We start from the raw sequence: 451,457 nt of genomic DNA, 5'->3' as shown, positions 1-451,457 counted from the left end.
ATGCGCTCAAGTATTGGCTCTGCCCGCCGAAGTAGGTGTGTTGGAACCATCGTGCACCAACGTTACCCACTAGATAATTTGCCGAGCAGCGCTATGAGATCAGGATGATCCTGGCCTCGGCCAGGAGCCATCATGTCTCAACCTCGCGCCCGGATTGCCTCCCAGCTTGGCATCGCGTTAGCTGTGATCCTTGCTGTTGCCATTGGTGGCAGCACTGTTTTTGCCCTGCGTTCGCTCGACACCGCCAACCTCGCGACCCGTGAGGAACACTTGGCCAGCGAGGCGCGCCTGCTCGCCGACCAGCTCAATACGTTTCACAGCACCTTGCGTGAGAGTACCCAGCGCCTGACGGGGCTTTTCGAGAAGCGCTTCAGTGCCGGCTTGCGCGTGCAGGCGGACCAACCTGTTGCCGTCGCGGGTGTACAGACCCCGAGCTTGTACCTGGGCAGCGATCTGCTGAACAACAACTTCGATAAAGTCGACGAGTTCAAGCAGATGTCCGGCGGTGTGGCGACGGTGTTCGTGCGCAGCGGCGACGACTTCATCCGCGTCAGCACCTCCCTGACCAAACAGGACGGCAATCGCGCCATCGGCACTGTGCTTGACCGTAATGGGCCGGCCTATTCGCGTGTGTTCAGTGGGCAGACTTACATCGGCCGCGCAGTGTTGTTCGATCGCTCCTACATGACTCAATACAGCCCGGTGCGCGACGCAAGCGGCAAAGTCATTGCGGTGCTGTTCATCGGTTTTGACTACACCGACGCGCAGAATGCCCAGTTCGAAAACCTCAAGCGCTTCCGTATCGGCCAAACGGGTTCCCTGGCGTTGTTGGACGAGCAAAAGCGCTGGCTGGTACCACCGGCCGGCGTGCAGGCGCCGGACCAAGCGGTGCCGGTGATGTCGGACTTGGCCAAGACCCCCGGTACGGGGCGCTTCTGGGCGGATAAAACCGAGGACTTCTACAGCGTGTCGGTGCCCTTCGAAGGCGGGCCGTGGGCTGTGGTCGCAAGCATGCCCAAAGCGGAGATTCGCTCGGTGACGTGGGATGTCGGCATTCGCCTCGTGATCGGCAGCGTGCTGGCCATGCTGCTGGCCGTCGGCGCAACGGTCTGGCTGCTGCGCAGCAAACTCGCGCCGTTGAGTGACCTTTTACGCCAGGCCGAAGCCTTGGGCGCGGGTGATTTGAGCGCGCGTCTGAACGTGTCCAGCCATGACGAAATCGGCCAGTTGGCACGCAGCTTCAACCAGATGGGGGAAGCGCTGTCGACCATGGTCTCGCATATCCGCAAGGCGGCTGAAGAGGTCAACAGCCGCGCCCAGGCATTGTCCGGTCTGTCCGGCGGTGCCTACGAAGGCATGGAGCAGCAGTCCGGCGAGATCACCAGCATGGCCGGCGCGGTAGAAGAGTTCAGCGCCACGTCGCTGAACATCGCCGACAACATGGGCGCCACGGAACGCCTGGCCCAGGAAAACGCCCAGCAAACCCGTATCGGCCGTAACTCGATGCAAGAAGCCTCGTCGTCCCTCGAACATATCGCGGCCTCGTTAAACAGCACGGCCACGGTGATCAACACCCTGGGCCAACGCTCCCAGGAAATCGGTGGGATCGTCGGTGTGATTACCTCGATCGCCGAACAGACCAACCTGCTGGCGCTCAACGCTGCCATCGAAGCCGCCCGGGCCGGTGAGCAAGGCCGGGGTTTCGCCGTGGTCGCCGACGAAGTCCGCAACCTGGCTTCGCGCACCCGTCAGGCCACCGACGAGATCTCTGGGATGATCCAGAGCATCCAGCACGAAACCGGCAACGCCATCAGCACCATGGAACACGGCAACGCGCTGATGCAGGAAGGCCTGTCACGCAACGCCGACGTGGCGTCGGCGTTGGCACGTATCGACGAGCAAAGCCGCTCGGCCGGTCAACAGTTCGCGGCGATCACCACCGCCACCCAGGAACAGAGCAGCACCGCGACCTTGCTCAGCAGCAATTTGCAGAGCATTGCGCTGGCCAACAGCGAGCAGCGCGAAGTGGTGTCGAACCTGGCGATCACCGCCAAGGAACTGGAAACCCTGGCGGCGGGCTTGCGGCATGAGGTGGATCGGTTCCGCTGAAACCGGCCCTTCAGGCGCAGTTGATCAAGTGTGGGAGCAAGCCCTCTCCCGCATCAGGTTCTGCGCCAGGCTCAAGTGATCGCCGCCGGGCGGTATTGCAAGGCCTCCTTCAGATGGTCGCGCGTGATGGCATCAACCTGCTCCAGATCCGCCAGGGTCCGCGCCACCTTGAGCAGCCGATGCGCCGCACGCAGTGACAGGGTCAATCGCTCGCAGGCGGTCTCCAGCCAGCCTTCATCGACCTTTGCCAGCGTGCAGTGACGGCGTAGCCCAGGCAGGTCAAGGAAGGCATTCGCGCAGCCCTGACGCTGCAACTGGCGCTCCCGTGCCTCGGCTACCTCTGCCGAGGCCTTCGCTGTGTTATCGCCGACCTGCTGGATTGGATTCAGCGCAGTGGTTTCCCGAGCAACGGTCAGGTGCAGGTCGATGCGATCCATCAACGGCCCGGACAGCTTGTTGCGATAGCGCTGAATTTGTTCCGGCGTACAGCGACAGCGCCCACTGGGTTCACCCAGGTAGCCGCAGGGGCAGGGGTTCATGGCCGCCACCAGTTGAAAGCGCGCCGGGAAACTCACTCGGTCACGGGCGCGGGAGATCACGATATGCCCCGACTCCAAGGGTTCACGCAGTACCTCCAGCACTTTGCGATCAAATTCCGGCAGCTCATCCAGGAACAGCACCCCGTGATGGGCCAGGGTGATCTCCCCCGGCTGCGGTTTCGAGCCGCCTCCCACCAGCGCTGGTCCTGAGGCGGAATGGTGTGGCTGGCGAAACGGCCGGTGCGGCCAATGGCTCAGCGGCGCCAGGCTGACGACCGACTGAATTGCAGCCACTTCCAACGCCTCCTGTTCACTCAGGGGTGGCAACAACCCCGGCAGTCGGCTGGCGAGCAACGTCTTTCCCGTGCCCGGCGGCCCGCTGAACAGCAGGTTATGCGCGCCCGCCGCTGCGATCAGCAGCGCGCGCTTGGCCGCCAGTTGGCCCTGGACTTCACTCAGGTCTGGATACGGCTTATTCAAGTACAGCAAGCCGTCGGACTTATACGGTTCAATCGGCACATGCCCATTCAAGTGCGCCACCACCTGCAGCAAGTGATCCACCGCGATCACCTTCAACCCTGAAGCCAGGCACGCCTCCTCGGCATTCGCCCGCGGCACTATCAGGGTACGCCCGGCCTTGCGTGCCGCCAATGCGGCCGGCAACACACCTTTCACCGCCCGGACTTCACCGGACAGCGCCAGCTCCCCAAGGCACTCCACGTCATCGAGCATCAGCGCCGGCACCTGCACACTGGCGGCCAGGATCCCCAAGGCAATCGCCAAGTCAAAACGCCCGCCGTCCTTGGGCAAGTCGGCGGGCGCGAGGTTGAGGGTGATGCGGCGGGACGGGTATTGAAGCGCGGAGTTAAGGATCGCGCTGCGCACGCGGTCCTTGCTTTCCTTGACCGCCGTTTCCGGCAAGCCCACCAGCGTCAGCGACGGCAGACCATTGGCCATGTGCACTTCGACGGTGACGGCAGGGGCTTCGACGCCGATCTGGGCGCGGCTGTGGACAATGGCGAGGGACATGCTCGTTCCTTGAAAGGGAGGGCCGCTTGCTGCGGTTTTTCAAAGGTAGTCGAGGGAGTGCAGGTGCAAGGGAGCAGACTTTTACAGGACGTATCAACGTGCAAAGGCGCTGGGGTAGTTGGCCAGGTAGGCATCGTTGAGTTGTGTGTCGGGGGCGCGCATGAACGTGCGCAAATCAGGGATCAGGAACACCCGCAACGACAAGCCCGTCATCATTGCACCCAACGACGTGATGCTCAGCGCGATGCCTAACTGAGCGATCAGGCCGTTCATGGCGAAACTGCTCCCCAACAGTGCAAAGCCCGCCGCGACGCAGAGGTTGCGGGGCAGGCGGTTGGCGAGCCGGCCCAGGATCGGCCCGAGCAGAATGGGAATGGACGACAGCATGCTTTTGGTGCGCAGTGCCAGGGAGAAGTGATCGTCGTCTGCAAACAGCGGAATGATCGACGATTGCAACGGGTCGCATACGCCGGCGACGGCGCTGCTGAGCAGCATCACGCCCCGACGCTAGCGGGTAGAGCAACCATCAACAGCGCGGTCAGCAGGCTGGCCATGGAGGCCGGTTATTCGCCTGCTGGCGTCAACCGTGCTTCAAGCTCCGCTACCTTCGCCTCCAGGTTCTCCAGGCGTGCGCGCGTACGGGCGAGCACCACCATCTGGCTGTCGAATTCTTCCCGGCTGACCAGGTCGAGCTTGCTGAAGCCGCTCTGCAGCAACGCCTTGAACTGGCTTTCGATTTCATTGCGGGGCAGGGGGGTGTCACCGCTGAACAGGCGAGAGGCGTGGCCGCTCAGGGCGTCGAGGAGGTCTTTGGGCGCGAGCATGGGAAATATTCCGGAAAACTGTTGGCCGGCAGTGTATCACGCAGCGTCTATAGTCTTTTCGTGACCCGGGCGCACGCTTTTCGCGCAGGGGGCTGGGCGGTGGCGCACTGTTTTTGTGCGCATTGTGGTCGCCAGCACCGGCGCTGGGTCGGCATAAGTGGGCAAAGGACTGATTTCAGTGATTTTTACGGAGCTGGCAAGGTTTCTGCTTAGACGATCATGACCCATGCACTGATGCAGTCGCTGTGACGAATGCAGTGCGCCGACGGATCAGGGGTACAGGTTTCGTCACCAGTGGTTCGCTGGCGTCGCAAAGGCAAATGCCGAGGCGACGATGCGTTACAAAGCCAGGCACTGCGCTTAGACTTGAGACGGGTTTGTTTTCCTGGGGCAAGTCCACCAATTCGGGAGAGAGTTTTCATGAAGCTAGTCACTGCCATCATCAAGCCGTTCAAGTTGGACGATGTACGCGAGTCGTTGTCCGAGATCGGCGTGCAGGGCATTACCGTTACTGAGGTCAAAGGCTTCGGTCGGCAGAAGGGTCACACCGAGCTGTACCGCGGCGCGGAATACGTGGTCGATTTCCTGCCGAAGGTGAAGATTGATGTCGCCATTGACGACAAGGATCTTGACCGGGTTATCGAGGCGATAACCAAGGCCGCCAACACCGGCAAGATTGGTGACGGCAAGATCTTCGTGGTCAATCTGGAACAGGCTATTCGCATCCGTACCGGCGAAACCGATACCGACGCAATCTAAGCCGCCAAACCCCAACGCCCCAGGAGAAAACAATATGACTCTGCGTAAATTCGCAGGGCTCGGAGCCCTGTTGTCCATCGTAATGCCAAGCCTGGCCATGGCGGCAGACGAAGTGGCTGCTCCAGTCCTCAATTCCGGCGACACCGCCTGGATGCTGACCGCCACCGCCTTGGTGCTGTTCATGACCATCCCGGGCCTGGCGCTGTTCTACGGCGGCATGGTTCGTTCCAAAAATATTCTGTCGGTGATGATGCAGTGCTTCGCCATCACTGGCCTGATCAGCATCCTGTGGGTCGTCTACGGTTACAGCATCGCGTTCGATACGACCGGGATGGAGCAGGGCGTCGTCAACTTCAATTCCTTCTTCGGCGGCATGGGCAAGGCGTTCCTGGCGGGCGTTACCCCGGCCAGCATCACCGGGCCTGCGGCGCTGTTCCCGGAAGCCGTGTTCATCACCTTCCAGATGACCTTCGCCATCATCACCCCGGCGCTGATCGTCGGTGCTTTCGCCGAACGCATGAAGTTCTCGGCGATGCTGATCTTCATGGCTATCTGGTTCACCCTGGTCTATGCGCCGATCGCGCACATGGTCTGGAGCGGTAACGGTGGCCTGATGTGGGACTGGGGCGTGCTGGACTTCGCCGGCGGCACCGTGGTTCACATCAACGCCGGTGTGGCTGGCCTGGTGGCGTGCCTCGTGCTCGGCAAGCGCAAAGGCTTCCCGACCACGCCCATGGCCCCGCACAACCTTGGTTACACCCTGATCGGTGCCGCCATGCTGTGGATCGGCTGGTTCGGCTTCAACGCCGGTTCTGCCGCTGCCGCTAACGGCACCGCCGGCATGGCGATGCTGGTCACCCAGATCGCTACCGCTGCGGCGGCGTTGGGTTGGATGTTTGCCGAATGGATCACCCACGGTAAGCCAAGCGCACTGGGCATCGCCTCGGGTGTGGTGGCGGGTCTGGTTGCGATCACTCCGGCTGCGGGCACCGTAGGCCCGATGGGCGCGCTGATCATCGGCCTGGCGGCGGGTGTCGTGTGCTTCTTCTGCGCAACGACGCTGAAACGTAAACTGGGCTACGACGATTCCCTGGACGCCTTTGGTGTACACGGTATCGGCGGTATCCTCGGTGCGATCCTGACCGGTGTCTTTGCTGCACCATCGATGGGTGGCTTCAACGCGGCGACCACTGATATCGCGGCCCAGGTCTGGATTCAGTGCAAAGGCGTCGGCTTCACCGTGATCTACACCGCCATCGTGACCTACATCATCCTCAAGGTGCTGGACATGGTTATGGGCCTGCGGGTCACCGAAGAAGAAGAGGCTGTCGGCCTCGACCTGGCACAACACAACGAGCGCGGCTACAACTTGTAAGTACGCGAAAAAAAGATGCCCGGCTCGCCGGGCATTTTTTTGCCTGGCGTTTGTCAGTCATAACAAGCTGTACCGGTTTTCGCCTCAAGTTTGTGATGGGGCGCACACGGCACTTTTCTGCGTGCGAATGTCTTACAGCCATGTAGGCGTATTCGGCACTTTGTTTTTTCCCAGAGCGCGCTAGAATGCGCGCCGATGGGCGGAGAACTGTATGTGGCAACAGACCCTGATTACTCTGCGGGCCAAGCCCCGGGGCTTTCACTTGGTGACCGATGAGTTGCTGGCCGGCTTGCCTGAATTAAGGGCCTGCCGCGTGGGCTTGTTGCATCTGTGGCTGCAGCACACCTCGGCCTCGTTGACCGTCAACGAGAATGCCGATCCGGCGGTTCGCCGTGACTTCGAACGTTTTTTCAACTCGCTGGTGCCGCAAGGCCTTGCAGGGTTTGAACACAACGACGAAGGTCCGGATGACCTGCCGGCGCACTTCAAGGCCAGTCTCCTGGGCTGCCAGCTGAGTTTGCCGGTGAAGGCCGGCCGCTTGGCGATGGGGACCTGGCAAGGTGTTTATCTGGGCGAGCACCGTGATCATGGCGGTGCTCGTAAAGTCCTCGCCACCTTGCACGGTGATGGGGCATAAGCCACTGGTTATCCGGTGGATGTTGATTTTTTTCCAGCCGCCGTCGACAGAGGGTGAAGCTGGGCTATAACTAATCTGCTTTTCGCAAGTCATGAGGTAGAACATGAGCGACGATGATCTGGAAAACGACGAACTCGAAGTAGGTGACGAAGACGACACCGAAGAAGGTCTTGAAGCGGCGGCGGAAGACGTTGCTGACGACGACGGTGGCGATGATGCACCTGTCCCGGCTGCCAAAGGCAAAGCCAAGGCAGCGGTGTCGGTAGATGAATTGCCGAGCGTTGAAGCCAAGAACAAAGAGCGTGATGCCCTGGCCCGTGCGATGGAAGAATTCCTCGCTAAAGGCGGCAAAGTGCAGGAAGTCGAGGCTAACGTGGTGGCAGACCCACCGAAGAAGCCGGATAACAAGTACGGCAGCCGACCTATCTGAGGTCAGTCACCTGCTTGTAAGAAAAAGCCCGCCGTCGCTGCGGGTTTTTTCATGCCTGGAGGTCACTGGCGATAAAAAATGTGGGAGGGGGCTTGCCCCCGATAGCGGTGTATCAGCCAAAGAATATATTGGCTGACCCACTGTAATCGGGGGCAAGCCCCCTCCCACATTTTGACCTGCGGTATTACTTCCAGCTGCGCAGCAGTTCCGGCAGTTCCGTCAGGCTACGAATTTCTGCATCCGGGTGCTTTTCCCCTTCCCAGGCTTTACCCGTCGGGTTAAACCACACCGCCCGCAGCCCGGCCTGCTGCGCCCCGGCAATGTCATCGCCTGGGTGATCGCCCACATGCACCGCCGCCCCGGCCTCCACGCCACCGCGCTGCAACGCCTCCTGAAACAAGCGGGCATCCGGCTTGGCGATGCCGATATCTTCGGCGCGCAGGGCAAAGTGAAAGTAATCCGCCAGGCCCACGCGCTGCACATCGGCATTGCCGTTGGTGATCACCCCGAGCAAAAAGTGCTGGCGCAGGGCTTGCAGCATCGGCTCGGCTTCCGGGAACACCGTGAGCTGGTGCCGCGCGTGAATGAACGCCTCAAAGCACACATCCGCCATTTGCGTGGCTTCAGGCTGTGGATAACCGGCTTCTTCAAACGCATGCATCAACACCCGGTGGCGCAGGATGCTGATGCGGTGTTTGAGTTCTGGATGACGTTGCAGCACCTGCTGGCGCAGGCTGGCGAAATGCTCCAGGGGCAGGTCGCCGACCTTGGACGCGTTTGCCGCCAGCCATTCGCGCATCGACGCCTCGGCGCTGATGATGACAGGTACGTTGTCCCAGAGCGTGTCGTCCAGGTCGAAGGTGATCAGCTTGATACTCATGAGTCGCCGCCCTTGATGCGTTTGGCCCGTGGATGGGCGCTGTCATACACCGTTGCCAGGTGTTGGAAGTCCAGATGGGTGTAGATCTGCGTGGTCTTGATGTCGGAGTGGCCGAGCAGCTCTTGAACCGCGCGCAGGTCTTGGGAAGATTCCAGCATATGGCTGGCAAAAGAGTGTCGCAGCATGTGTGGGTGCAGGTTCTGCCCCAACTCGCGCTCGCCGGCGGCCTTGACCCGCACCTGAATCGCCCGTGGCCCCAGGCGGCGGCCTTGTTGGCTGACAAACACCGCGTCATCCGCCGGGTTGGTCAGCAGGCGCAGCTGCAGCCACAGCTGCAAGGCTTCCCGCGCTTTGCGGCCCACCGGCAGGACGCGGGTCTTGCTGCCCTTGCCGAGCACCTGCACCAGGCCGTCGGCGAGGTCCAATTGATCCAGGTTCAGGCCGGTCAGCTCTGACAAACGCAAACCCGAGGAATAGAACAGCTCCAGGATCGCCTGGTCGCGATGAGCGAGGAAGTCGTCCTCGACGGCGCCATCCAGCAATTGCAGGGCGCGGTCAGTGTCCAGGGTCTTGGGCAGGCGTCGCTCACCCTTGGGCGGCGACAGGCCGTTGGCCGGGTCGTGGTCGCAGAGGCCTTCACGGTTAAGGTAGTGATAGAGCCCGCGCACCGCCGAGAGCAGGCGCGACAGGCTGCGCGAGGACTGGCCGGCCTGGTGCAGGCGCGCGATCAGGCTGCGCAGGCTCTGGATGTCCAGGGCCTTCCAGCTGCTGATCTGTTGTTTCTGGCAGTACGCCAGGACCTTGTTCAAGTCCCGTCGGTAGGCTTCCAGGGTATGGGGCGACACCTGGCGCTCGTTGCGCAGGTGAGCGCAGTAAGCGTCCAGTTGCCGTTCCATCGCTAGCGCACCGCGCGCAGGGCGGTGGTGAAGCGCGGCAGGACGCGGCCCAGCACTTCGGCGATGTAGGTCAGGAACAGCGTGCCGACTGAGCTTTTATAGTGCTGAGGATCGCGGCTGGCGATGGCCAACACGCCGTGCAGGCCCTGATGGCTGAGGGCGACCACGGCGGAGGAGCCGATCTGCTTGCGCTGTTCAGCGCCAAACAGGAAGTCCAGCTCATGCTCACGCAAGGTGCCGCTGATGGTCTTGCCTTCGGACAGCAGCCCGCCGATGGCGGTTTGTGCATCGCTGCCGCTGACCCAGCGGCCCACCGGCATCGGGTTGTCGCTGAACAGGATCAGGCTCACGAATGGCACCTGGAAGTCCTGACGCAGGCTGTCTTCCACGGCGATCACCGTTTCTTCCAGGCTGGTGGCGTCCATCAGGGTCAGAATCAGGCGACGGGTTTTCTCGAACAGGCGGTCGTTGTCGCGGGCAACGTCCATCAAGTGCGAGAGCTTGTGGCGCATTTCGATATTGCGCTCACGCAGGATCTTCATCTGCCGCTCCACCAGCGACACCGTATCGCCGCGTTGATGGGGGATGCGCAGTGCCGGCAGCAACTCTTCGTGCTCGACGAAGAAGTCCGGATTAGCCTCAAGATACGCCGCGACGGTAGCGGCCTCCAGGCTGTCGCTCGGGATTGCTTGTGCGGGTACTTGAGGCTTATCGGTCATTGGCTTGACTCACTCATAGACGGACCTGTCCTTCGTATACGCGCGAGGCCGGCCCGGTCATCATCACCGGGTGGCCAGGGCCTGCCCACTCGATGGACAAGCGTCCACCGGGCAGGTCGATCAGCAGCGGCGAATCCATCCACCCCTGGCTGATCGCGGCCACGGCAGCGGCGCAAGCACCGGTACCGCAGGCCTGGGTTTCGCCGGCGCCGCGTTCCCACACACGCAATTGCGCGCGGGTACGGTCGATCACCTGCAGGAAGCCCACGTTGACCCGTGCCGGAAAGCGCGGGTGGTGTTCGATCTTCGGCCCCCATTCATGCACGGGCGCGTTGTTGATGTCGTTGACACGCAGCACAGCGTGGGGATTGCCCATGGACACGGCGGCGATGTCGACGGTCTTGCCGTCGACGTCCAGCGCATAGCTGACAGCCTGCTCGGTGGCCTCGAACGGAATGTCCGCCGGCACCAGGCGTGGCGCGCCCATGTTGACGCTGATCTGGCCGTCGCTGCGGATATCCAGCTCGATCACGCCGCTCTTGGTCTCGACGCGGATCTGCCGTTTGGCGGTCAGGCGCTTGTCCAGCACAAAGCGCGCGAAGCAGCGCGCGCCGTTGCCGCACTGCTCCACTTCGGAACCGTCGGAGTTGAAGATCCGGTAACGGAAATCCACCTCCGGGTTGCTTGGCGCTTCGACGATCAGCAATTGATCGAAACCGATGCCGGTGTGACGGTCGCCCCACTGTTTAGCGTGTTTGGGCAGGATATGCGCGTGCTGGCTGACCAGGTCGAGGACCATGAAATCATTGCCCAGCCCGTGCATCTTGGTAAAACGCAGCAGCATGGCTTACTCCGGCAGCAGGCTTTCGCCAGCATACAACTCGGCTACCGTCTCGCGGCGACGCACTTCGAACGCTTGATCACCGTCCACCAGCACCTCGGCGGTACGCCCGCGGGTGTTGTAGTTGGAGCTCATGACAAACCCATAGGCACCGGCCGAATGCACGGCCAGCAGATCGCCTTCTTCCAGGGCCAGCTGACGATCCTTGGCCAGGAAGTCGCCGGTCTCGCAGATCGGACCGACGATGTCATAGGCGCGGGCTTCGCTGTTGCGAGGCGTCACGGCGGTGACATTCATCCAGGCCTGGTACAGCGCCGGGCGGATCAGGTCGTTCATCGCCGCATCGACGATGGCGAAATCCTTGTGTTCGGTGTGCTTGAGGTACTCGACCTGGGTCAGCAGCACGCCCGCGTTGGCGACGATATAACGGCCCGGCTCGAACATCAGCGTCAGGTCGCGACCTTCGATGCGCTCGCGCACGGCTTGGATATAGTCGGCAATCAGCGGCGGCTCTTCATCGCGGTAACGCACGCCCACACCGCCACCCAGGTCGATGTGGTGCAGGTAGATGCCGCATTCGCCCAGGCGGTCGATCAGCGCCAACAGGCGGTCGAGCGCATCCAGGAACGGAGGCAGGCTGGTCAGTTGCGAGCCGATATGGCAGTCGACGCCCAACACTTCCAGGTTCGGCAGTTGCGCGGCGCGGATGTACACGTCTTCGGCGTCGGCAATGGCGATGCCGAACTTGTTCTCTTTGAGACCGGTGGAAATGTACGGGTGGGTGCCGGCGTCGACATCCGGGTTGACGCGCAGGGAGATCGGCGCACGAACGCCCATCTCGGCGGCCACCACTTGCAGGCGCTCCAGCTCGTCGGTGGATTCGATGTTGAAGCAGTGCACGCCGACTTCCAGGGCGCGACGCATGTCTTCGCGGGTCTTGCCGACACCGGAGAAGACGATCTTGTCAGCCTTGCCGCCGGCAGCCAGTACACGTTCCAGCTCGCCACGGGAGACGATGTCGAAACCAGCGCCCAGGCGCGCCAGGACATTCAGTACGCCCAGGTTGGAGTTGGCCTTGACCGCATAGCACACCAGGTGCGGCACGCCATCGAGCGCGTCGGTGAAGGAGCGGTACTGGGCTTCGATATGCGCACGCGAGTACACATAGGTCGGGGTACCAAAGCGCTCGGCAATCGCGGACAACGCCACGCCTTCCGCGAACAGCTCGCCGTCCCGGTAGTTAAAAGCGTCCATGGAGTACCCTTATTCGTAGGTGTCGTGCTTATGCGCTTTGGAAGGTTTTTGCGACGATTGCGCCTGTTCATTCGGGTCTTTGCTGTCATCGGGCAGGTACAGCGGGCCTTTTTGACCACAGGCACTAACGAGGCAAGCGACCGCGACGAGCGCAGCAAGGGAAGAGATCAGGCGCTTCATGGCGAAATCCTTGAATATGCATTAATTGCGCCCGAGTATACCGACCACCCGCCAGCTTGCCTATGCGCCGGAATACCCGTCCGGCGGGGCTTTGCCGAGACAGTCGGGAAGCGGACTACGCTGGTTGAGGATATTTCACGCCGTCAATCGTGTTGAAATCGGTATCCTTTGCAATCGGCGGGGCTCGCCCGTATCGTGCGGCGCTTGAGCAAAACCAGACACTTTTGAGGTTGCCACAATGAGTTTGACCGAAGCCCGTTTTCACGACCTGGTGGATTCGACCCAGCAGGCGCTGGAAGATATTTTCGACGACAGCGGCCTGGACGTGGACCTGGAAAACTCGGCCGGCGTGCTGACCGTCAAGTTCGAGAGCGGCCAGCAGTTGATCTTCAGCCGCCAGGAGCCGTTGCGTCAGCTGTGGCTGGCTGCGCGTTCCGGCGGCGTTCACTTCGACTACGACGAAGAAAGCGGCAAATGGCAGTGCGACAAGAGTGAAGAGCTGCTGAGTGAAATGCTCGCGCGCCTGGTCAGCGAGTACACCGGCGCCGACCTGGATTTCGACGAGATCTGAACGTGACCCAGCCTGCACCTGTCCGCCCGCCCAAGCCGCTGTTCAGCAATGTCAGCCCGGCGGTGCCGTCACCTTGTATCAGTTTGTGTCGCCTGGACGAGCAGAAAGTCTGCCTCGGCTGCTTCCGCCACGTGGAAGATATCCGTGAATGGCGCTCTGCCGACGATGCCCGGCGCCGGGTGATCTGTGCCGAGGCCGAGCAGCGCCGGGCCCACGCCTGAGGCTGTCTTGTTTATTTGTGACGCTGTGGTAGTGTCCGGGTACGCCTCAACTCATCGAGGCCCGTGAGAACCCCGCCTTTTCCTGGCGGGGTTTTGCTTTTTTGTGCAGAAAAAAGGAGTCTGCCTCAATCATGACCGCACCTTCCATCATTCTTACCCGTCTCGACGTGCAGCGTCTTGAGCAACTGATCGACCGTGTAGGCGAGGAGTCGCCGGGTGTCGAAGCCCTTCAGCACGAACTCGACCGCGCCGAAGAAGTGGTTGGCCACGATGAAGTGCCTGCAACGGTCGTGACCATGAATTCCAGTGTGCATTGCCGCGAGCAAGGCAGTGGCAAGGACTACCACCTGACGTTGGTTTACCCCAAGGACGCCAACGCCGACGAAGGCAAGATCTCGATCCTGGCCCCGGTGGGCAGTGCGTTGCTCGGCCTAAAGGTCGGCCAGCATATCGATTGGCCTGCACCGGGCGGCAAGACCCTCAAGCTCGAACTGCTGAGTGTCGAAGGCCAGCCAAAAGACGGCGGTGCCTTCTCGCTTTAGGTGCCTTCTCGCTTTAAAAGGCAGCGTGCTAAATCTGGCTCAGCGCCTCGTTGAGCGACAGCTCCAGCTCGGCCTTGTAACGCAGGTACAGGTTGCTCGGGCTTTGCACATCGCCGAGCAGGCCGGACAGGTCCAGGTCAGTGATGTAGCAGCGGTAACGCTCGGTCTCCCGGCGTTGCCCGACGATTTCCTGGGCGACCACTGCAAACAGCTGGTCGCCAAATTCCAGCTCGGAAAACTCCCGCTGATTGCAGTACAGGGTAATCCCCACCTGACCCGGCGCTGCTTTGCCGATAATCGCCTGTACGTCATAAAACGGTTTGTTTGCCGGGTTCAGCGGCGCCGGTCGAGGCTCGATGCCGCGCGCGCGACCGCTGCCCGCAGGCAATAGTTGGTAATACAAGATGTGCACCGCGCCCAGCGGCTCTTGCGGGTCCAGCGGCGACAGCGCGTCGCGGCGATAAATGATCGACTGTAAAAAACGCTGCAAAGGCGCCAACAGGCTCTGTTCATCATGGAACGGCAAGCGCTGCTGCCAGAGCGCGTTGAATTCATCCAACACATACAGCTCGGCGAAGCCTTCGTTGACCCGGTAGAACACCTGCACGCTATCGGCCTGGCCCATGGGCAACAGCAGCGCCAGGTCGTGGTCTTCCAGGGCCATGGCGTCCAGGTGCAGCGGGCTGTAGCTGGCCAGTTCTTCGCTGAGGTAGGCGATCAGCGCATCCTGGGTCGGCAACGACACATGGGTGGCTTGGCCCGGCATCAGTTCCATCACGTGATAGTGCTGCTGCACCTGGAGCAGATAGCGGTGGTTGCCCTGGCCCAGCAGCAGGTTCTGCGCGGTGTCGAAGATCTCTTCCACCCGCTGCGCAATGAATTGCGCACGGTTGTGGCAGAAGCAGCGCACTCGCAGGCGTGGCAGGTGGTCCGGCGGTAACTGGTTGAGGTAATCGCGCAGGCAGTCGAGCAAGGCGTGGGGGCCGTCATAGCGGCTGACCATCACCTCGTTCCAGCTATTGAGCGTGACCTGGTCCAGGGTCAGCACCAAGTTATCGCGCACACCGGCATAGCTCAGGGAATCGGTGCGCTCGGTGGTCATCAGGATATTCAGGTCACGGTGATGCTTGAGCGGGTCGACGCCGACGTTGATCAGCAGCAACACTTCCTCGGGCACTGCCGAGCGCAGCAAACGGTCTTCATCCACGCTGGCCAGGGGCAGGGCGATGGTCTGTTGCAGGCTGCCCAGCAGGTTGAACAGCTCGAATTCAGTCATGTCGCTGGTGCCGGGGTGCAAGGCCAGGCGCGTGCTGCTGTCGATCACGCCGTTGCGATGGCACCAAGTGAGCATTTCCAGCAGATCGCGGCTGCGTTTGATCGGCGCGAAATGCTCCCATTCCAGGGCTGTCAGGTTACCGTTGTACAGGCCCCAGTGGTGCTGGCCCGGCTCCTTGCGGTTGGGCGATTGCACCAGGGTCAGCGTGTCTTCGGCCAGGTCCGGGGCGATGCCGGGGTTGATGAACTCGACTTTGCCGGCCTTGCGCTCGAACGCGGCGTACAGGCGCCGCCCCAGCACATTGAGGTCGCGTTTGTTGATCAGGCTGACGGTCTGTTCGGTCCGGGCGAACTGGGTCAGGAAGCGATAGCTGTAATTGAGCTCGCTGACCAGCGCCCGGCGCTCCGAGGCCACCTGGCGCACTTTCCATTGGCTGCGGCTGTCGAGCAGCGTCAATTGGCGCTGGTCCCAGCCCCATTCGTGGGCCAGACGCTCCAGCAGCAGCCGTTGCCAACCGGTGGTGCGCTGGCCGGCGCTGAGCTTGCGGTTGACCTTCAGGTACAGCGCGCGTCGCACCAGCTCCAGGCGCTCGGGTTCATGGCGGGCCTTGAGGTATTCCTCGATACGGCGGTACACCACGATGTACGGGTCCAGCTCATCCAGGTCCATCTGGTTGGCGAATACCGCACGCTTGAAGCGCAGGCTCAGGCAGTGCACGTTCGGGTGTTCGCTGGCGTAGACCTCAGTCAGCAGCAGCTTGAGCACGGATTTGTAGGGCGACTCGATGCCCTTGAACAATTGCCACAGCCCGGCGCCGATGAATTCGCCCGGGGGAATGCGTGCCAGATGGCCGAGGTCCAGGGTTTCATCGGCACGGATAAAACGCTTGGAAATCAGCGTGTGGGTGAACTCGGCATAGTGGGTCTCTTCGTACACCGGCACCAGCCACCAGATCGGCGTACGCCCGGCGAGCCAGATGGCGGTGCGGTAGAACTCGTCCAGCAGCAGGTAATGCTGGGTGGTGCCGCAGTCATCGGAGCTCAGTTGAGTGTCGCGCTCGCCGAGCACAAAGCGTGTCGGCTCGATCAGGAAGAAATGCGCCTCGGCGCCCATGGTCAGGGCCCAGGCTTCCAGCAACTGGCATTTTTTGCGCAGTTCGGCCAGTTCACTCTCACTCAGGTCGGCGGCGTGGCAGACCCACACATCCATGTCGCTCTGGTCGGCTTGGGCCAGGGTGCCAAGGCTGCCCATCAGGAACAGGCCGTGGATCGGTCGCGGCGGGTTGCCGTGGCGTGGCTTGTAGGAGAACGAGCGGGTCAGGCGCTGGGCTTCTGCCAGTGCTTGGGTGTCGGGTTCGAAGTTCGACAGGCCTGCCGGCGTGCTGCCCGACACATAACCGGGCAGCAGCGGGTGGTTGACGTGGAAGAACAACGGCAACAGGGTCAGCACGCTTTGCTGGCGGGGTGTCAGCCCCTCGACGGCCCGGGCCATGCGCCCTTCGTTGAGGGCCATGAAACGCGCGCGCAATTGAGCCAGCACCTTACGGTCGATGCCTTCGTCCAGGTCGGGGCGGATTTCATGGGTGCGGGTCATGTCGAACTCGGTGGCTCGCAGGGCCCGACGTGGGCGGCCGTGTAGGAGTTTACAGCCAGTAGCGTAGGAGGTTTAGAGGGAAATAGATTTTGACGTCAGAATTTTCGCACTTCCACAGCAACGCCCCCGGAATCCGCAAGAGGCGGACTCCATGGGCGGTATAGGTATCAGGCGGCTTCTTTGGTAGTGGCAGTGGTCAAGATAGTCAGCAGGGTCTGGGCCTGCTCTGCGGCGTCCCGGCCAAGGCTGGTCAGGTAGCCCCCGTCCGGCTGGTCGATAAGTCCTTTCGCGTGGAGGCGTTTGGCAGCGGCGATGGCAGTAGGCGCGGCGGTCTGGTGGACTTTCAGACCTTCTTTGGTGCTGTCCAATGGGAAGAGTACAAGGATTTCCAGTTCGGCAACCAACTCAGGGGTATACGACATAAGGACTCCAGACTTTCTAAGAATTTATTAGAGGCTAGCAGGCCATAAGGTGAACGCACTTTGCCGAACTGTCCAGTAGGAGCAATTATTGCTTTTCAGGCGGCAATTCCGGCAAGGCGCGCAGTGCAGTTTCATACCATTCGGTATTGAAGGCACGGTCTTCTTCCAGCAATGCGTCGATCTCGACAGCCAGCACGTGAGCCATCAGTTGCAGGATCTCTTCACGCTCGTAGCCCACCAGGGTCAGCTTGTTGAACGTGGCCTTGGCCGCTGGTGGGTTTTCGCTTTCGATCTGGTTCTCGATCGCTTCGATCAGGGTGGTTTCGGCGAATTCTTCTTCGTCGTTGTCGATATCGGTCGGCTCGCTCATGGCAGGCTCCTCAAGGAAAGGGCGCCAGTCTACCCCCATTCAGGCGGGTGATGCTGCTGGCACGGCCAGGCGGGGGGCGCTATAACGCTTGCAGCCAACCCCGCACACGGCCTGGAGGCTTTGCGATGCTCAAGCTTTACGGATTTTCGGTCAGCAACTACTACAACATGGTCAAGCTGGCGCTGCTGGAGAAAGGGTTGCCGTTCGAAGAGGTGCCCTTTTATGCCGGGCAAACCCCAGAGGCCTTGGCTGTCAGCCCGCGCGGCAAGGTGCCGGTGCTGGGCGTGAAGCAGGGGTTTATCAACGAGACCAGCGTGATCCTCGAATACATCGAGCACACCCAGGAGGGCCGTGCGCTGCTTCCGGCCGAGCCGTTTCAGCGTGCTCAGGTGCTGGCGTTATGTCGCGAGATTGAGCTGTATATCGAACTGCCTGCCCGTGCATGTTTCGCCGAGGCGTTTTTTGGAATGCCGGTGGCGGAGGCGATCAAGGAGAAGTCCAAGGCCGAGTTGTTGTTGGGTTTTGGTTCGTTGGGTCGGCACGGCAAGTTCGCGCCGTATGTGGCGGGGGAGAGCTTCACGATTGCGGATTTGTATTTCATGTACAGCGTGAACCTCGCCTGTGCGGTGGGCGAGAAGCTGTTTGGACTGGATGTGCTGGATGGAATGCCGGCGGCCAAGGCGTTGCTGGAAAGGTTGCATGCCATGCCCAACGCCCAGAAAGTGGCGGCAGACAGGGAGGCGGCGATGCCGGCGTTTATGGCGATGATCGCGGCCAAAAAGTGATCAAGTGTGGGAGGGGGCTTGCCCCCTCCCACATTTTTCAGCGGCTAGCCAGTAAGGCCTGGCCGCGCAACACAGCTGCTTTCACCTGCGCCGGCGCAGTACCGCCGATGTGATTGCGGGCATTTACCGAGCCTTCCAGGGTCAGCACGGCAAACACGTCCTGCTCGATCTGGTCGCTGAACTGACGCAGTTCTTCCAGGCTCATTTCCGCCAAGTCCTTACCGGTGTCCACGCCGTACTTCACCGCGTGACCAACGATTTCGTGGCAGTCGCGGAACGGCAGGCCACGGCGTACCAGGTAGTCCGCCAGGTCGGTCGCGGTGGAGAACCCGCGCAGCGCCGCTTCACGCATGATCGCGTGCTTGGGCTTGATCGCCGGGATCATGTCGGCAAATGCGCGCAGCGAGTCGCGCAGGGTGTCGGCGGCGTCGAACAACGGCTCCTTGTCTTCCTGGTTGTCCTTGTTGTAGGCCAGCGGTTGGCCTTTCATCAGGGTCAGCAGGCCCATCAAGGCGCCGAATACGCGGCCACTCTTGCCACGCACCAGCTCGGGCACGTCGGGGTTTTTCTTTTGCGGCATGATCGAGCTGCCGGTGCAGAAGCGGTCCGGCAGGTCGATGAACTGGAATTGCGCGCTGGTCCACAGCACCAGCTCTTCGGAGAAGCGCGACAGGTGCATCATCGCGATGCTGGCGGCGGCGCAGAATTCGATGGCGAAGTCACGGTCCGACACACCATCCAGCGAGTTACCGCCGACGGCGTCGAAGCCCAGCAATTGCGCGGTGTACTCGCGGTCGATCGGGTACGTGGTGCCGGCCAGCGCGGCACTGCCCAACGGCATGCGGTTGGCGCGCTTGCGGCAGTCCACCAGGCGTTCATAGTCGCGACTGAGCATTTCGAACCAGGCCAGCAAGTGGTGGCCGAAGGTCACGGGTTGCGCGGTCTGCAGGTGAGTGAAGCCGGGCATGATGGTGTCCGACTCACGCTCGGCCTGTTCCAGCAGGCCTTTCTGCAGGCGGGTGATTTCGCCCAGGATCAGGTCGATTTCATCACGCAGCCACAGACGGATATCGGTGGCGACCTGGTCGTTACGGCTACGGCCGGTGTGCAGTTTTTTGCCGGTCACACCGATGCGGTCGGTGAGGCGGGCTTCGATGTTCATGTGCACGTCTTCCAGGTCGACGCGCCAGTCAAACGTGCCGGCTTCGATCTCGCCACGGATGGTGTTGAGGCCGTCGATGATGCTGTCGCGCTCGGCGTCGGTCAGCACGCCGACCTTGGCCAGCATCGTCGCGTGGGCGATGGAGCCCATGATGTCATGGCGGTACAGGCGCTGGTCGAAGGTGACGGAGGCGGTGAAGCGGGCGACGAAGGCGTCGACGGGTTCACTGAAGCGGCCGCCCCAGGACTGGTTGGTCTTGTCGGTGCTCATGAGTTCGCTCGTGATCTGCTTATAAGGAGACTGGGAAGTGTGCCGCCGATAATAACAGGGTTGTCCGCAGAGGCGGTGCTGCGGGTGGTCGGCATTTTTATTTGCGCAATGGATGGCTAAGTGCCTTGCCGCCGACCGCGTCGAGGACGAGACTGGTGCAGAGGCTTATTGAAACGATATTTGACGATTGAGCAATGTCGTCGCAGCGAGCGTCTACAGTTGGACTGATAGTGTGTGAATGCACCAAAGTCCGGTGATGCGGTCAGAACCCGGACTATCCATTTGAAAGGGGGGATTCGGATTGTGTATCAGCAAACCCTACGACAATGCCCGAAGGCAGCAGGTCTTGGGCGCTATTGAACAGGTCCGGGTAAATATGGGTGCCACTCTCAGGGCACTTTTTGCCGCTCGCGCTAGTCTTAGCGTGGATCGCTGTGACGCAAGTCACCGCACCTGTCTACGCTATCCTTGTGCGAGACTCACGCAGGAATCCAGCGCAATATGAATGTCCTGATCGTTGATGACGAACCCCAAGCCCGCGAGCGACTGAGCCGTTTGGTCAGTGAACTCGAGGGTTATGCAGTACTAGAGCCGAGCGCCACCACGGGCGAAGAGGCGTTGACGCTGATCGACAGCCTCAAGCCGGATGTGGTGTTGCTCGATATCCGTATGCCAGGCCTTGATGGCCTGCAAGTTGCCGCCCGATTGAGCGAGCGAGAGTCACCACCCGCTGTGGTGTTCTGCGCAGCCGGTGAAGAGTTCTCTGCGGAGACGCTTGAAGCCAGTGGTGTCAGCTTCCTCACCAAACCGGTGGCGGGCGAAACCTTGCTCAAAGCCCTTAAAAAGGCCGAGCGCCCAACCCGCGTCCAGCTTGCTGCCCTGACTCAGCCTGCCGCCCAAAGTGGTAACGGGCCGCGCAGCCATATCAGCGCACGCACACGCAAAGGTATCGAGCTGATCCCCTTGGGCGAGGTGGTTTATTTTATTGCGGATCACAAGTACGTGACCTTGCGCCACCAAGGCGGTGAAGTCTTGCTCGATGAACCGCTCAAGGCCCTTGAGGATGAATTCGGCGACCGCTTCGTGCGTATCCACCGCAATGCGTTGGTGGCCCGCGAGCGAATCGAGCGCCTGCAACGTACGCCCCTGGGGCATTTTCAGTTGTTCCTCAAAGGGCTTAACGGCGATGCGTTGATCGTCAGCCGACGCCATGTCGCCGGCGTGCGCAAAATGATGCAGCAGCTTTAGGCCGAGGCGTGGCGAGGTCTGCATTCGTTATCCCGGTGCGACGTGGCCAGGGAGGCCGCGCACTTGCTGATACAAATCAAGGCATATTTGCCTGAGCTGTTATTATCTGCCGTATCTATTCAGTACGGATTGATCCATGTCCTCTCGCGAAATCCGCATCGCCACCCGTAAAAGCGCCCTGGCCTTGTGGCAGGCCGAATACGTCAAAGCACGCCTGGAGCAGGCCCACCCCGGCCTCAAGGTGTCCCTGGTGCCCATGGTCAGTCGCGGTGACAAACTGCTCGACTCGCCACTGTCGAAAATCGGCGGCAAGGGCCTGTTTGTCAAAGAGCTGGAAAGCGCGCTGCTGGAAAACGAAGCGGACATTGCCGTGCACTCGATGAAAGACGTGCCCATGGACTTCCCTGAAGGCTTGGGCCTGTTTTGCATCTGCGAGCGTGAAGACCCGCGTGATGCCTTCGTTTCCAATACTTACGCGTCCCTGGATGCGCTGCCTTTGGGCAGCATCGTCGGTACGTCGAGCCTGCGTCGCCAGGCACAGTTGCTGACCCGCCGCCCGGACCTGCAGATCCGCTTCCTGCGCGGCAACGTCAACACCCGCCTGGCGAAGCTGGATGCGGGTGAATATGACGCGATCATCCTCGCAGCGGCTGGCCTGATCCGTCTGGGTTTCGAAGACCGTATCACTTCGGCCATCAGCGTCGAGGACAGCCTGCCTGCCGGTGGGCAGGGCGCCGTCGGCATTGAATGCCGTACCGCCGACAGTGATATCCACGCCCTGCTCAAACCCCTGGATCACCACGACACTGAAGTGCGCGTCACGGCTGAGCGTGCCCTGAACAAGCACCTCAACGGTGGCTGCCAAGTGCCGATCGCCTGCTACGCCGTGCTCGAAGGTGAAAACCTGTGGTTGCGTGGCTTGGTCGGAGACCCGGAAGGCGGCAACCTGCTGACCGCCGAGGTCCGTGGTCCGCAGTGTGATGCTACGGCGTTGGGTATCCAGGTGGCGCAAGCGCTGCTGGATAAGGGCGCTGGTGCGATTCTGCAGAAAGTCTACGGCGAGGCCGGCCCGCAGTGACCGAATGGCGTGTGCTGCTGACGCGGCCTGCCGAGGAATCGATGGCCCTGGCGGCCTCGTTGTCCGAAGCCGGTATTTTCAGCAGCAGCTTGCCGTTGCTGGACATCGAGCCGCTCCCCGTCACACCTGAACAACAAGCCGTCTTCCGTGACCTGGGTCGCTACTGTGCCGTAATCGTTGTCAGCAAGCCGGCCGCGCGCCTTGCCGTGCAGCAGTTGGGTCAAGCCTGGCCGCATCTGCGATGGTTCAGTGTCGGTGCCGCCACCGCGCAGGTACTGGCCGAGCATGGCCTTAACGTTCAGTATCCCCCTACAGGCGATGACAGTGAGGCCCTGCTTCAATTGCCTGCTTTGCGCGAGGCTATCGCACCCCCACACGCCCGAGTCTTGATTCTGCGGGGTGAGGGTGGTCGGGAGCTGCTGGCGGAGCGTTTGCGCGAGCAAGGTGCTAGTGTCGACTATCTGGAGTTGTATCGCCGTTTGCTTCCGGCCTACGACGCCGGTGTACTGATGCAACGCATCCAGTTGGAACGCTTGAACGGCCTGGTGGTCAGCAGTGGACAGGGTTTTTTACACCTGCAAGCCCTGGCTGGCCCCGATTGGCCACAGGTGGCGCAGCTGCCGTTGTTCGTGCCTAGCCCGCGGGTCCAGGAGATGGCGCGGGCCGCTGGCGCAGAAAAAGTTGTGGATTGTCGCGGTGCGAGTGCCGCGGCTTTGTTAGTGGCGATACGGAGCTATACCGTTCCCACTCTCTGAAACGCAAAGGACGGATACGTGAGCGAAACAGCCTTGCCTAAAGATGAAACCCAACCCGCACTTGATGCGCCGGTTGCGTCACCGGTCACCGCGCCGCGCCGTGGTAATGGCCTGGCAATCGTCGCCCTGTTGCTCGGCGCCGCGGGTGTTGCCGCCGGTGGTTGGGGGATCTGGCAGGTCCGCGCCCTGCAGGCCAGCAGCCAGCAGCAGTTGGGCCAGGTGCAGACCCTCGATGACCAATCCCAGTCCCTCAAGCAAAGCCAGCAACAACTGGCTGCGCGGCTGGCGCAGTTGCCGGGTGCGGATGAGCTGGAAGAGCGCCGTCGCCTGGTCGCCCAGTTGCAGGGTGATCAGCAGCGTCTGAGCCAGCGCCTGGAGACGTTGCTCGGGTCCAGCCGCAAAGACTGGCGCTTGGCCGAGGCCGAGCACTTGATTCGTCTGGCGAGTCTGCGCCTGTCTGCCCTGCAGGACATCAACAGTGCCCAGGCGCTGGTCCAGGGGGCCGACGAGATTCTTCGCGAGCAAAGCGATCCGGGTTCCTATGCCGCCCGTGAGCAATTGGCCAAGAGCCTTGCCGCGCTGCGCAGCACCGAGCAGCCGGACCGCACCGGGCTGTACCTGCAATTGGCAGCCTTGCGTGACCAAGTCGTGCAACTGGCGGCCATTGCCCCCGAGTATCAACTGACCGATCCTGCTTCCGAGGGGCGACCGACTACCGATACGCAAAGCCGTTGGAGCCAATGGTGGGAGCAGATTTCCCGTTACTTCCGTATCGACTTCAACCCCGACGATAACATTCGCCCACTGCTGGCCGGCCAAGGCCTGAACCAAGTGCGCCTGGCCCTGAGCTTGGCCCTGGAGCAAGCCCAATGGGCGGCGCTCAATGGCGAGTCGGCCGTCTACAGCCGCTCGCTGGGCGAGGCGCGCAGTGTGTTGCAGGACAACTTCAACCAGGACAACCCGCAGAGCAAGGCGATGCTGGCGCGTATCGCCGAACTTGAGCCGAAGGCGGTATCGGTGGTGACGCCGGACCTGGCCGCGAGCCTGGCTGCCGTGCAGGCTTACCTTGAGCGTCGTCATCTGTCTGCCGACGAAGCCAAGGCGGCGGCGACGTCGGCGAAGCAGGAGTAGAGCCGATGAAGCGTTTCTATGTGATCCTCGTGCTGGCGATTGCAATCGCGCTGGCACTGGCTGTAGGCATTTCGAAACACACCGGCTACGTGCTGATTACCTACCCGCATGTGCTGCATTACGAGTCGAGCCTGTGGGCGACGCTGGTGGCGGTATTTGCCGTCGGTTTGGCGATCTACCTGATCCGGGTGCTGTTGAGCCTGATTACCACCTCCGGCGGCGTGGTCAACCCGTGGTCGCGGCGTAACCGCAGCCGTCGTGTACAGGTCGCCATCGAGCAAGGCCAGATGGACCTTGCCGAAGGCCGTTGGGCCAGTGCCGAGCGCCACCTGCACCGTGCCGCCGAGGCCGAGCGCCAGCCGCTGCTGTACTATCTCGGCGCGGCGCGTGCCGCAAATGAACAGGGGCGCTACGAAGAGTCCGACGGCTTGCTGGAGAGAGCGTTGGAACGTCAGCCTCAGGCCGAGTTGGCGGTTGCCTTGAGCCATGCGCAATTGCAACTGGACCGCGGTGATACGGACGGCGCACTGATCACCTTGCAGGCGATGCACGAGCGCCATCCTCATAACGCCCAGGTCCTGCGTCAATTGCAGCGCCTGCATCAGCAGCGCGGTGATTGGTCGTCGGTGATCCGCTTGCTGCCCGAACTGCGCAAGGACAAGGTGCTGCCCGCCAGCGAGCTGGCCGAGCTTGAGCGTCGCGCTTGGGGGGAGAACCTGAGTCTCGCAGCCCAGCGTGAAGAGCAGGGCGAAGCAGGCTTGCAGTCGCTTGAGCGGGCCTGGCAACAACTGACGTCCGCTCAGCGCCAAGAACCGCAACTGGTCTTGGCCTACGCCGAGCAACTGCGCCAGTTGGGCGCTGACACCCAGGCCGAAGAAGCGTTGCGTGGCGCGATCAAGCGCGGCTACGACAGCCACCTGATCCGACTGTACGGCCTGTTGCGCGGCAGTGATCCGGCCCGGCAGTTGAAGTTTGCCGAAGGTTGGCTCAAGGACCACCCCGGTGATGCCAGCCTGCTGCTGACGCTGGGTCGCCTGTGCCTGCAAAACAGTCTATGGGGCAAGGCGCGGGATTATCTGGAAAGCAGCCTCCAAGTGCAGCGCAATCCTGAGGCCTGTGCCGAGTTGGCGCGCTTGTTGGCTCAACTGGGTGACACCGAGCGCAGTAACCAGCTGTTCCAAGAGGGGCTGGGGCTGCTGGATAACCGATTGCTGGCGTCACCGCTGCCGGTTCCGGCGCGGGTCTGACGTAGGAAAGCGACGAGGGTTGGCTCAGCTATATCCAGCGGGTCACCCTTCGTTGCTTCGAAAACACTGCAAAAGACGGGTTTAGAGGGTTTGTGGGCAAGGTCCGACGCTCGATTGCGCAAGGTCTTTCATCTTCTGGCGGCAAGTCCTTAACCGCTCGCGGAATCGTCTGCTCTAGTACGTATTGAAAGGGGTAAGGCCTTTCCTCTACCGTAGCGACCTATCTTTCGCGATGCGGATAAAGCATGTCTTTGGCCCCTTCACGCTCCTTGTTTTTCTTTGCGTTCCTGGCGGGTACGCTGACATTGGGCGCGTCCTTTTACCTCGAGTTCGGTGCTTCGTTGCGTCCTTGCTTCCTATGCCAGATGCAGCGGGGGTTCCTGGCGGCTTTCACATTGAACAATCTGGCCGCCACCCTCCATAACCCCCAACGTAGCGTAATCTGCCGGTACGGGCTGGCGAGCATGAGCTTCGCGCTGCTCGGTGCCATTACCGCCGTGCGCCAGGTACTGCTACAAAATGCCGCGCCGGACCAGACGGCTGACTGCTGGCCCAGCCTGCACTACATGATCGAAAACCTGTCGTTTTGGCAGGCGCTGCAATTGACCGTCAAAGGCAGCGTTGACTGCATGGACATCAATTGGACGCTGTTTGACTTGAGCCTGCCGGAGTGGAGTCTGTTGTTCTTCCTGGGGATGTTGATCTTGGGCTTTATGCAGTTTTCACGGCTGTTTTTGAGCCAGCATTTGCGCCCGTTGGGGCGCTGAAAGGCAGTCGCAGTTTGTAGGGCGGGATTAAACACTTGTATGAACTTTCTCTCCTGCGTACCTTGAAGCCATAGTCATGCGGGCATAATCTGGCCCGCACGTGTTATTGAAACCGTTTGTCAGATGTGGCCTTGTCCGGCTGCCGCTTTATCCTTGAAGTGTTGCGCGGGCACCAGGCGGCAGCGCCCCTATAGGGAAGAGAGATCATCATGCTGGAAAGTTGTCAGAATGCTCAGGAACGCTGGGGTGGGGTGCACAAGCTGATCGACAGCTGGCTGAAGGCACGTCACGAACTGGTTCGGGCCTTTGATGCTCTCGGTGCCAAGCCCGAGGCACTGGCGCAGAACCGTGAACCGTTGCAGGATTTTTGCGGTGTGTTGGTGGACTACGTGTCAGCCGGCCATTTCGGCGTCTACGAACAGCTGACCAAGGAAGCGGAAGCCTTCGACGATCAGCGTGGCCTGGAATTAGCTGAGACCCTTTACCCGCGCATCGATGCCATTACCGAGAAGCTGCTGGCGTTCACCGACCTGTGTGATGCCGGGCAATGTGTTGCAGAGAAATTCAAAGAATTGGGCGCACTGCTTCACGAGCGTTTCGAATTGGAAGACTGCCTGATCGAAGTGCTGCACAACGCCCATAAGGAAGAGCCTGCCACTCAGGCCTGACCCTCGATAGCCATACAAAAAACGGTGCGCATGGCGCACCGTTTTTTATTGGCTCAGTGTCGGGTACCGAGCAATTCGATCTCGAACACCAGGGGTGTATAAGGCGGGATCAATTCACCTGCACCGTCGGCGCCATACGCCTGGGCTGATGGGATCACCAGGCGCCATTTTGCCCCCACTGGCATCTGCTGCAACGCAGTGCTCCAGCCGCTGATCACACTATCAAGACGAAACCACTGAGGTTGGGTGCTCTGGTCGAACACCGTTCCATCGGGTAACCGCCCCACGTATTTCACTTGAACTTGATCGCTGGCCGTTGGCTTGTCGCCAGTGCCGGGAGTGAGTTCGGTGAGCAGGATTCCATTCGCCAATTCGCGCACGCCTTTTGCGGCTTTCTCTTTGCTCAGGAATTGTTGTTCGGCAGCCAGGGCTTTTTCGCTTTGAGGTGCCTGCGTATCTGCTTCATTCTGTGCTTCGTGCTGGGCCAGAATCTGTTCGATGCGCGCGTTATCCAGCGCCAGCGGCTTGCCTTGATAGGCTTGCTTTAGGCCGTCGATCAACGCCTGGATCTGCAGGTCAGGGACCTCCTGGCGCAGGCGTTCACCGAGGCTTGCGCCCAGGCTGTAGGCGAGGTCATGCTGATTTTGTTCAGTGGTTTTGGACGGTGATTGCTCGCTCGCATTGGCCACCGAAATCGCCAGGCCAAGCACAAGAAAAAGGTAACGCGACATGGGTGGTCTCCCGCCGAAAGTGCGACGGATTATGCCAGTGTAAAAGGGTAAAAAGTGCCGTGTGCTTTCGTTATAACGATAAGAATTTTCGTACGGTGCAACGCAAGGCAAACGATACTGTCAACATGCCCTAGCGGCGGTAAGAGCAGAGGGCTAGTATGAGCCGCACCCACGTCAGCCAGGAGGTAAACCATGTCGGCCAAACAGAAGCCTGTTAATACCCCGTTGCATTTACTCCAACAACTTTCGGGCAGCTTGCTCGAACATCTGGAAAGCGCCTGTTCCCAAGCGTTGGCCGATGCAGAAAAACTGCTCGCCAAGCTGGAAAAACAGCGCGGTAAAGCGCAAGAAAAGCTGCACAAATCCCGCACCAAATTGCAAGACGCCGCTACTGCCGGCAAGGCCAAGGCCCAAGCCAAAGCCAAGGACGCAGTCAAAGAACTTGAGGACCTGCTGGACGCCCTCAAGGATCGCCAAGCTGAAACCCGCGCCTACATTTCCCAACTCAAAAAAGATGCTCAGGAAAGCCTGAAACTGGCCCAGGGCGTTGGTCGTGTGAAGGAAGCTGTGGCTAAGGTGCTGGGCGCTCGTACCCCTGCAAAAGCTGTTGCAGCAAGCACGGCGAAAAAGCCAGCGAGCAAAGCTGTTGCTGCTAAGGCACCTGCTAAAGCCGCAGCAAAACCCGCTGCCAAAACCGCTGCTGCGAAACCAGCTGCCAAGCCAGCTGCTAAAACCGCTGCTGCAAAACCAGCCGCCAAGCCAGTTGCCAAAACCGCTGCCGCAAAACCAGCCGCCAAGCCAGTTGCTAAAACCGCCGCTGCGAAACCAGCTGCCAAGCCAGCCGCTAAAACCGCTGCTGCGAAACCAGCTGCCAAGCCAGCTGCTAAAACGGCTGTTGCAAAACCAGCCGCCAAGCCAGTTGCTAAAACGGCTGCTGCAAAACCAGCCGCCAAGCCAGCCGCTAAAACCGCTGCTGCGAAACCAGCTGCCAAGCCAGCCGCTAAAACCGCTGCTGCGAAACCAGCTGCCAAGCCAGCCGCTAAAACCGCTGCTGCGAAACCAGCTGCCAAGCCAGCTGCTAAAACGGCTGTTGCAAAACCAGCCGCCAAGCCAGCCGCTAAAACGGCTGCTGCGAAACCAGCTGCCAAGCCAGTGGCTAAACCGGCTGCTGCAAAACCAGCCGCTAAGCCAGCTGCCAAACCTGCTGCTGCAAAGCCAGCCGCCAAGCCAGCCGTTGCCAAACCCGCTGCCGCAAAACCCGCACCGGCCAAGCCAGCAACACCTGCTGCCGCCCCGACAGCGTCCACCGCTCCAACTGCACCGGCCAGCAACACGTCTGCACCGGTAGCGCCAAGCACCACCCCAACCAGCGCTTCCTAAGCGCTGGTGGCCACGACGCGCAGCCGCTGCAGCGCGTCGTGGTCAAGGTTGGCGGCATCCTCAGCCGCCAGTCCTTCCAGCCACAGTTGCTGATTCATCGTTTCGCCAGTCGGCCACGTTTGTGCCAACGCTTCCAGTCGCATCAACAGCTGCCGTTCGGCGTCCAGCTCCAGAGCCTTGACTCGCTCGCGTAACCCCGCTAAATCCTCATCCTGCTGCGCCATGGCGCGCCATTGCATGCGTACGCGTCGTAGCGGCTCGATCACCTGTGCCTGCCAGGGCCTGGCGATTTGTTTCAGCGCCTGCATGCGCTCGGCGGTCACTGTCACAGCGCGCTGCTCCAGCCACGCGCCACACAGCAACAGGCACACATCCGCCCCTTGCTCCTGCAAGCGCAGGCAAGCGACTTCGACGTCCGGGCGGGCGTAAGTCGAGAGGGCAAAGCTCCACAGGTCAGCGTACATATTCACACCCAAGCCAGCGGCCAACGAAGCTGGTAGACTCCGCCGCCATTATGATCCGACTTCAAAGCCTAACATTACAGCGTGGCCCGCAACGTCTTCTCGAAGACGCCGAGCTGACCCTGCACGCCGGTCACAAAGCCGGCCTGATCGGTGCCAACGGTGCCGGCAAATCCACGTTGTTCGCCCTGTTGCTGGGTGAGCTGACCCCGGACTCCGGGGACTGCTTGCTGCCGGCCGACTGGCGTATCGCCCATATGCGCCAGGAGATCGACACCCTGGACCGCATCGCGATCGACTACGTGCTCGATGGCGACCTGCGCCTGCGCCAGGTGCAACACGACCTGGCCGAGGCCGAGAAAGCCCAGGATGGCGCCGCTCAGGCCCGCCTGCACTCGGAACTCGACAGCGCCGACGGCTACACCGCCGACGCCCGCGCCCGCAAGATGCTCGCCGGCCTTGGCTTTACCAACGAACAGATGGACCGCCCGGTCGCCGACTTCTCCGGCGGCTGGCGCATGCGCCTGAACCTGGCGCAGGCGCTGATGTGCCCCTCGGACCTGTTGCTGCTCGACGAACCGACCAACCACTTGGACCTCGATGCGATCCTGTGGCTGGAAGACTTCCTCAAGAACTATCAGGGCACCTTGCTGCTGATTTCCCACGACCGGGACTTCCTCGACGCCGTGGTCGACAACATCGCCCACGTCGAACAGAAGAAAATCACGCTCTACCGGGGCGGCTACACCGCATTCGAACGCGCTCGCGCCGAACGCCTGGCCCAGCAGCAACAGGCCTTTGAAAAGCAGCAGGCGCAGCGTGCGCACATGGAAAGCTATATCGCCCGCTTCAAGGCCCAGGCCACCAAGGCCCGCCAGGCCCAGAGCCGGATCAAGGCCCTGGAACGCATGGAAGAGCTGTCGGCGGCCCACGTCGATTCGCCGTTCGACTTTGTGTTCCGCGAGTCGGCGAAGATCTCCAGCCCTCTGCTGGACTTGTCAGATGCCCGCTTGGGGTACGGCGACAAAACCATCCTGGAAAAAGTGAAGCTGCAGCTCACGCCAGGTGCGCGCATCGGTTTGCTCGGCCCTAACGGTGCGGGCAAGTCGACGCTGATCAAGAACCTGTCGGGCGAGCTTTCGCCCCTGGCCGGGCGCTTGACCCGTGGCGAGAACACGGTGGTGGGCTACTTCGCCCAGCACCAGTTGGACTCCCTCGACGCCAAGGCCAGCCCGTTGCTGCACTTGCAGCGCCTGGCGCCGACCGAGCGCGAGCAAACCCTGCGCGACTTCCTCGGTGGTTTCGACTTCCGTGGCGCGCGCATCGATGAGCCGGTGCTGAATTTCTCCGGCGGCGAAAAAGCCCGCCTGGCCCTGGCGTTGATCGCCTGGGACCGCCCGAACCTGCTGCTGCTCGACGAACCGACCAACCACCTGGACCTGGAAATGCGCCTGGCGCTGACCATGGCCCTGCAAGAGTTCAGTGGTGCGGTACTGGTGGTGTCTCACGATCGCCACTTGCTCAAGAGCACCACGGATAACTTCCTGCTGGTGGCGGACGGTAAGGTCGAAGAATTCGACGGCGACCTGGATGACTACGCACGCTGGCTGACGGATTACCGCCTGCGCAATGCGCCGGTCAGCAATACCCCGGTCAACCCCGACAAGACTGACAAGAAAGCCCAGCGTCAGGCTGCCGCTGCGTTGCGCCAACAATTGGCGCCGCACAAGCGTGAAGCCGACAAGCTGGAGGCCGAGTTGGGCAAGGTGCACGAGCGCCTGGCCAAAATCGAAACCAGCCTGGGCGACAGCGCCGTCTACGAAGCCGCCCGTAAGGACGAGTTGCGCGACCTGCTGGCTGAACAGGCCAAGCTCAAGGTCCGCGAAGGGCAATTGGAAGAGACTTGGATGGAAGCCCTCGAAGTGCTGGAAACCCTGCAAGCGGAGCTGGAGGCGCTGTCCTGATGGAAGCGTTGCAACTGCCACTGCCGGCGCAATGGATCGAACCCGTGTGGATCGGCGTGCAAATCCTGCTGATTCTGCTGGCCGGCTACCTCGCCCAGCGTTTTGTTGCCAAAGGCCTGACGCGCCTCGGTGAGCGTTACCCGTTCCCACCGCAATTGTTGATGCCGCTGCGCGGTGGTTTGCGCTGGCTGATCATGGGCAGTGCGCTGATCTTTGTGCTGGGTCGCCTGGGTGTGTCTGCAACGGTGTTGTGGACGGCGCTGTCGGGGTTTGTCGCGGTGGCGGCGGTGGCGTTCTTCGCCATGTGGTCGGTGCTCTCCAACCTGCTGTGCGCCATTCTGATCTTCACCGTCGGGCCGTTTCGCCTGGGTGACATCGTCGAGTTGGTGGACACCGTCGACAAACCGGGTGTGAAAGGCCGCGTCGTGGCGATCAACCTGCTCTACACCACGCTGGTCGAAGTAGCGGAAGCCGGTACCGACAGCGCGATGGTGCAAGTACCCAACAGCCTGTTCTTCCAACGCTCGGTGCGACGTTGGCCAGGTACCCATGTGTTTCCGGGCGACCGCTAGCAGTCATCCTGTAAAAATCTATAGCCATTCTTTGGTCGGCGGAGTTAGCTTAAGGCACAACAGCAAACTCCCTCCTGAGGTGTGTAATGGCACTCGATACGTGGCTGGCCTTTTTCCTGGCCAGTTGGATCATCTCCCTTTCCCCTGGCGCCGGCGCCATCGCCTCGATGTCCAGCGGCCTGCAATACGGTTTCCTGCGCGGTTACTGGAACGCCATTGGCCTCCAACTGGGGCTGGCGATGCAGATTGCCGTCGTTGCTTGCGGCCTGGGTGCCATTCTGGCGACGTCGTCCACGGCCTTCTATGTGATCAAATGGTTTGGCGTGGCGTACTTGGTGTACCTGGCCATCAAGCAGTGGCGCGCCTTGCCCATGGACATGACCGATGACGCGGCCGTGCGCCCGATCGGCAAGCCGATGGCGATGATGTTCCGGGGCTTTCTGGTCAATGCCAGCAACCCCAAAGCCTTGGTATTCATGTTGGCGGTGCTGCCGCAGTTCGTGAACCCGCAGGCGCCGCTGCTGATCCAGTACCTGATCCTGGGCGCGACGATGATCTGCGTCGACATGGTCGTGATGGCAGGCTATACGGGGCTGGCGTCGAAGGTGTTGCGCTTGTTGCGTACGCCTAAGCAGCAGAAGCGTATGAACCGCACGTTTGCCGGGTTGTTTGTGGGCGCTGCGGGTTTCCTGGCCAGCTTGCATCGCGCAACGGCGTAAACCGCACGCCAACTGAAGACACCGAATCAAAAATGTGGGCGCGGGCAAGTCGAATCGTCGCACCGCCGCTCCCACATTGGTTTTGTGTTGGCAGTGAGTTCTAGGCTCAGCGCAAAATCTTCGGTGCTTCATCCCTTGGCAGGTTGTTGCGTAGCGGTGGCTGGCCGGGGTCTTGATACCCACCACCCAACTGTTCCGCCAACTGCCGGGCCACATCTTCACCCAAGGCTTTCGACACTTCCTTCACCACGCGCGGCCGGTTCAGGCTCACGCGTACGTCACGGCTGTTCACCAGCTTGGTGTCCTGGCCTTCACCCATGGCGGTAAACGCCGAGGTGATCTCGTAGGTGCGCGTATTGATCAGGCTGAAATCCGCCACCAGCGTCAGGCCCAGCACCGCCGAGTAGCTGTTGGTGTGGTCCAGGGCGTTGATGTCCTGGGTGAAGTCGATGTCTGACAGTGTGCCGAACAGCACATAGTCGGCGCCCTTGAAATTACCGGCCTTGATGCGTTTGATCACGTCGTAGACGTCACCCTTGGCATCGGCGGTGTAGGGCGTGCCCTGCACCAGTTGGAACTGCCGGGACTTGAGGATCTCGCCCTTGATATCACCGCTGAATTTACGCAGCTCGGTCTGTTCGATGTAGCTGGTACGGCTTTCGTACTCGCTGTAGTTCGACGCCCCACTGGCGTGGTAAGCGCTGGCCTGGAAGTTGTTGCTCGCCGAAACCTGGTGGATGTATTCCTCGACCCGCGCCTCGTAGGCCAGGTCGGTCACCGCGATCTTCGGGGCGGCCGAGGCGCCTAAGGCACACAGCAGGCTGATCATGCCGATCCATGCACGCATTGCTTAGCGCTCCGTGGTTTTGCGGATTTCTTTTTCGTCCATCCATTCGGCCAGGCCGCTCTCGACGTCGATCAGCTGCAGGCTGAATTTGTAGAACACGTCCTTGTAGTCCGAGCTGCGCTTGACGATGGAGCTGATGGAGCCTTCCAGGCGGTACTTTGCGGCGACCATATTGCCGGTCTTGCTGACGGTGGACTTCTTGTACAGGCCGCTCTGGTTCTGCAGCTTGAGCTGGTCGACCTGGCTCTGCATGTCGGTGTTGTCGCTGGCAAAGCGTGCGGTGCCGGTCTTCATCAGTTGGGTCTTGATCGACGTGGTGATTTCACGGGTGTCGATGTACTCACTGGTCTTGTTCTTCACGTCGTATACCTGCACCACCGGACGGCCTTGCAGGATGCCGGACTGAGCCAGGGAGCGGGTCATGCTTTCGGCGATCATCTGCAGGTCGGTGGAACCGAACTCATTGGTCACCAGTTCCACTGCCTTGGTATCGCCGTAGCTGATGTTTTTACCGCCCAGTACCGGGGAGGTGTTGGCGCAGCCGCTGGCCAGGACGGCGACGACGGCAAGGATCGAGAAGCGTGCAAACATTGGGAAATCTCTCAGCAGCAAAAAGGATGGACGGCTCAAGGGGTTTTCACTTCAAGACGGAAGTCCGCCGCCTGCGGCACATTGGCAATCGCAGGCAGGAAGGTCGCCTGGTTGGCGTACAGGTTCAGCACTTTCCAGGTTTCTTCATCGCCCACCGGGAAGCCGTCGGCACCCAGCCAGGCAAAGCGGTAATACATCATCTGGTTGCTGCTGGTGATGTTGCTCAACTGCACCTTGGCGGTGAGGAAGCCGTTCTCGCGGGCCACACGAATGGCACCGACCGCGATGCCCTTGAACTTGCCCATCACCACGATTTTGCTCGCGGCGCTGCCAGGCTCCGGCGGCGGCGGGGTGGCACAGCCGGCCAGCAGGACCAGCGCCAGGGCGCCGAGGATGAAGTGACGCATAACGTGCTCCTTAAGGTTGTTTGAGGGCGATGGCCTGGTTGGCGGTGTTCGGCTCCACGTGGGCGGCCAGGCCGCCGGCGAATACCTGGTTGCCGACCACGCGCAGGGTGATGACCTGATAACGCTGATCGGCCTTGACCGTCACCCGCGTGCCGCCCAGGGCGTTGGGCAGGCTGACCTGATGCTCGCCATGCTTGAGGCGCAGGCGGGTCACCTGGGTGAGGTCCGGCAGGGTACGCCACGTGCGGGTGTCGGCGCCTTCAGTGACGGCCGAAGCGATACCCAGCACCAGGCCCGCCATGGGGTTGGTCTTGTTCAGGTTGTTTTGCGCCACGCCACGGGTGACCGCACGCACGGTGGTGCGCAGGATGATCCCCGGCATGTCATCGCGCAGGGCGCGGCGGGACATGGCCGTGGTGCTGTTGAGTGCAGTGAGGTTCTGTTGCTGGCCGTCGACGCCAATCTGCGCGAAGGTTGCGGTGGACGTATCAGCCTTGATCACCGGGAACGACAGCGGGGTGATCACCAGGTTGCCATTGATCGGGATCGGCAGCGGCAGGCGAATAGAGTCGCGGGCTGGTGCCAGGCCGCTCTGTACCACGATCAGCACGTCGGTTTCATCGGCGCCGACCTTGGATTTGTCCAGGTCCAGCAGGGCCTTTTCCAATAATGGCGTGTTGGGGCGCAGTTCAACGGCCTTGCGATAGCCGGGTGCCGCCAGGTCTTTTTCGCCGAGGGCTTCGTAGACAAAGCCAGCCAGGTAATGGCTGAACGCACTCTGGTAGCTGTTTTTCAGGCCGACCACTTCCGGCGCGTCCAGGGTTTCCACCGGGTAGCCGCGCAGGTCTTTCATCTGGGTGGTCACGCCTTCGCGCTGGGCTTCGTCCTCGCGCTTGAGGTATTCCTTGTCCCGCAGGTCGGCGATCACGGCTTCACGTTCATGGGTTTTCTTGATTTCGGTGCGTGCGCCGTCGAAGTCGTTCAGGGCCAACAGGTTCAGGGCCATCTGCGTGGTCAGCATGACCTTTTCGTAGTCATAGCCTTCGTAGCGACGCACCTTGTCATTGGCCAGGAAGCTGCCAAATTGGGCGAGGTACCTGGCGCTGTCGAACTTGACCGACTCTTCCCACTTGTAGACTTGCAGGTCGGCGCTGCGCCAGGCGGTCTGGCTGCCGGTCAAGTCACCCTTGGCACGGAGCAGCTCGCCCTTTTCGAAGAAATAGAGCAGGTCCTTGTCGTCGCCGGTGTTGTTCTTTTCCAGCAGGGTCAGGGCGGCGTCGACATTGCCGGTGGCCAATTGCTGATTGGTGGCTTGCAGCTCGGTATCGTAGCTGCGGAACATCGAGCAGCCGGACAACAAGGTCACCGCCGCGAGCGCGAGCGAGGGTAAGGCGCGAAATGCCATGCAGACTTCTTCCCTGAAAGTATCAACCGATGTGGTCATTCCTCATAAAAACGAGGAATGAAATTCCCTTTCGCACTAACAGGGCGCGGCATTATAAGCACCATTACTGGCAAAACAATGGCTTTTTGCCCCGGCGAAGTCGCCAAACGCCACTAGTCCGCTTCTAAAAATGCCCCGCCCCCACCAACACCCAATCACTTACGCCTTGAGTCAAACCCATTAAGGCTCAACAATGTGTTACTTCGTATTTCCCTTTGAGATTCGTTCATGACTGCCCCCTTCCGTTTTCTCGCCTGGCTGATGTTGCCGGCGTTGATGTCGTGCAGCTTCAACCTGATGGCCGCGACTGCCGAGGGCGCCCCACAAGCCCTGCATTTGCTGGACTACATAGGCGCTGACTATCCTCCGACGGTGGAGGCGGGCAAGGTTATCGATGAATCCGAATACCGCGAACAACTGGAGTTTCTCGGCGTGTTGCAGGGCCTGGTGGCCGAACTGCCACAACGCCCGGAGCGCGCGGCGTTGGTCAAGGGCGTCGACGAACTGTTAGCGGCTGTAACTGCCCATCAAGACGGCGCGACAGTCGCTCGCCAAGCCCGTCAATTGGGCGCCCAGTTGGCCGTGGCCTATGAAGTCAGCCAGGCCCCGGCGATCACCCCTGATCCCACGCGCGGTGCGCCGCTCTACGCCCAGCATTGTTCGGTATGCCACGGCACTTCTGGCGCCGGTGACGGCCCAGCCAGCGTGGGCATGACGCCGCCGCCCGCCAACCTGCGGGACGCCGTACGCCTGGACCGCTTGAGCCTTTACGCGATCTACAACACCCTTGGCCTGGGCGTCGAAGGCACTGACATGCCGTCCTTCGCCGACCAACTGGACGACCGCCAGCGCTGGGACCTGGCCACCTACATCGCCGGCTTCACCGCCGACCTGGCCGCTGCGAAAAGCGAGCAACCGTTCAACCTCGCCGACCTGGCCCGCCAGACCCCCAATGAAGTGCTGGCCGCCAGCGGTCCCGCGGCTGCCGCGACGTTCCGCGCCCAGCGTGCGCAACCGCCGCAGGTCAAGCGTGGCCCGGCGCAGTTGCTGGACTACACCGCCAGCACGCTGGACAAGAGCCTGGCGGCGTTCCAAAAGGGTGACCACGAACAGGCTTACGACCTGTCGGTGGCCGCGTATCTGGAAGGTTTCGAGCTGGTAGAAAGCTCGCTGGATAACGTTGACGCCAACGTGCGCAAGGACACCGAGAAGGCGCTGATGGCCTACCGGCAGTCGTTGCAGGACGGTTTGCCGGTCGAGCAGGTGCAACAACGCTTGGACGTGGCCAAGGGCAAGCTCACCGAGTCTGCCGGCTTGCTGGGCAGTGATGGCCTGAGTTGGTCGTTGAGCTACATCTCCGGCTTGCTGATCCTGTTGCGCGAAGGCCTGGAAGCGATCCTGGTGCTGGCCGCGATCCTTGCGTTCCTGCGCAACACCGGCCAGCAGTCGGCGGTGCGCAGCGTCAACGTCGGTTGGGGCCTGGCGCTGTTGGCGGGTCTGGCGACCTGGGCGTTGGCGGCGTATGTGATTGACGTGAGCGGCGCCCAGCGCGAATTGCTTGAAGGCTGCACGGCCCTGTTCGCCAGTGTGATGGTGCTGTGGCTCGGCGTGTGGATGCACGATCGCCGCCACGCCGCCGCTTGGCAGGACTACATCAAGAGCAGCCTGGTGGGCGGCGGCGGGCGGTTCGGCTTTGCGATGCTGGCGTTCTTCTCGGTGTACCGCGAGTTGTTCGAAGTGATCCTGTTCTACGAAACCCTGTGGCTGCAAGCTGGCCCGGCCGGGCACAACGCGGTGTTGGCCGGTGGCGCCACGGCGCTGGTGCTGCTGGTGGGCCTGGCGTGGGTGATCCTGCGCGGTTCGGCGAAGCTGCCGCTGGCGTTGTTCTTCGGGATCAACGCGGCATTGTTGTGTGCACTGTCGGTGGTGTTTGCCGGGCATGGCGTGAAGGCGTTGCAGGAGGCCGGCATTTTTGGCACGCGGCCGGTCGCCTTCTTTGACTTCGACTGGCTGGGCATCCACGCCGATGCGTACTCGCTGAGTGCGCAGGCCGTGGCGATCCTGGCGATTGTGGTGCTGTATGGTCGCAGCCGTTTGGCCGAGAAGCGCCGGGTGGTGGCTTAAGTATGCGGGTGTGGATCGATGCCGACGCCTGTCCTCGGGCGGCCAAGGACCAAGTGGTGAAGTTTGCCCTCAAGCGCCAGTTCGAAGTCGTACTGGTGGCCGGTCAGAGTCAGGTCAAGCCGAGCTTTTCTTGCGTGAAGTTGATCGTGGTGCCCAGTGGCCCGGATGCGGCGGATGACTACCTGGTGGAACACGCGGTGTCCGGCGAATTGGTGATCTGCAGCGATGTGCCCCTGGCCGACCGCTTGGTGAAAAACGGCGTCACGGCCCTCGACCCACGCGGCAAGGAGTTCAGCCCGGCGAACATGAGCGAACGCTTGGCGGTGCGCAACCTGTTCACTGATCTGCGTGAGCAAGGCCAGATGGGCGGAGGGCCACCGCCGCACGGGGAGAAGGAGAAGCAGGCGTTTGCCAATGCGTTGGACCGGATCCTGACGCGGTTAATGCGCCAGGCCTGACCCTGTGGCGGGGTAGGTGTGCCGAGCAGGCTTGTTGTGGTGAGGGTGCTTGTTGTGGTGGTCAGGCTTGTTGTGGTGAGCGAGCTTGTTGTGGTGAGCGGGCTTGCCCCGCGCTGGGCTGCGCAGCAGCCCCAATTCAGCCGACGCGGTGAGTCCGTTAGAACATGACTGCAGGGTTTAGGGCGGCTTCGCCACCCAGCGCGGGGCAAGCCCGCTCACCACAACAAGCTCGCTCACCACACAAGCCCACCCACAAGCCTACTCACAACAACAGGCCTGCTCACAAAACAGGCCCGGTCACCAGAACAAGCCCGCTCACCACAGTAGGGGGCTATCAGTCGTTCTCGTGGGTCAGTTCCAGCACCCGGTCAACCAGCTTGTTGATCCCCGATGCGACCTCGCTGATGTTCTTGCCGAGCATATAGGCCGGCGTGCTCACCAGTTTGCGTGCCGTGTCTTCGACGATATCTTCCACCGCACATTCCTGGTGTGTGGCGCCCATCTTGTCCAGCGCGGCAGCGGTGTCGGCACAGTTGCCGATGGTGCAGGTCACGCCTGGGCCGTAGATTTTGGCCGCCAGGGCCGGTGAAATGCAGATCAGCCCCACAGGCTTGCCTGCTTCGGCAAACGCCTCGGCCAGTTCCAGCACTTGCGGGTTGACGCTGCAGCCGGCGCCTTCAACGGCAAAGTTCGAGAGGTTTTTCGCCGCGCCGAACCCGCCGGGCACGATCAGCGCGTCGAAGTCTTCGGCGTTGGCGTCGCGAAGGTTCTTCACGTTACCCCGTGCGATCCGGGCCGACTCCACCAGTACATTGCGCGACTCGGGCATCTCTTCGCCGGTGAGGTGGTTGATCACGTGCAATTGCGCGATATCCGGGGCAAAACATTGGACCTGAGCGCCACGCTGGTCCAGGCGCAGCAAGGTGATCACGCTTTCGTGAATCTCTGCGCCGTCGTACACGCCGCAGCCGGAAAGGATCACTGCAATCTTTTTGCTCATGGGCATTTCTCCTGGGTTCTTGGCGTTAAATGTCTACTAATTTGTCATCTGTTGCCAATGGGATCTCGCGCCGCTGCACCTAATCTTGATGTAACAAAAATAGACCGGACCAGACCATGGACTTTGTGCCTTACGCGGTACCGTTTTTCGTCGCCTTGATCATCGTGGAGCTGCTTGCCGACCGTTGGCGCGGCGAGCGCAACTACCGGGTGGCGGATGCTATCAACAGCCTCAGCACCGGGGTGTTGTCGACGACCACGGGGTTGTTGACCAAGGGTGTGGGGCTGTTGACCTACGCGTTCGCCCTCAAGCATCTCGCTGTCATCGAACTGCCTGCCCAAAGTGTCTGGACCTGGGTGTTCGCGTTTGTGTTCTACGACTTCTGCTATTACTGGCTGCACCGCATGGGCCACGAGCGCAACATCCTGTGGGCCGCGCACTCGGTGCATCACCAGAGCGAGGACTACAACCTCAGCACCGCACTGCGCCAGACCAGCACCGGCTTCCTGCTCAGCTGGATCTTCTACCTGCCCCTGGCTGTACTGGGCGTGCCATTGGTGGTGTTTATCAGCGTGGCATCGCTCAATTTGCTGTATCAATTCTGGGTGCACACCCGGCATGTGCCGAAGCTCGGCTGGTATGAGTGGTTTTTTGTCACGCCGTCCAATCATCGGGCCCACCATGCACAGAACGCTCCCTACATGGATCGTAACTACGGCGGGGTGTTCATTATTTGGGACCGACTGTTCGGCACCTTCCAAGAGGAAGACGACAACGAGCCGGTGATTTTCGGCGTGACCACGCCGCTGGCCAGCTGGGATCCGCTGTGGGCCAACCTGCAGTTTTATGCACAGTTATGGCGTGACGCACGGCGCACCGAGAGCCGGTGGGACAAGCTGCGCATCTGGTTCATGCGCACCGGCTGGCGCCCGGCGGACGTGAAGGCCAAGTACCCGTTGGCCAAACATGACTTGAGCCAGTTCCGCAAATTCGAAGTCCCGCTGGATGTGCGCCAGCAGGTCTATATCGCCCTGCAGTTTGCGGCGTATGTAGGTTTTGGCAGCTATTTGATGAATGTTGGCGAAGGCTTGCCCACGGCGGCGTTGATCCTGGGCTGGAGTGCGATGGCGCTGGGGCTGTTTACGTTGGGCGTGGCCCTGGAGAACCGCCCGTGGGCGTGGAAGGCCGAGCTTTTGAGGCTGGCACTGAATGTGCCGCTGGTATGGCTGGCGCCGTTGACCGGGCTATGGCCCGCCAGCAACCTGGGCTGGCTGGGCCTGCTGAGCTACAGCCTGCTCAGCGTGATCGGCCTCTATTGCTGCAGAGGCCGGTTTACTCGACTGGCGTCTTAGGGGCTTCGACAGGGGCGGGTTCGGCGGCCAGTCGGGCCTTGGCTTCGGCGCAGGCCTCACGGGCAATACGCGCATTCTTGAAGCGGCGGCGCAGCCACAGGCCGAAGCCCAGTACCAGCAACGCACCCAATACCCACAGCTCATATTTCTTGACGCTACCGAGCATGCCTTCCAGTACGGCACCGAAGTGATACGCCGCAGCACCCAGGGCGGCAGCCCAGATCGCGGCTCCAATACCGTTGAGGATCAGGTAGCGCAGGGGTGGGTAGCCGGAAAGGCCGATCGCCACCGGCATGACCGTGCGCAATCCGTAGACAAAGCGAAAGCTCAGCACCCAGATATCCGGATGTTTGCGGATATGCTCCAGGGCCTTGTCGCCCATCAACTGCCAGCGTGGCTTGCGCGCTAACAGCTTGCGCCCGTGTTTGCGGCCCATGTAATACCAGAGCTGATCGCCGGCGTAGCTGCCGAAAAAGGCAACCACGACCACCAGGTTGATATCCATGTACCCACGGAACGCCAGGAAGCCTGCGAGCACCAAGATGGTCTCGCCTTCGAAGAAGGTGCCTAGGAAGAGGGCAAAGTAGCCGAAGTCATGCAGAAATTGTTGAAGCATGGTCTGGGTGCTGGCGAAATGAACGCGCAGCCTACGCCTTCACGAAGATTCATGAAAGTATCGAGATGTGTCACGAAGTGAACAATTCCTACGGAAATGACGAATGCGACTACAGGTCGCATCGTTAAGCACAACTGTCATACCTTCGTCATAATGGCCGCTTATAACTGCAACGCTCGCCCGTGAACCCGGGCTCAGGAGTCTGTCGTGAGCTTTACCCCTGCCAATCGCCTGTTTCCCGCCACCCGTCTGCGTCGCAATCGTCGAGATGATTTCTCTCGTCGTCTGGTACGTGAAAACGTGCTGACGACCAACGATCTGATCCTGCCGGTGTTTGTGCTGGACGGTGAAAATCGTCGCGAAGCAGTGGCTTCGATGCCCGGTGTGGAGCGCTTGACCATTGACCTGCTGCTTGAAGAAGCCGCCGGTTGGGTCGAGCTGGGGATTCCGGCATTGGCGCTGTTCCCGGTCACGCCGCCTGAACTCAAGTCTTTGGATGCTGCCGAAGCCTGGAACCCGGACGGGATCGCCCAGCGCGCCACCCGTGCCTTGCGCGAGCGGTTCCCGGAGCTTGGGGTGATCACCGACGTGGCGTTGGACCCGTTCACCACCCACGGGCAGGATGGCATTCTTGACGAAGACGGCTATGTTCAGAACGACATCACTGTCGACGCGCTGGTAAAGCAGGCGTTGTCCCACGCAGCGGCAGGCGCCCAGGTGGTTGCACCGTCGGACATGATGGACGGCCGCATCCAGGCGATCCGCGAAGCCCTGGAGCTGGCCGGTCACGTCAACGTGCGGATCATGGCTTACTCGGCCAAGTACGCCAGCGCCTATTACGGCCCGTTCCGCGATGCGGTGGGCTCGGCGCTGAACCTGGGCAAGGCCAACAAGGCTTCGTACCAGATGGACCCGGCCAACAGCCATGAAGCCCTGCACGAAGTGGCGGCCGACCTGGCCGAAGGCGCTGACATGGTGATGGTCAAGCCGGGGATGCCTTACCTGGACATCCTTTACCGGGTCAAAGAAGAATTCAAAGTGCCGACTTTCGTCTATCAGGTCAGCGGCGAATACGCGATGCACATGGCTGCAATACAGAATGGATGGCTGAGTGAAGGGGTGATCCTTGAATCCCTGACAGCCTTTAAACGCGCCGGGGCTGATGGCATCCTGACTTACTTCGCCGCCCGCGCCGCCCAATTGCTTAGAGAGCAACAATAGCCCTCACAGGAACACTCGATGAATACCGAAGGACTCACAGAAGTTGCCGTAAAAGACGCTCACCCGGTGGTTGAACAGGTCAGCGAGACCCCGCCGGAGCACGAGCCTGCCGCGCCGGTCGTGGTCGCCGAGCCGCCCGTACCGGCCCCGGTGGTCGCCGTGACCAACCTGGATGACAGCAGCCTGTACATCCACCGCGAGCTGTCACAACTGCAATTCAACATCCGCGTGCTGGAGCAGGCGCTGGATGAGTCCTATCCGTTGCTGGAACGGCTGAAGTTCCTGCTGATCTTCTCCAGCAACCTGGACGAGTTCTTCGAGATCCGCGTCGCCGGCCTCAAGAAGCAGATCACCTTTGCCCGCGAGCAAGCCGGCGCCGATGGCCTGCAGCCGCACCAGGCCCTGGCACGCATCAGCGAGCTGGTGCACGGCCATGTGGACCGCCAGTACGCGATCCTCAATGACATCCTGTTGCCGGAACTGGAAAAACATCAGGTCCGCTTCATCCGCCGCCGTCACTGGACCACCAAGATCAAGACCTGGGTGCGCCGTTACTTCCGTGACGAGATTTCCCCGATCATCACCCCGATCGGCCTCGACCCGACTCACCCGTTCCCGTTGCTGGTGAACAAGAGCCTCAACTTCATCGTGGAGTTGGAAGGTATCGACGCCTTCGGTCGTGACTCCGGCCTGGCGATCATCCCGGCGCCGCGCCTGTTGCCACGGATCATCAAGGTACCCGAAGAGGTGGGGGGCGCTGGCGATAACTATGTATTCCTGTCGTCGATGATCCATGCGCACGCCGATGACCTGTTCCAGGGCATGAAGGTGAAGGGTTGCTACCAATTCCGCCTGACCCGTAACGCCGACCTGGCGCTGGACTCCGAAGACGTCGAAGACTTGGCCCGTGCCCTGCGCGGTGAGCTGTTCTCGCGGCGCTACGGCGACGCGGTGCGCCTGGAAGTGGCCGACACCTGCCCCAAACACCTGTCGGACTACCTGCTCAAGCAGTTCAACCTGTCCGAGTCCGAGCTTTACCAGGTCAATGGCCCGGTGAACCTGACGCGCCTGTTCAGCATCACCGGCCTGGACAGCCACCCGGAGCTGCAATACACGCCGTTCACCCCGCAGATCCCGAAGCTGCTGCAAAACAGCGAGAACATTTTCAGTGTGGTGAGCAAGCAGGACATCCTGTTGCTGCACCCGTTCGAGTCCTTCACCCCGGTGGTCGACCTGCTGCGCCAGGCTGCCAAGGACCCGCACGTCTTGGCCGTACGCCAAACCCTGTACCGTTCCGGCGCCAACTCGGAAATTGTCGACGCCTTGGTCGACGCCGCGCGTAACGGCAAGGAAGTCACTGCGGTGATCGAGTTGCGTGCGCGGTTCGACGAAGAATCCAACCTGCAGCTGGCCAGCCGTCTGCAGGCGGCGGGTGCGGTGGTGATCTACGGCGTCGTGGGCTTCAAGACTCACGCCAAGATGATGCTGATCCTGCGCCGTGAAGCCGGTGAGATCGTGCGTTACGCCCACTTGGGCACCGGCAACTATCACGCCGGCAACGCCAAGCTCTACACCGACTACAGCCTGCTGACGTCCGACGATGCCTTGTGTGAAGACGTCGGCAAGTTGTTCAGCCAGTTGATCGGCATGGGCAAGACCTTGCGCATGAAGAAGCTGCTGCACGCGCCGTTCACCCTCAAGAAGGGCATGCTCGACATGATTGCCCGCGAAACCCAGTTCGCCCTGGAGGGCAAACCTGCGCACATTATTGCCAAGTTCAACTCGCTGACCGATCCGAAGATCATCCGCGCGCTGTACAAGGCCAGCCAGTCCGGCGTGCGTATCGACCTAGTGGTGCGTGGGATGTGCTGCCTGCGTCCGGGCATTGTCGGGGTGTCGCACAACATTCATGTGCGCTCGATCATCGGCCGCTTCCTGGAACACACACGGGTGTTCTACTTCCTCAACGGCGGCGAGGAGCAGATGTTCCTCTCCAGCGCCGACTGGATGGAGCGCAACCTCGATAAGCGTGTGGAGACCTGCTTCCCGGTGGAAGGCAAGAAGCTGATCATGCGGGTCAAGAAGGAGCTGGAAAGCTACCTGACCGACAACACCCACAGCTGGAGCCTGCAGTCGGACGGGCGCTACGTGCGCAACACACCGACCGGCAACCAGAACCCGCGCAGTGCGCAGGCGACGCTGTTAGAGAAGTTGGGTAGCCCGATCCTGTCGGTGAATTAATCCAGGCTAACGCGACCCCATGTGGGAGCAGGCTTGTGTGGTGAGCGGGCTTGCCCCGCGCTGGGCTGCGAAGCGGCCCTAAAACCAAACGCCGCATTCTGTCTGACAGAATGCGGCGTTTTTATTGGGGCTGCTTCGCAGCCCAGCGCGGGGCAAGCCCGCTCACCACATAAGCCCGCTCACCACGCAAGCCCGCTCACACAGTTGTTTGCGGTGTTCATCAGCGCAAATTAAGGCTGAACCCCACCCGCGTCAGCCACTCCGCTTCCTGGCCAAAATCTGCCTGGGTCAGCTGGTTCTCATCCAGCCAGCCTTTCGGGAACACCACGTCCAGGCTGTCGCCGTCGGCGCGCAGGGTTACCTGAGGCATTTCCTGGGTGCCACGAATGTGGTGGAACAGGATCGCAAAGCGCAGCAGCACGCACAGGCGAATCAGCTTGATGCCTTCGTCACCGAATTCAGCGAACTTGTCCCTGGGGATGTTGCGGCGATGGCCGCGCACCAACAGGGCGAGCATCTGCTGGTCTTCCCGGGAGAAACCCGCCAGGTCCGAATGCTCGATCAGGTAGGCGCCGTGCTTGTGGTAATGGTAGTGGGCGATATCCAGGCCCACTTCATGCACCTTGGCGGCCCAGCCCAGCAACTCGCGCCATACACCGTCTTCCAAGTCCCAATCCTCGGCCACCTGGTCGAAGGCGTGCAGCGCTTTGCGTTCCACGCGGGCGGCTTGTTCCAGATCGACATGGTAGCGCTCCATCAACGAGGTGAGCGTGCGCTCACGCACGTCTTCGTGATGGTGACGCCCCAGCAGGTCGTAGAGCACGCCTTCGCGCAGGGCGCCGTCGCAGTGGTCCATGCGCTGAAGTTCGAGGGCGTCGAAGATCGCTTCGAGAATCGCCAGGCCGGCCGGGAAGATAGTACGACGGTCGGGCTTGATGCCGTCGAAGTCGATTTTTTCTGCATCCCCCAGCTTGAACAGTTTGCGCTTGAGCCACGCCAAGCCTTCGGCGTTGACCTCGCCGGTGCCATGGCCGCCGGCTTTCAGGGCCAGGCCGATGGCGCGGATGGTGCCGGACGAACCGATGGCTTCATCCCAAGTCAGGCGGTGCAGGGCGTGCTCGATGCTCATGATCTCCAGTCGCGCCGCCGTGTAGGCCTGGGCATAGCGCGCCGGGGTGATCTTGCCATCCTTGAAATAGCGTTGGGTGTAGCTGACGCAGCCCATCTGCAGGCTTTCGCGCAGCAGCGGCTCGAAGCGCTGGCCAATGATGAATTCGGTGCTGCCGCCCCCAATGTCGGCGACCAGGCGTTTGCCAGGGGTGTCAGCCAGGGTGTGGGACACGCCGAGGTAGATCAGGCGCGCTTCTTCACGGCCGGAGATGACTTCTACGGGATGCCCGAGGATTTCCTCGGCGCGCCGGATGAATTCGCCGCGGTTACGGGCTTCACGCAGGGCGTTGGTGCCGACGATTCGCACGGCGCCCAGGGGCATGCCGTTGATCAGTTGGGCAAAGCGCTTGAGACAATCAAGCCCGCGTTGCATGGATTCTTCATTGAGTTGGCGCTCATCGTCGATTCCGGCAGCCAGTTGCACTTTTTCGCCGAGCCGCTCAAGGATGCGGATTTCGCCGTTCTGGGCCTTGGCCACGACCATGTGAAAGCTGTTCGAGCCCAGGTCGATGGCGGCGATCAGGGACAGATTCTTGGCTTGGGATTGCGGCATGGTTAGGGGGTCTCGGTCGATAACCCAGCCATCGTGCCACGATCGACCTTTGGTGCCAACGCGTACGGCTTCGGTAATTTTCATGTAGGTGTCTGTGAGGAATTCTTGTAGGTAATGTAGGGAGGTTTCTGAACCACCCTTGAATAGAGCTTCACTTTTGTAGGAGTTATTAACCTCTTGTTGTCATTTTGCTGTTTATGATTTTGCCTACAAGGGAGCGATTAATAACTTATTGGTTTTGTATTTACGCCTACTTGGTGTTTTGGCTTGGCTCACTATTTGTTTTTACGGTTCCCACAATGACTGGCGTCTAATCTGATTCTTTAATCAGGTGCCAAAACGACAGACTGTCATCCGGCAATTACGCCGTGGTGTTATTTATTTAGGGTCGGAATGTTCGGCCTTCGTGAATGCACCGACTCATTACAGATGACAGGTTGACTATGAAAAAAATGCTTGGTGTGACAGTGGGGACTCTTTGCCTGGTCGCGAGTATCGGGGCTCATGCAACGAATGTTGCTGAACTGATTGTACGCGGGACTATCAAGCCGGTGGCTTGCAACCTTAGCCTCGCCGGTGGCGGCATCGTTGATTACCAGACAATTCCCGCCGCAAGCTTGTCGCCGACGCAGTTCACTTCTCTTGCAGCGAAAACGGTCGGCTTGAGCATCAGTTGCGGCCAAACCCCAGCGCAGTTCCGAGTGGCGCTGAGTGACCTGCAATCCGCCAGCAAGGTGACAGGCATCCTCGGTACCGGGTTCACCGAGGCGCAGAACTACGGTCTGGGTCTCGCCAATAGCAAGCGTACCGGTGGGTACTCCGTCACCCTCAAAAATCTGCAATCGTCCAGCGGGACCCTGAGCCCTATCATGCGCAGCAGCTCGGGCGCTGCCTGGCAGAACAGTGACGGTAAAGTCGCCCAATCACCCGCCCAGTATTCGTGGCGCAGCGGTACCAGTGTGGTACCTGCATCCGTCACCAGTCTTACGGGCACACTTGAAGTGAAAGCCGTTATCAACCGCACACAGGATTTGGACCTGACCCGCGATGTAACGTTGGATGGTCGCACCAGCCTGTCAGTGGATTACATCTAAGTACGTCATTAACGGCCGACATTAACGCAAAGGTACTTATCTATCTCTGTTAAATGTCGGCTGTTTTAACGTGTGCGTTTGTTGGTGTTTGATTTTATGGCTGTGGGGAAAATCGGTGAATGTTCTATCAATAATGGTTGTGTCGTTGCTGCGCTATATAAGCTTGTGCCTCTTTTGGTGTGGTTTGGCAGTCGCAGACGGAATGCAACCCGAAACAACCGTTGTCATTCTTAATGAAGAAGAGGGTGAGGCAACGCTTAATGTTAAAAATACCGACCCTGGCCCTGCGTTGCTCCATTCGGTCATACAAAACATACCCGAAGACCTGGAACCCTTGTTGATCGTAACGCCCCCGATTACTCGGGTCGAAGCGGGCGACACCCAACTTGTTCGCTTCATCAGTACCACGAAGAAACCGCTCAAGACCCAGCGCCTGAAACGGGTTTCCTTTGAAGGTATCCCCGAGGCACGAGCACCCGGCGGTGCGACCATTGGTATCACCCTGCGCCAGAGCCTGCCCTTGATCCTGCACCCTAAAGGCTTGCCCAGGCATGACGCGCCCTGGCAGTTGCTGACATGGAAGCGTGAAGGGGATCAGTTGAGGGTCCACAACAACAGCGCTTACGTCGTACGCCTGGGGATGGAAGTACAACTGCATCCGCAGGCAAGCGTTGCAACGTTGCCGCGAACCTACATCCTCCCGGGCGAAGTGCTGACGCTTGCGTCGGCAGGCCCGGTGGCGGGCGTGGTGGCCGTGGGGATTCAACCGGCCACGGTCTACGGGTTTACGGTGGATACCTACCGCGCACCCGTTACGGCTGATGCGGATTGACGCGCCTATGAAGAAGAGCAGGCATACCCGTCGCTCTGCCAATAGCGTGCCGAGCAATGTTTCCCAAGCGCGTTCCAGGATTCTGCTGGGGCTTGCGACGCTGTGGAGTCTGCCCGGTACCAGCGTAGCGGTCGGGCTGGGGGAAGGTTTTGATCTGGCTGCGTTGACCTCCCTTGGCATTGATCCACAGGTGTCGGAATACTTTCGTAGCGCCGCGCGCTTTCGCGAAGGTGTCCATGTGGTCGGGCTGCGAGTCAATGGCACCCCGCTGGGGTTGGTTGATGCACGTTTCGATTACCAGGGCCAGTTGTGCTTCACCCCTGCGTTACTGGCAAAGGCCGGTCTGGTCACCCCGTCCAGGGTTCTGCGTGAGGGCATTACCCCTGACCAGGCCTGCCATGACTTCGTCGGGGAATACCCGGCGACCATGGTGCGGCTACGCCCCAGCAGCGATGAGATCACCCTGGTGGTGCCCACGCAGTCCCTGCGCGAGCCCGAGTGGGAGACCGGGAATTTTTCCCAGGGGGGCGCGGCAGCCCTCTTTAACTACGACATATTGGGTTTCGATACCCACTCGCGCGGTGGGCCAAGTCGCTTCGTATCGGCCTATACCGAGGCGGGTTTCAACCTGGGTAATTGGATTGTCCGCAGCCGCCAGTTTTATGTGTCCGACAATGGCAAGACGCGCACCGAGCAGGTGAATGCTTATGCCCAGCGTGATATCGCGGCGTTGCAGTCGACCTTCCAGGTGGGGCAGATTTCCAGCAACAACCCGATATTTGGCGGTGTGCAGCTGACGGGCTTGCAGTTCTCCCCGGATGGCCAGCAGCGCACCGGCGCGGGCGACAGCAACGTCGTGGTGGAAGGGCTGGCTCAAAGCCAGTCTCGGGTCGAAGTCCGTCAATCGGGCGCATTGATCCACTCCACCCTGGTGCCGGAAGGTCCGTTCAGGCTCACCGGTTTGCCATTGCTGAACAGCACCAGCGACCTTGACGTGAGCGTGATTGACGTGCGTGGGGCCAAGCGCAGTTTCGTGGTGCCCGCTGCTTCCTTTCGTGGTGGGGCGCCGGTGGAGCCGGGGTACTATTTTTCCCTCGGCAAGGTGCGTGAGACGTCCCTCGACAACCGGGAGTCCCCTGTGGTCGCCATGGGCAGCGGCACCTGGGGATTGGGCCAGCGATCATCGTTGGGCTTCGGTCTGCTGAGTACCGATGAGTACCAGTCGGCAGGCGGCTCCCTGAGCAGTGTATTTTTCCACCAGGTGAGCGTGGGTGTGCGGCATAACCTGTCCCGTGATGCTCAAGATGAGGTGGGAGGCGCACGTAGCACGCTGTCTTTGGGGACTCCGTTATTTGCCAACCTTGATATCAACCTGAGTGCCTCGGCACAGAGCCGCGGCTACCGGGAAGTACTGGACGCCGGCCAGGCGTCGCGAGGGTACGATCTGGATGCGCGTTTCAAGCGCCAGTACACGGCAGGTTTGAGCTGGGCGGACCCGTCCCTGGGCGGTTTCTCCCTCGGCTTCACACGTAACTCGCAATTTGACGGGCACTCCAACGATCACCTCTTTGCCTCGTGGAACAACACCTTCAACGGCGTGGGGGTAGCCCTGATCGCCGACGCTCAGGTAGGTGCGACCGAGCCTCGGCGCCTGGACCCGGTTCGGGGCGGTCGCCGTGACGAGCGGCTGGACGAGGGCACGTCCGTCCGGCTGCAGGTCACGGTGCCGCTCGGCGATGATCGGCGTGTGAGCGCTTACGTCAGTCGTCGAGGTGACCGGCTGGATGCCGGCACCGCCCTCAGCGAGCGGGTCAACGACTATGTGAACTACGAGGTCGGTGTTGATCGGGACCTGAAAGAACGAGAGCAAAGCGTGCGTGGCCGTGTGGACATCTTGCCGCTCTATACCCGCGTGAGCCTGGGCGTCGACCGTGACCCGTCGAACACCAACTATTCCGGCCAACTGCAAGGCGGCATCGTGGCCCATGAGCACGGCGTGACCTTCTCGCCGTATGCGGTGCAGGACACCTTTGGCATTGTCTCGGTGGGTGATATCGGTGCGGCAAAGGTCTCGACGCCCCAAGGACCGGTATGGACCGATTTCAGTGGCCAGGCCGTGATCCCCGGGCTGCAGGCTTACAGCAACAACCATCTGCAGGTGCAGACCCAGTCGCTGCCCAAGCGCGTCGACTTGAAGAACGGGACCAAGGTGCTCGCCGCTGGTCGGGGTTCAGTCAATATTCTCAACTTTGATGTGGTGAAAGTCCGTCGCCTGTTGCTTGAAGCTCAGGATGAACAAGGTCGGCCCTTGCCTCAAGGGGCTGCTGTGTTTGGCCAGGACAACAACTTTGTAACCAGCGTGGTGGGTGAGGGCATGATTTTCCTCAGCAACATCGATGGGCCGCAAACCCTGAAGGTTTCATTGCCGGATTCGCAATCCTGCCTGCTGCAAGTCAACCCGGAGCAAGAGCCTGACGATGACCAACTCTACGAAACCGCACCCGTGGTATGCCATGTTCGCTGAACGGATGAACGGCCCGCGTGCCGCTGGCGTGTGTCTGGTGGTCGTCGCCCTGCTGGTGAACCAGGCGCGGGCCGAAGACTGCCGGATGACCTTGAGCGAGCCCCGGGTCGATTACGGGGTGATTCGTCCCTCGCAAACGTCGTCCGGTCGCTCGACACTGAGGCTGGATACGCAGCGTACGCTGCACCTGAGCGTGCTCTGCGCCAACCCGGCGGCAATGGCATTGCGCTTCAGTGGTGCGCCTGCCGATGCCCAGGGTTTTCAGTTTGGCCGGCAAGGACGCTTCATGTTGAGCCTGAGGCGGGCTCAGGTCGACGGCAGGCCGGTGGCGTGGCAACCCGATGAAACGGCTGACGGGCGGCTGTTACCTGGCCGCACATTGGTGGCGAGCGCAGCCGGTGTGCCAGTGACGGGCCGCCGGTTGACGGCCCAGGTAGAGATTGAGGTTCACTTGCCCGCCGATGCCCTCTCGGTGCGCCGGGAGGTGCTGCTGGAGGGGCATGGCCAATTCGAACTGGTCAGTCCTACTGTTCCGTAGAGCCGATGAAGTTGGCCAGTTCGACCGTTTGCGGGTTGGCGAACAGCTGCTTGGGGTCACCCACTTCATGCACCTTTCCTTGGTGCATGAACACCAGCTTATCGCCGACTTCCCGCGCGAAGCGCATTTCGTGGGTCACCATGATCAGGGTCATGCCGTCCTTGGCCAGTTGGCGCACCACGCTGAGCACTTCGTTGACCAGTTCCGGGTCGAGGGCCGAGGTGATCTCGTCGCACAGCAACACCTTGGGTGACATCGCCAGCGCGCGGGCAATCGCCACGCGTTGTTGCTGGCCGCCGGACAGGCGATCGGGGAAGGCGTCGAATTTCTCGCCCAGCCCCACGCGTTCGAGCATTTGCCTGGCCAATTGGGCGGCCTTGGCCTTGGGCACCTTCTGCACCACTTGTGGCGCAAGCATGACGTTTTCGCCGACAGTCAGGTGCGGGAACAGGTTGAACTGCTGGAACACCATGCCGACTTTCTGCCGCAGGCTGCGCAGGTCGGCGCGGGCAGCGTCCAGGTATTCGCCATCGACTTCGATCACGCCGTCGTTGATGGATTCCAGGCCGTTGAGGGTTCGCAGCAAAGTGGACTTGCCCGAGCCGCTGCGGCCGATGATCGCCACCACCTGGCCTTCTTCAACGGTCAGGTCGATGCCCTTGAGTACGTGGTGATCGCCGTAATACTTATGCAGGGCGGAAATTCTAAGCAGAGGCATGCAGTCTCCTTTCCAGGTAGCGCGCACTGAGGGACAAGGGGTAGCAGAGCAAAAAGTAACCAAGGGCCACCAGGCCGTAGACCATGAAGGGCTCGAAGGTGGCGTTGGCGAGCATGCCGCCGGTCTTGGTCAGTTCGGTAAAGCCTATGATCGAAGTCACGGCGGTGCCTTTGACGACTTGCACCGAGAAGCCCACCGTTGGCGCCACGGCAATTCGCAGCGCCTGGGGCAGGATCACGTAGCGCAGTTGCTCCAGTGGGTTAAGCGCCAGGCTGGCCGACGCTTCCCATTGCCCATGGGCAATGGAGTCGACGCAGCCGCGCCAGATTTCGGCCAGGTAGGCGCTGGTAAACAGGGTCAGGGCAATGGCCGCCGCCAGCCAGGGCGAGATATCCACGCCGAGCAGGGCAATGCCGAAAAACACCAGGAACAGCTGCATCAGCAGCGGTGTGCCCTGGAACAGTTCGATATAGGTGCGCGCCACGTTGCGCGGGAAGGCTTTGCGGCTGATGCGCATCGTCATCACCAGCAAACCGATCACGCCGCCACCAACAAACGCCACCAGCGACAGCAGGAGTGTCCATTGCAGGCCGGTGGCCAGGTTACGCACGATGTCCCAAAAGGAAAAATCACTCATCGGCTGTTCCTCATCACGAAGCGTCGACCGATCCAATTGAGCAACTGGCGAATCATCAGCGCCATGCACAGGTACACCAGGGTGGTCAGGGCATAGGTTTCGAACGCACGGAAGTTACGCGACTGGATAAAGTTGGCGGCAAAGCTCAGCTCCTCGGTGGCGATCTGGGAACACACCGCCGAACCGAGCATCACGATGATGATCTGGCTGCTCAGCGCCGGCCATACCTTGCCCAGCGCCGGCAGCAGCACCACATGACGGAAGGCTTCGAAACGCGTCATGGCCAGCGCGGCGGCGGCTTCCAGTTGCCCGCGGGGAATGGCTTGGATGCCGGCGCGGATGATCTCGGTGGAGTAGGCCCCCAAGTTGATCACCATCGCCAGCACTGCGGCTTGCCACTCGGTAATTTTCAGCCCCAATGACGGCAGGCCGAAGAAGATGAAGAACAGCTGCACCAGGAACGGTGTGTTGCGAATCAACTCGACATACACACCGAAGCACCAGGCGAAGGGCTGGATCTTCCACGCCCTCACCACCGCTCCGACGGTGCCCAGGGCTACCCCCAGGATCGCACCGATCGCTGTCAGCTCAAGGGTGAACAGTGCGCCGCGCAGCAGCAGGTCGGTATTGGCCAGCACCGGCACAAAGTCGAATTGATAGGCCATGGGTCAGCTCCGCCTTAGAGATCAGCAGGCAATGGTTCTTTGAGCCACTGCATCGCGTTCTTTTCCAGGCTGCCGTCGGCCTTGGCCGCAACCAGGATCTGATTGACCTTCTCCAGCAGTGCGGGCTCGTTCTTGTTCACGCCCACGTACACGGGGGAATCCTTGAGCTTCACCTTCAACGCCGGCACGCGTTTCGGGTTGCGCTCGCTGATCGCCACCATCACCACGTTACCGCTGGCAATCAGGTCGACCTGGCCGGCCAGGTAGGCGGCGATGGTCGAGTTGTTGTCTTCGAAGCGTTTGATCGTGGCTTCCTTGGGCGCGACGGCGGTCAGCTCGATGTCTTCAATGGCGCCACGGGTCACGCTGATGGTCTTGCCCTTGAGGTCGTCGACGCTGCTGATGGCGGCATCAGGCGGACCGAACACGGCCAGGTAGAACGGCGCGTAGGCCTTGGAGAAATCGATGACCTTTTCGCGCTCGGGGTTCTTGCCCAGGCTGGAAATCACCAGGTCGACCTTGCCGGTGGTGAGGAACGGAATACGGTTGGTGCTGTTCACCGGGGTCAGCTCCAGCTTGACCTTGAGCTGGTCGGCCAACAGCTTGGCGGTGTCGATGTCGAGGCCGCGAGGCTTCATGTCAGGGCCGACCGAGCCGAACGGCGGGAAGTCCTGGGGCACGGCGACCTTTAGGGTGCCACGGGCAACGATGTCGTCCAGACCATTGGCCTGGGCGGGTGCCTGGCTCAGCATCAGGCTGGCGAACAGGGCAGTAAGCAGGGCGCTGTAGCGCTTGGTCATGGCAACTCTCCGAGAAGGGCGAAGGGATTTTCTGGATTTGCCCAGTGCACAGCCCATGCCAGTACCGCTCAGATCGTCTGTAAGGCTGGTGTTTATTGAGCCGAGGTGGTCTTACTGGTCTGAACAGTTGTCGGGCTTTTCGCACCCTTTTCGAGCGCTGGCAGAATCGGGCGAGCGCCTTTGGGGCGTGGCTTGCCGCCTGCCGCGAATAGCTTTACAACTAGCCGCTCAGTTGACTGGAACCTTGAGTTTTTTATGAATTCCATCGCCCAAGCCGTACCGGAAGCGGCCCTGCAGGCCATCCGCAAACTGATCAAGGAGCAAGGCTTCGGGCCGGGCGATGCGTTGCCGTCCCAGCGTGACCTGGCCGTGCAGTTGGGCGTGAGCCGGGCGTCGTTGCGCGAGGCGTTGTCGTCACTGAGTGCCTTGGGAGTGGTGAGTGTGCAGCCTGGCAAGGGGGTGTTCGTGCAAGCGCCCGAGGAATCGCCAGGGTTTGCCTGGCCATTCGCGGCGCAGGCCACGCCGCTGGATATCTTCCAGTTGCGATACGCCCTTGAGGGGTTTGCGGCGGGGCTGGCGGCGGTCACGTTGACGACGGATGAACTGGACCGCCTGGAAGACAACGTCGAAGCGATGCGCAAGGTGCTCAAGGTCGGCGACTTTGAAGCCGCCGCGCGGCTGGACTTTGAATTTCACCAACGCATCCTGCTGGCCAGCGGTAACCAAGCCATGGTGAGTATCCTGAGCGCCAGCGCCGAGGTGTTCCTGGAGAGCCAGAAACTACCGTTCATCCGGCCGGAGCGGGCCATGGAAACCTGGCAGGAGCACCGCAAGATCCTGCGTGCCCTGGCCCGGCGCGCCAGTGCGGCGGCGCAGAAAACCATGCAGGAACACGTGCGCAATGCGGCGTTGCGCACGGGCATCGCCTTCGTGACTCCCGTAACGCCGTGAGTTGGGCTATACGCAAACTCATGCGCCACCATAGCAAGACTCAATCAGAGGCGGCTTCCTGAACGGGGGAAGGGCGGCTATGATGGGCCACGTTTTTTTTGCTTACAATCCGGAGACATCCATGAGCAACGATCTTATCAAGCACGTCACCGACGCGACCTTTGAGGCCGAAGTACTCAAGGCTGCTGGCCCGGTGCTGGTTGACTACTGGGCTGAATGGTGCGGCCCTTGCAAAATGATCGCTCCAGTCCTGGACGACATTGCGACCACCTACGAAGGCAAGCTGACCATTGCCAAGCTGAACATCGACGACAACCAGGAAACCCCGGCCAAGCATGGCGTGCGTGGTATTCCTACGCTGATGCTGTTCAAGAACGGCAACGTCGAAGCCACTAAAGTAGGCGCGCTGTCGAAGTCTCAGCTGCAAGCTTTCCTCGACGCGAACATCTAAGCGTCGTCAAAAAAGCCCCGCAAATAGCGGGGCTTTTTCGTGAAACAGGGCTAGACGCTCCCAAACTCAGGTGGTACATTCGGCCCCGCACTGGTTTCTCCACTGCCCCCTGCAAGCCGTCGCCGACGCATTCCTTTTCGATTAGTACGCGATCCTGTCGCCTTCTCTGCGGCGCGGCCTCATTAAGCCAAAAGCTTAATTTCCCCCCTCCATAAATGATTACGTCATTCCTATATGAATCTGACTGAACTCAAGCAAAAGCCGATTACCGACCTGCTCCAACTGGCCGAAGAAATGGGCATAGAAAATATGGCCCGTTCGCGCAAGCAGGACGTGATTTTCTCCCTGCTGAAAAAGCACGCGAAAAGCGGCGAGGAAATCTCCGGTGATGGCGTGCTGGAGATTCTCCAGGACGGCTTCGGCTTCCTCCGCTCTGCAGACGCCTCCTATCTCGCCGGCCCAGACGATATCTACGTCTCGCCGAGCCAGATCCGTCGCTTCAACTTGCGCACCGGCGACACCATTGTTGGCAAGATCCGCCCTCCGAAGGAAGGCGAGCGTTATTTCGCCCTGCTCAAGGTCGACACGATCAACTTCGATCGTCCCGAGAACGCGAAAAACAAGATTCTCTTCGAGAACCTGACGCCGCTGTTCCCGACCGTGCGCATGAAGATGGAAGCCGGTAACGGTTCCACCGAAGACTTGACCGGCCGTGTCATCGACCTGTGTGCCCCGATCGGCAAAGGCCAACGTGGCCTGATCGTCGCACCGCCAAAGGCCGGTAAGACCATCATGCTGCAGAACATTGCAGCGAACATCGCACGTAACAATCCTGAAGTTCACCTGATCGTGCTGTTGATCGATGAGCGTCCGGAAGAAGTGACCGAAATGCAGCGCACTGTGCGCGGCGAAGTGGTTGCCTCCACGTTCGATGAACCGCCAACCCGCCACGTGCAGGTTGCCGAAATGGTGATCGAGAAGGCCAAGCGCCTAGTCGAACACAAGAAGGACGTGGTGATCCTGCTCGACTCCATCACCCGTCTGGCCCGCGCCTATAACACCGTGATCCCGAGCTCCGGCAAGGTATTGACCGGTGGTGTCGATGCCCACGCCCTGGAGAAACCGAAGCGTTTCTTCGGCGCCGCGCGGAACATCGAGGAAGGCGGCTCGTTGACCATTATCGCCACCGCACTGGTTGAAACCGGTTCGAAGATGGACGAAGTGATCTACGAAGAGTTCAAGGGTACCGGCAACATGGAACTGCCCCTGGACCGTCGCATCGCGGAAAAACGCGTGTTCCCGGCGATCAACATCAACCGTTCCGGTACCCGCCGCGAAGAGTTGCTGACTGCCGATGACGAACTGCAGCGTATGTGGATCCTGCGCAAGCTGCTGCACCCGATGGACGAAGTCGCTGCCATCGAGTTCTTGATCGACAAGCTGAAAACCACCAAGACCAACGATGAGTTCTTCTTGTCGATGAAGCGTAAGTAAAACCACGTTTCAGGTCCGAAAAAATGGCGCCCTCAGGGGCGCCATTTTTTTTGTGTCGAAAAGGGGAGGTTTGAGTGCCTCAAGTGTCAGTTAAGAAACAAAAATAGGTGAGTGCGGCTACGCTCATCCCCATTCGTATCTGGCTGACCATTGTTTATGACCGTTCTTGCTTATCGAAGAGACATCGACGGCCTGCGTGCTATTGCTGTCCTGGCAGTCGTGCTGTTCCATTTTGGCGTTCCAGGCGTCACTGGCGGTTTTGTCGGCGTCGATGTGTTTTTCGTGATTTCCGGTTTTCTGATCACCTCGATCATCTGGCGCGAACGTCAGGCCGGGCGTTTCAGTTTCGTGGAGTTCTGGGCGCGCCGTGCCCGGCGTATTCTGCCGGCGCTGTTTGTGATGATGGCGGCGACGCTGGTGGTGGGTTGGTTCCTGCTGGCGCCCAAGGACTACGAAGCGTTGGGGCGCTCGGCGCACTATCAGGCGACCTTCAGCTCCAACCTGCTGTTTGCACGCCAGCACGGTTATTTTGATGCGGCCTCCGACATCAAGCCGTTACTGCATACCTGGTCGTTGGCAGTGGAAGAGCAGTTCTACATTGTCTTTCCGCTGTTGCTGACCCTGCTTTCAAGCCGTTTGAAACACTGGCGGCTGGCGTTGCTGGGTGTGTTGCTGGTGTCATTCGGCATGAGCGTCTGGGCGGTCACGCATCAGCCGCAAAAAGCGTTCTATCTGCTGCACCTGCGTGCCTGGGAGTTACTCGCCGGGGCGATGCTGGCGGTGATGCCCCTGCGTGACTGGCGCGCCCCGCCCGCCCTGGCCCAAGGGATCAGCCTGGTCTCCCTGGCGTTGATCCTGATTGCCGTGTTCGGTTTCGATCGACACACGCCGTTTCCTGGTGCTGCCGCGTTGCTGCCGGTGCTGGGCGTGGTCGGGTTGATCTGGGCCAACGGGCAGCAACACACCTGGGTCGGGCGCTTGTTGAGCTCTCGGGTGATGGTGGGCGTGGGGCTCATTTCATATTCCTGGTACCTGTGGCACTGGCCGGTGTTCGTGTACGCCAACTATGCGGCGGTGGACGGTTTGAGCCCGTTTGAGTTGGCGGGCCTGATGCTGGTGAGCCTGGTGCTGGGCTATCTGTCCTGGCGATTCGTGGAGGCACCGTTTCGCGAAAAGCGCTTGCTGGCGGGCCGCAAGGCGATCCTGGCGGCGGGTCTCGCCGGGATCCTGTGCCTTGGTTTTACCGGTTTGGCGTTGCGTGAAGCCAAAGGGGTGCCCTGGCGCCTGTCCGAACAGGCGCTGCGTTATGCCCAGGCGAAAACATGGAGCCCGGCGTTGATGGCGTGCATGGCCGACAAAAACACGCCGGATGAACGCCTGTTTTGCCACTTCGGTCCCAAAAACAGCTCAGTGTCCGCGCTGGTCTGGGGTGACAGCCATGCCACCGCATTGATTCCGGCACTCGAGGACGGCGCCAAACGTCACGATATCAGCCTGGTGCAGGCGAGCTTCGCTGGCTGCATGCCGTTGGATGGCCTGGAGAATATTGCCCGTTGCGCGCATTTCAACCAGCGGGTCGAGAAAGCCATGGCCGAACAGCCGTTCAGCGATGTAGTGCTGGTGGCGCGCTGGAGCCTGTACCTCTATGGGCAAATGTCAGGGGACAAAGAGCATGCGCTCAAAGACCCTGCCACCGGCAACTACGTACGCGCCGTGGCTGAAGAGCGCTTCGCCCAGGGCCTGCGCGAGCGCATTAAAGGGCTGCGCGCCGCCGGGCATCGGGTGTGGCTGGTCAAGGAGGTGCCGTTGCAGGAAATCATTGTGCCGTACCGCCTCAGTCGCCTGGCCATGATGCACCGTCCGGTGGACAAGGAAGGGCTGCCCGTGGAGGAACATATGAAGCGCCAGGCCTTTATCACTCAGTTGTTTGACGAACTGGCGGCGGCCGACAGCGGCGTGACCGTGTTGGACCCCGCGCCCCTGCTGTGTGGCGCCGATGGCCTGTGCCGGGTCGAGCTCAATGGTCGCGCGTTGTACACCGACGACAACCACCTCTCTGACGTGGGCGCGCGGCACATCGAGGCCTTCCTGGAACCGCTGTTCAGTTCCTTGCAATCACGGCGGCTGACGGCCAATTAAGCTGCCAGCTGCCTTCAGAGCAGGTAGGATGTACGCCTATTTTACGGGTGGCATGGTTAATGAAATTCAAGGATCTTCGGGATTTCGTGCAGCAACTTGAGCAGCGCGGAGAGTTGAAACGTATCCAGATGCCGATTTCCCCGGTGCTGGAAATGACTGAGATTTGCGACCGTACCCTGCGCAACAAGGGCCCGGCGCTGCTGTTCGAGAACCCGACCGGCTTTGATATTCCGGTGCTGGGCAACCTCTTCGGTACCCCCGAGCGCGTGGCTTTTGGCATGGGCGCCGAGTCGGTCAGCGAGCTTCGCGAGATCGGCAAGTTGCTGGCCTTCCTCAAGGAGCCCGAGCCACCCAAGGGGCTGAAGGATGCCTGGTCGAAGCTGCCGATCTTCCGCAAGATCATTGCCATGGCCCCCAAGGTGGTCAAGGACGCGGTGTGCCAGGAAGTGGTCATCGAAGGCGATGATGTCGACCTCGCCATGCTGCCGGTACAGACCTGCTGGCCCGGCGACGTCGGCCCGCTGATCACCTGGGGCCTGACCGTCACCAAAGGCCCGAACAAGGATCGCCAGAACCTCGGTATCTACCGCCAGCAAGTGATCGGCCGCAATAAGGTGATCATGCGCTGGCTGAGCCACCGTGGCGGTGCCTTGGACTTCCGCGAGTGGTGCGAAAAACACCCTGGTAAACCGTTCCCGGTCTCCGTGGCCCTGGGTGCCGACCCGGCCACCATCCTCGGGGCCGTGACCCCGGTGCCTGACAGCCTGTCCGAATACGCTTTCGCTGGCCTGTTGCGCGGCAACCGTACCGAGCTGGTGAAGTGCCGCGGCAACGACCTGCAAGTGCCGGCGACTGCTGAAATCATCCTCGAAGGCGTGATTCATCCCGGCGAAATGGCGGATGAAGGCCCTTACGGCGACCACACCGGCTACTACAACGAAGTCGACAGCTTCCCGGTGTTCACCGTCGAGCGCATCACCCATCGGATCAAACCGATCTACCACAGCACCTACACCGGCCGTCCGCCGGATGAGCCGGCCATTCTCGGCGTGGCGCTCAACGAAGTGTTCGTGCCGATCCTGCAGAAGCAATTCCCGGAGATCACCGACTTCTACCTGCCGCCGGAAGGCTGCTCGTACCGTATGGCCATCGTGACCATGAAGAAGTCGTACCCCGGTCATGCCAAGCGGGTAATGCTCGGTGTGTGGTCGTTTTTGCGACAGTTCATGTACACCAAGTTCGTTATTGTCACCGACGACGACATCAATGCCCGCGACTGGAACGACGTGATCTGGGCCATCACCACGCGCATGGACCCCAAGCGCGACACGGTGATGATCGACAACACGCCGATCGACTACCTCGACTTCGCGTCGCCCGTGTCTGGCCTGGGGTCGAAGATGGGCCTGGACGCTACCCACAAATGGCCGGGTGAAACCACCCGCGAGTGGGGCAGAGTGATCGTCAAGGATGAAGCCGTCACCGCGCGTGTTGATGCGATCTGGAAAGAATTGGGAATAGATTGATGCGTGTAACCCTGCAACCTTCCGGCGCTGTGCTGGAGCTGGTCCCTGGCGAGCGAATCCTCGAAGGTGCGCGCCGCCTGGGCTACGAATGCCCCCAGGCCTGCCGCAACGGCGTGTGCCATGTGTGCGCGGCGCTGTTGGTGGAAGGCCGCGTGCAGCAAGCCGGTGAGGTGCGTGACCACGGCGAGTTCTACACCTGCATCGCTGAGCCGCTGGAAGACTGCATTGTGTTGTGGGATGGCGTGCTGGCGCCGGGAGAGTTGCCGTTGCGCAAGTTGTCGTGCCAATTGAGTGAATGTGTAGAGGTCGGTGGCGACGTGTGGCGTGTGCGCCTGCGGGCGCCAGCCGGCAAGGCGGTGCGTTACCACGCCGGGCAATACTTGATGATCGAGCGGGAGAATGGCGAGAAGTCGGCGTTTTCCCTGGCGTCGGCGCCCCATGCCGGGCGCGAGCTGGAGCTGCATGTGCTGGCCCGCGAGGACAGCGCGCGTAGCTTGCTGGAGCAACTGCAGCGCAATCAGATGGCCCGTGTGGAGCTGCCGTTCGGCGACACCCATTTGGCCGAGTTGCCGGATGGGCCGCTGGTGTTGATCGCCGCCGGCACCGGCATGGCGCAGATGCATAGCCTGATCGAACATTGTCGCGCGTCCGGCTTCAAGCACCCGGTGCACCTGTACTGGGGCGTGCGTCGCCCGGAAGATTTCTACCAGATAGAACACTGGGACCAGTGGCTGCAACTGCCCAACCTGTTCCTGCACAAAGTCGTCAGTGACTTGTGCGGCTGGGAAGGGCGCTGCGGGTTGCTGCACGAAGCGGTGTGCGAAGACATCACCGACCTCAAGTCGGTGCACGTCTACGCCAGCGGTTCACCGGCGATGATCTACGGCACCCTGGATGCCCTGGTCGAGGCCGGTATGGATGCGCACCAGATGCGTGCCGATGTGTTTGCCTACGCGCCACGGCCCTGAGCCGGGCAAAACATCACGGTTGCATGCCGATCAAATTGTGCGGGCTTGCTGTGGCGAGCACGCTGGCTTGCGCTGGGGGGCGAAGCGCCGCCCAAAGAGCCGGCTCCAGCTGCGCTGTCGAACGGGAGCAAGCTCCCTCGCCACAGCAAGCTCCCTCGCCCCAGTAAGCCCGCTCCCACGCTGGACGGTGCCTGCTTAGAATCGCAATCCCGTCGTCACCATCGCCGCATTGAACCCCAGCAACACTAACTCCGCCGCCACCGGCCCGTAATGCGTGCCCACGGACGGAATGATCACCGGCGCCACGCCGAAACGATTCAACGGGATCTTGTCGCGGTACTTGCCGCGATAACCTTGGATCGCCCCGCCTGTCAGCTTCAAATACACCGGATAGTCGGCCATGTCATAGCGCTTGCCCGCATAGGCGTAGTACGAGCGTTGGCGGAACGAGTTGCGGAACGTCGCCCCGCCGTACACAAAACCGGATGCTTCGTTGCGCTCCAGGCCGATCAGATCCTGGTTGTTGTTGTGGTCCGGGTCGGGCGCGAAGTGCCGCGTGTAGACGCTGGTCTGTGCATACCAGAAGCCTTTGTCGTCCTCGGTAGCGGATGTTTCGCCCGCCAGTGCGGTGGTGGCCTGGGCCAGCAGCAATAGGCCAGGCATTCGGAATTTCTTCATGGGTGCGACCTCGGTAGTCGATTATTGGGCGGCTAGGTGGGTCGTGATGTGTGCGTTATTTTGAGGGTTTGGCACGTTCCCAGGCTGAACCGGGGCTGAAAGTAGCGAGATTGGCGCGCTCAATCCTGATGAATGGGCGGATTCGCTTATGCATTCGCTTATTCTTTAAAGGTATTTAATTTGTTTCATAAATATCATTAGGCTATATATCAACGGACTACCGAACACTCACAACAACCAATCACTGACCGCCACCGCCCGCCAGCCGGACCGATCGTACGAACTCAGAGCACGACGTTCTGGTTTTTGATTCAAGGGGAGCGGTATGGGGAGCTACAAGCAACACGCGCTGTACACGGCGATTTTGTCGGCCAATTTGCTGACCGCTGTGGGTTTCAATCCCGTCTTTGCGGCCGAAACGTCCGCCACCGATACACCCAAGCTCGACACTGTGATCGTCACCGGTACCCGCGCCCAGGAGCGTACGGCCAGTGCTTCGCTGTCACCGATCGATGTGATTTCCGGAGATACCTTGCGCAGCACAGGTTCCGATGAGTTGGGCGCGGTGTTGGCGCGGCTGATTCCGTCGATCAATTTCCCACGCCCAAGCCTGGTGGACGGCGCCGAACTGGTGCGTCCTGCGCAATTGCGCGGCCTGTCGCCGGATCAGGTGCTGGTGCTGGTCAATGGCAAACGTCGCCACACCAGCGCCTTCGTCAACCTGGGTGGGGCGGTGGGCCGTGGCTCTGCACCGGCGGACTTGAACGCGATCCCGCTGTCGGCGGTGGACCATATCGAAGTGCTGCGCGACGGCGCGTCCGCCCGCTATGGCTCCGATGCGATTGCCGGGGTGATCAACGTGATCCTCAAGCACGCCGACCAGGGCGGCTCGATCTCCACCAAGTTCGGCGAGTACAAGAAGGGCGACGGTATCCAGCGTAATGTCAGCGGCAATACCGGCCTGGCGCTGGGCGACAACGGCTTTATCAACCTGTCGGCCGAAGGCGCCGATAACGATTACACCAACCGCGCCGGCAATGATTACCGCCCAGCCAGCATCGGTTCCACCACCTACGGCCAGCGCGTGTTCCGCCAGGGCGAGCCGGCCACCGATGAAGGCAAATTCCAGTTCAACTCGGAATATGCCTTCAACGATGCCGCCGAGTTCTACAGCTTCGGTGGCTACAGCAAACGGCGCGGGGAGACGGCAGCGTTTTACCGGGCGAGCAACGCCTCCAACAACATCGCGGCACTCAACCCCAACGGCTACCTGCCGCTGATCAAGGGCAACCTGGAAGACACCTCGCTGGTGGTGGGCCTGCGCGGGCTGTTGGCCTACGACTGGCATTACGACCTGTCGGCCAACTACGGCAAGAACCAGTACGAGCTGGGCACCGAAACCATCAACACGTCCCTGGGCCTGGCCACGCCGCGCAAGTTCAACAACGGCACCCTGAGCAACGATCAGAAGCAGATCAGCCTGGACCTGTCGCGTGAGTTCGACGTGGGCTTCCTGCCTTACCCGGTCTCCGTGGCCTTTGGTGGCGAATACCTGCACCAGGGTTACGAGATCGAAGCGGGTGAGCCGGCGTCCTACTTCCAGACCGGCAGCTCCGGCCTGGGCGGTTTCCGCGACGCCGACGCCGGTACGAGCACACGGCATAACTGGGCGCAGTACCTGGACCTGGAAACCAATTTCACCGAAAAACTCAGCGCCTCCGCCGCCGTGCGCCATGAGGACTACAGCGACTTCGGTTCCAACGTCAGTGGCTCGCTGTCGGCCCGCTACGACTTCACCCCGCAGGTGGCCTTGCGCGGCAGTATTTCCAATGGTTTCCGCGCGCCGTCCCTGGCCCAGCAGAACTTTGCCTACACCTCATCGCAACTGATCGGCAGTACCGTCCAGGAAGCGGGCACCTTCCCGGCCAACAGCCAGGTGGCTCGCTTGCTCGGCGCCGAAGACCTCAAGGCTGAAAAGTCGCGCAACTACAGCCTCGGCCTGGTGCTGGAGCCTGCCGATGACCTGACCGTGACGCTCGATGTGTACCGTATCGACATCCGCGACCGCATCAGCCTGTCGTCAAACCTGAACCTCAACCCGGCGGCGATTGCCTACCTGCAAGCCAATGGCGTGGGCAACATCAACTACACCAGCGCCCGCTACTTCACTAACGCGACTGACACCAGCACCGACGGTGTCGACCTCGTGGCCAACTATCGCTACCAATTCGATAACGGTATCCGCTGGAACAGCACCGTGGGCTATAACTACAACCACACCAAAGTCACTGACGTAAAAGCCAACCCGGCGATTCTCGACAGCCTGGGTGTGAACCTGTTGCGCGTGGACCGTCGCGAGCGTATCGGTTTGCTCGGCGATACCACGCCACAACACAAGCTGAGCCTGGGTAACGACTTCACGTTCGGCCGTTGGGCGCTGCACAGCAACCTGGTGCGCTATGGTGAATTCACCAGCTACCAGGCAGACAAGGTCAATGACCAGACCTTCAAGGCGGCCTGGGTGCTGGACCTGTCGGCAGACTACAAGCTGAAGAACTGGACCTTCACCCTGGGCGGCGACAACGTCACTGATAAGTACCCGGAGAAGGTCAACGCCTTTGCCAGCAGTGGTGGCAATTTGGCCTATAGCACTTTTTCGCCGTACGGTTACAGCGGCGCGTTCTATTACGGTAAAGTTGCCTATAACTGGTAAGAGCACAGGAGACCTAAGCGATTTGCCATGACCGCCATTGAAACCGATCTTTTGCAATTGGCTTACCCTCCGCGACTCGATCTTGGGCCGCAACTCACTCACGAACAATTGATGAGCTCGATGCAAGCCACCATGGCTCGGCATAAGGGTGGGCCGGTCTGGCTGTTTGCGTATGGTTCGCTGATCTGGCGGCCTGAATGCTCGTCGACCGAGCGCGTGCGGGCGCGGGTTCACGGTTATCACCGGGGCCTGTACCTGTGGTCTCACGAGCATCGGGGCACGCCGGAGTTGCCGGGGCTGGTGTTTGGTCTGGACCGTGGAGGCTCTTGCAGTGGGTTCGCTTACCGCTTGCCGGAAGATCAGTTGGAGGCCTCGCTGTATGCCCTGTGGCAGCGCGAGATGCCTTACCCCTCCTATCGGCCGCACTGGCTCAGTTGCCGTCTTGAGGATGGCAGTACCGTGCAGGCGCTCGGGTTTGTATTGGAGCGACACCTGCCCAGCTACGCCGGCAACCTGCCCGACATCGTGCTGAACCATGTGTTGCAAAGCGCTTGCGGGCGTTACGGCACCACTCGCGATTATGTCGAGCAGACCGTCAACGCCCTGCGTAGCCACGCCATGCCAGATAAAAACCTGGAGGCGCGGCTCAAGCGTTGTGCAAAGGATTGCTCAGGCGATTAACGCGCCGAGCTGACGCTGTTGGTGTGCCACAGCGTGGGGATCAGGAAGGCGATCGCCAATACGCACGCGCCGATCAGCAGCACAAAACCACCGTCCCAGCCGAAATGGTCCACGGTATAGCCCATGGCCGCGCTCGCCGCCACCGAACCGCCCAGGTAACCGAACAGACCGGTGAAACCTGCCGCGGTGCCGGCGGCTTTCTTCGGTGCCAGTTCCAGCGCTTGCAGGCCGATCAGCATCACCGGGCCGTAGATCAGGAAGCCGATGGACACCAGCGCGATCATGTCGACCATCGGGTTGCCCGGCGGGTTGAGCCAGTACACCAGGGTCGCCACGGTCACCAGCGCCATGAACACGATACCGGTCAGGCCACGGTTGCCACGGAAGATCTTGTCCGACATCCAGCCGCACAGCAGCGTGCCTGGGATACCCGCCCATTCGTAGAAGAAGTACGCCCAGGATGATTTATCGACCGTGAAGTGCTTGGCTTCCTTGAGGTAGGTCGGTGCCCAATCCAGTACGCCGTAGCGCAGCAGGTAGACGAAGACGTTGGCGAAGGCGATGTACCACAGCATTTTATTGCGCAGCACGTACTTGACGAAAATTTCCTTGGCGCTGAATTCGTCTTCGTGGCTGGCGTCGTAGCCTTCCGGGTAATCGTTCTTGTATTTCTCAATCGGCGGCAGGCCGACCGACTGCGGCGTGTCGCGCATGGTGATGAAGGCAAACGCCGCCACTGCCAAGGCCACTGTCGCCGGTACATAGAACGCCGCATGCCAGTCGTTGAACCAGGCCATGCCCAGCAGGAACAGCGGGCCGATCAGGCCGCCGCCGACGTTATGCGCCACGTTCCACACCGACACCACGCCACCGCGTTCTTTCTGCGACCACCAGTGCACCATGGTGCGTCCGCTCGGTGGCCAGCCCATGCCCTGGGCCCAGCCATTGATGAACAACAAAATGAACATCATGGTCACGCTGGACGTCGCCCAAGGTGCGAAACCGAAAATGAACATCACCCCTGCTGAAACCAGCAGGCCGAAGGGCAGGAAATAGCGCGGGTTGGAGCGGTCGGACACCAGGCCCATGAGGAATTTGGACAGGCCGTAGGCAATCGCGATGGCGGACATCGCCAGGCCCAGTTCGCCACGGGTGTAACCCTCGTCGATCAGGTACGGCATGGCGAGGGAGAAGTTTTTGCGCAGCAGGTAGTACCCGGCGTAACCGAAGAAAATACCGGCGAAGATCTGCCAGCGCAGGCGTCGGTAGGTACTGTCTATTTTTTCTTCAGGCAGGGGCGCCTGATGTGCGGCAGGACGAAAGAAAGCAAACATTCAAGGGCTCCAGATTTCTTGTTTTGACTGCGGATGCGAATGTTACAGTTTCGTTACCGAAAATAGCATCGCCTCTTAGTGGCAAACACAGGAAATGAGCGCAATTGCATGTTCTCTTATGAACATGTCGCTAATAGATAAGTGCGGGTCGTGGTTGAGTTCTTCAGGATGATGGAGACCCAAATGTGGGAGGGGGTTTGCGCCCGATAGCGGTGGCTCAGTCGACAGATTCAGTGACTGACACCCTGCAATCGGGAGCAAGCCCCCTTCCACCTGTGAGCGCATTTCACATCGCTCAGCGCGTTTGGACGACGACCTTGCCCACCGCCCTGCGCTGCCCCAGGTCATTGATCGCCTGGGCGGCTTGTTCCAGCGGATACACCTGCGACACCAACGGCTTCAACTTGCCCTCGGCGTACCAGCCGAACAATTGCTGGAAATTCGCCGCATTGTCCTGCGGCTGCCGCTGGGCAAATGAACCCCAGAACACCCCCACCACCGCCGCACCCTTGAGCAGCGCCAGGTTCACCGGCAGCTCCGGGATGCGCCCGCTGGCAAACCCCACCACCAGCAAGCGGCCGTTCCAGGCGATGGCACGGACGGCTTGGTCAAACAGGTCGCCCCCCACCGGGTCGTAGATCACATCGGCACCGTTGCCGTCGGTCAGGCGCTTGATCTCGTCTTTCAGGCTGGTTTCGCTGTAGTTGATCAGCTCATCGGCGCCGGCGGCCTTCGCCACCGCCAGTTTGTCGGCGCTGCTGGCGGCAGCGATCACCCGTGCGCCCATGGCCTTGCCGATTTCCACGGCGGCCAGGCCCACGCCTCCGGAGGCGCCCAGGACCAACAGGGTTTCGCCGGGTTGCAGGTTGGCCCGTTGTTTCAGCGCGTGCATGGACGTGCCGTAGGTCATGCTGAACGCGGCGGCCGTGTTGAAGTCCATGCTCGGCGGGATCGGCAGCACGTTATAGCCCGGCACCGCGACCTGTTCGGCAAAGCTGCCCCAGCCGGTCAGCGCCATGACCCGGTCACCGACTTTGAGGTGGCTGACTTTTTCGCCCACTTCACTGACCACGCCCGCCGCTTCGCCACCCGGCGAGAACGGGAAGGGCGGCTTGAACTGGTACTTGCCCTCGATAATCAGGGTGTCCGGGAAGTTGACCCCGGCGGCATGCACGTCCAGCAGGATTTCGTTCTTCTTGATCGCCGGGCTGGCGATCTCTTCCAGCACCAGGGTTTCGGCGGGGCCGAAGGCTTTGCACAGCACAGCTTTCATCGGACTATTCCTTTTGGCGTCGTGGCCGATAAGTGTAGGAGGGTATGCCCCTGGGTCAACGAGCATGCCCGGGCCTGATAAGTCGCCATAAGCTTGTGCTCTGCCTTGCTAGCGTTATGCTACCCGGCAACCGAATGTGAGGAATGAACTGTGAAAGCGTGGATCCTATTGATGCTGGCCCTGACCTTGCCGATGGCAGCCCAGGCCGAAGAGGCCAAAGAAGGCGAGGCGCCGAAAGTCAGCTATATCAGCCTGAGCCCGCCGTTCGTGGGTAACTATGGCCTGGATGGCACGGCGAAGCTCAAGGTGTTCAAGGCCGACATCGCCCTGCGCGTGACCGGCACCGAGGCGGCAGCACTGGTCAAAGCCAACGATCCATTGATCCGCAACCAGCTGGTGGCACTGTTCACCCAGCAGACCAACGAGGCCATGAGCACCGTTGAAGGCAAGGAAAAGCTGCGCCAGGAAGCGTTGAAGCAAACCCAGCAAGTGATGAACGACGAGACGGGCAAGCCGGTGGTGGAAGACCTGTTGTTCAACAACTTGATCATCCAGTAACCCCACTTATGTGACGGGCAGAACGGTGCTCTTGTGGCGAGGGCATCATTCTCAGGAGGCGAGGCTTTTACGAAACCGCGCCAACGCCACCGCAAAAAACACCAACCCAATCCCCGCCAGCGCCAGCAAGTCCGGCCACACTACGCTTACTCCCGCATCCCGAAACAGAATCGCCGCGCTCAGACTCACAAAATGCGTCGACGGCGAGCCCTGCATTATCCACTGCAGCCACTCGGGCATGCTGTCCAGCGGCGTGCTGCCGCCTGAGAGCAGCAGCATCGGGATGATCACCGGGATTGCCAGCAAGCCGAACTGCGGCGTCGAGCGGGCGAGGGTGGCGAGGAAGATGCCCAGCGCGGTGCTGGCAAACAGGTACAGCGCCGTCACGAACAGAAACAAGCTCAGCGACCCGGCCAGCGGTACGCCGAGCAGGCCTTTGACCACCACTTCCAGCGACAGCCAGGTGCATAGCACCACCACGAGCATGTTGCTCCAGATTTTCGCCAGCATGATTTCCAGCGCCGTCAGTGGCAGTACCAGCAGATGGTCGAGGGTGCCGTGCTCGCGTTCGCGCAGCAGCGCCGTGCCGGTCAGCACGATAGCCAGGATGGTGATGTTGTTGACGATCTGGATCACCGCCAGGAACCAGCCACCTTCCAAGTTGGTGTTGAACAGGGCGCGGGTGGTCAGCAACGCGGGCGCCTGGCCGGCGGCATCGGCTTGTCCGCTGCTGGTCAGCAGTTCGCGTTGAAATATCCGCCCAATGTAGCCCGCGCCCATGAACGCCTGGCTCATCGCCGTGGCATCCACATTCACCTGCACGCCCGGCTGGCGCCCTGCCAACAGGTCGGCCTGGAAGTTCGCTGGCACATTGATCACGAAGGTGTATTCGCCGCTGTCCATGACCTTGTCCAACTGGTCATAGGGTAACGGCACAGGCGCTTGGAACTCGGGCGGCTGCAACGCCTCGGCCATTTGGCGTGAGAGTGAGCTGTGGTCTTCGTCCACAAACGCCACGCTGGCGTTGTGCACGCCGATCACCGAGCCGGCGGCGGGCATATAGATGGCGACGGTGAAGGCGTAGAACAAAAACAGCAGCAACACGCTGTCGTGTCGCAGGCTGGTCAGCTCCTTGACCCCCAGCCGCAGGATGTGCGCGAACGTGTGCATCAGGCCTCCTGCTTCTTGAGCATGATCAGGCTCAGCCCAGTAAACCCGACGAAAAACCCGAACAGCGCCAGGCATTGCGGCCACAACTGGCGCAGGTCCAGGGCCTTGGTGAACGTGCCCACGGCGATATCCAGAAAGTGCCCGGCCGGAAACAGCATGCCCATCAATGCCGCCGCTCCTTCCAGTGACGAGCGTGGCACGATCAGCCCGGAGAACTGGATCGTCGGCAGGCTGGTGATGATCATCGTGCCGAGGATCGCCGCGATCTGCGTACGGGTGAACGCCGAAATCAGCAGGCCCATGCTGGTGGTCGCCAGCACGTACAGCAACCCGCCGAACGCCAGTGTCAGGCCGCTGCCCTTGAACGGTACGCCGAACAACCAGCGGTTCATCGCCACCAATACCGCCAGGTTGACCAGGCTGACGGCGAGGTAGGGCGCCTGTTTGCCAAGCAGGAACTCCAGGCGGGTCAGCGGCGTGGCGTAGAAGTTGGTGATCGAGCCCAGCTCCTTCTCGCGCACGATGCCGAGGGCGGTGAGCATCGCCGGGATAAACGCCAGGATCAGCGCCATCACTCCGGGGCCGATGGCGTTCACGCTGACCACGTCCTGGTTATAGCGAAAGCGCGTCTCCAGCCTGGCGGCGGTCAGGTCGTTGCGGGGCAGGCTGCTCAGTTCGGCCAGTTGCGCAAGGTTGCCCTGGTGTACGGCCTCGACGTAGTTGCGGCTGGTTTCCGCGCGAAACGGCATGCCGCCATCGAGCCACGCGGCCACTGTGGGCTGGCGACCGGCGTAGAGGTCGCGGCCAAAACCGGGCGGAATCTCCAGGGCCAGTTTGATTTCCGAACGTTGCAGGCGTCGGTGCAACTCAGTCGAATCCTGAATGGGCGACTGCTCGGCGAAATAGCGTGAGCTACGAAAGGCTTCCAAGTAGGCGCGGCTTTGCGGCGTCTGGTCCTGGTCGTAGACGGCGAACGCGAGGTTTTCCACGTCCAGGGAAATGCCATAGCCGAAGATCACCATCATGAACATCGCTCCCAGCAGCGCGAAGGCCATGCGCACTTTGTCGCGCAGCAGTTCCTTGCCTTCGCGGCTGGCCACGGCCAACAGGCGAGCCAGGCTGAATCCACGCTTGCTCACGGGCGGTGCGCTGGTCGCGCTGACGGTTGCGGTGGCTGCAGCGGGCTCGGCTTCGCCCTGGGCCTGTTCCAGGCAGGTGACGAACGCGGCTTCCAGCGTATCACCGTGAAATTGCCGTCGCAGCGCATCCGGTGTATCGCAGGCCAGCACCTTGCCCGCATGCATCAGGGAGATGCGATCGCAGCGCTGGGCTTCGTTCATGAAGTGGGTGGACAGGAAGATGGTCACGCCTTGTTCGCGGGATAGCTCGATCAGCAGTCGCCAGAAATCATCCCGCGCAGCCGGGTCGACGCCCGAGGTGGGCTCATCGAGGATCAGCACTTCCGGGCGATGCAATACGGCCACCGCCAATGACAGTCGCTGACGCAGGCCGAGAGGCAGTTCACCGGACGGTTGCTCGGCGACGTCAATGAGATCGAAGCGTTGGATCAGCTCGTCAATGCGCGGACCGCTATCAGCTGTGGGCAAGTCGAACAATTGCGCATGCAGCACCAAGTTCTGGCGCACGCTGAGCTCGCCATACAGCGAGAAGCTTTGCGACATGAACCCCACGCGCTTGCGGGTGGCCAGGTCCTTGGCATTGACCGGGTTGCCCAGCAGCGTCGCACTGCCCTCAGTGGCTGGCATCAGCCCGGTGAGGACTTTCATGGTGGTGGTCTTGCCGCAGCCGTTGGAGCCGAGGAACCCGAATATTTCACCTCGGCCGATGGCGAAGCTGACGTTGTTGACCGCGGTGAAATCGCCGAAGCGCAGGGTCAGGTCGTGGGCTTCGATGGCGATGTCGGTGTTGTCGCTTTCGCGCGGCGGAATCACCAGCGGTTGGTTGTCGTGGGCGCTGTCACCCTGGAAGTGGGTGAACGCCTCGTCCAATTTGCCGCTGGATGTTGCGCCAGCCAATTCACTGCTCAGGCCGTCGGCGATCAACTTGCCGCGATCAAGCATCAGGCAATGCTCGAACTGCTCGGCTTCTTCCATGTATGCCGTGGCCACCAGCAGCGTCAGTTGTGGCCGCTCGCTGCGTACACTGTCGACCAATTCCCAGAAGCGTCGACGTGACAACGGATCGACGCCAGTGGTGGGCTCGTCGAGGATCAACAGGTCGGGGTCGTGGATCAGCGCGCAACACAGGCCAAGCTTCTGCTTCATACCGCCAGACAGCTTGCCGGCCGGACGGTCGGCGAAGCGTGCGAGGTCGGTGGCCAGCAGCAGGTTGTGCATGCGCTGGTCGCAATCGGCTTTCGACAGGCCGAACAACGTGGCGAAGAATCGGATGTTTTCGCGGATAGACAGCTCGGGGTACAGGTTGCCGCCCAAACCCTGGGGCATAAAGGCAATGCGTGGGTACAGGCTGTTGCGGTGACGGCGGTCTTCGATGGCGCCGCCGAGCACGTGCAACTGGCCATCCTGAAGTTTTTTAACCCCGGCGATCAAACCCAGCAGGCTCGACTTGCCCGCGCCATCCGGACCGATCAACCCGCAGCGCGTACCGGCCGGCAAGCTGAACGTGATGTCGACCAGTGCCTGCTGCTTGCCGTAGCGATGATTGATCCCCGTGGCCTGCAGCGCCAGGGCGGTCATTGCAGGTTGGCCGGCCAGTCAGTGTCAGCCGTGCGCACATAACCTGCGCCGGGCATGCCCGGTTTGGCTTGGGGCACGGCGCTGGGCTGGGTGAGGCGCAGTTTGACGCGGAAGACCAGTTTTTGGCGCTCGTCGCGGGTTTCCACTTCCTTGGGGGTGAACTGGGATTTGGCGGCGACAAAACTGATCTTGGCCGGCAGTGGCTGGCCGGGCAGGGCGTCGAGCAGGATACGCGCGTCGCTGCCGACGGTCAGGCGACCGGTGACGGACGCGGGCAGGTAGAGGTTCATGTATTGATCATTGGGATCAATCAACAGCAGCACCCGCCCACCCGCGCCCAGCACCTCACCTGGCTCGGCCAGGCGCAATTGGATAATGCCGTCGATGGGCGCGCGCAGGCTGCTGTCGTCGATTTCGCTGGTAAGTTGGGCCACCTGGGCCTGGGCGGCTCCGATGGCGGCCTTTCCCGAGTTGACCTGCGCTTGGGCGGCAATCACTGCCGCATTGCCGGTGTTTTGCCGCGCTTGCTGCTGGTCGATCAGTTGGCTGCTGGCGAATCCGCGTTTGTACAGCTCCTGGGTGCGCTTGAGTTCCTGGTTGGCCAGCAGTTGCTCGCTCTGGCGCAGTTGCACATTGGCTTCGGCGGCGGCGAAGTTTTCCTTGGCGCGCAGTACTTCGGCTTCGGCTTGGGCGCGCTGGGCTTCAAGGGTGCGGGTGTCCATGCGTGCAAGCAATTGGCCCTTGAGCACCTTGTCGCCTTCGTCAACCCGCACTTCGGCCAGGCGTCCGGGGATCTTGGCGGCGATCTGCACTTCGGTGGACTCCAAGCGGCCATTGCCCATGCCAATGCCTTCCGGCAGGCGGTCCTGGGTGGAGCGCCAGTAACCAAAGCCACCGGCACCCAACAACAAAGCGATGAGTGCGACGGCGAAAAGACGGGAGGTGTGGTGATTCGTCGACATGGCGGCTTCCTGCGGCATTAGCGTCCTAGTTTGAGCGGTTTGCCCCGGCGGGGCGTTGATACCGGTCAGTTAAAGCAAGTTGATTACTGCAGCCCATTGCTCGGGCGTGACGGCCATCACCGACAGCCGGCTGCCTTTTTGCACCAGGGGCAGTTCGGCAAGGGCGGTTTGCTGCTTCAGGTAACCGAGGCCGAGCACTTTGGGAAAGGTCTGGACGTGGGCCACGTTGATCGCACTCCACGGGTTTTTCTCCGGGGTGGCCTTCGCGTCGAAGTAGTGGCTTTGTGGCTCCAATGCAGTAGGGTCCGGATAGGCCGCCTCGACGATCTTGCCGATACCGGCAATACCCGGCTCCGGGCAACTGGAGTGATAAAAGAAAAATTCGTCACCCACCGCCATGGCGCGCAGGAAGTTGCGGGCCTGGTAGTTACGCACCCCGTCCCAGCGTGCTTCACCGAGCTTTTCCAGACCGTTGATGGAGAGTTCGTCGGGCTCGGATTTCATCAGCCAATAGGCCATTTTGGGGCTCCTGAAAAAGGCATTGGGCAAGTTGTCAGGCAATTTGATGACAAACCGACAGTCGGTTGGCGCCAAGGTTTGCGTGTTGGTTCACGTTACCGCAAAATGCCGGCCTTTAAGCTTGACGCAGCTGCAACGGACTACTTTGGAACGTTGTTGTCATCGTGTACGAGGTGCCTGAAGGGGGGCAATCGATGCAACGTAAACCGGATTTACTATGGATTTTGGTGATTTTGTTTGGTCTGGGCGTCGTGACCACCGGGTATGCGCAAAGCTTGTGGTCGAACAAGACCGATGCGCCGGTTGAACTGTCACCCGTGCAGCAGCAATTCAAGCGTTAACACGGCTTCAAGGCGCCGCTGATTCCAGTGGCGTCCCTGCGATATACCACTGCTTATCGGTGACGGTGCCAGCCAGCGGCACATCCCAACTCGCCTGCACCAAACGCTCGACCTTCTGACATTCATGGGCCAGGCCCAGCAGCGTCGGTTTGCGCCAGCTTTGGCGGCGCGCCAGATATGCCAGGCTGCGATCGTAAAACCCGCCGCCCATGCCCAGGCGTCCCCCCGCATCATCGAACCCCACCAACGGCAGCAGCACCAGGTCCAGCGCCCAGACCTTGCGTTGGCGGCTGATATTCACGCGTGGCTCCAGGATGCGAAAGCGATTGGGCAGCAGCTTTTCCCCAGGTCTTACCCGTTGGAACACCATCTTGGTCCGTGGCCAGGCGCTGAGCACCGGCAGGTAGGTGGCCTTGCCACGGCGCTGGGCGGCGCGCAGCAGCAGGCGCGGATCGATTTCACCGTCCGTCGGTAAATACAAAGAGATATGTTTGGCGCGGCGAAACAGCGGGTGCTGTGCCAGTTGCCGATACAGGCCGTGGGCGGCCTTGCACTGCTCGCTCGGCGTGAGGGTGCGGCGGGCATTGCGCAACATGCGTCGAAGTTGCGGACGGGAAAGCGGCGCAGGTTCGGTCATGGTTTCGGCTCATAAAACAATGCCAGTCCGAGGACTGGCATTGAGTTTGGGAATTCAGGCTCCCCGACAGAGCCGCTGTCGACTTAGCCCTTGAACCCGAAAGTTCAAGGTGGAAGATGCAGTAGGCTTTAAGGCTTTCCGTCTAGCGGACATGCACACCAGCCCAACGTGCAACTTCCAGGGTAGTGCGAATCGGCTCAGGGACATCGCCGACTGGCAAACACGCCAGGGAGTGGGGCGAGTATACCCCAAACAGTCGCGGCAATCAGCCCTTGGGTGCGTCTGAGTCGCTGGAAAGCACCAGATCCACGCGTTCCAGCAGGTCACGCACCTGCTCACGGGTGGAGCCGCTGGCCTGCACGTCAGGGCGTTCCTGCTTATGCAGCAAATCGTGGGTGATGTTCAGTGCGGCCATCACGGCGATGCGGTCGGCGCCGATGACTTTGCCGCTGCTGCGGATTTCACGCATCTTGCCATCCAGGTAGCGGGCGGCGCTCACCAGGTTGCTGCGCTCTTCCTGGGGGCAGATGATCGAGTATTCTTTATCGAGGATCTGCACGGTGACACTATTGCTTGAACTCATGAGTCTTGCTCCAGGGCCTTCAGGCGCGAAATCATCGATTCGACCTTACGCCGGGCGATTTCGTTTTTTTCAATGAGGTGAGCGCGTTCCTCGCGCCAGGTCTTTTCCTGAGCTAATAGGAGTCCGTTTTGACTCTTAAGTTGCTCGACCCGAGTAATTAGCAATTCGAGTCTGGCCATCAGCGCTTGCAGGTCGGTGTCTTCCATTGGGTTCCACTGGATTTGTCTGATGAATGGCAACTGCAGGATAAACGATCTGACGCCCTTGATAGTCTTGGTACGTCTGCCGGTGCTAGGATACAGCGCTCCATTCTAGACATTGCGCCGTCTGGCGCCTAGCTCACCATGCCTATTCAGAACTCCCCGTACGACGCTTTTTCCAAACTGCTGAGCACCAGCGGCCACCCATGCTCGCCTGCCGAACTGCACGGCGTGTTGCTGGGCCGCAGCTGCACCGGTGTTGGCTTTGATGCCGACAACTGGCTGGCTGACGTGGCCGAGCTGCTGGAAACCGAACCGACCGACAACGTGCGCAACGCGCTGATCGGCCTGCAAGAGATGGTCAAGGGCGAGCTGACCGGTGACGACGTCACCGTGGTCCTGCTGCTGCCGACCGACGACGCGCCGCTCACCGAGCGCGCCGCTGCACTGGGCCAATGGTGCCAGGGCTTCCTCCACGGTTTCGGTGTGAACGCCGGTGGCCTGGAACTGAGCACCGACGCCAAGGAAGTGCTGCAGGACCTGGCAGCCATCTCCCAGGTGCAGGACGCCCTGGAAGAGTCCGAAGACGGCGAAGGCGACTACATGGAGGTGATGGAGTACCTGCGCGTTGCGCCGCTGCTGCTGTTCACCGAGACCAAGAAGTCCGCTGAGCCTGCTGCACCCAAGCCGTCGCTGCACTAAGAAAGGAAGCCCATCTGCCCATGATCCATATCCCCAAAGCGGAATACACCCGACGCCGCAAGGCGCTCATGGCGCAGATGGAACCCAACAGCATCGCGATCCTGCCGGCCGCCGCCGTGGCGATCCGCAATCGCGATGTCGAGCACGTGTACCGCCAGGACAGTGACTTCCAGTACCTGAGCGGTTTCCCCGAGCCGGAAGCCGTGATCGTGTTGATGCCCGGTCGCCAGCACGGCGAGTACGTGCTGTTCTGCCGCGAGCGCAATGTCGAACGCGAGCTGTGGGATGGCCTGCGCGCCGGCACCGAAGGCGCGATCCGTGACTTCGGTGCCGACGATGCCTTCCCTATCACCGATATCGACGACATCCTGCCCGGCCTGATCGAAGGCCGCGACCGGGTGTACTCGGCGATGGGCAGCAACGCCGAATTCGACCGGCACCTGATGGAGTGGATCAACGTGATCCGCTCTAAAGCGCACCTGGGCGCCCAGCCGCCGAACGAATTCGTTGCCCTGGATCATCTGCTCCACGACATGCGCCTGTATAAATCGGCGGCAGAGTTGAAGGTGATGCGCGAGGCGGCCCGAATCTCCTGCGCCGCCCACGTGAAGGCGATGCAGGCCAGCCGCGCCGGTTTGCATGAGTTCAGCCTGGAAGCAGAATTGGATTATGAGTTCCGCAAGGGCGGCGCAAAGATGCCGGCCTACGGTTCCATCGTCGCCGCCGGGCGCAACAGCTGCATCCTGCATTACCAGCAAAACGACGCGCTGCTCAAGGACGGCGACCTGGTGCTGATCGACGCCGGTTGTGAGATCGACTGCTACGCCAGCGATATCACCCGTACCTGGCCGGTCAACGGCAAGTTCTCGCCGGAACAGAAGGCGATCTACGAGATTGTGCTGGCCTCCCAGGAAGCCGCCTTCGCCGAAATCGCCCCGGACAAACATTGGAACCAGGCCCATGAGGCCACGGTGCAGGTCATCACCGCCGGGCTGGTAAAGCTGGGCTTGTTGCAGGGCGACGTCGACGAGTTGATCGCCAGCGAAGCCTATAAGGCCTTCTATATGCACCGCGCCGGCCATTGGCTGGGCATGGATGTACATGACGTGGGCGAGTACAAAGTGGGCGGTGAATGGCGTGTGCTGGAAGTCGGCATGGCGTTGACCGTGGAGCCGGGGATCTACATTTCGCCGGACAACCAGAACGTGGCAAAGAAATGGCGTGGCATTGGCGTACGCATCGAGGACGACGTGGTAGTGACCAAGCAAGGCTGTGAAATCCTGACCGGCGGCGTGCCCAAGACCGTCGCCGACATCGAAGCGCTGATGGCGGCTGCCCGATGAGCCGGGTCAACCTGGCCATTATCGGCGGCGGCTTGGTAGGCGCCAGCCTGGCGCTGGCGTTGCAGGCCGGGGCCAAGGCCCGTGGCTGGAAGATCGTGCTGATCGAACCCTTTGCGCCGGGCGACAGCTACCAGCCGAGCTACGATGCGCGGTCTTCGGCGCTGTCCTATGGCGCCCGGCAGATCTATCAGCGCCTGGGCCTGTGGCAGGACATTTCCCGCCGTGCCGAGCCGATCAAGCAAATCCACGTGTCGGATCGTGGGCGTTTCTCCACCGCACGTTTGTCTGCCATGGAGGAGGGCGTGCCGGCCCTCGGTTACGTGGTGGAAAACGCCTGGCTGGGCCAATGCCTGTGGCAAGGCCTGGACAAAGACGTGGTCAGCTGGCGTTGCCCGGCGGAAGTCACACGCATGGAGCCGCTGGCCGATGGCTACCGCCTGACCCTCAACGATGAAACCGTACTGGAATGCGATCTCGCCGTACTGGCCGATGGTGGCCGCTCCGGACTGCGCGAACAGCTGGGCATCGGCGTGAAAACCCGCCCGTACAACCAGAGCGCGCTGATCGCCAACATTACCCCGAGCGAGTCCCATAACGGCGAAGCCTTCGAACGCTTTACCGATGAGGGCCCGATGGCCCTGTTGCCGCTGCCGGACAACCGCTGCGCCCTGGTCTGGACCCGCATCGGCATGGACGCACAGCGCCTGGCCAATCTCGACGAACGCAGCTTCTTGAGTGAATTGCAGGGCGTGTTCGGCTACCGCCTGGGCACCCTCAAGCAAGTCGGCGCCCGCCATCTGTACCCTCTGACCTTGGTCGAAGCCGAGGAGCAGGTGCGTTCCCACCTGGCGATCCTCGGCAACGCCGCCCACAGCCTGCACCCGATTGCCGGGCAAGGCTTCAACCTGTCCCTGCGCGATGCGAATGCCTTGGCCGAGGCCTTGCTGGCCGGGCCGCAAGTGCCGGGTGACCTGGCGACCTTGCAGGGCTATCGCGAACGCCAGCGCTTGGACCAGAAACTAACCGTGGGCTTCTCCGACCAGGTCACGCGCCTGTTCGGCAGCGCCCAGCCGCTGGTGGCGCTGGGCCGCAACATGGGCCTGCTGGGCCTGGACCTGTTGCCACCGGCCAAACGCTGGTTCGCCCGTCAGGCCATGGGCCTGGGCACGCGTCCCGATGCGTAAGTGGTTGATCGAGCGCCTGGGCAAGGCGCGGTTGTTGCGCTGGATCATGACCCTGTATCCGCCGTACCTGGGGGCGGGGGTCAGCGTCCGGCACATGAGCGCCGATTTCCGTCACGTCAAAGTGCGCATGGGGCTGGGCTGGTACAACCGCAACTATGTCGGCACGCAATTCGGCGGCAGCCTGTATTCGATGGTTGACCCGTTCTACATGCTGATGCTGATGGAGAACCTGGGCCGCGACTACATTGTGTGGGACAAGGCCGCGAGCATTGACTTCGTGTCGCCGGGCCAAGGCCCGGTGTATGCCGAATTTTCCATCGACGAGGCCTTGCTGGACGAGGTCCGTCGACACACCGAAGGGGGCGAGAAGTACCTGCCCCACCTCAAGGTGCAGATTCATGACGGCTCCGGCACCCTGGTGGCGCGGGTCGACAAAACCCTTTACGTGCGGCGCAAGCCGCCAGTGAGACAGGCTTAAAGCATGGACATGCGCGCAGATGTGCTGATTGTCGGGGCCGGAATGGTCGGAAGCGCCTTGGCGCTTGCGTTGCAGGGCAATGGCCTGCAGGTGCTGTTGCTCGACGGCAGCCCGTTGAGCGTCAAGCCGTTCGACCGTGATGCGGCCTTCGAGCCCCGGGTGAGCGCCTTGTCGGCCGCCAGCCAGCGCATCCTCGAGCGCCTGGGCGTGTGGGACGGTATCGTCTCGCGGCGCGCCAGCCCCTACGGCGAGATGCAGGTGTGGGACGGCAGCGGCACCGGGCAGATCCACTTTTCGGCGGCCAGCGTGCATGCCGAGGTGCTCGGGCACATCGTCGAGAACCGCGTGGTTCAGGACGCCTTGCTCGACCGCCTGCATGACTGCGACCTGGGCCTGCTGGCCAATGCCCGCCTGGAACAGATGCGCCGCTCCGGCGATGACTGGCTGCTGACGTTGGCCGATGGCCGTAAGTTGCGTGCGCCGCTGGTGGTAGCCGCCGACGGCGCCCACTCCGCCGTGCGCCGCCTGACCGGCACTGCGACCCGCGAATGGGATTACCTGCATAACGCCATTGTCACCAGCGTGCGCAGCAGCCAGCCGCACCAGCGCACGGCGTGGCAACGGTTTACCGACACCGGGCCGCTGGCGTTTTTGCCGCTGGTGCGGGATGGGCAGGAGGATTGGTGCTCGATCGTCTGGTCGACCACGCCGGCCGAGTCCGAGCGCCTGATGGCGTTGGACGATGAAAGCTTCTGCGGTGAATTGGAGCGCGCCTTTGAAGGGCGGTTGGGGACCGTGGTGAGCGCCGACCCGCGTGTGTGCGTGCCTTTGCGCCAGCGTCACGCCAAGCGTTACGTGGCTGAGGGCCTGGCGTTGATCGGAGACGCGGCACACGTGATACACCCGTTGGCGGGGCAGGGTGTGAACCTGGGTTTCCTCGATGCGGCGGTGTTGGCCGAGGTGTTGTTGGCGGCAACCGAGCGTGGTGAGCGGCTGGCGGATGTGAAGGTGCTGAGTCGTTATGAGCGTCGGCGCATGCCGCATAACCTGGCGTTGATGGCGGCGATGGAAGGTTTCGAGCGGCTGTTCCAGGCCGATCAACTGCCGCTGCGCTGGTTGCGCAATGCTGGCTTGAAGATGGTCGACCAGATGCCTGAAGCCAAGGCCGTGTTTGTACGCCAGGCGCTGGGCCTGACCGGCGATCTACCTGGCCTGGCAAAACCCTGACATCGAAATGCGGTTACTGCTGTGCTCGTAAAAGATAGGCCGCGATGAGGCTATCCGCTTCATCGCACACTCCCTCATGCAACATCTGGTAACGCCTCAACCAAGCGCCACTAAATGCCAGTCCTTATCATTTGCCCTCTTTTTGCAAATGAGAGACCGCCCCCATGTTGGCATCCAAGCGCCTCCTGACTGCCCTGGCACTCACCTTGATCGGCAGCACGACCGTGCAGGCCGCCGACGAAGTGGTGGTCTACTCCTCGCGCATCGACGAGCTGATCAAGCCGGTGTTCGATGCCTACACTCAGAAGACTGGCGTGCAGGTGAAGTTCATCACTGACAAGGAAGCCCCGCTGATGCAGCGCATCAAGGCCGAGGGCGAGAACGCCACTGCCGACCTGCTGCTCACCGTGGATGCCGGCAACCTCTGGCAGGCCGAGCAAATGGGCATTCTGCAACCCTTCACCTCCGCAGTCATCGACAAGAACATCCCCCTGCAATACCGCTCTTCAAAGCACGCCTGGACGGGCTTGAGCCTGCGCGCGCGGACCATTGCCTACTCCACCGACCGGGTAAAGCCGGGTGACCTCACCACCTACGAAGCCCTGGCCGACAAACAGTGGGAAGGCCGCCTGTGCCTGCGTACGGCGAAAAAAGTCTACAACCAGTCGCTGACCGCCACCCTGATCGAAACCCACGGCGCGGCCAAGACCGAGGAAATCGTCAAGGGTTGGGTCAACAACCTGTCCACCGACGTATTCTCCGACGACATCGCCGTGCTCGAAGCCATCAATGCCGGCCAGTGCGATGTGGGCATCGTCAACACCTACTACTACGGCCGCCTGCACAAGCAGAAGCCGGACCTGGCGGTGAAGCTGTTCTGGCCGAACCAGGGCGACCGTGGTGTGCACGTGAATTTGTCGGGCATCGGCCTGACCAAATACGCGCCGCACCCGGAAGCCGCCAAGGCGCTGGTGGAATGGATGACCACGGCTGAGGCGCAGAAGATCTTTGCCGACGTGAACCAAGAGTTCCCGGCCAACCCGGCGGTACCGCCGTCGGCCGAAGTGGCGACCTGGGGCAAGTTCGTGGCTGATACCTTGCCGGTGGAAGTGGCGGGCAAGCGCCAGGCTGAAGCCATTCGCCTGATGGATCGCGCTGGCTGGAACTAAGTACACTCTGCCGGGCACCGTAGATCCAAATGTGGGAGGGGCTTGCTGTGGTGACCGGGCTTGCTGTGATGAGCGAGCTTCCTGTGGTGAGCGGGCTTGCCCCGCGCTGGGCTGCGGAGCAGCCCCAATGGTTCTACGGTGAACCCGTCGGGGGGCAAGCCCCCTCACCACAGCAAGCCCCCTCCCACATTGGATTGCGGCGATTTCAAGCTATTCATTCACTGAGAACTGACTTTGGCCCACCCCGCCCAACGCCGCTGGTACCTGCCGGTCTTTACCGTCGCCGCCCTGGTGCTGCTGCCGCTGAGCGTGCTGTTGCTGTCCTGGCAGAGTATCGACGCGCAAATCTGGTCGCACCTCTGGGAAACCCAGATGCCCCGCCTGCTGGGCAACACGCTGACGCTGGTGCTGGGTGTCGGTGTTGGCGTAACCCTGTTAGGCGTGAGCCTGGCCTGGCTCACTAGCCTTTGCGAATTCCCCGGCCGACGCTGGCTCGACTGGGCGCTGATGCTGCCCTTCGCCATACCGGCTTATGTGCTGGCGTTTGTATTCGTCGGCCTGCTGGACTTCTCAGGGCCTGTGCAAACCCTGCTGCGCGAATGGTTCGGCACCGGCCTGCGTCTGCCACGGGTGCGCTCCACCAGCGGTGTGATCATCGTCCTCGTGCTGGTGTTCTACCCCTACGTCTACTTGCTGGCGCGCTCCGCGTTCCTGGCCCAGGGCAAAGGCCTGATGGAAGCGGCGCGGGTGCTCGGGCAATCGCCGTGGCGAGCGTTCTGGCACGTGGCACTGCCCATGGCGCGGCCGGCGATTGGTGCCGGGGTGGCGTTGGCATTGATGGAAACCCTGGCGGATTTCGGTGCGGTCTCGGTGTTCAACTTCGACACCTTCACCACGGCCATCTACAAGACCTGGTACGGCTTTTTCAGCCTTTCCAGCGCTGCCCAATTGGCCAGCCTGTTGCTGCTGGTGGTGATGCTGGTGCTGTACGGCGAACGACGTGCCCGGGGCGCGAGCCGACCGAGCAATGAGCGGCCACGGGGCAAGGCGCTGTATCAGCTGCGCGGGTTCAAGGCGGCGGCGGCCAGTAGCGGGTGCGGGCTGGTATTCGCCTGTGCGTTTGTCATCCCGATGCTGCAATTGTTCGCCTGGTTCTGGCAGCGCGGCCGCTTCGATCTGGATGAGCGTTATTCCGGACTGATCCTCCACACCCTGTACCTGGGTGGTATCGCTGCCCTGATCACCGTCAGCGTGGCGCTGGTGCTGGCCTTCGCCAACCGCCTGGCGCCGACACGGGCGATCCGCTCCGGCATCAGCCTGGCCAATGTCGGCTATGCCTTGCCGGGCTCGGTGCTGGCAGTGTCGATCATGTTGGCGTTCAGCTACCTGGACCGTGAACTGGTGGTGCCGCTGTCCGGCTGGCTCGGTGGTGCGGGCAAACCGTTGCTGTTGGGCAGCCTGTCGGCGTTGGTGCTGGCGTATCTGGTGCGATTCCTGGCGGTGGCCTACGGGCCGTTGGAAAACAGCCTGGCGCGTATCCGGCCCTCGTTGCCGGAAGCGGCACGCAGTCTTGGCGTCAGCGGCCCACGACTGTTTTGCAAAGTGTATCTGCCGTTGTTGTTGCCCGGCACCTTGAGCGCAGCGTTGCTGGTGTTCGTCGACGTGCTCAAGGAAATGCCCGCTACCCTGCTGATGCGCCCGTTCGGCTGGGACACGCTGGCGGTGCGGATCTTTGAAATGACCAGTGAAGGCGAGTGGGCCCGGGCGTCTTTACCTGCGCTGACCCTGGTGCTGGTGGGCCTGTTGCCGGTGATCGGGCTGATCCGACGCTCCGCCCGGCAAATCGGTTAGGTGCCAGTCCTACGGCTTGCGGCTACAATGCGCGGCATTCGGTGCGGTCCGTCTTTCGGATCGAGTCGCTGGACGTGGCTGCAGGCCTTGTAATTCAAGGTGTCCGGCACGAACAGCAATGCTGCGCACCTTCGCCAAGCCCGGAAGGAGAAACCCATGGGACAGCGTACGCCTCTGTATGACCTGCATCTCGCCCTCGGCGCGAAAATGGTCGATTTTGGCGGTTGGGATATGCCTCTGCACTACGGCTCGCAAGTTGAAGAACACCACCAGGTGCGACGCGACTGCGGGGTGTTCGATGTATCTCATATGACCGTGATCGATGTCACCGGCCCCCAGGCCAAGGAATGGCTCCAGCGCCTGCTGGCCAATGATGTCGAACGTCTGCATGGCTGTGGCCGTGCGTTGTACAGCGCCATGCTCAACGAAAAGGGCGGCGTGGTGGACGACATGATTGTCTACCGTACCGAGGCCGCCTATCGGCTGGTGGTCAATGCCGCCACCCGCGACCAGGACATGGCCTGGATGCATGCGCAACTGGGCACTTACCAAGTGCAACTGCATGAGCGGCCTGAGTTGGCGATGCTGGCCATTCAAGGTCCCCACGCCCGGCAGAAGATCGCCGAGTTGGTCACCCAGTCTCGTGGCACGCTGATTCACCAGCTCAAGCCCTTCGAGGGCCAGGCTGATGGCGATTGGTTTATCGCGCGCACGGGTTATACCGGGGAAGATGGCCTGGAGATTGTCTTGCCGGCTGATCAGGCGCCGGGTTTTTTCAACGACCTGGTGGGCGCTGGTATTTCACCCATTGGTCTCGGCGCCCGCGATACGCTGCGTCTCGAAGCCGGTATGAACCTGTACGGCCAGGACATCCACCAGAGCGTTTCGCCCTTGGCTTCGAACATGGCCTGGAGTATCGCCTGGGAGCCTGCCGAGCGTCATTTCATTGGCCGCGCTGCGCTGGAAGCGGAAAAAGCAGCCGGCGTGCAGTTCAAACTGGTCGGGCTGGTACTGGAAGAACGCGGGGTTTTACGCGCTCACCAGGTGGTTCGTATCGCCAATATTGGCGAAGGGGAGATCACCAGTGGTAGTTTCTCTCCTACGCTGAGCAAATCCATTGCCCTGGCGCGTGTACCGACGGCAACCGCTGATCGGGCCGAAGTGGAAATCCGCGGCAAGTGGTACCCGGTTCGAGTGGTCAAACCGACCTTCGTGCGCCATGGCAAAACCTTGATCTAACCTATTTCCGGCAGGCCGAAGGCCGCTGACATTACTTCTTGAGGACACAGACTATGAGCGATATCCCTGCCGACCTGCGTTTCGCCGAAAGCCACGAATGGGCGCGCCTGGAAGCTGACGGCACTGTGACCGTCGGTATTTCCGACCATGCTCAGGAAGCGTTGGGTGATGTGGTGTTTGTTGAATTGGCCGAAGTTGGCGCTCAGTTTGACGCTGCGGGCCAAGCGGGCGTGGTTGAGTCGGTGAAGGCCGCCTCGGATATCTACGCTCCGATTGCGGGCGAAGTGATTGCCGTCAACGAAGAACTGAGCGGTAGCCCCGAGCTGCTCAACTCCGACCCGTACGGCGCGTGGATCTTCAAGCTCAAGCCTGGCAACCCGGCTGACCTGGAAAAACTGCTGGATGCTGCTGGCTACAAAGCCGCCATCGGCGAGTGATCCTGTTGCGGGAGCCGGTTATCCGGCTCCCGCAATGTGTTTCAGCGCTGTAGAACCGCCTTCACCGCTGCCACCGAGCGCTCCACATCCGCCTCAGTCATCGCCGTAAACATCGGCAGTGACACGATCAAACGCCCCACCTTCTCCGCCACCGGAAACATACCTTCCTTGAACCCCTGCGCCCGATAAAGGCTCAGCAGGTGGATCGGCGGATAGTGATAGCCAATGCCGACCCCGTGGGCCTGCATCTGCTCCATGAAGGTGGCGCGGGCCGGTAGGCCGTCGTGGCGCTCCGGCAGTACCAACTGGAACAGGTGCCAGTTGCTGTTTTCGAAATCAGCCGGCGGCAGCTGTGCGCCGTATTGTTCTTCGAAATCACTGCCAAAGCATTTGAAATAGTGGCGCGCCAGGTGCTGGCGGTGCGCGGTGATCTTCTCGATATGGGCAAATTGCCCCAGGCCAATGGCAGCGGCGATGTCGGTCATATTGAACTTGCCGCCCAGCACGTCCACGTCCAGACCATCGAAGCCGCTGCGGGTAACGCCTTGCAGGCGGTACTTCTCTGCCAGCCGCGCTTCCTCTGCGTTGTTCAACACCAGGCAACCGCCTTCGGAAGAGGTGATGTTCTTGTTGGCCTGGAAGCTGAACGACACGAAATCCCCAGTGGCGCCGATACGTTCGCCATCCCAGCTGGAACCCAGCGCCTGCGCTGCGTCCTCGACGATGCGCAGGTTGTACTTGTTGGCCAGTGCATACAGCATCGGCATGTCCAAGGGCAGGCCGGCCAGGTACACCGGGATGATCGCCTTGGTGCGCTGGGTGATGGCAGCCTCCACCTGGACCAGGTCGAGATTGCGGGTCACCGGGTCAATATCGGCAAACACCGGTGTGGCACCCACTTCCAGGATCACGTTGGCCGTGGCCACCCAGGAGATCGGCGTGGTGATGACTTCATCGCCTGGCCCAATACCGGCGATGCGCAAGGCAATCTCCATGGTGCAGGTGCCCGAGTTGAACGTGCGCACCGGCCGTCCGCCAAAGTATTCCGACAACTGCGCTTCGAAGGCCTGCACTTTCGGCCCGCTGGTAATCCAGCCCGAACGCAGTACATCGCCGACCGCCGAGATGGTGGCTTCATCAATGGTGGGTTTGGAAAACGGCAGGAAGGGCTGTTGGCTCATGACGACGAAGGCATCCGTTTCAGATTGGCGATGAGTAAGCGAGGTATCAGTACCGGCATGGTTGCACGGCTTGACTGAATATAGCCTGTCGCCTGTGAATGAATCGTCACCGTCCGGTTAAAAAATGCCGCTTCGAAAACGGCATTTCCTACTAGGTTTCAGAAGGAATAGCGCGCCTCCAGAAACACATTCTGTTCCTTGAGCTTACCTTTGAGTTGCTCATCCCGAGCGTTCACACGGTTTGCGAAGGTGTTGTAGCCGGTTTCAACATCGCCCATTGCGATGTAACGATAGCCGGCACCCAGCGTGATTTGCTCACTGACCTTGGCTTCCAGCCCCATGCCTACGCTGTAGGCGAAATGATGCTGGCGATTGCTGGCGAAACGACGGGTCTCATTCGTTTGATAGCCCTCGGCTTCAATGCGTGCGACGCCCACCCCGGCCATGCCGTAGAACGACAACCATGGGTTGATCGGGATGTCTTTATAGCCATTGAGCATCAAGCGTTGGCTCTGGACATGCAGGCTGTTGACGTTGGCATTGAAAGGGGCCCAGTAGGATTTGAATGTCGAGTTGTTCGGCATGGTGTATTCCCCTTCGAGGCGCCAGCCATTGTCAAAGGCATAGCCCGCGGCGAAAGAAGCCACAAATGACTTGCTGCTATCCGGGGCGTCCACCCTGTCAGTGACGCGTGGGCTGGTCAGCAGCGAGCTGGAGAGATTCTGACGAGCGCTGTTGAATTTGGCTGATCCGTACCAGCTTTCCGCTTGTGCGTAAGGGGTGGCAAATGCAGAGAGCAGCAGTGCGTAGGCAAGCGTGTGCATGGGCAGTGGTTCGCTTTATTTAAAAAGGAAGCCTTAGCTTGTTGCCCCGCAGGGTGAGGCTCGACAGGACTTCTCCGTGTTCACTTGGGAAAGCAGGGATGCTTATGTAGTAATCAGCGGCGATGACCGTAGGAATTGAAGACAAAAAAATGCCGCTGTCAAAAGCGGCATTTTTTATCGAGCCCGAGTTATTCGGTGACGGCGTTTTTCGCGAGGATGGCGTTGGCCAGCTCCATGTCCGTGGCCTGCAGGCCAGGGTTATCGGCGCGGACTTTCTGCATCGCGGCTTCCAGGTACGGGCCACGGATGCCGCCGTCGCTGGCAACAAAGCTGCCTGCGTCATCTTGTGCGGCAACCACCAGCTTGTGGTCTTTGAAGGTCAGGTACGTCGAGCCGGTAGTGGCGCCCGACGAGATGACATTGCGCCAGAAACTGTCGGCCATGGCTGAACCGACAGGGAGGGAAAGCACAGCGAGGGTTGCGACAGCATATTTGAGACGCATGATGGGTGACTCCGGGTGGGTTATCTGTAGTTTATGATTGTAGTTAGGCCAATCGAGTTCCATCACTGACTAAACAGTTTCAACCTTTAACACCACGCCTTCCTGGCCAACCACCCGTACTTGAGCGCCTACGGGGCTGTCCGGGCCGGTCACCATCCACACGCCATCGCCGACCTTTACCTTGCCCCGGCCATCTACAATCGCCTGATGCACCACGAAGGTGCGGCCGATCAGCTCCGAGCCACGCTCGTTCAAGCCTGGCTGGTCACTGGCCTTGGCGCTGCTGCGTTGGCGCTTCCACCAATACACCGCCGTCAAAATCGACAACACGGCAAACAGCAGGAGCTGCCATTCCAGCCCAAGAGGCGGCACCAGGAACTTGATCACGCCCACGGCAGCCGCTGCGATACCCATCCACAACAGGTAACCACCGGCGCCAAATACTTCAAGAATCAACAGCACGGTACCCAGTGCCAGCCAATCCCAGAACGACAGATGCTGCAGGAAATCCCACATGGCGATGGCCTCAGCCTTTCTTGTTGTCGAACGTCGCCTTGACGATCTCGCCGATACCGCCGACCGCGCCGATGACTTGGCTGGCTTCCAGCGGCATCAGGATGACCTTGCTGTTGTTGGCCGAAGCCAGCTTGCCCAGGGCATCGATGTATTTCTGCGCGACGAAGTAATTGACCGCCTGCACGTTGCCCGATGCGATCGCCTCGGATACGACCTGGGTGGCACGGGCTTCCGCTTCGGCCTGACGTTCGCGGGCCTCGGACTCAAGGAACGCCGCTTGGCGGCTACCTTCAGCCTCAAGGATCTGCGCCTGCTTCTTGCCTTCGGCAGTCAGGATCGCCGAGGCGCGCAGGCCTTCGGCTTCGAGGATTTGCGCACGCTTGATCCGCTCGGCTTTCATCTGGCCCGACATGGCGGCCATCAGGTCGGCCGGCGGGCTGATGTCCTTGATCTCGATACGGGTGATCTTGATGCCCCAAGGTGCCGTGGCTTCGTCCACGGTTTTCAGCAGTTTTTCGTTGATGCCGTCACGCTGGCTGAGCATGGCATCCAGCTCCATGGAGCCGAGCACGGTACGGATGTTGGTTTGCAGCAGGTTGCGGATGGCATGTTCGAGGTTGTTGACCTCGTAGGCGGCCTGGGCCGTGTTGACCACCTGGAAGAAGCACACGGCGTCGATCTGCACGGTGGCGTTGTCGGCGGTGATGACTTCCTGGGGCGGGATGTCCAGCACGCTTTCCATCACGTTGATCTTGCGGCCGATGCGGTCCATGACCGGGATAATGATGTTCAGGCCAGGCTTGAGGGTGTTGGTGTAGCGCCCGAAACGCTCGACCGTCCATTGGTAACCCTGGGGGACGACCTTGAAGCCCATGAACAGGATGGCGATGGCCAAGCCCACGAAAAGAAGCAGTACGGTTCCGATCTGCATAGCGATTCCCTATCTGATGGTGTCAGTGAAACGACGTTCGGCCGATTGTAACGGTGTTGTCACCGATAAGAACGGTTTCACCGTGTAACAAACAAAGGATTTGTTACCGAATCCCCAGGGGTCACCCGCAATACCTCCGCCAGGGTGGTCAGCCCTGCCTGGACCTTTTGCACGCCAGCCATGCGCAGGCTGCACATACCTTGTGCCACCGCCGCCTGACGCAGCGCCTGCACGTCGGCGCCGGGCGTGATCAGCGTCTTCAGTGCTTCGTTCAACACCATGATTTCGTATACGCCGGCGCGTCCCCGATAACCACTGTTTCGACATTCAACGCACCCCACGGCCTCATGCACGTCACCCCGTGCACGCTTGCAGTGGGGGCACAAAACCCGCACCAAGCGCTGCGCCATCACGCCCAGTAGCGTTGCTTTGATCAAATAATGAGCAACTCCCAGTTCCTGCAAGCGGCTGATGGCACTGGGTGCATCGTTGGTATGCAGGGTCGACAGCACCAAGTGTCCGGTCAACGCGGCTTGGATCGCCATTTCAGCGGTTTCCTGGTCGCGAATCTCGCCGATCATGATGATGTCCGGGTCCTGGCGCAGCAGGGCGCGGATGCCGCTGGCGAAGGTCAGGTCGATGTTGTGCTGCACCTGCATTTGGTTGAACGCCGGCTCGACCATCTCGACCGGGTCTTCCACGGTGCACAGGTTGACCTCCCGGGTCGCCAGTTGCCTGAGCGTCGTGTAGAGGGTGCTGGTCTTGCCCGAACCGGTAGGGCCGGTGACCAGGATGATGCCATTGGTCTGGCTGGTCATGGCGTGCCAGCGCTGTTGGTCATCAGCAGACAAGCCCAACTGGTCAAAGCTTTTGAGCAGCACCTGCGGGTCGAAGATCCGCATCACCAGCTTCTCGCCAAACGCCGTGGGCAAGGTGGAAAGGCGCAGCTCCACTTCCGCGCCTGTCGGGCTTTTGGTCTTGACCCGGCCGTCCTGGGGCCGGCGTTTTTCCGCCACGTTCATACGGCCCAGGCTTTTCAGGCGGCTGACCACCGCCATCGTGACCTGGGGCGGAAACTGATAGACGTCATGCAGCAGCCCGTCGATACGAAAGCGTACCCGGCCCTGTTCGCGGCACGGCTCGATGTGGATATCACTGGCACGCTGTGCGAAGGCGTACTGCAACAACCAGTCGACGATGTTGACGATATGCGCGTCATTGGCATCCGGCTCTTGCTCGCTGGCGCCGAGGTTGAGCAATTCGACATGGCCAGGCGCCGCGACCTTTTGGTCGGCACCGCTGACGGATTTGGCCAGCCGGTAAAACTCGCCGATGCAGCGCGCGATGTCCTGCGGGTTGGCCACCACGCGTTTGATCGAACGCTTGAGCACCTGCGCCAGCCCGGCTTCCCAGCTGGTGATGTGGGGTTGGGCGCTGGCGACAGTGACGGTCTGCGCGTCCACCGCCACCGCGAGAATGGCATGACGTTGGGCGAACGCGTGAGACATCAGCGGCACCACGGCTGCCACGTCGATCTTCAATGGGTCGATACGCAGATAGGGTTGCCCGGCATGCTGGGCAAGCCATTCGGTCAGGGTTTCCAGGTTGGGGCCTTGGGCTGCGATGCTCTCCAGGGGATGCTGGCTGTTGCTGGCCGGCAGCGCCGACAAGCGCTGCGCCACTTCGGGTGTGATCAGGCGCCCGTCTACCAAAGCCGGCAACAGCTGATGCAGTTCCAATCGTTGATCAACAAGCATGAAGGTTTTCCTGGGGCAATGGGTGTAAACCCCAGGCTAGTCAGCCTCTGAATATCCACCTCCCAGCGTGTATTGCAGGTTTTTACTGCGCGACGGCCATCACCGCCTGAGGCCCCGCCGAATCAGCCGACCACACGTCGAGCGAGCACACGCTGATCAGGTTTCGAATCTTTTCACCGATCACCTGGGCGCGGTGCCAGCTCAAGCCATCCATCAGGATGTTGATGTTAAGCAGGTCATCTTCCCTGTTCACCGTGACCTGTCGCGGCGTGAGGCATTGCAGGGCGAAATAGTTGAGCACCCGGCACAACACATCCGGTTCCGCCTCGGCGACGATGCGGTAGTGCGCCTGGCAGTGGGCACTGTTGAAGGCCCACGCATCGACGCGGGTTACAGGGTGGGTGGTTTCGATGGCGTGCATGCTGGCTCTCCAGATTCGACTGGAGAAATTTTTACATTCGCTAACGGAGATTTCTTATCTAAGATGAGCCTTTTGTGCGATTAATCGAATCGTATAATTCAAGATAAGCACAATAAAAGGTATTTATATGCACAGCCAGTTGGACGCCTACGACCGCCGTATCCTGGCCCTGTTGCAAGAAGACGCCTCGCTCTCCAGCGCGCAGATCGCCGAACAGGTCGGCCTGTCTCAATCGCCGTGCTGGCGACGGATCCAACGGCTCAAGGAAGAGGGCGTGATTCGCGGTCAGGTGACCTTGCTGGACCGCAAGAAGATCGGCCTCAACACGCAGATTTTCGCCGAGGTGAAACTCAACGCCCACGGTCGCTCCAACTTCACCGAGTTCACCGACGCGATTCGCGGGTTTCCGGAAGTGCTGGAGTGTTATGTGCTGATGGGGGCGGTGGATTTTCTGCTGCGTATCGTCACCTCGGACATCGAGGCCTATGAGCGGTTTTTCTTTGAAAAGCTGTCGATGGTGCCGGGGATTCAGGAAGTTAATTCGATTGTGGCGTTGTCGGAGATCAAATCCACTACCAGCCTGCCGGTCTTGCGCTGACCGGACCGGCCTCATCGGGAGCAAGCTCCCTCCCACATTTGGAGTGCATTTCAATGTGGGACAGGGCTTGCTCCTGATGGCGATCTTACAGACGCAGCAACATCTTCCACGCACGGTTCTGGTACACCGCAATCGCCTGATGCATCCGCGCATCCAGCGACTCGTCGGTGATCGGCTGGTTGGCCAGTTGCACCAACTTGTTCAACTCGCCGTACAGGCGGTCCAGTTCCGGAATATCCACCACCTGGCGCGCATGGTGCAGCCAGGCCTGGATGCGTTCGATGCGCGGCAGCTGCTCAGCCAGGTCTTCCGGCTGTTGCTGGTAGCGCGGCAGTTGCAGGGCGACGGCATCGTCGGCCAGCAGGCGTGGCAGCCAGTTGGTGATTTGCGCAGCGCCCTGGCGGTTGCCGCGTACGTTGCGGTCGGCGGTCCAGGTGCGCGCCAGCAGCCAGCGCGAAGCGTTCAGTGAGAACAGGCCCCAACGCACGTCGTCCAATTCTTCGATGAACTGTTCCGGTGCGGCTTTGCGAATGTCTTCGTCGTCATCACCGGCTTGCACCAGCGGGCGCCAGTCTTCCAGCAGGGCGTCGAGTGCGCTGCGCAGTTCGCTGGTAGATTGGCGCGGTGCCGCCTGACCGAGGCTACCGATCAGGGCGCGCAGTTCGCCGAGGTTGTCGACCCAGTCCTGCAGCAGGCGCCAGTGGCCATTAAAACGGTATTGCTCGGCCAGGCGCTGGCTGCTGCCAAGCAAGTGCCACATGATCGCGGCGAAGGCGTCGTCCAGCGGCATTTCGGCCTGCAGTTGCGGCGCCGGCAGGCTCAAGGAGTAGCTGCTGGCGTCGTACAGGCGATAGCCACGCTCGGCTTTGCTGATGTCGCATGGCATCAAGGCAAGGGTGGCGGCCAGTTCGGCGGCGAGTTCCAGCAGGGCAGCCGGTTCGCCTTCGCGCAGTTCCAGTTCCAGCTCACAGATTTCTTCTTTCTGCTTGCCGACCACCACATGGCCCAGGTCCAGGGCGGCTTCGATGACCACCTTGGCCTTGCCACGGCCCCAGGCGATTTCGGCGCGTTCGCGCACGAAGTCGGTGGTGAAGATCGGCTTGAGGGTCTTTTTGTCCAGCTCGGCCAACTGCTCTGGCCAGCATTCGCCGTCGAGCTTCTTCACGTCGAGCTTGGCTTTGGGCAGTTCCCAGTTGTATTCGTTACGTTCCGACAGGCCGGCGACGCTCTGGCCACGGGTCTTGAGGGTCTGGATGATGTCGTCACCGTCCTTGCGCAGGCGCAGGGCGACTTTGGCCTGGGCCAGGTCGCGCTCGGGGGTGTCGAAGTATTGGTTCATCAACTCACGGCGTTCCCAGCCACTTTTGTTGCGTTTTTTCAGTAGCGGGTGCTCACGCAGCGCGGCGAGTGTTTCGCGGCTGACGCGGAGCTTGATTTCGGTTTCTTTCTGCATGGCCGGAAAATCCAGGATCGGGAGCGCAGCCGGGGAAAAGTGTGGCTGCCAAGGTCGTGCAGTGTACAGGACTGAGCCCGGCAACGTGCCGCAACGGTTTATTGTGTTGTGCAGATGCCTCTATAGTGAGGTTCATCCGGGAAGTTGAGAGACCGCGCATGCCGTTACCGTCCATGAAAGAGCAGTTCGCCGCACTGGTTGCCGCGCCTTCGGTCAGTTGCACCCAAGCGTCTCTCGACCAGACCAACCGCCCGGTGATCGATTTGCTTGCCAGCTGGCTGGGAGACCTGGGCTTCGCCATCGACATCCAACACGTCAGCCCCGGCAAGTTCAACCTGCTCGCCAGTTTTGGCAGCGGCCCCGGCGGCCTGGTGCTGGCGGGGCATAGCGACACCGTCCCTTATGACGCCGCGTTGTGGAAAACTGATCCGCTCAAACTGACGGAAGTCGACGGTCGCTGGGTAGGATTGGGCAGTTGCGACATGAAGGGCTTTTTCGCGCTGGCCATCGAAGCGGTATTGCCGCTGCTGGACCAACCGTTCAAGCAGCCACTGCTGATCCTCGCGACCTGCGATGAAGAAAGCTCGATGTCCGGCGCGCGCGCACTGGCCGAGGCGGGTCGCCCCCTGGGCCGTGCGGCCGTGATCGGCGAGCCCACCGGCCTCAAGCCGATCCGCCTGCACAAAGGCGTGATGATGGAGCGCATCGACATTCTTGGGCAAAGCGGCCACTCGTCGGACCCGCGCCTGGGTCACAGTGCCCTGGAAGCCATGCACGACGCCATTGGCGAACTGCGTGGTTTGCGCCTGGCCTGGCAGCGTGAGTACCGCAACCCGCAATTCAGTGTGCCCCAGCCGACCATGAACTTCGGTTGCATCCACGGCGGTGACAACCCCAACCGCATCTGCGGCCAATGCTCCCTGGAATTCGACCTGCGACCTTTGCCGGGCATGGATCCCGAAGTGCTGCGCGCGGCCATCCGGCAGAAGCTTGAACCCTTGGCCGAGCGCCATCAGGTCAAGATCGACTATGCGCCGCTGTTCCCCGAAGTGCCGCCGTTTGAGCAAGTCGAAGACGCCGAGCTGGTGCGGGTCGCGGAACGATTGACCGGTCATCGTGCCGAAGCAGTAGCGTTCGGCACCGAAGCGCCTTATCTTCAGCGCCTTGGTTGTGAAACCCTGGTGCTCGGCCCCGGCGACATCGCATGCGCCCACCAGCCGGGCGAGTACCTCGAAATGTCACGCTTGACGCCTACAGTGCGTCTATTGCGGGAACTGATCGAACATTACTGCCTGAAACCTGCATAAATTAACCCCTGCCTATTCGTACATAGAAGGAGAGTGAGCGTGTCGCCAAGCCTGTTCCGACGATAACCATCAGCCCGCTGTGCGTTTTCACGACTCATCCTTTTTCGGCTGCTTTTTATTACAGGCCCAGGTTCCATGCCCGAATACGTCAATTGGCTTCGTCACGCTTCGCCCTACATCAACGCTCACCGAGACTGCACCTTTGTGGTCATGCTGCCCGGCGATGGTGTGGAACATCCCAACTTCGGCAATATCGTTCACGACCTGGTGCTGCTCCACAGCCTCGGCGTGCGACTGGTGCTGGTGCACGGTTCGCGCCCACAGATTGAGGTGCGCCTTGAAGCGCGTGGCCTGACTCCGACTTACCACGAAGGCATGCGCATCACCGATGCCGCGACACTGGAGTGTGTGATCGACGCCGTCGGCCACTTGCGTATCGCCATCGAAGCACGCCTGTCGATGGACATGGCCTCGTCGCCGATGCAGGGCTCGCGCCTGCGCGTGACCAGCGGCAATTTCGTAACCGCACGTCCTATCGGCGTACTGGAAGGCGTGGACTACCACCACACCGGCGAAGTGCGTCGTGTCGACCGCAAGGGCATCAACCGCCTGCTGGACGAACGCTCCATCGTGCTGCTGTCGCCGCTGGGGTATTCACCGACCGGTGAGATCTTCAACCTGGCCTGCGAAGACGTCGCTACCCGCGCCGCCATCGACCTGGGCGCCGACAAGCTGCTGCTGTTTGGTGCCGACCTGGGCTTGATCGATGAAAACGGTCGCCTGGTGCGCGAGTTGCGCCCGCAACAAGTGCCGGCTCACCTGCAACGCCTGGGCAGCAGCAACTACCAGGCCGAGTTGCTGGATGCGGCCGCCGAGGCCTGTCGGGGCGGCGTAGGACGCAGCCATATCGTCAGCTACGCCGAAGACGGGGCCTTGCTCACCGAACTGTTCACCCGGGACGGCGGCGGTACGCTGGTGGCCCAGGAGCAGTTCGAACTGGTGCGTGAAGCGGCGATTGAAGATGTCGGCGGCTTGCTCGACCTGATCAGCCCGCTGGAAGAGCAGGGCATCCTGGTGCGCCGTTCGCGCGAAGTGCTTGAGCGTGAGATCGAGCAGTTCAGCGTGGTGGAGCGCGAAGGCATGATCATCGCCTGTGCGGCGTTGTATCAGATCGCCGATTCGGATGCGGGTGAGCTGGCCTGCCTGGCGGTGAACCCGGAATACCGCCACGGCGCCCGGGGTGATGTGTTGCTGGAGCGTATCCAGACCCGTGCGCGGGCGCAGGGGTTGAAGACCTTGTTCGTGCTTACCACGCGTACCGCCCACTGGTTCCGTGAGCGCGGCTTTGTGCCGAGCAGTGTGGACCGTCTGCCGTCGGCGCGGGCGTCGCTGTACAACTATCAGCGTAACTCGAAGATTTTCGAGAAGGCGCTCTAAACCCGATTTCGGGAACGGCACAGGTGTAAAAATGTGGGAACGGCCTTGCTCGCTCCCACATTGGATCTGAGGTGTCTGGGCGTCCGGCAATCGGACGCTGGCCAGCAGTTCGGAAATGTCCGTAGTTTTTAGGCTGTCAGTTTCGAGATTTATTGCGCTGTCACCCGAACACCGCGTCGATTTCGCTACGTTTCCACTCAGCGGCAATTTCTGTCGCGTTCAGGTTCAATACATTCACTTTCCGAGCATGCAGGCCCCAAGGCTTCAGCGTGCCGAACTGGCTTTTATGAGAGGTTGAGAGAATCGGTGTGGCGATGGTTCTTCCGATCAGGTCCTGGGCGGCGACATTGTGGCTGCCGTTATGCACCGCTCATGCTTCAGAAGCATTGATCTGGGCCGATACTAACGATGCAACGAGGGGTAGATTTCGTGAAGCCGCTGAGGCAGGCGATCGCAAATCGGCGGCTTTGACATCAAAAGAAAGAATTAGTGACACAAAAACTGTAACAAATTGACGGGAGGATATGCGTTTGGCCATGATGGCGTCGCGTTTTTGATCGTAGGTGACGTATGCAACCGTATGGCCACGCTATTCGATCTAAAAAGGCGTTAACAAATACCTTTTAGGCATTAGCTAAGGGAGCGGTTGGTCTACCCTGACCTGTCCGCATCACGAAATGGCTTATTCCCAAATCGTATGAAAAAGAATGAAACAATTCTTTTTGGGTGTATGAAAAACTCATTACCCTGCAGGGACCAAATCAACTGCGGTTAGACGAAGGTAGTAGACACACAAGGTTACGATTGACTTGTCAGTCACTATGCGGTGCTAATCGCGCATCTGTGGATCGAGGGCGTTAGACCCGAGACCTAAGAAATACAAAAATTAGAAATGAGAGGAGCGGTACATGAAGAAGTCCACCTTGGCTTTGGCTGTAGCTTTGGGCGCAATCGCCCAGCAAGCAGGCGCTGCCGGTTTTATCGAAGACAGTAAGGCAACACTGGGGCTGCGTAACTTTTACATCAACACGGACAACCGTGATGGGCACCCGAACGCGACGTCCAACACCCGCAGCAAAAACGCTGAGTGGGGCCAAGGCTTCGACCTGCGTTTTATCTCGGGTTACACCCAAGGTACCGTTCAGTTCGGTGTTGATGCGATCGGCCTGTACGGTGTGCGTCTGGATTCGAGCAAGTCTGATCACGGTAACTTCACCGGCACCGCTTCCGGCGGCACCGTGTTCCCAAGCGACGGCAACAAGGCTGTTAATGATTACGCCAGCCTGGGCGTGACCGGTAAGGTCAAGATCTCCCAAACCGAACTGAAGCTGGGCACTCTGCAGCCTAAACTGCCAGTTATCGTGACTAACGATGGTCGTCTGCTGCCTCAAACCTTCCAAGGTGGCCAGATCACCACCAACGACATCAAGGATTTGACCCTGGTTGCCGGCCAGGTGGAGAAGGCCAAGGGCCGTAACTCCAGCAACAACGAAAACTTGTCGATTGCTGGCGCCAACGGTGGCTCCAACTACAACGCAGGCAAGTTCACCAACAAGTTCTACTACGCCGGTGGCGATTACAAGCTCACCAAAGACCTGACTGCCCAGTACTACTACGGCAATCTGGAAGACTTCTACAAGCAGCACTTCCTGGGTCTGACCCATAACTGGGCAATCGGTCCGGGCGTATTGAAGTCTGACCTGCGTTATTTCAACAGCTCTGACGATGGGAAGAACGGCGACACTGCTGCCTACTTCACCAGCGGTAACTACAACAACTTCAACGCAGGTAAAGGCAAGGTCGACAACAACCTGTACAGCGGCCTGTTCCTGTACACCGTTGCGGGGCACACCTTCGGTGGTGGTTATCAAGTCAGCAATGGCAGCAGCGATTTCCCTTGGTTGAACCAGGGTGACGGTTCGTCGGCTTACATCACCACCGACATGCAGATCCAGAAGTTCGCCCGCGCTGGCGAGCGCACCTGGCAAGCACGTTATGCTTACGATTTCGCCAAGGTTGGCGTGCCTGGCCTGACGGCCGGTGTTGTCTACCTCAAGGGTAGCGACATTGACACAATCGCCAACAATGCGGGTCGTGCTGAAACCACCGGTCAATCCGAGTGGGAACGCGACATCACCGTTGCTTACGTAATCCCAGAAGGCCCACTGAAAAACCTCGGTGTTGCCTGGAAAAACGCAATGTGGCGCACCGACCTGGCGAACACCCGTTCCCAGGACGAAAACCGCCTGATCGTCAGCTACTCGCTGCCACTGTTCTAGTAGCGTGAAGCTGTTGTAAGTCTGTAAAACCTTGCCCGGCGCAACGCCGGGCAAGGTGTCTTACTTTTCAAGTCGGGCTCAACCCCCGCAAGCCCTTCCTGAATCCCTCTGTGTACAGCGTCTCAAGGCCTTCTCAAACCTTGAAATGGATGTTGCTCCTCGCGCGTACGCCCGTCCAATGAACAGATTTTTAATATTCCTTTATCGTCTAGATAAATCGATATTTATTCTTTTTAAATAATCCACAATCCATGCACAGTGGGCTCCATAAGCACTCACCAGGAGCCACACCATGAGCCTAAGACTGGGCGATATCGCCCCCGACTTCGAACAGGATTCCAGCGCCGGCAAGATTCGTTTCCACGAATGGCTGGGCGATAGCTGGGGTGTGTTGTTTTCCCACCCAGCGGACTTCACGCCGGTGTGCACCACCGAGCTGGGTTTCACCGCCAAACTCAAGGATGAATTCGCCCAGCGTGGCGTCAAGGCCATCGCCCTGTCGGTGGACCCGGTGGACTCGCACCACAAGTGGATCGAAGACATCAACGAAACCCAGAACACTGTCGTCAACTTCCCGATCCTGGCCGACGCCGATCGCAAAGTGTCCGACCTGTATGACCTGATCCACCCCAACGCCAGTGACACGCTCACCGTGCGTTCCTTGTTCGTGATCGACCCGAACAAGAAGATCCGCCTGACCATCACCTACCCGGCCAGCACCGGGCGCAACTTCCACGAAATCCTGCGGGTGATTGACTCGTTGCAACTCACCGACAACCACAAGGTCGCCACGCCTGCCAACTGGCAGGACGGTGATGAAGTGGTGATCGTGCCGTCGCTCAAGGATGAGGAAGAGATCAAGAAGCGCTTTCCGAAGGGGTATCGCGCAGTGAAGCCGTACCTGCGACTCACCCCGCAACCCAATCGTTAACGCGGATATAGGCATCGGGGGAAAGCCCCCCCTCCCACCGTTGACCGCATTCCCCTGTGGGAGGGGGCTTGCCCCCGATGGCGTCGTTCAATACACCGTCGTTGAAGCTGAATCACAACAAGGGTTTTCAGGCCGTTTCGACGGCCTTTTTTTTCGCCTGACGTTTAACCGTCCTTATATGCATTTAAAGAATAAACAAATGAAAAAATAAGATTTAAAGATATATGAATCTGCTGATAAGGTCTGTTCCATCTTGGCGCCATCGCCACACAGCGAACCGCCGGCACTTGCTCAAGGAATTCCTGCATGTTGGTCGTAACACTTGGAGGCAGTCCCAGCCAGCGTTCCCGCTCCGGGGTGTTGCTGGATAAAACCCGTCAGTGGTTGCAAGACAAAGGCGTAGAAGTCGTGAGTTACCAGATACGGGACTTCCCGGCTGAGGACTTGCTGCATGCGCGCTTCGACAGCCCAAAGGTCATCGACCTGCTGCAACAAGTGGCTAACGCGGACGGTCTGGTGATCGCCACGCCGGTGTACAAGGCCTCATTCTCCGGCGCGCTGAAGACGGTGCTGGACCTGTTGCCCGAGCGCGCCCTGGCCCACAAGATCGTGTTGCCGATGGCGACCGGCGGCAGCATCGCGCACATGTTGGCGGTGGATTACGCGCTGAAGCCGGTGTTGTCGGCGCTGAAAGCCCAGGAATTGCTCCACGGTATTTTTGCCGAAGACAGCCAGATCGCCTATGGCGAAGGCAGCGCCCAGGCGCAACTGGTGCCGGTGCTTGAACACCGTTTGCACGAGGCCCTGGAAACGCTCTACGGCGCCATGGCCCGTCGCCCGAAACCGCTGGACCCCCATGTGTTGAATGAACGTTTGTTGAGTGCTCGCTGGAGCATCTGAGCCTTACCGGATTTTATAGTACTCACCTTACTCAGCCGCTAACGGCCAAGCAGGTGCAGCCAACCCCCTCATCGCATTATTTGGAGAGAGCGCCATGCGCACTGTCATCTTGCGTCGTGGTCTGGTCGCACTGTTTGCTGCGGCTGTGTCCTTCGGCGCCATTGTTCAAGCTCAAGCCGCCGAGACCCTGCGTATCGGTTATCAGAAGTACGGCACGCTGGTGCTGCTCAAAGCCAAGGGTTCCCTGGAAAAACGCCTCGCGGCCCAGGGCGTCAATGTCCAATGGACCGAGTTTCCGGGCGGCCCGCAACTGCTTGAAGGCCTGAACGTCGGCTCCATCGACTTCGGCGTGACCGGCGAAACCCCACCGGTATTCGCCCAGGCCGCCGGTGCCGACTTGCTCTACGTGGCCTACGAGCCGCCAGCGCCGACCAGCGAAGCAATCCTGGTGCCGAAAGATTCGCCGATCAAATCCGTGGCCGAACTTAAGGGCAAGAAAGTCGTGCTCAACAAAGGCTCCAACGTGCACTACCTGTTGGTACGTGCCCTTGAAGATGCCGGCCTGAAATACACCGACGTGCAGACCGTGTTCCTGCCGCCCGCCGATGCCCGTGCCGCCTTCGAGCGTGGCAGCGTGGACGCCTGGGTAATCTGGGACCCGTACCAGGCCGCCGCCGAGAAACAACTGCAGGCCCGCACCCTGCGTGACGGTACCGGCATCGCCGACAACCATCAGTTCTATCTGGCTACCAAGCCGTACGCTGAAAAACACCCTGAGGTGCTCAAGGCTCTGATCGAAGAAGTGCGCGCCGTGGGCGAGTGGTCCAAGGCCAACCCACAGGAAGTGATTGAACAAGTGGCGCCGCTGCTCGGCCTGCCGGCAGACATCACCCTGACCTCGGTGAAGCGCCAAGGCTACGGCGCACTGTTCCTGACCCCGGAAGTGGTGGCGGCCCAGCAGAAAATTGCCGACAGCTTCTACCAACTCAAATTGATCCCCAAGCCCTTGAGCATCAAGGACGTGATCTGGACGCCACCCGCCGCCGTGGCTAAAGCGCCGTAATCCGACTTCTTCAGGAGACAACTCCATGAGCCTCAATATTTTCTGGTTCCTGCCTACCCACGGCGACGGCCATTACCTTGGCACCGCCGAAGGCGCTCGCGCCGTTGACCACGGTTACCTGCAGCAAGTGGCCCAGGCCGCTGATCGCCTGGGTTTCGGCGGGGTGCTGATCCCGACCGGGCGTTCGTGCGAAGACTCGTGGCTGGTGGCTGCTTCGCTGATCCCGGTGACCCAGCGTTTGAAATTCCTCGTCGCGCTGCGCCCTGGGATCATTTCCCCGACGGTGGCGGCACGTCAGGCCGCGACCCTCGACCGCCTGTCCGGAGGTCGCGCATTGTTCAACCTGGTCACCGGTGGTGATCCGGAAGAATTGGCCGGCGACGGTCTGTTCCTCAGCCACGAAGAGCGTTACCAGGCCTCGGTGGAATTCACCCGTATCTGGCGTCGTGTGCTGGAAGGTGAAACCGTGGATTACGACGGCGAACACATCAGCGTTAAAGGCGCTAAGTTGCTTTACCCGCCGATCCAGCAACCACGTCCGCCGTTGTACTTCGGCGGTTCCTCCGAAGCGGCCCAGGACCTGGCGGCCGAACAGGTGGAAATGGTCCTGACCTGGGGTGAGCCACCGGCCGCTGTCGCGGAAAAAATCGCACAGGTGCGGGCCAAGGCCGCGAAGCTGGGGCGCACGGTGCGCTTTGGTATTCGCCTGCATGTGATCGTGCGCGAAACCAACGATGAAGCGTGGAAAGCCGCCGACAAACTGATCTCCCATCTGGACGACGACACCATCGCCCGTGCCCAGGCCTCCCTGGCGCGCTTCGATTCCGTTGGCCAGCAGCGCATGGCGGCCTTGCATGGCGGCAATCGCGACAACCTCGAGGTCAGCCCTAACCTGTGGGCCGGCGTCGGCCTGGTGCGCGGCGGTGCGGGCACCGCGCTGGTAGGCGATGGCCCAACCGTCGCGGCACGCGTGAAGGAATACGCAGCACTGGGCATCGACACCTTTATCTTCTCCGGTTATCCACACCTGGAAGAGTCGTATCGGGTGGCTGAGCTGTTGTTCCCCCACTTGGATATCGAACGTCCCGAGCTGCCGAAAAGCGCCGGGTACGTGAGCCCGTTCGGCGAAATGGTCGCCAACGACATCCTTCCTAAAGCTGCGTCACAGAGCTGAGGTGGCGCCATGAGTTTTGAAAAATTAAGCCACCGCGTCGCGCCCTGGGTGCTGCCGGTGTTGTTGCTGGCGGTGTGGCAGTTGTCGGTGTCGGCGGGTTGGTTGTCGACGCGTATTCTGCCGGCGCCCAGCGCCGTGATTGCAGCCGGCGTCCACCTGGTGGCCAGCGGCGAAATCTGGACCCACCTGGCCATCAGTGGCTGGCGCGCGGGCCTGGGTTTTGTGATCGGCGGCAGCATCGGCCTGGCCCTGGGTTTTATCACCGGCCTGTCGACGTGGGGCGAACGCCTGCTGGACAGCTCGGTGCAGATGATCCGCAACGTGCCACACCTGGCGTTGATTCCGCTGGTGATCCTGTGGTTTGGCATCGACGAGACGGCGAAGATTTTCCTCGTCGCGCTCGGCACGCTGTTCCCGATCTACCTCAACACGTACCACGGCATTCGCAACGTCGACCCGGCACTGGTGGAAATGTCGCGCAGCTACGGCTTGTCCGGGTTCAGCCTGTTCCGCCAGGTGATCCTGCCGGGCGCGCTGCCGTCGATCCTGGTGGGCGTGCGGTTTGCCCTGGGCTTTATGTGGTTGACGCTGATTGTGGCGGAAACCATTTCCGCCAGCTCCGGCATCGGTTACCTGGCGATGAATGCGCGTGAATTCCTGCAAACCGACGTGGTGGTGTTGGCCATCGTCATGTACGCCATCCTCGGCAAGCTCGCCGATCTGGCCGCTCGCGGCCTGGAGCGGGTGTGGCTGCGCTGGCACCCGGCGTATCAAGTGAATAAAGGAGGTGCGGCATGACAGCTCAACAACCCCCGCGCCTGCTCAAGGGCATCCCCCTGGCGGTGCGCAAGTTGCGCAAGGCCTTTGGCGCGCGCGAAGTGCTCAAGGACATCGACCTGCACATTCCTGCCGGCCAATTCGTGGCGGTGGTCGGTCGCAGTGGTTGCGGCAAAAGTACCTTGCTGCGCCTGCTGGCCGGCCTGGACAAAGCCAGCGGCGGCGAGCTGCTGGCCGGTTCCGCACCGCTAAGCGAAGCCATTGAAGACACGCGGCTGATGTTCCAGGAAGCGCGCCTGCTGCCGTGGAAAAAGATCATCGATAACGTCGGCCTGGGCCTTAAAGGCAACTGGCGCCCCAAAGCGTTGGAAGCCCTTGAAGCGGTCGGCCTGGCCGAACGTGCCAATGAATGGCCGGCGGCGCTGTCTGGCGGGCAGAAGCAACGCGTGGCCCTGGCCCGTGCGCTGATTCACCAACCGCGCTTGCTGCTGCTCGATGAACCGCTGGGCGCGCTGGATGCCCTGACCCGCATCGAGATGCAGCAACTGATCGAAAACCTCTGGCAGAAGCACGGTTTCACCGTGTTGCTGGTGACCCACGACGTCAGCGAAGCCGTGGCCATTGCCGACCGGGTGATCCTGATCGAAGACGGCGAAATCGGCCTCGACCTCATCGTCGACCTGCCGCGCCCACGTGCCCGTGGCTCACATCGCCTGGCCGCGCTGGAAGCCGAAGTGCTCAACCGTGTGTTGTCGTTACCCGGCACGCCGCCGGAACCCGAACCTGTTTCACCGCTGCCTACGCAATTGCGTTGGGCTCAATAACTCACTTGTCCCATGAAGGAAGAACAACATGACTATTAAAGCCATCAACGTGCGTAACCAGTTCAAAGGCACCATCAAGGAAATCGTCGAAGGCGACGTGCTGTCGGAAATTGACGTGCAGACCGCGTCCGGCATCGTCACTTCCGTGATCACCACCCGCTCGGTCAAAGAGCTGGAGTTGGTGATTGGCAGCGAAGTGATCGCCTTCGTGAAGTCCACCGAGGTGTCGATTGCCAAGTTGTGATCGCGCCTGAGGCCGCCATCGGGGGCAAGCCCCCCCCCACCTTTTGAATGTATTCACAGATCAAAATGTGGGAGGGGGCTTGCCCCCGATGAGGCCGGCCCAGCCACCACACTACTCAACGCTTGGGCAAATACGCCGGTAAATAGAGCCCGACGTAAGCATCAAACACCCGCATCCCTTCCTCCGCCATGCGTGGCGTGATCAGCCCATGCTGATGCACCGAGCGCGCATACACGCGATCGCTCAGTTCCAGCGCCAGGGCAAACACGTCGACATCGCTGGGCAGTGTCGGCACTTCGAAGTGGCGATTGAACACGTCCAGCATCAAGTTCCCCAATTCCAGATCATGCTGGCGATCCGCCTGGGTCACCTCGGTCAGCCCGTGCTGGGCCAGGATCAACTGGCGTGCGGCGGCGTCCTCGTCGTAGATGGCGAGCATGCGTTGCTCGACGATGTAGGACAGATCACGCCAGTGCTTGAGTGAGTCGTGCTCGATGGGCGCCTGAATGGCCGCCCGGAATGCTGCGTGCACATCTGCTGTCAGCGCTTCCAGCAACGCGGGCACGCTGGCGAAAAAGTGATACACCGACGACGGCGGGATCTGCGCCCGTTCGGCCACGCTGTAGATCGACAAACCGGCCACGCCTTCGGCGGCCAGCAAGGTGCGGGCGGCGTCGAGAATCGCGTCGATCCGGGCCTGGCTACGGGCGCGGGGTTTGCGAGGGGTGGCGGGGCGGGTGGTCATGGAAGTCTCCTACAAGGCAGAGCGCATTGTACGCAGAGCTTAAGGATGATCCATACCTGGGAGTAGGCGCTTTCGTGGCGAGTGAGTGTGTTGTAGTGAGCGGGCTTGCCCCGCGCTGGGCTGCGAAGCAGTCCCAATAAAAACACCGAGTTCATTCAGAAGGAACTCGGCGTCGGGTTGTGGGGCTGCTTCGCAACCCAGCGCGGGGCAAGCCCGCTCACCACAGCAAGCCCGCCCACCGCATTGAATACCGCAACCGCTTACACGGTATGCAGGTACCAGTTGTACTCAAGGTCGGAGATAGAATGTTCGAACTCTTCCAGCTCACTTTCCTTACAGGCAACGAAGATATCGATGTATTTAGGATCGATGTACTTGGCCATCACCTCGCTGTCGTCCAACTCACGCAATGCATCGCGCAGGTTGTTCGGCAGGCTTTGTTCGTTCTGCTCGTAGCTGTTGCCTTCCACCGGTGCGCCAGGCTCGATCTTGTTGGTCAGGCCGTGGTGCACGCCTGCCAAAACCGAAGCCATCAGCAGGTAAGGGTTGGCGTCGGCGCCCGCCACGCGGTGTTCGATACGCACGGCATCGGACGAGCCGGTCGGTACGCGAATCGCCACGGTGCGGTTATCCAGGCCCCAGCACGGCGAGTTCGGCACGTAGAACTGTGCGCCGAAACGGCGATAGGAGTTGACGTTGGGGCACAGGAACGCCATTTGAGCGGGTAGGGTCTCGAGCACACCGCCGATCGCGTGACGCAATGCGGCGTTCTGCTCGGGATCCTCGCTGGCAAAGATGTTCTTGCCGTCTTTGTCCAGGATCGAAATGTGTACGTGCAAACCGTTGCCTGCCTGGCCTGGGTAAGGCTTGGCCATGAAGGTGGTGTCCATCTCATGGTCGTAGGCGATGTTCTTGATCAGACGCTTGAGCAGGACCGCGTAGTCGCACGCCTTGATCGGGTCGGCCACGTGGTGCAGGTTCACTTCGAACTGCGCCGGGGCACTTTCCTTGACGATGGCGTCGGCCGGGATGCCTTGCTCTTTGGCACCTTCCAGGATGTCCTGGAGGCAGTCGACGTATTCGTCGAGGTCGTCGATCAGGTAGACCTGTGTCGAGTGCGGGCGTTTGCCGGAGATCGGCGAGCGGGGCGGTTGTGGGCGGCCGTTCACGTTCTCCTGGTCGATCAGGTAGAACTCGAGTTCGAAAGCGGCGCAGATGGTCAGGCCAAGGTCGTCAAATTTGCTTACAACTTGGCGGAGCACTTCGCGCGGATCGGCGAAGAAAGGTTCACCTTCAAGTTCGTGCATGGTCATCAGCAGTTGCGCGGTAGGGCGCTTTTGCCAGGGTTCATTGCACAGGGTGTCGGGGATTGGATAACAGATTCGGTCAGCATCACCGATGTCCAGGCCCAGGCCGGTGCTTTCCACCGTAGAGCCGTTGATATCCAGGGCAAATAAAGAGGCAGGCAGGTTAATGCCCTTCTCGTAAACCTTGTGGAGGCTGGTGCGTTCGATGCGCTTGCCGCGCACCACACCATTCATATCCGCAATTAGAAGGTCTACGTACAGAACCTCAGGATGATCCTTAAGGAACGCGTTCGCTTCGTTAAGCTGAACGGCACGCGGGGGTACCGACATGATGCAACACCTTTGTTGTTAAAAATATCAATCATTGATCTTTTCTGGTTTCAGTCAACCCGAACGGCATGCCGAAGTCAAGCGAGGCCTTTTTTGCCCTAAAAAAGCGCTGCGAAGGCTTTTTTGGGGCTTTTTGGGGCGGTTTTTTGGGTTTGACGGGCTTGGGACTCGCAGGCTTGAGCGGGCCGTGTTGTATTTTTTACGGGGGTGTTGTGTAAAAAAATGAACAAGGCTAAGCTCGATTCAAACCCATAACAGCAATAATACCGGGGTGCTTCATGTCTCGCCTGCCGCCACTCGGCGTCTTGGCCTGCTTCAGCCAGGCTGTGTCATCCGTCCATTCCTCCCGCGTGATTGCTCGCGCCCCGGCCAATATTCTTGACGCCCGGTCCGACCTCTTTTTTGCCTCCTCGTTTGCCACCGAACGGCGCGCCTCCGCTGTGCTGCTCAAAATTGCACACAACTTTGGCGTGAGGAATGCAACGCTGCAGCAAATGGCAGGTAAGCTCCTACCCTGAATGAAAAAACGACGCGGATGCTGCGTCAACCAACGCCTGGCCTTTAATGGGTGCCAGGAAACCCAGCCCAGAGGCATTTATGAGTAACAACCTCGACCAGCTCACCGATTGGTTGAAAGACCACAAGATCACAGAAGTCGAATGCATGATTGGCGACCTCACCGGCATCACCCGGGGCAAGATCTCGCCGACCAACAAGTTCATCGCCGAAAAAGGCATGCGCCTGCCCGAGAGCGTTCTGTTGCAGACCGTGACCGGCGACTATGTCGAAGACGACATTTATTACGAATTGCTCGACCCGGCCGACATCGACATGATCTGCCGCCCCGACCAGAACGCGGTGTTCCTGGTGCCTTGGGCCATCGAGCCGACCGCCCAGGTGATTCACGACACCTACGACAAGCAAGGCAACCCGATCGAGCTGTCGCCGCGCAACGTACTCAAGAAAGTCCTCAAGCTCTATGCCGACAAAGGCTGGCAGCCCATCGTGGCGCCGGAGATGGAGTTCTACCTGACCAAACGCTGCGAAGACCCGGACTTCCCGCTGCAACCGCCGATTGGCCGTTCCGGGCGCCCCGAGACCGGTCGCCAATCCTTCTCTATAGAAGCCGCCAACGAATTCGATCCGCTGTTCGAAGACGTCTACGACTGGTGCGAACTGCAGGAACTGGACCTCGACACGCTGATCCACGAAGACGGCACGGCGCAGATGGAAATCAACTTCCGTCATGGCGATGCCCTGTCGCTGGCCGACCAGATCCTGGTGTTCAAGCGCACCATGCGTGAAGCCGCGCTCAAGCACAATGTGGCCGCGACCTTTATGGCCAAGCCGATGACCGGCGAGCCCGGCAGCGCGATGCACCTGCACCAGAGCATCATCGACATCGCTACCGGCAAGAACGTCTTCTCCAATGAAGACGGGACCATGAGCGAGCTGTTCCTCAACCACATTGGCGGCCTGCAGAAATTCATCCCTGAATTGCTGCCGCTGTTTGCGCCTAACGTGAACTCGTTCCGCCGCTTCTTGCCGGATACCTCGGCGCCGGTGAACGTGGAGTGGGGCGAAGAAAACCGCACCGTGGGCCTGCGCGTACCGGATGCCGGCCCGCAGAACCGGCGTGTGGAAAACCGCCTGCCGGGCGCCGACGCCAACCCGTACCTGGCGATTGCCGCCAGCCTGCTGTGTGGCTACATCGGCATGGTCGAAGGCCATAACCCCAGCGCGCCAGTGGTAGGCCGTGGTTACGAGCGTCGCAACCTGCGCCTGCCGTTGACCATCGAAGACGCCCTGGAACGCATGGAAAACAGCAAGACCATCGAGAAATACCTGGGTCAGAAATTCATCACAGGCTACGTCGCGGTCAAGCGGGCCGAGCATGAAAACTTCAAGCGCGTCATCAGTTCGTGGGAGCGGGAATTCCTGCTCTTCGCCGTCTGATGCGCCGGGCGCGCCCTTGAAAGCGGCGCGCCCTTTACTGAAAAGTCTAGGAGATCGGTATGTCCAGCAACAACCCGCAAACCCGTGAATGGCAAGCCTTGAGCAGTGATCACCACCTGGCGCCGTTCAGCGACTTCAAGCAATTGAAAGAGAAAGGCCCACGGATCATCACCAAAGCCCACGGCGTTTACCTGTGGGACAGCGAAGGCAACAAGATCCTCGACGGCATGGCCGGCCTGTGGTGCGTGGCGATCGGTTACGGTCGCGATGAACTGGCTGACGCCGCCGCCAAGCAGATGAAAGAACTGCCGTACTACAACCTGTTCTTCCAGACCGCTCACCCACCGGTACTGGAGTTGGCCAAGGCCATTTCCGATATCGCACCGGCCGGCATGAACCACGTGTTCTTCACCGGTTCCGGCTCCGAAGGCAACGACACCATGTTGCGCATGGTCCGCCACTATTGGGCGATCAAGGGCCAGCCGAACAAGAAAACCATCATCAGCCGCAAGAATGGCTACCACGGCTCCACCGTGGCCGGCGCCAGCCTGGGCGGCATGACCTATATGCATGAGCAGGGCGACTTGCCGATCCCGGGCATTACCCACATCGCCCAGCCGTACTGGTTTGGCGAAGGCGGCGACATGAGCCCCGAAGAATTCGGCGTGTGGGCTGCCAACCAGTTGGAAGAGAAGATCCTGGAACTGGGCGTGGACAACGTCGGTGCCTTTATTGCCGAGCCGATCCAGGGCGCCGGTGGTGTGATCGTGCCGCCCGCCACCTACTGGCCGCGCATCAAGGAAATCCTCGCCAAGTACGACATCCTGTTTGTCGCCGATGAGGTGATCTGCGGTTTCGGCCGGACCGGTGAGTGGTTCGGTAGCGATTTCTACGACCTCAAGCCCCACATGATGACCATCGCCAAGGGCCTGACCTCGGGTTACATCCCCATGGGCGGCTTGATCGTGCGCGACGATGTGGTGGCCGTGCTCAACGAAGGTGGCGATTTCAACCACGGCTTCACCTACTCCGGCCACCCGGTGGCGGCGGCAGTGGCCCTGGAAAACATCCGCATCATGCGCGATGAAGAAATCGTTAACCGCGTTCACGACGAAACGGCACCGTATTTGCAGAAACGTCTACGGGAGCTGGCGGATCACCCGTTGGTGGGTGAAGTGCGCGGTGTGGGCATGCTCGGTGCGATTGAGCTGGTGCAGGACAAGGCAACGCGCAAGCGTTACGAAGGCAAGGGCGCAGGCATGATCTGCCGAACCTTCTGCTTCGAGAATGGCCTGATCATGCGCGCCGTGGGCGACACCATGATCATTTCGCCGCCGCTGGTGATCAGCCAGGCCGAAATTGACGAGCTGGTGACCAAGGCTCGGCATTGCCTGGACCTGACTTTGGCGGCATTGCAGGGCTAAGTGCTAGGCTCAGTGCGCAGCGGCTTTCGGGCGCTGTGTGCTGAGCAGTTATAGATGAGGCTTTGGTTGAAAGCCGGCCTCAGAACTTGCCAGACTGTCGCCCTGTTTTGTTGCCCTTTAGACGGGCCGCAAAACCTTGTAAGAACGTGGCCCAAAAAAGAAAAATTGGAGCATCACCAAATGAAGGCATTAGGTTTGAAGAACGCTGGCAAGACCCTCCTCGCCTTGTCCCTGATGGGCGCAATGGCGGGCGCGGCCCAGGCAGACGATAAAGTGCTGCACGTCTACAACTGGTCCGACTACATCGCGCCGGATACCATCGCCAACTTTGAAAAAGAGTCCGGCATCAAAGTGGTGTACGACGTGTTCGACAGCAACGAGACCCTGGAAGCCAAGTTGCTGGCAGGCAAGTCCGGTTACGACATCGTCGTACCGTCGAACAACTTCCTCGCCAAGCAGATCAAGGCGGGTGTCTACCAGGAGCTGGACAAGTCCAAACTGTCCAACTATGACAACCTGAACAAATCCCTGCTGAAAGCCGTGTCGGTCAGCGACCCGGATAACAAGCACGCTTTCCCGTACATGTGGGGCTCGATCGGCATCGGCTACAACCCGGAGAAGGTCAAGGCTGCGCTGGGCGTGGACAAGATCGATTCCTGGGACGTGCTGCTCAAGCCTGAGAACATCGCCAAGCTGAAAAGCTGCGGCGTGAGCTTCCTCGACTCGCCAACCGAAATGCTGCCGATCGCGCTGCATTACCTGGGCCTGCCGACCGACAGCCAGAAGAAAGACGACCTCAAGCAAGCCGAAGCGCTGTTCCTGAAGATCCGTCCTTCGATCGGCTACTTCCACTCGTCCAAGTACATTTCCGACCTGGCCAACGGCAACATCTGCGTCGCCGTGGGTTATTCGGGTGACATCCAGCAGGCCAAGTCCCGCGCGGCTGAAGCCGGTGGCAAAGTGAAAGTGGCCTACGACATTCCGAAAGAAGGCGCCGGTAGCTTCTTCGACATGGTCGCCATCCCTAAAGATGCCGAAAACGTCGACGCCGCCTACAAATTCATGAACTACCTGTTGAAGCCGGAAGTAATGGCTTCGATCACCAACAGCGTACGTTTCCCGAACGGTAACGCGAAAGCCACCGCACTGGTCGACAAAGACATCACCAGCGACCCGGGCATCTACCCGCCAGCAGACGTGCAAGCCAAGCTCTATGCCATTGCTGACCTGCCAGCCGCAACCCAGCGTGAAATGACGCGCAGCTGGACCAAGATCAAGTCCGGTAAATAAGCCCTGAACCTTGTGGGAGGGGGAAATGTGGTGAGCGGGCTTGCCCCGCGCTGGGCTGCGAAGCAGCCCCACCAATCTGCGGTGAACCCGGCGGTGGACAAGCCGCCTCACCATAGCAAGCTCCCTCCCACACATTAAATGCCAGAAAGTTTTGCCGGATCGGTTTATCGAGGGTAAGTTGCGCGCCGGTTTTGTTGCCGGGCAACAACTTTAAGGCCCAACTATTTAAGAGGACCTCCACGTGCCAATTTCTTTATTTCGCAAAGCCTTGCTGGTGGGTGCAGGTATCACGCTGGCTGTCAGCGTGCAGGCCGCACCGACTGTGCATATTTATAACTGGTCGGACTACATCGGCACCGACACCCTGGCCAACTTCGAAAAAGCCAGCGGCATCAAGCCCGTGTATGACGTGTTTGACTCCAACGAAACCCTGGAAGGCAAGCTGCTGGCCGGGCGTACCGGCTACGACGTGGTGGTGCCGTCCAACCACTTCCTCGGCAAGCAGATCAAGGCCGGAGCGTTCCAGAAGCTTGACAAGTCGCTGCTGACACATTACGCCAACCTCGATCCGGCGTTGCTCAAGCGCCTGGAAAAGAACGACCCGGGCAACCAGTACGCCGTGCCGTACCTGTGGGGCACCAATGGCATCGGCTACAACGTCGACAAGGTGAAAGAAGTGCTGGGCGTCGACCATATCGACTCCTGGGCCGTGCTGTTCGAGCCGGAAAACATGAAGAAGCTGGCGACGTGCGGCGTGTCGTTCATGGACTCTGCGGATGAAATGCTGCCGGCGGTGCTCAACTACATGGGCCTTGATCCCAACAGCACCAACCCTGAAGACTACAAGAAGGCTGAAGCCAAGCTGCTGAAAGTGCGTCCTTACGTGACCTACTTCCATTCATCCAAATACATCTCCGACCTGGCCAACGGCAACATCTGCGTGGCGGCCGGTTTCTCCGGCGATGTGTTCCAGGCCAAGGCCCGCGCGGCCGAGGCGGGCAAAGGCGTGAACATCGCCTACGCCATTCCGAAAGAAGGCGGCAACCTGTGGTTCGACGTGCTGGCCATCCCCAAGGATGCGACCAACGTCAAAGAGGCCCACGCCTTCATCAACTATTTGCTGCAACCTGAGGTGATCGCCCAGGTCAGTGATTACGTCGGTTACGCCAACCCTAACCCTGGGTCGGACAAACTGATGGAGCAATCGATACGCACCGACGAAGCGGTTTACCCACCGCAGGCGGTACTCGACCGGACATTCGTGAACTTCGAGCTACCCCCGAAAGTGCAACGTTTGATGACCCGTAGCTGGACCAAGGTCAAGACGGGCAAGTAAGGCTCAAACTATCCTGGGTTCGCCCGCCTCGGGCGAACTGCACTGTTTTTTTTGGGAGTTTCGTAAATGGCAGTTGCCTCCGGCGCCTATAAGAAAGCCCTCGAGGGCGACCAGACACCGAAGAAGGTGTTGGTCAAAATCGACCGGGTCACGAAGAAGTTCGACGAGACGATTGCCGTGGACGATGTGTCCCTGGAAATCAAGAAAGGTGAGATCTTCGCCTTGCTCGGCGGTTCGGGTTCGGGCAAGTCCACCTTGCTGCGCATGCTCGCAGGTTTCGAGCGCCCGACTGAGGGGCGCATCTACCTCGACGGTGTGGACATCACTGACATGCCGCCCTATGAGCGGCCGATCAACATGATGTTCCAGTCCTATGCGCTGTTCCCGCACATGACCGTGGCGCAGAACATCGCGTTCGGCCTGCAGCAGGACAAGATTCCCAAGGCCGAGGTCGACGCCCGTGTGGCTGAGATGCTCAAGCTGGTGCAGATGAGCCAGTACGCCAAGCGCAAGCCGCACCAGTTGTCCGGTGGCCAGCGTCAGCGTGTGGCGTTGGCGCGCTCCCTGGCCAAGCGCCCGAAACTGCTGCTGCTCGATGAGCCGATGGGCGCCCTCGACAAGAAACTGCGCTCGCAGATGCAGCTGGAGTTGGTGGAAATCATCGAGCGCGTGGGTGTGACCTGCGTGATGGTGACCCACGACCAGGAAGAGGCCATGACCATGGCCGAGCGCATCGCGATCATGCACCTGGGCTGGATCGCCCAGATCGGCAGCCCGATCGACATCTACGAAACGCCTACCAGTCGCCTGGTGTGCGAGTTTATCGGCAACGTCAACATCTTCGACACCCAAGTGGTGGACGACGCCGAAGGCCACGCGGTGCTCAAGTGCCCGGACCTGGACCGCGATATCTACGTGGGCTACGGCATCGCCACCTCGGTGGAAGACAAGTCGGTGACCTACGCCATCCGCCCGGAAAAGCTGCTGGTTACCACCGAAATGCCGACCTGCGAGCACAACTGGTCGAGCGGCAAGGTGCATGACATCGCCTACCTGGGTGGCCACTCGGTGTTCTACGTGGAGCTGCCGAGTGGCAAGCTGGTGCAGTCCTTCGTGGCCAACGCCGAGCGCCGTGGCCAGCGGCCGACCTGGGGTGACCAGGTCTACGTGTGGTGGGAAGACGACAGCGGCGTGGTACTTCGCTCATGAACACCAAGAAGCTCAAGCGCCGCTTGAACCGCATAATCCCCACCGGGAAGCAGGTCGTCATCGGGATTCCGTTCCTGTGGCTGTTCCTGTTCTTCGCGTTGCCGTTTTTCATCGTCCTCAAAATCAGCTTCGCCGAAGCCGACGTGGCGATCCCGCCCTACACCGAGATCTACACCTACGTTGAGCAGAAGCTGCAGGTGGTGCTGAACCTGGCGAACTACAGCCTGCTGGCGGGCGACGAGTTGTACATCGCCGCGTACCTGGGCTCGCTGAAAATGGCGTTCTTCAGCACGCTGCTGTGCCTGCTGATCGGCTACCCGATGGCCTACGCCATTGCCACTGCGCGCAAAGAGATGCAGACCGTGCTGGTGCTGCTGATCATGATGCCGACCTGGACCGCGATCCTGATCCGCGTGTATGCGTGGATGGGCATCCTCAGCAACAACGGCTTGCTCAATGGCTTCCTGATGTCCATGGGGTTGATCAACGAGCCGCTGCAGATCCTCAACACCAACATCGCGGTGTATATCGGCGTGGTCTATTCGTACCTGCCGTTCATGATCCTGCCGCTGTACGCCAACCTGGTGAAGCATGACCAGAGCCTGCTGGAAGCCGCATCCGACCTGGGTTCGAGCACCTTCAACAGCTTCTGGAAAATCACCGTGCCGCTGTCCAAGAACGGCATCATCGCCGGCTGCATGCTGGTGTTTATCCCGGTGGTGGGCGAGTTCGTGATTCCGGAACTGCTGGGCGGCCCGGAAACCCTGATGATCGGTAAAGTGTTGTGGCAAGAATTCTTCAACAACCGTGACTGGCCGGTGGCGTCTGCCCTGGCGGTGGTGATGCTGGCGATCCTGATCGTGCCGATCATCCTGTTCAACCGCAGCCAAGCCAAAGAGATGGAGGGCAAGATATGAAGCGCGTCAGTTTCTCAAGCTTCATGCTGGTGGCGGGGTTGTTGTTCATCTACCTGCCGATGCTGATCCTGGTGATCTACTCGTTCAACGAATCCAAGCTGGTCACAGTGTGGGGCGGTTGGTCGATCAAGTGGTACGTGGGCCTGCTGGACAACACCCAGTTGATGGGCTCGGTGGCCCGCTCCCTGGAAATCGCCTGCTACACGGCGGTGGCGGCAGTAGCGCTGGGTACGCTGGCGGCGTTCGTGCTGACGCGCATCAGCCAGTTCAAGGGCCGCACGCTGTTCGGCGGCCTGGTGACCGCGCCATTGGTGATGCCGGAAGTGATCACTGGCCTGTCGCTGTTGCTGCTGTTCGTGGCCATGGCGCAGATGATTGGCTGGCCCCAGGAACGTGGCATCGTCACCATCTGGATCGCCCACACCACGTTCTGCGCGGCGTATGTGGCCGTGGTGGTGTCGGCGCGCCTGCGTGAGCTGGACCTGTCGATCGAAGAAGCGGCGATGGACCTGGGCGCGCGGCCGTGGAAGGTGTTCTTCCTGATCACCATCCCGATGATCGCGCCGTCGTTGGCGGCGGGCGGCATGATGTCGTTCGCGCTGTCCCTGGATGACCTGGTGCTGGCGAGCTTCGTGTCGGGGCCGGGGTCGACGACCTTGCCGATGGAAGTGTTCTCGGCGGTGCGTCTTGGGGTTAAACCCGAGATCAACGCCGTGGCCAGCCTGATCCTGTTGGCGGTGTCGCTGGTGACCTTCCTGGTGTGGTTCTTCAGCCGCCGTGCGGAAGAGATGCGCAAGAAGGCGATCCAGCAAGCCATCGAAGAAGCAGCGGCAGATGGCTGGCAGCAGCCGGACAAGCGTCGGGCGCCTGCACCGGTTTAAAACCCGGAACGGGGACCCAATGTGGGAGGGGCCTGCTGAGGTGAGCGGGCTCGCTGTGGTGAGTAGGCCTGCTGTGGTGAGCAAGCTCGCTGTGGTGGGCGGGCTTGTTGTGGTGAGCGGGCTTGCCCCGCGCTGGGCTGCGGAGCGGCCCCAAAACCAGGCACCGCGTTCTTTCTGAAGGAATGTGGTGCCTGCAAAAGGGGCCGCTCCGCAGCCCAGCGCGGGGCAAGCCCGCTCACTACATGGATCGGGTTTGGCTTGTTGGTTAAGCAGTCCAGGGGGATTTGCGGATGACTTCGACAAAATTCATCGGCCGGAACCCCGGCTCCTGATCCACCAGCACATCCGTCTTCACGTTGCCAAACGTGGTCTGCGGGCGATGTCGCAAACCGTCGGCGAACGCGCAGATGATGCACTCCTTGAACCCTTCACCGCGTGGATGCGCATGCACCACGGCGTCGCGCTGCACGTTGCTGAACGCGGCGTAGTCCATGCCCAGCACGTCCATTTCGACACCCGCAGTCACCAGTGCAACGGTTGGACGCAAATGCTGCGGCACCCCCGGCGTGGTGTGCAGGGCGATGGACAACCACACCTGTTCGATGTCGTCATCGCTCAGCCCGTAAGGCTTGAGGAAGGCCGCGGCGGCGTTGGCGCCGTCCACTTCGAAGCGTTCGTCGTTACTGCGATGGCCTTCCACCAGGCCGAGGTCATGGAACATCGCGCCGACGTAGAGCAGCTCCGGGTTGTAGGCGAGTTGCTTGCGTTCGCCACTCAACGCGCCGAACAGGAATACCCGGCGGGAATGGTGGTAAAGCAGGTCGGATTCGACGTCACGGATGTATTCGGTGGTGGCCTTGGCCAGGGCGCTGTCAGGGATCTGGATGCCGGCGATAGTGGTGGTCATGGGCGTTCTCCTCTGGAAAGCATCCAGTCTGGTCGCGTGCCCGTGGAGGGGCTAGCGCGGCGAGGAAGCGATGTCGGCCAATGTGCAGCCACATCGTGCCAAGGCAAAATCAGCTAGGGTGTAGCAGGCGATTGGTCCCTCGAACCTTGCAAAAATCAAAATGTGGGAGGGCAATTGCGTTTATTCAGTTAGAGAAGGTGTGTTGTTCATGGGCAAAACCGTTGCCATCCTGATTTTTCCCGGCGTCCAGTCACTGGACGTGACCGGCCCCATGGATGTGTTTTGCGAGGCCAACCGGTTTCTAGCGCCTGAGGACCATTACCAGCTTGAAGTGATTGGCCTTGGCCGTGGCACCATGGCCGCCTCCAACGGCCTGTCATTGCAGGCCCACCGGCACTACAGCGAAGCCCTGCACGCTTATGACCTGCTGCTGGTCGCTGGCGGCCCGCAGTTACCCTTCGAAGACTTCGGCACGCAGTTCGATGATTGGTTGCGGGGCGCCACGGCGCGTGCGCAACGCTTCGGTTCGATCTGCAACGGCGCGTTCATGCTGGCCCGAGCTGGGCTGCTGGATGGGAAAACCGTCACCACCCATTGGAACGACGCGGCTGATCTGGCGCGCCTGTGCCCCACCGCCCAGGTTGAGGCCGACCGCCTCTACGTGCAGGACGGCAACCTCTACACCTCGGCCGGGGTCACGGCGGGCATCGATCTGTCGCTGTATCTGCTGGCCCAGGATCATGGCCCGGAAGTCGCGTTGAGTGTGGCCAAGCGCCTGGTGGTGTTTACCCAGCGCTCGGGTGGGCAGTCGCAGTTCAGCCCGTTTCTCACGCCCCACGCCGAAACCACGTCAGCGGTGGCGCAGGTGCAGCTGCACGTGCTGGCGAACCTGACGGGGGACCTGACCATTGCCGACTTGGCCAAGGCAGCCAATATGAGCGCGCGCAACTTCTCGCGGGTGTTTGCCCGTGAAGCACGCATCACCCCGGCGGAGTTTGTCGAGCGGGCGCGGGTGGACGCGGCGCGGGTGATGCTGGAAAGCAGCCCGGCGCCGCTCAAGACTGTGGCCTATCAATGCGGCTTTCGCGATGCCCAGCACATGCGCAGTGTGTTCAACCGCCGGCTGGGCGTGACGCCGCAACAGTTCCGGCTTAACTTTGCGGCGCCGATCTAATGTGGGAGCGAGCAAGCCCGCTCCCACCGTTTGACCGCGTTGCAAGCGGTTATCTGGCGGGCAGCAGTTTCAGTGTTCCGCGCGTATTGGCCGTCACTTCTTCATCGGTGAAATGCGCCTGTTCGTAACCGCCTTCGATGTAGGTTTCCGCCTGGTCGCCGTAATGCCGGTCAAACGGCACACCGCTTTGCCCGACCGGGTTGATGGTCAGGGCGTGCGCCACGTCGGCGAAGTCGATCAGGCGGCGCGTAGAAGGCCCGTAGGTGACGGGCCACGGCGCCGGGCCGATATTGGCGGACTGGTTGTTCGGCACTTCGTGGGTGCCCGGCGCCGGGAACGGGCCGACATTGACGATCAGGTCCAACGGCTTCTGCGAGCCCAGCGGGTGGCCGTGGGTCAGGGTGTGCGCCTTGCCCCACTGCCACTGGGTCGGATCATCCCCTAAGGTGGCCTTGAGGTGCGCCAGGCTGTTGTCCCAGGCGAGCTTGACGGTCTCCGCGCGCTTGCCATCCCACCACGGCGAATCCGGCGCGGCGGCCAGGCGTGGCAGGGCAGCGTCGATCACGCGGGTGCTGAGCAGGGTCTTGAACATGGCGTCGCCGAGCTTCGGGTGGAAGGCGGCGTCGGCCAGGTTGAACAGGAACTGGTTGAACAGCGTGGCGCTGGTGGAGTCCAGCGGGTAGTCACCCTTCCAGCGTGCAAGCTGCTCCACCAGTTTCAACTGCACCGGGTCCTTGACCGCCTCGCGCAGCACCGGCAACAGCGGCGCCAGCAGGCGCGGGCCGAAGGCGGTGGTGGTGCCCAGTTGCAGGGCCTGGCTGTTGTTCACGTCCCACTTCACGCTCTTGTCGCTCAACTGCGTGTTCAACTGCTGGCCACGGTCGGCCAGGTTGTAATAGCCGGGGATCTCCATGCCGGTGGGCGAAACCGGCTGGGCGTTGGCCGACACCACATAACCACGTGCCGGATTCTCTTCCTGGGGGTTGGCGCTGAAGGGGTAGAAGCCCAGTTTGTCGGCTTGGGGGCTGCTGCCGTCGAGTATAAACCCGGCGTTGACCCCGGCCGGACGAATCGGCAACTGCGCCGCCGCCCACCAGCCGATATCGCCCTTGGCATTCGCCCACACAATGTTCAGCCCCGGCGCGGACACCTTGGCTGCCGCCGCACGCGCCTTGACCAGGGTGTCGGCGCGGTTGAGCTGGTAGAACCCTTCGAGGATCGGGTTCTGGGTGTCGAGGAACGCCCACCACATGGCAATCGGTGTGTTGCCGGCGTTTTCGCCCAGCACGTCATTGATGATCGGGCCGTGGGGCGATTGGCGCAGGGTCAAGGTCACCGGCGCCTGGCCCTTCACCGCAATCTGTTGCTCGGTGCTTGTCATGTCGACCCACTGGCCGTGGTACCAGACCTGGTTGGGGTTGTCCGGGTTGGTCTTTTCGGCGATGAGGTCGAGGTCATCGTTCTGGAACATGGTCAGGCTCCAGCCGAAGTCCAGGTTGTGCCCCAGGAACGCCACCGGCACGAGGGCGTTGTGATAGCCATACAACTCGAACCCTGGCGCTGACAGCTGCGCTTCATACCACACCGACGGCACCGAGAAACGGATATGCGGGTCGCCGGCCAGCAACGGTTTGCCGCTCTGGGTGCGGTTGCCGCTGATGGCCCAGGCGTTACTGCCTTCGAACTGCGGCAGGCCGTTGTCGGCCAGGGCCTGCTCACTCAGGGCAGCGATGGCGCCGAGGGTCTGCCAATCGCCGGCAGCCAGGTTGAGGGCGCCCTTGGGTTGCCAGTCGAGGTCGAAGACTTTCAGGTAGTCGCTGCCCAATTGGTCACGTACGTAAGTCAGCAAAGGCTCGGTACGAAAGGCAGCGGCAAAGCTGTAGGCCATATACCCGGCGACGCTGATGGTGTCCTCGGCGGTAAACGGCCGCTTGGGGATGCCCAGCACGTCGAACTCCATCGGGCGGGCGTGGCTGTCCTGATATTGGTTAATCCCGTCCAGATAGGCTTGCAGCGCCTTCCAGTGCGCCGACTCATGGTCCAGCTGCGCCACATAGGTGGCCGCGCGGTCGCGAATGCGCAGGCTGCGGAACAACTTGTCGGTCTCCAGCACCTTGGGCCCGAGCACCTCGGCCAGCTCGCCACGGGCCAGGCGCCGCATGATCTCCATCTGGAACAGGCGGTCCTGGGCATGCACATAGCCCAAGGCGCGATAGAGGTCGGTTTCATTCTCGGCCCGAATGTGCGGCACGCCACGGTCGTCGTAGCGCACCGTGACCGAGCCTTGCAGGTTGGCCAGTGTCACCGTGCCCTGGCGGGTGGGTTGTTTGCTGTAGACGTACGCACCTGCGCCGAGGGCGATCATCACTACAAGAACCGCGAGAACCCGCAAGACGCGCTTCATGAACATTCCTTACCAAGAGTGGGTGGCGAGTTACGAGCCTGTTGGCCACGAACAATAGCAGCCCACCGCCAGAGTGTGCGTGGCATTCACCTCGCGTCCCGCTTCAAGGGCCTTCAAGATCGGCTCAATAAAACTGTTGCTGGAATTGCACGTGAGGCCTTCGCTGTAGGGGCCGAAATACGCGAGCTTGCCGCTGCGGTCCCAGATGCCCACGGCCGGGCTGGCCGGTACTTGGTCGGCACCGGGCAGGGCGGTGAGGGTTTTCATGCGGCGCAGGTTGTCGGGCAGTTGGCCGTGGCTGCCGGGCTTTTGCAGGGCGTAGAACTCGACGCCTTGGGGCGCGTAGTGCTCGATCAGCTCGCCCAGGTGCTGCTGGTTGCCGACGTTGCAGGGGCAGGCGGGGTCCCAGAAGTGCACCAGGCGGATCGGGCCGGGGCCGGCGAGGTCGGCAGGCAGTTTCAGCGGGTCACCGGAAAAAACCGCCGTGTGTTCGCTGAAGGCGCGCAGGTAGCGGCCCTGGAACCAGTCATACGCGGCCCACAGCACGCCGGCGCAGATAACCAGGATCAGGCTGGCGAACAGGGCGGTACGGTAGGGCTGTCGCATTCAGATGTATCCTCGAAGGTCGCGTAGCTTGCCATGCTTGTCCTGACAGATGAATATCGCAGCTCGATATTCATCTTCGCCGTCAGTCTGGAACCCTTTATGCCCGTCACCTTTGACCCCGATCATCTGCGCGAAAGCTTGCGACCCCTGGTGGATGCGCAGCCGCTTTCAGCCGAGGCACGGGTCTATCAACGTTTCTACGGGCTGGACCTGGCGGCGCGCAACGTTCCGGTGGTCAGCCGTCTGGGACGCTTCGAGGTGGACGGGTTCGAGGTGGTCGCGCAAGTGTGGTGGCCGCCCGTGCCGGTGGCGACGATGTTCATGTTCCACGGCTTCTACGACCATATGGGCTTGTATCGCCATGTGGTGGACTGGGCGTTGGACCAGGGCTTCGTGGTGATCGCCTGCGATTTGCCGGGGCACGGCCTGTCCAGCGGCGTGCGCGCCAGCATCGATGATTTTGCGGTGTATCAACAGGTGGTGCAGGCGCTGTTTGGCCAAGCCGAAGCACTGCAACTGCCGCAACCTTGGCACCTGTTCGGGCAAAGCACCGGCGGCGCGGTGGTGGTGGATCACGTGCTCAACCATGGCGTTGACAGCCCGGCCCAAGGCAAGACGTTCCTGCTCTCGCCACTGGTGCGGCCGCGTGCCTGGGGCTGGTCGCAGGTCAGCTATTACCTGTTGCGGCCATTCGTCAAAGGCATCGCGCGGCGGTTCAGCGAGAACACCCACGATCCCGCGTTCAAGCCCTTCCTTGAGGCCGACCCGCTGCAGCCGCGTCAACTGCCTACCGCCTGGGTGGGCGCCTTGGCGCGCTGGATCAAACGTATCGAAGCCGCACCGCGCAGCCCTAGGCGGCCGGTGATTGTGCAGGGGGAGGAAGATATGACGGTGGACTGGCAGCACAACTTGCAGGTGCTAAGGAGCAAGTTCGACCAGCCCGAGGTGTTGATGCTGCCGCGTGGCAGGCACCACTTGGCGAATGAGATACCGGAGATTCGCGAAGCGTATTTCACGTACCTCACCGATCACCTGAAGTAACTCAATCTAAAAAATGTGGGAGAGGGCAAGCCCCCTCCCACATTTGTTACTGCGTCAGGCTAGAGGTGCTTTGGCCGACCGCAAGGCCCGCGCGAATGGCTGCCAGCGCCGCCTGGTAATACGCCTTACCCTCCGGCGACTCCGCAAACGTAGCGAATTCTTCCAGCTCCGGGTCAGACAAATCCCGATAGACGTACAACAGCGTGTTGTTCAGATCTTTGTCGATCTGCTGCATCAGCCGCTCGCGTTGGCCATTCAACATGCCCTGGGCCTGACCACCGCCCAACAAACCGGGGATCATCTGGCTCAGGCTGTCGGCCGCCACACCGGCAATCGCCAGGCTGACTTCCGCGCCGGCTTCACGGGCGGGCAGGGCCTGGGCCAGGTGGCCGATGATCAGGCTGCGGGTCGCGTCGGCTTGGATTTTCGGCAGGCCCTGGGCGTTTTTTGCCAACTGGTCGCGGCGCGTGGCGAGCAACTCAGCGGCGACAATCTTGCGGCCCAGGGGCGATTGGAAAAAGGCCAGGGCGGGCTTCGGGTCCGCCAGGTTCTTGCGCAATTGCGCCTCGGCGCGCTGGTCCATGGACTGCGCGGCAAAGCGTTTATTACTGTTGTCCACCAGCGCCTGGTACACCGCTGGCGGCAGGCTATTGCGGTAGCGTTGCTGGGCGGCACTGAGGGCGTCATTGAAATGTGCACGTTGTTCGGCCCAGCCGGCGACCTTGTACAACTGGTCATGGCCGTCTGCCCAGGCGGGCAAAACGCAGAACATCAGCAATGAAAAAAACAAACGACGCATATGGACTCCTGTCAGTCGGCCACTATTGTCCGTGTCGGGCGTAGGATTTGTCGAGAAGTCCTATCAGTCACCTGACTAAAGTGTATTCAGACGCTCGGCGGCTCTGTCGGATTCACAGGCGTATGGATACTATGCGCGCCATGCAAATACCCCTCGATCACCCTTTGCTGCAACGTATTGTCGACGACCTGGCCGAAAAGGGCTGGTCCCGGCAGGACGGCTTCCTACCCCAGGCTCTGACCCTGGAACTGGCGGCTGAGTGCCATAAACGTGCAGCCGAGGGTGAGTTGGCTCCGGCAGCGGTGGGACGCGGTCCGACCCAGGAGATTCGCGAAGGTATTCGCGGCGACCACATCCAGTGGCTGGAAGAGGGCGATGCGGCGGTCTGCGACACCTATATGGCGTTGATGGACAGCCTGCGCCTGGCCATGAACCGCAGTTTGTTCCTCGGCCTTGAGGATTTCGAAAGCCACTTCGCGCTGTACCCGCCGGGGGCGTTTTACCTCAAGCACCTGGACCGCTTCCGCGACGATGACCGGCGCATGGTCTCGGCGGTGATCTACTTGAACGACGCTTGGCTGCCCGAGCATGGCGGCCAGTTGCGCATGTACCTCAAGGACGGCGTCGAATACGATGTGGTGCCCACGGGCGGTTGCCTGGTGGTGTTCCTGTCGGGCGAAGTGCCCCACGAAGTCATGCCCGCTACGCGCGAACGCCTGTCCCTCACCGGCTGGTTTCGCCGGCGGGGCAACGAGCCGTTTTAAGCATGCAAAAGATTCTGATCAGCCGCTGTCTGCTTGGCCACAAGGTGCGCTACGACGGCGGGGCCAGCGGGCCATTCGACCTGTTGGCGGTGTGGCAGGCCGAGGGGCGTGTGGTTGCGATCTGCCCGGAAGTGTCGGGCGGGTTGCCGACGCCGCGCCCGGCGGCGGAGATTCCGGGCGGGCAGGGCGTGGATGTGTGGGAGGGCCGTGCCCAGGTGCTGACCGCCGAGGGCGAAGATTTCAGCGCCGCGTTCCTCGATGGCGCCCGCCAGGCATTGGCGCTGGTGCAGCGCCACAACATCCGCATCGCTGTGCTCAAGGCCAATAGCCCGTCGTGCGGTAACCTGCAGACCTACGACGGCACCTTCAGGGGCGTGAAGGTGGCAGGCGAAGGCGTCACCACGGCGCTGCTCAGGCAGCATGGGGTACAGGTGTTCAGCGAGCTGGAACTCCCCGAGGCCGCCGCCGCCCTCACCCAACTCTCAAGCCCTGCCTAGATCAGAAATTGTGGGAGGGGGCTTGCTCCCGATAGCGGTGAATCAGTCAACCATGCAGTCGCTGACACTCCGCAATCGGGAGCAAGCCCCCTCCCACCGTTGATCTACTGTGCCTTGGCTACCGGTGTGTCGCCTTCAAGCCACTTCTGCGCCAATGCCTTTAATCGGCCATCCGCCTTCAAGCGTTGCAACGCCTTGTCCAGGCTCGCCTTGAACGCCGGATTACCCTTCTGGAACGGGATCGCCAGCTCAGGCTTCTCGTTGTAAGGCTCACTGAAATCGAACCGATCCTGCAGCTCGACAGTCATAGCGATATGGTTGATGGCCACGTCGTACTTGCCGGTTTCCACCCCCGGCAGCAGGTCGGTGTCATCGGTGGTGATAAACGAGGGGCGCACGTCCATCTCCTGGGCCAGTTGCTCACCCAGTTCCACTTCGAAGCCGGTCAGTTTGTCGCCTTGCTTGAAGTTGAACGGCGGGGTGTTGGCTTCAACGGCGATGCGCAGTTCGCCACGGTCGAACACATCATCGACCAGTTCGGCATGCGCCAAAGGGCTCAGAAGGGGAAGCAGCAGTAACAGGCCAGGCGAAAAGCGCATGGTCACTCCTAAAGAATTCGAATGTGCGAGGCGCCGTTCAGCCTCGCTTTGCTATGGTGTTGAGTGCCTTGGACCGCAATTTGTCGCGAAGTTGTCATAACCCTACAGATTTCATAGAAACTGGAGAAGCGAATGAAAGCCCTTTTGTCCCGTGCAACGATTGCCAGCCTGCTGCTGGGTGCTTCGATGTTGGCTACCGCCGCCGACGGCATCCCGCGCAGTGCTCCACCTGAAGGCGCCAAAGTATTCATCGTGTCGCCAAAAGACGGCGCCACCGTCGACAAGACCTTCACCGTCAAATTCGGCATGGAAGGCCTGAAGCTGGCCCCGGCCACCAGCCAGGATCCAGGCACCGGTCACCACCATCTGCTGGTCGACCAGAAAGAACTGCCTGACGCCGGCGTGCCGATCCCCGCCACCGACACCGTGATCCACTACGGCAAGGCCCAGACCGAAACCGAGCTGACCCTCACTCCAGGCAAACACACGCTGCAACTGGTTGCCGGCGACAAACTGCACATGCAGTTCAACCCGACTGTAGCCTCGAAAGTGATCACGGTTAACGTCAAGTAAGATTTGTTCAGATGAAAAAAAGGGAGCCCCGAGGGGCTCCCTTTTTCGTGCTGCGTTGAAACCTTAGAACAACACGCGGCTACGAATCGTGCCGTTGATGTGCTGCAGCTTCTCTTGCGCCAGGTCCGAGTATTCGGCGTCGACGTCGATCACCACGTAGCCGACCTTCTCGTTGGTCTGCAGGAACTGACCGGAGATGTTGATGCCGTTTTCCGCGAAGACCTTGTTGATCTCCATCATCACGCCAGGGATGTTCTGGTGGATGTGCAGCAGACGGTGCTTGCCAGGGTGAGCCGGCAGCGCCACTTCCGGGAAGTTGACCGAGGAAACGGACGTACCGTTGTCGCTGTACTTGACCAGCTTTTCCGACACTTCCAGGCCGATGTTGGCTTGGGCTTCAGCGGTGGAACCACCGATGTGCGGGGTCAGGATCACGTTGTCCAGGCCACGCAGCGGGCTTTCGAAGATGTCGTCGTTGGAGCGTGGCTCTACCGGGAACACGTCGATGGCGGCGCCGATCAGGTGCTTGTCCTTGATCGCGTCGGCCAGGGCGTCCAGCTCGACCACAGTGCCGCGTGCCGCGTTGATCAGGATGCCGCCTTTCTTGATGGCGCGGATTTCCTTCTCGCCGATCATCCACTGGGTCTCAGCGGTTTCCGGAACGTGCAGGGTCACGATGTCGGACATCCCCAGCAGCTCGGTCAGGCTCGACACTTGCGTGGCGTTGCCCAGCGGCAGCTTGGTCAGGGTGTCGTAGAAGAACACCTGCATGCCCAGGCCTTCCGCCAGGACCGACAGTTGCGTACCGATCGAACCGTAACCGACGATACCCAGCTTCTTGCCGCGGATTTCGAAGGAGTTGGCCGCGCTTTTGATCCAGCCGCCACGGTGGCAGGAAGCGTTCTTCTCAGGAATGCCGCGCAGCAGCAGGATAGCCTCGGCCAGCACCAGTTCCGCAACGGAGCGGGTGTTGGAGTACGGTGCGTTGAACACCGCGATGCCGCGCTCGCGCGCTGCGTTGAGGTCGACCTGGTTGGTGCCGATGCAGAAACAGCCGACCGCCACGAGTTTCTTGGCGTGATCGAAGATCTCTTCGGTCAGCTGAGTGCGGGAGCGAATGCCGATAAAGTGCGCGTCGGCGATCTTTTCCTTGAGCTGGGCTTCCGGCAGAGAACTGGTGATGTACTCAATGCTGGTGTACCCGGCGGCTTTCAGAACGTCGACAGCCGATGGGTGGACGCCTTCCAGAAGAAGGAACTTGATCTTGCTCTTATCGAGAGAAGTCTTGCTCATCTGCGTAAACCTGTATCCCGGAGAAAAATGGCAGGGAATCGAGCAGCGCAAGCTGACCCGGACGGCAGGAAAGCCGTCACCGCAGAAACGCCCTTGGGCTCTGTCCTGCGGGGGCGGTATGCTAGCATACGCGCCCCGCTAACACTCATTCCTGCGACGTGAAGCGTTCTCAGGATGACCATGAATTGTTCGAGAGTTCTGTCGATGACCCATCCTGCCCTGATTGATGAGCTAAAGACCCTGGTTGAGCCCGGCAAAGTGCTGACCGATGCCGACTCCCTGGAGGCTTACGGCAAGGATTGGACCAAGCATTTCGCACCCGCGCCGACCGCCATCGTCTTCCCCAAGACGACCGAGCAGGTGCAAGCCATTGTTCGTTGGGCCAATGCACACAAGGTGGCGCTGGTGCCGTCGGGTGGTCGTACCGGCCTGTCGGCGGCGGCAGTGGCGGCCAATGGTGAAGTGGTCGTCTCGTTCGACTATATGAACCAGATCCTCGACGTGAACCTCACCGACCGCACCGCTGTGTGCCAGCCGGGCGTGGTTACCAAGCAATTGCAGAACGTCGCTGAAGAAAAAGGCCTGTACTACCCGGTGGACTTCGCGTCGTCGGGCTCCAGCCAGATTGGCGGCAATATCGGCACCAATGCCGGCGGGATCAAGGTCATTCGCTACGGCATGACTCGCAACTGGGTGGCCGGCATGAAGGTCGTGACCGGCAAGGGCGACGTACTGGAGCTGAACCGCGACCTGATCAAGAACGCCACCGGCTATGACATGCGCCAGCTGTTCATCGGTGCCGAAGGCACCCTGGGCTTTGTGGTCGAAGCCACCATGCGCCTGGACCGTGCGCCGAAAAACCTTACTGCGATGGTGCTCGGCACCACCGATTTCGACTCGATCATGCCGGTGCTGCACGCGTTCCAGAGCAAACTGGACCTGACCGCCTTTGAATTCTTCTCTGACAAGGCCCTGGCCAAGGTCATGGGCCGTGGCGACGTGCCAGCGCCGTTCGACACCGAGTGCCCGTTCTACGCGCTGCTGGAGTTCGAAGCCACCACCGAAGAAGTCGCCAACCACGCGCTGGAAACCTTCGAGCACTGTGTGGAGCAGGGCTGGGTGCTGGACGGCGTGATGAGCCAGAGCGAAACCCAGCTGCACAACCTGTGGAAACTGCGCGAGTACATCTCCGAGACCATTTCCCACTGGACCCCCTACAAGAACGACATCTCGGTGACTGTCTCCAAAGTCCCAGGGTTTTTGAAAGAAATCGACGCGATCGTCGGCGAACACTACCCGGATTTCGAAATCGTGTGGTTCGGCCACATCGGCGACGGCAACCTGCACCTGAACATCCTCAAGCCGGAAAACCTGAGCAAGGATGAGTTCTTCGCCAAGTGCGCCACCGTGAACAAGTGGGTATTTGAAACCGTCCAGAAGTACAACGGTTCCATCTCGGCCGAGCACGGTGTGGGCATGACCAAGCGTGATTACCTGACCTACAGCCGCTCGCCGGTTGAAATCGAATACATGAAGGCCGTCAAAGCGGTGTTCGACCCTAACGGGATCATGAACCCAGGCAAGATCTTCGCTGTTTAACCGCCCTTAAGGAGTCGTTCCATGAGCTACCAGCACAAGTATGTCGACGGCACCAACATCCACTTTCCAGTTGGTAAAGTGGTGTGTATCGGGCGTAACTACGCCGAGCACGCCAAGGAACTGGACAACCCGGTGCCGACCGAACCGTTGCTGTTCATTAAGCCGGGCAGCTGTGTGGTGCCGCTGGAAGGTGGTTTCAGCATCCCTACCGAGCGCGGTTCGGTGCACTACGAAGCGGAAATCGCGGTATTGATCGGCAAGCCGTTGTCGAACAAGCCCAGCCGTGAAGAAGTACTGGACGCCATCTCCGGCTTCGCCCCGGCCCTGGACCTGACCCTGCGCGACAAGCAGGCCGAGCTGAAAGCCAAGGGCCTGCCGTGGGAAATCGCCAAGTCGTTCGACGGTGCGGCGGTGATTGCGCCGTTCGTAGTGGGCAGCACTTTCCAGGACGTGACCGATATCGGTATCCGCTTGAGCATCAATGGCGAAGTGCGCCAGGACGGTAACAGCGCGCAGATGCTCAACCCGATCATCCCGATGATCCAGCACATGGCCGGCTGCTTCTCGCTGCAGGCGGGCGATGTGATCCTTACCGGCACCCCGGCCGGCGTGGGCCCGCTGAATGTGGGTGATGAGCTGGTGCTGGAACTGTCGGGTGTGAACCGCTTCGAAAGCAGCGTGCGCTGACGAAACGCGGTTAAAACTGTGGGAGGGGGCAAGCCCCTCCCACCTTTATTCGTGTGCAACCGCAAAATCCAAGTTTTTGCATTTTTTTCACACCCCATCCGGATAATCCTCTGCCTCAAGCGCGCGGGTCCGTTGTTCCTGTGCTATCACCTAACGCTGACTTTCCGGAAAAGTGCCCAATGGCCGTGCCCCTGCCTACCGTCACCCCTAAGCTGCGTTCCCGTTTTGCCCTGCGCTGGTATTCCTGGGTGTTTCTCGCCGGGGCGATTGTGTACGGCATTGCCTGGGCCATGCACTGGGATGATCGCGGTGTGCTGTGGGTGCTGGAACGTTTCGAAACCACCGCTGAGCGCCAGGAAAGCGTGTGGTTGCCGGACTACCACGCAGTCATCGACGCCAAGTTGCTACCGGGTATGGAGAAGGACGAGGCCTCGGACCTGGCCTATAACCCCCAGACCAAGACGCTGTTCTCGGTCATGGGCAAAAACCCGTTTCTCGTCGAGCTGACCTTGCAAGGTGATGTGCTGCGCAAGATGCCGCTCAACGGATGGAACAACCCCGAAGGGCTGACAATGATGGAAAACGGCCTGATGGCCGTGGTCGACGAGCGCCAGCATAGCCTGACCATCGTCAAGGTCGACGCTGCCACCACGGCGCTGAACAAGGCCGACTTCCCAAGTTATGACCTGGGCCCGTCCAAGGACCAGAACAAGGCCTTTGAAGCGATCACCTGGGATAAGCGTAACCAGCAATTGGTCCTGGGCGAAGAGCGCCCGCCTGCCCTGTTTACCTGGAAAAGCGATGGCAGCCAGACCCTGGCGGGTAACAAGGTGAAGCTGACCAACACCGAACTGGACATGCGCAACCTCTCGGCACTGGCGGTCGACCCGCGCACCGGGCATCTACTGGTGTTGTCGGCCGACTCCCATCTGCTGCTGGAGCTGGACGAGAGGGGTGAGCAAGTCAGCTTCATGACCTTGCTGGGCGGTTTCAATGGCCTGAAAGACACCATTCCGCGTGCCGAGGGCGTGACCATGGACGACGACGGCACGCTCTACATGGTCAGTGAACCCAACCTGTTCTATCGCTTCGAAAAGCAGAAATAACAACTGATTACGTCAGATATGTCGCTGTGTGCGGCATTCGCCAGACATCAGGGCGCGTTTAAGTTTAAATTCAGACAGGCGTGATATTCATTCGCCACTTTTGACTTTGAGCCCGCCCCGATGCGTCGACTAGCCCGCCCCAAACCCCTGTTCTCTATTCTTGTGTTGATCGCGCTGATCTGCGCCGGGGCCGTTGCGCAGCACTTTCGCCTGTTCGAGCGTGCCTGGTTCAACTGGCAGGCGTGGCGTCAGCCGACGAATGAGCGCTCCATCGGCTTGGCGGATTACCGTGTGGCGCTGGAGGCCCAAGTGATCGAAGGGCTCGATGACGATGTGTCGGCCCTGACCTACGACCCGGTGCGCAAAAGCCTGTTTACCGTTACCAATAAAAACGCCGAGCTGATCGAGTTGTCCCTTGAGGGCAAGATCCTGCGGCGTATTCCCTTGGTGGGCTTCGGCGATGCCGAGGCAGTGGAATTTATCAGCGACAACATTTATGTCATCAGCGATGAGCGCCAGCAGCGGCTGATCAAGGTGCATGTGGACGACGACACCCAATTCCTCGATGCCGCCGATGCGGAACAGATGACGCTGGGCCTGCACGTGGGGGGCAACAAGGGCTTTGAAGGCCTGGCCTATGACTCGGTGGGCAAGCGCCTGTTCGTGGCCAAGGAGCGCGACCCGATGCTGATCTACGAGGTCCACGGCTTCCCGCATTTCAAACCGGAAAAAACCTACTCGGTGCACGTGATCAACAACCCCAAGCGCGATGCCGGGCTGTTTGTACGTGACCTGTCGAGCCTGCAATACGATGAGCGCAGCGGCCATTTGCTGGCGCTGTCGGATGAGTCGTTCCTAGTGCTGGAACTGGATATCGACGGTCGCCCGCTAAGCAGTCTGTCACTGCTGAACGGGCGCCATGGCCTGACGAAGCGGGTGCCGCAGGCCGAAGGGATCGCCATGGATGACGAGGGCACGTTGTACCTCGTCAGCGAGCCGAACCTGTTCTACGTCTTCAAGAAACCCAGTCCCTGAAAACACTGCATGACTAATGGGGTGTTCTCAGGCCTTGAGGGTTTTCACGCCTTCAGAGGTGCCGAGCAACAGCACATCCGCCGGGCGCGCCGCGAACAAGCCGTTGGTGACCACGCCGACGATCGCGTTGATCTGCGTCTCCAGCTCTACCGGGTTGGTGATCTGCAGGTTGAACACGTCGATGATGATGTTGCCGTTGTCGGTCAACACGCCTTCGCGGTACACCGGGTCGCCGCCCAGTTTCACCAGCTCGCGGGCCACGTGGCTGCGGGCCATCGGGATCACTTCCACCGGCAGCGGGAACGCGCCGAGGACCGGCACCAGCTTGCTGGCGTCGGCGATGCAGATAAAGGTCTTGGCCACGGCCGCGACGATCTTCTCGCGGGTCAGGGCTGCGCCGCCGCCTTTGATCAGGTTCAGGTGTTCGTCGCTTTCATCGGCGCCGTCGACGTAGAACTCCAGGTCGCTCACGGTGTTGAGCTCATACACCGGAATGCCGTGGCCCTTGAGGCGAGCGGCGGTGGCTTCGGAGCTGGCCACGGCGCCGTCGAACGCGCCCTTGTGCTGGGCCAGCGCATCGATAAAGCAGTTGGCGGTGGAGCCGGTGCCGACACCGACGATGCTTTTGTCGTCGAGTTTAGGAAGGATTAAATCGACGGCGGCCTGGGCCACTGCCTGTTTGAGTTGATCCTGGGTCATGCGGGCTCCGGAACGGGCGGGGAGTAAAGAGGGGCGCGAGTATAACCCAACAAAACCTCTGGATTCGTGTGGTCGCCCGCCCAAACGCTGGGTTAGACTCCTTGGCCCTGCCCAACTCGCCCAGTGATTTCCGCCGATGCTTGAACAGTACGTCAAAAAGATCCTCACCTCGCGCGTTTACGACGTTGCCGTAGAAACCCCGTTGCAGACCGCTCGCCAGCTCTCCGAGCGGCTGGGCAACAAGGTCTGGCTCAAGCGCGAAGACTTGCAGCCGGTGTTCTCGTTCAAGATTCGCGGCGCCTATAACAAGCTGACGCAGCTGACCGCTGAAGAGCGTGCGCGTGGCGTGGTCACCGCATCGGCGGGCAACCATGCGCAGGGCCTGGCCCTGGCGGCCAAGGTGCTGGGGGTGAAAGCCACCATCGTGATGCCCAAGACCACCCCCGAGATCAAGGTCGAAGGCGTGCGCTCCCGTGGCGGCAAAGTGGTGCTGCATGGCGATTCCTTTCCGGAAGCCCTGGCCTACTCGCTGAAACTGGTCGACGAAAAAGGCTACGTCTACATCCACCCCTACGACGATCCGCACACCATTGCCGGGCAGGGCACCGTGGCGATGGAAATCCTGCGCCAGCACCCAGGGCCGCTGGACGCGATTTTCGTACCGGTGGGCGGCGGCGGGCTGATTGCCGGTATCGCGGCCTACGTGAAGTACCTGCGCCCGGAGATCAAGGTCATCGGCGTCGAGCCGGACGACTCCAACTGCCTGCAAGCCGCCATGGCGGCGGGCGAGCGCGTGGTATTGCCGACCGTGGGCATCTTTGCCGATGGCGTGGCGGTGGCGCAGATCGGCCAGCACACCTTCGACATCTGCAAGGACTATGTGGATGAAGTGATCACCGTGAGCACCGATGAGATCTGTGCGGCGATCAAGGACATCTACGACGACACCCGTTCCATCACCGAGCCGGCAGGGGCATTGGGTGTGGCCGGGATCAAGAAATACGTGGAAACCCGTGGTGTGACCGGCCAGACCCTGGTGGCCATCGACTCCGGCGCCAACGTTAACTTCGACCGCCTGCGCCATGTGGCCGAGCGTGCCGAGTTGGGTGAAGGCCGCGAAGCCATCATCGCCGTGACCATTCCCGAGAAGCCCGGCAGCTTCAAGGCGTTCTGCGAAGCCGTGGGCAAGCGCCAGATTACCGAATTCAACTACCGCTACCACTCCGGCAGCGAGGCGCACATTTTCGTCGGCGTGCAGACTCATCCGGAAACCGACCCGCGCAGTGCACTGATCGCCAGCCTCACGAGCCAGGGTTTCCCGGTGCTGGACCTGACCGAGAACGAACTGGCCAAGTTGCACATCCGTCATATGGTCGGCGGGCACGCGGCCAAAGTCAGTGACGAAGTGGTGTTGCGTTTCGAATTCCCGGAGCGTCCGGGCGCCTTGTTCAACTTTCTTAACAAATTGGGCGGGCGCTGGAACATCTCGATGTTCCACTATCGCAACCACGGCGCAGCCGATGGCCGTGTGGTCGCCGGCCTGCAAGTGCCGGCGGACGAGCGTCACCTAGTACCGGCAGCCCTGGAAGCCATTGGCTACCCATACTGGGATGAAAGCGATAACCCGGCCTACACACTGTTCCTCGGTTGAGCGACTACGCTGACGGGGCGACCTTTAAGGAAAACGACACATGGAAACCCTGACTACCTTGAAAGTTATCCACGTTGCAGCCACCGTGTTGCTGCTGCTCAGCGGCCTGGGGCTGGCGTTGCTGGCCTGGCGAAAACGCAGCGCCGGCCCGGCGGTGACCGTGCAGCGCCCGTGGGCATTCGTCTGGTTGTTGATGGGGATTTGCGTGGTGAGCATGCCGTTTACCGGCTGGTGGCTGGCGCATCTGATCGGCTGGCCGCTGGGGCAGACGTGGATCCTGGGGTCCAGCCTCCTCTATACCGTGGCGGCGCTGGCATGGTTCTGGCTGGTGGCACGGCTTAATCGCTTGCGCAAAGGCGAGGGCGGTAGCTTGAACTTCACGTTGGTGCTGGCGGTGGTCAGCTTGGTGGGGTTTGTGGCGATTGCGGGGCTCATGGGTGCAAAGCCGGTTTGAGGCTTTAGACCGAGTCGCCTGCATCAGGGGCAAGCCTCCTCCCACATTTTGACCGTGTGAACCCGATCAAGTGTGCGAGGGGGCTTGCCCCCGATAGGGCCATCAGCTGCGCAGCGTAATCACCGGCCAACCACGCTTCTCGGCTTCGGCCCGCAGATTTGGATCCGGATCCACCGCCACCGGGTGCGTCACCTGCTCCAGCAACGGCAAATCATTCATCGAGTCGCTGTAAAAGTAGCTGTCTTCCAGGCTGTACCCGGTTTCTTCCAGCCAGCGGTTCAAGCGCGTCACCTTGCCCTCACGAAAGCACGGTACGTCGGTGCTGCGTCCGGTGTAGCGACCATTTTCCATCTCGCACTCGGTGGCGATCAGGGTTTCGACGCCCAGGCGTGCGGCAATTGGCGCGGTGACGAAACGGTTGGTGGCGGTGATGATCACCAGGGTGTCACCGGCGGCGCGGTGTTTGGCCAGCAGTTCCAGGGCCAGGGGCAGCACGATCGGCTCGATGCAGTCGCGCATATAGTCGTTGTGCCACTCGTCCAGCTGGGCCATTTCGGTGCGGCCAAGGATTTCCAGGCAGAAGTTCAGGTAGGCGGCGTTGTCCAGCGTGCCGGCCAGGTAGTCCTGGTAGAACTCGTCGTTGCGGGCCTTGTAGGCCACCGGGTCGAGAATCCCGCGTTCACATAGGTAATCGCCCCAGGCGTGGTCGCTGTCACCGCCGAGAAGGGTGTTGTCCAAGTCGAATAAAGCCAGGCGCATTGCAGTTACTCGCTGAAAAGTCTGTAAAAAGGCGTCCAGAATACGGTCTTTTCACAAGAGTGCACATAAGGTAAGAAGCCTCGTTGCCGCTTCATCAACCTTTGTGGAACAATGCGGCGACATGCGTTTGCGAGGTTGTTGCCGTGATCGACCCCGATGGTTTCCGTCCTAATGTCGGGATTATTCTTACGAATGATGCCGGACAGGTGCTATGGGCTCGCCGAATCAACCAAGATGCCTGGCAGTTTCCTCAAGGCGGAATCAACCCCGACGAAACCCCTGAAGACGCCTTGTACCGTGAGTTGAATGAAGAAGTCGGCCTTGAGCGTGAAGATGTACAAATTCTGGCCTGTACCCGTGGCTGGTTGCGCTATCGTTTGCCGCAACGCCTGGTGCGTACCCACAGCCAACCGCTGTGCATCGGCCAGAAGCAGAAATGGTTTCTCCTGCGCCTGATCTCCAACGAGCAGCGGGTGCGGATGGATTTGACCGGTAAACCGGAGTTCGATGGCTGGCGCTGGGTCAGCTATTGGTACCCGTTGGGCCAGGTGGTGACATTCAAGCGCGAAGTTTATCGTCGCGCTCTCAAAGAGCTTGCCCCGCGCCTTTTAGCGCGCGACTGACGACGGAGTTCGACCCCGAGCCATGCTCAATACGCTGCGCAAGATCGTCCAGGAAGTTAACTCCGCCAAGGATCTCAAGGCGGCGTTGGGGATTATTGTGTTGCGCGTCAAGGAAGCCATGGGCAGCCAGGTCTGCTCGGTTTACCTGCTGGACCCCGAGACCAACCGTTTTGTGCTGATGGCCACCGAGGGCTTGAACAAGCGCTCTATCGGTAAGGTCAGCATGGCGCCCAATGAGGGTCTGGTGGGCCTGGTGGGGACGCGTGAAGAACCCCTGAACCTTGAACACGCGGCCGATCACCCGCGTTACCGCTACTTTGCCGAAACCGGTGAAGAGCGTTACGCCTCGTTCCTCGGCGCACCGATCATTCACCACCGCCGCGTCGTCGGCGTGTTGGTCATCCAGCAAAAAGAGCGCCGCCAGTTCGACGAAGGTGAAGAAGCCTTCCTCGTGACCATGAGTGCGCAGCTCGCTGGCGTGATTGCCCACGCCGAAGCCACCGGCTCGATTCGCGGCCTGGGGCGCCAGGGCAAGGGCATCCAGGAAGCCAAGTTCGTCGGCGTACCGGGTTCGCCGGGTGCGGCGGTCGGTACTGCGGTGGTCATGCTGCCGCCGGCCGACCTCGATGTGGTGCCGGACAAGACCGTCCATGACATCGACGCTGAAATCAAACTGTTCAAGACCGCCCTGGAAGGCGTACGCGCCGACATGCGCAACCTGTCGACCAAGCTGGCCACCCAGTTGCGCCCCGAAGAGCGTGCGCTGTTCGACGTGTACCAGATGATGCTCGACGACGCGTCGCTGGGTAATGAAGTCAAGACCGTGATCAAGACCGGCCAGTGGGCCCAGGGCGCGTTGCGCCAGGTGGTCACCGATCACGTCAACCGTTTCGAACTGATGGACGACGCCTACCTGCGCGAACGCGCCTCGGATGTGCGTGACCTCGGTCGCCGTCTGCTGGCGTACCTGCAGGAAGACCGCACCACCAACCTGGTCTACCCCGACAACACCATCCTGATCAGTGAAGAACTGACCGCCACCATGCTTGGCGAAGTGCCGGAAGGCAAGCTGGTCGGCCTGGTGTCGGTATTGGGTTCGGGTAACTCCCACGTCGCGATCCTGGCCCGTGCCATGGGTATCCCGACGGTGATGGGCCTGGTGGACCTGCCGTATTCCAAAGTCGACGGCATCGACATGATTGTCGATGGCCACCGCGGCGAAGTGTTTACCAACCCCAGCGAAGTGATGCGCAAGCAGTACGCCGAAGTGGTTGAAGAAGAGAAGCAACTGGCGCTGGGCCTCGATTCATTGCGCGAGCTGCCGTGCGTGACCACCGATGGCCACCGTGTGCCACTGCTGGTAAATACCGGCCTGCTGGCCGACGTGGCCCGTGCGCAACAGCGCGGCGCAGAAGGGGTGGGGCTGTACCGCACCGAAGTGCCGTTCATGATCAACCAGCGTTTTCCGAGTGAGAAGGAGCAGCTGGCGATTTATCGCGAGCAACTGCAAGCCTTCCACCCGTTGCCGGTGACCATGCGCAGCCTGGACATCGGCGGCGACAAGTCACTGTCGTACTTCCCGATTAAAGAGGACAACCCGTTCCTCGGCTGGCGCGGTATCCGCGTCACCCTCGACCACCCTGAAATTTTCCTCGTACAGACCCGCGCCATGCTCAAGGCCAGCGAAGGCCTGAACAACCTGCGCATTTTGCTGCCGATGATTTCCGGTACCCATGAACTGGAAGAGGCGCTGCACCTGATCCACCGTGCCTGGGGCGAAGTACGCGACGAAGGCGCCGACGTGCCGATGCCGCCGATTGGCGTGATGATCGAAATCCCGGCGGCGGTGTACCAGGCCAAGGAGCTGGCGCGGCAGGTGGACTTCCTGTCGGTGGGTTCCAACGACCTGACCCAATACCTGCTGGCCGTGGACCGTAACAACCCACGGGTGGCCGACCTCTACGACTACCTGCACCCGGCGGTGCTGCAAGCCCTGCAACACGTGGTGCGTGACGCCCATGCCGAAGGCAAGCCTGTGAGCATCTGCGGTGAAATGGCCGGCGACCCGGCGGCGGCGGTGCTGTTGATGGCGATGGGCTTTGACAGCCTGTCGATGAACGCCACCAACTTGCCGAAGGTGAAGTGGATGCTGCGCCAGGTTGAACTGAGCATGGCCAAGGATCTGCTGGCGGAACTGATGACCATCGACAACCCGCAAGTTATCCACAGCTCGCTGCAGTTGGCGCTGAAGAATTTGGGGCTGACGCGGATGATCAACCCCGCCTCCGCAAAAACCCTCTAATTTCAGCCGGTCGGCTTTTGTAGTGAGCGGGCTTGCCCCGCGCTGGGCTGCGAAGCGGCCCTAATACAAGCGCCGCATGCTTTCAGATAGAACCGTTTGCGGGTTCTGCCTCCGCAAAAACCCTCTGATTTCAGGCGGTCGGCTTTTGTAGTGAGCGGGCTTGCCCCGCGCTGGGTGGCGAAGCCGCCCTAATACAAGCGCCGCATGCTTTCAGATAGAACCGGTTAGCGGGTTGTGGGGCGGCTTCGCCACCCAGCGCGGGGCAAGCCCGCTCACTACAGGAGGAGTTCTACCTCGCCCAGTCTGCCGCCATGCGGTCCAAAACTATGCTCCACCATCCGCCGCGTCCCGTCGGCATTCACAATCAGCGCCGTACTCGCCCGCGTCCCGTAACTCGGGCTGGCAATAAACACGCTGGATAAAAGGCTTTCCGTCGCCAATCCCACCCCTGTATCTGGCAGGTCCGCAAACGGCGCCGTCTGTGGGTCACTCAAAATCCCCAGTAACGCCTCCGGCTGCGGGTCCCCAAGTAGTTCGCTCAACGCCGCCTTGGCCTTGAGCAACTTAGGCCACGGCGTATCCAACCCTGCATTGGATAACCCGTACACCCCAGCCTTCAACCGCGTCGGCTCGGTATGGTTGGCGTTGTAATGCCACAACTCATCCCGCGTGCCGACCAGCAGGTTGAACCCGGCATATTCAATCGAACGGCCGTTAACGTCGGCCAAATAGTCCTCAATCGGCAGTGAGCCGTTGAGAAAACGCGCCACCAGTTCCCCTCGGGACTTGCGTGCCGGCGGCTGGTGGGGATCGCGGATATTGGTCAGGGCGGCAAAACGCCCATCGGCATTCACACCCAGCCAAGTGCCCCCCGCTTCCTGGTCGCGACCGGCGTAGACATCGGGCGCATCCGGCCACTGGGCCAGCGGCAGGCTGGGGCGGGCGTAGAACTCATCGCGGTTGGCCGCAACGATCAGCGGCTGGGCATGGTCCGGCCGCCAGGCGAAAACAATCAGGCACATCAGGCGATCCCTTTTGTGTTTTTTTTGCCACTCTACCCACACCGGCTGCAGCGTTCCATCGTATCCAGTTGGGTCGCATGCCTTCCATCCGTTAACATGCCGGACTTGGTTGGGGGGCTCCCATGGAATTTCTGCTGTATTTGCTGCTTGGCGCCTGTGCGGGCGTGCTCGCCGGGCTATTCGGCGTGGGCGGCGGGATTATCATCGTGCCGGTGCTGGTGTTCAGCTTCACCTTGCAGGGCTTCGACCCGCAGGTGCTGACCCACCTGGCCGTGGGCACGTCCCTGGCAACAATCATCTTTACCTCGGTGAACGCGGTGCGTGAGCACCACCGACGTGGCGCGGTGCGTTGGCCGATCTTCGTGTGGATGACCGTGGGCATCCTGCTCGGCGCCGGCTTTGGTGCGCTGACTGCCGAAGCGATTTCCGGCCCGCACCTGCAGAAGATCATTGGCGTGTTCGCCCTGCTGGTGGCCGTGCAGTTGGCCTTGGAGGTCAAGCCCAAAGCCAGCCGGACGGTGCCGGGCAAGGTCGGCCTGACCCTGGCGGGCACGGTGATTGGCTGGGCCTCGGCGATTTTCGGGATTGGCGGCGGCTCGCTGACCGTGCCGTTCCTGACCTGGCGCAGCGTGCCGATGCAGCAAGCGGTGGCCACCTCATCGGCCTGTGGCCTGCCGATTGCGCTGGCCAGCGCTTTAAGTTTCATGATTCTGGGCTGGCATGACCCACTGTTGCCCGCTCATAGTCTAGGGTTCGTGTATTTGCCGGCACTGTTGGGCATTGCCCTGACCAGCATGGTGTTTGCCCGCTTCGGCGCACGCCTGGCACATCGGTTGTCGCCGCGTTTGCTCAAGCGGTTGTTCGCCGGGTTGCTGTTCTGCGTCGGCATAAACTTTTTGCTTTAAACAACTTGAGTAATGCAGGCTTAATCGCGCCCCGGCATGGTCCGGCGCCATCACGAATGATTTAACGAGGAGTCGCAATGCTGCCTTACCCGCAGATCGACCCGGTGGCCCTGGCCATCGGTCCGCTGAAAATCCACTGGTACGGGTTGATGTACCTGATTGGCATCGGCGGTGCCTGGTTTCTGGCTTCCCGACGCCTGAACCGTTTCGATCCGACCTGGACCAAGGAGAAGCTCTCCGACCTGATTTTCTGGCTGTCTATGGGGGTGATCGTCGGTGGGCGCCTGGGGTATGTGCTGTTTTACGATCTCCCCGCGTACATCGCCAACCCGACGCTGATCTTCGAAGTGTGGAAAGGCGGCATGGCGTTCCACGGCGGCTTTATCGGCGTAATGATCGCGGCCTGGTGGTTCGGTCGCCGCAACGGCAAGTCGTTTTTCCAACTGATGGACTTCGTTGCGCCGATGGTGCCGATCGGCCTGGGCGCCGGGCGTATCGGTAACTTCATCAACGCCGAGTTGTGGGGCAAGCCGACCGACGTGCCGTGGGCGATGATCTTCCCGCCGTTCAGCGACCCGGCGCAATTGCCGCGCCACCCGTCGCAGCTCTACCAGTTCGCGTTGGAAGGTGTGGCACTGTTCCTTATCCTGTACATCTTCTCGCGCAAGCCGCGCCCCACCATGGCGGTGTCGGGCATGTTTGCGTTGTTCTACGGGATCTTCCGCTTTGTCGTCGAGTTCGTGCGCGTGCCGGATGCGCAACTGGGCTACCTGGCGTTCGGTTGGGTGACCATGGGTCAGATCCTCAGCCTGCCGATGATCCTGGGCGGCCTGGGCCTGCTGTGGTGGGCCTACAACCGCCCGCAGCCTTTGAAGAACACCGCGCTATAAATTCGAATGCCGAGGCTTCCAAGCCTCGGCTTCAACGATACGGGTACCCAAATGAAGCAATATCTCGAACTACTGAACGACGTCGTGACCAATGGATTGACCAAGGGCGATCGCACCGGCACCGGCACCAAAGCGGTGTTCGCCCGTCAGTATCGGCATAACTTGGCCGACGGCTTCCCGTTGCTGACCACCAAGAAGCTTCACTTCAAAAGTATCGCCAACGAGCTGATCTGGATGTTGAGCGGCAACACCAACATCAAGTGGCTCAACGAAAACGGCGTGAAAATCTGGGACGAGTGGGCCACCGAAGACGGTGACCTCGGTCCGGTGTACGGCGAGCAGTGGACCGCCTGGCCGACCAAGGACGGTGGCACGATCAACCAGATCGACTACATGGTCCATACGCTCAAGACCAACCCTAATAGCCGTCGCATCCTGTTCCACGGCTGGAACGTCGAGTACCTGCCCGACGAAACCAAGAGCCCGCAGGAAAACGCGCGCAACGGTAAACAAGCCCTGCCGCCGTGCCACCTGTTGTACCAGGCGTTCGTACACGACGGTCACTTGTCGATGCAGTTGTATATCCGCAGCTCCGACGTGTTCCTCGGCCTGCCGTACAACACCGCCGCGTTGGCGTTGCTCACCCATATGCTGGCCCAGCAATGTGATCTGATCCCTCACGAGATCATCGTTACCACCGGCGACACCCACGCCTACAGCAATCATATGGAGCAGATTCGCACCCAGCTGGCGCGCACACCGAAGAAGTTGCCGGAACTGGTGATCAAGCGTAAGCCTGCGTCGATCTACGATTATAAATTCGAAGATTTTGAAATCGTAGGCTACGACGCTGATCCAAGCATCAAGGCCGACGTCGCTATTTAAAGGCTGTCCTGGTCTTAAGGTGTGGGCTTGTGTGGGAGGGGGCTTGCTCCCGATAGCGGTGGTCAGTTAAGTCATCGGTGACTGACACGCCGCTATCGGGGGCAAGCCCCCTCCCACATTTGAGCCGTGTTCGCTTGAATTAATGGCCGTGGCTTCTGCCCACATGCGAGGGCTCGGCCTCGCTGGCGGCAACACCTCCGCTGACCTCCAGTTGCTGCAAAATCCCGCAATGATCCCCGCCGCCACAGCGCTGACGCAGGTCCAGCAATTGCTCCTGCAGCGCCAGCAGCCCGTCGATCCGCGCTTTCACATGGTGGATATGCTCATCGATCAACGCATTTACGTTTTCGCACTGGTCCTGCGGGCTGTCCCGTAGCCCGAGCAGGCTGCGGATTTCTTCGAGGGTCATGTCCAGGCTGCGGCAGTTGCGGATAAAGACCAGCCGCTCGGTGTGCGCCTGGGTGTACACGCGGTAGTTGGCGTCAGTGCGCGCCGGGGGCGGCAGCAGGCCTTCCTTCTCGTAATAACGGATGGTTTCCACCGGGCAGTCGGTCAGTTTGGCCAATTCGCCGATCTTCATCACAGCAATCTCCAAATGGGTGCTTGACCCTATAGTGGCTACAGGGTCTTTACTTGGCAACAGGCACCTCTACGGACGCGACAGAATGAGCGATTCCATCCACACCCCGCACAAACATGACCATGATCACGATCACGATCACGATCATGGCCCGAAGAAATTGACCCCCGTGCATGACCACGGCCATGGCGGCTCCTGCTGTTCCGGCACGCAGGCCCCTGCGTTGGTGCAACTGAGCGAAGCGCCCACCGCCGGTTCGCGGCTGAGCACCTTTCGCATCGAAGCCATGGACTGCCCCACCGAGCAGACGCTGATCCAGAACAAACTGGGCAAGCTTGCGGGCGTGCAGCAGCTGGAATTCAACCTGATCAACCGCATCCTCGGGGTCACCCATGACCTGCCGAGCACCGCGCCGATCATCGACGCGATCAAATCCCTCGGCATGCAGGCCGATCCCATCGAAGAAGGCACGCCTGCCGCTGAGCCGCCCGCCAAGAAACACTGGTGGCCGCTGGCGTTGTCCGGCGTCGGCGCGTTGGCTGCCGAAGTGCTGCACTTCACTGACGCCGCGCCTACCTGGGTGATCGCGGTGGTGGCGTTGGTGTCGATCCTCAGCGGCGGCCTCACCACGTACAAGAAGGGCTGGATTGCCCTGAAAAACCTCAACCTGAACATCAATGCCTTGATGAGTATCGCGGTGACCGGCGCGATCCTGATTGGCCAGTGGCCGGAAGCCGCGATGGTGATGTTCCTGTTTACTGTCGCCGAGTTGATCGAAGCCAAATCCCTGGATCGCGCGCGTAATGCCATCAGCGGCTTGATGCAGATGACACCCGAGCAGGCCACCGTGCAGCAGGCTGACGGCACGTGGGTTGAAAAAGAGGTCAAAAGCATAGAAATGGGTGCGATTGTGCGGGTTAAGCCCGGCGAACGCATCGGCCTGGACGGTGAAGTCACTGCCGGCCAATCCACCATCGACCAGGCGCCGATCACCGGTGAAAGCCTGCCGATTGAAAAAACCGTGGGCGATAAAGTCTTCGCCGGCACCATCAACCAGGCCGGTTCCCTGGAATATAAAGTGACCGCGGCGGCCAACAACTCCACCCTGGCGCGCATCATTCACGCGGTGGAACAGGCCCAAGGCGCACGGGCGCCGACCCAGCGGTTCGTCGACAGGTTCTCGAAAATATACACCCCGGCCGTGTTCCTGTTTGCCTTGGGTGTGGCCATTATTCCGCCGCTGTTCATGGCTGGCGTCTGGTTCGACTGGATCTACCGTGCCCTGGTGCTGCTGGTGGTGGCATGCCCGTGTGCGCTGGTGATTTCCACCCCTGTGACCATCGTCAGCGGTCTCGCTGCGGCGGCGCGCAAAGGCATCCTGATCAAGGGCGGCGTGTACCTGGAGGGCGGTTACAAGCTCGACTACCTGGCCCTCGACAAGACCGGCACCATCACCCACGGCAAGCCGGTGCAAACCGATTACCTGGCGCTGTTCCCTAACGTCGAAGACAGCGCCCCGGCCCTGGCCGCCAGTCTGGCCGGGCGTTCTGACCACCCGGTGTCGCTGGCGATTGCCAACGCGGCTGTGGATAAAAACCTGCCCATCCACGTTGTGGATAACTTCGAGGCCCTGGCCGGTCGCGGCGTGCGCGGCGATATCAATGGCGAAACCTACCACTTGGGCAACCACCGCCTGGTGGAAGACCTGGGCCTCTGCTCGCCGGCGCTGGAAGAAAAACTCTTCGCCCTCGAGAAACAGGGCAAGTCCGTGGTGCTGCTGCTCGACAAATCCGGCCCGCTGGCGCTGTTCGCCGTGGCCGACACGGTCAAGGACAGCAGCCGCGAGGCCATCCAGCAACTGCACGAGCTGGGCATCAAGACCCTGATGCTCACCGGCGACAACACCCACACCGCCCAGGCGATTGCTGCCCAGGTCGGCATCGACCAGGCCCAGGGCGACCTGTTGCCTACCGATAAACTGCAAGCCATCGAAACCCTCTACGGCCAAGGCCATCGCGTGGGCATGGTCGGCGACGGCATCAACGACGCACCGGCGCTGGCCCGTGCCGAGATCGGTTTTGCCATGGCCGCCGCCGGTACCGACACCGCCATCGAGACCGCTGACGTAGCGCTGATGGATGATGACCTGCGCAAGATTCCGGCATTCATTCGTCTGTCGCGGCAAACGTCGAGTATCCTCAAACAGAACATCGCCCTGGCGCTGGTGATCAAGGCGATTTTCCTCGCCGTGACCTTCCTGGGCATGGCCACCATGTGGATGGCGGTGTTCGCCGACATGGGCGTGAGCCTGTTGGTGGTGTTCAATGGCCTGCGCCTGTTGCGCAAATAGTCGATGAGAGGGTGGTGTGCTGAGTGCCGAGTTGAAGGCGTTTTACATGGTCGCCCGCCTGGGCAGCATCACCCAGGCGGCGAAAAAGCTCGGCCTGAGCCAACCCACGGTCACCACCCAGGTCCGTAACCTGGAAAGCCAATACGGCGTCGAGCTGTTCTACCGAGGCGGCCGCCGCCTCACCGTCAGCGACGACGGCGCGCGCCTGCTGCCGATGGTCAAGGCGCTGTTGCAGCAGGAAGCGGATATCGAGTTCTTCCTGCGCAACAATGGCCAGGTCCAGGGTGCATTGAGAATTGCCGCAACCGCGCCGTATTACATCCTTGACCTGGTCAAAGCCTTCCGCGAACGCCTGCCGCAGGTGGAGGTGTCGGTAGAAATCGGCAACTCCCAGCAAGTGCTGGAAGCGCTGGACGATTATCGCGTCGACGTCGCCGCCTCCTCGCAATTGCTGGAAGACCCACGCCTGATTCGCCGCGTATTGGGCACTGATCCGCTGGTGTTGGCGGTGCATCGCAATCATCCACTGGCCCAGCTTGATCATGTGTCGTTGAACGCGTTGGCAGGGCATACGCTGTTGATGCGTGAGGCCGGCTCCACCACCCGCAGGTTGACCGAAGACATGCTGCAGGGCGCCGGCGTGAGTTACGGCCCGCTGCTGGAAATCGGCAGCCGCGAATCCATTCGTGAAGCGGTGCTGCGCAATATCGGCATCAGTATCATTGCCCGTCAGGAAGTGCCCCATGACCCGCAGCTGCGGGTGCTGACGATCGAGAATGCGCCGCAGATTCCGGAATACCTGTACTGCCTGAAGGAAAGAAAGGGCGCGCGGTTGCCAGCGGCGTTTCTGGGGTTGGCGCAGGAAATGTCGCCAATTTAGAGGTGTGTGGCTGCCTTGAGGGCCAATCGGGGGCAAGCCTCATCTTGGAACTCGGTCAAGTGTGGGAGGGGGCTTGCCCCCGATAGCGATAGACCAGGCAACTCACCACTGAGAGCCCTACCCAAATCCACCAATACCACTATCACCGCGTTTTGCCTTTCTGCCACATCAGGGACGCATTGCCTGCCTAGCATGGCCTTCATCAGTTTGATGAGGTGCCACCATGAACACAGCCCTGACCCAACCCGGCGCGCCGATGAAGGTGCGCGGTATCCAGAAACGCTTCGGCGCCTTTACCGCGCTGGATAACGTCTCCCTGGACGTCGCCGCCGGCGAGCTGGTGTGCCTGCTGGGCCCGTCCGGCTGCGGCAAGACCACCTTGCTGCGCTGCATCGCCGGGCTGGAGCGCCAGGACAGCGGCGAACTTTACCTGGGCAACCGGGATGTTTCCCTGCTGCCGCCCCAGGCACGGGACTACGGCATTCTGTTCCAGTCCTACGCGCTGTTTCCCAACCTCACCGTCGAAGCGAACATCGGCTACGGCCTCACCGGCAGCGGTCGTGATGAAGTACGCCAGCGCGTTGGCCAGATGCTGGAATTGGTCGGCCTGCTGGGCAGCGAAAAGAAATACCCCGGGCAACTCTCGGGTGGCCAACAGCAGCGGGTCGCCCTGGCGCGTGCCTTGGCCCCGGCGCCGTCGTTATTGCTGCTGGATGAACCGATGTCAGCCCTCGACGCCCGCGTGCGCGAGCATCTGTGCACCGAGTTGCGCTAACTGCAACGACGCCTGGGTATCACCACGTTGATGGTCACCCACAACCAGGACGAAGCCATGCTGATGGCCGACCGCATTGCCGTGATGAACAACGGCAAGGTCGAGCAATACGCCACGCCCCAGGAGATCTACGACCGCCCGGCCACGCCGTTCGTGGCGGAGTTCGTCGGCCAGGGCAATTGGCTGCCGTTCAGCCGCAACAGTGCCAGCCACGCCCAGGTCGGCGGCATGAACATGCGCCTGGCCGACGATGCCGGTGCGGCCAAGTCCGGGCGCCTGTTCTGCCGCCCGGAGGCGATCAGCATCAACCCGCCGGTGCACGAAGAGAACCTGTTCCCGGCCAAGGTCCGTGAGATCACCTTCCTCGGCAACCGCTGCCGCATGAGCTTCGAGCTGGAGCAATTGCCCGGCCACCCGTTACTGGCCGAATTGGCGCCGGAAGCCATGCCGCGCCTGGGCGCCCAGGATATCTGGGTGGCCTTGCCGCCGCGCAGCCTGCAGGTGTTTGCCTGAGATGGCTGCCGTGATGACGCTGCCGCGCCAGGCTTCCCGCGCCGAAACGGGCGACCGTATTTTCGTGCTCGGCGGCAAGCTGTTGTGGCTGTTGCTGCTGGGCATCGCCGTGCTGCTGCCATTGCTGGCGATCTTCTGGCGCGGTTTCAGCAGCGAAGCCGGGCAGGGCGGTGGCCTGGTCGCCGCGCGGGAATTGGTCACGAGCGACAACTTCCACTGGCTGCTGGGCAATAGCCTCAAAGTTTCCCTCAGCGTGGCGGCCATCGTCGTACCGCTGGCTTACCTGTTTGCCTACGCCCTGCAACGTACGCTGATTCCCGGCAAGGCGATCTGGCGCGGCCTATCGCTGCTGCCGTTGATGGCGCCGTCGATGTTGCCGGGCATTGCGCTGGTGTACCTGTTCGGCAACCAGGGCATGCTGCGCGGGCTGCTCTCGGACAACATCTACGGCTTCTGGGGCATTGTGCTGGGTGAGGTGATCTACACCTTCCCACATGCCTTGATGATTCTGCTGTCGGCGTTGTCCCTGGCGGACGCGCGGCTGTTTGATGCGGCTTCCAGCATGGGCGCGAGCCCGGCTCGGGCGTTTCGCAGCATCACCTGGCCAGCCACACGCCAGGCGGTGTTCGCCGCGTTTTGCCTGGTGTTCACCCTGACCATCACTGACTTCGGTGTGCCCGTGGTGGTGGGCGGCGATTATCAGGTGCTGGCGCTTGAGGCCTACAAAGCCGTGGTTGGCCAGCAGCAGTTCGGGCGTGGCGCATTGATCGGCATGGTGTTGCTGCTGCCGGCGCTGTTCAGCTTTGGCGTGGATGCCTGGCTGCGTCGTCGCCACGGCGATTCCATGAGCGGCCGCGCCCAAGTGTTCCAGCCGGCACCCTCGCGCCTGAGAGACGGCTGCTATCTGACTATCGTGCTGTTGATCTGTGCCGTGTTGCTGCTGGTGTTCGGCATGGCGGTGTATTCGTCGCTGGTGAAATTCTGGCCGTACAACCTGTCGCTGTCCCTTAACCACTATCAGTTCGAAGACACCGCCGGCGGCGGCTGGCTGGCCTACCGCAACAGCCTGACCATGGCGCTGTGCACGGCGTTGATCGGCAGCGTGCTGATCTTCACCGGGGCCTATCTGATGGAAAAGACCAAGGGCCAAAAGGGCCTGAACCTGGCGCTGCGCATGCTCAGTTTTGTGCCGATGGCGGTGCCTGGGTTGGTGCTGGGCCTGGGCTACGTGTTCTTTTTCAACCTCAACGGCAACCCCCTGCATGTGTTCTACGGGACCATGACCCTGCTGGTGGTGTGCACCATCGCGCACTACCTGACCACCGCACAGATGACCGCCACCACTGCACTGCGTCAGCTCGACGCGGAGTTCGAAGCCGCCGCGCTGTCGCTCAAGGCGCCGCTGTACCGCCATTACTTGAAAGTGACGGTGCCGATCTGCCTGCCGGCGCTGCTGGACATCGTGCGCTACCTGTTTGTGTCGGCGATGACCACCGTGTCCGCCGCGATCTTTCTCTACAGCCCGGACACCATCCTCGCCGCCGTCGCCGTGCTGAATATGGACGACGCCGGCAACGTCGGCGGTGCGGCGGCCATGTCCACTTTGATTCTGTTCACCTCGGCCAGCGTCTCGCTGCTGCTGGCGTGGGCTTCACATGGCGCGCTGCGCCGCTCCCAAGCCTGGCGCCAGACCGCGCCGGGCCAATAATCCTGAAGGAGGTGTTTCATGTTCAAGCCCCTGGCGCTGGTCGCTGCCGTACTCACTGCATTCAGCCTGAATGCCTTCGCCAAGACCGAGTTGACCGTGTACACGGCCCTCGAAGCCGAGCAGTTGAAGACCTATAAGCAGGCCTTCGAAAAGGCCAACCCCGATATCGAAATCAAATGGGTACGCGACTCCACTGGCATCATCACCGCCAAGCTGCTGGCCGAGAAAGCCCGCCCGCAGGCCGATGTGGTGTGGGGCCTGGCCGCCTCCAGCCTGGCGATCCTCGACCAGCAGGGCATGCTGGACAACTACGCGCCCAAGGACCTGGACAAGATCGGCAAGAACTACCGCGACGCCGCCAACCCACCGGCCTGGGTCGGCATGGATGTGTGGGCCGCGACGATCTGCTTCAACACTGTGGAGGCCGAGAAACAAGGCCTGACCAAGCCGGTGAGCTGGCAGGACCTGACCAAGCCTGAGTACAAGGGCAAGATCGTCATGCCTAACCCGGCGTCGTCCGGCACTGGCTTCCTGGATGTGAGCGCCTGGCTGCAGACCTTTGGCGAGAAGCAAGGCTGGCAGTACATGGACGACCTGCACCAGAACATCGGGCAGTACGTTCACTCCGGCTCCAAGCCGTGCAAGCTGGCAGCGTCGGGTGAATTCCCGATCGGGATTTCGTTCGAATACCCGGCCGTGCAGTTGAAGCGCCAGGGCGCGCCGCTGGACATCATCCTGCCGAAGGAAGGCCTGGGCTGGGACATCGAAGCCACGGCGGTGATCAAAGGCACAGCCCACGCCGACGCCGCGAAAAAACTCGCCGATTTCTCCGCAAGCCCGGCTGCCATGGACCTGTACAAGGACAACTTCGCCGTCCTCGCCCAGCCCGGCATTGCCAAGCCGCAGACCGAATTGCCGGCCGATTATGAACAGCGCCTGATCAAGAACGACTTTGCCTGGGCCTCGAAGAACCGCGACAGCATTTTGACCGAGTGGCGTAAGCGCTATGACGGCAAGTCGGAGAAAGTGGCAGGGCAGTAAGGTTTTTCGTTAGGGCTACTGGCCTCATCGGGGGCAAGCCCCTTCCCACACTGATGGCATTCACAAATCGAACTGTGGGAGGGGGCTTGCCCCCGATGGCGGTCTGGAAAACAGGACATCACGATATGACACACCACAGCGACCTGCTGATCATCGGCGCCGGCATCCTCGGCCTGTCCCATGCCTACGCCGCCGCCAAGCGCGGCCTCAAGGTCAAGGTGTTCGAGCGCAGTGCCACCCCGCTGGGCGCCTCGGTGCGCAACTTTGGCCAGGCGCTGGTCACCGGCCAACCGCCGGGGCCGATGCTCGACCTGGCACGGGAAAGTCGCGCTATCTGGGGGCAATGGGCTGAGCGGGCGGGTCTGCAGCTCAAGCGCAACGGCGCCTACCTGTTCGCCCGCACCGAAGCGGAAGAGCATCTGCTGGAAGCCTTCTGTGCCGGCCGTGCACAGGAGCACGGCTACAACGTTGACCTGCTGCAAGGCGCAGCGATGAAAGATCTATACGGCGGCCAGTTCCGTCATCATCGCGCCGCGCTGCATGGCAAGGACGATCAGCAGCTGTATTCGCGCGAAGCGATCCCGGCGCTGATCAACTACCTGGCGCAAGCGCTGAACGTGGAGTTCTACTTCTCAACGCTGGTGCGCGATGTGGAACCGGGCCAGTTGCACAGCACGGCGGGCAGCTTTCGCGGCGAGCAGATCATCGTGTGCTCCGGCCACGACTACCAGACCCTGCTGGCCGAGGCGATCGCCGAACTCAACCCGAGCATCTGCCGCCTGCAAATGCTGCGTGCGCGGCCTGCGGTGAACCTGAACCTGCAACACGCGTTGCTCACCGGCTTGAGTTGCGTGCACTACGGCGCCTTCGCCGATCTGCCGGAAGCCGCGCCGGTGCAGGCGCAGATCCTGCGTGAAGCGCCGCACCTGCACGAACACGGCATCCATCTGCTGATCAGCCCGACACCCCATGGAGAACTGATCATCGGCGACTCCCATGACTACGGCAGCGATGCGTCGCCCTTCAATGCCGAGCAGATTGATGACTGGATGATCGAACTGGCCGAGCAGACGCTGGGCTGCAAGATCCAGGTGGTGGAACGCTGGCAGGGCGTGTACGGCTCGCGCGGGCCGGCGCCGTTTTCCTTCCTGCGGGCTGCTCCAGGCATCAGTGCGGCGTTGATGCACACCGGCGTGGGCATGAGCGTGGGGCCGGCGATGGCAGAGCGCAATATCACCACATTGTGGGGAGCGGCGTGATGAACCCGGAACAGGCAATCGCCGACGTCTTCGGCTTGTATGAGCAATACGGCACGGCGGACTACATCGGCGAGCCGGTGTCGCAGCTCGAGCACATGTCCCAGGCTGCGCAGTTGGCCATGGCTGAGGGCGTTGATGATGAAGTGGTGCTGGCGGCGTTTTTCCACGATATCGGTCACCTCTGCGGCCAGGGTGGCGAGAACATGGACGGTTATGGCGTCGTCAGCCATGAGCGGCTGGGTGCGGATTATCTACGCCGCGCAGGGTTCAGCGAGCGCATGGCCAAGTTGGTCGAGTATCACGTACAGGCCAAACGCTACTTGACCTTTGTTCAACCGGATTACTACGCGCGCTTGAGTGAAGCCAGCCGTCGCACCCTGGTTTACCAGGGCGGGGTGATGAGCGCCGAAGAAGCCCGAGCCTTTGAGCAGGACCCGCTGTGCGCCGTGAGTTTGCGCATGCGTCACTGGGACGAACAGGCCAAAGGCGTGAACGTACCCGTGTTGGACGTTGAGGTGTTGAAGGTCAAGGCCCTTGGGATGTTGCGCTGACAGGGGGCTTTTGCCGACAGGGAAAGGTACAGGCAGGGTGTTGTTCAGTTGTACTTTCCTGTCTTCGGCATGGCCGCGCTGACCTAGTTGATAAACCTCCCTTGCTCTAGCGTGTGAGCGTGTTCTAAAGGGAGAAGGTCCATGCGTTATTTAAAGGTGATTGCTCAAGACCGCTCTTACAGTGGCAGGCCAGATACCGTCGTGCTGCAGTTTTGCGCAACGGTGGCTGGCAGCAAAGAGGCGGTGATTAATAACGCCTACGCGCTTGATATCAATGAAGACGGAGGCATTGATGTCTGCTTGGGAGATGTCACAAATAATGAGCTGGAAAGTACCCGTGATCACCAGTTGCTGAGCAAGTTTGCCGGCGCCTATCTGAAATTTAACTGGTTCAGCAGCGGGCTTGCTTCAATGCGTTATATGCATATCTTTACCGAGGATTTTTATAAGGACGGCACCCCAGATACTGTCCGTTTACATCTGTATAAGGGCTTCGGCCCTATCACTAAAAAAACACAGGTCATGTGGAGCGCGGCGTATGACTTTGATAATGACGGGGCGCTCGAATGGAATATTCACTTTGATGTTAACCATGATGGCGTTATTGACGACATCGACAGGACGCTGGTTCAACAGCTTGCCGAGACCTACTTGAGATTCAAATGGCATGAGCCCGAGGGGGCGCCACGTTGTAACGGGCGTTGAGCGCTGGTCTCAGAGTGCGTTGGCCAGGCTTTCGATCTGTTCGTTGCGCTCTGCCTGGCTCAGCTTGGCATGCGGGTTCAGCGACGACCACTGTGGATGGGCGCGGGCTTTGTGCAATGCGTCCGGCAACTTGCCTTCGCGCCAGCTTTTGTCCTGGGGCGTGTCGACCTTGATGCTGTGCATCGCCGCATGGCCGCGCAGGTTGAGGGCCTTGAGCAACTGGCGTTGGCGCAGGGCGAGCAGGCGCAACACGCTGTCGTCGACGGTCAGCTCGCGCTGGCCTTTGATTTTGCCCAACAGGCGGCTGCCATAACTGCGTGCGGTTTGCAGTGCGCCACCGGCAATCGCGCCAGCCAGGGCGGCGGCGCCAAGCGTCAAGCCACCGACCAATAAATCCACACCGGCCCCTGCGGCCGCGCCTGCCGCGATCCCGCCGCCGACGCGCACGCCCAGTTGCTTGAGGGTTTCCGGGTTGAACAGGTCATCGCCCCAGCGCCCGTCCAGCAAGGGAAGGTCGCTGGCGGCGGCGTCCTGCGGGCGGAAGCCGAATAATTTGAGCAAGGCTTCCACGCATTTTTGTTCGCGTTGGCGTACGGCTTTGCGCAGGTCACCGATGGCTTGCTGTTCATCTTCGGTGAGCACGCTGCGGCGGCAGGCGGCGCAGTCGATCAGCAGCTCGGCGATCAAGCGCGCGGCGCTTTGCTGACGGGCCTGGCGTTGGGCTTGCTGGTCGAGAATCAACCGCTCCAGCTGTGGCCGCGCGTTCTCCAGCAGCAAGGCAAGGCTTTCATACAAGCGTCGCTCGCCGTCTTCCGGCGGCGCCACGCTGTCGAAGCGCACCAGCGCATGCAGGCCAAGGCGGGCGAGGGCTTCGCGCCAGTCCGGCTCGCGGTGGTCGCTGCTGCTGACAAAGTTGAGCACCGGCAGCAGCGGCTTACCGCAGCTGGCCAGCACTTGCAGCTCATCGCGGTACTTGGCCAGTACCGGCTCGCGGGCGTCGATCACGTACAACCCGGCGTCGGAGGCCAGCAGTTGGCGCAGCACTTTGGCTTCCTGCTCGAAGCGCTGGCGGGCTTCGCTACCCTCCAAAAAGCGCGCCAAGCGTGCCGGGCCGTCGAGGCGTTCGCCGGGGCGATCCAGGCGCTCCAGGTAATCGAGCAGGGCGATGGCGTCTTCCAGTCCGGGCGTGTCGTACAGCTCCAGCAAGGCTTCGCCGTCCACCGACAAACGCGCGCCTTCGACATGCCGCGTGGTGCTGGGGCGGTGGGAGACTTCGCCAAAGCCCACGTCACGCGTGAGGGTGCGCAGCAGCGAGGTCTTGCCGACATTGGTGTGGCCGACCACGGCGAGTTTCAGGGGCTTAGTCATGACCGCTCTCCAGCCAGTTCAATGGCGCACAATCGGCGAACGGCAGTTCAAGCTGTTGCAGTGCGGCGTGCCAGTCGCCCAAGCGTTCGGCGTCCAAGGCCTGGCCGGACGGGGCTTGCAGCAACCACACGCGGGTGGCGGTGGCGCTGCGCGCCAACTCGGCGATCAGCGCCAGGCTGCCACGGTCGGGCGAACGGCGCGGGTCGCAGGCAATGGCCAGGCGTGCGGGCGGAAAGCGCGTCAGTTGTTCGAGCAGTTTGTGGCGCGATTCGCGGCTGTCGAGGATGCCGGCGTTCTTCACGCTGGCCGGCAGTTTGGGTGGCCAAGCGTGTTGATCGTCCAATTCGATGGCGACCACCAGCGCGCCGTCGCTTTCCAGTTCACTGACGCCGCCGCTGACGTGATGCAGCTGTTCGGGTGCGGCGTCGTTGACGCCGAGGCGCTCGCTGCTCGGCATCAAACGCTCACGCAGTTGGCTGTAGCCCGGCAGGTTCAGGTCCAGGCGCAATGCCGCGCGCCCGCGTTTCCAGCGCCATAGGCACAGCAGCGCGAGGACCAGGCGGGGCAGCAGGCCGTAGACCAGCAGCACGCCCACCAGCCAGGCGGCCCAGGCTTGGCGGGCGCTTTCGATATTCAGCGCCGAGTCGCCGCTGGCGCGGATCATCTCGACGGTCGGCACGTTGAAGCCGAGCAACGCGGGCAGGGTGCCAAGGGCCTGGGTGACGGCGACAAAAGTGTCGGCACCAAGAATGGTGGTTTCCCACACAAAGCCGTAGCGGCGGGTGGCGAGCAGCGTAAGAAGAATCACCAGCGCACTGAGCAACGCCAACAACCACAGGCTGTTGACCAGCACACCCACCGCCCAGCGATTGAGTTTCTGCCGTTGCAGCAGCAGTAACAGCGCGGGTGCCAGTTGGGCCGCTTTAGCGTCACGGGCGAGTTTTTCGCTGAGCCACAACCACAGTCGCCCCAGGCTGGCACTGTGTTCGCCGGCAAACAGCAGACCCAGCGCCCAACTGATCAGCAGGATCAGGTTCAAGCCGAGCAGGCTGCCCAGGGCCCAGAACACATTCACCGGGGTCAGGCCGTTACCCAGCGCAGCAAAGGCCAGTCCGGCGCCGCTGATCACGGCGACGATGGCCAGCAGCACCAGCGCCAAACGCGCGCCTTGCAGCCAGCGGGTGAGGGCGGCCGTGAGTCCATCGCGCTCGGCCAGGTACAGGGCGCGCTGCTGGATGCGCGTCGGCAGGTCACCGCCGGCCGAGCGGGCCAGGCGGTTGGCTTCCAGATCTTCCAGGTTGCCGGCGTGTTCTTCGCGCAGGCGTACGGTTTCTGTCAGCCAGAGTTTTTGCAGGGGGTTCAGTGCAGTCACGCGCCGTCCTGTTGAGCAAGTGAGGTTGGAGCATAACCGCAGACCTGCGGCTCTGGTATTCTCGTCGCCATGAAAAAAACTCTCCCTTTAAGCCTGATCGCAGCCCTCGGTGAAAACCGTGTGATCGGCGTCGACAACAGCATGCCCTGGCATTTGCCGGGGGATTTCAAATATTTCAAGGCCACCACGCTCGGCAAGCCGATCATCATGGGGCGCAAGACCTGGGATTCCCTGGGCCGACCGCTGCCGGGGCGCCTGAACCTGGTGGTTAGCCGTCAGACCGATCTGGCGCTCGAAGGTGCGGAAGTTTTTCCGTCACTGGATGCTGCGATTGAACGCGCCGAGGCGTGGGCGTTGGAGCAGGGCGTGGATGAGCTGATGCTGATCGGCGGTGCGCAGTTGTATGCGCAGGGGTTGGAGCAGGCGGATCGCTTGTATTTGACGCGGGTGGCGCTGAGCCCGGAAGGAGATGCGTGGTTTCCGCAGTTTGATGCGGGCCAGTGGACGCTGGTGTCGAATGTCGAGAATGCGGCTGAGGGTGATAAGCCGGCGTACAGCTTTGAGGTTTGGGAAAAGGTCTGATCGGCACCGGATAAGCCTGACTTGCAAAAGAAACCGTTATGCGCCACTGTAATGACCAATGTCTTTACAGTGAGGGCTATCCCATGGCCTCTATTAACGTACGTATCGACGACGATCTTAAGGCTCGTGCTTATCGCGAGCTGGAAAAACTCGGCGTCACCCCATCGGAATTAATGCGCCAAGCTTTGCAATACGTGGCAGAGCGCGGCCAGCTACCCTTCAAGCCTGTTCTCCTGACTGAAGATGACGAAGCTTTGTTGGCTACCGTTCGGGAGCGGTTGGCTGCGCCTCAGCGAGTGAAGGTCTCATTGGATGACCTATGAACTCGATTTCGATGCGCGAGCTTTAAAGGAATGGCACAAACTCGGCGATACCATTCGCCAACAGTTTAAAAAGAAGCTGGCCGAGATCTTGATCAATCCACGTATAGAAGCCAGCCGCCTGCATGGTTTGCCCGATTGCTACAAGATCAAGCTTCGCAGCAGTGGCTATCGGTTGGTGTATCAAGTGATTGAGCAGGAGATCACGGTATTTGTCGTTGCCGTCGACAAGCGTGAGCGTGAAGAGGTTTACCGAAAGGCTGCCGATCGATTGAGCTAGCAGGGAGCAAGATCCCTGCTAGCTGATTTCGTTAAGCCTGCGCTAACTCAGCATGCTCATCCGCATTCAACCGTTCTTTATCCGTCTGCCCCATGATCTGGCTGGTAATCGCGCCCGCCGTCATCGAACCATTCACGTTCAGCGCCGTACGGCCCATGTCGATCAGCGGCTCCACGGAAATCAGTAGCGCCACCAGCGATACCGGCAGGCCCATCGCCGGCAGTACGATCAATGCGGCGAAGGTCGCCCCGCCGCCCACGCCCGCCACACCGGCCGAACTCAGGGTCACAATCGCCACCAAGGTCGCGATCCACAGCGGATCCAGCGGGTTGATGCCGACAGTCGGTGCAACCATCACCGCCAACATCGCAGGGTAGAGACCCGCGCAGCCGTTCTGGCCGATGGTCGCGCCAAACGACGCGGCGAAACCGGCGATGGATTGCGGGATGCCCAGGCGACGGGTCTGCGCTTCAATGCTCAGCGGGATCGCCGCCGCGCTGGAGCGGCTGGTGAAGGCAAAGGTCAGCACCGGCCACACCTTGCGGAAGAAGCGCAGCGGGTTGATCCCCGCCAGCGACAGCAGCAGGCCATGCACCACAAACATCAGGCCCAGCGCCAGGTATGACACGACCACAAAACTGCCGAGCTTGATGATGTCTTGCAGGTTGGAGCCAGCGACGACTTTGGTCATCAGTGCCAGCACGCCATAGGGCGTGAGCTTCATGACCAGGCGCACCAAGCGCATCACCCAGGCTTGCAGGGTGTCGATGGCATTGAGCACTTTCTGGCCTTTTTCCACGTCATCCTTGAGCAGTTGCAGTGCGGCAACCCCCAGGAAGGCGGCGAAGATCACCACGCTGATGATCGATGTCGGCTTGGCCCGCGCCAGGTCGGCGAACGGGTTGGCGGGCACGAACGACAGCAGCAATTGCGGGATATTCAGGTCGGCGACCTTGCCGGCGTAGTCACTCTGGATCACTTGCAGGCGCGCCATTTCCTGGGTGCCGGCCACCAGGCCTTCAGCGGTGAGGCCGAACAGGTTGGTCAGCGCGATACCGATCAGCGCCGCAATCGCGGTGGTGAACAGCAGCGTGCCGATGGTCAAAAAGCTGATCTTGCCGAGTGATGAGGCGTTGTGCAGACGTGCCACGGCGCTGAGGATCGAGGCGAATACCAGCGGGATCACGATCATTTGCAACAGTTGTACGTAGCCGTTACCGACGAGGTCGAACCAGCCGATGGAGGCTTTGAGCACAGGATTGCCGTCGCCGTAGATCGTGTGCAGAACGGCACCGAACACCACGCCGAGAACCAGCGCAAACAGGACCTTCTTGGCGAGGCTCCAGTTTGTGCGGCGGGTTTGTGCCAGGCCCAGCAAGAGGGCCGCGAACACTAGTAAATTGAGAATCAGGGGAAGATTCATTGAAACTCCGTTGAGAGGGCAGCCAATCGCGCGAGCCTGCGACTGCGAACCGGCAAGCCTAACAGCTTGAAATATATTGATTTAATATCGATATGGAATGGTGGCTGTCGTTTTTGGAATAAGCACCTGACGCTCAGGCACATGAGGGTGACGGGATCAGGACGCGTACGGTCGTGCTCAACGTGGGAACTGTCACAGGGATTTGTTAGCGTCGGTATCTTTCACTCAGGGAGACACCGCCTATGAAGTTCGCGCCGAAATTACTAGCCGCCGCATTCTGCCTCGGACTCGTCAGCCAGGCGTTCGCCGCCACCGAGTTGAAACACTGGCCGGCACCTGCCGCCAAGCAGCTCAATGAAATGATCGCCGCCAATGCCAACAAGGGTAACTTCGCGGTGTTCGACATGGACAACACCAGCTACCGCTACGACCTCGAAGAGTCCCTGCTGCCCTACATGGAAAACAAGGGCCTGATCACCCGCGACAGCCTTGATCCGTCGCTCAAGCTTATGCCGTTCAAAGACACCGCCGACCATAAGGAAAGTCTGTTCAGTTACTACTATCGCCTCTGCGAAGTGGACGACATGGTTTGCTACCCGTGGGTCGCCCAGGTGTTCTCGGGCTTCACCCTCAAGGAGCTCAAAGTGCAGGTCGATGAGCTGATGGCCTCCGGCAAGCCCGTGCCGGTCAGTTATTTTGACGGCGACGTGGTGAAGCAGTCCGAAGTGCAACCGCCGAAAGTCTTCACCGGCCAGGCCGAGCTGTACAACAAGCTGATGGAAAACGGCATCGAGGTGTATGTGATGACCGCCGCTTCCGAGGAGCTAGTGCGCATGGTCGCCGCCGATCCGAAGTATGGCTACAACGTCAAACCCGAGAACGTCATCGGCGTGAGCACCTTGCTCAAGGACCGCAAGACCGGTGAGCTGACCACCGCGCGCAAACAGATCACCGCCGGCAAATATGACGAGAAGGCCAACCTCGGCCTGGAACTGACCCCGTACCTGTGGACTCCGGCCACTTGGATGGCAGGCAAGCACGCGGCGATCCTCACCTACATCGACGAATGGAAGAAGCCGGTGATCGTTGGCGGTGACACACCGACCAGCGACGGCTACATGCTGTTCCACGATGTGGACGTGGCCAAGGGCGGCATCCACCTGTGGATCAACCGTAAAGACAAATACATGACCCAACTGAACGGCATGATCGCCAAGCACGCGGCGGCGCAGGCCAAGGAAGGGTTGCCGGTGACGGCGGATAAAAACTGGGTGATCGTCAAACCTGACGAAATTCAGTAAGCCTGAGGTGGCTTTAATCAGGGGCAAGCCCCCTCCCACATTTGACCGAGTTCCAACATGAGAATGCAGTCAGTGTGGGAGGGGGCTTGCCCCCGATAGCTATTTGATTGACGCCCCAAAGGCACAGCTAAAATAGATATCAATTGCGAACCAATCTCATCCTCTGCTAGCGTGCGCACTTCCTGAACCCTCCGTTCTTCTCAAGGTAGTGCTGTGCCCTCCTGGAATTCGCAGATCGCGCGCCTGTTCGCGGAGCAGAAGAAAGCCCTCGAAGCCTTCGTCACCCGCCGCACCGGCAGCGCCCAGGTGGCCGCCGACCTGACCCAGGAGTCGTTCCTGCGCCTGGCGCGCCTGGACTCCGGCGAGAAGATCGACAACCTCCCGGCCTTCCTCTTCACCATTGCCAGTAATCTGGTGCGCGATCACCAGCGCCAGGCCATCCGCCGTGAACGGCTGGATGCCGGTGAGCCCAGCGAAGAGTTGCCGTGCGGCAACCCAGGTGCCGACGAACAATTGGCCGCCTACCAACAGGAGCAACTCATGCAGGACGCGATCCTGGCGTTGCCCGAAGCGACTCGGCAGATCTTCCTGCTCTATCATGTCGACGAACTGTCCTACCGCGAAATTGGTGGGCGCCTGTCGATCACCCCGCGCAGTGTGGAATACCAATTGCGTCGCGCCTTGATTGAATGCCGCGCTTACATCAAGACGCGGCTTGCCTGCGAGACACAAGGACGTCGGTCATGACTGCCACACACACTGCCGACGACCTATTCGAAGAAGCGTCCGGCTGGTATTTCCGCCTGCAGGCTGAGGATGTTACCCCGGCCGAAATGGACGCCTTTGCCGCGTGGCTCGGGCAGGGCCAGGCCCAGGATGACGCCTGGCAGGAAGTGCAGGCGATGCTCGGTGGCTTACGTGAACCGGCACGCCTGATCCGCCGCGCCGAACAGGCTGCCTGGCGCAAGCCCGCCCGGCGTTGGGCCCGCGCCGCCGGCCTGTTGCTGGCGGTGGGGCTGACCGTGCAGAACACGCCCTGGCTCGACCGCCTGCGCGCGGACTACGCCACTGGCACCGGCGAATCGCGCACGGTCGAACTGGCTGACGGTTCCCACTTGCAGCTCAACACCGACAGCGCCGTGCAGGTCCGCATGAGTGCCGGTGAGCGGCAGATTCGTTTGCTGCGTGGCGAAGGCTTCTTCGACGTCACCAAAGACCCGGCGCGGCCCTTCGTAGTACAGTCCGGCGATGGCTGGGTGAAGGTGGTCGGCACTCAGTTCAGCGTGACACGGCGCGATGCGCAGACGCGAGTGCAGGTGGCGCAGGGCAAGGTGCAGGTCAGTTCCGGCAGGGGTACGGCGGTTTATTTGGAACCGGGGCGGGCGGTGGAGTATCAGGGCCAGCGCCTCGCCGACGTCCACGGTTTCGATCCGGCCAGCGGCTTTGCCTGGCGTCAGCGGCAGTTGGTGTTCCGTCAACAACCGCTGTCCGAAGTGGTCAGCGAGTTGAACCGCTATTGGCCGGGCAAGACCCTGGTGCTCGGTGATGCGCTGCGCAATCGCGTGGTGTCCGGCGTGTTCGAGATCGACAAGCCCGAGGCCGTGATCAAGGCGCTGGAATACACCCTCAACCTGCGCGCCGAGCACTACACCCCGTATTTACTGGTGTTGCGCGAAGGCAAAGCGTCCTGACAGCAACTTTTTCAAAATATTTTCAGGGTTTCCCCGCAAGCCATCGTCCTTGATCACTGAGGCGTAAATAGTAAGCACTCTCAAGTAGTGCGGCGCCGATCACAGACTTTTTGCACCGGGGAGCACCATCCATGGCACACCGATTCGCCGCACGGCCCTTGCTGGCACTGGCCATTTCCTTGGCCTGCGGCACTGCGCCGCTGTATTTGCAAGCGGCTGAAAACACCCAGGCCCAGGCCTACCGCTTCGATATTCCAGGGCAGGGCCTGGACGGTGCGCTGGCGGCGTTTTCGGCGGTCACGCGGGTTCAGGTGTTGGTGTCCGGTGAGTTGACACAGGGTGTGGTGTCGCCCGGTGTGAGTGGCACTCTGGGTCAGCGCGAGGCGTTGGGCCAGCTGTTGGGCGGCACAGGGTTGAGCGCCGCTTTTATCAATGCCGATACCGTTACCCTGGAAAAACGTGTCGACACAGGCGGCGCCCTCGAAGTCGGCGCCACCACCATCAGCGCCGAACGCCTGGGGGCCACCACCGAAGGCACCGGCTCCTACACCACGGGTGCCGTAACCTTGGGCAAGGGTGAGCAGAAGCTCAAGGACATCCCGCAATCGGTCAGCGTCATGACCCGCAAGCAGATGGATGACCAGAACACCACCAAGCTTTCCGAGGTGGTCAAGCGCACGCCCGGCCTGACGGCGACCAAATCCCCCGGCCCTGGGATGTTCATCTTCTCCCGGGGTTTCGAAGTCGGCACCCTGCAATACGACGGTGTCGGCATTCCGCGTAACACCTACGCGTTGGGCAGCTACCTCACCGAAAACATGGCGATCTACGACCGTGTGGAAACCCTGCGCGGCCCAGCCGCCTTGCTGCAAGGCGCGAACAGCCCCGGCGGCACCATGAACCTGGTGCGCAAGCGCGGGCAACAGGCACCGACCGTGACCATCACCGCCAAGGCCGGCTCGTGGGACCATTACGGCACCCAAGTCGATGCCGGCGGCCCGCTCAATACCGAAGGCACGTTGCGCGGCCGGTTTGTGGCGGATTACGACACCACCGATTCCTTCGTCGATTACGCGGGCGGCTGGAATCAGACGGTCTATGCAGCAGTGGACTACGACTTCACGCCAGACACCACCGTTGGCGTGGGCATCAGCAACCAGAAGGGGCATTCGCGCCCCAACTTCATGTCGCTGCCGCGTTACGCCAACGGCAGTGACATCGGCTTGTCGCGATCGACCTTCGTCGGCGCCAGTTGGAACCGCAACGTCAATAACCAGACCCAGGTGTTTGCCGATATCGAGCATCGCTTCAACGATGACTGGAAAGTGAGGGCCGCCCTGGTGGCGATGGACGAACACAATGACGCGACCTACCAGGCGACGTGGGACACCATCCCCAACCCCGGCGACATCGGCACCGTGCGTTATGTCGATTGGGTCACTGACTTCAACACCAAGAGCCGTGGTGTCGATGTGTATGTCGACGGCAAGTTCGAAGGCTTGGGTTTCCAGCAGGAAATGATTCTGGGCGCCAACTATTCCAAACTCATCACGGATGATTTTTGGGCGCGCGCGGCGACGCCGGGTGCAGATATTTTCAACATCGACCACAACCGGCCGCAGCGCGACAGGAATCAGTTGTTCCAGGCGGGGAATGCGACGAAGAGCTGGTATGACATTCGCCAGAAGGGCATTTATGGCACCTGGCGTGTCAAGGTAGCGGACCCGCTGACGTTGATCCTCGGTGCGCGCACCAGTTGGTATGACTATTCCTACAGGGACGAGAGCGGGTTCCAGGGTGTGTACGGCGACCCAACCCGGAGCACCACGCACAGCAATGGCCACGTCACGCCCTACGCTGGCCTGGTCTATGCACTCAACGAGCAATGGTCGGCCTACGCCAGCTATACCGATGCCTTTGAGCCACAAACCAACCTGACCACCTCATTGACCGTGCTCAAGCCCATTGAAGGCCAGAATTACGAGCTGGGCCTGAAGGGCGAACTGGCGGACGGTCGGCTCAATACCTCGTTCGCTCTCTTCCGCTATGACCAGGAAAACCGGGCGGCTCAAGACCTGCAAGGCGGTAAAGTCTGCGGCGGCTGGTACTGCTCGCTCGCCTCCGGCAAGGTCCGTAGCCAGGGCTTTGAGGCTACGTTGAGCGGTGAAGTGCTGCCGGGGCTGCAGCTGGTCTCCAGCTACACCTACAACACCACTCAATTCCTCAAGGACGACACCTACGAAGGCAAGATCTTCAGCACCTGGACGCCCAAGCACCTGCTCAAGGTCTGGGGGGACTACCAGTTGCCGGGGGACTGGAGCAACGTCAGCGTCGGCGCCGGCGTGACCGCACAAAGCAGCACCGTCGCCTATGACCGCACGTTCAGCGTGCCCGGCAATGCGCTGTGGGATTCGCGGGTGGCCTACAAGATCAACCAGGAGTTCACCGTCGCGGCGAACCTGAACAATATGTTCGACAAGAAGTATTACATCCCGGCGTACAACGCAAACTGGGGCAGTAACTACTATGGCGACCCGCGCAATGTGATGTTTACCATGACCTACACCCCACAGTTTTAAAGAGCGCCCGCACACATTTGATCTCCATTGTTTTGGAGCGTTGCTTCAGGCAAAAAAATACCCCGCACCTGGCGGGGCATTTTTATGGGCGAGGCTTACAGGCCGTCGAGCATTGCCTTGTTACGCACCGCCCCTTTGTCGGCACTGGTAGCCAGCAAGGCATAGGCCTTCAGTGCGGTGGTCACTTTACGTGGACGCTTCTCCACCGGCTTCCAGCCTTTCTTGTCCTGCTCGACCCGGCGTGCAGCCAGTTCTTCGTCGCTGATCAACAAGTTGATCGAGCGGTTCGGAATGTCGATCAGCACCTTGTCGCCATCCTGCACCAGGCCAATCGCGCCACCGGCAGCGGCTTCCGGCGAAGCGTGGCCGATGGACAGGCCCGAGGTGCCGCCGGAGAAACGGCCGTCGGTCAGCAAGGCGCAGGCTTTGCCCAGGCCCTTGGACTTCAGGTACGACGTCGGGTAGAGCATCTCCTGCATACCCGGGCCGCCTTTCGGGCCTTCGTAGCGGATGATCACGATGTCGCCTTCTTTCACTTCGTCAGCGAGGATGCCGCGTACCGAGCTGTCCTGGCTTTCATAGATCTTGGCGCGGCCTTCGAAGACGTGGATGGATTCATCCACGCCGGCGGTTTTCACCACGCAGCCATCCAGGGCGATGTTGCCGTACAGCACGGCCAGGCCGCCTTCTTGCGAGTAGGCGTGCTCGACACTGCGGATGCAGCCGTTTTCACGGTCGTCGTCCAGGGTGTCCCAACGGGTCGACTGGCTGAACGCGGTTTGCGTCGGGATGCCCGCCGGGCCAGCCTTGAAGAAGGTGTGCACGGCTTCATCGTCAGTCTGGGTGATGTCCCACTTGGCGATGCCTTCGGCGATGGACTTGCTGTGCACGGTCGGCAGGTCGGTGTGCAGCAGGCCGCCACGGGCCAGCGAGCCGAGGATTGAGAAGATCCCGCCGGCGCGGTGCACGTCTTCCATGTGGTACTTCTGGATGTTCGGCGCGACTTTGCACAGTTGTGGCACGTGACGGGACAGACGGTCGATGTCGCGCAGGTCGAAATCGATCTCGGCTTCCTGGGCGGCGGCCAGCAAGTGCAGGATGGTGTTGGTGGAACCGCCCATGGCGATGTCCAGGGTCATGGCGTTTTCGAACGCCTTGAAGTTGGCGATATTGCGCGGCAATACCGACTCATCGTTCTCGCCGTAGTAACGCTTGCACAGCTCGACGATGGTACGGCCAGCCTGCAGGAACAGCTGCTCGCGGTCACTGTGGGTGGCCAGGGTGGAACCGTTGCCCGGCAAAGCCAGGCCCAGGGCTTCCACCAGGCAGTTCATCGAGTTGGCGGTGAACATGCCGGAGCACGAGCCGCAGGTCGGGCAGGCGCTGCGCTCGTATTCCGCGACCTTCTCGTCAGAAGCGCTGGAATCGGCGGCGATGACCATGGCGTCGACCAGGTCGAGGCCGTGGGAGGCGAGCTTGGTCTTGCCGGCTTCCATCGGGCCGCCGGAGACGAAGATCACCGGGATGTTCAGGCGCAGGGCGGCCATCAGCATGCCAGGGGTGATCTTGTCGCAGTTGGAGATGCACACGATGGCGTCGGCGCAGTGGGCGTTGACCATGTACTCCACGGAGTCGGCGATGATCTCGCGGCTCGGCAGGGAATACAGCATGCCGTCATGGCCCATGGCGATGCCGTCGTCCACGGCAATGGTGTTGAATTCTTTTGCTACGCCGCCAGCACGTTCGATCTCACGGGCGACCAGTTGGCCCAGGTCCTTGAGGTGGACGTGGCCCGGTACGAATTGGGTGAACGAGTTGGCAATCGCGATGATCGGCTTCTTGAAGTCGTCATCTTTCATCCCCGTGGCACGCCACAGTGCGCGCGCGCCGGCCATGTTGCGGCCATGGGTGGATGTTTTCGAGCGGTAATCTGGCATGGAGCACTCCGGGCGGCTAATCAAGTAACTACTATCAGGTACTACTGGGGAGTGAGCTTCTAATTGACGACTGGAACACCCGAAAATAGCCGTGTGTCCGGAAGTTGCCACTCGCGTCGCGGGATCGCCGCTTGCTTGGGCCTCGAGCTCATAAACCCGCCGGGGGATGACTGGCGATGAATAGGCCGATTCTACACCGCTGGAGGCTGGAGGGAATGGCCGAAACCTTGAAGATAACGGCTACGGGACGTGCGGGTGGCGCCGTGCCCATGCGTTCAGGACCAGGGCGGCGATGCTCAGGATCAGAAAGCACAGACCCAGCGCAGTGCTCAGGTGGTGCGTAAAGGTGCTGATGAATGCACTGATAAGGCCACCGGCAACGAATAATACCGCTGCAACGGCTGAAGCCGCCGTACCTGCGTTGTCTGGAAACAAGCTCATGGCCTTGGAGTTGGAAATGGGCCGGGTGATTGTGGTGCCAGCAGTGCAGAGCAGCATGGGCACCAGCACGGTCAGTGTTGATAGGCCGAAATGATAGGCCAGGGACAGCATGACCACGCCCGATATCGCGATCAGTACCAGCCCGATGGCCATCTGGGTCGCAGCCGGTAGCCGTTTATGCAGGAAGCCTGCACAGATTCCGCCCAATACGTAAGCGGCGCCGTAGAGAAGCAAGGTCAAGGAGTATTCGTGGGGCGACAGCTGTAGCTGGTCCATGAAAATCAGCGGTGAAACCACGATGAACGAGAAATGGCAGGCGAAAGTAATCGCCGAGATCGTGGCATAGCTGGCGAAGTGGCGGTTGGCGAAGACCTTGGCGTAGGCCTTGAACATGCTCTGCTGGCTCGCTGACGCTTGAGGCAAGCCGCCATGGAGTAGCCGGTGAGCCATGATCAAGGTTGCGGCACAAAGCGCTATAAACACATAGAAGCTTGCTTGCCATCCCCAGTGCAGTTGCAGCCACGCGCCCAGCAGCGGGGAAATCGAAATGAAGATTCCTCCGGCCGTGACCATTGCGATCCGCAACCGCTCTTGTTCTCTGCCGAAGAACAGGTCCTGTACCAGCGCTTGGGACAGTATGAAGCCGCCGCAGCCCATGGCCTGGATGACACGGAAAAACAGGAATTGGGGCGTGTTGCTGGCCGCCAAGCACCCGGCCGCGCCAATGATTGCAACGACCATGCTGGCCAGTAGCAGTTTTTTGCGGCCGATCCTGTCGGACAGCGGGCCGATCAACAGCATGGAGCAGGAAAACCCAATAGCGAATAGGCTGACTGAGCGGGCGATCTGGGTGGTCGAGGTGGAGAAGTGTTCCGCCAGGGCGGGAAAGGACGGCAGCACGACGTCAAGCGGGAAGACGCCCAGCAAGGTCATGGTCATCAGCCAGAAAACAATGAAGGGTTTTTCAGCGTGTGTGATTGCTGCCGACATGCGCGAGCCTCGATTCCGTGAGGGGGTCGAGGATCGAGCCTGAGCAGAGGAAAGTCAAAACCTGGTGCGGTGCGAAACTTCCTGAAAGCTCGTAGGAGCCCGGAGGCTCCTACAGGCCAACGGCATCAGCTATTAGGCAACAACCGGCACGTAATGCTCTTGATATACCGCGTCTCGACAATCGCCGGGTGCACCGGATGGTCCGGGCCCTGGCCGCCGCGTTCCAGCATCTGGATATTGCGGTCCAGGTGGCGGGCGCTGGTCAGCAGGATGTTCTGCAGGTCGTCTTCCGGCAGGTGCATGGAGCACGAGGCGCTGACCAGGATGCCGTCCTTGCTGAGCAGGCGCATGGCTTGCTCGTTCAGCCGGCGGTAGGCGCCTTCGCCGTTCTTCATGTCTTTCTTGCGTTTGATGAAGGCCGGCGGGTCGGCGACGATTACGTCGAAACGCTCTTCGCTGGCTTTCAGTTCCTTGAGGGCTTCAAACACGTCGCCTTCGATGCAGGTCATTTTCTCGGCAACGCCGTTCAGTGCGGCATTGCGCTCCACGCCGTCGAGGGCGAAGGCCGACGCGTCGACGCAGAACACTTCACTGGCGCCGAAGGCCGCAGCTTGCACGCCCCAGCCGCCGATGTAGCTGTAGAGGTCCAGCACGCGTTTGCCTTTGGCATACGGGGCCAGGCGGGCGCGGTTCATGCGGTGGTCGTAGAACCAGCCGGTTTTCTGGCCCTGGATCACCGGGGCTTCGAATTTCACGCCGTTTTCTTCCAGCGCCACCCACTCCGGCACCAGGCCGAACACGGTTTCGACGTACCGGTTGAGGCCTTCGGCGTCGCGCGCGGCGGAGTCGTTCTTGAACAGGATGCCGCTCGGCTTGAGCACTTGGGTCAGGGCGGCGATCACGTCTTCTTTATGGGCTTCCATGGTCGCCGAGGCGATCTGTACCACGAGGATGTCGCCGAAACGGTCGACTACCAGGCCTGGCAGCAGGTCGGAGTCACCGTAGACCAGGCGGTAGAACGGCTTGTCGAACAGGCGGTCACGCAGGGACAGCGCAACGTTGAGGCGGTGCACGAGCAGCGACTTGTCCAGCGGCAACTTGATGTCGCGCGACAGCAGGCGGGCGCAGATCAGGTTGTTCGGGCTCATGGCCACGATGCCCAGGGTCTTGCCGCCGGCCGCTTCGAGGATGGCCTGGTCGCCCGCCTGGAAGCCGTGAAGTGGGGTGGCGGCCACGTCGATTTCGTTGCTGTAGACCCACAGGTGGCCGTTGCGCAAACGACGATCGGCGTTGGCTTTGAGACGCAGGCTTGGCAGGGACATGACGTCGCTCCGGAAAAAAGAGCGGGAGTATACCTTTTTGTATAGGGCTCGGTGGCGCCGCCGGACATGTGGGCGCTGGCTTGCCTGCGATAGCCTCACCTCGGTTTGACTGTTACACCGAGGCGCCTGCATCGCAGGCAAGCCAGCTCCCACATTTGATCCGGTTTCAATTCGGGTTTTGAGGTGTCAGTCAGCTTTGCTTAGGGGTTAGAATCCCTGCCTAGCCCAGAGTGTGTACTTATGTCCCAAGAGCTTTCCGCCGAACAGATCCAACAGGCCCTGCAAGGCATCAGCGTGCCGCCCCAGCCGCAAATCATGGTGGATTTGCAAATGGAGCAATACATGCCCGATCCGGACCTGGAAGTGATCGCGCGGTTGATCTCCCAGGACCCCGGCCTGTCCGGCGCGCTGCTGAAGATCGTCAACTCGTCGTACTACGGACTGAGCAACAAGATTGCCTCGATCCAGCGAGCGGTGAATTTGCTGGGCAGCCGGTCGATCATCAACCTGATCAACGCCCTGTCGATCAAAGGCGAGATGAGCGACGACACCATCGTCACGCTCAACCGTTTCTGGGACACCGCCCAGGATGTGGCCATGACTTGCCTCACCTTGGCCAAGCGCACCGGCGCCCAGGCGGTGGATGAGGCCTACGCGCTGGGGTTGTTCCACGACTGTGGCGTACCGCTGATGCTCAAGCGCTTTCCCAGCTATATGTCGGTGCTGGAACAGGCGTATGCGAATGCCGGCCCCGACTGCCGCGTGGTCGACACCGAGAACAACGCGTTCAACACCAACCATGCCGTGGTGGGTTACTACACCGCCAAGTCCTGGCGCCTGCCGGAGCATGTGACCGACGCGATCGCCAACCACCACAACGCCCTGGCGATTTTCAGCGACGAGTCGTCGCGCAATCCGCAGCTTAAAAACCTGCTGGCGATCCTGAAAATGGCCGAGCACATTTGCTCGTCCTACCGCGTACTGGGCAACCAGGCGGTGGACCATGAGTGGAATGCCATTAGCCACCTGGTGCTGGACTACGTGGGCCTGTCGGACTACGACTTCGAGAGCTTGAAGTTGTCGATTCGCGAGCTCGGCGCCCACTGATCCTTCTTGCAAGAGGTACACATGCCCGAGTTACCAGAAGTCGAAACCACCCGGCGCGGGATTGCCCCGCACTTGGAAGGCCAGCGGGTCAGCCGCGTGGTGGTGCGTGAGCGGCGCTTGCGTTGGCCGATCCCGGAAGACCTCGATGTGCGCCTGTCCGGCCAGCGCATCGTGTTGGTGGAGCGGCGCGCCAAGTACCTGCTGATCAATGCCGAAGTGGGCACCTTGATCAGCCATTTGGGCATGTCGGGCAACCTGCGCCTGGTGGAAGTCGGCCTGCCGGCGGCCAAGCATGAACATGTGGATATCGAACTGGAATCGGGCATGGCCCTGCGCTACACCGACCCGCGTCGCTTTGGCGCGATGCTCTGGAGCCAGGACCCGCACAATCACGAACTGCTGCTTCGCCTGGGGCCGGAGCCGCTGACCGAGCTGTTTGACGGTGATCGTTTGTTCCAGCTGTCGCGTGGCAAGTCGATGGCGGTGAAGCCGTTCATCATGGACAACGCGGTGGTGGTGGGCGTGGGTAATATCTATGCGACTGAAGCGCTGTTCGCGGCGGGGATTGACCCACGTCGGGCCGCAGGCGGTATTTCACGTGGGCGCTATTTGAAGCTGGCGATCGAGATCAAGCGTGTGCTGGCGGCTGCCATCGAACGCGGTGGCACCACGTTGCGAGACTTTATCGGCGGCGACGGGCAACCGGGGTATTTCCAGCAGGAACTGTTCGTCTACGGCCGGGGAGGGGAGGCGTGCAAGGTCTGCGGGACCGAGTTGCGCAACGTGGTGCTGGGGCAGCGGGCAAGTGTGTTTTGCCCTAGGTGTCAGCGCTGATTCTATGTGATGGCTGATATTGCCATCGGGGGCTTGCCCCCTCCCACATTTGAATTGCGAACACTTTCACTGTGGGAGGGGGCACCCCGATGAGGCCACGACAGGCGCTAAACAGCGTCAGGCCTTACCGGTAATCTTCCGGTACTTCTCCATCAGTTGCTCTTCCGTCTCCGGATGAGCTTCATCCAGCGGAATGCAATCCACCGGGCAAACCTGCTGGCACTGCGGCTCGTCATAGTGACCGACACACTGGGTGCACAGGTTGGGGTCGATCACGTAGATCTCTTCGCCTTGGGAAATCGCGGCGTTCGGGCACTCGGGTTCGCAGACGTCGCAGTTGATGCAATCGTCGGTGATGATCAAGGACATGGAAACTCCTGCCAGGGCTGTCAGCCAAGGCATCTGAAAACTAATGCGCGCAATTGTGCCGCATTGGCGCCCGCAGTGCGAGCCTGAGGTAGGTGCTTGTCTGTAGTGAGCGGGCTTGCCCCGCGCTGGGGCGCGAAGCGGCCCTAAACCCTGACGGCAAGGTGTAACCGACAGTGCAAGGTGTGTTCAGAGGGGCTGCTGCGCAGCCCAGCGCGGGGCAAGCCCGCTCACCACAGCAAGCCCGATGACTACAACTGGACCGCTCATCAGAATTATTTTTTGAAGCGCAGCGTCAGCGCATCGGCCACGGCCGGATGTACGAACTTGGTGATATCTCCGCCCAAAGCGGCGATTTCACGGACTAACGTCGAGGAAATGAACGAGTAACGCTCCGACGGGGTGAGGAACAGGCTTTCCACGTCCGGTGCCAGTTGGCGGTTCATGTTGGCCAGCTGGAATTCGTATTCGAAGTCCGACACCGCGCGCAGGCCGCGCAGGAACACGTTGGCGTTCTGCTCTTTGGCGAAATGCGCCAGCAGCGTGGAAAAACCCACCACTTCCACGTTGGGCAGGTGTTTGGTGACCTCACGCGCCAGCTCCACGCGCTGCTCCAAGGGAAACAGCGGGTTTTTCTTGGGGCTGGCCGCGACCGCGATGATCACATGGTCGAACAAGCGTGAGGCACGTTCGACCAGATCGCCATGGCCTTTGGTAATCGGGTCGAAGGTACCTGGGTACAACACTCGGTTCATCGCGTCGTCCTGGCGGAGTCCGTTGGGGAATCGGATGGTATCGCAGCCATCCCGGTCGGCCAAGTCGACTTATGGAGATACATGCCGTTAATCGACGGTTTTTTCATGCCGTTTTCAGACGTTCGGCCAATGCCGTCGCCAGTTGCGCGGTCAAACCGTACACCGATAATTGTGGATTGGCCCCAATGCTGGTGGGGAATAGCGACCCATCGTGGATCGACAGGTTGCGCAACTGGTGATGGCGCCCGAGGCTGTCGGCCACCGCATTTTTTGGGTCTTCACCCATGGCACATCCGCCCATCACATGGGCGCTGCCCAGGCAGGTGCGGTGCAATTCCAGGTTGAGGCCTTCAATCATCGCACGCGCTTCTCCCGAGGTTTTCACGTAGCGCGCATCGTGATGCAGCGGCTTGACCGACGTGGCGCCTGCGGCGAACTGGATCTCGGCCATGCTGTGGAACGCACGGCGCAAGCCATCCCAGGCGTAGTCCGACACCTGATAGTCAAGCACCGGCGTGCCATCGCCGCGCAGCTCCACGCTGCCGCCCGGGCTGTCAGGGTGGAAGCCGTCGCGCAGCAGCGCCAGCATCGCGTGGGTGTTGGGCAATTGGCTCATGTCCAGGGCGTTCTGGGTGCCGTAGCCACCGAGCAGGGTGCTGGCCAACGCTGGATGTAAAGGCGGTGCTTCCAGCTTGTAGGACATTTTGCCGGTGGTGCCGTCCTGCCACTGGAAATGGTCGGAATAGATCGACTGCGGCGCGCCGTAGAACGGGTTGATCACCTCATCGAACAGCCCGGCGGAGAAATTCACCAAGTGTAGGAAGGTGCGTTTGCCCAGCCGTGAGTGCGGGTCGGGCGCGTCCGAGCGCATCAGCAGTGCAGGGCTGTTGATGCCGCCGCCCGAGAGCACGTAATGCTTGGCTTTCACCGTGATCCTGCGTCCGGTCGGCGCCACGCACAGGGCGTCCATGGCCACGCATTCCAGGCTGCTGATGGTGTCGCCGCTGTAGATGAGGCGTTCGGCACGGGCCAGGTAGAGCAGTTCTCCACCCTTCTCCAGGGTCGACGGAATCGTGGTCACCAGCATCGACTGCTTGGCGTTGACCGGGCAGCCCATACCGCAATACCCCAGGTTGAAGCAGCCGCGCACGTTGCGTGGGATCACATGCCAGCTGTAACCGAGCTTTTCGCAGCCTTTGCGGATCACATCGTTGTTGGGGTTGGGCGGCAGAGCCCAGGGCGCGATGCCCAGGCGTTGTTCCATTTTTTCAAACCAGGGCGCCATTTCGGCACTGCTGTGGCCTTTCACGGCGTATTCGCTGGCCCAGTGGGCGAGGGTGGCGTCCGGGGTACGAAAGCTCGATGTCCAGTTGATCAGCGTGGTGCCGCCCACGGCCCGGCCCTGCAGGATGGTGATCGCGCCGTCCTTGCTCATGCGGCCGATGCCTTCCTGGTAGAGGCTGGTGTAGGCCTCGTCTTCGAGCAGCTTGAAATCGCTGCTGGTCTTGAGCGGGCCTTCTTCGATCAGCAGCACTTTGTAGCCCGCTGCGCTGAGGGTTTCAGCGGTGGTGCCGCCCCCCGCACCGCTGCCGATGATCACCACGTCGGCTTCCAGGGTCAGGTCGTTGTCGAGGGCGGCGCCATTGTGGGTTTTCCAGCCACGGGCCATGCCGTCGCGGAACAGATCAGGTACGGGCATAGGAATGCACTCTTATTTTTGTACGAAGTTGAGTTCGGGAAAACACTGCACATCCCCTCCCACAGGGGGGCGGTTATCAAGGCTAGATCTTCGGCGGGCCAGGGTAGCCGCAGTGGGCCCAGGACGCCGGCTGGAAGTACCAGGCCATGATCACCAGCTTGAGCAGCGAGCCCTGGCCCATGCGCAGCAGGTTCAGGTAGCTGTTCTCCCAGCGGTGCAGGAAGTTGCGGATCTGCTCGCCGCTGGCGTTTTCCCAACTGCCCCAGATCCCGGTCAACGGCCCGCGGGTGATGCCCATGCTCAATACGTCGAACAATTGCTGGGTGAGCTTGAACATTTCCGGCGACAGGCGCTGCAGGCTGAAGTCGAGCTTTTTAAGCGTGTCTTCCACCCCGCTGGCGACTTCCTGAGCGCTGGCCACGCCCTCGAGCAGTACCGGGACGACCGCGCGCAAGAACGGCAAGTCACTGCTGCGCAACAGGGCAAAGCCGCTGGCCGGGGTGCTGCTGGAGCAACCGCTGAGGCTGGCGCCCAACCCGGCGGTGGCCAGGAACGCGCTGGCGCACAGGCCGATTTTCAAGACGCCGCGCCGCGACAGCGCAGGTGAATCAGTCAGGCTAGGGTTCATTGTTATTGTTGTCCCGTGGGTGGCGGTTTCAGCGAACGAACAGCTTCTGGATCAACTTCTGAATGGACTTGCCGTAGGGCGGGTAGATCAACTTCGCCGCGTTCAGGCGCTGTTTCACCAGCACGCCCTTGGCCTTGCTGAAGGTGAGAAAACCTTCATGACCGTGGTAGTGGCCCATGCCCGACGGGCCGATGCCGCCAAACGGCATATCGTCCTGGGCCACGTGCAGCAGGGTGTCGTTCAGGCACACGCCGCCGGAATGGGTTTCGTGGAGTACGCGGTTCTGCTCGGCCTTGTTGTAGCCGAAGTAGTACAGGGCCAGTGGGCGAGGGCGCTGGTTGATGTAGGCAAAGGCCTGGTCAAGGCCGCGATACGGCACGATCGGCAGCACCGGGCCGAAGATTTCGTCCTGCATCACCGTCATGTCATCGCTGACATTCAGCAACAGGCTGTGGGCCATGCGCCGTGCCTGGCCCTGGTCGTACAGCGGGATCAAGGTGGCGCCTTTGTCGATGGCGTCCTTGACGTAGGCATTCAGCCGGGCCAGTTGCCGCTCATTGATGATGGCCGTGTAGTCCGGGTTGTCGACCAGGGTCGGATAAAATCCGCGAACGGCCTGGGTGTAGGCCGCGACGAACGCGTCGACCCGGTCTTCCGGTACCAGCACGTAGTCTGGCGCGACACAGGTCTGGCCGGCGTTCAACGCTTTACCGAAGGCAATACGTTCGGCGGCGTCCTTGAGTGGTACGTCGGCAGACACGATGGCGGGCGACTTGCCACCCAATTCCAGAGTGACCGGCGTGAGGTGTTCGGCCGCTGCACGCATCACATGCTTGCCGATGCTGGTGGCGCCGGTGAACAGCAGGTGATCGAAGGGCAGTTTGGAGAAGGCCATGCCGACTTCCGCTTCACCCAACACCACGCACACCAGGTCCTCGGGGAAGATTCTTGCCAGCAGCGCCTTGAGCAGTTCGCCGGTGGCGGGAGTGGATTCGCTGAGCTTGAGCATCACCCGGTTACCCGCCGCCAACGCGCCAACCAAGGGGCCGATGGCCAGGTACAGCGGGTAGTTCCAGGGCACGATCACCCCGACCACGCCCAGCGGTTGGTAGATGACTTTGGCTGACGCGGGTTGGAAGGCAATGCCTACAGCGCGGCGGGAAGGTTTCATCCAGCCCTTGAGGTGTTTGCTGGCGTAGTGAATGCCATGCAGGCTGGGCATCAGTTCAGCGAACAGGGTTTCGTCGGCGCTGCGGTGGCTGAAGTCCTGGCTGATCGCGTTGATCAGCGCCTGGCGCTCGTCGCTGAGCAGATCGCGCAGGGCCTTGAGCCATTGCTGGCGCTGGGCCGCTGGCGGCATGGGGTTAGCTGCGTAGGCACGGCGCTGGGTGTCGAACAGGTGCTGGAGTTGATCCAGCGCCTGGGTATCTTGCAGGTAGGCAACGTTGGCGGACATGGCGGCGTTCCCGATTGTTATAGGTCTGCCTGGATTTTTAGAGTCATTACTCTAAATTGTCAAATGTCATTACGCCTACATGCGGATTTATCCCTACGAGAATAGGCCGTAAGATGCCCCATCACGTGTACAGAAGCTGATCCCCTATGGCACCACGAGTAAAGACCAGCGAGCGCATTGTGCAAACCAGCCTGGAGCTTTTTAACCAGCAGGGTGAGCGCAGTGTGAGCACCAACCATATTGCCGCCCATATGGAAATTTCGCCGGGCAACCTGTACTACCACTTCCCCAACAAGCAGGCGATCATCGCCTTGCTGTTTCGCGAATACGAAGCCCTGGTGGACAGTTTCCTGCGCCCGCCCCAAGGCCGCGCCGTCACTGTCGAAGACAAACGTTTCTACCTGCAAGCCGTATTGGCCGGCATGTGGCGCTACCGCTTCCTGCACCGCGACCTCGAACACCTGCTGGAAAGCGACCCGGAACTGGCCACTGGTTATCGGCGCTTTTCCCAACGCTGCCTGGTCCAGGGCGGCGCCATTTACCAGGGGTTCGTCGACGCCGGTATTCTCAATATGGACCCGGTGCAAACCGAAGCCCTGACCCTCAATGCCTGGATCATCCTCACCTCCTGGGTGCGTTTTTTGTGCACCACCAACGAAAACTCCGCCCACTTGAGCGCCGAGGCGATCAAGCGTGGGGTGTATCAGGTGCTGGTGCTGGAGGCTGGGTTTGTCACGCCCCAGGCCAAAGAGGCAGTGGATGCATTGTTCAAAGAATTTTATGTGCCGTTGAATCAGGCATTGGAAGAAGTGAAGTAGGACCTTTCCCGAATCTGTTCATAGGAGTCCGTCATGCCGCTTGCCCAACTGATCAGCCCCCAGCAATTGGCCGAACGCCAGAAGGCCGGCGGTGTGGTGATCCTCGATTGCCGCTTTGCCTTGGAAGACCCGGATTACGGGCGCTGCAGCTATGCCGAAGGGCATATCGAAGGCGCGCAGTATGCCGATCTGGAGCGCCACCTCAGCGGGCCGGTGACCAAGGGCGTGACCGGCCGTCATCCATTGCCGGCAGCGAATGCCTTCGCCGAGCAATTGCGGGCCTGGGGCGTCAATGCCGACACCGACGTGGTGCTCTACGACGACGGCCCTGGCGCCTATGCCGCGCGGGCCTGGTGGTTGCTGGCCTGGCTGGGCAAGCGTGATGGCGTGTTTATTCTGGATGGCGGCCTCAAGGCCTGGCATGCGGCGGGGTTCCCGTTGAGCCTGGACGCACCGGTGGTTGAGCCGGGCGCTTTCGTCGGTACGCCGGATAATCGAATGGTGCTGGACGCCGAACACCTGCTAGAACGCCTGGGCCAACCCGGCCTGACCCTGATCGATGCCCGCGCCCAACCGCGCTTTCGCGGTGAAGTGGAGCCCATCGACCCGATTGCCGGGCACATCCCTGGCGCGCAGTGCGCGGCGTTCAACGAAAACCTCGGCAGCGACGGCCGCTTCCTGCCGGCTGAGCAGCTCAAGCAGCGCTTCGCCACCCAATTGCAGGGGCGCTCGCCAGATGAGCTGGTGGCGTATTGCGGTTCGGGGGTGACGGCGTGCCACAACCTGTTCGCCTTGAGCCTGGCGGGATATCCGTTGGGCAAATTGTATGCGGGGTCGTGGAGTGAGTGGATTAACGATCCGGCGCGGGCAATCGCTACCGGCGACTGAGCAGCCAGTCAGGAATGCGGCGCTCCAGGTAATAACCGGGGCGCTTCAGGGTTCCATCGACAAAGCCGACATGCCCCCCTTTGGCCAGCAGTTCAAACTCCGTGCACGCCGACAGTTCATGTGCCTCGGGCAGGCTGTGGGCGAACACAAACGGGTCATCCGCTGCCTGGATGATCAGGGTGGGTGTGCGGATATCGCCCAGGTAATAGCGGCTCGATGCGCGGCGGTAATAGTCCTCTGCACTCAAGAAGCCGTGCAGTGGCGCGGTAACCCGGCCATCGAAATCCCAGAACGTGCGCATCTTCTCCAATGAGCCCAGGGCTTCCAGGGTTTTCAGCCCATCCGCCCGCCCATCCTGTAGAAAGCGGCTTTGTTTGACGCGGATATACGCCAGCATTTCACGCATGAAATGCTTCTGGTAAACCCGCGAAAAGCCCAAGCCGATACGGTCCGCACACTGGTCCAGGCGAAACGGCACCGACACCGCCGCCGCGCCTTGCAGCCCTGACGCCTCGCCGGTTTCGCCCAAATGCTTGAGCAGCACATTGCCACCCAGTGAATAACCCACGGCGTACAACGGTGCCAACGGCCGCTTGGCCCGCAGATGGGCAATCGTCGCTGCCAGGTCTTCGCTCGCGCCCGAGTGATAGCTGCGCGCCAACAGATTCGGTTCGCCCGAGCACCCGCGCCAGTTCAGCGCCGCGCTGGCCCAGCCTTGCGCGGCAAGGACTTTTTGCAGCCCGGCCACGTAGGGCGAGTTGGAGGAGCCCGTCAGCCCGTGCAACACCAGCACCAACGGCGCTTGCGCGTCGTGGGGGCCGTGCCAGTCGAGGTCGAGGAAGTCGCCGTCTTCCAGCCACAGACGTTCGCGTTGGCGTTCGATGTGGGTGGTGGGTCGCCACAGCGGGCCCCACAGCGTTTGCAGGTGGGGGTTGCCGAGGCCGTAGGCGGGGGTGAACAGGTGGACGGAAGGGGTCATGACACTCTCGGTGGGCAACGAACTCACTGTGGCGAGGGAGCTTGCTCCCGTTGGGCTGCGTAGCAGCCCCATCAAGAACGCCGCATTTATTCAGTCAGAACACGATTGCAGATTTTGGGGCCGCTACGCAGCCCAGCGGGAGCAAGCTCCCTCGCCACCACTGAGTTCAGCCTGAAAGATCACGCAGCGCTCTCGACCAAGCGGTGCCACAACGCGTAATACACCCGCCCGGACTTCTGCTCCCGGTGCAGGCGCCATGCGCCCGGTAAGCCCAGGGTAGAAGGCGCGGTCTCGCTTTCAGTGTAGATCCACGCGTCCGGTGCCAGCCATTGACGTTCTTCCAGCAGTGCGCACACGGTCGGCAGCAGGTTCTGGTTGAACGGCGGGTCGAGGAACACCACGTCGTACTCGCTGGCGGCCTGGGTTTCGAGGTAACGCAGCGCGTCGGCGGTTTGCACCTGACCGTTGGTGCAGCGCAGGGTGCCCAGGTGTTCCTTGAGGCTGGAGACTGCGACATTGCTCGCATCCAGCGCCTGAGCCAGTGCGGCACCGCGGGACAACGCCTCCAGGAACAGCGCGCCGCTGCCGGCGAACGGGTCCAGCACCTTGGCGCCGGCGATGTACGGCGCAAGCCAGTTGAACAGGGTTTCACGCACGCGGTCCGGCGTCGGGCGCAGGCCTACGACGTCAGGGAAGCTCAGCTTGCGGCTGCCCCATTCACCGCCAATGATGCGCAGTTGGCCCACACCGTTATGCACGTTGTGGACAGGTTTTTTCGGGCGAGATGAACTGGCCATTAATGCTCCGGAACCCCGAGCGGCTGCTCGGCGGGTTTATCAGTGGGGGGCGGTAGTGGCTTTTGCGCAATGGTCGGGCCGGCGGTCACGATGACCATCTTGTCGGCACTCAAGTGTTTGTTCATTGCAGCCTTGACCTGATCTACGGTCAGGGCCTGGGATTGTTTCATGAAATCTTCCAGATAGCTCAGCGGCAGGTTATAGAAACCCATGGCGCCCAACTGCCCGACGATATCGGCGTTGCTCGCGGTCGACAGCGGGAAGCTGCCGGCCAGCTCGCGCTTGGCGTCATCCAGCTCCTTTTGCGTCGGGCCGGTCTTGAGGTAGTCGGCCACCACGTCCTCGACCAGGCGCAAGGTGCCGCCGCTCATTTCTGCGCGGGTTTGCAGATTGATCATGAACGGTCCGCGTACCTGCATCGGCGAGAAGCCGGAGTACACGCCGTAGGTCAGGCCACGTTTCTCGCGCACTTCGCTCATCAAACGGGTGCCGAAACCACCACCGCCGAGGATCTGGTTACCCAGTGACAAGGCGGCGTAGTCCGGGTCGGCGCGGTCGATGCCCAGTTGCGCGAACAGCAGGTGCGTTTGCTTGGACGGGAACTCGATACGGCTCAAACCCGGTTTGGGTTCGGTCGGTTGGGCGATTTTTGCCAGGGCCGGGCCCTTGGGCAGCGATGCGGAAACCTTGGCCGTCATGGCTTCGGCTTCGGCGCGGGTCAGGTCGCCGACCACTGCAATCACTGCGTTGCCCGCTGCGTATGCCTTGGCGTGGAAGGCTTGCAACTGTGCCAGGGTAATCTTCGGGACGCTCTCTGGCGTGCCTTCGGTGGGGTGCGCATAAGGGTGATCGCCGTACAGGCGCTTGAACAGTTCAAGGCTGGCCAGCTTGGCAGGGTTTTGCTTCTGGTATTCAAAGCCGGCCAGGATCTGGTTTTTGATCCGCGCAAGGGAGTCGGCCGGGAAGGTCGGTTTCCCGATCACGTCGTCAAACAGCGCGAGCGCCGCGTCGCGTTTGTCGCTGTCGCTGAGGCTGCGCAGGGACACCAGCGCCATGTCGCGGTACGCGCCATTGCCAAAGTCCGCGCCCAGGCCTTCGAAGTCGCGGGCGATCTGGCTCACATCCTTGCCCGGCACGCCTTCGTTGAGCATGGCGTTGGTCATCAGCGCCAGGCCCGGTACGTTGCCGTCCTGGCTGCTGCCGGCGGCGAACAGGATGCGCACGTCGAACATCGGCAGTTCATGGGCTTCGACGAACAACACCTTGGCGCCTTCGGCGGTGATCCAGGTTTGCACATCGAGCTTGCGGTTGGTCGGCGCTTTGCCGTCCAGTTCCGCCAGGGATTGCAGCTGGTTGCTCGATTGGGCTTTTTCCAAGGCCTGGCTGGCGACGGATTCGTTCGGGCGCAGGAAGTACACGGCACCGGCGGCGATCAGGGTAACGACGATCAGGCCAGGCAGGATCAGGCGGCTGCTTTTGCGATCACTCATGAGCGGTCTCCTGAGGCAGGACATGGGCGACGCTGAGACGTTCGCGGGTGAAATAGGTGCGTGCGGCTTTCTGGATGTCTTCCGGCGTCACGCTTTGCAGGTCGGCAAGTTCGGTGTCCATCAATTTCCACGACAGGCCGACGGTCTCCAGGGAGCCAATGGCCGTGGCCTGGCTGGTGATGGAGTCACGCTGGTAGACCAGGCCGGCAATGACCTGGGCGCGGATGCGTTCCAGTTCTTCGGCGGTCGGCGGCTTGGCCTTCAGCTCGTCCAGCAGGCGCCACAGGCCGGCTTCCGCTTGGGCGACGGTTTTCTTTTTCTGCTGGTTGGGTGTGGCGCTCAACATGAACAGGGTGTCACCGCGGGTATAGGCGTCGTAGTTGGTGGACGCAGCAGAGACCAGCTCTTCACCGCGTTCCAACTGCTCGGAGATACGTGCGCTGTAGCCGCCGTCCAGCAAGGCGGAGATCAGGCGCAGAGCCTGTACCGAGCGTTTGTCGTCGGCGGTGGCCAGGCCGGGTACGTTGAAGCCCAGCATCACACTCGGCAGTTGGGTCTGCACATGCAGGGTCAGTTGGCGCTCGCCGGGTTCGGCCAGTTCCATCGGGATCTTGGCCGGTGGTACGTCGCGCTTGGGAATCGGGCCGAAGTAGCGCTGGGCGAGGTTCTTCACCTCGTCCGGGGTGACGTCGCCGACCACGACCAGGGTGGCGTTGTTCGGTACGTACCAGGATTGATACCAGTGGCGCAGCTCTTCGACTTTCATGCGGTCCAGGTCAGCCATCCAGCCGATGGTCGGCGTGTGGTAGCCGCTGGCGGGGAATGCCATGGCCTTGAAACGCTCGTAGGCCTTGGACATCGGGTTGTCGTCGGTGCGCAGGCGACGCTCTTCTTTGATGACCTCGATCTCGCGGCTGAACTCGTCGGCCGGCAGGCGCAGGCTGGCCATGCGGTCTGCTTCCAGCTCGAAGGCAACGCCCAGGCGGTCGCGGGCCAGCACCTGGTAGTAAGCGGTGTAGTCATCGCTGGTGAAGGCGTTCTCTTCGGCGCCCAGGTCGCGCAGGATCAGCGAGGCTTCGCCGGGGCCGACCTTGGCGCTGCCCTTGAACATCATGTGTTCCAGGGCGTGGGACAAACCGGTCTGGCCCGGGGTTTCATAGCTCGAACCGACCTTGTACCAGACCTGGGAAACCACCACCGGGGCGCGATGATCTTCGCGCACGACGACCTTGAGGCCGTTGTCCAGGGTGAATTCGTGGGTGGGTTGTGGGTCGGCAGCCAAGGCTGAAAGAGGCAGACAAACTGTGCTGAACAGCAGGCCTGCGGCGCGGCGGGCTAGAGCATTCATTCGTTTTTAAACCTGTTGGGCTGCCCGCTTGGTCTTAGCGTCGGCGGGCGAGGAGGTGCTAGGATACTGATCCGATTTAGGGACGGCCACTGCGGTAGTCATCTTGTCCCGAATCCGGTCGTAGGAATGTTGGGATAGATGGAGGGTTTCCCCGATGATCTTCCACTTTTCGCCGATTTTGTCGCTTCAGTCCTATATTGAGTCGATTTGTTGAGGCCTTTATTTACGCCTTACAAAATGTTGCGCATGAACAAGCGGGCGTTAAAGCAGTCTGTTCTGCATCGAATTTATTTACCGAGGCGCCCTGGCGCATCGCTACCTTGAGATAGCCGTCTCCATGTTTGGTTCCAACGACGACAAGAAGACCCCAGCCCCGGCTGGCGAGAAAAAAGGCCTGTTCGGATGGCTGCGCAAAAAGCCGCAGGAAACCGTTGACGAACAACCGCAGGTTCAAGCCGAACCGATCCCCGAGCCTATAGTAGAAGCCGAACCGGTCGCCGAAACCCCTGCGCCGGTGGTATTGCCGATGGCTGAGCCGGTATTGCAGCCGGTCGCCGAGGCGGAACCTGAGCCGGAACCCGAGCACAAGCCGTGGCTGGAACTGCCGGTGGCTGAAGAGCCCGTGGCACTGGTTGAAGATGTGCAGGCCGAGCATGTGGTTCCACCGATTCCGGTGATCGTTGAGCCGCAGCCGGTTATCGTTGAAGCACCAGCACCAGCACCAGCACCAGCACCAGCACCCGTGGCGGTCGAGCCATTGGTTGCCGCTCCTGCGGTCATCGAGCAACCCGTTGCCCCTGTTGAAACCAGCAAAGCCGGCTTTTTCTCCCGCCTCAAGCAAGGCCTGAGCAAGACCAGCGCCAGTATCGGCGAAGGCATGGCCAGCCTGTTCCTGGGTAAAAAGGTCATCGATGACGAATTGCTGGAAGACATCGAAACCCGCCTGCTCACCGCCGATGTGGGTGTCGAAGCCACCGCCGTGATCATCCAGAGCCTCACCCAGAAGGTCGCGCGCAAGCAACTGACCGACGCCGACGCGCTGTACAAATCCCTGCAGGCCGAGCTGGCCGCCATGCTCAAGCCGGTGGAAGCGCCGCTGGTGATCACCCCGAAAAAGCCGTTTGTGATCCTGGTGGTGGGCGTTAACGGCGCCGGCAAGACCACCACCATCGGCAAGCTGGCCAAAAAGCTGCAGTCCGAAGGCAAGAAGGTGATGCTGGCGGCGGGCGATACGTTCCGTGCCGCAGCGGTTGAACAGCTGCAGGTCTGGGGCGAGCGCAACAAGATCCCGGTCATCGCCCAGCACACCGGCGCCGATTCCGCCTCGGTGATCTTCGATGCGGTGCAGGCCGCCAAAGCACGGAACATCGATGTGCTGATCGCCGATACCGCCGGTCGCCTGCACACCAAAGACAATTTGATGGAAGAGCTGAAAAAAGTCCGTCGCGTGATCGGCAAGCTCGACGCAGACGCGCCGCACGAGGTTCTGTTGGTGCTGGATGCCGGTACCGGCCAGAACGCCATCAGCCAGGCCAAACAATTCAACCAGACGGTCCAACTGACCGGCCTGGCATTGACTAAGCTCGACGGCACGGCCAAGGGCGGTGTGATCTTCGCCCTGGCCAAACAGTTCGGGTTGCCGATTCGTTATATCGGTGTCGGTGAAGGCATTGATGACCTGCGCACCTTTGAAGCCGAACCCTTTGTACAGGCACTCTTTGCCGAGCGGGAGCGTTCATGATTCGATTCGAACAGGTCGGTAAACGCTATGCCAACGGGCATGTCGGCTTGCATGAGCTGAGCTTTCGAGTGCGTCGCGGCGAATTTCTGTTTGTCACCGGCCACTCCGGCGCCGGTAAAAGTACGTTGCTGCGCCTGCTGCTGGCCATGGAGCGCCCGACCACCGGCAAACTGCTGCTGGCCGGCCAGGACCTGGCAACCATCAGTAATGCGCAAATCCCGTTCCTGCGCCGCCAGATCGGCGTGGTGTTCCAGAATCACCAGTTGCTGTTCGATCGCACCGTGTTCAACAACGTGGCGCTGCCGTTGCAGATCCTCGGGCTGTCCAAGGCCGAGATCGTCAAGCGCGTGGATTCGGCCCTGGAGCGCGTGGCGCTGTCGGACAAGACCGATCTCTACCCTGGCGATCTCTCCACCGGTCAGCAACAGCGCGTCGGCATCGCCCGCGCCATCGTCCACCGCCCGGCCTTGCTGCTGGCGGACGAACCCACCGGTAACCTCGACCCGCGCCTGGCGGCCGAGATCATGGGGGTGTTCGAAGACATCAACCGCTTGGGCACCAGCGTGCTGATCGCCAGCCACGACCTGGCGCTGATCGCACGCATGCGCCATCGCATGCTGACCCTGCAACGCGGCCGCCTGATCGGTGATGGGGAGGCCGGCGTATGAGTGCAACACGCAGCCCTAAAGTCTCCGAGCGCGTGGCGCCGAAACCGGCCGACCCGCAACCGCAGAAGAAAAAACACGATCACGATGACGACGGTCCGGACTTCAGCACCTTGCTGCGCGCCTGGATCGAAAGCCATCGCGCCAGCCTGCTCGACAGCCTGCGCCGCCTGGGCAAACAGCCGATCGGCAGCTTTTTCACCTGCCTGGTGATGGCGGTGGCCCTGAGCCTGCCGATGGGCCTGTCGCTGCTGCTTAATAATGTGGAGCGCCTGGGCGGCTCCTGGCAGCGCGCGGCGCAGATCTCGCTGTACTTGAACATCGACGCCAGCGCTAAAGACGGCGAGTCCTTGCGCGATGACATCAAGAACCTGCCCGGCGTGGCGGATGCCGAGTACATCAGCCGCGATCAGGCGCTGGAAGAGTTCCAGCAACAATCCGGCCTGGGCGAGGCGCTCAAGGAGTTGCCGCAGAACCCGCTGCCGGGCGTGGTGCTGGTGACGCCGAATGAAGTCGACAAGCCGGCGCTGGAGGCCCTGCGACAAAAGCTCGCAGAGATGCCGAAGGTGCAGCAGGCGCAACTTGATCTAGTCTGGGTAGAGCGCCTGGCGGCGATCCTCAAGCTCGGCGACCGGTTTGTGTTCGGCCTGACGGTGCTGTTGGTGTCTGCATTACTTTTGGTGATAGGCAATACCATTCGTCTTCATATTGAAAACCGTCGCACAGAGATAGAAGTGATTAAACTGGTCGGCGGCACGGACAGCTATGTGCGTCGTCCATTTCTGTACATGGGCGCGCTTTATGGCCTCGGTGCGGGGATTTTGTCCTGGGGGGTGCTGGCATTTGGCCTGGACTGGCTGAACGATGCGGTGGTCGGGCTGGCCGGACTCTACGGCAGCGATTTCGCGCTGGCCGGTGTGCCGGTAGCCGATGGTCTTAGTCTCTTGCTTGGCGCGGTATTGTTGGGGTATATCGGTGCTTGGATTGCGGTCGCTCGGCATTTACGTGAGCTGGCACCGAAGTAGTTAATGTCAGATTAATGTGGTTTCGTTTGTATTGACCGTATCAGTGGTTTAGGGAACTTGTCCTACGGTTCCCGGTCAATTTTCGCAGTGCTGAACTGCACGAGTTATGTGAGTCGGAGGTTTTTTCGTATGACCACTTCTTTGCAACCTGCTTATGCCTTGGTCCCGGGTGCGAACCTGGAAGCCTATGTGCACACGGTCAACAGCATTCCATTGCTGACGCCCGAGCAGGAGCGTGAACTGGCCGAGAGTCTCTACTATGAGCAGGATTTGGGGGCGGCTCGGCAGATGGTGCTCGCCCACCTGCGTTTTGTCGTACATATCGCCCGTAGCTATAGCGGCTACGGCTTGGCCCAGGCTGACCTGATCCAGGAAGGCAACGTTGGCCTGATGAAGGCGGTAAAGCGCTTCAACCCTGAGATGGGTGTGCGCCTGGTGTCGTTCGCTGTGCACTGGATCAAGGCGGAAATCCACGAGTTCATCCTGCGCAACTGGCGCATTGTGAAAGTCGCCACCACTAAGGCCCAGCGCAAGCTGTTCTTCAACCTGCGCAGCCAGAAAAAACGCTTGGCGTGGCTGAACAACGAGGAAGTCCACCGCGTGGCCGAAAGCCTGGGCGTGGAACCGCGTGAAGTGCGCGAGATGGAAAGCCGCCTGACCGGCCATGACATGGCCTTCGACCCGGCCGCCGAAGCGGACGACGACAGCGCCTTCCAATCGCCGGCCAACTACCTGGAAGACCACCGGTACGACCCGGCGCGTCAACTGGAGGATGCGGACTGGAGTGACAACTCCAACCACAACCTGCACGAAGCGCTGGAAGTGCTGGACGACCGCAGCCGTGACATCCTCTACCAGCGCTGGCTGGCGGAAGAAAAAGCCACGCTGCACGACCTGGCACAGAAGTACAACGTGTCGGCCGAGCGGATTCGTCAGCTTGAGAAAAGCGCGATGAATAAGCTGAAGTTGTCGATCGCCGCCTAACACGCGACGCGGTCAATAAAAATGTGGGAGGGGGCTTGCCCCCGATTGCAGTGGGTCAGCTACAAATAAGCTGACTGATCCACCGCTATCGGGGGCAAGCCCCCTCCCACATTTGTTTTTGTGTTGGTTCAGTCGGACCAAGGGGCTTTGCGGGCGTTATTCAACTCAACCAGATATCCATCACCACCCAGCTGGCTCATCTGCTGCCGAATCCAAGCAGCGCGCCTTGCCACATACGCCGTCGGATGACTGGCACTCCACACCCGAGGGTTCGGCAACACCGCGGCCAAATAGCTTGCCTGCTGCCGCGATAACCCTTTGGCACTCACCCCAAAGTGATGCCGCGCCGCTGCTTCCGCGCCGAAGACGCCTTCATCCCACTCCACGCTGTTGAGGTACACCTCAAGAATCCGCTGCTTGGGCCACAACACCTCGATCAGCCCGGTAAACCAAGCCTCCAGGCCTTTGCGCAAATAACTGCGGCCGGCCCACAGGAACAGGTTTTTCGACACCTGCTGGCTCAACGTGCTGGCGCCGCGTATCGAACCACCGCGCTCGTTGTGCTGGATAGCCGCCTGGATCGCGCCGAAATCAAAGCCCCAGTGCTGCGGGAAACGCTGGTCTTCACCGGCCATCACCGCCACTTTGAGGTCATCGGAGATCTCGTCCCACGGCACCCAGCTGCGCTGCAGGTCAATGGGTTCGCCGTCGAACCAGGATTCGACCTTGCGCTCCACCATCAGCGCGGTGAAGGGCGGCGGGACGACGCGAAACAGCAGTACCAACAGCACACTGGCGATGGCAAACCATTTAACGACATTGAGAAAGCGTTTGAAGAGGAGACGCAGCATAGAGATGGCTTGGCCGAACCCGTTGAGCGGGCCATTATACAGACCCTGCCCGATGAGTCTGACTGGAGTTCCTGATGCTGCGTAGCTTTCTAATGCTGGCTGCCTTTTTTGGCTTCACCGGTGTGGCCCTTGGCGCGTTCGCCGCCCATGGCCTGAAAAACCGCTTGAGCGCCGAGTACCTGGCGATCTTCCATACCGGGGTGACCTACCAACTGGTACATACCTTGGCGCTGTTCGGCGTAGCGCTGCTGGCCGCGCATATTCCTGGTCGGTTGGTCAGCTGGGCGGGCATCTCCTTTACTGTCGGCATCCTGTTGTTCTCCGGCAGCTTGTATGTGCTGACGATGACGGGCATCAGCAAGCTGGGCATCATCACGCCATTTGGCGGGTTGGCGTTCTTGCTGGGCTGGTTTTTCCTGGGGCTGGCTGCCTGGCGCTTGCAGGCGATCTGACCGAGGGACTTGGGTCATCAACCTTGATCGGGCTAGAATGCGGGCCCCTAAAAACGATGGCGGCCCGTGGCATGCGCATTCAGTTGAACGGCGAATCCTTTGAACTGCCCGACGGTGAAACCGTTGCGGCCCTGCTGACCCGCCTGGACCTCACCGGGCGTCGCGTCGCAGTGGAACTCAACCTGGATATCGTCCCGCGTAGCCTGCACGCCGAGACCGCGCTCACCGAAGGTGACCAGGTCGAAGTGGTCCACGCCATCGGCGGCGGCTGATCGCGCAGCTTCCTGAATTCTGCAGAACCTCACCCCATTTCGAGGATTTCCCATGAGCATCGTTCGTAGCGACAAGCCCTTCGTCCTGGCCGGTCGTACCTACCAGTCCCGTCTGCTGGTCGGCACCGGCAAGTACCGCGACATGGAAGAAACCCGCCTGGCCATCGAAGCCTCGGGCGCCGAGATCGTCACCTTCGCCGTGCGCCGCACCAACCTCGGCCAGATCGAAGGCGAGCCGAACCTGCTCGAAGTGCTGTCGCCGGATCGCTACACCTTCCTGCCGAACACCGCCGGTTGCTACGACGCCATCGAAGCCGTGCGCACCTGCCGCCTGGCCCGTGAGCTGCTCGACGGCCACAACCTGGTGAAGCTGGAAGTGCTGGCCGACCAAAAGACCCTGTTCCCCAACGTGATCGAAACCCTCAAGGCCGCTGAAACCCTGGTCAAGGAAGGCTTCGACGTGATGGTCTACACCAGCGATGACCCGATCATCGCGCGGCAACTGGCGGAAATCGGCTGTATCGCCGTGATGCCGCTGGCCGGCCTGATCGGTTCCGGCCTGGGTATCTGCAATCCGTACAACCTGCAGATCATCCTCGAAGAAGCCAAGATCCCGGTGCTGGTGGATGCGGGCGTGGGCACGGCCTCCGACGCGACCATCGCCATGGAGCTGGGCTGCGACGCAGTGCTGATGAACTCGGCCATCGCCCATGCCCAGCAACCGATCATGATGGCCGAAGCCATGAACCACGCCATCGTCGCGGGCCGCCTGGCCTACCTCGCCGGTCGCATGCCGAAAAAACTCTACGCCAGCGCCTCTTCGCCGCTGGATGGTCTGATCAAGTAAGAGCCATTGATGACTGAATCAAACGAAACGCCGAACACCCCGGAAGCAGGCGACGAGTCCAAGCACCGCCGCATCAAGAGTTTTGTGATGCGCGCCGGTCGCATGACCGAAGGCCAGCAAAAGGGCCTGGAGCAAGGTACGCCCCTGTTCGTGTTGCCCTTGGCCGACGCGCCGGTGGACTACGACCAGGTGTTCGGCCGTTCGGCCCCGCGTTCCCTGGAAATCGGCTTCGGCATGGGCCACTCCCTGCTGGAAATGGCGGCCGCCGCGCCCGACCAGGACTTCATCGGCGTGGAGGTCCACCGCCCCGGTGTCGGCGCGCTGCTCAATGGTGTGTTGACCCAAGGGTTGACCAACCTGCGGGTCTACGACTGCGACGCGATTGAAGTGCTCAACCGCTGCATCGCCGACAATAGCCTCGACCGCCTGATGCTGTTCTTCCCCGACCCATGGCACAAAGCCCGCCACCACAAGCGCCGCATCGTCCAGGCCTCCTTCGCGGAGCTGGTACGCAGCAAGCTGAAGGTTGGCGGCATCCTGCACATGGCCACCGACTGGGAACCCTACGCGGAATACATGCTGGAAGTGATGAACGTCGCCCCCGGCTATCGCAACCTGGCGGAAGACGGCAAATGCGTGCCACGCCCGGCTGAACGCCCGATCACCAAGTTCGAACGCCGTGGCGAGCGGTTGGGGCATGGGGTGTGGGATCTGAAGTTCGAGAAGTTGGCGTAACTCACCATTAGCTTGAAATGCAATCAAATGTGGGAGGGGGCTTGCCCCCGATAGCGGAGTGTCAGTCACCACAAACAGTGACTGGTCCACCGCCATCGGGGGCAAGCCCCCTCCCACATTTGTATCGACGTTTTGCTCAGGATCAGCGGCGGTCGGCGACTACACCGATCAGTACCAGTACCACGATCAACACCGGCGCCAGGCTGTAGTTATTGAACTGGCTCAACCCCCGTACAATCCACGGCGTGGCGTAGATCAACGCCGCGCCGCTGCCGATCATGCACACCAACGCCATTAACGGGACGCGCAATGCGCCTGCGATGCTGCCCAAGCGCGCTTCCACCCAGCCTTTGATATCGGCGCCAAACAGCACCAGCAGGCAGCCGACGAGGGCCAGGGAGATTTCCGACAGGTTGCTACGGCTCCAACGGGATACGGTGGCGAGCAGGTCGAGTACCAAATCCATTCGATTTCCTTAGAGCGTCAGCTCAAAAACTTCTGCAACAGGTCATTGAGAAAGAGTTGCCCGCGGTCGGTCGCCGCCAGGCGTGACGGTTCGACCTGCATTAAGCCACTTTGTTCTGCCTCGCGGCGGCCTTCATCCAGGCTCGACAACGCCAGCCCGGTGCGCTCAGCGTAGAGCTTCGCTTCGACGCCTTCGGTCAGGCGCAAGGCGTTCATCAGGAATTCGAACGGCAGTTCCTCGTTAGTCAGTTCTTTCGCGCCGGCCTGGAAGCTTTTGGCCGGGTTGAGGTAGTCCTTCGGTGCTCGGGTCTTCCAGGTACGTACAATGCGCCCGTCGGGGTGGCTGAGTTTGCCGTGGGCACCGGCTCCGATGCCAATGAAGTCACCGAAGCTCCAGTAGTTGAGGTTATGCCGGGCCGGGCGGCCCGGTTGGGCATAAGCCGACACTTCATATTGCGCATAACCGTGTTCGGCGAGCAGTGCCTGGCCGGCTTCCTGGATATCCCACAAGGTGTCGTCCTCCGGCAGCGCGGGCGGCTGGTTCCAGAACACGGTGTTGGGTTCCAGGGTCAGCTGGTACCAGGACAAGTGCGTTGGCTTCAGCGCGATGGCCTGGCGCAGGTCGCTCAAAGCGTCGTCCAGGGACTGATCGGGCAAACCGTGCATCAAGTCCAGGTTGAAGTTATCGAACCCGGCCTGGCGTGCCATACCGGCAGCGCGTACGGCTTCATCGCCGTTATGAATACGGCCCAGAGCCTCAAGCTTTTGCTGCTGGAAGCTCTGGATACCGATGGACAGGCGATTGATCCCCAGCTTGCGGTACGCCACGAACTTTTCCTGCTCGAACGTCCCGGGGTTGGCTTCCAGAGTGATCTCGATATCACTGGCGAACGGGATGCGCGCTTCCACACCCTTGAGCAAACGGCCCAACGCTGCGGCGCTGAACAGGCTCGGCGTACCGCCACCAAAAAAGATCGAGCTCAGTTCGCGACCGTAAACCGCGTGCAGGTCCTGATCGAGGTCGGCCAACAGGGCGTCCACGTACTCTTCTTCCGGCAGCACTTTACTGGCGGTGTGGGAGTTGAAGTCGCAATAGGGGCATTTGCGCACGCACCACGGGATATGGATATACAGCGCCAGAGGCGGCAGCACAGGCAAGGCCGCCCGAAGTGTTTGCGCGCCACCGTGGATCAGTGGCTGCGCAGAGGTGTTCTGGGTCATTTCAGGCTCAGGCGTTGGCGCAGCAAATCCATTGCGCGAGCACGGTGGCTGATCTGGTTCTTGTCGGCCGGGCTCAGTTCGGCGCTGGAAACGTTACGTTCCGGCACCCAGAACAGCGGGTCATAGCCAAAACCGTGCTCACCACTGGCCGCGTGCAGGATGCGCCCGTGCCACAGGCCTTCGCACAAGATCGGCAGCGGGTCATCGGCATGCCGCACCAAGGCCAGCACGCAGACGAACTGTGCGCCGCGCTCGGCGTCGGGCACGCCCTTGAGCGCATCCAGCAGCTTGGCGTTGTTGGCGGCGTCGCCCTTGCCATCGGCGTAGCGTGCCGAGTAGATGCCCGGCGCACCGCCGAGGAAGTCCACCGCCAGGCCCGAGTCGTCCGCCAGCGCAGGCAGGCCGGAGATACGCGCAGCATTACGCGCCTTGAGGATGGCGTTCTCGACGAACGACAGGCCGGTCTCTTCCGGCTCCACCTGGCTGAACTCGCCGATCGAGCGCAACTGCACGGAGTCGCCGAGCATGGCTTGCAGTTCTTTAAGCTTGCCGGCGTTATGGCTGGCCAGTACGAGTTGGGTAAGGTTCATCATTCCGCCGGAAACAGTTCCTGGTTGAATTGGAAGCTATGGGCTTTGCCGCCGGTTTCAACGTTGATGGTAAAGGTCTTGTATTCGCGCTGGGTCACGGCGTAGGGCGCGAGATAATTGATGCCACCTTTTTCGTTGATTTGCTTGAAGGTGAGGATCTCGCTTTTGCCACCCAAATCCTTGATGGTGCCCGTCACTTGCGCGGCCACCGGGGTCACGCCCTTGATCACGGTCACGTTGATCAAACCCTTCTCCTTGCTGCGCACCACGCCGACTTTCTGGGCGGTTTCCGGTTGCAGGAAGCTGGAGGTGAACGTGTTGTAGTGAACGGTGATATCGCCGAAGTCTTTCTTGCGATTAGCGTCGATAGCGTCCGCGGCCATGGCGCTGGCACCCAGGCATGCGGTCAATAGAAAAACAGCCAAACGACTCATGATCGTCCCTCTTGAAAATGATTAGACGGCAATCTTGTGGTCCGTGAGGCCAGGACTGCTGACCCGATAAATACCGATTTCGCCCAACAGATTGGGCCATAGCTTACTCGCCCAGCCGTGGCGATGCTGTTGATCGACGGCAAGGCGGTTGATCACCTTGGCTTCACGCTCGCCACACAGGGCTTCGAAATCTTCGAAGGTGCAAAAGTGGATGTTCGGCGTGTTGTACCAGGTGTACGGCAGGAAGTCCGACACCGGCATGCGGCCCTTGGTGGCCAGGTACCAGCGGCAGCGCCAATGCCCGAAGTTGGGGAAGGTGATGATGCACTGGCGACCTACGCGCAGCATCTCGTCGAGGATGCGGTCCGGGTAGTGCACCGCCTGCAGGGCCTGGGTCATCACCACGATATCGAAGCTGTTGCTGGCAAAGTTGCCCAGGCCCTTGTCCAGGTCCTGCTCTATCACGTTGATGCCCTTGGCCACGCACTGGGCGATGTTGTCCGGGTCGTTTTCCAGGCCGTAGCCGGTGACTTGCTTGTGGTCGCGCAGCCAGCTCAGCAGTTCGCCATCGCCGCAGCCAAGGTCGAGCACGCGGCTGCCGGCGGGGATCCAGTCTTGGATGATGTCCAGGTCGGCTCTCATGGCGTTCTCACAAAGTTATGCGGTTCATGTAATTGCTGAAGGCCTGCAAGTAGCGTGGGATCGGGATCAGGAAGGCGTCGTGGCCTTGCGGTGCATCGATCTCCAGGTAGCAGACGTCCTTGCGCGCAGCCATCAGTGCATCCACCAGCTCGCGGGAGCGCGCCGGCGAGAAGCGCCAGTCGGTGGTGAATGACATCACGCAGAACTTGGCCGTCGCGCCTTCGAAGGTTTTCGCCAGGTCGTCATCAAAGTTGGCGGCTGGGTCGAAGTAGTCCAACGCCTTGGTCATCAGCAAATAGGTGTTGGCGTCGAAACGCCCCGAGAACTCCTCACCCTGATAACGCAGGTAGCTTTCTACCTGGAACTCGACGCTGTGGAAGTCGTAGTTGAGCTTCTCGCTCTTGAGGCCACGGCCGAATTTCTCGCCCATGGAGTCATCGGACAGGTAAGTGATGTGCCCGACCATCCGCGCCAGCATCAGGCCGCGCTTGGGGATCACACCGGCTTCCTGGAACGAACCACCGTGGAACTCAGGGTCGGTCAGGATCGCCTGGCGCGCCACTTCGTTGAAGGCGATGTTCTGCGCCGACAATTTAGGGGCCGAGGCGATGGCCAGGCAATGGCGCACGCGATCCGGGTAAGTGATGGTCCATTGCAGCGCTTGCATGCCGCCCAGGCTGCCGCCGATCACGGCGGCCCATTGGTCGATGCCCAGCAGGTCGGCCAGGCGCGCCTGGCTGTGCACCCAGTCTTCCACGGTGAGCACCGGGAAGTCTGCGCCGAACGGCTTGCCGTTCTCAGGGTTGACGCTGCTCGGGCCGGTGGAGCCGTTGCAGCCGCCGAGGTTGTTCAGGCTGACCACAAAGAACTTGTTCGTGTCGATGGGCTTGCCGGGGCCGATGCAACTGTCCCACCAGCCGGGTTTGCGCTCGTCGACCGAGTGGAAGCCGGCAGCGTGGTGATGGCCGGACAAGGCGTGGCAGATCAGCACGGCGTTGCTCGCCGTGGCATTCAGTTGGCCGTAGGTTTCATAGATCAGGTCGTAGGCAGGCAGCGAACGGCCGCAGGCCAGGGCCAGCGGTTCGCTGAAGTGCGCCATTTGGGGCACGACCAGTCCAACAGAATCGGGGGGAAAGGCAGTTGGCATCGACCCTGCTCTCGTTTAAATGAGGCGTAAGTCTAAAGAGCGCGAACCCCAGCGGCAAGCAAAGGCCTGCGCGGATTGAATTCAGTGTGCAGTTCGAAAATGTGGGAGCAGGCTTGCTCCCACATTTGATCCGCGTTAGATCAGCAAACGCAGAATGTCCGGCATCATGGTCATCGCCGCCAGGTTATTGATCACCAGCATATCCAGCAACTTGAGCACCATGAATGCCAGGATCGGCGAGATATCCAGGCCGCCCAGGTTCGGCAGCAGCTTGCGGAACGGCGCCAGGGCCGGTTCGCAGATCTGGTTCACCAGCTCGGCGCCAGGGTTGTGGCTACCCGGCGCGACCCAGGACAGGATCACGCTGATGATCAAGGCGAAGAAAAAGATCTTCAGGAACAGCGCGGTCACGCCGATGATCGCCCAGATCAGCAACTGTACGAAATTGCCGGTGGTGCCGTAGGTCAGCAGCAGGGTCAGCGCCATCAAGGCCAACTGCACCAGGATCGCCAGCACCAGCGACGACATGTCCAGGCCGAACAAGCTCGGGATGATTCGACGCAACGGCTTGAGCAGCGGCTGGGTGGCCTTGACGATGAACTGGCACAGCGGGTTGTAGAAGTTCGCGCGTACCAGTTGCAGCACGAAGCGCATCAGTACGATCAGCAGGTACAGGCTGCCGAGGGTTTGCAGCACGTAGACGGCTGCGGTGTTCAAACCAATCATGTTGGCTCCTTATTTGCCCAGTTGTTCGGCGAGTTCCGCCGAGCGGTGCGCAGCGGCACTCAATGCTTTTTCCACCAGGGCTTCAAAGCCCCCGGCCTGGAACGACTCGATGGCCGCCTGTGTGGTGCCGCCGGGGGAGGTCACGCGACGGCGCAACTCGGCCGCGTCCACATCGCTGGCAACCGCCATATGCGCGGCACCCAAGGCGGTCTGCTCGGCCAGTTGCTCGGCAACGTCCTTGGACAGTCCCAGCTTCACCCCGGCGGCGGTCATGGCTTCGATCAACAGGAAAAAATACGCCGGGCCGCTGCCGGACACGGCGGTGACCGCGTCCAGTTGCTGCTCGTGTTCCAACCACAGGGCGGTGCCCACGGCGGACAGCAGCGCTTGCGCCTGGTTGCGTTGTTCGGCGCTCACTTCGGCGGTGGCGTACAAGCCGCTCACGCCTTGGCTGACCAGCGCTGGGGTGTTGGGCATGCAGCGTACGATCGGCTGGGCGCCCAGCCAGTTATTCATGCTGGCGCAGGTAATGCCGGCGGCGATGGACACCACCAGTTGCTGCGGTTGCAGGCTCGGGCGCAGGCTTTCGCACACGGCCTTCATGGCCTGCGGCTTCACCGCCAGCACGATCACATCGACGCCACGGATGGCCTCAGCGTTGTCGGCAAAGGTTTCAATACCGTGCTCGGCGCTGACGCGGGCACGGGTGTCGGCGCCGGGGTCGCTGGCGCGGATCTGCGCGGCGCCCAGGCCCTTGGCCCGCAGGCCACCGATCAGGCTGGCCGCCATGTTACCGGCGCCGATAAAGGCAATACGCGTGTTGCTCATGACAGGTCCTTACTCAGATGGAAGTCAGCCATTTCATGGCTGGCCGTAGTCGCGGGCGCCAAACAGGGCGGTACCGATCCGCACCCAGGTGGCGCCTTGGGCGATGGCCGACTCAAGGTCGTGGCTCATGCCCATGGAAAGTGTGTCGAGCGGCAGGTTCAGGCTGTTTTGCAGGCCGCGTACAGCGGCAAACGCTGCATCTTGCGCGGCGCGATCTTCAGTCGGCTCAGGAATCGCCATCAGGCCACGCAACTTCAGGCGCGGCAGGGCGCTGATCGCATTGGCCAGGGCCGGCAGGTCGGCGGGCGTACAGCCGGACTTGCTGGCTTCGCCACTGACGTTGACCTGGATGCAGATGTTCAGCGGTGGCAGGTCGGCCGGGCGTTGTTCGGACAGGCGTTGTGCAATTTTGAGGCGGTCCACGGAATGCACCCAAGCGAAGTTCTCGGCGATAGCGCGCGTCTTGTTCGATTGAATGGGGCCGATGAAGTGCCAACTCAAGGGCAGGTCGGTTAATTCGGCCTGTTTGCCCAAGGCTTCCTGCAGATAGTTCTCGCCAAAGTCGCGCATTCCGGCGGCATAGGCTTCGCGCACGGCTGGCGCGGGTTTGGTCTTGCTCACGGCCAGCAGGTGGATGCTGCTTGCGTCACGTTGCACGGCGTCGGCTGCGGCGCGGATGCGCTGGCTAACCTGGCCGATGTTGTCTGCTATCGTCGACATTCAAGATGCGCCCGTGGATATGGAGTCCGCGGCATTCTACTGGAAATGGAAAGCCCTATGGATATCACTGAATTGCTGGCGGCCAGCGTAAGCCGTGGCGCCTCCGACCTGCATCTGTCGGCCGGCCTGGCGCCGATGTTGCGGGTGGATGGCGAGGTGTGGCCGTTGGATTGGCCGGTGCTCTCACCCCGGCAAGTGGCGGACTTATTGAGCCCGTTGCTCAATCAGCACCAGCAAAAGGATTTCGAAACATCTCTTGAAACGGATTTTGCGTTCGAACTGCCTGGCGTGGCGCGCTTCCGGGCCAATGTGTTCACGCAGGACCGTGGCATGGGGGCGGTGTTTCGCACGATTCCCAGCGAGGTGCAGAGCCTGGAAAGCCTTGGCCTTGGCGAAGTGTTCCGGCGTATCGCCCAGCTGCCACGCGGCTTGGTGCTGGTGACCGGCCCGACCGGCTCGGGCAAGTCCACCACCCTGGCGGCGATGATCGATTTTCTCAATCAGCATCGGCGCCAGCACATCCTCACTCTCGAAGACCCTATCGAGTTTATCCACACGCCCAAGACCGCCCTGATCAACCAGCGCCAGGTGCACCGTGACACTCATAGTTTTTCCACCGCCCTGCGCTCGGCGCTGCGTGAAGACCCGGACGTGATCCTGGTAGGCGAATTGCGCGATTTGGAAACCATTCGCCTGGCGCTGACAGCGGCTGAGACCGGGCACCTGGTATTTGGCACCTTGCACACCACGTCTGCGGCAAAGACCGTAGACCGGCTGGTGGACGTGTTCCCGGCGGGGGAAAAGGCCATGGTCCGCTCGATGCTGTCGGAGTCGTTGCAGGCGGTGGTGTCCCAGGTCCTGGTGAAGAAGGTCGGCGGCGGGCGCGTGGCGGCCCATGAAATCATGCTGGGCACGCCGGCCATCCGCAATCTGATCCGCGAGGACAAGGTGGCGCAGATGGTTTCAGCGATCCAGACCGGTGGGGCGTTGGGGATGAAGACGTTGGATATGAGCTTGAAGGCGCTGGTCGGGGAGGGGGTGATCAGTCGCGAAGACGCACGGGGGAAGGCGAGGGTGCCAGCAGATATATGAGAGCGGGCTTGTTGTGGTGAGCGGGCTTGCCCCGCGCTGGGTGGCGAAGCCGCCCCAAAAAACAGGCGACGAGTTGTATCTGCGGAAATTCGGTGGCCTCATTGGGGCCGCTGCGCGCCCCAGCGCGGGGCAAGCCCGCTCACCACAGAAGCCCGCTCACTACAACAAGCCGCCTATAGCTTTGCGGCAGGCTTAGCGCTGGACGACCCGCAGATTGTTCTGCTCTTTCGGCAGCACCCGCTTGGCGATCACGTAGTTCTTGTCCCAGAACGGCTTCTTCAGCGTGTCGATGCTGACCGCCTTGCCACGGCGCGGTGCGTGGATGAAACGGTCGTTGCCCAGGTAGATGGCAACGTGGTTCACCTGGCGGCTCTTCAGTTTGAAGAACAGCAGGTCACCCGGTTTCAGGTCCTTGCGGTCAACCTTCTGCCCGTGGCCGGCGGCCATGGCGTTGGAGGTGCGCGGCAAATCCACGGCCGCTACGTCGTTAAACGCATATTTCACCAAACCACTGCAGTCGAACCCTTTACTTGGGCTGCTGCCGCCCCAACGATAAGGGGTACCGAGCACGTTCACGGCGCGGCTGAGGACGGTGCTGCTCTGTTTGGTGTTGACTGCCATCAGGGCCGGGTTTGCTTTACCGTGGGCCTTGCTCAGTTGAGTCGGGCGGTTGACGGTCAGCTTTACCGATTTGGCCGTGCTGGGTGTGCTGTGAACTTTAGGGGTGAAACCGTTAACGTTAGGAAGTCGTTGCTCACGATTGGTGGCGTGGGCGGCCAGTGGCATTAATAGGCAAATGGTTAGCCATGTCTTGAAAAATGGTCGCATTAGGCGTGGCTCTTATGGGTTTGCGCGCAACTTTATAACAGCTTTTTGTGTCGTTCTCAGGCCGTTTGTCGACTGAACCTTGACGTCAAAATCAGGAAAAACGCGACGATTCGCCGCAATTGTCCTACACAAGTCAGGTGGCATAAGGCTTTCAGGGCAGGGAAGATACCATTTGCCGTACGTCGGGCGCCTGTAAAAAAGTCACAAAGAAAGTGAAAAAATTTATCTATCGAGGCAAAAGAGGTACGCGATGAACACCTATCAGCAGATTGGTTCGCAGCAAGACACCCACAGCAAGGTGATTGGTTACCTGCTGTGGATTTTTGGTTTTACTGGGGCGCACCGCTTCTATTACGGCAAACCGGTGACCGGCACGATCTGGTTTTTCACCTTTGGCTTGCTGGGTATCGGCTGGCTGATCGACCTGTTCCTGATTCCGGCCATGGACCGTGAAGCGGACCTGCGTTTTACCGCCGGGCCGATCGAATACAACGTGGCCTGGGTGCTGTTGGCGTTTCTCGGGGTGTTTGGCGTGCACCGCATGTACCAAGGCAAATGGATCACCGGCCTGATCTACCTGCTGACCGGCGGTTTGTTCCTGGTGGGGGTGTTGTATGACTTCTGGACGTTGAATACACAGATATCGATCCGCAATGCCGAGCGCAACAGCGGCCGCTGATCTTTAACTTCTGGTGGAGATCAACATGTGGGAGGGGGCAAGCCCCCTCCCACATTGATCATGCCCACATTAGATGTGGGATTTTTCAGGCCTGGTAGCTGATCCGCCCATCCACCAAGGTGTAGCGCACCGTCGCCGGCAGGCTATGGCCGATGAACGGGCAGTTTTCACCTTTGGACAGCCAGTGCTCCCCGGCAACCGTGGAGCGGGCCGGGTCAAACAGCACCAGGTCCGCCGCCGAACCCACCGCCAACTTACCCGCCGGCAGGCGCAATGCCTCAGCCGGGCCTGCGCTGAGGCGTGCCAGCAGTGTCGGCAAGTCCAGCAATCCATCCTCCACCAGTGTCATCGCCAGCGGCAGCAACAGTTCGACACTGCTGATGCCCGGCTCTGTCGCGCCAAACGGTGCCAGCTTGGCATCCCGCTCATGGGGCTGGTGATGGCTGGAAATCGCCGAGACCACACCGGACTTGACCGCCGCACGCAAACCTTCGCGGTCGGCCAGGGTGCGCAGCGGCGGTTGCACGTGGTACAGGCTGGAGAAGTCGATCAGCGCCTCATCCGTCAGGATCAACTGATACAACGCCACATCCGCCGTGACCGGCAGTCCGCGAGCCTGTGCCTGGGCGATAAGGGCGACGCCTCGGGCGCTGGTCAACTGGCTGAAGTGCGCACGCACACCGCTTTGTTCCACCAGCAGCAGGTCACGGGCCAGGGCCACGGTTTCGGCGGTTTCCGGAATGCCCGGCAGGCCGAGGAAGCTGGCCACGGCGCCTTCATGGGCCAGGCCGCCTTCAGCCAAGTCGCGGTCCTGGGAGTGGAAGATCACCGTCAGGTCGAAGGTGGCTGCGTATTCCAGGGCGCGTAACAGCGTCCGGGTGCTGCGAAAGCTTTCCAGGCCGTTGCCGAAGGCCACGCAACCGGCGTCACGCAGGGCGATCAGCTCGGCGAGTTGTTCGCCTTCCAGGCCTTTGCTCAGGGCGCCGATAGGGAACACTTTGCAATTGCCGGCCTCACGGGCGCGGTCGAGGATCAGCTCGGTCACCGCCGAGGTGTCCAGCACCGGCTTGGTGTGCGGCGGGCAGCACAGGCTGGTCACGCCACCGGCCGCAGCGGCGCGGGTTTCGCTGATGATGTTGCCCTTGCGGCTGTAGCCTGGCTCGCGCAGGGCGACGTTCAGGTCGACCAGGCCAGGCGCGGCCACCAGGCCTTTGGCGTCGAGGGTCTCGCTGGCGCTGAAGCCTGCGGGCGCGGCGCCGATGGCGATGATCTTGCCGGCTTCCAGATGAAGGTCAGTGACGTGATCCAGGCCACTGGCCGGATCGATGACGCGGGCGCCGAGGATGCTGAGCTTCACTGGGCGTTCTCCTGCTCGAATTGACGTTGCGCGGTTTGCCCGCTCATGGCCATGGACAACACCGCCATACGCACGGCGATGCCGTAGGTCACCTGGTTGAGGATCACCGACTGGTTACCGTCGGCCACCGCCGACTCAATCTCCACGCCACGGTTGATCGGGCCAGGGTGCATCACGATGGCATCCGGCTTGGCGCCGGCCAGGCGTGCGGTAGTCAGGCCGAACAGGCGGTAGAACTCGCCTTCGCTCGGCAGCAGGCCACCGGACATCCGTTCGCGTTGCAGGCGCAGCATGATCACCACGTCCACATCCTTGAGGCCTTCGGCCATGTCGGTGTAGACCTTCACGCCGTACTGCTCGATACCGATCGGCAGCAGGGTTTTCGGCGCGATCACGCGGATGTCCGGGCAACCCAGGGTTTTCAGGGCCAGCATGTTCGAGCGTGCCACCCGCGAGTGCAGGATGTCGCCGACGATGGCTACCGAGAGGTTTTCAAAGCTGCCCTTGTGCCGACGGATAGTGAGCATGTCGAGCATGCCCTGGGTCGGGTGGGCGTGGCGGCCGTCGCCGCCGTTGATGATCGCTACCTGCGGGCACACGTGCTCGGCGATGAAGTGCGCGGCGCCGGAGTCGCCGTGGCGTACCACGAACATGTCGGCGGCCATGGCTTCCAGGTTGCGCAGGGTGTCGAGCAGGGTTTCGCCCTTGCTTGCCGACGAGGTGGACACGTTCAGCGTGATCACGTCGGCCGACAGTCGCTGGGCCGCCAGTTCAAAGGTGGTGCGGGTGCGGGTGGAGTTCTCGAAGAACACGTTGCAGATGGTCTTGCCGCGCAACAGCGGGACCTTCTTCACCGCGCGGCCACCGACTTCGAGGAACGAGTCGGCGGTGTCGAGGATTTCAGTCAGCAGTTCGCGGGGCAAACCGTCGAGGGACAAGAAGTGTTGCAACTGACCCTGAGCATTGAGCTGCAGCGGGCGCTTGGCATCTAGAGGCGTCATCGCGGGGACTCTTTACAAGGCGGTTTAAAGGGCGAGGTCTTGCAGTTCGAGTTCGAGCGGCGTGGGACCGGACAATTTTACCCGTTGGTGGGCTTGCAGCGACAGGGTGGCGCCTACCACATCCGGGCTGATCGGCAACTCACCCGCGTCCAGGTCCAGCAGGCACACCAGCGTCACGCTGGCCGGGCGGCCATAGTCGAACAATTCGTTCATGGCGGCGCGGATGGTGCGACCGCTCATCAGCACGTCGTCGATCAGCACCAGGTGCTGGCCTTCGATTTCGAAAGGCAGCGCCGACGGACGCACTTGCGGGTGCAGGCCGTTCTGGCTGAAGTCGTCGCGGTAGAAGGACACATCCAGGGTGCCGAGGGGCGAGTCGCTGCCCAGCGCTTCCAGCAACGCCTGGGCCACCCACACACCACCGGTGCGAATGCCAATGAAACGTGGCTCGCTGATGGCACGGTGTTGCAGATGGGCCGTGAGGTCTTTGGCCATTTGGCTGATCAGTTCGGCGGGGTTCGGCAAGCTCATGCAGGCTCCTTCAGGACCTTGGCGCAGGCAAGGTCCGGGCTCAAACGTAAAAAGACGCGGCAAGCCGCGTCAGTCAGGATTCAAATAAAGCGGTGTTTTCGTCCAGCCAACCCTGCAACAGCAGCGCGGCGGCGATGGCGTCCACGGGATTGTCGCGGTAGCTGCCCTTCTGGCCGCCACGGTCACGGCGCTCACCCTTGGCTTCGAAGGTGGTCAGGCGTTCGTCGTGGGTATAGAAGGGGATGTTGTAGCGGCCATTGAGGCGTCGGGCGAATTTTTCCGCGCGCAGGCACATGTCGCTGGGCGTGCCATCCATGTTCAAGGGCAGGCCGACCACCACGGCGTCGGGCTTCCACTCTTTAATGAGGGCCTCGACCTGGTTCCAGTCCGGTATGCCGTTCTGGGCTTTCAAGGTGCACAGTTCGCGAGCCTGGCCGGTGATGACCTGGCCGACGGCTACGCCGATCTGCTTGGTGCCGTAGTCAAAACCGAGGATTAAGCGCAAAGCCATCAGGCGTGCCCCGCCTGGCTGGTCAGCAGGTTGAGGTTGACGCGCAGTTTGGCCGCGGCTGCCTCTAAGCGCAGTTCGCTGGGGGTGTTGAACAGGATTTCGGCGTCAAAGGGGCAGGTCAGCCACGCGTTGCTGGCCAGCTCGGCTTCCAGTTGGCCGGCTTCCCAACCCGCGTAGCCGAGGGTGATCACGCTTTGCTCAGGGCCCACGCCGTCCGCGATGGCGAATAGCACGTCCTGTGAAGTGGACAGCGACACGCCTTCCAGGTCGACCGTGGCCTGGAACTTCGGCCCGGTGGGGTGCAGCACAAAGCCGCGATCGGTCTGCACCGGCCCGCCGATGTAGATCGGCACGCCCTGGCAGCGGGCTGGAGGGTCGACCTCCGGGCGCAGTTGCTCAAGGATATCCGCCAGGTTCAGCTCTTGCGGGCGGTTGATGACCAACCCCATGGCACCTGTGGCGGTGTGCTCGACGATGTAGGTCAAGGTCTGCGCAAAGTTCGGGTCGGCCATATGGGGCATGGCGATCAGGAATTGGTGCTTGAGGTAGGTCGGGCTGACATTTTTCATGTCCGCTAGTGTGGCGGTGGAGGGGCGAACTGACAAGCCTGATCATCTGTAGACACGAGGCTGTGGCGAGGGAGCTTGCTCCCGCTGGACTGCGCAGCAGTCCCATTTTTTGGGGCCGCTGCGCGGCCCAGCGGGAGCAAGCTCCCTCGCCACAACAAGCCAGCTTCTACAGGGGCCCCGGGTCAGTTGCTGGACAGGCGGTCGCCCTTGGCAAACTTCCAGGTGCGGATGATTTCAAGGCGGTCGACGTCGTTCAAGTCGCCGCTGAACGGGGCAAAGGGCGCGGCCAGGCGCACGATGCGCTGGGCGGCCTGGTCCAGCAGCGGCTGGCCTGACGATTCCAGCACCTGGACTTCATATAACGTGCCGTCGCGGTTGATCGACACCAGTAAGCGCAAATTGCCATAAATCTGCTGGCGTCGCGCTTCATCCGGGTAGTTGAGGTTACCGATACGCTCGACCTTCTTGCGCCACTCGTCCTTATACCAGGCGCCTTTGTCGCGCATGGTCGAGGCGGCGTTCAGCCGGTAGATGCGCGGGCGCTTGGCGTACAGCTGCTGTTCGTTGGCCAGCTCGGCTTCCAGGCTGGAAATCTCGTCGGAGAGTGTCGAACTGTCGAACGTCGGCGCGGGCTTCACGGGCTCGGGCGTCGGTTCGGTCTTGGTTTTTTCGCGCTGGGTCGGGGCTTTTTGCGGTTTGGGCGCGACGGTGGTCACCGCAGCCTTGGGCGCGGCCTGCTTCACCTCGGGCTTGGGCGCCGGCGGCGGAGTGACTTTATTCACCTTGTTGTCCTGGAACGGCGCCACTTCAGTGGTCTTGGGCACGGCTTTCTTGTCGAGGGTGCCGCTGCCCTGCTGGTTGTCCTGGGCGAGAAAGTCAGCCTTCTCGGGTTTCTTTTCGCTCTTGAACGTGGCGAGGGTGATTTCCAGGGTTTTGCTGATCCGCTTGGGTTCGACCATTGTGAACCCAACGCCGAGGATCAAGGCCAGGTGAATAAGCGCAGCGAGGAACAGGGTAAATCCGAGCCGATCAGCCGGGCGCACGCCGCTATGGGAGAGTTCGGGGGGCAGTTCGGACGGGGGCGTCATGACAAAAAAACCAACATCGCGCGTTTCACAGGTGGCGCATGATAACGCAATGTTGGTGTGTGTCCGGCTGTTCTATGTCACTTGGCTTGTAGCTTGCGCTCAATGGCAGCCATCAACATTTCGCCGATGTTCGTGCCAAATGCGTTGTCGATCTCGCGAATGCAGGTGGGGCTGGTGACGTTGATTTCAGTCAGGTTCTCGCCGATCACGTCCAGGCCGACAAACAGCAAGCCCTTTTCACGCAGGGTCGGGCCAACCTGGGCGGCAATCCAACGGTCCTTGTCCGACAGAGGGCGTGCTTCACCACGACCGCCGGCTGCCAGGTTACCGCGGGTCTCGCCAGCCGCCGGGATGCGAGCCAGGCAGTAGTCCACCGGCTCGCCGTCGATCATCAGGATGCGCTTGTCGCCGTCCTTGATCGCCGGCAGGTAGGCCTGGCCCATGATTTGCTGGGTGCCCAGGGCGGTCAGGGTCTCCAGGATCACCGACAGGTTCGGGTCGCCTGCGCGGTGACGGAAGATCGAGGTGCCGCCCATGCCGTCCAACGGCTTGAGGATCACATCGCCGTGCTTGGCAGCGAATTCACGCAGCACGTCGGCGCGGCGGCTGACCACGGTGGGCGGGGTGCACTGCGGGAAAAGGGTGGCGAACAGCTTTTCATTGCAGTCGCGCAGGCTCTGCGGCTTGTTGACGATCAGCACGCCGGCGCGCTCGGCCTGCTCCAGCAGGTAGGTGGAGTAGACGAATTCCATGTCGAACGGCGGGTCCTTGCGCATCAGGATCACGTCCAGATCGCTCAGCGGGCTGTCGATTTCGTCCGACAGCTCGAACCACTTCTCAGGGTTGGCAAACACCTGCAGCGGACGCATGCGTGCGCGGGCCTCGCCGTCACCCTGGTAAAGATCGCGCTGCTCCATATAGAACAACGTCCAGCCGCGGGCCTGGGCGGCCAGGAGCATGGCCAGCGAGCTGTCCTTTTTATAGGAGATGCTGGCGATAGGGTCCATGACAATGCCGACGCGAACGCTCATGGGGGATTTCCTCTAGCAAATTAGGGCGCATAAAAGTGGCGTCAGAGTGGCGCTGTGGCTGTTGTGGGTCAAGGAAAAACCACCTGGCCGGTTGCTCGATAGATTGCGCCCGGAGACTGTGCTAAAAAGACTGCCACGGCGCAGCAGCCCTTGAATTCCAAGGCTTGCGGCGCTCATCCTGTGCAACATCAGGCAGTACACACCGAAAACCGATTCGCTGTGGCGATGGCAGAGCAGATATGGAACAGCATTCCAACGCCTTGAGAGTGATGGTGATCGACGACTCAAAGACGATCCGCCGTACCGCTGAAACCTTGTTGAAGAACGTAGGGTGCGATGTCATCACGGCCATCGACGGTTTCGATGCCCTGGCCCGGATTGTCGATCATCACCCGCACATCATCTTTGTCGACATCATGATGCCGCGCCTGGATGGTTATCAGACCTGCGCCCTGGTGAAGAACAACCCGGCGTTCAAGTCGATCCCGGTGATCATGCTGTCCTCCAAGGACGGCCTGTTCGACAAGGCCAAGGGGCGCATCGTCGGCGTCGATCAGTTTTTGACCAAGCCTTTCAGCAAGGAAGAACTGCTGAGTGCGATCAAGGCCTACGTGCCCGGCTTCGCCGCAGTAGAACAAGCACACTGACGTCGCCTCACGAGGGTCGGCGCGAACTTATGTAGCGGGGAAAACCATGGCACGTGTTCTGATCGTCGACGATTCGCCGACCGAAATGTACAAACTGACCGGCATGCTGGAAAAGCATGGCCATCAGGTTCTCAAGGCCGAAAACGGTGCGGACGGCGTGGCCCTGGCCCGCCAGGAAAAACCCGACGCCGTGCTGATGGACATCGTGATGCCGGGCCTCAATGGCTTCCAGGCCACCCGCCAACTGTCCAAGGAGCCGGAAACCAACGGCATCCCGATCATCATCATCACCACCAAAGACCAGGAAACCGACAAGATCTGGGGTGCGCGCCAGGGCGCCAAGGATTACCTGACCAAGCCGGTGGATGAAGAAACCCTGATCGCCACCCTGAACAAGGTGCTGGCCGGCTGACGGTTCGCCATCATGACCGAGTCGCAAACCGCCTTTGAGCTGCTGTTGGACATCGACCGGCGCTGCCGCCTGCTGGCCGCCGACCTGCCGTCCCAGGAAGCCCGCCTGCAACGTTGGAGCGGAATCGGTTTTCGCCTGGGGCCGCACTGGTATGTGGCACCCATGGGCGAAGTTGCCGAAGTCCTGCATGAACCGCGCTGCACGCTGATGCCCGGGGTCAAGGCCTGGGTCAAGGGCGTGGCTAACCTGCGTGGACGCCTGTTGCCGGTGATGGACCTGGGTGGGTTTCTCGGGCTTGAACTGTCCAAGGCGCGCAAACAGCGGCGCGTATTGGTGGTGGAATTCAACGACTTGTTTGTCGGGCTGCTGGTGGACGAGGTGGTGGGGATGCAGCATTTCGCACAAGACGCACTGCTGGCGAGCGCCGCGCCCGGTGTTCCGTTTATCCAGGGCCAGTTCGAGGGCGACCAGCAGTGGCAGGTCTTCAGCCCCTTCGCCCTGGCCCAGGCCCCAGGCTTCATGGATGTTGCCGCATGACCACCGCCACCACGCCAAAACCCCAGGCCGGCTCGCGCAGCCGCTCGCAGATCATCGTGCTGTTCATCGCACTGATCGTGTTCATCATGTTGCTGTTCGCCAACTTTGCGTACCTCAACACCCAGTCCACCTATGACAAACAGTACATCGGCCACGCCGGTGAGCTGCGCGTGCTGTCCCAGCGCATCGCTAAGAACGCCACCGAAGCCGCCGCCGGCAAGGCCGCCGCGTTCAAGCTGCTGGGCGATGCGCGCAACGACTTCGCCCAGCGCTGGGGCTACCTGAAAAAAGGTGACCCGGAAACCGGCCTGCCTGCCGCGCCCAACGCCGTGCGCGCCGAAATGCGCGCGGTGCAGACCGACTGGGAAGCGCTGCTGAAAAACACAGACGCCATCCTTGCCAGCGAACAGACCGTGTTGTCCTTGCATCAGGTCGCCGCGACATTGGCCGAAACCGTGCCGCAGTTGCAGATGGAGTCGGAAAAGGTCGTCGACATCCTCCTGCAGCGTGGCGCCCCGGCCAGCCAAGTGGCCTTGGCCCAGCGCCAGTCACTGTTGGCCGAACGGATCCTTGGCGCGGTGAACACCGTACTGGCCGGCGACGAAACCGCCGTGCAGGCCGCTGACGCCTTTGGCCGTGACGCCAACCGCTTCGGCCAGGTGCTCAACGGCATGCTCCAGGGCAACCCCGGCCTGCGCATCACCCAGGTCGAAGACCGCGACGCCCGTGCGCGGCTGGCGGAAATCGCCGAGCTGTTCGAATTTGTCTCCGGCTCCGTGGATGAAATCCTCGAGACCTCGCCGCAACTGTTCCAGGTCCGCGCCTCGGCGAGCAATATCTTCAACCTGTCGCAAACCCTGCTCGATGAAGCCTCGCACCTGGCCACCGGTTTTGAAAACCTGGCCAGCGGGCGCAGTTTCGACACCATCGGCGGTTATGTGCTGGGGCTGTTGGCGCTGACCTCGATCATCCTGATTGGCCTGGTGATGGTGCGCGAGACCAACCGCCAGTTGCATGAAACCGCCGAGAAGAACGAGCGCAACCAGAACGCGATCATGCGCCTGCTGGATGAAATCGAAGACCTGGCCGACGGCGACCTCACCGTGACGGCCTCGGTGACCGAAGACTTCACCGGCACCATCGCCGACTCCATCAACTACTCCGTCGATCAACTGCGCGACCTGGTCGCCACCATCAACCTCACCGCCGGGCAAGTCGCCGGTGCGGTGCAGGACACCCAGGCCACCGCGATGCACTTGGCCCAGGCGTCGGAGCACCAGGCCCAGCAGATCGCCGAAGCGTCCACGGCGATCAACCAGATGGCCCAGTCCATCGACCAGGTGTCGGCCAACGCCGCCGAGTCCTCGGCGGTGGCGGAGCGCTCGGTGGAGATCGCCAACAAGGGTAACGAGGTGGTGCACAACACCATCCACGGCATGGACAACATTCGCGAACAGATCCAGGACACCGCCAAGCGCATCAAGCGTCTGGGTGAGTCGTCCCAGGAGATTGGCGACATCGTCAGCCTGATCGACGACATTGCTGACCAGACCAACATCCTCGCCCTCAACGCCGCGATCCAGGCGAGCATGGCCGGTGACGCCGGGCGCGGCTTTGCGGTGGTGGCCGATGAAGTGCAACGGCTGGCCGAGCGCTCGTCGGCGGCCACCCGGCAGATCGAAACCCTGGTGCGGGCGATCCAGGCTGACACCAACGAAGCGGTGATCTCCATGGAGCAGACCACCACCGAAGTGGTGCGCGGCGCGCGGCTGGCCCAGGACGCCGGGGTGGCGCTGGAAGAGATCGAAGGCGTGTCGAAAACCCTGGCGGCGCTGATCCAGAGTATTTCCAACGCGGCGCAGCAACAGACCTCGTCGGCGGGGCAGATCTCCCTGACCATGAACGTGATTCAGCAGATCACTACCCAGACCTCGTCGGGCTCCACGGCCACCGCCGAAAGCATCGGCAACCTGGCGAAAATGGCCAGCCAGCTGCGCCGGTCGGTGTCGGGGTTTACCTTGCCGCCACCCAAACAGGTCGATGATTGAAATGCAGTACCAATGTGGGAGGGGGCAAGCCCCTCCCACATTTGATCTCTATCTGTCTTGAGATCTCGCACCACCAGCAACCCACGAATTCTAAGCGGAGCAGTTATGGTTGATCGGCACGACTACGTGGCCCTCGAATGGGTCAAGGGCGACATTGCCGAAACCCTGCAACAGGCCCGGTCGGCGCTGGATGCGTACGTCGAAACCACTGACGGCGACGCGATCAGCGAATGCCTGGCCGGCATCCATCAGGTGCATGGTGCGCTGCAAATGGTCGAGTTCTACGGCGCGGCCCTGCTGGCCGAGGAAATCGAAGCGCTGGCCCTGGCTCTGCAAGCCGGCCATGTGAGCCAGCGCGACGAAAGCATCCGCCTGCTGCAACAGGCCCTCAACCAATTGCCGCTCTACCTGGACCGCGTGCACAGCGCCCGCCGCGACCTGCCGCTGGTGGTATTGCCGCTGCTCAACGACTTGCGCAGCGCCCGCGGCGAAAGCCTGCTGTCGGAGACCAGCCTGTTCAGCCCGCAACTGCTCACCATCGCGCCGCTGCCCGATGAAGCCCTGGCGCAACGCGCGGTGCCCGACCTGAAAGAGCAACTGCGCCAGTGGCATCAGCTGCTGCAACAGGCCCTGGCCGGGCTGCTGCGCGAAGACCACGGCCCCAGCAACCTGGAGGACATGGCGCGGGTGTTCGCGCGTCTCGAAACCTTGTGCCAGGGCGCGCCGTTGTTGCCGCTGTGGCAAGTCACTTCGGCGCTGGTCGAAGGCATGCTCATCGGCGTGATCGCCAACAGCCCAGCGCTGCGCAGTTTGCTCAAGGCCAGTGACAAACAGCTCAAGCGCCTGCTCGCCCAAGGCATCGGCGGCATCAACCAGCCGGCGCCAGATGAGTTGCTCAAGAGCTTGCTGTTTTATGTGGCCAAGGTCACCCGGCCGACACCGCGCATGCAAAGCCTCAAGGAACGCTACGGCCTGGATGAAGCGTTGCCGGACAGCACGGTGGTCGATGCCGAACGCGCACGCCTGGCCGGGCCGGACCGCAACGCCATGGGCTCGGTGCTGGGTGCATTGTGTGAAGAGTTGGTGCGGGTAAAAGAACGCCTCGACCTGTTCGTACGCAGCGACCGTCAGCACACCAGCGACCTCGACGCGCTGCTCGCGCCACTGCGGCAGATCGCCGACACCTTGGCGGTGCTGGGCTTCGGCCAGCCGCGTAAAGTCATCATCGACCAGCTTGCCGTGGTGCTGAGCCTGGCCCAGGGCCAACGCGAGCCCAACGATGCCGTGCTGATGGACGTTGCCGGCGCCTTGCTCTATGTCGAAGCCACACTGGCCGGCATGGCCGGCACCGTGGAGCCGGAAAGCCGCGAAGAAAGCCGCCTGCCCACCACCGACCTGACCCAGATCCACCAATTGGTGATCCGTGAATCCTGCCAGTGCCTCAAGCAAGCCAAGGAACTGGTGATCGATTGCATCGAAGCCGACTGGGACCGCCAGCGCCTTGAGTCCCTGCCGGAACTGCTGAGCCAGGTGCGCGGTGCCCTGGCCATGATCCCTTTACCCCGCGCGGCGAGCCTGATGCGCGGTTGCACGGACTACGTCGATGAACAGTTGATGGGCAACGACGCGCCGCCGACCGAGCGGCAACTGGCGCATTTTGCCGACGTGATCAGCAGCCTGGAGTACTACCTCGAACGGATGCTCCAAGACCCCGATGCCGCAGGTGAACGGGTGCTGGAGCTGGCCACCCAAGGCCTGGCGGCGCTGGGTTACCTGCCTGCCGAGAAACCCTGGCGCCAAGCCCTGGTTGCACCGGATGGAGCGCTGGCGGTGGAGGTCGCGCCGAGCCAGTCGCAGTTCGACGCGCTGGCCAGCCCCACGTCGCGCCTGAACCCGCCGGCCCTGCAACGCCCCGGTAGCCTGCTGCCGCCACCGGCCGACGAAGAGCCCATCGACGATGAACTGCGCGAGGTCTTCCTCGAGGAAACCGACGAAGTCCTCGACGTGCTGCACCGTTACCTGCCCAACAGCGCGGACAAAACCGCCCAGGGCGAAATGCGCCGTGCTTTCCACACCCTCAAGGGCAGCGGCCGCATGGTCCGCGCACTGGTCCTGGCCGAGCTGGCCTGGGCTGTGGAAAACCTGCTCAATCGCGTACTGGAACGCAGCGTAGCCCTGAGCCCCGAGGTACAACAGGTGCTGGATGAAGCGGTGGCCTTGCTGCCGGAGTTGATCGCGGACTTCGCCACCGACGACCAGCGCCAGCGCGATGAAGTCGACGCCCTGGCCGCCCGCGCCCACGCCTTGGCCAGCGGTACGCCGCAGCCGTCTGCCGAACCCCATGACCCGATGCTGCTGGAGATCTTCCGCAACGAAGTCCAAAGCCATCTGGACAGCCTCAATCACTTCCTGCAACAGGCCGCCGAGCATGTACCGCTGCACGTCAGCGATGAACTGCAACGCGCCCTGCACACGCTCAAAGGCAGCGCCTACATGGCCGGCGTGCTGCCCATCGCCGAACTGGCGCGCCCGCTGGACCACCTCACCCGCGAATACAAGGCACACCGCCTGCCGCTGGACTTGGACGAAGTGGAGTTGCTGCTCGAAGCCGAGAGCCTGTTCCAGCGCGGGCTGCGTGATCTGGACAGCGACCCGTTGGCGCCGATCAAAGGCGCAGAGGACCTGATCAACCGCACCCAACGCCTGCTGGATCAGCAGCTTGAAGCATTGCTCGACGCCCCGAATACCGGCCTGCGTATCAAGCGCGACCCGCAACTGATCGCCAACTTCCTGGCCCAGGGCATGGACATTCTGCTCGACGCCGAAAGCCTGCTGCGCCGCTGGCAACAGCATCCCGGCGAACGCCAGGAACTCACCGCGCTGCTGGACGAACTGACCACCCTGGGGGAGGGCGCGCACGTCGCCGACCTGCACGCCATCGACGCACTCTGCGAAGCGCTGCTCGACCTCTATGGCGCGGTGGAGGAGAGCAGCCTGGCGGTGAGCGAGCGGTTTTTCCACGAGGCCGAGCAGGCCCATGAAGCCTTGATCAACATGCTCGACCAATTGGCCGCCGGGCAGGAAATCAGCCCGGCGCCGGCACGGGTACAGGCGTTGCGCGAGTTGCTGGATGAGGCCCTCGACCCGTCGGCCACCGGCCTGATCAAAAGCGACGGCAGCCGCGCCTTGAGCATCTCCGAGTTGGGGGCGGCCACGGCGCAATTGGATCAGCCAACGGCGATGGACGATGAGATCGTCGAGATCTTCCTGGAAGAGGCCGTGGACATCCTCGACAGCGCCGGGCAGTCGCTCAAACGCTGGTTGCTGGAGCCGGATAACGCGGGACCGCTGTCCTCGTTGCAACGTGACCTGCACACCCTCAAGGGCGGCGCGCGCATGGCCGAAATCGGGCCGGTGGGTGACCTGGCCCACGAGCTGGAATGTTTGTATGAAGGGCTGGTGGACCGTCGCTACAGCTACTCCCCCGAGTTGTCGCTGTTACTGATGGCCAGCCATGAGCGGCTGGCCTTGCAGCTTGATGAATTGCAACAGCAACGGCCCCTGAGCGATGCCGGCGAGTTGATCGCCCAATTGCGTGGATTCCGCCAGGGCAGCACACCGACGGCACCGACCGAGGCTGTACAAGCCTCGGGAGCTGATCCTGAATTGCTGGATATCTTCCTCGAAGAAGCCGCCGACATTCTCGACAGCTCAGGCAGCGCTTTGCTGCGTTGGCAGGCCGAGCCCGGCAGCCGCCAGGAAGTCGAAACCCTGCTACGCGACCTGCACACCCTCAAGGGCGGCGCGCGCATGGTCGAGATCGGGCCGATCGGCGATCTGGCCCATGAACTGGAGTTTCTCTACGAAGGGCTGTCCGCAGGCCTACTGGCGCCGTCCGCCGAGCTGTTTGCGTTGCTGCAAGGCTGCCACGACCGCCTGGCGCAGATGATCGACGCGGTGGCCGACGGTTTGCCGGTCGGCTCGGTGGACAAGCTCATCGAGCGCATCAAAAGCCTGGTGCACCCCAGCGACGAACCGGTGACACCGGTGGCGTTGCCGACGGGCAAGGCGGAGGCCGTGGTAGACCCCGCCGCCGACATGGTGAAGATCTCTGCCGAGCTGCTCGACGACTTGGTCAACCTGGCCGGTGAAACCTCGATCTTCCGTGGCCGTATCGAGCAGCAAGTCAACGACGCCCGCATTGCCCTGACCGAAGTGGAAACCACGATCGAGCGCATGCGCGACCAACTGCGGCGTCTCGACACCGAGACCCAGGGCCGCATCCTCAGTCGCCAGCAGGCCGAGGCCGAGCGCCTGGGTTATGAAGAATTCGACCCGCTGGAAATGGACCGCCACTCGCAGCTGCAGCAATTGTCCCGCGCGCTGTCCGAGTCCGCTTCCGACCTGCTCGACCTCAAGGACACCCTCGAGCGCCGCAACGAGGACGCGCACGACTTGTTGCAGCAACAGGCGCGCATCAACACCGAGTTGCAGGAAGGCCTGATGCGCACGCGCATGGTGCCGTTCGAACGCATGCTACCGCGCCTCAAGCGTATCGTGCGCCAGGTGGCGGGTGAGCTGGGCAAGGACGTGGAATTCATCGTCGGCAACGCCGAGGGCGAGATGGACCGCAATGTGCTGGAACGCATGGCGGCACCGCTGGAGCACATGCTGCGCAACGCCGTCGACCATGGCCTGGAGTCCCGCGATGTGCGGCTGCTGGCCGGTAAGCCCGAGAAAGGCCGCATCACCCTGGACCTGACCCACGAAGGCGGCGACATCGTTTTCGACATGCGCGATGACGGCGCAGGTGTACCGCTGGAGGCCGTGCGGCGCAAGGCGATCAAGCGTGGCTTGCTGGGCCCGCATCAAGAGATCAGCGACCGCGACGTGTTGCAGTTCATCCTGCAGCCGGGCTTCTCCACCGCCGAAAAGATCACGCAGATTTCCGGACGCGGCGTGGGCATGGACGTGGTGCATGAGGAAGTGCGTCAGCTTGGCGGCTCGATGGTCATTGATTCGACGCCGGGCGAGGGTGTGCATTTCCGTATTCGCTTGCCGTTTACCGTGTCGGTCAACCGTGCGCTGATGGTGCAATGTGCGGACGACCAGTACGCGATTCCGCTCAACACCATCGAAGGTCTGGTGCGGGTGCTGCCCCATGAGCTGGCGGGCCATTACCAGCAAGACCCGCCGTGTTATGAATACGCCGGTCAGCGCTATGAGCTGTTCTACCTGGGCGACCTGCTGCACACCGTCAGCCGCCCGAAACTGCTGGGCCAGTACCAGCCGGTGCCGGTGCTATTGGTGCAGTGCAACGAGCGGCGCGTGGCCATCCATGTGGACGCCATGGCCGGTACGCGGGAGATTGTGGTCAAGGGGCTGGGCCCGCAGTTTGCAGGGGTGCAGGGCCTGTCGGGCGCGACGATTCTGGGCGACGGTCGCGTAGTGCTGATCATCGATTTGCTCGCGCATATCCGCGCCCGCCAGCCGGCCTTGCCGGCCCAGTCGGTCGATGCGCCGCTGATCCTCAACGACCCCTTGAAAAAACGCCCGTTGCTGGTGCTGGTGGTGGACGACTCCGTCACCGTGCGCAAAGTCACCAGCCGCCTGCTGGAGCGCAACGGCATGAACGTGCTCACCGCCAAAGACGGCATCGACGCCCTCGCTGTGCTCGAAGAACACACCCCGGACCTGATGCTGCTCGACATCGAAATGCCGCGCATGGACGGCTTCGAAGTCGCCACCCAGGTGCGCAACGACCCCCGGCTGATGCGCCTGCCGATTATCATGATCACCTCGCGCACCGGCCAGAAACACCGCGATCGCGCCATGGCCATCGGCGTCAACGACTACCTCGGCAAGCCGTACCAGGAATCGGTGCTGCTCGAAAGCATCGCCTACTGGAGCAAGTCCCATGCTTGACCACCGCACCAGCCAACTCACCGGCCTGCTGCTGCCGCTGGCCGACCGCCACCTGGTGCTGCCCAACGTCGCCATTGCTGAGCTGATCGACTTCCAGCGCGGTGAACCCGCCAGTGATGCGCCGCCGTGGTATTTGCGGCAAGTAACCTGGCGCGATCGGCAGATACCGCTGATCAGCTTTGAAGCGGTGTGCGGTGAAGCCAGCATGACCGGCGAACGCTCGCGAATCGTAGTGTTGAACGCGTTGGGCGGGCGACCGACGTTGAAGTTTATTGCGCTGGTGATTCAGGGGATTCCACGGTCTTACAAGCTCGACAGCGAGTTGAGTTATGTGGACGTGCCGCTGTGCCCGTTGGAGTTGGCGGCGGTGCAGGTAGGGGAGCATGTGGCGAAGGTGCCGGACTTGATGGGGTTGGAAGCGTTGCTGGTCGAATCCGGATTAGCTTGAATCCCCCGCTCCCACACGGGATCGCGCTCATCTCAGATACTCACTCAACCCGCATAAACCGCTGCCTGCAGACCTCGTTTGTGGCGAGGGAGCTTGCTCCCGCTGGGGCGCGAAGCGGCCCCAAAACCTACCGCCGCTTTCTGCCTGTAGAAACGCGGTGTTTGTACTGGGGCTGCTGCGCAGCCCAGCGGGAGCAAGCTCCCTCGCCACAGGGGGGGTGTTGCTGGGCCTTCGGATTTTTCCTGCAAGATTTTGGGCCGAGCATGAACTTGTCGCGTGCAGCCAGCGCGCCTAGTCTTCGTCCCGTCATCGCAAAAAACGGTGACACGGACGTGCAAGTCCGGTTACATGTCGGCGCACCGGCGCACCGGCGCCCATAGCCATTCAACGGGCGTTTTTATGCCTGCTGTATTTGTTTTGGCGGCTGTGCGTGGGAGATCCCTCGGGGTCTGCCGGGGTCCGATATGCCCGGTCTTGCACACCTGCGCACAGCTGCCACCTTAGTTCGCGTGCAAGCGGCAGATGGCAGTCTCCATCCCATATCGGAGCTGTAAATCATGATCAAACCTACCCCCAATCCGCCCCTCTTCACCGTAAACCCTCACCAAGACACCGAAACCTTGCTGGTCAACGCCAGCGAAACCCTGTCCTCCCTCAACGCACTCACCTGCAATCTAGCCTTCGACCTGGACACTACCCAGCGCGCCATCATGCTTGGGATTCAGCAAATGGCAGCGTTGGGGCAACTGTTGGTGGATCAAGCACTGGAACAAATTTCCCCGTCCATGGCGGCATAAATCGATTAATGCCAGTCAGTTAAGGGCAAACACTGTACCTGTGGCGAGGGAGCAAGCTCCCTCGCCACAGGTTATTTTTTACCCTTTCTACGTCTTAACTGACTGGCATTAACCTATCGTTCCCTTTTTGGGACTCATTGGCCGCCGCCATGCGTCTGCCTGCAAAGCGGGGTCAGGTTGTCAAAGGTGTTCTCCCATGCGAAATAATGCGCTGGGTCAAATCAGCGTTCGGTCCGCTTCGATAGGTCGTTGGTATGGAAAACGGTGTTTCCAGGTAAAAGATATGAGGGTTGTCAGGGCTTTGGATGAGGTTCAGTCCCGATGTATTCACTTCGTAGTGATACGTCATTTTATCCTGCCAATTGCCGAATTTACGCCGCCCGAAGATGGTCTCGGACAGCTGTTTGCTGGGCATATCGCCTGGCGCCAGGTCCGTAAAGTAGTGCCGGCCTTTTCCTCGGGGAAGGGGGTCACCCTTCAAATTGGTATCTGAAGGGCTGAAAGCGCGGTCGGCGTTGAACGTGGCATGGCGATCTTTCGCTACATATTTGTAGAAAACGGTTTTGCCTTTGACAGGCGGTTCCAGCTGCGCTTTTTCACCGGGGAAGGCCTCTGGCACTCGGGGGCGTTTAGTGAGTGGTTGACCGTTTGGCGTGTGTCCTGAAGTCGAAACAGCGGGCTCCAGCGGGCGTTTTATTGGGGTGCCTGCTGGCAATCTGCTCGCTCGCCATTCACCGTTGGTGGCACGCACCAGGTTCTCCCTTCGTCGAAAGAACGTTGATCTCGTCGCAGGCTCATTGGGGTCCAGGATGGAAACCCTTCCGGACCGTGCATGAAAGCTTGAATCGATCAGGTACACCTTGCTGACCTCAGTCGCGTCGGTATAACGCACGTAGCAATTTTCGCCAACCTGATAGGTGCCATTCGCCTTCATCGGGACGCCTTTGATGACGTCGTCCGGAACGCTGAAAGCGCTCAGGTCCCGCTTTGGGGCTGGCGTGTCAATCACGGAAGGGCGTAGCGGTCTGGGTGGCGGCGTGTGGCTGGATGCTGGGCGTAAAGGCGCTGTGCGAACACTCGAGAGACGTGTCGGCGCCCCGGTACCATCGGCATACACCGCAGGCCCCAGGCCGGGACCCTTGATCAGCCGCGGCAGCGTTTTCCCGTTGGCACGCAGGGCCCTCAGGCCAGTCTTTGCCAATCGGGCTCCCGCCGAAAGGCCTTTGCCAACCACGGGCAACAGATCAAGCAGTGCAAAGCCCACTTCAACGCCGAACAGGACTTTGTTGATTGTCGATTGAGCCGCGACTTCCGCGCTGCTCACAGATTGGTGGTCCGCTTTGTCGATGAGCAACTGCGCGTGCTGTTTGTACAGCTCATCCTGAACGTTACCTTCTATGGGCTGGAGTGTCGTGCCGGCGCCCGTCAGCTTGAGCACCTTGACGAGCAAATCAATGGCCTTGAAGGGGTTCGTCAGCTGGCCGGTTGCTTGCTGCTTGAGCGCATCATAGGCTTTGGCCACGTCATCTTTATTGACGGGTGATTTCCTGCTTGCGGTGTAGACCCGCCATTCGTTTTTCTCCAGCAAGGTATTCAGCGAATCCTGGTCTGCTACTTCACGAAACGACATGCCGTCGGGCGCACCCGGTGTGTACAGGACCAGCGCGTCATCCGTCTGATTGCCAATCACCATCACCCCCTGTACCGGTATCCCGCGCTGGATAAGGGCATTGGCGGTGATGGTTTTTCCATCGACCTGAGGCCGGTCGGCCGGGTCGGGATTGCCCAGCACGGCGGCAACCCATTGCGCGCCTCGCTGGGTGGTGGTGTCGAGCGTTGCTTTTGCCTTGTAAACATCCGGGTTGAGTTCTGCCAGAAGCGCATCCTTTTCCAGGCTATCGCTCAGGTTGGCTTTCCATGCTTTGCGAATCTCGCTCGCGGGCCCTGACTCGGTATCCGCGGCCAGCGTTTCCTTGAGCAGCTTGGTGTATTCGCCACCGACATCTGCGGTATTGACCAGCGTCTTAAGCTGCTCGGTGGTCCAGATGACCTGCTTGCCGCTAACGTCCAGGATAGGTTTGCCTTGGGAATCGGTGAGCGGCAACGTAAAGGTAGTTTCGGTGAAGTGACTGCTTTCAGCGGTTGGGAACTCGGTGGGGTTTTTCAGCGCCAGATCTGTCAGCGACACGTTGTGGGTTTTGATAAACGGCGTTTCATTGCTGCTGGGTCGACTGAGATGAATCCGGGTCTTCGTTGTAACCGTTACCTTTAACTGGTCTGCATCCAACCGCCCAGGCGGAGATAGCCTTTGGATGGCCGCCGTGATCCTGTCCCGGGCGAAGGATGCCAGGTCAGGGATCTTTTCCAGCAGGGACGCCAGCGTGCGCGTGCTTTGTTTTTCGGCATGCTCCAGGTGGTCGAACAGTGCTATTTGTTTCGGGCTCAGGTTTTTCAGCCACTGGGGTTGCAGCTTATCGGCCAGCTTGGCGTCGCGTGCTGACAGCGCATTGCTACCGTCGAGCAAGTACGACCAGTCGGCGGATTCCTCGAGAGCCTCCAACGCAGTCGGCTCTGTCAGCAGGTTGCCACCGGATTGCGTGAATGCCTGGGCAGCTTTTGCCTGGATTTCCTCTTGCTGACGCTTGAGCATCCAGGGTATCCCTTCGGCCAGCGCATCCCCGGTCAGCGGTTCAGCGCTGAGCATCAGGTCATCCCCGGTGGGGGGAGCGTCACGGTTTTGCATGGCCAGTGGCATCTGTTGCAACAGCAGGTCGGCAGTGGCACCCCCTTGTTCAAGGCGATCGGCCAATGCCTGGCGTGCCTGGGCGGGAGTGGTGAACTCCTCGAAACCTTCACCGGGTGTATACAACACCACGGGGCCATTGGCATCGTTGAACGGGAGCGCGCGGCCGTTCGGCCATGTGGGTTCTGTGGCCCAGGAATTATCGGTCTTGGTGATGAGAAAAGCGCCGGCCAGCAGCGCACCTCGTTCGGTGCCGTCATCGACGGTGATCGGGTAAACCCCAGGTCGGGCACCGTTGGCAAAGGCATCCTCGCGTTCGGCCAGCGTGGGGTGTTGCAGCGCGGCATCAATCAGCTGTTTGCTGGCCGGGCTCAACGTGCCATCGCTCACGTGCAGCGCCGCCAGGACCGACAGTTGTTGCTTGTGCAGGGTCAGTAGCTGGTTTTGCGGCGCCTCCAGAGTGCGCGGTTCTCTCTCCTTCGGACGGGGCGTGGTCCAGAACGCCTGCAGGCTCTTGGGGTATTGGGTGGCGATGTCCTTGGTGATGGCGTGCTGCGTCGTTTCGGCATTGAGCGGCCTGACGTCTGGAAAGGCTTGCTCAAGTTGCGTCTGCACAAAGGCTTTGAGGCTGGGTTGCTGGCTGTGTAGGCGTTGAATCTGGGCACTCAGACTTTCATGTTGACGGATGAGAAGTTCCTCGTCGCTGATATTGTGGCGTATTGCTAGATTGGGACGATCCACCGTGACCGGCGGTATGCCCGGTGATGTGGGTAAGTGATAGCCGTTGGGTAAATAGGTTGACGTGGGTGAAGCGAGGGCAGGCTGCTGTTGGGTAATAGTCTGTGCCGCAGAAGGGGTAACGGGCTGTGAGGGGGGCGGAGGCGATTCGGGGGGGCGGGTTTCCATCAATCGAGCAGTTTGGGTCATAAAGACATCTCGCAAGGTGATTGTGCAGTAATAACTACTTTCTTCGCATGCCGTTAGATGGGTGAATATTTGAGGCGGTCGGGTTCCCGTTGAAATTTAAGAAAGTAAGCATCGTTACTCTCACCGTAACTGTTGCTCAACCAGCGTGATTGATCGCCCGGTTGGTCATCCCTAAGGTAGTCCCACGACAGCAAACCTCGTGGAGCGACCATGACAACAACAATTACCCCCGACTCGCGCTGGACGCGGCGGCGCGACGAGAAGCAGCGGCGGCTCGGGCTGGTCAAGAAATACGCAGACGGGGCGGTGTTGCCCAGTGACAGGATCGTCGAGGCGCTTGAGGCGCTGATCCTGCCCGGCGACCGTGTGGTGCTGGAGGGCAATAACCAGAAACAGGCAGATTTTCTCTCGCGTTCCCTTGCCAAAGCCGACCCGGCCAAGCTCCACGATTTGCACATGATCATGCCCAGTGTTGGCCGTTCCGAGCACCTGGACCTGTTTGAAAAAGGCATCGCGCGCAAGCTGGACTTCTCCTTCGCCGGCACCCAATCCCTGCGCATCAGCCAGTTGCTCGAAGACGGCCTGCTGGAAATCGGCGCGATCCACACCTACATCGAGCTCTATGCGCGTCTGGTGGTGGACCTGATTCCCAACGTGGTGCTCTCGGCCGGCTTCATGGCCGACCGCGCCGGCAATATCTACACCGGCGCCAGCACCGAAGACACGCCGGCGCTGATCGAGCCTGCCGCTTTCAGCGATGGCATCGTGATCGTGCAGGTCAACCAGTTGGTGGACGACGTCACCGATTTGCCCCGTGTCGACATCCCCGCCAGTTGGGTGGATTTCGTGGTGGTGGCCGACAAGCCGTTCTACATCGAGCCGTTGTTCACCCGCGACCCACGCCACATCAAGCCGGTGCATGTGCTGATGGCGATGATGGCGATCCGTGGCATCTACGAAAAACACAATGTGCAGTCGCTCAACCACGGCATCGGCTTCAACACCGCCGCCATCGAGCTGATCCTGCCCACCTATGGCGAATCCCTCGGTCTCAAGGGCAAAATTTGCCGCAACTGGACCCTCAACCCGCACCCCACGTTGATCCCCGCGATTGAAAGCGGCTGGGTGCAAAGCGTGCACTGCTTCGGCACCGAGCTGGGCATGGAGAACTACATCGCCGCGAGGCCGGATGTGTTCTTCACCGGCCGCGACGGCTCGATGCGCTCCAACCGGATGTTCTGCCAGCTCGCCGGCCAATACGCGGTGGACCTGTTTATCGGTGCCACCCTGCAGGTCGACGGCGACGGCCATTCCTCCACCGTGACCCGTGGCCGACTCGCCGGTTTTGGCGGCGCACCGAACATGGGGCATGACCCACGCGGTCGCCGCCACGGCACGCCGGCCTGGCTGGATATGCGCCACGACGATGCGCCCGAAGCCTTGTTGGAACGCGGTAAGAAACTCGTGGTGCAAATGGTCGAGACCTTCCAGGAAGGCGGCAAACCCACCTTTGTCGACACCCTCGACGCCGTCGAAGTCGCGCGCAAAAGCGGCATGCCGCTGGCACCGATCATGATCTACGGCGATGACGTCACCCACTTGCTCACCGAAGAGGGCATCGCCTACCTGTACAAGGCGCGCTCCCTCGAAGAGCGCCAGGCGATGATCGCCGCTGTCGCAGGCGTCACGGCGATCGGCATGCGCCACAACCCTAAAGACACCGCGCGCATGCGCCGCGAAGGCCTGATCGCCTTGCCCGAAGACTTGGGCATCCGCCGCACCGACGCCACCCGCGAGTTGTTGGCCGCCAAGAGCGTGGCCGACCTGGTGGAGTGGTCCGGTGGCCTGTACAACCCGCCCGCCAAATTCAGGAGCTGGTAAATGCGCGCCCTCAAACTGCATGAACTCAGCCTCGCGGATCGCCTGGCGGATAGGGCTGTCGATGCGCTGATCGATGAAGCGGACCTGTCGCCCAAACCCGCCTTGGTGGACCGGCGTGGCAACGGCGCCCACAGCGATTTGCACCTGGGCCTGATGCACGCCTCGGCGTTGTCGCTGTGGCCGATGTTCAGGGAAATGGCCGAGGCCGCGATTGAACACGGTGAAGTCGGCTTGCCCCTGCGTGAAGCGCTCGGGCGTATTGGCCGAGAAGGTGAGCAAGCGATGCTCATCACCACCCACGGCGTGAACACCCATCGCGGCGCGATCTGGGCCCTTGGCTTGTTGACGGCGGCTGCCGCGTTGGAACCACGCGCCGTCACGCTGACGGCGGCCAAACTGGCCTTGCTCAACGACCGCTACGCCCCGCAGCCCATGAGCCACGGTGCCCAGGTCGCCCAACGTTATGGCGCACGCGGCGCCCGTGAAGAAGCGCAACTGGGCTTCCCGTCGGTGGTGCAACGCGGCTTGCCGCAACTGCACAGAAGCCGCCAGCAAAACGCTGGCGAACAGAACGCCCGCCTGGACGCCTTGCTCGCGATCATGACGGACCTGGCAGACACCTGCGTGCTCTACCGCGCCGGCACCGAAGGCCTCCAAGCCATGCAACACGGCGCCCAGGCCGTGCTGGATGCTGGCGGCAGCGCAACCTTGGCCGGTCGCCGCCAGTTGCACGCGCTGGACCTCCAACTGCTGGCCCTGAATGCCTCCCCGGGCGGCGCCGCCGACCTGTTGGCCGCCTGCCTGTTTATCGACCGCCTCGACGGAGCGTTGTGATGGAAACCTTATCCTTTGAATTCCCCGCCGGGCAGCCGCCAAAAGGCCGTGCGTTGGTGGGTTGCGTCGGCTCGGGCGACCTGGAAGTGCTGCTGGAACCGGGCACGCCTGGCACCCTGACCATTCAGGTACAGACTTCGGTGAATGGCGCCGAACAGCGCTGGCAGCACCTGTTCGAACGCATCTTCCAAGAGCAAACCCCACCGGCCTTGAACATTGATATCCACGACTTCGGCGCCACCCCCGGCGTGGTGCGCTTGCGCCTGGAGCAGGGTTTCGAGGAGATCGGCCATGACTGACTTACTCGCCAAACACAGCTTCGTTGAACTGGGCGCTCGGCAGCGCGCCAAGGCCTTGCTGGACGCGGGCTCTTACCGCGAATTGATCGACCCGTTCCAGCGCGTCATGTCACCGTGGCTCAGCCGCCAAGGCGTGGTGCCGCAGGCCGATGACGGCGTGGTGATTGCCAAGGGCAGCATCGACGGAAAACCTGTGGTCATTGCCGCCATCGAAGGCAACTTCCAGGGCGGCAGCCTTGGCGAAGTGGGCGGCGCGAAAATCGCCGGCGCCTTGGAGCTGGCAGCCGAAGATAACCGCAAAGGCATCCCGACTCGCGCGGTGTTGCTGCTGGAAACCGGTGGCGTGCGCCTGCAGGAAGCCAACCTCGGCCTGGCCGCCATCGCGGATATCCACGCGGCGATTGTCGACCTGCGCCAGTACCAGCCGGTGATCGGCGTGGTGGCCGGCAGCGTCGGTTGTTTTGGCGGCATGTCCATCGCCGCCGGGTTGTGCAGTTACCTGGTGGTCACGCGCGAAGCCCGCCTGGGCCTGAATGGCCCGCAAGTCATCGAACAGGAGGCCGGCCTGGAGGAGTACGACTCCCGCGACCGGCCTTTCATCTGGAGCCTTACGGGCGGTGAGCAACGTTTCAACAGTGGCCTGGCCGACCGTTATGTGGCGGACGATGTGGCCGAAATTCAACAGACCGTCAGCGCATTGCTGCAACAAGGCCTGCCCACCCAACAACGCAGCCGCCAGCCCGCGTACTACCTGGCGCGCCTGGCCGAACTGGATGCCACGGCGCAGATCGACCCGGCGACGGTGCGCGAGCTGTATCAAGGAGAACGCTCATGAGAGGTTTGCAGTGGTTCGACGCGCTGAGCGCGGGTGCGACGTCTGTCGAGGGGTTGCCGAACTCCCTGAAAGTGGCCGACGGCCTGTTGGGCGAGCACGCCGTGCGCTTTATTGCCGTGGTCACTGACGCGCAAAACCGCTTCCCGCGTGCGCGTAATGGCGAAGTCGGCTTGCTCGAAGGCTGGGGCTTGGCCAGCGCGGTGGATGAAGCCATCGCCCGAGGCGACAAACGCCCGATCATCGCCATCGTCGACGTGCCCAGCCAAGCCTATGGCCGTCGCGAAGAAGCCCTCGGCATCCACCAGGCCCTGGCCGCCGCCGCCGACAGTTACGCCCGCGCTCGCCTCGCCGGGCACCCGGTGATTGCGCTGTTGGTGGGCAAGGCCATGTCCGGCGCCTTCCTCGCCCACGGCTACCAGGCCAACCGCCTGATCGCCTTGCGCGACCCCGGCGTGATGGTGCACGCCATGGGTAAGGCTTCGGCCGCGCGGGTGACGTTGCGCAGTGTTGAAGAACTGGAAGCCCTGGCCGCCAGCGTGCCGCCCATGGCCTATGACATCGACAGTTATGCCAGCCTCGGTTTGCTCTGGGAGACCTTGTCGGTCAGCCAGATCGAACAGCCCACGGCGGACGACGTGGCGCGGGTCAGCGATTGCCTGGTGCATGCAATCAAGGATATCGGCAGCACCGACTTGAGCGGGCGCCTCGGTGCAACCCATCGCGCAGCCTCCAGCCACGTACGCCAGTTGCTGCGGGAGCAATGGTGAACGCCCACGATTTGCTCTGGGGCATGACCCCGGCGCATCTGCCTGCCGAGGCTCCGGCCTGGGCGGTGGAAGCGATCAGCGCCGGACACCCGGTGGTGGTGCGTCGCGCCATCGCCGCACCGGGCTACGTGGCGGTCGGCGTGCGCGGGCGCCTGCGGGAGCAGCGTTTCGCCGCCGAGATGCCCATGGCAGCGGTGCAGCGGCGCGTGATACCCGAAGCGTTGCGCGGTGTGATCTCGCCACGGGATTTGCCGGCGTTGCGAGCGCTCGCAGCCCTGCGGCGGGTGCTGACGCAGGAGACCTGGGGCGTCACGGGCAGCGCGGGTTTCGAATTGGCCAGCGGGATCGAAGCGCTGCATGCTCAGAGCGACTTGGATTTAATTCTGCGCACACCCGAGCCTTTGGCTCGAGGTGATGCAAACGACCTGCTGGCGATCCTGGAGACGGCGGCGTGCGCCGTGGACCTGCAACTGCAGACTCCATTTGGCGCCGTTGCCTTGCGCGAATGGGCGAGTGGCTCACGCCGCGTGCTGCTTAAAACCGCCAGCGGCGCGCACTTGGTGCTTGATCCTTGGCAGGCCGTGGCATGAGCAGCCTTCTGGTGTTCCCGGGGCAGGGCGCCCAACGGCCGGGCATGCTCCAGGCGTTGCCGGCCGAGGTGTTGGAGCAGGCCAGCGATGCGCTGGGTGAAGATGTTCGTGCATTGGATTCAACTGAGGCCCTGGCGAATACCCGCGCGGTACAACTCTGCCTGTTGATCGTCGGCGTGGCCCACGCCCGCCTGCTGCAACACGCCCCGGATTACGTCGCGGGCCTGTCCATCGGTGCCTACCCGGCGGCGGTGGTCGCCGGTGCTTTGGACTTCAACGATGCCATCAAACTCGTCAGCCTGCGCGGTGAGCTGATGCAAAACGCTTATCCACAGGGCTACGGCATGACCGCGCTGATTGGCCCTGAGTTATCCACCGTCGAAAGCGTGCTGGCCGACATACACAGTGCTGAAACCCCGGTGTACCTGGCCAATATCAATGCCGACAACCAGACCGTCATCGCCGGCAGCAACGCGGCCATGCAGCGTGTCGCCGACCGCATCAAAGGCAACGGCATCGCCAAGCGCCTGGCTGTCAGCGTGCCGTCGCATTGCGCGTTGCTGGAAGCGCCTGCCCAGGCCCTGGCGCGCGCCTTCGTGCCGCTCAAGGCACCGCGCATCACCTACCTGAGCAGCACCCGCGCGCGGCCGATCCATCACCCCGAGCAATTGCGCGATGACCTGGCCTTCAATATGTGCCGCGTCGTCGACTGGCGCGGCACCGTGCAAAGCGCCTATGAGCGCGGTGTGCGCCTGCAAATCGAACTGCCTCCGGGCGCGGTGCTCACCGGCCTGTCACGCCGGGTGTTTGAACAGGGCACGGTGATCGCCTGCGAAGGCGCACGCCTGGACACCTTGCAGGCCCTGCTGCAAGAGGAGGAACGCCGCCACCGATAAAGCACCACCCAAGGCTTTCGAAGCACAAAAACAACAATTTCGATCGAGCACTTTGAGGACAACAACAATGATTATTTACGGTGTGGCACTGCTGGCGATCTGCACGCTTGCGGGTGTGATCATGGGCGACATGCTCGGTGTGTTGCTGGGTGTCAAATCCAACGTGGGCGGGGTGGGGATCGCGATGATCCTGCTGATCTGCGCCCGCTTGTGGATGCAAAAACGCGGCGGCATGACCAAGGATTGCGAAATGGGCGTCGGCTTCTGGGGCGCCATGTACATCCCCGTGGTCGTGGCAATGGCCGCGCAACAAAACGTCGTGACGGCCCTGCACGGCGGCCCGGTGGCGGTGCTCGCCGCGATTGGTTCGGTGGTGGTCTGTGGTTGCACCATCGCCCTGATCAGTCGCACTCACAAGGGTGAGCCGTTACCCGATGAAGAGCCGCTGATCGCGCCAGTGGGAGGTCGCTGATATGTGGGATCTCATTGAAAAAGGCTTGGAACATAACGGCCTGATCACCGCGTTTGCCTTCGTTGGCGTGGTCATGTGGATTTCCGTGGTGCTGTCCAAGCGCCTGACGTTTGGGCGCATTCATGGCTCGGCGATTGCCATCGTCATCGGTCTGGTCCTGGCCTGGGTCGGCGGCACCGTTACGGGCGGCCAGAAAGGCCTGGCTGACCTGGCGCTGTTCTCCGGCATCGGCCTGATGGGCGGCGCGATGCTGCGCGACTTTGCCATCGTCGCCACGGCGTTTGAAGTGCAAGCCACCGAAGCCCGCAAGGCCGGAATGATTGGCGTGATCGCGCTGCTGTTGGGCACGATCTTGCCGTTTATCGTTGGCGCGAGCATGGCCTGGGTGTTCGGTTATCGCGATGCCGTCAGCATGACCACCATCGGCGCGGGTGCCGTGACTTACATCGTCGGCCCGGTGACCGGTGCGGCCATTGGCGCGACCTCGGATGTGATGGCGCTGTCGATTGCCACCGGGTTGATCAAGGCGATTCTGGTGATGGTCGGCACGCCGGTCGCGGCGCGTTGGATGGGGTTGGATAACCCGCGTTCGGCGATGGTGTTTGGTGGCTTGGCCGGTACGGTGAGTGGGGTGACGGCGGGTCTGGCGGCGACGGATCGGCGGTTGGTGCCTTATGGTGCGCTGACGGCGACGTTCCACACCGGGCTGGGCTGCCTGCTTGGGCCTTCGCTGCTCTATTTCATTGTGCGTGGTCTGGTCGGTTAGCTTTCGCGGTGCCTCGCGTGGCGCCATCGGGGGCAAGCCCCCTCCCACATTTGATGGCATTTCAAATGTAGGCTTGGAATCGTACCCAGTGTGGGAGGGGGCTTGCCCCCGATAGCGGTGTGTCAGGCCGGCACCTGGCGGTTGGCATACATCCGACACTCTGCCAGCAACGCCAGCAGGTTTGGATCCCTTTCTTTGGCCTTCAAAAACACCACCCCAATATGCTGCTGCAACCGATACCTGGGTTGCAGCGGTATCAACTTCACCCGGTTTTCATACACCGCCGCAATCCTCCCCGGCAACAGCGCATAACCCACCCCCGAACTGACCATGCTCAGCAGCGTAAAGATGTCATTCACCTGCATCGCCACCTTCGGCTCGAACCCCGCTTGCTTGAACACGCGATTGCCATCCTGGTGCGTGGCGAAGCCTTGGGTGAGGGTGATGAAGGTCGCGTCGCGCACGTCGGCGAGGTCGATTTCGTGTTCGCGGTCGAAGGGCGAGTCGGCCGGGGTGGCGAGGAAGATGTCGTCGGAAAACAGCGCGATCTGCTCGCAATCGGGGTCGTTGGCGTGTTCGTCCAGGGAGATGAGGATCGCGTCCACTTCCATGTTCTTGAGCTTGTAGAGCAGGTCGAAGTTGGAGCCCAGGATCAGGTCGATATTGAGTTCGCTGCGGCGGATCTTAAGACCCATGATCAGTTGCGGCACGGTCTTCACGGTCAGCGAATACAGTGAGCCCAGTTTGAAGCGCTCGGCGGAGAACCCGGCGGCTTCACGGGTGAGGCGTACGCTGTCGACCACGTCGGCCACCAGTTTCTGCGCGCGCTCTTCCAATACGTAAGCGCTTTCCAGCGGCGTGAGGTTGCGCCCCTCGTGCTTGAACAGCGGGCAGCGCAGGGCGTTTTCCAGGGAGTGGATGGCGCGGTGTACACTGACGTTGCTGGTCTGCAGCTCGGCGGCGGCGCGGGCCAGGTTGCCGGTGCGCATGAACGCCAGGAAGATTTCCAGTTTCTTGAGGGTGAATTCTTCGTCGATCAGCATGGCCATGGGCTCTTGTTCGAATGCGGTCGATTGTGCCCGCAAAACCGTCTGGCGTCCTCGGAACGTCATAACCTGCTTGCACTCTTATGCGCAAGGCTGGACGCTTGCCAGCCAGTGTTTAACGGTTACAGGAGGTCAGTGACAGATGTATCACGGGGAACGGTTCAACGCCTGGAGCCATTTGCTCGGTGCAGTCGCGGCGTGTATTGGCGCCGTGTGGATGTTGGTGGTGGCGAGCCTGGATGGCAGCCCCTGGAAGATCGTCAGCGTGGCGATTTATGGCTTTACGCTGATGGTGCTGTACAGCGCGTCGACGGTTTACCACAGCGTGCAGGGACGGCGAAAAGAGATCATGCAGAAGGTCGATCACTTTTCGATCTACCTGTTGATCGCCGGCAGTTACACGCCGTTTTGCCTGGTGACGCTGCGCGGGCCATGGGGCTGGACGTTGTTCGGGATTGTGTGGGGGCTGGCGGTGATCGGCATCCTGCAGGAGATCAAGCCGCGCTCCGAGGCGCGCATCCTGTCGATCGTGATCTACGCGGTGATGGGTTGGATCGTGCTGGTGGCGGTCAAGCCGCTGATCGCCGCACTGGGCATGGCGGGGTTTGTATGGCTCGCATCGGGTGGGGTGTTGTACACCGTCGGCATCATCTTTTTTGCCCTGGAGGACCGCCTGCGGCATTCCCATGGGATCTGGCATTTGTTTGTGATTGGCGGGAGCCTGCTGCACTTTGTGGCGATCATGCATTACGTGCTGTAGCCCTGTGGGAGCGGGCCACATTAGATCATCGGTATGCTGTTAGAGCCGCTCCAATAACGCCCGGGCACGGTGGCCGAAGATCTCCAGCAGATTAGCCAGCATATGCGGCGGCGGTTCATCGGCGCGGGTCAGGGCGTACAGCGTGATCGGCAGCGGCGGGGTGAGCGTGCGGATGCAGGTGGTGGCGGTCGAAGCACCCAGGGCGGTGAAGGGGTCGATTACCGTCAGGCCGGCGCCGGATTCCACCATCGCACGGGCCAGCGAGTAGGTTTGCACCGAGATCGTCACCCTTGGCGGCGGGTCGACGTGTTCCAGGTAACTGTCGAGTTTAGCCGCCAGCGGGTCGGCGCTGGAAAGACCTATCAGCGGCGTACCCGCCAGGTCAGCCAGGGGCAGTGGGCTGCTCAGCTCGGCATCAGACCAATAGCCTTTGGACGCCAATGCCACCAACACGCCGTTGGCCAACACTTGCGTGGTCAGCCCTGGATGACCAGAGAAGTTGAGCGTCAGCGCCAGGTCAATCTCCCGCATCAGCAGCTTCTGCACCAGCTCGCGGCTGTGGTCGCTGGACAACTCACAGGCCATGTCCGGGTAATCGCGCTTCCACTCAAGAATAGCTGGCGGCAGCAGCGACAGGGCCAGCGCCGGGATCGCGCCGATGCGCACACTGTGGCCCGGTGCACGGCGCAGGCTCTTGGCCAGGCGGCGTACGCCTTGCAGGCTTTCGGTGACTTTCTCCACTTCGCTTTCCAGCGCCAGGGCTTCCGGCGTGGGCTGCAACTTGCCGCGTACGCGCAGAAACAGAGGGAAGCCCAGCTGCAATTCGGCGTGCTGCAACACCTTGGTCACCGCCGGTTGCGACACATGCAGCAGTTGTGCGGCGGCGCTGACGGAGCCGGTCTGGCGAATGGCCTGGAAAATTTCGATATGACGCAAGCGCATGGCAAGTCCATAACCTTTGTTTATAGGTGACCCATCTTTATTCATTGTCGGCGGCCTGTCACCTGCCCCTAGGCTTGAGGCCTCTTGATTCAACGGCGGACGGCGGGAATGGTGCACATCATTGGGGGTGGGGTGATTGGTCTGGCCAGCGCGTATGCGCTGGTGCGTGCGGGCCATGAGGTGACGGTGATCGACGCGTGCGAGACCCTGGGCAGTGAAACCAGTTTTGCCAATGGCGGGCAATTGTCCTATCGCTATGTGGCGCCGCTGGCCGATGCCGGCGTGCCGCTTCAGGCCATCGGTTGGCTGTTGCGCGGTGACTCGGCGTTGAAGCTGCGCCCACGCCTCGACCCTCAGCAATGGCGCTGGATGACCGCGTTCCTCGGCGCCTGCCGTAGCTCGGTGAACACACGCAATACCGCCCACCTGCTGCGACTTGCCTCCCTGAGCCAGGACACGTTGCAGCAATGGCGCGAGGATGATCACCTGGACGGCTTCGACTGGCGGCGCAACGGCAAACTGGTCACCTTCCGCAACGCCAGTTCCTTTGCACATGCCCGCAGCAAGGTCACCGATATCCTTCAGCAGCAGGTGCTGTCGGCCGCTGATTGCGCACGCCTGGAGCCGGCGCTGGCGGGCGGTGGTTTTGTCGGCGGGATCTACACGCCGAATGAGGAGGTGGCGGATTGTCATGCCTTCTGCCAGCGCTTGGCGGCGCGGCTTGAAGCGTCCGGCCGCTGCCGCTTTTTGCTGGGGCGCAAGGTCACCGGCATTCGCCACGCTGACGGTGTGGTGCAGGCTATCGAACTGGGCGCAGAGGTGATGCCGGTCGAGCATCTGGCACTGGCGGCCGGGTATCGCAGCGCGGAGTTGGGTGTGCCGCTGCCGCTGTACCCGCTCAAGGGTTACAGCCTCAGTGTGCCGATTGACGCGCAGCACCAGGCGCCGAACGTGAGCATCACCGACTACGACCGCAAGATTGTCTATGCGCGCATCGGCGAACAACTGCGGGTGGCAGCCATGGTGGATATCGTCGGCTTCGACGCCAGCCTTGAACCCAAGCGCCTGGCGCTGATGAAGCGCCAGGCGCTGGAGACATTTCCTTTGGCGGGCGATTACGCCCATGCGGTGGAGTGGGCGGGTATGCGCCCGGCCACCCCTACGGGCGTGCCGCTGATTGGTGCCAGTGTCTATCGCAACCTGTGGCTGAACCTGGGCCACGGCGCCCTTGGTTTTACCCTGGCGTGCGGCAGTGGCCAGTTGCTGGCTGAGTTGATCGGGCAACACGCGCCTTCCATTGATATGCAGGGCCTTGCGCCCCGCGCCGCATGAGGATGTATTGATGACCATCACCCGAATCAGCAGCAATGAGCGCCTCTCGGGCGCAGTGACCTTCAAGGACCTGGTGTTCCTCTCGGGCATGGCGCCGACGCGCACAACCCTGCAAGCGGAGCTGGCGCGGCCGAGTGTGCTGGTGGAAATCAGCGTGATTGCGGTACGAAAATAACCGAAAGCCCCACGGAGAATAACAATGAAAAAAATCCTGTTGACCGGCTGCACCCTGGGGCTTTTGCTGGGCGCTCAAGCCCATGCGAACCCAGCGCCGTTGGACGGCACGCTGGGCAAGATCGCTGACGCCCAGTCCATCACGTTGGGCTATCGCGATGCGTCGGTGCCGTTTTCCTACGTCGGGGATAACAGTGGCAAACCCATGGGCTATTCGGTGGAGCTGGCCGATAAGATCGTCGAGCGCGTTCGGCAGAAAACCGGGGTGCCCACGCTCGATGTGAAGTACACCCTGGTGACGTCCCAAACGCGTATTCCGCTGGTGCAGAACGGCACTGTCGACCTGGAATGCGGCTCCACCGGCGTGACGGCCGAGCGGCAGAAGCAGGTGGCGTTTTCCTACGGGTTTATCTACGTGAAGGGGCAATTGCTGACGGCCAAGGACAGTGGCATCCAAGGCTTTGCCGATCTTGCGGGCAAGAACGTAGTGACCACCGCCGGTACCACCAATGAGCGTTTCCTCAAAAGCTACAACGCCGAGCACAAGGCCAATATGTTCGTGATCAGCGCCAAGGACCATGGCGAAGCATTCAAGATGCTCGAGACCGGCCGCGCGGCGGCATTCTACATGGATGACGCGTTGCTTTACGGCGAGCGCGCCAAGGCCAAGGACCCGCACAATTGGGTGGTGGTGGGGGAGGAGCAGTCGCGGGAAATCTACAGCTGCATGGTGCGCAAGGACGACTCGCAATTTCTCGCAGTGGTCAACGAGACTCTTGGCGACCTTTATCGCAGTGGGGAGATCAACGGGATTTACCAGCGCTGGTTTGAATCACCGATTCCGCCCAAGGGCTTGAACCTGGAATTCCCGATGACCCGTGAGTTGAAGGCGATTATTGCCAAGCCAGTGAGTGATCCGGTGGAGTGATGTAACGGCTTGGTCACCCAATCAAGAGGGTTAGAAGTCGCCCCAGAGTTGTTGGGCCACAGCCAGCGCCACCACCGGCGCCGTCTCGGTACGCAAGACGCGCGGGCCGAGGCGGGCGGCGTGGTAGCCGGCACCTTGGGCCGCTTGGACTTCTGCGTCGGTCAACCCACCCTCAGGCCCGATCAAGAAGGCCAGGCTCGAGGGCTTGGCGTGGCTGACCATCGGCTCGGCCACCGGGTGCAGCACCAGCTTCAAATCTGCCTCGGTCTGCTTCAACCAGTCCGCCAGCAACAGCGGTGGGTGAATCAGCGGCACCGTCGAACGCCCGCATTGCTCGCAGGCGCTGATGGCCACCTGGCGCCAGTGCAGCAGGCGTTTGTCGGCGCGTTCATCCTTGAGGCGCACTTCGCAGCGGTCGCTGAAAATCGGCGTGATCGCGTTGACGCCCAGTTCGGTGGCTTTCTGAATCGCCCAATCCATGCGCTCGCCACGGGACAGGCCCTGGCCGAGATGGATATGCAGCGGCGATTCGGCCTGGCCCGCAACGCTTTCGGTGAGTTGCACAGTGACGCGCTTTTTACCGACTTCGAGCAAGCTGCCCAGGAACTCCTGGCCGGAGCCGTCGAACAATTGCACGGCATCGCCTTCGCCCATGCGCAGCACGCGGCTGATGTAATGCGCCTGGGCTTCAGGCAGCTCGTGGTCGCCGAGGCTCAGCGGGGTGTCGGTAAAAAAGCGGGACAGTCTCATTTCTGTTCTCTGAAAAGGTTTTTCAAGCGCGAGCTCTTACAGGGGCTGGTATTAGCCCGGATCGCGGAAACCTGGGTGGAAGTCCTTCGGCACCGCCACACTGACCTTGCTGTTGGTGGCGATATCAATGCCCTCGCTGGCGACTTCGGCGAGGAAGTCGATCTGCTCCGGCGTGATCACATACGGCGGCAGGAAATACACCACACTGCCCAGTGGCCGCAACAGCGCACCACGTTCCAGGGCGTGCTCGAATACCTTCAGGCCACGACGTTCCTGCCACGGGTAGGCGGTCTTGGTGGCTTTGTCCTGGACCATCTCGATGGCCAGCACCATGCCAGTCTGGCGCACTTCCGACACATGCGGGTGGTCCACCAGGTGCGCAGTGGCCGTGGCCATGCGTTGGGCCAGGGCCTTGTTGTTTTCGATGACGTTGTCTTCTTCGAATATATCCAGGGTCGCCAACGCGGCCGCACACGCCAGCGGGTTGCCGGTGTAGCTGTGGGAGTGCAGAAAGGCGCGCAGGGTCGGGTAGTCGTCGTAGAAGGCGTCGTAGACGTCATCGGTGGTGACCACGGCCGCCAGTGGCAGGTAGCCGCCGGTCAGGGCCTTGGACAGGCACAGGAAGTCCGGGCGGATACCCGCCTGTTCACAGGCGAACATGCTGCCGGTGCGGCCGAAGCCTACGGCGATTTCGTCGTGGATCAGGTGCACGCCGTAGCGGTCGCAGGCCTCGCGCAGCAGCTTGAGGTAAACCGGGTGGTACATGCGCATGCCGCCGGCGCCCTGGATCAGCGGTTCGACGATCACGGCGGCGACGGTGTCGTGGTTCTCGGCCAGGGTCTGTTCCATGGCCAGGAACATCGTGCGCGAGTGGTCTTCCCAGCTCATGCCCTCGGGGCGCAGGTAGCAGTCCGGGCTTGGCACCTTGATGGTGTCCAGCAGCAGCGCCTTGTAGGTCTCGGTAAACAGCGGCACGTCGCCCACCGACATCGCGGCGATGGTTTCGCCGTGGTAGCTGTTGGTCAGGGTGACGAAACGCTTTTTGTTCGGCAGGCCGCGGTTGAGCCAATAGTGGAAGCTCATTTTCAGCGCGACTTCGATGCACGACGAGCCGTTATCGGCGTAGAAGCAGCGGGTCAGGCCTTCGGGCGTCATTTGCACCAGGCGCTCGGACAGTTCGATCACCGGTTGATGGCTGAAACCGGCGAGGATCACATGTTCCAGTTGGTCGACCTGGTCCTTGATGCGCTGGTTGATGCGCGGGTTGGCATGGCCAAACACGTTGACCCACCAGGAACTGACGGCGTCGAGGTAGCGCTTGCCTTCGAAGTCTTCCAGCCACACGCCTTCGCCGCGCTTGATCGGGATCAGCGGCAGTTGCTGGTGGTCTTTCATCTGGGTGCAGGGATGCCACAGCACCGCGAGGTCGCGTTGCATCCACTGGTTGTTCAAGCCCATCGGTTCTCTCCTCGAAGCGGTCCTGCGGCGAGCGCAGGTAAAACAATCGCGCAAGCCTATGCAATGGTGGCGCGTGTCACAACCTATTGTGAGGGAATTCGCGGTAAACACAGGACGGTCTGTCACGTTTCTTAGGAATAGTCCTTAATCCTTGGTTAACTTATTGTGCATAGGCTCTTGATCGTATTTCTCGATATTTCAAAGCGAAATTTTCCGCTTTAATTCGATAGGTAAATCGCTAGTCTTGGGCGCAGCTCTTACGGGATTTGGGACATGCAGCTACGTAATTCTTCGGCCCGCTATGGTTGGGTCAGTATTGTTTTGCATTGGGGCGTGGCCCTGGTGGTGTTCAGCTTGTTCGCCCTGGGCTTGTGGATGGTCGGCCTCGACTACTACAGCGCCTGGCGCAAAGACGCGCCGGACCTGCACAAGAGCATTGGCATCACGCTGTTCGCCATCATGCTGGTGCGTATCGTCTGGCGCCTGGTAAGCCCGCCACCACCACCGCTGGCCAGCTACAGCCGCCTGACCCGTATCGGTGCGGCGTTCGGCCACGCGTTCCTGTATCTCGGGCTGTTCGCCGTGATGATCGCCGGTTACCTGATTTCCACCGCAGACGGTGTCGGTATCCCGGTGTTTGGCCTGTTTGAAATTCCTGCCGTGGTTTCCGGTCTACCGGACCAGGCAGACACTGCGGGCGTGGTGCACTTGTACCTCGCTTGGGTGTTGGTGGTCTTTGCCGGCTTGCACGGCGTGGCTGCGTTGAAACACCACTTTATTGATCGTGATGTGACCCTTACGCGAATGCTGGGGCGCAAAGCCTGATGTTCAACCTCGACTCACAAGGAATAGAAAGCATGTTGAAAAAGACTCTCGCTGCTCTGGCCATCGGTACTGCCCTGCTGTCTGCAGGTCAGGTGATGGCGGCTGACTACAAGATCGACAAAGAAGGCCAGCACGCCTTCATCGACTGGAAAATCAGCCACCTGGGCTACAGCTACATCCACGGTACCTTCAAGGACTGGGATGGTACCTTCAGCTGGGATGCTGCCAAGCCGGAAGCCAGCAAAATCGCGGTCGACGTGAAAACCGCCAGCCTGTGGTCCAACCACGCAGAGCGTGACAAGCACATCGCCAGCAAAGACTTCCTGGACGTTGCCAAGTTCGCCGACGCCAAGTTCGTGTCCACCGCCGTTAAATCTACCGGCGAGAAAACCGCTGACGTAACGGGCGACCTGACCTTTCACGGCGTGACCAAGCCTGTGACCTTCAAGGCGACCTTCAATGGTGAAGGCAAGGATCCATGGGGCGGCGAACGTGCTGGCTTCAACGCCAAGACCACCGTCAACCTGAACGACTTCGGCATCAAAGGCCCAGGCCCGTCCTCGCAGACTGTGGACCTGGACATCTCGCTGGAAGGCGTCAAGCAGAAGTAATGTCTGGCTTGGCAATGCGGTCCTTGTGGGAGAGGGCTTGCCCTCGATAGCGGTGTGTCAGTTAAAAGTAGGTCAGCTGACACTCAGCTATCGGGGGCAAGTCGAATCGTCGCACCGCCCCTTCCACATTGGATCGTTATTGAGTCCAAAAAAAATGCCCCGCATCGAAAGATACGGGGCATTTTTTATGGGGCTAAAAACTCAGCGGTTGCGAGTCAGCAATGCTGGCTTTTCACCACGAGGACGGCCTGGCAACTGATCCAGTTGCTCGGGTGTCGGGAAGCGATCCGCTTTCGACTCCTTGTGGATGATCTTTGGCGCTGGGCCACCGCGCGGATTCTGCACGGCCGGTTCGGACAAGCGAGGCTGGTCGTCACGGGCTGGGCGGCGGTTGTTGCTGCGCGAGTCTTCGCGACGGGCTTGGCCGTCACGCGGTGCGCCATTACGCGGGCCGCTGCGCTTGGCCGGTGGAGTGCCGGTGGTGCCGCCGCTGCTGTTGCGTGGGCCGTTCTGGCGAGCGCCTTGTGGCTGACCGCCACGTGGAGCGCCTGCGCCCGCACCTTGTGCAGGCGCGCCGGGACGACGGCCACGGCCTTGGGCCGGCTTGGCCTGAGGCACGTAGTCAACGCGGTTGCCGAAGTTATCCACGTCGTCGTCGAGGAACTCGTCCGGGGCACGGTCAGCGGCGGCGCGTGGCGGCTGACTCGGCTGGCGCTGTTCGCGGGCCGGGGTGCCTTCACGGGGCTTCTGCTCGCGGGCTGGGCGTTCGCCACGGCCGTTGGTAGGCGCTTTTTCCTTGCCGCCCTTGTCCTTGCCCTTGTCGCGACGACCACCGCCACCACCGCCGCCGTTCGGGCCATCACCCTTCGGACCGCGTGGGTTGCGTGGGTTGCGCACGTCCGGACGCTCGCGCACTTCAGGCTTCTCAGCCTCTACGGCGCTGGCATCGAAGCCCATCAGGTCGCCGTCGGCGATTTTCTGCTTGGTCATGCGCTCGATGCTTTTCAGCAGTTTTTCTTCGTCCGGTGCAACCAGGGAAATGGCTTCACCCGAACGACCGGCACGGCCGGTACGGCCGATACGGTGCACGTAGTCTTCATCGACGTTTGGCAGCTCGAAGTTGACCACGTGTGGCAGTTGGTCGATATCCAAGCCGCGGGCGGCGATATCGGTGGCCACCAGGATGCGCACGGAACCGGCCTTGAAGTCGGCCAGGGCTTTGGTGCGCGCGTTCTGGCTTTTGTTACCGTGGATGGCGACAGCGGTGAGGCCGTGCTTGTCCAGGTACTCGGCCAGACGGTTGGCGCCGTGCTTGGTACGGGTGAACACCAACACCTGTTCCCACGCGCCGGCGGTGATCAGGTGGGCCAGCAGCGCACGCTTGTGGCTGGCGGCCAGGCGGAAGACGCGTTGCTCGATACGCTCGACCGTGGTGTTCGGCGGCGTGACTTCAATGCGCTCAGGGTTGTGCAGCAGCTTGCCGGCCAGGGCCGTGATGTCCTGAGAGAACGTTGCCGAGAACAGCAGATTCTGACGTTTGGCCGGGAGGCGGGCGAGGACCTTTTTCACGTCATGGACAAAGCCCATGTCGAGCATGCGGTCGGCTTCGTCCAGCACGAGGATTTCCACGTGGGACAAATCGACGCTGCCTTGGCCGCACAGGTCGAGCAAACGACCGGGGCACGCCACCAGCACGTCCACACCACGGGACATGGCCTGAACCTGTGGGTTCATGCCGACGCCGCCGAAGATGCAGGCACTGACGAACTTCAGGTCGCGGGCATACAGCTTGAAGCTGTCGTGCACCTGGGCGGCGAGTTCGCGGGTTGGGGTCAGGACCAATACGCGCGGTTGGCGCGGGCCGTGACGCTGGGATTTGTCCGGGTGACCGTTGGGAAACAACCGCTCCAGAATCGGGAGGGCGAAACCGCCGGTTTTACCAGTACCTGTCTGAGCCGCAACCATCAGGTCGCGACCTTGCAACACGGCGGGAATGGCCCGCTGTTGCACCGGAGTAGGCTCGGTATAGCCCGCTGCCTCGATGGCGCGGACTAAAGCCTCGGAGAGACCGAGGGAAGCAAAGGACATGAGTAATCCTGTTTTAGTTAGGGCTTGGCCCAAAGGGATAATCTTGCCGGGCGTGAATGGCGCTTAGGGGAGCGCAACCCCGTCCGGTCCTGCTGCGTCTGGCGGGCACTCCACCGGCTCGCGCGGGCTGAAAGCTGCGCTGTAGCGGGGTTGGGTGCCTTTTTCAAGACCTCAGCGGCCGGGCGTGAGCCTGGCGGAAAGGCCGGAGTATAACAGAGCAATCACGGTACGCTGCTTTCCTGCTGCTCAACGGTGTGTCCAACCCCCGTAATTGCTTGGATTCCACCATATTTGATGCTCAAAGCGGTGTACGCAGGTTCTTGTTTGAAGCGTTTGAGCTCGGCGGCAAAGCGTTGTACCAGCAGATCCATGCCCGCGCCACGGCGCACCGCAAGGAACTGCGGCTGGCGGCTGACCACAGCCGGCGCCTGGCTGACCTTGTCCTCCAGGCCCAGTGCCTTGATCACATGCTGGCCTACCCGGCGGTCGGTGATCACCAAATCGATGCGTCCCAACATTAATTTGCCGAAGTTGGCCTCATGGCTGGGGGCCGCTTCGCGGTTGAACAGGGTGGAGTCGCTGAATGCTGCGCCGTACAAGTAACCCGGCGACGTGCCAACGGTCAGGTCGCGCAGGTCTTCGAGGCCCTGGACAGGGTGGGGGCGATCATTGGCATAGAAGAGCACGAAATTCACTTCCGACAGCGGTTCGCTGGGGTATAGAAGCACGGCGTCGCGCTCGTGGCTGTGGAAAATGTCCAGCGCCCCGTCGGCATGGCCTTGGTCGAGCATGGCCAGGCAGCGCTTCCAAGGCAGGAATTGCCATTGCACCTCAATACCCAGGCGCTGGAACACGATCACCGTGGTTTCGTAGTCCAGCCCGCGCATCGTGCCGTTGTCGTCGTACACATAAGGCGCCCATGGCTCGGTGACAATGCGCAATTTCTCGCCATAAGCCGCCAGGCTCAGGCAAGTAAAGAGGGCAGCAGTCAGCAACTTCAGAATGACAGGCATGCCCTGAGGTTACGACGCTCCTGCCTTAAAGAGAAGCTCTGGCACGCGCATCCGCGGGCGGGGCTATTTGGCGGGTGAGGTCATCAAGTGTTCGTAGATCGCTGTGCGCCGCTCGCCGAGAATCAGGCGTACCACGGGGTTGGCGAACCAGTGTTCCAACTGATGCGCGTCAAGCGGGCGCTTTTGACGTTCCTCTTGGTTTTGTCGGGCTTTGTCCCACCAAACCGGGCCACATGCCTGATCGAATTCGTTCTCGTGCTCGTAGCAGCCGTAGAGGATTTCGCGGATGAACTGCTGCTGGTGCTTGGGTAACAGCAGTGTGATCAGCTTGTACAGCAAGCGCTGCGGGCGGGGAGGGCGCGGCAGGTGCGAGGAGACCTGGCGGGTGTCGGCCAGTGCCAATGCGCTGGTAGGGGCGGCCGCATGCTTGGCGATCCAGGCCTTGACCTTGGCGCGAAACAGTTGCTTGCGACTCCAGTAATGATGGATCAGGTCGGGGCACTCGCGCACGTTGACGCTGCGATAAGCGGCAATCGACAGGCAGAACTCTTCGAGGGTGTAGGCGCCCTCGGCATAGGGAAACAGTTCGTCCATCAACGCGATGGAGCGGTCGAGGATGTGCGCGTCCTGTTGCGTCAGGCCCATGACCCCGGAATTGAGGGTCATCATGTCATCGTCGGCGACGCCCATGTCCAGCAGGCGCTGGCGCAGCGCGGTGTACAGAATACTTTCGGGGTTGTCGCCGTACCGGGTGTAGAAGGCGTTGCACAGCAGGGTGCCGGGTTGCACGCGCTCGAACAGGTCCATCGGTGAATGATGGAAGAACGTGTCGGTGTCGATCAGCATGGCCACCGGCGACTCTTCCAGCACTTGGCGCAGCACCACATGTTTGGTGCGGAAGTGATAGCCGTGGGGCTCGCTCCAGCGTTTGCGAGTGGCTTCGTCCAGCGGGCGCACGCGCACCGGCAAAAGGCGATAGGGCTCGGGGTTATCGCTGAATACCTGGATATCCACGGCGGCGTCCGGGGTGTCGTTCAGGAAGGCCAGCGCGCTGGCGATGCTGAACACCGCTTCCTGGTGGTAGGTCTCGGAGCCGAAGACCAGGTAGACCAGTTGCGGGCGGGAAGTCGTGGACACTGTATTCATGGACTGCTGGGTTCCGTGGGCATGTAAAACGACAAAGGCCCTCGTCGAGACGAGGGCCTTGGCACAGCCGGACAAGCTTCAGCGTGGCAGCTTGAGGTTGTTCCAGATGGCAAGGCTGGGTTCAGCCTGGTTCAGGGTATAGAAGTGCAGGCCTGGCGCGCCACCTTGCAACAATTCTTCACACATTGTGCTGATGACCTGTTCGCCGAACGCCTGGATGCTCTTGACGTCGTCGCCATAGGCTTCCAGTTGTTTGCGCACCCAGCGTGGGATTTCGGCCCCGCAGGCGTCGGAAAAGCGCGCCAGCTTGCTGTAGTTGGTGATCGGCATGATGCCCGGCACGATCGGGATGTTCACCCCCATGGCCCGTACACGCTCGACGAAGTAGAAGTAGCTGTCGGCATTGAAGAAGTATTGGGTGATCGCGCTGTCGGCGCCGGCGTTGGCCTTGCGCACGAAATTCTGCAGGTCGTTTTCGAAGTTGCGGGCCTGGGGGTGCATCTCCGGGTACGCCGCCACTTCGATGTGGAAGTGGTCGCCGCTTTCTTCACGGATAAAGCTCACCAGGTCATTGGCGTAGCGCAGCTCACCGCTGGCCATGCCCATGCCGGACGGCAGGTCGCCGCGCAGGGCGACGATGCGCTTGATGCCGGCTGCCTTGTATTGGGTCAGCAGGCTGCGCAGGTCGGCTTTGCTGTCGCCCACGCACGACAAGTGCGGAGCGGCGGGAACTTTGACTTCACTTTCCAGCTGCAGCACGGTGTTGATCGTGCGATCACGGGTCGAACCGCCGGCGCCGTAGGTGCAGGAGAAGAAGTCGGGGTTGTAGCTGGCCAACTGCTTGGCAGTCGCCATCAGTTTTTCATGCCCAGCATCGGTCTTGGTCGGGAAGAATTCGAAGCTGTAGCGACGGTCTTGGGACATGGTAATACCCTTTGAAACTCAGAATGCCGACGGTGCCCCCCTGTAGGAGCGAGCTTGATGTGGCGAGGGAGCTTGCTCCCGCTGGAGTGCGAAGCGCTCCCAAAATCTTGGGGCCGCTTCGCAGCCCAGCGGGAGCAAGCTCCCTCGCCACAACAAGCCCGCCCCAGCAAAGCAGGGGGCTGTTACTCAGTAACGGTAAGCGTGCGGCTTGAACGGACCTTCAACGGTCACGCCGATGTAGTCGGCCTGGGTCTTGGTCAGTTGAGTCACCACGCCGCCGAAGCCGCGGACCATTTCCAGGGCCACTTCTTCGTCGAGTTTCTTCGGCAATACTTCCACGGTCAGGCGCTCGGCTTTCTGGGCGGGCGACAGGTCGGCGTACTTCTGGCCGAACAGGAAGATCTGGGCCAGGACCTGGTTGGCGAACGAACCGTCCATGATGCGGCTAGGGTGGCCGGTGGCGTTGCCCAGGTTAACCAGGCGGCCTTCAGCCAGCAGGATCAGGTAGTCGTCGTTCTGGGCGTCGAACGCGCCAGCACCGGTACGGTGAACCTTGTGTACCTGTGGCTTCACCTCTTCCCATGCCCAGTTCTTGCGCATGAAAGCGGTGTCGATTTCGTTGTCGAAGTGACCAATGTTGCAGACAACAGCACGCTTCTTCAAGGCTTTGAGCATGTTCGCGTCGCAAACATTCACGTTACCGGTGGTGGTCACGATCAGGTCGATCTTGCCCAGCAGGGCCTTGTCGATGCTCGCTTCGGTGCCGTCATTGACGCCATCGATGAACGGCGAAACCACTTCGAAGCCGTCCATGCAGGCTTGCATGGCGCAGATCGGGTCGACTTCGGAGACCTTGACGATCATGCCTTCCTGACGCAGGGACTGGGACGAGCCCTTGCCCACGTCACCGTAGCCGATCACCAGGGCTTGCTTGCCCGACAGCAGGTGGTCGGTGCCGCGCTTGATGGCATCGTTCAGGCTATGACGGCAGCCGTACTTGTTGTCGTTCTTGCTCTTGGTCACCGAGTCGTTGACGTTGATGGCCGGGATTTTCAGCTCGCCCTTGGCCAGCATGTCCAACAGGCGGTGTACGCCCGTGGTGGTTTCTTCGGTCACGCCGTGGACGCGGTCCAGGATTGCTGGGTACTTCTTGTGCAGCAACTCGGTCAGGTCGCCGCCGTCGTCGAGGATCATGTTGGCATCCCAAGGCGCGCCATCTTTCAGGATGGTTTGCTCCAGGCACCACTCGTACTCTTCTTCGGTCTCGCCTTTCCAGGCGAATACCGGGATACCGGCAGCAGCGATGGCGGCAGCGGCCTGGTCTTGAGTCGAGAAAATGTTGCAGGACGACCAGCGTACTTCGGCACCCAGGGCAACCAGGGTTTCGATCAGCACGGCGGTCTGGATGGTCATGTGGATGCAGCCGAGGATCTTCGCACCCTTGAGCGGTTGCTCAGCGGCATACTTGCGGCGCAGGCCCATCAGGGCAGGCATTTCGGATTCGGCGATAAAGGTTTCACGACGGCCCCAGGCGGCGAGGGACATGTCGGCGACTTTGTAGTCGTTGAAATCTGCAGGCGTGTTTACTGCGCTCATGAAGAGCCTCCATTCGTAGTGTGCGAATGGGCGCCGTTGTGCGTTTAGTATCAGGCCAGGTGTACCAGGCCGGACAACGCCCCATCCGAGCCTGACAGGTTGAACCTGCTGCAGCGCCCCTCGGACAGGTGGCGGGAGAACGGTATCAACTGAAGATGACCGTTTTGAAGCGGGGGCGATTATAGCCGTGTGCGCCAGACTTCCCAAGCCTTTCTGTCGGCAACATGAAGATCGCACATAGGCGTGATAGGCAATGGCTCATAGAGCTTGGGGCCGGGCTCTGCCATGATGTTGCCCATCATTTCGCAACACGCTTTGGAGTGACCATGAACTTCCACACCCGCAAATGGGTAAAACCCGAAGACCTCAACCCCAACGGCACCCTGTTCGGCGGCAGCCTGTTGCGCTGGATCGATGAAGAAGCGGCGATCTATGCCATCGTCCAGCTGGGCAACCAGCGGGTGGTCACCAAGTACATCTCCGAAATCAACTTCGTCAGCGCCTCGCGCCAGGGCGACATCATCGAACTGGGCATCACCGCCACCGAGTTCGGCCGCACCTCCATCACCCTGACCTGTGAAGTACGCAACAAGATCACGCGTAAGAGCATCCTCACGGTAGAGAAAATGGTCTTCGTCAACCTCGGTGAAGATGGCCTGCCAGCGCCTCATGGCCGTACCGAGATCCGGTACGTGAAGGACCAGTTCAAGGACGACAGTCTTCCTGAGTAACAAACCCTCGGCGTGATTTGCTTTACCAAATCATTCCGCATGGATCTCTGCCAGGCTCTCTCATCACTCAGGACCACACCCTGTAGAGAGCCTGCGTATGAAAGTGATTAACTCGATCGCCCGGAATCAACCCGCATGGAGTGATAAGGCTCATTCCCCGACCCAGCACACTGTGAAGACGGCGCTGGTGGAGGGCGTGGGCGAGCGCAATGTGACGCTTCTACGCGATAGTAAGGGGCGGGTGGAGGTGATTTTATCGGCGCCGCCCGTCACGAGCCTGGTGTTGAGCGGTGGAGGCGCCAAGGGCGTCGCCTTTTCGGGGGTGGTGCAGGCGCTTGAGGACGCCCGGAAGCTGAACGGTATTCAGTCGATATCCGGCTCATCCGCCGGTGCGATTTCGGCGGCGTTGATTGCCAGCGGAATGGGCGCTGCGGCATTTGACCGGTTGTCGGACAGCATCGATTTACCGAGCCTACTGAACAGCCAGGACGCCGTGACGGCCTGGATGCAGGATGCCTGTACGACACTTGGCAAATGTGCGGGGCGTTTGCCCGGTGGTGTCGGCACTATTTCCCGTTTGTTGATGACCTTGGCGCCGCGCCTGCAGACTGAAGCCCTTCCCCTTGAGGAACTGATCCGCAACGAGTCGCGCGCGTCGATTCTTGGTCATATCGCGCAAAGCCCTCGAGAAACCAGGCCGACCGAAGTCATGAGCATTGCTGACAAGCTGACTGCGGGTGGCGCACCCACGTTTGGTGATCTCGAGGTGTTGAGCCGGTATATTCCTGCGATCAAGCAACTCAGTATCACCGGTAGCGGCATGTTTGATGGCCGCCCGCAATTAGTGATGTTCAATGCCAGCCTGACTCCAGCGATGGATATTGCCCGGGCCGCGCATATTTCGGGTTCGTTACCGGTGGTGTTCAAAAATCCGGTGGAGCAAGGTCATGCCTTCCAGGCATCAGCTGAAAAAACCGCATTCAAGGATGGTGGGTTGCTGCTCAACACTCCGGCGCCAGGTGTTGTGGCGCGGCCATGTCCCGATAGTCCGCTGAACAAGCCTGAATCGCTGATCGTTAAATTTGAGTCCAGCTCTTCTGCTGCATCCGCTCGCAGTGGCAGTTTTTTCAGCAGTCTGGCCGACCATCTCGTGGGCGTTGAGCATTCGGCCGCTGGAGCGTTTCAGGATAAAAGGCTCGAAGCGTTCGCCGATCAGATTGTGACACTGCCCCTGAAGACCGAAAAAGGCGACTTTACGGGTCTGCTCAATGGCACGGTCAACTTCACTATGCAGGATGAGCAGAAGCAACTCCTGCAGACGAAAGCGCGACAAGCGGTGGAGACGCATTTGGAGCGACGGACCAAGGCACTTGAGCATCATTCGTTCCAATCACTGAATGAAGCCGTGCTGGCCATGGATGATGAAATGCTCGCCAGCGTGCAACCCACGCTGCAAAGCGACCCGGCGGTCGCGGATGTGCTGATGTTTCGAAAAAACGCGCAACAGGCGTTGCGAAACCTGGATGGTGCGATCACCCAGGCTAATCAGTCACAGGGCTCGCTGGTGTTCACGCCGAACATTTCATCGGCCCTGCGTAACTTGGATGCCCTTGCCCGACGGCCAGAGCACATCGACTGGTTGGGGCGCAGCCTCAATGTTGCAAGTCAGCGCAACTTTCAGCAATTGCTGCAAGTGGCGGCCAAACAGATCGAAAGTGATGCAATGCCTCTGTCCAAAGTCATCGGCGGTGCAGTGACCGAAATGAAAGTACGCGATATTTCGATGAAAGCTGAAAACTTCACACGGGAAGTGATCTACCCCTCGTTGTTTCGGCCAGGCCAGCCCAAGTCTAACGTTGAACTGTTGCACCGTGCGGCTCAGGACCTGGCTCGGGCTACTACCCCCAGCGAATTCAACCAGGTACTCGACACCATCAGTGGTCACTACAAAGCGCGTAACAAACCCTGGGACAAGGCGCGCCGCTCAACCACCGTGGAGATGGCAAAGGCCTGGAAGGTGCAGGTTTAGTTGTGTGGCCACTGAACAGCTACTGTGGCGGCGTGTCGTAGCTACAGGCACCCCTAGGACTCTGGAACATCATGGCCACTCAAGCAGACGGCAAGACCCCAAACCTGTCGCAGGAAGAGCAACAGGACGTGGACAAGAACCAACCACCCCGTGCGGCGGTGTTGCATGAAATCATCCGTACACAGGGTGACCAGGAACTGGAGCGCAGTGTTGCTGCCTTGTGGTGGTCGGCATTGGCGGCCGGGTTGACCATGGGCCTTTCGCTGATGGCCATGGGGTTGCTCAACTCTCGGCTGCCGGATGGCGAGAGCTTTAAGGTTATCGCCAGCTTCGGCTACTGCGCAGGGTTCCTGGCAGTGATCCTGGCGCGCCAGCAACTGTTCACCGAGAACACCCTGACCGCTGTTTTGCCGGTGATGAGCAAACCCACGCTAGGCAATGCCGGGCGATTGTTACGGCTATGGACAGTGGTGCTGGTGGGTAACCTGTGCGGCACCTTGCTGGTGGCTTATGTGATGTTGCACCTGCCGATCTTCGACACCAAGACCGACCTGGCCTTCCTGGAAATCGGCCGCAAGATCATGGAAAACGACGCCGGCCAGATGTTTGCCAAGGGCATCGTCTCCGGCTGGATGATCGCCACCATGGTGTGGATGATCCCCTCCATGGAAAGCGCCAAGATGTGGATCATTATTCTGATCACCTACCTGATGGCTCTGGGTGACTTCACCCATATCGTCGTCGGTTCCGCCGAGGTGTCGTACCTGGTATTCGCTGGCGAGTTGCCGTGGAAGGATTTCTGGCTGGTGTTCGCCGGGCCGACCCTGGCGGGCAATATCATTGGCGGCAGCTTTATCTTTGCGCTGATCAGCCATGCGCAGATTCGCAGCGAAAGCAGTCTGCCGGGCAAGAAAGCTGCGGACCCGAGGCATCCGCAGCAGATCGACAAGGCTCAGTGAGCGTCCGGCGCGGCCTGGGGTTCGTCCCGGGTCACGCGCTTGACCAGCTTGCCGATGCTCAACCCCTGCAGCAGGATCGACGAGAGCACCACGATGTAGGTGATGCTCAGCAGCAAGTCGCGCTCCGGGCCCAGCGGCAGGGCCAATGCCAGTGCCACGGACACCCCGCCACGCAGGCCACCCCACGTCAGGATGCGGATGGTCCCGCGTGGCACTGTGCGCCAGCGCCGCAGCAGCAGGATGGCCGGTGCAACCGTCAACAGACGCGACAGCAGGATCGCCACGGCCAGCAAGCTGGCGGCGAACACGTGCAGCCAGTTAAACGGCAACAGCAGCAGCTCCATGCCGATCAGTGCGAACAGCAGTGCATTGAGCATGTCATCGAGCAATTCCCAGAAGCCATCCAGGTAGCGCCGGGTCATGTCGTTCATTGCCAGTTTGCGCCCCAGGTTGCCGATGATCAGCCCGGCGACCACCATCGCAATCGGTGCCGAGACGTGCAGTTCGGTGGCCATCGCCGAGCCGCCGATGACCAGGGCGAGGGTCAGCATCACCTCGATCTGGTGCTGCTCGATGCTCTTGATCATCAGGTACACCAGGTAGCCGATCAGGCCACCGAACACCACGCCGCCAATCGCCTCATGGGCAAACAGCATGGAGGTGGCGCCCACCGTCGGCGTTTCGCCTAACTGTGCAATGCCCAGTAAAACGGTGAACACCACGACGGCCGTGCCATCGTTGAACAATGATTCGCCGACAATGGTGGTCTTCAATGGCTTGGAGGCGTTGGCGGTACGCAGCACGCCCAATACCGCGATCGGGTCGGTTGGGGAAATCAGCGCACCGAACAGCAGGCAGTAGAGGAAGCTGACGTGCCAGCCGAAGAGGGCAAAGATGTAATACGCCAGGCTGCCGATCACCACGGTCGCGATCAATACGCCGAAGGTCGCCAGCAGGCCGATGGGCCAGCGGTAGCTGCGCAGGTCGTTGAGGTTTACGTGCAAGGCACCGGCGAACAGCAAGAATGAGAGCATCCAGTTCATCAGCAGATCGCCGAAGTCGATCTGGCCAATCAGTTGCTGGATGCGCTCCTCCAGGCCTGGATAGCCGAGAAAACTCAAGCCTTGCAGGATCAGCGAAAACAGCAGGGCCGTGACCATCACGCCGATGGTGGGCGGCAGGCCAATGAAGCGGAAGTTCACATAGGTGAGCAGGGTGGTGAGGCAAATGAAGGCGGCGACAAGTTCAAGCATCCGGGGTCCTTGGAAGTTGGGTGGAAGAGCGTTAATTGGGGGATGGACCGCAACCCCTGCACAATGTTGCAGGGCTGGGGGCAAATCACCGATAGAACCTTTTGCGGGGCTGGCGGCTCATAGCGATGGGTGCGGCGTTTCATGTTGAGTGCTAAAACTCTAAATTCTGCTTCAAACTAAAAAAGGAATCAGTGATGACGGTGGCCTTCTGGTGTGTGTTGATCGCAATTTTTCTGCCTTATCTGTGCACAGGCGTGGCCAAGTTCAGCGGTGGCAAGTTCGGGCCGCGGCAGAACCACGACCCTCGCGCGTTCCTGGACACCCTCGAAGGGGTTGCCAAGCGTGCCCACAGTGCTCAACTCAACAGCTTTGAAGTGACGCCGGCATTTGCGGCGGCAGTGATTATCGCGCACTTGGCCGGTACGGCTGAGTTGGTCACCATCAATGTGCTGGCTGTGCTGTTTATCACCAGTCGCCTGCTGTACATCATCTGCTACCTGGCCGACTGGGCGATCGCTCGCTCACTGGTGTGGTTCGTGGGTATGGCGCTGATTGCGAGTTTCTTCTTCGTCTCGATCTGAAGGCTGAAGCAGAGCCACTGTGGGGGCGGTGTTTGTAGTGAGCGGGCTTGCCCCGCGCTGGGTGGCGAAGCCGCCCCGGAACCATACGCCTCGGTGTGCCTGAATAAATGGGGTGAGGCTGATGGGGGCTGCTGCGCAGCCCAGCGCGGGGCAAGCCCGCTCACTACGGTAAACCGAGTGTGGCGGAGCGTTTTTCAGCTACCGACAGGTGCATCCGGCACTTGCGGCAATGCTGCGCCCTTGGGCCACAACATCCAGATTTGCCCCTGCTGCTTCATGTTCCCCGCCAGTTCACCCGCCGCATCGCCAGTGCCCCAGAACAAGTCCGCGCGCACTTCACCCGTGATTGCACCGCCGGTGTCCTGTGCTGCTACCGGGCGGGCGATGGGCGAACCATCCGGCTTGGTGGTCGAAAGCCACAGCAGACTGCCCAACGGAATCACCTTGCGATCCACCGCGACGCTGTAGCCGGCGGTCAACGGTACGTTCAAGGAACCGCGCGGGCCTTCATTGCTGTCGGGCCGTGCGCTGAAAAACACATAGCTTGGGTTGCTCGCCAGCAGCTCCGGAATACGCTGCGGATGCGCCTTGGCCCAAGCGCTGATGGCGCCCATGGTCACGTCTTCCTTCTTCAGCTCGCCTTGTTCCACCAGCCAGCGACCGATCGGGCGGTAGGGGTAGCCGTTCTGGTCGCCATAACCGACGCGCAGTTGGCGCCCACCGGCCAGTTGAATGCGGCCCGAGCCCTGGATTTGCAGGAATTGCAGGTCCATCGGGTTCGTCAGCCAGGCGATCGGCTTGGCCGTGGAGCCCTGGCCGTTGATGGCGCTGGCGTCGTCGTAGGGCTTGAGCACGCGACCTTCCAGGCGACCGCGCAGGCGCTTGCCCTTGAGCTCGGGGTAGATGCTTTCCAGGTTGACGATGATCAGGTCGTCCGGCACGCCGTACACCGGCACGTTGGCCTTGGCGGTCTTGGTCAGGCTGCCGGGGTAGACCGGTTCGTAGTAGCCGGTGATCAAGCCGTTCGGGGTGTTGTCGGCCGAGCGCAGGCCGAACACATCCAGGCGCTCCTTGAGGAATCCGCGCACCGCCACGGCATTGCTCGGCACTGTGGCGGCTGCCGCACAGGTCGCGCCCCACACCGGGTCGGCCTTGAGCCGTTGGCAGGCGCTGCGCCAGGATTCAAAACCGGCCAGCAGATCGCTGTCGGATACCGTCGGCAAGGCTTCCCACGGTGCGCTCACATAGGTGGCGACGGCGTGGGGTTTGGAAGTTTCATCTTTGGCTGTTTCTTTGCCCGCGTCGCAGCCGGCCAGCAGTGCGATCATCGGCAGAGCCCACGCCAGGCGGCGGCTCCAGGGTTTCAAGCTGACATTCATACAAACACTTCCTGAAGCGATTGCCCGCGTAGCAGCGCTGTTGGGCAACCCTTATTAATAATAGGGCTATTGGTCTTTGCGGGCGGGGCGAGGATACTGGCCGCCGTTTTCCGTGACCTCGAAGCCACCATGACTTTTAAACGACTGACCGTTGTACTGCTGGCCTGCCTGACGTTGTCCGCCTGTGGCGGCGTTGATCCGAATTCGCCGCTGGGCCAGCGCAAGGCGATCTTCAAGCAGATGCTCAAGACCGGCGAAGACCTGGGCGGCATGCTGCGCGGGCGCATCCCGTTCGACGGCGCGAAATTCGCCGACGGTGCGGTCAAGCTGGACGCGTTGTCCCATGAACCATGGAAACATTTTCCGAGCGTGCGTGAAGAGGATCACACCAGCGCCAAGGACGATGTCTGGCAGAAACAGGCGCAATTCCAGCAACTGGCCCGCAACCTTGAAGCGGCCACCGGTGAATTGGTGACCGCCAGCCAAGTGCAGCCTTACAAGGCCAGCAACCTGGGGCCTGCGGTGCAGAAAGTCGAAGATGCCTGCAGCGCCTGCCATAAACAGTTCCGGGACCACTGACTGGTTTTACTGGTCGAGTTCTTCCACGGCGTCCTGCAGTTCCTTGCGGGACTCGGCGAGTTTGTCCTTACGCTTGTTGATCTTGTCCGCGTCGCCTTTTTTCATGGCCTTGTCGAGGTCGGCCTGACGGCGGCTGACTTCATGCTTGGCGTCGAGCACCTTGTTTTCCCGCTCTTTCCTCAGGGAGGCGTCGGTGCAGTTGGCAGTGACTTCGCTCAGGGCTTTTTCCAGGCCGGCTTGTTGTTCGCTGTTGCCGTGGACCTTGGCTTGTTCGATCTGGGTGCTGATGGCTTGGCGCTTGGCCGCGCAGCCGGTGAGCTGAGGGGCTTCTTCGGCGGCCAGCAGCGGCGTGGCCATGAAGCTTGCGACGGTCAGCAAGGCAAAGGGGGCTAGAAATTTCATGTGGGGCTCCAAAGTCGCAATCTGATGGCGCGGACAGCGGGTTCAAAAACCGTCTATCCCCGCCACGCGTAATGTTTCAGCCAAGGCCTGTACGTGCGGGTCGCGAAAAAAAGCGCTCAGTTGCGCTGCGCGGCCCGGGCCGATGCCATCGATGGCCAGCCAGGCCTGGGTGTCTCTGGCGACCAGCGTCTGCCAGTCGCCCTCCAGGTTATTACGTGCCGCAGGCGGTACACCCAAGGCCTTGAGCCATTGTGCGAAGGGCCGTTGCCGCGCGCTGTGGAAGCTGTCGACCACGCGCGCACGGGTGCGATCACCGAAGCCATCAATGTTAGCAAGCTCTGCCGTATCCAGGGTTAACCAATCGAGAAAGCCTGCGATTAGACCGGCCTGGATCAATACGTTCCAGGTCTCGCGGCCTATGTGTGGCAAGGCGAGGCCCTGGTTGCCGCTCAGCCAGGAAAGGCGCGCCAGCAACTGCTCCTCGCAACCGGGGTCCAGTTGCCAGCAACTCAAGGCATGGAATTTCCCCGGATTGGGCACGGGCAAGTCCGCCCTTGTGCTGCTGCGCAGGATGACCTCATCCAGCCGAGGGATCACCTGGCCCGCCAGGCTGATGGAGACGTGGTCGCCAGGGCGGATATCCAGCGATTGCCAGCGCTTCAATGAGCCGGCGCTCACCCGGCTGATCTGCCGGTCATCCAAGCGCACCGGTTCCAATTCCAGCATGGGTGTGATGCGCCCGGTACGGCCGATCTTGAATTGCACGTCGCGCACCAGCGCCAGGGCCTTGGTCGTCGGGTACTTCCAGGCGGCCGCCCAGTAGGGGGTACTGACCTGCCAACGCTCGGCGGGGGCGTGCTGGGCCTGGTGCAGCACCACCCCATCGCTGGCGAAAGGCAGTGGATTACCGTACCAATAGGCGCGCCAGTGCGCGGCTTCGCTGATGTTCCGGATGGGCTGGCTGAAGCGCTGGGTGTCAGTGAACCCCCAACGTTTCAGTGTGGAAAGGCGCTCGGTAAAGGCTGCCGGCCCTTGTGGCCAAGCCCAGACGAACAGGCCAATACCGGCGGCATCGGTGTCGCCCAAGTGTTTGCGGTTCATCAACCCGGCCACCTTGCTGCGGGCATTGAGACCGCCGCTTGCCGATTGCACATGGTCGTCGAGGCGCCAATAGAGTTCGCCTTGCAGCACCACGTCGATGGGGTCGGGCAACTGCTGGACAATGCCGGGGATTTTGCGCGCGGAGGCAGACCAGTCGTGGCCCATGACACCATCGCCTCGGCTGATGACTTGGCGCAGGCGACCCTGTTGATACACCAGGGTTACCGCCACTCCGTCCACCTTGGGTTGAATCCAGACATCCTTTCGTGTGCCCAGCCAGGCGTCGACTGCGTGTTCGTCCAGCAGTTTCTCCAGGCCTGTATGCGCAACGGGGTGAGGCTGGGCGCCACGTGAACTCGCCAGTGGGTTGTTGGGTGTGGCGGTGGGGGCGGGGAAGCACTGATGCCACTGAGCCAGGCGCTGGCGCGCCTGGTCGTAGAGTTCGTCGCTCACCGGGGACTGGCCAAGCCGGTGGTAACTGTCATCCCATTGGCGTATCTGTTCGGCCAGGGTACTGACGTGTGCTCGGGCTTCATCGGAGCACGCTTGGGCCCACACCCAGCAGGGTAGGGCGCTGAGTAAAAGGGCAAACAGTAAGTGCATCATGAGCATCCTTGCTCGGAAAGGGTGCCCAGCCTAAATGATCCACGCGGCCACAAAAAAGCCCCGGCAGTGCGGGGCTCTTTACGGGGTGTTTCTATTTACTTGAACAGGCCGCCCAGTGCTTTCACCGCGTCGGGCTTATCGGCCTTGGCCTCTTGGGTTTGCTGCTTGGCGTCGGCTTTGGCCTGGGCCTCAGTGAGTTTGTTACAACCTTTGTTGATCTGGTCCTGCGCCGCTTTGAAGGCTTTCACTTTCAAGCTGTCCTTCTGGGCCTCGGCTGCATCGATCTTGGCTTGCAGGTCGTTGGCTTGCTTCTGGCAGTCGCCGGAGTTGCCGCCGCCCAGTTGGGAGCTCAGGGCACCACTCAGTGCGCTCAGGTCGGCGGCGTTTGCCGGCAGGGCAAACAGGCTGAGCAGGAGGGCGGCAGGGGCGAGCGTGGAGATGCGCATGGAAAACCTCAATGTTCGATTGCCTGCGCGCTGATGAGTCCCGGGCTGGCGCAGGGCAATATCCAAATAAGGTGACGGGCCCGAGAGGGCGCGGATTCTAGAGGGCCATCATTGAGCCTGCAAGGTTTGGATCCAAAAAACGTGAAGGCCATCGCGCAAATGATTGCGCAATAAAAAGCCCCGCCGGGCGAACCCGGCGGGGCTTTTGTGTACCGAGAGCGATTACAGGCCGGCGGCAATCCGCAGGTCGTTGGCGCGGTCGGTTTTTTCCCAGGTGAAGGTGGTGAAGGTGTCGTCGCCGACCGTCTTCTGCGCAGGGGTACGACCGAAGTGGCCGTAGGCTGCGGTTTCCTGGTACATCGGGTGCAGCAGGTCGAGCATGGTGGTGATCGCGTAAGGGCGCAGGTCGAAGATCTCACGCACCAGCTTGACGATCTTGTCATCGCTGATCTTGCCGGTGCCGAAGGTATTCAGCGAGATCGACGTAGGCTGGGCCACACCGATAGCGTAGGACACCTGGATCTCGCAACGCTCGGCCAGGCCGGCGGCGACGATGTTCTTGGCCACGTAACGACCGGCGTAAGCGGCGGAACGGTCAACCTTGGAAGGATCTTTACCCGAGAACGCGCCACCGCCGTGACGGGCCATGCCGCCGTAGCTGTCGACGATGATCTTGCGACCGGTCAGGCCGCAATCGCCTACCGGGCCACCGATGATGAACTGGCCAGTCGGGTTGATGTGGAACTGGGTGTCCTTGCTCAGCAGCTCGGCCGGCAGCACGTGCTTGACGATCAGCTCCATCACGCCTTCACGCAGGTCGGCGTAGGACACGTCCGGGTTGTGCTGGGTCGACAATACAACGGCGTCGATACCCACGACTTTGCCGCCTTCGTAACGGCAGGTGACCTGGGACTTGGCGTCCGGGCGCAACCACGGCAGCAGGCCGGACTTACGCGCTTCGGCCTGACGTTGCACCAGTTGGTGCGAGAAGGTGATCGGTGCAGGCATCAGCACGTCGGTTTCGTTGCTGGCGTAGCCGAACATCAGGCCCTGGTCGCCGGCGCCCTGGTCTTCCGGCTTGGCACGGTCGACGCCTTGGTTGATGTCTGGGGACTGCTTGCCGATGATGTTCATCACGCCGCAGGTCGCGCCGTCGAAACCGACGTCGGAGCTGGTGTAGCCGATGTCGGTGATCACGTCACGGACGATCTGCTCCAGGTCGACCCAGGCGGTGGTGGTCACTTCGCCAGCGATGATCGCTACACCGGTTTTCACCAGAGTCTCGCACGCCACACGGGCGAACTTGTCTTCAGCAATGATGGCGTCCAGCACCGCGTCAGAAATCTGGTCGGCGATTTTGTCCGGATGCCCTTCAGACACGGACTCGGAGGTGAAAAGGGAGTATTCGCTCATCTCGATGTTTTCCTGATATTTACCGATGGTGAGTGTCGCCAGCCGGCCGCTGAAAATGGCGGACCTGGATCTGGAAACCATTACGTAAACCTACATAGAGGCTTTCCCCGGGAACGAGTCCCGCAGCGGTGGCCCAACGGGCCAGATCGTCCTGTTCAAAACCCAACCATAGATCACCGCAGGCCTCCCTGGCCCAATTCTGGTTGTGGCTGCATAAATCTGTCACCAGCAGGCTACCGCCGGGGTGCAGCAGCCCGGCCATTTGCTTGAGGGCGTCGGCGGGGGCGGCGAAATGGTGCAAGACCATATTCAACACCACGCAGTCGGCCTTTAACGCCGTGCTATTCAATGCGTCCGCCAGCTGCAGGCTGACATTGCCCAGCGCTTCGCGTTCGCACAGCTGGCGCGCCAGTTCGAGCATCGCCGGGCTGTTGTCCAGCGCGGTGACCTGCTGGAAGCGCCGCGCCAGGTCCGGTAAGAAACCGCCGTCGCCTGGGCCGACCTCCAGCGCGGTGGCCTCCTCACTGAAGCTCAGCTTGTCGAGCAGCGCCAGTACGCTGTCGCGGTATTGCGGCAAACCGGCGATCAAGTCCTGTTGGGCGCGAAATTTCTCGGCGACCCGTGCGAAAAAGTCCTGGCTCGCGGCGGCGCGTTGCCCATGGACTTGGCCGATGCGCGACTGCACATCGCCCGGCAGGCCCAGGTTGTCCACCTCTTCGAGCAGCGCGGCGTGCAGCTTGCCGCCAAGCAACTCGGTGTGAGGCAGGGCGCGACGGTAGAAAATCGCATTGCCTTCGCGGCGGGTAGCCACCAGGTCGGCCTGGGCCAGCACCTTCAAGTGATGACTCATGCCGGATTGGCCGATGGCGAAGATCTGCGCCAGTTCCAATACGCCGAAGGAATCGTTGGCCAGTGCGCGCAATACGTTCAAACGCAACGGGTCGCCAGCGGCCTTGCATAAGGCTGCCAGTTCATCGCCGTCGTCAGGACGCAGGGAGGGCATGGGTAGGTTCATAAGGCCAGCAGTCTAGAGACGGGTGGGAGTCCTCGCAAGGCCAATATCAAAAAGTTTTGATATTGATCGATAAGTGGCGGTTATAAGCAGCCGCTATAACCTTTAGACGAACCGGTTAACGGTTTCTGCAAGCGAATGCCGCCCAAAGCACAGGAAAAACACCCACAAGTGACTATCTGTCATTGCCCGCAGGCGGTGGCTGAGGGAAAATGCCGGTCCTTTTTTCCGTTTCTTTTCAGCAAACCCCAGGAGATCAGCGATGCCCAGCCGTCGTGAGCGTGCCAACGCCATTCGTGCCCTCAGCATGGATGCCGTGCAAAAAGCCAACAGCGGCCATCCCGGTGCCCCGATGGGCATGGCGGATATCGCCGAGGTACTTTGGCGTGACTACCTGAAACACAACCCGAGCAACCCATCGTTCGCCGACCGTGACCGCTTCGTGCTGTCCAACGGCCACGGCTCGATGCTGATTTATTCGCTGCTGCACCTGACCGGCTACGACGTCACCATCGATGACCTCAAGAGCTTCCGCCAGCTGCACAGCCGCACCCCCGGCCACCCTGAATTCGGCTACACCCCAGGCGTCGAGACCACCACCGGTCCCCTGGGCCAAGGCCTGGCCAACGCCGTGGGCTTCGCGCTGGCGGAAAAAGTCCTGGGCGCGCAGTTCAACCGCCCCGGCCACGACATCGTCGACCACCACACCTACGTGTTCCTGGGTGATGGCTGCATGATGGAAGGCATTTCCCACGAAGTCGCTTCCCTGGCCGGTACCCTGGGCCTGGGCAAGCTGATCGCGTTCTACGATGACAACGGCATCTCCATCGACGGCGAAGTCGAAGGCTGGTTCACCGATGACACCCCTAAGCGTTTCGAAGCCTACAACTGGCAGGTGATCCGCAACGTCGACGGCCACGATCCGGAAGAAATCAAGATCGCCATCGACACCGCCCGCAAGAGCGCTCAGCCGACCCTGATCTGCTGCAAGACCACCATTGGTTTCGGTTCGCCGAACAAGCAGGGCAAAGAAGACTGCCACGGCGCCCCGCTGGGTGACGCGGAAATCGCCCTGACCCGTGAAGCACTGAAGTGGAACCATGGCCCGTTCGAAATCCCGGCCGACATCTATGCCGAGTGGGATGCCAAGGAAAAAGGCCTGGCCGCCGAAGCCGAGTGGGACCAGCGTTTTGCGGCCTACTCCGCCGAATTCCCGGAGCTTGCCAACGAACTGGTACGCCGCCTGGCCGGTGACCTGCCTGCCGACTTCTCGGAAAAAGCCTCGGCCTACATCGCCGAAGTCGCGGCCAAGGGCGAGACCATCGCCAGTCGTAAAGCCAGCCAGAACACCCTGAACGCCTTTGGCCCGCTGCTGCCTGAGTTCCTCGGCGGTTCCGCCGACCTGGCCGGTTCCAACCTGACCCTGTGGAAAGGCTGCAAGGGTGTTTCGGCTGAAGACGCCAGCGGCAACTACATGTACTACGGCGTACGCGAGTTCGGCATGAGCGCCATCATGAACGGCGTGTCCCTGCACGGTGGCCTGGTGCCTTACGGCGCGACCTTCCTGATGTTCATGGAATACGCCCGCAACGCCGTACGCATGGCCGCGCTGATGAAGAAGCGCGTCATCCACGTGTACACCCACGACTCCATCGGCCTCGGCGAAGACGGTCCGACGCACCAGCCGGTCGAGCAACTGACCAGCCTGCGTACCACGCCGAACCTGGATTGCTGGCGCCCAGCCGACGCGGTCGAATCCGCCGTGGCCTGGAAGCACGCCATCGAACGCAAGGACGGCCCTTCGGCGCTGATCTTCTCGCGCCAGAACCTGCAGCACCAAGCGCGTACCGACGCACAGATCGCCGACATCAGCCGTGGCGGCTACGTGCTCAAGGACTGCATCGGCGAGCCGGAGCTGATCCTGATCTCCACCGGTTCCGAAGTGGGCCTGACCGTCCAGGCCTACGACAAGCTGACCGCCCAAGGCCGCAACGTGCGTGTTGTGTCCATGCCATGCACCAGCGTGTTCGAAGCCCAGGACGCCGGCTACAAGCAATCGGTGCTGCCGTTGCAGGTCAGCGCGCGTATCGCCATCGAAGCGGCGCATGCCGACTACTGGTACAAGTACGTGGGCCTGGAAGGCCGCGTGATCGGCATGACCACCTACGGTGAGTCGGCGCCGGCGCCAGCGTTGTTCGAAGAGTTCGGCTTCACCCTGGAAAATATCCTGGGTCAGGCTGAAGAGCTGCTGGAAGACTAAGTCAGTCTGCGTTGTCTGTACTGGTGCCATCGCGGGCAAGCCCGCTCCCACATTTGGATCGCGGTCTAATGTGGGAGCGGGCTTGCCCGCGATGGCGTCAGAACATTCAACACCGAACTAACATTGATCGAGAACCCCATGCCCCAACCGCGTCCTTACAAAGTTGCACTCAACGGCTACGGCCGCATTGGTCGTTGCGTCTTGCGTGCTCTGTTCGAGCGAGGGGCGGCTGCCGGGTTTGAAATTGTCGCGATCAACGATTTGGCCGACATGGCCAGCATCGAATACCTGACACGCTTTGACTCCACACACGGCCGGTTCCCCGGCGAAGTGCGGGTCGAGGGCGATTGTCTGCATATCAATGGCGACTGCGTGAAAGTCCTGCGCAGTGCCACCCCCGAGGGCATCGACTGGGCGGCGCTGGGCGTCGACCTGGTGTTGGAATGCTCCGGTGCTTATCACACCCGTGCCGATGGCCAGCGTTTCCTCGACGCTGGCGCACCGCGTGTGCTGTTTTCCCAGCCGATGGCAAGCGAGGCGGATGTCGACGCCACCATCGTCTACGGCATCAACCAGGATTGCCTGACCGGCAACGAGCTGCTGGTGTCCAACGCCTCCTGTACCACCAACTGCAGCGTGCCATTGTTGCGCCTGTTGGATCAGGCGATCGGGCTGGACTACGTGTCGATCACCACGATTCACTCGGCGATGAACGACCAGCCGGTGATCGACGCCTACCATCACGAAGACCTGCGCCGCACGCGCTCGGCGTTCCAGTCAGTGATTCCGGTGTCCACCGGGCTGGCACGCGGTATCGAGCGACTGTTGCCGGAACTTGCCGGGCGAATCCAGGCCAAAGCCGTACGGGTGCCGACGGTGAACGTGTCCTGCCTGGACATCACCATGCAAACCGTCAGCGACACCGATGCGACGGAGGTCAACCGGATCCTGCGCGACGCCGCCAGCAGCGGGCCGCTCAAAGGCTTGCTGGCCTACACCGAGTTGCCCCACGCCAGTTGTGATTTCAACCATGACCCGCATTCGGCCATTGTCGATGCCAGCCAGACCCGCGTTTCCGGCCCGAGGCTGGTGAACATCCTGGCCTGGTTCGACAACGAATGGGGTTTTGCCAACCGAATGCTCGACGTTGCGGAACATTATCTGCATATCGCCTCTAAACAACCTCAACAGTAATTCAGGAACTGCCACCCATGACCGTGTTGAAGATGACCGACCTCGATCTGCAAGGTAAGCGCGTACTGATTCGCGAAGACCTCAACGTCCCAGTCAAGGACGGTGTTGTCACCAGCGATGCGCGAATCCTGGCCTCGCTGCCGACCATCAAGCTGGCCCTGGAAAAAGGCGCGGCCGTGATGGTCTGCTCCCACCTGGGTCGTCCGACCGAGGGTGAGTTCTCCGCCGAAAACAGCCTCAAGCCGGTAGCCGAGTACCTCAGCAAAGCCCTGGGCCGCGACGTGCCGCTGGTGGCTGACTACCTGGGTGGCGTTGACGTGAAGGCCGGCGACATCGTGCTGTTCGAAAACGTGCGCTTCAACAAAGGCGAGAAAAAGAACAGCGACGAGCTGGCCCAGCAATACGCTGCGCTGTGCGACGTGTTTGTGATGGACGCGTTCGGCACTGCTCACCGCGCCGAGGGTTCGACCCACGGCGTGGCCAAGTTCGCCAAGGTTGCCGCTGCTGGCCCGCTGCTGGCGGCTGAACTGGATGCACTGGGCAAGGCCCTGGGCGCTCCGGCGCAACCGATGGCCGCCATCGTCGCTGGCTCCAAGGTGTCCACCAAGCTGGACGTGCTCAACAGCCTCAGCCAGATCTGCAATCAGCTGATCGTCGGCGGCGGCATTGCCAACACCTTCCTGGCCGCTGCCGGTCACCCGGTCGGCAAGTCCCTGTACGAGCCGGACCTGCTCGACACCGCTCGTGCCATCGCCGCCAAAGTCAGCGTGCCGCTGCCGGTGGACGTGGTCGTCGCCAAGGAATTTGCCGAAAGCGCCGAAGCCACCGTCAAGCTGATCGCTGATGTGGCTGACGACGACATGATCCTGGATATCGGCCCGCAAACCGCGGCCAACTTCGCCGAACTGCTGAAAGCTTCCCAGACCATCCTGTGGAACGGTCCGGTCGGCGTGTTTGAGTTCGACCAGTTCGGCAACGGCACCAAAGTGCTGGCCAAGGCCATCGCCGAAAGCTCGGCATTCTCCATCGCCGGCGGCGGCGACACCCTCGCGGCCATCGATAAATATGGCGTTGCTGACCAGATCTCCTACATTTCTACCGGTGGCGGCGCATTCCTTGAATTCGTCGAAGGCAAAGTCCTGCCGGCCGTTGAAGTGCTGGAAACCCGGGCCAAAGGTTAAGGCGCGTGATCCGGAAAAGGAGTATTCCCATGATCAAGTCGTTGGCATTGTTGATCGCAGCGGGCCTGTTGGCCGGCTGCGGCAGCACGCCAAACGCAGAGCCGGAAGCTGGAAAGCCTGCGGCGCAGCAGAAAAAAAGCTGCTACCAGGCGGACTGGCAAGCCGAGACCATGCCGGTGATCAACAAGCGCATCGGCAACGAACGGCTGGAGAAATACGACTCCGCGCCCAACGGTCAGGAACAGGGTTGCCCTTGACGGGTCTGATCAACTAACCGACAGCAGCGGCGGCCCCCTGGTCGCCCTGTGAGGATTGGCAATGAAAGGCGTTTTCGCCCTGGCAGCCCTGGCCCTGTTGGCCGGCTGCAGCAGCATGAACATGTTCAACAAGGCAGAGCCTGCCGATAAATGGACCACCTGGACCTGCGACAGCAAGGCCGAGGTCAACTGGCGCTTTGCCAACCAGGCTCGTAGCGAGGTGGATGTACGCCTCGGCGGTTCCGACCAGGTTTATCGCCTCAAGCAGGAGGTTGCCGCCTCGGGTGTGCTGTATGCCAACGATCAACTGGCGTTTCACACAAAAGGTGAGGAAGGCCTGGTTTACTGGGTCGCCACCGATGATTTGATCGGGCGGGGCTGTAAAGCCCAATAGAGACACCAGGGTCTTGAAATTAATGAGATCCAAATGTGGGAGGGGGCTTGCCCCCGATAGCGGTGTGTCAGGCACCGACTTCGTTGGGTGAACCGCAGCCATCGGGGGCAAGCCCCCTCCCACATTGATTCGATTCCAGACTGGAATTTGGGGCAGCCTCATCAGCAATAACGATTCAGCAGGCCAGGCATGCAAACCCTGACCCGCAATAACTTGAATAGCAGCCGCCGCTACGGCAGGCTTGCACGATTAACGACCCTCGACCGGGAGAGACAACACAATGGCACTTATCAGCATGCGTCAAATGCTGGACCACGCAGCCGAGTTCGGCTACGGCGTCCCAGCCTTTAACGTCAACAACCTTGAGCAGATGCGCGCCATCATGGAAGCCGCTGACAAGACCGACTCCCCCGTGATCGTCCAGGCTTCGGCCGGTGCGCGCAAATACGCCGGCGCGCCCTTCCTGCGTCACCTGATCCTTGCTGCGATCGAAGAGTTCCCACACATCCCGGTGTGCATGCACCAGGACCACGGCACCAGCCCTGACGTGTGCCAGCGCTCCATCCAACTGGGCTTCAGCTCGGTCATGATGGACGGCTCCCTCGGCGAAGACGGCAAGACCCCGACCGACTACGAATACAACGTCCGCGTCACCCAACAAACCGTGGCCATGGCTCACGCCTGCGGCGTATCGGTTGAAGGTGAGCTGGGCTGCCTGGGTTCCCTGGAAACCGGCATGGCCGGCGAAGAAGACGGCATAGGCGCCGAAGGCGTGCTGGATCACAGCCAGATGCTGACCGACCCGGAAGAAGCCGCTGACTTCGTGAAGAAGACCCAAGTTGACGCCCTGGCCATCGCCATCGGCACCAGCCACGGCGCCTACAAGTTCACCAAGCCGCCTACCGGCGACGTGCTGGCCATCGACCGCATCAAGGAAATCCACAAGCGCATCCCTAACACCCACCTGGTGATGCACGGTTCTTCCTCGGTCCCGCAAGAGTGGCTGGCGATCATCAACCAGTACGGCGGCGACATCAAAGAAACCTACGGCGTACCGGTTGAAGAAATCGTCGAAGGCATCAAGTACGGCGTGCGCAAGGTCAACATCGACACCGACCTGCGTTTGGCGTCCACGGGTGCGATGCGCCGTTTGATGGCGACCAACCCGAGCGAGTTCGACCCGCGTAAATTCTTCGGTGCTACCGTGACTGCGATGCGGGATGTGTGTATCGCACGCTACGAAGCGTTCGGCACTGCGGGTAACGCTTCGAAGATCAAGCCGATCTCGTTGGAAGCGATGTACCAGCGTTACCTGAAAGGTGAGTTGAACGCCAAGGTGAACTGAGCCTGGGACGTTTAAAAGAAGCCCGCAGCGATGCGGGCTTTTTTATGGCTGCGATTGGGTCAGGCGGCGTTGTGGGTATCGAAACCATGGTGTGCGAGGGCCGTGTTCAGTGAGTACGTTTATCACCGCACAGTCATCCGCTATACAGCGAAGTAAAGAAGTTAAGAGTCCTTTGAAAAGTCTTCGACGCTTGTAAGTTTAAATGACGTGCGCTGTTGTCACTTTCTGCTTTGTTTGTGTGCCATTGAAGAGGCGACTTTATCGGATGTAGATGGTTTAAGGTTAGCCTTTGATTGCGCGTTGCAATCTATTTAAGGGTGAGGTTGAACGTGAGCTTTATTAAAACTACCGGTGTTGTCATGGTGTTGGTAGCAGCATTTTCAGTTGTTTCGGCCTATGCGCAGGGCCGTATATTTACCGCGTCTATTGATGAGAAAGGCACTGTCACCGCTCAATCGTCTAGGTGGTTGAAGGAGGTGAAGTTGACCGCGCAGCCTGATTACTTCTCAGAATATAAAGTCAGATTTGTTCCTGGCGTCTTTAAACAGGCACCCCGTTTTTGTACGGTCTCGGTAACAGATGTCAGTTCAAATGAGCATGTTTTTTATGGTCATGCCAAGTTGGGTGGCATGCCGAAGATTAACTACGTTAATGTAGTGACGCTCAAAGTGGGTGATAACAAGCCTGCGGGTGATTCCTCGATGGGGTTCATGTTGATGTGTGTTGAGTAAAGTGATGTAACCAAGAGGCCCCGGCGGGTTGCGGGGGCTTCTTTCATAAGTCTGGAGGGGTCAATCGTGATCTATATCCAACTTGGCAAACGTCACCCGCGCGCCCTCCTTGCTGTCCCCACTGTTGTCCTGCACATACGCCCCCGCCTTGAAGTACAGCGGCTTGGCGCCCCACGCCGCACCAATGCGCTCATTCCACTCACCGTCCGCGGCGTACACACTCAGTAACCCCGCCTTATTGAGGTTGATCACGTAGGTGAAGCTCTTCTCCAGCGGCACATTGGACGCCACGGTGATCACCCGCCCTTCGCCGTCATCCGGGCGCATGCGCACCTTGGCGACGATATTGCCGGTCTGGGTTTTTTCCTTGAATTGGTATTCCAGCTTGATCAGCGGCTTCTGGCTGTCGTACGCATGAATCTGCCCAATCACGATTTTGCCGGTAGAGGGCACCTGATTGACGGTCAGGGTGGCGCGCAGGAAGTTGTCCGCATCCGGGTAGGTCCAGTTGCGCAGGCGCCCATCGGCGTAGGTCTCGCGCAATTCGCTGCGCGGGTACACGGCATTTTCGGTGCGGGTGCCGGTGACGGGGGTCCAGAATTGCACGTTGCTGCCTTCGGCCTGGAAATACTGGTCCTTGAAGCCGCTCATCAGCTTTGGGGTCTCGATGGTGGCGGGCGGGGAGCCGACCGGAATGCTCAGGTTCCAGGTGGAAAGATCAATCATGGCGTAGGCCTTTTTACAGAGGGGTATAGGCTATGGCCCTTGGGCCAGACAGGTTCTTTATAGGCGGTAGTCCTGCGCTTGTTAATTAATCCCTGGCAAATTATTGGCGCCAAAGGAATGCCAAAAAGCCATGTTTCCCATGCGCCGTGGCCTCCAGACCCTGACCGTTAGTCGGCTTCCTGAACTTTGGCGCGATGATGGCACCGCGGTCACTTCTGATTTTCCGGAACCGAGGCTAGAGTGAGGCCTCAGTATTTGTCCGGGTTTTATACCAGAAGTGACCGGAGCAGCTCCTTCAAGGAAGAGACGTAGCATGGATTGCGCTCCACACCTAGGCGATGGCGGATCGGTTTTGCTGGTAGTCGATGACTATCCGGAAAACCTGGTCAGCATGCGTGCACTTTTAAAGCGCGAAGACTGGCAAGTGGTCACCGCCGGTTCCGGTGTGGAAGCCCTGGAGTTACTGCTCAAGCATGACGTCGACCTGGTGTTATTGGACGTGAAAATGCCCGGCATGGACGGCTTCGAGGTGGCCCGCCTGATGCGTGGCAACCAGCGCACCCGCATGACGCCGATCATCTTCCTCAGTGCCAATGCGCAATCCCCGGCCGCTGTGCTGGAGGGCTACGCCAGCGGTGCCATCGATTACCTGTTCAAACCCTTCGACCCGCATATCCTCAAGCCCAAGGTCCAGGCGTTGCTGGAGCACCAGCGTAATCGCCGTGCCTTGCAGCGCCTGAGTCATGATTTGGAGTCTGCCCGCGCCTTTAATGCGTCGGTGTTGGACAACGCCGCCGAGGGCATTCTGGTGGTGAGTGAGGAGGGCGTGATCGAGTACGCCAACCCGGCGATTTCACGCTTGCTCAATGCCACGATGGATGAGCTGCAGGGGCAAGAGTTCTTGAGCTTCCTGCAGAAACCCCATGTGCCCGCGTGGCTGGAGTCGCAGATGTATGCCGGTTACCGCGACGGCGAAACCTGGCGCCTGCATGATGCGATCTTGCGCACCGGCCGGGGCCAGCAGGTGCCGGTGGCCTTGTCCTGTGCACCGTTGCCCGCCGAACAGAAGGCCATGGTGGTGACGGTGCTGGACATGTCCGAGGTGCGCCACCTGCACCAACAACTGGAGTTCCAGGCCGTCACTGACCCGCTGACCGGGCTGCTCAATCGGCGTGGTTTCTATCAGGCGGTGGAGAACACCCTGCTGCGCAGCGAGCGGGTAGAGCAATCGCTGGTATTGCTCTACCTGGACCTTGACGGCTTCAAGCGGGTCAATGATTCCCTGGGCCATGACGCCGGCGACCGGGTATTGCGCTGGGTCTCGGAGCAGTTACAGGGTTGCCTGCGCTCCTATGACATTCTGGGGCGGATGGGCGGGGACGAATTCACCGCGCTTTTAGAGCTGGAGTTCCCCGAGCAAGCGGCGAAGATCGCGGAAAAACTGATCGAACGCGTGTCGATCTGCCAGCAGGTGGAGGGCCTGGATGTGATGCTAGGCGTCAGCATCGGCATCGCCACGTTCCCGGATTGCGGCTCGGATTTGAACGGCCTGCTGCGCGCGGCTGACATCGCCATGTACGAAGCCAAGCGTGCGGGCCGCCAGCAATATCGCTATTACGACCAGGAAATGAACGGCCGCGCCCGTTCGCGCCTGATGCTGGAAGACAGCGTGCGCACGGCGATTCAAAACAAGGATTTCACCTTGGTCTACCAGCCCCAGGTTTCCCTGGCGGACGGGCGTTTGCGCGGTGTAGAGGCGCTGTTGCGCTGGCAGCATCCGAGTGTTGGCGATGTGCCGCCAGGGCTGTTCTTGCCATTGCTGGAGGAGGCGCGCTTGATCAGCCAGCTGAGTAGCTGGATTTACCAACAGGTCGCCGCCCAGCGCCTGGCCTGGCAAGCCACCTTCGATCAGGAACTGGTGCTGAGCGTGAGCTTGAGCAGCCATCAGTTCAATATGCCCAACCTGGCGGCCCAACTGCAGCAGGTGCTTGAGCGCCATGGGTTGCAGGGGCGCCAGTTGGAGGTGGAAATCAGCGAAGACAGCCTGACGAGTAACCTGGAAGAGTCCGGCAAGCAGCTGAAGTTATTGCGCCAGATCGGTGTGCGGATTGCCCTGGATGACTTCGGTTCGGGCAACTGTTCCCTGGCCCATCTGCGCGACCTGGCCTTCGACACCCTCAAGCTCGACCCGCAGTTGATCGCCCGCCTGCCGGGCTCGGCACGGGAGGCGGTGATGGCGCGCAGTATCATCGAGCTGTGCGGGCATTTTGATGTGCTCGTGGTCGCCGAAGGTGTGGAAACCTCGGAGCAAGCCCAATGGCTCAAGGCCAATGGTTGCGCGTATATCCAGGGCCCGTGGGCGGCGCAGCCGATGGTGGCCGAGGACGTGGTGGACTGGTCACGCGCCCGCGTGCGTTGAATTCGTTACACTGGCGACCCTCCGAACCCTGTTGCCGAGCCCCATGACCGCGCTGAAATACCTCCAGGCTTATCCCGCAGCCCTCCAAGAACAAGTGCGCCAGATGATCGCCAAGGATCAGTTGGGCGCTTACCTGGAACAGCGTTACCCCGAGCGCCACGCGGTGCAGAGCGACAAGGCCCTGTACGCCTACGCCCTGGCCTTGAAGCAGGAGCACCTGCGCAACGCGCCGGCCATCGACAAAGTGCTGTTTGATAACCGCCTGGACCTGACCCACCGCGCCCTCGGCCTGCACACTACGATTTCGCGGGTGCAGGGCGGCAATCTTAAATCCAAGAAAGAGATCCGCATTGCGGCGCTGTTCAAGGAGGCCGCGCCCGAGTTCCTGCGCATGATCGTGGTCCACGAACTGGCGCACTTCAAGGAGTCGGACCACAACAAGGCGTTCTACAAACTCTGTGAGTACATGATGCCGGGCTACCATCAGGTGGAATTCGACCTGCGGGTCTACCTCACGTACCGCGACCTGCAGGGCAAACCCTGACCGCACAAGGCGACCGACCATGGATGTGAGCAAGACCAAGAGCAGCTTCTACCGCCGCCTGTATGTGGCGTACCTGATCGACAGCGGCCATGCGAGCAGCGTCCCGGCGCTGACCGACGCCACGGGCATGCCTCGGCGTACGGCCCAGGATACGATTGCGGCATTGGCCGACTTGGATATCGTGTGTGAGTTCGAACAGGAAGACGGCGCCCGCAACCACGCCGGGCACTATCGGATTCGCAGCTGGGGGGCGATTGATCGGCGGTGGATCGAGGCGAATCTGGTTTCGGTGAAGCAGGTGTTGGGGTATCCCTGACGTCCTTCGGTGATTGGGCTGACGCGAAGAGGTCCTCAAGCGCGCCGCATTCCAATATGTGGAATGTCATCTTCCAAATATTCCTCCCCCGCCACCACGAACCCATACCGTCCGTAGTACCCCTGCAAATGCGCCTGGGCTGAGAGGAATATCGGCGTCTGCGGCCATATATCGGCAATCCGCTCTAGCGTCTCTTCCATCATCCGATGCCCCAGCCCGGTGCCGCGCGCCACGGGCGCCACAATCACTCGGCCGATCACCACATCGCCGCCCTGGGACTCCGGGTCCAGCAGGCGCAGGTACGCCACGAGTTGATCATCCTGCCAGGCCATCAGGTGGTGGGTGTCGCCCGACAAGTCCTGCCCGTCAAGATCCTGGTAAAGGCATTTTTGCTCCACGACAAAGACCTCGTTGCGCAGGCGCAGGATGGCGTAAAGCTGTTCCTTGCCCAGGTCATCGTGATGTTTGCAGACCCATTCAACTGTCATGGCGTGTTCTCTTATCAATGTCTGTTCCGGATAGTAAGCGCAGCCGGCAATGCTGTCTAAGTGAGCTATTTTTGTGAGTGAAATCAAATTGCCATCATTGAGTGCGTTTGCCGTCGGCTTCTTTGTGTAATCTGAGCTACTGTTAGAACCTCGGGCCCCGCCTGGGCTAAGGCCACCGCCTGCCTGTCAAGGATTTTGAGCATGCCGCGATTCTCTCGTGCCGTTGCTTTGATTGGAGTGTTGTTGCTGGCGACGCCTGCGTTCGCACAGCGCCTGCGCCTGGTAGCGGATGCCTGGCCACCGTTTACCGATTCCACCCTGATCAACGGCGGGCTGGCCACGGACATCGTCAGCACCGCCTTGGCCCGTGCGGGCTATGCGAGTGATTTTGAACAGGTGCCGTGGGCCCGTGCGCTGATGGGCGTGGGCGATGGGCGCTATGACGTGCTGGTTAACGCCTGGTATGACGATGCCCGCACACAGCTGGGGCAGTTCTCCGGCGAATACCTGCTCAACCGCGTGCGCTTCATCAAGCGCCGCGACGATCCCATCGAGTTCCAGAACCTCGCGCAACTGCACGACTACCCCATCGCCGTGGTGCGCGGGTATGCCTATTCGGCGGCGTTCGACGGGGACCCTCAGCTACAGAAAGTCCCTGTGCATAACTTCGCCATGGCGGTGCGCATGCTCGCGGCGCAGCGGGTGCGGCTGACGTTGGAGGATGAATATGTGGCGCGCTATTACCTGTCCCGTGAATCGGCGCGGGTGCGCAATGCGGTGGAGTTTTTACCCCAGCCGCTGAGCGAAAACAGCCTGCATATCCTGGTCAGCCTGAAACACCCGGAGCATGAGCAGATCGTCGCTGCCTTTGACCGAGAGATTGTCAAGATGAAGGCTGATGGCAGTTATGCGCGGTTGATGAAGCAGCACGGGATGTAGTGGTCTTGAGGGCCTCTTCGCGAGCAAGCCCCCTCCCACATTTAACCGCGTACATCCATTGGGAAGGCGGTCGAATGTGGGAGGGGGCTTGCTCCCGATAGCGGGCTAAGCCGCGCGGGTGTCCTTGATCAAATGCGCCGCCAGCGTGCGCAACGGCCCCAACTGGCGACAAATCAACGCCAGTTGCGTCTGCACCAACCGTTGCCCTTCATCAATCTCATCCGGCATCTGCTCCAGGTCCGCCGCCAGTGCTTCCTCGGCATCGCTCTGAATCGCAATCGGCTGCTTGTTGGCCAGCCCGCTGGCAATGTCATCGATGCTCGCCGCCAAGGTATTACCGGCGCCTTCGATCAAGTGCTCACGCACCTCGGCCGGCAGTTGGGTTTCCCGATGCGCACCCAACCCTGACAAGTAGCTGAGCAATGTGTGCGACAGCACCAGGAAACGGAAGCCTACGTCCGCCTCCTTCCGGAAGTGCCCTGGCTCCATCAACATGTTCGCCAAGGTGGTGGACAGCGCCGCATCGGCGTTGTGTGCGTTGCGCCGGGCCAGGCGGTAGGCCAGGTCGTCGCTCTTGCCGGCGGCGTATTGCTGCATGATCTGGCGCAGGTAGATGCTGTTGCAGGTCAGGGTGTTGGCCAGCACTTTGTTCAGGCGCCGGCCTTGCCAGTCCGGCAGGAACAGGAACACCGCCAGGCCCGCAATCAAGCTGCCGAGCAAGGTATCGAACAGGCGTGGCAGGAACAGCCCATAGCCATCGCCGACCTGGTTGAAGCAGAACAGCACCATCAAGGTGATGGCGGCGGTGGCCAGGGTGTAGCGGGTGGTGCGGTTGATAAAGAACACCAGGCCGGCGGCGATGGCGAACATCGACTGCACCAGGGGGCTCGGGAACAGGTCGAACAGCGCCCAGGCCACGGTGAGGCCGATGGCGGTGCCGATGATCCGCTGGCCGAGCTTGCGCCGGGTAGCACCGTAGTTCGGTTGGCACACGAACAGCGTAGTGAGGATGATCCAGTAGCCTTGGGAGGCGTGGATCGCATGCAGCATGCCGTAGCCGACGGTCAGCGCCAGCGACAGGCGCAGCGCATGGCGGAACAGCAGCGAGGTCGGCGTCATCTGCGTGCGCAGGCGCGTCCACATTTCCTTGAGGTTGCGCGGGGCGCGGTCCAGCAGGTTGCTGTCGGTGGCGTCCGCCAGGCTGTCGGGGTTGCTGGCGTCGCCCAGCAGGCGATCCAGCGTGGACAGGTTGGCCGCGAGGGCACGCAACGAGCGCAGCAGGCCGCGCCAGGCCGGGTTGCTCTGGATGCGCAGGTGTTCCAGGGACGCGTTCAGGTCGCCGAGGGCTTCGGCGAAGCTGTCGTCATAGATGAACGGCTGGCGCAATTGAATCGATTCGGCCAGGGCCTGGCAGGCCTTGCCCTGCTGGCGCAACAGGCGCTGGCAACGGAACAGCACGTCGCTGTGGAAGAAGGCCTCGGCCAGCGCGTTGTAGGGGTAGTGGGACGAGCTGGCGCGTTCGTGGATGTCCTGGGCGAGGAAATACAGCTTCAGGTAGCGGCTGACTTTCGAGCCGGGGCGACCATTGCCTACGCGGTGCAGGATGATTTCCTTCGCCGCGTTGAGCGCCGCCACCACCCGGCCGTTCTGCTGCGCCAGTTCCAGGCGCCGCGCTTCCACATCCAGTTGGCGGATCGGTTCGAACAACGACGACTTGAGCTTGAGGTAACGCCCCAATTCGCGAAACAACCGCGCCAGGCTCTGTTGCACCGGCTGGTTGGAAAACAGCGCCTGCCACAGCACCGACAGCACGCCGTACCAGGCGGCACCGGCCACCAGCAGCAGCGGTTCATGCCAGAAATCGGAGACCGCGCCACCGCGCTGGTCCACGCCGATCATGGTGTACACCGACAGAATCAGCGTCGCCGAGGCAATCGCGCCATAGCGTTCGCCCAAGGCGCCCAGCATGGTCAGGCAGAAGGTGGCCAGGGCCAGGGAGATCGCGAAGATCCAGGGATAAGGGAACAGCAGCTCCACCGACAGTGCGGCGATGCTGAAACACACCAGCGTGACTGCCAGGGCGTTGAGGCGACCTTGCCAGCTGTCATCGGTCTCGGCCAGGGCGCTGGCAATAATCCCCAGGAACAGTGGGATCAGCAGCGTCATTTCATCTTGGTACCAGCACAGCGCCATGCTGCCGGTGAGGGCGATGAATACCCGAATGCTGTAGCTGAATTTATCCAGCGCCCACAGGCGCCGCATGGACTGCTTGAACGAGGTCGATGACATGAAGGCTGGAGTCTTCCGGGACGATGCCGCTAAATTGAGCTATCAAGGACGCCACGGCAAGCGTGGCGATCACATCAATTCGCAAAATATCTCCCAGACACACCCTAAACCAAATGTGGGAGGGGGCTTGCCCCCGATAGCAGTGTGTCAGTCAGTACATCTGTTACTGATACACCGCAATCGGGGGCAAGCCCCCTCCCACATTTTGACCGAGTGCATCTTTCAGTCAGGCGTATTGTGCGGCTGCGTAGCCCGACGCCCACGCCCACTGGAAATTGAACCCGCCCAGGTGGCCGGTCACATCCAGCACTTCACCGATAAAGTACAACCCCGGGCTTTTCAGCGATTCCATGGTCTTGGACGACACTTCTCGCGTGTCCACGCCACCCAGGGTCACCTCGGCGGTGCGATAGCCCTCGGTGCCCGCCGGCACCAGTTGCCAGTTGCCGAGTTTCTGCGCGATGTCGGCGATTTCAGCGTGGGTGTACTGCTTCATCGGCTTGGACACAAACCAGCTGTCCGCCAGCAGGTTGGCCATTTTCTTGGTGAAGATCTCACCCAGCAGGGTTTTCAGCTCGCTGTTCGGACGCTCGGCCTGTTGCTGTTGCAGCCAGGTGTGAGCGTCATGGTCGGGCAGCAGGTTGATCTCCACGGTGTCGCCGGGTTCCCAGTACGAGGAGATCTGCAAGATCGCCGGCCCGCTCAGGCCACGGTGGGTAAACAGGATGTTCTCGCGAAAGCTCTGGCCGTTGCAGCTCACCAGACAATCCACCGACGTACCGGACAGCTCGCCGCACAGGTCCTTGAGCTGGTCAGTGATGGTGAACGGTACCAGCCCGGCGCGGGTCGGTAGCAGTTCATGGCCGAATTGCTTGGCCACCTGGTAACCAAAGCCGGTGGCGCCCAGGGTCGGAATCGACAGGCCGCCCGTGGCGATCACCAGGGATTCGCAGCGCAGTTCACCCAAGGTGGTTTGCAACTGATAACCGGCGTCCAGCTTGGCAATCTCCTGGACCGACGTGTCCAGGTGCATGCTCACACCGACCTGAATGCATTCATCGAGCAGCATGCCGAGAATGTCGCTGGATTTGTTATCGCAGAACAGCTGGCCGAGCTTCTTCTCGTGGTACGGCACGCCGTGCTTGGCCACCAGCCCGATGAAATCCCACTGGGTGTAGCGGGCCAGGGCGGATTTACAGAAGTGTTCGTTGTGCGAAAGGAAATTGGCCGGCTCGGTGTACATATTGGTGAAATTGCAGCGGCCACCGCCGGACATCAGGATCTTTTTGCCGGCCTTGTTCGCATGGTCGATCAACATCACCTTGCGCCCACGCCCGGCGGCGGTCAGTGCACACATCAAGCCTGCGGCGCCGGCGCCAATGATCACAACTTCGGTCGAGCGCACTGCAATGTCCTCATACACGTTCTAATTTGAAATACAGTCAAATGTGGGAGGGGGCTGTTGTGGTGAGCGGGCTTGCCCCGCGCTGGAGTGCGTAGCGCTCCCAAGATTTTGGGGCTGCTTCGCAACCCAGCGCGGGGCAAGCCCGCTCACCACAGCAAGCCAGCCCCCACATTGGATCTCCATTGAATGGGAGATCGTGTTACAGGATCCGCACGCGCAACGACCGGCCTTTGATCTTGCCGTCGTTCAAACGCTGCAACGCCTGCTTGGCGATCCCGCGTTCCACGGCCACGAACGCCTGGAAGTCAAAGATCGCGATCTTGCCGACCTGGGCACCGGGGATACCGGCTTCACCGGTCAAGGCGCCGAGGATATCGCCCGGACGAACCTTGTCTTTACGCCCGGCAGCGATGCACAAGGTGCTCATCTGCGGCAGCAGCGGGCCACCGCTTTGCGGCTTGAGGTTGTCCAGTTGGTCCCAGTTCAGCGGCGACTTCTGCAGTTGCTCGATGGCCTGGGCGCGGTGTGCTTCAGACGGGGCGACCAGGCTGATGGCAATCCCGGTCTCACCGGCACGACCGGTACGGCCGACGCGGTGGATGTGGATTTCCGAATCGCGGGCCAGTTCGACGTTGATCACCATGTCCAGCGAGTCGATGTCCAAGCCACGGGCGGCGACGTCGGTGGCCACCAGCACGGACGTGCTGCGGTTGGCGAACATCGCCAGTACCTGGTCACGGTCGCGCTGTTCCAGGTCACCATGCAGGCCGACGGCGGAAATACCCTTGGCGGTCAGGTGATCCACGGTTTCCTGCACTTGCTGCTTGGTGAAGCAGAAGGCGACGCAGGAGGCCGGGCGGAAGTGCGCCAGGACCTTGGTCACGGCTTCCATGCGCTCTTCCGGCGAGATCTCGTAGAAACGCTGCTCGATCTGGTCATCGGAGTGGAACGCTTCGGCCTTCACTTGCTGCGGCGCGCGCATGAACTTCGAGGCCAGCTGTTTGATGCTCACCGGGTAGGTGGCCGAGAACAGCAGGGTCTGGCGGCGCGGCGGGGTCTTGCTGATGATGTCTTCGATGGCGTCGTAGAAGCCCATGTCGAGCATGCGGTCGGCTTCGTCGAGAATCAGCGTGTTAAGGCCATCCAGCACCAGCGAACCTTTGCGCAGGTGCTGCTGGATACGGCCCGGCGTGCCGACGATGACGTGGGCACCGTGTTCCAGGGAGGCGATCTGCGGGCCGAGGGACACGCCGCCGCACAGGGTCAGCACCTTGATGTTGTCTTCGGCGCGGGCCAGGCGACGGATTTCCTTGGCGACCTGGTCGGCCAGCTCACGGGTCGGGCACATGACCAGGGCCTGGCAGCCGAAGTAGCGCGGGTTGATCGGGTTCAACAGGCCGATGCCGAACGCAGCGGTCTTGCCGCTGCCGGTCTTGGCCTGCGCAATCAGGTCCAGCCCTTTGAGGATCACCGGCAAGCTTTGCGCCTGGATCTGCGTCATCTCGACATAACCCAGCGAGTCGAGGTTAGCCAGCATGGCGGCGGACAGGGGCAAAGTATTAAAAGCGGTGGCGATGGTAGTCACGGGACTGGCTCTGCAAAACAAAATGTCGCGCAGTGTACCAGTCTCGTGGGAATTTCCCTGCAAGTTCTAGACGAGAAGCCTGTCAGTGCTCAATGTCGTGCTCACGGCTGACCACACGTTTGCCGTCTTTTGGCGACAGTTGCAGGAAGATCGCCGCCGCCAGCATCGCCATGATGCCTACTGTGAGGAAGGTCAACTGGAACGCGCCAAGCACGCTTTCTACCCCGTCATTGCCCGTTTCGGCGGTAAATCCGCCCAGCAGTGCACCGGCGCACGCCACCCCGAGGCTCAGCGACAATTGCGCCACCACCGAGAGCAAACTGTTGCCGCTGCTGGCCTGGGCATCATCGAGGTCGATCAGGGTGACGGTGTTCATCGCGGTAAATTGCAGGGAGTTGATCGCCCCCAGTACCGCCAGCATGCACAACAGCAGCGGGTAGGGCGTGTGCTCGCTGACCAGGCCCATGCTGGCGAGCATGATGCCCAGCGCCAGGGTGTTGCCGGTGAGCACGATGCGGTAGCCGAGGCGTTCGATCAGCGTGCGGGCGATGGATTTGGCAAACATCGCCGCCGCTGCCAGGGGCAACATGCTCATGCCCGCTTCGGACGGCGAGTAACCCAGCGCGACCTGCAACAGCAGCGGCACCAGGAACGGCAGCGCGCCGCTGCCCAGGCGCGCGAACAGGTTACCCAGAATGCCCACGGCGAAGGTGCGCGTCTTGAACAGCACCGGCGAAAACAATGGGTTGTCGATATGCCCGGCGCGCAGCCAATACGCCGCCAGGCACGCCAGCCCACCGAACAGCAACAACATCACCCGCAGGTGCGGCAGGTGCAGTTCGCCCAGGCCTTCCATGGCGATGGTGATCAGCACCATCGCCGCGCCAAACAACAGAAAGCCGATACCGTCGAAGCGCGTGCGTTCACTGCCCCGCAGGTCGGGGATCAGTTTCCACACGGCATAACAACCGACCATGCCCACCGGCAGGTTGATCAGGAAGATCCAGTGCCAGGTCAGGTATTGCACCATCCAGCCGCCCATGGTCGGGCCGAGCAACGGGCCGAGCAGGCCGGGGATGGTAATGAACCCCATGATGCGCACCAGCTCGGAGCGGGGGTAGGCACGCAGCACCACCAGTCGCCCCACCGGCAGCATCAGCGCGCCGCCCAACCCTTGGATCACCCGTGCGCCCACCAGCATGGTCAAGCTGCTGGACAAGGCGCACAGCAGCGAGCCAATGCTGAACAGCATGATTGCGCCAAAGAAGATTTTCTTGGTGCCGAAGCGGTCGGCGATCCAGCCCGAGGCCGGGATCAGCAAGGCGACGGTGAGCATGTACGCGATCACCACCCCTTGCATGCGCAGCGGGTTTTCCGCGAGGTCCCGGGCCATGGCCGGCAATGCCGTGTTGAGGATCGTCCCGTCCAGCGACTGCATGAAGAAGGCAATCGCGACCACCCAGGGGAGCCAGCGGGCGGTCTTGGCATCGAGCGGGACGCGATTCGGCATGGAAAACCTTTTTGTTAGCAGGCTATGTGTTGGCGATTATGCGCCATCCGTCGCTCCTTTTCCCACTGGCGATTCGTCTAAATCCGAAAACGCGGCGTGCTCACCCACCAGGAAATCCAACAACGCCCGGTGTACCGCCAGCGCGGCCTCGCGGGACTCCAAGTCGAGCAAGTGGCCGGTATGTTCGGCCACGGCAAAGCTGCTGCGACCCACGTATTGCTGGAACACCTTTGCCTCGGCGGCCGGGGTGTATTCGTCCAGTGCACCGTTGAGGAAGTGCACCGGTGTTTCAATCTGCTTGAGTGCCGGCAGGTAGTTGCCATCGCCCAAGGCCAGCACCTGGTGGATATGAAAACGCGCCTGGCGGTATTCGGTGGTGGCCATGGTCGACAGGTGCCGGTGGTTGTTGCGCTTGAGCCGGGATGACAGGTATTTGCCCACGGTCTCGTTGAGCAAGTGGCCGACGGCGGATTTGTCATCCGCTTCGATCAGCACGCGTACACGCTCCACATAGTCGAGCATCGCCTGGTTGAGGTTGGGCGCCAGGGCCATCACCACCGAGCTTTCAATGGAGGGCGGGTTATGCGCCAGGGTCAGTAGGGTCGAGATACCGCCCCACGACGCCGACACCAGATGGTTGACCTGGAAGCGCTCCACCAGGGCGCGCAGGATTTGCACTTCGTCGTCCTTCGTGACCAGGTCCAGGTCAGTATTGTGTTCGCGGGAATAGCCGGAGAACGGCAGGTCGAACAGCAACACATTGAAATGCTCGGCCAGGCATTTGCTGGTGCGGGCAAAGGAGCGTGTGGTGGACAGCGCGCCATTGACCATCAGCACGGTCTTTCTTTGCGGATTGTTTCCCAGCTGCTCAACATGAACGTTGTAGTGCTTGAACAGCTTTTCAATGACAAAACTTCCATGGTTCATGTCAACGCTCCAGCTTGCCCTTCCCGGGCAAGGTCGTGCTCTCGTGGGGGGAGTGGCGGGGTGCCACCAACCGTTATAACGAGGTTTTTTGCAGGCGACAACAGGCTGCCCCGTGCAGACTGGGCAGACGAGAATTGACCGTAGGAAAGTGTAAAGCGAAGGTGTATGAACCCAGCACGGAGCAATGTGGAAGGGGCTTGCCCCCTCCCACAGGGACCTGCTGTGTTTAAAGGGTGAGGGTCAGGCGTTTGACCAGGGCGCCCGGCAGCAGGTTGGAGGCCGTGTTGCGCTGGCTGTAAGTACTGGCCGACAGCAGCAGTTCCCGATCCGCTGTCAGCGCTTCCAACTGCGACCCCAGCAGTTGGTAGACGCTGTCATCAAAGCGCATGGTGCTGACCGGCGCTTTGATCTCGCCGTCTTCCACCCAGAAGGTGGCGAAGCGTGTCATGCCGGTAAGACGCGCCGCCGGGAGGTCGGAGTAGTTCAGGTACCACAGGTTGCTGATGTACAGCCCGGTGCCCAACTGTTTGAGGATGTCGGCCTGGGCCAGGTTGCCCGCCGCTATTTGCAGGGCGCTGGGCGATTCATCACGGCTGGCGCCGTTGGCGCTGAGGCCGTATTCGGCGGCGCTGCGTGAGTTCACCAATTGGCCGTCGGCTTTGCCGGCGCTGATCAGCGTGACATCGCCCCGTGGGTAGCCTTCGGTGGAAAACGCCTGGCTCAATGAGCCGCTGATCTGCTCTTTCACCGTCACCAACGGGCTCAGGGACTGTTCACCGGAATACAGCTTTTGCAGCGAGCTGCCTTTGCTGGCGATGGCCTGGGCGGAAAACCCACCCCAGGTGATGATGCTGATGATTTCTTCCAGTGCCGCCGGCGCGAGGTAGGCGCGGTATTGCCCAGGTGCCAGTTTGTGCAGCGGGCGGCCAAGGAATTCCAGCTGTTCACGGGCGAGTTGGAAGCGACGGGCGAATTCGGCACTGTCCCATTGGTCACCGGCGTAGCTGGCTTTAACGGCCTCGCCATTGGCATGGAACAGGCTGAAGTCGAAGTTGAAGCTGTTCGCCTGATGCCAGCCAAAGGCGCCGTCGGAGCTGGCAAAACCACGGCTGATCGGCCCGGCGGCGTAGAAACCGACCAAGTCCACGCCTTGCGCGGCGCGGCTGATGTCTTCCAACACCAGGGCCAGGTCGGGCAGGGGGCGGGCCTGTTCGTTGTGGCTTTGCCAGGCATTATGGTTCAGCAGCAGGTACGGGTCCTGCGGCAGCAGCGGCAAGGTTTCGCGCAACTGTTGCAGGCCCTCGGCGAGGCGTTGGCGGTCGACTTCCGGCTGGCCGCCCAGGGTGATACCCAGGTCGGCGTGACGGCCGTCGTTAATCAGTTTCAGCGTGAGGCTGGCCTGTTGCACCTGTCCGGCCTGACGCACGTGTGCGTGGTTGAAGCGCACGAACTCGGACGACTCATCCGCGTAGCCCAGATGGAAGCGTTCACCGTCGGTGATGGCATGCTTGAGCCAATCCACCAGTGCCTTGAAGTTGTTCATCAGGCATCTCCCCCAAATACATCGACATCACTGAATACACAGGCAGGCGAGGCATGGCCCACGCGGATCACCTGGTTGGGTTCGCCCTTGCCGCAGTTCGGCGTCCCCAGGACCTTGAACGTGCTGGCGTCGCCGACGGCGCTGAGCTTGCGCCAGAACTGCGCGGAAATAGCCCGGTAGTTGGGGTTTTTCACCACGCCTTTGAGTTCGCCGTTTTCGATCAGTTGGCCCCATTCGCAGCCGAACTGGAATTTGTTGCGCGCGTCATCGATGGACCAGGAACGGTTGGTCGACATCAAGATACCGTGCTCGATGCCGCCGATCAGTTGCGCCAGGCTCTGGTCGCCGGGTTCGATATTCAGGTTGGCCATGCGGTCGATCGGCGGGCGGTTCCAGCTGCACGCGCGACTGTTGGCGACGCCACCCATGCCGGCGCGGAACTGCGACAACGCTCCACCCAGCGGTTTGAGCAGCAGCCCTTCGCGGATCAGGAACTGTTTGCTGGCGCGGGTGCCGTCATCGTCATGGCTGTAGCTGGCGAGTTGTTCGGGGATGTCCGGGTCGAAGGTCACGTTGAGCAGCGTGGAGCCATATTGCAGGTGGCCGAAGTCGCTGGCCTTGACGAAACTGGTGCCGGCGTAATTGCGCTCATCGCCGAGGATGCGGTCGAGTTCCAGCGGATGGCCGATGGATTCGTGGATCTGCAGGATCATCTGGTCGGGCATCAGCAGCAGGTCGCGCGGGCCCTGTGGCGTGTTGGGTGCCAGCAGCAGTTGCAGGGCTTCGTCGGCAATACGCGGCGCGGCGCCGATCAGGCCGAAGCGGCTGATCACGTCGAAGCCACCTTGCTGGCCGAAGTTGCTGCCGCCGAGCGTGCGCGACTGGCTGTCGTTGCCGTCATAGGCCGTGACGTTGACGCCGGGGAATACAAAGCGCTGGGCCTGGCGCAGTTCGGCGCCTGCGTTGTTGAGGTAAATCTGCTCGACGTGGGTCAGGCCAAGGCTGACTTCCCAGTTCACCAGGCGTTCGTCCTGGGGGACGGCGGCCGACTCGCTCCCCAGCAGTTGGTAGCAATCACTCAGGGACGGAAAGGGTTGGTCGAGGTCGGGTGACAGGTAGTCCGCGACGTCACTGGAAACGTGTTGGTCCCGCAGGTCGAGCAGGGCGTGGGGCTTGATCAACCGGGCTTGCTGTTCGGCACGCTCAAGGGCGGCTTGCAGGCCGGAGAGGGAAATGTCGTGGGTCGCGGCGTAGGCTTCCACCCCGTTGACACGCACCGTGAGCATGGCGCCCTCGTCGTGGTTCAGGTGTGGCGGTTCGGCGACGTTCTTGCGTACGGCCAGGTAGTGGCCGGATTCGCGTACATAACGCAGCGAGAAAAATTCGGCGCGGGTGCGCAGGGCACTGAAGTGCTTTTTGAGTGTGGCGTGGTGGTCGAACATGGGGCCTTCCTTGTGGGCGGCTCAGCGCGGGCAGGCAAACAGAGTAGGCCTGGGCTGGAAGCTGATCAAGGAAAGCGGATCATTGTAGTGAGCGGGCTTGCCCCGCGCTGGGCTGCGCAGCGGCCCTAACATCTTGGGAGCGCTTCGCACTCCAGCGCGGGGCAAGCCCGCTCACTACAAAGGTGCATCAGTTACTGTGCGGTAGGGCCCACTTCACGCAGCGGCTTGCCACGCACTGGCGCATCGCCGGCCACGTAGTAGTCGGCGGTGCTGCGCGGCAGAGGCTGGCGGCCGCGGATCTTGTCGGCGATTTTCTCGGCGATCATGATCGTCGGCGCGTTCAGGTTGCCGGTGGTAATGATCGGCATGATCGACGCATCGACCACACGCAGACCCTGCATGCCATGCACGCGGCCTTCACCGTCGACAACCGCCATCTCGTCGGTGCCCATCTTGCACGAGCAGGACGGGTGGAACGCGGTTTCGGCGTGTTCGCGGATGAACTTGTCGAGTTGCTCATCGGTTTGCACGTCAATACCAGGGCTGATTTCGCGACCACGGTACGGGTCCAGCGCCGGCTGCTGCATGATTTCACGGGTCAGGCGGATGCCATCGCGGAATTCCTGCCAGTCTTGCTCAGTGGCCATGTAGTTGAAGAGGATGCTCGGGTAGTCCCGTGGGTTCTTCGACTTCAGTTGCACGCGGCCACGGCTTGGTGAACGCATGGAGCCCATGTGCGCCTGGAAACCGTGCTCTTTCACACCGTTGCTGCCGTTGTAGTTAATCGCCACCGGCAGGAAGTGGTACTGGATGTTCGGCCAATCGAATTCCGGACGCGAGCGGATGAATCCACCGGCTTCGAACTGGTTGCTGGCGCCGATGCCGGTGCCGTTGAACAGCCACTCGGCACCGATCGCCGGCTGGTTGTACCAGAGCAGCGAGGGGTACAGCGACACCGGTTGGGTGCAGGCGTATTGCAGGTACAGCTCAAGGTGGTCCTGCAGGTTCTCGCCGACGCCCGGCAGGTCGTGGACCACGGGGATGTCGAGACTTTCCAGCAATTTGGCCGGGCCGACGCCGGAGCGTTGCAGCAGTTGCGGCGAGGCGATCGCGCCGCTGCACACCAGCACTTCTTTGCGGGCGCGGGCTTCAACGCGCTCTTCGGCGGCGCCGATCAGGTAACGCACGCCAACGGCACGCTTGCCTTCGAACAACACTTTGTCCGTGAGGGCGTGGGTGACGATGGTCAGGGTCGAGCGCTTCTTCGCCGTGTCGAGGTAACCGCGTGCAGTGCTGGCGCGACGGCCATTTTTGGTCACGGTACGGTCCATCGGGCCGAAGCCTTCTTGCTGGTAGCCGTTCAGGTCGTCGGTGCGCGGGTAACCGGCCTGCACGCCGGCTTCGACCATGGCGTGGAACAGCGGGTTGTTGCCGGCTTTTGGCGTGGTCACGCTGACCGGGCCTTCGCCACCGTGGTAGTCGTTCGGGCCGATGTCGCGGGTTTCAGCTTTTCTGAAATAGGGCAGGCAGTCCAGGTACGTCCAGTTTTCAAGCCCTGGAAGTTTTGCCCAGTTGTCGTAGTCCATGGCGTTGCCACGGATGTAGCACATGCCGTTGATCAGGGAAGAGCCACCCAGGCCCTTGCCGCGACCGCATTCCATCCGGCGGCCGTCCATGTGGGGCTCTGGATCGGTCTCGTAGGCCCAGTTGTAGCGGCGGCCCTGCAGTGGGAAGGCCAGGGCAGCGGGCATCTGGGTACGGAAGTCGAGACGGTAGTCGGGGCCGCCGGCTTCCAGCAGCAGGACGGTGACGCCTTCGTCTTCGGTCAGACGGGTCGCCAGGGTGTTACCGGCGGAGCCGGCACCCACAATGATGTAATCGTATTCTTGGGACATAAATGCACCCTCTTTGAAGTGTGGTCAGGTCGGGCCTCATCGGGAGCAAGCCCCCTCCCACATTTGATCGGGTTTACACAGTCAAAGGTGGGAGGGGCTTGCCCCCGATGGCGGCCTCAAAGGCGATACAAATCTCGAGTCTTAGAACACCGAGGCGTAGTCGCCCAGCTCAACCTGTACCGATTTGATGCGGGTGAAGTTGTTCAGCGAGCTGATGCCGTTCTCACGGCCAACACCCGATTGCTTGTAGCCGCCGACCGGCATCTTCGCGTCGGACTCGCCCCAGGCGTTGATCCAGCAGATGCCCGCTTCCAACTGATGAATCACGCGGTGGGCGCGGTTCAGGTCCTTGGTTACCAGGCCGGCAGCCAAGCCGAAGTCGGTGTCGTTGGCGCGGCGGATCACTTCTTCTTCGGTCTCGTAAGTGAGGATGCTCATCACTGGGCCGAAGATTTCTTCACGGACGATGGTCATCTCGTCGGTGCAGTCGGTGAACACCGTTGGGGCCACGTAGGCGCCTTTGGCGAAGTCGCCGTCGGTCAGGCGGTCGCCGCCGCACAGCAGGCGTGCGCCTTGTTCTTTACCTTTGGCGATGTAGCCCAGCACGCTTTCCATGTGGGCGAAGCTGACCAGCGGGCCGAAGTTGGTGTTTTCGTCTTGCGGGTCGCCAACGCGGATACGGGCAACACGCTCAACGATCTTGGCTTCGAAAGCCGCCTGCAAGTGCTTAGGCACGAACACACGGGTGCCGTTGGTGCAGACTTGGCCGGAGCTGTAGAAGTTGGCCATCATCGCGATGTCGGCGGCACGATCCAGGTCGGCGTCTTCGAACACGATCAGCGGCGACTTGCCGCCCAGTTCCATGGTCACTTCTTTCAGCGAGGAGCTGGAAGCGCTGGCCATGACTTTCTTGCCGGTGTCGGTGCCGCCGGTGAACGAGACTTTCTCGATGCGCGGGTGCTCGGTCAGCCAGGTGCCGACTTCACGGCCGCTGCCGGTCAGCACGTTGAACACGCCAGCCGGAACGCCGGCTTCGGTGTAGATCTCGGCCAGTTTCAGGGTGGTCAGCGAGGTGACTTCGCTGGGCTTGAAGATCATCGCGTTACCGGCGGCCAGGGCCGGTGCGGATTTCCACAGGGCGATCTGGATCGGGTAGTTCCACGCGCCGATACCGGCGACCACGCCCAACGGCTCGCGGCGTGTGTAGACGAAAGACGTGTCGCGCAGTGGGATCTGCTCGCCTTCGATGGCCGGTACCAGGCCTGCGTAGTATTCCAGGACATCGGCGCCGGTGACGACGTCGACGTATTGGGTTTCGGAGAAGGCTTTACCGGTGTCCAGGGTTTCCAGGGCGGCCAGTTCGTCGTTGCGCTCGCGCAGGATGTCGACGGCACGGCGCAGGATGCGCGAACGCTCCATGGCGGTCATGGCGGCCCAGATTTTCTGGCCTTTTTCAGCGCTGACCACGGCACGTTCAACGTCTTCTTTCGTTGCGCGTTGCACTTGGGCGAGAACTTCACCGTTAGCCGGGTTGATGGCTTCGAAGGTGGCATCGCTGCCAGCGTCGCTGTAGCCGCCGTCAATGTAGAGTTTTTGCAGGTCGAAACGGGCCATAAAGTCCTCGCAAGTGCATAAGTGGTTGGCGTTACCCGCCGAAAAGTGGGCCATGAGGGTGTGGCAACACTGAGCGGCAGACGTTCAGGGGTTGAGCGTTTATAGGTGCTCTAACTCACCTGCTTGGCCAATTGGAAATCCATGTATTCGTAAGCGATCCGTTGCGCCTGCGCCGTGTCGAAAGCGTCTCCCGACAGTGCGCCGCGCAACCATAAACCGTCGATCAGGGCCGCCAGGCCTCGGGCTGCTTTGCGTGCGTGCGGCAGCGGCAGCACTCGGCGGAACTGGCAGCACAGGTTGGAATACAGACGTTGATCGTTGATCCGCTGCAACCTGTGCAATGACGGGTGATGCATGCTGGTGGCCCAGAAGGCCAGCCAGGTTTTCATTGCCGGTCCGTTGACCTGGCTGGCGTCGAAGTTGCCCTCGATGATCACCTGAAGATGTGCCCGTGGGCTGTCGTCCGTAAGCGCCAGCCGGCGTTCGTGGACGTTATCGATCAATGCGTTCATCAAATAGCGCATCGTCGCTGCAATAAGGCCGTTCTTGTCCTTGAAGTAGTGACTGATGATGCCGTTCGAGACACCGGCCAAACGGGCGATCAGCGCAATGCTGGCATCGCCCATCCCGACCTGATCGATGGCCGTCAGGGTGGCTTCGATCAACTGCTGGCGGCGTATGGGTTGCATACCGACCTTGGGCATGTAGCACCTCTCCTTAGGCCTGCGACGGGCGATGAACGTTCGTCGACTTGGTGGCCAGTCTATTTTGTTTTGATTGAACGTTCAATCAACAAAGAATAAGCTCTGCGACAAATGGTCGCTGCCTACAGGTATTTCCTACGTGTGGGCCGTGACATCTGACACCTGCAAAAACCCTTGAAACAGGCCGTATCAGGGCCTGGCCACCGTTTCGGCGGGTTCAGGAATTTTCGGGGTGTCTTTATAACACCCGTCCGTCGACTGCCGAAAAATCGATGTCCCGGGATAACCGTTGCCTTGTGTTTCTCTCTCGCACTGCCTGGAGCATCTGCGCCATGAGTTCTGCCTCTCTTATAAAGACCCCGCCGGAAAAGGTGCGGGTCAACGGTTGGGTGTTCTACACCTCCACCGCGCTGATTCTGTTGTTGACCGCCATCCTGATCATCGCCCCGCAGGAGGCCGGGCGCATGCTCGGCGTCGCCCAGGCCTGGCTGTCTAAAAGCTTCGGCTGGTACTACATGGTGGTCATCGCCGCCTACCTGGTGTTCGTGGTCGGCCTGGCGTTTTCGTCCTACGGCAAGTTGAAACTGGGCAGTAAGGACGACACCCCGGACTTCAGCTACGGCGCCTGGGCCGGCATGTTGTTCTCGTCGGGCATCGGCATTTCGCTGCTGTACTTCGGTGCCTCCGAGCCGCTGGACCACTACTTCAACCCGCCCGAAGGCGCGGCCGCCAGCAATGGCGCCGCCCGCCAGGCGTTGCAACTGACCTTCCTGCACTGGGGCCTGCACGGCTGGGCGATCTATGCGCTGGTCGGCCTGGCCGTGGCGTACTTCGCGTACCGCCATAACCAGCCGCTGGCCCTGCGTTCGGCGCTGTACCCGCTGGTAGGCGAGCGTTGGGTGAAAGGCGCGGCCGGCCATGCGGTGGATGGCTTCGGCATGTTCGTGACCCTGCTCGGCCTGGTGACCAACCTGGGGATCGGCTCGATGCAAGTGTCGTCCGGGTTGGAAAACCTGTTCGGCATGCAGCACAGCAACACCAACTTGCTGATCGTGATCATCGTGATGAGCACCGTGGCGACCATCGCTGCCGTGTCGGGCGTGGAGAACGGTATTCGCCGCCTGTCCAACCTCAACATCGTGCTGTTCAGCGGCTTGCTGATCTTCGTACTGCTGTTCGGGCCGACCCTGCACTTGCTCAACGGTCTGGTGCAGAACACCGGTGACTACCTCAACGGCATCATCCTGAAAACATTCGACCTCTACGTGTACGAAGGCGACGCCGACAAGACCGAGCGCTGGATGGGCCTGTGGACCCTGTTCTACTGGGCCTGGTGGATTTCCTGGGCGCCATTCGTGGGCATGTTCATCGCGCGTATTTCCCGTGGCCGCACCGTGCGTGAACTGGTGGCCGGCGTGCTGCTGATCCCGCTGGGCTTCACCCTGGCGTGGTTGTCGATCTTCGGTAACTCGGCGCTGGACCTGGTGCTGAACCACGGTGCGGTAGAGCTGGGCAAGACGGCGCTGGAACAGCCGTCCATGGCCATCTACCAACTGCTTGAGCATTACCCGGCGTCGAAAATCGTCATCGGTGTGTCGATCTTCGTGGGCTTTGTGCTGTTCCTGACGCCGGCGGATTCCGGTGCGGTGATGATGGCCAACCTTTCGTGCAAAGGCGGCAATGTGGACGAAGATGCGCCGCACTGGCTGCGGATCTTCTGGTCGGCGGTGATCACCCTGGTGACCATCGGCTTGCTGTTTGCTGGCAACTTCGAGGCCATGCAAACCATGGTGGTGCTGGCGGGGCTGCCGTTCTCGGTGGTGCTGATCTTCTTCATGTTCGGTTTGCACAAGGCCATGCGCCAGGATGTGGCGATCGAACAGGAGCAGGCGCAATTGGCCGAACGCGGGCGTCGTGGTTTCAGCGAGCGTTTGACCGCGCTGGACCTGCAACCGAGCCAAGGCACCGTGCAGCGCTTTATGGACAAGCACGTCACGCCGGCGCTGGAAGAGGCTGCGGTCGCGTTGCGTGACCAGGGGTTGGAAGTGCAGACGCTGTTGGGCAAGTCCAAGCGTTGCATCGGTGTGCGCATCGAGATGGAAGAGGGCAACCCCTTCGTTTATGAAGTGAGCCTGGATGCTTATTCGTCGGCGCCGAGCGATGTGCCTGAGGAAGAACGCACGCGTTATTACCGCGCCGAGGTCTACTTGCACAACGGGCCTCAGGAATACGACCTGATGGGCTTCACCCAGGAACAGATCACCCGGGATGTGCTCGATCAGTTTGAAAGCCATCGGCAGCTCCTTGGCCGTGTCTATAGCTGATAGGTGATGACGGGTGGTGTCTTCACTGACACCACCGGGTCCACATGTGTAAACAGAACTAAATGTGGGAGGGGGCTTGCTCCCGATAGCAATGTGTCAGTCAGTACTTCTGTTACTGATACACCGCAATCGGGGGCAAGCCCCCTCCCACATTGACGCAGTTTCTACATTGAGATGTGCAGTGTTTGTCAGCCCAGGTTTTTGCCTAGCAGGGCATGGTACAGCTCGCTGTCCCCCAGAATTCCCACCACTTGGTTGTTGTCATGCAACACCAACTTGTTCCCGGTGTGATACCGAATCTGCAACGCATCACGCATGCCGATATTCGAGTCCACCAGCGTCGGCACCCGGCCCAGTCCTTCCACCGGTTGCCCCGGCGCCCAGTTCTGCAAATTCATCACCACGCCATTCTGCCGCGCGCCCTGGATGGTATTGCCTTCGGCCAGGTCCAACCACGAATCGCCGCCCGGGTCGAGGCACACCGAACCGTTCACGCGTTTGCAGTTGTCCAGCGTGCGCATCAGGCTGCGGCCGCACAGTACGTTCAGCGGGTTGGTATGGGCGACGAAGGTGCGCACATAGTCGTCCGCCGGGTTCAGCACGATCTCTTCCGGCACGCTGTACTGGATGATCTTGCCGTCTTTCATGATCGCGATACGGCTGCCGAGTTTCAGCGCTTCATCGAGGTCGTGGCTCACGAACACGATGGTCTTGCTCAGCTTGCGCTGCAGTTCCAGCAGCTCATCCTGCAGGCCCTGGCGGATCAGCGGGTCGAGCGCGGAGAACGGTTCGTCCATCAGCAGGATGTCGGCGTCCATCGCCAAGGCGCGGGCCAGGCCGACGCGTTGCTGCATGCCGCCGGAAAGCTCGTCCGGCTTCTTGTTGCGCCATTGGGTCAGGCCCACCAGCTCGAGTTTTTCATCCACCAGCTTGCGCCGGTCTTTCTCCGGACGACCCTGCATTTCCAGGCCGAAGCTGATGTTCTCGCGCACGGTCAGCCAAGGCATCAGGGCGAACTTCTGGAACACCATGGCGATGCGCTTGGTGCGCATCATTTTCAGCTCGGCGGGGGTGCAGGACGCGATGTCGATCTGGCGCCCTTCATGCTCCACGAACAGCTGGCCACGGCTCACGGTGTTGAGGCCGTTGATGCAACGCAGCAGGCTGGACTTGCCGGAGCCGGACAGGCCCATCAGCACGCAGATTTCGCCTTTCTCAACGTCCAGGCTGGCCTTTTCAACGCCGACAATCTGCCCGGTCTTTTTCAGGATCTCGTTACGGCTCATGCCCTGGTCCAGCAGCTTGAGCGCCTCGCGTGGGTCTTTGGAGAAGATCACGTCGACATTGTCGAATCGGATAATGCTCATGCATCACCCCCTACTTTAGCGTCGGGTTGTTTGCAGATGCGGTCGAGCATGATGGCCAGCAACACAATCGCCAGGCCTGCTTCAAAGCCCAGGGCAATGTCGGCGGTGTTGAGTGCGTTGACCACCGGCTTGCCGAGGCCATCGGCGCCCACCAGGGCCGCGATTACCACCATCGACAGCGACAGCATGATGCATTGGGTAATGCCGGCGGCGATGCTCGGCATGGCGTGGGGCAGTTCAATGCGCGAGAGCAACTGACGGCGCGAGCAGCCAAAGGCCTTGCCGGCGTCCATCAACTCTTGCGGTACATCGCGGATACCCAGGTAGGTCAGGCGGATCGGCGCGGCAATCGCGAACACCACCGTGGAAATCAGCCCAGGCACCACACCCAGCCCGAAGAGGGTCAGGGTAGGGATGAGGTAGACGAAGGTCGGTACGGTCTGCATCAGATCGAGCACCGGCCGCATCAGGGTGTAGAACATCGGCTTGTGCGCGGCAACAATGCCCAGCGGCACACCGATCACCACGCAGACCAGGGTGGCGAACAGCACTTGCGCCAGGGTCTCCATGGTTTCCTGCCAGTACCCCAGGTTCAGGATCAGCAGGAAGGAGGCGATGACAAAAACAGTCAGTCCCCATTTACGTTGAATAAAGTGAGCCAGCAGCGCAATCAGACCGATCAATGCCAGCGGATTGAACCAGGTCAGCGCAAACGTCACGCCGTGGATCATCGTTTCCAGTGTCGATGCGATTGCGTCGAAGTAGTTGGCGCCGTGTTGGGTCAACCATTCGACGAAGGCAGCGATGTACTGGCCTAGTGGGATTTTCTGTTCAGTCAGCATGGTAGTGAATGTCCACATGCGAAGGGGAAAACATCCCGGGCCAGCGCACCGGCCCGGGGTCAGCTGCGTTACTTGTCGAGGTAGGCTTTTACGGCTTCCAGACCTGGTTTGCCGTCAACGGTAGTGACACCGGCGAGCCAAGTGTCGAGGACTTGCGGGTTCTTCTTCAGCCAAGCCTTGGCGGCGGCGTCGGGCTTCATCTTGTCGTCCAGGACGTTACCCATCAGGGTGCTTTCCATGTTCAGGGTGAACGACAGGTTTTTCAGCAACTGACCCACGTTGCTGCATTCCTGGGTGTAGCCCTTGCGGGTGTTGGTGTAGATGGTGGCCTGGCCGTAGTTGGGGCCGAACGAATCGTCACCCCCGGTCAGGTACTTCATCTTGAAGCGGGTGTTCATCGGGTGCGGTTCCCAGCCGAGGAACACGATGGCCTGGTCACGCTTGGTGGCACGTTCAACCTGGGAGAGCATGCCGGCTTCGCTGGACTCGACGACTTTGAAACCGGCGGTTTTCAGGCCGAAGGCGTCTTTGTCGATGAGGGTCTGGATGGTGCGGTTGCCGTCGTTACCCGGCTCGATGCCGTAGATCTTGCCGCCCAGCTCATCCTTGAATTTGGCGATATCGGCGAAGTCCTTCAGGCCTTTGTTGTACAGCGCTTCCGGGACCGCGAGGGTGTACTTGGCGTTCTCCAGGTTGGCGCGCACGGTTTCCACGGTGCCGGCATCACGGTACTGCTTGATGTCGTTTTCCATGGTCGGCATCCAGTTGCCGAGGAAAATGTCCATGTTCTTGCCGTCGGCCAGGGACTTGTAGGTCACCGGTACCGAAATCATCGTGGTGCGAGGCTTGTAGCCCAGGCCCTTGAGGACTTCGCTGGTGGTCGCGGTAGTGACGGTGATGTCGGTCCAGCCGACATCGGAGAAGTTGACGGTCTGACATTGTGCCGGTTCTGCAGCGTGCGCCAGGACTGGCAGACTCAGCATGGCGGCCAACAACAACGAGGGTGAAGCTTTCATGGGGCTAGACTCCTGTGTTTTTTCTGGCGGCCTTCGCCGCGCTTTATAAGTGTTGCGGTTGGTGCGTGCGACAACAGCTCTGGCACGGTGCCTTGCAAACGAGTCGAGACTGATCATGTACCAGTGAAAATCTGACGCCTACAGGGGGCGTCGTATCCAGTACAGGCAGGGTCGCATCCAGTGTCGGTGACGTCGCTTACAGGTTTTTCCCAAGGCAAAACTGCAGTTTTTGCCCATCTGCACCGCCAAAAACGGCCAAAACAGGTGATTGCGCACGGGCGACGCTGGTGAGCATGGTTACGTCGGTGTGAGACGCCGTGAGGGCGGATAAAAGCTTGATGATGCCGCCATCTGGGCGATCTGAGCGTAGCAGCTCCTTGGTGCCTGGCCCGTACTCACCGAGGAGTTTCACGGCAATGGCTATCAGCGTTTTCGACCTGTTCAAGATCGGCATCGGGCCTTCGAGTTCTCACACCGTCGGACCCATGCGCGCCGCGGCGTTGTTCGTTCAAGCACTGCGTGAACGTGAATGGTTGGAACAGGTTCGGCGCGTTGAAGTTCAGCTCTACGGTTCCTTGTCGGCCACGGGCATCGGCCACGGCAGCGACACGGCCACCATCATGGGCCTGATGGGCGAGTGGCCGGACGCGATCGATCCGGCGCAAATCGGCCTGCGGATCCACACCCTGCGCGAGACCGACACTCTGCTGCTGGACGGGCGCTTGCCCGTGCCGTTCGTGTGGGCCCGTGACATGCGCCTGCTGGACGAAAACCTGCCCTTCCACCCCAACGCCATGACCTTGGTGGTGTACGACGATAACGGTGAGTTGCACCGCGACACCTACTATTCGGTGGGGGGCGGCTTTGTGGTGGATGAGGCCCAGGCGCAAAGCGGCGTGGCCGATATGGACCGCACCGAGTTGCCCTATGATTTTTCCAGCGCGGTGGAGCTGTTGCAGCTGTGTAAGACCCACAACCTGCGCGTGGCCGAATTGATGCTGGCCAACGAAAAAACCTGGCGCTCGGAAGAAGAAATCCGCAGTGGCCTGATGAAGCTCTGGCGCGCCATGCAGGATTGCGTGGAGCAGGGCCTCAAGCACGAAGGCATCCTGCCCGGCGGCCTGAACGTGCGCCGCCGCGCCGCCAAGCTGCACCGCAGTTTGCAGGAATTGGGCAAGCCGAATGTGATCGGCTCGACCTTGAGCGCGATGGAATGGGTCAATCTGTTCGCCCTGGCGGTGAACGAGGAAAACGCGGCCGGTGGGCGCATGGTCACGGCACCCACCAACGGTGCGGCGGGGATTATTCCAGCGGTGCTGCATTACTTCATGAAATTCAGCGAGGAGGTGACGGAAGCCAACGTGGTCGACTACCTGCTCGGCGCGGCGGCGGTCGGCATCCTGTGCAAGAAAAACGCCTCGATTTCCGGCGCCGAAGTCGGCTGCCAAGGGGAGGTGGGCTCGGCCTGCGCCATGGCCGCCGCCGGGCTGGCGGAGATCCTCGGCGCCACGCCGGAGCAACTGTGCAACGCCGCCGAAATCGGCCTGGAGCACAATCTCGGCTTGACCTGCGACCCCGTGGGTGGGCTGGTGCAAGTGCCGTGCATCGAGCGCAATGCCATTGCAGCGGTGAAGGCGATCAATGCGGCGCAGATGGCTTTGCGTGGCGACGGCCAGCACTTTATTTCCCTCGACCGGGTGATCCGCACCATGCGGGATACCGGGGCGGATATGCATGACAAGTACAAAGAGACATCGCGGGGTGGGTTGGCGGTCAGCGCAGTAGAGTGTTGAAGACTGTGTAGTGAGCGGGCTTGCCCCGCGCTGGGGGGCGAAGCCGCCCCAATAAAGGCACCACATAGTTTCAGGTAAAGCCGAGTCGCCTGATTTTAGGGCGGCTTCGCCCCCCAGCGCGGGGCAAGCCCGCTCACTACAAGTGAGCACCGGAGCCAAAAGCGCCACCTTTTGGCGCGTCGCAAACAGATAAGTAGCCTCCAAACGATTTTGCTCTCGACCACCCGTCACCTGTGCGTGTGGTGACAGACGTTTCCCACACCCTCAAAGCGCCTTCCCACAAGTGCTACCGAACTGCTCACACAGCTTGAGCAGGCTCGCTCTGACGTCCTTTTCAGGTCATATCCCGCACTTCCTGCGCGGGCTTATATAGACGCGTCATCAGGTCGTTTTCAGGAGTTATTGAATGGCCATTCAATTTTAGGCATGGCATTTGCTCTATCAATCCAAAGCGTCGCCTTCCTTAGGCTGAGCGCAATAACAAGAGCCTCGCCTGAGGCCACCACCCGCTTTGTGTGAGGAGATACCGCGATGACGTCGTTCAACTCAGGGGCTCAACCCCAGAACCGTGCGCCTCAATCCATCGGCTTTTTGCTGCTGGACAATTTCACGCTGATTTCCCTGGCGTCCGCAGTCGAACCGCTGCGCATGGCCAACCAGTTGTCCGGCCGTGAGCTGTACCGCTGGACGACCTTGAGCGTCGATGGAAACCAAGTGTGGGCCAGCGACGGTCTGCAAATCACCCCCGATGCCTCCATGCACAAAGCCCCAGCCCTGGACACGGTGATCGTGTGCGGCGGCGTCGGTATCCAGCGCACCGTTACCCGTGAACATGTGTCGTGGCTGCAAAGCCAGGCGCGCCAGTCCCGTCGCCTGGGTGCGGTGTGCACAGGCAGTTGGGCCCTGGCCTGCGCCGGTTTGCTCGACGGTTTTGATTGCAGCGTGCACTGGGAATGCCTGGCGTCGATGCAGGAAGCCTTCCCCCGCGTGGCAATGAGCACACGCCTGTTTACCCTCGACCGCAACCGCTTCACCAGCTCTGGCGGCACCGCGCCGCTGGACATGATGCTGCACCTGATCAGCCGCGATCACGGTCGCGAACTGTCGGCCGCCATCTCCGAGATGTTTGTGTACGAACGCATTCGCAACGAACAGGATCACCAGCGGGTGCCGCTCAAGCACATGCTCGGCACCAACCAGCCCAAGCTGCAGGAAATCGTGGCGCTGATGGAAGCCAACCTGGAAGAGCCGATCGACCTGGATGAACTGGCCGTGTACGTCGCCGTGTCCCGTCGCCAGTTGGAGCGCTTGTTCCAGAAATACCTGCATTGTTCGCCGTCACGCTACTACCTCAAATTGCGCCTGATCCGTGCGCGGCAGTTGCTCAAGCAAACGCCGATGTCGATCATCGAAGTGGCATCGGTGTGTGGCTTTGTCTCTACACCGCACTTCTCCAAGTGCTACCGCGAATACTTCGGCATTCCGCCACGGGATGAGCGTGTAGGCTCCAACACCACCCAGCAAGTGGCGATGATGCCGATTCCGCAGGCACTGGTGTTGTCACCGTTGTCGGGGCCGATGTCGGCGTTGAGCCAGGCGCGTAATGAGTCGACGTTTGCCAGCGTACGGCTGTAGACCGAGTCGTCTGCATCGGGGGCAAGCCCCCTCCCACCTTTGACTGTGTTCACACATCAACCTGTGGGAGGGGGCTTGCCCCCGATAGCAATCTATCAGGCGCCAGAGTTCTGCCTGAACTGCACCAGTGCCGGCAACAACTGCTTATCGATCGCCTGCCGCACTGCCGGCAAAATCGTCGCACTGCCGCTGTACATCTGCTCAACCATGCCCTTGAGCGCCCTGGCCCGTGCTTCGTTCAAACCGCGCACCGCGCACTCGCAAGCCTGTTCGGCGGTGGCGCCGCTGGACACGTCGAAACCCAGCGAGCGCAGTTGGCCCAGCAGGTCATCCTGGTCAATCAAATCCGCATGCATCATGACGTTTATCCTGGTGAAGGGAGCGGGGTCTGACTGGGATTCTGGTAGCCGCTCAACCGGTCGGCAAGGGCAGATTGCACGAATGCCTCAGATGGCTATGAACAGGTCGTTTTCGAGGCATTGACCGGTAGAAGTAATAGGCACACTGAACGCCAGGCAAGCAACTTGAAGGTTTGGTCACCCTCGGGATGTCACGCCACACAAAGCACTCTGCCCCGATCCTGTCACGGCTTGATCGGGGCTTTTTTTGCCTGCGACGGTGGCAGCCCTATCACTCGGCCAAGGAGTGCGGGGCGCGCGAGGTCAGCCTGTTCAGCGCTGATGGCCGCGAGTTTTTCCAGCGTGGCCTCGGTGAACGGCGCCGAATGCGGGCCGGCGAGGTCAACGTGCAAGAGCATCTGTTCGTTGCCCGCCAGCTCCCGTTCTTCACCCACAAGATGCAGGCTGTGATAGAGGTGCAGGCGCTTGGCATCGTGCGCGATCAGTTGCGTATGCACTTCGACGTCGGCGCCCCGTTTCACTTCGTGCAGGTAGTTCAGGTGCAGCTCCAGGGTGAACAGCGAGTGGCCGCTGGCTTCGCGGTTTTCACTGTCCAGGCCCAGGGTGTCCATCAATGCATCGGTGGCGTAGCTGAAGATCAGCAGGTAGAACGCGTCGCGCAAGTGGCCGTTGTAGTCCACCCACTCGGGGTGGACCTGGGTGGTGTAGGTGGTGAGTGCGGGCATGTCAGGGTTTCCGTTATTCGGCGAAGTTCATGCCGTGTTTGGCCTTAGTGGTTTTCACTGCCTCCAGCACCGCCAGCAGGCAATCATCACGATAGCGCTCCAGCGCAGAAATACTGTGCTTGCCCAGTTGATCGCTGGTGCCGTCGACCACATCGTCAATCAACTTGTCGGTCAGTTCCGGCGCCGGCAGGTAGGTCCACGGCAACTGCAGCGCCGGACCGAACTGCGCCATGAAATGCCGCATGCCGGCATCACCACCCGCCAGGGTATAGGTGAGGAAGGTGCCCATGAACGACCAACGCAGGCCCGCGCCAAAGCGGATCGCGTCATCGATCTCGCCGGTGGTGGCCACACCATCGTTGACCAAGTGCAGCGCCTCGCGCCATAGCGCTTCCAACAGTCGGTCAGCGATAAAGCCGGGCACTTCCTTGCGCACATGCAGCGGGCGCATGCCGAGTGATTCATACACCTTGATCGCCGCCTGGATCGCCTCTGGCGCAGTGTGCTTGCCGCCCACCACTTCCACCAGCGGCAGCAAGTAGACCGGGTTGAACGGGTGCCCGACCACGCAGCGCTCGGGGTGGGTCGAACCTTCGTAGAACTCGCTTGGCAACAAGCCCGAAGTGCTAGAACCAATCAACGCGTTCGGCTTGGCTGCGGCGCTGATCTGGCTGTGCAGATCCAGTTTGAGTTCCAGGCGCTCCGGGGCGCTTTCCTGGATGAAGTCGGCGTCTTTCACGCACGCTTCGATGGTCGCGACAAAGCGCAGGCGGTCCTGGGATGCGCCCGGTGCGAGGCCTTGTTTTTCCAGAGCGTCCCAAGCGTTGGCGACGCGCTTGCGCAGCGCCGTTTCGGCACCGGGCGCGGGGTCCCAGGCGACCACATCCAGGCCGTGGGCCAGGGCGCGAGCCACCCAGCCGCTGCCGATAACGCCGCTGCCGAGGGCGGCGAAGGTTTTGATTTCAGTGATAAAGCTCATGGCGACGTCCTAAAGAGTTCGGTGATCCCTTGTGGGAGGGGGCAAGCCCCCTCCCACCGTTTTGATTAGCTGCGTTTGGTCAAACCCATCTTGACGCGGCCTTCGGCCGGGGTCATGACCCGTGCACCCAGGCGGCTGAGGATTTCACTCGCTCGCTCCACCAACTGACCGTTAGTGGCGAGCACGCCTTTGTCCAGCCACAGGTTGTCTTCCAGGCCGACCCGCACGTTGCCGCCCAGCAACACCGCTTGTGCGGCCATTGGCATTTGCATGCGGCCGATGCCGAAGCCGGCCCACACAGCGTCGGCGGGCAGGTTGTCGACCATGGCTTTCATGGTGGTGGTGTCGGCCGGCGCGCCCCACGGGATGCCCAGGCACAATTGGAACAGCGGGTCGTCCAGCAGGCCTTCCTTGATCATCTGTTTGGCGAACCACAGGTGGCCGGTGTCGAATATTTCCAGCTCGGCTTTCACGCCCAATGCCTGGATGCGTTTGGCACCCGCCCGCAGCTGCGCCGGGGTGGACACGTAAATGGTGTCGCCATCGCCGAAGTTCAGCGTGCCGCAGTCGAGGGTGCAGATTTCCGGCAGCAGCTCTTCCACGTGGGCCAGGCGAGTCAGCGGGCCGACCAGGTCGGTGTTGGGGCCGAATTCCATCGGGTGCTCGCCGCCGCCGATCTCCAGGTCGCCGCCCATGCCGGCGGTGAGGTTGACGATGATGTCGATGTCGGCCTCACGGATGCGCTCCATCACTTCGCGGTACAGGGCGACGTCGCGGCTGAACTTGCCGGTTTCGGGGTCGCGCACGTGGCAATGCACCACGGTGGCACCGGCCTTGGCGGCTTCCACGGCGGCGGCGGCGATTTGTTTCGGGGTGACCGGCACGTGCGGGCTTCTGCTGGTCGTGTCGCCAGCACCGGTGAGTGCGCAGGTGATGATGACGTCGTGGTTCATGAGGCGGTTCCTTACAGGCGTGATTTCAAGGGTGTGGCGATGCCGTTCGCGGTCGAAAGTGACCGCGAAGCGGTGATTGAAGGGGGGTTACTTGCTGGTCAATTGCAGGTTGGCCGCCGCCGGTTTGCCGTCGAAGGTGGTCACCCCTTCCAGCCAGCGTGCCTGGTCCTGCGGGTGATCCTTGAGCCACTGTTTGGCGGACTCGAGGGCGTCCTTGTGATCCAGCAACGGCTGCATCATCCGGCTCTCGTCGGCGGCGGTGAAGGTCAGGTTGGTCAGCAGTTTGTGCACGTTGGGGCACTGTTCGGCGTAGGTTGGCGCGGTCACGGTCCACACGGTCGCCATGCCTTCGTTCGGGCCCAGGGCGTCGTCGCTGCCGGTGAGGTACGTCATGGCGATGTTGACGTTCATCGGGTGCGGCGCCCAGCCGAAGAACACCACGGCTTCCTTGCGGCGAACCGCACGGTCGACGGCGGCGAGCATGCCGGCTTCACTGGATTCGACCAACTGGAACTTGCCCAGGCCGAACTGGTTCTTGGCGATCATCGCCTTGATCTGGGTGTTGGCGCCCGAGCCTGGCTCGATGCCGTAGATCTTGCCGCCCAGCTCTTTCTCGAACTTGGCGATGTCGGCGAAGGTTTTCAGGCCTTTGTCCGCCAGGTAAGTCGGCACGGCGAGGGTGGCGCGGGCATCTTCCAGGCTGGGCTTGTCCAGCACCTTGACTTGCTTGGCGTCGACGAACGGCGTGATGGTCTGGGTCATCAGCGGGTTCCAGTAGCCCAGGAACAGGTCCAGGCGCTGGTCGCGGATACCGGCGAAGATGATTTGCTGGGAGGCGCTGGTCTGTTTGGTCTTGTAGCCGAGGCCGTCGAGCAACACTTGGGTCATGGCGCTGGTGGCGATTACGTCGGTCCAGTTCACCACGCCCATGCGCACGTTCTGGCAGGACGCCGCATCGGCGGCCATTACGTGGGTGCTCAAGATGGCGCTGGCGCTGAGTGCGAGCAAGCAGCGGCGAATCAGTCGGTTCATGGTGGATCCCTCGGCAGGTCGTTATTGTGGGGTCCGGCGTCTTTGTGCGCCGTGGGATCACGTTACGTAGCTTTAGGGGCGACAAAACGCACGGCGGCGACCCGCTCTTGCACTGCAGCGACCTGCCCCCTTGAATCCACCCGATAACGGGAGTATCACAGTGCCACGCTGCCCGTCCGACGAGAGCGCCACCATGTCCCAGGATTTCTACTTTCTGCTGATGCCGGGCTTCTCGGCCATCGGCTTTATCTCCGCGGTCGAACCGCTGCGGGTGGCCAACCGCTTCCGTGGCGAGTTGTACCGCTGGCACGTGCTGAGCGCCGATGGCGGCGCGGTGCTGGCGAGCAATGGCATGTCGGTCAACGCCGACGCCGCGTTGGAACCGCTGAAAAAGGGTGCGACGTTATTGGTGGTGGCGGGCTTCGAACCGTTGCAGTTCGCCACACCCGCCCTGGAGCACTGGCTACGCCGCCTCGACCACGACGGCGTGACCCTCGGCGCCATCGACACCGGCGCCTGCGTACTCGCTGAAGCCGGCCTGCTCGAGGGCCATCGCCTGACCCTGCACTGGGAAGCTATCGACGCGTTCAAGGAATCCTATCCGCAGCTCACAGTGACCCAGGAACTCTTCGAAATCGACCGCCGCCGCATCACCTGCGCTGGCGGTACAGCCTCCATCGACCTGATGCTCGACCTGATCGCCCAGGCCCATGGCCCGGACCTGGCGATCCAGGTCTCCGAACAATTCGTGCTCAGCCGTATCCGCCCGCGCAAAGACCACCAGCGCATGCAGATCGCCACGCGCTACGGCATCAACAACAAGAAACTGGTGCAAGTGATCGGCGAGATGGAGCAACACACCGAGCCGCCGCTGAGCACATTGGCCTTGGCCGAGGCGATCAAAGTCACCCGGCGGCAATTGGAGCGCCTGTTTCGCCTGCATCTGAACGACACACCGAGCAACTTCTACCTCGGCCTGCGCCTTGAAAAAGCCCGACAGTTGCTGCGCCAGAGTGATTTGAGCGTGCTGGAGGTGAGCATTGCCTGTGGGTTTGAGTCGCCGTCGTATTTCACTAGGAGTTATCGGGCGAGGTTTGCCAAGTGTCCGAGGGAGGATCGGCGACGGGAGGTGGTTTGACGGCTGATTATAGTCAATTATACTCGTTACTATAATTTATAGTCCTTTCCATAATTGAGTATAAAAGCATGTCCAAGAACAGCGGCTTTGTATTCCGCCGTCCCGACCTGGCAAGCAGCATTGCCGATGGCCTGGTGGGGGCCGGTATTCAGGATTTCACCTCTGGCCTATTTCTCGCGGCGCCGCGTCGCACGGGCAAAAGTACTTTTTTGCGTGAGGACCTTGTTCCTGAATGCCAGGCACGTGGTTGGCTGGCGGTGTATGTCGACCTGTGGGCCGACAAGGAAAAAGACCCCGCCGACCTGATCTCCAGTGCCATTGCCGGTGCCCTGGTGCCCTTTGAAAAGGGCATCCGCAAACTGGCCAAAAATATCGGCATCGAAAAGCTCAGCTTCCTGCGCACCTTGTCCTGGGATTTCACCAAGCCGCAATTGCCTGCAGGCGCGACACTGACGCAAGCGCTGGAGCTGCTTCACAGCGCTGCCGAGAAAACCGTCGTGCTGGTGATCGACGAAGCCCAGCACGCGCTCACCACCGAAGCGGGTGTTAACGCGATGTTTGCCCTCAAGGCCGCCCGGGACCAGCTCAACCAAGGTCGTGAAGGCGAGGGCAGCGGGTTGCGCCTGGTGTTCACGGGGTCCAATCGCGACAAGCTTGCCCATCTGGTATTAGGTAAAAGCCAGCCGTTCTTCGGGTCCAGCATCACGCCATTTCCACTGTTGGGCAAAGCATTCACACAGGCCTACACCGTGTACCTCAACGGCCTTCTGGCCAAGACCAACCAGTTCAATGCGGCCGACATCGATGAAGCGTTCGAGCTGGTGGGCCGTCGCCCGGAAATGTTGCGCACCATTATTGGTGAAGTGGCATTGGAACTGGGGGAGGCGAGCAATCTCGGCCAACTGCTGCACAGTCGCGCCGAACTGCTGCGCGCCGGCGTTTGGACCGAATTCGAAAGTGCCTGGAACGCCCTCACCATTCCCCAGCGTGCGGTGCTGGAAGTGATGGTGGAGCGCTCCCAGAACAACGAACCGTTCGCGCCGTTTACCGACAGCACCATCACGGCCGTCAGCAAGGCGTTGGAAGACATGGGCAGCGACGTAGTGCCGGGCACCCAGACCATCCAGGCCTGTATCGATGCCCTGCGTGATAAAGAGCTGGTATGGAAGTCGAGCCGGGGTGGCTATGCCCTGGAGGACAAATCCTTCGGAGATTGGCTGCAGCACCGGCGCCGAGCACTTAACTGAATCAAACGCTGAGCACATGTGGGAGCTGGCTTGCCTGCGACAGCGGTGGGGCAGCGCTGTAGATGCTGGCTGATACACCGCCATCGCAGGCAAGCCAGCTCCCACATTGATATAGGGTGTGGCTTATTTCTTGACCAGTGCCGAACACGCCGCCTTGTACGCCTCATGCTGATATTTGTTCAGCGTCACCGGCAAGTCAAAGGTGTGCTTCTTGTTCTGTGCATTGATGGTCTGCGGCGACAACAGCGTCACCTCAACACCGTCCAGCAACTGAAATACCCCTTCAATCTTGAACGTGGTCGGCCCACCGGCAAACTCACCTTTCTTGCTGCGCTTCTTAATGGCGATGCGCTCGATGGCATTTTCCTGCACAAACGCCTTCACCTGGGTGGCGAAGGCTTTGACGTTGGCGGCCTCATCGTCGTCGTCCAGCGCGATTTTCTTGGTCGCCAGGGCGACATGGGTCAGCGCCTGGTTGTCCAGGGAGGCGACGGCGATGATGGCTTCGCTGCCTTTGATTTCGATGCCGCAGGTTTTCATGGTTTAGCCTTGAAGGACGTGAGATGGCGCAGATGGTCGCGCACCTTTCGAGGGGGGTCAAAGGCGCGGCAATCCAGGTCAGATTTATATTTTAATAAGAGATACCAGGTTGTCTCTTATGCTAAGAAAAACATATTCATGGATAGCAGGTTGTCCATTATTTTATGTGGGCTTCCTGCGGGTGCTACACTTGCTAACACTCATTTGAGGTCGGACCATGGCCCTTACCCATATTCTCTACGCCCCCGGCGAGATTGCTTTGCAGATCGCTGGAAATGCCAAGGCACTGCGGCTGAGCAAGAACCTTTCTCGCCGAGCCTTGGCAGCCCAGTCGGGAGTGGCCGAGTCCACGCTCAAGCGCTTTGAAACGACCGGAAAGGTTTCCCTTGATGCCTTACTGCTGATCGCGATGAGCCTGGGGGTAGGGGCGCAAATGGCGAATCTGTTCAGTGCGCCGCCGCCGATCAGTCTCCAGGAATTGAAAAGTCAAACCAGGCTTCGAGGGCGTCGATGAAAACAGTCTCCGCACTGCACGTTATGTTGCAAGGCTCACACGTCGGTGAGCTGGTGGATGCACCCGGCAGGGGGATTTATTTTTCGTATGATCCGAGTTGGTTGGCGAACGGCTTCAACCTGGCGCCGTTGTACATGGACTTTTCTTCCACACCTCAGTTGGCAGCTGACGAGTTACTTTTCGGTGGCCTGCCGGGGGCGTTCAGCGATTCGTTGCCCGATGGCTGGGGGCTGTTGCTGATGGACCGTTTCTTTCGCATGAAATTGGGAATTGAACGGCGTGCGATACGCCCATTGGACCGGCTGGCCTATATGGGCAATCGGGGCATGGGGGCGCTTGAGTATAGGCCGATGCTCGAGAAAGATTCAGAGCAAGGCGAGCTGGATCTGGCGTCCCTTTACCACGCTTCGCAAAACGTATTGTCTGGCGAAACGCACGAGGTGATCGAGTCATTGCGCCTGGCGGGAGGCTCTCCCGGTGGTGCGCGGCCAAAGGCAGTCATTGGGCTCTCGACCGACAAGCAGCAGGCCATTTCTTCATTTGGTGAGATGCCTGAAGGCTATGAACACTGGTTGATCAAATTCCGCAGTCAGGGCGAGCATCGCGACAGTGGCGCTATCGAACAAGCCTACGCCGAGATCGCTCGTAACGCGGGGGTCGAAGTCTCGGATTCAAGCCTGCTCGAGGTACAGACGGATACCGGACTAGAGCGTTTTTTCAACACTCGACGCTTTGACCGAACCGGTCACATCAAGCGCCATATGCTGACCTGCGCGGCGATCCTGTATGCCGATTTCCGCATGCCCAGCCTTGACTACGGCGACCTGTTGCGCCTGACCTTCGCCATCACCCAAAACGCCGGTGATGTGCAGAAAATGGCTCGGCTGATGGTCTTCAATGCGTTGGCTCACAATCGCGACGATCACGCGAAAAACTTCTCGTTCTTCGGCTCCTCGGCTGGCTGGCAGATGGCGCCAGCTTATGACCTGACGTTTGCCAATACCAGCGGTCGCGGGAATGAACATACCTGTGCCTTTGCAGGTACGGGCCAGCCATCACGCCAGGCAATCAGGAAGGTCTGTGAACCCTTCAGCTTTCTCGAACCCGAGCTTTACATCGAGCAGACCATGGAGGCCTTGTCGAAGTGGAGCCAGCATTGCGCGGACCTCCATATCGACAAAATTCAGCGTGATCATCTGCAAATGGCCTTCAACTCAATATGGAAAGCCTTCTAGCCGTCACTCCTGCCCAATCGATTCCAAAAACTCCGACCGCTCATCACTCATTCGCGCCAAACAATCATTCTGCGCAATCGCATAGGCCTTGGTGCCGTTCACGGCCGGGAACGTATCCACGGCGCAATCGGCATCGCGCAATTTCTCCCACTTCTGCTGCGCATCCTTCAGACGAGCGGTAATGTCGGCCAGTTTGGTCTTGTCGCTGCCATAGGTCGAACCCATGCGTTCCAGCAGGCCCTGATAGTTATCCTTGAGCAGTTGCTCAGCGGTGGTTTTGTTGTAAGAGGCGCATTCCAGGGTTTGCTTGTCGTTTTCGATGCCGTCGCACGGCGTGCTATCGGTGTCTTCGGCCGCGTGAACGCCGGTTGCGATGAGTGCCAAAGCCAGGAAAATCGATTTCATTGCGCCGTCTCATATCAGGTGATGCGGGAATTCTGGCTCAAGCGTAAGACAATGAACAGTCGCCAGTCAGACCTCTCTTAACAGCCTTTGTCGTGGATTGACGCTTTCGGCAATTCCCCTGTCGTTTTTGCACCCGGCTCTGTCGGCCCCTGGGCATATGCTGGCCCCAAAGCGCCGGCAGACGATTCGGCGCATGAATCGCCAATAAGGGGACGCCTGATGAGCCCAGCCGAATTGCACGCCGACAGCATCGTTATCGACGGGCTGATTATTGCCAAGTGGAACCGCGACCTGTTCGAAGACATGCGCAAAGGTGGCCTCACGGCTGCCAACTGCACGGTGTCGGTGTGGGAAGGGTTCCAGGCCACCATCAACAATATAGTGGCCAGCCAGACCCTGATCCGTGAGAACAGTGACTTGGTGATCCCGGTGAAAACCACCGCGGACATCCGCAAAGCCAAGGAACAGGGCAAGACCGGCATCATCTTCGGCTTCCAGAACGCCCATGCCTTCGAAGACCAGCTCGGCTACGTCGAGATCTTCAAGCAGCTCGGCGTCGGTGTGGTGCAGATGTGCTACAACACCCAGAACCTGGTCGGCACCGGTTGCTACGAGCGTGATGGCGGCCTGTCGGGCTTTGGCCGTGAGGTGGTCGGCGAGATGAACCGCGTCGGCATCATGTGCGACCTGTCCCATGTGGGCTCCAAGACGTCCGAAGAAGTCATCCTCGAATCGAAGAAACCGGTGTGCTATTCGCACTGCCTGCCGTCCGGGCTCAAAGAGCACCCGCGCAATAAATCCGATGAAGAGCTGAAGTTCATCGCTGACCACGGCGGCTTTGTCGGCGTGACCATGTTCGCGCCGTTCCTGGCCAAGGGCATCGATTCGACCATCGACGACTACGCCGAAGCCATCGAATACACCATGAACATCGTCGGTGAAGACGCGATCGGCATCGGCACCGACTTCACCCAGGGCCATGGCCAGGATTTCTTCGAAATGCTGACCCATGACAAGGGCTACGCACGCCGCCTGACCAGCTTCGGCAAGATCATCAACCCGCTGGGCATCCGCACCGTGGGCGAGTTCCCCAACCTCACCGAGACCCTGCTCAAGCGCGGCCATCCTGAGCGCGTGGTGCGCAAGATCATGGGCGAGAACTGGGTCAACGTGCTCAAGGACGTCTGGGGCGAATAAGCCACCGCATTTCTCCCCCGGCCGTTCGCGTCGGGGGCACTACCAAGAATTTTCTGGAGTTAAGTTTCCATGGCCAAGATCGCCCCGCAATTGCCTATCGAAGTTGACAGCGAAACCGGTGTCTGGACTTCCGACGCCCTGCCGATGTTGTACGTGCCACGTCATTTTTTCGTGAATAACCACATCGGCATTGAAGAAGTGCTGGGCGCCGACGCCTATGCCGAGATCCTCTACAAGGCCGGCTACAAATCCGCCTGGCACTGGTGTGAAAAAGAAGCCGAGTGCCACGGCCTGGAAGGCGTCGCGGTGTTCGAGCATTACATGAAGCGCCTGTCGCAACGCGGCTGGGGCCTGTTCAAGATCCAGGACATCGACCTCGACAAAGGCACCGCCAGCGTCAAGCTCGAACACTCGGCGTTCGTCTACGTGTACGGCAAGGTCGGGCGCAAAGTGGACTACATGTTCACTGGCTGGTTTGCCGGCGCGATGGACCAGATTCTCGAAGCGCGCGGAAGCAAGATCCGCACCGTCGCCGAACAAGTCTACGGAGGCTCCGAAGAGGGCCACGATGACGGCCTGTTCACCGTCAAGCCGTTGTAAGCCGAGGACCGTGCCATGGCTTTCGAAGCAATGTTTGCGCCGATCCAGATCGGCAAACTGACCATCCGCAACCGCGTGCTCAGCACCGCTCACGCCGAGGTGTATGCCACCGACGGCGGCATGACCACTGACCGCTATGTGAAGTATTACGAAGAGAAAGCCAAGGGCGGCATCGGCCTGGCGATCTGCGGCGGTTCCTCGGTGGTCGCCATCGACAGTCCGCAGGAGTGGTGGAGCTCGGTCAACCTGTCCACCGACCGTATCATCCCGCACTTCCAGAACCTGGCTGACGCCATGCACAAGCATGGCGCCAAGATCATGATCCAGATTACCCACATGGGCCGTCGCTCGCGTTGGGACGGCTTCAACTGGCCCACCCTGATGTCGCCGTCCGGCGTGCGTGAGCCGGTGCACCGTGCCACCTGCAAGACCATCGAGCCCGAGGAAATCTGGCGCGTGATCGGTAACTACGCCAGCGCCGCCAAGCGCGCCAAGGCCGGTGGCCTGGACGGTGTGGAGCTGTCGGCCGTGCACCAGCACATGATCGACCAGTTCTGGAGCCCACGGGTCAACAAGCGTACCGACGAGTGGGGCGGTAGCTTTGAAGGCCGCATGAAGTTCGGCCTGGAAGTCCTCAAAGCGGTGCGTGCCGAGGTCGGTGACGACTTCTGCGTGGGTATGCGCCTGTGCGGCGACGAGTTCCACCCGGACGGCCTGTCCCACGAGGACATGAAGCAGATCGCCAAGTATTACGACGACACTGGCATGCTCGATTTCATCGGCGTGGTGGGCTCGGGTTGCGACACCCACAACACCCTGGCCAACGTTATCCCCAACATGAGTTATCCACCGGAGCCGTTCCTGCACCTGGCCGCCGGTATCAAGGAAGTGGTCAAGGTCCCGGTGCTGCACGCGCAGAACATCAAGGACCCGAACCAGGCCACGCGCATTCTGGAAGGCGGCTATGTGGACATGGTCGGCATGACCCGTGCACACATCGCCGACCCGCACCTGATCGCCAAGATCAAGATGGGCCAGATCGACCAGATCAAGCAGTGCGTCGGCGCCAACTATTGCATCGACCGCCAGTACCAGGGCCTGGATGTGCTGTGCATCCAGAACGCTGCGACTTCCCGTGAATACATGGGCGTGCCCCACATCATCGAGAAGTCCACCGGACCCAAACGCAAAGTCGTGGTGGTCGGTGCCGGCCCTGCCGGGATGGAAGCCGCACGCGTGGCTGCCGAACGTGGCCACGACGTGACCCTGCTCGAAAAGAAAGAGTTTATCGGCGGGCAGATCACCACCGCCTCGAAAGCGCCACAGCGCGATCAGATTGCCGGGATCACCCGCTGGTTCCAGTTGGAGCTGGCACGTTTGAAAGTCGACCTGCGCCTGGGCGTGGCGGCCGATGCCGACACCATCCTGGACCTGCGCCCGGATGTGGTGGTGCTGGCGGTGGGAGGGCACCCGAATGTGGAGCAGAACGAACACTGGGGCGCGGCCGAAGGCTTGGTCGTCAGCAGTTGGGACGTGCTCGACGGCAAGGTCGCACCGGGTAAAAACGTGTTGGTGTACGACACCATCTGCGAATTCACCGGCATGTCGGTCGCGGATTTCCTCGCGGACAAAGGCTGCCAGGTCGAGATCGTCACCGACGATATCAAACCGGGCGTGGCCATCGGCGGTACGTCGTTCCCGACCTACTACCGCAGCATGTACCCCAAGGAAGTGATCATGACCGGCGACATGATGCTGGAAAAGGTCTACCGCGAGGGCGACAAGCTGGTGGCGGTGCTGGAGAACGAATACACCGGTGCCAAAGAGGAACGGGTGGTCGACCAGGTGGTGGTTGAAAACGGCGTGCGTCCGGATGAAGCCATCTACTACGCGCTCAAGGAAGGCTCGCGCAACAAGGGCCAGATCGACGTCGAAGCCTTGTTCGCGATCAAGCCGCAGCCGTGCTTGAGCGAGGCGGGTGACGGGTACTTGCTGTTCCGCATTGGCGACTGTGTGGCGCAGCGTAATACCCACGCTGCGATCTATGACGCCCTGCGCTTGTGCAAGGATTTCTGACCCGACACCGAAATAATGTGGACTCGGTCCAAATGTGGGAGGGGGCTTGCTCCCGATGGCAGTGTGTCAGTTGATGCATGTGTGGCTGATTCGCCGCCATCGGGAGCACGCCCCCTCCCACATTAAGGCCAGTTTCACAGTAGACCTGTGTGGTCTGTGGGAGCTTCACCATGTTGAACACCTTGCTGCCTATTCTGTTGTTTGCCGCGTTGGGCCTGGCCGTCCTCGGCGCCCTGCGCCGGGTGAACATGTGGCGCCGTGGCCGCGCTTCCAAGGTTGACCTGCTGGGCGGCCTGCTGGCCATGCCCAAGCGCTACATGGTCGACCTGCACCACGTGGTCGCCCGCGACAAATACATCGCCAACACCCACGTCGCGACCGCGCTGGGGTTTGTGCTGTCGGCGCTGCTGGCGATCCTCGTACACGGTTTCGGCCTGCATAACCGCATCCTCGGCTACGCCTTGCTGCTGGCCTCGGTGCTGATGTTTGTCGGCGCCACGTTCGTCTACCTGCGGCGGCGCAATCCGCCGTCGCGCCTGTCGAAGGGCCCGTGGATGCGCCTGCCGAAAAGCCTCATGGCGTTCTCGGTGAGTTTCTTCCTGGTGACGCTGCCGGTGGCTGGAATCCTGCCGGCTGATTTCGGCGGCTGGCTGCTCGCTGCGCTGCTCAGCGTCGGTGTGTTGTGGGGCGTGTCCGAGATGTTCTTCGGCATGACTTGGGGCGGCCCGATGAAACACGCCTTCGCCGGTGCCTTGCACCTGGCCTGGCACCGCCGCGCCGAACGCTTTGGCGGTGGCCGTTCCACCGGTTTGAAGCCGCTGGACCTCAGCGACAAGTCCGCGCCGCTGGGCGTGGAGAAACCCAAGGATTTCACTTGGAACCAATTGCTCGGTTTCGACGCCTGCGTGCAGTGCGGCAAGTGCGAAGCCGCGTGCCCGGCGTTCGCCGCCGGCCAGCCGCTGAACCCGAAAAAACTCATTCAGGATATGGTGGTCGGCCTGGCCGGCGGCACCGATGCCAAATTTGCCGGCAGCCCCTATCCAGGCAAACCGATCGGCGAACACAGCGGCAACCCGCACCAGCCCATCGTCAACGGCCTGGTGGACGCCGAGACCCTGTGGTCATGCACCACCTGCCGTGCCTGTGTGGAAGAGTGCCCGATGATGATCGAGCACGTGGACGCCATCGTCGACATGCGCCGCCACCTCACACTGGAAAAAGGGGCCACGCCGAACAAGGGCGCCGAAGTCCTCGAGAATTTGATCGCCACCGACAACCCCGGCGGTTTCGCACCGGGTGGTCGCCTGAACTGGGCGGCGGATCTGAACCTGCCGTTGCTCAGCGACAAGGGCAGTGCCGAGGTGCTGTTCTGGGTCGGCGATGGCGCCTTCGACATGCGTAACCAACGCACGCTGCGAGCCTTTGTCAAAGTGCTCAAAGCGGCCAAGGTGGACTTTGCCGTGCTCGGCCTGGAAGAGCGCGACAGCGGAGATGTAGCCCGCCGTCTGGGCGATGAAGCGACATTCCAGTTGCTGGCCACGCGCAATATCCAGACGTTGGCCAAGTACAGCTTCAAGCGCCTCGTCACGTGCGACCCGCACAGTTTCCACGTGCTGAAGAACGAGTACGGCGCCTTTAACGGCAACTACCTCGTGCAGCACCACAGTACCTTCATGGCCGAGTTGATCGGCGAGGGCGCGCTGAACCTGGGCCAGCACAAGGGCAACAGCGTGACCTATCACGACCCGTGCTACCTGGGCCGCTACAACGGCGAATACGAGGCGCCGCGCCAAGTGCTGCGGGCGCTGGGCATCGAGGTCAAGGAGATGCAACGCTCGGGCTTCCGTTCTCGCTGCTGCGGCGGTGGGGGTGGGGCGCCGATTACTGACATTCCCGGCAAGCAACGTATCCCGGACATGCGCATGGACGACATCCGCGAAACCGGCGCCGAGCTGGTGGCCGTGGGTTGCCCGCAATGTACCGCGATGCTGGAAGGTGTGGTCGAGCCGCGCCCATTGATCAAGGATATCGCGGAGTTGGTGGCTGATGCGTTGCTGGAAGACGCCGCACCGGCCAAGGCCCCGGCCAAACTTGAACCTGCGGAGGTGCATTGATGAGCGACATTATCCGCCGCGACCCACGGGCCGAATGGATCGCCCGCAACCGCTTGCACCCGCTGCACGCGGCCATGCAGCCGGTACAACACAGTTGGATGGGACCTAACGGTGTCATTCGCAAGAACGTACACGGCGTCGGTTTTATCGGCCCCAACGGCATCAAGCGTATCGACCGCAGCGGTGCCCAGCAGGGCGGCGCGGCCAAGCGCACGGCGGCGGTGGAAGTGCAGTTGCCGCTGCATCAGGTGCCTGCGCCTGCCTTCTACATCAACGTGGTGCCGGACATGGTGGGCGGCCGCTTGAGCAGCCACGACCGCGACCTGCTTGGCCTGGCGCGGCAACTCGCCGGCAGCGACGGCGCGGTGCTGGCGGTAGTGTTTGGCGAGCACAAGGAAAGTACGTTTGCCACCGCTGGCGTCGACCGTCTGCTGGTGCTTGAGGGCCACGAATTCGACGGTTATTCACCGGAGCAACGGGTTCAAGGTTTGCGCGCTGTGGATAACCAGTTCAACCCGCGTCATTGGTTGCTGCCGGACAGCCGCAGCGGTGGCGGCGAACTGGGCCGACGTTTTGCCGCGAGCCTCAAGGAGCGCCCGGCCACGCGGGTGTGGCAGATCAAGGGCGACGAGTGCATCGGCCGCGCCGGTGCTGGCCAGGAAGACTTGGCCCGGCCGCTGCCGCGCCTGATCCTGGCTGCCGTAGAGTGCGCGGAGCCCGTCAGCGAAACCCGTCACGAAGCGTTGCCTGTGGAGTTATCCACAGCCCTGGCGCGCAGCTTGCCGCGTATCGAGGACCTCGGCGCGGTGGCGGTGGACCCGGGGGCTATTCCCATGGCCGAGGCCGAATTCATTTTCTCCGGTGGCAATGGGGTGAAGGACTGGGCGCTGTTCCACCAGACCGCTGCGGCGTTGGGTGCCACCGAAGGCGCCTCCCGCGTCGCGGTGGACGATGGCTTCATGGCGCGTGACCGTCAGGTGGGCGCCAGCGGCACCTGGGTCACGGCGCGGGTGTATGTGGCCGTGGGCATTTCCGGGGCGATCCAGCACCTGCAGGGCATCGGCGCCTGCGACAAGGTGGTGGCGATCAACCTGGATCCTGGCTGCGACATGATCAAGCGTGCCGACCTCTCGGTCATCGGCGAAAGCGCCGCGATACTGCAAGCCTTGATCGCGGCGGTCGAGACCTACCGCAACGGCGCCAAGCGCGATGCTGCTTAAGGATATGACCATGACGACGAATGTAATCAGCCTGGTGTCCATCGGTGCCCACCCTACCTCCGGGCGCCCGCGCCGTGCTGAGCAGGACGCGCGCGCCGTCGAACTGGGCCTGCAAATGGCTGGGGATAAGTTGCAGGTGCTGCACGCCGGCAACATCGCCGAACCGACACTGCGCAGTTACCTGGGCATGGGCTTGCCAGAGTTACATGTACTGGAGCAACCGGCTGGCAGCGATGCGTTGCCGGTACTCAGTGAGTACTTGCGCGATGCCGGTGCCCAGGTGGTGCTCACTGGCAGCCAGGCCGAAACCGGTGAAGGCTCGGGCATGTTGCCGTTCTTGCTGGCCGAGCAGTTGGGCTGGCCGCTGATTGTCGGGCTGGCGCAGGTTGAATCGATCGAAGCGGGCGTGGCCCATGTGCTGCAAGCCCTGCCACGCGGCCAGCGGCGCCGGTTGAAGGTGCGTTTGCCGTTCCTGGCGACCGTGGATAACGCCGCGCCCAAGCCTCGGCAAAGTGCGTACGGCCCGGCGCAGCGCGGTGAACTGGCGGCTCACGAAGTTGAAGTCGAGCAGGACGCGTTATACACAGGGGCCGTGCTGCAACCGGCCAAGCCTCGCCCCAAGCGGCTCAAGGTGATCAAGGCCAAGAGCGGCGCCGATCGTATGAAAGCCGCCACTGCCAAGGCCAGCGGCGGCGGTGGGCAAGTGCTCAAGGGCCTCAGCCCGGAAGCGGGCGCCGAGGCCATTCTCAAGCTGCTGGTTGAGGAAGGCGTCGTACGCTGATCCCCTGTGGGAGCTGGCGTATCTGTACCTGTGGTGAGCGGGCTTGCCCCGCGCTGGGGGGCGAAGCCGCCCCAATAAATACGCCGCTGAGTTTCAGATAAAACCAAGTCGTTTGGTTTGGGGCGGCTTCGCCACCCAGCGCGGGGCAAGCCCGCTCACTACAACGATGTGTAGATTCCAATGGCTATAGCAGGGAAACCAGCTCCCCCCATACTTGAAGTCCCTTGGGCTTACCCACAATCCCTGTTGACCCGTCTGTGGATAACCTGTTCGCGGTTGTCCACAGCCCCTGTGAATCAAGCCCTGCAGCCCTCTGTACGAAAAACAACCAAGCTAACTGACGGTTTTTACTTGGGTTTTTCCCTGTCTCTGTGCATTTTTCCCAGCCGACTTGCCCCCATACTCTGTTGGCGCTTCTGTGGATAACGTGTTCGCTCTCAGCTGCAGCCCTTATAAATAAAGGCTTTCATTCGATTGGTCAAAATCTGATCGATTCACGATTTTTTTCGACTAAAACTCGTGTAAACCGCGATTTATGAAGGTTTGAAGCGGTTTTCCACAGCATCGTCAAAGTTGCCCCCAAAGTCTGTTGGTGCTTCTGTGGATAAGGTGTTTGCGTACCGCTACAAGCCACGGTTTACATGACTTTCACGGTGTTGCTCAGAAAGTGATCAGCTGTGCGTTAAAACTGGCAGCACGAATAAGTCACGGATTTTCTTCATTTATTTTTAGGGGATAGCACAGTTGCCCACAATTGCTGTGGGTGGCTTTGTGGATAAGTTGTTGGGGAAAGGCTGGAAGGCAGGATGCGAGTGGTCTGCAAGGGGGTTGATCAAATTTTGATCGTGGGTGAAATGAAAGCTAATGTGGGAGGTGCCTGCGATGGCGTTGTATCAACCCATACCGCCATCGCAGGCAAGCCCCACCTTTTTATTCGTGTACGGCAACACCTTTGAGGTACGGCGCCGGGGCGGCACCCAAGTTGCTGAGCATGCGCTCGCTGTACCAATCCACGAAGTTCACCACGCCGAACTCATAGGTCTTGGAGTAAGGGCCGGGCTGGTAGGCGGTGGAGTTGATCCCGCGCTGGTTCTCTTCGGCCAGGCGACGATCCTGGTCGTTGGTGGCGTCCCACACCTGGCGCATGCGCTCCACGTCATAATCCACGCCCTCGACCGCATCCTTGTGCACGATCCACTTGGTGGTGACCATGGTTTCCTGGGCGCTGATCGGCCACACGGTGAACACGATGATGTGGTCACCCATGCAGTGGTTCCACGAGTGCGGCAGGTGCAGAATGCGCATCGAGCCCAGGTCCGGGTTCTTGATGCGACCCATGAGTTTGGCGCAGCCCTGCTTGCCGTCCAGGGTCATCGACACGGTGCCCTTGAGCAGCGGCATGCGCACGATGCGGTTACGCAAGCCGAAGCTCGCGTGGGCGTAAGGGATCTTCTCGGCATCCCAGGCAGCGGCAGACGCGGCCACGTGGTCCTTGAACGCCTGGTCGGCGCGCGGGTCGGTGACGTCATCCCATTCCAGCAGGGTTTTGAGCAGTTCCGGGTGCGAAGCGTTGCAGTGGTAGCACTCGCGGTTGTTTTCCAGCACCAGCTTCCAGTTGGCCTTTTCGAACAAGGTGGTCTGAATCGCCACCTTGGTGTTCTCCATGTCGTAGGGTTCCATGTAGTGGTTCAGTGTCGACAGGAAGTCATCGATGGCCGGCGGGTTCTCAGCCAGGCTGATGAAGATGTAGCCACCCGCGGTCTTCACGTTCACCGGCTTCAAGCCGTACTGCTTCATGTCGAAGTCGGCGCCCATCTCGGTACCGGCGAACAGCAGGCGCCCGTCCAGTTCGTAGGTCCACTGGTGGTAATGGCACACCAGTTTGGCGACCTTGCCCTTGTCGCTGGTGCACAAGCGCGAGCCACGGTGGCGGCACACGTTGTGGAAGGCATGCACCACGCCTTCGGCGCCACGGATCACGATGATCGGGTTTTTGCCCACTTGCAGGGTCAGGTAGTTGCCCTTGGTGGGGATCTCGCAGGTCATGCCGGCGATCAACCACTCTTTCTGGAAGATCTCCTGCATGTCGATATCAAACAACCGCTCATCAGAGTAGAACGGCTGTGGCAGCGAAAAGGTGCGCTCGCGCTCTTGCAGCATCTGCGCGGTGGCCTTGCGTGCGGGTTCCAGCGGATCGCCCAAGCTTAAAGTTGCGGTGACGTCCATCGTGTGTGTCCTCATGGCCATTCTGTGTGGCCGAGATAAGTGGCTAATCAGGTTTGCAGCAAGGCGTAAAGAAAGCGTCTGTGTTGGGAGCGAGTGTGGGGCCGCCGATGCGCCGAACCTTATCCATGAGCGACATGGCCCACTCTGATCCCGACGCGCAACCCCCGTGGTATGGGGGCTGGTCGCGATAAGTATGTGAATGTCGCAGATAGGTAAATGGGTGGTTCTCGCGTTACGCAGAATCGCCACCATAAGGCCGACCTCGGCGGTGGAGAAGAACATGTCCAGCAATTTCCTGAATCCGGTAACGACCCAGACCTGGGCCAATGGTCGGCACATCGTCCGTTGCGTCAAAGTCATCCAGGAAACCTGGGACGTGCGCACCTTTTGCTTCATGGCCGACCAGCCGATCCTGTTCTTTTTCAAGCCGGGGCAGTTCGTCACCCTGGAGCTGGAAATCGAAGGCCAGCCGATCATGCGTTCGTACACCATTTCCAGCTCGCCGTCGGTGCCGTACAGCTTCTCGGTGACGATCAAGCGCGTGCCGGGCGGCAAAGTCTCCAACTGGCTGCACGACACCCTGCACGAAGGCCAGGAGTTGGCGGTGCACGGGCCGGTGGGCCTGTTCAATGCCATCGATTACCCGAGCCCGAAAGTGTTGTACCTCAGCGGTGGTGTGGGGATCACCCCGGTCATGTCCATGGCGCGCTGGTTCTACGACACCAACGCCAATGTCGACATGACGTTTATCCACAGCGCCCGCTCGCCCAAGGACATCATTTACCACCGCGAGCTGGAGCACATGGCGTCGCGCATCGATAACTTCAGCCTGCACCTGATCTGCGAGAAACACGGGTTGGGTGAGCCGTGGGCAGGTTATCGCGGTTACCTGAACCACAAGATGCTCGAGCTGATGGTGCCGGACTTCCTGGAGCGCGAAGTGTTCTGCTGCGGGCCTACGCCGTACATGAACGCGGTGAAGCGCCTGCTGGAAGTCGCCGGTTTCGACATGGCGCGCTACCACGAAGAATCCTTCGGAGCCACGCCACCCGAAGCCCGTGCCGATGCGGTGGAGCAAGCCGAACAAGCTGCCGACGCACCGGAAATCGATCTGGCGGATTTGCACCAGGTGGAATTCATTGCGTCGGGCAAGAGCATTCGCGTCGCACCGGGCGAAACCGTGCATGCGGCGGCGGCCAAGCTCGGCCTGTTGATCCCGAAAGCCTGTGGCATGGGGATTTGCGGCACATGCAAGGTGATGAAGCTGGGGGGCGAGGTCGAGATGGACCACAACGGCGGGATCACCGAGGAGGACGAAGCCGAGGGCTACATCCTATCCTGCTGCAGTGTGCCGAAGGGTGATGTGCGCATTGAGTTCTGACGCTCAGTACAGCCCGGGCCGACGATCCTGGTGAACGTGGTTGTGGTCGCTGATTGACTTGTTCCTGGCCTCGGCCAACGGCAGGTCAGCCATCAACGGTTGTTCCCCTGGGTGGGAGGCTGCTCCGGCCAACGGGTAGCCATCGGCGTCGACGATGACCGAGCCGCCCACCCACCTGACGCCACGTTCCTCGCCATGGCGATCGCACGCGGCGATGAACATGCGGTTGACCGCCGCATTCGCCTGTACCCGCACGATCTCTGCCGGCCGTTCACCCTCGGGGCGCGGGCCATCCGGCCAGTTCACCGGAACGCAGAGCAGGTCGGCGTCCGCCAGCGCTGCCAGGCGCACCCATTCGGGCAGTTCCAAGTCGTAGCAGATCATCATGCCGATCCGCCCGACGGCAGTGTCGATCACCGGAGGTGGCGCATCCCCAGCGGTGAAGATCAGTTTCTCACGGTCCCACAAGTGCGCCTTGCGATACACCGTCAACCGCCCCGTGGGTTCGACCAGTGCGGCACTGTTGGCGACCTGTCCCGCGCTCAGACGCTCACAGAACCCTGCGACGATGATGATCCCCAGCTCCCGCGCCAGGCTTTTCCACAGGACCAGGGTTGGACCGTCACATGTCTCGGAGGCGGTGTAGGCTTCCTCCCGGTCGGCAAATACGTAACCGCTCTGAATCAGCTCCGGCAGGACGATCAACTGGGCGTTGAGAATCGCCGCTCGACGAATCGCACGTTCGGTCAGCGCCCGATTGTAATCGGTATCGCCGATACGCGGCGCCAGTTGGTGACAAACGACGCGTAACGGAGTCATGACACGTTTCCTTCCAGCGCTTGTTCACTGGCTTTTATGGCCCGCGACTCGGCGGCGTGGTCGAGTTGGCGACTCATCACGCAGTAAACCAATGCCGAGACCAGCAGGCCGACGACGAACGCAATATCGGCGCCGCCCAACATGAAGCTGATCGGCCCTTGATAAAAACCCAGCGACATAAACGGAACCATTGCCGCCAGGCCGAGGAAATAGGCGACGAGTCCGGTGCTCGACCAACGGCCATAGATGCCCGCTGGGTTGAAAATGTCGCTGATGGCGTAGCGCCCTTTTCGTACGGCGTAGAAGTCGGCAAGGTTGACTGCTGTCCAGGGCACCAGGAAATAAAGCATCAACAGCACGAAGGTGTTAAAGCTGCTGAGGTAGCTTTCGGGGATGCACAAGGCGATCACAAAAATGATCGCGGCCACCAGGCTGATCCCGAGGATTCTGCTTTTGATCCTGGGCTTGATCGGCACAAAACCGTCAATGGCACTGATTCCGGTGAGCATCGCGCCATAGCAGTTGACGGCCATGATGCCGACCAACGCCGGGACGGCAATCAGCACGGTAAAGGTGCCAAACCCCGGCAGCAGTTGGTTGCCTACTGCCTGCACGCTGCCGATGGCGTCGGGTGAGGGCAACGCCGAGGCGAGAAACGCCCCCAGTGACATCAGCCACAGCGCCGAGCCGGCAGCCCCCAGGTATGTCCAGGTGATGACACTGCGCGACGGCGTGTTATGGGGCAGGTAGCGCGAGTAATCCGAGACATAGACGGCGTAACTGATCTGATAGCCCGCAGCGGCTGAAAGTTGGATCAGGAAGGCCGACCAGGAAAAGTGCGCGTCGGCCACTGCCGTGTCGGCCTGCAGGTGCGTCACGGCTGCGACTGTGAGTACGGCGAAGACACTGATCATCACGTAGGTCAGCCAGCGCTGCACGGTGTGCAGGAGGTCGTGGCCGATCACGGCAATCACCACCGCCAGGATGATCATCAACGCGTACCAGGGGGCACGGCTGCCGGGCAGCACGGTATTGATGGCGTCCGTCGCCAGAATCACATTGAACACGTTGAAGCCGATGTACACGAAGACCACCGCGATAAAGGGCACGATTGCCCCGCGTAAACCGAACTGTGCCCGCGACTGGATCATCTGCGGCAAGCCCATGCGTGGGCCCTGGTTGGCGTGGAACGCCATGGCGAATGTACCCAGGCACACGCCGATGACAATCGCCAGGACGGCATACACCAGGCTCAGCCCCAAGGCTGCGCCGGTAAACCCGGTGACCATGGTGGTCAGAACGAAGTTGCCGGTGAACCAGAACGGCGCCTGGTGCCAGACCTTACCGTGGCGTTCATTGCGCGGCACGTAGTCAATGGAGCGGGTTTCGATTTTCAGCGTGGTGGAAGTGGGAGCAGCCGATCGGTCGGAGGGCGTGTTCATAGGCATCACGGTCTGTTTTTATTGAGTGAGACTACGCAGAGTCTTGTAACTAAAAAAACTATTGAATCGGCATTTGCAAATAATCACTTCATGAATTTCTGAACTGATGGCGCATAACCTTATGGGGCAAGCCCTGCCTTACGCAGTCGCTTTCTATTTTCAATTTAGATGCAGACATTTCCTACAAGCGTCTACGCTTAGGATCGAACTCGTCGTAGTCGCCCTTCGCAGTGAAGCCGTAGGCGGACGTCCTTTGACACACCAAGGATGACTGATATGTCTGCTATCCCTTCACGTTCTAAAGGTGCGGCGCGCCTGTTGACCAACGATGTCACTGCGCTTATTCCAGACTTCCCTTTTCATTACGCCAAGTTCCTCAATTCGGCTGTCAGCAATGGAAAACCGTTGGCGGGTGTTTCTACACGTCAGCAGGGCACCCAGGTACTGATTGTTGGTGCCGGAGTGGCCGGACTGGTGGCTGCTTATGAAGCGATGCGCATGGGCTTGCACCCGGTGGTGGTGGAGGCCAGCGACCGTATTGGCGGGCGTTTCTATTCCTATGTGGCGGGCGATCCGCAAGACTCCGCCAACAGCGTTATCTGTGAAATGGGCGCTATGCGCTTTCCCGTCTCCGGCAAGGCGTTGATGCACTATTTCGATAAAGTGGGTATGACCGCCAATTCAGCGGACTTTCCCAACCCAGGGTCGGCTGCAACCCCCAGCACAGTGGTCGACTATCAACAACGACAGGTCTATTACGAAGGCAAGAACTTGCCTCCCGAATATGAAGATATCGAAAGCAAATTGTTCGATGTTTTCCTGGAGCAGGATCCGATCAAGTTCCTTGAAATGGAAACCGCGATGTCCGGGGACAATCCTGATCTGGCGAAGATCAAGACCCTGTGGAACGCGATCCTGGACAAAGGATGGGACAATCTCAGCTTTTTCGCGGCCATGGTGGAAGAGGCGGGTTGGAGTCGTGAGGATATCGACTTGTTCGGCCAGATCGGCTTTGGTACCGGCGGATGGAACACCGACTATCCGAACTGCTTTCTGGAGGTGTTGCGGGTGCTGTATACCGGGCTGGATACCAACCACAAGCTAATGTATGACGGTTCCAGCGAGTTGCCTACCCGACTGTGGAATCGTGCTCCGGATGCCCTCGGCGACCCCATGGCTTATTGGCCCGCGGGCACTACCGTCCAGGGCCTGACCGCCCAGGTCATTGCTCAGCCTTTCAACCAGGAAGTGCGCCAGATCATACGGCGTCCGGATGGCGAATTTGATGTGTGGATGTTTGATCATAATCGAGGAAGCGAGCGTCAATACACCTTTGCTGCTGTGGTTTATACGCCTCACAAACGTGTCCTCGACAAATTCCGTTTTATGGATGGCGTCGCCCGCTTTGACCAAATGAATAGCCTCTTGTCCATAAAAGAGTGGGAGGCAGTTACGTACACCCATTACATGCAGTCGGCCAAAATATTTGCGCAGACCCAGCGGCCTTTCTGGACCGATGTCGGTGCAGATCGTCAATACAAGATGAGTGTGACGTTGTCGGACCGAATTACCCGCGGCACATACCTGCTGGACTACGCTGCGAGTCAAGGCCCCTACAAAGGCAGCGGGATGTTTTTGTCTTACACCTGGAACGACGACAGCATCAAGTTCCTGGGTGATCGCGCTGCGCCATTACCGTCCCATGTGGCGGTATGTTCAACCTTGTTGGATTCGGTGTATGCCCACCATCAGTTGAACCTTGCGGCGGAGTTCGGTATGACCGATCCATTTGTCGAAATCAATTGGGAAGAACAACCGTTTTTCCTGAGTGCCTTCAAAATGAACCTGCCGGGGCAGTACGAATACCAGCGCCTGCTGTTTTCGCAGTTTATGAACGGTGTGTTTGATGGAAGTCCCGATGGCTTCATTCTGGCCGGCGATGATGTGTCCTTCACGGGAGGCTGGGGGGAAGGTGCCGTGACCACCGCCTTGAACGCCGTAAACAAACTGGCGGTGAAGTTCGGCGGGGGTACCTTTATTGAAAACCGAGGTCCCATCGACGACTGGCAAGTGCTCAAGCCAAAGGCCCTGTAAGTCGACCCTGGCGAGCCAGTACCAAGGTCGGGTTTTAATCTGATGAGGTCGCAGACTTCGGTTCCGCGTCGGAGGTCATGAGCCTGCGGCGCGGATCTCAGGCGTTAACGGTTACTGCGCGTAGATATGAACCACGAAATGTTGGCCGGATGCTGTCAGTTCGTAGACTTTATCGTAGATCCTCAGCGTCCTTGAGGGCTCTTTGATGGTGTCACCGACTTTCGCATATTTCCTGAACTCATCCCAATCAATGACGGTAGTGCTGACGGTGCCGTCGCTCTGAAGGGTGTTGCCGTTGTTTTGATATTCCATGATATTGCCCTCTATCGGATTTCCATTTCCAGCCGACTATTCGGCAGGCAGTCAGCCCCGAAAGAACGCGTCCGTTCGTTCGGGGTGCAGAGATCCTATCCAAGGCAGGGGGTAGATAGATACTGTCAGAAACACGTACAAACAGTCTCTGCTAAGAGGCTGAAAGGCCCGTCGTTTCAGGCCTCCATCACTTTCCGAATATCCGCCGCCAATTCTCTTACACGCTCTTCCTCGGTATCCCACGCACACATGAAGCGTGCGCCGCCTTTACCGATGAAGGTGTAGAAGCGCCAGCCCTTGGCGGTCAGCGCGGCGATGGCCGGTTCCGAGAGTTGCAGGAACACGCCGTTGGCCTGCACCGGGAACATCAGCTCCACCCCGGGAATATCCGCCACCAGGCTGCTCAGCAACTGGGCGCAGTGGTTGGCGTGGCGGGCATGCTTGAGCCAGGCGTCGTTTTCCAGCAGGCCTACCCACGGGGCGGACAGGAAGCGCATTTTTGACGCCAGCTGGCCGGCCTGTTTGCAGCGGTAATCGAAGTCTTCGGCGAGCTTGTGGTTGAAGAACAAGATGGCTTCACCCACCGCCATGCCATTCTTGGTGCCGCCAAAACACAACACATCCACGCCGGCCTTCCAGGTCAGGTCCGCCGGTGAGCAGCCGAGGAACGCGCAGGCGTTGGAGAAGCGTGCGCCGTCCATGTGCAGGTTCAGCCCCAGTTCCTTGCAGGTCACGCTGATGGCGCGGATTTCTTCCGGGGTGTACACGCTGCCGACTTCGGTGGCCTGGGTCAGGGTGACTACGCGTGGTTTCGGGTAGTGGATGTCCTGGCGCTTGAGGGCGATCTCGCGGATCGATTCCGGGGTCAGCTTGCCGTTTTCGGTGCGGGCGGTGAGCAGCTTGGAGCCGTTGGAGAAAAACTCCGGCGCGCCGCATTCGTCGGTTTCGACGTGGGCGGTTTCCGAGCAAATCACGCTATGGTAGCTCTGGCACAAAGAGGACAGCGCCAGGGAGTTGGCGGCGGTGCCGTTGAAGGCGAAGAACACTTCGCAGTCGGTTTCGAACAGATTGCGGAAACCGTCGGCGGCGCGGTGGGTCCATTCATCATCGCCGTAGGCGCGCTGATGACCCTGGTTGGCTTGTTCCATGGCGGCCCAGGCTTCCGGGCAGATACCGGAATAGTTGTCACTGGCGAATTGCTGGCTCTTGTCGGTCATGGCCCATTCCTGTGGTCGATGTTGGTGCGCACTGTAACCAAGATTGTCGCGGGTGCGCACGCACTGTAAATGCAAAGTCACTGGGGAATTATGCACGGTACTGAAACGATGCCTGTCGGACGCGTCCGTGATGGCGCTCTGGATCTGCTCAAGTGGCTGGCGCTGGTGAGCATGGTGCTGGACCACCTGCGGTATGTCGGTTTGAGCCTGGATGGCCTGTATGTGCCGGGCCGCTTGGCGTTTCCGTGGTTTTGCCTGGCGATTGCGGCGAATTTGCATCGGGCGAGAAACGCACCTGTCACGGGCCAATGGCGTTACCTGGGATGGCTGCTGCTGTTCAGTGTGATCAGCGAAGTGCCCTATCGGATGTTTATCGACGATGCTGATACGTTGAATGTGTTGCCGACCTTGGCGCTGGGGTTACTGGTTGCCCGAGGATGGCAGCAGAAGACGCTTTTTGATCGGGGATTGGCGGTGATTGCCGTCATGATCGGCGCTGTATTTTCCACACACCTGATGTTCGGGTTTTTCGGTGTATTGCTGCCGTGGGCGATGTTATGGGTGTTTCGTCGGCCATGGTATTTCAGCGTGTTGCCGGGACTGCTGTGTGTGGCTGCCAATCAATGGCAGATCCTGCTCGATAGCGGCACGCCGGTGGCGCTGATGGGACTGAGCGCCTGCCTGCTTGCGCCGCTGCTCGGCCTGGTCCTGTTGCGACACACCCAAAACACCTCGCCACCGGCCATGCGCCGCTGGGCGTATGCCCTCTATCCCCTGCATTTCCTGCTGCTGCTACTCGTCCGTCACATCATCGCCTAACCGGTGTGGGAGGGGGCTTGCCCCCGATAGGGTGGTGTCAGCCACGGCATGTGCAAGCTGATCCACCGCTATCGGGGGCAAGCCCCCTCCCACATTTTTTCCGCGTTGTTCCTGCCATGTCGTAAACGCACCTTTGCGTGGCGTCCGTAGGCATTTGACCTGTCTGCACCAGCCCTACCATCGCATCAAAGGGCCCTGCATGGGCCTCAACAATACGAAAGGCTGGGAGAGACGCGATGTTCAGCAAAAAAGACCAGATCCAGGGATATGACGACGCACTGCTGGCGGCCATGAATGCCGAAGAGCAGCGTCAGGAAGATCATATCGAGCTGATCGCGTCAGAGAACTACACCAGCAAACGCGTGATGGAAGCCCAAGGCAGTGGCCTCACCAACAAATACGCCGAAGGCTATCCGGGCAAGCGCTACTACGGTGGCTGTGAGCACGTGGACAAAGTCGAGGCCCTGGCCATTGAGCGCGCCAAACAGCTGTTCGGTGCCGATTACGCCAACGTGCAGCCGCACTCCGGCTCCTCCGCCAACAGCGCGGTGTACCTGGCGCTGCTGAACGCCGGTGACACCATCCTCGGTATGAGCCTGGCCCATGGCGGTCACCTGACCCACGGCGCCAAGGTGTCGTCCTCGGGCAAGCTGTACAACGCCGTGCAGTACGGCATCAACACCGACACCGGCCTGATCGACTACGACGAAGTCGAACGCCTGGCCGTCGAACACAAGCCGAAAATGGTCGTGGCGGGGTTCTCTGCCTATTCCAAGACCCTGGATTTCCCACGCTTTCGCGCCATCGCCGACAAGGTCGGTGCGCTGCTGTTCGTCGACATGGCCCACGTTGCCGGCCTGGTTGCCGCCGGCCTGTACCCGAACCCGCTGCCGTACGCCGATGTGGTCACCACCACCACCCACAAGACCCTGCGCGGTCCCCGTGGCGGCCTAATCCTGGCCAAGTCCAACGAAGAAATCGAGAAGAAACTCAACGCTGCCGTGTTCCCTGGCGCCCAGGGAGGCCCGCTGATGCACGTCATCGCCGGCAAGGCCGTTTGCTTCAAGGAAGCCCAGGAGCCTGGCTTCAAGGTCTACCAGCAACAAGTGATCGACAACGCCCAGGCCATGGCCAGCGTGTTTATCAAACGCGGCTACGATGTAGTGTCCGGCGGCACCGATAACCACCTGTTCCTGGTCAGCCTGATCCGTCAGGGCCTCACCGGCAAGGAGGCGGACGCCGCCCTCGGTCGCGCCCACATCACCGTCAACAAGAACGCCGTGCCGAATGACCCGCAGTCGCCGTTCGTGACCTCGGGCCTGCGCATCGGCACCCCGGCCGTGACCACGCGTGGTTTCAAAGTGCCGCAGTGCATCGAACTGGCCGGCTGGATCTGCGACATCCTCGACAACCTCGGTGATGCCGATGTCGAGGCCAACGTGGCCAAGCACGTGTCTGCCCTGTGCGCTGATTTCCCGGTTTATCGCTGAGCGCGGTTTTGGAGTAATGACTATGCAACGCTACTCAGGCTTCGGCCTCTTCAAGCACTCACTCAGCCACCACGAAAACTGGCAGAAGATGTGGCGCACGCCGACCCCTAAAAAGGTCTACGACGTGGTCATCGTCGGCGGCGGCGGGCATGGTCTGGCGACTGCCTACTACCTGGCAAAAGAACACGGCATCACCAACGTGGCGGTGGTCGAGAAAGGCTGGCTGGGCGGCGGTAACACCGCGCGCAACACCACCATCGTGCGCTCCAATTACCTGTGGGACGAGTCGGCCCACCTGTACGAGCACGCGATGAAACTGTGGGAAGGCCTGTCCCAGGACCTGAACTACAACGTGATGTTCTCCCAACGTGGCGTCTACAACCTGTGCCACACCCTCCAGGACATCCGTGATTCCGAGCGCCGCGTGAGCGCCAACCGCCTCAACGGCGTGGACGGCGAACTGCTCAACGCCAAGCAAGTGGCCGACGAGATCCCGTACCTCGATTGCTCGAAAAACACCCGCTACCCGGTACTCGGCGCCACCGTACAGCGTCGCGGCGGCGTCGCCCGTCACGATGCCGTGGCGTGGGGCTTTGCGCGTGCCGCCGACGCCCTCGGCGTGGACTTGATCCAGCAGACCGAAGTGATCGGCTTCCGCAAGGAAAACGGCGTGTGCATCGGCGTGGAAACCAACAAGGGCTTTATCGGCGCCAAGCGCGTCGGTGTGGTGACCGCCGGTAACTCCGGGCACATGGCTTCGCTCGCCGGGTTCCGCCTGCCGATCGAATCCCACCCGCTGCAAGCGTTGGTGTCGGAGCCGATCAAGCCGATTATCGACAGCGTGATCATGTCCAACGCCGTGCACGGTTACATCAGCCAGTCCGACAAGGGCGACCTGGTGATCGGCGCCGGTATCGACGGCTACAACGGCTACGGCCAGCGTGGCTCGTACCCGGTGATCGAACACACCATCCAGGCCATCGTCGAGATGTTCCCGGTGCTGTCCCGCGTGCGCATGAACCGCCAGTGGGGCGGCATCGTCGACACCACGCCGGACGCCTGCCCGATCATCTCCAAGACCCCGGTGCCGAACATGTTCTTCAACTGCGGTTGGGGCACCGGTGGCTTCAAGGCCACGCCGGGCTCAGGCAACGTGTTTGCCGCCAGCCTCGCCAAGGGCGAAATGCACCCGTTGGCCGCGCCATTCTCCATCGACCGTTTCCACAACGGTGCGTTGATCGACGAACACGGCGCTGCGGCCGTCGCCCACTAACAGGAGAAATTCCCTATGTTGCATATCTTCTGTCCTCACTGTGGCGAACTGCGCTCCGAAGAGGAATTCCACGCGTCCGGCCAAGCGCACATCCCGCGCCCGCTGGACCCGAACGCCTGCACCGATGAAGAGTGGGGCGACTACATGTTCTTCCGCGACAACCCCCGTGGCCTGCACCACGAACTGTGGATTCACGCCGCCGGTTGCCGCCAGTACTTCAACGCGACCCGCGACACCCTGACCTACGAAATTCTTGAAACCTACAAGATCGGCACCAAGCCGCAATTCACCGCCAAGGCTGCTGGAGAGAAGGTATGAGCCAGACCAATCGCCTGTCCAACGGTGGCCGCATCGACCGCAATAAAGTCCTGACGTTTACCTTCAACGGCCAGAGCTACAAAGGCTTTGAAGGTGACACCCTGGCCGCAGCCCTGCTGGCCAACGGCGTCGACATCATCGGCCGCAGCTTCAAGTACTCGCGCCCTCGTGGCATCTTTGCCGCCGGCGCCGAAGAGCCGAACGCCGTGCTGCAGATCGGTGCGACCGAAGCCACGCAAATCCCTAACGTGCGCGCCACGCAACAGGCGCTGTACCAGGGGCTGGTCGCCACCAGCACCAATGGCTGGCCGAACGTCAACAATGACGTGATGGGCATTCTCGGCAAGGTCGGCGGCAAGCTGATGCCGCCGGGTTTCTACTACAAAACCTTCATGTACCCGCAATCGTTCTGGATGACCTACGAGAAGTACATCCGCAAGGCGGCTGGCCTTGGCCGCTCGCCGACCGAGAACGATCCGGACACCTACGACAACTTCAACCGTCACTGCGACGTGCTGGTGGTGGGCGCCGGCCCCGCCGGCCTGGCCGCTGCCCTGGCGGCTGCGCGCAGCGGTGCCCGCGTGATCCTCGCCGATGAGCAGGAAGAGTTTGGCGGTTCGCTGCTGGATTCGCGCGAAAGCCTCGACGGCAAGCCGGCTGCGGAATGGGTCGCCAGCGTTATCGCGGAACTCAAGGCGCTGCCGGACGTGGTGCTGTTGCCTCGCGCCACCGTCAACGGCTACCACGACCACAACTTCCTGACCATTCACGAACGCCTTACCGACCACCTCGGTGACCGTGCGCCGATTGGCGTGGTGCGCCAGCGTATCCACCGTGTCCGCGCGAAGCGTGTGGTGCTGGCGACCGGTGCGTGCGAGCGCCCGCTGGTGTACGGCAACAACGATGTGCCGGGCAACATGCTCGCCGGTGCAGTCTCGACTTACGTGCGCCGCTACGGTGTAGCACCGGGCAAGAAACTGGTGTTGTCGACCAACAACGACCACGCCTACCGCGTTGCGCTGGACTGGCTCGACGCTGGCCTGCAAGTGGTGGCAGTGGCTGATGTGCGCCACAACCCACGCGGCGCCCTGGTTGAAGAAGCCCGCGCCAAAGGCATTCGTATCCTCACCGGCAGCGCCGTGATCGAAGCCCGTGGCAGCAAGCACGTCACCGCTGCCCGCGTGGCCGCGATCGATGTGAAAGCGCATAAAGTCACCAGCCCAGGCGAGTGGCTGGAGTGCGACCTGGTGGCCAGCTCCGGCGGCTACAGCCCGGTGGTCCACCTGGCCTCGCACCTGGGCGGCAAGCCGACTTGGCGTGAAGACATCCTCGGTTTCGTACCGGGTGAAGCCCCGCAGAAACGCGTGTGCGTCGGCGGCATCAACGGCGTCTACAGCCTCGGCGATTCGCTCGCCGATGGTTTCGAAGGCGGCGTGCGCGCGGCCAGTGAAGCGGGTTTCGCCCCGGTAGAAGGTACGCTGCCCAAAGCCCTGAGCCGTCTGGAAGAGCCGACGCTGGCGGTGTACCAAGTGCCGCACGACAAACCGACTGCACGGGCACCGAAGCAATTTGTCGACCTGCAAAACGATGTGACCGCCGCCGCCATCGAACTGGCGACCCGCGAAGGTTTCGAGTCGGTCGAGCACGTCAAGCGCTACACCGCGCTCGGCTTCGGCACCGACCAGGGCAAGCTGGGCAACGTCAACGGTCTGGCCATTGCGGCGCGCTCGCTGAACGTGACCATCCCGCAGATGGGCACCACCATGTTCCGCCCCAACTACACGCCGGTGACCTTCGGCGCGGTGGCGGGGCGTCACTGTGGGCACATCTTCGAACCGGTGCGCTACACCGCCCTGCAAGCCTGGCACGTCAAGAACGGCGCCGAGTTTGAAGACGTCGGCCAGTGGAAACGCCCTTGGTACTTCCCGCGCAACGGTGAAGACCTGCACGCCGCGGTGAAACGCGAATGCCTGGCCGTGCGCGACAGCGTCGGCCTGTTGGACGCGTCGACCCTCGGCAAGATCGACATCCAGGGCCCGGACGCGCGTGAGTTCCTCAACCGCATCTACAGCAACGCCTGGACCAAGCTCGACGTGGGCAAGGCGCGCTACGGCCTGATGTGCAAAGAAGATGGCATGGTCTTCGACGACGGCGTCACTGCCTGCCTCGCCGACAACCACTTCTTGATGACCACCACCACCGGCGGCGCCGCCCGCGTGCTGCAGTGGCTGGAAATCTACCAGCAGACCGAATGGCCAGACCTCAAGGTGTACTTCACCTCGGTCACCGACCACTGGGCGACCATGACCCTGTCCGGCCCCAACAGCCGCAAGCTGCTGAGTGAGGTCACCGACATCGACCTGGACAAGGACGGCTTCCCGTTCATGACCTGGAAAGAAGGCCTGGTCGGCGGTGTGCCGGCGCGAGTGTTCCGCATCTCGTTTACCGGTGAGCTGTCGTACGAAGTCAACGTGCAGGCCGACTATGCCATGGGCGTGCTGGAACAGATCGTCGAGGCCGGCAAAAAGTACAACCTGACCCCGTACGGCACCGAAACCATGCACGTGCTGCGGGCCGAGAAGGGCTTCATCATCGTCGGCCAGGACACCGACGGCTCGATGACCCCGGACGACCTGAACATGGGCTGGTGCGTCGGCCGCACCAAGCCGTTCTCGTGGATCGGCTGGCGTGGGATGAACCGTGAAGACTGCGTGCGTGAAGAGCGTAAGCAACTGGTGGGCTTGAAGCCGATCGACCCAACCGTGTGGCTGCCGGAAGGCGCGCAGTTGGTGTTCGATCCGAAGCAGACGATCCCGATGAAGATGGTCGGCCACGTCACCTCGAGCTATGCCCACAACTCCCTCGGCTATTCGTTTGCGATGGCGGTGGTGAAGGGCGGCTTGAAGCGCATCGGTGAGCGGGTGTTCTCGCCGCAAGCGGATGGCAGCGTGATCGAGGCGGAGATTGTGTCATCGGTGTTCTTTGATCCGAAAGGTGAACGGCAGAACATTTGATAGACCGAGTCGCCTGCATCGGGGGCAAGCCCCCTCCCACATGTTGAAATGCATTCCCCTGTGGGAGGGGGCTTGCCCCCGATGAGGCCAGAACAGTCACCACAGAATTCAGGACAGGTGCTCTATGACAGCAGCCAACGTATACCAACAACGCCCCACCACCGGCGCCAAAGCAGAGTCGTCGCTGCACCATGCCGACCTCGCCAGCCTGATCGGCAAGGGCCGCAAAAACGCCGGCGTGACCGTGCGTGAAAAGAAACTCCTTGGCCACCTGACCCTTCGTGGCGATGGCCACGATGCAGCCTTCGCCGCCGGCGTACACAAAGCCCTCGGTATTGAGCTTCCAGGCGCCCTGCAGGTCATTCTCAAAGGCGAAACCAGCTTGCAATGGCTCGGCCCGGATGAGTGGCTGCTGGTCGTGCCAAGCGGTGAAGAATTCGCCGCCGAGCAAAACCTGCGTGCCGCCTTGGGCGACCTGCATATCCAGATCGTCAACGTCAGCGGCGGCCAGCAGATCCTTGAGCTCAGTGGCCCGAACGTGCGCGATGTGCTGATGAAGTCCACCAGCTACGACGTGCACCCCAACAACTTCCCGGTGGGCAAGGCGGTGGGCACGGTGTTCGCCAAGTCGCAACTGGTGATCCGCCACACGGCTGAAGACACCTGGGAGCTGGTGATCCGTCGCAGCTTCTCGGATTACTGGTGGTTGTGGCTGCAGGATGCCTCGGCTGAATTCGGCCTGAGCGTCCAAGCCTGAGGAATCACCCATGAGCCGCGCACCCGATACATGGATTTTGACCGCCGATTGCCCCAGCGTGCTCGGCACGGTGGACGCGGTCACCCGCTATCTGTTCGAGCAGGGTTGCTACGTTACCGAGCACCATTCGTTCGATGATCGGCTTTCCGGGCGATTTTTTATTCGCGTGGAATTCCGCCAGCCCGACGGTTTTGACGAGCAGGGTTTCCGCGATGGCCTGGCCACTCGTGGCGAAGCCTTTGGCATGATCTTCGAGCTGACGGCGCCGAACTACCGGCCAAAAGTGGTGATCATGGTCTCCAAGGCCGATCACTGCCTGAACGACCTGCTGTACCGCCAGCGCATCGGCCAACTGTCGATGGACGTGGTTGCGGTAGTGTCCAACCACCCCGATTTGAAACCTTTGGCCGACTGGCACCAGATTCCCTACTACCATTTCCCCCTCGACCCCAACGACAAACCGTCCCAGGAGCGTCAGGTGTGGCAAGTGGTGGAAGATACCGGCGCCGAATTGGTGATCCTTGCGCGCTACATGCAAGTGCTGTCGCCGGAGCTGTGCCGCAAGCTGGATGGCAAAGCGATCAACATTCACCACTCGTTGCTGCCGGGGTTCAAGGGCGCCAAACCGTATCACCAGGCGTACAACAAGGGGGTGAAGTTGGTGGGCGCCACGGCGCATTACATCAACAACGATCTGGATGAAGGGCCGATCATCGCCCAAGGTGTGGAGGTGGTGGATCACAGCCACTATCCCGAGGATTTGATTGCCAAGGGGCGGGATATCGAAGGGCTGACATTGGCCCGGGCGGTGGGGTATCACATTGAGCGGCGGGTGTTTTTGAACGCCAATCGGACGGTGGTGCTCTGACTGGCGCCAATCGGGGGCAAGCCCCCTCCCACAGTTGACCAAGTTCTGCCTTTGGAATGCGGTCGAATGTGGGGGGGGGCTTGCCCCCGATGAGGCCCTCACAAACAACGCAAGAAAACAGCATCTGTACCCGAGCACTTAAACGCGCTGCCCCCCAAATGGGCAACGCAGTTCCATAAAAACAACAGCGAGGTGAAAGCATGTCTGGTAATCGTGGTGTCGTGTATCTCGGCAACGGCAAGGTCGAAGTACAGAAAATCGACTATCCCAAAATGCAGGACCCCCGTGGCAGGAAGATTGAGCACGGCGTCATCCTGCGCGTGGTCTCCACCAACATCTGCGGCTCCGACCAACACATGGTGCGCGGCCGTACCACTGCCCAGACCGGCCTGGTGCTCGGTCATGAAATTACCGGTGAAGTGATCGAGAAGGGCAGCGATGTCGAAAACCTGAAGATCGGTGATCTGGTTTCGGTACCTTTCAACGTGGCGTGCGGCCGTTGCCGCTCGTGCAAAGAACAACACACCGGCGTGTGCCTCACCGTCAACCCGGCGCGTGCCGGTGGCGCCTACGGCTATGTCGACATGGGCGACTGGACCGGCGGCCAGGCCGAGTACGTGCTGGTGCCGTACGCCGACTTCAACCTGCTGAAACTGCCGGACCGTGACAAGGCCATGGAGAAAATCCGCGACCTGACCTGCCTCTCCGACATCCTCCCGACCGGTTACCACGGCGCCGTCACTGCCGGCGTTGGCCCTGGCAGCACCGTGTACATCGCCGGTGCCGGCCCTGTGGGCTTGGCCGCTGCGGCTTCCGCCCGCCTGTTGGGTGCTGCCGTGGTGATCATCGGCGACGTCAACCCTATCCGTCTGGCTCACGCCAAGGCCCAGGGCTTTGAAATTGCCGACCTGTCCCAAGACACGCCGCTGCACGAACAGATCGCCGCACTGCTCGGCGAGCCGGAAGTGGACTGCGCTGTTGACTGTGTGGGCTTTGAAGCACGCGGCCACGGCCATGACGGCGTCAAGGCAGAGGCACCGGCCACGGTGCTCAACTCCCTGATGGGCGTCGTGCGCGTGGCCGGCAAGATTGGCATCCCCGGCCTGTACGTCACCGAAGACCCAGGTGCTGTGGACGCCTCCGCGAAAATGGGCAGCCTGAGCATCCGTTTCGGCCTGGGCTGGGCCAAATCCCACAGCTTCCACACCGGGCAGACTCCGGTGATGAAGTACAACCGCCAGTTGATGCAGGCGATCATGTGGGACCGTATCAACATTGCCGAAATCGTCGGCGTGCAGGTGATCAGCCTGGACGACGCGCCGCGTGGGTATGGCGAGTTTGATGCGGGTGTACCGAAGAAGTTTGTGATTGATCCGCATAAACTCTTCAGCGCGGCATAACGCTCAGGCACACAGCAATCCAACTGTGGGAGCGGGCTTGCTCGCGAATGCGGTGGTTAAGTTAAAGCCTCTTTGACTGACCTACCGCTTTCGCGGGTAAGCCCGCTCCCACAGGTTTTTGTGGTCTCAGCGGTAGGCGAGGGCGCCTTGGTAGACGGTTGGCCCTGTCGGCTGCTTGCTCACTGACCCACCCTTGGTCTCCGAACTCACCATCAACTCCACCGGCTTGCGGATGCTTTTCTGCTGACGCGGGTTAAGTCCGATAATGCCTTTGCCATCTTCCGGCAGCAGCCCAAGCGACACCGGTGCGCTGCCTTCGGGCATGGCCCACAGTTCCAGGCTGCGATCCGGCTCAGCCGCTGCCGTGGCGATCGGTTCTACTTCGAGGTAGTCCTTGTGCGCCATGATCTGTGCCGCGGGTTGCTGGGCAGTGGTCACCAGGGTGGCGGCAGACTTGACGTTGTCTTGGGTGTAGAGCGCGCCGCCGAGCCCGGCGACGATGGCCACGCAGACGCCTATGAACACGCGTGGGCGGCTCCAGAATGGTTTTTTTTGTTCAATTACTTGGGGGCGGCTGGCGCTCATATGGCTGTTCCTGGCAAGTCTTGAAGTCATTTCATGGACTCTGGTAGGCCGATTGGGTTCCTCGGCCGACCCGGAACAATGTGCCGGATACCCAGTCAAACGCCTGCTTTCGCCCCTACACCCAGAGGTTGTTTCGATGAAGATTTCACGCGGTTTCGCCCTTTCCTGCCTGATGACCCTGGCGGCCGGCCCGGTGTTTGCGGCAGGGTTCAGCCTTGGCGACGCGGCCAATGCCATTTCCGGCATGCAGGGTGGCAACAACAAGGCGGCTGCTGCGGCACCGTCTTCCGAGACGGCTGGGCTGCTCAGCGCCCTGACCTCGCAACTGAACATCACTCCTGAACAAGCCGTAGGCGGTACAGGCGCCATGCTGGGCCTGGCCAAGAACAAACTGAGCGGCAACGACTATTCGCAACTGGGCAATAGTGTGCCGGGCCTTGACCAACTGTCGGGCAACAATGCGTTGGGTAGCCTCGGGGCGTTGAGCGGGATGCTCGGCCAGGCCGGCGGCAGCAAGACCAGCGGCCTGGACGGTTTGCTGGGTAACGTGAAGAACACCAACGACCTGAACACCGCGTTCAGCGCCCTGGGCATGGACAGTGGGATGGTCGGCCAGTTTGCCCCGGTGATCCTGCAATACCTGGGCGGGCAGGGTGCCAACAGCTCGTTGCTGGGCAAGCTGGCCCAGGCCTGGGGCACCGGCAGTTAAAGACGCTCCGCGCGCAGTTGCTCGATGCGCGCGTCTTTCTCCGTCCAGAGCTGGTTGACCCAGTGCTGGACGGTCTGGCGAAACGCCGGATCGTTTTCGTAATCCCCTTGCCACAATGCCGGATCCAACTCACGGGTCTGGATGTCAATGATCACCTTGGGCACCGCGCCGCTGATCAAGTCCCAGAACCCCGGAATCTTTTGCTGCGGATAGACCACGGTCACGTCCAGCACGGCGTCCAGCTGTTCTCCCAGCGCCGCCAGCACAAACGCCACGCCGCCCGCCTTGGGCTTGAGCAAGCGAGCAAACGGCGACGCCTGCTGCTTGCGCTTAGCCTCGCTGAACCGCGTGCCTTCCAGGTAATTGACCACCGTCACCGGCTGGCGCTTGAACAGCTCGCAAGCCTCCTGGGTGATCTTCAAGTCCTGCCCAGCGAGTTCCGGGTGCTTGGCCAGGAACGCCTTGGTGTAGCGCTTCATGAACGGGTAGTCCAACGCCCACCAGGCCAGGCCCAGGAAAGGCACCCAGATCAGCTCTTTTTTCAGGAAGAATTTGAAGAACGGCGTGCGCCGGTTCAGGGCCTGGATCAGCGCCGGGATGTCGACCCAGGATTGGTGGTTGCTGATCACCAGGTAGCTGGTGTCACCGCGCAAATCGCCGCCGCCGCGAATGTCCCATTGGGTGGGGATGCACAGCGCGAAAATCAGCTTGTCGATCTCTGCCCAGGTCTCGGCGATCCACATCACCGCCCACGACATGTAATCACGATAGCGGCCGGGGGCCACTAGCTTGAGCAGGGCAAACACCATCAGCGGGCCGATCAGGACCAGGGTGTTGAGCAAGAGCAGCAGTGAGACAAAACAGCCGGTGAGCAGGCGGCGCATAAGTAACTCTTGGAATCCTGTGGGCGGGTCATGATAAGCAGCTTGAGTCTAGAGGCCAAATCCCAATTCGCCGGACGAATGTTTCACAATGTGCCGGTTATGCTGGGGTGAGCTAACTAAGTGCTGCCTTTGCGGTCTAGAATCCGCCTACTTCTTTCCGAGGAAATCACTTCGTGAAACTGCTCCTTGCCTCCCTCGCCCTGGCTGCCCTGCCTGTCATGGCCGCCGAACCGACCCTTTACGGTCGCTACGAATACATCCAGTTGCCGGAGATCGGCGAAACCTTCAAGGCCAAGATGGACACCGGCGCGCTGACCGCCTCGCTGTCGGCCCGCGACATCGAGACCTTCACCCGTGATGGCGACGATTGGGTGCGCTTCCGCCTCGGCGGCAAGGAAGCGTCCAATAAAGTCTACGAACACAAAGTCTCGCGCATCAGCAAGATCAAGAGCCGCGCCGACGAAGACGACGACAAGGACGAGCCGACCGTGGCCAAACGTCCGGTGGTCGACCTCGAAATGTGCCTGGGCAACGTCAAGCGCACCGTCGAGGTCAACCTCACCGACCGCAGCAGCTTCAACTACCCGTTGCTGATCGGCGCCAAGGCCCTGCGTGAATTCGGCGCTGCGGTAAACCCGGCGCGTCGTTACACTGCGGACAAACCGGACTGCTGACGGACCACCATGCCGCATATCCTGATTGTCGAAGACGAAGCGGCGATAGCCGACACACTGATATTCGCCCTGCAAGGCGAGGGCTTCACCACCACCTGGCTGAGCCTCGGCCAGGAGGCGCTGGCCTATCAGCGCCAGACGCCGGCCGACCTGGTCATCCTCGACATCGGCCTGCCGGACATCACCGGGTTTGAAACGTGCAAGCAACTGCGCCGGTTCAGCGAAGTGCCGGTGATGTTCCTCAGTGCCCGGGATGGCGAGATCGACCGAGTGGTGGGGCTGGAGATCGGCGCCGACGATTATGTGGTCAAGCCGTTCAGCCCACGGGAAGTGACGGCGCGGGTCAGGGCGATCCTTAAGCGGATCGGCCCAAGTGCTGCGCCTGCGGTGTTCCAGGTTGATCTGGAGCGCATGCAGATCAGTTATCGCAGCCAGCCTTTGAGCCTCACACGCCATGAATTCCGCTTGCTGCAAAGCCTGCTGGAACAGCCCGAGCGCGTCTTCAGCCGCGAGCAACTTCTGGATGCGGTCGGTGTGGCGGCCGATGCGGGCTACGAACGCAATATCGACAGCCACATCAAAAGCCTGCGCAGCAAGTTGCGCAGCGTGGCCGCCGATGCCGAGCCGATACAGACCCATCGCGGCCTCGGCTACAGCTACAGCCCGAGCAACAGCTGATGCGCCTGGGGCTGCGGATTTTCCTGGTGTATGCCCTGTTTATCGGCCTGACCGGCTATTTTGTGCTCAGCACCGTGATGAAGGAAATCCGCCCCGGTGTGCGCCAATCCACCGAAGAAACCCTGGTGGACACTGCCAACCTGCTGGCCGAGATCCTGCGCGATGACGTGAAGAACGGCACCCTCGGCCAAAGCCACTGGCCGGAACTGCTCAAGGCCTATGGCAATCGCCAGCCGGGCGCGACCATCTGGGGGCTGCCGAAGAACCAGGTCAACCACCGTATCTACGTGACCGACGCCAAGGGCACCGTGCTGCTCGACTCCTCGGGTGAAGCGGTGGGGCAGGACTATTCCAAGTGGAACGACGTGTACCTGACCCTGCGCGGCGAATACGGCGCCCGTTCCACCCGCAGCGAACTGGATGACCCTACCTCGTCGGTGATGCACGTCGGTGCGCCGATTCGTGACAACGGCCAGATCATCGGCGTGGTCACCGTGGCCAAGCCCAATAGCTCGTTGCAGCCCTATGTCGACCGCACCGAGCGTCGCCTGCTGTGGTATGGCGCCGGCCTGGTGATTCTGGGCCTGCTGCTGGGTGCACTGTTGTCGTGGTGGCTGAGCGTTGCGCTACGTCGGTTGACGGCTTACGCCGAGGCGGTCAGCGAGGGCCGGCGCGCGGAGTTGCCGCATTACCGTGGCGGTGAGCTCAAGCAGCTCTCCACCGCCGTGGAACACATGCGCACGCAGTTGGAGGGCAAAGCCTACGTCGAACACTACGTACACACCCTGACCCACGAATTGAAGAGCCCATTGGCCGCGATACGCGGTGCGGCCGAGCTGTTGCAGGGCGATATGACCCGCGAACAACAGCAGCGCTTCGTCGGCAATATCGACAGCGAAAGCGCGCGCCTGCAGCAGTTGATCGAACGCTTGCTGAACCTGGCGCAGGTCGAGCAACGCCAGGGCCTGGAAGCGCAGGCCAGCATCCCGTTGGCGGCCATGGTCGATGAGGTGCTCAACGCCCAATGTGCGCGAATTGAAGGTGCTGGGCTGCAAGTCGAACAAGCGATTGCGGCGGATGTGAAGGTCTATGGCGAACCCTTCTTATTGCGTCAGGCACTGGGCAACTTGCTGGAGAACGCGCTGGACTTCACACCGCCCGGCGGCCTGTTGAGGTTCGGCGCACAGACGCGACACAACGACGTGCAGGTGAGCCTGTTCAACCAGGCCGCGCCGATTCCCGACTACGCCCTGCCACGCCTGAGCGAGCGCTTCTACTCACTGCCACGCCCGGCCAGCGGGCGCAAAAGCACCGGCCTGGGCCTCAACTTTGTCGAGGAAGTGATGAAGCTGCACGGCGGCGCGCTGCAGATCGGCAATGTCGAAGGCGGCGTGCAGGTGGTACTGCATCTCCACACAGTCTCCACATTGCCCACATAAATCCCCCACACAGGCTGCCCAGACTCTCCCCATCAAAACAGGGAGAGACCCATGAACCGCAGCCTGCTTTTCAAACTTGGCGCGATTGCGCTGCTGATCCTGCTGTTGCTGATTCCATTGCTGATGATCAACGGCATCATCAGTGACCGCCAGCAACTGCGCGATGGCGTCCTGATGGACATTGCCCGCAGCGCCAGCTACGCCCAGCGCCTCACCGGCCCGGTGATGGTGGTGCCGTATCGCAAGACCGTGCGCGAGTGGAAGCTCAATGAAAAACTCAACAAACGCTACGAAGTCACCCGTGAAGAGCGCGGTCGTCTGTATTTCCTGCCGGACCGTTTTGAGCTTGACGGTAAAGTGCAAACCGAGCTGCGCGCACGGGGCATCTACCAGTCGCGGCTGTTCCATGCCGACAACCGCATCAGCGGGCGTTTCGAGTTGCCTGCGCAGTTGGGCATCACTGAAGACTATGCCGATTACCGCTTTGACCCGGCGTTTCTGGCGGTGGGTATCAGCGATATTCGTGGCATCGAAAACGCGCTGAAGCTGGAACTGGGCAGCCAGCGCCTGGAGTTCGAACCGGGCTCCCAGGTGGATTGGCTGGGTGAGGGCGTGCACGTGGCGCTGCCGGAGCAGGACAGCAAAAAGCCCTATGTGGTGGACTTTGCCTTTGACCTGCGCCTGCAAGGCACCGAACAACTGCAAGTGGTGCCGGTGGGTAAGACCAGCCAGGTGTCACTCGCCTCGAACTGGCCGCACCCCAGCTTCATCGGCAACTTTCTCCCGGCACAACGCGAGGTAACCGACAACGGCTTTACCGCCAACTGGCAGACCTCATTCTTCTCCACCAACCTCGAACAAGCCCTGCAAACCTGCCTGGACAAGCAAGGCTGTGAGGACTTCAACAACCGCAGCTTCGGCGTGAACTTCATCGACCCGGTGGATCAGTACCTCAAGAGCGACCGCGCGATCAAATACGCGCTGCTGTTCATCGCATTGACGTTTGCCGGTTTCTTCCTGTTCGAAGTGCTCAAAAGCCTGGCGGTGCACCCGATCCAATACGCCTTGGTGGGTGTTGCGCTGGCGTTTTTCTATCTGCTGCTGTTGTCGTTGTCCGAGCACATAGGCTTCGCTCTGGCCTACCTGATCTCGGCGAGCGCCTGTGTGGTGTTGATTGGCTTCTACGTGTGCCACGTACTGCGCAGTGTGACCCATGGCCTGGGCTTTTCGGCCGGGCTGGCGGCGTTATATGGCTTGCTGTACGGGCTGCTGAGTGCCGAAGATTACGCGTTGCTGATGGGCTCGCTGCTGCTGTTCGGCCTGCTGGGCACGGTGATGGTGCTGACGCGCAAACTGGACTGGTATGGCGTGGGCAAGCGCAAGGTGACCGCCCCATTGGAGTTTGACCTGGAGGCAGTGCAATGATCGGATTGCGGGAGGATCAGCAGATGAAGGCGCAGTTGGTGGCCAGGATAAATCAGCTATTTCCTGATCTACGCGGACCCCGTGTAGTGAGCGGGCTTGCCCCGCGCTGGGCTGCGCAGCAGCCCCAAAACGAGCCGCTGAGGAGTGCCTGATACACCCTGGGCTGCTTGATTAGGGCTGCTGCGCAGCCCAGCGCGGGGCAAGCCCGCTCACTACAGAAAGGCTGTCGGCCCGGCGTGGGGGGAGTCTTGAGGTCACACGGGCGGTTGCGTCTCCAACATCGACGGCCGCTGGCTGACCTCGGCGTACCACGCGGCAAGCTGCGGGGTATCCGACCGCCATTGCATATCAGGGTGACGGAAATCGAGGTAACCCAAGGCGCAGGCCACGCTGATGGCGGCGATGTCGAAGTGGCTGGTCAGTTCGGCAATCGCATCAGCCTCTAACTCCGCCAGGGTGCGACGGATCTTGTTGCGCTGCTCGTCGAGCCACGGGGCCCAATGCTTCTCCACCGGGCGCAGGGCACTTTCGTAACGCACCAGCACGGCGGCATCCATGATGCCATCGGCCATCGAGGCCAGGGTCAGGCGGCGCCAGCGGGCCGAGCCGTCACGAGGGATCAGCGGGTTGCCGACGTGCTGGTGGTCGAAGTAATCGAGGATCACCCGGCTGTCGTGCAGCACCGTGCCGTCGGCCAGGCGCAGCGCTGGGATCTTGCCCACGGGGTTGTCTTGTACCAGCTGCGCATCCGGGTTGACCGGGGTCGGCATGCAGCCGTGAAGGGCGACGCGGTCCTGCTGGCCGGTTTCGATCAACAGCACGCGGACTTTGCGCACAAACGGCGAAGCGGGGTTGTGGAACAAGGTCATGCTGGGAGTGGACATGGGCATTCCTCGGAAAGAGCAGTGGGGTAACCGACGGCGTCCTCAGCCGCGCCGGGTTTATCGGCGGAGCACGCCAGGGCACCCAGTTTAATCAGTGCCCAATGAGGCCGGTGGTTAGTTTTTTTCTGGCGGGATTGCTCTCAAGTAGTTGTAAACCGTGGCCCGGGAAATATCGAAGTACTCGCCGAAATAATCGACGAAGTTGCGAATGTCCAGCAGGCCATTGGCTCTTGCTTGGGCCAGGGCGTACATGATCTCGGTGCGACCAAAGTCACTTCGCCGCACGCAGTGTTCGACGGATATGGCCTCGACGATGTCGTTGAGCTTTTCCCGCCAATCCGCGCTGAACAACGGCGCGGGTCGCGCTTGAGGTTGCAGGCCCACGGCGAAGCCGCTGAGTAGCTTTTGCACCTGGGATAACGCCGTCATATCGAAGTTCAGACACAGCAGGGCGACGATGTCGCCCTCTTCGGAGCGGGCCGCGATAGAGATTGAGCGCAGCGTGCGGTTATTGGGGCCGGCCTTTTCATACGGACCGATGACATCCAGACCCTGGTCCAGCTCCGGCAGATTGCAAATCAGCGAGGCATCCCCGACTTTGCGCTTGGAGAAACCATTCGCGATGTGCACGATCAATCCGCTGCGGATATCGTGAACCACCGCTTCCAGGTCGGGAAAAAGCAAGGCAGCGATGCCGTCTGCCGCTGCATTCATGAACGCGATATTGGCCATGGGGAAATAAAGCACTTGAATGTGAAGGGACTGATTGTACGGAGTCGACCCTGCCTTTGACAGGTTGTCCGGTCTTGGCGATACCTGCGCGCTCAGCGGTGGATCTGCGCCAGGAAGGCTTGAGCCCGGTCGCTCTTGGGCTCGGTAAAAAACTGCTCTGGGGGCAGGTCTTCCACAATGCGTCCCGCGTCGAGGAACAGCACCCGTTCGGCGACCTGGCGAGCGAAGCCCATTTCGTGGGTGACGCACAGCATGGTCATGCCGGTGTCGGCCAATTTGACGATGACGTCCAGCACTTCGTTGACCATTTCCGGGTCGAGTGCCGAGGTGGGTTCGTCGAACAGCATGATTTTCGGCTCCATGCACAGTGCCCTGGCGATCGCCACCCGCTGTTGCTGGCCGCCTGAAAGTTGGCTGGGGTACTTGTTCGCCTGGCTTTCGATGCCGACCTTGCTCAGATAATGCCGTGCGTGTTCTTCGGCGCGCCTGCGTGACAGGCCCCGTACCGATATCGGGGCCAGGGTGCAGTTTTGCAGGACCGTCATGTGGGGGAACAGGTTGAAGTTCTGGAACACCATGCCAATCTCGCGCAACGCTTTATGCCTGGCCGGCGAAGGTTTCCCGAGGTCGGTATCCAGCGCTCGGATGACCCCGCTCTCGGCAATTTCAAGGCGGCTGATGCAGCGAATCAAGGTCGACTTTCCCGAACCGGAAGGGCCGCACAGAACGATGCGCTCACCTTGGCTGACGTTAAGGTCGATGGCGTGAAGGACCTGGAAGTTGCCATACCATTTGTTCAATCCGCTGATTTGCACCACGGAGTTTCGCGTGGGCGGGGCGGAAAGGGAAAGACCGTCTGGTGCGGTGATGTACGAATTCATGACTAGCCCTCTGGACCGCAGTGTGGGGGGGAGAACGGATTACCCGATGTGCTTGCTCAGTGACCGTTCCAGTCGTTTGAGCGCGCGCCTGACGACTTCGACGATGACCAGGTACAGCACCGCCGCCCAGAGGTAGATCTGGAAATCGAAGGTGCGTGAGAAGGCCAGTTTGGTAACGCCCATCAGGTCATAAATAGTGACCAGCGAAGCGATGGAACTGGCCTTGATCATCAGGACCAGTTCGTTACCCAGCGGACCGATGGCGACCAGCAGCGATTGCGGCAGGATGACTTTTCTCAAGGTGGTCCAGCGAGACAGACCCAGGGTTTGCGAGGCTTCGCGCTGGCCCGGTGCGATGGCGGTCAGGGCACCGCGCATGATCTCGGCTTGATAGGCCGCCGTGTTCAGGGTGAAGGCCAGCAGGGTGCAGAGCCAGGCATCCCGGAAGAACCACCAGAGACCGACCTCTTGCCAGAAGCCTTTGAAAGACCCCAGGCCGTAATACAGCATGAACAGTTGGACCAGCAGCGGCGAACCGCGAAAGAAGTACACATAGACGCCAGTGAAGCCGCGCACCCAGCGATAGGTCGACAAGCGGCCCAAGGCAATCAGTAGACCCAGTAATGCCCCGAGGCTGAAAGAAATCGCCACCAGTTTGCCGGTTACCAGCAAGCCGTCGATAAAGCGTGGGGCGTAACGTTCAAGCAACGCCACGTTGAGCAGCGTGCTCCACAGATTCTCGATGTTCATGGCTTGGCACTCTGTTGGTGGCGGCTGAAACAGCGTTCGAGCACATGGAACACGCGGCCGGACAACGCCGAGAAAAACAGATAGCCCAAGCAGGCCACGGTGTAGAACAGCATGGGTTCTTTGGTCACGCTGACCGCCAGGCTGGTCTGGCGCATCAGGTCGACCAGGGAGATAGTCGAAACCAGCGAGGTGTCCTTGAGTAGTGACAACCAGTTGTTCGACAGGCCGGGCAAGGCGATGCGTGTCAGTTGTGGCAGGACCACCCTGCGAAAGGTCGTGCCTTTGGACAAGCCCAGCATGGCGGCCGCCTCCAGCTGACCCTTGGGCAGTGTCTTGAGGGCGCTTAACCAGATCTCGCTGGAAAACGCGGCAAACACCAGGCTGAAGGCAATCATGGCGGCGACGAAGGTGTTGATGGCTATCTCGCCCTGGTAACCCATGGCGGCGAATAGCTTTTGTGCGGCGATCTGGCAGCCGTAATAAATGATCAACAGGGTCAGTAGTTCGGGCAGTCCACGGAATACCGTGGAAAATGCCGTGGCTCCAGTCCGCAACCAGCGCCGTCTGGACCGCGCAGCCAACGCAACTGCCAGGCCCAGCGGTAAACCGAGCGGCACGCAGGCGAGGGCCAGGGCGATCGTGACCAACGCACCTGCGAGCAGCGCCGAGCCCCAGCCATCACTGGCAAAAGATAACAATGACAGTTGTTCGAGCATGCCAGAACCCTCTCGCGAAATTTGACCTGCACGGGCGCGCGGTGCTCAAGATCAGCACGGCGCCGCAGTGCCGGAGGAGCGTCCCGGGCCAGTGCCCGGGCCCCGAAGGTCAATAGATATCGAAGGCGAAGTAGCGGCTGGCGATCTTTTTGTAAGTGCCATCGGCGACGATTTCGTCCAGCGCCCGGTTCAGCCGCTCGCGCAACGTGACGTCTTCCTGGCGTACCGCAATGGCCGCATCGGTGTTGGTGCCGTCAATGTCCCCGAGGATCTTGCAGCAGTCTTTGCCGGCACCTTCTACCCATGCCAGCAGCGGGTATTTGTCGGCGATGACGCCGTCCAGGCGCCCGGCCGCCAGGTCGCTGGCGGCTTCGTCCTGGGAGGGGTAGAGCTTCACCGTAGCGCCGGCCGCGCCATAGCGTTCTTCGGCGTAGATGGCTTGTGTCGAATAAGACTGGGCGCCCACCGTCAGGCCTTTAAAGTCGGTCTGGGCATCGCGGATGCCTGAGTCGTTGGCCACGGCGACCGACAACGGTGTGCGGTAATAGCGGTTAGTGAAGGCGATTTTCTTTTTACGCTCTTCGGTGACATTCATCGAGGCCACGATGGCATCGTATTTTTTCGCCAGCAGCGCGGGAATCATGCCCTCCCAGTCCTGAGTGACAAAGGTGCAGGTGACCTTCATTCGCTCACACAGGGCGTTGGCAATGTCGATATCGAAGCCGTGCAGTGTGTTGGTGGAATCCACGTAATTGAACGGTGGATAAGCCCCTTCGCTGGCAATGCGCAGTGTTTCAGCGTGTGCCGCACCCGCGACGGTGCAGAGCAGCCAGAGGGTTGCTGTGGAAATCGTACTAAGCGGCTTTTTCATTTGAATACCTACCTTATTGTTATTGTTTATTCAGGTGTTGATTCGGTACCTAGGAGGGCGTGACGTTGTCCGCATCGCCAGGCGCCACGCCCCGGACCAACCCGACCGCCAGGGTGGCGATGGCAATGTCCTGGGCTGCGAGGCCGGTCAGGTCAGCGACGGTCACGTCGTCAGCGTTGATGCGCCCTTGGAGGCTGCCTGCCAACACGTGCCCCAGGGAGATGTCGGCAGTGTTGGTGACCAGCCCGGCGCGAAGGGCATGCCCCAGTTCACCGCGCTCGGCGCATTGGCGGTGGTCGTCGGTCATGATGACCTGGGCCATCGCCAGAATGTGCGGGTCAAGTTCCTGTTTGCCCTGGCTGTCCGCGCCCAGGGCGACGATGTGGGTGCCAGGTTTTACGGCGGACACCGGAACAATTGCCTGGGTTGACGGCGTGCAGGTGATGACGACATTGCAGTGCTCGAACACCTCCTCAACCGTGGCCAGCGCGTGAACCGACAAACCGTGATGCCCCAGTTTCTCTGCCAGCCGGGCGGCTTTGGCCGGGTCCCGCCCCCAGATAAACACCCGGTCGGTCCCGAGGAGGTGTGCGGCCCAGTGGGCCTGGTGTTCGGCCTGATGCCCGGTGCCGAGAATACCCAGCGCGGTGACCTGTGGCGGAGCGCCGGCCTTCGCCGCCAATGCCCCGGCGGCGGCTGTCCGCCAACTGGTCAACCAGCCTTCATCGTTGAGGATGGCGATGATCTTGCCGGTGTGTGAGCTGAAGACCAGCATCAACCCGTTATTGGTGTCCAACCCCTTGGACGGGTTCTCATAGAACCCCATGGCCAGTTTGACGACGAAGGTTTCCCCGCCCCGCAAATAGCCGAGCCTGATATGACAGTCCCCAGGAGGCTCCTGGAACAGCAGCTCGCCGGACTTGGCACTGATGACGTTGTGTTGGGCATGTTGCATACAGGCGTCGCGCACCACGCGCAGCATGTCGTCGCGCTTCAGCACAGTGCGCAGGTCGGCAAGGTCATAGATGGGAAGCGTCATTACGTATTGCCCCGCAAACTGTCGGCACAGGATGTGTGACCTGGGGCAGAGATTAAGCGTATTTAGATGCTTTGTATAAGTTGTTATTAATGTCTAATTATTGCTGGGAAGCGATCTATTGATTGCTCCCGACTCAACGGTGCAGCACCCCCCAGAGCGCAATGACTGCCGGAACCCCCAGCCCCAGCCAACTCAGCGAATCCCATAGCCCATCCCCCAATAACGCCGCGAACAACCCTGCCGCCGTAAGCAGGCTTATCCCCAGCGGGAAGGCAAACACCTTCCAGAAGTTCGACTGGCGCGGCTTCATGGCTTGCCCGCCTTGCGCCGGACAACCCACAGGTAGACGCCGCTGCCCAGCACGACAATGGTCAGCACATCCAGCACCGCCCAGAGGACCTTCATCGGCATGCCGCCGTAGTCACCGAAATGCAGCGGCTGGGACATGCCCATGGCGTCCATGTACCAGGGCCGTTCGGCAATGGCAGTGACGGCCAGGGTGCTGGCGTCGATCAGCACCGGTGTGAGCAGGTGCGAGGTCAGGTGGGTGCTGCCCTTCATGAACACGGCGTAATGGTGCTCACTGGAAAAGCGCGTGCCGGGGAAGGCGATGAAGTCCGGCTCCATGCCGGGCGCGGCTCTGGCGGCGATGTTCAGCAGCTCGGTGGCCGGTGCGCGCTGGGTCAGTGGCGGGGCGTTTTTATAGGGCTCGATCATTGCGCTGAGACTGTCCTGGCGCCAGGCGGCGATGATCAGGTCGGCGCAGGCGCTGATCACGCCGGTCACACCCACCACCAGCGCCCAGGTCAATGTAACCACGCCGATCAGGTTATGCAGGTCGAGCCAGCGCAGGCGGGTGGATTTGCCCTGGCGCACGGTGGCGAACTTCAAGCGACGCATGAACGGCAGGTAAAGCACCGTGCCCGAGATGATCGCCACGACAAACAGCACCCCCATGAACGCCAGCAACCACTTGCCCGGCAGACCGGCGAACATATCCACATGCAGGCGCAGCAGGAACAAGGTGAAGCCGCCGTTGGCCGCCGGGGTTTCCAGCGCGTCGCCGGTGCGGGCATCCAGCATGAAGGTGTGCGACGAGTTGGGCTCAGTGCCTGCGGTGGCCGCCATGATCGCGATCACGCCGTTCTTGTCATCTTCGTCCCAGGCCAGGTACTGCATGACTTCGCCGGGCCGATGCGCCTGCGCCTTGGCCACCAGCTGTTCCAGGTTGAGCTGCGGCGTGTCGGCAGGCATTTGCGCCAGTTCCGGCTCGTTGCCCAGCAGATGGTCGATCTCGTGGTGAAACACCAGCGGCAGGCCGGTGAGGGCGAGCAGCAGCAGGAATACCGTGCAGATCAGGCTGGTCCAGGTGTGGATGAAGGACCAGCGGCGGATGGTTTTGCTTTTCATTTTTTCAACCTTCAGACACACCAAAGCCGCCCACTGGGGCGGCCTGGTGGTTAACTCAGCCGATTACCACTGGTAGGTAGCGCTGGCGACGACGCTGCGTTGGTCGCCGAAGTAGCAGTAGTTACCATCACAGGTGGACAGGTAGTCCTTATTGAACAGGTTGGTGGCGTTCAACTTCACCGATGCACCTTTCAGGCTGTTGTCCAGGCGACTCAGGTCGTAGTGCACTGCACCGTCGAACACGGTGTAGGCATTGGCCTTGCCCAGCCAGGTGTTGGCCTGATCGCCGTAGGTATTACCGGTGTAGCGGGCACCGAAGCCGATACCGAAACCGTCGAGCGGGCCGGTGTGCCAGGTGTAGTCGGTCCACAGCGAGGCTTGCTGGTTGGGCATGAGTTGCAGGCGGTTGCCTTTGTATTGGCCTTTTTGCACTTCGGATTTGGCCAGCGTGTAGGCGGCGATCACCTTGAGGTTTTCGGTTACGTCAGACACCGCCTCCAGTTCCAGGCCCTTGACCTTCACTTCGCCGGTCTGGTCGGTGATGGAGACACCACCTGACTGGAAGCTGGTAACCAGCACATTTTTCTGGGTCAGGTCGTAAACCGCAGCGCTCAACAAGGTGTTGGAACCGGGCGGCTGGTACTTGACCCCCAGTTCCCATTGCTTGCCTTCGGTGGGTTTGTACGATTCGGTTGGCGAGACGCTGGCGTTGCTCGCTGGCTGGAAGGATTCGGCGTAGGACAGGTACGGCACGAAGCCCGAGTCGAACACATAGCTCAGCGCCGCGTTGCCGCTGAAATTCTTGCTGCGGTCAGTGTTGGTTGCGTCGCTTTGGTTGAAGTAGGTGGTGCCTTGGTGCACCCAGTCTTCACGACCGCCCAAGGTCAGGCGCCATTTGTCCAAGGCCATCTGGTCTTGTACGTATAGGCCGGTTTGTACGGTTTTCTGGTTGTAGTCGTAAAAAGGTCGGACAGTGGTCGGGCGCACCGTCGGCTGGGTGTTGATCGGGTTGAAAATGTTGGTATCCGACGCTGTACCGAAAATTGCGCGGTAGGACGTATCGGTGCGCTGGTGATCAAGGCCAAGCAGCAAGGTGTGGGTGATATCGCCGGTAGCAAAATCCGCCTGGAAGTTGTTGTCTACCGCGAACTGTCCGATGTTCTCGTCAACGTTGGTCGTCGAACGGCTGATATCGCCCGCTGCATTAGCGGGAGAGAAGGCATAGGAACCCACAGTCAACTGCTGGAACGACAATTCCGACTTGGTATAGCGCAGGTTTTGCTTGAACTGCCAGGTGTCATTGAAGCGGTGTTCGAAGGCGTAGCCCAGCGCGTAGTAGGTGCGGTCGTAGTACTCGTAGTCTGGATCGCCCAGGTTCTTGTGGTGGGAAACCTCGCCCAACGGTGATTTGATCTTGGTGCCCTGGATCGGCAGGAACTGGCTGGTGGTACCCGTATCGTCGCGGGTGAATTGCGAGAGCAGCGTCAGTTTGGTGTCGGTGTCAATGTTCCACGTCAGGCTCGGCGCAATGTTGTAGCGCTTGTTGTCGATATGGTCGACCTGGGTCCCTGCATCGCGCACTACGCCGCTGAGGCCATAAAGGAACTGGCCTTCATCGTCGATCTTGCCGGTACTTGCGAAGTTGATCTGGCGGTAGTTGTCGCTGCCGTACTGCACTTGGATGGCATGGCTGGATTCTTCGCTGGGGCGTCGGCTGACCATATCCAGCAGGCCGCCCGGAGGGGTCTGGCCGTAGACCGACGAAGCCGGGCCGCGCAGCAGGGCGAGGCGGTCGAGGTTCCAGGTTTCGGCTTTCGGGTTGGCATACACACCGCGCGGCAGTGGAAGGCCGTCGAGGAACTGGGTCGGCTCGAAGCCGCGCACACGCATCCAGTCATAACGGGTGTCGCTGCCGTAGCTGGCAGACACGATGCCGGGCATGTATTTGACCGCGTCATCCAGGTTCTGGACGTTGCGGTCCTGCATCTGCTCACGGGTGGCGACGGAAATCGAGCGCGGTGCCTCGACGAGCGCGGTGTCGGTCTTGGTGCCTGCGGCGGTGCGCTTGGCCAGGTAGCCGTCTACCGGACCCCAGGCGCTTTCATAACTGTCCTGGCCGGTGATATTGGTGGTGGGCAACGCCACGGCCCCCTCCGGCACAGCCACCAAGGTATAAGTCCCCGCACTGCTTTGCTCCAACTGCAAACCCGTCCCACGCAACGCCTCACGCAGTGCTCCCGGCGCATCGAACTGGCCCTGGACCGGCGCCGAGGTCTTGCCCGACGCCAGCGCCGGGCTGAGGGTCAGCGCGAGGCCGCCCTGGCTGGCGATCTGGTTCAGGGTGCTGGCCAGTGGCGCCGCCGGCAGGTTGTAGGCGCGCACGCTGGACGCCTGTTCGGCGGCGACCAGCGCGGTGCTGGCCAGCGGGGCGCTGAGGGCAATGGCCACGGCTAACAGGCTGGGGCGCAACAAGGTGTCTAGCGTGCGGGACATACGGCGGCTCCTGAATGGAAATATTTCTCAATTGCCTAGGTGCCGAACGAGAAGTGAAAAGTGATAGGGGGGGATGGGAATATTTTTTGTCTGGGGTATTTGAGGTGTTTGGCAGGGCCTCTTCGCGAGCAAGCGATAGCCAAGGCACCGCCAAACCTAAGGCTTACGGGTAACCGTCACCCACCACGGTGTGTGCTGCTCGATCTGCACCGGCAGCGTCGGTAGCAGCGCGTTGAGCGCCAAGGTGGTGTCGTGCAGCGGGAAGCTGCCGGTGATGCGCAGGTCGGCAACGTTTTTATCCACGCCCAGGTAACCGGTGCGGTAGCGGCTCAGCTCCTCGACCACATCGCCCAGGCGAGCGTTGTCCACAACCAGCATGCCGCGTGTCCAGGCGTCGGTGGCCGGGGTGACGGCAAGCGTAGGGCCGAGACCGTCGCTGCGCATCAGCACTTGCTGGCCTTCCTTGAAAATCTGTTCCCGGTGCAGGGCTTCGGGCTGAGCGGCCACCGCCGACTGCAGCACGCTCAAGCGCGTGGCGTCGTCTTCGCGCTTGACGATAAACCGCGTGCCCAGTGCCCGCAGGCTGCCGTCGCGAGTTTGCACATAGAACGGGCGTGCGTCGTGGTGGCCGGTCTCGACCAGGATTTCGCCTTCCTGCAACACGATCAGTCGGCGTTTTTCATCAAAACGCACGTCGATAGCGCTGTGGGTATTGAGGTTGATCAGCGTACCGTCCGCCAGTTTCAGCGTGCGCTGCTCGCCGGTGGCGGTACGTTGGTCAGCCAGCCAATAGTGGATCGGCACATAACGCTCACCGGCAAACAACGCCAGGCCAATTACCACGGCGATACTCGCCAGACCACTGCCCAACTTGCGCACACGTTGGCGAATGCCCTCACGCGATTGCAACAACGCCGCCCGCGCCGGGCCCGAGGCCGCACTGAAACGCTGGTCGAGCATGCCCAACTGCCGCCAGGCGCGGGCGTGCTCTTCATCGCTGGCCAGCCATTTGTCGAATTCTTCGCGCTCCACCACGCTGCCGTCGCCCGAATCGAGGGACAGTTGCCAGGCAATCGCCGCATCCAGCACACGGGACGAGACCGGCTTGGAACTGATCACGGTCACTGCGGCTCGCCATACAGCGCGATGTAGCACTGGCGAATGCCCTGAGCCAGGTATTGGCGCACGCGCGGTACTGACACGCCGAGGCGTTGGGCGATGTCTGCGTGGCCCATGCCGTCGAGGCGGTTGTAGAGAAAGGCTGCGCGGGCCTTGCTCGACAATTTGCCGAGCAGGCGGTCGATGGCCTTGAGGTCTTCGAGGATCAGTTGCTGGGCTTCCGGCGAAGGGTGTTCGCTTTCCGGGATCAGCATCAGTTCGGTGAGGTAGGCCTGTTCCAGGGCGGCGCGACGGAAATAATCGAACAGCAGGCCCTTGGCGATCGCGATCAGAAACGCGCGGGGCTCGCGGGGTTCGCGTAACTCGTCACGGCCCAGCAGGCGCATGAAGGTGTCCTGGCTCAGGTCCTCGGCGCGGCTAGGACAGGCCACATTGCGTCGCAGCCACGCCAACAGCCAGCCACGATGGTCGCGATACAACGCGCCAACAAGCTCACTGTGTGGGTTCTGGATTGACGACAAGGCAGCACCTGGCAAACGCGATGTTTAAACTAACGAGAATTATTCGCGATTGTGTCAGAGCCGTGGGGTGGGCGCAATTGGCGTCTGTCGGTTTGAAGGGGGACGCTTTTGGGGTGAGTGGGCTTGCCCCGCGCTGGGCTGCGTAGCGGCTCCAAAACTTGATTTCACGGTTTGCCGGGCAGAACGCGGTGTTTTTATTGGGGTGGCTGCGCCACCCAGCGCGGGGCAAGCCCGCTCACTACGAGGATCAGCGGTGTTAGAAAGAGGGTGCGTGTTGGCGCCGTTTCCATTGGCTCAAACGCTCTTGCAACGCCTGAGGCGTGTCGATGTGTTGCGCACGCGCGCGGCTGAACAGGATGAGCATCAGCTCGGCCGTGGCCAGGGCATCGGCGCTGGCGTGATGGCGTTCGCCCACGTGCAGGTTGAAGTGGTTGATCCAGTCGTCCAGCCCCGCTTCGCGGATATGGGCTTGCGGGCATAGCAGCGGGGCGATGTCGGCCACATCCAGAAACGGATGGGCCAGGCGGTAACCCAAGCTGTCCTTGAGCGCCCGGCACAGCATGTGTTGATCGAACGGCGCATGGAAGGCCAGCAACGGGCTGTCGCCGACGAACGCCATGAAGTCCAGCAGGGCTTCAACCGGGTCGCTGCCGGCGGCGATCGCACTGGGGCCGAGGCCGTGGATTAATACGCTGGGGCTGAGTTTTGTCTCGGCGCGTTGCAGTGTGCGTTCGAACAGCTGGGAGAAGTCCACCGCGCCGTCCTCGATCACCACCGCGCCGATGGACAGCACTTGGTCACGGTTGAGGTTCAGGCCGCTGGTTTCCAGGTCCAGCACGACCCAGCGTTGGCTGCGCAATGAGCCGTCGCCCAATGCTGCGGGCTTGGGCAATTGCTCCAGTCGTCGTTGTTGCGCCGCGTCGAGCCCTGGTTTTTTCTTACGCAGCCAGCCGAACAAACTCACAGCTGATACCGCAATGTCAGGCTGCTTTGAAGGCGCTGAGCCTGGCGCAGGGATTCGCGCAGGATGCGCCGATCCAGGTGGTTGAGGCTCTCCGGGTCGACACGGTTGGAGTAGGGCTGGTTCTCACGAGTCTGCAACTGATGCTGTTGCATGCGGGTTTGCTGAATAAAGTGGTAAGCCTCTTCATAGGCCGCGCCGTCCAGGGGCTCGATCACTGCCTTGACCACCAGCTGGCGCAGGCGTTCCAGGGTGTTGTTGGCGTGGATACCGTTAGCCAGGGCCAGCAAGCGCGCGCCGTCGACAAAGGGCGTGAGGCCCTGCACCTTGAGGTCGAGGGTGGCTTTCTCGCCGCCTTTACGGGTCAGTACAAATTCGCGGAAACGTCCGACGGGCGGCCGCTGGCGCAACGCGTTCTCGGCCAGCATGCGTTGGAACAATCGGTTATCCGCGACCTGATCCAGGATGCCTTGGCGCAGTTGCTCGCAGCCACGTTCATCGCCCCACACCACGCGCAGGTCGAAATAGATGCTGGAGCCCAACAGATTCTCCGGCGTCGCCTCTCGGATAAACGCCGCGAAACGCCGCGCCCATTCGGCCCGCGACAAACACAGCTCGGGGTTGCCGGCCATGATGTTGCCCTTGCACAGGCTGAACCCGCACAGCGCCAGGCTCTGGTTGATCTGCTGCGCGAGCGGCAGCAAACGCCCACGAATCTCGGCCGCTTCGGCGGCGTCCCTGGCGTCAAACAGGATGCCGTTGTCCTGGTCGGTGTACAGCGTCTGTTCACGACGGCCTTCGCTGCCAAAACACAACCAACTGAATGGAACGCCGGGGTCGCCTTTTTCGGCGAGCGTCAGCTCAATCACCCGGCACACGGTGTGATCGTTGAGCAGCGTAATGATGTGGGTGATCTGGGTGGACGATGCGCCATGGGCCAGCATGCGCTCCACCAACTGGCCGATCTCACCGCGAATCGCCACCAAATTATCCACACGCGGCGCGTTGCGGATAGTACGGGCCAGGTGCACCAGGTCCACGCGTTGCAGGGAAAACAGGTCGCGCTCGGACACCACGCCGCACAGGCGCTGGTCCTTGACCAGGCACACATGGGCGATATGCCGTTCGGTCATGGCGATCGCGGCGTCGAAGGCGCTGTGGTCCGGGGTCAAGAAGAAGGGCGCCTGGGTCATGTGGCCGTCGATGGCCTGGCTGAAGTCGCTGGCGCCATCGGCCACCACCTGGCGCAGGTCACGTAAGGTGAAAATTCCCAGGGGGGCTTTGTGCTCATCGACGATCACGATGCTGCCCACCTGCTGCTCATGCATCAGCGTCACCGCGTCGCGCAGGGGTGTGCTTGGGCTGCACGTGACCGGATGGCGCATGGCCAATTCGCCGAGGCGGGTGTTCAAGGAGTATTGAGTGCCGAGGGTTTCCACGGCTTTTTGCTGAACCTGCTGATTGACCTGGTCCAACAGGCTGCTGACGCCACGCAGGGCAAAGTCGCGAAACGGGCTGGACAGCGCGAACAGCTTGATAAACGCCGGTTTGTTCAGCTGCAGGCAGAAGGTGTCTTCGGCGGCCTTGTGCTCGGTGCGGGTCGCCCGCTCACCCAGGAGTGCGGCCAGCGGGAAGCATTCGCCGGTGGTGATTTCGAAGGTGGTTTCAGCGGTTTCTTGATTGGCCACGGGCCGCTCACCGACGACCCGGCCCTGCTTGACGATGTAAAAGTGTTCAACCGGCCCGCCCGACGGTTTGAGGATGCTCTCACCGGGGCCATAGAAGCGTAACTGGCACTGTTCCACCAAAAATGCCAGGTGGGCGTTTTCCATCTGGTTGAAGGGCGGGAAGCGTTGCAGGAACTGCAGGGTGCCGTGAATGTTCTGCAACACAGCAGTTTTCCCCGCTTGGGCGAAAGCATCAGCTTTACTCATAACAGTGACCGCAATTTTTTTGTCGTTATCGTCCTTCATGGTCGACCCCTGCGCGGCGGGTGCCCATTGGACGTAAGTCTAGGTCGCTGGAAATGCCGCAAAACTAGGGAAAAACCTTACATGACTATCGTCCAAACCCCGTAGAACACCCACTAGGCAAACTTTCCGACGAAGTGCACATTGATCGCCCTCCCGCAGATGTCTGACGAGTGTGCTGGGAGATTGATGAGAATTGCTGAGAACCGTATGTCCGATCACGATATTTTGAGCGATGCCGAGCGCGAGGCGCTGAGCGCCGTGATGCTGGAGCCTGATTTACCGCCACAACGCGTATTGATTGTTGACGACGACAAGGATGCGCGTGAACTGCTGGCGGAGATCCTGGGGCTGGACGGTATTCGCTGCATGACCGCTGAGAATGGTGAGGCGGCGTGGGATTTGTTGAAGTCCAGCAGCTCTATCGGTTTGCTGATCACCGACCTGCGCATGGCGCCCAGCAATGGCTTGGAACTGATCCGCCAGGTGCGTGAATCCCCGCGTGCGGCGTTGCCGATCATCATCATGTCGGGGGACGCGGAAGCGCCGGATGTGATCGATGCGATGCATTTGAGCGTGGTGGACTTTCTGCTCAAGCCGATTGATAGCGCGAAGTTGGCGAAGATGGTCAAGCGAGAGTTGGGGATGGCGTCCTGATTCTGCGGTGTATATAGCGGCCTCATCGGGGGCAAGCCCCCTCCCACATGTTTGCTGCGCCGCCTATTAGTTGTGGGAGGGGGCTTGCCCCCGATAGCGCCAGTTCAGCCACCACAACCCCAAAGAAAAAGCCCCGATCTCTCGATCAGGGCTTTTTCATTTACAGGCCGTTTTTAGCCTTGAACTCCCGACGCCGACGGTGCAGCACCGGCTCGGTGTAGCCGTTGGGCTGCTGGGTGCCTTCAATCACCAACTCCACCGCTGCCTGGAACGCGATGTTGCTGTCAAAATCCGGTGCCAGCGGGCGATACAGCGGGTCCCCGGCATTCTGACGGTCCACCACCGGCGCCATGCGCTTGAGGCTTTCCATGACCTGGGCTTCGTTGACGATGCCATGGCGCAGCCAGTTGGCGATGTGCTGGCTGGAAATGCGCAGGGTGGCGCGGTCTTCCATCAGGCCGACGTCGTTGATGTCCGGTACTTTCGAACAGCCGACGCCCTGGTCGATCCAGCGTACGACATAGCCGAGGATGCCCTGGGCGTTGTTGTCCAGCTCGTTGCGGATCTCTTCGTCGGACCAATCGGTGTTGCTGGCCAGAGGAATGGTCAGGATGTCGTCCACCGAGGCGCGCTCGCGCTTGGCCAGTTCGGCCTGGCGGGCGAATACATCAACCTTGTGGTAATGCAACGCGTGCAGTGCGGCGGCGGTTGGCGACGGTACCCAGGCGGTGTTGGCACCGGCCAATGGGTGGGCGATTTTCTGCTCGAGCATCGCCGCCATCAGGTCGGGCATGGCCCACATGCCTTTACCGATTTGCGCACGACCTTGCAGGCCGGTGCTCAAGCCGATATCAACGTTCCAGTTCTCATACGCACCGATCCATTTTTCCGCCTTCATGGCGGCCTTGCGCACCATCGCGCCGGCTTCCATGGAGGTGTGGATCTCGTCGCCCGTACGGTCAAGGAAACCGGTGTTGATAAACACCACGCGCTCGCTGGCGGCCTTGATGCAGGCCTTGAGGTTGACCGTGGTGCGACGCTCCTCGTCCATGATCCCGACTTTGAGGGTGTTGCGCGGCAGGTTCAGCACGTCTTCGATACGGCCGAACAGCTCGTTGGTGAATGCGGCTTCTTCCGGGCCGTGCATCTTCGGTTTAACGATGTACACAGAACCGGTGCGGCTGTTCTTGCGGCTGCTGTTGCCGTTCAGGCTATGGATCGCGGCCAGGCTGGTGAGCAGGCCGTCGAGGATGCCTTCGGGGACTTCGTTGCCGTCTTTGTCGAGGATCGCGTCAATGGTCATCAGATGACCCACGTTGCGCACGAACAGCAGCGAACGGCCATGCAGCGTCACGTCCTGGCCATCCACGCCGGTATAAACGCGGTCGGCGTTCATGGTGCGGGTGAAGGTCTTGCCACCCTTGGCCACTTCTTCGGCCAAGTCGCCCTTCATCAGGCCGAGCCAATTGCGGTAGATCACCACTTTGTCATCGGCATCCACGGCGGCGACGGAGTCTTCGCAGTCCATGATGGTGGTCAGCGCGGCTTCCATCAGCACGTCTTTGACGCCGGCTGCGTCGGTCTGGCCGACCGGGGTGCTGGCGTCGATCTGGATTTCGAAGTGCAGGCCGTTGTGTTTCAACAGGATTGCAATCGGCTCGGCCGCAGGGCCTTGGAAACCGATCAACTGCGCATCGTCGCGCAGGCCGCTGTTACTGCCGCCTTTGAGGCTGACAATCAGCGTGCCATCGACGATCTTGTAGCCGGTCGACTCAGCGTGGCTGCCGGCGCTCAGTGGTGCGGCTTCATCGAGGAAGGCGCGGGCGAAGGCGATCACCTTGTCGCCCCGCACCTTGTTGTAGCCCTTGCCCTTTTCGGCGCCGCCGGCTTCGCTGATGGCGTCGGTGCCATACAGCGCGTCATACAGTGAACCCCAGCGCGCATTCGAGGCGTTGAGGGCGAAGCGGGCGTTCATCACCGGCACCACCAGCTGAGGGCCGGCCATGCGGGCGATTTCGTCATCGACGTTTTGGGTCGTGGCCTGGAAGTCTGCGGCTTCTGGCAGCAGGTATCCGATGTCTTGCAGGAAGGCCTTGTAGGCCACCGGGTCGTGCGCTTTACCGGCGTGAGTCTGGTGCCAGGTATCGATCCGCGCCTGGAAATCGTCGCGCTTGGCGAGTAGGGCTTTGTTCTTCGGTGCCAGGTCGTGGATGACCTTGTCGGCACCGGCCCAGAACTGGTCGGCAGTGATGCCGGTACCGGGAATGGCTTCGTTGTTCACGAAGTCGAACAGGACTTTGGCGACCTGCAGGCCACCGACTTGAACGTGTTCAGTCATTGCTTGCCTCACTCTGCGGAGCTTATGCGCTTTTTCAGATTTCATTATGTAGTGCACGGTTGGGCATACTACATGATGACTTGCGGTTGTGAAAATTAGACTAAATACGTCGATTAGCGACCCACTTTGGTCGTACGGTCACAGCGGAGAACCGGATGTTCTCAAAAAACTATTGGATTGTTCCAGATAAATATAAAAATGGTACACGATTTGTTATCAAGGGCCTTCGGGTCCACCTTGTAGGTTGAATTCCAGAGGGCTTTGCCATGGACCATCTTGTACTCACAATTATCGCCGCCGACAAACCCGGCCTGGTTGAACGTATTGCGCAGAACATTGCCGCCCACGGTGGCAATTGGCTGGAAAGCCGCATGGCCCATATGGCCGGGCAGTTTGCCGGGATCCTGCGGGTCAGCGTGCCTGCCGAGCAGCGTCAGGCATTGGTGGGCGCGCTGGAGGATTTAGCCACACACGGCATTCGTGTGTTAGTGGGCGAGGGCAGTAGCGGGCAAGCCTCGGCCTCTAAATCGATCATGATGACGCTGGTCGGCAATGACCGTTCGGGCATCGTTCGCGAGATCACGGCGCTGCTGAGCAAGCAGGGCGTGAACCTTGAGAGCCTGAGCACGGATGTACGCCCGGCGCCCATGAGCGGTGATCCGCTGTTTACCGCCGAGGCGCTGCTGCAGGTGCCGACAGCGTTATCCCTGGATACCTTACAACTGTCCCTTGAAACCTTGGCCGATGACTTGATGGTGGAGCTGCACCACGAGGAATAATCTACCCACAGGGTTATGCATGGAAATCTTGCATGGGCCTGTGGATAACCTGTAGAGACCCGGCGCCAGGCCACGCCGGCCGGGCCTCTTCGCCAGCTGAGCAAAAAACGAGCAGTTTCAAGGGCTTGTGCACAAATGGCGGGGATCAGGCTGTGGATAACCTTGGGGTGGATGTCTGCAAGCCATGACCGCTGTGGCTTGCAGAGGATTGTGCGTTTTTTGATCAGCGTTTGCGCACGCTCAACCAGATATCCACGCTGTACACCACCAGGCCCGCCCAAATGAAAGCGAAGGCGGTCAACGTGCTCGGCGCCAGGTGTTCACCGAACAGCAGCACGGCTTCCAGCAGCACCAGGGTCGGCGCCACATATTGCAAGAAGCCTAGGGCGGTGTAGGGCAAATGCCGTGCGGCGGCGTTGAAACATACCAGCGGGATCAGCGTCACCGGGCCAGCGGCCACCAGCCACCACGCCTCGGACGTACTCCAGAACGCCATCTGTGCACTGTGAGCCGAGGGGTTAAACAGCAACCATGCCACGGCAATCGGAACCAGCATCCAGGTTTCTACCACCAGCCCCGGCAGCGCTTTCACCGGTGCCTGCTTGCGAATCAGCCCGTAGAAGCCAAAGGTCAGCGCCAACACCAGCGACACCCAGGGCAGGCTGCCCACTTGCCACACCTGTTGTGCCACACCCACTGCGGCCAGCCCAACGGCAACCCACTGCAGACGACGCAGGCGTTCGCCCAGGATCAGCATGCCCAACACCACATTCACCAAGGGGTTGATGTAGTAACCCAGGCTGGCTTCCAGCATGCGCCCGCTGTTGACCGACCACACATAGGTCAGCCAGTTACCCGCGATCAACGAACCACTGAGTGCCAGGATCGCCAGGCGTTTGGGGTTGTCGCGCAGTTCGCGGAACCAGCCTGGGTGCTTCCAGACTATCAACAGCAACGCGCCGAACAGTGCCGACCACAGCACGCGATGCACGATGATCTCGGCGGCGGGTACGCTGGCGATGGCTTTGAAGTAGAGCGGGAACAGACCCCAGATGACATAGGCGCTCAGGCCCAGGATGTAGCCCTTGCGGGGGTTGGCGGCTTGCATTGCAGAATCCTTGCTTAGGCAGCTAACAAAGCGCGATTGTAAGGATATTTGTCCGGCGATGGGATGTGCTTTCTGTGGGAGCCGGGCTTGCCCGCGATAGCATCGCCTCGGTACTCCTGCAAAACCGAGGCGCTTTCATCGCGGGCAAGCCCGGCTCCCACAGAGAAGCTGTCAGAACAGTTTCAGGGGTTCTTCATTGAGCGCCGAGAGTTGCTCGCGCAGCGCCAGCACCTGGTCACCCCAATAGCGCTCGCTGCCGAACCACGGGAAGCTGTGGGGGAACGCCGGGTCATCCCAGCGTCGTGCGAGCCAGGCGCTGTAATGCATCAGCCGCAAGGCGCGCAGGGGTTCGATCAACGCCAGTTCACGTGGGTCGAAATCGTGGAATTCCTGATAGCCGTCCATCAATTCCGACAGCTGGCCCAGGCATTCCTGACGATCTCCGGCGAGCATCATCCACAGGTCCTGCACCGCCGGGCCCATGCGGCAGTCATCCAGGTCGACGATGTGGAACATCTCGTCGCGGCACATCATGTTGCCGGGGTGGCAATCGCCGTGCATGCGGATGTTCTTGTGCGGCGTGGCCTTGTACACCTCTTCCACACGCTTGAGCAGGTCGCGGGCCACGGACTCGTAGGCCGGCAACAGGCTCTTGGGGATGAAGTTGCCTTCCAGCAGGGTGTTGAGGGAGTCGTGACCGAAATTCTTAACGCCCAAGGCTTCACGGTGTTCAAACGGACGGGTGGAACCCACCGCATGCAAACGGCCGAGCAATTGGCCAAGGCGATACAGTTGATCGAGATTACCCGGCTCCGGCGCACGGCCGCCGCGGCGTGGGAACAGGGTGAAACGGAAACCGGCATGTTCGAACAGGCTTTCGCCGTTGTGGATCATCGGGGCGACCACTGGCACGTCGCATTCGGCCAGCTCGAAGGTGAAGCGATGCTCTTCAAGGATCGCTTCGTTGGTCCAGCGCTGCGGGCGGTAGAACTTGGCGATCAGCGGTTCCGAATCTTCGATGCCCACTTGATAGACGCGGTTTTCGTAGCTGTTCAGCGCCAGAACGCGAGCATCGCTGAGGAAACCGATGCTTTCGACAGCGTCGAGCACCAGGTCGGGGGTGAGTGTTTCAAACGGGTGGGCCATGCGAACTCCTGCGCGCAGCAGAGCGCCGCGTCCGGCCGGGTATGGTAACGCACCGAGGTCGAGATAGGGGGCGACTGTGCCATTGCTATCGGGAGCAAGCCCCCTCCCACAGTGGACCGCGTACTGTGGGAGGGGGGCTTGCCCCCGATGAGGCCCTGTCAGGCGCCGACGATCCCACCATCATCCCGCCGAATCGCCATCACCGACGACCGCGGCTTGCCGTTCGGCAGATGCTCCGGCCAGGTCGAACCACCGGTTTCGCCTGGGTGCTGGATGCCCACAAACAGCGTCTTCTGATCCGGCGAGAAGCTGATGCCTGTCACTTCACAGGCCACCGGCCCGACCATGAAGCGGCGGATCTCCCCGGTGGAGGGGTCCGCACACAGCATCTGGTTATTGCCCATCCCCGCGAAGTCACCGGCGTTGCTGTAGTCGCCATCCGTAAGAATCCACAAGCGCCCGGCCTTATCGAAGCCCAACCCATCGGGGCTGTTGAACATGTTCTGTGGGTTGATGTTCGACGAACCGCCCTTCGGCGTGCCGGCGTGAACGCCAGGGTTGCCGGCCACCACAAACAGGTCCCAGCTGAATTCGCTGGCGCCGTGGTTATCGGCGTCGGCCTTCCAGCGCAGGATCTGGCCGTAGACGTTTTTCTCACGCGGGTTGGGGCCGCCCACCGGCTGGCCGTCTTCACCGCGCTTGGCGTTGTTGGTAAGGGTGCAATAGACCTGGCCATCAGTGGGGCTGACCACGATCCATTCCGGGCGGTCCATGCGCGTGGCTTTCACCACGCTGGCGGCCAGGCGCGCATGGATCAGCACTTCGGCTTGGCTGGCGAAACCGGTGCTGGCGTCGATGCCGTTTTTGCCGTGCGTCAGCTCGACCCACTGGCCCTTACCCTTGGGATGGTCGGCGTTGCCGTCGCCCGCATCGAAGATCGCTACGTACAAGGTGCCGTGGTCGAGCAGGTCTTTGTTGGCTTTGGGGTTCTTGTGGTTGATCTTGTCGCGGCTGACGAACTTGTAGATGAACTCGCCGCGTTCGTCGTCGCCCATGTACACCACGGCGCGGCCGTCACGGGTTTCGGCCAGGGCAGCGTTTTCGTGTTTGAAGCGGCCCAGGGCGGTGCGTTTGACCGGGGTGGATTGCGGATCGAACGGGTCGATTTCCACCACCCAGCCATGACGATTCAGTTCGTTGGGGTTCTTGGCGATGTCGAAACGTGGGTCGTGCGGGTGCCAGTTGATGTCTTTGCTGGCCGCCACCACGCCATAGCGTTTCTGCCCGGCGTCGAACGTCTGTTGTGGGTTACTGCTGCCGAAGCAGTCGGTGAAGTTCTCTTCGCAGGTCAGATAAGTGCCCCACGGCGTCTTGCCGTTGGCGCAGTTCTGGAAGGTGCCGAGGGCGTTCTTGCCGGTTTTGTCGGCGCTGGTCTTCAGCCAGGCGTGGCCGGCGGCGGGGCCGCTGAGGCGGATCGGCGAGTTGCCGTGGATGCGTCGGTTGTAGCGCGAGTCCTGCACGAACTGCCAGGTGTCGCCCTTGCGCCGTACTTCGATCACCGAGACGCCTTCGCTGGCCTGGGCCTTGCGCACGTCTTCGGCCGATTGCGGTGCGCCGCCGTGGGCGAAGAGGTAACGGTAATTGGTGTATTCGTTGTTGATCGCCATCAGCGCGCGGTTATCGTCGCCGGGGAAGGCGAACAGGCTCATGCCGTCGTTGTTGTCGCCGAACTGCTGTTCCTGGGCCTTGGCCGTGCCGTTGCCGGACGGATCGAAGGCCGGCGCGCTCCTGCTCAGCGGCTGGCCCCAGCTGATCAGCACCGACGCGCTGTAGCCCGGCGGCAAGGTGATGGTGTCGCGGGTGGCGGCGGCGATGCTGGTAAAGCCCAGCAACGGGCTGGCGCTGGCGGCGTTGACGGCGAGGGCGCTGCGCGTCAGCAGGTTGCCACCGAGGAACATCGCGGCACCGCATAAGGCACCGGCGCCGATGAAGCGGCGGCGGGTCAGGCCGACCATCTGTTCAAGGTCGGTGGCTTGGTTTTCTTCTAATAGGCTCATCTCAGGCTCCCTGCGGTTTTTGCAGACACCTTAAGGAGCTGGCGTGACGAAATTGTTGCAGTTTGAATACCGGCAGCGGTTAAACCGGCGTGCCGAGCAGCACATTGTTCGGCGCGAATTGCACGTGGATTGCCTGGCCCTCGGCGGCGCCGAGGGCGATGAGCGCGCCGGGCTGCGCCAGGGCGCATAAAACCTGGCCGTTGGGCAGGGCGATGCGGACTTCGCTGGGGCCGTCGTCGGCGTCGAGAATGGCGTCGACGCTGCCGCTCATGCAATTGTGTCCAGGTGTTGCAGGGTCGCCGGGAGCCAGCAATTCCAACCAGCCGGCCTTGATCAGCGCGACCACTTCCACGCCGGTTTCCAGTTCCAGCCGCTGCGTGCTGTCGTGGGTGATCTGCGCCTCCAGGGTTAGCCCGCCCGCCAGCTGCAGGCGGATCAGGTCGTTACGGCCATGCGGTTCGATGGCGATGACTTGGCCATGCAGTTGGTTACGCGCACTGGTGCGCAGCATCAAGCGACCGAGCAGGTTGAAGTCGCTGGCGGCTTCGTCCGAGCCCAGCACTTCGGCCTGCAACACTTGCAGGCGCTGGTAAAGACGCAACACGCGTTCACCTTCGGCCGTCAGCTTGGCGCCGCCACCGCCTTTGCCGCCGACGCTGCGCTCCACCAAGGGTTTTTGCGCCAGGTTGTTCAGCTCGTCGATGGCATCCCACGCCGCCTTGTAACTGAGGCCTGCACTTTTCGCCGCGCGGGTGATGGAACCTTGCTCGGCGATATGCGCCAGCAAGGCAATGCGCTGGGGGCGACGGATGATGTGTTGGCTGAGGGACGCTGGCAGAGACATGTGGATGCGCTTCGATGTGATGAGCCGAACGTTGCGGGCAAGGTGGGCCGGAGTCAAGTCAGTTGCCCGGTTTGGGTGTGCGGGCCAGGCAGTACACATCGACCTGTCGTGCGCCAGCATTGATCAATAACCGCGCCAGGCTGTGGGCGGTGGCACCGGTGGTGAGCACATCGTCGACCAAGGCAAAGTGCCGGCCCTGCACCTGGGCGCCAGGCGCCAGGGCGAAGGCGCCGAGCAGGTTGCGCTTGCGAGTCTTGGCGTCCAAGGCTTGTTGGGCGACGGTTTCATGGGGACGTAACAACAGGTGTTCGTCGTAGGCAATGTTCAAGTCGCTGCTGAGCCAACGCGCCAGCATCAACGCCTGGTTATAGCCGCGTTCGCGCAGGCGCTTGCGGGCCATGGGCACCGGCAACAGGCAGTCGGGGCGCGTCAGTTCGCTGTTGTCGAGGCGGTGTTGCAGATGCTGCGCTAAAAGCCGGGCGAGCATCTGCCCGAGAGGCCAGCGCGCCTGGTGCTTGAAGCGGCTGATCAAGCTGTCGATGGGAAAGCTGTAGGTCCAGGGCGCGGTCACCTGTTTAAAGGCGGGTGGTTGTTTCTGGCATTGGCCGCAGATCAGACCTTCCATTGGCAAGGGCAGGGCGCACACATCGCAGTGCTCCATCAGCCAGGGCAGCTCTGTTTCGCAGGCGTTGCACACACAATGGGCTGATTCTGTCGCCTCATCACAGACCAAACAGGATTGTGTGTTTTTTAGCCAGATGTAAACCTGGTGTTTGTGCTTGAGTTGACAGTGCATGAATCTTCCTTAAATATGCCGAGCATCCGTGTCGTGCCTGTGGGTATTGCCCTTCCCGCAGCGCTTGCCAAAGCATAATCAAGGAATCGCCCATGAGCGCCAGCACCACCGCCACCTTGCGTCACGATTGGTCCCTCGCCGAAGTCAAAGCGCTGTTCGTGCAGCCCTTCAATGACTTGCTGTTCCAGGCGCAGACCGTGCACCGCGCGCATTTCGACGCCAACCGTGTGCAAGTGTCGACGCTGCTCTCGATCAAAACCGGCGCCTGCCCGGAAGATTGCAAATATTGTCCGCAGTCGGGCCACTACAACACGGGTCTGGAAAAAGAGAAGCTGATGGAGGTGCAGAAGGTCCTCGAAGAGGCCGCCCGCGCCAAAGCCATCGGGTCGACCCGCTTCTGCATGGGCGCCGCCTGGAAGCACCCGTCGGCCAAAGACATGCCCTACGTGCTGCAGATGGTCAAAGGCGTAAAAGCCATGGGCCTGGAAACTTGCATGACCCTCGGCCGTCTCGACCAGGACCAGACCGAAGCCCTGGCCCAGGCCGGCCTCGACTACTACAACCACAACCTCGATACCTCGCCGGAGTTCTACGGCAGCATCATCACCACCCGCACCTACGGCGAGCGCCTGCAAACCCTGGCCTACGTGCGTGATTCGGGGATGAAGATCTGCTCCGGCGGCATCCTCGGCATGGGCGAGTCCCTCGACGACCGCGCCAACCTGCTGATCCAGCTGGCTAACCTGCCGGAGCATCCGGAATCGGTGCCGATCAACATGCTGGTGAAAGTCGCCGGTACGCCGCTGGAAAACGCCGAGGACATCGACCCGTTCGACTTCATCCGCATGCTCGCCGTGGCGCGCATCCTGATGCCGCAGTCCCACGTACGGCTGTCGGCTGGCCGTGAAGCGATGAACGAGCAGATGCAGGCCCTGGCGTTTTTTGCCGGTGCCAACTCGATTTTCTACGGCGACAAGTTGCTGACGACCGCCAACCCGCAGGCCGACAAGGACATGCAACTGTTCTCGCGCCTGGGCATCCTGCCGGAAGCGCGCGAAGAGCACGCCGATGAGGTGCATCAGGCGGCGATCGAACAGGCGTTGGTGGAGCAGAAGAGCAGCGAGCAGTTTTACAACGCCGCCGTTTGATTGAAATGCCACCCCACTGTGGGAAATGACGTGTGTGGGAGGGGGCAATCCCCCTCCCACATCAGCTCCCTGCCCCATTCTTTAGCGCGTACATCCTGCTTAACCGAGGCCTGCATGTCTTTCGATCTCGCCGCGCGCCTCGCTGCCCGCCGTGCCGAACACCTTTATCGCCAACGCCCGCTGCTGGACAGCCCCCAAGGCCCGGAAGTGGTGGTGGACGGCCAGCCATTGCTGGCGTTCTGCAACAACGATTACCTCGGCCTGGCCAATCACCCGCAAGTGATCGAAGCCTGGCGCGCCGGTGCGTCCCGTTGGGGCGTGGGCGGCGGCGCTTCGCACTTGGTGGTCGGGCATGCCACGCCGCACCATGAGCTGGAAGAAGCCCTGGCGGACCTTACCGGTCGCCCGCGCGCGTTGCTGTTTACCACCGGCTACATGGCCAACCTCGGCGCAGTCACGGCGTTGGTGGGGCAGGGCGATACGGTGCTGGAAGACCGTCTCAACCATGCCTCGCTGCTGGATGCGGGCCTGCTCTCCGGTGCGCGTTTCAACCGTTACTTGCACAACGATGCTGACAGCCTGGCCAAGCGCCTGGAGAAAGCCACCGGCAATACCTTGGTGGTCACCGATGGCGTGTTCAGCATGGACGGCGACCTGGCAGACCTGCCCGCACTCGCCCGTGAAACCAAGGCCAAAGGTGCATGGTTGATGGTGGATGACGCTCACGGCTTCGGCCCGTTGGGCGCCAACGGCGGCGGGATCGTCGAGCATTTCGGCCTGAGCCAGGAGGACGTGCCGGTGCTGGTCGGCACCCTCGGCAAGGCGTTCGGCACGGCGGGGGCCTTTGTAGCCGGCAGTGAAGACCTGATCGAAAGCCTGATCCAGTTCGCCCGCCCGTACATCTACACCACCAGCCAACCGCCCGCCCTGGCGTGCGCCACCTTGAAAAGCCTGGAACTGTTGCGCACCGAACATTGGCGGCGCGAGCACCTCAACGGGTTGATCCGCCAGTTCCGCTCGGGCGCCGAGCAGCTTGGCCTGGACCTGATGGACAGCTTCACGCCTATCCAACCGATCCTGATCGGCGACAGCGCCAAGGCCGTGCGCCTGTCGCAGATGCTGCGCGAGCGCGGCCTGATGGTGACGGCGATCCGCCCACCCACCGTGCCTGCCGGCAGCGCGCGTTTACGCGTGACACTGACGGCGGCCCACAGCGCGGCGCAGGTGCAGCTATTGTTAAATGCGTTGGAAGCGTGTTTTCGCCTGTTAGGCAGTTCGGAGCCCGACCATGCGTGATCGATTGGTATTGCTGCCCGGCTGGGGCCTCGGCGTATCGCCGCTGGAACCGTTGGCCGCCGCCTTGCAAGGTCTGGACGCGCACCTGCAGGTGCATATCGAGCCGTTGCCGGCGTTGGGTTCCAGCGACCTGAATGAGTGGCTCGATGAACTCGACGCCACCTTGCCGGATAACGCCTGGCTGGGCGGTTGGTCCCTGGGTGGCATGCTGGCGTCGGAGCTGGCGGCGCGGCGCGGCGCACGCTGCTGCGGGCTGCTGACCTTGGCGAGCAACCCGTGTTTTGTCGCCCACGACGGTTGGCCGAGCGCGATGCCCGCCGAGACATTCGACGCGTTTCTCGCCGGCTGCCATGCCGACTCCCAAGTCACCCTCAAACGTTTCGGCCTGTTGTGCGCCAAGGGCGCCGAGGACCCACGCGGGCTGTCGCGGCTGCTGGTCAGCGGTGCACCGAATACGCCGTCGAGCGTATTGATGCCTGGGCTTGAACTGCTCGCCCAACTCGACACCCGCGAGGCCTTGCTGGCCTATCGCGGCCCGCAGTTGCACCTGTTCGCCGGGCTGGACGGGTTGGTGCCCGCCGAAGCCGCCAGCGACCTGTTGGCGCTGCTGCCCGATGTTGAAATCGGCCTGATTGAACAGGCCGGTCACGCTTTTCTTCTGGAAGACCCCCACGGTGTGGCGGGGGCGATCCAGGCTTTTTTGCATGAGTACGTCGATGACTGATTTATCCCACGCCCCGCTGCCGGGTGCCTTGCCGGACAAGCGCCAGGTGGCGGCCTCCTTTTCCCGTGCAGCCGCCAGCTACGACAGCGTTGCTGAGTTGCAGCGGGCGGTGGGCAGCCAGTTGCTGGCGCGCTTGCCGGGGGGCACCGCGCCACAACGCTGGCTGGACATGGGCTGCGGCACCGGGTATTTCAGCCGCATGCTGGCCGAACGGTTACCCGCCAGCCAAGGCATCGCGCTGGATATTGCTGAGGGCATGCTTAACCACGCCCGCCCGTTGGGGGGCGCGCACCACTTCATCGCGGGGGATGCCGAACGCTTGCCGCTCAAGGCTGAAAGCCTGGGGCTGATCTTCTCCAGCCTCGCGGTGCAATGGTGCGCGAACTTCGAGGCGGTACTCAGCGAGGCCTATCGCGTGTTGCAGCCGGGCGGTGTACTGGCGTTCGCCAGTCTGTGCGTGGGCACCCTGGAAGAGCTGCGCGAAAGCTGGCGCGCAGCGGATGGCCTGGTACACGTCAATCGCTTTCGCACCTTCGAGGCTTATCAGCAACTGTGCGCGGCCAGCGGCCTGCGACTGGTCAGCCTGGAGCGCCGTCCCCATGTGCTGCATTACCCGGATGTACGCAGCCTGACCCACGAATTGAAGGCGTTGGGCGCGCATAACCTCAACCCCGGCCGGCCGGGAGGGTTGACGGGGCGCGCGCGGATTGTTGCACTGGTGCAAGCGTATGAGCGGTTCCGCCAGGCCCAAGGCCTGCCGGCGACTTACCAAGTGGTGTATGCCGTGCTGGAGAAACCTCTATGAGTGCCGCTTACTTCATCACCGGTACCGACACCGATGTCGGCAAGACCACCATCGCCGCGGGGCTGTTGCATGCGGCGCGGCAAGCCGGCAAAAGCACCGCCGCTGGCAAACCGGTGGCGTCCGGCTGCCAAGTCACGCCCAAAGGCTTGCGCAACGCCGATGCCCTGGCGCTGCTGGCCGAGTGCTCATTGCCGCTGACCTATGCCGAGGTCAACCCGGTGGCATTTGAGCCGGCCATCGCGCCTCATCTGGCAGCGCGGGAGGCGGGTGTCTCGCTCACGGTGCAATCCTTGCTCAAGCCGATGCAGCAGATTCTGGCAAGGCAAGCGGATTTCACCTTGATCGAGGGCGCAGGCGGCTGGCGCGTGCCGTTGGCTGATCAGGACAATCTGTCGGACCTGGCCATGGCGCTCAAACTGCCGGTGATCCTGGTGGTGGGCGTGCGCCTGGGGTGCATCAGCCATGCCTTGCTCACCGCCGAGGCCATCGCCCGGGACGGTTTGCCGCTGGCGGGTTGGGTGGCGAATATCATCGACCCCAAGACCTCTCGTCTGGAAGAGAACCTCGCCACCCTGGCCGAGCGGCTGCCTGCGCCGTGCCTGGGGCGTGTGCCCAAACTCAAGCACGCCGGGGCCGAAGCGGTTGCTGAATACTTGCAGTTGGACCTGCTTGACTGATTTTGGCTATCGCTAAGGCATTATGCCATTAGTGTTTTTGACGGGCCCTTTGCCGGGATATCTGCTTCAATTCAACTTCACGATTCTCTAAAGGCAGGTTTACGCCATGGACATCTCTGGCAGCAGCGCGTTTTACTCGGGCCTGAGCACCATTCAGACCGGGCAGAGCCGTGTCGACCAGGCCGCCGGCAAGATCGCCAGCGCCGCGACTACCCAGCCGTCGGATGCGCAAGTTGACCGTCTGCGCGCCAACGACCGTGCACAGCCTTCCAACTCGGCCAGCAACATGGTCGAAATGGCCCAAGGCAAATTTCAGGTGGAATTGGGTGTGAAAGTCGCCAAGGCCTCGGATGAAATGCTCGGCACGTTGATCGACACCTACGCCTGATCTGCTGGCGCTAAAAAATGTGGGAGGGGGCTTGCCCCCGATAGTGATGGATCAGCCAACGTGTGTATGGCTGACACAGCGTTATCGGGGGCAAGCCCCCTCCCACATTTTTTATGTGTGTCGTACTTCTGCACTTCTACACTCCCGCAGTCTTGTGGCGTCTTGCCGCAAGCGTTGCCGTGCGCGCCGTTGATCCGCGTCATGACAAACGGCGTCCGGACGACGCTTGACATCCCCAGGTGGTAAACGTATGTTTCAAACACCTGTTTGACCGCCACAGCACAATTCCAAGCGGTTGTTCATTCCAGATACATCAGCAGAGGTTTATCGCTATGCCTGACTACAAGGCCCCCTTGCGTGATATTCGCTTCGTTCGTGACGAACTGCTTGGCTATGAAGCGCACTATCAGAGCCTGCCGGCTTGCCAGGACGCTACCCCGGACATGGTTGACGCCATCCTTGAAGAAGGCGCCAAGTTTTGTGAGCAAGTGCTGGCACCGCTGAACCGCGTGGGCGACATCGAAGGGTGTACCTGGAGTGAGTCGGGCGTTAAAACCCCAACGGGTTTTAAAGAAGCCTACAAACAATTCGTCGAAGGCGGCTGGCCAAGCCTGGCCCACGACGTGGAGCACGGCGGCCAAGGCCTGCCCGAATCCCTGGGTCTGGCGGTGAGCGAAATGGTGGGTGCCGCCAACTGGTCGTGGGGCATGTACCCAGGCCTGTCCCACGGTGCGATGAACACCATTTCCGAGCACGGTACCCCTGAGCAGCAAACCGCTTACCTGACCAAACTGGTGTCGGGTGAATGGACCGGCACCATGTGCCTGACCGAGCCACACTGCGGCACCGACCTGGGCATGTTGCGCACTAAGGCTGAGCCTCAGGCCGACGGTTCCTACAAAGTCTCCGGCACCAAGATCTTCATCTCGGCCGGTGAACACGACATGGCCGACAACATCGTCCACATCGTACTGGCCCGCCTGCCGGACGCACCGGCCGGCACCAAAGGCATTTCGCTGTTTATCGTGCCGAAGTTCCTGCCGAACGCCGATGGCTCGATCGGTGAGCGCAACGCGGTGACCTGTGGCTCCCTGGAACACAAGATGGGCATCCACGGTAACGCCACCTGCGTGATGAACTTCGACGCGGCCACCGGTTTCCTGATCGGCCCGGCGAACAAAGGCCTGAACTGCATGTTCACCTTTATGAACACCGCTCGCCTGGGCACCGCGCTGCAAGGCCTGTCCCACGCCGAGATCGGCTTCCAGGGCGGCCTGAAATATGCGCGTGATCGCCTGCAAATGCGCTCCCTGACCGGCCCGAAAGCACCGGACAAAGCCGCTGACCCGATCATCGTGCACCCCGACGTGCGCCGCATGCTGCTGACCATGAAAGCCTTCGCCGAAGGCAACCGTGCGATGGTGTACTTCACCGCCAAGCAAGTGGACATCGTCAAATACGGCACCGACGACGAAGCCAAGAAACACGCCGATGGCCTGCTGGCCTTCATGACCCCGATCGCCAAGGCGTTCATGACCGAAGTCGGCTTTGAATCGGCCAACCACGGCGTGCAGATCTACGGCGGCCACGGCTTTATCGCCGAGTGGGGCATGGAGCAGAACGTTCGCGACAGCCGCATTTCGATGCTGTACGAAGGCACCACCGGCATCCAGGCCCTGGACCTGCTGGGCCGTAAAGTGCTGATGACGCAAGGCGAAGCGCTCAAGGGCTTCACCAAGATCGTGCACAAGTTCTGCCAGGCCAACGAAGGTAACGAAGCCGTCAAAGAGTTCGTTACACCGCTGGCGGCACTGAACAAAGAGTGGGGCGAGTTGACCATGAAGGTCGGCATGGCCGCGATGAAAGACCGCGAAGAAGTCGGTGCCGCTTCGGTGGACTACCTGATGTACTCCGGTTACGCCTGCCTGGCTTACTTCTGGGCCGACATGGCGCGCCTGGCAGCCGAAAAACTGGCGGCCGGCACTACCGAAGAGGCGTTCTACACCGCCAAGTTGCAGACCGCGCGCTTCTACTTCCAGCGCATCCTGCCGCGTACCCGCACTCACGTGGCCACCATGCTGTCGGGCGCCAACAACCTGATGGACATGAAAGAAGAAGACTTCGGCCTGGCTTACTAAGCCTTACCGGGTTCACTTCCAAAGCCGCCGCTCCTTCCCGGAGCGGCGGCTTTTTTGTGGGCGATAAAAAACCGCAGTACAGCGCTCAGGGATTGCCGCCCGCTGCCGTTACAGTGATGGCAATGTGATACATGCTCGGCAGGTTGTGCTTAACTGTCTGCATAAAGGCACAGTGCCATCATTTTTTGCGGGTCGGAGTTTTACCCTTGTCGCGCGTGTCCGCTGTACGGTTCAGTCACTTTTTACCTTCGTTGCTGCTCTTGCTGGCTGGGCTTTCGGCTGCGTACGTCAAGGACCTCAACGTCTTCTTCACCTCGCTGTTCAATGTGTTGCCGACCTTGGTGCTGTTGCTCGGCGGTTCGTACTGCGCGGTGTACCGCCGTCAGCGTGAACTGTTCCTGATGATCACGGTGTACATCGCCTACTTCCTGCTCGATACCCAGACTGACTTCTATCGCGACAACGGTCGCGTGCGCGAAGACGCGGCCGTGGTGTTTCACTTGTGCTGCCTGCTGCTGCCGTTGTTGTTCAGCATCTACGCGCTGTGGCAGGAGAAGACGCACCTGTTCCGTGACTTCGTCGCGCGTGGCGCGGTGTTGCTGGCAATCGGCAGTGTGGCCTTGGCGCTCGAGCAGAGTTATCCCCAGGCGGTGCTGAACTGGTTGGCGGAGATTCGCTGGCCGGCGCTGCATGGCAGTTGGATGAGCCTGATCCAACTGTCGTACCCGATGTTCCTGATCGGCTTCCTGACCCTGGCGGCGCAGTACTGGTACCAGCCGCGCCCGCTGCATGCGGCGCAACTGGTGGGGCTGCTGGGCCTGTTCTGGATGTTGCCGCAGACATTCATCCTGCCGTTTACCCTGAACATCATGTGCAGCCAGGTGATGCTGATGATCGCCGCCGGTGTGGCCCATGAGGCTTATCAAATGGCCTTCCGCGATGAGCTGACCGGCTTGCCGGGGCGACGCGCGCTGAACGAGCGCATGCAGCGCCTGGGGCGCAACTATGTGTTGGCAATGAGCGACGTCGACCACTTCAAGCGCTTCAACGATACCCACGGCCACGACGTTGGCGACCAAGTGCTGCGGCTGGTGGCGAGCAAGCTGTCCAAGGTCAACGGCGGCGGGCGCGCCTACCGCTATGGCGGTGAAGAGTTTGCCGTGGTGTTCGCCGGCAAGACGGTGGAAGAATGCTTGCCGCACCTGGAAGAGATCCGCGAGATCATCGCCGATTACGACATCAAGCTGCGCAACTCGGACCGTCCTAACGACGACCAACAGGGCCGTCAGCGTCGCTCGGGCAGCGGCGCCTCGAGTGTTTCGGTGACCATCAGCATCGGCGTGGCCGAACGTCAGGCCGAGCAGCGCACGCCGGAGGAGGTGCTCAAATCCGCCGACCAGGCGCTGTACGCGGCCAAGGGCGCCGGGCGTAACTGCGTGGTGGCGGCCGGGCAAACTCGGCGTGGCGCGGTGCGCATGGAGAGCGCTGCCGGTTGAGTGATGGCGGTGTATTCAGCGGTTCTACAGTGATTGTCCGCGGCAGTGGCTGGCAGTAGGTTGAAACCATCTGCTGACGGAGACATTGCCATGCCTGAGTACAAAGCTCCCCTTCGCGACATGCGCTTTCTGATCGACAACGTGTTTGATTTCCACGGCCACTACGCGGCATTGGGCGCGACCGATGCCAGCCCGGACATGGTCGGCGCGATCCTCGAAGAAGGCGCGAAATTCTGCGAGAACGTGCTCGCGCCGCTCAACCGCAGCGGCGATGAAGAGGGCTGCCATTTCGACAATGGCGTCGTCACCACACCCAAGGGTTTCAAGGAAGCCTTCGCCCAATACGTTGAAGGCGGCTGGCACGGCGTGGCAGCGGACCCGGCCTACGGTGGCCAGGGACTGCCGCAGTCATTGGGCCTGGTGCTCAGCGAGATGATCGGCTCCAGCAACACCTCCTGGGGCATGTACCCAGGGTTGACCCACGGCGCGATGTCGGCGATCCATGCCCATGGCACTGCCGAGCAAAAAGACACCTTCCTGAGCAAACTCACCGCGGGCGAGTGGACCGGCACCATGTGCCTCACCGAAGCCCACTGCGGCACCGACCTGGGCCTGATCAAGACCCGCGCCGTGCCCCAGGCGGACGGCAGCTACGCGGTCACCGGCAGCAAGATATTCATCTCGGCCGGCGAACACGACATGAGCGCCAATATCATCCACCTGGTGCTGGCCAAACTGCCGGATGCGCCGGCGGGCACCAAGGGCATTTCGCTGTTTATCGTGCCCAAGTTCCATGCCGATTCCGGTGAGCGCAATGCGGTGCACTGCGGCTCCATCGAACACAAAATGGGCATCAAGGGGTCGGCGACCTGCGTACTGAACTTCGATGGCGCCAAGGGCTTCCTGATCGGCGAGGCGAATAAAGGCCTCAACTGCATGTTTACCATGATGAACCATGCGCGCCTGGGCACCGGTATGCAGGGCCTGTGCAATGGCGAGGCAAGCTTCCAGGGCGCGATCAAATACGCCAACGACCGCTTGCAAATGCGCTCGCTGACCGGCGCCAAGGCCCCGGAAAAGGCCGCCGACCCGATCATCGTGCACCCCGATGTGCGCCGCATGTTGCTGACCATGAAAGCCTTCAACGAAGGCAACCGCGCGCTGACCTACTTCACCGCGCAATTGCTCGATACGGCGCACCTGAGCAGCGACGCCACTCAACGCCAGGACGCCGAAGACCTGCTGGCGTTCCTCACGCCCATCTGCAAAGCCTTTATGACCGACACGGGGCTGGAGGTGACCAACCACGGCATGCAGGTCTTCGGCGGCCACGGTTACATCCGCGAATGGGGTATGGAACAACTGGCACGCGATGCGCGGATTGCGCCGATCTATGAAGGCACCAACGGCATCCAGGCCCTCGACCTGCTCGGACGCAAGGTCTTGGGCAGCCAGGGCAAGTTGCTGCGTGGGTTTACCAGGATCGTGCATAAGTTCTGCGGGGCGAATGCCGAGCACCCGCAGCTCAGGGCTTATGTGGCGCAGCTTAATCAACTGAACGGGGAGTGGGGCGAACTGACCACCCAAGTCGGCATGGCCGCGATGAAGAACCCCGATGAAGTGGGCGCGGCGGCTGTGGATTACTTGATGTACAGCGGTTACGTCATTCTCGCCTACCTTTGGCTGCGCATGGCAATCGCCGCCCTTGAGCAACAGGACACCGATTTCGCCAAGGCCAAGCTGGCGACATGCGACTTCTACTTCAAGCGTCTGCTGCCGCGTACCGCCTCCCACCGCGCTGCAGTGCAAGCGGGCAGCGAATGCCTGATGAGTCTGCCTGCGGAGGCCTTTGCGCTGTGATGACTTAAAAATACCAATCAGTCACAAGTGGACCCTATGTGTCTGAAAAGTTGTTCGGGTACACTCTGAACCTGTAAAACCGACTCTCACCGAATCACTTTTCACGTTCTCACGAGGTTTGCCATGGCTGATTACAAAGCGCCGCTGCGTGATATGCGCTTCGTCCTCAACGAAGTCTTTGAGGTCGCCACCACTTGGGCCCAATTGCCGGCATTGGCAGACACCGTTGACGCCGAAACCGTAGAGGCCATCCTCGAAGAAGCCGGCAAGGTCACCGCCAAATCCATCGCCCCGCTCAGCCGCGGTGGCGATGAACAAGGTTGCCGTTGGGACAACACGGCAGTGTTCACCCCGGACGGTTTCCCACAGGCCTACAAAACCTACGCCGAAGGCGGCTGGGTGGGTGTGGGCGGTGATCCTGCCTTTGGCGGCATGGGCATGCCCAAGGCCGTGTCGGCCCAGGTCGAAGAGATGATCAACTCGTCGAGCCTGGCGTTTGGCCTGTATCCGATGCTGACGTCCGGCGCCTGCGTGTCGATCAACACCCACGCCAGCGAAGACCTCAAGGCCACCTACCTGCCGAAGATGTATTCCGGTGAATGGGCCGGTTCCATGTGCCTGACCGAGGCGCATGCCGGGACGGATCTGGGGATTATTCGGACCAAGGCCGAGCCACAGGCGGACGGTTCCTACAAAGTCAGCGGCACCAAGATCTTTATCACCGGGGGGGAACATGACCTCACCGAAAACATCATCCACCTGGTACTGGCCAAGCTGCCGGACGCGCCGGCGGGTCCGAAGGGCATCTCGCTGTTCCTGGTGCCGAAGTTCATGGTGAACGCCGACGGCAGCCTGGGCGAACGTAACACGGTGAGCTGTGGTTCCATCGAGCACAAGATGGGCATCCAGGCGTCGGCCACCTGTGTGATGAACTTCGACGAAGCCGTGGGTTACTTGGTCGGCGAGCCGAACCGTGGTCTGGCGGCGATGTTTACCATGATGAACTACGAGCGTCTGGGTGTGGGTATCCAGGGCCTGGCGTCCGGCGAGCGTTCCTACCAGAACGCGATTGAATACGCGCGCGACCGCGTGCAAAGCCGTGCACCCACCGGCGCCCAGGCCAAGGACAAGGTGGCCGACCCGATCATCGTGCACCCGGACGTGCGTCGCATGCTGCTGACCATGAAGGCCTCGAACGAAGGCGGCCGTGCGTTCTCCACCTACGTGGCGACGCAACTGGACATCGCCAAGTTCAGTGAAGATGCTGTTGCCCGCGAGCGTGCGGATAACCTGGTGGCATTGCTGACGCCGGTGGCCAAGGCGTTCTTGAGCGACCTGGGCCTGGAAACCACCGTGCTGGGCCAACAAGTGTTTGGCGGCCATGGCTACATTCGCGAGTGGGGCCAGGAGCAACTGGTGCGGGATGTGCGCATCACCCAGATCTACGAAGGCACCAACGGTATCCAGGCGCTGGACCTGATGGGGCGCAAGATCGTTGGCAGTGGCGGGGCGTTCTACACCTTGTTTGCCGATGAGATCCGCGCGTTCATCGCCTCGGCGGGGCCCGAGCTGGCTGAGTTCACCAAACCGCTGGGCGTGGCGGTGGATAACCTGGATGAGTTGACCGCCTGGGTGCTGGACCGCGCCAAGACCAACCCGAATGAAATCGGCGCGGCGTCGGTGGAGTACCTGCACGCCTTCGGCTACATGGCGTATGCCTATATGTGGGCACGCATGGCCAAGGCCGCGCTGGGCAAAGAGTCGGAAGAAGACTTCTACGCCAGCAAGCTCGGCACCGCGCGTTTCTACTTTGCCCGCCTATTGCCACGTATTCATTCGCTGAGTGCGTCGGTAAAAGCCGGTAGCGAATCATTATTTTTGCTGGATGAAGCCCTGTTCTAAGGGCTTGGAGGGCGTGTAAGCATTCTCTTACATGACGTGCTGCTATTCGTCCTCTATCGCCAGATTGGATCCACCGATAATCTACTTCACATGGACGTCGCGCAGGAAGCGCAAAGCAACAACACGGACACGTAGGATTCTGCCAGGATGGCGGAGTGAAATGGATGTCAGGGAAACAGTCTGCAAAGCCCCGCTTCGGCGGGGTTTTCTTTTGCCCGCGAAAAAGTCAGGCGATGACCTGCGGGGCATTCATCACGTCTTCCAGCAACGTGCGCAGCAACGCCACCGTCGCCTGCTGGCGCTGCACATCGCGGCACACCAAGCCCACTTTCAGCGGCACCCTGGGTTCACTCAAGGGTTTCCACAGCAGCGACTGGCTATTGTGTTCATCCTGGGAACGTCCCGGCAGCACCGTCGCCAGTTTTGTGTGAGGCAAGCTGTCGAGAATCCCCACCATGGTATTCAGTTCCGCCTGTACTTGCGGGCGGCGTCCGAGGTTGGCCAGTTGGCCCTGCCAGATCTGACGGACCTGAAACTCTTCGCCCAGCAGCAACATCGGCAACTCGGCCGCCTGCTTCAGCGAGACTTTCTTGAATTCGCGCAAGGGATGGTCCTCGGGGATCACCACCTTCAACTCATCTTCGTACAACAACACGCCGTGCAGCCCTGGTTGGCGTGGCGGCAGGTAGCTGATGCCGATGTCCAGCGAGCCATTCAGTAAGCGCCGCTCAATCTCAAGTCCGGTCAATTCGTAGATCTGCACCACCAGGTGCGGCTGGGCCTTGCGCACGCGCTCGAGCATCTGCGGCACCAGGCTGGTGTGCACGGTTTGCAGCACGCCGATGGCCAGCGTGCGCATCGCCTGACCCTTGAAGTTGCGCAACGCTTCCACCGCCTGTTGCAGGCCATCGATCAGCGGCAGGGCGTGGTTGTACAGTGTATGCGCCGCCAGTGTCGGGAGCAGGCGCTTGCTGCTGCGCTCGAACAGGCTGACATCCAAGTTCTGTTCCAGCTGGCGAATCTGTTGCGACAGCGCCGGCTGGGAGATCGACAGGCGCTCCGCGGCACGGCCTACGTGGCCTTCCTCATACACCGCGACGAAATAACGCAGTTGCTTGAAATCCATAAGGCTTACTTATCGAAAAAGCTGGAAAAACGAAATGGCTGTTGGCCCCTGAGGCGCCTAGTCTAGCGCCTATTCGCAGGGCTTACAGGGCCGGATCGGGCAATGAACAGCGTTTATGTTGATAGCGTTTACATAGGCAAGGCAAACAATCTTCAACCAGGTTACACCGCGCGTACCGACCAAGGTCCGGTTGCCAGCAGGGGTGAGGTGTGAACCTGTTCAATATGCGCCGCGCGGCGCCGAGCCTGGACGACCTGATCCTCGATACGCCAGGCGACAGCGCTTCCAGCGAAGCGCTGATGCCCACGGTGGCGCGGCCGGCTCAAGTATTTGTGCGTGGCCAGGGTTCCTGGCTGTGGGACAGCGACGACCGCGCGTACCTGGACTTCAGCCAGGGCGGCGCCGCCAACAGCCTCGGCCACAGCCCGCAGGTATTGATCAAGGCGTTGGCCGACCAGGCGCAGGCGCTGATCAATCCGGGCCACAGCTTGCATAACCGCACACAACTCAACCTCGTCGAGCGCCTTTGCCATCGCACCGGCAGCGACCAGGCGTACCTGCTCAACAGCGGTGCGGAAGCCTGCGAAGCCGCGATCAAACTGGCGCGCAAATGGGGCCAGCTGCATCGCGGCGGCGCTTACCGCATCATCAGCGCGAGCAGTGGTTGCCATGGTCGCAGTTTCGCGGCGATGTCGGCGTCGGCTGGGGCCATTGAAAACCGATTTGAGCCGCAATTGCCGGGCTTCAGCCACGTGCCGTTCAACGATCTGTCGGCGCTGCATGCCGCCGTGGATGCACAGACCGTCGCGATCATGCTCGAACCGATCCAGGGCGAAGCCGGCGTAATCCCCGCAACGGAGCACTACCTCAAGGGCGTCGAGCGCCTGTGCCGTGAACTGGGGATCCTGCTGATCCTCGACGAAGTGCAAACCGGCATAGGCCGCTGCGGCACCTTGCTCGCTGAACAGCAATACGGCGTACGTGCCGACATCATCACCCTCGGCAAAGGCCTGGGCGGCGGCGTGCCCCTCGCAGCGTTGCTGGCGCGTGGCACAGCCTGTTGTTTCGACGTGGGCGAACTGGAAGGCACGCATCATGGCAATGCGCTGATGGCGTCGGCCGGGGTTGCCGTACTCGATACGGTGCTGGAGCACGGCTTTCTGGAGCAGGTGCGTGAGTCCGGGCTTTACCTCGGTGAAGGCCTGGCCCGCCTGGCCTACCGCTATGACCACGGTCAATTGCGTGGTCACGGCCTGATGTGGGGCCTGACGCTGTCGGATGATTCTGCGGACGCTGTCGTAAAGGCTGCACTGCACGAAGGCCTGATCCTAAACGCCCCGCAACCGAACTGCCTGCGCTTCACCCCGGCCCTGACAGTCAGCAAAAGCAACATCGACGAAATGCTCCTGCGCCTGGCCCGCGCCTTCTCCCGCGTGCGCACCGCACAGCTGCAATGCCGCAAGGGCATCGCCGTTTAATCCCCTATTCCTGAACCGTCTCGCGGCCTACGCGGCGCCTCCGGCCTGATTCTTTTGGCCGGGGGCGTTTTTTTGTCTGTGTAACAACGATGGATGGCCCAACGCCAGATCCCACTGAACCCTCACGAACCGCCAAGGTCGATTAGCTACACGGCTCACACGAGCCGATTTTTTGGAGCTGACCCATGGACATCATTCGTATCATCATCGCCATTCTGCTGCCGCCACTGGGTGTGTTCCTGCAAGTGGGTTTCGCCGGCGCGTTCTGGCTGAATATTCTGCTGACCCTGTGCGGTTACTTCCCGGGCATCATTCACGCGGTCTACATCATCGCCAAGCGCTGAGGCCCTCAGCCTTTTGCGATGAGTCGTGAATTGCGCTCATTGCGAAAGGCCAACTGTTCGATGGTCTGGGTAGCATGTTCAGCTTCTTCCCGTGCTTGAAGGATGATGCCGTGCTGCTCGGACTTGCTGCACACCGGGTCGGCATTGCTCGCATCCCCCGTGAGCATGAAGGCCTGGCAACGGCAGCCGCCGAAGTCCTTTTCCTTCTCGTCGCAGGAACGGCACGGCTCGGGCATCCAGTCGTAGCCGCGAAAACGGTTGAAGCCAAATGAGTCGTACCAGATGTGCTGCATGCTGTGGTCGCGCACGTTGGGAAATTGCACCGGCATCTGTCGGGCACCGTGGCAGGGCAGGGCGGTGCCGTCTGGCGTGACTGTCAGAAAAATACTGCCCCAGCCGTTCATGCAGGCTTTCGGGCGCTCCTCGTAGTAATCCGGGGTAACGAAGATCAGCTTGCATGGGTGGCCTTCGGCTTCCAGCTTGGCGCGGTATTCGTTGGTGATGCGTTCGGCGCGCACCAACTGTTCCCGTGTCGGCAACAAGCCCACACGATTGAGCTGCGCCCAGCCGTAGAACTGGCAAGTGGCGAGTTCTACGAAGTCTGCCTCAAGTGCAATACACAGCTCGATGATGCGGTCGATCTTGTCGATATTGTGCCGATGGGTGACAAAGTTCAGCACCATCGGGTAGCCGTGCGCCTTCACCGCGCGAGCCATTTCCAGCTTTTGCGCGAAGGCCTTTTTCGAGCCGGCCAGCAGGTTGTTCACCTGTTCGTCGCTGGCCTGGAAACTGATCTGGATATGGTCGAGACCCGCCTTCTTGAAGTCGCTGATCTTCTGCTCGGTCAGGCCGATGCCGGAAGTGATCAGGTTGGTGTAGAACCCCAGCTTGCGTGCCTCTGCGATCAGCTCGACAAGGTCCTGGCGCACCAAGGGTTCACCGCCGGAAAACCCCAATTGCGCAGCACCCATTTCGCGGGCTTCGCGAAACACTTTGATCCACTGCTCGGTACTCAGCTCCTTACCCTGCTCGGCAAAATCCAGCGGGTTGGAGCAGTACGGGCACTGCAACGGGCAACGGTAAGTCAGCTCGGCCAATAGCCACAGTGGCAACCCGATGGCTGGCTTTTCAGGCAAGGGTGATCCAGTGCTCAGCACGGGCGACCTCCATGAATTGCTCGATGTCTTCGCCGAGCTCCGGCACGCCGGGGAATTGTTTACCCAGCTCGGCAATGATTGCAGCCACGTCACGCTCGCCGTCGATCAAGCCGCCGATCAGCGCGGCGCTGTCATTGAGCTTGATCATGCCCTCAGGGTAGAGCAACACATGGCCTTTTTGCGCCGGTTCGTACTGGTAGCGATAGCCCTGGCGCCAGGTCGGTATTCTGCTGCGATCAAAGCTCATAGGGGGATCCCTTTATGCCACACCCGCTGCTCGGTCACGCTGTGATACGGCGGGCGTTTGAGTTCGTAGGCCATGCTCATGGCATCCAGCATGCTCCACAGGATGTCCAGTTTGAACTGGAGAATTTCCAGCATGCGCGCCTGGCCTTCGCGGGTGGTGTAGTGCTGCAGGGTGATGGTCAGCCCGTGCTCCACATCGCGCCGGGCTTGGCCGAGGCGAGTGCGGAAGTATTCGTAGCCGGCTGGGTCGATCCAGGGGTAATGCTGCGGCCAGCTGTCGAGGCGCGACTGGTGGATCTGCGGCGCGAACAACTCGGTCAGCGAGCTGCTGGCGGCTTCTTGCCAACTGGCGCGGCGGGCGAAGTTGACGTAGGCATCCACTGCAAAACGCACACCGGGCAAGACCAATTCCTGGGAGCGCAGTTGGTCCGGGTCGAGGCCGACCGCCTGGCCCAGGCGTAGCCAGGCTTCGATACCGCCGTCCTCACCGGGAGCGCCATCGTGGTCGAGCAGGCGCTGGATCCACTCACGACGGATCTCACGGTCCGGGCAGTTGGCCAGGATCGCCGCGTCTTTCAGCGGGATGTTCACCTGATAGTAAAAACGGTTGGCGACCCAGCCCTGGATTTGCTCGCGGGTCGCGCGGCCTTCGTACATCGCCACATGGTACGGGTGATGGATATGGTAGAAGGCGCCCTTGGCCCGCAGGGCTGCTTCGAATTCGACGGGTGTCATCGGCGTGTCAGTCATCTCGTCAGCTCCTACAGTTCAATGCTCATGCCGTCGTAAGCCACTTCGACATTGCGCCGCACCAATTCCGCTCGCTCGGGGGAGTCTTCATCGAGGATCGGGTTGGTGTTGTTGATGTGGATAAGTACCTTGCGCTGTTCAGGCAACTGCTCCAACACGTCGAGCATGCCGCCAGGGCCGTTTTGTGCCAGGTGGCCCATTTCGCGGCCGGTACGAGTGCCGACGCCACGGCGCTGCATTTCGTCGTCATCCCACATCGTGCCGTCCACCAGCAGGCAGTCGCTGCCGGCCATGATTTCCAGCAACGGCGCGTCGACCTTGCCCAGGCCCGGGGCGTAGAACAGCTTGCCGCCGGTGCGCAGGTCTTCGACGATCAGGCCGATGTTATCGCCTGGGTGCGGGTCGAAGCGGTGTGGCGAGTAAGGCGGCGCGGCGCTGCGCAGTGGCAGTGGGGTGAAGCGCAGGTTGGGGCACGCCGGGATGGTGAAGCTGGCGTCCAGCTCGATGCGGTTCCAGGCCAGGCCGCCGTTCCAGTGGGTGAGCATGGTGAACAGCGGGAAGCCGGTGCTCAGGTCTTCATGGACCATGTCGGTGCACCACACCTGGTGTGGGCAGCCTTCGCGCAGGCTCAGCAGGCCGGTGGTGTGGTCGATCTGGCTGTCCATCAGGATGATCGCGCTGATGCCGGTATCACGCAGGGCGCGACCGGGTTGCATCGGTGCAAAACCTTGCAGTTGCGCGCGGATATCCGGCGAAGCGTTGCACAGCACCCAGTTCACGCCATCGTCGGAGATCGCGATGGACGACTGGGTACGCGCCTGGGCCCGCAGGCTGCCATCACGAAAACCTGCGCAGTTCACGCAGTTGCAGTTCCACTGCGGGAAACCACCGCCGGCGGCGGAACCTAGAATCTGGACAAACATGGCAGCTCCATCAAGCTCAAAACAAAAACGCCCCGGGCGAACCGAGGCGTTGTATTACCCAGCGGATTAACGGCTGGCGAAGTACATGGTGACTTCGAAACCGATGCGCAGATCAGTGTAAGCAGGTTTGGACCAGGTCATATTCTTACTCCTACGAAGGGATGGGACGTTCACTACCAAGCAATACATATAGTCCACCTCCAGTCGGAGATGTTCAGCTTTGTGCGTAGGAATGTTACTCAATTCTTTTCAAGTTAGCGCTGTCTTGGCGGAAAAAGCTTTTTGCAGGGGCGGCAATGATCAGTCAGCCGCTTGCCAGTCATCACTGATGCGCGGGCCATTGGCCACGCAGTGCCAGCCGCCGGCAGCGTCGTTCAATTGCTGGGCGGCGCGCTGCAGTGCTTCTCGGGTAGAGGTTTGGATGTGGGTCTGAAGGTGTTCCAAGTAGCCCGGTGGATGGCCCGCCAGATGCGCATGCCACAGCAGTTCGGCGGCTTGGGCGTTGGGCAGTGTCTGCGCTGAGAACTGCTGCGCCAGGACCAGGCTGCCCAGATCTTCGTTGCTGTTGATCAGCGCCGGCAGTTGTTTCAGGAAGGTGTTCAGGTGATCAGCAATGCCTTCCAGGGAGACGCTGGGGGATTGCACGCCGAATAGCAGGCCGGTCTGGCCGTTTATCTGTCGGATGCCGCTGAATACGGCGTAGCCGATTTGCAGCTCTACGCGCAGGCGCTGATAAAACGGCCCCTGAAGCAGATGGCTGAGCAGTCGCCATGCGGCTTCGTCCTCCAGCGACGCGCTCGGTGTCGGGCAAAACAGCAACAGGGCGGTTTCGGTTGAGTCGGTTTCCACCGAGTGCCAGATACGTTGGCCGCTGAGGGGGGGGACTACGGGGTTGAGGTTCGCCGGCTGCCCTGGCAAACGGGTCACCGCTGTTTTGATCGCGGCTTCATTCGCTGCGGAGAAGCCCAGCCCCAGGCCTTGCCACGATGTCGAGTCGGAGGTGTTCGCGCTGCAGCAAGCGGGCAGCGCCTTTAGCAAGGCTCGGATGGCAATCATGGGCGGCGAGACGGTTGGGGCAGCCTGCGGTTCGCCCAGGCGTTGCGCCAACACCTCCAGCACGGCTGGGATGGGCTCCTGCAGCCCGACCATCTTCACCAGCCCGTCATTGCCCAGGCTTTCGAACGACAAGTCGACACCCGCCTGCCCGGCATTTTCACGCAACGACTGTACTGCGCTTTCCAAGCCAGACGGGGCAGACTGCCATTGCAGATACAGGGCGCCTTCATCATTGTCACCCGTCAGTGCCTGGCTGAAGACCAGCGCCGATACATCACGACGTCCTCGGGAGCGATCCTGGGCAAAGGTGCGCAACCCTCGGTGGGCGCTGGTCTGGCCGCGAATCAGGCCGGCGCGTTCTTCCTTGACCGGTGGACGCAGGAACGGATTGTTCGGCGGCAGTTGCCACGTGTGCGCGGCGGGTGGCAGGTGCAGTGACTCGAGCATGATCCTGAGGGCAATGACAGCCTGTTCCGAGAGTGCCTCGCTGTCGTGTCGCGCCAGTGCCAGGGCGCCTTGGGTCTGTTGTTGGCGAGCGGCCAGCAAGGCGAACTCTTCCCGCAAGGCTGTCCAGTCGCTGTGTGCGAAAAAGCTCAACCAGTCGTGCAGCAACGCCTCGATTTGAGTCGCCGATTCACCAGGACTACTGAGCGTAACGTCGATATCCAACACGGCTTGCCCGGCGAAGTGATACAGCACCGACGCCTGCAGTGCGCTGGCCAGCTCTTGAGTTTTCAGTTGCGCCAGCAACCCGCCGGGTGCCGAGGCGTTGAGCCAGGTGCAGAGGAATTCCAGTGCTTCACGCGGAGCGTTACAGGTGATGACGTGGTGCAGGTGATCATTGGCGATGTGCTGATAGCGCTGCGCTTGCCCCTGCATCAATGCCGGTGGCGCGGAGTGTGGGCGAAGAGGTCCTGAGGTCAGTTGCTCGCTGAACTGCTGTGCCAAGCCTTCCAGCGCTTCCAGCGGCTGTGGACCTGCCAGGCTCAAGGTCATCTGGCCGCTCTGATAGAACTGCGTGTGGAATTCCCGCAATGCCTGCTGAAACGCCTCACGTTCCACCGGCAGGCTGTCGCGGTTGCCCGCATGAAAACCCCGCAGCGGGTGGTCAGCCGCCAGCCCCTCCAGTAACGCGATCTGCTGCTGCGCCTTGGCATCCTGAGACCAGGCGACAAACTCGGCGTGCAGCACTTCGCGCTCGCGCAGTTGATCCTCCAGCGTCAGGCGCGGGTGGGTCAGCATGTCCACCAACCGCTCCAGCCCACCGGAAAACGTCGCGACCGGCAGTTCAAAGAAGAACTCCGTGGTGCGCTCGCGGGTGCTGGCATTGACCTGGCCGCCATGCCGTTGCACGTAGGCCATCAACCCTTCGCTCGTGGGAAAACGATCGGTACCGAGGAACAGCAGGTGTTCGAGGAAATGTGCCAGCCCCGGCCACGCCAGCGGCACGTCATGGCTGCCGGCCGCCACCCGCAGAACGGCGGCACAACGCTTCAAGCGCGGCGCATGTTGCAAGGCTACCCGCAAGCCGTTGGCCAGGGTCAGGTGAAGGTGATGAGGGTGGGCCGGCGCAGGCATGGGCACTTCCGAAACGTAGAATGTGCCCATGTTAACAAACCGCTCACAAACCGGCTGGATCAGGGCTTGTGCAGTGCACCGTATAACTCGGGGCGACGATCTTGCAGGTAGTGATTGGCAGCACGGGCGTCGAGGATCGACTGGCGATCCAGCTCACCGACGATCAGCGCTTCATCCAGGCCCGCCTGGGCGATGCGCAGGCCATTCGGCGCGGCGATGCTGCTTTGCCCGCAGTACTGGATCTCGCCTTCGTGCCCACAGTAGTTGGCGTAGGCCACATAACATTGGTTTTCAAAGGCCCGTGCCCGCACCGTGACATCGGCGACAAAGTCGAACGGCACCATATTGGCGGTGGGCACCAGGATCAGTTCGGCGCCTGCGAGGGCCAGGCGTCGGGTGTTTTCCGGGAACTCCAGGTCATAGCAGATCAGGAAGCCTAGTTTCCAACCGTTGAGCTCCACCAGCGGGAAATCATCGTCGCCGGCGCTGAACATCGAATGGTCCAGGTCACCAAACAGGTGAGTCTTACGGTAGTTGCACAGGCGCTGGCCGTGGGCGTCAATCAGCTGCACGGCGTTGTAGATCTGGCCGTCCTCGGCGCGCTCCGGGTAACCGTACAGAATCGCCAGCCCGGCGCTTTTGGCCAGTTCGCCAATCGCCTGCGCCGACGGTCCGTCCTGTGCCTCGGCCAAGGCGCCAACGGCCTCGGCGCCGATGTTGTAGCCGCTCAGAAACATCTCCGGCAGCACCAGCACGTCGGCGTCGGACGCCTCGTGGGCCAGTTGGTGCAGGCGCTTGAGGTTGCCGGCCACATCCAGCGGCAACGGTGGGCATTGGTACAGGGCGACGCGCATGCTCAACTCCTTAATCGGCCAGGGCGATTGGCCCGATTTCATCGAATACATCACCCGGCCCTGGGTTCTCGGGGTGGGTGCTGCCACCGAAGTGAGTCATGATGCCCCACACCGCGTTCAGCGAGGTTTGCACCGCGCCTTCCACCCAGGCTGGGGTCCAGGACACATCATCACCGGCGATAAAGATCCCACGTTGTTCGGCGGGCATGTCCTTCTGCATGAAGTGCGCATACATCCGCTGGTTGTAGCGATAGTGGCCGGGCAACGCGCCTTTGAAAGCCCCGAGGAAGTGTGGGTCGGCTTCCCAGGACACGGTGATCGGGTCACCGATGATGCGCGCCTTGATATCGACCTTCGGGTAGATCTTGTTCAGGGCGTCGAGGGCCAGCTTCACGCGTTTGTCGATGGGCTGCGGGAGCATTTTCAGCGCGTCACTCATCCACGAGTACGACAGACAGATCACGCCAGGCTTGTCGTCGCCATTGTCGAACAGGTAAGTGCCACGGGTGAGGCGATCGGTCAGGGTCATGCTCATCAGGTCGCGGCCGGTTTCGGGGTCTTTGTCCTTCCAGAACGGGCGATCGACCATCACAAAGGTTTTTGATGACTGCATGTAACGCGTGCGGTCCAGGGCCATCCACATCTTTTGTGAGAACAAGGTTTCGTCGCACTCGATCTGGGTGGTCAGCAGCCAGCTCTGGCAGGTGGTGAGCACGGCGGCATATTCGCGGGTGTCGCCGTAGTTGTCGGTCACCGCGAAACGGCCGTCGGCCGCGTGGGCAATGCGCTTGACCCCGGCGCGCGGTGCGCCACGGTGCAGCGAACTGAGGCTGGTGCCGGCCGGCCAGTGGGCGCACTGCTCCGGTACATGGCGCCAGATGCCCATCGGCACTTGGGCAACGCCGCCGACCACCAAGTGCTGGTGGTCGTCGCAGTTGGTCATGACCACGCGGAAGATTTCCAGCATTGAGTTGGGGAAATCCGAGTCCCAGCCGCCCGTGCCGAACCCGACCTGGCCAAACACTTCACGGTGATGGAAGGACAATTTGGCAAATGCCTCGGAGGTGGCGACGAAGTCGTAGAAGGTGCGGTCGTCCCACAACGGCACCAACGTGTTCCACAGTTCTTTGAGGCGCGGTACGTCACGGTCGCGGATGGCTTGCTGGATATCGCCGAACTGCGAGCCGGCTTCCAGGGCGTCCGCCCAGGCGTCAGCCACTTCCTGGAACAGGACCGGCAAATCGGAGAGTTTCTGTGCGTAGTGAGTCTGGCCTTCGAGGTCGATCACGGTGCTGCCGGACGCCGGGGTCAGCGGGTTGGGGAAGGGTTTGGTCTCCAGGCCGAGCTTGTCCACATAGTGGTAGAAGGCGGTGGACGACACCGGGAAGCGCATGCCACCCAACTCGGCGATGATGCCTTCGGCGCCCTCAAAAGCCTGGGAGCGCAAACGACCGCCCATTTTCGAGGCTTCGTACACCACCGGCTTGAGGCCCAGTTTCATCAACTCATAAGCAGCTACCAGGCCTGCAATCCCGGCGCCGACGATTGCCACTTCGGCGCCATGATTGGCGACGGGGATGCTGCCCAGGCCTGCAGGGTGTTCAATCCAGTCATCGAAGGCAAACGGAAAGTCCGGACCAAAGATGGTGATGGGTTTCTTGCCGTCGGCGGGGTGGCGATTGGTCTTGCTGAGGGTGCTGGACGGAATGCTCATGGCTGACCTTACTGGCGACATCGGCGGATGTGACCCGCTGAGTATAGGAAAAGATGGCAGCCAGTTTAGGGCGTGTAGCGTTCGTTAATAAGACGCAAAGTGTCGTCGAATTGATCTGTTTTTAGTCAGAATGACGAGCGTGGTGATCAGATTGGTTGTCCGCGATCCAATTTGTTACTGAGGATGATTGAGGTGGTGGTTTTCTCCACCCCGTCGACGCTGCCGATCTGGTCCAGCAATTGGTCCAGCTGTTCAGGCGAATCAGTGCGCAGCCACGCGACGTAATCGAACTCGCCACTCACCGCGCATAACTGTTGCACCTGGGCCATAGCACTCAGCCTGCGCAGCACGTCCTTGCCCGAGCGCGCCTGCACGGTGATGCCGACGTAAGCCTGCAAGCCACCGTCGACCACACGTTGCCCGAGGCGCACGCCATAACCGGTGATCACCTGGGTTTTCTCCAGGCGAGCCAGGCGCGACGTCACGGTAGTGCGCGCGATGCCCAACTGCCGGGCGAGCATGGCCACGCTTTCGCGGGCGTTGAGCTGCAGGGCGGCTATGAGTTGGCGATCGATTTCATCTAGGGCGGGCAAGGTGGGCTCCAGAGTGTAGGCGGTGACGGGAAGCATATTACAGGCTTCCAGACACACAAAAGCCGCGCAATGCGCGGCTTTCAAGATGGTGGGCCCAGTAGGACTCGAACCTACGACCAAGGGATTATGAGTCCCCTCTGCAAATGTATAACGTTGTGTGCCGACGACTAAAAAAATGTCCTAATGCATTGAATATGCTGGTTTATACGGATTCTATACGTACGGTTTGTATTCCTGCGTGTGTCGATGTAGGGTGTCATCACCCACGTAAATGGCACGCAGAATGGCACGCGAATGATGACTACCAGTAACCAGAAGAGCGCTGTCAAGGCGGGCTTTCTCAAAGACATTCAGGTTAAGCAGATGAGTACCGGGACCCTCAGCGAAAAGCTGCAAGGGCTGCCTGGCACAATTTATTTTGAGCGGCGTGAGAGCGGCGTTATTGAGGTTTATCTTCGCTACACTCCGCGTGGAGGATTGAGGAGAAAGCGTAAGATCGGGGCGTATCGCTCGTCAGAACGTGGGGGAGGGTTGTCTCTCTCAGAAGTCCGGGCGAAAGCTCGGGAGCTTGGTGAGATAGCCAGAGATCATGGAGATATCGAGGCGTATTTTGCTCTTCAGGCTGAGCGAGCTGACCTAACCAAGCGTGAAGCTGAAAGGCTGCTAGCTGCTGAGTCGGCCCGCAGCACCTTCACTGAGCTGTTTAGAGACTATATTGAAGATCGCACCGGCAAGGTGATGCCAGATCAAATTCGAGATTTTGAAAATTATCTCCGGGGTGATTTTTTAGAGTCATTTCCCGAAATCATGGCTGTGAAGGCCCGTGATGTTGAGCCTAGACATATTCAGGAAATATTGAACAGAGTGTGGAATAGGGGGGCAAAGCGGCAAACTGAGAAAATTCGCTCGGCGTTACACGCCGCTTTTGCGTACGGTTTGAAGTGTGAATATGCTGTTGGTAAGCGGTCAGATAAGACTTATGGCTTAAGGTCTAATCCGGTCTCATCAGTGCCGGTGCCAACAGCTAAAAAACCAAAGGATAGAGCACTTTCAGATGAGGAGCTAAAGCTTTTCTGGCACACCATAGCAGTCACTGAAGGAGTTGGACCTGTTGTCGCTGCGGCTATGAAATTTGCCATCGCAACTGGCGGGCAACGAATCGACCAGATCGTTAGGCGGGAGTGGAGTAGCTATAATCCTGAGGAGAAAACCTTTTCTATTATCGACAAAAAGGGCAGGAACTCAAAACCGAGGCTCGCTGTTCTACCGCTGACTGGCAGGGCAATAGCAATCCTTGAGGGCGTCCGGAGCTTCAATGGCCCAAATTGCACGCTGCCATTTTCCACCAACGGAAAAGCGAAGATCTCGTCTTCCACATTTGCTCATGCTGTGGCTCTGTGGTTTGAGTCCGATCACTCAATAGTAAATGGAAAAAGAGTTCCGAAATTTACACCTGGGGATTTTAGGCGAACAGTAGCGCAGATCATGCAGGCAGAGTGCATTAGCAACGAAGATAGTGATTTGCTTCAAGGTCACGGTCTATCAGGCCTAGTGGCTGATCATTATCGTAACGATCCCCAGAAGGCAGTTCCCAAGAATCGGAAAACTGTTGATGCATTAGAGCTTGCGCTGGTGCGTATCCTGGATAGTGTGAAAGAGGGGGAACCTAATGAAAAGTGATAGTGGTGAAGTATTAAAGTTTAAGTTGGGGAATGAGTTTATTGCTACTGAGGCTTACGCGATGGGGCTAAACGAGGCCCTCAGTGTCTTGACTCCATTTCTAAGCGACGCTCAAAGGAACGACTTGTGTACTAAAAAGCTAAGCCTTGAAACGAGTCCTGTAAGCGAGCAGGCATACATACAGTCGGCTGTGGAGCTAACAGTTTGCGCCCATTATGCGCGTTTTTATTCAGATGAATTCATATATGAGGAGAAAGTAAATCCTCCGAAAGACGTAGACTGTTCTGTGCGTATAGGTGGGTTTAAATATAATATAGAAGTTAAATGCGCAGATTTTGTTAAAAAAGAGTTGGTAGATAAAGCTAGCGGTTTCAAAATAGGAGCAATGGGTCGTCTCGATGACTATGCGCAGTTAGTAGAGCAGCTTCAAGAACTCTTTTCATCTGATGGGCATGTCTTGTCCGAGCAGCGTCATATGGATAATAATCTTAAGACGTTCCTTGTTTCGGCACATAGTAAATTTGCAGCAGTGACCCCCGATAATGAGTTAAATATTCTTATTGTCGCGTGTGATGATGCTATGGATATGCAGAAATGGCATTCTTATCTGTTTGGTGTTCAAGGACTCTTTACCAACGATTCATACGCTGATCGTGCGGCTTATGATAGGGTGGATATGGTTGTTTTGACCAATCTATACCATCGACATAAAGACCCTGCTTCAAAACATAAAATAACTGGTCATTGGCATTTAAGTGAAGCGTTCTGTATTTTGTGCGCTAACCCATTCTCCAAGAAGCCTCATGCAACAGCTTATGAGTTCTCAAAAACAGTTAGGCATTTTAACAATGAATGGAATGATTACCTTTCAGGAGCAGATGACATTCTTAAGGGAATAGGGATTCCGGCGTTTGTTGGCTCGGAACTTCAAGCCAAGGGGATGTACTATTTTCAGCCATATGACTCCGAGACCGACGAGGCTGAAAGCGAAGCGCCATAGGGTGCCCCTACAGCCCTGAATCCACGAGCAGATCAGAAGGGCGACATCCTAAAGCGCTGGCGATTCTAAGGATGTTAAGAATCGTGACATTTCTCTCCCCTCTCTCAATCTTCCCTGCATGCGCTCGATCGATCCCAGCAGCGTCTGCCAGAGCTTCCTGGCTCAATCCCCTAGCTTTCCTGCGCTCACGGATCGCCGAACCTATCCTCAACAGGTCTCCGTTAACATCAGAGGAATACGAAATTCTTGCCATCCGCACAATGTGCGGCGATGATGCATTTATGACCACGGCATTTACGACCCATTAGGGTGTCGATCCGTTGGCCCTGCCGGAAATTTGGCGTGTTGAACGCTAGCGATCTGTGAGGCGTCAGGGAATGCTTGTTAAGTTGTTGCTCATAATTTTATTGCATGAGAGAAGGTGAGTGATGCGCTTTAAGTCCGGCGTTTATGAAGTGTTAAGCAATGATGAAGCTAGTTATATTCACGGCAATGCTGATGAAATTAATACTACTCACACAAAAAATGTTTGGCTGAAAGATCTATCCAACGGCCAAGTAGAGAACATAAATCTTCAAAACTCCGCAGTACCGATCCGCCCCGGAGCAAAAATAGGTCTTGCATTTTTCAACGGAGAGATTATTGCTTTTAAAAGAAATGACCAAATTCCTGTCGAAGATCCAGTTTCGCAAAAAGCAATGCACAATTCCGTTAAGGCCGCTCTTTGGGCTGTCTTTCTAGGGGCCTGCTGCTCAGTGCCTTATATTGGGTATATTGCAGGAATAATTTTAGGTGCTGGCTCGCTAATTTTTGGTATGAATTTGATGGGTCGGTATAAAAAGTTTACGGGCAACCGATTTTTTGGGGCTTTTTTACTATTTATGAGTATCTATATCTGGTTTCCATATCAGTCAGCACATGGCGATTTGGGTTATCTAATGGGTACGTTAATCAACATGGCGATTTTGCTGGTACTCGGGTTTCTAGGTTTTCAGATGTATAAAATTAGCATCGAGAAAACCTATTACAGTCGTGCGGTTACTGAAATTAATTCCACTTGGAAACAGATTAACGCTCAGGAAGGGAAAACAGGTGTTTAATTTTAGTAAAGGTTTGAAGGCGGTTTCATTGGTACTCATCGGTAGTGCGTTGCTAACTGCGTGTGGTAAAGAAGACACTGATGCAGTGGCAAGTAACTCAAAGGCCAACTCTGGCAGAGCTGTCAATGCGCAAGGCATGACAGAGGAGGGGGTGAAAGCTCAGAAAGAATTTGAGGAATCGAATAAACCACTTCGGACAGAATTTTCCGCTCCTGGTCTTGCTGATGAAGCAAGCTATCTGAATATTCAATCTAAGATTAGTGCTATTCAAATTTATACGGCTAAGCGTAATTGGGACGAAAATCCAGATGAAATTGCTAAGTCGTTGAGCGGTGCGCTTATGGTGGAATCTGATTTGCCGGAACTTTCTAAGTATGAAACAGAATTCGCGGCAAGCCAGGATGCATTCAAAAAGCGTGAGCTGGCAGAAAAGATATCAACCCTCATCAAGGCTCAGGCTCAGAAGATTGATGGAAACATTCGTGTAAAGATGATTGTTGATGCAGATTTTAAGACTTATGATTTTGAATCGCACAGCTTCGTGAGCAACAGTTGTATTTTTTCTGAGAAGCTCGATTATACAAAAGCTGAAATGAGTAATCCAAACACGTACGCAAAGGCGCAAAAGCCTCGATGCTATATACAACCAGGTACGACAAATTTCCTAGTTGGCGTCGTTAACGGCTCGAAGCTTAATCTGAAAATTGATCAGGAAGAAGTTGCCAAGAAGCTTGAGGACGCACGTGGGAGCGCGCAATTCGAGATCTTTGGCTATATATCATCAGTGGAGCGAGAGCGGGCTGGTGGGGTCTTGAAAGATAAGCGATATCTGATGATTGATCCACAGAAGGTAAATGTCATAGATAAAGGCGTAATACTTTACTCCAAAACATTCTGAAACAAACGAATGCCCCTTTAGCGGGGGCATTCACTTTGAAGGGTAAGATTGGTTGGTTCTCTCACGTTGGCTCGGTGATGCTCCCTCGCTATCATCACTCTTCTTTTTGTTTGTTTTCTTATTAATCTCAGCATTGAATCGTTCTGATGGCCTCATCGGGCTGTAGCTATAATCAGACGGTGTACACAGTGCCAGTTCTGTCATTAGAAGACGAATCTTAGCCCTGTTTGTTTGCTCTAATTTAAGAAGTGAATAAAGCTCTCTATATTTTTCGTGCTTGATGATTTCCAGTTGCAAAATCTTTTCAACTTCTACGATTTGAATCTCATTAGGTATTGAAATAGCTTTCATAGGTGGCGTGCCCACTCTAAAAAAATATTAAATTTGGTCAGCAGGAAAAAATATTCATACGTTAGGATTGGTGCTGCTATTGAAAACATATAGAAGTAAAGTGGATTTTCTGGGTGTTCATCAAGGCTTATTAATGTTTCGTCAATAGAATCTAGTTTGTCTAGATCGTCTGAGTTGGTAGCTCTCATTTTATTTGCTCCTTCAATTATGTCGTTTCTTTAACTCATAATAACATCCTCATATTAATTAAATGTCGGATTTTATGGGCGCGATGAATTTCTTGATCTGGCCCTGTGGATGTGTGGAATATGAATATAGACCACGCCAATCCATGCTTTTGACCTTGCTTCTGCCTGCGGCAGCACCGCGTTTATGAATGACGAACGAAGTGAGGAAGTAATAAACATAGTCGGTCACTATGCTTTTGATCTGGCTCCGTTTTTTGCTCTGTTTTTGATGTAAAATGGGCATGTTACATATAATAAGGAGAGCCTAAAAAATGGCCGGATTTCAGTTTGCACATGTCGATTCTTTTGCATTGAAAGCAGCAAAAGGCAAGACCGGGGGCCACAGTGTCCGAAGTATCATTGCAGAGGCTCAGAGAGAGCCTGGTGCATGCGATCACGTTACAGAACCCCTACCACCTACGCTGCTCTATGGTGCCCCAGTGAGCGAGCTGGAAGACATCTGTAATGAGTACGCGTCCACGATGAAAGATGCTCAAGGTCGTAAAATGCGGGCGGATGGCCTGTGCCTCATGGCTGGGGTCGTGAGCTGCCCTCCTGGCGCGGAAGGCGATTCCTGGGAGAAGATCCGAGGCGATTCTATTAATTGGCTGAAAGAGCGATATGGAAAGCGCCTGCGCTCGGTGATCGAGCATAAGGATGAAGAGCACCCCCACCTCCACTGGTACGTAATTCCGCTGCCTGGAGAGCGTTTTGACGCCGTTCACGAAGGCAAGCGAGCTGCGGCCGAGGCGAAGGCTGAAGGATTAGCCAAAGGCGATCAGAACAACGCCTATAAGGCCGCCATGCGCAGCTGGCAGGATAGCTATTTTGACAGCGTCGGGGCTCAGAACGGGTTGACCAGAATAGGACCCGCACGACGCCGATTATCACGCGATGAATGGAAGCAAGAGCAGCACGCCGTCGAACAGCTTGCGACGAAAATGACGAAGGTCGTCGACCTTGAGACAGCCGTCGGAACAAAGCTGGAAGGCGCTGAGGCGACCGTCGAGGCGATGCGTGCCGAGGCCCTAGATGAAGCCCGGAAGATCCGCAACAAAGCCACCAAGGACGCCGACAAAGCAATTCAGGAAGCTCGCGATCAGGGCCGCGATGAAGCCATTAAGGATTTCGGCAAAACAAGCCTGTGGGCGAAACTGACCGGACTCCTGGGCAGCAAAGATAAGGAGATTGAAGCCCTTAAAACTGAGGCCAAAACGCTCCGCAAGGATCTGAAAGAGGCTCGGTCAGAGACGGGGAAAACCAAGGGGTTGCTGGCCTCTGTGAAGGCAGCAGGCAAGAGCATCGCCCATAGATTTCTAGGATTGGAAAAAGAGCGTGATAGAGCCTTGGAGCGAGCTGAAAAGGCCGAGCGTCAGCGAGATAAATTGAAGGCGCAGGTGTGCGTGCTCAAGGAGCGCGACGGTTCTCACGCGGGCCTCGATAAGCAGCTTTCAGATATAGCCTGGGAGCGGGATAGCGAGAGAGCGAGGGCAGACCAGATTTTGAGGCAGCTTTCCAAGCTGGAGGCGTCTCATAAAGCGCAGGACGCCCCTACGGCGCCATCAGCGCGGTTTGCCAATTTGGAGTTTGGGCAGATGGTATAAATCCATTCTTGGACGCTTCGCTCGGCAGCTCCACTTCGCCCGCAGAATTGGCAAGTAACTGAGCTTTGCTCCTCTATCCTATCTAGAAGTCGCAGAAGTTCCGAGGGGGCTGAAAATGGCGCAGAAGCGCGCAAAAACCCTGCTTTTGGCTGGGTATAGATTTTTACCCCATACCTTTCACTTAGAGCTTTGGTGGCTTCTATTAGGGGTTGCCACCCAGCGTACCGATCAATCATTTCGCTTCACATATCTATGTAGGGTTAGATTAGCCATTGCTGCCGATGGCGACAGGCAGAAATCCACGACCCAAAGCTGCCTGTCGGGGGAAGGAGGAATCGGTCAGCTGCCGTCCAAATACTCAAGCCTAGCAGGATTCAGTTCGCCCTTTCAGTTGGCGCTATAGTACAGGATAGTGCCCTGCCTCTTTGTCAAATTCCATTTAACTGCACAGCGATACGCAACGGAGATAGTGAATGAAAAGGCTGTTGGAAGATAACACCGTGCTGCCAGAGCAATTTCACGCAGCATACAAGTTCTGCTTCGCAGCGCACGACGTAGCAGCCCAGTTGCTGGTTTCAGGCATGAAACAGGGGATATTTGTCACAAATATATCCTTTAATGGCGAACATGAAAAAAACGCGTTCGATCAAGCTGATGATTTGATTGATTGGTTAAAGCAAAGTGGTCGCATGGATGACGAGGTTGATGTGCTCGTCACTATGGCCTTCCCAGCAGTGTTGTCGGATATGCTTCATTGTATTTTCGAAGCGCTCGAAGCATCTAGGAAAGGCAAGCTCGCTATTGCATATATGCTACTGAGAAAACCATTTCAAGAGAGCCTTTACCTGCTTGAGTCGGTAGTTGCGGACAAAAAAACCTTCGCGAAAATGATTGCTGACGACCCTTCAAAGCTACGCCCACAGAATGCAGGCGGCATAGACGGGCATACCCGCCGCATCCAAAAAGTACTGGAGATCATTGGTGAAACGTCGCGACTGGATGCTAACTACATAGCAAAGCTTCGTTACGACAAAACCGAGCGAGACAGCTTTGATGGCATATGTAATAAGGCAATGCACTTATTCACCGAGCATAAAGCAATAAAAACAGAGCAATACAATATTAATTTTATTTTCTCGCAAAAAGATCAAGCGCTGACGCAGTGGGCCTTTCTCTACTCTCGCCTACCCTACTTGTTGACTTATATCGTCTCTCTTGTAGAGCACATAGCTGAACGGTTTGCACAGACACACCCGACATACACGCAGGACATGAGCCGTCGGTTGGCAGCATTACTATTGATAAGTACTCCGCAGGTGGCACCAGATTATCAGGCTGAGCCACTTACTCACCTAGTACTTGCAACCTACCATTGGCTATCAGAGCACTGTATGAGCAATGGCTTTCCCGCACCTAGAGTCGAGCACTTGGACAGAATGGCAATATCTGGAGCGTTTCCAGGGGAAGGGGACGACGAAGTCGACGCCCGAGACCTTCTATACAAGCAGCTTGCGAACGAATGACAAGCTCTCTGAATCACATTTGGCGTGGTGCGCGCACCGACAGACTGCTCATGGCCGTTCTCTGCCGGTCGTCACTACCGCGTACGCTGGTCAAGTCGAATGCAAATGGTTGGTCAGCACGAATGCGATTGACTGGTCAGTGGCAATGCAAATGAGTGGTCAAGTTCATGCTATTACGCAGCTAGCACGCTAGCCCTTCTAAAATTCGCAATTATGAAAGCCGATTCCGATTAAGGTCTCTAAATTAGTTGAGTTTCATGTTTATAATGTAGTTAAATTTAAATGCTGAGTGAAATCATGAATAAATATCTCCCGCAAGTTGAGGAAGACTTCGATAGGCAAGAATTGCTCTACCTTGAATTGATCGACGCTTTTGGTGTGCGTGGGGTCCATTTACGCCTTTTAGAACTGCGCGCCGCTTTGGACAGTAACGCGGACGTCAGTGTGATAGCAGCAAAACGAATGTTTATAGATGGAGTGGGCGTCAGATGAATGCTGATCTTGGATTTTGTCACTATGTTTAATAGTGAGACAATAAAGTGAAAGCAGATTATATGATTGACATAGTTCCAGACTATAGAGTCATAAGTCGCAGATAGAGATATTCAACTGTTATGGTTTGATTCGATAGTTCACCATTTGCCGCTCAAATCGACGTGGCGAAGAAAAATGCAATCTGATAATTCCTCAAATTACAAACAATGTGCATACGACGCCACTTTGAAAATGTTGGAGATGTACAGTCATTTCTTTCAGATTTATGATTATTTTTCCTCTGTAAATGATGGTGTATTGAGCTTTCATGAGGATGTTCTGAAAGCTTCGGTGCTCCGAAACTACTCAGAGCTTGAGAGTGAATATCAACTCAATCTTAGTATTTGTTTTGGAGAATGCCCTAAGATCAGGCCCTTGCTTGCGCTAAAGCGCCCAAAGCTGGATTATCAAATCACGCTGAGGAACGCTTGGGGTTTCACTTTCGACGCGTTTGGGAGCGTTGATGTCTTCATGGCCGGTCTCGGTATCAGAGTTGGGCATACTGAACAGTACAATCTGAGCGACTTCCAGAGGGCCAAACAGCGGGTCTTACGCTCGATACGCGAGCTTTACAGCGACTGTAAAAAATTTACTGAAAGTTACCACATTGCGCATGGCAGCACTCCGGAATATGCCTTTGCGGTGGTTCGGAGAATTGACCTTGAAAGAGTTTTTGATTAGGGCTGGTTGTTATTGCGTGACGGCTTCATGTCGCGGGATAGCAAGCAGCGTCGGGGCGCGGGGGTGAATCCCCGCTGATGAACTTGAACACGCATTAATTTTGAAGTGTCAATACTATAAACACTCGTAACACTTGCTGCCCTGGGGCCATTCGGCTGTAGGCCGGTATGTCAATGTCATTGACACTAAATCGGGTCCTGAGAATAATAAAATCGAATTTTGATGTTTATGTAATTGACCATGTTTATGGCATTGACATCAGGTTACAGATTTTAGCGTAGGTTAACGGGTTTGAGCGTTCAGGCGGTGCGTTGCATGCTAAATATGGGGTCGTGTAGCGATCAGGATTTAGAAGTTTAGCTCGTTTTAATAGTTCTGAAGCAGTTGGGCGGGCAAAACTCTTTAAGTTTGTACGGTCCGCTTTTCTTGGGTAAATAGAAATAACTGTAACTTTGTCTTTTGATTTTGATTTTTCATCTTCCTGCCAATGTAGCAGTGCTCTGGTTTCGGCAGGTTTGGTGGTTTCTTGTATGTTCGTGACAACTTCGTATTTATCGCCTGTCAATATTTCAATCATGCTATCGAGGAAACGAACGCCTATAACTCGCTTCGTCGTTGCTCCGTGCTTATTCAAAATCTCTTCACGAATCAATTCGACGTTTGCTAGGTGATCGCATAAGAAGTTTTTAAAGGCTAGAAAATTGGTAATTTTGGTATTTCCATTTGATCGGTCATGCATGCGGCACTCTGACAATATTGCGCGCACGCTTTCTGGAAGGTTTGCTAGCGGGTCAGTTATTTTATTAAGCGCTCGGAATAGCGTTAAAGATCCTTCTATTCCATAATATTGCATCTGCCTTATCCCCATAGCTCGAATTCCGGCGCGTACGCGCTCTACGTCGACTATCGTTGATAAATCCTGCTCCTTTCTTATTTTATCTGCCTGTTCGTCATAGAGATCGGTGCGTTCGAGTTTTGAAGTGTCTACAGTCTTTCCTATATATTTCAATACGTAGGTAGCAGCCGCTACCCCATCTATCTCTTTTACATCGGCCTGTCGAGAGGTGAAATAGAAATCTAAACATTGTTGAAAGCCTTCTAAAATGTTTGGATCTATGAACATAAGGATATGCCAGTGGACGCAGCCATCCTTATGAAGCTCCGCTGTTCGCACGCCGAAACATTTTTCAAGTGAGAACGGCGTTCCGCGTTTATTTAATAGGGCTCTAAGCTTTGCCCAGGTGCGAGTTAAGTATTTTTGACTATCGTAGCTGCTGGTCTGATCGAAACTAGACCTTCCGTTCATTGGGTTCGGATGATAATTGGCTGGTGCAGTGAGCGTTAGCATATAGGGCATGAGGCCCCGTTCAATCGCGATAGCTTCGAGATTCTTTATAATAAAATAGCTTTCGTTGAATTTTCGTTCTGCTTGCTTTAAATGCAGGTCGTATAAATTAATGAGGTGGCCGGTTTCCTTAACGAGAACATCTCTCCGCTTTAAGAATTCCGCGTTTTTTTCATCTCTGCGCCGGATAAAAGTCACAGTTTCATTTGAGCAATAATCTATGTCGGTTTTGCCACCGATCGATCTTGTTTTTGCCTCATATTCTAGCCGAGCGTTATGCACACATTTTGTGAATCTACGCTTTACAAAGCTAAAGTCCGTCAAATAGCTAATTTGTATAATGTGATCGCACTTCCGAACTGGGGCGCGTAGGTACGGGTAAATTGAGAGTTCAATATCGCATAGAATTCGCAGTTCCTGATCATATCGAGCCGCTTCCTTTTTTAATATTTCATCTACTGCCTTGCAAGAGTGCGTTCCACACTCGATTAACCTCAATTTCTTTTCGAAATCGAGAGGGAGTTGGGGGTTGAAGTCACCGGAAAATAACCGGCGATATTCCGGAAGGCAATTCTGTTGGATATTCTTTATCTTAGCTTGGATTTCGGAGATAAAATGTTTCGTCAGCCCGCTAACTTGGTCCGCAGTCAAGCGGCGCAACATTTTTTTGTTGCGCGGATCAAATAACGTTATGACGCTATCTGTGACTGCTGAAGGTTTAGGCTGGTTGGAAAGCATCGACCAAAAATCACTTTTCTTTTTTTGGGCAATTTGGCACGTCAGCCGAGGACGTAGGTAGATTTATCATCCACTCTTCGATTTCTGAATTAATCCAGCGACTTGCTTTCCCTATTTTTCGGGCTTTAGGAAACGTATCATCACTGATTAATATGTAAATAGTGTAACGAGATAGACGGATTTTTTTTGATAGTGTTGCAAAATCTAAAAGATAGTCGGACATTTTTGTATGCTCTTATTATTATTTTCGCTTTAGCTTTCTTTCTTCATCTTAGGTAACGCTGCTTAGCGCGCTGTTGCTGGGTGAGTCCAAGAGAAGAGTCTGTTGCTAAGAGTGATTCAATTCCCGAGTCCTGCCTGTCTGAATCAAGGAAGCTTGGGGCATGGGAACTGAGTCACATATCAGATGGTGTCAGCCAGCTGGCTAGGCCCGCCCATAGGTAGCTTGCGAATCCAGTCGTTGATTTCGCTTTCAACCCATCGACTCGCTCTTCCTAGTTTTCTAGGGCAGGGAAATTCATTGTTGCGAATTCTGTCATAAATAGACTTTCTCGACAGGCAAACCTTAGTCGCGACCATCGGTAAAGTGAGTAGGCTTTCGTTCATGCTGTGTTCCTTGTTGTGAGTTCGTGTATCAAGGATACCCAGTGTTTATGGGGGTGTTCAACCGTAACAATACCCGTTTTCTTGACGGTTTCAATTTCCTCTTCTAGGTTTTCCACGGTCTGCGTACTGTTGCGATAAATGAAATAAATAAAGTTATTTTCAAACGCTCGTTTCAATCTCGGCGTATCCGGAATACTGATTCGCACACAAAGTCGTAAGCTGTCTAATCGAGTGGTGCAGGGTGAGAGGCGGGCGTAATGGCTGGGAAGAATCAAAGTGCGCTAGATAGCGCGAAGCTTTTGCAAAATGCTCTGGATTCGATATGTCTAGGCGTCGAGGATTACCAGCTGAGCATTGAATCTGCTGATAGGTCGATTCGGGTGGTCTCTGCCGCCCGCAACCTTTTTGCAGGGGTGCTGCTGCTGTTCAAGTACAAAATTGCAGTGATGGCAGGGTCACCCGAGAACGCCGCCAAGCTGATCTACAAAACCAAGGGGTTTGAGGCACGTATTCGCCAGGACGGAGCCCTTGATGTTGTGCTCCAGCAAGAATCGCGGACCGTCGACGTAAAGGACATACGGAAGCTTTTCAAAGATCTGAATGTCGTTACCGATTGGGGCGTACTTAATGAGCTTCAACGATGCCGTAATGACCTAGAGCATCTACATGCTCAGCATCCCATCGAGGAGATAAAGAGATTCCTCGTCGCACTGTTTCCGCTCCTAAGAGATTTCATCACCACTGAAATCAGAGAAAACCCATATGAGCTTCTAGGTGCGACTTGGGATGTGATGCTTCAAAATCATGACTTCTACTCTAAGAGCTTGGCGGACTCACGATCCCGGTGGAGTGCTCTTGGTGTTCTGGATCACACTATGGAGCTTTTCCAAACATGCTTATGCCGCGCGTGTGGCTCTGCGCTGCTGGAGCCGTACAGGGAGGACGCCGCATCGTCGCTCCGCTTCGACGATTCAGAATTTCGCTGCTCTTGCATGGCTTGTGGGCAGACCGATTCCTTCACTGAGGTGTTGGCAGAAGAGCTAAGGTATTTAAAGGAAAACCCTTTCGATGAGGCTGAGGTTATTATCGAGTGTGAGCATTGCTGGCATCCGACGTTCGATCTGTCTGAGGGCATCTGCCACCTCTGCACGTACGAATGTCATCCGGCTAAATGCTCTGAATGTGATTCGTTCCTTGACCAGGACCAGAGCAAATATGGTTCGTTATGCAACGGATGCGAGGAAGCGGTTCACCAGATGCGAGAGTACGAGCTTGCGGTAAGGGCGAGCGGCAATACCGATGGAGATGAGGTCTAGCGGGTAAAAACGCCAGGTGACGTTATGCAGGGTTTTGGAAGTGGCACGCAAAACGGCACGCAATGCGTGCCGTTTTTTTGTGTATCAACACCCAGTGAGGCTGATGTGCTTGGTTTATATGGTGGGCCCACACGGACTCGAACCGTGGACCAAAGGATTATGAGTCCCCTGCTCTAACCAACTGAGCTATAGGCCCTCAGTAGGCCGCGGATTATAACGATGGTTTACCCGCTGTGCCATCCGAAAAATCCCCAATGCTCATACGAAGAAACGTCGTGGCAAAAAGCGCCGGTGGTAACGGCAGGCTGACGATGTAGCCCTGCATCTGTTCGCAGCCTTCGGCGGCCAGGAAGGCTTGCTGTGCGGGGTTCTCCACGCCTTCGGCGATGATGGTGAATTGCATGCTGTGGCCCAGAGCGATGATGGCGCGCACGATGGCGGCGTCGTGGGGATCGTCGGGTAAGCCGCGTACGAAAGATTGGTCGATCTTGAGGAAGTCCAGCGGCAGGCGCTTGAGGTAGCTGAGGGATGAGTAGCCGGTGCCGAAATCATCAATCGCCAGTTGTACGCCCAAGTGTTTGAGTTGGTGCAGGACCTCCAGCGCTTCTTCGGCCTGGCTCATGATGAAGTTTTCGGTGATCTCCAGCTGCAGGCGGCCTGGGTCAAGACCGTAGTCGCGCAGCAGCTGTTCGATGCGGCCCAGCAAGCCGGGGTGGCGCAGTTGCGCGCCGGCGAGGTTGACCGACAGTGGGCCGAAATCATCGAATGTGCCTTGCCAGGCGTGCAGTTGTCGGCAGGCCTGTTCCAGTACCCAATCGCCAATCTGCAGGATTGTGCCGTTTTCTTCGGCCAAGGCGATGAAGTGCTCGGGGGGGACATCGCCGAAGGTGGGATGGTGCCAGCGGATCAGGGCTTCGGCGCCGATCAATTGCTGGGTGGCCAGGCTCAGTTTTGGCTGGTAGTACAGGCTCAATTCGTCGCGCTCTATGGCGCGGCGCAGTTCATGTTCCAGGGCCACGCGCTCGTTTGCTTGGGCCGTGAGGTCGCGGGTGTAGCTTTCGACCCGGTTGCGGCCCTTGGCCTTGGAACGGTACATCGCGGCGTCGGCATTTTTGACCAGGGTGGCGACGTCGGTGCCGTCCTCGGGGTATAGGCTGGTGCCGATACTGGCGCTGATAAAGAACTCGTGCTCACCCGCCTGGAAGGGGGGAGTGAAGCAGGCCAGCAGTTTATTGGCCAGGTGCTGGGCGTCGCTGGCGTGCTGGAGGCCGGGGAGCAGGATGATGAATTCATCCCCGCCCAGGCGAGCGACCGTATCGATGTCGCGCAATTGTTCCTTGAGGCGCACGGCAATGTCTTTGAGCAGCAGGTCGCCTATCGGGTGGCCGAGGCTGTCGTTGATGTGTTTGAAGCGGTCCAGGTCGAGAAACAGGACGGCGCCCTGTTTGCCGGTTTCCTGATGCCCGTTGAGGGCGGCCTGCAGTCGGCTTTCGAACAGCGTACGGTTGGGCAGGCCGGTCAATGGATCGTGGTGCGCCTGGTAGTCGAGGCGGGCCTGGGCCAGCTTGAGGCTGGAGATGTCGGCAAATACCGCAACGAAGTGCGTGATCAACTGTTCGCGGTTGCGTACCGCACTGATCGTCAGCCAGCTGGGGTACAGCTCGCCGTTTTTGCGTCGGTTGGAAATCTCGCCCTGCCAGTGACCCTGTGCGGTCAACTGGTGCCACATGGCGGCGTAGAAGGCACTGTCATGCAGGCCAGAGGCGAGCAGGCGCGGGGTCTGGCCGAGGGCTTCGGACTCGCTGTAGCCGGTGATCTCGCTGAAGGCACGGTTGACGGCGCTGATGTTCTGTCGGGTGTCGGTGATCAATACGCCTTCGGCCGTGCTCTCGAACACAGTCGCGGCCTGTTGCAGTTTTTCCTGCATCAGCTGGCGTTCGGTGATGTCCCTCGCAATCGTCAGCATGCAGTCGTCATCGCCGATGGGCAGTGGGCGGCTGGACAGCTCGCACAGGCGAATCTGCCCATCGTTGCGGCGTATATGGCAGATGAAGTCCCGCACAAAGCCATCGCGCGCCATCAGTTCCAGCATGTGTTTGCGTTCGTTGAGGTCGACCCAGATGCCCAGGTCCAAGGTTGATTGGTCCAAGGAGGCCGCGCTGTTGAAACCGGTGATGCGACTGAAACCGTCGTTTACTTCAAGCAGCAGGCCATCGCGCTGTCGGCTCAACAGCAAGCCGTCGGGAGAGGCATGGAAGGCCTTGGCGAATTTCTCTTCGGAGGTTTGCAGTTGTTGCTGGGTTTCCTTGAGCTGGGTGATGTCGCGCACCACCACTACGATGGCCTCAGTGGTGTCGAGTTGAAACGGCTCGGCGGAGATAAGGCCGGTAAAGGCCTGGCCGTTGTTGCGCAGAAAGGGCATTTCCAAGTTGCGGATGCTGGTGGTCTGCACCCGTTTCAACAGGTCCGGGCCGATGCCTGGAATCCCCCAAATGTTCAGCGCGGTGGCCGTTTTGCCGATCACGTCTTCGGCCTTCAGGCCCACTTGATCCTCGAACGCTTTGTTGACCTCCAGCAGGCAGCCATCGGACAGTCGCGCGATCACCAGAATGTCCGGGCACTGTTGGAACACCGAGGCAAACTTCTGTTCGGAAAGCTGCAGCGCCTCTTCGGTGCGTTTGGCTTCGCTGATGTCGATCATCAAGCCGCGCAGCACAGGCTCATGGCCGTGCTCGATCAGGCTGACTATGTCACGCACCCACAAGCAACGGCCGTCGGCGGTGATCACCCGGTAATCAATGCTGTGGTCGCGGTTAGCACGGGTTTCGCGGTAGCAGTAGGCTTCGGCGCGGAGCAGGTCGGCGGGGTGGATGATGTTGCGCCAGAACCCTGGGATCAGCCAGTGGGCGCGCGGATAGCCGAGCAGTTCCTCGGCGTGCGGCGACACGTAGCTGTAGGTGAAATCGGTGACGCTGGCTTCCCAGGCAATGGCGGACAGGCTCTCCACCAGGCCGCGGTAGTGGTATTCGCTGCTGCGCAGTTCCTGTTCGAGGGCCACACGGCGGGAAATTTCCGAACTGAGTCGGCGATTGATCCGAATCACAATGGCTAATACGGTAATCAAGAGCAGAACCGCGGGTAGGCCATACAGCAGCAGATCGGTCCAGAACGTACGGTTATCGGTGAACTTGCCCACCCAGTGTTGCTGGATGGTGTTGGTTTCTTCCGGGCTGAGGTCGGCGAGGACTTTGTCGAGGATGCCGACCAGCATCTTGTCGTCGCGCGGTACACCCATCGCCAATTGATAGCGGTAGGGGGTTTCGCCGCTGACATACAACCCGTCCAGCTTGAGTTCGCGCAGGCTCCAGACACTGGACGCCAGGTCGCTGACCACGGCGTCCACTTCGCCGGTAGCCAGGGCCTGCAGGGTTGAGCTGACGTTGGGCATGGCCACCAGATTAAGGTCGGGGTGGTGAGTGCGCAGTAATTCGTGGGGAGCGTAGTTTTCCACCACTGCGATCTTCAGCCCGTACAGGTCCTTGAGATTGCGCGGTCGTACGCCGCCTTCGTGGGCAAGGATGACCATCGGGAAGTCGATATAGGGGCGTGTGAACGCCAAATAATTCTGCCGTTCGGGCGTCGACATAACGCTGGGGACAAGGTCGAGCTGATTGGCTCGGGCCAGTTCCAGGACGGCACTCCAGTTCGGCGTTTCGATCACCTTGATCCTGACGCCCAAACGATCCTGGATCAGGCGCACGTAATCGGCCGCCAAGCCTTGGTAGCGGCCGTCTTCGTCACGGTATTCAAAAGGTGGCCATGACGCGTCCACCCCGAGGCTCAGCTCCTGATGGTCCGCCAGCCAGCCACGCTCATCATCGGTAAGAGTCAACGCGCCAGCCGTTGCGGTCCAGGTCAGCAGCGACAGCAGTAGCACAGTCGACAGTCTGGGCATAACGGTCTCGTTATGGCACGGGGAATGTTTCGAGTGTAGACGGGCATTGCGGGGGAGGGGTGTCGCTTGGAATTTTATCTGTAGAAAGCAAAACCCCCGGCCTGGGCCGGGGGTTCTGGTATCACTCGTCGAGGAAGGAGCGCAGATGCTCGCTTCGCGTCGGGTGGCGCAACTTGCGCAACGCCTTGGCTTCGATCTGACGGATCCGCTCACGGGTCACGTCAAACTGCTTACCGACTTCCTCAAGGGTGTGGTCGGTATTCATGTCGATGCCGAAACGCATGCGCAGTACCTTGGCTTCACGGGCAGTGAGGCCGGACAGTACGTCGCGAGTCGCTTCTTTAAGGCTCTCAACGGTGGCGACATCGATTGGCGACTGCATGGTCGAGTCTTCGATGAAGTCACCCAGGTGGGAGTCTTCGTCATCACCAATCGGGGTTTCCATGGAGATCGGCTCTTTAGCGATCTTCAATACCTTACGGATCTTATCCTCTGGCATTTCCATGCGTTCGCCCAGCTCTTCCGGGGTCGGTTCGCGACCCATTTCCTGCAACATCTGCCGGGAAATACGGTTGAGCTTGTTGATCGTCTCGATCATGTGCACCGGAATACGGATGGTGCGGGCCTGGTCGGCGATCGAGCGAGTGATCGCCTGACGAATCCACCAGGTGGCATATGTCGAGAACTTGTACCCGCGACGGTATTCGAACTTGTCCACAGCCTTCATCAAGCCGATGTTGCCTTCCTGGATCAGATCGAGGAATTGCAGGCCACGGTTGGTGTACTTCTTGGCGATGGAGATCACCAGACGCAAGTTCGCTTCGACCATCTCTTTCTTCGCGCGGCGGGCCTTGGCCTCACCGATCGACATGCGACGGTTGATGTCCTTGATCTCGGCAATCGTCAGACCGGTTTCGGTCTCGAGCGCGGTCAGCTTCTGCTGGCAGCGAATGATGTCCGGCTGCAGGCGACCAATGGCTTCGGCGTATTTCGCCTTGCCCTTGGCCAGTGCGTCGGTCCAGCTTTCGTCTACTTCGTTGCCAGGGAACTGGCGCAGGAAGTCGGTACGCGGCATGCGCGCATCACGGACACAGAGCTGCATGATCGCACGCTCTTGTGCACGCAAACGCTCCAGGGCACTGCGAACACGCTCAACCAGGCCTTCGAATTGCTTCGGTACCAGCTTGATTGGCATGAACAGCTCAGCCAGCGCCAGCAGCTCGGCAATTGCCTGCTTATTGGAGCGACCGTGCTTTTTCAGGGCCTTGCGGGTGATTTCCATTTGATCGGAAACCGCACCGAAACGCTGTGCAGCGATGACCGGGTCTGGACCGCTTTCGACTTCATCTTCATCGTCGCTGCTGGCTTCAGCGTCGTCGTCTTCGGTGTCGTCGTCGGCTTTCGCAGCCTTGGCATCCACAGGCGGCGGCACTTCGGCGGCAGGCGGCGCAATGCCGTCGTCCGGGTCGATGTAGCCACTCAGCACGTCGGACAGGCGCCCACCTTCGGTGGTGACGCGGGTGTACTCGGAGAGAATGTGGTCAACCGTGCCGGGGAAGTGCGCGATTGCGCCCATCACTTCACGGATACCCTCTTCGATACGCTTGGCGATTTCAATTTCGCCTTCGCGTGTCAGCAGCTCGACGGTACCCATTTCACGCATATACATGCGCACAGGGTCGGTGGTACGACCGATATCGGTCTCCACAGCAGCCAGCGCGGCAGCAGCTTCTTCAGCGGCAGCCTCGTCGGTATCGGCGTCCGCCAGCATAAGGGAATCCTTATCTGGCGCAGCTTCGAATACGTTGATCCCCATGTCGTTAATCATGCGGATGATGTCTTCCACCTGCTCTGGATCTGAAATATCCTCAGGCAGGTGGTCGTTGACCTCCGCGTAAGTCAGGTAACCCTGCTCACGACCGAGAACGATCAACTCTTTGATACGAGACTGCTGTTGCGCTTTTCCGGACATAACACCCTATCCACTGAAGGTCTTGGCGGGCAAAAAACAAGCCGAGGATTATACCCGAGCTATGACCTCACACGCCAGCTGAGGTCGGGTTTGATGCGGAAACATTCTGTTTTAAGAGGTCACGCATCTGTTTTGCTATCTGAATTTTCTCTTCAGCCGATAAATCCGGCTGCCTGGCTCGCTTTATGAGCTCATCGAGGGTCTGCGTGTGCTGACCCGCGGATAACCTAGTAATGGTGTCTAAAAACTGTTGTTCAAGGTTATCGCCGTCAATTAGCCACTCCTTTTCTGCGAGTGCTTTCAACAATCGGCCTTGTTCGGTGCCATGCCAGCGAGCCATCAACTGAATTGAGTTTAGCTTAGGATTTTTCTGGACTGCCTCGATCAAGGCGATCAGGACCTGGGCGTACGTATTGCTCGCGTTGGCAAAGTGATCGGCGCTTTCAACCTTTTCCGCCAATTGCGGGTGATGGATGAGCGTGCGCAGGGCAATCAGCGTCGGCGCTTCTACGGCAACCGGGGTGCGTGGGGCATAGGCTTCATCGTTGTCACCGCGCTTGCCGTTCTTGCTCCAGGGTTTCTTGTCCCATTTCTTGCCGCCGGCGCCGGGCTTTTTCGGTGTCCACGCTTGCTGGGGCGTGTAGGCCTCCTGCGGTTGGTGGAAGTCGGAATAGTCCGGCATGGCGTCATAATCCATGCCTGGGTCGTAGGCGGGCGGGGCGTCCTGCGGCGCACTGTGCGCCAGCTGGCTGACGGCCTCGCCACTCAACCCGGTGATTTCCAGCAAGCGCTGGCGCATCAGCGTACGCAGGTTGGCACCCGGTACTTTGTCGATCAGCGGTGCGGCGAGCGTGGCCATGTGGGCCTTGCCTTCGAGGGAGCGCGGGTCGGCTTCTTCGGTCAGTTGCTGGAAGAAATAGTCCGCCAGCGGCTGTGCGTGTTGATTGATGCGCGCGCGGAACGCATCGGTGCCTTCGGAGCGCACCAGGGTATCCGGGTCTTCGCCTTCGGGCAGGAACAGAAAGCGTGCGCGACGCCCGTCCTGCAAGCTCGACAGCGTTGCTTCAAGTGCGCGCCAGGCGGCGTTGCGGCCCGCCTGGTCGCCGTCGAAACAGAACAGCACGCTGGGCACTACGCGAAACAGACGCTTCAAATGTTCTTCGCTGGTGGCCGTGCCGAGGGTGGCCACGGCATTGCGCAGGCCCTGTTGGGCGAGCGCGATCACGTCCATATAGCCTTCAACCACAATGATCTCGTCGAGGTTGCGGTTGTTTTTGCGTGCTTCGAACAGGCCGTAGAGTTCCTGGCCTTTGTGGAACACCGGGGTTTCCGGGGAGTTCAGGTACTTGGGCTTGTCGTCCCCCAGGACACGGCCACCAAAGGCGATGATGCGGCCTCGGCTGTCGCGGATCGGGAACATCACGCGATCGCGGAAGCGGTCATAGCGTTTGCCCGTCTCGGCGTTTTCCACCAGCAGGCCTGCGTCGATCATGGCCTTTTGCTGGAGGGTGTCGCTGCTCAGGTGTTTGTACAGGTTGTCCCACCCGGGAGGGGCGAAACCGAGGCCGAAGTCGCGGGCGATTTCACCGGTGAGGCCGCGCCCCTTGAGATAGTCGACGGCGGCCTTGCGCTGCGGATGGCTTTTAAGCGCCTGACGGTAAAAGTCGGCAGCGGCGGTCAGCAGCGGGTACAGCGGCGAATCGGTGGGTTGTCGCGGTTTGTGTGGGCGACCACTTTCTTCGCGGGGGATCTCCATGCCGGCGGCTTTGGCCAAGTCCTCGATAGCCTGGGGGAAGTCCAGGTTGTCGTGGTCCATGAGAAAGCCGAGGGCATTACCGCCCGCGCCGCAACCGAAGCAGTAGTAGAACTGTTTGTCGGGGCTGACGCTGAACGACGGGGTCTTTTCTTTGTGGAACGGGCAGCAGGCGGTGTAGTTCTTGCCGGCTTTTTTCAGTTGCACGCGCGAGCTGACAACATCGACGATGTCGGTGCGGTTCAGGAGGTCGTCAATAAAGCTCTGGGGAATCAGCCCGGCCATGGCGTTCTCGTCGTCACTGCGTGTAAATGAGGGCCCGTGAAGAGCTCAAGCGCACAGGTTGAGTGGCTCGACCATTATCGTCTGCTTGGGCTGCATGGAAGTGTATCTGCCGAACATTCACTGACGTTAATTTCTATTCAGTCTTTGGCATGGAAATGTTACCCGGGCATCCGGTATTGGCCAACGGCGGGCCTCGGAGCTCGATGGGTGCAGTCGACCGATTTGATCGCCTGTTTACAGAATGAGTGTGCTCGTCAGTAGCCTTGTTAGGCTCGTCAGAAGAGACGTGCACCGCTGGCAAAAGAGCCAGTCCTGACGTGTGAAGCGGTTGTCTCGGTCGCATGTGCGGCGTCGACAGTGAAGCATCAAGCGATATCCGCAAATGCCAATAGCCCGGCTGAGGGCCGGGCTTGGCAGAAGCTTGCTACGAACGTCTGTGTATTAGTACAGACGAACGGCGCGGCGCTGTTCGCGCTGAACTTTCTTGGCGTGACGCTTAACAGCGGCTGCTGCTTTACGCTTACGCTCAGAAGTAGGCTTCTCGTAAAATTCGCGGCTACGAACTTCAGCCAGTACACCGGCTTTTTCGCAGGAGCGCTTGAAACGACGCAGAGCTACGTCGAAGGGTTCGTTCTCTTTAACTTTGACGGCTGGCATCCAGAGCTACCTTCTTTCATTACCGGGATCAACGTTCTCGTCGCAAAAAATTCGCGGCTGAGGTCGTCGGTTTTTAAGGGTTGCGGATGTTAACCCCTCATTGCCCGGAATGCAAAGCCTCTGATCGAAAACCGCTAGTCGGGAGGGGGAGTGGCGACTATTATGCGCGCCTTCGAATTCAGCCTCTACAAGGCGCAAACCCATGCTAGTACTGGGACTTGAAACCTCCTGCGACGAAACCGGTGTCGCACTTTACGACAGTGAACGCGGGCTCTTGGCCGATGCGCTGTTCAGTCAGATCGACCTGCACCGCGCCTATGGCGGCGTGGTGCCGGAGCTGGCCAGCCGTGATCACGTCAAACGCATGCTGCCCCTGATTCGTCAGGTGCTGGATGAAGCCGGCTGCGTGCCGACCGAGATCGACGCCATTGCCTACACCGCGGGGCCCGGATTGGTCGGAGCCCTGCTGGTTGGGGCCTCTTGCGCCCAGGCGCTGGCGTTCGCCTGGGGCATTCCGGCACTCGGCGTGCACCATATGGAAGGCCATTTATTGGCACCCATGCTGGAAAAAACACCGCCGCAGTTCCCGTTCGTCGCTTTGTTGGTTTCGGGCGGCCATACGCAGTTGGTTCAGGTGGATGGCATCGGCCAATACACCCTTTTGGGTGAGTCGCTGGATGACGCCGCCGGCGAAGCTTTCGACAAGACCGCGAAGATGATGGGCCTCAATTATCCCGGTGGTCCGGAAATCGCCCGCCTCGCCGAAAAAGGTGTTGCCGGCCGCTACACCTTCCCGCGTCCGATGTGTGATCGACCAGGTCTGATGTTCAGCTTCAGCGGTCTGAAAACCTCCGCGCTGAACACCTGGCAGCAAAGCGTCAGCGCTGGGGACGACAGCGAGCAAGCCCGTTGCGACATCGCCCTGGCGTTCCAGCAGGCCGTGGTGGAGACTTTGACCATCAAGTGCAAGCGTGCCTTGAAACAGGCGGGCATGAAGCGCCTGGTGATCGCAGGCGGCGTCAGCGCCAACAAGGCCTTGCGCACCTCGCTGGAAAAAATGCTCGGCGACATGAAAGGCGATGTGTTCTACGCACGACCGGAGTTCTGCACCGACAATGGCGCGATGATCGCCTATGCCGGTTGCCAGCGCCTGCAGGCCGGGCAGCATGAAAGCCTGGCGATCAGCGTGCAGGCGCGCTGGCCGATGGAGCAGTTGTCGCCGTTGTAACGCCATAACGTGAGCCGGGCTCAGCGAACGTATTTAAAAATGCCGTTCGCGCCCGGCAAACAGGTCGCGTAAATTGCCTCGGTGGCGCCAGACGATCAGCAGTGTCAGCACGCTCATCGGTACCAGTGCCGCCGGTTCCTGCCAGGCCAATAGCGGCAGGGTGAGCGGGGTGGCGATCAGCGCGGCAAGTGAGCTGGTGCGGGTCAGGTAGAACGCCAGCAGCCAGGCGAGCACGGCCAGCAACGCCGCTGGTGGGTAGATCCCCAGTAACATGCCGGCTGCCGTGGCGACGCCTTTGCCACCGCGAAAGCGGAAGTACAGTGGAAACAGATGGCCCAGGACGGCACATACACCGATCCAGGCCTGTTGTTGCAGGGTAAGGCCGGCAAGGCTGGCGATCAGCACGGGCAACAAGCCCTTGCACATGTCGCCCAGCAGGGTCAGTACGGCGAGCTTCTTACCGGCCAGGCGCAACATATTGGTGGCGCCGGCATTGCCTGAGCCACTCATTCGCGGGTCGGGATTTCCCGTCAGGCGGCTGAGCAAAATGGCGAAGGACAGCGAGCCGAGCAGGTAGGCGAGAATCGCCAGTAACCAAAACATGCTAACTATTCCGGGCGAGGACGCCCTGATTCTAACGGGGCATCGCGCCCTTGTCGTGCAGCGGAGAAGAGTGCTTGGACAGAGTGTTTATCGAAGGCCTGGAAGTCGACACCGTCATCGGGGCCTACGACTGGGAGCGCGGAATCCGCCAATGCCTGCGCCTGGACCTGAGCTTCGCCTGGGATAACCGCCCGGCCGCTGCCGGTGACGACCTGACCCTGGCGCTGGATTACGCCAGTGTATCCGCGCGTATCCAGGCGTTTGCCGAGCAGTCCCAGTACCAATTGGTGGAGACCTTCGCTGAACGCCTGGCCGAGGTGCTCATGAGTGAATTCCAGATTCCCTGGTTGCACCTCAAGTTGACCAAGCCGGGGGCCGTGCCGGCTGCCAAGGGCGTGGGTGTGGAGATCGAGCGCGGATGTCGCTAACTCAGGTTTACCTTGGCCTAGGCAGTAATATCGAGCGCGAGTCCCATCTACGCGCCGGCCTTGATGCGTTGGCGGTTTTTTTGACCGATATGCGCTGCTCGGCGGTGTTCGAAAGCCAGCCGGTGGGCATCAAGAGCGGGCCTTTCTTCAACTTGGTGGTGTCGGCCTATACCGACCTGCCGTTGACGGAGCTGGATCGCCGGTTGAAATTCATCGAGGCCGATAATGGTCGCTATGCGCCGGACCGTAAGGGCTTGCCGCTGGACATCGACGTGCTGCTGTATGGCGAGCTGGTGGGTAATTTCGAGGGCCTGGTCCTGCCCCGTGCAGAGATCCTGAAGAACGCCTTTGTGCTGTGGCCGCTGTCGTTGATGGCGCCCGATCGCGTGCACCCTGAGGTGGGCAAGACCCTGGCCGAACTGTGGCGCGATGCGCAGATTGACCAGGTGTTGGCCCCTGTCGGGTTTGAATGGCGGGGCCAGCAACTCACGCCAGGCACGCTTTTGTAGGCGCCGAGCTTCCTGTGGCGAGGGAGCTTGCTCCCGCTGGGCTGCGAAGCGGCCCCAATAAGCACACCACAGTCTCCCTGCCAAGACTCAACAGCCGGGTTTAGGGCTGCTGCGCAGCCCAACGGGAGCAAGCTCCCTCGCCACGGGTGGGCAGCGTCTAGAGAGTGGGCTGTTCTTTGTAGGCCTTCAACGCCTTAAGCCTTTCGCGCTTCAGCGCCTCACCCAGTTCCGGGCCTTTGAAGCCCTTCTCCAGCAAGGGCGCGACGGCCACTTCGCGGGCTGCCTTCGCAGCCCCACGCAAATAATCCGCCTGTGGATAAATGCGTTGCTCCAGGCCCTTGCGGCCCCGGGCGTCCATCTCGCAGGCGATCACAAACTCTTCAAAGCGCTGCGGCCGACGGTACACGTCAAAACTCTGCAGCAACTCCAGCAATGTCGAGGCTTTCAGCTCAAGCGCCCGATGGCCGTGAGTGTGGTATTGGCCCACCAGCAACGCCAGTTCCTGACAATCCCTTGGCACTTTGAAGCGTTCATTGACGGCCTTGATCAGCTTCAAGCCCCGATGTTCATGGGCAATATGCTGCGGCAACTTATCCACAGGCGTCGTGCCCTTGCCCAGGTCGTGGAGCAGGCAAGCCCAGCGCACAGTCAGTGGCTGTTTGTGCAAGGCTGCCTGTTCCAACACGCTCAAGGTGTGCACGCCGGTGTCGATTTCCGGGTGATGGGCTTCGGGCTGCGGTACGCCGAACAGTGCATCGACCTCAGGCATCAAGGTTTTCAACGCAGCGCAGTCGCGCAGTACCTGGATAAATACCTGTGGCTGATCTTCCATCAATGCCCGAGAGATTTCTTTCCAACTGCGCTCCGGTGTCAGGGCTTCCAGTTCACCGGACTCGCTGAGTTGACGCATCAGTTCCAGTGTTTCGGGCGCGACGGTAAAACCCAGGTGCGCGTAACGCGCAGCAAAGCGCGCGACTCGCAGTACCCGTAGGGGATCTTCGGCGAATGCCGGGGAAACATGGCGCAAAATGCGCGCTTCAAGGTCGCGCAGGCCGTGATAGGGGTCAGTCAAGTTGCCGTCATCGTCTTCCGCCATCGCGTTGATGGTCAGGTCGCGACGGATCAGGTCTTCTTCCAGCGTAACCTCTGGGCTGGCATGAAACACAAAGCCGCCGTAACCCCGACCGCTCTTGCGTTCGGTGCGGGCCAGCGCGTATTCATCGCCATTTTTTGGGTCCAGGAATACCGGGAAGTCTGCACCCACAGGTTTGAAGCCTTTGGCCAGCATCTCTTCTGTGGTTGCACCCACGATAACGCGGTCGATGTCGGTGACCTTGATGCCCAGCAAGCGGTCGCGTACGGCACCGCCGACTTTGTAGATTTTCATGAAAAAGCCTCCATTAGCGTCACAGGATACCGCCTGTGCCTGGCCAATGGAGGCTTTGCTGTTTCAGAGATGAACGACGGCGAGGTCCAGGCGCCCGTAGTCGTTGTCGTTATGATCGCTGCGCGGTGGCACGTGATGGGTTTTCATCACCTGATCGCCTTGCAGGGTTTCCAGGTGGATGTCGAACCCCCACAGCCGGTGCAGGTGCTTGAGCACTTCCTCGGTGGATTCGCCGAGAGGTTTGCGGTCGTGTTGCTGATGGCGCAGGGTCAACGAGCGGTCGCCACGCACATCGATGCTGTAGATCTGCACATTAGGCTCGCGATTGCCCAGGTTGTACTGCGCCGCCAAGGTTTCGCGGATGGTGCGGTAGCCGGGTTCATCATGGATGGCCGGTACCAGCAGGTCATCCTTGAGGTCGTCATCGAGGATGCTGAACAGCTTCAGGTCACGAATCACTTGGGGTGACAGGTACTGCAGGATAAAACTCTCATCCTTGAAGCTGCTCATGGCGAACTTGATGGTAGACAGCCAGTCGCTGCCGGCGATTTCGGGGAACCAGCGGCGGTCCTCCTCGGTTGGGTGTTCGCACATGCGTCGGATATCGCGGTACATGGCGAAGCCCAGCGCGTAAGGGTTGATGCCGTTGTAGTAAGGGCTGTCGAAGCCTGGCTGGAACACCACGCTGGTATGGGAGGTGAGAAACTCCATCATGAAACCGTCAGTGACCAGGCCTTCGTCGTACAGGTCGTTCATCAAGGTGTAGTGCCAGAACGTCGCCCATCCTTCGTTCATCACCTGGGTCTGACGCTGTGGATAAAAGTACTGGGCGATCTTGCGCACAATACGCACGATTTCACGCTGCCACGGCTCCAGCAACGGCGCGTGCTTTTCCAGGAAATAGAGGATGTTTTCCTGAGGTTCGGAGGGGAAGCGCGCATTGTCCTTGTCGCTGTTCTTGCCGGCGCGTTTGGGAATGGTGCGCCACAAGTCGTTGATCTGTTTCTGCAGGTGCTCTTCGCGCTCTTTCTGGCGCAGACGTTCTTCCTCGGCGGAAATCGGGTAGGGGCGTTTGTAACGGTCGACTCCGTAGTTCATCAGGGCATGGCAGGAGTCGAGCAGGTCTTCCACCGCATCGATGCCGTGGCGCTCCTCGCATTGCATGATGTACTGCTTGGCAAACACCAGATAATCGATGATCGAACTGGCATCGGTCCATGTGCGGAACAGGTAATTACCCTTGAAGAAGCTGTTGTGCCCGTAGCATGCGTGAGCCACCACCAGCGCTTGCATGCAGATGGTGTTCTCTTCCATCAGGTAGGCGATGCAGGGGTCGGAGTTGATCACGATCTCGTAGGCCAAACCCATCTGGCCACGACTGTAGGACTTTTCGGTGCTGAGGAAGTGTTTGCCGTAGGACCAATGGTGATAACCCAGGGGCATGCCGACGGAGGCATAGGCATCCATCATCTGTTCGGCGGTGATCACTTCGATCTGGTTGGGGTAGGTGTCCAGGGCATAACCCGCCGCAATGCGGCTGATTTCCCGGTCATAGGCCTGGATCAGTTCAAAGGTCCACTCAGACCCCGTGGAAATGGGTTGGCGCTTTTGCTCTTTTTTGGCGGTCATGTCACTAACCTGCGCTGGAAGAGTTCACGGAAGACCGGGTAGATATCGCCGGCCGAGACCAGTTGCTGCTGGGCGAAGGTGTCGGCAAAGGCTTCGCCGATGCGTTCATATTCGAACCACAGGGCCTGGTGCTCACGGGGGGTGATTTCAACGTAAGTGTAGTACTGCACGAACGGCATGATCTGGTTGATCAGGATGTCGCGGCAGATAGGCGAGTCGTCGTTCCAGTTGTCGCCGTCCGAGGCTTGGGCGGCGTAGATATTCCACTCGTTGGCCGGGTAGCGCTCGGCCATGATCTCCTGCATCAACTTCAACGCGCTGGAGACGATGGTGCCGCCGGTTTCTCGCGAGTAGAAGAACTCTTCTTCGTCTACTTCCCGGGCGCTGGTGTGGTGGCGAATGAACACCACATCGATCTTGTCGTAGTTCCGCTTGAGAAACAGGTACAGCAGGATAAAGAAGCGCTTGGCGATGTCCTTGGTGGCCTGGGTCATGGAGCCGGAAACGTCCATCAGGCAGAACATCACCGCCTTGGAACTGGGATTGGGTTGTTTGACCAGCAGGTTGTATTTCAAGTCAAAGGTGTCGAGAAATGGCACACGATGAATGCGTGCGCTGAGTTTCTCTATTTCCGCCTCTATTTCCTGAATATCGCCGAAGTTGTCCGGCTCTTCACGTTTCAAACGCGCCAACTCTTCCTTGGCATCCCTCAGTTTGGCGCGGCTGCTGCCCGACAGGGCGATACGCCGGGCATGGGCCGAGCGCAGGGTGCGGATGATGTTGATGCGTGACGGGTTGCCCTCGTTACTGATCCCGGCGCGGACGGTCTTGAAGGTGTCGGTGCCGGTCAGGTTGCGCTTGACCAGGTTGGGCAACTCCAGGTCCTCGAACATGAACTCGAGGAATTCTTCCTGGGTGATCTGGAACACGAACTCATCCATGCCTTCGCCGGAATTACCCGCCTTGCCGGGGCCCTTGCCGCCGCCACCGCCTTGGGGGCGCTGGATATGTTCGCCGGTGGTGAATTCCTTGTTGCCGGGGTGCACGACGGTCTGTTTACCGCCCCGGCCGTGGTGCAGCACCGGTTCGTCGATGTCCCGTCCAGGAATGCTGATTTGTTCGCCATGCTCCATATCGGTGATAGAGCGGCGGCTGACGGCCTCTTCAACGGCCTTTTTGATGTGGTCACGGTAACGCCGCAGGAAACGCTGGCGGTTTACCGTGCTCTTGTTCTTGCCATTGAGGCGTCGGTCGATCACATAGCTCATGGGGAGCCCTCCGGGCAGCTTCACGTTACAAGCTTCAAGCAGCGAGCTGGAAGCTTAGAGACAAGCGGTCGGCTGCCAGGCCAGAAGCCCGGCAGCGCACGCCTGTCGCTGCCTTACTGCGATTTGCGAACCCGCAGGTACCACTCGGAGAGCAGCCGTACCTGTTTGTCTGTGTAGCCGCGCTCGACCATTCGTGTGACGAAGTCGTTGTGCTTTTGCTGATCCTCCTTGCTGGCCTTGGCGTTGAAGCTGATGACCGGCAGCAGGTCCTCGGTGTTGGAGAACATTTTCTTCTCGATGACCACCCGCAGCTTCTCGTAGCTGAGCCAGGTCGGGTTCTTGCCGTTGTTGTTGGCCCGTGCGCGCAGCACGAAGTTGACAATTTCGTTGCGGAAATCTTTCGGATTGCTGATGCCGGCTGGTTTTTCGATTTTCTCCAGTTCTTCGTTGAGGGCTACGCGATTGAGGATCTCACCGGTTTCCGGATCCCGGTATTCCTGGTCCTGGATCCAGAAGTCGGCGTACAGCACGTAGCGGTCGAAGATGTTCTGGCCATATTCGCTGTAGGACTCCAGGTACGCGGTCTGGATTTCCTTGCCGATGAACTCGATGTAGCGCGGCGCCAGGTATTCCTTGAGGAAGCGCAGGTAGCGCTCGCGGGTTTCTGCCTGGAATTGCTCCTGTTCGATCTGCTGTTCCAGCACGTAGAGCAGATGTACCGGGTTGGCGGCGATCTCGTGGGGGTCGAAGTTGAAGACCTTGGACAGGATCTTGAACGCAAAGCGCGTCGACAGGCCGTTCATGCCCTCATCCACACCCGCCGTGTCGCGGTATTCCTGGATCGACTTGGCCTTGGGGTCGGTGTCCTTGAGGTTTTCGCCGTCGTACACACGCATCTTCGAGTAGATGTTCGAGTTTTCCGGCTCCTTGAGGCGTGACAGCACGGTGAACTGGGCGAGCATCTTCAGGGTGTCGGGTGCGCAGTGGGCCTTGGCCAGCGAGCTGTTGAACAGCAGTTTGTCGTAAATCTTGATCTCATCGCTGACCCGCAGGCAGTACGGCACCTTGACGATATAGATCCGGTCGATGAAGGCTTCGTTGTTCTTGTTGTTACGGAAGGTGTGCCATTCCGATTCGTTGGAGTGGGCCAGCAGGATCCCGGTGAACGGAATTGCGCCCAGGCCTTCGGTACTGTTGTAGTTGCCTTCCTGAGTCGCGGTGAGCAGGGGGTGCAGCACCTTGATCGGTGCCTTGAACATCTCCACGAACTCCATCAGGCCCTGGTTGGCCCGGCACAGTGCGCCCGAGTAGCTGTAAGCATCGGCGTCGTTCTGCGGGAATTCCTCGAGTTTGCGGATATCGACCTTACCCACCAGCGCCGATATGTCCTGGTTGTTCTCGTCGCCCGGCTCGGTCTTGGCCACGCCGATCTGGTTGAGGATCGACGGGTAGAGTTTCACCACGCGGAACTGGCTGATGTCACCGCCGAACTCGGCCAGGCGCTTGGTGGCCCAGGGTGACATGATGGTGTTGAGGTAGCGCCGTGGGATGCCGAAGTCTTCTTCGAGGATCGCGCCATCTTCCGTGGCGTTGAACAAGCCCAGGGGCGACTCGAAGACCGGTGAGCCCTTGATGGCGTAGAAGGGCACCTTCTCGATCAGTTGTTTGAGTTTTTCGGCCAGGGACGATTTACCGCCGCCGACGGGGCCGAGCAGGTAGAGGATCTGTTTCTTCTCTTCCAGGCCTTGGGCGGCATGGCGGAAGTAGGAGACGATCTGGTCAATGCATTCTTCCATTCCGTGGAAGTCTTCAAAGGCCGGGTAGCGGCGGATCACCTTGTTGGAGAATATTCGCGACAGCCGCGAATTGTTGGCGGTTTCCACCAGCTCCGGCTCGCCAATCGCCAAGAGCAGGCGTTCGGCGGCAGATGCGTAGGTGCTACGGTCTTGTTTGCACAGCTCGAGATACTCTTGCAGCGTGAGTTCTTCCTGCTGTGTGGACGCGAAGCGTTGTTGGAAGTGGCTAAAGATACTCATGACGTCGTCACCTCGCTCGATACGTGGAGCCGACGCCGGATCAATCAGTCGATGCTGGCAGACATTGGCGAACACCAATGGCCGTTTTCCCCCCAAACACCCTGAAACGCTACCGATGACCCGCACGCCGGTGTACCGGCTCTCCCCTGATTCGGATGGCCTGCGCTTAAGGATAGTTCGGAATCGGAGAGGTCAAGGCGCGATACGTAATTAGTTTGGCTGCGCCGTTCGTCAGAAACGGCGCTAGCCCAAGCGTCACGCGGGGTAGCGGGGTGTGAAAAAAATTATTGCGAATTGCCTGAAGAAATTTCCGCAGGATAAGTCGTACGCCAAAGCTCAAAGCCACCGTCCAGGCTATAGACATCGGAGAAACCCTGGCTGACCAGGTAGGCCGCCGCGCTCTGACTGGAATTGCCGTGGTAGCACGCCACGATCACGGGTGCGTCAAGGTCGGCGGCGCGGATGAAGTCGGCGATGTTGACGTTGTCCACGTGCTGGGCACCGGTGATGTGGCCGGCCGCATACGTCGGCTGGTCACGGATGTCGACCACCACGGCACCTTGCTCGCGCAGTGCTTGGGCGTGTTCGGGAGGGATACGTTTGAATTCGCTCATGGCGGGCTCCTATGGCTTGGCCGTAGCCGGCAGTGTAACGGGAAGGGGAGATTCGCACTGGCAGCTATAACGCTCGCCGGTGTCGATATTCATCAGGGTCATGGCGCCGCCCCACACGCAACCGGTGTCGAGGGCGAAGACGCCGGGCTCATCGCACTTGCCTTCAAGCGCTGCCCAATGACCAAAAACGATCTTGGTGTCACGGGTCTTGCGCTCTTTGTGAGCAAACCACGGTTTGTAACCCGGCAGCGCGGTGTCGGCGCCTTCTTTGCTCTTGAGGTCCAGTTTGCCTTCAGCGGTGCAGAAGCGCATGCGGGTGAAATAGTTGGTGATCACTCGTAGGCGGGCGACGCCGGTCAGGTCGTTGTCCCACTTGACGGGATCGTTGCCGTACATGCCGTCGAGATAGGCGGTATACAGGGTGTCATCGGCCAGTGCGCTTTCGACTTCAGCGGCACACTTGAGGGCTTTCTTCAGTGTCCACTGGGGCGGGATGCCAGCATGGACCAGGGCCATGTTGCGGCCTTGGTCGTAATGCATGATTTTTTGCCGGCGCAGCCAGTCGAGCAACTCGGCGCGATCCGGCGCTTCGAGGATTTCCCGCAGGGTGTCGCCCTTTTTCAGGCGCTCGATCGTGTTGCTGGCCGCCAGCAGGTGCAGGTCGTGGTTGCCCAGCACGCACACCAGGGAGTCACGCAGGCTATATAAGTAGCGCAGGGTCTCCAGGGACTCAGGGCCCCGGTTGACCACATCACCCACCAGCCACAGTCGATCCTTTGCCGGGTCGAAGGCTACGCGATCAAGCAGGCACTTGAGGGGCTCCAGACAACCTTGCAGGTCGCCGACCGCATAGGTCGCCATCAGTGCAGGGCTCCCGGCACCGCGAGGCGGAAGGGCGCAATGATGGCGTCGAACAATTTACCGTCAGTGGCTTTCATCTGATACGAACCCTGCATGGTGCCGACCTTGGAGGTCATCACCGTGCCGCTGCTGTAGGTGTGGCTGGCGCCTATGTCGATCAGCGGCTGCTGGCCTACCACGCCCGCGCCGCGCACTTCTTCGACCTGGCCGTCACCGTCGGTGATGACCCAGTGGCGTGACAGCAACTTGGCCGGCACCAGCCCGTTGTTTTTCACCGTGATGGTGTAGGCAAAGGCGAAGCGGTTCTGTTCAGGTTGCGATTGGTCCGCGAGGAAGCGGGTGACGACGCTGACGTCGATCTGGTAGCGAGGATCGGACATGCAAGAGGCCTTAAAAGCAAAAGCGGAGGACAGCAGATGCGGGTCAGTCTAGGCCAAGAAGCGGGCACTAGGCCAGACATGCTGTCCGGCCCAGGCACTACAGGCTTCAGTCCGCAGTGGGCGCAGGCTGGATGGCAAGCTGGTCGGCCAAGCGCACGAATGCGGCCAGGTCCAACTGCTCGGGCCGCAGGCTGCCATCGACGCCGGCGGCTTCGATTTCGGCCTGGCTCAACAGCGCCTTGAGCGTGTTGCGCAGGGTTTTGCGGCGCTGGTTGAAGGCTTCACGCACCACGCGCTCAAGCAATTTGTGATCCTTGGCCGGATGCGGCAGCACGGCGTGTGGCACCAGGCGCACGATGGCCGAGTCGACCTTCGGCGGCGGGTTGAACGCACCGGGGCCGACGTTGAACAGGTGTTCGACGCGGCAGTGGTACTGGACCATGATCGACAGCCGACCCCAATCACCACCCCCCGGCCCGGCAGCCAGGCGTTCCACCACTTCCTTTTGCAGCATGAAGTGCATGTCGCGGATGATCCCGGCGTTGTTCAGCAGGTGGAAAATCAGCGGCGTGGAGATGTTGTACGGCAGGTTACCTACCACCCGCAGGCTGTTGGGCGCTGCGTTGAGGGTATTGAAGTCGAACTTCAGTGCATCCCCCTGATGCAGGTTGAAGTTGGGCATGCCGGCGAACTGCTGGTTGAGGATCGGGATCAGGTCCTTGTCCAGTTCCACCACGTCCAGTTGGCCGCCGCTGGCCAGCAGGCCCTGGGTCAATGCGCCCTGGCCCGGGCCGATTTCCAGCAGGCGGTCTTCGGGCTTGGCATGGATCGAGCGCAGGATGCGGTCGATCACGCCGGCGTCGTGCAGGAAGTTTTGCCCGAAGCGCTTACGCGCCCGGTGTTGGTAATGCTCAGTCATATACGGGTCTCGGCCATCTGATAGGCGGTTTCCAGGGCCACGTGCAGGCTGCCGGTATCGATCTTGCCGCTGCCCGCCAGGTCCAGGGCAGTGCCATGGTCGACGGAGGTACGGATGATCGGCAGGCCCAGTGTCACGTTGACGGCGGCGCCGAAGCCTTTGTATTTAAGCACCGGCAGCCCCTGGTCGTGGTACATCGCCAGCACTGCGTCGCAGTGCTCCAGATATTTGGGGGTAAACAGAGTGTCCGCTGGCAGTGGGCCGCGCAGGTCCATGCCTTCTTGGCGCAGACGCTCCAGGGTGGGTTCGATGATGTCGATTTCTTCATGGCCCAAGTGGCCGCCTTCACCGGCGTGGGGGTTAAGCCCACAGACCAGGATGCGCGGTTGGGCGATGCCGAATTTCTGTTGCAGGTCGGCGTGCAGGATGCGTGTCACGCGCTCCAGTCGCTCGACGGTGATGGCATCGGCAATCTCACGCAGCGGCAGGTGCGTGGTCACCAGGGCGACCCGCAGGCCGCGTGTGGCCAGCATCATCACGACTTGAGCGGTGTGGGTCAGTTCGGCGAGGAACTCGGTGTGGCCGGAAAAGGCGATGCCGGATTCGTTGATCACGCCCTTGTGCACCGGGGCCGTGATCATACCGGCGAAATCGCCATCGATGCAGCCTTGCCCTGCGCGCGTCAGGGTTTCCAGCACGAACGCCGCGTTGGCCTTGTCCAGTTGCCCGGCAACCACCTTGGCCTGTAGCGGGGTGTCCCACACATACAAGCTACCGGCGGGGGCGGGCAAGTCGGGCCAGTTGCCTGGCGCCACGTCCAGCAAAGTGACAGCCACACCCAGCTGCGCGGCCCGCTCAAGGAGCAGGTCGCGGCTGGTAATAGCAATCAGGGGGTGTGGCTGAGGTTGCGAGGCGAGCAGCAGGCACAGGTCAGGACCAATGCCGGCCGGCTCGCCGGGTGTCACCGCGAAACGCTGGGGTTTCACTGAGCTGCCTGGTCGGTGCCTGTTTGCGGGGCGCCTGGCAGCTTGTTTTCCACGTAGGCTTCGTCACGGATCTGACGCAGCCAGGTTTGCAGCTCTTCGTCGTACTTGCGGTTACGCAGTACGTTCAACGCTTGTTGCTCGCGGGCTTGGTTGGTGTTGTCGGTGGCGCGACGGCCAAGGACTTCCAGCACATGCCAGCCATATTGGGTCTTGAACGGCTTGGACAGTACGCCTTGCGGAGTATCGGCCATCACCTGCTGGAACTCAGGCACCAGGGCCTTCGGGTCGATCCAGTTCAAATCGCCGCCGTTGAGGGCGGAACCTGGGTCTTCCGAGAAGCTTTTGGCCAAGGTGGCGAAGTCTTCACCGCTTTCGATGCGGTCATAGATCTTCTGGGCCAGTTCCTTGGTTTGGGCTTCGGTACGGATTTCACTCGGTTTGACCAGGATGTGGCGAACATGTACCTCATCCTTGAGCGAGGTTTCACCGCCGCGTTTTTCCAGGAGCTTGAGGATGATGAAGCCACCCGGCGTACGCGCAGGCTGGGTGATACCACCCACTTCCATGGCGCTCAGTTCACGGTCGAACGGAGGTGGCAGTTGAGCGGCTTTACGCCAGCCCATGTCACCGCCTTCGAGGGCGTTGTCGCTGCCGGACTGGGCAATGGCCATCTGGGCAAAATCAGCACCGGCCTTGAGGCGATCATAGATAGCCTGGGTCTTGGCGGCGGCTGCATTGAGCTGCTCGGAGTTGGCGCTGTCCGGGGTTGGGATCAGGATATTGGCCAAGTGCAGTTCTTCGGAAAGCTGCATTTTGCCCAAGTCGGACGCCAGGAAGTTCTTCACTTCCTGCTCGGACACCTGAACCCGCTCGGCGACACGGCGCTGACGCACACGGCTGATGATCATTTCACGGCGGATCTGGTCACGGGCGTCCTCATAGGACAAACCGTCGTGGGCCAGGGCTGCACGGAACTGGTCAATGCTCATGTTGTTGCGCTGGGCAATAGTGCCCACGGCCTGGTTCAGTTCTTCGTCCGAAATACGGATGCCGGAACGATCACCGATCTGCAGTTGCAGGTTTTCGACGATCAGGCGTTCCAGTACCTGTTGGTCCAGGACGCTGGTAGGTGGCACGCCACCGCCACGCTTGGCGATGGTTTGCTGGACTTCCTTGACGCGTTGGTCCAGTTGGCTCTGCATGATCACGTCGTTATCGACGATGGCCACGACCTTGTCCAGTTGTTGAACCGCAGCGTGAGCCGATGCGGTCCCCAGGAGCAGTGCGCCCAGCACTAGCGGGCGCAGACAATCAGAAAGCTTGGTCTTCACGTTCACGATAACCTTCAATGCCTTTGTCGAGGAAGCTCTCTACCTTGGCGCCGGTCAGGCCGCCGAGTCCTTTGAGGACGATCTGGAAGAAGAGCCCGTGGTCACCCTTTTCGTTAAGCGGGGCGATCTGGCTGTATTCGTCGTTGGAAACCCAGTAACGGTTGATGACGCGCAGTTTCCAGCAGCAGTTGTCGTACTCGAAACCACCGAAGGCTTCCAGGGTACGGTTGCGGGCGTAGTCATACTGCCAGCGGGTGATCAGGTTCCACTGAGGAATGATCGGCCACATCATCGAGAAGTCGTGTTGTTGGATTTTGTAGTAATCCTTCACGAAGTTCGGATCGCCTGGCTGCCCGTAGTCACCACCGAACTGCCATTTGCCGGTCAGCTGGTTGTAGACCACCTGGTCGTTACGATAACGGTAACCGACGTTGATGATCTTGTTCGGGTTGTCTTCCGGCTGGTAGTGAAGCATCGCGCTGCCGGAACGAGGACTGTGTTCCTCGGTGTCCCAGTTGTAATCAGCGGTGGCGCGCCAGTCGCGGTTGAAGCGGAACTCGTAGTCCAGGGCGACTGGTGATACATCCGAGTTTGCATCGGCACGGTCGGAAGCCAGGATGCCCGGCAGTTGGACTTCACGATCCTTGAAGTACAGCGCCTGGCCCACGGAGACGCGCTGACGCTCGAAGCCGTTGTCTTCGATCCAGCGGCTGGTCAAGCCCAGGGACAGCTTGTTCTCGTCACCGATCCGGTCAGCGCCGCTGAAGCGGTTGTCGCGGAACAGCGAGGCGTAGCTGAACGAGTATTCGCTGGTGTCGAAGACCGGGATATCAGCCTGGTCCTTGTTCGGTACGTAGAGGTAGAACGCACGCGGCTCAAGGGTCTGGCGATAATCTTTGCCGAACCAGTTGGTGTTGCGATCAAAGTACAGGCCGCTGTCGACACTCGCCACCGGAACCGCACGGTCCTGGGAGCTCTTGAACGTGCCACCCGCGTAAGGGTTGGCGGCGGTTGCTGCAGCTTGGTCAGCAATAATCTGGTTCTTGCCGGTGCTGTCCAGGTCCAGGTCGTACTTGGTGTAGACGTACTTGAGCTTCGGCGTCACAAAGCCATAGGTCCAGTTCATCGGATATTCAACAGCTGGAGCTACGTTGAGTCGAGTACCGTTTGCACGGGTCAGGCCTCTGACGTAGGTGTCCAGGCGAGGCGACACGAGGCCGTCCTGATCGGTAAAGGTACCGTTCTCCAGACTGCGCTCAAAGCGAACAGCTTCAGTCTCGTAGGTAAAGTCCAGCCCGCCCGGATGATACGGGAGCGCACCATTGAAGGTGATTTGCGGCAACCGGTCATACGGTGTGATCTGGGAGATCGTCGCCAACTGGTAAGCCTGGACGTTCAGGCGCGCCTGGTAAGAGTCGCCCCGGTAGGTCACGGAACCCTGTTGATTAAGGGCATCCCGGCTTTCAACGCCTTCCTGGAACGACTTCAGATCCTGGAAGTAGTAAGGATCGCTGATCCGGGTGTAGTCGACCTGGGTCAGTACACGCGAATCCAGCCCACCCTTGTGTTGCCAGTTGAGCATGTAGCGGGTTTTTTCGTAATCGGTCTGCTTGCTGCGCTCGTCGTTATCGTCGTTCAGGTACGCGCCGCCGAACTGGCCTTCGCTGGACTTGGTGAGGTAGCGGAATTCGCCTTCCATCAACAAACCGCGCTTGGTCATGTATTGCGGGTACAACGTGGCGTCGTAGTTTGGCGCCAGGTTGAAGTAGTACGGCGTAACCAGGGTGAAGCCGGTTTCGCTGCCGGTGCTGAAGCTTGGCGGCAGGAAGCCGGATTGACGACGGTCGTCGATCGGGAAGTAGATGTAAGGGGTATAGAGGATCGGGATGTTCTTGATCCGCAACGTCGCGTTGGTGGCCGTACCGAAACCGGTGGCCGGGTTCAACGTGATGTTGTTGCCCTTGAGCTGCCAGGCGTTGCTGTCTGGCTCGCACGTTGTGTACGTACCGTCCTTGAGACGGATGATCGCGTTCTCGGCACGCTTGGCGTACAGCGCGTTACCGCGGATACGCGACTTGTGCAGCACGTATTCGGCGTTGTCGATCTGGGCCGCGCCGGTATCGAGTTGCACTTCGGCGTGGTCGCCCACGATCAGTGCGCCGTTGTCGCGCAGACGGACTTTGCCGTTCAGTTCGCCACGGTTCTCGGCCTGGTACAGGCTGGCTTCTTCCGATTCCAGCTGCATGCTGCCTTGGCGCATGACGACGTCACCGGCCAGGGTCGCGACCTGTTGTTCCTGCTCGTAACGCGAGGCCTTGGCGCCGATGAAGGTGGGCGCATCGCTCTTGTTCGTCTTGTCGTTCATGCCAGGACGAGTCGGCTCGATGTACGCACCGCCGCAGTAAGGGCCTGTTTCGGCCAGTTGCGCTGCGGTCAGCTTGTCGCGCGGTACCCAGTCCAAGTGGCTGTAGTCGGCGCTGCGCGAGCGCAGGCCACGGCCCTTGGATTCGGTGACCAGTGCGGTCTGCGGCACGGCCTCGGCTTTGCCGCCGGCATCGGCTTGCGCCGTGCTGTTGGCGGAGCTGATGGCTGCGCCATCATGCACCGGGCGTGGTGGCAACGGGGCTGCGGCGGTTTTCGGCGCGCAATCCCAGGCACCCGAAGCAGAGACTGAGCAGTCATACTGTTCCGCGGCGACCACGAATGAGGTGGCGAAGGGTTGCAGGGCCAGCAGACTGCCGGTTACCAGCAACGGAAATTTTCTACGAAACGCGGGGGATTTCAATGCCATCTTATTAGTCCGGGCTTCCTGCGTGCCATCTGCCCGCGGTTTGGGCCGCACGCCTCTCGATGGTCTGAAAAAGATGCGTGATAATAAAGCATGCCCCGCTTGACGGCTAGCGCCGTCGGAGACCCTTGTAATGCCCGAGCACGATCTACGTTTACAACAGCTGGAAGTCTGGCTGGATGAGCAGTTGCCGATCCTTTTCAACGCTCAAGGCTGGGGTGCCGTACCCCCGGCCACATTGACCGCGGCCAGCAGCGACGCGAGTTTCAGGCGCTATTTCCGTTGGGAAGGCGGTGGCCGGACATTCGTGGTGATGGACGCCCCACCCCCCCAGGAAAACTGCAAACCTTTCGTCGATATCGCGCATTTGTTAGCGAAGTCGGGAATAAATGTGCCAAAAATTTATGCAGAAGATTTGCCGCGAGGCTTTCTTTTGCTCAATGACCTGGGCACAAAAACCTATTTGGAAGTGATTGACGAGCAGAATGCCGATCAATTGTTTGCCGATGCCATCGACGCCTTGCTGGCTTTTCAGCAATTACCGATGGACGCGCCACTGCCCAGCTATGACGTAGCCTTGCTGCACCGCGAGCTCGAATTGTTTCCCGAGTGGTACGTGCGCCGGCATCTGGGTATCGAACTCGATACGCAGCAGCAAGCGCTTTGGCAGCGTGTCAGCGATCACCTGATCGACAGCGCCCTGGCCCAGCCAAAGGTGCTGGTACACCGCGACTACATGCCGCGCAACCTGATGATCAGCGAACCGAACCCTGGCGTGCTGGACTTCCAGGATGCGGTCTACGGGCCTGTCACCTATGACATCACTTGCCTGTTCAAAGATGCCTTCCTCAGTTGGCCCAAGGCCCGCGTGCGGGATTGGCAGCGCGGTTACTGGCAGCGTGCCGGGCAATTGGGCATTCCGGTGCAGGCGGATGTCGAAGAATTCCTGCGTGCCAGCGACTTGATGGGCGTGCAGCGTCACCTCAAGGTCATCGGCATTTTTGCGCGCATCTGTCATCGCGACGGCAAGCCACGCTACCTGGCCGACGTACCGCGCTTCTTTGCTTATATAGAAACGGTACTGGCGGACCGTCCGGAACTGAGCGAACTGGGTGAACTGCTGGCCAGCCTGCGTCAACCCGCCGAGGCGAGCGTATGAAGGCCATGATCCTGGCCGCCGGCAAAGGCGAGCGGATGCGTCCGCTGACCTTGCACACGCCCAAGCCGCTGGTGCAGGCCGGCGGCAAGCGCTTGATCGAGTATCACTTGGAGGCGCTGGCCAAGGCCGGCTTCACCGAGATCGTGATCAACCATGCCTGGCTCGGCCAGCAGATCGAAAGCTATCTGGGGGACGGCGCGCAGTTTGGCTTGCGCATCCGTTATTCGCCTGAGGGCGAGCCGCTGGAAACCGGCGGCGGGATTTTCCAGGCACTGCCGTTACTGGGGGATGAGCCCTTCCTGGTGGTCAATGGCGATATCTGGACCGATTACAACTTCGCCCGGCTCAAGCAACCGCTCAAGGGCTTGGCTCACCTGGTGATGGTCGATAACCCGGCGCATCACCCCTCGGGCGGTGATTTCTACCTTGATCAGGGTTTGCTTCATGATGCCGCGCCCGGTGCCGATAACCTGACCTTCAGTGGCATTTCCGTACTCGACCCCAAGCTGTTCGCGGGTTGCAGCGCGGGTGCCTTCAAGCTGGCGCCGCTTTTGCGGGCAGCCATGGCCAAAGGTCTGGTAACGGGGGAACACATGGCAGGACGCTGGATTGATGTCGGCACGCTGGAGCGCCTGGCGCAAGTCGAAACCCTGCTGGCAGCGGGGCAGTAACATGCTGTGGCCAGGGACGCTGATCGGCGCCGGGGCTGGCTTTGCGATTGCCAGTATTCCGGGGGCTTTGTTGGGTGCGCTGTTGGGGCAGGCGCTGGACCGCCGTCTGCAACTGCACAGCTGGGCGCAGTTGCGCGAGCGCCTGGGCGGGCGCCCGGTGTTGCGCAATGACGAGTTGTTGTTTGTGTTGCTGGGGCGTCTGGCCAAGAGCAATGGGCGAGTGGTGGATGGACATATCCAGCAGGCGCGCCAGGAAATGCGTGGGCTGGACATGAGCGACTCAGCGCAACGCCGTGCGATTGCGGCGTTTAATCGCGGCAAGTCCGGCGCCGACCGGGTGCGCAGCTATCTGCGTGTGCTCAAGGCTCAACCCCATGCGGCAGAAGGGGTATTGCGTGCGTGCTGGCGCATGGCCTGGGCGGACGGCAAGGCCGGTGACGCCGAGCGTGACCTGATTGATCAATGGGGCAAGTGGCTGGGCTGGACGCCGCAACAACTCCAGGCATTGGCGGGTGACTACACGCCGGAGCGCAAACCGTTGGTGAGTCGGGGCGGCACCTATCAGGATGCGTTGCGCTTGCTGGGTGTGACGGCGACCACCGAACCGTCGGCGATCAAGCGTGCCTATCGCCGACTGCTCAGCCGCCATCATCCGGACAAGATTGCCGGTACCGGCGCGAGTCCTGCGCAAGTGCGTGAGGCCACGGAGCGCACTCGGGAATTGCACAATGCCTACACGTTGATCCGCGAGCGCCGGGATTTCCGTTAACGATCGGGAAGTGGCAATCCAATCCACATGTGGGAGCAAGCCCCCTCCCACATTGGATCCAGGGTGGTGTTGAAGCCGGTGATCAGTCTGAAGTCGCCTGCGGGCTCAACCAGCCACGAACCCTGCGATACAACTGTTCCTGCTCTGCAGCACTGTTGCCGGGCAGGGTCTTCAGCGACACCTGTTTATAACCCTCATTCTTCAAGCGCTTGGCCGCCTGGGCACGTGCCAGAGCGTTTTTGCGTGATTGGGCGTCGTCTTGATAGAAGACATCGGCGGTCGGCAGTTTCAGGCCGGGCGCCAGTTGCTGCACATCCGGATGGCGCCCGGTGGGCGTCTGCGCCGCGACCATGACGAGCCTCTGCACCTGGGACGGTTGCTTCTCGCTCACATAACGTGCGGCCCACCACGCGCCGGTGCCGTGGCCGAGCAGCACGACGCTGCGTGCGCTCTGGGTCTGGGCGAAGGCCACGGCGGCATCGATGCGGTCGAAGATGCGCGAGGCGTCAGTCTTGTCTTGCTCGTCTGCGCCAGGCACCACCGAAGGGTCGGTGCCTTCGGCCTCGGCGCTGGCGGCCTGCTCGATGGGTTTGTCGGCGGTGCTCGCTTCTTTACTGCTGGTGTCGACGGTGGCCTTGGGCGCTTCCATGACGCGCGGCGGCAGGGTATCTACGCTCACGTCCGGCAATGACAGGCTGAGACTGCCCCAATTGGCATCCGGCAATTTATGCCGCAACGGGCTGATTGCTTGCGGCCAGTCAGCATTTTCGCCGGCGCCGGGTACGATAATCACCACGCCTTCGGGCTCGGCGCTGTTGGCCGGTTTCCACAGCGCGAGAAAGGTATCGCTGCCGGCCTGCAATTGTTGCTGTTCCTGTTGCGGGATTTTACGTTCCAGGGCGCTGGCTTCTTCCTTGCTGCGCTCGGGCAAGGGCTGGCGTTCGACGGGTTTTTCGGCGGCAGGCTCAGGCGCGTCAGCGGCCTGTACAGAAAAGGCACTGGTAATAAGCAGCGACAGGCACAATGCTGGCAGTGCCGAACGGTGGAGAAAGGGCATCGTTAATTCCCGGCCAGAAGTGATTCCAGCAGCCTAATGGGTTGGTCAGTATTTGTCAGTGATGTGAGACGTGGATCATGGGTTTTCGCTGTCTGCTGGTTATCGGCTGCTTGTGCCTTGCCTTGATGGCAAATGCCGCCCCTGCGCCCGCCGCACCCCAGGCGCAGCTCACTGTGCAACAACGCGAATGGCTGGCCCAGCACCCGGAGCTGCGGGTGGGCCTGGTGTTGCAGGCGCCTTACGCGCAATACGATCGGCGTTTGCAGCGGTTGTCCGGGGCGAATGTCGAGTTGATGCAGTGGCTGGCCAAGGCGCTGGGCATCGAGCTGACCTGGCGCAACTTCCCCAGCCAGGAGCAACTGGAAGCGGCCGTACGCGAGGGCGAAGTGGACATCGCCCCTGGCCTGCAGCAAACCCCGGCCGGTTTGCGCCTGTGGTTGTTCTCCGATCCCTACATGCGTGTGCCGCAGCACATCGTCGGCATCCGGGAGGGCGGCGGCGCGGTGGAGTTGGAAAAACTCGATGACCAATCCCGCGTCGCCGTGCGCATGCCCAGCGCCGTGGCCGATTACCTGCGCAGTACCTATCCGAGCCTGAACCTGCAAGGCGTGCCCATGGAGCGCCAGGCCCTGCAATTGCTGGTCAGCCAGCAAGCGCGCTACGCCGTGGTGGATGAGGCGCAACTTAGCCGTTTGTCCGGCGAGGCGGAGTTCGCCGGGCTGGCGGTCGTGGGCGATATCGGCCTGCCGCAATTGCTGCGGGTGGCTACGCGTCGGGAATGGCCGGAGCTGGCCGGCATCATGGAAAGCGCCTTGCGCGCCATCCCCGCCCGCGACCTGGACCAACTGCACAGCCGCTGGCTGCAGCCCAAGTACCCACGGCTGACGGAGTCACCGGGCCTGTGGCAAAACGTCAGCCTGTTGCTGGGCCTGCTCCTGCTTGCCAGCCTGGCGGTGGTGTTCTGGCAGCGTCGCCAGCAGCGCGTGTTGGAGCACGGCTTACTGGCTGCCCGCGAAGAGAGCGAGGCCCGCGCAGCCGGCGCCGAAGCACTACGGCTGACGCAATTCTCCATCGATCAAAGCACGGTCGGTATCCTTTGGGTCAACTGGGACAGCCATGTGCGCTACGCCAACCGTGCGGCCGAAAACATGCTTGGCTACGGCCCCGGTGCGTTGATCGAGCGGCCGCTGATCGACCTCGACCCCACCTTGGATATGGACCGCTGGCTCAACCTGTGGAAGCGCGCGCGGGCCAGCGAAGAGGGCCCACAGAACTTTGCCACCGATTGCCGGCGTGCAGATGGCAGCATCCTGCCGACCAACGTGTCCTTGAGCTTTCTGCGCTTTGCCGAGGCCGAATACTTGGTGGTCTACCTCAACGACGTCACCGAGTTGCGCCGAACGCTGGCGGCCTTGCTGCAAAGTGAAGCGCAACTGCGCGAGCTGTCCGCCCACCTGGAAACCGTGCGCGAAGAAGAAAAAGCCCGTATTGCCCGTGAGGTGCACGACGAACTCGGGCAAATGCTCACCGTGCTCAAGCTCGAAACTTCCATGTGCGAGCTGGCCTATGCGCAACTCGACCCCGGTTTGCACGAGCGTTTGAACAGCATGAAACGCCTGATCGCCCAGCTGTTCCAGCTGGTGCGGGATGTGGCGACGGCACTGCGCCCGCCGATTCTGGATGCCGGCATTGCCTCGGCCATCGAATGGCAGGCGCGACGCTTTGAAGCGCGCACACACATTCCTTGCCTGGTGCAGGTGCCGGATAACCTGCCGGCGCTGAGCGATGCCAAGGCGATCGGCCTGTTTCGCATCCTGCAGGAAGCGCTGACCAATGTGATGCGCCACGCCCAGGCGCATACTGTCGAGCTGACCCTGGCGGTGGAAGGGACGGATTTACGGCTGACCATCAGCGACGATGGCGTCGGTTTCATCCAGGCCCAGGGCCGACCGGTATCATTCGGCCTGGTGGGCATGCGTGAGCGGGTGCTGATCATGGGCGGGCAACTGCGCCTGGACAGCGAACGGGGGGAGGGCACCACCCTGAGTGTGACGGTGCCGTTGGATGCATAACACCAAGAGGAAGTCCCTGTGATCCGCGTACTGGTAGCCGAAGACCACACCATTGTTCGTGAAGGTATCAAGCAATTGATCGGCCTGGCCAAAGACCTGCTGGTGGTTGGAGAAGCGAGCAATGGCGAGCAACTGCTGGAGACCTTGCGCCATGTACCGTGCGAGGTGGTGTTGCTGGACATCTCGATGCCCGGCGTCAATGGCCTGGAAGCGATTGCGCGCATTCGTGCGTTGAACAATCCGCCGGCGATCCTGGTGCTGTCGATGCACGATGAAGCGCAAATGGCCGCCCGAGCCTTGAAAGTGGGGGCGGCGGGTTATGCGACCAAGGACAGCGACCCGGCGCTGTTGCTCACGGCGATCCGCAAGGTCGCGGCCGGCGGGCGTTACATCGACCCGGACCTGGCCGACCGCATGGTCTTCGAAGTCGGCCTTACCGATACCCGGCCGCTGCATTCATTGCTCTCGGAGCGCGAGTTCTCGGTGTTCGAGCGCCTGGCCCAGGGCGCCAACGTCAACGATATCGCCCAGCAACTGGCGCTGAGCAGCAAGACCATCAGCACGCACAAGGCGCGGTTGATGCAAAAGCTCAATATCACCTCCCTGGCTGAACTGGTGAAGTACGCGATGGAGCACAAGCTGCTTTAACCACATGCCTGTTTACGACGCCCTTTGAGCGGCGCTGAGCTGATGGCTGGCGCAGGGCGCTGCGGCACTGTTCTATTCCCGCCATGCGTGTAGGGCGATCCCTACCCCGAACCTTCCATCCGGCTGATGCCATTCTCTCCTGGCCCCCGATTTCCGGGGGCTCGTGCCTGGACTACGCTTGTTCCACAGCAGTCCAAAATACAAAGGTGCGGGTATGGGCGAGGTGGATACAAATGATGTGCTGGTCAGCTTTCGTGGCGTGCAGAAGAGCTACGACGGCGAGAACCTGATCGTCAAAGACCTCAACCTGGAGATTCGCAAGGGCGAGTTCCTTACCCTGCTCGGGCCTTCCGGTTCGGGCAAGACCACCAGCCTGATGATGCTCGCCGGCTTTGAAACGCCGACCGCCGGTGAAATCCAGCTGGCCGGGCGCTCCATCAACAACGTACCGCCGCACAAGCGCGACATCGGCATGGTGTTCCAGAACTACGCGCTGTTCCCGCACATGACCGTGGCCGAAAACCTGGGGTTTCCGCTCTCTGTGCGTGGCCTGAGCAAGACCGATATCAGCGAGCGGGTCAAACGCGTGCTGAGCATGGTCCAGCTTGACGCGTTCGCCCAACGCTACCCGGCGCAACTGTCCGGCGGCCAGCAACAGCGTGTGGCGCTGGCCCGAGCGTTGGTGTTCGAACCGCAACTGGTGCTGATGGACGAACCCCTCGGCGCCCTCGACAAGCAACTGCGCGAACACATGCAGATGGAGATCAAGCACCTGCATCAGCGCCTCGGCGTGACCGTGGTGTACGTGACCCACGACCAGGGCGAAGCGTTGACCATGTCCGACCGGGTGGCAGTGTTCCACCAGGGCGAGATCCAACAGATCGCCGCACCGCGCACGTTGTACGAAGAACCCAAGAACACCTTCGTCGCCAACTTCATCGGTGAAAACAACCGTCTCAATGGCCGCCTGCACAGCCACACCGGCGACCGCTGTGTCGTCGAGCTGGCGCGCGGCGAGAAAGTCGAGGCGCTGGCCGTGAACGTCGGCCAGGTCGGTGGCCCGGTAACGCTTTCGGTGCGTCCGGAACGTGTGAGCCTCAATGGCTCCAGCGAAAGCTGCGTCAACCGCTTCTCTGGGCGGGTGGCGGAATTCATCTACCTGGGCGACCACGTGCGCGTGCGCCTGGAAGTCTGCGGCAAGGCCGATTTTTTTGTGAAACAACCGATTGCCGAGCTGGACCCAGCCCTGGCGGTCGGCGACGTGGTACCGATTGGCTGGCAAGTCGAGCACGTTCGCGCACTCGACCCACTTCTAGAGGCGAATTGATCGCCCCATGGCTTCACCAACCCTGCACGTGGAGAGAACAACAATGTTGAGTTCCTTGAAGTATTCCGTCCTGGCATTGAGTTTGATGGGCGCGACACAGGCCATGGCCGGCCCGGACCTGACCGTCGTGTCCTTTGGTGGCGCGAACAAGGCGGCTCAGGTCAAAGCCTTCTACGCACCGTGGGAAAGTGCGGGCAACGGCAAGATCGTCGCCGGCGAGTACAACGGCGAAATGGCCAAGGTGAAAGCCATGGTCGACACCAAGAGCGTGTCCTGGGACCTGGTGGAGGTGGAGTCGCCGGAACTGTCCCGTGGCTGCGACGAAGACATGTTCGAGCCGCTGGACCCGAAACTATTCGGCAACGCTGCCGATTACGTGAAGGGGGCGATCCAGCCGTGCGGCGTGGGCTTCTTCGTATGGTCGACGGTGCTGGCCTACAACGCCGATAAGTTGGCGTCCGCGCCGACCAGCTGGGCGGATTTCTGGGACACCAAGAAATTCCCGGGCAAACGCGGTTTGCGCAAAGGCGCCAAGTACACCCTGGAATTCGCCTTGATGGCCGACGGCGTAGCGCCGAAGGACGTATACAAAGTGCTGGCCGGCAAAGATGGCCAGGACCGCGCATTCAAGAAACTCGATGAACTCAAGCCGTCGATCCAGTGGTGGGAAGCCGGCGCACAACCGCCGCAGTACCTGGCCTCGGGTGACGTGGTGATGAGCTCGGCCTACAACGGCCGCATTGCCGCCGTGCAGAAAGAAAGCAACCTGAAAGTGGTATGGAACGGCGGGATCTACGACTTCGACGCGTGGGCCATTCCTAAAGGCCTGGCCAAGGATCGTGCGGAAGCGGCGAAGAAATTCATCGCTTTCTCGGTGCAGCCGCAGCAGCAGAAGACCTACTCGGAAAACATCGCCTACGGCCCAGCCAATACCCAAGCCGTCCCGTTGCTGGCCAAGGACATCCTCAAGGACATGCCGACCACCCCGGAAAACATCGCCAACCAGGTGCAGATCGATGTGAGCTTCTGGGCGGACAACGGTGAGCAGCTGGAGCAGCGCTTCAATTCCTGGGCTGCCAAGTAACCCTTCTGGATCGGACTTTGTAGTGAGCGGGCTTGCCCCGCGCTGGGTGGCGAAGCCGCCCCAAGCCAGGCGCCGCATTCTTCCAGACAGAATCCAGGTGCCTGGTTTCAGGGCGGCTTCGCCACCCAGCGCGGGGCAAGCCCGCTCACTACGGGTTAGAGCCCAGCCATAGATGTGTCGTCATTTTCAAGATCCGGAGTCAGCCATGGCCATCGCCGTTCCCTCGAACGAGGTCAACAGCCCCACCCTCAAGCAGCGCCTGGCGCGCGCCGAGCGGCTTAATCGCTGGAAGGCCCAGGCCTTGATTGCGCCGCTGGTGCTGTTTTTGCTGCTGGTGTTCCTGGTGCCGATCGTTGCGCTGCTCTACAAAAGTGTGGGCAACCCGGAAGTGGTGGGTGGTCTGCCGCGCACCGTGGTGGCGGTGACGGCCTGGGACGGTCGTGGCTTGCCGGGCGAGCCGGTGTACCAGGCCCTCAGTGAAGACCTGGGCGAAGCGCGCAAAAACCAGACCCTGGGCGATCTGTCCAAGCGCCTGAACATGGAACTGGCCGGCTACCGCAGCCTGCTGACCAAAACCGCGCGGGCGCTGCCGTTCAGTGAAGCGCCTGCCTCTTATAAGGAAGCGTTGGAAAACCTCGACGAACGCTGGGGCGACCCGGCCTACTGGCAGGCGATCCGGCGCAATACCAGCAGCCTGACACCGTTCTACCTGCTGGCGGCTGTCGATCACCGCATCGACGACCTCGGCGAAGTAGCGCCGGCCACGCCAGACCAGGCGATCTACCTGGACATTTTTGCCCGCACTTTCTGGATGGGCTTGGTGATCACGGCTATCTGCCTGCTGCTGGCCTATCCCCTGGCGTACCTGCTGGCCAACCTGCCGGCGCGCAAAAGCAATCTGTTGATGATTCTAGTGTTGCTGCCGTTCTGGACCTCGATCCTGGTGCGGGTAGCCGCATGGATTGTGTTGCTGCAGTCCGGCGGCCTGATCAACAGCGCAATGATGAGCTTGGGACTGATCGACAAACCGGTGGAACTGGTGTTCAACCGTACCGGTGTCTACATCTCCATGGTGCACATCCTGCTGCCGTTCATGATTCTGCCGATCTACAGCGTGATGAAAGGCATCTCGCCGACCTACATGCGCGCCGCGATTTCCCTGGGTTGTCACCCGTTCGCCAGCTTCTGGCGCGTGTATTTCCCGCAGACCTACGCCGGAGTGGGCGCCGGTTGCCTGCTGGTGTTCATCCTGGCAATTGGTTACTACATCACCCCGGCCCTGCTGGGCAGCCCGAACGACCAGATGGTCAGCTACTTCGTGGCGTTCTACACCAACACCAGTATCAACTGGGGCATGGCGACGGCGTTGGGCGGCTTGCTGCTGCTGGCGACCGTGGTGCTGTACCTGATCTACAACCGGCTGGTGGGCGCCAGCCGCCTGCGCCTGAGCTAAGGAGGCCCTGCGATGCTGAGCCCTTATAAGTCGCCCGTTGAGCGGGTGTGGTTCTACAGCTTGCGGATCCTCTGCGGCTTGATCCTGTTGTTCCTGATATTGCCCGTGCTGGTGATCATTCCGCTGTCGTTCAACAGCGGCAGTTTCCTGGTGTACCCGCTGCAAGGTTTTTCGCTGCACTGGTACCAGGACTTCTTCGCCTCCGCCGAATGGATGCGTGCGCTGAAGAACAGCATCATCGTCGCCCCGGCGGCCACGGTGCTGGCCATGGTGTTCGGCACCTTGGCGGCGATCGGCCTGACGCGCGGTAATTTCCCCGGCAAGGCGTTGGTCATGGCGCTGGTGATTTCGCCGATGGTGGTGCCGGTGGTGATTATCGGCGTGGCCAGTTACCTGTTCTTTGCACCGCTGGGCCTGGGCAACAGCTTTTTCTCGTTGATCGTGGTGCATGCGGTGCTGGGCGTGCCGTTTGTGATCATCACCGTGTCGGCGACCTTGCAGGGCTTCAACCACAATCTGGTGCGGGCGGCGGCCAGTCTTGGCGCATCGCCGTTGACTGCGTTTCGCCGAGTGACCTTGCCGTTGATTGCGCCAGGCGTGATTTCCGGGGCGTTGTTTGCCTTCGCCACGTCGTTCGATGAAGTGGTGGTGACGCTGTTCCTCGCCGGCCCGGAGCAAGCGACCCTGCCGCGCCAGATGTTCAGCGGCATCCGCGAAAACCTCAGCCCGACGATTGCGGCGGCGGCAACGCTGTTGATTGCCTTCTCGGTGTTGCTATTGCTGACCCTGGAATGGTTGCGTGGCCGCAGTGAGAAGCTGCGTACTGCGGCGGTCTAACGGCCTGCTGGAGATTCAAGTGTGGGAGGGGGCTTGCCCCCGATAGCGGTGGGTCAGCCAGCATTGGTGTAGCTTGACACTCAGCCATCGGGGGCAAGCCCCCTCCCACATTGGTTTCGTGTTGTCTTGGAAATAACCATTCAGGCCCTGAATGCTGGGCAACCCCATTTTCCGAGCTACTCTTGTGCCAGCCCATCCCTGATAAGAGGCCGCGCACATGAGTACCTCCTCATTCAAGATCGCCCACAAACTGCTCACCGGCGCTGGCGCCATCGAACAACTGGCCTTTGAGCTCACCCGCCTGGATGTGGACAACCCGCTGATCGTCACCGACGCCGCGCTGGTCAAGTCCGGCACCGTGGCGCTGGCACTCGAGCACCTGGGCGAACGCAGCTACGAGATTTTCGACCGCGTCCTGCCCGACCCGGAAATCGCCATCGTCGAGGACTGCATGCGTGTCTACCGCGAGGGTGGGCATGACGGCTTGATCGGCCTGGGCGGCGGCAGCGCCATCGATATCGCCAAAAGCGTTGCCGCCTATGCCGGATACCACGGCGCGCTGGCGGATTTGTTCGGCGTCGACCAGGTGCCGCGCAAGGGCCCGCCGCTGATTGCCATCCCGACCACGGCGGGCACCGGCTCGGAAGTGACCAATGTGGCGATCCTCTCCGACAAGGCCGCGCAGCTGAAAAAAGGCATTGTCAGCGACTACCTGCTGCCGGACGTCGCGCTGATCAGCCCGCAAATGACCCTGACCTGCCCGCGCAGCGTCACCGCCGCCAGCGGCGTGGATGCGATGGTGCATGCCATCGAATCTTACCTGTCGCTGAATGCTTCGCCGATCACCGACGCGCTGGCCATCGGCGCTATCAAACTGATCGCCAAGGCGTTGCCCAAGGCCTACGCGAACCCCGCGAACCTGCAGGCGCGAGACGATATGGCCACCGCCAGCCTGATGGCCGGTATGGCGTTCGGGAATGCCGGGGTGGGCGCGGTGCATGCGTTGGCGTACCCGCTGGGTGGGCGTTTCAATATTGCCCATGGTGTGAGCAACGCGCTGTTGCTGCCCTATGTGATGCACTGGAACAAGCTGGCCTGTGTGGAGCGTATGCAGGACGTTGCGCAGGCCATGGGCGTGAATGTCGCCGGCTTGAGCGTCAATGATGCCGCCGACCAAGCTGTCGAGGCCATGACGCGACTGTGTGCCGCAGTAGATATCCCGGCGGGCCTGCGCAGTTTCGGGGTGCCCGAGGACGCGATCCCCGCCATGGCCGTGGAGGCGGCGGGCATTGAACGGTTGATGCGCAACAATCCGCGCAAGCTCAGCGCGGCGGATATCGAGAAAATCTATCGGGCTGCGTACTAGCCATTGAGCCAGGTCACGGTGCGCGCGGCAAAGCATGAGGTATACAATGCGCGCCATCGTGATTTAGCTCAAAAAAGGTGCGTCATGCAGCCCTTCGTCATTGCTCCATCGATTCTCTCCGCCGACTTCGCCCGCCTGGGTGAGGAAGTGGACAAGGTGTTGGCCGCCGGTGCCGACTTCGTGCACTTCGATGTCATGGACAACCACTACGTACCCAACCTGACCATCGGCCCGATGGTTTGCGCCGCGTTGCGCAAGTACGGCATCACTGCGCCGATCGATGCGCACCTGATGGTCAGCCCGGTGGATCGCATCATCGGCGACTTCGTTGACGCCGGCGCGACCTACATCACCTTCCACCCGGAAGCCTCGCTGCACGTCGACCGCACCCTGCAACTGATCCGCGAAGGCGGCTGCAAGGCGGGCCTGGTGTTCAACCCGGCCACTCCACTGAGCGTGCTTGAGTACGTGATGGACAAGGTCGACATGATCCTGCTGATGAGCGTCAACCCGGGCTTCGGCGGGCAGAAGTTCATCCCCGGTACGCTGAACAAGCTGCGCGAAGCCCGCGCGCTGATCGACGCCTCGGGTCGTGACATCCGCCTGGAAATCGACGGCGGGGTCAACGTTAACAACATCCGCGAAATCGCTGCGGCGGGCGCCGACACCTTCGTGGCCGGCTCGGCGATCTTCAACGCGCCGGACTACCAGGAGGTCATCGATAAGATGCGCGCCGAACTGGCGCTGGCGCGTCCATGAGCGGCTTTGAGCAGCTGTTCCCCGGCAAATTGCCACGGCTGGTGATGTTCGATCTTGACGGTACCTTGATCGACTCGGTGCCCGACCTGGCGGCGGCGGTGGACGAGATGCTGCTCAAGCTGGGGCGCAAGCCGGCCGGGGTCGACTCGGTGCGCGAATGGGTTGGCAACGGCGTGCAGATGCTGGTGCGCCGGGCCTTGGCCGACCACATCGATGCCGAAGGCGTGGATGAGGTGGAGGCTGAGCACGCCCTGGAACTGTTCAACGCCGCCTACGAAGACGGCCACGAACTGACCGTGGTCTACCCGGGCGTGCGCGACACCCTCAAGTGGCTGAGCAAGCAAGGAGTGGAAATGGCCCTGATCACCAACAAGCCGGAACGCTTCGTCGCACCGCTGTTGGATCAGATGAAAATCGGCCGTTATTTCCGCTGGATCATCGGTGGCGATACCCTGCCGCAGAAAAAGCCGGACCCGGCGGCGCTTTTTTTCGTGATGAAAATGGCCAATATTCCGGCCTCGCAGTCGTTGTTTGTCGGCGATTCGCGCAGTGATGTGCAGGCGGCAAAGGCCGCGGGTGTGCAGTGTGTAGCCCTCAGTTACGGCTATAACCATGGCCGGCCGATTGCCGAAGAGTCGCCGGCAATGGTCATTGATGACCTGCGCCTGCTAATCCCCGGTTGCTTGGGAGCTGGCGCTGAGATAACGTTGCCCGACACCGATCCGTCCCCTTCTGGAAATTCCATCGTGGTGGTCACTCGCAAACTCTGGATGAAAGTTATCAAGGCCTTGGCCCGCTGGCGTTGGCGCGCCTGACTGATCCTGGCCGCGCTCTGCGGCACGTTTGCATACCTGACTGTTAGATCCTCAAGCCACGAGGCATATCATGACCCGCGAAGAATTCCTGCGTTTGGCCGCTGCCGGCTATAACCGTATCCCCCTGGCCTGTGAAACCCTGGCCGACTTCGACACCCCGTTGTCGATCTACCTGAAACTGGCCGACGAGCCCAACTCCTACCTGCTCGAGTCGGTCCAGGGCGGCGAGAAGTGGGGCCGTTACTCGATCATCGGCCTGCCGTGCCGCACGGTGCTGCGGGTACATGACCATCATGTGAGCATTAGCCATGATGGCGTCGAGATCGAAAGCCACGATGTCGAAGACCCGTTGGCGTTCGTCGAGGCGTTCAAGGCGCGCTACAACGTGCCGACCATTGCTGGGCTGCCACGCTTCAACGGCGGCCTGGTGGGTTACTTCGGCTACGACTGCGTGCGCTACGTGGAAAAACGCCTGGGCAAATGCCCGAACCCGGATCCGCTGGGGGTGCCGGACATTCTGTTGATGGTCTCCGATGCGGTGGTGGTGTTCGACAACCTCGCCGGGAAGATGCACGCGATTGTGCTCGCTGACCCGTCCCAGGTCGACGCGTTCGAGCAAGGCCTGGCCAGCCTCGAAGCCCTCATGGAAAAACTGCGCCAGCCGATCACCCCGCGTCGCGGCCTGGACCTCAGCCGTCCGCCGGCGGCCGACCCGGTGTTCCGCTCCAGCTTTACCCAGGATGACTACGAGCGTGCGGTCGACACCATCAAGGAATACATCCTCGCCGGTGACTGCATGCAGGTGGTGCCGTCGCAACGCATGTCCATCGACTTCAAGGCCGCGCCGATCGATCTGTATCGCGCATTGCGCTGCTTCAACCCGACGCCGTACATGTACTTCTTCAACTTTGGTGACTTCCACGTGGTGGGCAGTTCGCCGGAAGTGCTGGTGCGCGTCGAAGACAACCTGATCACCGTGCGCCCGATCGCCGGTACTCGCCCACGGGGTGCGACCGAAGAGGCCGACCTGGCGCTGGAAAAGGACCTGTTGAGCGACGACAAGGAAATCGCCGAGCACCTGATGCTCATCGACCTGGGTCGTAACGATACCGGGCGTGTCTCGGAAATCGGTTCGGTGAAACTCACCGAAAAGATGGTGATCGAGCGGTATTCCAACGTGATGCACATTGTGTCCAACGTCACCGGCGAGCTGAAAGCCGGCTTGACGGCGATGGACGCGCTGCGCGCGATTCTGCCGGCGGGCACCTTGTCGGGTGCGCCGAAGATCCGTGCGATGGAAATCATCGACGAGCTGGAGCCGGTCAAGCGCGGTGTCTACGGCGGTGCCGTGGGCTATTTCGCCTGGAACGGCAACATGGACACGGCCATTGCGATCCGCACGGCCGTGATCAAGGACGGGGAGCTGCATGTGCAGGCCGGTGGCGGGATTGTCGCCGACTCGGTGCCGGCCCTCGAATGGGAAGAAACCCTGAACAAGCGCCGCGCGATGTTCCGCGCCGTTGCGCTGGCTGAACAGACCCCCAATTCTTGAGGTTTCCCCCATGTTGCTGATGATTGATAACTACGATTCCTTTACTTACAACGTTGTGCAGTACCTGGGCGAGTTGGGTGCCGAGGTCAAGGTGGTGCGCAACGATGAACTGACCGTGGCCGAGATCGCTGCCCTGAACCCGGAGCGCATCGTGGTTTCGCCAGGCCCGTGCACGCCGACCGAGGCGGGTGTCTCGCTGGAGGCGATCAAGTATTTCGCCGGCAAGCTGCCGATCCTGGGCGTATGCCTGGGCCACCAGTCCATCGGCCAGGCCTTTGGCGGTGACGTGGTGCGTGCGCGCCAGGTGATGCACGGCAAGACCAGCCCGGTGTTCCATCATGATCTAGGCGTGTTTCATGGCCTCAACCTGCCGGTGACGGTGACCCGCTACCACTCGCTGGTGGTCAAGCGCGAAACCTTGCCGGAATGCCTGGAACTCACCGCTTGGACCCAGCTGGAAGACGGCTTGGTCGATGAGATCATGGGCCTGCGCCACAAGACACTGAATATCGAAGGGGTGCAATTTCACCCTGAGTCGATCCTGACCGAGCAGGGCTACGAGCTGTTCGCCAACTTTCTCAAGCAGAGCGGCGGCACGCGCTAAGGACTTTCCATGGATATCAAGACTGCCCTGAGCCGTATCGTCGGCCATCTGGACCTGAGCACCGCTGAAATGAGCGATGTGATGCGCGAAATCATGACCGGTCAGTGCACCGATGCGCAGATCGGCGCGTTCATGATGGCGATGCGCATGAAGAGCGAGAGCATCGACGAGATCGTCGGCGCGGTATCGGTCATGCGCGAGCTGGCGGACAAGGTTGAGCTCAAGACCCTCGACGGCGTGGTCGACGTGGTCGGCACCGGCGGTGACGGTGCGAACATCTTCAACGTCTCGACGGCGTCGTCTTTTGTTGTTGCTTCGGCGGGTTGCACCGTGGCCAAGCACGGTAACCGTGCCGTGTCTGGCAAGAGCGGCAGTGCCGATTTGCTCGAAGCGGCGGGCATCTACCTGAACCTGACCCCGGTTCAAGTGGCGCGTTGTATTGATAACGTCGGCATCGGCTTCATGTTTGCCCAATCTCATCATGGTGCAATGAAGCATGCCGCCGGCCCACGCAAGGACCTCGGCCTACGCACCCTGTTCAACATGCTCGGCCCGCTTACGAATCCGGCCGGTGTGAAGCACCAGGTGGTAGGCGTGTTCAGCCAGGCGCTGTGCCGGCCTTTGGCCGAAGTGCTGCAGCGCATGGGCAGCAAGCATGTGCTGGTGGTGCATTCCAAAGACGGCTTGGACGAGTTCAGCCTGGCGGCACCGACGTTCGTGGCGGAACTAAAGAACGACCAAATCACCGAATACTGGGTCGAGCCGGAAGATTTGGGTATGAAGAGCCAGAGCCTGCATGGCTTGGCGGTGGAAAGCCCGGCGGCGTCCCTGGAGTTGATTCGCGATGCGTTGGGGCGTCGCAAGACCGAGAACGGCCAAAAAGCTGCTGAGATGATTGTTCTGAATGCTGGCGCGGCACTTTATGCGGCGGACCATGCCTATAGTCTTAAGGAAGGTGTCGCCTTGGCCCACGATGCACTGCACACCGGTCTGGCTCGCGAGAAGCTCGAAGAACTCGGGGCATTCACCGCAGTATTCAAGATGGAGAATGAAGGATGAGTGTGCCGACCGTTCTGGAAAAAATCCTGGCCCGCAAAGCTGAAGAAGTCGCCGAGCGTCGCGCCCGTGTCAGCCTGGCCGAGCTTGAAGCCCAGGCGAAGGTCGCTGATGCACCGCGTGGCTTTGCCAATGCCTTGATCGCCCAGGCCAAGCTCAAGCAGCCTGCGGTCATTGCCGAGGTCAAGAAAGCTTCGCCGAGCAAAGGTGTGATTCGCGAGATCTTCATTCCTGAAGACATTGCCAAGAGCTATGAGAAGGGCGGGGCGACCTGCCTCTCGGTGCTGACCGATATCGACTACTTCCAGGGTTCCGACCTGTTCCTGCAGCAAGCCCGCGCTGCGTGCAAGTTGCCGGTGATCCGCAAGGATTTCATGGTTGACCCGTACCAGATCGTCGAAGCCCGTGCCCTGGGCGCCGACTGCGTGCTGTTGATCGTTTCCGCGTTGGATGACGTGAAGATGGCCGAACTGGCTGCCGTCGCCAAAAGCGTCGGCCTGGACGTACTGGTGGAGGTGCACGATGGCGATGAGCTGGAACGCGCCCTGAAAACCCTCGACACACCGCTGGTGGGGGTCAACAACCGTAACCTGCACACCTTCGAAGTCAGCCTGGAAAACACCCTCGACCTGCTGCCGCGTATTCCGCGTGACCGTCTGGTGATTACCGAGAGTGGCATCGTCAACCGTGCCGATGTGGAACTGATGGAAATCAGCGGCGTGTATTCGTTCCTGGTGGGCGAGACCTTCATGCGCGCTGAAAACCCGGGGGCGGAGCTGCAGCGCTTGTTCTTCCCGGAGCGTGGCGTGGCGGTCAGTGGTTCGACATTAGACTGACTTGAACACAGTCACGATTTGAAATGCAATCGAGCATGTGTGAGGGGGCTTGCTCCCGATAGCGGGGTGTCAGTCAATACCTGTACTGACTGATCTAAAGCTATCGGGGGCAAGCCCCCTCCACATTGGGTTTTGTGTTTATTCAGATAGGTAAGTGTTTGATGGTTAAGCCGGTGTCGATGACGGTTGAAGCGGGCCTGGCTGCCGAGCAGGCGCTGCTGGCGGCTGTGTGCGCCGGCGAGCAGGAATTCGGCCTGCTGTTCTGGCAACCCAGCGATCAAGCGTTGGTGATGCCGCGTCGTCTGAGTCGGCTACCGGCGTTCGAGACCGCCAGCCAGGTATCGTCCGACGCCGGGTGGCCGGTATTGCTGCGTGAAACCGGCGGTGAGCCAGTGCCGCAATCGAGCGCCACGGTCAACATTGCCCTCGTCTACGCCCCGCCGCGCAGCGAAGGCGATCAGGGGCGCATCGAAACCGGTTACCAGCGGCTGTGTCAGCCCATCTGCGATTTTTTGATCGAGCTGGGGGGCGATGCCTCCGTCGGCGAGATCGATGGTGCGTTTTGCGACGGTCGCTACAACGTCAACCTCGATGGCCGCAAAATGGTCGGTACGGCTCAACGTTGGCGACAAAGTGGTGGCCGCCCGGTGGGGCTGGTGCACGGGGCTTTGTTGTTGGATAACGATCGCGAAGCGCTGATTGCAGCGGTCAACCGCTTCAATGAAGCCTGCGGTCTCGACCAGCGGGTGCGTGCCGACAGCCATATCGCCCTGCACGAAGCCTTCCCGGCGCCGGATGCGATCAGCCGGCTGGATACCTTGTACCGTCAAATGTTGGCCAGCTTCCTGCCGGTTTAACGGGTACCGAACACCACCATCGTCTTGCCTTTGACGTGCACCAGGTTGCGTTCTTCCAAGTCTTTGAGCACGCGGCCGACCATCTCCCGTGAACAGCCGACAATACGCCCGATTTCCTGGCGTGTGACCTTGATCTGCATGCCATCGGGGTGGGTCATGGCGTCAGGTTGCTTGCACAAGTCCAGGAGGCAGCGGGCGACGCGGCCGGTGACGTCAAAGAATGCCAGGTCGCCGACCTTGCGCGTGGTGTCGCGCAGCCGCTGGGCAATCTGGCCGCTGAGGGCGTATAGGATGTCGGGATCCTGCTGGGCCAGCTCGCGGAATTTGGCATAGCTGATCTCGGCCACTTCGCACTCGACCTTGGCCCGCACCCAGGCGCTGCGTTCCTGTTCCTTGCCGGCTTGTTCGAACAGCCCCAGTTCCCCAAAGAAGTCCCCGGTGTTCAGGTAGGCGATGATCATTTCACGGCCGTCTTCATCCTCAATCAGGATGGTGACCGAGCCTTTGATAATGAAGTACAGCGTATCGGAACGTTCGCCGGCGCAGATGATGTTGTGCTTGGCCGGGTGGCGACGGCGCTGGCAATGCATCAGCAGTTTGTCGAGATTCTTGATCTTGGGTATGGGAGTAAGAGCAACCATGGTTGTATCCCGAAAAGACTGCGCGAGGTAGTTGGAGTTGTTGTATTCATCGGTATCGGCATTGATACACGCTGTATAAAGGGTGGCAATACGCCATCGATTTGGCGCCAGCTTAACAGACACATTCTGTCTCGATTAGGCAATTTTTCCGCGTAGCCCCTGCAATTGATCACTTTTGTCGCAAACGCTGACGCCAGCGAGCGCTGTGCTAAGCTGGCGACCCTTTTTTAGCAGTGGAGTCTGGGCGATGAAGGCACGCATCCAATGGGCGGGCGAAGCCATGTTCCTCGGTGAGTCGGGCAGTGGCCATGTGGTGGTCATGGATGGCCCGCCGGAAGCCGGTGGCCGTAACCTGGGCGTACGCCCGATGGAAATGCTCCTGCTTGGCGTGGGCGGTTGCAGCAATTTCGACGTGGTCAGCATCCTGAAAAAATCCCGTCAGGCCGTGGAAAGCTGCGAAGCCTTCCTGGAAGCCGAGCGTGCCACTGAAGATCCCAAGGTATTTACCAAGATCCACATGCATTTCGTGGTGAAGGGCCGGGCGCTGAAAGAAGCCCAGGTCAAGCGTGCCATCGAGTTGTCCGCTGAGAAGTACTGCTCGGCGTCCATCATGCTCGGCGCGGCCGGTGTGGCCATCACCCATGATTACGAAATCATCGAGGTCGGTTGATCGCTCAATCGGCGGGCAAAAAGAAAGGGCGCTTTGGAGGCGCCCTTTTTTTGTGGCTCGGATTTGATGCGTTTAGATGCGGTAGGTGCTCTTGGTCATGACCTTGGCCAATAAGCTCATGCCAAACCTGACCGGCGCGGGGAAGCGGAAACCGCCTGCATCCAGCGCGCTTTCGGCGTGATGTTCTTCATCGATGCGCATCTGCTCAAGAATCGCCCGGGACTTTTCGTCTTCGGCGGGCAGTTGTTCCAGATGCTCATCCAAGTGCTTGCACACTTGATGTTCGGTGGCTGCGACAAAACCGAGGCTGACTTTGTCACTGATCAGGCCGGCAGCGGCACCGATCCCAAACGACAGGCCATAAAACAGCGGGTTCAGCACGCTCGGGTGGCTGCCGAGTTGGCGAATGCGTTGCTCGCACCAGGCCAGGTGATCGATTTCTTCCTCGGCGGCATGCTCCATGGCTGCGCGAACCTGCGGCAGCTTGGCGGTCAGGGCCTGGCCTTGATACAGCGCCTGGGCACAGACTTCGCCGGTATGGTTGATGCGCATCAGGCCGGCGACGTGTCGGGTCTCGGTCTCGCTCATCTGTGCGTCGGGCTGCACGATGGCGGGCGACGGGCGATACGGTTGGCCGCTGAAGGGCAGCAGCGTGCGCATGGCCATGTCGGCTTGCAGCAACAGACGGTCAATCGGCGAGTAGTGACGTTGGGTAGTCATGCTGACCTCCGGGAAGAATCTCGGCGGCCAGTTTACCGCAAGAGAGGGGGAAGCGTTTGCGCTGAGTCAGGGGCATAGGGTCGCAGCCCGAGGCCGTGACCCTTGTTCCGAGGGGAATCAGCCCGGCGGCCAGTTCATCTGGCGCTGACCCAGCACATGCATATGGATGTGATAAACGGTTTGCCCGCCGTCTTCATTGCAGTTCATCACCACACGAAACCCTTTTTCACAGCCTTGTTCAACGGCCAGGCGCTGGGCGGTGAACAGGATATGGCCGGCAAGGGCTTTATCGTCTTCCGTCAGGTCATTCAAGGTCCGGATCGGTTTCTTCGGAATGACCAGGAAATGCACGGGGGCCTGCGGCGCGATATCGTGGAAGGCCAGAACCTGGTCGTCTTCGTAGATAATCTTCGCGGGTATTTCTCTGTTGATGATCTTGGTGAACAGAGTATCCACAGCTGTTTCTCCATTATGAGTATGCAGGGTGAGTGTACCCAGCCGGTCAGCGCGGGCAATAGGCCTTGTTGATGGCGCCGGCGATCTTGCGGGTCAGCCAGCGAGGGCTGAAGCGCGGGCTGAAGGCTATCCAGCGGTTGCGTCGGCCGGGAATGATGATGGCTTTGTTCTTTTCCAGGGCGCGCACGGTGTAGAGCGCCACTTCTTCGGGGCTCATCAGTTGTTGGCTGCGGTCGAGCTTGGCGGTGTCCATTTGCGCGGTGCCGAAGAACGCGGTGCGGGTCGGGCCGGGGCAAAGGACCGAGACCTTGATGCCGCAGGTTTTCAACTCTTCGCGCAGGCCTTCGGAAAAGTGCAGTACGTAGGCCTTGCTGGCGTAGTAGGTGCTCATCCACGGGCCCGGCTGAAACGCCGCGATGGACGCCACATTGAGAATCTGCCCGCCACCGTGCAGCGCCATGGTGTTGCCAAGTGCGTGGCACATGCGGGTCAGAGCGAGGATGTTGACCTCCATGAGGTCTTGTTCGGTCATCCAGTCCTGGGCCAGGAACGGCCCGCTGGTACCAATGCCGGCACAGTTGACCAGCAGGTCGATCTGCCGCTCACCTTCTTCAAGCTCCAGCAGGAACCCGGACAAGCGCAGTGGCTCGCCCAGGTCGCAGGCCCGGAACAGCACCTCGACGCCAAACCGTTGGGTCAATTCGATAGCAATGCTTTCCAACTGATCACGCTGGCGGGCCACCAGAATCAAGCTGCGGCCGCGCCGGGCCAGTGCTTCGGCCAAGGCCAGGCCGATGCCGCTGGAGGCACCGGTGATCAGAGCGTAACGGGTCATGCCTTTCTCCATCGCAACACCGCCGAGCCTGCGACAGAGGCATCGCAGGCCGGTGGTGTTTCTTTACTGTTCTGGAGAGTCTACAGGTTCGCCCGCTTCGTCAGCACTCTGCGCTTCGTCTTCTTCTACGGTCGCGCTTTGGTCAGCGTCTTCATCGGAGGTGATGGAACTGCTTTCGTAGCCGCTGTCCATGTTGGCTTCGAGTTGGTTCAGGTAACCGTTCATGCCCAGGGTGACCACGATGGCCAGCATGATCGGAATAAACGCCAGCCACAGCGTGGCCAGGACTTTTACCGCCGTGGAGTTGCGGGGTGGTGGTGCGCCATATTGGTTGGCGCCCGCGTTCCCCGGCAATACCAGCAACAGGATCGGGAAAACGCTGTTCACCAGTGGGACGAGGTTGAGGAAGTACAGCCAGCCGGACCAACCCAGGTCGTGCAGGCGCTGCACACCGATCTGTACGCTGACCCAGACAAGCGCCACAAACAGCGCGAGACCCAGCAGTACCCCGAGGATAGTGCCTGCCGTCGGCGATGCGGTGGCCACGGCAAAGCTCACGGTACTGATGATGCCACCCGCAACCAGCATCGCCAGGGTCAACACCAGGGTCCAGGCCAGGTAGCGCAGACGGCCAATACGCCCGTGGATAGTGAAAACCTTGAGGGTGGCGTATTCCGGCAGGTGCTCACCTACCGCGGCACGCGGCGGTGCGTAGGGGGAGGCGGCCGGGCGGGAGAAGTCGGAAGCGCCGGAATCCGTTTCATGGGTTTCGGCGAGGCTGAAGGCCACGGGCTGTTCGGCTTCGATACGTGCATCGACACCGGCGTTTTTCAGCGCAGTGAGGTAGGTTTCGGCGTCTGGACGGGACAGGTCGCGTTTGAGCGCGACCGTGCGGCCGGTGAAGAGCTTCTCGATGGCTTCGACTTCGCTCTTGAACAGCTCGGCCAGGTTCAGTTTGGCCGTGGTGCTTTCGACACCCGGGAGCAAGGCTCCATCAAACACAATCTTGAAACGGTTGTCGCTCATGCGGGCTTCCTTGTCACTTATTCAGGGAGGAGGGCAGGCCTGTGTAATTGGCAGGCCTTGCGGTTGGGTCAGCGTGGCCAGCGCAGTTGAGCGGCTTGTTCGCGTGCCTTGCGGTATTCGGCATCCAGGCGAGCAACCAGTTCATCGACGCTGGGTAAATCATCAATCTCACCGACACCTTGGCCGGCAGACCATACAGTCTTCCACGCCTTGGCCTCGTCGCTCAACGGCTTGAGCTTGGAGCCAAAGTTGACCTCGCCCTTGCCTTGCAGGGCGGCGAGATCGAAACCGGCGTTTTCCAGGCTCTGGCGCATAAAGCTCGCGGGCACGCCGGAGACAGCAGGAGTGTGCACGATGTCGGCGGCGCGCGATGTGAGCAGCATCTCTTTATACGCATCCGGGGCGTGGCTTTCGGTGGTGCCGATGAACCGCGTGCCGAAATAGGCCAAGTCTGCGCCGAGCAACTGGGCGGCGAGAATCTCGTGCCCATGGTTGAGGCAGCCGGCCAGCAGCAGGGTTTTGTCGAAGAATTGGCGGATCTCGGCAATCAGCGAGAAAGGGCTCCAGGTGCCGGCGTGGCCACCGGCGCCGGCCGCAACGGCGATCAGGCCATCCACGCCGGCTTCGGCGGCCTTCTCGGCGTGGCGGCGGGTGGTGACGTCGTGGAACACCAGGCCACCGTAACTGTGCACGGCGTCCACCAACTCCTTCACGGCGCCCAGACTGGTAATGACGATCGGCACTTTGTGTTCGACGCAAATCGCCAGGTCCGCCTCCAGGCGCGGGTTGCTGTTGTGCACGATCAGGTTGACGGCGTAGGGCGCGGGATCATCCAGTTGTGCCAGGCCCGCTTCGATTTCTTCCAGCCAGGCCTTGAACCCGCTGCTTTCGCGTTGGTTAAGCGCCGGGAAACTCCCTACCACCCCGTTGCGGCAGCACGCCAGGACCAATTGCGGGTTGGAGATAAGGAACATCGGCGCAGCCACGACGGGCAGGCGCAGACGGTGTTCAAGCAGAGCGGGCAGCGACATTGGAGGTACCCCGAGTCATTGAAGTTAGAACGGTTTGACCACGACCAAAATTACGATAGCCAGCAATATCAGAACGGGCACTTCATTGAACCAGCGATAAAAGACATGGCTGCGGGTGTTTTCGCCACGGGCAAAACGTTTTACCTGTGCGCCGCACATATGGTGGTAGCCGATCAGGAACACCACCAGGGTCAACTTGGCGTGGATCCAGGCGCCCGATTGAAAGATGCCGGGGTTGAGTGCGATCAGCCAGATACCGAATACCAGCGAAGCCAGCATCGCCGGGCCCATGATGCCGCGGTACAGCTTACGCTCCATGACACTGAAACGCTCCTTGCTGACGGCGTCCTCGCTCTGGGCGTGGTAAACGAACAGGCGCGGCAGGTAGAACAGCCCGGCAAACCAGCAGACGATGCTGACGATGTGGAAGGCTTTGACCCATAGATAAAGCATTTTTAGTTATTCCCAGGTTCACGGTAACTGAAGATAGTAGTGGCTCATGCGCCCGTACGTCACGTTGACGGTTGTCGCAGGACGATGCGGCCCCTATTATCGACGGCTTTCCAGTGGGTTCGTTGAGGGCAGGTTTATGGTCAAGGTCGGTATCGTCGGCGGCACGGGTTACACCGGTGTCGAATTGCTGCGTCTGTTGGCTCAGCATCCGCAAGCTGAGGTGGTGGTCATCACCTCCCGATCCGAGGCCGGCCTGGCCGTGGCCGACATGTACCCGAACCTGCGAGGCCATTACGACGGCCTGGCGTTCAGTGTCCCTGACATCAGCACCCTGGGTGCATGCGACGTGGTGTTCTTTGCCACGCCTCATGGTGTGGCCCATGCATTGGCCGGTGAACTGCTGGCTGCTGGTACCAAGGTGATCGACCTGTCGGCGGATTTCCGTTTGCAGGATGCTGATGAGTGGGCCAAGTGGTATGGCCAGCCTCACGGTGCGCCAGAGCTGTTGGAAGAAGCGGTGTATGGCCTGCCGGAGGTCAATCGTGAGCAGATCAAGCAGGCGCGCCTGATCGCGGTGCCGGGTTGCTATCCAACGGCCACACAGCTGGGCTTCCTGCCGTTGCTCGAAGCCGGGTTGGCAGATGTCTCGCGCTTGATCGCGGACTGCAAGTCCGGTGTGAGCGGCGCCGGTCGTGGTGCAGCGGTGGGTTCGCTGTACTCCGAGACGTCGGAAAGCATGAAAGCCTATGCGGTAAAAGGGCATCGCCACTTGCCGGAAATCCGCCAGGGGCTGCGGCGTGCCGCCGGTCAGGACGTGGGCCTGACGTTCGTGCCGCACCTGACGCCGATGATCCGTGGCATTCATTCCACGTTGTACGCCACAGTGGTTGATCGCTCGGTAGACCTGCAGGCGCTGTTCGAAAAGCGTTATGCCAACGAACCGTTCGTCGACGTAATGCCTGCCGGCAGCCATCCGGAAACCCGCAGCGTGCGCGGCGCCAACGTGTGCCGGATTGCGGTGCACCGTCCACAAGATGGCGACTTGGTCGTGGTGTTGTCGGTGATTGATAACTTGGTCAAGGGCGCGTCGGGCCAGGCGGTGCAGAACATGAACATCCTGTTTGGCCTGGACGAGAAGCAGGGCCTGTCCCACGCGGGCATGCTGCCTTAAGGTTTTCAGGTGGTTGCGCAAAAGGCCCGATGATCGGGCCTTTTGTGTTTTTGATGGCGGCTAGGCAGATTGATATACCGTAACAATAGTTGACCGCTTTTCTAGGAGAAGCGGATAATGCCCGTCATTACGCATATGGCGGCGCTACGCCGGGAGATTATCAGCATGAGCGTTGAATCCTTCACCCCCACGGCTTTGCAATTCACCCACGGTGCTGCGCACAAGGTGAAGAGCCTGGTCGATGAAGAGGGTAATGATCGCTTGAAGCTGCGCGTATTCGTTACGGGCGGCGGTTGTTCAGGGTTTCAGTACGGTTTTACCTTCGATGAAGATGTGGCCGATGATGACACCATCGTTGAGCGCGAGGGCGTAAGCCTGGTCGTGGACCCAATGAGTTTCCAGTACTTGGCAGGTGCCGAGGTGGATTACCAGGAAGGTCTGGAGGGTTCACGTTTCGTGATCAAGAACCCTAATGCTACGACCACCTGTGGTTGTGGGTCTTCGTTCTCGATCTGATCTATAGCAGTACAGAAACGCCGCTTGGCTTTGATAGGCCAAGCGGCGTTTTGCTGTCTACGGATTATGGGGGCGGTCAGGCGGGATATATCGCGCCCAGCACCCGAAGCCCGCGTGAGCCGGTGACGCTCGGGCGGTTGGCCGCGATGCCTTCGAGGCAGCAATGGGCCAGCCACGCGAAGGCCATTGCCTCGACCCAGTCGGGGTCTACGCCATAGGTGGCGGTGCTGCTGACGTGGGTTGACGGTAGCAGGGCTGCCAGGCGATTCATCAGCGTGGCGTTGTGAGCGCCACCGCCACACACCAGCAGTGTTTCTGTCTGGGGTTGGGCGGACTGCAACGACTCGACGATGGTGAGCGCGGTCAGCTCCAGCAGCGTGGCCTGCACATCTTGAGGTTCGAATGCGGGGAGACGGCCAAGGTGTTGATGCAGCCATTCCAGGTTGAACACTTCGCGCCCAGTGCTCTTGGGGCCCTTGGCCACGAAGAATGGATCGCTGAGCAGGGCATTGAGCAGTTGGGGCTCAACCTTGCCGCTGGCAGCCCACTGACCATCGCGATCAAAGTGCTCGCTGCGTTGTTGGTGAATCCAGGCATCCAACAGCACATTGCCTGGGCCGCAATCGAATCCGGCTACAGGTTTACCGGTCTCGATCAGGCTGAGATTGCTGAAACCGCCCACATTCAATACGGCACGGTTGCCGGTGCGTTCACCAAACAGTGCTTCATGGAATGCCGGGACCAGCGGGGCGCCCTGGCCGCCGGCGGCGACATCGCGGCTGCGGAAGTCGCTGACCACGGTGATGTTGGTCAGCTCGGTGAGCAAGGCCGGATTGCCGATCTGCACGGTAAAGCCCCGGGCGGGTTCATGGCGGATGGTCTGGCCATGGCTGCCGATCGCGCGGATGTCCTGGGGCTTGAGGTGTTGCTGAACGAGTAATGCGTGAATGCCCTGTGCTGCCAGGTTCACCCATTTCTGTTGGGCGATTGCTGAGCGGGCGATCTCATCCGGGCCGCTGGCGCACAGGGCGAGCAGCTCGGTGCGCAGGGTATCCGGCATGGGGAGGTAGTGCGTGGCGATCAGTTTGATCGCCGGGTCCTGCTCGATCAAAGCGATGTCCAGGCCATCGAGACTGGTCCCGGACATCACACCTATATAGAGCGACATACCTTAACGCTTCGCCGAAGCCAGCAGGGTGGAGCGCTCTTGGTCCATGCGCGCCATCAACGGCTGGCTCTGTTGCATGAATCGAGCGCGCTCGGCCTTGGCGATCGGATCGGCCATTGGCAGTTTTTGGCCCAGCGGGTCGACGTGCACACCATTAACCTGGAATTCGTAGTGCAAGTGCGGGCCGGTGGACAGGCCGGTAGTGCCGATGTAGCCGATCACCTGGCCTTGCTTGACGGTGCCGCCGGTTTGCACGCCCTTGGCGAAGCCTTGCATGTGGCCATACAGGGTGCGGTAGGTGTTCCCGTGCTGGATGATCACGGTATTACCGTAACCACCACGGCGTCCGGCCAATAGCACTTTACCGTCGCCGGCCGCCTTGATTGGCGTGCCGCGCGGGGCAGCGTAGTCGACGCCTTTGTGGGCGCGGATTTTGTTCAGAATTGGATGCTTGCGACCCATGGAGAAACGCGAGCTAATGCGAGCGAAGTCTACCGGCGTGCGGATGAAGGCTTTGCGCATGCTATTGCCGTCGGCGGTGTAGTAGCTGCTGTTGCCTTGTTTGTTGGTGTAGCGCACGGCGGTGTAGGTCTTGCCACGGTTGGTAAAGCGTGCGGAGAGAATATTACCGGTGCCGACCACTTTGCCATTCGCGACTTTCTGCTCATAGATCACATCGAATTCGTCGCCTTGGCGGATGTCCTGGGCGAAGTCGATGTCGTAGCCGAACACGCTGGCCATGTCCATGGTCATACTGTGGGACAGGCCGGCGCGGGCCGCGGATTGCGACAGCGAGCTGTTGATTACGCCGTGTACATAGGCGGAGCGCATCACCGGCTTGGTGGTGACGCGGTTGAAGGCAAAGCCTTTGGCGCCTTTAGTCAGAGTGATGCTTTCGAGGTCGCTGACATTGCTGTGCAGGTTGTTGAGCTGTCCGTCGGGTGTCAGTTCGAATTCCAGCTTTTGACCGCGTTTGAGCTGGGTGAACTGCTTGGCTTGTTTGTCGCTGGCGAGTACTTCGTTGACGGTGGCTGCGGGGATACCGACTTTCTCGAATAGCGTCGAGAGCGTATCGCCCTTGCCAACGATGACTTCGCGGTGCTGGGGATTCTTGGCTGTGTCTACAGTCGGCGCGGCCTTGGTCTGAGCGGCTTGCTGTGTGTCTTCCGGGCTATTTTCTATCTGGGCGAACGGTGAGTCCACTGGAGCATTTGTGGCTTGTTGTGCGTCGGAAGCGTCTTGATCTTGTGTCAGTTGTTCAACCGGACTTTCCAAGTCAAGGCTCAGGGATGTTCGTTTGGCTTCTACGTCACTGGAAGGGAATACCAGGAGTGCCAGGCTGAGAAGGGCGGCGATACCACTTGCGGCGAGCAGGTGGGTCTTCGGGTAAAGCGGCGGCGCTTTAGACGGTTCAGTGGTCATAGGTAATTTGACTTTGAAGATGAAATGGAAAAGATGAATGACATGATGAAGATGAAATAACTGTATAAAATATAACCAAATCATCTGTGGCGCAAGCTCGCGAACGCTGGGCTTGCTGAACGGTGTCCGTTCGCAGGGCAAAACTTGTAATTAGTCCCTGATCTTGTATGGTTGGTTCCCTTTTGAATCTGAGCCTTGCGGGTCTGTTATGAAGTCGGTTGAAGAGCAGCTAGCGCTGATAAAACGTGGTGCGGAAGAACTGTTGGTCGAGGCCGAGCTGATCGAAAAGCTCAAGCGTGGCCAACCCCTGCGTATTAAGGCTGGCTTTGATCCCACTGCGCCGGATTTGCACCTGGGCCATACCGTGCTTATTAATAAGCTGCGCCAGTTCCAGGAGCTGGGGCATCAGGTCATCTTCCTTATAGGTGATTTCACCGGGATGATCGGCGATCCGAGCGGCAAGAGTGCCACGCGCCCTCCGCTGACTCGCGAGCAGGTTCTCGATAACGCCGAGACCTACAAGACGCAGGTATTCAAGATCCTTGATCCGGCCAAGACCGAGGTGGCGTTCAACTCCACTTGGATGGATCAGATGGGGCCGGCTGATTTCATTCGCCTGACCTCCCAGTACACCGTCGCACGCATGCTTGAGCGTGATGACTTCGACAAGCGCTACTCCACCAATCAGCCGATCGCCATTCATGAGTTCCTCTATCCGCTGGTTCAGGGTTACGACTCGGTGGCGTTGCGTGCGGATGTTGAGCTCGGCGGCACCGATCAGAAGTTCAACCTGCTGATGGGGCGTGAGCTGCAGCGTGCGTATGGACAGGAGGCCCAGTGCATTCTGACTATGCCGTTGCTGGAGGGGTTGGATGGCGTCAAGAAGATGTCCAAGTCTCTGGGTAACTATGTTGGTATCCAGGAAGCCCCTGGCGTGATGTACGGCAAGCTGGTTTCGATTCCTGATGCGCTGATGTGGCGTTACTTCGAATTGCTGAGCTTCCGCTCGATGGATGAGATCAATGCGCTGCGTGCTGATGTAGAGGCAGGCGCCAATCCGCGTGACGTGAAGATCAAGCTGGCGGAAGAGATTGTTGCGCGCTTCCATGGTGACGAAGCAGCGGCTAATGCTCATCGTGCTGCGGGCAATCGCATGAAGGACGGCGAGCTGCCGGATGATCTGCCGGAGATCGAGCTGTCTGCTGCCGAAGCGATGCCAATCGCTGCCGTCCTTAATAAAGCAGGTTTGGTGAAGAACTCGGCGGTTGCGCGTGACCTGTTGGGTTCGGGTGGTGTGCGTGTAGATGGTGAGGTCGTAGATCGTACCTTTATATGCGGGCTGGGTAGCACCCACGTATGCCAGGCGGGGAAGAAGGCATTTGCGCGTATTACGCTCAAATCCGAATAAACCTGAAATTAAGTGTTGACGGCGAATTATATCTGTCTATAATTCGCCCCACTTCCGGCGCAGTCGAAACGGAAAACTCCTTGGTAAACAAAGAGTTACGCAGAATTCGACAGCGAGTTGCTTCAGTTCATCGAAGCCCAGAAGGAGTTGGTAGAGCGGTGTTGTTTGGCTCTATTAACGTTTCGATCCTCTCGGTCGAAAGCGGGGAAAAAGAGGTGTTGACAGCAGCGTGTAACGCTGTAGAATTCGCCTC

General features: G+C 60.6%; 422 protein-coding genes, 1 tRNA gene, 1 other RNA gene, 3 pseudogenes and 1 riboswitch. Of the genes and pseudogenes, 225 read left to right on the top strand and 202 right to left on the bottom strand.

Annotated features, from left to right (window positions below; translation table 11 throughout):
- The first annotated feature begins 132 nt into the window (after nt 1-132).
- Entirely contained in the window at nt 133-2,109 is a 1,977-nt protein-coding gene (locus BM403_RS10090; protein WP_093542644.1) for a methyl-accepting chemotaxis protein, read from the top strand.
- Nucleotides 2,110-2,180: 71 nt separating this feature from the next.
- Here BM403_RS10090 and BM403_RS10085 read toward each other — a convergent pair whose 3' ends face one another.
- The 3 genes from BM403_RS10085 to BM403_RS10075 form a co-directional block, all read right to left on the bottom strand.
- Entirely contained in the window at nt 2,181-3,677 is a 1,497-nt protein-coding gene (locus BM403_RS10085) for a YifB family Mg chelatase-like AAA ATPase (RefSeq protein WP_046034872.1), read from the bottom strand.
- 93 nt (nt 3,678-3,770) lie between these two features.
- Nucleotides 3,771-4,175, bottom strand: coding sequence for a hypothetical protein (locus BM403_RS10080; RefSeq protein WP_015886508.1), 405 nt, complete (start codon nt 4,173-4,175; stop codon nt 3,771-3,773).
- A 65-nt stretch (nt 4,176-4,240) separates the two neighbouring features.
- Nucleotides 4,241-4,501 (bottom strand): accessory factor UbiK family protein, encoded by a 261-nt coding sequence (locus BM403_RS10075; protein WP_015886507.1) that lies wholly within the window; start codon nt 4,499-4,501, stop codon nt 4,241-4,243.
- 420 nt (nt 4,502-4,921) lie between these two features.
- Between BM403_RS10075 and glnK the strand changes: the two genes are divergently transcribed.
- The 4 genes from glnK (at nt 4,922) to sutA (ending at nt 7,702) form a co-directional block, all read left to right on the top strand.
- The gene (gene glnK, locus BM403_RS10070) at nt 4,922-5,260 is read left to right on the top strand and encodes a P-II family nitrogen regulator (RefSeq protein WP_002555808.1); all 339 of its coding nucleotides are present in this window, start codon (nt 4,922-4,924) and stop codon (nt 5,258-5,260) included.
- Nucleotides 5,261-5,294: 34 nt separating this feature from the next.
- Nucleotides 5,295-6,635, top strand: coding sequence for an ammonium transporter (locus BM403_RS10065; RefSeq protein WP_015886506.1), 1,341 nt, complete (start codon nt 5,295-5,297; stop codon nt 6,633-6,635).
- Nucleotides 6,636-6,846: 211 nt separating this feature from the next.
- Nucleotides 6,847-7,272, top strand: a complete 426-nt coding sequence (locus BM403_RS10060) for a secondary thiamine-phosphate synthase enzyme YjbQ (protein ID WP_015886505.1) — start codon at nt 6,847-6,849, stop codon at nt 7,270-7,272.
- Between the two features lie 103 nt (nt 7,273-7,375).
- The gene (sutA, locus tag BM403_RS10055) at nt 7,376-7,702 is read left to right on the top strand and encodes a transcriptional regulator SutA (protein ID WP_015886504.1); all 327 of its coding nucleotides are present in this window, start codon (nt 7,376-7,378) and stop codon (nt 7,700-7,702) included.
- A 184-nt stretch (nt 7,703-7,886) separates the two neighbouring features.
- Here sutA and BM403_RS10050 read toward each other — a convergent pair whose 3' ends face one another.
- Genes BM403_RS10050 through BM403_RS10025 form a run of 6 tightly spaced genes read right to left on the bottom strand, consistent with a single transcriptional unit; the run spans nt 7,887 to nt 12,472 of the window.
- Nucleotides 7,887-8,582: an HAD family hydrolase gene (locus BM403_RS10050; RefSeq protein WP_015886503.1), complete on the bottom strand. Its 696-nt coding sequence runs from the start codon at nt 8,580-8,582 to the stop codon at nt 7,887-7,889.
- A complete protein-coding gene (gene xerC / locus BM403_RS10045) occupies nt 8,579-9,478 on the bottom strand; it encodes a tyrosine recombinase XerC (RefSeq protein WP_093542641.1) in 900 nt (299 codons plus the stop codon). Before xerC ends, BM403_RS10050 begins: the two co-directional genes overlap by 4 nt.
- Nucleotides 9,479-9,480: 2 nt before the next feature.
- Nucleotides 9,481-10,197, bottom strand: coding sequence for a DUF484 family protein (locus tag BM403_RS10040; protein ID WP_093542639.1), 717 nt, complete (start codon nt 10,195-10,197; stop codon nt 9,481-9,483).
- A 13-nt stretch (nt 10,198-10,210) separates the two neighbouring features.
- Nucleotides 10,211-11,041, bottom strand: a complete 831-nt coding sequence (gene dapF / locus BM403_RS10035; protein ID WP_015886501.1) for a diaminopimelate epimerase — start codon at nt 11,039-11,041, stop codon at nt 10,211-10,213.
- A gap of 3 nt (nt 11,042-11,044) precedes the next feature.
- The gene (lysA, locus tag BM403_RS10030) at nt 11,045-12,292 is read right to left on the bottom strand and encodes a diaminopimelate decarboxylase (protein WP_064053268.1); all 1,248 of its coding nucleotides are present in this window, start codon (nt 12,290-12,292) and stop codon (nt 11,045-11,047) included.
- Between the two features lie 9 nt (nt 12,293-12,301).
- A complete protein-coding gene (locus tag BM403_RS10025; RefSeq protein ID WP_010207449.1) occupies nt 12,302-12,472 on the bottom strand; it encodes an LPS translocon maturation chaperone LptM in 171 nt (56 codons plus the stop codon).
- A gap of 238 nt (nt 12,473-12,710) precedes the next feature.
- Here BM403_RS10025 and cyaY point away from each other — a divergent pair, with 238 nt between their 5' ends.
- The 3 genes from cyaY (at nt 12,711) to rnk (ending at nt 13,806) form a co-directional block, all read left to right on the top strand.
- Nucleotides 12,711-13,043, top strand: a complete 333-nt coding sequence (gene cyaY / locus BM403_RS10020) for an iron donor protein CyaY (protein WP_015886499.1) — start codon at nt 12,711-12,713, stop codon at nt 13,041-13,043.
- 2 nt (nt 13,044-13,045) lie between these two features.
- A complete protein-coding gene (locus BM403_RS10015; protein ID WP_015886498.1) occupies nt 13,046-13,264 on the top strand; it encodes a DUF1289 domain-containing protein in 219 nt (72 codons plus the stop codon).
- Nucleotides 13,265-13,395: 131 nt separating this feature from the next.
- Nucleotides 13,396-13,806 carry a nucleoside diphosphate kinase regulator gene (gene rnk / locus BM403_RS10010; protein ID WP_093542637.1) on the top strand — a complete coding sequence of 137 codons (411 nt, stop codon included), beginning with the start codon at nt 13,396-13,398 and terminating at the stop codon, nt 13,804-13,806.
- 28 nt (nt 13,807-13,834) lie between these two features.
- Here the strand turns inward: rnk and BM403_RS10005 are convergent, their stop codons facing one another.
- The 3 genes from BM403_RS10005 to BM403_RS09995 all read right to left on the bottom strand — a co-directional run bounded on the left by BM403_RS10005 (nt 13,835) and on the right by BM403_RS09995 (nt 17,467).
- Nucleotides 13,835-16,675, bottom strand: a complete 2,841-nt coding sequence (locus tag BM403_RS10005) for a class I adenylate cyclase (RefSeq protein WP_015886496.1) — start codon at nt 16,673-16,675, stop codon at nt 13,835-13,837.
- Between the two features lie 167 nt (nt 16,676-16,842).
- Nucleotides 16,843-17,097 (bottom strand): TIGR02647 family protein, encoded by a 255-nt coding sequence (locus tag BM403_RS10000; protein WP_010207442.1) that lies wholly within the window; start codon nt 17,095-17,097, stop codon nt 16,843-16,845.
- A gap of 85 nt (nt 17,098-17,182) precedes the next feature.
- Entirely contained in the window at nt 17,183-17,467 is a 285-nt protein-coding gene (locus tag BM403_RS09995) for a hypothetical protein (protein ID WP_010207441.1), read from the bottom strand.
- A gap of 125 nt (nt 17,468-17,592) precedes the next feature.
- Between BM403_RS09995 and BM403_RS09990 the strand changes: the two genes are divergently transcribed.
- Entirely contained in the window at nt 17,593-18,252 is a 660-nt protein-coding gene (locus BM403_RS09990) for a glutathione S-transferase family protein (protein ID WP_046034879.1), read from the top strand.
- Nucleotides 18,253-18,289: 37 nt separating this feature from the next.
- Here BM403_RS09990 and argH read toward each other — a convergent pair whose 3' ends face one another.
- Entirely contained in the window at nt 18,290-19,684 is a 1,395-nt protein-coding gene (argH, locus tag BM403_RS09985) for an argininosuccinate lyase (RefSeq protein ID WP_046034880.1), read from the bottom strand.
- A 501-nt stretch (nt 19,685-20,185) separates the two neighbouring features.
- Here argH and BM403_RS09980 point away from each other — a divergent pair.
- The 7 genes from BM403_RS09980 (at nt 20,186) to BM403_RS09955 (ending at nt 26,578) form a co-directional block, all read left to right on the top strand.
- Entirely contained in the window at nt 20,186-20,932 is a 747-nt protein-coding gene (locus BM403_RS09980) for a LytR/AlgR family response regulator transcription factor (protein ID WP_015886493.1), read from the top strand.
- 136 nt (nt 20,933-21,068) lie between these two features.
- Nucleotides 21,069-22,010 (top strand): hydroxymethylbilane synthase, encoded by a 942-nt coding sequence (hemC, locus tag BM403_RS09975; protein WP_093542635.1) that lies wholly within the window; start codon nt 21,069-21,071, stop codon nt 22,008-22,010.
- A complete protein-coding gene (locus BM403_RS32145) occupies nt 22,007-22,765 on the top strand; it encodes a uroporphyrinogen-III synthase (RefSeq protein WP_015886491.1) in 759 nt (252 codons plus the stop codon). The genes hemC and BM403_RS32145 overlap by 4 nt, the downstream gene beginning before the upstream one ends.
- A gap of 18 nt (nt 22,766-22,783) precedes the next feature.
- Complete coding sequence (locus BM403_RS32140) at nt 22,784-23,896, top strand: uroporphyrinogen-III C-methyltransferase (protein ID WP_256577150.1); 1,113 nt, start codon at nt 22,784-22,786, stop codon at nt 23,894-23,896.
- A 5-nt stretch (nt 23,897-23,901) separates the two neighbouring features.
- Nucleotides 23,902-25,143, top strand: a complete 1,242-nt coding sequence (locus BM403_RS09965) for a heme biosynthesis protein HemY (RefSeq protein WP_064053273.1) — start codon at nt 23,902-23,904, stop codon at nt 25,141-25,143.
- Between the two features lie 245 nt (nt 25,144-25,388).
- Nucleotides 25,389-25,910 (top strand): disulfide bond formation protein B, encoded by a 522-nt coding sequence (locus BM403_RS09960; RefSeq protein WP_093542633.1) that lies wholly within the window; start codon nt 25,389-25,391, stop codon nt 25,908-25,910.
- A gap of 209 nt (nt 25,911-26,119) precedes the next feature.
- Nucleotides 26,120-26,578: an Rsd/AlgQ family anti-sigma factor gene (locus BM403_RS09955; protein ID WP_028618432.1), complete on the top strand. Its 459-nt coding sequence runs from the start codon at nt 26,120-26,122 to the stop codon at nt 26,576-26,578.
- Between the two features lie 53 nt (nt 26,579-26,631).
- Here the strand turns inward: BM403_RS09955 and BM403_RS09950 are convergent, their stop codons facing one another.
- Nucleotides 26,632-27,309, bottom strand: a complete 678-nt coding sequence (locus BM403_RS09950; protein WP_015886486.1) for an FKBP-type peptidyl-prolyl cis-trans isomerase — start codon at nt 27,307-27,309, stop codon at nt 26,632-26,634.
- A gap of 192 nt (nt 27,310-27,501) precedes the next feature.
- Between BM403_RS09950 and BM403_RS09945 the strand changes: the two genes are divergently transcribed.
- Entirely contained in the window at nt 27,502-28,689 is a 1,188-nt protein-coding gene (locus BM403_RS09945; RefSeq protein ID WP_093542631.1) for an AlgP family protein, read from the top strand.
- On the opposite strand, the gene BM403_RS09940 is transcribed toward BM403_RS09945, so the two are convergent.
- Nucleotides 28,686-29,153, bottom strand: coding sequence for a TIGR02444 family protein (locus BM403_RS09940; RefSeq protein WP_093542629.1), 468 nt, complete (start codon nt 29,151-29,153; stop codon nt 28,686-28,688). The two genes, BM403_RS09945 and BM403_RS09940, sit on opposite strands and share 4 nt — an antisense overlap.
- A 50-nt stretch (nt 29,154-29,203) precedes the next feature.
- Here BM403_RS09940 and BM403_RS09935 point away from each other — a divergent pair, with 50 nt between their 5' ends.
- From BM403_RS09935 to BM403_RS09925, 3 genes are all read left to right on the top strand, one after another.
- Entirely contained in the window at nt 29,204-31,114 is a 1,911-nt protein-coding gene (locus tag BM403_RS09935) for an ATP-binding cassette domain-containing protein (protein WP_015886483.1), read from the top strand.
- Nucleotides 31,114-31,686: a mechanosensitive ion channel family protein gene (locus tag BM403_RS09930; RefSeq protein ID WP_015886482.1), complete on the top strand. Its 573-nt coding sequence runs from the start codon at nt 31,114-31,116 to the stop codon at nt 31,684-31,686. Before BM403_RS09935 ends, BM403_RS09930 begins: the two co-directional genes overlap by 1 nt.
- An 86-nt stretch (nt 31,687-31,772) precedes the next feature.
- Nucleotides 31,773-32,405, top strand: coding sequence for a LysE family transporter (locus BM403_RS09925; protein ID WP_015886481.1), 633 nt, complete (start codon nt 31,773-31,775; stop codon nt 32,403-32,405).
- A 106-nt stretch (nt 32,406-32,511) separates the two neighbouring features.
- On the opposite strand, the gene BM403_RS09920 is transcribed toward BM403_RS09925, so the two are convergent.
- The 4 genes from BM403_RS09920 to BM403_RS09905 are packed head-to-tail and all read right to left on the bottom strand — an operon-like array spanning nt 32,512 to nt 35,655.
- Nucleotides 32,512-33,252, bottom strand: coding sequence for a penicillin-binding protein activator LpoB (locus tag BM403_RS09920; RefSeq protein WP_093542627.1), 741 nt, complete (start codon nt 33,250-33,252; stop codon nt 32,512-32,514).
- Between the two features lie 3 nt (nt 33,253-33,255).
- Nucleotides 33,256-33,843, bottom strand: coding sequence for a penicillin-binding protein activator LpoB (lpoB, locus tag BM403_RS09915; protein ID WP_015886479.1), 588 nt, complete (start codon nt 33,841-33,843; stop codon nt 33,256-33,258).
- 35 nt (nt 33,844-33,878) lie between these two features.
- Nucleotides 33,879-34,250, bottom strand: coding sequence for a YcfL family putative periplasmic lipoprotein (locus BM403_RS09910; protein WP_015886478.1), 372 nt, complete (start codon nt 34,248-34,250; stop codon nt 33,879-33,881).
- Between the two features lie 10 nt (nt 34,251-34,260).
- On the bottom strand, nt 34,261-35,655 hold the full coding sequence (locus BM403_RS09905; protein ID WP_015886477.1) for a COG3014 family protein: 1,395 nt from the start codon (nt 35,653-35,655) through the stop codon (nt 34,261-34,263).
- A gap of 267 nt (nt 35,656-35,922) precedes the next feature.
- On the opposite strand from BM403_RS09905, the gene BM403_RS09900 reads away from it, so the two are divergent.
- Together BM403_RS09900 and BM403_RS09895 are read left to right on the top strand one after the other, a co-directional pair.
- A complete protein-coding gene (locus tag BM403_RS09900; RefSeq protein WP_093542625.1) occupies nt 35,923-37,818 on the top strand; it encodes an FTR1 family protein in 1,896 nt (631 codons plus the stop codon).
- A 2-nt stretch (nt 37,819-37,820) separates the two neighbouring features.
- A complete protein-coding gene (locus BM403_RS09895) occupies nt 37,821-38,276 on the top strand; it encodes a YaiI/YqxD family protein (RefSeq protein ID WP_093542623.1) in 456 nt (151 codons plus the stop codon).
- A 334-nt stretch (nt 38,277-38,610) separates the two neighbouring features.
- On the opposite strand, the gene elbB is transcribed toward BM403_RS09895, so the two are convergent.
- Nucleotides 38,611-39,276, bottom strand: a complete 666-nt coding sequence (gene elbB, locus BM403_RS09890; protein ID WP_093542621.1) for an isoprenoid biosynthesis glyoxalase ElbB — start codon at nt 39,274-39,276, stop codon at nt 38,611-38,613.
- A 116-nt stretch (nt 39,277-39,392) separates the two neighbouring features.
- On the opposite strand from elbB, the gene BM403_RS09885 reads away from it, so the two are divergent.
- Nucleotides 39,393-40,628 (top strand): sterol desaturase family protein, encoded by a 1,236-nt coding sequence (locus BM403_RS09885; protein WP_093542619.1) that lies wholly within the window; start codon nt 39,393-39,395, stop codon nt 40,626-40,628.
- On the opposite strand, the gene BM403_RS09880 is transcribed toward BM403_RS09885, so the two are convergent.
- Entirely contained in the window at nt 40,609-41,244 is a 636-nt protein-coding gene (locus tag BM403_RS09880) for a DedA family protein (protein WP_015886472.1), read from the bottom strand. The genes BM403_RS09885 and BM403_RS09880 overlap by 20 nt on opposite strands.
- A 207-nt stretch (nt 41,245-41,451) precedes the next feature.
- On the opposite strand from BM403_RS09880, the gene hemB reads away from it, so the two are divergent.
- Both hemB and ppk1 read left to right on the top strand, forming a co-directional pair.
- Nucleotides 41,452-42,465 carry a porphobilinogen synthase gene (gene hemB / locus BM403_RS09875; RefSeq protein WP_093542616.1) on the top strand — a complete coding sequence of 338 codons (1,014 nt, stop codon included), beginning with the start codon at nt 41,452-41,454 and terminating at the stop codon, nt 42,463-42,465.
- An 18-nt stretch (nt 42,466-42,483) separates the two neighbouring features.
- Nucleotides 42,484-44,706, top strand: a complete 2,223-nt coding sequence (ppk1, locus tag BM403_RS09870; protein WP_015886470.1) for a polyphosphate kinase 1 — start codon at nt 42,484-42,486, stop codon at nt 44,704-44,706.
- Between the two features lie 220 nt (nt 44,707-44,926).
- Here the strand turns inward: ppk1 and ppx are convergent, their stop codons facing one another.
- Nucleotides 44,927-46,429 (bottom strand): exopolyphosphatase, encoded by a 1,503-nt coding sequence (gene ppx, locus BM403_RS09865; protein ID WP_015886469.1) that lies wholly within the window; start codon nt 46,427-46,429, stop codon nt 44,927-44,929.
- A gap of 443 nt (nt 46,430-46,872) precedes the next feature.
- Between ppx and BM403_RS09860 the strand changes: the two genes are divergently transcribed.
- From BM403_RS09860 to BM403_RS09845, 4 genes are all read left to right on the top strand, one after another.
- Nucleotides 46,873-47,523, top strand: a complete 651-nt coding sequence (locus BM403_RS09860; protein WP_043206046.1) for a DUF1120 domain-containing protein — start codon at nt 46,873-46,875, stop codon at nt 47,521-47,523.
- Nucleotides 47,524-47,656: 133 nt separating this feature from the next.
- Nucleotides 47,657-48,355: a fimbria/pilus chaperone family protein gene (locus tag BM403_RS09855; protein WP_080943257.1), complete on the top strand. Its 699-nt coding sequence runs from the start codon at nt 47,657-47,659 to the stop codon at nt 48,353-48,355.
- Between the two features lie 7 nt (nt 48,356-48,362).
- Complete coding sequence (locus BM403_RS09850) at nt 48,363-50,879, top strand: fimbria/pilus outer membrane usher protein (protein WP_256577149.1); 2,517 nt, start codon at nt 48,363-48,365, stop codon at nt 50,877-50,879.
- A gap of 4 nt (nt 50,880-50,883) precedes the next feature.
- Nucleotides 50,884-51,417, top strand: a complete 534-nt coding sequence (locus BM403_RS09845) for a DUF1120 domain-containing protein (RefSeq protein WP_015886465.1) — start codon at nt 50,884-50,886, stop codon at nt 51,415-51,417.
- On the opposite strand, the gene BM403_RS09840 is transcribed toward BM403_RS09845, so the two are convergent.
- Genes BM403_RS09840 through BM403_RS09825 form a run of 4 tightly spaced genes read right to left on the bottom strand, consistent with a single transcriptional unit; the run spans nt 51,404 to nt 54,237 of the window.
- Nucleotides 51,404-52,135 carry an amino acid ABC transporter ATP-binding protein gene (locus tag BM403_RS09840; RefSeq protein ID WP_015886464.1) on the bottom strand — a complete coding sequence of 244 codons (732 nt, stop codon included), beginning with the start codon at nt 52,133-52,135 and terminating at the stop codon, nt 51,404-51,406. The two genes, BM403_RS09845 and BM403_RS09840, sit on opposite strands and share 14 nt — an antisense overlap.
- Nucleotides 52,122-52,772 carry an amino acid ABC transporter permease gene (locus tag BM403_RS09835; protein ID WP_046034889.1) on the bottom strand — a complete coding sequence of 217 codons (651 nt, stop codon included), beginning with the start codon at nt 52,770-52,772 and terminating at the stop codon, nt 52,122-52,124. The genes BM403_RS09840 and BM403_RS09835 overlap by 14 nt, the downstream gene beginning before the upstream one ends.
- Nucleotides 52,769-53,437, bottom strand: a complete 669-nt coding sequence (locus BM403_RS09830; protein WP_010207407.1) for an amino acid ABC transporter permease — start codon at nt 53,435-53,437, stop codon at nt 52,769-52,771. Before BM403_RS09830 ends, BM403_RS09835 begins: the two co-directional genes overlap by 4 nt.
- Before the next feature lie 14 nt (nt 53,438-53,451).
- The gene (locus BM403_RS09825; protein WP_015886462.1) at nt 53,452-54,237 is read right to left on the bottom strand and encodes a transporter substrate-binding domain-containing protein; all 786 of its coding nucleotides are present in this window, start codon (nt 54,235-54,237) and stop codon (nt 53,452-53,454) included.
- Between the two features lie 255 nt (nt 54,238-54,492).
- Between BM403_RS09825 and BM403_RS09820 the strand changes: the two genes are divergently transcribed.
- From BM403_RS09820 to BM403_RS09795, 6 genes are all read left to right on the top strand, one after another.
- Entirely contained in the window at nt 54,493-55,188 is a 696-nt protein-coding gene (locus BM403_RS09820; RefSeq protein WP_015886461.1) for a FadR/GntR family transcriptional regulator, read from the top strand.
- Nucleotides 55,189-55,309: 121 nt separating this feature from the next.
- A complete protein-coding gene (gene trxA / locus BM403_RS09815; protein WP_015886460.1) occupies nt 55,310-55,639 on the top strand; it encodes a thioredoxin TrxA in 330 nt (109 codons plus the stop codon).
- A gap of 234 nt (nt 55,640-55,873) precedes the next feature.
- Nucleotides 55,874-57,133: a transcription termination factor Rho gene (gene rho / locus BM403_RS09810; RefSeq protein ID WP_003176825.1), complete on the top strand. Its 1,260-nt coding sequence runs from the start codon at nt 55,874-55,876 to the stop codon at nt 57,131-57,133.
- A 156-nt stretch (nt 57,134-57,289) separates the two neighbouring features.
- Nucleotides 57,290-59,272: an acyltransferase family protein gene (locus tag BM403_RS09805; RefSeq protein WP_093542614.1), complete on the top strand. Its 1,983-nt coding sequence runs from the start codon at nt 57,290-57,292 to the stop codon at nt 59,270-59,272.
- Nucleotides 59,273-59,331: 59 nt separating this feature from the next.
- Nucleotides 59,332-60,798, top strand: coding sequence for a 4-hydroxy-3-polyprenylbenzoate decarboxylase (gene ubiD / locus BM403_RS09800; RefSeq protein WP_003176824.1), 1,467 nt, complete (start codon nt 59,332-59,334; stop codon nt 60,796-60,798).
- Nucleotides 60,798-61,766 carry a CDP-6-deoxy-delta-3,4-glucoseen reductase gene (locus tag BM403_RS09795; protein WP_015886457.1) on the top strand — a complete coding sequence of 323 codons (969 nt, stop codon included), beginning with the start codon at nt 60,798-60,800 and terminating at the stop codon, nt 61,764-61,766. Before ubiD ends, BM403_RS09795 begins: the two co-directional genes overlap by 1 nt.
- A gap of 195 nt (nt 61,767-61,961) precedes the next feature.
- On the opposite strand, the gene BM403_RS09790 is transcribed toward BM403_RS09795, so the two are convergent.
- Complete coding sequence (locus tag BM403_RS09790) at nt 61,962-62,444, bottom strand: sn-glycerol-3-phosphate transporter (RefSeq protein ID WP_093542611.1); 483 nt, start codon at nt 62,442-62,444, stop codon at nt 61,962-61,964.
- A 325-nt stretch (nt 62,445-62,769) separates the two neighbouring features.
- Between BM403_RS09790 and BM403_RS09785 the strand changes: the two genes are divergently transcribed.
- Nucleotides 62,770-65,157 carry a TonB-dependent receptor plug domain-containing protein gene (locus BM403_RS09785; protein WP_093542609.1) on the top strand — a complete coding sequence of 796 codons (2,388 nt, stop codon included), beginning with the start codon at nt 62,770-62,772 and terminating at the stop codon, nt 65,155-65,157.
- A gap of 27 nt (nt 65,158-65,184) precedes the next feature.
- The gene (locus BM403_RS09780; protein WP_015886454.1) at nt 65,185-65,838 is read left to right on the top strand and encodes a gamma-glutamylcyclotransferase; all 654 of its coding nucleotides are present in this window, start codon (nt 65,185-65,187) and stop codon (nt 65,836-65,838) included.
- Here BM403_RS09780 and glpT read toward each other — a convergent pair.
- Both glpT and BM403_RS09770 read right to left on the bottom strand, forming a co-directional pair.
- Nucleotides 65,835-67,172 (bottom strand): glycerol-3-phosphate transporter, encoded by a 1,338-nt coding sequence (gene glpT, locus BM403_RS09775; RefSeq protein WP_015886453.1) that lies wholly within the window; start codon nt 67,170-67,172, stop codon nt 65,835-65,837. The genes BM403_RS09780 and glpT overlap by 4 nt on opposite strands.
- 295 nt (nt 67,173-67,467) lie before the next feature.
- Nucleotides 67,468-68,445 carry an NADPH:quinone oxidoreductase family protein gene (locus BM403_RS09770; RefSeq protein ID WP_093542607.1) on the bottom strand — a complete coding sequence of 326 codons (978 nt, stop codon included), beginning with the start codon at nt 68,443-68,445 and terminating at the stop codon, nt 67,468-67,470.
- A gap of 150 nt (nt 68,446-68,595) precedes the next feature.
- On the opposite strand from BM403_RS09770, the gene BM403_RS09765 reads away from it, so the two are divergent.
- On the top strand, nt 68,596-69,003 hold the full coding sequence (locus BM403_RS09765; RefSeq protein WP_015886451.1) for a flagellar basal body-associated protein FliL: 408 nt from the start codon (nt 68,596-68,598) through the stop codon (nt 69,001-69,003).
- A gap of 51 nt (nt 69,004-69,054) precedes the next feature.
- Here BM403_RS09765 and BM403_RS09760 read toward each other — a convergent pair whose 3' ends face one another.
- From BM403_RS09760 to BM403_RS09745, 4 genes are all read right to left on the bottom strand, one after another.
- Nucleotides 69,055-70,173, bottom strand: a complete 1,119-nt coding sequence (locus BM403_RS09760; protein WP_093542605.1) for an ABC transporter permease — start codon at nt 70,171-70,173, stop codon at nt 69,055-69,057.
- Complete coding sequence (gene rbbA, locus BM403_RS09755; RefSeq protein ID WP_093542603.1) at nt 70,173-72,890, bottom strand: ribosome-associated ATPase/putative transporter RbbA; 2,718 nt, start codon at nt 72,888-72,890, stop codon at nt 70,173-70,175. The genes BM403_RS09760 and rbbA overlap by 1 nt, the downstream gene beginning before the upstream one ends.
- Nucleotides 72,887-73,852, bottom strand: coding sequence for an HlyD family secretion protein (locus BM403_RS09750; RefSeq protein WP_046035028.1), 966 nt, complete (start codon nt 73,850-73,852; stop codon nt 72,887-72,889). The genes rbbA and BM403_RS09750 overlap by 4 nt, the downstream gene beginning before the upstream one ends.
- Nucleotides 73,853-73,921: 69 nt before the next feature.
- On the bottom strand, nt 73,922-74,371 hold the full coding sequence (locus BM403_RS09745) for an EVE domain-containing protein (protein WP_015886447.1): 450 nt from the start codon (nt 74,369-74,371) through the stop codon (nt 73,922-73,924).
- Between the two features lie 194 nt (nt 74,372-74,565).
- Here BM403_RS09745 and BM403_RS31865 point away from each other — a divergent pair, with 194 nt between their 5' ends.
- Nucleotides 74,566-74,712 carry a hypothetical protein gene (locus BM403_RS31865; protein ID WP_015886446.1) on the top strand — a complete coding sequence of 49 codons (147 nt, stop codon included), beginning with the start codon at nt 74,566-74,568 and terminating at the stop codon, nt 74,710-74,712.
- Between the two features lie 7 nt (nt 74,713-74,719).
- On the opposite strand, the gene BM403_RS09735 is transcribed toward BM403_RS31865, so the two are convergent.
- The 4 genes from BM403_RS09735 to BM403_RS09720 form a co-directional block, all read right to left on the bottom strand.
- Nucleotides 74,720-75,349 (bottom strand): 5-formyltetrahydrofolate cyclo-ligase, encoded by a 630-nt coding sequence (locus BM403_RS09735; RefSeq protein WP_093542601.1) that lies wholly within the window; start codon nt 75,347-75,349, stop codon nt 74,720-74,722.
- A 56-nt stretch (nt 75,350-75,405) separates the two neighbouring features.
- Nucleotides 75,406-75,584: non-coding RNA, 6S RNA (gene ssrS, locus BM403_RS09730), on the bottom strand.
- A gap of 30 nt (nt 75,585-75,614) precedes the next feature.
- On the bottom strand, nt 75,615-75,932 hold the full coding sequence (locus tag BM403_RS09725; RefSeq protein ID WP_010207385.1) for a cell division protein ZapA: 318 nt from the start codon (nt 75,930-75,932) through the stop codon (nt 75,615-75,617).
- Complete coding sequence (locus BM403_RS09720; protein ID WP_007982902.1) at nt 75,929-76,138, bottom strand: TIGR02449 family protein; 210 nt, start codon at nt 76,136-76,138, stop codon at nt 75,929-75,931. The genes BM403_RS09725 and BM403_RS09720 overlap by 4 nt, the downstream gene beginning before the upstream one ends.
- A gap of 138 nt (nt 76,139-76,276) precedes the next feature.
- Between BM403_RS09720 and BM403_RS09715 the strand changes: the two genes are divergently transcribed.
- The 9 genes from BM403_RS09715 to gcvH all read left to right on the top strand — a co-directional run bounded on the left by BM403_RS09715 (nt 76,277) and on the right by gcvH (nt 85,762).
- On the top strand, nt 76,277-76,834 hold the full coding sequence (locus tag BM403_RS09715; protein ID WP_015886444.1) for a YecA/YgfB family protein: 558 nt from the start codon (nt 76,277-76,279) through the stop codon (nt 76,832-76,834).
- Between the two features lie 20 nt (nt 76,835-76,854).
- Entirely contained in the window at nt 76,855-78,177 is a 1,323-nt protein-coding gene (gene pepP / locus BM403_RS09710; protein ID WP_093542599.1) for a Xaa-Pro aminopeptidase, read from the top strand.
- Nucleotides 78,174-79,361 carry a 2-octaprenyl-6-methoxyphenyl hydroxylase gene (gene ubiH, locus BM403_RS09705; protein WP_015886442.1) on the top strand — a complete coding sequence of 396 codons (1,188 nt, stop codon included), beginning with the start codon at nt 78,174-78,176 and terminating at the stop codon, nt 79,359-79,361. Before pepP ends, ubiH begins: the two co-directional genes overlap by 4 nt.
- Nucleotides 79,354-79,839, top strand: a complete 486-nt coding sequence (locus BM403_RS09700; RefSeq protein WP_093542597.1) for a DUF4442 domain-containing protein — start codon at nt 79,354-79,356, stop codon at nt 79,837-79,839. The genes ubiH and BM403_RS09700 overlap by 8 nt, the downstream gene beginning before the upstream one ends.
- A 9-nt stretch (nt 79,840-79,848) precedes the next feature.
- Nucleotides 79,849-81,066 carry a 2-octaprenyl-3-methyl-6-methoxy-1,4-benzoquinol hydroxylase gene (locus BM403_RS09695; RefSeq protein WP_175538061.1) on the top strand — a complete coding sequence of 406 codons (1,218 nt, stop codon included), beginning with the start codon at nt 79,849-79,851 and terminating at the stop codon, nt 81,064-81,066.
- A 164-nt stretch (nt 81,067-81,230) separates the two neighbouring features.
- Entirely contained in the window at nt 81,231-82,235 is a 1,005-nt protein-coding gene (locus tag BM403_RS09690; protein WP_093542592.1) for an extracellular solute-binding protein, read from the top strand.
- A 234-nt stretch (nt 82,236-82,469) separates the two neighbouring features.
- Nucleotides 82,470-84,086, top strand: coding sequence for an ABC transporter permease (locus BM403_RS09685; protein ID WP_093542590.1), 1,617 nt, complete (start codon nt 82,470-82,472; stop codon nt 84,084-84,086).
- A 156-nt stretch (nt 84,087-84,242) separates the two neighbouring features.
- A complete protein-coding gene (gene gcvT / locus BM403_RS09680) occupies nt 84,243-85,325 on the top strand; it encodes a glycine cleavage system aminomethyltransferase GcvT (RefSeq protein ID WP_015886437.1) in 1,083 nt (360 codons plus the stop codon).
- Nucleotides 85,326-85,378: 53 nt separating this feature from the next.
- The gene (gene gcvH / locus BM403_RS09675; protein WP_015886436.1) at nt 85,379-85,762 is read left to right on the top strand and encodes a glycine cleavage system protein GcvH; all 384 of its coding nucleotides are present in this window, start codon (nt 85,379-85,381) and stop codon (nt 85,760-85,762) included.
- A gap of 41 nt (nt 85,763-85,803) precedes the next feature.
- Here gcvH and BM403_RS09670 read toward each other — a convergent pair whose 3' ends face one another.
- The 7 genes from BM403_RS09670 to BM403_RS09640 all read right to left on the bottom strand — a co-directional run bounded on the left by BM403_RS09670 (nt 85,804) and on the right by BM403_RS09640 (nt 91,895).
- Nucleotides 85,804-86,943: a DegT/DnrJ/EryC1/StrS family aminotransferase gene (locus tag BM403_RS09670; RefSeq protein ID WP_093542588.1), complete on the bottom strand. Its 1,140-nt coding sequence runs from the start codon at nt 86,941-86,943 to the stop codon at nt 85,804-85,806.
- 158 nt (nt 86,944-87,101) lie between these two features.
- The gene (locus BM403_RS09665; RefSeq protein WP_046034903.1) at nt 87,102-87,767 is read right to left on the bottom strand and encodes an outer membrane protein; all 666 of its coding nucleotides are present in this window, start codon (nt 87,765-87,767) and stop codon (nt 87,102-87,104) included.
- Nucleotides 87,768-87,955: 188 nt separating this feature from the next.
- Nucleotides 87,956-88,270, bottom strand: a complete 315-nt coding sequence (locus BM403_RS09660; protein WP_003176799.1) for a DUF2388 domain-containing protein — start codon at nt 88,268-88,270, stop codon at nt 87,956-87,958.
- 69 nt (nt 88,271-88,339) lie between these two features.
- A complete protein-coding gene (locus BM403_RS09655; protein ID WP_015886433.1) occupies nt 88,340-88,786 on the bottom strand; it encodes an NfeD family protein in 447 nt (148 codons plus the stop codon).
- Nucleotides 88,787-88,796: 10 nt separating this feature from the next.
- Nucleotides 88,797-89,717, bottom strand: a complete 921-nt coding sequence (locus BM403_RS09650) for an SPFH domain-containing protein (protein WP_010207363.1) — start codon at nt 89,715-89,717, stop codon at nt 88,797-88,799.
- A 77-nt stretch (nt 89,718-89,794) separates the two neighbouring features.
- Nucleotides 89,795-91,474: a GspE/PulE family protein gene (locus BM403_RS09645; RefSeq protein WP_093542586.1), complete on the bottom strand. Its 1,680-nt coding sequence runs from the start codon at nt 91,472-91,474 to the stop codon at nt 89,795-89,797.
- A gap of 82 nt (nt 91,475-91,556) precedes the next feature.
- Nucleotides 91,557-91,895, bottom strand: coding sequence for a hypothetical protein (locus BM403_RS09640; RefSeq protein WP_093542584.1), 339 nt, complete (start codon nt 91,893-91,895; stop codon nt 91,557-91,559).
- 127 nt (nt 91,896-92,022) lie between these two features.
- Between BM403_RS09640 and BM403_RS09635 the strand changes: the two genes are divergently transcribed.
- Complete coding sequence (locus BM403_RS09635) at nt 92,023-92,493, top strand: Lrp/AsnC family transcriptional regulator (protein WP_015886430.1); 471 nt, start codon at nt 92,023-92,025, stop codon at nt 92,491-92,493.
- Nucleotides 92,494-92,578: 85 nt separating this feature from the next.
- On the opposite strand, the gene BM403_RS09630 is transcribed toward BM403_RS09635, so the two are convergent.
- Nucleotides 92,579-93,946, bottom strand: a complete 1,368-nt coding sequence (locus tag BM403_RS09630) for a CYTH domain-containing protein (RefSeq protein ID WP_015886429.1) — start codon at nt 93,944-93,946, stop codon at nt 92,579-92,581.
- A 158-nt stretch (nt 93,947-94,104) separates the two neighbouring features.
- Between BM403_RS09630 and argE the strand changes: the two genes are divergently transcribed.
- Entirely contained in the window at nt 94,105-95,253 is a 1,149-nt protein-coding gene (argE, locus tag BM403_RS09625) for an acetylornithine deacetylase (RefSeq protein WP_046034906.1), read from the top strand.
- A 135-nt stretch (nt 95,254-95,388) separates the two neighbouring features.
- Complete coding sequence (argA, locus tag BM403_RS09620) at nt 95,389-96,690, top strand: amino-acid N-acetyltransferase (RefSeq protein WP_015886427.1); 1,302 nt, start codon at nt 95,389-95,391, stop codon at nt 96,688-96,690.
- A 166-nt stretch (nt 96,691-96,856) separates the two neighbouring features.
- Here argA and tauA read toward each other — a convergent pair.
- Nucleotides 96,857-97,228 (bottom strand): annotated as a pseudogene (gene tauA, locus BM403_RS09615) (taurine ABC transporter substrate-binding protein); the annotation flags it as partial.
- Nucleotides 97,229-97,598: 370 nt separating this feature from the next.
- Here tauA and BM403_RS09610 point away from each other — a divergent pair.
- From BM403_RS09610 to BM403_RS09575, 8 genes are all read left to right on the top strand, one after another.
- Nucleotides 97,599-98,969, top strand: a complete 1,371-nt coding sequence (locus BM403_RS09610; protein ID WP_093542582.1) for an OprD family porin — start codon at nt 97,599-97,601, stop codon at nt 98,967-98,969.
- 292 nt (nt 98,970-99,261) lie between these two features.
- Complete coding sequence (locus BM403_RS09605; protein ID WP_015886425.1) at nt 99,262-99,900, top strand: peroxiredoxin; 639 nt, start codon at nt 99,262-99,264, stop codon at nt 99,898-99,900.
- 306 nt (nt 99,901-100,206) lie between these two features.
- Nucleotides 100,207-100,800 (top strand): NADPH-dependent FMN reductase, encoded by a 594-nt coding sequence (gene ssuE / locus BM403_RS09600; protein WP_015886424.1) that lies wholly within the window; start codon nt 100,207-100,209, stop codon nt 100,798-100,800.
- A gap of 94 nt (nt 100,801-100,894) precedes the next feature.
- Nucleotides 100,895-101,863: a sulfonate ABC transporter substrate-binding protein gene (locus BM403_RS09595; RefSeq protein WP_093542580.1), complete on the top strand. Its 969-nt coding sequence runs from the start codon at nt 100,895-100,897 to the stop codon at nt 101,861-101,863.
- Between the two features lie 25 nt (nt 101,864-101,888).
- Complete coding sequence (gene ssuD / locus BM403_RS09590; RefSeq protein WP_015886422.1) at nt 101,889-103,037, top strand: FMNH2-dependent alkanesulfonate monooxygenase; 1,149 nt, start codon at nt 101,889-101,891, stop codon at nt 103,035-103,037.
- Between the two features lie 9 nt (nt 103,038-103,046).
- Complete coding sequence (gene ssuC / locus BM403_RS09585; RefSeq protein WP_015886421.1) at nt 103,047-103,835, top strand: aliphatic sulfonate ABC transporter permease SsuC; 789 nt, start codon at nt 103,047-103,049, stop codon at nt 103,833-103,835.
- Nucleotides 103,832-104,638 carry an aliphatic sulfonates ABC transporter ATP-binding protein gene (ssuB, locus tag BM403_RS09580; protein WP_015886420.1) on the top strand — a complete coding sequence of 269 codons (807 nt, stop codon included), beginning with the start codon at nt 103,832-103,834 and terminating at the stop codon, nt 104,636-104,638. Before ssuC ends, ssuB begins: the two co-directional genes overlap by 4 nt.
- Nucleotides 104,639-104,666: 28 nt before the next feature.
- On the top strand, nt 104,667-104,882 hold the full coding sequence (locus tag BM403_RS09575; protein WP_003213899.1) for a TOBE domain-containing protein: 216 nt from the start codon (nt 104,667-104,669) through the stop codon (nt 104,880-104,882).
- A 115-nt stretch (nt 104,883-104,997) separates the two neighbouring features.
- On the opposite strand, the gene BM403_RS09570 is transcribed toward BM403_RS09575, so the two are convergent.
- A complete protein-coding gene (locus BM403_RS09570; RefSeq protein ID WP_046034907.1) occupies nt 104,998-105,627 on the bottom strand; it encodes a TetR/AcrR family transcriptional regulator in 630 nt (209 codons plus the stop codon).
- Nucleotides 105,628-105,887: 260 nt separating this feature from the next.
- Nucleotides 105,888-107,264, bottom strand: coding sequence for a glutamine synthetase family protein (locus tag BM403_RS09565; RefSeq protein ID WP_003213894.1), 1,377 nt, complete (start codon nt 107,262-107,264; stop codon nt 105,888-105,890).
- A 278-nt stretch (nt 107,265-107,542) separates the two neighbouring features.
- Between BM403_RS09565 and BM403_RS09560 the strand changes: the two genes are divergently transcribed.
- The 8 genes from BM403_RS09560 to BM403_RS09525 all read left to right on the top strand — a co-directional run bounded on the left by BM403_RS09560 (nt 107,543) and on the right by BM403_RS09525 (nt 116,277).
- Nucleotides 107,543-107,782 (top strand): hypothetical protein, encoded by a 240-nt coding sequence (locus BM403_RS09560; RefSeq protein WP_093542578.1) that lies wholly within the window; start codon nt 107,543-107,545, stop codon nt 107,780-107,782.
- A gap of 79 nt (nt 107,783-107,861) precedes the next feature.
- On the top strand, nt 107,862-109,220 hold the full coding sequence (locus BM403_RS09555) for a glutamine synthetase family protein (RefSeq protein WP_046034908.1): 1,359 nt from the start codon (nt 107,862-107,864) through the stop codon (nt 109,218-109,220).
- Nucleotides 109,221-109,279: 59 nt separating this feature from the next.
- Nucleotides 109,280-110,644: an aspartate aminotransferase family protein gene (locus BM403_RS09550; protein ID WP_046034909.1), complete on the top strand. Its 1,365-nt coding sequence runs from the start codon at nt 109,280-109,282 to the stop codon at nt 110,642-110,644.
- A gap of 195 nt (nt 110,645-110,839) precedes the next feature.
- Complete coding sequence (locus tag BM403_RS09545; RefSeq protein ID WP_093542701.1) at nt 110,840-111,934, top strand: polyamine ABC transporter substrate-binding protein; 1,095 nt, start codon at nt 110,840-110,842, stop codon at nt 111,932-111,934.
- Between the two features lie 241 nt (nt 111,935-112,175).
- Nucleotides 112,176-113,270 (top strand): polyamine ABC transporter substrate-binding protein, encoded by a 1,095-nt coding sequence (locus BM403_RS09540; protein ID WP_015886414.1) that lies wholly within the window; start codon nt 112,176-112,178, stop codon nt 113,268-113,270.
- 66 nt (nt 113,271-113,336) lie between these two features.
- Nucleotides 113,337-114,479, top strand: a complete 1,143-nt coding sequence (locus tag BM403_RS09535) for an ABC transporter ATP-binding protein (protein WP_003195240.1) — start codon at nt 113,337-113,339, stop codon at nt 114,477-114,479.
- Between the two features lie 35 nt (nt 114,480-114,514).
- Complete coding sequence (locus BM403_RS09530; RefSeq protein ID WP_232504883.1) at nt 114,515-115,396, top strand: ABC transporter permease subunit; 882 nt, start codon at nt 114,515-114,517, stop codon at nt 115,394-115,396.
- The gene (locus BM403_RS09525; protein ID WP_015886412.1) at nt 115,393-116,277 is read left to right on the top strand and encodes an ABC transporter permease subunit; all 885 of its coding nucleotides are present in this window, start codon (nt 115,393-115,395) and stop codon (nt 116,275-116,277) included. The genes BM403_RS09530 and BM403_RS09525 overlap by 4 nt, the downstream gene beginning before the upstream one ends.
- Before the next feature lie 265 nt (nt 116,278-116,542).
- On the opposite strand, the gene BM403_RS09520 is transcribed toward BM403_RS09525, so the two are convergent.
- The gene (locus BM403_RS09520; RefSeq protein ID WP_015886411.1) at nt 116,543-117,184 is read right to left on the bottom strand and encodes an HD domain-containing protein; all 642 of its coding nucleotides are present in this window, start codon (nt 117,182-117,184) and stop codon (nt 116,543-116,545) included.
- A gap of 208 nt (nt 117,185-117,392) precedes the next feature.
- Between BM403_RS09520 and BM403_RS09515 the strand changes: the two genes are divergently transcribed.
- A complete protein-coding gene (locus BM403_RS09515) occupies nt 117,393-118,358 on the top strand; it encodes a GlxA family transcriptional regulator (protein WP_093542575.1) in 966 nt (321 codons plus the stop codon).
- Nucleotides 118,359-118,407: 49 nt separating this feature from the next.
- On the opposite strand, the gene BM403_RS09510 is transcribed toward BM403_RS09515, so the two are convergent.
- Together BM403_RS09510 and BM403_RS09505 are read right to left on the bottom strand one after the other, a co-directional pair.
- Nucleotides 118,408-120,762 (bottom strand): penicillin acylase family protein, encoded by a 2,355-nt coding sequence (locus BM403_RS09510; protein WP_093542572.1) that lies wholly within the window; start codon nt 120,760-120,762, stop codon nt 118,408-118,410.
- A gap of 30 nt (nt 120,763-120,792) precedes the next feature.
- Nucleotides 120,793-121,368 carry a DUF6436 domain-containing protein gene (locus tag BM403_RS09505; RefSeq protein WP_046034914.1) on the bottom strand — a complete coding sequence of 192 codons (576 nt, stop codon included), beginning with the start codon at nt 121,366-121,368 and terminating at the stop codon, nt 120,793-120,795.
- 99 nt (nt 121,369-121,467) lie between these two features.
- Here BM403_RS09505 and BM403_RS09500 point away from each other — a divergent pair, with 99 nt between their 5' ends.
- Nucleotides 121,468-122,409, top strand: coding sequence for a phospholipase BipL (locus tag BM403_RS09500; protein WP_093542570.1), 942 nt, complete (start codon nt 121,468-121,470; stop codon nt 122,407-122,409).
- Nucleotides 122,410-122,455: 46 nt separating this feature from the next.
- Here the strand turns inward: BM403_RS09500 and BM403_RS09495 are convergent, their stop codons facing one another.
- Entirely contained in the window at nt 122,456-123,208 is a 753-nt protein-coding gene (locus tag BM403_RS09495) for a DUF2059 domain-containing protein (protein WP_015886406.1), read from the bottom strand.
- Nucleotides 123,209-123,339: 131 nt separating this feature from the next.
- On the opposite strand from BM403_RS09495, the gene BM403_RS09490 reads away from it, so the two are divergent.
- Nucleotides 123,340-123,972, top strand: coding sequence for a 2OG-Fe(II) oxygenase (locus BM403_RS09490; protein WP_043206041.1), 633 nt, complete (start codon nt 123,340-123,342; stop codon nt 123,970-123,972).
- 2 nt (nt 123,973-123,974) lie between these two features.
- Nucleotides 123,975-124,469, top strand: coding sequence for a 2-thiouracil desulfurase family protein (locus tag BM403_RS09485; RefSeq protein ID WP_015886404.1), 495 nt, complete (start codon nt 123,975-123,977; stop codon nt 124,467-124,469).
- Between the two features lie 104 nt (nt 124,470-124,573).
- On the opposite strand, the gene BM403_RS09480 is transcribed toward BM403_RS09485, so the two are convergent.
- On the bottom strand, nt 124,574-125,068 hold the full coding sequence (locus BM403_RS09480) for a transporter substrate-binding domain-containing protein (protein WP_093542568.1): 495 nt from the start codon (nt 125,066-125,068) through the stop codon (nt 124,574-124,576).
- Nucleotides 125,069-125,200: 132 nt separating this feature from the next.
- Between BM403_RS09480 and BM403_RS09475 the strand changes: the two genes are divergently transcribed.
- A complete protein-coding gene (locus BM403_RS09475; RefSeq protein ID WP_015886402.1) occupies nt 125,201-125,641 on the top strand; it encodes a DUF4399 domain-containing protein in 441 nt (146 codons plus the stop codon).
- A gap of 63 nt (nt 125,642-125,704) precedes the next feature.
- Here the strand turns inward: BM403_RS09475 and serA are convergent, their stop codons facing one another.
- Nucleotides 125,705-126,934 (bottom strand): phosphoglycerate dehydrogenase, encoded by a 1,230-nt coding sequence (serA, locus tag BM403_RS09470; protein WP_003176761.1) that lies wholly within the window; start codon nt 126,932-126,934, stop codon nt 125,705-125,707.
- 204 nt (nt 126,935-127,138) lie between these two features.
- Here serA and BM403_RS09460 point away from each other — a divergent pair, with 204 nt between their 5' ends.
- The 4 genes from BM403_RS09460 to BM403_RS09445 all read left to right on the top strand — a co-directional run bounded on the left by BM403_RS09460 (nt 127,139) and on the right by BM403_RS09445 (nt 131,361).
- On the top strand, nt 127,139-128,533 hold the full coding sequence (locus tag BM403_RS09460; protein WP_015886401.1) for an FAD-binding oxidoreductase: 1,395 nt from the start codon (nt 127,139-127,141) through the stop codon (nt 128,531-128,533).
- 21 nt (nt 128,534-128,554) lie between these two features.
- Entirely contained in the window at nt 128,555-129,220 is a 666-nt protein-coding gene (locus BM403_RS09455; protein ID WP_064054353.1) for a fumarylacetoacetate hydrolase family protein, read from the top strand.
- A 179-nt stretch (nt 129,221-129,399) separates the two neighbouring features.
- Complete coding sequence (locus BM403_RS09450) at nt 129,400-130,326, top strand: SdiA-regulated domain-containing protein (RefSeq protein WP_015886399.1); 927 nt, start codon at nt 129,400-129,402, stop codon at nt 130,324-130,326.
- A 120-nt stretch (nt 130,327-130,446) separates the two neighbouring features.
- Nucleotides 130,447-131,361 (top strand): SdiA-regulated domain-containing protein, encoded by a 915-nt coding sequence (locus BM403_RS09445; protein ID WP_015886398.1) that lies wholly within the window; start codon nt 130,447-130,449, stop codon nt 131,359-131,361.
- Nucleotides 131,362-131,388: 27 nt separating this feature from the next.
- Here the strand turns inward: BM403_RS09445 and rpiA are convergent, their stop codons facing one another.
- Nucleotides 131,389-132,060: a ribose-5-phosphate isomerase RpiA gene (gene rpiA / locus BM403_RS09440; protein WP_015886397.1), complete on the bottom strand. Its 672-nt coding sequence runs from the start codon at nt 132,058-132,060 to the stop codon at nt 131,389-131,391.
- Nucleotides 132,061-132,196: 136 nt separating this feature from the next.
- On the opposite strand from rpiA, the gene ilvA reads away from it, so the two are divergent.
- Both ilvA and BM403_RS09430 read left to right on the top strand, forming a co-directional pair.
- A complete protein-coding gene (ilvA, locus tag BM403_RS09435; RefSeq protein WP_093542566.1) occupies nt 132,197-133,711 on the top strand; it encodes a threonine ammonia-lyase, biosynthetic in 1,515 nt (504 codons plus the stop codon).
- A 40-nt stretch (nt 133,712-133,751) separates the two neighbouring features.
- Nucleotides 133,752-134,165 (top strand): DUF2269 family protein, encoded by a 414-nt coding sequence (locus tag BM403_RS09430; protein ID WP_015886395.1) that lies wholly within the window; start codon nt 133,752-133,754, stop codon nt 134,163-134,165.
- A 102-nt stretch (nt 134,166-134,267) separates the two neighbouring features.
- Here BM403_RS09430 and BM403_RS09425 read toward each other — a convergent pair whose 3' ends face one another.
- Nucleotides 134,268-134,924 carry a histidinol-phosphatase gene (locus tag BM403_RS09425; RefSeq protein WP_015886394.1) on the bottom strand — a complete coding sequence of 219 codons (657 nt, stop codon included), beginning with the start codon at nt 134,922-134,924 and terminating at the stop codon, nt 134,268-134,270.
- A gap of 143 nt (nt 134,925-135,067) precedes the next feature.
- On the opposite strand from BM403_RS09425, the gene BM403_RS09420 reads away from it, so the two are divergent.
- Nucleotides 135,068-135,547, top strand: a complete 480-nt coding sequence (locus BM403_RS09420; RefSeq protein WP_003176750.1) for an RNA pyrophosphohydrolase — start codon at nt 135,068-135,070, stop codon at nt 135,545-135,547.
- A 22-nt stretch (nt 135,548-135,569) separates the two neighbouring features.
- Complete coding sequence (gene ptsP, locus BM403_RS09415; protein ID WP_015886393.1) at nt 135,570-137,849, top strand: phosphoenolpyruvate--protein phosphotransferase; 2,280 nt, start codon at nt 135,570-135,572, stop codon at nt 137,847-137,849.
- 275 nt (nt 137,850-138,124) lie between these two features.
- On the opposite strand, the gene BM403_RS09410 is transcribed toward ptsP, so the two are convergent.
- On the bottom strand, nt 138,125-138,871 hold the full coding sequence (locus tag BM403_RS09410; protein ID WP_093542563.1) for an NRDE family protein: 747 nt from the start codon (nt 138,869-138,871) through the stop codon (nt 138,125-138,127).
- A 122-nt stretch (nt 138,872-138,993) separates the two neighbouring features.
- On the opposite strand from BM403_RS09410, the gene BM403_RS09405 reads away from it, so the two are divergent.
- The 3 genes from BM403_RS09405 (at nt 138,994) to BM403_RS09395 (ending at nt 141,551) form a co-directional block, all read left to right on the top strand.
- Nucleotides 138,994-139,776 (top strand): sulfite exporter TauE/SafE family protein, encoded by a 783-nt coding sequence (locus tag BM403_RS09405; RefSeq protein ID WP_015886391.1) that lies wholly within the window; start codon nt 138,994-138,996, stop codon nt 139,774-139,776.
- 77 nt (nt 139,777-139,853) lie between these two features.
- Nucleotides 139,854-140,666: a prolipoprotein diacylglyceryl transferase gene (gene lgt, locus BM403_RS09400; RefSeq protein WP_015886390.1), complete on the top strand. Its 813-nt coding sequence runs from the start codon at nt 139,854-139,856 to the stop codon at nt 140,664-140,666.
- 51 nt (nt 140,667-140,717) lie between these two features.
- Nucleotides 140,718-141,551 (top strand): thymidylate synthase, encoded by an 834-nt coding sequence (locus tag BM403_RS09395; RefSeq protein ID WP_015886389.1) that lies wholly within the window; start codon nt 140,718-140,720, stop codon nt 141,549-141,551.
- Between the two features lie 139 nt (nt 141,552-141,690).
- On the opposite strand, the gene cadR is transcribed toward BM403_RS09395, so the two are convergent.
- Nucleotides 141,691-142,131, bottom strand: a complete 441-nt coding sequence (gene cadR, locus BM403_RS09390; protein WP_015886388.1) for a Cd(II)/Pb(II)-responsive transcriptional regulator — start codon at nt 142,129-142,131, stop codon at nt 141,691-141,693.
- A gap of 85 nt (nt 142,132-142,216) precedes the next feature.
- Between cadR and BM403_RS09385 the strand changes: the two genes are divergently transcribed.
- The 8 genes and pseudogenes from BM403_RS09385 to BM403_RS09350 all read left to right on the top strand — a co-directional run bounded on the left by BM403_RS09385 (nt 142,217) and on the right by BM403_RS09350 (nt 151,913).
- Nucleotides 142,217-144,481: a heavy metal translocating P-type ATPase gene (locus BM403_RS09385; protein ID WP_093542561.1), complete on the top strand. Its 2,265-nt coding sequence runs from the start codon at nt 142,217-142,219 to the stop codon at nt 144,479-144,481.
- A gap of 16 nt (nt 144,482-144,497) precedes the next feature.
- A complete protein-coding gene (locus BM403_RS09380; RefSeq protein ID WP_046034919.1) occupies nt 144,498-145,361 on the top strand; it encodes a LysR family transcriptional regulator in 864 nt (287 codons plus the stop codon).
- A gap of 223 nt (nt 145,362-145,584) precedes the next feature.
- A pseudogene (locus tag BM403_RS09375) lies at nt 145,585-146,649 on the top strand (putative 2-aminoethylphosphonate ABC transporter ATP-binding protein).
- A gap of 1 nt (nt 146,650) precedes the next feature.
- On the top strand, nt 146,651-148,357 hold the full coding sequence (locus tag BM403_RS09370; RefSeq protein WP_093542559.1) for a putative 2-aminoethylphosphonate ABC transporter permease subunit: 1,707 nt from the start codon (nt 146,651-146,653) through the stop codon (nt 148,355-148,357).
- Between the two features lie 18 nt (nt 148,358-148,375).
- Complete coding sequence (locus BM403_RS09365) at nt 148,376-149,398, top strand: putative 2-aminoethylphosphonate ABC transporter substrate-binding protein (protein WP_015886383.1); 1,023 nt, start codon at nt 148,376-148,378, stop codon at nt 149,396-149,398.
- A gap of 125 nt (nt 149,399-149,523) precedes the next feature.
- On the top strand, nt 149,524-150,657 hold the full coding sequence (locus tag BM403_RS09360; RefSeq protein WP_015886382.1) for a TIGR03364 family FAD-dependent oxidoreductase: 1,134 nt from the start codon (nt 149,524-149,526) through the stop codon (nt 150,655-150,657).
- Nucleotides 150,657-151,208, top strand: coding sequence for a phosphonate degradation HD-domain oxygenase (locus BM403_RS09355; protein ID WP_093542556.1), 552 nt, complete (start codon nt 150,657-150,659; stop codon nt 151,206-151,208). Before BM403_RS09360 ends, BM403_RS09355 begins: the two co-directional genes overlap by 1 nt.
- 141 nt (nt 151,209-151,349) lie before the next feature.
- The gene (locus BM403_RS09350) at nt 151,350-151,913 is read left to right on the top strand and encodes a hypothetical protein (RefSeq protein ID WP_093542555.1); all 564 of its coding nucleotides are present in this window, start codon (nt 151,350-151,352) and stop codon (nt 151,911-151,913) included.
- 9 nt (nt 151,914-151,922) lie between these two features.
- On the opposite strand, the gene BM403_RS09345 is transcribed toward BM403_RS09350, so the two are convergent.
- Together BM403_RS09345 and BM403_RS09340 are read right to left on the bottom strand one after the other, a co-directional pair.
- Nucleotides 151,923-153,281 carry a DUF3482 domain-containing protein gene (locus BM403_RS09345; protein WP_015886379.1) on the bottom strand — a complete coding sequence of 453 codons (1,359 nt, stop codon included), beginning with the start codon at nt 153,279-153,281 and terminating at the stop codon, nt 151,923-151,925.
- Complete coding sequence (locus BM403_RS09340) at nt 153,274-154,653, bottom strand: DUF2868 domain-containing protein (RefSeq protein ID WP_093542553.1); 1,380 nt, start codon at nt 154,651-154,653, stop codon at nt 153,274-153,276. The genes BM403_RS09345 and BM403_RS09340 overlap by 8 nt, the downstream gene beginning before the upstream one ends.
- Nucleotides 154,654-154,722: 69 nt before the next feature.
- On the opposite strand from BM403_RS09340, the gene BM403_RS09335 reads away from it, so the two are divergent.
- From BM403_RS09335 to BM403_RS09325, 3 genes are all read left to right on the top strand, one after another.
- Complete coding sequence (locus tag BM403_RS09335) at nt 154,723-155,235, top strand: dihydrofolate reductase (RefSeq protein WP_093542551.1); 513 nt, start codon at nt 154,723-154,725, stop codon at nt 155,233-155,235.
- A gap of 83 nt (nt 155,236-155,318) precedes the next feature.
- The gene (locus BM403_RS09330) at nt 155,319-155,558 is read left to right on the top strand and encodes a type II toxin-antitoxin system RelB/DinJ family antitoxin (RefSeq protein ID WP_038998262.1); all 240 of its coding nucleotides are present in this window, start codon (nt 155,319-155,321) and stop codon (nt 155,556-155,558) included.
- The gene (locus BM403_RS09325; protein WP_046034926.1) at nt 155,548-155,835 is read left to right on the top strand and encodes a type II toxin-antitoxin system RelE family toxin; all 288 of its coding nucleotides are present in this window, start codon (nt 155,548-155,550) and stop codon (nt 155,833-155,835) included. The genes BM403_RS09330 and BM403_RS09325 overlap by 11 nt, the downstream gene beginning before the upstream one ends.
- A 31-nt stretch (nt 155,836-155,866) precedes the next feature.
- Here the strand turns inward: BM403_RS09325 and BM403_RS09320 are convergent, their stop codons facing one another.
- Complete coding sequence (locus BM403_RS09320) at nt 155,867-157,258, bottom strand: L-cystine transporter (protein ID WP_015886376.1); 1,392 nt, start codon at nt 157,256-157,258, stop codon at nt 155,867-155,869.
- Nucleotides 157,259-157,500: 242 nt separating this feature from the next.
- Between BM403_RS09320 and BM403_RS09315 the strand changes: the two genes are divergently transcribed.
- From BM403_RS09315 to BM403_RS09300, 4 genes are all read left to right on the top strand, one after another.
- The gene (locus BM403_RS09315) at nt 157,501-158,559 is read left to right on the top strand and encodes an HAD family hydrolase (protein WP_064054339.1); all 1,059 of its coding nucleotides are present in this window, start codon (nt 157,501-157,503) and stop codon (nt 158,557-158,559) included.
- Nucleotides 158,560-158,772: 213 nt separating this feature from the next.
- On the top strand, nt 158,773-159,306 hold the full coding sequence (locus BM403_RS09310; protein ID WP_093542549.1) for an RNA polymerase sigma factor: 534 nt from the start codon (nt 158,773-158,775) through the stop codon (nt 159,304-159,306).
- Entirely contained in the window at nt 159,303-160,250 is a 948-nt protein-coding gene (locus BM403_RS09305) for a FecR family protein (protein WP_093542547.1), read from the top strand. Before BM403_RS09310 ends, BM403_RS09305 begins: the two co-directional genes overlap by 4 nt.
- A 131-nt stretch (nt 160,251-160,381) precedes the next feature.
- Complete coding sequence (locus tag BM403_RS09300; RefSeq protein ID WP_093542545.1) at nt 160,382-162,829, top strand: TonB-dependent siderophore receptor; 2,448 nt, start codon at nt 160,382-160,384, stop codon at nt 162,827-162,829.
- 95 nt (nt 162,830-162,924) lie between these two features.
- On the opposite strand, the gene ilvD is transcribed toward BM403_RS09300, so the two are convergent.
- The 3 genes from ilvD to BM403_RS09285 all read right to left on the bottom strand — a co-directional run bounded on the left by ilvD (nt 162,925) and on the right by BM403_RS09285 (nt 167,519).
- Entirely contained in the window at nt 162,925-164,766 is a 1,842-nt protein-coding gene (ilvD, locus tag BM403_RS09295; protein WP_003195159.1) for a dihydroxy-acid dehydratase, read from the bottom strand.
- Nucleotides 164,767-165,006: 240 nt separating this feature from the next.
- Nucleotides 165,007-166,197, bottom strand: coding sequence for an MFS transporter (locus tag BM403_RS09290; RefSeq protein ID WP_046034931.1), 1,191 nt, complete (start codon nt 166,195-166,197; stop codon nt 165,007-165,009).
- A 125-nt stretch (nt 166,198-166,322) separates the two neighbouring features.
- Entirely contained in the window at nt 166,323-167,519 is a 1,197-nt protein-coding gene (locus tag BM403_RS09285) for a class I SAM-dependent rRNA methyltransferase (protein WP_015886370.1), read from the bottom strand.
- 294 nt (nt 167,520-167,813) lie between these two features.
- Here BM403_RS09285 and BM403_RS09280 point away from each other — a divergent pair, with 294 nt between their 5' ends.
- Nucleotides 167,814-168,626, top strand: a complete 813-nt coding sequence (locus BM403_RS09280) for an HDOD domain-containing protein (RefSeq protein WP_173390415.1) — start codon at nt 167,814-167,816, stop codon at nt 168,624-168,626.
- 21 nt (nt 168,627-168,647) lie between these two features.
- Nucleotides 168,648-169,460: a bifunctional DNA-formamidopyrimidine glycosylase/DNA-(apurinic or apyrimidinic site) lyase gene (mutM, locus tag BM403_RS09275; protein ID WP_015886368.1), complete on the top strand. Its 813-nt coding sequence runs from the start codon at nt 168,648-168,650 to the stop codon at nt 169,458-169,460.
- A 117-nt stretch (nt 169,461-169,577) separates the two neighbouring features.
- On the opposite strand, the gene BM403_RS09270 is transcribed toward mutM, so the two are convergent.
- From BM403_RS09270 to BM403_RS09250, 5 genes are all read right to left on the bottom strand, one after another.
- Entirely contained in the window at nt 169,578-169,829 is a 252-nt protein-coding gene (locus tag BM403_RS09270; RefSeq protein ID WP_003195146.1) for a YfhL family 4Fe-4S dicluster ferredoxin, read from the bottom strand.
- A 272-nt stretch (nt 169,830-170,101) separates the two neighbouring features.
- The gene (gene coaD, locus BM403_RS09265) at nt 170,102-170,581 is read right to left on the bottom strand and encodes a pantetheine-phosphate adenylyltransferase (RefSeq protein WP_003176711.1); all 480 of its coding nucleotides are present in this window, start codon (nt 170,579-170,581) and stop codon (nt 170,102-170,104) included.
- A gap of 103 nt (nt 170,582-170,684) precedes the next feature.
- Entirely contained in the window at nt 170,685-172,280 is a 1,596-nt protein-coding gene (locus BM403_RS09260) for a GMC family oxidoreductase (RefSeq protein WP_093542542.1), read from the bottom strand.
- An 82-nt stretch (nt 172,281-172,362) separates the two neighbouring features.
- Nucleotides 172,363-172,908, bottom strand: coding sequence for a hypothetical protein (locus BM403_RS09255; RefSeq protein ID WP_046034934.1), 546 nt, complete (start codon nt 172,906-172,908; stop codon nt 172,363-172,365).
- Between the two features lie 28 nt (nt 172,909-172,936).
- Entirely contained in the window at nt 172,937-174,364 is a 1,428-nt protein-coding gene (locus BM403_RS09250; RefSeq protein WP_046034935.1) for a coniferyl aldehyde dehydrogenase, read from the bottom strand.
- A 146-nt stretch (nt 174,365-174,510) separates the two neighbouring features.
- Between BM403_RS09250 and BM403_RS09245 the strand changes: the two genes are divergently transcribed.
- Together BM403_RS09245 and BM403_RS09240 are read left to right on the top strand one after the other, a co-directional pair.
- Nucleotides 174,511-175,182 (top strand): TetR/AcrR family transcriptional regulator, encoded by a 672-nt coding sequence (locus BM403_RS09245; protein WP_015886364.1) that lies wholly within the window; start codon nt 174,511-174,513, stop codon nt 175,180-175,182.
- Nucleotides 175,183-175,215: 33 nt separating this feature from the next.
- Complete coding sequence (locus BM403_RS09240; RefSeq protein ID WP_015886363.1) at nt 175,216-176,070, top strand: sulfurtransferase; 855 nt, start codon at nt 175,216-175,218, stop codon at nt 176,068-176,070.
- Here the strand turns inward: BM403_RS09240 and BM403_RS09235 are convergent.
- The 4 genes from BM403_RS09235 to BM403_RS09220 form a co-directional block, all read right to left on the bottom strand.
- The gene (locus BM403_RS09235; protein ID WP_093542540.1) at nt 176,057-177,049 is read right to left on the bottom strand and encodes a hydrolase; all 993 of its coding nucleotides are present in this window, start codon (nt 177,047-177,049) and stop codon (nt 176,057-176,059) included. The two genes, BM403_RS09240 and BM403_RS09235, sit on opposite strands and share 14 nt — an antisense overlap.
- A gap of 179 nt (nt 177,050-177,228) precedes the next feature.
- The gene (gene rsmD / locus BM403_RS09230; protein ID WP_015886361.1) at nt 177,229-177,846 is read right to left on the bottom strand and encodes a 16S rRNA (guanine(966)-N(2))-methyltransferase RsmD; all 618 of its coding nucleotides are present in this window, start codon (nt 177,844-177,846) and stop codon (nt 177,229-177,231) included.
- A complete protein-coding gene (locus BM403_RS09225; RefSeq protein WP_093542538.1) occupies nt 177,846-179,336 on the bottom strand; it encodes a M16 family metallopeptidase in 1,491 nt (496 codons plus the stop codon). The genes rsmD and BM403_RS09225 overlap by 1 nt, the downstream gene beginning before the upstream one ends.
- The gene (locus tag BM403_RS09220; protein WP_015886359.1) at nt 179,329-180,684 is read right to left on the bottom strand and encodes a M16 family metallopeptidase; all 1,356 of its coding nucleotides are present in this window, start codon (nt 180,682-180,684) and stop codon (nt 179,329-179,331) included. Before BM403_RS09220 ends, BM403_RS09225 begins: the two co-directional genes overlap by 8 nt.
- A 337-nt stretch (nt 180,685-181,021) precedes the next feature.
- Here BM403_RS09220 and ftsY point away from each other — a divergent pair, with 337 nt between their 5' ends.
- The 4 genes from ftsY (at nt 181,022) to rpoH (ending at nt 185,099) form a co-directional block, all read left to right on the top strand.
- On the top strand, nt 181,022-182,425 hold the full coding sequence (gene ftsY / locus BM403_RS09215) for a signal recognition particle-docking protein FtsY (RefSeq protein WP_093542536.1): 1,404 nt from the start codon (nt 181,022-181,024) through the stop codon (nt 182,423-182,425).
- The gene (ftsE, locus tag BM403_RS09210; RefSeq protein WP_003234627.1) at nt 182,422-183,093 is read left to right on the top strand and encodes a cell division ATP-binding protein FtsE; all 672 of its coding nucleotides are present in this window, start codon (nt 182,422-182,424) and stop codon (nt 183,091-183,093) included. The genes ftsY and ftsE overlap by 4 nt, the downstream gene beginning before the upstream one ends.
- Nucleotides 183,090-184,115 carry a permease-like cell division protein FtsX gene (gene ftsX, locus BM403_RS09205; RefSeq protein ID WP_093542532.1) on the top strand — a complete coding sequence of 342 codons (1,026 nt, stop codon included), beginning with the start codon at nt 183,090-183,092 and terminating at the stop codon, nt 184,113-184,115. The genes ftsE and ftsX overlap by 4 nt, the downstream gene beginning before the upstream one ends.
- A gap of 129 nt (nt 184,116-184,244) precedes the next feature.
- Complete coding sequence (rpoH, locus tag BM403_RS09200) at nt 184,245-185,099, top strand: RNA polymerase sigma factor RpoH (protein ID WP_003176698.1); 855 nt, start codon at nt 184,245-184,247, stop codon at nt 185,097-185,099.
- A 128-nt stretch (nt 185,100-185,227) separates the two neighbouring features.
- On the opposite strand, the gene mtgA is transcribed toward rpoH, so the two are convergent.
- A complete protein-coding gene (gene mtgA / locus BM403_RS09195; RefSeq protein ID WP_015886356.1) occupies nt 185,228-185,950 on the bottom strand; it encodes a monofunctional biosynthetic peptidoglycan transglycosylase in 723 nt (240 codons plus the stop codon).
- 74 nt (nt 185,951-186,024) lie between these two features.
- On the opposite strand from mtgA, the gene BM403_RS09190 reads away from it, so the two are divergent.
- The 4 genes from BM403_RS09190 (at nt 186,025) to trmB (ending at nt 188,256) form a co-directional block, all read left to right on the top strand.
- Nucleotides 186,025-186,402: a DUF423 domain-containing protein gene (locus BM403_RS09190; protein ID WP_015886355.1), complete on the top strand. Its 378-nt coding sequence runs from the start codon at nt 186,025-186,027 to the stop codon at nt 186,400-186,402.
- A gap of 71 nt (nt 186,403-186,473) precedes the next feature.
- Nucleotides 186,474-186,674: a sulfur carrier protein ThiS gene (gene thiS / locus BM403_RS09185; protein WP_015886354.1), complete on the top strand. Its 201-nt coding sequence runs from the start codon at nt 186,474-186,476 to the stop codon at nt 186,672-186,674.
- Between the two features lie 52 nt (nt 186,675-186,726).
- On the top strand, nt 186,727-187,521 hold the full coding sequence (locus BM403_RS09180; protein ID WP_015886353.1) for a thiazole synthase: 795 nt from the start codon (nt 186,727-186,729) through the stop codon (nt 187,519-187,521).
- A 9-nt stretch (nt 187,522-187,530) separates the two neighbouring features.
- Nucleotides 187,531-188,256: a tRNA (guanosine(46)-N7)-methyltransferase TrmB gene (gene trmB / locus BM403_RS09175; RefSeq protein ID WP_015886352.1), complete on the top strand. Its 726-nt coding sequence runs from the start codon at nt 187,531-187,533 to the stop codon at nt 188,254-188,256.
- A gap of 142 nt (nt 188,257-188,398) precedes the next feature.
- On the opposite strand, the gene BM403_RS09170 is transcribed toward trmB, so the two are convergent.
- The 9 genes from BM403_RS09170 to BM403_RS09130 all read right to left on the bottom strand — a co-directional run bounded on the left by BM403_RS09170 (nt 188,399) and on the right by BM403_RS09130 (nt 195,029).
- A complete protein-coding gene (locus tag BM403_RS09170; protein ID WP_015886351.1) occupies nt 188,399-188,722 on the bottom strand; it encodes a DUF3392 domain-containing protein in 324 nt (107 codons plus the stop codon).
- Nucleotides 188,723-188,739: 17 nt separating this feature from the next.
- Nucleotides 188,740-189,942 (bottom strand): radical SAM family heme chaperone HemW, encoded by a 1,203-nt coding sequence (gene hemW, locus BM403_RS09165; RefSeq protein ID WP_093542530.1) that lies wholly within the window; start codon nt 189,940-189,942, stop codon nt 188,740-188,742.
- Nucleotides 189,939-190,535 carry an RdgB/HAM1 family non-canonical purine NTP pyrophosphatase gene (gene rdgB, locus BM403_RS09160; RefSeq protein ID WP_043206037.1) on the bottom strand — a complete coding sequence of 199 codons (597 nt, stop codon included), beginning with the start codon at nt 190,533-190,535 and terminating at the stop codon, nt 189,939-189,941. Before rdgB ends, hemW begins: the two co-directional genes overlap by 4 nt.
- Nucleotides 190,532-190,966: a DUF4426 domain-containing protein gene (locus BM403_RS09155; RefSeq protein ID WP_015886348.1), complete on the bottom strand. Its 435-nt coding sequence runs from the start codon at nt 190,964-190,966 to the stop codon at nt 190,532-190,534. The genes rdgB and BM403_RS09155 overlap by 4 nt, the downstream gene beginning before the upstream one ends.
- Before the next feature lie 21 nt (nt 190,967-190,987).
- The gene (metW, locus tag BM403_RS09150; RefSeq protein WP_003234603.1) at nt 190,988-191,608 is read right to left on the bottom strand and encodes a methionine biosynthesis protein MetW; all 621 of its coding nucleotides are present in this window, start codon (nt 191,606-191,608) and stop codon (nt 190,988-190,990) included.
- 7 nt (nt 191,609-191,615) lie between these two features.
- Nucleotides 191,616-192,755, bottom strand: a complete 1,140-nt coding sequence (locus tag BM403_RS09145; protein ID WP_046034941.1) for a homoserine O-succinyltransferase MetX — start codon at nt 192,753-192,755, stop codon at nt 191,616-191,618.
- 135 nt (nt 192,756-192,890) lie between these two features.
- Entirely contained in the window at nt 192,891-193,481 is a 591-nt protein-coding gene (locus BM403_RS09140) for a YggT family protein (protein ID WP_015886346.1), read from the bottom strand.
- A gap of 9 nt (nt 193,482-193,490) precedes the next feature.
- A complete protein-coding gene (proC, locus tag BM403_RS09135; RefSeq protein ID WP_015886345.1) occupies nt 193,491-194,309 on the bottom strand; it encodes a pyrroline-5-carboxylate reductase in 819 nt (272 codons plus the stop codon).
- A gap of 33 nt (nt 194,310-194,342) precedes the next feature.
- Nucleotides 194,343-195,029 (bottom strand): YggS family pyridoxal phosphate-dependent enzyme, encoded by a 687-nt coding sequence (locus BM403_RS09130; protein WP_093542528.1) that lies wholly within the window; start codon nt 195,027-195,029, stop codon nt 194,343-194,345.
- 57 nt (nt 195,030-195,086) lie between these two features.
- Between BM403_RS09130 and BM403_RS09125 the strand changes: the two genes are divergently transcribed.
- Entirely contained in the window at nt 195,087-196,121 is a 1,035-nt protein-coding gene (locus tag BM403_RS09125; RefSeq protein WP_093542526.1) for a type IV pilus twitching motility protein PilT, read from the top strand.
- A 192-nt stretch (nt 196,122-196,313) separates the two neighbouring features.
- Here the strand turns inward: BM403_RS09125 and BM403_RS09120 are convergent, their stop codons facing one another.
- Nucleotides 196,314-196,949, bottom strand: a complete 636-nt coding sequence (locus tag BM403_RS09120; protein ID WP_046034944.1) for a C40 family peptidase — start codon at nt 196,947-196,949, stop codon at nt 196,314-196,316.
- Between the two features lie 268 nt (nt 196,950-197,217).
- Here BM403_RS09120 and BM403_RS09115 point away from each other — a divergent pair, with 268 nt between their 5' ends.
- Nucleotides 197,218-197,628: an NINE protein gene (locus BM403_RS09115; RefSeq protein WP_163825880.1), complete on the top strand. Its 411-nt coding sequence runs from the start codon at nt 197,218-197,220 to the stop codon at nt 197,626-197,628.
- A gap of 85 nt (nt 197,629-197,713) precedes the next feature.
- On the opposite strand, the gene BM403_RS09110 is transcribed toward BM403_RS09115, so the two are convergent.
- From BM403_RS09110 to gshB, 8 genes and pseudogenes are all read right to left on the bottom strand, one after another.
- A complete protein-coding gene (locus BM403_RS09110; RefSeq protein WP_093542524.1) occupies nt 197,714-198,985 on the bottom strand; it encodes a dihydroorotase in 1,272 nt (423 codons plus the stop codon).
- Nucleotides 198,982-199,986 carry an aspartate carbamoyltransferase catalytic subunit gene (locus BM403_RS09105; RefSeq protein WP_015886339.1) on the bottom strand — a complete coding sequence of 335 codons (1,005 nt, stop codon included), beginning with the start codon at nt 199,984-199,986 and terminating at the stop codon, nt 198,982-198,984. The genes BM403_RS09110 and BM403_RS09105 overlap by 4 nt, the downstream gene beginning before the upstream one ends.
- Nucleotides 199,987-200,010: 24 nt before the next feature.
- Nucleotides 200,011-200,517: a bifunctional pyr operon transcriptional regulator/uracil phosphoribosyltransferase PyrR gene (gene pyrR, locus BM403_RS09100; protein WP_046034946.1), complete on the bottom strand. Its 507-nt coding sequence runs from the start codon at nt 200,515-200,517 to the stop codon at nt 200,011-200,013.
- A 73-nt stretch (nt 200,518-200,590) separates the two neighbouring features.
- Nucleotides 200,591-201,028, bottom strand: coding sequence for a Holliday junction resolvase RuvX (gene ruvX / locus BM403_RS09095; protein ID WP_003176676.1), 438 nt, complete (start codon nt 201,026-201,028; stop codon nt 200,591-200,593).
- Nucleotides 201,028-201,597, bottom strand: coding sequence for a YqgE/AlgH family protein (locus BM403_RS09090; protein WP_093542522.1), 570 nt, complete (start codon nt 201,595-201,597; stop codon nt 201,028-201,030). Before BM403_RS09090 ends, ruvX begins: the two co-directional genes overlap by 1 nt.
- Nucleotides 201,598-201,659: 62 nt before the next feature.
- Nucleotides 201,660-201,755: pseudogene (locus tag BM403_RS32485) on the bottom strand (N-acetyltransferase); the annotation flags it as partial.
- Between the two features lie 24 nt (nt 201,756-201,779).
- Complete coding sequence (locus BM403_RS09085) at nt 201,780-202,685, bottom strand: energy transducer TonB (protein WP_093542520.1); 906 nt, start codon at nt 202,683-202,685, stop codon at nt 201,780-201,782.
- A 77-nt stretch (nt 202,686-202,762) separates the two neighbouring features.
- Complete coding sequence (gene gshB / locus BM403_RS09080; RefSeq protein WP_005792255.1) at nt 202,763-203,716, bottom strand: glutathione synthase; 954 nt, start codon at nt 203,714-203,716, stop codon at nt 202,763-202,765.
- 239 nt (nt 203,717-203,955) lie between these two features.
- Here gshB and pilG point away from each other — a divergent pair, with 239 nt between their 5' ends.
- From pilG to BM403_RS09045, 7 genes are all read left to right on the top strand, one after another.
- On the top strand, nt 203,956-204,363 hold the full coding sequence (gene pilG / locus BM403_RS09075) for a twitching motility response regulator PilG (RefSeq protein WP_003176671.1): 408 nt from the start codon (nt 203,956-203,958) through the stop codon (nt 204,361-204,363).
- A 46-nt stretch (nt 204,364-204,409) separates the two neighbouring features.
- Complete coding sequence (gene pilH, locus BM403_RS09070) at nt 204,410-204,775, top strand: twitching motility response regulator PilH (RefSeq protein WP_014720320.1); 366 nt, start codon at nt 204,410-204,412, stop codon at nt 204,773-204,775.
- A gap of 12 nt (nt 204,776-204,787) precedes the next feature.
- Entirely contained in the window at nt 204,788-205,312 is a 525-nt protein-coding gene (locus tag BM403_RS09065) for a chemotaxis protein CheW (RefSeq protein ID WP_015886335.1), read from the top strand.
- On the top strand, nt 205,309-207,360 hold the full coding sequence (locus BM403_RS09060; protein ID WP_015886334.1) for a methyl-accepting chemotaxis protein: 2,052 nt from the start codon (nt 205,309-205,311) through the stop codon (nt 207,358-207,360). Before BM403_RS09065 ends, BM403_RS09060 begins: the two co-directional genes overlap by 4 nt.
- 105 nt (nt 207,361-207,465) lie before the next feature.
- On the top strand, nt 207,466-213,285 hold the full coding sequence (locus BM403_RS09055; RefSeq protein WP_093542518.1) for an Hpt domain-containing protein: 5,820 nt from the start codon (nt 207,466-207,468) through the stop codon (nt 213,283-213,285).
- Nucleotides 213,278-213,733, top strand: coding sequence for a chemotaxis protein CheW (locus tag BM403_RS09050; protein WP_015886332.1), 456 nt, complete (start codon nt 213,278-213,280; stop codon nt 213,731-213,733). The genes BM403_RS09055 and BM403_RS09050 overlap by 8 nt, the downstream gene beginning before the upstream one ends.
- Before the next feature lie 557 nt (nt 213,734-214,290).
- On the top strand, nt 214,291-214,530 hold the full coding sequence (locus tag BM403_RS09045; RefSeq protein ID WP_043206036.1) for a DUF6124 family protein: 240 nt from the start codon (nt 214,291-214,293) through the stop codon (nt 214,528-214,530).
- Between the two features lie 172 nt (nt 214,531-214,702).
- On the opposite strand, the gene BM403_RS09040 is transcribed toward BM403_RS09045, so the two are convergent.
- Nucleotides 214,703-218,200, bottom strand: a complete 3,498-nt coding sequence (locus BM403_RS09040; RefSeq protein WP_256577143.1) for a dermonecrotic toxin domain-containing protein — start codon at nt 218,198-218,200, stop codon at nt 214,703-214,705.
- A gap of 210 nt (nt 218,201-218,410) precedes the next feature.
- Here BM403_RS09040 and mdcA point away from each other — a divergent pair, with 210 nt between their 5' ends.
- From mdcA to madM, 9 genes are all read left to right on the top strand, one after another.
- Nucleotides 218,411-220,081 (top strand): malonate decarboxylase subunit alpha, encoded by a 1,671-nt coding sequence (gene mdcA, locus BM403_RS09035; protein ID WP_015886330.1) that lies wholly within the window; start codon nt 218,411-218,413, stop codon nt 220,079-220,081.
- On the top strand, nt 220,082-220,915 hold the full coding sequence (locus BM403_RS09030) for a triphosphoribosyl-dephospho-CoA synthase (protein ID WP_046034951.1): 834 nt from the start codon (nt 220,082-220,084) through the stop codon (nt 220,913-220,915).
- Nucleotides 220,915-221,214, top strand: coding sequence for a malonate decarboxylase subunit delta (locus tag BM403_RS09025; RefSeq protein ID WP_015886328.1), 300 nt, complete (start codon nt 220,915-220,917; stop codon nt 221,212-221,214). The genes BM403_RS09030 and BM403_RS09025 overlap by 1 nt, the downstream gene beginning before the upstream one ends.
- Nucleotides 221,207-222,049, top strand: a complete 843-nt coding sequence (locus BM403_RS09020) for a biotin-independent malonate decarboxylase subunit beta (RefSeq protein WP_046034952.1) — start codon at nt 221,207-221,209, stop codon at nt 222,047-222,049. The genes BM403_RS09025 and BM403_RS09020 overlap by 8 nt, the downstream gene beginning before the upstream one ends.
- Nucleotides 222,046-222,816, top strand: a complete 771-nt coding sequence (mdcE, locus tag BM403_RS09015; RefSeq protein WP_093542516.1) for a biotin-independent malonate decarboxylase subunit gamma — start codon at nt 222,046-222,048, stop codon at nt 222,814-222,816. Before BM403_RS09020 ends, mdcE begins: the two co-directional genes overlap by 4 nt.
- Nucleotides 222,810-223,406 carry a malonate decarboxylase holo-ACP synthase gene (locus tag BM403_RS09010; RefSeq protein WP_093542514.1) on the top strand — a complete coding sequence of 199 codons (597 nt, stop codon included), beginning with the start codon at nt 222,810-222,812 and terminating at the stop codon, nt 223,404-223,406. Before mdcE ends, BM403_RS09010 begins: the two co-directional genes overlap by 7 nt.
- Entirely contained in the window at nt 223,403-224,302 is a 900-nt protein-coding gene (mdcH, locus tag BM403_RS09005) for a malonate decarboxylase subunit epsilon (protein WP_093542512.1), read from the top strand. Before BM403_RS09010 ends, mdcH begins: the two co-directional genes overlap by 4 nt.
- 67 nt (nt 224,303-224,369) lie before the next feature.
- Nucleotides 224,370-224,774 carry a malonate transporter subunit MadL gene (gene madL / locus BM403_RS09000; protein WP_015886323.1) on the top strand — a complete coding sequence of 135 codons (405 nt, stop codon included), beginning with the start codon at nt 224,370-224,372 and terminating at the stop codon, nt 224,772-224,774.
- A 1-nt stretch (nt 224,775) separates the two neighbouring features.
- On the top strand, nt 224,776-225,540 hold the full coding sequence (madM, locus tag BM403_RS08995) for a malonate transporter subunit MadM (protein ID WP_015886322.1): 765 nt from the start codon (nt 224,776-224,778) through the stop codon (nt 225,538-225,540).
- A 122-nt stretch (nt 225,541-225,662) separates the two neighbouring features.
- On the opposite strand, the gene BM403_RS08990 is transcribed toward madM, so the two are convergent.
- On the bottom strand, nt 225,663-226,583 hold the full coding sequence (locus BM403_RS08990) for a LysR family transcriptional regulator (RefSeq protein ID WP_015886321.1): 921 nt from the start codon (nt 226,581-226,583) through the stop codon (nt 225,663-225,665).
- 145 nt (nt 226,584-226,728) lie between these two features.
- On the opposite strand from BM403_RS08990, the gene BM403_RS08985 reads away from it, so the two are divergent.
- Nucleotides 226,729-227,346: a PAQR family membrane homeostasis protein TrhA gene (locus BM403_RS08985; protein ID WP_015886320.1), complete on the top strand. Its 618-nt coding sequence runs from the start codon at nt 226,729-226,731 to the stop codon at nt 227,344-227,346.
- 39 nt (nt 227,347-227,385) lie between these two features.
- Here BM403_RS08985 and BM403_RS08980 read toward each other — a convergent pair whose 3' ends face one another.
- Complete coding sequence (locus BM403_RS08980) at nt 227,386-228,288, bottom strand: LysR family transcriptional regulator (RefSeq protein ID WP_015886319.1); 903 nt, start codon at nt 228,286-228,288, stop codon at nt 227,386-227,388.
- 108 nt (nt 228,289-228,396) lie between these two features.
- Between BM403_RS08980 and BM403_RS08975 the strand changes: the two genes are divergently transcribed.
- Genes BM403_RS08975 through BM403_RS08970 form a run of 3 tightly spaced genes read left to right on the top strand, consistent with a single transcriptional unit; the run spans nt 228,397 to nt 230,722 of the window.
- Complete coding sequence (locus BM403_RS08975) at nt 228,397-229,620, top strand: D-amino acid dehydrogenase (RefSeq protein WP_093542510.1); 1,224 nt, start codon at nt 228,397-228,399, stop codon at nt 229,618-229,620.
- A gap of 10 nt (nt 229,621-229,630) precedes the next feature.
- Nucleotides 229,631-229,795 carry a RidA family protein gene (locus tag BM403_RS31860; protein ID WP_175538060.1) on the top strand — a complete coding sequence of 55 codons (165 nt, stop codon included), beginning with the start codon at nt 229,631-229,633 and terminating at the stop codon, nt 229,793-229,795.
- Between the two features lie 24 nt (nt 229,796-229,819).
- Entirely contained in the window at nt 229,820-230,722 is a 903-nt protein-coding gene (locus tag BM403_RS08970; protein WP_093542508.1) for a transporter substrate-binding domain-containing protein, read from the top strand.
- A 30-nt stretch (nt 230,723-230,752) separates the two neighbouring features.
- Here the strand turns inward: BM403_RS08970 and BM403_RS08965 are convergent, their stop codons facing one another.
- Nucleotides 230,753-231,472: a 16S rRNA (uracil(1498)-N(3))-methyltransferase gene (locus tag BM403_RS08965; protein WP_015886315.1), complete on the bottom strand. Its 720-nt coding sequence runs from the start codon at nt 231,470-231,472 to the stop codon at nt 230,753-230,755.
- Between the two features lie 51 nt (nt 231,473-231,523).
- Complete coding sequence (locus BM403_RS08960; protein WP_015886314.1) at nt 231,524-232,930, bottom strand: adenosylmethionine--8-amino-7-oxononanoate transaminase; 1,407 nt, start codon at nt 232,928-232,930, stop codon at nt 231,524-231,526.
- Nucleotides 232,931-233,203: 273 nt separating this feature from the next.
- On the opposite strand from BM403_RS08960, the gene BM403_RS08955 reads away from it, so the two are divergent.
- On the top strand, nt 233,204-233,755 hold the full coding sequence (locus BM403_RS08955) for a cytochrome b (protein ID WP_015886313.1): 552 nt from the start codon (nt 233,204-233,206) through the stop codon (nt 233,753-233,755).
- A gap of 32 nt (nt 233,756-233,787) precedes the next feature.
- Entirely contained in the window at nt 233,788-234,366 is a 579-nt protein-coding gene (locus BM403_RS08950) for a YceI family protein (protein ID WP_046034960.1), read from the top strand.
- A 201-nt stretch (nt 234,367-234,567) separates the two neighbouring features.
- Here BM403_RS08950 and BM403_RS08945 read toward each other — a convergent pair whose 3' ends face one another.
- The 5 genes from BM403_RS08945 to ahcY form a co-directional block, all read right to left on the bottom strand.
- Entirely contained in the window at nt 234,568-236,454 is a 1,887-nt protein-coding gene (locus tag BM403_RS08945) for an RNA helicase RhlE2 (RefSeq protein WP_015886311.1), read from the bottom strand.
- Between the two features lie 221 nt (nt 236,455-236,675).
- Nucleotides 236,676-237,467 (bottom strand): substrate-binding periplasmic protein, encoded by a 792-nt coding sequence (locus BM403_RS08940; protein WP_093542506.1) that lies wholly within the window; start codon nt 237,465-237,467, stop codon nt 236,676-236,678.
- A 63-nt stretch (nt 237,468-237,530) separates the two neighbouring features.
- Nucleotides 237,531-238,613, bottom strand: a complete 1,083-nt coding sequence (locus tag BM403_RS08935; protein WP_093542504.1) for a hypothetical protein — start codon at nt 238,611-238,613, stop codon at nt 237,531-237,533.
- A 78-nt stretch (nt 238,614-238,691) separates the two neighbouring features.
- Nucleotides 238,692-239,537, bottom strand: coding sequence for a methylenetetrahydrofolate reductase [NAD(P)H] (metF, locus tag BM403_RS08930; RefSeq protein WP_015886308.1), 846 nt, complete (start codon nt 239,535-239,537; stop codon nt 238,692-238,694).
- A gap of 186 nt (nt 239,538-239,723) precedes the next feature.
- The gene (gene ahcY, locus BM403_RS08925; RefSeq protein WP_015886307.1) at nt 239,724-241,133 is read right to left on the bottom strand and encodes an adenosylhomocysteinase; all 1,410 of its coding nucleotides are present in this window, start codon (nt 241,131-241,133) and stop codon (nt 239,724-239,726) included.
- A gap of 21 nt (nt 241,134-241,154) precedes the next feature.
- Nucleotides 241,155-241,261, bottom strand: a riboswitch (S-adenosyl-L-homocysteine riboswitch).
- Nucleotides 241,262-241,459: 198 nt separating this feature from the next.
- Between ahcY and BM403_RS08920 the strand changes: the two genes are divergently transcribed.
- The 3 genes from BM403_RS08920 (at nt 241,460) to BM403_RS08910 (ending at nt 244,852) form a co-directional block, all read left to right on the top strand.
- A complete protein-coding gene (locus BM403_RS08920) occupies nt 241,460-241,864 on the top strand; it encodes an acyl-CoA thioesterase (protein ID WP_010207175.1) in 405 nt (134 codons plus the stop codon).
- 97 nt (nt 241,865-241,961) lie between these two features.
- Entirely contained in the window at nt 241,962-243,893 is a 1,932-nt protein-coding gene (locus BM403_RS08915) for a patatin-like phospholipase family protein (RefSeq protein ID WP_093542502.1), read from the top strand.
- A 71-nt stretch (nt 243,894-243,964) separates the two neighbouring features.
- The gene (locus tag BM403_RS08910) at nt 243,965-244,852 is read left to right on the top strand and encodes a formate/nitrite transporter family protein (protein WP_015886305.1); all 888 of its coding nucleotides are present in this window, start codon (nt 243,965-243,967) and stop codon (nt 244,850-244,852) included.
- Here BM403_RS08910 and BM403_RS08905 read toward each other — a convergent pair.
- Nucleotides 244,846-246,105, bottom strand: coding sequence for a cation:proton antiporter (locus BM403_RS08905; protein WP_093542500.1), 1,260 nt, complete (start codon nt 246,103-246,105; stop codon nt 244,846-244,848). The two genes, BM403_RS08910 and BM403_RS08905, sit on opposite strands and share 7 nt — an antisense overlap.
- A gap of 194 nt (nt 246,106-246,299) precedes the next feature.
- Here BM403_RS08905 and BM403_RS08900 point away from each other — a divergent pair, with 194 nt between their 5' ends.
- A complete protein-coding gene (locus tag BM403_RS08900) occupies nt 246,300-246,686 on the top strand; it encodes an MAPEG family protein (RefSeq protein ID WP_043206031.1) in 387 nt (128 codons plus the stop codon).
- A gap of 194 nt (nt 246,687-246,880) precedes the next feature.
- On the opposite strand, the gene BM403_RS08895 is transcribed toward BM403_RS08900, so the two are convergent.
- Entirely contained in the window at nt 246,881-248,065 is a 1,185-nt protein-coding gene (locus tag BM403_RS08895) for a murein transglycosylase A (RefSeq protein WP_015886302.1), read from the bottom strand.
- 129 nt (nt 248,066-248,194) lie between these two features.
- Between BM403_RS08895 and BM403_RS08890 the strand changes: the two genes are divergently transcribed.
- Nucleotides 248,195-248,644, top strand: coding sequence for a c-type cytochrome (locus BM403_RS08890; protein ID WP_015886301.1), 450 nt, complete (start codon nt 248,195-248,197; stop codon nt 248,642-248,644).
- Nucleotides 248,645-248,650: 6 nt separating this feature from the next.
- Here BM403_RS08890 and BM403_RS08885 read toward each other — a convergent pair whose 3' ends face one another.
- From BM403_RS08885 to BM403_RS08865, 5 genes are all read right to left on the bottom strand, one after another.
- On the bottom strand, nt 248,651-249,046 hold the full coding sequence (locus BM403_RS08885) for a DUF1090 domain-containing protein (RefSeq protein ID WP_015886300.1): 396 nt from the start codon (nt 249,044-249,046) through the stop codon (nt 248,651-248,653).
- Nucleotides 249,047-249,088: 42 nt separating this feature from the next.
- Complete coding sequence (ligB, locus tag BM403_RS08880; RefSeq protein WP_093542498.1) at nt 249,089-250,753, bottom strand: NAD-dependent DNA ligase LigB; 1,665 nt, start codon at nt 250,751-250,753, stop codon at nt 249,089-249,091.
- Between the two features lie 95 nt (nt 250,754-250,848).
- Complete coding sequence (locus tag BM403_RS08875; protein ID WP_043206029.1) at nt 250,849-251,199, bottom strand: hypothetical protein; 351 nt, start codon at nt 251,197-251,199, stop codon at nt 250,849-250,851.
- Nucleotides 251,200-251,421: 222 nt separating this feature from the next.
- The gene (gene metK / locus BM403_RS08870) at nt 251,422-252,612 is read right to left on the bottom strand and encodes a methionine adenosyltransferase (protein ID WP_015886297.1); all 1,191 of its coding nucleotides are present in this window, start codon (nt 252,610-252,612) and stop codon (nt 251,422-251,424) included.
- A gap of 19 nt (nt 252,613-252,631) precedes the next feature.
- Nucleotides 252,632-253,627 carry an ArsR/SmtB family transcription factor gene (locus BM403_RS08865; RefSeq protein WP_015886296.1) on the bottom strand — a complete coding sequence of 332 codons (996 nt, stop codon included), beginning with the start codon at nt 253,625-253,627 and terminating at the stop codon, nt 252,632-252,634.
- A gap of 259 nt (nt 253,628-253,886) precedes the next feature.
- Between BM403_RS08865 and tkt the strand changes: the two genes are divergently transcribed.
- The 7 genes from tkt to BM403_RS08830 all read left to right on the top strand — a co-directional run bounded on the left by tkt (nt 253,887) and on the right by BM403_RS08830 (nt 260,986).
- The gene (gene tkt / locus BM403_RS08860) at nt 253,887-255,884 is read left to right on the top strand and encodes a transketolase (RefSeq protein WP_015886295.1); all 1,998 of its coding nucleotides are present in this window, start codon (nt 253,887-253,889) and stop codon (nt 255,882-255,884) included.
- A gap of 138 nt (nt 255,885-256,022) precedes the next feature.
- A complete protein-coding gene (gene epd / locus BM403_RS08855) occupies nt 256,023-257,078 on the top strand; it encodes an erythrose-4-phosphate dehydrogenase (RefSeq protein WP_015886294.1) in 1,056 nt (351 codons plus the stop codon).
- A 17-nt stretch (nt 257,079-257,095) separates the two neighbouring features.
- The gene (locus BM403_RS08850) at nt 257,096-258,259 is read left to right on the top strand and encodes a phosphoglycerate kinase (protein ID WP_015886293.1); all 1,164 of its coding nucleotides are present in this window, start codon (nt 257,096-257,098) and stop codon (nt 258,257-258,259) included.
- 29 nt (nt 258,260-258,288) lie between these two features.
- The gene (locus BM403_RS08845; RefSeq protein ID WP_043206025.1) at nt 258,289-258,516 is read left to right on the top strand and encodes a hypothetical protein; all 228 of its coding nucleotides are present in this window, start codon (nt 258,289-258,291) and stop codon (nt 258,514-258,516) included.
- A 61-nt stretch (nt 258,517-258,577) separates the two neighbouring features.
- A complete protein-coding gene (locus BM403_RS08840) occupies nt 258,578-258,910 on the top strand; it encodes an MliC family protein (protein WP_015886291.1) in 333 nt (110 codons plus the stop codon).
- A gap of 280 nt (nt 258,911-259,190) precedes the next feature.
- Nucleotides 259,191-260,255 (top strand): class II fructose-bisphosphate aldolase, encoded by a 1,065-nt coding sequence (fba, locus tag BM403_RS08835; RefSeq protein ID WP_003177554.1) that lies wholly within the window; start codon nt 259,191-259,193, stop codon nt 260,253-260,255.
- A gap of 359 nt (nt 260,256-260,614) precedes the next feature.
- Entirely contained in the window at nt 260,615-260,986 is a 372-nt protein-coding gene (locus tag BM403_RS08830) for a hypothetical protein (protein ID WP_371914013.1), read from the top strand.
- 60 nt (nt 260,987-261,046) lie between these two features.
- On the opposite strand, the gene BM403_RS08825 is transcribed toward BM403_RS08830, so the two are convergent.
- Nucleotides 261,047-261,712: a polysaccharide lyase family 7 protein gene (locus BM403_RS08825; protein ID WP_043206023.1), complete on the bottom strand. Its 666-nt coding sequence runs from the start codon at nt 261,710-261,712 to the stop codon at nt 261,047-261,049.
- 313 nt (nt 261,713-262,025) lie between these two features.
- On the opposite strand from BM403_RS08825, the gene BM403_RS08820 reads away from it, so the two are divergent.
- The 3 genes from BM403_RS08820 to BM403_RS08810 are packed head-to-tail and all read left to right on the top strand — an operon-like array spanning nt 262,026 to nt 264,991.
- Nucleotides 262,026-264,131 carry a putative bifunctional diguanylate cyclase/phosphodiesterase gene (locus tag BM403_RS08820; RefSeq protein ID WP_093542496.1) on the top strand — a complete coding sequence of 702 codons (2,106 nt, stop codon included), beginning with the start codon at nt 262,026-262,028 and terminating at the stop codon, nt 264,129-264,131.
- A 43-nt stretch (nt 264,132-264,174) separates the two neighbouring features.
- Nucleotides 264,175-264,675, top strand: coding sequence for a M48 metallopeptidase family protein (locus BM403_RS08815; RefSeq protein ID WP_015886287.1), 501 nt, complete (start codon nt 264,175-264,177; stop codon nt 264,673-264,675).
- A 19-nt stretch (nt 264,676-264,694) separates the two neighbouring features.
- On the top strand, nt 264,695-264,991 hold the full coding sequence (locus BM403_RS08810; RefSeq protein WP_093542495.1) for a winged helix-turn-helix domain-containing protein: 297 nt from the start codon (nt 264,695-264,697) through the stop codon (nt 264,989-264,991).
- 35 nt (nt 264,992-265,026) lie between these two features.
- Here BM403_RS08810 and BM403_RS08805 read toward each other — a convergent pair whose 3' ends face one another.
- The gene (locus BM403_RS08805) at nt 265,027-265,479 is read right to left on the bottom strand and encodes a GNAT family N-acetyltransferase (protein WP_015886285.1); all 453 of its coding nucleotides are present in this window, start codon (nt 265,477-265,479) and stop codon (nt 265,027-265,029) included.
- Between the two features lie 201 nt (nt 265,480-265,680).
- On the opposite strand from BM403_RS08805, the gene BM403_RS08800 reads away from it, so the two are divergent.
- Entirely contained in the window at nt 265,681-266,418 is a 738-nt protein-coding gene (locus BM403_RS08800; protein ID WP_093542493.1) for a substrate-binding periplasmic protein, read from the top strand.
- A gap of 105 nt (nt 266,419-266,523) precedes the next feature.
- Here BM403_RS08800 and yccS read toward each other — a convergent pair whose 3' ends face one another.
- The 10 genes from yccS to betI all read right to left on the bottom strand — a co-directional run bounded on the left by yccS (nt 266,524) and on the right by betI (nt 281,332).
- Nucleotides 266,524-268,707 carry a YccS family putative transporter gene (gene yccS / locus BM403_RS08795; RefSeq protein ID WP_015886283.1) on the bottom strand — a complete coding sequence of 728 codons (2,184 nt, stop codon included), beginning with the start codon at nt 268,705-268,707 and terminating at the stop codon, nt 266,524-266,526.
- Nucleotides 268,708-268,933: 226 nt separating this feature from the next.
- Nucleotides 268,934-270,112, bottom strand: coding sequence for a BaiN/RdsA family NAD(P)/FAD-dependent oxidoreductase (locus tag BM403_RS08790; protein ID WP_015886282.1), 1,179 nt, complete (start codon nt 270,110-270,112; stop codon nt 268,934-268,936).
- A gap of 199 nt (nt 270,113-270,311) precedes the next feature.
- Nucleotides 270,312-271,649: an ATP-dependent RNA helicase DbpA gene (gene dbpA, locus BM403_RS08785; protein ID WP_231809651.1), complete on the bottom strand. Its 1,338-nt coding sequence runs from the start codon at nt 271,647-271,649 to the stop codon at nt 270,312-270,314.
- 130 nt (nt 271,650-271,779) lie between these two features.
- On the bottom strand, nt 271,780-273,207 hold the full coding sequence (mdtD, locus tag BM403_RS08780) for a multidrug transporter subunit MdtD (RefSeq protein WP_015886280.1): 1,428 nt from the start codon (nt 273,205-273,207) through the stop codon (nt 271,780-271,782).
- A gap of 36 nt (nt 273,208-273,243) precedes the next feature.
- Complete coding sequence (locus BM403_RS08775; RefSeq protein ID WP_093542491.1) at nt 273,244-274,134, bottom strand: alpha/beta fold hydrolase; 891 nt, start codon at nt 274,132-274,134, stop codon at nt 273,244-273,246.
- 226 nt (nt 274,135-274,360) lie between these two features.
- Nucleotides 274,361-275,677 (bottom strand): TldD/PmbA family protein, encoded by a 1,317-nt coding sequence (locus BM403_RS08770; RefSeq protein ID WP_093542489.1) that lies wholly within the window; start codon nt 275,675-275,677, stop codon nt 274,361-274,363.
- Complete coding sequence (locus tag BM403_RS08765; protein WP_093542487.1) at nt 275,677-277,119, bottom strand: TldD/PmbA family protein; 1,443 nt, start codon at nt 277,117-277,119, stop codon at nt 275,677-275,679. The genes BM403_RS08770 and BM403_RS08765 overlap by 1 nt, the downstream gene beginning before the upstream one ends.
- Before the next feature lie 191 nt (nt 277,120-277,310).
- The gene (gene betA, locus BM403_RS08760; RefSeq protein WP_015886276.1) at nt 277,311-279,014 is read right to left on the bottom strand and encodes a choline dehydrogenase; all 1,704 of its coding nucleotides are present in this window, start codon (nt 279,012-279,014) and stop codon (nt 277,311-277,313) included.
- 141 nt (nt 279,015-279,155) lie between these two features.
- Entirely contained in the window at nt 279,156-280,628 is a 1,473-nt protein-coding gene (betB, locus tag BM403_RS08755; protein WP_015886275.1) for a betaine-aldehyde dehydrogenase, read from the bottom strand.
- Between the two features lie 110 nt (nt 280,629-280,738).
- The gene (gene betI, locus BM403_RS08750) at nt 280,739-281,332 is read right to left on the bottom strand and encodes a transcriptional regulator BetI (RefSeq protein WP_015886274.1); all 594 of its coding nucleotides are present in this window, start codon (nt 281,330-281,332) and stop codon (nt 280,739-280,741) included.
- 389 nt (nt 281,333-281,721) lie between these two features.
- On the opposite strand from betI, the gene BM403_RS08745 reads away from it, so the two are divergent.
- Complete coding sequence (locus BM403_RS08745; protein WP_224265943.1) at nt 281,722-283,656, top strand: BCCT family transporter; 1,935 nt, start codon at nt 281,722-281,724, stop codon at nt 283,654-283,656.
- Nucleotides 283,657-283,844: 188 nt separating this feature from the next.
- Here the strand turns inward: BM403_RS08745 and choV are convergent, their stop codons facing one another.
- From choV to BM403_RS31425, 4 genes are all read right to left on the bottom strand, one after another.
- On the bottom strand, nt 283,845-285,023 hold the full coding sequence (gene choV / locus BM403_RS08740; protein WP_015886272.1) for a choline ABC transporter ATP-binding protein: 1,179 nt from the start codon (nt 285,021-285,023) through the stop codon (nt 283,845-283,847).
- Nucleotides 285,020-285,865: a choline ABC transporter permease subunit gene (gene choW, locus BM403_RS08735; RefSeq protein WP_015886271.1), complete on the bottom strand. Its 846-nt coding sequence runs from the start codon at nt 285,863-285,865 to the stop codon at nt 285,020-285,022. Before choW ends, choV begins: the two co-directional genes overlap by 4 nt.
- 68 nt (nt 285,866-285,933) lie before the next feature.
- On the bottom strand, nt 285,934-286,881 hold the full coding sequence (locus tag BM403_RS08730; protein WP_015886270.1) for a choline ABC transporter substrate-binding protein: 948 nt from the start codon (nt 286,879-286,881) through the stop codon (nt 285,934-285,936).
- A 196-nt stretch (nt 286,882-287,077) separates the two neighbouring features.
- Complete coding sequence (locus BM403_RS31425) at nt 287,078-287,335, bottom strand: hypothetical protein (protein ID WP_139237960.1); 258 nt, start codon at nt 287,333-287,335, stop codon at nt 287,078-287,080.
- On the opposite strand from BM403_RS31425, the gene BM403_RS08725 reads away from it, so the two are divergent.
- Together BM403_RS08725 and BM403_RS08720 are read left to right on the top strand one after the other, a co-directional pair.
- Nucleotides 287,298-288,674, top strand: coding sequence for an L-serine ammonia-lyase (locus tag BM403_RS08725; RefSeq protein ID WP_046034970.1), 1,377 nt, complete (start codon nt 287,298-287,300; stop codon nt 288,672-288,674). The two genes, BM403_RS31425 and BM403_RS08725, sit on opposite strands and share 38 nt — an antisense overlap.
- A 531-nt stretch (nt 288,675-289,205) precedes the next feature.
- Entirely contained in the window at nt 289,206-290,309 is a 1,104-nt protein-coding gene (locus BM403_RS08720; protein WP_005792167.1) for a choline metabolism transcriptional regulator GbdR, read from the top strand.
- A gap of 95 nt (nt 290,310-290,404) precedes the next feature.
- Here the strand turns inward: BM403_RS08720 and BM403_RS08715 are convergent, their stop codons facing one another.
- The 5 genes from BM403_RS08715 to BM403_RS08695 form a co-directional block, all read right to left on the bottom strand.
- Nucleotides 290,405-290,668 (bottom strand): hypothetical protein, encoded by a 264-nt coding sequence (locus BM403_RS08715; RefSeq protein WP_015886268.1) that lies wholly within the window; start codon nt 290,666-290,668, stop codon nt 290,405-290,407.
- Nucleotides 290,669-290,892: 224 nt separating this feature from the next.
- A complete protein-coding gene (locus BM403_RS08710; RefSeq protein WP_093542485.1) occupies nt 290,893-291,393 on the bottom strand; it encodes a thioesterase family protein in 501 nt (166 codons plus the stop codon).
- A gap of 13 nt (nt 291,394-291,406) precedes the next feature.
- Entirely contained in the window at nt 291,407-292,372 is a 966-nt protein-coding gene (locus BM403_RS08705) for an L-carnitine dehydrogenase (protein WP_093542483.1), read from the bottom strand.
- A gap of 65 nt (nt 292,373-292,437) precedes the next feature.
- On the bottom strand, nt 292,438-293,325 hold the full coding sequence (locus BM403_RS08700) for a 3-dehydrocarnitine:acetyl-CoA trimethylamine transferase CdhC (RefSeq protein ID WP_093542481.1): 888 nt from the start codon (nt 293,323-293,325) through the stop codon (nt 292,438-292,440).
- An 87-nt stretch (nt 293,326-293,412) separates the two neighbouring features.
- Nucleotides 293,413-294,357 (bottom strand): choline ABC transporter substrate-binding protein, encoded by a 945-nt coding sequence (locus BM403_RS08695; RefSeq protein ID WP_093542479.1) that lies wholly within the window; start codon nt 294,355-294,357, stop codon nt 293,413-293,415.
- 193 nt (nt 294,358-294,550) lie between these two features.
- Between BM403_RS08695 and BM403_RS08690 the strand changes: the two genes are divergently transcribed.
- Complete coding sequence (locus BM403_RS08690) at nt 294,551-295,495, top strand: GlxA family transcriptional regulator (protein ID WP_015886263.1); 945 nt, start codon at nt 294,551-294,553, stop codon at nt 295,493-295,495.
- A gap of 68 nt (nt 295,496-295,563) precedes the next feature.
- A complete protein-coding gene (locus BM403_RS08685; protein ID WP_015886262.1) occupies nt 295,564-296,742 on the top strand; it encodes an ATP-binding protein in 1,179 nt (392 codons plus the stop codon).
- 123 nt (nt 296,743-296,865) lie between these two features.
- Here BM403_RS08685 and BM403_RS08680 read toward each other — a convergent pair whose 3' ends face one another.
- A complete protein-coding gene (locus BM403_RS08680) occupies nt 296,866-297,282 on the bottom strand; it encodes a DUF3010 family protein (protein WP_015886261.1) in 417 nt (138 codons plus the stop codon).
- Nucleotides 297,283-297,499: 217 nt separating this feature from the next.
- Here BM403_RS08680 and BM403_RS08675 point away from each other — a divergent pair, with 217 nt between their 5' ends.
- Together BM403_RS08675 and BM403_RS08670 are read left to right on the top strand one after the other, a co-directional pair.
- The gene (locus BM403_RS08675; protein WP_015886260.1) at nt 297,500-297,796 is read left to right on the top strand and encodes a helix-turn-helix domain-containing protein; all 297 of its coding nucleotides are present in this window, start codon (nt 297,500-297,502) and stop codon (nt 297,794-297,796) included.
- Nucleotides 297,793-299,031 (top strand): type II toxin-antitoxin system HipA family toxin, encoded by a 1,239-nt coding sequence (locus BM403_RS08670; RefSeq protein ID WP_015886259.1) that lies wholly within the window; start codon nt 297,793-297,795, stop codon nt 299,029-299,031. Before BM403_RS08675 ends, BM403_RS08670 begins: the two co-directional genes overlap by 4 nt.
- 3 nt (nt 299,032-299,034) lie before the next feature.
- Here BM403_RS08670 and BM403_RS08665 read toward each other — a convergent pair whose 3' ends face one another.
- Nucleotides 299,035-299,436 carry a lysozyme inhibitor LprI family protein gene (locus tag BM403_RS08665; RefSeq protein ID WP_015886258.1) on the bottom strand — a complete coding sequence of 134 codons (402 nt, stop codon included), beginning with the start codon at nt 299,434-299,436 and terminating at the stop codon, nt 299,035-299,037.
- A gap of 219 nt (nt 299,437-299,655) precedes the next feature.
- Between BM403_RS08665 and BM403_RS08660 the strand changes: the two genes are divergently transcribed.
- From BM403_RS08660 to BM403_RS08635, 6 genes are all read left to right on the top strand, one after another.
- A complete protein-coding gene (locus BM403_RS08660) occupies nt 299,656-300,633 on the top strand; it encodes a dipeptidase (RefSeq protein WP_015886257.1) in 978 nt (325 codons plus the stop codon).
- 69 nt (nt 300,634-300,702) lie between these two features.
- Nucleotides 300,703-301,233: a DUF5943 domain-containing protein gene (locus BM403_RS08655; RefSeq protein ID WP_015886256.1), complete on the top strand. Its 531-nt coding sequence runs from the start codon at nt 300,703-300,705 to the stop codon at nt 301,231-301,233.
- Between the two features lie 15 nt (nt 301,234-301,248).
- Nucleotides 301,249-303,309 carry a dimethylglycine demethylation protein DgcA gene (dgcA, locus tag BM403_RS08650; RefSeq protein ID WP_093542477.1) on the top strand — a complete coding sequence of 687 codons (2,061 nt, stop codon included), beginning with the start codon at nt 301,249-301,251 and terminating at the stop codon, nt 303,307-303,309.
- A gap of 170 nt (nt 303,310-303,479) precedes the next feature.
- Nucleotides 303,480-305,423, top strand: coding sequence for a dimethylglycine demethylation protein DgcB (gene dgcB, locus BM403_RS08645; RefSeq protein ID WP_093542475.1), 1,944 nt, complete (start codon nt 303,480-303,482; stop codon nt 305,421-305,423).
- The gene (locus tag BM403_RS08640; protein ID WP_093542473.1) at nt 305,423-306,643 is read left to right on the top strand and encodes an electron transfer flavoprotein subunit alpha; all 1,221 of its coding nucleotides are present in this window, start codon (nt 305,423-305,425) and stop codon (nt 306,641-306,643) included. Before dgcB ends, BM403_RS08640 begins: the two co-directional genes overlap by 1 nt.
- Before the next feature lie 10 nt (nt 306,644-306,653).
- A complete protein-coding gene (locus BM403_RS08635; protein WP_015886252.1) occupies nt 306,654-307,424 on the top strand; it encodes an electron transfer flavoprotein subunit beta in 771 nt (256 codons plus the stop codon).
- Nucleotides 307,425-308,354: 930 nt separating this feature from the next.
- Here BM403_RS08635 and gbcA read toward each other — a convergent pair.
- Nucleotides 308,355-309,650, bottom strand: a complete 1,296-nt coding sequence (gene gbcA, locus BM403_RS08630; protein WP_015886251.1) for a glycine-betaine demethylase subunit GbcA — start codon at nt 309,648-309,650, stop codon at nt 308,355-308,357.
- A gap of 280 nt (nt 309,651-309,930) precedes the next feature.
- Between gbcA and gbcB the strand changes: the two genes are divergently transcribed.
- Nucleotides 309,931-311,031 carry a glycine-betaine demethylase subunit GbcB gene (gene gbcB, locus BM403_RS08625; protein WP_015886250.1) on the top strand — a complete coding sequence of 367 codons (1,101 nt, stop codon included), beginning with the start codon at nt 309,931-309,933 and terminating at the stop codon, nt 311,029-311,031.
- A 3-nt stretch (nt 311,032-311,034) separates the two neighbouring features.
- Here the strand turns inward: gbcB and BM403_RS08620 are convergent, their stop codons facing one another.
- A complete protein-coding gene (locus BM403_RS08620) occupies nt 311,035-311,850 on the bottom strand; it encodes a nitrilase-related carbon-nitrogen hydrolase (protein WP_093542471.1) in 816 nt (271 codons plus the stop codon).
- Complete coding sequence (locus BM403_RS08615) at nt 311,847-313,292, bottom strand: purine-cytosine permease family protein (protein WP_043206012.1); 1,446 nt, start codon at nt 313,290-313,292, stop codon at nt 311,847-311,849. Before BM403_RS08615 ends, BM403_RS08620 begins: the two co-directional genes overlap by 4 nt.
- Nucleotides 313,293-313,568: 276 nt before the next feature.
- Here BM403_RS08615 and BM403_RS08610 point away from each other — a divergent pair, with 276 nt between their 5' ends.
- Nucleotides 313,569-315,386 carry a flavin monoamine oxidase family protein gene (locus tag BM403_RS08610; RefSeq protein ID WP_046034979.1) on the top strand — a complete coding sequence of 606 codons (1,818 nt, stop codon included), beginning with the start codon at nt 313,569-313,571 and terminating at the stop codon, nt 315,384-315,386.
- Between the two features lie 111 nt (nt 315,387-315,497).
- On the opposite strand, the gene BM403_RS08605 is transcribed toward BM403_RS08610, so the two are convergent.
- Both BM403_RS08605 and BM403_RS08600 read right to left on the bottom strand, forming a co-directional pair.
- On the bottom strand, nt 315,498-315,698 hold the full coding sequence (locus tag BM403_RS08605) for a hypothetical protein (protein WP_046034980.1): 201 nt from the start codon (nt 315,696-315,698) through the stop codon (nt 315,498-315,500).
- 176 nt (nt 315,699-315,874) lie between these two features.
- Nucleotides 315,875-316,915, bottom strand: a complete 1,041-nt coding sequence (locus BM403_RS08600) for a threonine aldolase family protein (RefSeq protein WP_015886246.1) — start codon at nt 316,913-316,915, stop codon at nt 315,875-315,877.
- A 90-nt stretch (nt 316,916-317,005) separates the two neighbouring features.
- Between BM403_RS08600 and BM403_RS08595 the strand changes: the two genes are divergently transcribed.
- The 8 genes from BM403_RS08595 (at nt 317,006) to fdhA (ending at nt 326,854) form a co-directional block, all read left to right on the top strand.
- Nucleotides 317,006-317,734, top strand: coding sequence for a TraX family protein (locus BM403_RS08595; protein ID WP_046034981.1), 729 nt, complete (start codon nt 317,006-317,008; stop codon nt 317,732-317,734).
- A 236-nt stretch (nt 317,735-317,970) separates the two neighbouring features.
- A complete protein-coding gene (gene glyA, locus BM403_RS08590) occupies nt 317,971-319,224 on the top strand; it encodes a serine hydroxymethyltransferase (protein ID WP_015886244.1) in 1,254 nt (417 codons plus the stop codon).
- 22 nt (nt 319,225-319,246) lie between these two features.
- Nucleotides 319,247-320,497, top strand: coding sequence for a sarcosine oxidase subunit beta (locus BM403_RS08585; protein ID WP_010207084.1), 1,251 nt, complete (start codon nt 319,247-319,249; stop codon nt 320,495-320,497).
- A 15-nt stretch (nt 320,498-320,512) separates the two neighbouring features.
- Nucleotides 320,513-320,815, top strand: a complete 303-nt coding sequence (locus BM403_RS08580; protein ID WP_015886243.1) for a sarcosine oxidase subunit delta — start codon at nt 320,513-320,515, stop codon at nt 320,813-320,815.
- Nucleotides 320,812-323,829: a sarcosine oxidase subunit alpha gene (locus BM403_RS08575; RefSeq protein ID WP_015886242.1), complete on the top strand. Its 3,018-nt coding sequence runs from the start codon at nt 320,812-320,814 to the stop codon at nt 323,827-323,829. Before BM403_RS08580 ends, BM403_RS08575 begins: the two co-directional genes overlap by 4 nt.
- 124 nt (nt 323,830-323,953) lie before the next feature.
- Nucleotides 323,954-324,586, top strand: coding sequence for a sarcosine oxidase subunit gamma (locus tag BM403_RS08570; RefSeq protein ID WP_015886241.1), 633 nt, complete (start codon nt 323,954-323,956; stop codon nt 324,584-324,586).
- 10 nt (nt 324,587-324,596) lie between these two features.
- Nucleotides 324,597-325,454 carry a formyltetrahydrofolate deformylase gene (gene purU, locus BM403_RS08565; protein ID WP_016977808.1) on the top strand — a complete coding sequence of 286 codons (858 nt, stop codon included), beginning with the start codon at nt 324,597-324,599 and terminating at the stop codon, nt 325,452-325,454.
- A gap of 200 nt (nt 325,455-325,654) precedes the next feature.
- Nucleotides 325,655-326,854, top strand: coding sequence for a formaldehyde dehydrogenase, glutathione-independent (gene fdhA, locus BM403_RS08560; RefSeq protein WP_093542469.1), 1,200 nt, complete (start codon nt 325,655-325,657; stop codon nt 326,852-326,854).
- A 126-nt stretch (nt 326,855-326,980) separates the two neighbouring features.
- On the opposite strand, the gene BM403_RS08555 is transcribed toward fdhA, so the two are convergent.
- Complete coding sequence (locus BM403_RS08555) at nt 326,981-327,439, bottom strand: anti-sigma factor domain-containing protein (protein WP_043206004.1); 459 nt, start codon at nt 327,437-327,439, stop codon at nt 326,981-326,983.
- A gap of 136 nt (nt 327,440-327,575) precedes the next feature.
- On the opposite strand from BM403_RS08555, the gene BM403_RS08550 reads away from it, so the two are divergent.
- Nucleotides 327,576-328,148 carry a DUF2780 domain-containing protein gene (locus BM403_RS08550; RefSeq protein ID WP_015886237.1) on the top strand — a complete coding sequence of 191 codons (573 nt, stop codon included), beginning with the start codon at nt 327,576-327,578 and terminating at the stop codon, nt 328,146-328,148.
- Here the strand turns inward: BM403_RS08550 and BM403_RS08545 are convergent.
- Complete coding sequence (locus BM403_RS08545; RefSeq protein ID WP_015886236.1) at nt 328,145-329,032, bottom strand: acyltransferase; 888 nt, start codon at nt 329,030-329,032, stop codon at nt 328,145-328,147. The genes BM403_RS08550 and BM403_RS08545 overlap by 4 nt on opposite strands.
- Before the next feature lie 173 nt (nt 329,033-329,205).
- On the opposite strand from BM403_RS08545, the gene BM403_RS08540 reads away from it, so the two are divergent.
- Genes BM403_RS08540 through creD form a run of 4 tightly spaced genes read left to right on the top strand, consistent with a single transcriptional unit; the run spans nt 329,206 to nt 333,248 of the window.
- Nucleotides 329,206-329,706 carry a retropepsin-like aspartic peptidase RloA2 gene (locus BM403_RS08540; RefSeq protein ID WP_046034983.1) on the top strand — a complete coding sequence of 167 codons (501 nt, stop codon included), beginning with the start codon at nt 329,206-329,208 and terminating at the stop codon, nt 329,704-329,706.
- A gap of 9 nt (nt 329,707-329,715) precedes the next feature.
- Complete coding sequence (gene creB / locus BM403_RS08535) at nt 329,716-330,384, top strand: two-component system response regulator CreB (protein ID WP_015886234.1); 669 nt, start codon at nt 329,716-329,718, stop codon at nt 330,382-330,384.
- Entirely contained in the window at nt 330,384-331,823 is a 1,440-nt protein-coding gene (gene creC, locus BM403_RS08530; RefSeq protein WP_046034985.1) for a two-component system sensor histidine kinase CreC, read from the top strand. Before creB ends, creC begins: the two co-directional genes overlap by 1 nt.
- A 51-nt stretch (nt 331,824-331,874) precedes the next feature.
- Nucleotides 331,875-333,248 carry a cell envelope integrity protein CreD gene (gene creD / locus BM403_RS08525; RefSeq protein ID WP_093542467.1) on the top strand — a complete coding sequence of 458 codons (1,374 nt, stop codon included), beginning with the start codon at nt 331,875-331,877 and terminating at the stop codon, nt 333,246-333,248.
- 254 nt (nt 333,249-333,502) lie between these two features.
- Here creD and BM403_RS08520 read toward each other — a convergent pair whose 3' ends face one another.
- The 14 genes from BM403_RS08520 to BM403_RS08450 all read right to left on the bottom strand — a co-directional run bounded on the left by BM403_RS08520 (nt 333,503) and on the right by BM403_RS08450 (nt 347,559).
- A complete protein-coding gene (locus BM403_RS08520; RefSeq protein ID WP_043206002.1) occupies nt 333,503-334,132 on the bottom strand; it encodes a glutathione S-transferase in 630 nt (209 codons plus the stop codon).
- A gap of 114 nt (nt 334,133-334,246) precedes the next feature.
- Nucleotides 334,247-334,864: a helix-turn-helix transcriptional regulator gene (locus BM403_RS08515; RefSeq protein WP_046034986.1), complete on the bottom strand. Its 618-nt coding sequence runs from the start codon at nt 334,862-334,864 to the stop codon at nt 334,247-334,249.
- Nucleotides 334,865-334,956: 92 nt separating this feature from the next.
- Nucleotides 334,957-335,745, bottom strand: coding sequence for an amino acid ABC transporter ATP-binding protein (locus BM403_RS08510; protein ID WP_015886229.1), 789 nt, complete (start codon nt 335,743-335,745; stop codon nt 334,957-334,959).
- Between the two features lie 39 nt (nt 335,746-335,784).
- The gene (locus BM403_RS08505; RefSeq protein ID WP_093542465.1) at nt 335,785-336,495 is read right to left on the bottom strand and encodes an ABC transporter permease; all 711 of its coding nucleotides are present in this window, start codon (nt 336,493-336,495) and stop codon (nt 335,785-335,787) included.
- Complete coding sequence (locus BM403_RS08500; protein WP_093542463.1) at nt 336,492-337,211, bottom strand: ABC transporter permease; 720 nt, start codon at nt 337,209-337,211, stop codon at nt 336,492-336,494. The genes BM403_RS08505 and BM403_RS08500 overlap by 4 nt, the downstream gene beginning before the upstream one ends.
- Nucleotides 337,212-337,320: 109 nt before the next feature.
- The gene (locus tag BM403_RS08495; RefSeq protein ID WP_093542461.1) at nt 337,321-338,082 is read right to left on the bottom strand and encodes a transporter substrate-binding domain-containing protein; all 762 of its coding nucleotides are present in this window, start codon (nt 338,080-338,082) and stop codon (nt 337,321-337,323) included.
- Between the two features lie 49 nt (nt 338,083-338,131).
- On the bottom strand, nt 338,132-339,121 hold the full coding sequence (locus BM403_RS08490) for an NAD(P)-binding domain-containing protein (protein ID WP_093542458.1): 990 nt from the start codon (nt 339,119-339,121) through the stop codon (nt 338,132-338,134).
- A 133-nt stretch (nt 339,122-339,254) separates the two neighbouring features.
- Entirely contained in the window at nt 339,255-339,431 is a 177-nt protein-coding gene (locus tag BM403_RS31855) for a hypothetical protein (protein WP_093542456.1), read from the bottom strand.
- Nucleotides 339,428-340,531: a PepSY-associated TM helix domain-containing protein gene (locus BM403_RS08480; protein ID WP_046034992.1), complete on the bottom strand. Its 1,104-nt coding sequence runs from the start codon at nt 340,529-340,531 to the stop codon at nt 339,428-339,430. The genes BM403_RS31855 and BM403_RS08480 overlap by 4 nt, the downstream gene beginning before the upstream one ends.
- 63 nt (nt 340,532-340,594) lie before the next feature.
- The gene (locus BM403_RS08475) at nt 340,595-343,024 is read right to left on the bottom strand and encodes a TonB-dependent siderophore receptor (protein ID WP_046034993.1); all 2,430 of its coding nucleotides are present in this window, start codon (nt 343,022-343,024) and stop codon (nt 340,595-340,597) included.
- Between the two features lie 156 nt (nt 343,025-343,180).
- On the bottom strand, nt 343,181-344,149 hold the full coding sequence (locus tag BM403_RS08470; RefSeq protein WP_093542454.1) for a FecR domain-containing protein: 969 nt from the start codon (nt 344,147-344,149) through the stop codon (nt 343,181-343,183).
- Nucleotides 344,146-344,664 carry an RNA polymerase sigma factor gene (locus BM403_RS08465; RefSeq protein WP_015886220.1) on the bottom strand — a complete coding sequence of 173 codons (519 nt, stop codon included), beginning with the start codon at nt 344,662-344,664 and terminating at the stop codon, nt 344,146-344,148. Before BM403_RS08465 ends, BM403_RS08470 begins: the two co-directional genes overlap by 4 nt.
- 256 nt (nt 344,665-344,920) lie before the next feature.
- Entirely contained in the window at nt 344,921-345,628 is a 708-nt protein-coding gene (locus BM403_RS08455; protein WP_015886219.1) for a 3'-5' exonuclease, read from the bottom strand.
- Nucleotides 345,625-347,559 carry a putative nucleotidyltransferase substrate binding domain-containing protein gene (locus BM403_RS08450; protein WP_015886218.1) on the bottom strand — a complete coding sequence of 645 codons (1,935 nt, stop codon included), beginning with the start codon at nt 347,557-347,559 and terminating at the stop codon, nt 345,625-345,627. The genes BM403_RS08455 and BM403_RS08450 overlap by 4 nt, the downstream gene beginning before the upstream one ends.
- 246 nt (nt 347,560-347,805) lie before the next feature.
- Here BM403_RS08450 and BM403_RS08445 point away from each other — a divergent pair, with 246 nt between their 5' ends.
- Entirely contained in the window at nt 347,806-348,252 is a 447-nt protein-coding gene (locus BM403_RS08445; RefSeq protein WP_043205997.1) for a response regulator, read from the top strand.
- Nucleotides 348,253-348,412: 160 nt separating this feature from the next.
- Here the strand turns inward: BM403_RS08445 and BM403_RS08440 are convergent, their stop codons facing one another.
- A complete protein-coding gene (locus BM403_RS08440; protein WP_015886216.1) occupies nt 348,413-350,590 on the bottom strand; it encodes a malate synthase G in 2,178 nt (725 codons plus the stop codon).
- 266 nt (nt 350,591-350,856) lie between these two features.
- Here BM403_RS08440 and BM403_RS08435 point away from each other — a divergent pair, with 266 nt between their 5' ends.
- On the top strand, nt 350,857-351,369 hold the full coding sequence (locus BM403_RS08435; RefSeq protein WP_046034996.1) for a glycine cleavage system transcriptional repressor: 513 nt from the start codon (nt 350,857-350,859) through the stop codon (nt 351,367-351,369).
- 223 nt (nt 351,370-351,592) lie between these two features.
- Here the strand turns inward: BM403_RS08435 and rarD are convergent, their stop codons facing one another.
- From rarD to BM403_RS08410, 5 genes are all read right to left on the bottom strand, one after another.
- On the bottom strand, nt 351,593-352,477 hold the full coding sequence (rarD, locus tag BM403_RS08430) for an EamA family transporter RarD (RefSeq protein WP_093542452.1): 885 nt from the start codon (nt 352,475-352,477) through the stop codon (nt 351,593-351,595).
- Between the two features lie 171 nt (nt 352,478-352,648).
- Nucleotides 352,649-353,623 (bottom strand): serine/threonine protein kinase, encoded by a 975-nt coding sequence (locus BM403_RS08425; RefSeq protein ID WP_015886213.1) that lies wholly within the window; start codon nt 353,621-353,623, stop codon nt 352,649-352,651.
- Nucleotides 353,624-353,781: 158 nt separating this feature from the next.
- Complete coding sequence (locus tag BM403_RS08420) at nt 353,782-355,680, bottom strand: PhoX family protein (protein WP_046034999.1); 1,899 nt, start codon at nt 355,678-355,680, stop codon at nt 353,782-353,784.
- Between the two features lie 79 nt (nt 355,681-355,759).
- The gene (locus tag BM403_RS08415; RefSeq protein WP_015886211.1) at nt 355,760-356,524 is read right to left on the bottom strand and encodes a TOBE domain-containing protein; all 765 of its coding nucleotides are present in this window, start codon (nt 356,522-356,524) and stop codon (nt 355,760-355,762) included.
- A gap of 58 nt (nt 356,525-356,582) precedes the next feature.
- The gene (locus tag BM403_RS08410; protein ID WP_093542451.1) at nt 356,583-357,320 is read right to left on the bottom strand and encodes a ComF family protein; all 738 of its coding nucleotides are present in this window, start codon (nt 357,318-357,320) and stop codon (nt 356,583-356,585) included.
- A 92-nt stretch (nt 357,321-357,412) separates the two neighbouring features.
- Here BM403_RS08410 and bioB point away from each other — a divergent pair, with 92 nt between their 5' ends.
- The 10 genes from bioB to BM403_RS08360 all read left to right on the top strand — a co-directional run bounded on the left by bioB (nt 357,413) and on the right by BM403_RS08360 (nt 369,754).
- Nucleotides 357,413-358,468 carry a biotin synthase BioB gene (gene bioB, locus BM403_RS08405; RefSeq protein ID WP_046035002.1) on the top strand — a complete coding sequence of 352 codons (1,056 nt, stop codon included), beginning with the start codon at nt 357,413-357,415 and terminating at the stop codon, nt 358,466-358,468.
- A gap of 114 nt (nt 358,469-358,582) precedes the next feature.
- Entirely contained in the window at nt 358,583-359,764 is a 1,182-nt protein-coding gene (gene bioF / locus BM403_RS08400) for an 8-amino-7-oxononanoate synthase (protein ID WP_093542450.1), read from the top strand.
- The gene (locus tag BM403_RS08395; RefSeq protein WP_093542448.1) at nt 359,757-360,488 is read left to right on the top strand and encodes an alpha/beta fold hydrolase; all 732 of its coding nucleotides are present in this window, start codon (nt 359,757-359,759) and stop codon (nt 360,486-360,488) included. The genes bioF and BM403_RS08395 overlap by 8 nt, the downstream gene beginning before the upstream one ends.
- Nucleotides 360,481-361,293, top strand: coding sequence for a malonyl-ACP O-methyltransferase BioC (gene bioC / locus BM403_RS08390; protein ID WP_015886206.1), 813 nt, complete (start codon nt 360,481-360,483; stop codon nt 361,291-361,293). Before BM403_RS08395 ends, bioC begins: the two co-directional genes overlap by 8 nt.
- Nucleotides 361,290-361,970, top strand: coding sequence for a dethiobiotin synthase (bioD, locus tag BM403_RS08385; protein ID WP_015886205.1), 681 nt, complete (start codon nt 361,290-361,292; stop codon nt 361,968-361,970). The genes bioC and bioD overlap by 4 nt, the downstream gene beginning before the upstream one ends.
- 106 nt (nt 361,971-362,076) lie before the next feature.
- Entirely contained in the window at nt 362,077-362,358 is a 282-nt protein-coding gene (locus BM403_RS08380; RefSeq protein WP_015886204.1) for a hypothetical protein, read from the top strand.
- A gap of 332 nt (nt 362,359-362,690) precedes the next feature.
- Nucleotides 362,691-364,496, top strand: a complete 1,806-nt coding sequence (locus BM403_RS08375; protein WP_015886203.1) for a phenylacyl-CoA dehydrogenase — start codon at nt 362,691-362,693, stop codon at nt 364,494-364,496.
- 206 nt (nt 364,497-364,702) lie between these two features.
- Complete coding sequence (locus BM403_RS08370; RefSeq protein WP_043205994.1) at nt 364,703-365,992, top strand: GGDEF domain-containing protein; 1,290 nt, start codon at nt 364,703-364,705, stop codon at nt 365,990-365,992.
- A gap of 90 nt (nt 365,993-366,082) precedes the next feature.
- On the top strand, nt 366,083-367,852 hold the full coding sequence (locus tag BM403_RS08365; protein WP_093542446.1) for an acyl-CoA dehydrogenase C-terminal domain-containing protein: 1,770 nt from the start codon (nt 366,083-366,085) through the stop codon (nt 367,850-367,852).
- A gap of 123 nt (nt 367,853-367,975) precedes the next feature.
- Nucleotides 367,976-369,754 carry an acyl-CoA dehydrogenase C-terminal domain-containing protein gene (locus tag BM403_RS08360; RefSeq protein ID WP_015886200.1) on the top strand — a complete coding sequence of 593 codons (1,779 nt, stop codon included), beginning with the start codon at nt 367,976-367,978 and terminating at the stop codon, nt 369,752-369,754.
- Nucleotides 369,755-369,980: 226 nt separating this feature from the next.
- On the opposite strand, the gene BM403_RS08355 is transcribed toward BM403_RS08360, so the two are convergent.
- Nucleotides 369,981-370,880 carry a LysR family transcriptional regulator gene (locus BM403_RS08355; RefSeq protein WP_015886199.1) on the bottom strand — a complete coding sequence of 300 codons (900 nt, stop codon included), beginning with the start codon at nt 370,878-370,880 and terminating at the stop codon, nt 369,981-369,983.
- A gap of 209 nt (nt 370,881-371,089) precedes the next feature.
- Between BM403_RS08355 and BM403_RS08350 the strand changes: the two genes are divergently transcribed.
- Both BM403_RS08350 and BM403_RS08345 read left to right on the top strand, forming a co-directional pair.
- Nucleotides 371,090-372,358 (top strand): aspartate aminotransferase family protein, encoded by a 1,269-nt coding sequence (locus BM403_RS08350; RefSeq protein ID WP_093542444.1) that lies wholly within the window; start codon nt 371,090-371,092, stop codon nt 372,356-372,358.
- A gap of 185 nt (nt 372,359-372,543) precedes the next feature.
- The gene (locus BM403_RS08345) at nt 372,544-372,702 is read left to right on the top strand and encodes a YqaE/Pmp3 family membrane protein (protein ID WP_010207008.1); all 159 of its coding nucleotides are present in this window, start codon (nt 372,544-372,546) and stop codon (nt 372,700-372,702) included.
- 5 nt (nt 372,703-372,707) lie between these two features.
- Here the strand turns inward: BM403_RS08345 and pqqE are convergent, their stop codons facing one another.
- The 9 genes from pqqE to BM403_RS08300 all read right to left on the bottom strand — a co-directional run bounded on the left by pqqE (nt 372,708) and on the right by BM403_RS08300 (nt 381,573).
- On the bottom strand, nt 372,708-373,838 hold the full coding sequence (pqqE, locus tag BM403_RS08340) for a pyrroloquinoline quinone biosynthesis protein PqqE (RefSeq protein WP_093542442.1): 1,131 nt from the start codon (nt 373,836-373,838) through the stop codon (nt 372,708-372,710).
- Nucleotides 373,831-374,106, bottom strand: coding sequence for a pyrroloquinoline quinone biosynthesis peptide chaperone PqqD (gene pqqD / locus BM403_RS08335; RefSeq protein ID WP_093542440.1), 276 nt, complete (start codon nt 374,104-374,106; stop codon nt 373,831-373,833). Before pqqD ends, pqqE begins: the two co-directional genes overlap by 8 nt.
- Nucleotides 374,103-374,855, bottom strand: a complete 753-nt coding sequence (gene pqqC, locus BM403_RS08330) for a pyrroloquinoline-quinone synthase PqqC (protein ID WP_015886195.1) — start codon at nt 374,853-374,855, stop codon at nt 374,103-374,105. The genes pqqD and pqqC overlap by 4 nt, the downstream gene beginning before the upstream one ends.
- A gap of 11 nt (nt 374,856-374,866) precedes the next feature.
- The gene (gene pqqB / locus BM403_RS08325) at nt 374,867-375,778 is read right to left on the bottom strand and encodes a pyrroloquinoline quinone biosynthesis protein PqqB (RefSeq protein ID WP_015886194.1); all 912 of its coding nucleotides are present in this window, start codon (nt 375,776-375,778) and stop codon (nt 374,867-374,869) included.
- Between the two features lie 66 nt (nt 375,779-375,844).
- Complete coding sequence (gene pqqA, locus BM403_RS08320; protein WP_003194766.1) at nt 375,845-375,919, bottom strand: pyrroloquinoline quinone precursor peptide PqqA; 75 nt, start codon at nt 375,917-375,919, stop codon at nt 375,845-375,847.
- A 159-nt stretch (nt 375,920-376,078) separates the two neighbouring features.
- Entirely contained in the window at nt 376,079-378,412 is a 2,334-nt protein-coding gene (pqqF, locus tag BM403_RS08315) for a pyrroloquinoline quinone biosynthesis protein PqqF (protein ID WP_093542438.1), read from the bottom strand.
- 59 nt (nt 378,413-378,471) lie between these two features.
- Nucleotides 378,472-379,266, bottom strand: coding sequence for a carbon-nitrogen hydrolase family protein (locus BM403_RS08310; RefSeq protein WP_015886192.1), 795 nt, complete (start codon nt 379,264-379,266; stop codon nt 378,472-378,474).
- Between the two features lie 10 nt (nt 379,267-379,276).
- A complete protein-coding gene (locus tag BM403_RS08305) occupies nt 379,277-380,980 on the bottom strand; it encodes a flavin monoamine oxidase family protein (protein ID WP_015886191.1) in 1,704 nt (567 codons plus the stop codon).
- A gap of 146 nt (nt 380,981-381,126) precedes the next feature.
- Entirely contained in the window at nt 381,127-381,573 is a 447-nt protein-coding gene (locus tag BM403_RS08300; protein ID WP_043206337.1) for an Lrp/AsnC family transcriptional regulator, read from the bottom strand.
- Nucleotides 381,574-381,870: 297 nt separating this feature from the next.
- Between BM403_RS08300 and BM403_RS08295 the strand changes: the two genes are divergently transcribed.
- A complete protein-coding gene (locus tag BM403_RS08295; RefSeq protein WP_139237959.1) occupies nt 381,871-383,253 on the top strand; it encodes a tyrosine-type recombinase/integrase in 1,383 nt (460 codons plus the stop codon).
- Nucleotides 383,243-384,253: a hypothetical protein gene (locus tag BM403_RS08290; RefSeq protein ID WP_093542433.1), complete on the top strand. Its 1,011-nt coding sequence runs from the start codon at nt 383,243-383,245 to the stop codon at nt 384,251-384,253. The genes BM403_RS08295 and BM403_RS08290 overlap by 11 nt, the downstream gene beginning before the upstream one ends.
- 7 nt (nt 384,254-384,260) lie before the next feature.
- Here BM403_RS08290 and BM403_RS08285 read toward each other — a convergent pair whose 3' ends face one another.
- On the bottom strand, nt 384,261-384,506 hold the full coding sequence (locus BM403_RS08285) for a helix-turn-helix domain-containing protein (RefSeq protein ID WP_093542431.1): 246 nt from the start codon (nt 384,504-384,506) through the stop codon (nt 384,261-384,263).
- Nucleotides 384,507-384,681: 175 nt separating this feature from the next.
- Here BM403_RS08285 and BM403_RS31415 point away from each other — a divergent pair, with 175 nt between their 5' ends.
- Together BM403_RS31415 and BM403_RS08275 are read left to right on the top strand one after the other, a co-directional pair.
- Nucleotides 384,682-385,353, top strand: a complete 672-nt coding sequence (locus tag BM403_RS31415) for a hypothetical protein (protein ID WP_139237958.1) — start codon at nt 384,682-384,684, stop codon at nt 385,351-385,353.
- On the top strand, nt 385,346-386,251 hold the full coding sequence (locus BM403_RS08275; protein ID WP_139237957.1) for a hypothetical protein: 906 nt from the start codon (nt 385,346-385,348) through the stop codon (nt 386,249-386,251). The genes BM403_RS31415 and BM403_RS08275 overlap by 8 nt, the downstream gene beginning before the upstream one ends.
- Nucleotides 386,252-386,281: 30 nt before the next feature.
- Here the strand turns inward: BM403_RS08275 and BM403_RS31410 are convergent, their stop codons facing one another.
- Both BM403_RS31410 and BM403_RS31405 read right to left on the bottom strand, forming a co-directional pair.
- The gene (locus BM403_RS31410) at nt 386,282-386,602 is read right to left on the bottom strand and encodes a hypothetical protein (protein ID WP_139237956.1); all 321 of its coding nucleotides are present in this window, start codon (nt 386,600-386,602) and stop codon (nt 386,282-386,284) included.
- Entirely contained in the window at nt 386,599-386,790 is a 192-nt protein-coding gene (locus tag BM403_RS31405; RefSeq protein ID WP_139237955.1) for a hypothetical protein, read from the bottom strand. The genes BM403_RS31410 and BM403_RS31405 overlap by 4 nt, the downstream gene beginning before the upstream one ends.
- 311 nt (nt 386,791-387,101) lie before the next feature.
- On the opposite strand from BM403_RS31405, the gene BM403_RS08270 reads away from it, so the two are divergent.
- From BM403_RS08270 to BM403_RS08255, 4 genes are all read left to right on the top strand, one after another.
- Entirely contained in the window at nt 387,102-388,433 is a 1,332-nt protein-coding gene (locus tag BM403_RS08270; RefSeq protein WP_093542425.1) for a plasmid recombination protein, read from the top strand.
- Nucleotides 388,434-388,906: 473 nt separating this feature from the next.
- Nucleotides 388,907-389,956, top strand: a complete 1,050-nt coding sequence (locus BM403_RS08265) for a hypothetical protein (protein ID WP_093542422.1) — start codon at nt 388,907-388,909, stop codon at nt 389,954-389,956.
- A gap of 297 nt (nt 389,957-390,253) precedes the next feature.
- On the top strand, nt 390,254-390,448 hold the full coding sequence (locus BM403_RS08260) for a hypothetical protein (RefSeq protein WP_139237954.1): 195 nt from the start codon (nt 390,254-390,256) through the stop codon (nt 390,446-390,448).
- A gap of 177 nt (nt 390,449-390,625) precedes the next feature.
- The gene (locus tag BM403_RS08255; RefSeq protein ID WP_093542418.1) at nt 390,626-391,171 is read left to right on the top strand and encodes a hypothetical protein; all 546 of its coding nucleotides are present in this window, start codon (nt 390,626-390,628) and stop codon (nt 391,169-391,171) included.
- Nucleotides 391,172-391,415: 244 nt separating this feature from the next.
- Here BM403_RS08255 and BM403_RS08250 read toward each other — a convergent pair whose 3' ends face one another.
- The 3 genes from BM403_RS08250 to BM403_RS08240 form a co-directional block, all read right to left on the bottom strand.
- On the bottom strand, nt 391,416-393,254 hold the full coding sequence (locus tag BM403_RS08250; protein WP_093542415.1) for a replication endonuclease: 1,839 nt from the start codon (nt 393,252-393,254) through the stop codon (nt 391,416-391,418).
- Nucleotides 393,255-393,264: 10 nt separating this feature from the next.
- Complete coding sequence (locus tag BM403_RS08245; protein WP_093542413.1) at nt 393,265-393,477, bottom strand: helix-turn-helix transcriptional regulator; 213 nt, start codon at nt 393,475-393,477, stop codon at nt 393,265-393,267.
- Between the two features lie 179 nt (nt 393,478-393,656).
- Entirely contained in the window at nt 393,657-393,860 is a 204-nt protein-coding gene (locus tag BM403_RS08240) for a helix-turn-helix transcriptional regulator (RefSeq protein WP_093542411.1), read from the bottom strand.
- 257 nt (nt 393,861-394,117) lie between these two features.
- Between BM403_RS08240 and BM403_RS08235 the strand changes: the two genes are divergently transcribed.
- Entirely contained in the window at nt 394,118-395,176 is a 1,059-nt protein-coding gene (locus tag BM403_RS08235; RefSeq protein WP_175538058.1) for a hypothetical protein, read from the top strand.
- Nucleotides 395,177-395,295: 119 nt separating this feature from the next.
- Here BM403_RS08235 and BM403_RS08230 read toward each other — a convergent pair.
- From BM403_RS08230 to rpsU, 5 genes are all read right to left on the bottom strand, one after another.
- A tRNA-Ile gene (locus BM403_RS08230) sits at nt 395,296-395,372 on the bottom strand.
- Nucleotides 395,373-395,387: 15 nt separating this feature from the next.
- Nucleotides 395,388-399,131, bottom strand: a complete 3,744-nt coding sequence (locus BM403_RS08225; protein WP_046035011.1) for an EAL domain-containing protein — start codon at nt 399,129-399,131, stop codon at nt 395,388-395,390.
- Nucleotides 399,132-399,252: 121 nt separating this feature from the next.
- Nucleotides 399,253-401,103 (bottom strand): RNA polymerase sigma factor RpoD, encoded by a 1,851-nt coding sequence (gene rpoD, locus BM403_RS08220; RefSeq protein WP_093542409.1) that lies wholly within the window; start codon nt 401,101-401,103, stop codon nt 399,253-399,255.
- 67 nt (nt 401,104-401,170) lie between these two features.
- On the bottom strand, nt 401,171-403,141 hold the full coding sequence (dnaG, locus tag BM403_RS08215) for a DNA primase (protein WP_093542407.1): 1,971 nt from the start codon (nt 403,139-403,141) through the stop codon (nt 401,171-401,173).
- 441 nt (nt 403,142-403,582) lie between these two features.
- Nucleotides 403,583-403,798: a 30S ribosomal protein S21 gene (gene rpsU, locus BM403_RS08210; protein WP_002551877.1), complete on the bottom strand. Its 216-nt coding sequence runs from the start codon at nt 403,796-403,798 to the stop codon at nt 403,583-403,585.
- Between the two features lie 202 nt (nt 403,799-404,000).
- On the opposite strand from rpsU, the gene tsaD reads away from it, so the two are divergent.
- Entirely contained in the window at nt 404,001-405,026 is a 1,026-nt protein-coding gene (gene tsaD / locus BM403_RS08205; protein ID WP_015886185.1) for a tRNA (adenosine(37)-N6)-threonylcarbamoyltransferase complex transferase subunit TsaD, read from the top strand.
- 33 nt (nt 405,027-405,059) lie between these two features.
- On the opposite strand, the gene plsY is transcribed toward tsaD, so the two are convergent.
- The gene (plsY, locus tag BM403_RS08200) at nt 405,060-405,629 is read right to left on the bottom strand and encodes a glycerol-3-phosphate 1-O-acyltransferase PlsY (RefSeq protein WP_015886184.1); all 570 of its coding nucleotides are present in this window, start codon (nt 405,627-405,629) and stop codon (nt 405,060-405,062) included.
- Nucleotides 405,630-405,703: 74 nt separating this feature from the next.
- Between plsY and folB the strand changes: the two genes are divergently transcribed.
- Together folB and folK are read left to right on the top strand one after the other, a co-directional pair.
- Nucleotides 405,704-406,057, top strand: coding sequence for a dihydroneopterin aldolase (gene folB, locus BM403_RS08195; RefSeq protein ID WP_015886183.1), 354 nt, complete (start codon nt 405,704-405,706; stop codon nt 406,055-406,057).
- Nucleotides 406,048-406,566 (top strand): 2-amino-4-hydroxy-6-hydroxymethyldihydropteridine diphosphokinase, encoded by a 519-nt coding sequence (gene folK / locus BM403_RS08190; RefSeq protein WP_093542404.1) that lies wholly within the window; start codon nt 406,048-406,050, stop codon nt 406,564-406,566. Before folB ends, folK begins: the two co-directional genes overlap by 10 nt.
- A gap of 157 nt (nt 406,567-406,723) precedes the next feature.
- Here folK and BM403_RS08185 read toward each other — a convergent pair whose 3' ends face one another.
- The 11 genes from BM403_RS08185 to BM403_RS08135 all read right to left on the bottom strand — a co-directional run bounded on the left by BM403_RS08185 (nt 406,724) and on the right by BM403_RS08135 (nt 420,768).
- Nucleotides 406,724-407,953: a multifunctional CCA addition/repair protein gene (locus tag BM403_RS08185; protein ID WP_093542402.1), complete on the bottom strand. Its 1,230-nt coding sequence runs from the start codon at nt 407,951-407,953 to the stop codon at nt 406,724-406,726.
- Nucleotides 407,954-408,016: 63 nt separating this feature from the next.
- Nucleotides 408,017-409,582 (bottom strand): SpoVR family protein, encoded by a 1,566-nt coding sequence (locus BM403_RS08180; protein WP_015886180.1) that lies wholly within the window; start codon nt 409,580-409,582, stop codon nt 408,017-408,019.
- Nucleotides 409,579-410,850 carry a YeaH/YhbH family protein gene (locus BM403_RS08175; RefSeq protein WP_015886179.1) on the bottom strand — a complete coding sequence of 424 codons (1,272 nt, stop codon included), beginning with the start codon at nt 410,848-410,850 and terminating at the stop codon, nt 409,579-409,581. Before BM403_RS08175 ends, BM403_RS08180 begins: the two co-directional genes overlap by 4 nt.
- Before the next feature lie 113 nt (nt 410,851-410,963).
- A complete protein-coding gene (locus BM403_RS08170; RefSeq protein WP_003194732.1) occupies nt 410,964-412,886 on the bottom strand; it encodes a PrkA family serine protein kinase in 1,923 nt (640 codons plus the stop codon).
- A 284-nt stretch (nt 412,887-413,170) separates the two neighbouring features.
- Nucleotides 413,171-413,500 carry a thiosulfate sulfurtransferase GlpE gene (glpE, locus tag BM403_RS08165; RefSeq protein ID WP_015886178.1) on the bottom strand — a complete coding sequence of 110 codons (330 nt, stop codon included), beginning with the start codon at nt 413,498-413,500 and terminating at the stop codon, nt 413,171-413,173.
- A gap of 9 nt (nt 413,501-413,509) precedes the next feature.
- A complete protein-coding gene (locus BM403_RS08160) occupies nt 413,510-414,361 on the bottom strand; it encodes a symmetrical bis(5'-nucleosyl)-tetraphosphatase (protein ID WP_015886177.1) in 852 nt (283 codons plus the stop codon).
- Nucleotides 414,361-414,741, bottom strand: coding sequence for a Co2+/Mg2+ efflux protein ApaG (gene apaG / locus BM403_RS08155; protein WP_015886176.1), 381 nt, complete (start codon nt 414,739-414,741; stop codon nt 414,361-414,363). Before apaG ends, BM403_RS08160 begins: the two co-directional genes overlap by 1 nt.
- 106 nt (nt 414,742-414,847) lie before the next feature.
- The gene (rsmA, locus tag BM403_RS08150; protein ID WP_015886175.1) at nt 414,848-415,660 is read right to left on the bottom strand and encodes a 16S rRNA (adenine(1518)-N(6)/adenine(1519)-N(6))-dimethyltransferase RsmA; all 813 of its coding nucleotides are present in this window, start codon (nt 415,658-415,660) and stop codon (nt 414,848-414,850) included.
- On the bottom strand, nt 415,657-416,646 hold the full coding sequence (pdxA, locus tag BM403_RS08145) for a 4-hydroxythreonine-4-phosphate dehydrogenase PdxA (RefSeq protein WP_046035017.1): 990 nt from the start codon (nt 416,644-416,646) through the stop codon (nt 415,657-415,659). Before pdxA ends, rsmA begins: the two co-directional genes overlap by 4 nt.
- Nucleotides 416,643-417,983, bottom strand: a complete 1,341-nt coding sequence (locus BM403_RS08140; protein ID WP_043205983.1) for a peptidylprolyl isomerase — start codon at nt 417,981-417,983, stop codon at nt 416,643-416,645. Before BM403_RS08140 ends, pdxA begins: the two co-directional genes overlap by 4 nt.
- Nucleotides 417,958-420,768, bottom strand: coding sequence for an LPS-assembly protein LptD (locus tag BM403_RS08135; RefSeq protein ID WP_015886172.1), 2,811 nt, complete (start codon nt 420,766-420,768; stop codon nt 417,958-417,960). Before BM403_RS08135 ends, BM403_RS08140 begins: the two co-directional genes overlap by 26 nt.
- A 130-nt stretch (nt 420,769-420,898) precedes the next feature.
- On the opposite strand from BM403_RS08135, the gene BM403_RS08130 reads away from it, so the two are divergent.
- The 3 genes from BM403_RS08130 to BM403_RS08120 are packed head-to-tail and all read left to right on the top strand — an operon-like array spanning nt 420,899 to nt 423,364.
- On the top strand, nt 420,899-421,924 hold the full coding sequence (locus BM403_RS08130) for an aminoglycoside phosphotransferase family protein (RefSeq protein ID WP_093542400.1): 1,026 nt from the start codon (nt 420,899-420,901) through the stop codon (nt 421,922-421,924).
- The gene (gene murU, locus BM403_RS08125; RefSeq protein ID WP_015886170.1) at nt 421,921-422,595 is read left to right on the top strand and encodes an N-acetylmuramate alpha-1-phosphate uridylyltransferase MurU; all 675 of its coding nucleotides are present in this window, start codon (nt 421,921-421,923) and stop codon (nt 422,593-422,595) included. The genes BM403_RS08130 and murU overlap by 4 nt, the downstream gene beginning before the upstream one ends.
- A gap of 1 nt (nt 422,596) precedes the next feature.
- Nucleotides 422,597-423,364: a TerB family tellurite resistance protein gene (locus tag BM403_RS08120; protein ID WP_064054222.1), complete on the top strand. Its 768-nt coding sequence runs from the start codon at nt 422,597-422,599 to the stop codon at nt 423,362-423,364.
- An 82-nt stretch (nt 423,365-423,446) separates the two neighbouring features.
- Here the strand turns inward: BM403_RS08120 and BM403_RS08115 are convergent, their stop codons facing one another.
- Nucleotides 423,447-424,421: an alpha/beta hydrolase family protein gene (locus tag BM403_RS08115; protein WP_093542398.1), complete on the bottom strand. Its 975-nt coding sequence runs from the start codon at nt 424,419-424,421 to the stop codon at nt 423,447-423,449.
- A gap of 77 nt (nt 424,422-424,498) precedes the next feature.
- Between BM403_RS08115 and BM403_RS08110 the strand changes: the two genes are divergently transcribed.
- The 14 genes from BM403_RS08110 (at nt 424,499) to BM403_RS08045 (ending at nt 439,687) form a co-directional block, all read left to right on the top strand.
- On the top strand, nt 424,499-426,493 hold the full coding sequence (locus BM403_RS08110) for a PAS domain-containing sensor histidine kinase (protein WP_015886167.1): 1,995 nt from the start codon (nt 424,499-424,501) through the stop codon (nt 426,491-426,493).
- Nucleotides 426,494-426,511: 18 nt separating this feature from the next.
- The gene (locus BM403_RS08105; RefSeq protein ID WP_015886166.1) at nt 426,512-427,141 is read left to right on the top strand and encodes a response regulator; all 630 of its coding nucleotides are present in this window, start codon (nt 426,512-426,514) and stop codon (nt 427,139-427,141) included.
- A 214-nt stretch (nt 427,142-427,355) separates the two neighbouring features.
- A complete protein-coding gene (locus tag BM403_RS08100) occupies nt 427,356-428,468 on the top strand; it encodes an ABC transporter ATP-binding protein (protein ID WP_093542396.1) in 1,113 nt (370 codons plus the stop codon).
- 43 nt (nt 428,469-428,511) lie between these two features.
- On the top strand, nt 428,512-429,552 hold the full coding sequence (locus tag BM403_RS08095) for an ABC transporter substrate-binding protein (RefSeq protein ID WP_015886164.1): 1,041 nt from the start codon (nt 428,512-428,514) through the stop codon (nt 429,550-429,552).
- Nucleotides 429,553-429,757: 205 nt separating this feature from the next.
- Nucleotides 429,758-431,005, top strand: coding sequence for an ABC transporter permease (locus BM403_RS08090; protein WP_015886163.1), 1,248 nt, complete (start codon nt 429,758-429,760; stop codon nt 431,003-431,005).
- Nucleotides 431,006-431,017: 12 nt separating this feature from the next.
- Nucleotides 431,018-431,842, top strand: a complete 825-nt coding sequence (locus tag BM403_RS08085; RefSeq protein ID WP_093542394.1) for an ABC transporter permease — start codon at nt 431,018-431,020, stop codon at nt 431,840-431,842.
- A gap of 217 nt (nt 431,843-432,059) precedes the next feature.
- Nucleotides 432,060-433,208 (top strand): iron-containing alcohol dehydrogenase, encoded by a 1,149-nt coding sequence (locus BM403_RS08080; RefSeq protein ID WP_093542392.1) that lies wholly within the window; start codon nt 432,060-432,062, stop codon nt 433,206-433,208.
- An 84-nt stretch (nt 433,209-433,292) separates the two neighbouring features.
- The gene (gene rpe, locus BM403_RS08075) at nt 433,293-433,967 is read left to right on the top strand and encodes a ribulose-phosphate 3-epimerase (protein WP_046035020.1); all 675 of its coding nucleotides are present in this window, start codon (nt 433,293-433,295) and stop codon (nt 433,965-433,967) included.
- The gene (locus BM403_RS08070; protein ID WP_015886159.1) at nt 433,964-434,782 is read left to right on the top strand and encodes a phosphoglycolate phosphatase; all 819 of its coding nucleotides are present in this window, start codon (nt 433,964-433,966) and stop codon (nt 434,780-434,782) included. The genes rpe and BM403_RS08070 overlap by 4 nt, the downstream gene beginning before the upstream one ends.
- A 70-nt stretch (nt 434,783-434,852) precedes the next feature.
- The gene (gene trpE, locus BM403_RS08065; protein WP_015886158.1) at nt 434,853-436,334 is read left to right on the top strand and encodes an anthranilate synthase component I; all 1,482 of its coding nucleotides are present in this window, start codon (nt 434,853-434,855) and stop codon (nt 436,332-436,334) included.
- A 10-nt stretch (nt 436,335-436,344) separates the two neighbouring features.
- Nucleotides 436,345-436,938: an aminodeoxychorismate/anthranilate synthase component II gene (locus BM403_RS08060; RefSeq protein ID WP_093542390.1), complete on the top strand. Its 594-nt coding sequence runs from the start codon at nt 436,345-436,347 to the stop codon at nt 436,936-436,938.
- Nucleotides 436,939-436,947: 9 nt separating this feature from the next.
- Complete coding sequence (trpD, locus tag BM403_RS08055) at nt 436,948-437,997, top strand: anthranilate phosphoribosyltransferase (protein ID WP_093542388.1); 1,050 nt, start codon at nt 436,948-436,950, stop codon at nt 437,995-437,997.
- Nucleotides 437,994-438,830, top strand: a complete 837-nt coding sequence (gene trpC, locus BM403_RS08050) for an indole-3-glycerol phosphate synthase TrpC (protein ID WP_015886155.1) — start codon at nt 437,994-437,996, stop codon at nt 438,828-438,830. The genes trpD and trpC overlap by 4 nt, the downstream gene beginning before the upstream one ends.
- 161 nt (nt 438,831-438,991) lie before the next feature.
- Nucleotides 438,992-439,687: a lipoate--protein ligase family protein gene (locus BM403_RS08045; protein ID WP_015886154.1), complete on the top strand. Its 696-nt coding sequence runs from the start codon at nt 438,992-438,994 to the stop codon at nt 439,685-439,687.
- Here BM403_RS08045 and crp read toward each other — a convergent pair.
- Nucleotides 439,684-440,328, bottom strand: coding sequence for a cAMP-activated global transcriptional regulator CRP (gene crp, locus BM403_RS08040; protein ID WP_015886153.1), 645 nt, complete (start codon nt 440,326-440,328; stop codon nt 439,684-439,686). The genes BM403_RS08045 and crp overlap by 4 nt on opposite strands.
- A gap of 247 nt (nt 440,329-440,575) precedes the next feature.
- Here crp and BM403_RS08035 point away from each other — a divergent pair, with 247 nt between their 5' ends.
- Nucleotides 440,576-440,998, top strand: a complete 423-nt coding sequence (locus BM403_RS08035; RefSeq protein ID WP_015886152.1) for an OsmC family protein — start codon at nt 440,576-440,578, stop codon at nt 440,996-440,998.
- A 72-nt stretch (nt 440,999-441,070) separates the two neighbouring features.
- Here the strand turns inward: BM403_RS08035 and coq7 are convergent, their stop codons facing one another.
- The 6 genes from coq7 to hemJ form a co-directional block, all read right to left on the bottom strand.
- Complete coding sequence (gene coq7, locus BM403_RS08030) at nt 441,071-441,718, bottom strand: 2-polyprenyl-3-methyl-6-methoxy-1,4-benzoquinone monooxygenase (RefSeq protein ID WP_015886151.1); 648 nt, start codon at nt 441,716-441,718, stop codon at nt 441,071-441,073.
- Nucleotides 441,719-441,835: 117 nt separating this feature from the next.
- A complete protein-coding gene (locus tag BM403_RS08025; RefSeq protein ID WP_003194682.1) occupies nt 441,836-442,174 on the bottom strand; it encodes a histidine triad nucleotide-binding protein in 339 nt (112 codons plus the stop codon).
- Nucleotides 442,175-442,220: 46 nt separating this feature from the next.
- Nucleotides 442,221-443,009 (bottom strand): SDR family NAD(P)-dependent oxidoreductase, encoded by a 789-nt coding sequence (locus BM403_RS08020; RefSeq protein WP_015886150.1) that lies wholly within the window; start codon nt 443,007-443,009, stop codon nt 442,221-442,223.
- A 63-nt stretch (nt 443,010-443,072) separates the two neighbouring features.
- Nucleotides 443,073-444,035: a DUF805 domain-containing protein gene (locus BM403_RS08015; RefSeq protein ID WP_015886149.1), complete on the bottom strand. Its 963-nt coding sequence runs from the start codon at nt 444,033-444,035 to the stop codon at nt 443,073-443,075.
- A 68-nt stretch (nt 444,036-444,103) separates the two neighbouring features.
- Nucleotides 444,104-445,066 carry an NAD(P)H-dependent flavin oxidoreductase gene (locus BM403_RS08010; protein WP_093542386.1) on the bottom strand — a complete coding sequence of 321 codons (963 nt, stop codon included), beginning with the start codon at nt 445,064-445,066 and terminating at the stop codon, nt 444,104-444,106.
- A 24-nt stretch (nt 445,067-445,090) separates the two neighbouring features.
- Complete coding sequence (gene hemJ, locus BM403_RS08005) at nt 445,091-445,519, bottom strand: protoporphyrinogen oxidase HemJ (protein WP_015886147.1); 429 nt, start codon at nt 445,517-445,519, stop codon at nt 445,091-445,093.
- A gap of 136 nt (nt 445,520-445,655) precedes the next feature.
- Between hemJ and argC the strand changes: the two genes are divergently transcribed.
- Together argC and erpA are read left to right on the top strand one after the other, a co-directional pair.
- Nucleotides 445,656-446,690 (top strand): N-acetyl-gamma-glutamyl-phosphate reductase, encoded by a 1,035-nt coding sequence (gene argC / locus BM403_RS08000; protein ID WP_093542384.1) that lies wholly within the window; start codon nt 445,656-445,658, stop codon nt 446,688-446,690.
- Nucleotides 446,691-446,855: 165 nt separating this feature from the next.
- On the top strand, nt 446,856-447,206 hold the full coding sequence (erpA, locus tag BM403_RS07995; protein ID WP_003176443.1) for an iron-sulfur cluster insertion protein ErpA: 351 nt from the start codon (nt 446,856-446,858) through the stop codon (nt 447,204-447,206).
- A 76-nt stretch (nt 447,207-447,282) separates the two neighbouring features.
- Here erpA and BM403_RS07990 read toward each other — a convergent pair whose 3' ends face one another.
- Both BM403_RS07990 and BM403_RS07985 read right to left on the bottom strand, forming a co-directional pair.
- Nucleotides 447,283-448,374, bottom strand: coding sequence for an anhydro-N-acetylmuramic acid kinase (locus BM403_RS07990; RefSeq protein ID WP_093542382.1), 1,092 nt, complete (start codon nt 448,372-448,374; stop codon nt 447,283-447,285).
- A 3-nt stretch (nt 448,375-448,377) separates the two neighbouring features.
- On the bottom strand, nt 448,378-449,796 hold the full coding sequence (locus tag BM403_RS07985) for a peptidoglycan DD-metalloendopeptidase family protein (RefSeq protein WP_046035026.1): 1,419 nt from the start codon (nt 449,794-449,796) through the stop codon (nt 448,378-448,380).
- 208 nt (nt 449,797-450,004) lie between these two features.
- Between BM403_RS07985 and tyrS the strand changes: the two genes are divergently transcribed.
- Nucleotides 450,005-451,204 (top strand): tyrosine--tRNA ligase, encoded by a 1,200-nt coding sequence (gene tyrS, locus BM403_RS07980; protein WP_093542380.1) that lies wholly within the window; start codon nt 450,005-450,007, stop codon nt 451,202-451,204.
- The last annotated feature ends 253 nt before the right edge of the window (nt 451,205-451,457 follow it).

This window comes from Pseudomonas sp. OV546 (assembly GCF_900116845.1).
GTDB classification, from domain to species: domain Bacteria; phylum Pseudomonadota; class Gammaproteobacteria; order Pseudomonadales; family Pseudomonadaceae; genus Aquipseudomonas; species Aquipseudomonas petroselini.
The sequence above is the reverse complement of the archived record's forward strand: the minus strand, read 5'-3'. Positions and strand labels throughout refer to the sequence as shown.

What these genes read in the sequence shown, in the direction of transcription:
- BM403_RS10090 (WP_093542644.1), top strand. Translation starts at nt 133, where the DNA reads ATGTCTCAACCTCGCGCCCGGATTGCCTCCCAGCTTGGCATCGCGTTA.
- BM403_RS10085 (WP_046034872.1), bottom strand. Translation starts at nt 3,677, where the DNA reads ATGTCCCTCGCCATTGTCCACAGCCGCGCCCAGATCGGCGTCGAAGCC.
- BM403_RS10075 (WP_015886507.1), bottom strand. Translation starts at nt 4,501, where the DNA reads ATGCTCGCGCCCAAAGACCTCCTCGACGCCCTGAGCGGCCACGCCTCT.
- glnK (WP_002555808.1), top strand. Translation starts at nt 4,922, where the DNA reads ATGAAGCTAGTCACTGCCATCATCAAGCCGTTCAAGTTGGACGATGTA.
- BM403_RS10065 (WP_015886506.1), top strand. Translation starts at nt 5,295, where the DNA reads ATGACTCTGCGTAAATTCGCAGGGCTCGGAGCCCTGTTGTCCATCGTA.
- BM403_RS10060 (WP_015886505.1), top strand. Translation starts at nt 6,847, where the DNA reads ATGTGGCAACAGACCCTGATTACTCTGCGGGCCAAGCCCCGGGGCTTT.
- sutA (WP_015886504.1), top strand. Translation starts at nt 7,376, where the DNA reads ATGAGCGACGATGATCTGGAAAACGACGAACTCGAAGTAGGTGACGAA.
- BM403_RS10050 (WP_015886503.1), bottom strand. Translation starts at nt 8,582, where the DNA reads ATGAGTATCAAGCTGATCACCTTCGACCTGGACGACACGCTCTGGGAC.
- xerC (WP_093542641.1), bottom strand. Translation starts at nt 9,478, where the DNA reads ATGGAACGGCAACTGGACGCTTACTGCGCTCACCTGCGCAACGAGCGC.
- BM403_RS10040 (WP_093542639.1), bottom strand. Translation starts at nt 10,197, where the DNA reads ATGACCGATAAGCCTCAAGTACCCGCACAAGCAATCCCGAGCGACAGC.
- dapF (WP_015886501.1), bottom strand. Translation starts at nt 11,041, where the DNA reads ATGCTGCTGCGTTTTACCAAGATGCACGGGCTGGGCAATGATTTCATG.
- lysA (WP_064053268.1), bottom strand. Translation starts at nt 12,292, where the DNA reads ATGGACGCTTTTAACTACCGGGACGGCGAGCTGTTCGCGGAAGGCGTG.
- BM403_RS10025 (WP_010207449.1), bottom strand. Translation starts at nt 12,472, where the DNA reads ATGAAGCGCCTGATCTCTTCCCTTGCTGCGCTCGTCGCGGTCGCTTGC.
- cyaY (WP_015886499.1), top strand. Translation starts at nt 12,711, where the DNA reads ATGAGTTTGACCGAAGCCCGTTTTCACGACCTGGTGGATTCGACCCAG.
- rnk (WP_093542637.1), top strand. Translation starts at nt 13,396, where the DNA reads ATGACCGCACCTTCCATCATTCTTACCCGTCTCGACGTGCAGCGTCTT.
- BM403_RS10005 (WP_015886496.1), bottom strand. Translation starts at nt 16,675, where the DNA reads ATGACCCGCACCCATGAAATCCGCCCCGACCTGGACGAAGGCATCGAC.
- BM403_RS10000 (WP_010207442.1), bottom strand. Translation starts at nt 17,097, where the DNA reads ATGTCGTATACCCCTGAGTTGGTTGCCGAACTGGAAATCCTTGTACTC.
- BM403_RS09995 (WP_010207441.1), bottom strand. Translation starts at nt 17,467, where the DNA reads ATGAGCGAGCCGACCGATATCGACAACGACGAAGAAGAATTCGCCGAA.
- BM403_RS09990 (WP_046034879.1), top strand. Translation starts at nt 17,593, where the DNA reads ATGCTCAAGCTTTACGGATTTTCGGTCAGCAACTACTACAACATGGTC.
- argH (WP_046034880.1), bottom strand. Translation starts at nt 19,684, where the DNA reads ATGAGCACCGACAAGACCAACCAGTCCTGGGGCGGCCGCTTCAGTGAA.
- BM403_RS09980 (WP_015886493.1), top strand. Translation starts at nt 20,186, where the DNA reads ATGAATGTCCTGATCGTTGATGACGAACCCCAAGCCCGCGAGCGACTG.
- hemC (WP_093542635.1), top strand. Translation starts at nt 21,069, where the DNA reads ATGTCCTCTCGCGAAATCCGCATCGCCACCCGTAAAAGCGCCCTGGCC.
- BM403_RS09965 (WP_064053273.1), top strand. Translation starts at nt 23,902, where the DNA reads ATGAAGCGTTTCTATGTGATCCTCGTGCTGGCGATTGCAATCGCGCTG.
- BM403_RS09960 (WP_093542633.1), top strand. Translation starts at nt 25,389, where the DNA reads ATGTCTTTGGCCCCTTCACGCTCCTTGTTTTTCTTTGCGTTCCTGGCG.
- BM403_RS09955 (WP_028618432.1), top strand. Translation starts at nt 26,120, where the DNA reads ATGCTGGAAAGTTGTCAGAATGCTCAGGAACGCTGGGGTGGGGTGCAC.
- BM403_RS09950 (WP_015886486.1), bottom strand. Translation starts at nt 27,309, where the DNA reads ATGTCGCGTTACCTTTTTCTTGTGCTTGGCCTGGCGATTTCGGTGGCC.
- BM403_RS09945 (WP_093542631.1), top strand. Translation starts at nt 27,502, where the DNA reads ATGTCGGCCAAACAGAAGCCTGTTAATACCCCGTTGCATTTACTCCAA.
- BM403_RS09940 (WP_093542629.1), bottom strand. Translation starts at nt 29,153, where the DNA reads ATGTACGCTGACCTGTGGAGCTTTGCCCTCTCGACTTACGCCCGCCCG.
- BM403_RS09935 (WP_015886483.1), top strand. Translation starts at nt 29,204, where the DNA reads ATGATCCGACTTCAAAGCCTAACATTACAGCGTGGCCCGCAACGTCTT.
- BM403_RS09930 (WP_015886482.1), top strand. Translation starts at nt 31,114, where the DNA reads ATGGAAGCGTTGCAACTGCCACTGCCGGCGCAATGGATCGAACCCGTG.
- BM403_RS09925 (WP_015886481.1), top strand. Translation starts at nt 31,773, where the DNA reads ATGGCACTCGATACGTGGCTGGCCTTTTTCCTGGCCAGTTGGATCATC.
- BM403_RS09920 (WP_093542627.1), bottom strand. Translation starts at nt 33,252, where the DNA reads ATGCGTGCATGGATCGGCATGATCAGCCTGCTGTGTGCCTTAGGCGCC.
- lpoB (WP_015886479.1), bottom strand. Translation starts at nt 33,843, where the DNA reads ATGTTTGCACGCTTCTCGATCCTTGCCGTCGTCGCCGTCCTGGCCAGC.
- BM403_RS09910 (WP_015886478.1), bottom strand. Translation starts at nt 34,250, where the DNA reads ATGCGTCACTTCATCCTCGGCGCCCTGGCGCTGGTCCTGCTGGCCGGC.
- BM403_RS09905 (WP_015886477.1), bottom strand. Translation starts at nt 35,655, where the DNA reads ATGGCATTTCGCGCCTTACCCTCGCTCGCGCTCGCGGCGGTGACCTTG.
- BM403_RS09900 (WP_093542625.1), top strand. Translation starts at nt 35,923, where the DNA reads ATGACTGCCCCCTTCCGTTTTCTCGCCTGGCTGATGTTGCCGGCGTTG.
- BM403_RS09895 (WP_093542623.1), top strand. Translation starts at nt 37,821, where the DNA reads ATGCGGGTGTGGATCGATGCCGACGCCTGTCCTCGGGCGGCCAAGGAC.
- elbB (WP_093542621.1), bottom strand. Translation starts at nt 39,276, where the DNA reads ATGAGCAAAAAGATTGCAGTGATCCTTTCCGGCTGCGGCGTGTACGAC.
- BM403_RS09885 (WP_093542619.1), top strand. Translation starts at nt 39,393, where the DNA reads ATGGACTTTGTGCCTTACGCGGTACCGTTTTTCGTCGCCTTGATCATC.
- BM403_RS09880 (WP_015886472.1), bottom strand. Translation starts at nt 41,244, where the DNA reads ATGCTTCAACAATTTCTGCATGACTTCGGCTACTTTGCCCTCTTCCTA.
- ppk1 (WP_015886470.1), top strand. Translation starts at nt 42,484, where the DNA reads ATGAATACCGAAGGACTCACAGAAGTTGCCGTAAAAGACGCTCACCCG.
- ppx (WP_015886469.1), bottom strand. Translation starts at nt 46,429, where the DNA reads ATGCCGCAATCCCAAGCCAAGAATCTGTCCCTGATCGCCGCCATCGAC.
- BM403_RS09860 (WP_043206046.1), top strand. Translation starts at nt 46,873, where the DNA reads ATGAAAAAAATGCTTGGTGTGACAGTGGGGACTCTTTGCCTGGTCGCG.
- BM403_RS09855 (WP_080943257.1), top strand. Translation starts at nt 47,657, where the DNA reads ATGGTTGTGTCGTTGCTGCGCTATATAAGCTTGTGCCTCTTTTGGTGT.
- BM403_RS09850 (WP_256577149.1), top strand. Translation starts at nt 48,363, where the DNA reads ATGAAGAAGAGCAGGCATACCCGTCGCTCTGCCAATAGCGTGCCGAGC.
- BM403_RS09845 (WP_015886465.1), top strand. Translation starts at nt 50,884, where the DNA reads ATGAACGGCCCGCGTGCCGCTGGCGTGTGTCTGGTGGTCGTCGCCCTG.
- BM403_RS09840 (WP_015886464.1), bottom strand. Translation starts at nt 52,135, where the DNA reads ATGCCTCTGCTTAGAATTTCCGCCCTGCATAAGTATTACGGCGATCAC.
- BM403_RS09835 (WP_046034889.1), bottom strand. Translation starts at nt 52,772, where the DNA reads ATGAGTGATTTTTCCTTTTGGGACATCGTGCGTAACCTGGCCACCGGC.
- BM403_RS09830 (WP_010207407.1), bottom strand. Translation starts at nt 53,437, where the DNA reads ATGGCCTATCAATTCGACTTTGTGCCGGTGCTGGCCAATACCGACCTG.
- BM403_RS09825 (WP_015886462.1), bottom strand. Translation starts at nt 54,237, where the DNA reads ATGACCAAGCGCTACAGCGCCCTGCTTACTGCCCTGTTCGCCAGCCTG.
- BM403_RS09820 (WP_015886461.1), top strand. Translation starts at nt 54,493, where the DNA reads ATGAATTCCATCGCCCAAGCCGTACCGGAAGCGGCCCTGCAGGCCATC.
- trxA (WP_015886460.1), top strand. Translation starts at nt 55,310, where the DNA reads ATGAGCAACGATCTTATCAAGCACGTCACCGACGCGACCTTTGAGGCC.
- rho (WP_003176825.1), top strand. Translation starts at nt 55,874, where the DNA reads ATGAATCTGACTGAACTCAAGCAAAAGCCGATTACCGACCTGCTCCAA.
- BM403_RS09805 (WP_093542614.1), top strand. Translation starts at nt 57,290, where the DNA reads ATGACCGTTCTTGCTTATCGAAGAGACATCGACGGCCTGCGTGCTATT.
- ubiD (WP_003176824.1), top strand. Translation starts at nt 59,332, where the DNA reads ATGAAATTCAAGGATCTTCGGGATTTCGTGCAGCAACTTGAGCAGCGC.
- BM403_RS09795 (WP_015886457.1), top strand. Translation starts at nt 60,798, where the DNA reads ATGCGTGTAACCCTGCAACCTTCCGGCGCTGTGCTGGAGCTGGTCCCT.
- BM403_RS09790 (WP_093542611.1), bottom strand. Translation starts at nt 62,444, where the DNA reads ATGAAGAAATTCCGAATGCCTGGCCTATTGCTGCTGGCCCAGGCCACC.
- BM403_RS09785 (WP_093542609.1), top strand. Translation starts at nt 62,770, where the DNA reads ATGGGGAGCTACAAGCAACACGCGCTGTACACGGCGATTTTGTCGGCC.
- BM403_RS09780 (WP_015886454.1), top strand. Translation starts at nt 65,185, where the DNA reads ATGACCGCCATTGAAACCGATCTTTTGCAATTGGCTTACCCTCCGCGA.
- glpT (WP_015886453.1), bottom strand. Translation starts at nt 67,172, where the DNA reads ATGTTTGCTTTCTTTCGTCCTGCCGCACATCAGGCGCCCCTGCCTGAA.
- BM403_RS09770 (WP_093542607.1), bottom strand. Translation starts at nt 68,445, where the DNA reads ATGAAAGCTGTGCTGTGCAAAGCCTTCGGCCCCGCCGAAACCCTGGTG.
- BM403_RS09760 (WP_093542605.1), bottom strand. Translation starts at nt 70,173, where the DNA reads ATGCACACGTTCGCGCACATCCTGCGGCTGGGGGTCAAGGAGCTGACC.
- rbbA (WP_093542603.1), bottom strand. Translation starts at nt 72,890, where the DNA reads ATGACCGCCCTGGCGCTGCAGGCCACGGGGATCAATCATCGCTACGGC.
- BM403_RS09750 (WP_046035028.1), bottom strand. Translation starts at nt 73,852, where the DNA reads ATGTCGACGAATCACCACACCTCCCGTCTTTTCGCCGTCGCACTCATC.
- BM403_RS09745 (WP_015886447.1), bottom strand. Translation starts at nt 74,371, where the DNA reads ATGGCCTATTGGCTGATGAAATCCGAGCCCGACGAACTCTCCATCAAC.
- BM403_RS31865 (WP_015886446.1), top strand. Translation starts at nt 74,566, where the DNA reads ATGCAACGTAAACCGGATTTACTATGGATTTTGGTGATTTTGTTTGGT.
- BM403_RS09735 (WP_093542601.1), bottom strand. Translation starts at nt 75,349, where the DNA reads ATGACCGAACCTGCGCCGCTTTCCCGTCCGCAACTTCGACGCATGTTG.
- BM403_RS09725 (WP_010207385.1), bottom strand. Translation starts at nt 75,932, where the DNA reads ATGAGTTCAAGCAATAGTGTCACCGTGCAGATCCTCGATAAAGAATAC.
- BM403_RS09720 (WP_007982902.1), bottom strand. Translation starts at nt 76,138, where the DNA reads ATGGAAGACACCGACCTGCAAGCGCTGATGGCCAGACTCGAATTGCTA.
- BM403_RS09715 (WP_015886444.1), top strand. Translation starts at nt 76,277, where the DNA reads ATGCCTATTCAGAACTCCCCGTACGACGCTTTTTCCAAACTGCTGAGC.
- pepP (WP_093542599.1), top strand. Translation starts at nt 76,855, where the DNA reads ATGATCCATATCCCCAAAGCGGAATACACCCGACGCCGCAAGGCGCTC.
- ubiH (WP_015886442.1), top strand. Translation starts at nt 78,174, where the DNA reads ATGAGCCGGGTCAACCTGGCCATTATCGGCGGCGGCTTGGTAGGCGCC.
- BM403_RS09700 (WP_093542597.1), top strand. Translation starts at nt 79,354, where the DNA reads ATGCGTAAGTGGTTGATCGAGCGCCTGGGCAAGGCGCGGTTGTTGCGC.
- BM403_RS09695 (WP_175538061.1), top strand. Translation starts at nt 79,849, where the DNA reads ATGCGCGCAGATGTGCTGATTGTCGGGGCCGGAATGGTCGGAAGCGCC.
- BM403_RS09690 (WP_093542592.1), top strand. Translation starts at nt 81,231, where the DNA reads ATGTTGGCATCCAAGCGCCTCCTGACTGCCCTGGCACTCACCTTGATC.
- gcvT (WP_015886437.1), top strand. Translation starts at nt 84,243, where the DNA reads ATGGGACAGCGTACGCCTCTGTATGACCTGCATCTCGCCCTCGGCGCG.
- gcvH (WP_015886436.1), top strand. Translation starts at nt 85,379, where the DNA reads ATGAGCGATATCCCTGCCGACCTGCGTTTCGCCGAAAGCCACGAATGG.
- BM403_RS09670 (WP_093542588.1), bottom strand. Translation starts at nt 86,943, where the DNA reads ATGAGCCAACAGCCCTTCCTGCCGTTTTCCAAACCCACCATTGATGAA.
- BM403_RS09665 (WP_046034903.1), bottom strand. Translation starts at nt 87,767, where the DNA reads ATGCACACGCTTGCCTACGCACTGCTGCTCTCTGCATTTGCCACCCCT.
- BM403_RS09660 (WP_003176799.1), bottom strand. Translation starts at nt 88,270, where the DNA reads ATGCGTCTCAAATATGCTGTCGCAACCCTCGCTGTGCTTTCCCTCCCT.
- BM403_RS09655 (WP_015886433.1), bottom strand. Translation starts at nt 88,786, where the DNA reads ATGTGGGATTTCCTGCAGCATCTGTCGTTCTGGGATTGGCTGGCACTG.
- BM403_RS09650 (WP_010207363.1), bottom strand. Translation starts at nt 89,717, where the DNA reads ATGCAGATCGGAACCGTACTGCTTCTTTTCGTGGGCTTGGCCATCGCC.
- BM403_RS09645 (WP_093542586.1), bottom strand. Translation starts at nt 91,474, where the DNA reads ATGCTTGTTGATCAACGATTGGAACTGCATCAGCTGTTGCCGGCTTTG.
- BM403_RS09640 (WP_093542584.1), bottom strand. Translation starts at nt 91,895, where the DNA reads ATGCACGCCATCGAAACCACCCACCCTGTAACCCGCGTCGATGCGTGG.
- BM403_RS09635 (WP_015886430.1), top strand. Translation starts at nt 92,023, where the DNA reads ATGCACAGCCAGTTGGACGCCTACGACCGCCGTATCCTGGCCCTGTTG.
- BM403_RS09630 (WP_015886429.1), bottom strand. Translation starts at nt 93,946, where the DNA reads ATGCAGAAAGAAACCGAAATCAAGCTCCGCGTCAGCCGCGAAACACTC.
- argE (WP_046034906.1), top strand. Translation starts at nt 94,105, where the DNA reads ATGCCGTTACCGTCCATGAAAGAGCAGTTCGCCGCACTGGTTGCCGCG.
- argA (WP_015886427.1), top strand. Translation starts at nt 95,389, where the DNA reads ATGCCCGAATACGTCAATTGGCTTCGTCACGCTTCGCCCTACATCAAC.
- BM403_RS09610 (WP_093542582.1), top strand. Translation starts at nt 97,599, where the DNA reads ATGAAGAAGTCCACCTTGGCTTTGGCTGTAGCTTTGGGCGCAATCGCC.
- BM403_RS09605 (WP_015886425.1), top strand. Translation starts at nt 99,262, where the DNA reads ATGAGCCTAAGACTGGGCGATATCGCCCCCGACTTCGAACAGGATTCC.
- ssuE (WP_015886424.1), top strand. Translation starts at nt 100,207, where the DNA reads ATGTTGGTCGTAACACTTGGAGGCAGTCCCAGCCAGCGTTCCCGCTCC.
- BM403_RS09595 (WP_093542580.1), top strand. Translation starts at nt 100,895, where the DNA reads ATGCGCACTGTCATCTTGCGTCGTGGTCTGGTCGCACTGTTTGCTGCG.
- ssuD (WP_015886422.1), top strand. Translation starts at nt 101,889, where the DNA reads ATGAGCCTCAATATTTTCTGGTTCCTGCCTACCCACGGCGACGGCCAT.
- ssuC (WP_015886421.1), top strand. Translation starts at nt 103,047, where the DNA reads ATGAGTTTTGAAAAATTAAGCCACCGCGTCGCGCCCTGGGTGCTGCCG.
- ssuB (WP_015886420.1), top strand. Translation starts at nt 103,832, where the DNA reads ATGACAGCTCAACAACCCCCGCGCCTGCTCAAGGGCATCCCCCTGGCG.
- BM403_RS09575 (WP_003213899.1), top strand. Translation starts at nt 104,667, where the DNA reads ATGACTATTAAAGCCATCAACGTGCGTAACCAGTTCAAAGGCACCATC.
- BM403_RS09570 (WP_046034907.1), bottom strand. Translation starts at nt 105,627, where the DNA reads ATGACCACCCGCCCCGCCACCCCTCGCAAACCCCGCGCCCGTAGCCAG.
- BM403_RS09565 (WP_003213894.1), bottom strand. Translation starts at nt 107,264, where the DNA reads ATGTCGGTACCCCCGCGTGCCGTTCAGCTTAACGAAGCGAACGCGTTC.
- BM403_RS09560 (WP_093542578.1), top strand. Translation starts at nt 107,543, where the DNA reads ATGTCTCGCCTGCCGCCACTCGGCGTCTTGGCCTGCTTCAGCCAGGCT.
- BM403_RS09555 (WP_046034908.1), top strand. Translation starts at nt 107,862, where the DNA reads ATGAGTAACAACCTCGACCAGCTCACCGATTGGTTGAAAGACCACAAG.
- BM403_RS09550 (WP_046034909.1), top strand. Translation starts at nt 109,280, where the DNA reads ATGTCCAGCAACAACCCGCAAACCCGTGAATGGCAAGCCTTGAGCAGT.
- BM403_RS09535 (WP_003195240.1), top strand. Translation starts at nt 113,337, where the DNA reads ATGGCAGTTGCCTCCGGCGCCTATAAGAAAGCCCTCGAGGGCGACCAG.
- BM403_RS09525 (WP_015886412.1), top strand. Translation starts at nt 115,393, where the DNA reads ATGAAGCGCGTCAGTTTCTCAAGCTTCATGCTGGTGGCGGGGTTGTTG.
- BM403_RS09520 (WP_015886411.1), bottom strand. Translation starts at nt 117,184, where the DNA reads ATGACCACCACTATCGCCGGCATCCAGATCCCTGACAGCGCCCTGGCC.
- BM403_RS09515 (WP_093542575.1), top strand. Translation starts at nt 117,393, where the DNA reads ATGGGCAAAACCGTTGCCATCCTGATTTTTCCCGGCGTCCAGTCACTG.
- BM403_RS09510 (WP_093542572.1), bottom strand. Translation starts at nt 120,762, where the DNA reads ATGAAGCGCGTCTTGCGGGTTCTCGCGGTTCTTGTAGTGATGATCGCC.
- BM403_RS09505 (WP_046034914.1), bottom strand. Translation starts at nt 121,368, where the DNA reads ATGCGACAGCCCTACCGTACCGCCCTGTTCGCCAGCCTGATCCTGGTT.
- BM403_RS09500 (WP_093542570.1), top strand. Translation starts at nt 121,468, where the DNA reads ATGCCCGTCACCTTTGACCCCGATCATCTGCGCGAAAGCTTGCGACCC.
- BM403_RS09495 (WP_015886406.1), bottom strand. Translation starts at nt 123,208, where the DNA reads ATGCGTCGTTTGTTTTTTTCATTGCTGATGTTCTGCGTTTTGCCCGCC.
- BM403_RS09490 (WP_043206041.1), top strand. Translation starts at nt 123,340, where the DNA reads ATGCGCGCCATGCAAATACCCCTCGATCACCCTTTGCTGCAACGTATT.
- BM403_RS09485 (WP_015886404.1), top strand. Translation starts at nt 123,975, where the DNA reads ATGCAAAAGATTCTGATCAGCCGCTGTCTGCTTGGCCACAAGGTGCGC.
- BM403_RS09480 (WP_093542568.1), bottom strand. Translation starts at nt 125,068, where the DNA reads ATGCGCTTTTCGCCTGGCCTGTTACTGCTGCTTCCCCTTCTGAGCCCT.
- BM403_RS09475 (WP_015886402.1), top strand. Translation starts at nt 125,201, where the DNA reads ATGAAAGCCCTTTTGTCCCGTGCAACGATTGCCAGCCTGCTGCTGGGT.
- serA (WP_003176761.1), bottom strand. Translation starts at nt 126,934, where the DNA reads ATGAGCAAGACTTCTCTCGATAAGAGCAAGATCAAGTTCCTTCTTCTG.
- BM403_RS09460 (WP_015886401.1), top strand. Translation starts at nt 127,139, where the DNA reads ATGACCCATCCTGCCCTGATTGATGAGCTAAAGACCCTGGTTGAGCCC.
- BM403_RS09455 (WP_064054353.1), top strand. Translation starts at nt 128,555, where the DNA reads ATGAGCTACCAGCACAAGTATGTCGACGGCACCAACATCCACTTTCCA.
- BM403_RS09450 (WP_015886399.1), top strand. Translation starts at nt 129,400, where the DNA reads ATGGCCGTGCCCCTGCCTACCGTCACCCCTAAGCTGCGTTCCCGTTTT.
- BM403_RS09445 (WP_015886398.1), top strand. Translation starts at nt 130,447, where the DNA reads ATGCGTCGACTAGCCCGCCCCAAACCCCTGTTCTCTATTCTTGTGTTG.
- rpiA (WP_015886397.1), bottom strand. Translation starts at nt 132,060, where the DNA reads ATGACCCAGGATCAACTCAAACAGGCAGTGGCCCAGGCCGCCGTCGAT.
- ilvA (WP_093542566.1), top strand. Translation starts at nt 132,197, where the DNA reads ATGCTTGAACAGTACGTCAAAAAGATCCTCACCTCGCGCGTTTACGAC.
- BM403_RS09430 (WP_015886395.1), top strand. Translation starts at nt 133,752, where the DNA reads ATGGAAACCCTGACTACCTTGAAAGTTATCCACGTTGCAGCCACCGTG.
- BM403_RS09425 (WP_015886394.1), bottom strand. Translation starts at nt 134,924, where the DNA reads ATGCGCCTGGCTTTATTCGACTTGGACAACACCCTTCTCGGCGGTGAC.
- ptsP (WP_015886393.1), top strand. Translation starts at nt 135,570, where the DNA reads ATGCTCAATACGCTGCGCAAGATCGTCCAGGAAGTTAACTCCGCCAAG.
- BM403_RS09410 (WP_093542563.1), bottom strand. Translation starts at nt 138,871, where the DNA reads ATGTGCCTGATTGTTTTCGCCTGGCGGCCGGACCATGCCCAGCCGCTG.
- BM403_RS09405 (WP_015886391.1), top strand. Translation starts at nt 138,994, where the DNA reads ATGGAATTTCTGCTGTATTTGCTGCTTGGCGCCTGTGCGGGCGTGCTC.
- lgt (WP_015886390.1), top strand. Translation starts at nt 139,854, where the DNA reads ATGCTGCCTTACCCGCAGATCGACCCGGTGGCCCTGGCCATCGGTCCG.
- BM403_RS09395 (WP_015886389.1), top strand. Translation starts at nt 140,718, where the DNA reads ATGAAGCAATATCTCGAACTACTGAACGACGTCGTGACCAATGGATTG.
- cadR (WP_015886388.1), bottom strand. Translation starts at nt 142,131, where the DNA reads ATGAAGATCGGCGAATTGGCCAAACTGACCGACTGCCCGGTGGAAACC.
- BM403_RS09385 (WP_093542561.1), top strand. Translation starts at nt 142,217, where the DNA reads ATGAGCGATTCCATCCACACCCCGCACAAACATGACCATGATCACGAT.
- BM403_RS09370 (WP_093542559.1), top strand. Translation starts at nt 146,651, where the DNA reads ATGGCTGCCGTGATGACGCTGCCGCGCCAGGCTTCCCGCGCCGAAACG.
- BM403_RS09365 (WP_015886383.1), top strand. Translation starts at nt 148,376, where the DNA reads ATGTTCAAGCCCCTGGCGCTGGTCGCTGCCGTACTCACTGCATTCAGC.
- BM403_RS09360 (WP_015886382.1), top strand. Translation starts at nt 149,524, where the DNA reads ATGACACACCACAGCGACCTGCTGATCATCGGCGCCGGCATCCTCGGC.
- BM403_RS09355 (WP_093542556.1), top strand. Translation starts at nt 150,657, where the DNA reads ATGAACCCGGAACAGGCAATCGCCGACGTCTTCGGCTTGTATGAGCAA.
- BM403_RS09350 (WP_093542555.1), top strand. Translation starts at nt 151,350, where the DNA reads ATGCGTTATTTAAAGGTGATTGCTCAAGACCGCTCTTACAGTGGCAGG.
- BM403_RS09345 (WP_015886379.1), bottom strand. Translation starts at nt 153,281, where the DNA reads ATGACTAAGCCCCTGAAACTCGCCGTGGTCGGCCACACCAATGTCGGC.
- BM403_RS09335 (WP_093542551.1), top strand. Translation starts at nt 154,723, where the DNA reads ATGAAAAAAACTCTCCCTTTAAGCCTGATCGCAGCCCTCGGTGAAAAC.
- BM403_RS09330 (WP_038998262.1), top strand. Translation starts at nt 155,319, where the DNA reads ATGGCCTCTATTAACGTACGTATCGACGACGATCTTAAGGCTCGTGCT.
- BM403_RS09325 (WP_046034926.1), top strand. Translation starts at nt 155,548, where the DNA reads ATGACCTATGAACTCGATTTCGATGCGCGAGCTTTAAAGGAATGGCAC.
- BM403_RS09320 (WP_015886376.1), bottom strand. Translation starts at nt 157,258, where the DNA reads ATGAATCTTCCCCTGATTCTCAATTTACTAGTGTTCGCGGCCCTCTTG.
- BM403_RS09315 (WP_064054339.1), top strand. Translation starts at nt 157,501, where the DNA reads ATGAAGTTCGCGCCGAAATTACTAGCCGCCGCATTCTGCCTCGGACTC.
- BM403_RS09305 (WP_093542547.1), top strand. Translation starts at nt 159,303, where the DNA reads ATGACTGCCACACACACTGCCGACGACCTATTCGAAGAAGCGTCCGGC.
- BM403_RS09300 (WP_093542545.1), top strand. Translation starts at nt 160,382, where the DNA reads ATGGCACACCGATTCGCCGCACGGCCCTTGCTGGCACTGGCCATTTCC.
- ilvD (WP_003195159.1), bottom strand. Translation starts at nt 164,766, where the DNA reads ATGCCAGATTACCGCTCGAAAACATCCACCCATGGCCGCAACATGGCC.
- BM403_RS09290 (WP_046034931.1), bottom strand. Translation starts at nt 166,197, where the DNA reads ATGTCGGCAGCAATCACACACGCTGAAAAACCCTTCATTGTTTTCTGG.
- BM403_RS09285 (WP_015886370.1), bottom strand. Translation starts at nt 167,519, where the DNA reads ATGTCCCTGCCAAGCCTGCGTCTCAAAGCCAACGCCGATCGTCGTTTG.
- mutM (WP_015886368.1), top strand. Translation starts at nt 168,648, where the DNA reads ATGCCCGAGTTACCAGAAGTCGAAACCACCCGGCGCGGGATTGCCCCG.
- BM403_RS09270 (WP_003195146.1), bottom strand. Translation starts at nt 169,829, where the DNA reads ATGTCCTTGATCATCACCGACGATTGCATCAACTGCGACGTCTGCGAA.
- coaD (WP_003176711.1), bottom strand. Translation starts at nt 170,581, where the DNA reads ATGAACCGAGTGTTGTACCCAGGTACCTTCGACCCGATTACCAAAGGC.
- BM403_RS09260 (WP_093542542.1), bottom strand. Translation starts at nt 172,280, where the DNA reads ATGCCCGTACCTGATCTGTTCCGCGACGGCATGGCCCGTGGCTGGAAA.
- BM403_RS09255 (WP_046034934.1), bottom strand. Translation starts at nt 172,908, where the DNA reads ATGAACCCTAGCCTGACTGATTCACCTGCGCTGTCGCGGCGCGGCGTC.
- BM403_RS09250 (WP_046034935.1), bottom strand. Translation starts at nt 174,364, where the DNA reads ATGTCCGCCAACGTTGCCTACCTGCAAGATACCCAGGCGCTGGATCAA.
- BM403_RS09245 (WP_015886364.1), top strand. Translation starts at nt 174,511, where the DNA reads ATGGCACCACGAGTAAAGACCAGCGAGCGCATTGTGCAAACCAGCCTG.
- BM403_RS09240 (WP_015886363.1), top strand. Translation starts at nt 175,216, where the DNA reads ATGCCGCTTGCCCAACTGATCAGCCCCCAGCAATTGGCCGAACGCCAG.
- BM403_RS09235 (WP_093542540.1), bottom strand. Translation starts at nt 177,049, where the DNA reads ATGACCCCTTCCGTCCACCTGTTCACCCCCGCCTACGGCCTCGGCAAC.
- rsmD (WP_015886361.1), bottom strand. Translation starts at nt 177,846, where the DNA reads ATGGCCAGTTCATCTCGCCCGAAAAAACCTGTCCACAACGTGCATAAC.
- BM403_RS09225 (WP_093542538.1), bottom strand. Translation starts at nt 179,336, where the DNA reads ATGAGTGATCGCAAAAGCAGCCGCCTGATCCTGCCTGGCCTGATCGTC.
- BM403_RS09220 (WP_015886359.1), bottom strand. Translation starts at nt 180,684, where the DNA reads ATGAATGCTCTAGCCCGCCGCGCCGCAGGCCTGCTGTTCAGCACAGTT.
- ftsY (WP_093542536.1), top strand. Translation starts at nt 181,022, where the DNA reads ATGTTTGGTTCCAACGACGACAAGAAGACCCCAGCCCCGGCTGGCGAG.
- ftsE (WP_003234627.1), top strand. Translation starts at nt 182,422, where the DNA reads ATGATTCGATTCGAACAGGTCGGTAAACGCTATGCCAACGGGCATGTC.
- ftsX (WP_093542532.1), top strand. Translation starts at nt 183,090, where the DNA reads ATGAGTGCAACACGCAGCCCTAAAGTCTCCGAGCGCGTGGCGCCGAAA.
- rpoH (WP_003176698.1), top strand. Translation starts at nt 184,245, where the DNA reads ATGACCACTTCTTTGCAACCTGCTTATGCCTTGGTCCCGGGTGCGAAC.
- mtgA (WP_015886356.1), bottom strand. Translation starts at nt 185,950, where the DNA reads ATGCTGCGTCTCCTCTTCAAACGCTTTCTCAATGTCGTTAAATGGTTT.
- BM403_RS09190 (WP_015886355.1), top strand. Translation starts at nt 186,025, where the DNA reads ATGCTGCGTAGCTTTCTAATGCTGGCTGCCTTTTTTGGCTTCACCGGT.
- thiS (WP_015886354.1), top strand. Translation starts at nt 186,474, where the DNA reads ATGCGCATTCAGTTGAACGGCGAATCCTTTGAACTGCCCGACGGTGAA.
- BM403_RS09180 (WP_015886353.1), top strand. Translation starts at nt 186,727, where the DNA reads ATGAGCATCGTTCGTAGCGACAAGCCCTTCGTCCTGGCCGGTCGTACC.
- trmB (WP_015886352.1), top strand. Translation starts at nt 187,531, where the DNA reads ATGACTGAATCAAACGAAACGCCGAACACCCCGGAAGCAGGCGACGAG.
- BM403_RS09170 (WP_015886351.1), bottom strand. Translation starts at nt 188,722, where the DNA reads ATGGATTTGGTACTCGACCTGCTCGCCACCGTATCCCGTTGGAGCCGT.
- hemW (WP_093542530.1), bottom strand. Translation starts at nt 189,942, where the DNA reads ATGACCCAGAACACCTCTGCGCAGCCACTGATCCACGGTGGCGCGCAA.
- rdgB (WP_043206037.1), bottom strand. Translation starts at nt 190,535, where the DNA reads ATGATGAACCTTACCCAACTCGTACTGGCCAGCCATAACGCCGGCAAG.
- BM403_RS09155 (WP_015886348.1), bottom strand. Translation starts at nt 190,966, where the DNA reads ATGAGTCGTTTGGCTGTTTTTCTATTGACCGCATGCCTGGGTGCCAGC.
- metW (WP_003234603.1), bottom strand. Translation starts at nt 191,608, where the DNA reads ATGAGAGCCGACCTGGACATCATCCAAGACTGGATCCCCGCCGGCAGC.
- BM403_RS09145 (WP_046034941.1), bottom strand. Translation starts at nt 192,755, where the DNA reads ATGCCAACTGCCTTTCCCCCCGATTCTGTTGGACTGGTCGTGCCCCAA.
- BM403_RS09140 (WP_015886346.1), bottom strand. Translation starts at nt 193,481, where the DNA reads ATGATTGGTTTGAACACCGCAGCCGTCTACGTGCTGCAAACCCTCGGC.
- proC (WP_015886345.1), bottom strand. Translation starts at nt 194,309, where the DNA reads ATGAGCAACACGCGTATTGCCTTTATCGGCGCCGGTAACATGGCGGCC.
- BM403_RS09130 (WP_093542528.1), bottom strand. Translation starts at nt 195,029, where the DNA reads ATGTCGACGATAGCAGACAACATCGGCCAGGTTAGCCAGCGCATCCGC.
- BM403_RS09125 (WP_093542526.1), top strand. Translation starts at nt 195,087, where the DNA reads ATGGATATCACTGAATTGCTGGCGGCCAGCGTAAGCCGTGGCGCCTCC.
- BM403_RS09120 (WP_046034944.1), bottom strand. Translation starts at nt 196,949, where the DNA reads ATGCGACCATTTTTCAAGACATGGCTAACCATTTGCCTATTAATGCCA.
- BM403_RS09105 (WP_015886339.1), bottom strand. Translation starts at nt 199,986, where the DNA reads ATGACGCCTCTAGATGCCAAGCGCCCGCTGCAGCTCAATGCTCAGGGT.
- pyrR (WP_046034946.1), bottom strand. Translation starts at nt 200,517, where the DNA reads ATGAGCTTGCCGAACCCCGCCGAACTGATCAGCCAAATGGCCAAAGAC.
- ruvX (WP_003176676.1), bottom strand. Translation starts at nt 201,028, where the DNA reads ATGGCTTTGCGCTTAATCCTCGGTTTTGACTACGGCACCAAGCAGATC.
- BM403_RS09090 (WP_093542522.1), bottom strand. Translation starts at nt 201,597, where the DNA reads ATGAAAAATGTCAGCCCGACCTACCTCAAGCACCAATTCCTGATCGCC.
- BM403_RS09085 (WP_093542520.1), bottom strand. Translation starts at nt 202,685, where the DNA reads ATGACGCCCCCGTCCGAACTGCCCCCCGAACTCTCCCATAGCGGCGTG.
- gshB (WP_005792255.1), bottom strand. Translation starts at nt 203,716, where the DNA reads ATGAGCGTTCGCGTCGGCATTGTCATGGACCCTATCGCCAGCATCTCC.
- pilG (WP_003176671.1), top strand. Translation starts at nt 203,956, where the DNA reads ATGGAACAGCATTCCAACGCCTTGAGAGTGATGGTGATCGACGACTCA.
- pilH (WP_014720320.1), top strand. Translation starts at nt 204,410, where the DNA reads ATGGCACGTGTTCTGATCGTCGACGATTCGCCGACCGAAATGTACAAA.
- BM403_RS09065 (WP_015886335.1), top strand. Translation starts at nt 204,788, where the DNA reads ATGACCGAGTCGCAAACCGCCTTTGAGCTGCTGTTGGACATCGACCGG.
- BM403_RS09060 (WP_015886334.1), top strand. Translation starts at nt 205,309, where the DNA reads ATGACCACCGCCACCACGCCAAAACCCCAGGCCGGCTCGCGCAGCCGC.
- BM403_RS09055 (WP_093542518.1), top strand. Translation starts at nt 207,466, where the DNA reads ATGGTTGATCGGCACGACTACGTGGCCCTCGAATGGGTCAAGGGCGAC.
- BM403_RS09050 (WP_015886332.1), top strand. Translation starts at nt 213,278, where the DNA reads ATGCTTGACCACCGCACCAGCCAACTCACCGGCCTGCTGCTGCCGCTG.
- BM403_RS09045 (WP_043206036.1), top strand. Translation starts at nt 214,291, where the DNA reads ATGATCAAACCTACCCCCAATCCGCCCCTCTTCACCGTAAACCCTCAC.
- BM403_RS09040 (WP_256577143.1), bottom strand. Translation starts at nt 218,200, where the DNA reads ATGACCCAAACTGCTCGATTGATGGAAACCCGCCCCCCCGAATCGCCT.
- mdcA (WP_015886330.1), top strand. Translation starts at nt 218,411, where the DNA reads ATGACAACAACAATTACCCCCGACTCGCGCTGGACGCGGCGGCGCGAC.
- BM403_RS09030 (WP_046034951.1), top strand. Translation starts at nt 220,082, where the DNA reads ATGCGCGCCCTCAAACTGCATGAACTCAGCCTCGCGGATCGCCTGGCG.
- BM403_RS09025 (WP_015886328.1), top strand. Translation starts at nt 220,915, where the DNA reads ATGGAAACCTTATCCTTTGAATTCCCCGCCGGGCAGCCGCCAAAAGGC.
- BM403_RS09020 (WP_046034952.1), top strand. Translation starts at nt 221,207, where the DNA reads ATGACTGACTTACTCGCCAAACACAGCTTCGTTGAACTGGGCGCTCGG.
- mdcE (WP_093542516.1), top strand. Translation starts at nt 222,046, where the DNA reads ATGAGAGGTTTGCAGTGGTTCGACGCGCTGAGCGCGGGTGCGACGTCT.
- BM403_RS09010 (WP_093542514.1), top strand. Translation starts at nt 222,810, where the DNA reads ATGGTGAACGCCCACGATTTGCTCTGGGGCATGACCCCGGCGCATCTG.
- mdcH (WP_093542512.1), top strand. Translation starts at nt 223,403, where the DNA reads ATGAGCAGCCTTCTGGTGTTCCCGGGGCAGGGCGCCCAACGGCCGGGC.
- madL (WP_015886323.1), top strand. Translation starts at nt 224,370, where the DNA reads ATGATTATTTACGGTGTGGCACTGCTGGCGATCTGCACGCTTGCGGGT.
- madM (WP_015886322.1), top strand. Translation starts at nt 224,776, where the DNA reads ATGTGGGATCTCATTGAAAAAGGCTTGGAACATAACGGCCTGATCACC.
- BM403_RS08990 (WP_015886321.1), bottom strand. Translation starts at nt 226,583, where the DNA reads ATGCTGATCGACGAAGAATTCACCCTCAAGAAACTGGAAATCTTCCTG.
- BM403_RS08985 (WP_015886320.1), top strand. Translation starts at nt 226,729, where the DNA reads ATGTATCACGGGGAACGGTTCAACGCCTGGAGCCATTTGCTCGGTGCA.
- BM403_RS08980 (WP_015886319.1), bottom strand. Translation starts at nt 228,288, where the DNA reads ATGCGCTTGCGTCATATCGAAATTTTCCAGGCCATTCGCCAGACCGGC.
- BM403_RS08975 (WP_093542510.1), top strand. Translation starts at nt 228,397, where the DNA reads ATGGTGCACATCATTGGGGGTGGGGTGATTGGTCTGGCCAGCGCGTAT.
- BM403_RS31860 (WP_175538060.1), top strand. Translation starts at nt 229,631, where the DNA reads ATGACCATCACCCGAATCAGCAGCAATGAGCGCCTCTCGGGCGCAGTG.
- BM403_RS08970 (WP_093542508.1), top strand. Translation starts at nt 229,820, where the DNA reads ATGAAAAAAATCCTGTTGACCGGCTGCACCCTGGGGCTTTTGCTGGGC.
- BM403_RS08965 (WP_015886315.1), bottom strand. Translation starts at nt 231,472, where the DNA reads ATGAGACTGTCCCGCTTTTTTACCGACACCCCGCTGAGCCTCGGCGAC.
- BM403_RS08960 (WP_015886314.1), bottom strand. Translation starts at nt 232,930, where the DNA reads ATGGGCTTGAACAACCAGTGGATGCAACGCGACCTCGCGGTGCTGTGG.
- BM403_RS08955 (WP_015886313.1), top strand. Translation starts at nt 233,204, where the DNA reads ATGCAGCTACGTAATTCTTCGGCCCGCTATGGTTGGGTCAGTATTGTT.
- BM403_RS08950 (WP_046034960.1), top strand. Translation starts at nt 233,788, where the DNA reads ATGTTGAAAAAGACTCTCGCTGCTCTGGCCATCGGTACTGCCCTGCTG.
- BM403_RS08945 (WP_015886311.1), bottom strand. Translation starts at nt 236,454, where the DNA reads ATGTCCTTTGCTTCCCTCGGTCTCTCCGAGGCTTTAGTCCGCGCCATC.
- BM403_RS08940 (WP_093542506.1), bottom strand. Translation starts at nt 237,467, where the DNA reads ATGCCTGTCATTCTGAAGTTGCTGACTGCTGCCCTCTTTACTTGCCTG.
- BM403_RS08935 (WP_093542504.1), bottom strand. Translation starts at nt 238,613, where the DNA reads ATGAATACAGTGTCCACGACTTCCCGCCCGCAACTGGTCTACCTGGTC.
- metF (WP_015886308.1), bottom strand. Translation starts at nt 239,537, where the DNA reads ATGTCCCAAGACCGTCGCTACAGCTTCGAATTCTTCCCGACCAAGACC.
- ahcY (WP_015886307.1), bottom strand. Translation starts at nt 241,133, where the DNA reads ATGAGCGCAGTAAACACGCCTGCAGATTTCAACGACTACAAAGTCGCC.
- BM403_RS08920 (WP_010207175.1), top strand. Translation starts at nt 241,460, where the DNA reads ATGAACTTCCACACCCGCAAATGGGTAAAACCCGAAGACCTCAACCCC.
- BM403_RS08915 (WP_093542502.1), top strand. Translation starts at nt 241,962, where the DNA reads ATGAAAGTGATTAACTCGATCGCCCGGAATCAACCCGCATGGAGTGAT.
- BM403_RS08910 (WP_015886305.1), top strand. Translation starts at nt 243,965, where the DNA reads ATGGCCACTCAAGCAGACGGCAAGACCCCAAACCTGTCGCAGGAAGAG.
- BM403_RS08905 (WP_093542500.1), bottom strand. Translation starts at nt 246,105, where the DNA reads ATGCTTGAACTTGTCGCCGCCTTCATTTGCCTCACCACCCTGCTCACC.
- BM403_RS08900 (WP_043206031.1), top strand. Translation starts at nt 246,300, where the DNA reads ATGACGGTGGCCTTCTGGTGTGTGTTGATCGCAATTTTTCTGCCTTAT.
- BM403_RS08895 (WP_015886302.1), bottom strand. Translation starts at nt 248,065, where the DNA reads ATGAATGTCAGCTTGAAACCCTGGAGCCGCCGCCTGGCGTGGGCTCTG.
- BM403_RS08890 (WP_015886301.1), top strand. Translation starts at nt 248,195, where the DNA reads ATGACTTTTAAACGACTGACCGTTGTACTGCTGGCCTGCCTGACGTTG.
- BM403_RS08885 (WP_015886300.1), bottom strand. Translation starts at nt 249,046, where the DNA reads ATGAAATTTCTAGCCCCCTTTGCCTTGCTGACCGTCGCAAGCTTCATG.
- ligB (WP_093542498.1), bottom strand. Translation starts at nt 250,753, where the DNA reads ATGATGCACTTACTGTTTGCCCTTTTACTCAGCGCCCTACCCTGCTGG.
- BM403_RS08875 (WP_043206029.1), bottom strand. Translation starts at nt 251,199, where the DNA reads ATGCGCATCTCCACGCTCGCCCCTGCCGCCCTCCTGCTCAGCCTGTTT.
- metK (WP_015886297.1), bottom strand. Translation starts at nt 252,612, where the DNA reads ATGAGCGAATACTCCCTTTTCACCTCCGAGTCCGTGTCTGAAGGGCAT.
- BM403_RS08865 (WP_015886296.1), bottom strand. Translation starts at nt 253,627, where the DNA reads ATGAACCTACCCATGCCCTCCCTGCGTCCTGACGACGGCGATGAACTG.
- tkt (WP_015886295.1), top strand. Translation starts at nt 253,887, where the DNA reads ATGCCCAGCCGTCGTGAGCGTGCCAACGCCATTCGTGCCCTCAGCATG.
- epd (WP_015886294.1), top strand. Translation starts at nt 256,023, where the DNA reads ATGCCCCAACCGCGTCCTTACAAAGTTGCACTCAACGGCTACGGCCGC.
- BM403_RS08850 (WP_015886293.1), top strand. Translation starts at nt 257,096, where the DNA reads ATGACCGTGTTGAAGATGACCGACCTCGATCTGCAAGGTAAGCGCGTA.
- BM403_RS08845 (WP_043206025.1), top strand. Translation starts at nt 258,289, where the DNA reads ATGATCAAGTCGTTGGCATTGTTGATCGCAGCGGGCCTGTTGGCCGGC.
- BM403_RS08840 (WP_015886291.1), top strand. Translation starts at nt 258,578, where the DNA reads ATGAAAGGCGTTTTCGCCCTGGCAGCCCTGGCCCTGTTGGCCGGCTGC.
- fba (WP_003177554.1), top strand. Translation starts at nt 259,191, where the DNA reads ATGGCACTTATCAGCATGCGTCAAATGCTGGACCACGCAGCCGAGTTC.
- BM403_RS08830 (WP_371914013.1), top strand. Translation starts at nt 260,615, where the DNA reads ATGGTGTTGGTAGCAGCATTTTCAGTTGTTTCGGCCTATGCGCAGGGC.
- BM403_RS08825 (WP_043206023.1), bottom strand. Translation starts at nt 261,712, where the DNA reads ATGATTGATCTTTCCACCTGGAACCTGAGCATTCCGGTCGGCTCCCCG.
- BM403_RS08820 (WP_093542496.1), top strand. Translation starts at nt 262,026, where the DNA reads ATGGATTGCGCTCCACACCTAGGCGATGGCGGATCGGTTTTGCTGGTA.
- BM403_RS08815 (WP_015886287.1), top strand. Translation starts at nt 264,175, where the DNA reads ATGACCGCGCTGAAATACCTCCAGGCTTATCCCGCAGCCCTCCAAGAA.
- BM403_RS08810 (WP_093542495.1), top strand. Translation starts at nt 264,695, where the DNA reads ATGGATGTGAGCAAGACCAAGAGCAGCTTCTACCGCCGCCTGTATGTG.
- BM403_RS08805 (WP_015886285.1), bottom strand. Translation starts at nt 265,479, where the DNA reads ATGACAGTTGAATGGGTCTGCAAACATCACGATGACCTGGGCAAGGAA.
- BM403_RS08800 (WP_093542493.1), top strand. Translation starts at nt 265,681, where the DNA reads ATGCCGCGATTCTCTCGTGCCGTTGCTTTGATTGGAGTGTTGTTGCTG.
- yccS (WP_015886283.1), bottom strand. Translation starts at nt 268,707, where the DNA reads ATGTCATCGACCTCGTTCAAGCAGTCCATGCGGCGCCTGTGGGCGCTG.
- dbpA (WP_231809651.1), bottom strand. Translation starts at nt 271,649, where the DNA reads ATGCTGGCTAACCTCGACTCGCTGGGTTATGTCGAGATGACGCAGATC.
- mdtD (WP_015886280.1), bottom strand. Translation starts at nt 273,207, where the DNA reads ATGCCGAATCGCGTCCCGCTCGATGCCAAGACCGCCCGCTGGCTCCCC.
- BM403_RS08775 (WP_093542491.1), bottom strand. Translation starts at nt 274,134, where the DNA reads ATGAACCATGGAAGTTTTGTCATTGAAAAGCTGTTCAAGCACTACAAC.
- BM403_RS08770 (WP_093542489.1), bottom strand. Translation starts at nt 275,677, where the DNA reads ATGAACAACTTCAAGGCACTGGTGGATTGGCTCAAGCATGCCATCACC.
- BM403_RS08765 (WP_093542487.1), bottom strand. Translation starts at nt 277,119, where the DNA reads ATGTTCGACCACCACGCCACACTCAAAAAGCACTTCAGTGCCCTGCGC.
- betA (WP_015886276.1), bottom strand. Translation starts at nt 279,014, where the DNA reads ATGTCCCAAGAATACGATTACATCATTGTGGGTGCCGGCTCCGCCGGT.
- betB (WP_015886275.1), bottom strand. Translation starts at nt 280,628, where the DNA reads ATGGCCCGTTTCGACCTGCAAAAACTCTACATTGACGGCGGCTACAGC.
- betI (WP_015886274.1), bottom strand. Translation starts at nt 281,332, where the DNA reads ATGCCCAAGGTCGGTATGCAACCCATACGCCGCCAGCAGTTGATCGAA.
- choV (WP_015886272.1), bottom strand. Translation starts at nt 285,023, where the DNA reads ATGAGCATTATCCGATTCGACAATGTCGACGTGATCTTCTCCAAAGAC.
- choW (WP_015886271.1), bottom strand. Translation starts at nt 285,865, where the DNA reads ATGCTGACTGAACAGAAAATCCCACTAGGCCAGTACATCGCTGCCTTC.
- BM403_RS08730 (WP_015886270.1), bottom strand. Translation starts at nt 286,881, where the DNA reads ATGAAAGCTTCACCCTCGTTGTTGTTGGCCGCCATGCTGAGTCTGCCA.
- BM403_RS08725 (WP_046034970.1), top strand. Translation starts at nt 287,298, where the DNA reads ATGGCTATCAGCGTTTTCGACCTGTTCAAGATCGGCATCGGGCCTTCG.
- BM403_RS31425 (WP_139237960.1), bottom strand. Translation starts at nt 287,335, where the DNA reads ATGCCGATCTTGAACAGGTCGAAAACGCTGATAGCCATTGCCGTGAAA.
- BM403_RS08720 (WP_005792167.1), top strand. Translation starts at nt 289,206, where the DNA reads ATGACGTCGTTCAACTCAGGGGCTCAACCCCAGAACCGTGCGCCTCAA.
- BM403_RS08715 (WP_015886268.1), bottom strand. Translation starts at nt 290,668, where the DNA reads ATGATGCATGCGGATTTGATTGACCAGGATGACCTGCTGGGCCAACTG.
- BM403_RS08710 (WP_093542485.1), bottom strand. Translation starts at nt 291,393, where the DNA reads ATGCCCGCACTCACCACCTACACCACCCAGGTCCACCCCGAGTGGGTG.
- BM403_RS08705 (WP_093542483.1), bottom strand. Translation starts at nt 292,372, where the DNA reads ATGAGCTTTATCACTGAAATCAAAACCTTCGCCGCCCTCGGCAGCGGC.
- BM403_RS08700 (WP_093542481.1), bottom strand. Translation starts at nt 293,325, where the DNA reads ATGAACCACGACGTCATCATCACCTGCGCACTCACCGGTGCTGGCGAC.
- BM403_RS08695 (WP_093542479.1), bottom strand. Translation starts at nt 294,357, where the DNA reads ATGAACCGACTGATTCGCCGCTGCTTGCTCGCACTCAGCGCCAGCGCC.
- BM403_RS08690 (WP_015886263.1), top strand. Translation starts at nt 294,551, where the DNA reads ATGTCCCAGGATTTCTACTTTCTGCTGATGCCGGGCTTCTCGGCCATC.
- BM403_RS08685 (WP_015886262.1), top strand. Translation starts at nt 295,564, where the DNA reads ATGTCCAAGAACAGCGGCTTTGTATTCCGCCGTCCCGACCTGGCAAGC.
- BM403_RS08680 (WP_015886261.1), bottom strand. Translation starts at nt 297,282, where the DNA reads ATGAAAACCTGCGGCATCGAAATCAAAGGCAGCGAAGCCATCATCGCC.
- BM403_RS08675 (WP_015886260.1), top strand. Translation starts at nt 297,500, where the DNA reads ATGGCCCTTACCCATATTCTCTACGCCCCCGGCGAGATTGCTTTGCAG.
- BM403_RS08670 (WP_015886259.1), top strand. Translation starts at nt 297,793, where the DNA reads ATGAAAACAGTCTCCGCACTGCACGTTATGTTGCAAGGCTCACACGTC.
- BM403_RS08665 (WP_015886258.1), bottom strand. Translation starts at nt 299,436, where the DNA reads ATGAAATCGATTTTCCTGGCTTTGGCACTCATCGCAACCGGCGTTCAC.
- BM403_RS08660 (WP_015886257.1), top strand. Translation starts at nt 299,656, where the DNA reads ATGAGCCCAGCCGAATTGCACGCCGACAGCATCGTTATCGACGGGCTG.
- BM403_RS08655 (WP_015886256.1), top strand. Translation starts at nt 300,703, where the DNA reads ATGGCCAAGATCGCCCCGCAATTGCCTATCGAAGTTGACAGCGAAACC.
- dgcA (WP_093542477.1), top strand. Translation starts at nt 301,249, where the DNA reads ATGGCTTTCGAAGCAATGTTTGCGCCGATCCAGATCGGCAAACTGACC.
- dgcB (WP_093542475.1), top strand. Translation starts at nt 303,480, where the DNA reads ATGTTGAACACCTTGCTGCCTATTCTGTTGTTTGCCGCGTTGGGCCTG.
- BM403_RS08640 (WP_093542473.1), top strand. Translation starts at nt 305,423, where the DNA reads ATGAGCGACATTATCCGCCGCGACCCACGGGCCGAATGGATCGCCCGC.
- BM403_RS08635 (WP_015886252.1), top strand. Translation starts at nt 306,654, where the DNA reads ATGACGACGAATGTAATCAGCCTGGTGTCCATCGGTGCCCACCCTACC.
- gbcA (WP_015886251.1), bottom strand. Translation starts at nt 309,650, where the DNA reads ATGGACGTCACCGCAACTTTAAGCTTGGGCGATCCGCTGGAACCCGCA.
- gbcB (WP_015886250.1), top strand. Translation starts at nt 309,931, where the DNA reads ATGTCCAGCAATTTCCTGAATCCGGTAACGACCCAGACCTGGGCCAAT.
- BM403_RS08620 (WP_093542471.1), bottom strand. Translation starts at nt 311,850, where the DNA reads ATGACTCCGTTACGCGTCGTTTGTCACCAACTGGCGCCGCGTATCGGC.
- BM403_RS08615 (WP_043206012.1), bottom strand. Translation starts at nt 313,292, where the DNA reads ATGAACACGCCCTCCGACCGATCGGCTGCTCCCACTTCCACCACGCTG.
- BM403_RS08610 (WP_046034979.1), top strand. Translation starts at nt 313,569, where the DNA reads ATGTCTGCTATCCCTTCACGTTCTAAAGGTGCGGCGCGCCTGTTGACC.
- BM403_RS08605 (WP_046034980.1), bottom strand. Translation starts at nt 315,698, where the DNA reads ATGGAATATCAAAACAACGGCAACACCCTTCAGAGCGACGGCACCGTC.
- BM403_RS08600 (WP_015886246.1), bottom strand. Translation starts at nt 316,915, where the DNA reads ATGACCGACAAGAGCCAGCAATTCGCCAGTGACAACTATTCCGGTATC.
- BM403_RS08595 (WP_046034981.1), top strand. Translation starts at nt 317,006, where the DNA reads ATGCACGGTACTGAAACGATGCCTGTCGGACGCGTCCGTGATGGCGCT.
- glyA (WP_015886244.1), top strand. Translation starts at nt 317,971, where the DNA reads ATGTTCAGCAAAAAAGACCAGATCCAGGGATATGACGACGCACTGCTG.
- BM403_RS08585 (WP_010207084.1), top strand. Translation starts at nt 319,247, where the DNA reads ATGCAACGCTACTCAGGCTTCGGCCTCTTCAAGCACTCACTCAGCCAC.
- BM403_RS08580 (WP_015886243.1), top strand. Translation starts at nt 320,513, where the DNA reads ATGTTGCATATCTTCTGTCCTCACTGTGGCGAACTGCGCTCCGAAGAG.
- BM403_RS08575 (WP_015886242.1), top strand. Translation starts at nt 320,812, where the DNA reads ATGAGCCAGACCAATCGCCTGTCCAACGGTGGCCGCATCGACCGCAAT.
- BM403_RS08570 (WP_015886241.1), top strand. Translation starts at nt 323,954, where the DNA reads ATGACAGCAGCCAACGTATACCAACAACGCCCCACCACCGGCGCCAAA.
- purU (WP_016977808.1), top strand. Translation starts at nt 324,597, where the DNA reads ATGAGCCGCGCACCCGATACATGGATTTTGACCGCCGATTGCCCCAGC.
- fdhA (WP_093542469.1), top strand. Translation starts at nt 325,655, where the DNA reads ATGTCTGGTAATCGTGGTGTCGTGTATCTCGGCAACGGCAAGGTCGAA.
- BM403_RS08555 (WP_043206004.1), bottom strand. Translation starts at nt 327,439, where the DNA reads ATGAGCGCCAGCCGCCCCCAAGTAATTGAACAAAAAAAACCATTCTGG.
- BM403_RS08550 (WP_015886237.1), top strand. Translation starts at nt 327,576, where the DNA reads ATGAAGATTTCACGCGGTTTCGCCCTTTCCTGCCTGATGACCCTGGCG.
- BM403_RS08545 (WP_015886236.1), bottom strand. Translation starts at nt 329,032, where the DNA reads ATGCGCCGCCTGCTCACCGGCTGTTTTGTCTCACTGCTGCTCTTGCTC.
- creB (WP_015886234.1), top strand. Translation starts at nt 329,716, where the DNA reads ATGCCGCATATCCTGATTGTCGAAGACGAAGCGGCGATAGCCGACACA.
- creC (WP_046034985.1), top strand. Translation starts at nt 330,384, where the DNA reads ATGCGCCTGGGGCTGCGGATTTTCCTGGTGTATGCCCTGTTTATCGGC.
- creD (WP_093542467.1), top strand. Translation starts at nt 331,875, where the DNA reads ATGAACCGCAGCCTGCTTTTCAAACTTGGCGCGATTGCGCTGCTGATC.
- BM403_RS08520 (WP_043206002.1), bottom strand. Translation starts at nt 334,132, where the DNA reads ATGTCCACTCCCAGCATGACCTTGTTCCACAACCCCGCTTCGCCGTTT.
- BM403_RS08515 (WP_046034986.1), bottom strand. Translation starts at nt 334,864, where the DNA reads ATGGCCAATATCGCGTTCATGAATGCAGCGGCAGACGGCATCGCTGCC.
- BM403_RS08510 (WP_015886229.1), bottom strand. Translation starts at nt 335,745, where the DNA reads ATGAATTCGTACATCACCGCACCAGACGGTCTTTCCCTTTCCGCCCCG.
- BM403_RS08505 (WP_093542465.1), bottom strand. Translation starts at nt 336,495, where the DNA reads ATGAACATCGAGAATCTGTGGAGCACGCTGCTCAACGTGGCGTTGCTT.
- BM403_RS08500 (WP_093542463.1), bottom strand. Translation starts at nt 337,211, where the DNA reads ATGCTCGAACAACTGTCATTGTTATCTTTTGCCAGTGATGGCTGGGGC.
- BM403_RS08495 (WP_093542461.1), bottom strand. Translation starts at nt 338,082, where the DNA reads ATGAAAAAGCCGCTTAGTACGATTTCCACAGCAACCCTCTGGCTGCTC.
- BM403_RS08490 (WP_093542458.1), bottom strand. Translation starts at nt 339,121, where the DNA reads ATGACGCTTCCCATCTATGACCTTGCCGACCTGCGCACTGTGCTGAAG.
- BM403_RS31855 (WP_093542456.1), bottom strand. Translation starts at nt 339,431, where the DNA reads ATGAAGCCGCGCCAGTCGAACTTCTGGAAGGTGTTTGCCTTCCCGCTG.
- BM403_RS08480 (WP_046034992.1), bottom strand. Translation starts at nt 340,531, where the DNA reads ATGAAAAGCAAAACCATCCGCCGCTGGTCCTTCATCCACACCTGGACC.
- BM403_RS08475 (WP_046034993.1), bottom strand. Translation starts at nt 343,024, where the DNA reads ATGTCCCGCACGCTAGACACCTTGTTGCGCCCCAGCCTGTTAGCCGTG.
- BM403_RS08450 (WP_015886218.1), bottom strand. Translation starts at nt 347,559, where the DNA reads ATGAGTAAAGCTGATGCTTTCGCCCAAGCGGGGAAAACTGCTGTGTTG.
- BM403_RS08445 (WP_043205997.1), top strand. Translation starts at nt 347,806, where the DNA reads ATGTCCGATCACGATATTTTGAGCGATGCCGAGCGCGAGGCGCTGAGC.
- BM403_RS08440 (WP_015886216.1), bottom strand. Translation starts at nt 350,590, where the DNA reads ATGACTGAACACGTTCAAGTCGGTGGCCTGCAGGTCGCCAAAGTCCTG.
- BM403_RS08435 (WP_046034996.1), top strand. Translation starts at nt 350,857, where the DNA reads ATGGACCATCTTGTACTCACAATTATCGCCGCCGACAAACCCGGCCTG.
- rarD (WP_093542452.1), bottom strand. Translation starts at nt 352,477, where the DNA reads ATGCAAGCCGCCAACCCCCGCAAGGGCTACATCCTGGGCCTGAGCGCC.
- BM403_RS08425 (WP_015886213.1), bottom strand. Translation starts at nt 353,623, where the DNA reads ATGGCCCACCCGTTTGAAACACTCACCCCCGACCTGGTGCTCGACGCT.
- BM403_RS08420 (WP_046034999.1), bottom strand. Translation starts at nt 355,680, where the DNA reads ATGAGCCTATTAGAAGAAAACCAAGCCACCGACCTTGAACAGATGGTC.
- BM403_RS08415 (WP_015886211.1), bottom strand. Translation starts at nt 356,524, where the DNA reads ATGTCTCTGCCAGCGTCCCTCAGCCAACACATCATCCGTCGCCCCCAG.
- BM403_RS08410 (WP_093542451.1), bottom strand. Translation starts at nt 357,320, where the DNA reads ATGCACTGTCAACTCAAGCACAAACACCAGGTTTACATCTGGCTAAAA.
- bioB (WP_046035002.1), top strand. Translation starts at nt 357,413, where the DNA reads ATGAGCGCCAGCACCACCGCCACCTTGCGTCACGATTGGTCCCTCGCC.
- bioF (WP_093542450.1), top strand. Translation starts at nt 358,583, where the DNA reads ATGTCTTTCGATCTCGCCGCGCGCCTCGCTGCCCGCCGTGCCGAACAC.
- BM403_RS08395 (WP_093542448.1), top strand. Translation starts at nt 359,757, where the DNA reads ATGCGTGATCGATTGGTATTGCTGCCCGGCTGGGGCCTCGGCGTATCG.
- bioC (WP_015886206.1), top strand. Translation starts at nt 360,481, where the DNA reads ATGACTGATTTATCCCACGCCCCGCTGCCGGGTGCCTTGCCGGACAAG.
- bioD (WP_015886205.1), top strand. Translation starts at nt 361,290, where the DNA reads ATGAGTGCCGCTTACTTCATCACCGGTACCGACACCGATGTCGGCAAG.
- BM403_RS08380 (WP_015886204.1), top strand. Translation starts at nt 362,077, where the DNA reads ATGGACATCTCTGGCAGCAGCGCGTTTTACTCGGGCCTGAGCACCATT.
- BM403_RS08375 (WP_015886203.1), top strand. Translation starts at nt 362,691, where the DNA reads ATGCCTGACTACAAGGCCCCCTTGCGTGATATTCGCTTCGTTCGTGAC.
- BM403_RS08365 (WP_093542446.1), top strand. Translation starts at nt 366,083, where the DNA reads ATGCCTGAGTACAAAGCTCCCCTTCGCGACATGCGCTTTCTGATCGAC.
- BM403_RS08360 (WP_015886200.1), top strand. Translation starts at nt 367,976, where the DNA reads ATGGCTGATTACAAAGCGCCGCTGCGTGATATGCGCTTCGTCCTCAAC.
- BM403_RS08355 (WP_015886199.1), bottom strand. Translation starts at nt 370,880, where the DNA reads ATGGATTTCAAGCAACTGCGTTATTTCGTCGCGGTGTATGAGGAAGGC.
- BM403_RS08345 (WP_010207008.1), top strand. Translation starts at nt 372,544, where the DNA reads ATGGACATCATTCGTATCATCATCGCCATTCTGCTGCCGCCACTGGGT.
- pqqD (WP_093542440.1), bottom strand. Translation starts at nt 374,106, where the DNA reads ATGAGCTTTGATCGCAGCAGAATACCGACCTGGCGCCAGGGCTATCGC.
- pqqC (WP_015886195.1), bottom strand. Translation starts at nt 374,855, where the DNA reads ATGACTGACACGCCGATGACACCCGTCGAATTCGAAGCAGCCCTGCGG.
- pqqB (WP_015886194.1), bottom strand. Translation starts at nt 375,778, where the DNA reads ATGTTTGTCCAGATTCTAGGTTCCGCCGCCGGCGGTGGTTTCCCGCAG.
- pqqF (WP_093542438.1), bottom strand. Translation starts at nt 378,412, where the DNA reads ATGCCTGCGCCGGCCCACCCTCATCACCTTCACCTGACCCTGGCCAAC.
- BM403_RS08310 (WP_015886192.1), bottom strand. Translation starts at nt 379,266, where the DNA reads ATGCGCGTCGCCCTGTACCAATGCCCACCGTTGCCGCTGGATGTGGCC.
- BM403_RS08305 (WP_015886191.1), bottom strand. Translation starts at nt 380,980, where the DNA reads ATGAGCATTCCGTCCAGCACCCTCAGCAAGACCAATCGCCACCCCGCC.
- BM403_RS08295 (WP_139237959.1), top strand. Translation starts at nt 381,871, where the DNA reads ATGACTACCAGTAACCAGAAGAGCGCTGTCAAGGCGGGCTTTCTCAAA.
- BM403_RS08290 (WP_093542433.1), top strand. Translation starts at nt 383,243, where the DNA reads ATGAAAAGTGATAGTGGTGAAGTATTAAAGTTTAAGTTGGGGAATGAG.
- BM403_RS08285 (WP_093542431.1), bottom strand. Translation starts at nt 384,506, where the DNA reads ATGGCAAGAATTTCGTATTCCTCTGATGTTAACGGAGACCTGTTGAGG.
- BM403_RS31415 (WP_139237958.1), top strand. Translation starts at nt 384,682, where the DNA reads ATGCGCTTTAAGTCCGGCGTTTATGAAGTGTTAAGCAATGATGAAGCT.
- BM403_RS31410 (WP_139237956.1), bottom strand. Translation starts at nt 386,602, where the DNA reads ATGAAAGCTATTTCAATACCTAATGAGATTCAAATCGTAGAAGTTGAA.
- BM403_RS31405 (WP_139237955.1), bottom strand. Translation starts at nt 386,790, where the DNA reads ATGAGAGCTACCAACTCAGACGATCTAGACAAACTAGATTCTATTGAC.
- BM403_RS08270 (WP_093542425.1), top strand. Translation starts at nt 387,102, where the DNA reads ATGGCCGGATTTCAGTTTGCACATGTCGATTCTTTTGCATTGAAAGCA.
- BM403_RS08265 (WP_093542422.1), top strand. Translation starts at nt 388,907, where the DNA reads ATGAAAAGGCTGTTGGAAGATAACACCGTGCTGCCAGAGCAATTTCAC.
- BM403_RS08260 (WP_139237954.1), top strand. Translation starts at nt 390,254, where the DNA reads ATGAATAAATATCTCCCGCAAGTTGAGGAAGACTTCGATAGGCAAGAA.
- BM403_RS08255 (WP_093542418.1), top strand. Translation starts at nt 390,626, where the DNA reads ATGCAATCTGATAATTCCTCAAATTACAAACAATGTGCATACGACGCC.
- BM403_RS08250 (WP_093542415.1), bottom strand. Translation starts at nt 393,254, where the DNA reads ATGCTTTCCAACCAGCCTAAACCTTCAGCAGTCACAGATAGCGTCATA.
- BM403_RS08245 (WP_093542413.1), bottom strand. Translation starts at nt 393,477, where the DNA reads ATGTCCGACTATCTTTTAGATTTTGCAACACTATCAAAAAAAATCCGT.
- BM403_RS08240 (WP_093542411.1), bottom strand. Translation starts at nt 393,860, where the DNA reads ATGAACGAAAGCCTACTCACTTTACCGATGGTCGCGACTAAGGTTTGC.
- BM403_RS08235 (WP_175538058.1), top strand. Translation starts at nt 394,118, where the DNA reads ATGGCTGGGAAGAATCAAAGTGCGCTAGATAGCGCGAAGCTTTTGCAA.
- BM403_RS08225 (WP_046035011.1), bottom strand. Translation starts at nt 399,131, where the DNA reads ATGCCCAGACTGTCGACTGTGCTACTGCTGTCGCTGCTGACCTGGACC.
- rpoD (WP_093542409.1), bottom strand. Translation starts at nt 401,103, where the DNA reads ATGTCCGGAAAAGCGCAACAGCAGTCTCGTATCAAAGAGTTGATCGTT.
- dnaG (WP_093542407.1), bottom strand. Translation starts at nt 403,141, where the DNA reads ATGGCCGGGCTGATTCCCCAGAGCTTTATTGACGACCTCCTGAACCGC.
- rpsU (WP_002551877.1), bottom strand. Translation starts at nt 403,798, where the DNA reads ATGCCAGCCGTCAAAGTTAAAGAGAACGAACCCTTCGACGTAGCTCTG.
- tsaD (WP_015886185.1), top strand. Translation starts at nt 404,001, where the DNA reads ATGCTAGTACTGGGACTTGAAACCTCCTGCGACGAAACCGGTGTCGCA.
- plsY (WP_015886184.1), bottom strand. Translation starts at nt 405,629, where the DNA reads ATGTTTTGGTTACTGGCGATTCTCGCCTACCTGCTCGGCTCGCTGTCC.
- folK (WP_093542404.1), top strand. Translation starts at nt 406,048, where the DNA reads ATGTCGCTAACTCAGGTTTACCTTGGCCTAGGCAGTAATATCGAGCGC.
- BM403_RS08185 (WP_093542402.1), bottom strand. Translation starts at nt 407,953, where the DNA reads ATGAAAATCTACAAAGTCGGCGGTGCCGTACGCGACCGCTTGCTGGGC.
- BM403_RS08180 (WP_015886180.1), bottom strand. Translation starts at nt 409,582, where the DNA reads ATGACCGCCAAAAAAGAGCAAAAGCGCCAACCCATTTCCACGGGGTCT.
- BM403_RS08175 (WP_015886179.1), bottom strand. Translation starts at nt 410,850, where the DNA reads ATGAGCTATGTGATCGACCGACGCCTCAATGGCAAGAACAAGAGCACG.
- BM403_RS08170 (WP_003194732.1), bottom strand. Translation starts at nt 412,886, where the DNA reads ATGAGTATCTTTAGCCACTTCCAACAACGCTTCGCGTCCACACAGCAG.
- glpE (WP_015886178.1), bottom strand. Translation starts at nt 413,500, where the DNA reads ATGAGCGAATTCAAACGTATCCCTCCCGAACACGCCCAAGCACTGCGC.
- BM403_RS08160 (WP_015886177.1), bottom strand. Translation starts at nt 414,361, where the DNA reads ATGGCGACCTATGCGGTCGGCGACCTGCAAGGTTGTCTGGAGCCCCTC.
- apaG (WP_015886176.1), bottom strand. Translation starts at nt 414,741, where the DNA reads ATGTCCGATCCTCGCTACCAGATCGACGTCAGCGTCGTCACCCGCTTC.
- rsmA (WP_015886175.1), bottom strand. Translation starts at nt 415,660, where the DNA reads ATGACTGAGCATTACCAACACCGGGCGCGTAAGCGCTTCGGGCAAAAC.
- BM403_RS08135 (WP_015886172.1), bottom strand. Translation starts at nt 420,768, where the DNA reads ATGGCATTGAAATCCCCCGCGTTTCGTAGAAAATTTCCGTTGCTGGTA.
- BM403_RS08130 (WP_093542400.1), top strand. Translation starts at nt 420,899, where the DNA reads ATGCCCGAGCACGATCTACGTTTACAACAGCTGGAAGTCTGGCTGGAT.
- murU (WP_015886170.1), top strand. Translation starts at nt 421,921, where the DNA reads ATGAAGGCCATGATCCTGGCCGCCGGCAAAGGCGAGCGGATGCGTCCG.
- BM403_RS08120 (WP_064054222.1), top strand. Translation starts at nt 422,597, where the DNA reads ATGCTGTGGCCAGGGACGCTGATCGGCGCCGGGGCTGGCTTTGCGATT.
- BM403_RS08115 (WP_093542398.1), bottom strand. Translation starts at nt 424,421, where the DNA reads ATGCCCTTTCTCCACCGTTCGGCACTGCCAGCATTGTGCCTGTCGCTG.
- BM403_RS08110 (WP_015886167.1), top strand. Translation starts at nt 424,499, where the DNA reads ATGGGTTTTCGCTGTCTGCTGGTTATCGGCTGCTTGTGCCTTGCCTTG.
- BM403_RS08100 (WP_093542396.1), top strand. Translation starts at nt 427,356, where the DNA reads ATGGGCGAGGTGGATACAAATGATGTGCTGGTCAGCTTTCGTGGCGTG.
- BM403_RS08095 (WP_015886164.1), top strand. Translation starts at nt 428,512, where the DNA reads ATGTTGAGTTCCTTGAAGTATTCCGTCCTGGCATTGAGTTTGATGGGC.
- BM403_RS08090 (WP_015886163.1), top strand. Translation starts at nt 429,758, where the DNA reads ATGGCCATCGCCGTTCCCTCGAACGAGGTCAACAGCCCCACCCTCAAG.
- BM403_RS08085 (WP_093542394.1), top strand. Translation starts at nt 431,018, where the DNA reads ATGCTGAGCCCTTATAAGTCGCCCGTTGAGCGGGTGTGGTTCTACAGC.
- BM403_RS08080 (WP_093542392.1), top strand. Translation starts at nt 432,060, where the DNA reads ATGAGTACCTCCTCATTCAAGATCGCCCACAAACTGCTCACCGGCGCT.
- rpe (WP_046035020.1), top strand. Translation starts at nt 433,293, where the DNA reads ATGCAGCCCTTCGTCATTGCTCCATCGATTCTCTCCGCCGACTTCGCC.
- BM403_RS08070 (WP_015886159.1), top strand. Translation starts at nt 433,964, where the DNA reads ATGAGCGGCTTTGAGCAGCTGTTCCCCGGCAAATTGCCACGGCTGGTG.
- trpE (WP_015886158.1), top strand. Translation starts at nt 434,853, where the DNA reads ATGACCCGCGAAGAATTCCTGCGTTTGGCCGCTGCCGGCTATAACCGT.
- BM403_RS08060 (WP_093542390.1), top strand. Translation starts at nt 436,345, where the DNA reads ATGTTGCTGATGATTGATAACTACGATTCCTTTACTTACAACGTTGTG.
- trpD (WP_093542388.1), top strand. Translation starts at nt 436,948, where the DNA reads ATGGATATCAAGACTGCCCTGAGCCGTATCGTCGGCCATCTGGACCTG.
- trpC (WP_015886155.1), top strand. Translation starts at nt 437,994, where the DNA reads ATGAGTGTGCCGACCGTTCTGGAAAAAATCCTGGCCCGCAAAGCTGAA.
- BM403_RS08045 (WP_015886154.1), top strand. Translation starts at nt 438,992, where the DNA reads ATGGTTAAGCCGGTGTCGATGACGGTTGAAGCGGGCCTGGCTGCCGAG.
- crp (WP_015886153.1), bottom strand. Translation starts at nt 440,328, where the DNA reads ATGGTTGCTCTTACTCCCATACCCAAGATCAAGAATCTCGACAAACTG.
- BM403_RS08035 (WP_015886152.1), top strand. Translation starts at nt 440,576, where the DNA reads ATGAAGGCACGCATCCAATGGGCGGGCGAAGCCATGTTCCTCGGTGAG.
- coq7 (WP_015886151.1), bottom strand. Translation starts at nt 441,718, where the DNA reads ATGACTACCCAACGTCACTACTCGCCGATTGACCGTCTGTTGCTGCAA.
- BM403_RS08020 (WP_015886150.1), bottom strand. Translation starts at nt 443,009, where the DNA reads ATGACCCGTTACGCTCTGATCACCGGTGCCTCCAGCGGCATCGGCCTG.
- BM403_RS08015 (WP_015886149.1), bottom strand. Translation starts at nt 444,035, where the DNA reads ATGAGCGACAACCGTTTCAAGATTGTGTTTGATGGAGCCTTGCTCCCG.
- BM403_RS08010 (WP_093542386.1), bottom strand. Translation starts at nt 445,066, where the DNA reads ATGTCGCTGCCCGCTCTGCTTGAACACCGTCTGCGCCTGCCCGTCGTG.
- hemJ (WP_015886147.1), bottom strand. Translation starts at nt 445,519, where the DNA reads ATGCTTTATCTATGGGTCAAAGCCTTCCACATCGTCAGCATCGTCTGC.
- argC (WP_093542384.1), top strand. Translation starts at nt 445,656, where the DNA reads ATGGTCAAGGTCGGTATCGTCGGCGGCACGGGTTACACCGGTGTCGAA.
- erpA (WP_003176443.1), top strand. Translation starts at nt 446,856, where the DNA reads ATGAGCGTTGAATCCTTCACCCCCACGGCTTTGCAATTCACCCACGGT.
- BM403_RS07990 (WP_093542382.1), bottom strand. Translation starts at nt 448,374, where the DNA reads ATGTCGCTCTATATAGGTGTGATGTCCGGGACCAGTCTCGATGGCCTG.
- BM403_RS07985 (WP_046035026.1), bottom strand. Translation starts at nt 449,796, where the DNA reads ATGACCACTGAACCGTCTAAAGCGCCGCCGCTTTACCCGAAGACCCAC.
- tyrS (WP_093542380.1), top strand. Translation starts at nt 450,005, where the DNA reads ATGAAGTCGGTTGAAGAGCAGCTAGCGCTGATAAAACGTGGTGCGGAA.